The sequence below is a fragment of the Bacteroides ilei genome, assembly GCF_900128495.1.
Taxonomy (GTDB): Bacteria; Bacteroidota; Bacteroidia; order Bacteroidales; family Bacteroidaceae; genus Phocaeicola; species Phocaeicola ilei.
Genome location: NZ_LT635801.1, coordinates 1 through 461,373 on the forward strand (window position 1 = coordinate 1; position 461,373 = coordinate 461,373).

Below are 461,373 nucleotides of genomic sequence, written 5' to 3' on the forward strand. Positions count from 1 at the left end.
GTATCTTTGCCATATTACTTTGCTTATGCTTAAAGATACAAAATCTTTAGGTAATAACAACGCCTCGGCTTGGGAAAGTCGGGGCGTTGTCATAAAAAAAGAGGGTATGCATTTTGACACACCCTCTAAAATTAATAGGTCACTTTGATTATTCTGTACGGGTGGGCAGCTGTGATTCCTGAGGAACATAGTCGCCTTGGAAGAAGCGGCTGGCACGTAGCAAATGACGCCAGATACTTACTAATTCCTGTGATTCCTGCAGGATATTCAAGTAGACTAGTGAAGCTTTCAGGCTTGTGCTGTCTGCCTCCTGCATATGGTTCATCTGTTGTTTTCGCAATGATGAAATGGTATTTTTCAAGGCATCTCCTTTTTTAAGGATATCATCGGCTTCTGCATAGTTATTGTTTTCGATAGCCATGCGGGTCCGTTCCATCAGATTGCAGAGTTCCTGACGAACAGGAGTGAATTCTTTGACACATTCCTTTGAGATAGGATTGAAGTTATTGTCGACATGTTCCTTGCATGGGTCACATATACGTTTGATACAATATAGCATTTCTTCGCAGCTGTTACTTCCCAGATGGAACCATGTATTCTTTTCGATTGCGATTGTAATAGGAATCCGGCGTAGTCCCAGAATCTCTTTACGACGGCGTTTCTTCAACATTTTCCGTTGTTCGTCAGTTGTGTTGATTACTTTTTTCAGGATCTTCAGATTTTGTTCTATAAACCCATCTGTACTCTTTACGTATGCCTGTTCTGTATATTCAATATAACTGGTCAATGTTTCTTTGACATGCTGGCGGAGCAGATTCAGTACTTCTGTCTTGTCTTTGCTTGCCATCATACGTTTGAAGAGGTCGTCCTGTTTTTCTATCTGTTGTTTCTTCTTGTACTGGATGTTACTTCTGATGAGCAGGAATACCGCAACACAGATAAAGATAAACATACCGATGAAACTTGTGTAGTACATGATGATAGTTACCAGCGCGCAGATTATGAATGCCACGAATGCAGTGATAAACCAGCCTCCGATTACTGACAGCATACCGGTAATGCGGTAAACGGCACTTTCACGGCCCCACGCACGGTCGGCCAGTGATGATCCCATCGCTACGATAAAGGTTACATAGGTGGTTGATAGCGGCAACTTCATTGTTGTACCGATAATAATCAATAAGCCGGAAAGGACCAGATTTACTGCGGCACGTACCATATCGAATGCAGCACCATTTTCCAGGATTATTTCGTCTTTGTTGAAACGGCTGTCAATCCATTTGCGCCAGCTTTCAGGAATGGCATGGACTAAAAATTCATTGATTGCAGTTGCACGGCGCACGATTGTACGGGCGAGACCGGAAGAACCGAACATTTCGTCTCCTTCTTCCTGACGTGCCAAATCGACCGATGTCTTGATTACGTTTTTAGCCTTTTTGGATGTAGCCAGTGCATAAACCATGATAATTCCGGAGGCAAATAAGAAGATTGCCGGGGTTTTTGCCGATGACATTAATGATGTCATCATGAAGTCGTGGATACCCGTTCCGTTTGAATTGGCTATATAGTCGGTGTATGCAGAGAAACCTGCCAACGGAACTCCAATGAAGTTCACCAGGTCATTGCCGGCAAATGCCAGAGCCAGAGCAAATGTTCCTAGCAGGACAATGATACGGAATACATTGACCTTGCACCAGTGTAGGATCTGCATCAAGGCTGTAAAGAAGATAAAACAGCCGATTACGAGTAAGGTGGTGTTGTCACTTATCCATTGCAAGGATTCTGGACTCATAAATGGAGCGCTGTTCAGACCTTTGATCAGGATAAAATAGGTTAGTGCCGTTACTGAAATACCTCCAAAGATACCGATTTTCCATGACAGGCGCTTTTTGTAGTTGAAGCTGAATATCAGACGTGATATGTACTGTACAAAGGTTCCGCAGATAAAGGCTACTGCTACAGACAGGAAGATACCCATAATAACTGACAGGGCCTTTTCTGTATTCATCATATCTCCCAGAGAAAGCATTCCCGATTCGTCTCCCACAATTTTGAGAAGAGCCAGGATGAATGTTCCTCCCAACAGTTCAAATACCATGGATACGGTAGTTGATGTGGGGAGTCCTAAGGTGTTGAATACGTCTAGCAGGACTACATCTGTAACCATTACGGCCAGTAGAATACACATGATATCATAGAAGCTGAAATTGGCCGGTTGGAATATGCCGTGGCGTGCAATATCCATCATACCGTTACTTAAGATTGCTCCTGCAAATACACCTACTGCCGCCACGATAATGATGGTTTTGTAGCGTGCCACTTTTGCTCCGACGGCAGAATTCATGAAGTTTACAGCATCATTGCTGACACCAACCAGCAGATCGAAGACTGCCAACATAAAAAGGAATATTACAATTCCTAGATAAACGGTTTCCATAATTTATTTGTTCTATCGTTTTTTTCTGGCGCAAAGCTAAACAGGGCATATTATAAGATAATGTCATACATATTACATTTGTGTTACAAAAAAAGTGCGATAATTTCACCGCTCCTTCTTATGTATATACATTTAAAATTCCTAACTTTGCCCCAAATATTAAAATCTTATAGCAATGTCAGAGTCAAAGAGAATAAAGACCGCGTTAGTATCGGTTTATCACAAGGATGGTTTGGATATGATTATCCGTCGTCTTGCAGAGGAAGGTGTTGAATTTTTGTCAACAGGTGGAACACGACATTTTATAGAAGGGTTAGGTTATCCTTGCCATGCCGTTGAAGATCTGACCGGTTATCCTTCCATTCTGGGTGGACGTGTCAAGACTCTTCATCCGAAAGTTTTTGGAGGTATTCTTTGTCGTCGTGAGCTGGAAGGTGATCAGGAACAGATAAAGCAATATGAAATACCGGAAATAGACCTGGTCATTGTTGACTTGTATCCGTTTGAAGACACTGTGGCTTCGGGTGCCGATTCACAGTCCATCATCGAAAAAATAGATATAGGCGGAATCTCGTTGATTCGTGCAGCAGCTAAAAACTTCAATGATGTGGTTATTGTAGCCAGCAAGGCTCAATATAAGCCTTTCTATGATATTATTTCGAAGAATGGGGCTGTCACTACACGTGAAGAACGCCGCTGGTTTGCTAAAGAGGCTTTTGCGGTTTCTTCTCATTATGATTCTGCTATTTTCGGCTGGTTTGACGGTGATGACCACTCGGCTTTCCGTTGTGCAGCTGAAAATCCGAAGGCTTTGCGCTATGGTGAAAATCCTCATCAGAAGGGCGTCTTCTTCGGCGATTTTGACAAAATGTTCGATCAGCTCCACGGAAAAGAAATCTCTTATAACAATCTGTTGGATATCAATGCCGCTGTTGATCTGATTGATGAATTCAAAGGTGAAACAACATTTGCCATATTGAAGCATAATAACGCATGTGGCCTGGCTTCCCGTCCTGTCTTGGTTGAGGCTTGGAAAGCAGCGTTGGCCGGTGATCCGGTTTCTGCCTTTGGCGGTGTTCTGGTAACAAATGTACCGGTAGACCGTGAAACGGCGGAGGAAATCAATAAGATTTTCTTCGAAGTGATTATAGCGCCTGCATATGACGAGGATGCATTGGAAATCCTGTATCAGAAGAAAAACCGTATAGTCTTGGTACGTAAGGATGTTGAACTGCCCAAAAGACAGTTCCGTTCATTGTTGAACGGTGTGTTGGCCCAAGATCGGGATCTGAAGACTGAAACTCGTGATGATCTGAAGCTGGCTTCAATCAAAGCTCCTTCGGATGCTGAAATTGAAGATATGTTGTTTGCCAATAAAATTGTAAAACAGAGTAAAAGTAATGCCATCGTTTTAGCTAAAGGTAAACAGCTGGTAGCCAGTGGAGTCGGTCAGACCTCTCGGGTAGATGCCTTGAAACAGGCTATTGAAAAGGCTAAGTCTTTCGGATTTGATCTGAATGGCGCTGTGATGGCTAGTGATGCATTCTTCCCGTTCCCGGATTGTGTGGAACTGGCCGATAAGGAAGGTATCAAGGCTGTTATCCAACCGGGCGGATCTGTAAAAGATGATTTGACTTTCCAGTATTGTAACGAACATGGTGTTGCAATGGTTGTTACTGGTATCCGTCATTTTAAACATTAATTTAATTTTTATTGCAGGATGGGATTATTCTCCTTTACACAAGAAATAGCGATGGACCTTGGTACTGCCAATACCATTATTATAAGCAATGACAAGATTGTGGTTGACGAACCCTCTGTCGTTGCCCTGGACCGTCGTACTGATAAAATGATTGCGGTAGGTGAACGTGCAAAATTGATGTATGAAAAGGAAAATCCGAATATTCGTACAGTACGTCCCTTACGTGATGGCGTTATTGCCGACTTCAATGCATGTGAGCAGATGATGCGCGGCCTGATTAAGAAAGTGAATACAGGTCGTCGGCTGTTTACCCCTTCTTTGCGTATGGTTATCGGCGTTCCTTCGGGTAGTACTGAAGTCGAACTGCGTGCTGTGCGTGACAGTGCAGAACATGCTGGAGGACGTGATGTCTATTTGATTTTTGAACCGATGGCGGCTGCTATCGGTATAGGTCTGGATGTTGAGGCTCCGGAAGGTAATATGGTGGTAGATATAGGTGGTGGTTCAACCGAAATTGCTGTGATTTCATTGGGAGGCATCGTTTCGAACAATTCAATCCGTATTGCGGGTGATGATCTGACTGCTGATATTCAGGAGTATATGAGTCGCCAGCATAATGTGAAAGTCAGTGAACGAATGGCCGAACGTATAAAGATCCATGTGGGAGCGGCTTTGACCGATTTGGGTGATGAAGCACCTGAAGATTATATTGTCCGTGGCCCTAACCGCATTACTGCACTGCCGATGGAAGTTCCTGTATGTTATCAGGAAATTGCACACTGCCTGGAGAAAAGCATTGCTAAAATTGAAACTGCAATATTGAGCGCTCTTGAAAATACTCCTCCAGAGTTATATGCCGATATTGTAAATAACGGTATTTATCTAGCCGGAGGAGGTGCTTTGTTGCGTGGCTTGGACAAACGTCTGACCGATAAGATCAATATTCCTTTCCACATTGCGGAAGATCCTTTGCTTAGTGTTGCTAAAGGTACAGGTATCGCATTGAAGAACGTTGACCGTTTTTCATTCTTGATGCGGTAACATGGAGGAAGAATAAGAAAATTTATAGTCAGCTGTTAAGGATAGAGGTTTTTTTCCTTCTGTTTTTAACTGCTGGCTTTTTATGGTTTTTATCAGTTTTGTTTTGATTGATAATATAAGTTTCTGACGTGCGGAATCTGCTTAATTTTCTTTTGAAGTATAATTATTGGCTGCTTTTTATTTTATTGGAAGTAGTCAGCTTTACTTTATTGTTCCGGTTTAACAATTATCAGGGTAGTGTGTTCTTTACTTCAGCCAATTATGTTTCTGGAATAGTGTGTGATGCAGTCAGTAATGTAACTTCTTATTTTGGCTTGCGTCAGGTCAACCGGAATCTGGTACAGCAGAATGTGAAACTGGAACTGGAGCTCGAACGTTTGAATGAAGCATTGAAGGGTTATGTCCGGGATACGACCGAAATAGCAAAGATGAAACAGGACGTGCTGAGGAATTATTTTATTTATCCTGCCCGGGTAGTGAATAACAGTCTGACACGTGCGGATAATTATATTACGATAAATAAAGGGAGTGCCGATAGCATCCGCCCTGAGATGGGGGTCATCGATGGTAATGGAGTTGTGGGAATTGTGTACCAGACATCTTCTCATTATTCGATTGTTCTACCGGTTCTGAACTCCAAAAGTAGCATCAGCTGTAAGATCCACCGTACAGATTATTTCGGTTCCTTGAAATGGGATGGTGGTTCCAGCCAATATGCTTGGGTGCAAGATATACCTCGACATTCGGAATTTACGTTGGGAGATACTGTTGTTACAAGCGGGCATAGTTCTGTCTTTCCAGAGGGTATTCCCGTTGGGGTAGTGGATGACATGGGAGATAGTAATGATGGCTTGTCGTATCGGTTGAAAGTGCGTTTGTTTACCGATTTTGCCCGTTTGAGTGATGTCTGTGTCATTCGTTTCCATGGCCAGAATGAGCAGGCTGAACTGGAAGATAATGTATTGACCAAATTAAAGTAAAAGGAGAGAATAAGATGCTTCAATTGATTCATCGGATATTATGGTTCCTTGTTCTGGTATTGGTTCAGGTCCTGGTTTTGAACCATGTACATATTGCCGGGTATGCAACACCCGTTCTCTATATTTATTATATCTTGACATTAAATTCAGAAACTACCCGCGTTTCCCTTTTGTTGCAAGGATTCTTTTTGGGACTTTGTGTCGATGTCTTCAGCAATACGCCTGGAGTCAATGCCGCTGCATGTACATTGTTGGCTTTTGTTCGTCCGGCTTTGTTACGTATGCAGATGGTCAGGGATATTACCGATGACTATGAACCGGGAATACGGATTATGGGTTTTTCTCCATTCCTGCGTTATGTAACGAGTGGGACTTTTCTGATGGTTCTTGTATGGCAGCTGATAGATATATTTTCGTTGTTCCGTATAGAGGAACTTTTTTGGAGAGTTCTGTCCAGTACGTTCCTTTCCGTTATTTTGATTATGTGTATTGATGCCGTAAGGAGGAAGAGATAGTGGATAAAAATTATAACTTGTCGAAACGTCGCTATGTGATAGCAGGTGCTGTTCTGTGCGTTGTTCTTCTTTTTATTGCCCGTTTGTTCGTGTTGCAGATAATGAACGACGATTACAAGAAGAATGCCGACAGTAATGCTTTCTTGAGAAAAATACAATATCCTAGCCGGGGTGTTATTTATGACAGGACAGGGAAATTGCTGGTATTTAATCAGCCGGCATATGATATTACGGTTATCATGAAGGAAATAACTTCTTTGGATACAATGGATCTGTGCCGTACCTTAAAGATAACTCCTGAGTTTTTGCGTAAGAAATTTCGTGACATGAAAGACCGGCGTCTGAATCCCGGTTATTCTCCTTATACCAACCAGGTTCTGCTTACCCAGCTGTCGGCCGAGGATTGTGGCATATTTCAGGAGAAGCTGTTCAAATTCCCCGGTTTTTATATACAGCGTCGTACCATCCGTCAATATACATACAATGCAGGCGCACATGTATTGGGTGATATAGCAGAAGTTTCAAAAAATGAAATGGAACAGGATGAATATTACCAGCCTGGCGATTTCATCGGGAAACTGGGTGTAGAACGTTCCTATGAGAAGCAGTTGAGGGGTGAAAAAGGGATTGAGATTCTGCTCCGTGATGCACATGGGCGTATTCAGGGGAATTATATGGACGGGAAGTTCGATAAGGAGCCTGTTCCGGGGAAGAACCTGACGTTAAGCCTTGATATTGATCTGCAGCAATTGGGCGAACGGCTTCTGGAAGGGAAGATCGGGAGTATTGTTGCCATCGAGCCTCAGACAGGGGAAGTACTTTGTCTGGTTTCTTCTCCGAGTTATGATCCTCATCTGATGGTCGGACGGGAGCGTGGAAAGAATCATTTGGCTATGTCACGCGACCCTTGGAAGCCGTTGCTTAACCGTGCCATCATGGGAACATATCCTCCCGGATCGACCTTTAAGACGACTCAGGCTCTGACTTATCTACAGGAGGGTATCATTACAACCGGTACCACTTATCCGTGTGTGCATGGATTCTCTTTTAGAGGACTTCACGTAGGTTGTCATGCACATCCGTCTCCATTGCCATTGATTCCTGCCATAGCGACATCCTGTAACGGTTATTTCTGCTGGGGATTATATCATATGATCGGAGCCCGTCAGAAGTATGGAAGTGTACAGAATGCGATGGATACCTGGCGTGACTATATGGTTTCTATGGGATTCGGATATACATTGGGGATTGATCTGCCCGGTGAAAAAAGAGGGATGATTCCCAATGCCAAATATTATGATAAGGCATACAAGGGGTCCTGGAACGGTTTGACGATTATCAGTATTTCCATCGGTCAGGGTGAAGTCACTGCAACACCCCTGCAGATAGCGAATCTCGGGGCAACGATTGCCAACCGCGGTTATTTTTTCACACCGCATGTGGTGAAATCGATAGAAGGTGAAAGTATCGATACCTTATATTCGAAAAAAAGGTACACCATGGTCGATAAGTCGCATTATGAGGAGGTGGTACAAGGAATGCGTATGGCTGTATTGGGGGGAACCTGTAGGGTTGCCAATCTACCTGATATTGAGGTTTGCGGCAAGACTGGTACGGCTCAGAACCATGGGAAAGACCATTCGGCATTTATGGGTTTTGCTCCGATGGAAAATCCGAAGATTGCGATTGCCGTTTATGTTGAGAATGGTGGATGGGGAGCGACTTACGGTGTTCCCATAGGTCGTTTGATGATAGAGCAATATTTGAAAGGAAAGCTTTCGCCGGAAGATGAGGCGATGGCTTCAGAAATACAAAATAGAAGAATTGATTATGGTCTTCAAGAGAGATAGTTTGTGGACGAAGGTGGATTGGCGGACGATAGCCCTTTACATAGTCCTGGTAATCTGTGGATGGCTCAGTGTTTGCGGAGCCAGCTATGATTACGGGGATCCGGACTTTCTGGATTTTTCGACCCGTGCCGGCAAACAGCTGATGTGGATCGGATGTTCATTGGGTCTGGGCTTTGTATTGCTGATGCTTGAAGACCGGATTTATGATACCTATGCCTATCTTATATATGGTATATTACTGCTGTTGCTGTTCGGGACTATATTCAATCCGCATGAAATCAAGGGATCCCGATCTTGGATTGTCTTAGGGCCGGTCAGTCTGCAACCGGCAGAATTTGCCAAGTTTGCTACGGCGTTGGCACTTTCCAAGTATATAGGTGAATATACTTTTTCTATGGAAAGAACCAGAAATCTGGTTACAGCACTGGGTATTATTCTGGTACCTATGATATTGATTGTCATGCAAAAAGAGACCGGATCGGCTTTGGTTTATCTTTCATTCCTTCTGGTGCTTTACCGGGAGGGAATGACTGGTTCTGTCTTGTTTGCAGGTTTTTGTGCCGTTGTCTATTTTATAGTGGGGATCCGTTTCAGTATAGATATGATGGCCGATGACTGTACTTCATGGGGTGAATTTGCTGTTTTGGGACTGATTGTCATATTTTCTGCCATGTTGGTGAATGCATATTGCAGGAATGGGCAGAAGGTTTTTCGGAATATCCTGGTTTTCGGTTGCGGTTCCATCTTGCTCGGGCTTCTGTTTTCTTTGTATGTGATTCCGTTCAATGTCGGGATATTGGAACTTGTGGTGTGTGCGGTGCTTTGCGGATATTTGATCTATCTGTTTTTCCATGACCGCATCCGGCATTATCTGTATATATTATTCTTTACGGTCGGTTCGGTCGGTTTCTTCTTTTCTGCCGATTATGTTTTCAATAATGTGCTTGAACCCCATCAGCAGGTGCGTATCAAGGTCTTGTTAGGTATGGAAGATGATCCGGCTGGAGCAGGATATAACGTGAATCAGAGTAAAATCGCTATCGGTTCAGGAGGATTTACCGGGAAAGGTTTCCTGAACGGTACCCAGACGAAACTGAAATATGTGCCGGAGCAGGATACCGATTTCATCTTCTGTACAGTAGGAGAGGAACAGGGCTTTGTCGGGGCTTCGGTCGTCATATTGCTTTTTGCGGCTTTGATCTGGCGTCTGATTTATCTGGCAGAGCGGCAGACGTCCCGATTTGGGAGGGTATACGGCTACTCTGTTCTATGTATTTTCTTTTTTCATCTTTTTGTGAATGTCGGGATGGTTTTGGGGTTGACGCCGGTTATCGGGATCCCGCTTCCCTTCTTTAGTTACGGTGGATCTTCCTTGTGGGGATTTACCATACTATTGTTTGTCTTTCTGCGGATTGACGCTGCGAGGGAAGGATAGCCGGATGCCGATGTCCGAAATTCCTTGGAGCGGCGACGTATTCATAATGTGAGTAATCTGCAGGATACTGTCGCCGGGCTGTAATTCCAGTTTCAGTCCTTTTGCGGTATATTGGTACAGGTTACCGGCAGTTCCGGTTCCTTTCCAGTTGCCGTGTTTGTCGGCCAGATAGAGGTGTATTCTTTCGTGCGGGCTGTGGGGGATGAGGGGATGATGGATTTCAATCCATAAATCACGGAACGGATAGGTTTCATTGTGCCGTACTCCTATTTCTACCTGGTAAGTCTTTCCGGTAAGGTTGTCCGGTAACGTGTAGATTAGCGTATCAGCCTTGTCCCAGCCATGGAAAGGAATGGACCGGTAGCTGTGGTAGGTGGTATCTTTTTCGCACGATGGCAACAAAAACAGCAATATCAGGAACAAATATATTCCTATCTGTTGGAAAAAAGAATGTCCTTCTAATTTCATTTTGCAATGGTATTGTTTATCAGTTTATCGGAATGCTTAAATTGAAAGAGGCAGTCCCTTGACCGGAATCTGCCTCTTTGCTATAGTGTTTGTTCCATTCTTTATTCTATGCCTGTGGAGTCGGATCCGGGTTTCCGTTTCCAGTTTCATTGTCATTGTGCCGTTTGGTGCGGTGTCGGTTGTTGCGTTCCCGCCGCCGGTTATTGTTTTTGTCATCACGACGGTTGTCTTGCGGGTTTTGCATATTGTTTTCAGCGGTTATGGGTAATGGCAGATTCTTTTGAGGGGCAGGTTGTTGCTGTGCCTTCTGCTGTTTTTCCTGTTTCTCCAGACGTTGTCTGTTGCCGTTGTTTTCCTGGTTTCCACCGTTGTTGCGGTTGTTACGCTCCTTTTTCCGGCTTTCATTCTGTCTGCCTTCATTCCGTTTCGTTGTACCGTTTGCTTCTTCCGTCTGGGTTTCCGGTTGTGCCGGCTGTGCTCCCTGGCGGAACTCATTGGGGGCATCTGCTTTCTTCTTTTTCCGGTTTTTTGCATTTTTGCTCTTGTCGAAACGGGTTAGGCTTTCCTGTTCCAGCAGGTCCTTGGAACGTCCTGTCTCATGGCTACCGTTATCCTGGAGTTTTTCCGGCTTTTCACCGTGCTTGTTCATATTGATGATTTCAAATGCTCTGCGGGCGGTGATGGTAGCTTCATTGGCCAGGAAACTTTTATCGGTAGAGTATGTAATGGTACCTTTCAGGATATCGGCCTTGAAATAGTAATAGGTGGCATCCTGTGTTTCCAGTGTGATCTCCTTGCTAGGCAGACGTTTCTGACATTCTACATATGCATCGACTTCATAATTCAAGCAGCATTTCAGTTTGGCGCATTGGCCGGCAAGCTTCTGCGGGTTCAGTGAGATGTCCTGGTAGCGTGCGGCACTGGTAGAGACAGATACGAAATTGGTCATCCAGGTGGCACAGCACAGTTCACGTCCGCAAGGACCGATACCTCCAATTCTTCCTGCTTCCTGGCGGGCGCCGATCTGTTTCATTTCGATGCGTACACGGAATGCTTCGGCCAGTACCTTGATAAGTTGGCGGAAATCCACACGCTCGTCGGCTATATAGTAGAATATGGCCTTATTGCCGTCGCCCTGATATTCCACATCACCTATTTTCATCTGCAGGCCCAGGTCGGCTGCTATCTGGCGTGAGCGGATCATGGTGTCATGTTCGCGCTTTTTGGCTTCTTCATATTTTTCCAGGTCTACCGGCTTCGCCTTACGGTATACACGTTTGATTTCAATGTCCGGCTTCAGGTTGGCTTTGCGCATTTGCAGGGGGACAAGCCTTCCGGTCAGGGTTACGGTTCCGATATCATGTCCCGGACTGGCTTCTACGGCAACTATGTCACCTTTTTCCAGTTTCAGGTGGTTGCTGTTCTTGAAATATCCTTTACGGGTATTCTTGAACTGCACTTCTACCATTTCCTGTTCTTCGCTGTTTCCGGGGATATCAGCGAGCCAGTCGTATGTATTTAGTTTGTTATCTTGTCGTCCGCAGCCTTTGCAACATAGAGGGCCGCTTCCGTTCTTCAGTATAAATTTGCTCATGTTTATATGTTGTTATTGTCCATATAATATACTTGGTATCATTTCTTCAGAAGTACGATCATTTTCAATGCAAAGTCGAAAAATACGAACTTCGGATTAGCATTCTGTTCGATGTGCCGTTGGGCCTCCTGAAGCTCATCCATAATCCCCATTACATTCCGCTCCGAAACAAATGGGGCGAACCGGGATGAGAATTGCTGTTCTTCCTGGTTCAGATAGTTCATTTCCGGGTGATGGAAGTTATAGATAAAGTTTTCACGTATCATCCGTTGGCAATAGGACAGCAGATTCTTTTGTCTTTCCCTTCCCATTCCGGCTACCTGTTCACTCCAGGCTTTCATTTCCTTCACTCTCCGGGCGTAGGCCAGACGCATCAGGGAAGTGAAAAGTTCGAAGAAGAGTTTGTTTTCTTCTCCCAGGTGAATATTTTCCAATGCATGCAGCAGACTTCCTTCCGAGCGGTGGGCTATGTCGGCCGCATCGTCCGGTTGCAGCATATAGCGTGTCTGTAACAGGTCCGACAAGTCCTTTTCCGATAGCGGAGGCAGGTTGAACCGTTGCAGACGGCTCTGCAGTGTGGGTAGGATCATATCCGGATTTTCCGTAATCCATAGAAACAGAGTCTGTGCCGGAGGTTCTTCCAGCAGTTTGAGAAGCTTGTTTCCACATTCGGCATTCATCTTTTCCGGCAGCCAGATAATCATGATCTTGTATCCTCCCTGGCTTGATTTCAATGACAGCTTGCGGGTTATTTCATCACTTTCACGTACGAATATCTGTGCCTGCTGGTTTTCAGCCCCCATTCTGGCCAGCCATGTGGGGAGTGAAAAATAGGGAGTATCCAGTAGCAGTTGTCTCCAGGCATCGATGAAGTCGTCCGAAACCGCATCCTTATTCGATTTCTTTTTGATAACCGGGAAAGCGAAATGTACATCCGGGTGTACAAGTTTGTTCATTTTGATACATGACGGACAATGTCCGCATGCGTCATCCGGACCCGGATTCTCACAACAGAGGTAACGGGCAAAGGCTATGGCTAAAGGAAGTTTCCCTGTTCCTTCCATGCCGCAGAACAGCATGGCATGAGGGATACGTCCTTCACGTTTCAAGGTCAGCAGATGCTGCTTGGCTTCACTTTGTCCTATTACATCTCTGAAAAACATAATCGTCAGAATATTGCTTTTGCTACTTGTCGTACACTGTCGCTGGCGCTCACTGTATAGAAATGGATACTGGGCACACCATATGCCATCAGTTCCTTGCACTGCCGGATGCACCATTCAATTCCCAGTTGGCGGGCATCGGCGTCGGTCTTGCATTTCATGGCCTCCACAGCCAGTTCCTGGGGCATGTCGATCTTGAAGGTCTTGGGTACCATTGTTATTTGGGAAAGTTTGCTGAACGGCTTGATTCCCGGAATGATGGGTACGTCTATCCCTTCTTTGCGGACATGGTCTACAAAATCAAAATATTTCTTGTTGTCGTAGAACAGCTGTGTTACGGCGTATTCAGCTCCAGCTTCTATCTTCTTTTTCAGCCAATAGATATCCTGTTCCAGGTTCATGGCCTCTTCATGTTTTTCGGGGTAGCAGGCTACACCGTAGCTGAAGGGACGGACTGGTGCCTTTATCGGAGCACCGTCGATAAAGATTCCTTGGTTGAAGTCATTGATCTGCTGTTCCAGTTCCAGTGCATGGCTACATCCTCCCGGTTCTGGAATGAACTTCGATTCATGCTTGGCTTTGTCTCCACGCAAGACCAGCAGGTCGGTAATGCCCAGGAACTGCAGGTCGAGCAGGGTATATTCCGTATCTTCACGGGTAAAGCCACTGCACAGCATATGAGGTACGACAGTAATGTTATATTTGTTTTTTATGGCGGCTGCTACGGCTACGGTTCCGGGGCGACGGCGGACACGTTTCCGTTCAAACAGTCCGTTGCCCAGTTCGTTATAGACGTATTCACTGCGATGGGTGGTAATGTTGATATATTTCGGGTCGAACTCAAGAAGGGAATCGATGTTCTGGAAAAGTTTTTCGATTCCTGCACCCTTCAGAGGAGGCAGTACCTCGAATGAAAAGGCGGTCTTGTCCTGCGATTTGATTAAATCTATTACTCTCATTTCTCTATTTTTGTGCCTGCTCGGCCTAATTTACATATTTGGCAAAAATAAGAAAAATATTGTACTTAACGGGAAAGGCTTCCGTTTTTTTCTTTCCGGAAGGGGTGTTGTCAGATAAATGGTGTGAACAGATGTGCGAACCATCCCCAGAAACGTTTCCATGGAGTACGTTTCATGTATTCATCGTGAGTCAGTACGGTGCTGTTCAGTTTGTCGTTCTTGAATATCCGACAGAGCTGGTCGGTTGTAGGGAGGTCGAAGATGAAGGCATTGATCTCATAGTCGTAGCGGAGGCTCCGGCTGTTCAGGTTCGCACTTCCTACGGTGCAGAAACGTTCGTCTACCATCATGATCTTGGAATGGTGGAATCCGCCGTTATATATGTATACATGTGCACCTTTCTTGCGCAATCTGTTTACGATATACATACCGGCATCGGGAGTAAATGAGATGTCCGATTTACCGGGTACCATGATTTCTACACGAACTCCTCTTTTTATGGCTCTTTTTATGGCACGGAGTACGCTTGCCGTGGGAGTAAAATACGGGTTGATTATCTGTACTTTAGTCTGGGCGGCGTCCAGGGCGGCTATGTAAGCTTCACGTATCGCTTTGGGTGATTTGCGCGGAACGCGTTGTACGATGGCCACTTGTCCGCCGGCATGGGCTGGAGCAGCCGTTACGGAATCTGTCCGGAAGGGGAACAGCTCACTCCCGTCGACGTGCTGTCCGGTTTCTTTGTTCCAGGTTTCCAGGAAGGCCTTTTGCAGCTCGGTTACTACGGGACCTTTGAAACAAACGTGCATGTCACGCCATTCACCTATTTTAGGTAGTCCGTTGATATAGTAGTCGGCTACATTCATACCTCCTGTATAGCCAGTCTTGCCGTCGATGACAACTATTTTCTGATGGTCACGGCTCAGGGCATGGTTGATATAGGGGAATTTGAACGGGTCGAAGGTGATGATTTCTATACCTTTGTCGTGTAGCGCCTGCAGATGTCTCTTCCTTAAGGGACGGTTGTTTGACATGTTGCCGAATGCGTCGAACATGGCACGGACCTTGACACCGTCCTGGGCCTTGTCGGCCAGCAGTTCGAATAGTGCACGCGCTATCGAGTCGTTCCTGAAATTGAAATATTCCAGGTGGATGGTACTTTGGGCCTTCTTGATTTCGTTGAACAGGTGGTTGAACTTTTCACGTCCGCTCACCAGCAGTTCTATCCGGTTATTATTGATTATCGGATATTTCTGTTTACGCAGGTACTCGGCAAAGATGGAATCCGATGGCAGCCACCGGTCGGCGCTGTCGGCAGTAAGTGCCTCTCTTGTCTGCGCATATCCGGTCCCAGGGATTCCTATTCCTATTATCAGGAACCATAAAATAGAGAGAATATGTCTTTTATGTTGAGTCGCAGTTTTCATGTCCAAATGTTTTGTAAGCAACAAAATTATGTATTTATAGACAAATTACATAGCCGGATGTTTTGGTTTTGTCAAATTTGTTACGATTTTACTGTAATTTCACAGAAAAATACTGGTTTATGCCTTTTTGAGAAATGTCGTTCCTTCCATTAATATTCAAGGTACGTTTTCTGCTTTTCCGGGAGGCATCGGAAAACACATTGAAGATTGGACGAAAAGAACTTGATGTTCTGGAAAGAACATCTTGATGAATGAAGTGAAATTACTTGAAGAGTTGCAGAAAAGATCTTGTTGGTTTTCAAAAAGAGCTTGAAATTTTTTTGCTCTTCCTCACATTCTGTCCTTCCATATAGCTTCATTTTTATGAAAAACGGGAATAAAAGGAAAATATGAACAGTTGCTCTTCTTTTGTGAATAATCGTGTAAATCCCCTCTGTACTATCTTTGCCTCAGATTAAGAAACGAAAGACATGAAACGATTAGTATTTATTTTTGCCTCTTTGTTGGTATGCTTTCCTGCACTTGCACAAAAGACGCTGACCTTGGAAGAATGTCTGACAATAGGCATTGAAAACAACCTTTCATTGAAGGGAAGCCGGAATGAGCTCCGGAAAGGGAAACATCTGCTCAGCGAGAACCGTGCGAAACTGTTGCCGCAGATCAGTGCGGTTGCCGCTTTCAATGATAATTTTACCCCTCCTGTATCTGTTACCGACGGTTCCGCTTACGGAAATCTGTACAATGTGACCCGGACCCTGCAGTACAATGCTTCTGCTGGACTGCAGATGCAGATGCCGTTGTATAACCAAACGGTCTATACGGCCATAGACATTGCACGTACAATGAATGATTTGAACCGTTTGTCGTATGGTAAGGCGCGTGAAGACCTGATCCTGCAGATATGTAAGATGTATTATCTGGGACAGAATACGGTAGAACAGCTTACGCTGATAAAGGAAAACATTGTCCGGTTGAAAGATCTGCGTGACATTACCCAGGCTTTTTATGATAACGGGATGGCTATGGAAGTAGATGTGAAACGTGTCAATATCAATCTGGAGAACCAGCAGGTACAGTATGACAATGCCCGATCGATGCTGGTCCAGCAACTGAATCTCTTGAAATATGTGATGGATTATCCTGCTGATGAGGAAATTGCACTTACTCCGGTCGATACGGGGAACGTGGTTCCGGTATCTTTGAATGGTCTTAGTGGCGGACTGTATGAATTGCAGTTGCTCCAGTCGCAGGAGAAGCTGGCCGGCCAGCAGAAAGATCTGATCCGACAGGGGTATCTTCCTACTTTGACTCTGAGCGGAAGCTGGATGTATTCGGCGTATACCGACAAAGCACGTCATTGGTTCCATTCCGGGCCGTCCAACCATTGGTATCCTTCCAACGGAATCGGACTGACGCTCCGTATCCCGATATTCGACGGTCTGGATAAACGGGCACGTATCAGAAAGGCTCAGATAGATCAGGAAAATGCGAAACTTTCTTATGAGAATACGTTCAGGAATATGCAGACCCAGTATCTGAACGCAACTAACGAACTGATGAACAGCTGTAGGAATTTCAGAAAACAGAAAGACAATTATTTGCTGGCGGAAGAGGTATATCAGGTTACGACCGACCGTTACCGGGAAGGCATCGCTTCCATGACCGAGGTCCTGCAGGACGAGATGCGTATGAGCGAAGCCCAGAATAACTACCTCAGTGCCCATTACAATTACCAGGTAGCCAATCTTACCCTGCTTAAGCTGACAGGGCAGACAGACCGCCTGTTTCAAACAAGATCCAATTCATTCATCCACTAAAAAACATGCAAAATGGAAACTCAAGACAATAGACTTCAGGAAAAAGCTTTGAATTTGAAAAGACAACGCCGCCGTCGGATACTGGCCAGTGTGGTGGGTATCGCGATTCTCGTATGGGGACTTATTGAAACGGGTTGTATGTTTTTCAATTATAAATATGCCGAAACGAGTAATGACGCACAAGTGGAGCAGTATATCTCTCCGGTAAATCTGAGAGCGTCGGGGTATATCAGGAAAATCTGTTTTACGGAACATCAGAAGGTGCATAAAGGAGATACGTTGCTGATTCTTGACGACCGTGAATACCGTATCCGGGTTATGGAAGCGGAAGCGGCCCTGAAGGATGCCATGGCAGGAGCTACGGTCATTGACGCCACTTTACAGACTACACAGAATTCGGCCTCGGTGTATGAGGCATCGATAGCTGAAATCGAAATCCGTCTGGCCAAGCTGGAGAAGGACCGCCAACGTTATGAGAATCTGGTGCAGCGGAATGCGGCCACTCCGATACAGTTGGAACAGATTGAGACGGAGTATGCGGCTACCCGAAAAAAACTGGAGGCTACCAGGCGGCAGCAGCGTGCGGCCATGTCGGGGATACGGGAAGTGTCTAACCGCAGGGAAAGCACCGAAGCGGCTATACAGCGTGCCGAGGCAGCTTTGGAGATGGCACGGCTGAATCTTTCCTATACGGTTGTGCTGGCTCCATGCGACGGGAAACTGGGACGCCGTGCGTTGGAGGAAGGTCAGTACATTACGGCCGGACAAAGTGTTACCTATATTCTCCCGGATACACGGAAATGGATCATAGCGAACTATAAGGAGACGCAGGTTGAGAACCTCAGGCTGGGACAGGAAGTCCGTATCTCGGTCGATGCTGTAAGCGGACGTGAATTTACCGGTAGGATTACGGCCATATCCGGAGCTACCGGATCCAAGTATTCATTGGTTCCGACCGACAATTCAGCCGGAAACTTTGTAAAGATCCGCCAGCGTATACCGGTACGTATCGACTTTACCGATATTTCCGAAGAAGATAATGAACGTCTGGCCGCCGGCATGATGGCAGTAGTGAAGACCAGACTGTAAATCAAGGTGTTTCAGAATCCAGAAAAAAGAACGATTATGCCTTCACTTCCTAAAAATTATCCGTTTTATAATTGGGTGCCCAAACCGTTGGGCATCCTGATACTGATATTGCTTTTTATCCCTATTCTGACAGCCGGTGGGGTGTATACTGCGAATAGCAGTGAGATGTTGGGCGGACTGGGTATCCAGTCGGAACATATCCAGTTTGTGGGTTTCCTCACATCCGTGGGGATGGCAGCCTTTTCACCTTTCTTTTATAGACTGGTATGCCTCCGCCGGGAGAAGATGATGTGCATGGCAGGCTTTTCATTGCTTTATCTGTTGAGCTATGTCTGTGCAGTGACCGATAGCATTTACCTGCTGGCTGTGTGCAGCATCATAATTGGTTTTTTCCGGATGGTATTGATGATGGTCAATCTTTTCACCCTCATCAGATATGCGTTCGGAATGGAAGCCACCCGCAACATTACTCCTGGCAATGATCCTGCGGATGAGGCCGGATGGGACCGGCTGGACTGCGAAAAATGTACCAGCATGCCTGTAATCTACCTGTTCTTCATGATTTTAGGGCAGTTAGGGACATCGTTGACCGCATGGCTGGCTTATGAATACGAATGGCAATATGTATATTATTTCATGATGGGTGCATTGTTGTTTTCTATCCTGGTTGTCTTTGTTACCATGCCTTACCATGCATATTCCACCCGTCGTTTTCCTATTACGTTCCGTAAATTCGGCAGTGTGGTGATATTCTGTCTGATGTGCTCGTCGGTCATTTATGTATTGGTTTACGGTAAGGTGCTCGACTGGTATTCCGATCCCTCTATCTGCTGGGCTACGTTCATGGCGGTCCTGTTCATTTTTATATTCGTATACATGGAGAAAAGACAGTATTCACCTTATTTCCTGATGGATATCTTTAAGTTACGTTCTGTACGCATAGGCATTCTGCTTTTCCTCCTGCTTATGATATTCAATTCCAGCTCCATGTTTGTGAATGTATTTACGGGGATAGGAATGAAGACAGACAACTGGCAGAATGCGTCACTGACCAACTGGAGTATGGCCGGTTATTTCATCGGTTGTGTCATTGCCGTCATATTGGCAAAGAAAGGGGTGCATCTGAAATACCTCTTCTCTCTCGGTTTCGTACTGATAGGCCTTTCTGCACTTTTCATGTATTTCGAGGTACAGACAGCCGGATTGTATGAACGGATGAAATATCCGGTCATCATCCGTGCCACGGGTATGATGCTGCTCTATTCATTGACAGCTGTCTATGCCAACCAGCGTATGCCTTATAAATACCTGTCTACCTGGATCTGTATTATGTTGACTGTACGTATGGTGCTCGGTCCGGGTATCGGGACGGCACTTTATACCAATGTGATGCAACACAGACAGCAGCATTATATAACCCGCTTTGCCCATGACCGTGACCGGTTGGAGCCGGATATGGCCGTTTCTTATTCACAGACAGTACAAGGGATGTGCCGTCAGGGAAAGAGCAATCTGGAGGCTGAACAGATGGCGGCTTTGTCAGTTAAAGGGAATATCCAGGTGCAGGCTACCTTGTCGGCGGTAAAGGAGATGTCCGGATGGACGTTTTACGGCTGTGTAGGGTGCGCTGTCTTTTTCCTGTTGCTTCCATGGAAAAAGAGAAAACCGGATCCGGTCTTGTCCGGTGTCTGAGGCTTTAGCCTGTGCCACGGACAGGCTTCCGTTTCTTAATCTATGTTTCTCCAGCGGGTAAAAACAATGAATGTAGAGGCCTTCCGTGGCATTTTTTTATTTATCTTAGTGTCGGGTACATCCGAAATGAACTTAAAATAGAAAAATGATGAATGCATATTCCGAACGTTTGATTTTTCTGGACCGGCAGTTGGCCGAGAGGAGAGAACTTTGCTCTTCCGGGGGAAGTGTGGACGCTTTTCCTCCGATGCTGCAAAAACGTTTCCTGAATGACTATATCGGGTTAATGGTCTGCCAAAGAGGCCGGTTCCAATTTACATTGAACGGCAGGTCTTTTGTGGCCGGAGCCGGAGAGACGGTATTTCTTTCCGAATCGGCTGAATTCTGGGTGACCGACTATACGGATGATTTGCTTGTGGATATTCTTTTTTATCATATAAGTCCCATCCGTGAGCTGTTGGGGAGTTCGGTCATGGCTATGCATCTCTATACAACGTTGACTCCCGAACCCTGTTATGTATGGAATACGGGCGAGGAAGATGATATAAGGCATTACGTCTGTCTGCTGTACAGGCATCAGCGTGCCATGCACAATCCGTTCGATGTACATGAATGTAAATTGTTGCTTTTGTCGTTGACCTATAGGTTGTGTTCTATATACAGCCGGAAACTCCTGGAAGAAAACCGGACAGCCGGCCATAAGATCGATACATTCATCCAGTTACTTCGTCTGATAGAGAAATATTACAGACGTGAAAGGGGAGTGGCCTTTTATGCCGGCAAGCTTTGTCTTTCACCGAAGTATCTTTCTGCCCTGTCGAAATCTGTTTGCGGATATACGGTACAGGAACTGGTGTTCAGGGCCATTGTCCGCCGCAGCATGCTTTTACTGAGGAATTCCCGGAAAACCGTACAGGAGATTTCCGATGAGTTCAATTTCCCCAATGCTTCCGCTTTCGGTACCTTCTTCAAGAAAGCTACAGGGCTTTCACCTGTACATTACCGCAATGCAGAGGATGATTTTCCTACCTCCACATCTTTATGACTTTCCCTCGATATCCATGGTTTGCATTTGCCGTTTGGTGGTTCCGAATTTCTTCCCATATTGTGTCCAATAGATATCGGCAGCCAGGCGGAATAGCGTTTTGGATAAGGGCATGGTAGTACTGAAAGTCTGATGCTTCCCATTTGCAACGGAGCGGGCCAGTCTTCGTATGTTTCGGATGGCGATGTATTTGAATGGGGTGCCGAGAATGGCTTCTCCACTGCCCAACATCAGGGTCGAACCCATTGTATAGCCGTTACGGCGGCAGAATAGTTCCATCATCCGGACCGCTACGACATTTTGTTCATACTCCAGAAATCCACAGTTGATCAGGATGGAAATTACGGGTTTGCGGGTAGGAGGATTGGTTTCCAGGGTTTTCAGGAAGCTTAGAAAGCCTGTCGGCAGGGAATCGGCGTAGAGAGGGAAGGTAAAAAGGATATCGGTATAGTTCCCTGTTTCGGCACACAGTTCCAGGTGGTTCTTTCTCGTGATGTTACGGTATACGGTTTCAACCGGACAGTGCCGGATGAAAATCTCTGCGTACCGTTTTGAATTTGATTTCGGCGCTCTCGGACTTCCGTTAAGTATCAGGATTTTTCCCATTGTTCAAGAATTTTTGTTACCATTATGTCGGTCATGGATTCACTGGTGAAGATAATTTCATAATTTTCAAAATTCATGTTACGGGCATTCCGTGCGATGAGTTCCCGAAAGATGTCCTGTTCTTCATCATCAATATCACCGTAGGCTATGATGACAGCTTTTTTCGGAATGACATTCCGTTGTACATGATGTGTTTCTCCCTGGTGAATCCGGATGAATGCCTGCTGTATGGGGATAGCCCGCTCCAGCATGGTTTTCATGACAGTGTCATAGCCTCCATATTTCAACCGGCTCACATACAGTATGGCATTGCTTCTGGCGATACAGGGATATACCCGGGTAGCGTCATCCCGTATGACGCATTTGCCTGGAGTTTTGGTCCAGCAGCTGAAACATCCCGTGCAGTTGGCTATTTTCAGTTCCGATAAGTTGAAATATCGGATTTCGTGCGGATTGGAAAAATGAATGTCCAGTGGCCTGTCGCTGAGAATCAGTTTCATGGGTTATGCATTTGTTTTTGTAGATAAACGTTTTTCTGTCTCTTTTTGTTCGGCCAAAAACAAAAACATCGACAATATTTGCAGATTATGACATTTTATAGGATAATGACCATTAATTTATGGTTTAATCCCGCAGTGAGCCGAGAAGTTTGAACTTAAATTAATAATCTCTTTGCAATTTTACATCATGTCAAAAATTATTAATAATATATATCAATTTAAATGGCTTCTGTTAGAAATTATAGGTTTTTGTATTAGGAATAGACATATATTTATTATGTTTGTAAGTATTAGATTTATGTTATACCTTAAATTCTTTCTAGTATGAGTGTTGAACTTGATCGTTTTCATCCTTTAGTCTTAAATGTAGGACTGGCTATACATAATGCAGACTGGAACTGGGTTAATGTGAGAAGCCCATTCATGCGTATATATTACGTTTGGGAAGGATATGCAAAATTAAAGCTTCCATCAGGTATTTTTGATCTTAAACCACATTACATGTATTTTATTCCGTCATTTACGACCCATAGTTATATTTGCGATTCTTATTTTTCTCTTTATTATATTCATTTATACGAGAATAATCTTGATGGAACAAGTATATTGGATGATTGGGAGCTTCCTACAGAGATTAAAGCTGATAGCCTTGATATGGAACTCATGAAAAGATTATGTGAAATAAATCCGTTTATGAAATTACCTCAATCAGACCCGGCGTCTTATGACAATAAACCAACTCTTATCAAAAGTCTTATTACTAATGAAAGCCGACCTATGTATGATAAGGTCGAGTCAAGAGGTATTGCCTATATTATAATTTCACGCTTCTTGAAGCATGCCTGCAAAAAATCATTGGAAAGGGATGATAGGATAGTAAAAACAATTGATTATATCAGGAATCATTTATATAGTGATATTAAAATAGGAGATTTGGCTCAGCAAGTATTTCTTTCTACAGATCATTTCATTAAATTATTTAAGCATGAAATGCATACTACACCTTTGCAATATATCACAAAAAAGAAAATAGAAAAAGCACAACTTTTACTTGCCACTTGTGATTTATCCGTAAAAAGTATCTCTTATAAACTTATGTTTGATGATTATTCCTATTTCTGTCGGATTTTTAAAAAAATTACAGGAGTGACTCCAAAGGAATACAGATTGACCGTGAAATAAATAGAATGTTGATTTTTTATTCATACAATATTCTTGGCTTAGGGGGATCGGTTATGTCTAGAAACATTTCATCTACATATATAAGACTATTCTTCCTATAGGATCAGATGCAGGTATTTTCTATGTTTTGTCCTACTTTATTACTATGATGGGATAAATCTTCCCACATCTGTATTGTGCATGTGGTATCTTATTGGGGCATAGTCAATAGATTTATCAATAATAATATCGCTTCAGTGACGCTTCAGTGTATTCTTGATATTCCAGCGGGAATATCAGGTATCTCTTATTTTTATTATCTTAGTTTATGTACACACTTTGGGATACAATATAAAATAGACGATAATGTTTTATTTAATATCTATTTTGTCCTATAATAGAGAAAAATGTAATCATATCTTTGCATATATCTTAAAATCCATATTATGAAGAACAACGGTTATAGAGTAAAGCAATATGACGAACCTGTAAAACGGTATTGTCAGACACTCAGCCTGAAAGACAATCCAGAGTTGATCTCTGCCTATAGAAAAGCACATAGTAAAGAGCAAGCTTGGCCCGAAATTCGTGAGGGAATCCGTTCCGTCGGTATATTGGAGATGGAAATATACATTGAGGGGAACAAGTTGTTTATGATAGTTGAGACGCCTTTGGACTTTAACTGGGATGAAGCTATGAAGAAGCTGTCAACATTACCTCGACAGGCAGAATGGGAGGATTATGTAGCAGGTTTCCAACAATGTGTAAAAGGAACTACATCGGATGAAAAGTGGCAAATGATGGAAAGGATGTTTTATTTATACGACTAAACAGTTTGTGTAGTAAAATCGCTCTTTTGACAATGTAGTCAATATGTAATATTATCCTTTTTGACTTTTTTGATCTCTATATGGTAATTTATTGATAATATGTTACCAGGCTCTTCATGTCCTTTAAAGAAGTTGATTTATTAGTAAAAATTCCTGACTTTTTTATTAAAATCTTTGTTGTTTAACACTTACCTTAAAATTTTATTGCTTATGAAAAAGAAGTTTTGGATTTTTCGACAATGTGAGATGAGATACACTTTATGTGTGTTGTGTCTCTTCCTTTGTTCTGTATGCCTTTTTGCCCAAAGTAAAAAAGTTACAGGGCGAGTTACAGATGTTACTGGCGAGCCCATAATAGGAGCCAATGTATTGGTAAAGGGTACTACTCATGGTGTAATATCAGATTTGGATGGATCTTATTCTCTGGACGTTGAACCGGGTGCAATTCTTCAGTTTTCTTACATAGGTTATATATCTCAAGAAATTTCAGTAGATGGACGTTCGACGATTAACGTACAAATGAAAGAAGATACGAAAACTATAGAAGAAGTAGTTGTAGTAGGTTATGGTTCTCAAAAGAAAGAAACGTTAACCGGTTCTGTAGCAAATATAAAAGGAGATGAAATAACCAAAAGTCCGGCACCGAATGTTAGTAGCTCTTTATCGGGTAAATTACCGGGATTGGTTGTAAACCAGCGTACAGGAGAACCTGGTAGAGATGATCCGAATATAGTTATTCGTGGCTTTGGTACATTTGGAGACAGTTCACCTTTAATCATTATAGATGGAGTAGAACGTGATAATATGAGTCGTATGAACCCTGAAGATATTGAAAGTATTTCAGTATTGAAAGATGCTTCTGCCGCTATCTATGGTGCACGGGCTGCCAATGGAGTTATTTTGATAACAACAAAAAAAGGAAAAATAGGTAAACCTGAATTTTCTTTCAATATGAATGTTGCTTTTTCTTCTCCGACAGTAAAGCCGGAAATGTTGGATGCAGCAACATTTGCAGAAGCTTATAATGAAGGTGACTGGTACAGGAAAGGACGTCCGTCTGAATATACACCAGTATATACAGATGAAGTCATCCAGAAATATCGTGACGGATCGGATCCTATTTTATATCCGAACACGAATTGGGTGGATGAAACGCTGAGACCTTTTTCTTTGCAGACACGTAGCAGCTTTCAGGTAAATGGAGGTACAGAGTCCGTACGTTATTTATTGTCTTTTGGGTCTTTGACACAAGGACCAGGATATTATCATCAAAATGAAAAAAACAGACAATATACATTCCGGGCAAATGTCAATGTGGATTTAAGTAAAAATCTTACAGTTGGAGCAAATATTAGTGCTATAATCAACAATCAGCAACACTCTTCAGTTGAGACATGGATTAATTTTACAAACATATTGGAGTCAAGTCCATTGTTGGTTGCCCGTTATCCTAATGGGCTTTTAGGAGGAGGTCGTATGGGAGAAAGCCCCTTATTGCTGGATCAGAGAGGTTTTGATAAAATAAGTAGTACTCCAATCTATTCAACATTTACGGCTACCTATAAAGTTCCATGGGTTGAAGGCCTGAAAATAGAAGGATCATTTAATTACGATATCAATAATAAGTTTGAAAAGTTGTTCCAGATTCCATACTACTATTATGAATATAATACAGTAACCGAAGCATATGATAAGATACAAGGTACAGGTACATCATCTGCAACATTAACAGATACTTACAGCCGATGGACTACCCTGTTGTATAATTATCGGATTTCTTATGATCGTCAATTCGGCAAACACCGCATATCAGCAATGTTAGGCCATGAACAACAAATCAATACTTATTCATATGCGATGGCATATCGTAAGAATTTTTTAAGTTCTTCAATTGATCAGATCAATGTTGGTGGTTCTTCTGCAGAGGATAAAAATAATGGAGGTTCAGAAACAAAAACTGCTCGTAATAACTTCTTTGGAAGATTTAATTATGACTATAACTCAAAGTATTTGGTAGAATTGGTATTCCGTTATGATGGTTCACAAAATTTCCCGGCCGGAAAACGGTATGGATTTTTTCCTGCAGGATCTGTTGGTTGGAGAATATCAGAAGAATCATTTATCAAGGATAACGTAAACTTTATAGATCAATTAAAGCTGCGTTTTTCTCTTGGACAAATCGGTAATGACCGGGTTGATGCTTATCAATATCTACAGACTTATTCATTTGGAGGTAACTATGTATTCGGTACATCTGACGCATCCGGTATTTATGCCAATTTAATGCCTAATCCTAATATTACTTGGGAGACAAGTACGAAAATGGATGCCGGCTTTGACTTGACAATGTGGAACGGTCTGCTTGGAGCTGAGTTTACTTATTTTAAAGAAAGAAGATCCGACATCTTGACAGCACGTAATTTGTCTGTTCCTAATACATTAGGATTCTCTGGCCTTCCTGATGAAAATCTTGGTGAAGTAGAGAATAGGGGTGTTGAATTAAAATTAACACATCGCCAGGTACTTAATGATTTCTCATATAGCATAGAAGGAAATTTGTCATATGCAAAAAATAAAATCATATTCATGGATGAAACGCCTAACGCAGAGCCTTATCAAAATCAGACCGGACATCCGGTAGGTGCAGGGCTGTATTATAAAGCTGATGGTATATTCAATACAGAAGAGGAATTGAACTCTTATCCTCATGCTGATGGAACGCAAGTAGGTGATATTAAAATTGTCGATTTAAATAATGACGGTGTCATTGACTCTGATGACAGATATCGTTTTGATTATTCAGCTACACCGCGTTTCGTCTTTGGACTTGGTGGTTCATTCAGTTATAAGAATTTTGATTTGAGCATTTTCTTCCAGGGACAGACAGGAGCCTATAATTATGACTCTGAATTTACACAATTAGGTGGATCCGATCCTAAAAATACATTTGTTGCACGTGCAAAAGACCGTTGGACTGTAGACAATCCTAATGGTACCATGCCAAGAGCTGATGCATACCAGTTAGGCAATACAACATTTTTCTTGTATGATGCTACATTCATTCGTCTTAAAAATCTTGAGTTTGGCTATACATTACCCGATACTTGGGCCTCACGTTTGCATTTGGGAAGCCTAAGAGTTTATGTCAGTGGATTCAATGTATTGACATGGGCTAAGGAAATAAAATGGACCGATCCTGAATTAAGCGGATATTCTCTTTATTATCCTCAACAGAAAGTATTTAACGTTGGTTTAAGTCTTAAATTCTAACAATTGCCGTTATGAAAAAATTTTTATTATTTATATTTACTATTTCCATGGTCACATCCTGTGATATATTAGATATTACTCCAAAAGATCGTATAACAGAAGATGTAGTTTGGGAAGATGAAAATTTGATTCGTGCTTATCATACAAATCTGTATAATTCTCTTTTACATGGCTTCCGTCAAAACATGCAATCAAAAGCCACAGATGAGGTTTATTGCACAAATGCAGGTGGAATGAACATTATTCCTTATGGAACAATAACCCCAGATAATGTAACTACTGTATCATCTACAGATTGGGCCGGTGGTGGAAATTTATATATATGGGACACTGCTTTCCAGAATATCCGTAAGATTAATATATTCTTGGAACAAATGAATCTTACTGCTATTTCTTTTGATGATAAAGACAGATTGATTGCTGAAGCTAAATTTTTAAGGGCTTATGTTTATTTTATGCTGTTGGCCCGTTTTGGTGAAGCACCTATTATAGAGCAGTCTTATGAAATGGGAACAGATGTCAAATTCACAAGTAATTCCTTTGATGAATGTGTGGCATTTATAGAAAAAGATATTTCGGAAGCAATGCCTGCACTGCCTGTTGCATATAATACTACTGATGCGAATTTTGGAAGAGCTACGCAGTCGGCATGCCAGGCTTTGTTATCAAGACTATATCTTTATGCGGCTTCCCCATTGTATAACCTGGATAATGATATTAAAAAGTGGGAAAAGGCGTCAATAGCGGCCAAGACTTTTATAGACACCTATGTTCCAAACACATACGATTTGCATCCGGATTATGAGACTTGTTTTAATCAACCTAGTGGTACCGCCAATAAGGAAATTATCTTTGCAAGAAATTTTACGGCATCTAATGGTCATCAAGCTCCGATGGATAATTTGAACCGTCGTTATGGAGGTTATGGAGGCTGGTGGGCAGGGAACGGTCCTTCCCAGAATCTGGTAGATGATTATGACATGAAATCTACAGGACTTCCTCCTTTCATATGGGTCAATGGAGAACAACAAATAAATCCGGAATCAAATTATGACCCTCAGAATCCGTATAATGACAGAGATCCCCGATTCTATGCAACTGTTATATACGATGGCGGGACTTACCATGGAGACGTTTTCGAAATGTGGGTATCGTCTGATCAGAAAACATGGGGAATCGATAATTATAGACAGAATGGCGATAATCCTATGACAAATTATGTATTGCGCAAATTTATGCCGGATGAAAATACGCCTTTGAGTTGGCAAATGACTTATACCATTCCATGGATTTTCTTCAGAGTTGGGGAAATTTATTTGAATTATGCTGAGGCTGAATTTGAACTTGGACATGAGGATGTATGTAGAAAGTATATTAACAAAATACGTCAACGTGTAGATATGCCAGATATACCTGAGACGGTAACAGGCGAAGAATTGAGAACGCGTTTATATAATGAACGTAGAGTTGAATTGGCTTTTGAGGAGCATCGTTATTTTGATGTACGCAGATGGATGATAGCAATGGACGTCGATAATCGTCCGATCCGGGGTATGACGATAATCAAAGAAGCTGATGGAAAGAAAACTTATAAAGTTGAGAAACTGTTAGACCGTGTATTTAAACCTCAGATGTATCTGTTGCCAATTGCAACTGACGAGATTCGTAAGAATGACGGTAAATTGCAACAGACAAGAACATGGCGTGAATAAAATAATATTTTTATAAAACAGGAATGATAGGCCCTGGAGAGGAGAAAGCAATATTTTTCGGAAAAGGCTCCAGACCTATCATTCTATATAACATATTATTGATAGCCATTTCAGTTATTGCATTTTCCATTGTTGATATACTGTTACCATCGATACTGTAAATTTCATCGGAAATATTGAAATAAAAAGTTCATATAGAAAAATCCTATATATCAATATCTTAAATCTTAATTTTCACGAAATAGGATGGAGGTTATGTGTGAGATAAGAACATTTCTATAATGGATTTGATTGTTTTTCGTTTGATGAATGTTTCAAGTTGTTCATGGATTATATGAACAAAAACAATAGAATAATTAACCTTTAAAAATTATAATAATGAAATACCGTGATTTAGGAAAGACAGGGCTGAAAGTACCTGTTTTAAGTTTTGGAGCATCTTCGCTTGGAGGTGTATTTCACTCAATTAAGGAAAATGATGCTCTTAAGGCCGTATTTACTGCTATAGAAAACGGTTTGAACTTTATAGATGTATCACCATATTATGGATATTATAAAGCGGAAACTGTTTTAGGTAAGGCTTTGAAAGAACTTCCGAGAGATTCTTTTATATTGTCAACCAAAGTAGGACGTTATGGAAAAGACGGTGTAAACACGTGGGACTACTCTGCGAAAAGGGCGAAAGAAAGTGTTTTCGAAAGTATGGAAAGGCTTAACGTTGATTATGTTGATTTGATCAATGTTCATGATATTGAATTCGCAGATTTACATCAGGTTGTAAATGAAACATTGCCGGCATTGGTGGAATTGAGAGAACAAGGCGTTGTAGGTCATGTTGGTATCACTGACTTGCAGTTGGAAAATCTGAAATGGGTGATAGAAAATTCTGAACCGGGGGTAGTGGAATCTGTGTTGAATTTCTGTCATTATACACTCAATGATGATAAATTAATTGATTTTCTGGATTTCTTTGAAGAACATGGAATAGGTGTAATTAATGCTTCACCATTTTCTATGGGACTTCTTACCCAGAGAGGTATTCCTGACTGGCATCCAGCTCCGAAACCGTTGGTTGAGGTTTGTAAGAAGGCTGCTGCATATTGTTCTGAACAGGGGTATCCGATAGAGAAACTTGCCATACAGTATGCTGTTAGTAATCCAAGAATACCTACAACATTATTCAGTTCCTCAAATCCAGATTCTGTACTAAAGAATATAAAATATATTGAGGAACCGATAGATTGGGAATTAGTGAAGAAAGTGAAAGAAATTATTGGCGATCAGCAAAGAGTAAGTTGGGCTAACTCTTAATTCAATTATTACTATGGGAATGACAATTATTGATGCACATTCACATTTGTGGCTGTATCAGGACACGGAAGTTAACGGTCTTAAAATACAGACTATGGAGAATGGCCTATCATTGTTCATGGGGGAAGTGCGCCAAATGCTTCCTCCATTCATGATTGACGGACGTAACAGTGCGGAAGTCTTTTTGGCAAATATGAATTACGCTCAGGTGGGAGCAGCCGTAGTCACACAGGAGTATATAGACGGAATACAGAATGAATACCTTCTGGAAGTCATGAAGAAATACCCGAACAGGTTTTTTGTGTGCGGCTTGTGTGAATTCAGAAAAGATGGATTTTATCAACAGGCAGAGGAACTTATAAGACAGGGGTTTAAGGGTATTAAGATACCGGCACAAAGGCTTATTATGAAAGACAAAAGGGTGTTCCTTAATTCGGCTGAAATGATGAGAATGTTTCATCTTATGGAGAAAAATAATATAATCCTTTCTATAGATCTTGCTGATGGGGATATGCAGGTAGGTGAACTTGAAGAGGTTATAACTGAATGTCCGGATCTTAAAATTGCTATTGGACATTTCGGAATGGTTACTACAAAGGGATGGACAAGCCAGATTAAACTTGCCAGACATGATAATGTGATGATTGAGTCAGGTGGCATTACCTGGCTTTTCAATGAAGAGTTTTATCCTTTTAAAGGTGCCGTGAAAGCCATAAAGGAAGCCGCTGATTTGGTAGGGATAGAAAAGCTTATGTGGGGGTCCGACTATCCCAGAACTATTACAGCCATCACTTACAGAATGTCGTATGACTTTGTTTTAAAATCCAAGGAATTGACAGACTGCGAGAAGGAATTGTTTTTAGGGAAAAATGCTCAAGCCTTTTATGGGTTCAAGGACTTGCCGGATCTTCCGTACATAAAAAACATGTCAGAATGAAATACAAATATATAATACCTTTATCGCTCATTTTCAGCCTGTTTTTCTTATGGGCAATAAGTAGCAATCTACTTCCTACCATGATAAGGCAACTTATGAAAACATGCGAACTTAATGCATTTGAAGCTTCATTTACTGAGGCTGCATATTGGCTTGCATATTTCATTTTTCCTATTCCAATAGCTATGTTCATGAAGCGTTTTAGCTATAAAGCAGGCATTATAGTAGGTCTATTGTTGGCTGCGATAGGAGGATTGTTGTTCTTTCCTGCATCGGCTATCAAGGAATACTGGGCATATCTTGTAATCTTTTTTATTATTGCTACAGGTATGTGTTTTCTTGAAACGGCCGCCAATCCTTATGTTACTGCATTAGGTTCGCAAGAAACAGCTTCAAGACGTTTGAACCTGGCTCAGTCATTCAATGGACTTGGAGCTTTTATTTCTGCCATGTTTTTAAGCAAACTTATACTTACAGGGTATAACTATACGCGTGAAACATTACCACAAGATTATCCGGGTGGCTGGGAAGAATATATACAAATGGAAACAGATGCGATGAAATTACCGTATCTTGTTCTTGCCGGGTTACTTGTTTTAATTGCCGTAATATTTATGCTTTCCAAATTGCCTAAGATAGACAATGAAGGCAGTGATGGAAAAAGTTCCCGACTGATAAATTTTGCAGTTCTTAAAAGGCCGCATCTAAAATGGGGAGTAATAGCGCAATTTTTTTACAATGGTGGACAAACGGCGATAAATAGTTTATTTCTTGTATACTGCTGTATGTATGTAGGGTTGCCTGAAGACAAGGCAACTACTTTTTTCGGCTTATATATGCTTGCTTTCCTTATAGGAAGATGGATAGGAACCATGCTTATGGTACGTTTCAGACCACAGGATATGTTGCTGACTTATTCCATTGTAAACATAATTCTCTGCGGAATTATAATTTTATTCGGTGGTATGATAGGCTTGTATGCGATGTTGGCTGTATCCTTCTTTATGTCAATAATGTATCCGACCCAGTTTTCGTTAGCTATCAAGGATTTGGGGGAAGATACAAAAAGTGGTTCGGCATTCTTGGTAATGGCTATCATCGGTAACGCCTGTATTCCACAGCTTACGGCTTATTTCATGAACCACCACAAGGATGTTTATTATTGTGCATATATTATCCCTTTGATATGCTTCTTTTTTACTGCATATTATGGATGGAAAGGCTATATAGTTAAAAGATAATTATTCATATTAAATCTAATAAATAAAAAAATGAAAGCATTACAAATTGTTGACACAGGTGTGGTCAGATTGACAGATGTTGAAAAACCAGTTCCTGGAGTGGGGGACATATTACTTCGTATAAAATATGTAGGATTCTGCGGCTCGGATCTTAATACTTATCTAGGCAGAAATCCTATGGTAAAGATGCCCGTAATTCCTGGTCATGAAGTGGGGGCCGTAATTGAAGAAATTGGCAGTAATGTTCCTTCTGGATTTTTTAAGGGAATGGCTGTAACGGTAAATCCATATACAAATTGCGGGAAATGTTCTTCATGTAGAAATGGGCGTGTTAATGCATGTGAACATAATGAAACTTTAGGAGTTCAGCGCAATGGTTCTATGCAGGAATTTTTAGTACTGCCGTGGACAAAGATAATCCCGGCGCAGGGACTTAATCCAATGGAATGTGCACTAATAGAACCGATGAGCGTCGGTTTTCATGCTGTTTCAAGAGGACAAGTTACTGATATTGATGTAGTAGTTGTAATCGGGTGTGGAATGATAGGTCTGGGGGCCTTGATAAGAGCGAGTCTTAGAGGAGCAACCGTAATAGCTGTCGATATAGATGACGAAAAGTTGGAAATAGCTAAGAAGTTAGGAGCTAGATATGGTATAAATTCTAAAAAAGAAGACGTCATTCAACGTGTAAGGGAAATAACGGACGGGTATATGGCAGATGTTGTTATTGAAGCCGTTGGAAGTCCTGCAACATACATTACTGCAATAGATATTGTTTCTTTTACAGGTAGAGTTGTGTGCATTGGGTATGCTAAGAGTGAAGTGTCTTTCCAGACTAAATATTTCGTTCAAAAAGAATTGGATATTCGAGGCTCAAGAAATGCCATGCCGGAAGATTTTAGAGCTGTGATACAATACCTGAAGAATAGCAATTGTCCGAAAGACAAGCTTATATCTGGAATATTCAAACCGGAGAATGCAGGTGACGCTCTTAAAGCGTGGTCTGAAAATCCGGGTAAAGTGTTCAGAATATTAGTTGAATTCTAACTTTAATTGTGTACGTTAATGTGAGTTCAAAATAAATTCAGAAAGCCGTAGCAACCCGGTGTTGAAGTGAACTCTATCTAAAATAAAGAACCGCCATGTGCGGAACCGCATGCATGGTGGTGTGAGAGGCCGGAAAACGAAAGTAGGAAGAAAACTACTTCGTTTTCCTCCTACTCTATATTTACCAGTCGGGGTGACTGGATTCGAACCAGCGACCACACGCCCCCCAGACGCGACTCCAATTCATATTTTACGGAGTTGATAATCAGGGTTATCTTTATAATCCTTTTCCTTTAGTTTACACCTCAGTTTACACAGATGCTTTCCACTGTTTGGATTAAACATATTTTTATCATTACAAAGATATAGGTTTTATATGGATTAGCATAGAGTTCACCGCTAATATTAAGGGCGATTGATAATTAATCTAAGTACTAAAGAAACAGGATATATCTTGACACAGTTAATATAGTAATATATTCTATATCCTTATCTATTGTAAAACATCAGTCATTATCCCAGCCATTTTCCAACATATAGTTCACTTCTTCTTGTCCTATATCATTGTAAGATTCATATTCACGCATTTTCGCTTCTTCTTCCCATCTTTTCCTTTCTTCTTCCTTTCGCTTTATTTCCTCTTCCCTCTTCTTTAAATAGACACAATGTCCCTCTTCACTGAGAAAGAACTGTAAGGTAGTAAGACTACCTCTTTCCGCTGGTTTCAGTTCTTTGCTTTTTTTATTAAGGTAAGCAATGATTGGATAGTAGGCATTGCCCTTTTTGTCAGAGAATGTAGCATCCACCCATTCAGGGTATTTTCTCACCCTTAAATATATTTTGTCTTTTCTAAGAAACTCTCCTATCAGATAGAAACACAACCGTCCTTCATACCTTGAATCTCCGCCATATTTTCTAAGAGTGTTGAAGCAATATTTAGGTATTCTTGAAATGATAATATCCTCACAGAAAACAAGAATATTTTCATCATTGCAGTTAATAATATTTCGTATGGGATTATTATGTTTTGAATCCGTATAAATGTCTTTGACCTCACAACATCCAGTCCATTTGCCCTTTTCATGGACAGGAATAGATATTCTTTTCAATATTTGGTTTGTTACCTTTACATAAAGGTTTTCATCTTTTTCTCCTTTCCAGTCAAAATGGCATAATTTTTTATATTGTTCAATCAAGATGCTGGGGCGTTCACTAAAAGGCATCGCATTGATAATTTCACCCACCTTTAATATTTCCATAAACAAAGGAAACCGCTCAGGATTTAACCAACGTGGATTATAAAAGTATATATTCATGTCTGCTATTCTTTAATGTTTTCTACAAAGATAGCAGTTTAAATAGAAAACAGCATAAGAGTTTCCTCAAATGCTGTTTTCATTCTAATAGTGTTTATTTGATTATTTCTTGGTGAAACGATATTCTACACCATCTTCTGCTGTCATGTTAAGTGTATTTGAAGATATAGAATAAGTCCAAGTTTCAGGGTCTCCGTCCCCATAATCAATTACGACTTTATTGGAGTTGGTTGTGTAATTGAATGAATCTTCATCCCATTGTCCTGTCCCATTGTTGTTAAAGGTAAGTGTTTCTTCAAAGTCGAAGCCGACTTCTCCACCTACCCATGTGCCAACTAAGGGAGAGTTTGGTTCATCTTCATCATCGCTACAAGCTGTAAAGTTTACGGCTAACATGACCATTAACAAGGTCATTCCTAAGAATCTTAATGTTTTCATTTTTGATAAGTTTTAGATGTTGTGTATTCAATTCCATTATATGTATAAGTCCACTTGACCGTTGGAGAGTAAATGGCAGGCAAGCCTTGCACACTTTCCAAATGGCTTTGCTTTGGACTTATAGTCTGATTGTCATATTGTTTTCCATATATAGTTTTACCGTCCCCATTGACAATCACTATCCTTGTAAGCGCAATAGGTTCTGTGCTGTTATTGCTTATCGTACAATCAAGCACTCCCCAGAACTGCCCCATTGAATTACTACCGTTGGCAACTACTTTTGTTTCAATATAAGCACTAATATCCTGCTTCATCTTCACAGTAATAGTAGCTGATGCTGTAAAGTTACCTTCCTCTGTGGTTACAGTGATTGTAGTTTCTCCTATTGACTTAGCTGTTACCAATCCTTTCTGATTAACGGTTGCTACTTCCTCATTAGAACTGCTCCATATTATATTTGTATTGGTCGCATTGGCTGGCTCAATGGTAGCTATCAGTTGGAATGTATCAATAATATCCAATTCCTTAGAAGTCTCATTCAATGTAATGCCTGTGACGCTACTAATGATTTTACCGTTATCTATATCAATCTTGAAAGTAAACTCATTCTTACTTCCATCGTAAAACATTACCTCGCATTTATATTGCCAAACATTAGTGCTGTTGTCCAATAGAGTATAACTAATCTTAGCGTCGGAAGCTGTTTCAAAAGGTGGTTCAATATAGGTACTCCAAACTGTCTTAGCATCCTTATAGCTGTACTTGCTTATATGTCTGCCTTTACATTCTATTCCTTCTTCATAAGAGATAAGTAAGGCATCTATCTTTCCATTTTCAAATCGTGGAGCTTCTTTAGCTTCATAGATGATTTCACCCTCATTGGAATAGCAACACTTTCCAATAAAGACAGATTCAGCGTACCAATCATTAGCTACAACATTCTTTTGATAATCAGACTGTAATTCTGTACGCTTTGACTGTCCATTGAAAGTAAAGATTGTTTGGTTATAGCCATTCAGTTTCAATGTAACAATATCTCCTGTACTTGTTTTTTTGTAGAATGCTGGTAGAATATAATTGAGTTTGACTGTTTCATATTCTCCATATCCTTTGTAAACATTCAATATGGTATCGGTTTCTTCTATGTCAGTCCATTCTGATTTAAGCAGCTTAGTGGTTGCATCATATTCACTAAACCACAGATGTTTGTTCTTTACTCCTGAGAATAAGACAGAGTTTCCTCCTTGCTGACCGAACCTGCATTTTATATCTGCATAATCCTTTATGTATTCGGCAAACAATTTGTCCGTCTTGTCAAAAAGGTTATCTGTATCAATACTGGTTGTTGGTGAGGAATCTAATTCATCTTCTCCACAGGAACTAACTCCCATGCTCAATGTAACCAATAACGAGGTTACTAATAATCTGTATGTTTTCATTGCTATAAAAAGTCATGCGCCCACCTGTTCCCTATGGATAAGCAATAAAAAATAAGGTGTGGGAACACTATTAATTTTACCCTATTCTCTGGCTTCTCGCATTGCCTTGGCATGGATAAAACAATAGCCCCACACCAAACGGTATATAGAAACCTTACAAAATATAAGGTAGGTATATATCAAGTGTGGGTGCTATTGCTATCATCTTCATGCCATTTCAAATTTTGCGAGAATTTGAGAATAGAAGATAATTTCAATAACACCTTGTCGTTAATTATGTCCTTTCAGCTTGCTAACACTATAACTTACTGAAATTGTTGCAAATTTAGCGAAAGGTTTTAAATAAGTCTATATGATGTAGTGATAAATAGTAAATCTTCTACTATCAAACATTATTCGTCTTTATCCCAACATATCTTTGGCTATTTACAAACAGTTATCTCCAGTATGGATTATAAGAGTTAAGTTGGCTTTAAAGTCTAAAAACTTATGGATTTGACCTATTACTATAAGGCTGAAATGCCAAACACAAATAATCGGACTTTAGGTATATCTGGAGTTTAAAATTTAGGTAGGACAAACTTTGATTGGGGTATATAAAGCTAACCTTGTTCTTTATTTGTCCTACCTGTTATTTAGAAACTCAATGATTCATAAGTCTGCAAGATTTCTTCCTGTCTTAATCCCAAGTATCTTTTAGTAATGGCAACAGAACTATGATTGAAAAGTTCCATGAGCTTTACTAATGCCAACTCTGCATTGTCGCTGTTCATGTTATAGACCTGCCTGCCAAAAGTCTTTCTAAGCGAATGGCAGCTAAAATTCTTAATCTTTAACTTGTACTTCTTCTTCACCTCTTTAAGAATGATATTGATTCTCTGAACTGTGAAGATAGTGCCTTTCTGACTTATAAGAATTGGAGCATTGATTCCAATAGGATTTATATGCTCGTAGCACTCTTTAATATGCTGCTGTAATTGTGGATTCAATCTGATAGTCCTTACCTTACCTGTCTTTTGCTCAATTACTGTAAACTCGTCAGTATCTAATATCTGTTTCCACCTTAGAGATAGAATGTCAGATATTCTTAATCCTGTGAAGCATCCCAAAGCTATAAGAAGCGAGATTTTATAATTCCCGTCTTTGGCTAACTTCCTTATGAGGTTCATTGCGTCAGACCAAACCAAATAGTCCGCTGTTGTGCTTGAATATTTGAGTGACATAATGTTCTGTTTTATAGTGAAACGAATAAAAGTGAATATTAATTTTGAGTTGGATTTACTAACTTGCTGATTATTAATGAAACATTCACTAATAAAGAAAGTGAATATATTTAAGGTGGGAACACCTTATAAAGACATTCCACACCTTATTATATATAGTATTCCTTAGAATGGTCTGTTCCCATATTTATAATCCAAAATGGAATTGCATACCCTGTCATAAAAGGAGAATCCACAGCCTGTATAAAAGTAGCTAAGATAGATTGCTTGGTATTTGCGTTGCAATGCAGCATCATCTTTCAGCATATTATCCAATTTATCTAAAGAATGTTTCAATGCTTGTACTACCTTTATATATCTAAGGTTATTATCCACTTCTCCCAAACGGTTTTCCAAATCTCTGATATGGTTTATAAGTCTGTCTATCTGTTTATCCATGATTATAAATTTTAGAAGTTGGTAGAAACAAAGAAAGGACAACTAACTGAATAGCTGTCCTTTCCTCTCTCAATCAATAAGCTCATTTAATCAATGAACCACTTATAGCGTTCGTCACCATGCAAAGCTGCATTGATTCCAACTGCCATTTCTGTAGCATTTAAAGAACGGTCTAAGAATGAATCAATATAGCTTGATTTGTTAGCCCCTGTAAGCAGGTTATAGAACTTCCACATATTAAGTTCACTTCCAAAGCTGCCAAAGTTTTCATCATTGATGTATGCCTTAGCCACAGAATTAATCTGCGTATCAGTAAGCAACATTCTTGGCAGTGCCTTTTGATAGCCTGTTGGCAGACACTGATAAAGTCGCATCTTGCCCAATATCTGGGCGAACTGGTGTTCACTCATGGAAGTGTCGCCTAATTGCTGCATCAGATAAAGATGCTTGGCAGGGTTGTAGTTCCCAAACAGTTCCAACGCTGCACGATAGAGTTCTGTTGTGTTGCTTGCTCTTAAATCATCCTTGTAACCATTGGTAAAGATGCACATGTTACAACAGACGGTATTTTTGAATCCGATAGCTAAACGGAACAATTCAGGAACTTTCTTTGAATAAAGATTCATCTGATTGTACGCCCTTACGCCTACAATAGAAAGATTCAGCCTGTTTCCTCCAACAGTTTCATAAATGGTTGGAATGTCAATGCTGAAAGCCGCCCTTTCATAGTAGATAGTCTTGTCAGATTCCAAAAGTTGGTTGGCTGGCTTGTGGATTGCTTCAGGGATTCTGCCTTTAATGATATGGCTTACGCGAATGTCTGCCTGTCTTACGGTTTCACCACTAAAGAAAGACAGTGCCGCTTCTTGTATGGTTTCCACAAATGCGGCATGGTTAATGGTCAGTTCATTGTCTTTGGCGAACACGGGAGTAATGCAGTCATGTTTCAGATGATGCAAGGTCACTTCCTGCGTGTTGGCTTCAATGAAATGGTTGGCAGGTCTTACAGGTTCGTCCATGATAATGGTAGCTTCTTCTGCAAATTCACCCAAATTCATTCTCTCACGGTTGTTTGCCATAGCTGGCATGATAACTAAATTTCTCATAATGATAAATTGTTTAAATGATTATTGATTGATTTAACTTTGGAATTGCATAAAGCCCATATCGCTTTGGGTTGCTCCATAACGATTTTTGCTTTACTACAATTCGCTGAATTACTTTTGAGTGTTATTACAGTTAGACTATCTTACATTTATGCTGTATTGTGTCACTCATTAGCAAGTCAATCAATAGGGCTTGGGTGGGTAACGGATTTTATAAAGTTGGTGGGGTGGGTAGGTGTGTGCCTATTTTCATTTTTCTTTTGCAAGGTGAGAGGGGGCGTAAAATAGTGGTATGGTATCTCGTGCAACATTTTGGAGATTGGGGTTATAAAATTCATTTTGCATTCTGTGTGTTGCACCCAACTTAAAAAATCAGACTTTATGCGCTTATAAAATGGATTTAAGGCAGGACGGGGATTTTTCGTACCATCTATTAATTTAATAATAATCAGTATAAAAAATCCCCACTACCTGTTATTTGGACTTGAAAGCCATTTTAAGAAGGTCTTTTGGGGGTTGGATAATCCACTCCTTGCGTTGCTTGGCTATATCATTGTCTAATAATAGCTCTTTGGGGGTAAGCTCAAATCCGTTAGGTATAAATTTCAACAGACCTGCATTATATAAATCCAAATTGTAACTTTCAATATTCTTTTTACCCATCCTTAATTTTTCAGCCAGTTTGTTAGAAGTAAGCAATATCTTGTTATCCTCCGCTATCAATAGGAGCTTGATATAATATCCTTTCACTTTAATATCCAAATCCACTTTCATAAAGAGGTGGGACAGGGTTATAAAGTTGGGGCGTTCTATGGGTGGGATGCAGTAAAGACTTCTCATTATAAAATCAAGATAGGGAATTGATGTAGGTACAGGGTATCTCTTTCTGACTAACACGGCTTCTATATCCTTATTGAAGTTCTTTAATGCAGTCTCTTTCTCTCCTGTACATTTGGCTAAGTCCTTGATTCTCCATCTGACCTTATAATAGTCATTTCTGTATAAGGACAGGCAGAAGAACCTGTACAAGTTGGGTGGATTGAGTTTATCCACAATAGACTTATTAATGGTGGCATAATCCTGCCTGATTCTACTTATCCTGTTTTGCAGGTATTTTTGAGGTATCTTCATATTCATTAGTAGCTGATTGAACATTTTGGGTAAACATTAAATCTTTTTTCTCACGTTCCATCTTATAATAGTAGGCAGTTCCAAAATATATCTTGGCTTCCTTTCTGTTATGGAACTTCTTTCCTGTTGGCAGATGAATTATCATGTCAATTCAAGAATTAGTAAGTTAATAAGCCAGTTTCTGCAATGATATATAAAAGGTAGTAACCTTTCCATTTTTCTTTCTCCTTGTCTTTAGATAGTTGTTGAGATTAGCCCACAATCCAATGTGAACCTTGTTATCTTTTACTCCCTGTCTAAGAGCCTTAGCCCTTATCTGCTCATAGGTAAATTCTTCCATTTTAGAAATTCTGAATAGTTTGTAGCCTGCTTATCTGTGTGGTGGGATTATCTGTCTGTGGTACTGTAAAGATAATAATTCCATAAGTGGGGAACTAATGGTAAGACCACACATTTAAGAATCAGACTTTAGACTATTCAGAACTTAGCCAATCTGTTTACTTGGATTCTTTTTCGGAAGAAAATCCAGACTTTATAAATCTGGACTTTTTAATTTTACCGATGCAACATTTTTACAAAAGGGGGTATAAAAGGTGATTTGTTGGTAAAATGTTGTACCCGATTAAACTTTCTCGTATTCCAAGAACAAAGCCCTTTGCCTGTTCTTCCAGCTGTCTTTGCATTTGAAGAACTCTCCGAGAAAGTCTTTAGGTTTCTTTTTTACAGATGGCATATTCATCAGTTTATATATTTCATCTCTTGTCTTGTTTATATCGGACAACTCGTATGACCTTCCTGCCTTGAATCTGTTTTTCACCATCTCAACAAACTCTGAACCCTTGCGCTTTTCATCATATCGTTTAAGAATCATGGCTTCTCTGATTTTGGGTTGGGAATAGTTCAATTCCTCAATCTTCTCTTTACCCAATTCTTCATAGGCTTCTACAATGAAAGCATCGGTTTTTATAAGCTCCCTTTTATGCTCCATCGCCACGCTGGTCTCGTCTCCTTTCAACATTTCCAACTGTTCAACCATTTCTTTGCGCTTAGCCTTGATGCTGGCTGATTTATTCTCTCGTTTCAATCTTTCCAAATCGCCTAAAGGATAGATTTGCGATTCGCAACTGACTTTGAAAGATTTGCATTGCCTATATGTCTTGGTCAGCATATCGAAGCTGTTATAATAACCTTGCACAATCGCATCAGTAATATAATTGTCTATCTTGAACCAGTTCTTCTCACCGTTTCTATTCAGCATGGATTTAAAGGGGTGGGTATCTAAAATTGCTTTGTAAGCATCCCTTGCTTCATCTGTCGTGGCATTATCGTAATAGGTCTTCATCATTCCATAGACTTGTTCAAACACACCTATCATATATTTTAACTGTGCTTTAGACCTCACGGAGAAATTGTAGTCCGTATTGGTGATATGGTTTGCAGATGTTATTCCATTTCTAAAACGACCGATTATCTGTATCGTGTCAGTGAATGGGTCTATCATGCTTTGGGTTGCCATAGTAGTATCGGTTACAATAAAAACTTCTGGTTGGAAATTCAGTTCTATATCCAAAGCATTAAAAAACCTGCTCGTAAGAAAATTGAATCGTCTCATTTTGTCAGCATCCCAATCTGAATATGCGTTAGCAAACTTCTTATCTTTTAAACTCGTTACGCTGTTGGATGCACAGAAAACCGTTGATTGCTCCTGTATGTCTAATCTCTGCATGATAGAATAGATTGTTTCAGTGGAATTAATGAACAGGAAGATGGGATTGCTGTTTGCCTCTTCCAACCGCTCCTTTAATTTTTGCAGTACATTATTTGTATGGTAAATATTGATGGGCTGGGCATAGTCAAACATAGGTTGTACTTCCAAAATCTGAAATTTCTGTTTAAAGAATCGCGGGTCTGTGAAATCTAACGGAGTGGCAGACACCAGCCCTTTATTGTCAAACATGAAAAAATCATCGAAAGGCAAAGTTATGTCCTCTCTGTAGTCCACATCCTTTACTATCTTATGGCATTCGTCAAACAACAGATAACAAGTAGAATAAATGTCCCTGTCAATCTCTTCAAATGCAGATTTAATCTTGAAGAAACTTTCTGGAGTGGATAGTATCTTAATATGTTTGTCCTTACTTACTCGCAGGTATTTTACGATTCTCTCCACTGTCACATTCTCGTAAACTCCAAAAAGGTTGTCATTTGTATGCTTTAGGTCTTTGCACTTACCCTTAATTACAGGAACATTCGGTTCTAAGATTATGGAATCTCTATCTGCTTTCAGTTCGCCATAAGTTGCTCCAAGTCCTGTCAGCTTCTTATAAAGGATAGTATTGGTAGGTATTTGAGGTAAAACTTCTGTCAAATATTGAATTTTACCATTATGATTTTTCTCTATTTTAATGTATGCTGTATTCATCTTTGTTTCGTTTTAAAAGAGGAGGCCGTCTCAAAATGAATTGAGATGGCCTCTGTCGTTTTATATCAGATTGAAGTCGTTTGGATTTTCCTCAAAAAAAGGAATTTACAAGTTTCTTTCTACAGATTTCATCGCTTTAAACGTTTTTTTCTTGGTCAGAAGCCTCTTAAGAGGCTACTTTTGCAAGATTATGCGCTATGGCCAGCAGGCCAAATTCAATTTCCACCTTCTTCAGTCCACGGAGATGGAACCTCTTGAAGTGCTTGTTGTTCTTGAGGTTTCCAAATACGGCTTCCACATCCTGCGGCCGCTGGCTCCGGTATTTAAGACCTTCCGCAGAAAGGAGTTTCTCACGTTCCCTTTCCTTGATTTTCCTCAGCCTGTGGTTTACCTGTACAATCCTTTCCGACCGGCTTCTGTGACACCGGCATCTTAACGGGCAGCCCTTGCAGTTCCGGGCCCTGTACCTTGAGATGGTCTGTACAAAACCGTTGTCTGTCGTCCGCTTTACATCGGAGAGTCTTTTCATCCTCTGTCCCATCGGACAGTACATGCCGTCGGTTTCTTCATTATAGTAAAAGTTGGCAGACAGGAACGGGTCATTCCTGAAGCTTCTTTTCTGTTCCTTGTGGAAATAGCTGTACTTTATGAAGGTTTCAATGCCATGCCTGAAGGCGTACAGGTAGTTCTCCTCACTTCCGTATCCGGCGTCACAGACCGACACGTCAGGATATCTGCCGTACAGGGAATGGAAGTCTTCCATGTGCAGGGGATAGGTGGAGGTGTCACCGGCACACTGATGGAGGGTATAGTTCAGGATGAACTGTCTGTTGGTACTGACCTGCGGGTTGTATCCGGGCTTGAGCTGCCCGTTCCTCATGTGGTCCTCCTTCATCCGCATGAACGTGGCGTCGGGGTCTGTCTTGGAGTAGCTGTTGCGCCCGTCGAGAATCTTTCCCTGGGATTCATATTTCTTCAGCTGTTCGGGCCATGCCTTCTTCACACGCCGAACCTTGGCCTTCACTTTCCGGTCCGCATCCGTTCCCTCCAAGGCTTCATGTATCTGCTCCAGCGCCCTTTCCACCTTCTCGGGGGTGATGTCCTGGTAAGTGAGGGGAGCGGAGTCGCGCAGCTCCTGCTTGGTGACGGACTCGGCGTACCGCCATATCTCCTCAAGCTGTTCCGCGATTCTGGAGATGCGGGTGTGGATGGACTTGCCCCAGACGAACGTATAACGGTTGGCGTTCGCCTCCATCTTCGTCCCGTCGGTGCAGGCCACGTCCAAACTTACAAAGCCTTCCGCCACAAGGAACTTCACGATGGTGGCGAAGACGGTCTTGAGCACATCCTTCAGCCGACTGCTGCGGAAACGGTTGATGGTGTTGTGGTCAGGAGTCACATTGCCGGTCAGCCACATGAAGCGGATGTCATTGCGGCAGAACTCTTCGATGCGGCGGCTGGAATAGATATTGCGCAGATAGGCATATACCAGAATCTGCAGCATCATGCGGGGATGGTAGGCCGGACAGCCTTTGACGGAGTACTTGCGGTAAAGTTCTTCCAGGCTGATCTGTTCAATGATACGGTGAACAACCCGGACCGGGTCGTTCTGGGGAATAAAATCGCCTAAACACGGAGGTAAAAGCAGATTATCGTTGGAGGTATAGTTTTTAAACATTATCTTTGGGATATATTGCTTGATTCCCTAAGATACAAAAAATTAGGGAGACGGGCAAGTCCTGACTGAGCGAAGTTGGGGCTTGCCCGATTTTTTTCCAGACACAAAAAAGGCTATCTCAAATTATATTTCAATTTGAGACAGCCTCACTCTTTAAGTTAATAATTATCAGATTATAGCTTCTTTTTCACGCAGGTAGTCCAGTAGTTCTTCGGTACGTTCCACTCGGAAGAAAATCTTTCCACGTAAGAAAGCACTGGTAGCACTGATGTAATTATTGACTTCACGAAACAAAGGGACGAATTGTACACGTTTGCCAGATTCAATAAGTTGTTTCAATATGGATAGCTGAAAGTTGTTATCTTCACCTGTTTGATATGGGGTTAGTTCTGTCGGTTGAATCCCTCCATCCTCATTTTCTCCAGTAGTCAGATAAGTATATATCCATTTGAAAGAAGCTGGATTAACGTAGTATTTGAATCCTGCCACATTGTAAGATTCAATCCAGACGCAAGGATAGTTCTCCTTGTCGGTGTATAATCTGATGCTTAGAGTTTCTTTTTTCTGCATCATTGACTTGATGGCATTGTGCGCACCTGCATTGTCGTACTTCTTTACTTGTGGAACAAGTGTTCCATTAATTTTAAATTCCATGATTCTTCTTTTTTAAAGTTTCTTACTTTTGTTCCATTCTGAGGAACTGGCAGGTAATCGTTATTAAAAGGTGCGCACCATTTTATTTCTGATTACGTTGCAAAGGTGGGAACTTTGGAGAAGATTAAAGGAGAGTAAAATTTTGAGGATTTTGGTTCTCCCTTAACTTGCCGCCTTGCAAGTCCTGTCCCTTTGACGCTACAAAGGTGGGGAGAAACCGTGAGAATAAGTGAGAGTAAAAAATAAGGGAGATGTTACTCTCCCTTAGACAAATGTTTGATTTTCAATAATTCTTGTTCTGTACATTCCACGCAAATGTCTTGTTCTTGCTTAAATATCCTTTTAGTGTAGTCTTGTCTGAGAGGAAATTATCATTGTCTGAGATTCCTGTTAGATAGATAAGCTGTGATATTAGGAATGTGACATCGTATGCGTTCTTTCCCCCTTTCCTATAATTGGTGTCAAAAGGTGATAGGAAATTGAAGAACATTTTGAATGTTTGGGCAAACAGGCAGATTCTTTTCGTGTAGCTTGTTGTGATTTGCTGTTGTTTGGGATAAGTGCTTACCATTTCTATATTGTCATATAGGTGTTCTGCGTCAAGCTCATCTTTAGGATTTAAATCATCCAAATGTTCTTGGCAACATGAAAGTATGAACTTGATTGCATTGGCGGTTTCTATGGTGTGTATGGTTTTTCCATTCACCTGTAAGGATAAGGTCAGTTCTTCCTTGAATGTTATATGGTCTGTAAGAGGATTGGCATTGGGGCGTTCTTCATATTGGGATATGCTTTGGAAAAGTTTCTTTATTTCGCTTGCAGGTGTTTCCCCATATTCAAACGCTTGCCAGCATTTGCCGTCCACGTAATCCTTTATAAACAGAATGATAAACCAAAACTTGTCCTTATCTAACTGCAAAGCTGATAGGGCAGTCTGAATTTCTTTTTCCTTTTTATATTCTTCATAAGTTAGCGGCATTTCAATAAGCCTGTTGTTGTACCTTTCTTTAAAGGTGGGCATGGCTTCGCTTCCCTCTAATATCAATCCTTGTATTTCTTTAGGCATTGCAGGATGTATTATCATGGCAAACTGCCAAACATAATCTAAAATATCATCTTCCTCTTTTGCTTCTAAAGTGGGGTAAACCGCATCTATATTTGTGAACTTGTCTATTGGTTGCATATTCTTATGTAATGGTTGTATATGCAAAGTTAATGAATAAACCCTACCTGCATGGAAACAGATAGGGTTATTTAAGATTAGAGTAAATTCTTCATGGCATCATCCACCTGCTCATTATCAAATTTGCTTAGATAAATCTGTGTAGTTTTTATATCTTGGTGTCCTAATGCTTGTGAAATGATTCCTATGTTTACTCCTGACTTCTTCAAAATCGTGGCGAATGAATGCCGCGCAACATAGGTGGTGACTTCTGCTGTAATGCCTAACTCCTTTGCAAAGGCTCTTAATTCCGTATTAATCTGGTGGCAAATTTTATGCACCCTATTGTTTTGCTGCATAGGTGTAACATGGCGTTTGTTATGAAGTATAGGAAACAGATAGCCAGTCTGACGCTGATAGTAACCATATTTTTGAATAATCTGTTTAGCTCTGTCTGTTAGCATTAAATTTATGCTCCCATGCGTCTTTTGTCTTTTATAAAGCAATCTATCCTCCACTATATTTGTTCCTGTCAAGTGAGCTATATCTACGAAAGATATTCCACCACATAAATAAGAGAACGTAAATATATCTTGTGTAAACTGTCGTATCTCGCTTGCATGGCTACAATCCGCATCTATGATTTTAAGAATATCCTCTTTAGATAAAGCTCTCTTAGCTGTCTTGGTATTGAAGCGACTTAGTTTGTATTCCATGAATGGAGTTTTATCCCTGCTGACAATTTTGGCTTCAATAGCCTTATTGAATGCAGCCCTTAGACTTCTGAACTGATAACTGATAGTAACATCGTTGTTACCTTTACTGCGCATCCACTTCTCAAACTTCTTACAGAACTCAACATCAATATAACTAAAGGTATAATTTAATTTTTTTCCTTTATTGAAATTCTTTAATGTCCTGTACGAGTTGAGGTAAGCATAGCTTGTTCCTATCCTGCCGTCCTCTTTCAGTTCCTTTATTAAGGAAAGATAGAACTCTTCTACCGTTTGGGCTTTGATGTTCTTGCGTTGTTCATAAACTAAAGAAGTCGCTGTAAACTCTTCCTCTCTTGATAATTTTTCTATTACCTTAGTTTGGTATTCTGCCTTTACCTTCAAGATAATATTTTGGATTAATTCTTTGTTGGGGCATTTGGGTTTTGGTTCTCCTTTGACAAAATCCCAATGTTGGGGACTAACGGATATGCCTAAACTCTTCATCACCCTTTTTCTGTCTTGCGTAATCCTTAACATCAAAGGGTGTTCACCATTGGCAAGTGTCTTGCTCTTGAAACAAACAACTGCAATCGTTACGCTCATAATTTTGCGGTTTACACAGCGGTTTACACAACCACCCTTGCGAGGGTATGTTTGGGGGCATATAAACAAAAGCCATAAAAAAAGAAAAAAGGACTGACAATCGTTTGATTATCAATCCTCTTTCACCAGTCGGGGTGACTGGATTCGAACCAGCGACCACACGCCCCCCAGACGCGTACTCTAACCGGGCTGAGCTACACCCCGAATTGCGGACGCAAAGGTAACGTTTAATTTTGATTTTTCAAATTATTCTTTCGTTTTTCTTGGACGAAAAGTGCGTATGCATCCTAACTCCAGCTATCCCATTGTTTCACTATAGAAATCAAGCATGTCAAATATATCTTCACGGCTGGCTGTTTGGTTGATACGGATATCTCCGATTTCGCCTAATAATGTGAAGTTTACTATGCCGGAGGCTACATTTTTCTTGTCGTGTTTCATAAATTCATATAACCGGTCATAGTCTTTGCATGTAAACTCAAGTTTTCCATAATTATTTTTGATGAACTGGATTGTTTGATAGAGTTTGTCTTTCGGGAACCCTGTTTTCTGGTGAGAATAGTAAAGTTCACAGACCATTCCCCATGCTACGGCATAACCGTGCAATACAGGTTTTTCTATTTCGAGGGAGAAACTTTCGAAAGCATGTCCTATTGTATGTCCGAAATTCAATGCCTTACGGATTCCTTTCTCGAACGGATCCTGTTCTACAATGTTTTCCTTTACTTCAACCGATTCGCCTACCAGTTTTTGCAGATGCTTGAAATTGATGTTTTCCATGTTGAAGGTAATCAGCTCACTCCAATGCCGTGTATTGCTGATAAGTCCATGTTTCAACATTTCGGCGTAACCGGATAATAGATTCTTATGGTCGAGCGTCTTGAGGAATTCACAGTCTATAATGACGCTGTCGGCCGGAGCGAATGAGCCTATTTCATTTTTCAGCCCGTTGAAGTTGATACCTGTTTTACCTCCTACAGATGCGTCGACCATGGCTAGAAGGGTAGTAGGGATGTTGATCATCTGGATACCGCGTTTGAAGGTTGCTGCAGCAAATCCTCCCAGATCGGTCACCATGCCACCTCCCAGATTGATCATCAGTGAATGGCGGGTACCCCCTTTACTGCTGAGTTCGGTCCATACATAGGCCAGTGTTTCCAGATTTTTATGTAAATCTTCCACTCCAATGCATATCTGTTCGGCATTTCTCAGAAATGGCATCTTTTCTATTAACGGCAGGCAGAATGTACGGGTATGTTCGTCGGTCAGTATAAAGATTTTGTCATGGGGACATTTTTCTATTGCGTGCCGGAGGTTATCTTCCAGCTGATGGCATATCATTACTTCTTGTTTGCTCATAGTGGTATTTGGTTTTTGCTGCAAAAATAGAAAAAAAGTGAGAAGGAGATGGCTGTCCGCTTACATTTAATTAATTTTGTGTCGAGATTAATGATAACTTGAAAAATTACTAATAATTGTGCTATGAAAGGATTATTACCAGTTTGGTGTAGGATAGCTGGCTACGCCCTGCTCGTGTTGGCCGTATTTGTGCCTATTTTAATGTATATGTTTCAGAGGGTTGACGACGGAAATCTGCTGTATGTAAAGCTGAGTATGAAATTAGTGATGTGGATTTCTTTGTTTGCCATTTTTTTGTCGAAAGCTAAGGATGAGAGTGAAGTGATTGAAAAGATCCGTGCCAAATCCTTGAAATACGGCTTATATATTTGGGGGGTGTATTATATTGTGATGTTGATAAAGGGGGCTTTGGATGCAAACCTGCAGGTTGCCGATAATTCGGTAGGAATCGCCTTTATGGTAATCAATGTTTTATGTCTGGAGTTTTTTATGCAGAAGCATCGTATGGAGAAAATGTTTAAAAGAAAATAAACCTTAAAAAATCTTTAGAGGTTAAACCTTCATAGGCATCCGATGTCAAAAGGACGTTAAATTTAGATTTAGATAGACATAATGAAAAAATGGGTTTTGGGATTACTGCTAATCTCATGTTGTGGTTTTTCTGCTTTTGCACAAAGTAGTGGCAGTAGAGGTCGTATATCGGGAGTTGTTGTCGATGGTGACGACAAATCGCCGATCATGCAGGCTACTATTCAGGTCCTTTCTTTGCCGGATAGTACAATGGTAACAGGAGATGTTACGGATAATGACGGGAAATTTTCTATTGCTACCCGTCCAGGAAAGTATGTATTGAAGGTTTCTTTTGTGGGATATACCCCTACTTATAAGCCGTTTACGCTTACTAAAGCGAAGCCGAGCCTGAATATGGGGCAATTGACATTGAATTCGGATGCCATTATGCTGGAAGGAGCGGTGGTGGTAGCCGAAGCACCGGAAGTGACGGCGGTAGCCGATACATTGGTGTATAGCAGCTCTGCTTATCGTGTCCCGGAAGGTTCAGCCCTTGAAGAACTTGTAAAGAAATTGCCGGGAGCGGAAGTGGATGAAAACGGAAAGATTACGATTAACGGTAAGGAGATCAAGAAAATCATGATTGACGGTAAGGAATTCTTTGCTGATGATCCGAATATCGCGATGAAGAACTTGCCGGTCAATATCATAGATAGGGTCCGTGCTTATGACAAACAGTCGGATATGGCCCGTGTAACAGGTATTGATGACGGTGAAGAAGAAACTGTCCTTGATTTGAGTGTCAAGCCAGGGATGAATCAGGGTTGGTTAGGTAATGTCGATGCTGCCATGGGTACAGAAGACCGGTATAGCGGCAAGCTGATGGCAAGCCGGTTTTGGGGTGAAAATCAGATGACGGCTATCGGCTCCATGAATAATGTGAACGACAACAGTTTTCCGGGTGGAGGCGGTGGTTTCCGTCGTGGCGGTCAGAACGGTCTGAATGCGATCAAGATGGGTGGCTTTAACTTTGCGACCAAAAATGAAAAACTGGAAACGGGCGGTAGTGTCAATTTCAAATACAATGATGCGGATATCCAGAGTAAGCAGAACGCTGAAACCTTTGTTTCAAGTGATGTGAGTTCATTCGAAAATGTATTGAGAGCCCAACGGAACAAAAATACGAATCTACGTGCTGATTTCCGTTTTGAATGGACTCCCGATACGATGACGACCCTTATTTTCCGTCCTAACTTTTCATATGGTAAAACAAATAACGGTTCCAGTTCCAAATCGTATACATTCAATGATGACCCGGGGTACAACATTGATGATATGATAGGTACAGAAGATATTACATCATTGGTTCCGGAAGAAAAGATTATCAATACCATTGTGCGTAACTCGTTGTCTAAGTCGGATGATCTTTCATTCGGAGGTTCGTTGATGTTCAACCGTCGGTTAGGCAAATCCGGCCGGAACATAACGTTACGTGGTACTTATAATTATACGAATGATGACAGCGAACAGTTCTCCACTTCGGAAACGGATTATTATCAGAAGTCTCCGGAAGAACGTCTGGAAATATTGAACCGTTATATTACGACTCCGACCAAATCTTATAACTATTCACTTCGAGCATCTTATAGTGAACCGATCTTTAAAGGCGGATTCTTGATGTTCAGCTATAATTTCCAGTATAAACGTTCAACTACAGACAATTCTACCTACGATATGCCGAACGACTGGACTATCGGGAACGGTTTTCTGCAGAATTCGGCGGTATATAATCCGGAACTGAGTAAGAGTGTCGAATATGATTATTACAATCATCAGGTTGATGTACAGTTACGTTGGATCCGTGAAAAGATGCGTCTGAATGCCGGTGTATCTTTCCAGCCTCAGAATACCAAACTTGCTTATAAGAAAGGTAGCCTGGATACAACGGTTGTCCGTAACGTGTTCAACTTTACTCCGACCCTGGATTTCCGTTATAACTTCTCAAAGACAAGTCAGTTGCGTATCAATTACCGGGGACGTAGTTCGCAGCCGAGTATGACTGATATGTTGCCGACAACGGATGATACGGATCCGCTGAATGTAAAGATGGGTAACCCCGGATTGAAACCATCGTTTACGAATTCTTTGATGGGATTCTATAACTTTTTCAATACTGAAAAGCAACGGGGATTGATGACTCATATACGTTTCCAGAATGTATTGAACAGCATCAGTAACCGTCGGACTTACAATGAAACGACCGGTGGATATACTACCATGCCTGAGAATATCAATGGAAACTGGAATCTGTTCGGTCTTTTGGGTACCAACACTGCATTACGTAACAAGAAGTTTACAATCAATACGTTCACTACCATTAGCTACAATAACATTATCAGTTATATAAGTGACAAGGCTTTATTGGAATTGGCCGATAAGAATAAGACCAAACAATTGAATCTGGGTGAACGTTTGCGTGGTACTTTCCGTAATGACTGGTGGGAATTTTCTTTGAACGGTACGTTCAATACAATGCGTACCCGTAACAGTTTCCAGGAACAGAACAATATGAATACTTATGAATTTTCATATGGAGCCAGTACCAATATCTACTTGCCATGGAATATGGCCATTGCGACAGACCTTTCCCAAAATTCACGTAGAGGGTATTCGGATGCCAGCATGAACCGTGACGAACTTATCTGGAATGCACAGATTTCCCAGAACTTCCTGAAAGGGAATGCTGCTACAGTCAGTATCCAGTTCTATGATATCCTGCGAAACCAGAGTAATGTGAGCCGTACCATCAGTGCCGCTATGCGTCAGGATACCGAATATAACTCCATTTACAGTTATTGTATGGTACACTTTATCTATCGCTTGAATCTGTTTGGAGGAAAATCTGCTGCCGGTCCGGCTAACAGGAGAGGGCCTGGAGGATTTGGTGGTCCGGGTCATGGTAGACGTCCGTTCTGATGACCTATACGGTAGAGATAAATGTAAAAGAGAGAGGGGAATGTTGTTGAAACGTTCCCCTCTCTCTTGTTATATTAATAACGGCAAGGTTATTTGTCCTTGATTCCGAATAACCAACGGAAGAAGCGGACAAATATGTTCCTTTTACGTGGTTGTGTATCCGTTTCACTGTGGTTTACCGTTGCTTTTATCGTATCTTGTCTGATGGTATCAGATACGCCTGTCTGCAATGAATCCGCTGGGATTATCAGGCTGTCGGCCGGTAATGCCAATTCTTTCTTTTGCAGCAGTGAGTCCTTGGGTAAGATAGAATGTAGGCTGTCGGTAACCAAGCTGTCGGTTTTAAGCGAATCTGATTCTACGGGTTTGATATTTGCTTTCGGCTTTTGTGGTTTCGCTGCTGCAGGAGCGGGTTTAGGTTTCTCGATCTTGAATTGCACAGGAACCGAATATTTGCATCGTACGGTTTTCCCGTTGTCTTTTGCAGGAATCCAGTCGGGCATAGCTTTGATGACATCCAAGGCGGCTGTATCCATCGAAGCTTCCAGATGGCGGACAATACTGGGGGAGGATATTGAACCGTCACGTTCTACGATGAACTGTATAACCACAATCCCTTCTTTTCCTGCCTTTTTGGCCCAATCCGGGTATTTCAGGTTCCGTTTCAGGTAGTTCATGAAGCCTTTCATTCCATTGTTCGGGAATTCGGGCATATGCTCTACCACGGAGTATACCTGATAGGTATTTTTAGGATTCATGATGATTTCACGAGGTTCATCACGGTTCTCCAGAAAATCATTGATACTTAATGACTGGTTTTCCATACCGTCTGCACGGACTGTGATGTTGTGTGTATAGTCGGCATCAATGTGGAATTCACCGTTTGCGTTACTTGATGTTTTACGGCCGGTACCTTGTATACTTACCGTAGCTCCTTCGATTGCTTTCCCGTTGTTGTGTCTGATGATACCGCTGACGGGTATAGTCGTATTCTGCTGTTTGAATGTTGCGATATCTTCCGGCCGGTCCAGATATATGATCTTGTCGGTTTCTGTTTCTTCCAAGATGAATGATTTGACTGACCGGTCTTTCTCTTCGGGGAAATAGAGATATACTCTGGCGTAATTGTCACTGTTCCACGTATATTCGAAAGTAATATTACCCTGTTCGTCGGCTGTATGGTCATCGGTTTCTCCTGAGATACGTAAAATAACTCCCGGTTGCGGATCTCCGTTCGATTTCAGGATACTGAAACGGAAGGTCAGTTTCTTTTCTTGTGCATCGGCATTTTGAGGAATACCGATGAGGTAGAACAAGACAAAAAGAATGAATATATATGAATTTTTCATCTGGATTAATATGCAGTATATATAATTTAGCTGTACAAAACTACAAGTAATCTCTTTGATTTGTTCTACCTCATTGTTAATAAAACTAAATAAGGATAGTTTCCTCCTTTATCGGCCGGTGTCGGATGATGACTTTGCCAGTCTTTTCTTGCGCAACTGGCTCAGATGTCTGAGGGCGTTTTTGCGACTGAGTATGATTTGATTGCGGTATACGATACAAGTGGTTATGAAATAGATACCAGTCTGTATCCACAAGGCATGGTACTCGGGAAGTACGTCACTCAGTGTGGCTCCCATATTATTGATACGTACGAAACCGTTGATTCCGAAGGTTGAAGGGAAAAGCCAGGAGAAGATTTCCCAGAATTTAGGGATGGCTGCCCCCGGCCAGGAGATTCCGGAAATGAACAGCAACGGAACTGAAGTGAATACATATATCATCATACAGGATTCACGGTGATGGATGAAGATGGAGCACGTCATGGCAAAGAAAATGCATGCCAACAGATATGGAAAAATGAATGCCAGTAAGGTGGCAGGCTGGGCAATCTGCACCAGACTGAACATTTTCGGTACCAGGCAAAGTACATAGGAGGATATAGCTGCGTAAATGAGCAGATAGGCAAATGATTTGCCCAATACGATACGGAGCACTCCCTGGTAATTTCTCCCGGCCGGAATCAGTTCATTGAACCGGTTGTTTTCACGTACAGTACCGGCTGAAAGGCCGATGCCGAGCAGCAATGTCTGCTGTATGATTAGGATCAGTACGGCTGGAATCAGAAAACTTGCAAATCCGTCTTGGGGATTGAACATGGATACGGCTTCATATTTTATGGGAGCAGTACTGATTTCGTCCTGGCGGTCGGTTGTATTACCGGCTCGTTCTATCTGTATCTGTTTGTTCATGACAAGGGAAGCCTCTGTATTGGCAATCAGGATGGCTTTATAATATAACATTCCGCTCATGTCACAGAAGATACTGACCTGTGTCTGTATACCTCTGGCTAAGTCTTTGCTGAAATTTTGCGGTATATAGATGACACCATATACTTTCTGTTTCTTCAAAAGGTCTTTGGCTTCTTCCAGATCGGAACAATATGCCTGGATATGGACATCGGGACTGCCGTCTACCAGACGGATGTATTCACGGCTCGTCGATGAATTGCTGGCATCAACAACCGCTGTCGGGACTTCTCTGACTACTTCATTGGTGTAGATGAATGCATAGATCAAGGGATAGACCAATGGTACAAGCAGGAAAAAGATCAATACTCCCTGGTCTTTTACACAAGCCTTCAGCTCTTCTTTGCAGTTATGGAATAATCCGTTGAGACCTTGTCTGATAATATGTCGTAGTGAGTATTCTTTCATAAGTACAAACTTTTATGGGATGTATGTATAGTGTAACATCTCGTTCCGGAGCTTCTTCAATACGAAGAATGGAAGTATCATGAATATCAGTAATGCAACTATGGAGTGCCATGCATAGACGAGCGGGTATCCGTTGAGAGCCAGATTTACGTAGAGCAGGAAATAGTGCCGTAATGGAAACAGATTACTGAGCGCCTGGAGTGTAGGGTGCATGGCCATTACAGGGAAAGTGAATCCCGAAATAGAGAAGGAAAGCACTCCCCATAATGAAGCGGCGCTCATTGAAAGCCGCATGGAACCGAACAAGCCGAAAAAGAATATGCCCAAGGCTTGTGAAGCCAATACCAGCAGAAGTCCGGATAGAAGCATCGGGAGAATCCCGCTATTGCAAGGGAAATGTTGGAACCCATATAGATACACATTATAGAATACCGCTACGATAAAGAATATGATAGTATGCGGAAGCAGTTTGCCTGTCAATGCTGTCGTAATGGAATTATCTGCCATTTTCAGTAGCTGCCCTGCTGTATTGTCTTTGATTTCTACTCCCAGTGCATAGGAAGTGGTAAGGAATATCAGAAGCATCAGGATACCAGGGAAGAGGGTATTGCACAGATATACGGAATAGTTCAGCCATGGATTGTTTAAAGCATGGGTATCTATTACGATAGGCTGTAGATAAGTCATGGCCTGATCCATGGTTGCACCTTTGGCCAGCAGGGTACTTCTGCCTATGGCTCCTGAAGCCAGTTCGGACATGGTACGCTGGTCTTTGTATAATAAAGATCCGGCAATCAGATATGAATAGTTGATATAAAATGAAACGGTCGGTTGCCGGCCTGCAATTGCTGCTTCTGTCGTGCCTTCCGGAATATAATAGAATGAATAGATTTCACCTTTCTGCATGGCTTCACGCGCATCATTGAAACTGCTGAACTGTTCTATGATACGGGTATTCTGAAATGCATCCAGATTGCGGATTATATTACGCGTTGTCGATGTATTGTCCAGATCCACAACACCTGCGGGCAGATTGTTGGGTAATCCTTTGCTCATTAACGTTGTAAAGAAAATGAAACAGAAGATTGGTGCAATCAGCATACAGAATACATACATCGGTTTGCCGGCTATGCGGCGAAGCTCGCGTATGGAAATCAGTAACAGGCGTTTATGGATAGTTATAGGCATGGCGGATGTTTATTTTTCGATGATGGCTGACATTCCCGGTCGGAGGTTTTCAACCGGTTGTATAGGTTTTGCTTTTACTTCAAAAGTCTTTAAGTCAAATTGTCCGGTCGTCTTGGTCGCTTTCCAGGCTGCATATGTTCCAAGATCTTTCATGTAGGTCACCTTCAAGGTTATCTCTTTTTCAAGAGCCGGGATATAGGGTGTGATTTCACCTCCTACAGAGAAATCTTTCAGAAAGTCTTCACGGACGTTGAATGTAATCCACATGTCGTTCAGTTCGGCTATATTCATGATAGGAGCTCCGGTTCCGACCAGTTCTCCCACTTTAGGGAATATTTCGGTAACTTCTCCGTCGGCCGATGCTGTCAGTATGGTTTCTGCTATGTATGAGCTGACTTCGGCTACAGCGCCTTTGGCACGTTCTACCTGTGCTGCGGCTGCTTTCTTGTCTTCACGCTGTGCACCGTTTTTTGCCATGGTATATTGAGCTTTTGCCGCCCGTTCAGTAGCTACCATCGCATCGTACTGAGCCTTTGCTTCATCACGTTTCTGGGCCGACATGACTCCTTCTTCATAGAGGCGGTTGACACGGTTATATGATTTCTCGGCGATATTGAGTCCGGCTTTCGCTTTCTGCCACATTTCAAATGCCGTTTGGAGCAGTTCGGCGCGTGTTCCTCTTTCCGCTTTTTCATTCAGGGCCTGTGCGGCTTCTTCTGCGGCCTGTGCCTGTGACAACTTGGCCATGACATCCGGGGCTTCAAGTATAGCCAGTGTATCACCGGCCTTGACCTTATCACCTTCGCTGACAAGGAATTTCAGGATACGTCCCGGAACTTTGCTTGAAACGCGGTATTCTGTTGCTTCTGCTTGTCCTTGAATGATTTCGGAATCTTTTCCTAAGGTAAAGAATCCTATCACACTGACGATAATCACTACACCTACCAGTGTGCCTAGTGCCAGGATAATGTTGTTGCGTTGAGATTTTTCAGCCATATCTGTTCGTTATTTTAAAGTTCCCATTGATTTGTTTAAATATATTTCACTCATTTTCAAATCGATCTGTGCATCAATCTTTCCGGATTGGGCCGATAGCCATGCCGTTTGTGCTTCAAGTACATTACTGGTAGGTATTACCCCTTCCTTGAAACCGAGATTGGCGTACCGGAGATTTTCTTCTGCCTTTTCCATATTTTTTTCGGCCATGGTCAGTTTTTTTGTAGCTTCATTTACTTTGTATGTGCTTTGAGTTACCTGTAATTCTACCTTTTCTCTGGTATCGTCCAATTGATAACGGGCTATATTGGCTTCAGCCTTGGCTGCCTTTACTTTATAGATGCCTTCTCCCCAGTGGAATACCGGTATTTTGACTACCACACCTACACCCCATGTCCCACGGAATTTTGTCTCGAATCCGTTGAACAGTGAAGGATTTGTCACCATATAGTTGGCCGTTAAGCCGATAGAAGGAAGAAAATCGGCACGGACCACATTGACTTTCTGCCGATAGATATTTTCTGCCAGTTCAAGGCTTTTCAGCTCTTCACGGTTTGCAAAGGCGGTAGCTACATTGCTTTTCGTGTAGGTAGAAGGTAATGTGAGGTTTTCCATGGTTTCATCGGCCAGACTGATATCGGTATCCAGGGGTAATCCGCAGATCTGGCAAAGGACCATTTTGGCAAGGCTTAATCCATCTTCCACTTGTGTCAATGTCATTTCAGCTTCGTTGACTTTCACCTTGACGCTTAATCCGTCGGCTTTGGTTGCAACTCCTTCCGATACCATCTTGTCTACATCCGAATCGAGTCTTCTTACAAGTTCAAGAAAACTTTCAGCCAGCTTTTTCTTGTTGACAAGTGAAATGACTTGCCAATAGGCTTGGTCTGTATTCAGAATCAAATCTTGCATACCGGTTGCATGTTGCGAAACTGCCAGTTGTTCGGCATATTTTGTTATCTTGTTGTAAGCCATTATTTTCCCTCCCATATAAATAGGTTGGGTAAGTGTTGCGATGCCGGCATACAAGTTTCGTGTATCGGTGTGGAATGCATCTACGATGCTTTGTCCTGCAGCGTTTAATCCGTTGGTCAGGTTACCGATGATGGGTTGTAAAATAGCCTGGTATTGTGGGGGGATGGTTACGGGTAGCCCACTGGCTATTTCCTGAATCGTTTGTCCCAGTTGTGTACCGACATTACCGATTGCTTCTTTCTGGATATCACTTAATAAGGAAATTTCCTTTTCTGTACGCATGTAGGTACCCATTACATCTATTTTGGGCAGGAAATTGGTGAATGCTGCTTTCTGTTGGTAGTGTGCAGCCGTTATTTTTTCCTGTGCGATACGTAATTCCTTGTTGTTGGCAAGAGCCAGCGTACGGCAGCTGTCGAGCGTGAGAATACGTTGTGCATAGCTGCTGAATGACAGCCCTGACAATAAGATTAAGCCGAGAATTCTTTTCATTACCAATTCAGTTAATTAATAGTTTAGTTGCTTATGCAACAATGCAAATGTATACAATATAAACAAACTGGCAATAGAAAAGTTTGAAAAAGATTGTCGATGCAACTTGTTTTTGATTTTTTTTGTAAAACCTTAAAAATATGTTACGTAAGGGTATCTAAAATGGAGATAAAATAAAGAATTCGTCATTGTTCCAATGGGTAATGACGGATTCTTCTGTGGGTCTCTTATATGGTTGTTTCTGTTTATAAACCAGATATTTTGGCTTCTTTAGGCTTGTGACTGATAGGGTTATAAAGGACTTTTGCTTGGCCATTGAAAAATCCAAGATAGCTCCGGCTTTCTTCACTAGTAGTTTCATCTGTACCTGTGCTTGGGAAAGTGCCGTTGGCCATATGATAAATGATGGGTTGCATCAGGATATCCTGTTCAGATCCAAGCTCGCCCAAATCCAGTGTCATGTCTTCCGCTTGTTGGTAATCGGGTTCCAGTCCGTTTGTATAGTAGTCATAAAAACCTTCTGAATTAGCGAGATAATGTGTCGTCAACCAGAATTCGATTAACGGATATGCTTCGTTTGTATAGAGACTTTGTGCCACATTTTTTCCGAAAGTAGCATCTCCTACCTGCAATAGCTTGTCGCCTAGATAAGGACGTAGGCTGTTGATGGTCAGTTCCGCAGCAGAAGCTGTGGAACTGGAAGTAATTATATAGAGATAATCAAAGTTGGCCTTAGTGACTCCGGTCAGCAGTCCGGAATCAAATATGGCGGTTTGTGATTCACCTTTTTTGTCATTAGGAATCATGGTAAAGCAAGTCTGTCCCATAACTTCCTGGGGGGCAAGAATAGTGCTTAACAATAAGGCTGTGGATACATACCCTCCCGGATTATAGCGTAAATCCAGAATAATGTCGGTAGGTGATTGGGCCATTCCTTGATTGAAGGCTTCCTTTAAAAGATCGGTTTCTTCTTCTTCAAAGCTATTATACATGATGTAGAAAGCTTTTCTGTTTCCTACAGTGATCATTTTTGTGAGCAGGACACTTGGTTCTTCCACATAGCGAGGAGAAGGCATGTCTACTATGAGGGTATCATGTATGCCGTTTTCGTTTTTACGTGCTATTTTATATGTCAGAGCTTGGGTAGGATGTTCAATGAAGTTGGCATAATTGGTCGAGTTGATGGCATAGTTGTTGACCGTGACAATCCAGTCGCCGCGCTTGATACCTGCTTCAGAAGCCGGTGAATTTTCGTAGGTATACAGAACTTGTACCACATTGTCACCATTTGCGTTCCGTACCAGGGCGCCTTGAAATCCGTATGACGGGTATTCACTTGTAACACGTGATGCTTTGATTGAATCCACGTGCGAGAATTGCACTCCATTTTTCTGGTCTTTTGATGAAATGACCGATTGCAGGAAAGTTTCCGGTTTCTGGAAAAAGTTCAGTCCGTCTTCCGCTGGGAGATCTTCATAAAACAGATAGTCCTGCTGCATGGTTTCATACATCCAATATTTGGCCTCAATCAGTGCATAGTATTCGCCCGAACGGTCTTGACCACAGGATAAGAACGCTACTGCGGATATAACGAGACTTATGATATAGATAGGATATTTTTGCATATAAGTTCCTTATTCCATTTCAAACGAGTTTTGTCCGATCATGTTCCCATCGGCAAAGATGTATACATTATATGTCCCGGCAGGGAGAAATTCCTGTACATCCCAATATACGGTAACAGTCTGTTCTTCTCCTGTATATTCAATGTATTTTTTGATGGAATATGTAATCTGTCGGTCTTCATATTGGAAAGTAGTATTCCCTTTCGACAAAATTTCGTTTCCTGGTTTGGCTATACGGATGTATAAGGTCTTGTTTCCGGTTTCTGCCGTAATGTTTTTTACAATGGTGAATGAAATGGCTATTTTCTTTACATCTTTGGCACGGTCGGTCTTTTTACCACGTTTGTTCAACGGGCTGGCATAAATATTGGTAGCGTCCAGTTGGGCAGCCAGAGAGACTTTTTCATGAAGATTCTTTTTCTCGGCTGAAAGATTACTGATCTGGACGGTAGCGGCATTGTATTTATCTTTGACTTCTTTGTTTTCTACAGTCAAAGCTTCGTTAAGTCTGTTCAAGGAGTCTATTTGAATGACGTAGCTTCTCAATACGGCACGTACGGTTTTCAACTCTTTCCTCAAACGGGTGATTTCGGCTGCATTGGAGCTTTTTACCTGACGTAATTCTTCCAGCAGGCGTTGTGTCTTCAGTTTTTCACTTTCCAGCTTTTCGCGCAGGGAATCATTGTTGATCTGTACCTGTAATTCATCGTATTGGGTAGCGAATGTACTGTATTCATTTTCCATCTCCTCCTTTTCTATAGCAAATAATTCGGTCATTTGTCTGTTCTTATGAAATTGGGTAAAGGCGAAGAAAGAAACCCCGGCAACAAGAACAATTAACGCTATGATAGCAATGACTAACTTTTTACTCTTTTCCATCTGCTTCTTTTATGTTTTGTGCAAAAATACAACATTTTATGTATAAGCTTCTTTTTAGCTTCTAAAAAAATGTAATTATGGATGTTTCAATGTGAGCGGATAATTATCGGCCGGCATCCATTGATGGTATGAATAGGTGGATTGTACCGGAGTGTGTCTTGTAATCCATCCGTTAAGTTTGTCGGTAAGTATTTGGTTATCGGTAGTTATGAGAGTGGTCGGGTTATAGTAATATAGATTTTTGAAAGTGTAATCGGATGTGTTTATAGCGGCTTCAGTCTTGTCGTCATAATAGCAATAAGAGATGTTGGGCGTAAGGGCTCTATAGGATATGTTCCCGAATTTCGGCGAGGGGGTATTCCCGTATGTGTAGCAATTGCTCATTGACGAACCTTTTTCACAAGTGTATGTAAGTCCTCCTGCTATTTCTGAAAAGGTATTGCAGACAGCATAACAGTTCTGGATATATCCGAAATTATTGGAGCAAATTGATCCTGAGGCTGATTCATATTGTTTGGAGGTATTGATGATGGATGTATATGTCACGGATGTGTTGGCTATGATCCCTTTGTTGCTTCCGGCAATGCCTCCTACACGTAGATCTGTCGGATAATCTGATGTAATGGTGCAATTTATCAGTTGGCAGCCATCAATCAGTCCGTAGTTTGCTCCTGATAGAAGTCCGGTTATCGTTACACTGTATTGTGAGGTCGTAAGTCGTGAATCTTTGATGGTCAGGTCTTTGACAATACCGGACGTTCCAATGAAGGAAAACAGTCCGTAACCATATGTTTTTTGGGGAGCCTGAAGTCTCAGATTAGACAATGTATATCCGTTTCCGTTGAAACAGTCATTGAATTGTTGGCTTTTGAATTCCCGATAATATCCTATTTCATGGATTCTTTCACATTCTTCTGGAGTAAATGTGATATCATTGTAAAGGTTGTAGGTTGTTATATTGCCAGTGTTGTCAGCAAATTCTTCAAGTGTTCTGTTTCCGTATTCAATTCCACTGATAAGGTGAGTGAATGCTATGAAATCTTCTGCGTTGTAAATGCCGGGTATTCTTTTATCGGGGCGTATGGCACACTCATAAGAATATCCTTTTTTATAAGTCCGGTTGTCTATGTCAAGTTGATAATATTGGCTGGTAGTTGTAAGAGTGATGCGGATGGACATGTTTTCCGCAGGTGGAATTATAAGGGTATAGACTGGATTGTCAGTACGTTCTAAAAAAGTTGTGTAGGTTTGTCCGGTATCGAAGGACGGGGTACCGGTTATAAAATCGAAATGGTGGACAGATACAGACGGGGTGATTTCCATGCTTACAAGTGTTTTATTTAATGCGGGATCCAGGTGGATGGTAAGTTGTGAAAACTGATGTTCGAACAGCAGTTCTATCGGTTCGTTACAGGTGGCATGGGTTTGGCAACCTAATAAGTCTATCAGCTTGTTGTCTGTAGGGTAGAAAGCTGCGGAAGTACCTGTTTCAGCGGTAATAGGATAGTATGCTTGTATGGATGCTGTTTCCGTCTGCCCCTCCCATTTCAGGACAGGAGTTGAATTCCATTGTTGGTTTTGATAAGTCAGTATTGCCTTGTCGGCGGTGATGCCTCCTTGGGAGTAAAGCAGAATCTGGTCTTCTTCCTGGAAATAGCATTCGGAAACAGACCTTGAATTTATGGTATTGAATTTCGGATAGTAAGAGATTTGATATGTCAGTTCGGACGTTAAATAGGCAAGCTCATGTTGGCAACCGGATGATATGACGGTGATTATAAGGAATACAAATACGCATTTCATAATATAAGAATTTACTTGTTTTATTATGATAACGCAAATTTGTGGATTTCTATATGGAATGGGGATAAAAAATGCGTCACTGAACCTTCACAGGCTGGTGACGCACATTACAATACAAAATACAAATACAACTAAACGAGATATATTTTAAACAAATAGTGCTTTTTATACAATTCCTTGGGCCATCATGGCATGTGCCACTTTCATGAATCCAGCAATATTGGCTCCTTTCACATAATTTACATATCCGTCGGGCTCAGTACCGTATTTGACGCACTGCTCATGGATATTGTGCATGATTTCATGAAGCTTATTGTCGACTTCCTGAGCGCTCCAGCTCATGTGCATAGCATTCTGGCTCATTTCCAGGCCTGATGTGGCTACGCCGCCGGCATTGACTGCCTTACCTGGAGCATACATGATTTTATGTTCGATGAAAGCATCGATAGCTTCAGGCGTACAGCCCATATTTGAAATTTCTCCGACGCAAAGAACGGAATTTTTTATCAGATTTTCGGCATCTTCGCCATTTAATTCATTCTGGGTTGCACATGGAAGTGCGATATCGACTTTCACTTCCCAAGGACGGCGTCCTTCGATGAAGGTCGCTTTCGGGAATTTTTCTGCATACGGTGCCACGATGTCATTTCCGGAAGCGCGGAGTTCAAGCATATAGTCGATCTTTTCGCCGCTGATGCCGTCCGGATCATAGATGTATCCGTCTGGTCCTGAAATGGTCACTACCTTTGCCCCTAGCTGGGTAGCCTTTGTTGCGGCCCCCCATGCTACGTTACCGAATCCAGAGATGGCTACAGTCTTGCCTTTTATGCCGATACCTTTAGCGTCCAGCATATGTTTTACGAAATAAAGTCCGCCGAATCCGGTTGCTTCCGGTCGGATTAATGAACCTCCGTATTCAAGGCCTTTGCCTGTAAATGTTCCGGTAAATTCATGTGTAAGTTTCTTGTACATACCGAACATATAGCCCACTTCTCTTCCGCCTACACCGATGTCTCCTGCGGGAACATCCATATCCGGGCCGAGATGATGCCATAATTCCAGCATGAAAGCCTGACAGAATCTCATGATTTCTGCTTCACTTTTTCCTCTTGGAGAGAAATCCGAACCACCTTTTGCGCCTCCCATCGGAAGGGTTGTCAAGGCGTTTTTGAATGTTTGCTCAAATCCCAGGAATTTAAGGATGGAAAGATTTACAGATGCGTGGAAACGGATTCCGCCTTTATATGGACCTATCGCATTGTTGAACTGTACGCGATAGCCGAGATTAACCTGTACTTTACCTTTGTCGTCTACCCAAGGTACACGGAATGTAATGATACGGTCTGGTTCAACCAAACGTTCAATCAAAGATACCTTTTCGAATTCCGGATGTTGGTTGTAGATTTCTTCAATGGAAATCAATACTTCTTTGACTGCTTGCAGATATTCTACTTCACCTGGATGCTTTGCTTCCAGTGATGACATAATTTGGTTAATGTTCATGACATATTTGTTTAAAATCTGACAAAATGAAATTTTTATATATGCAAAGTTATAATTTTATGGCGTTTTATCAAATGTTTTTGTGTTTATTTCTTGTGTAATGGTGATAAAATGTTAAATGCCTGAGACTCCCTTACAAAATGTCCATTTCCTTTTCGAATTTGTTGTAAAAGTCGTCATAAATGCTTTAATTTGTTCAATGTAGTTTTGATTTTAAAAATAGTGCTATGCTGAGCAAGATAAAACTGAACCAACTCTATTTTAAAGATACCCAGTTTGTAAACCTGATGACCCGTCGTGTCTTCAATGTCCTGCTGGTGGCAAATCCTTATGATGCCTTTATGCTGGAAGATGACGGGCGTATCGATGAAAAGATTTTCATTGAATACATGAATCTGAGTCTTCGCTATCCTCCACGTTTTACTCAAGTGTCGACTGAAGAAGAAGCCTGGAAGAAATTGTCTGAAACACGTTTTGAACTGGTTATCTGTATGCCGGGGTCGGATAATAGTGATACATTTGATATAGGACGTAAGATCAAGGAGAAATTTCCGAAAGTTCCCTTGGTTGTGTTGACACCTTTCTCGCATGGTATTAAAGAACGCATGGAGCATGAAGACTTGAGCATCTTTGAATACGTTTTCTGTTGGTTAGGAAATACTGACTTGCTGGTTTCCATCCATAAGCTGATAGAAGACAAGATGAATCTGGAACATGATATCAAAGAAGTTGGAGTACAGATGATTCTCTTGGTAGAAGACTCTATCCGTTTCTATTCATCCATTCTTCCTAATCTGTATAAGTTCGTGCTGGAACAGAGTAAGGAATTCGCTACGGAAGCGTTGAATGAGCATCAACGGACTTTGAGAATGCGGGGGCGTCCTAAAATTGTATTGGCCCGCTCGTACGAAGAGGCGATGGACCTTTACAATAAATATCAGAATAATACGTTAGGGATTATATCGGATGTACGTTTCCCGAAAGGCGGGAAGATAGAGCCTTTGGCCGGAGTGGAGTTTTTGGAAGAAGTCCGGAAACGTGATCCGTTCATACCCCTTATTCTTCAGTCGGCGGAAGAGACCAACCGGAAGTATGTAGATCAGTTGGGAGCCAAGTTTATAGACAAGAATTCAAAAAAAATGAACATCGATCTCCGGGAGGCCGTATTGGAAAACTTCGGTTTCGGTGATTTTGTCTTTCTGGATCCGAAGACGATGAAGCCGGTTGCCCGTGTCCATAATCTGCAAGAATTGCAGAACATTATCTTTTCCATTCCTTCCGATTCTTTCTATTACCATATAAGCCGGAACCATATATCACGTTGGCTTTATTCACGGGCGATATTTCCTGTAGCCGAGTTCTTGAAACAGGTTACATGGGATTCGTTACAGGATATCGACGCACATCGTCAGATTATTTTTGATGCGATTGTAAAGTACAGGAAAATGAAGAACCAAGGAGTGGTTGCCGTATTTGAACGTGACCGCTTTGACCGCTATTCGAATTTTGCCCGTATAGGCGACGGTTCTTTGGGAGGGAAAGGACGTGGTCTGGCATTTATTGACAACATGGTGAAGCGGCATCCGGACTTTGAAAGTTTTGAGAATGCCCAGATTGTCATTCCGAAGACGGTGGTTCTTTGTACTGATATTTTTGACGAGTTTATGGAAACCAATCAGTTGTATCAGGTTGCTTTGAGTGACGCAGATGACGAAAGTATTTTGAAGGCCTTTTTGCGGGCCAAGTTGCCGGATCGTCTGGTAGAGGATTTCTTCGCCTTTTTTGAAGTTGTCAAGTCGCCTATTGCCATACGTTCTTCAAGTTTGCTGGAAGATTCCCATTATCAGCCGTTTGCAGGAATTTATTCCACATATATGATTCCCTATCTGGAAGACAAATACGATATGCTCCGCATGTTGAGTGATGCGATAAAAGGGGTGTATGCTTCGGTCTTTTATAAAGACAGTAAGGCATACATGCAGGCCACAAGTAATGTGATAGACGAGGAAAAGATGGCTGTCATTTTGCAGGAAGTTGTCGGGAATCAATATGGTGACCGTTTTTATCCTTCCATATCGGGAGTTGCCCGTTCAATCAACTATTATCCGATCAATGAAGAGCTGGCGGAAGAAGGGACTGTCAGTCTGGCATTGGGATTAGGAAAATATATTGTTGATGGAGGTTTGACTTTGCGCGTTTGTCCGTATCATCCTGATAAGGTCTTGCAAACCAGCGAAATGGAGATGGCTTTGAGGGAAACCCAGACGCGTTTCTATGCATTGGATTTAAAGAATACCGGAGAGAACTTTTCTTTGGATGACGGATTCAATCTGCTGAAACTTCCGGTCAAAGAAGCGGAAAAGGATGGGGCGTTAACGTTTATTGCTTCTACTTATGACCCGTATGATATGGTTATCCGTGACGGTATATATCCCGGTGGGCGTAAGGTTATTACATTTGCCAATATATTGCAGCATGATGTTTTCCCTCTTGCACGGATTCTCCAGTTGGTACAGAAGTATGGACAGGGAGAGATGCGTCGTCCTGTGGAGATAGAATTTGCGGTCAATTTGAATTCTAAAGAAAAATCAGGTGTCTTTTACTTGCTGCAGATCCGTCCGATGGTTGATGTGAAAGCGGATTTGGGTGAGGATTTGAATCTGGTACCTTCAGAGAGGATTCTGTTGAAGAGTGAGAATTCTTTAGGACATGGTATCATGAATGATATACAAGATGTTATCTATGTAAAGACAGACGGGTATTCGGCATCCAATAATCAGTTGATAGCCTATGATATAGAAAAATTGAACAGGAGATTTCTGGATGAGGGGAAAAATTATGTATTGGTAGGTCCCGGACGTTGGGGGAGCAGTGATACATGGCTGGGAATTCCGGTAAAGTGGCCTAATATTTCGGCAGCCCGTGTAATTGTTGAGGCCGGACTTACAAACTATCGGGTAGATCCGAGTCAAGGAACTCATTTCTTTCAGAATCTGACTTCATTTGGGGTCGGCTATTTTACAATAAACCCCTATATGAATGATGGCATTTACAATCAAGAGATATTGAATGCAATGCCGGCGGTAGAAGAAACCCGATATTTGCGTTGGGTACGGTTTGAAAAACCTCTTATTATAAAGATGGATGGTAAAAAGAAATTGGGGGTAGTGGTACTCCCTGAATGACAAACATGAAAGGGTCCGTTGGAAAGAGAGTTAGCCTTTGTTCCGATATTCCAGCGGGCTCATTCCTACATACCGCTTAAAATATTTGCCGAAAAATGACATGTTGGCGAAATTCAGGGAGTCAGATATCTCCTGAATGGACAGGTTGGTTGATTTTAATTGTGATTTGGCATCCATAATAACCATTTGGGATATGATTTCTACACAGGTTTTGCCTGTCACTTGCTTGACAATAGTGCAGAGATGGGCGTGTGTAATTCCTAATTTTTCGGCATACCAGGCTACATTGCGTGTCTGGCTGTAGCTTTGAGTAACCAATTGGGTAAAATCCTTGCAGAGCTGTTCACTTTTGGGAAGTGCAGTTTTGCTCTGTTCCTTATTGTTCCGATACATGCTTGCAATTCCGGCATGGATATTGTCATACAGATAAGGTGTAATGGCTTTCCGGCTTTCAACATTGTCGAAAAAGTCATATAAGTTGATTAGAAAATTCAGGTATTGTTCCAATAACTGGGCTCCTTTGGGTTTTAATGTAATGAGAGGACGTCCGATTGTAATATAGAGTGTATTCAGGGAAGAATGGCGCAGATTGGCTTTCCCTATATATCCCGATGAAAAACCGGCAAAATAAATCTTCAGGTTGCCGCTGACTTTATGTATCTGGAAGATACTTCCGGGCATGATGGTTACAAAATCATTGGCATGGACAGTAAAGCGGTTCAGATTTATAGATGCTTCGACTTCTCCGTCCATGCACAACACGAAAATCTCGCATTTTAATCTGCACGGGAAATTGGTGTAGAGGTTGAGCAGTTCTTTACTGATATCTGTCCCTACAATCCATTCTTCGGGCAAATCAAATTTCGGAATTTCTTTATCTCTGTCCATACGCGAGGTTGTGAGCTATCTTTATTGTCATGCAAAGGTAACTTAATTTTGAAATTTAGGATAATTTGCCGATCAAATATTGTTCTCTTTTTTTTGAATTATAGGCGTTTCGGAATCGTAATCATTTAAAAACTTGAAAAAATGGACAAAAAGAGAATATTTAGACCTTGCTGCTAATGGAAATAATCTGTTTCTTTGCACTTCAATAATACGGTTAATTTTATGTCTGGAATGAGATATGGAATTTCCTATAGGAAGAAGGTGAATCTGAGTATTAACTAATATAAAGTAAGTATGAAAAAAAGATTATTTTATTTGTTTGCATTGATTTGTTCAATGGGTTTGTTTACAGCTTGTAGTGATGATGAAACCGAAACAAAGGAAGAAATGACTCTGGAACAAGTGATAACGACTGAATTGGCTGGTACTTATGACGGAACATTGGGTATCATTGTCAATGGCCAGTCTCTTGGTTCTATGGAGCAAAGCATTATTTTGTCTAAATCATCATCTGCCGATAATTCTTTGAAACTTGAACTGAAAAACTTTGAATTCATTTTACCGACACCTTTTGATATAACAGTGGATCCTTGTGCCGTAACTGAAAGTAATGGTACTTATACTTTTGCCGGTTCACAGGAAGTGGCCGTAGGTATGTTGGGAAATCTTCCTGTGAAGGTATCCGGAACTATCAAGGGTGACAATATCACAATAGATATTACAGTGGACGCAACAGCTCTGTTGGGTCAGACTGTCAATGTTTCTTTTGAAGGGACACAAACTAAATGATTATTTCTAATATAGGAAAAGAGGCCGTCTCAAAATGAATTGAGATGGCCTCTGTCGTTTTATATCAGATTGAAGTCGTTTGGATTTTCCTCAAAAAAAGGAATTTACAAGTTTCTTTCTACAGATTTCATCGCTTTAAACGTTTTTTTCTTGGTCAGAAGCCTCTTAAGAGGCTACTTTTGCAAGATTATGCGCTATGGCCAGCAGGCCAAATTCAATTTCCACCTTCTTCAGTCCACGGAGATGGAACCTCTTGAAGTGCTTGTTGTTCTTGAGGTTTCCAAATACGGCTTCCACATCCTGCGGCCGCTGGCTCCGGTATTTAAGACCTTCCGCAGAAAGGAGTTTCTCACGTTCCCTTTCCTTGATTTTCCTCAGCCTGTGGTTTACCTGTACAATCCTTTCCGACCGGCTTCTGTGACACCGGCATCTTAACGGGCAGCCCTTGCAGTTCCGGGCCCTGTACCTTGAGATGGTCTGTACAAAACCGTTGTCTGTCGTCCGCTTTACATCGGAGAGTCTTTTCATCCTCTGTCCCATCGGACAGTACATGCCGTCGGTTTCTTCATTATAGTAAAAGTTGGCAGACAGGAACGGGTCATTCCTGAAGCTTCTTTTCTGTTCCTTGTGGAAATAGCTGTACTTTATGAAGGTTTCAATGCCATGCCTGAAGGCGTACAGGTAGTTCTCCTCACTTCCGTATCCGGCGTCACAGACCGACACGTCAGGATATCTGCCGTACAGGGAATGGAAGTCTTCCATGTGCAGGGGATAGGTGGAGGTGTCACCGGCACACTGATGGAGGGTATAGTTCAGGATGAACTGTCTGTTGGTACTGACCTGCGGGTTGTATCCGGGCTTGAGCTGCCCGTTCCTCATGTGGTCCTCCTTCATCCGCATGAACGTGGCGTCGGGGTCTGTCTTGGAGTAGCTGTTGCGCCCGTCGAGAATCTTTCCCTGGGATTCATATTTCTTCAGCTGTTCGGGCCATGCCTTCTTCACACGCCGAACCTTGGCCTTCACTTTCCGGTCCGCATCCGTTCCCTCCAAGGCTTCATGTATCTGCTCCAGCGCCCTTTCCACCTTCTCGGGGGTGATGTCCTGGTAAGTGAGGGGAGCGGAGTCGCGCAGCTCCTGCTTGGTGACGGACTCGGCGTACCGCCATATCTCCTCAAGCTGTTCCGCGATTCTGGAGATGCGGGTGTGGATGGACTTGCCCCAGACGAACGTATAACGGTTGGCGTTCGCCTCCATCTTCGTCCCGTCGGTGCAGGCCACGTCCAAACTTACAAAGCCTTCCGCCACAAGGAACTTCACGATGGTGGCGAAGACGGTCTTGAGCACATCCTTCAGCCGACTGCTGCGGAAACGGTTGATGGTGTTGTGGTCAGGAGTCACATTGCCGGTCAGCCACATGAAGCGGATGTCATTGCGGCAGAACTCTTCGATGCGGCGGCTGGAATAGATATTGCGCAGATAGGCATATACCAGAATCTGCAGCATCATGCGGGGATGGTAGGCCGGACAGCCTTTGACGGAGTACTTGCGGTAAAGTTCTTCCAGGCTGATCTGTTCAATGATACGGTGAACAACCCGGACCGGGTCGTTCTGGGGAATAAAATCGCCTAAACACGGAGGTAAAAGCAGATTATCGTTGGAGGTATAGTTTTTAAACATTATCTTTGGGATATATTGCTTGATTCCCTAAGATACAAAAAATTAGGGAGACGGGCAAGTCCTGACTGAGCGAAGTTGGGGCTTGCCCGATTTTTTTCCAGACACAAAAAAGGCTATCTCAAATTATATTTCAATTTGAGACAGCCTCTTTTTTCGTATCTGCCCTATCATTTATTGTCGATAGTTCGTTTTATAGTTCTTACCTGTATCTGTTTTTTTAGAAGGAATATCCGAATCCGAAATTCAGATAAATGGGATACATTTCAAATGTAATGGTTTGGAAATCTTTATTGAAAATATCATTTAATCCCCAGGTCAAATAACTGTAAACCTTTAAATGTCGGAATGCTTTCCATTCGCCTCCGGCCTGTAATCCCCATTGGAAGGTACGTAAGTTGTCACTGAAATCGTATGTGGCGACAGCACCTTCCGAAAAATTGATTTTTTCTCCGGTAGGATCTCCTTCACGTAAATAGCCTTCGTATACATTTCCTGTGAAATTGCCGTTTAACAGGATGGAGGCATAGGGGCCGAATTGTACGGTCCATCGGGAAGACGGTTTCCAGGAGGCCAATAATGGAATACTTAAGTAATCGTTTCTGACGTCTGTCTTTACTCCTCCGGTCCAGTTTCCTTTCAGACGGTTTCCGTCGCTGCCTATGATTTCCATACTGTAGTTTTTAACCATGGCTTTGGTTGTCATATTCTTATTTTCGAACCTGAGGCCTAAAGTAATACCCCATTGAGGGGATGAACCTATCCATTTGGTCATTTCTCCTCCAAGCTGGATAGCTAGTGTCGGGTTATATCCTTCAATACTTCGGATTTCAACGGGCAAAGGAATTGGTGAGAATCCACCGATGTTGAATCCGGCTTTTAAGGCGAACTCCCATCCGTTTGATTGTGTCCGTTTTAAGGTGCTATGTTGCTGTTGTGCCTGTATACTGGAAGTCAATGCCAGCATTAAGAGCATTGTGGTCAATATCTTTTTCATAAATTACAGTTATTCTTCATTGATTATAGATATTTCATCAATCCAGAGAGTACTTTCAGGAGCTCCCTCAAAAGTGGCGCCATTGATGCTGGAAGCCATTACTAAAGCGAAATTATACCCTCCTGTATACAATTTTGCGTAGTCAATTTCTTTCCCATATCGTTGATAGTCGAATTCAATCTCGAAATAGGTCCATTCATCACGTTCGGAGTGATCGTTGATCCGTGCCAAGGCAACCATTTGTGGATGTTGAAAATTCTCAGTCGGTAAAGTTCCGTCCAAAGTGATCGGTTTATTTTGTTCGTCATGGTTTTCGTAGAAAATGGCATAGATATCAAACTGGTCTTTTTTATCGGTATAATTACCGTTTTCATAAAATCTAGGACCGGATTGATATTTGTAGTAGCCGGTGATTTTCAGAGGCTTTTTATAGTAGGTTGTACCAAATAGTGTGGCCGTAAGTGGGTTGGACAAGGCATTTGCTATATTGAATTGTCCGATGAAAAGGTTGCCGGAAGCAATCGGCATATTTACCATAGCTCCCAGGCTTCCGGTCGTTTTTGTAACCAGTTTGACGCATTGACCCCTGTATCCGTTCTTTTCAATGGTAGTAGGGTAATTCAAGGCATCCGAATTCCCTGAAGACAGTTTGAAGCCTGGATTTCCGCTGGCCCAGGTTAATGTGTGGTCATTGTCTGTTTCATAAAAAATATAATAGCCGTCATTCAGCCTGACATTTTCAAAGTGGTATTCAGTAGGTATTTCTGTGATTGACTCCTCTCTGACGTTTATGGAGTAAACACGTTGCCATTTCCCGTCTTCAGATGTAACGGTATAGCGTACCGGAGCAGTGAAGTCGTGTACACTCCCGCTTGCCGGTATAATGCTTGCTCCCGGAGTCAATGTAAAAGTTGGGGCAAGTTCTGTGCGGTCTGTCCCTTGTTTGACCTCGATGTAGATAGGGTAGGCATCTATGGATTCCTCATAAGGTAAATTTACATTGATGGAATCGGTAGCCAATACATTGTCTGGCAAGTAACATCCTATGATGTCAGCTTCAGCATTAGGGGCTTCTTTCCGGATGCAGGAAAGAGTGAGAAGGGCTATTAACGAGATTCCTATAATATTTGTCAGTTTCATTGATAATGAGAATTTCGGTTAGTTGAGACAAATATATAAAAGTTTCCTGGATTATAAAATCAGATGGGAGATCTGTACATAAAAATCCCCGCAAGGAATGGAATTTCATTGCGGGGAAACTTGTTTATTTAAGAAAAATTTTCTTTTGTAGCTTTAGCTTTGTTATACAATACCTTGAGCCATCATAGCTTTGGCAACTTTCATGAAACCGGCAACATTTGCACCTTTTACGTAATTGATATAACCGTCAGGTTCTGTACCGTATTGTACACACGCTTCGTGGATATTCTTCATGATACTTTTCAGCTTTTCATCTACCTCTTCCTGACTCCAGCTCAGTTTGATAGAGTTCTGTGTCATTTCCAAGCCTGAAACGGAAACTCCTCCGGCATTGGCTGCTTTACCTGGAGCATACAGAATTTTTGCTTCCTGGAATACACGGATCGCTTCTGGTGTTGACGGCATGTTCGCTCCTTCGGAAACAGCGAATACTCCATTTGCGATTAGAGCTTTGGCATCATCTCCATTAATTTCATTCTGAGTTGCGGATGGAAGAGCAATATCTGCCTTTTCATTCCATGGACGTGCACCGGCAACATATTTGCATCCATATTTTTCGGCATATTCACGGATACGTCCACGATACAGGTTCTTCAACTCCATAATGTAATCCAGTTTTTCCCGGTCGATACCGTCAGGATCATAGATATAACCGTCGGAGTCGGACATTGTAACGACTTTAGCTCCTAGTTCTATTAATTTCTCTACAGTATATTGGGCTACATTTCCAGCTCCGGAAACCAGGCAGGTTTTTCCTTTGATATCAATATTTCTGGTTTTCAACATTTCAAGCAGGAAATAGATATTACCGTAACCGGTAGCTTCCGGACGGATCAATGAACCGCCGAATTCCCGTCCTTTGCCGGTCAATACTCCGCTGAATTCATGGCTCAGTTTCTTGTACATACCGAACATATAACCGACTTCACGTCCTCCTACGCCTATATCACCTGCAGGTACATCAGTTTCGGGACCGATGTGACGCCACAATTCCAACATGAAGGCTTGGCAAAAGCGCATGACTTCAGCGTTTGATTTGCCACGTGGTGAAAAATCAGAACCTCCTTTACCTCCACCCATCGGGAGAGTTGTCAATGAATTCTTGAATGTTTGTTCGAATGCCAGGAATTTCAGAATACCCAGGTTTACTGAGCTATGGAAACGGATACCACCTTTGTAAGGGCCAATGGCGTTGTTATGCTGGACGCGATAACCCATATTGGTCTGGATGTTACCTTTGTCGTCCATCCAGGTAACCCGGAACTGATAGACTCTGTCGGGAATACATAAGCGTTCAATCAGATTTACTTTATCGAATTCGGGATGTTTGTTGTATTCTTCTTCGATTGTTCCTAACACTTCTTCTACTGCCTGATGGTATTCAGGTTCATTTGGAAATCTTCTTTTCAGATCTTCTAAAACTTTTGCTGCATTCATAAATAGATGAGGTCTCTAAAAATTATTATTAGTTGTTTGTCTTTATCTTCTACCGAAGAACAGTTACAAATATAAAGACAAAGAATGTCTCTTGCAATATTTGTCAATGAAAAAAGAAGGAAAATGTATAAAATGAAACTTTTTTGGAATTAAAAAAACAAAAATATTCAAATCATTTGTTTTTTATGGATTTTATTATTGGAATGAAAACCAATGCTCCTGATATGAGAATCATGGTGACAAGAGGTCCGTCAATGCGTGGTGAAGAAGTAAGGATAAAAAAGCAGAGCGCGGCCCAGAATAGAGTCAGGATAATGCATTGAGTATTATTGAGCGGCTTTTTCATGGTATTGGTTCGTTATATTAAAGGTATATATAGGGGATCTCACGAAATCCCCTATATATATTTGGTAAAGGTCATTGCTTGTTCTGGATTTTTTTAGCAACAATTGCATCTATACAGGCGATAGCTGTAATATTGACGATGTCACGGACAGAACTTTCAATATCGGTGAAATGGATCGGTTTGTTCAGTCCCATCTGGATCGGGCCTATCACTTCTGTTTCACTCATGCTCTGTATCAGTTGGTAAGTGGCATTGGCTGAGCTTAAATTCGGGAATACCAGTGTATTGACTTCTTTTCCTTTTAAACGGGTAAAAGGATACTTTTCGTCACGCAGCTCATTATTCAAGGCAAATTTGACTTGCATTTCTCCGTCGATAGCCAAATCCGGGTATTCGCGGTGCATATAATTGATTGCTTCATGGACTTTAGCTGGGCTTCCTTCTGTGTCTGATCCGAAATTGGAGTAGGAAAGCATAGCCATTACCGGTTCCTGATTGAAGAACCGTACTGCTTTCATTGTAAGTTTGGCGATATCAATCAGGGTATCTGTGTCCGGATGGCGGTTAATCAATGTATCGGCAATGAAGTAAGTTCCCTTTTTAGAGTTCAGAATATGCATCGTACCGAAATGGTTATATTCAGGCTGGATACCGATCACTTCTTTCGCGACTTTGATTGTATTTGAGTATTTGGTATACAAACCGGTTACAAAAGCGTCTGCATCTCCTGTCTCGACCATCATCATACCGAAATAGTTTCTTTCGAACATCTTGTCATTGGCCTCCTGGAAATTAGCTCCTTCACGTGCACGTTTTTCACTTAAAATGCGTGCATAACGTTCTCGGCGTTCAGCTTCACGGTCGTGGCGGAGGTTGACGATTTCAATACCTTCAAGATTGAGGTCCAGTTCTTTGGCGAGCTTGGCTATACGTTCTTCGTTCCCCAATAGGATTGGGTTACATATACCTTCGGCTTTTGCTTCTACAGCTGCTTTCAGCATATTGGGGTGGATTCCTTCAGCAAAGACTACACGTTGAGGACAACTGCGTGCTGTGTCATATAGCTGACGTGTAAGTTTGTTTTCCTGTCCCATCAGTTCACGCAAATGATTCTTGTATTCGTTCCAATCGGTAATCTGTTTGCGTGCCACTCCCGAATCCATCGCAGCTTTGGCGACCGCCATGGAAACTTCTGTGATTAAGCGGGGATCTACAGGTTTCGGTATAAAGTATTCGGGGCCAAATGTAAAGTTATTTACGTGGTAAGCGTTATTGACCACATCCGGTACAGGCTTTTTGGCAAGTTCTGCAATTGCACGTACTGCAGCCAGTTTCATTTCTTCATTGATGGCTGTAGAACGGGTGTCCAAGGCACCACGGAAGATGTACGGGAACCCGATTACGTTATTGATCTGGTTCGGATAGTCTGAACGTCCGGTCGCCATCAGGACATCCGGTCGGGAAGCCATTGCATCTTCGTATGAAATCTCAGGAGTCGGATTAGCCAGTGCAAAGACGATTGGATGGCTGGCCATGCTGCGGATCATATCCTGTGACAGGACATTTCCTCGTGACAGGCCCAAGAATACATCTGCGCCTTTTATCGCTTCAGCCAAGGTGTGGATATCAGTACGGTCTGTAGCAAAAAATTTCTTTTGTTCATTCAAGTCTGTACGGGTTTTGGAAATGACTCCTTTGCTGTCCAGCATGACGATGTTTTCCAGACGCGCCCCTAATGAAATATATAGTTTTGTACAGGATACGGCAGAAGCTCCGGCTCCATTCACAACAATTTTGACATCTTCGATCTTCTTTCCGGCAACTTCCAGTGCATTTAACAGGCCAGCGCTGGAAATGATGGCGGTGCCATGTTGGTCATCGTGCATAACGGGGATATCGAGTTCCTCTTTTAAACGACGTTCGATTTCAAAACATTCTGGAGCTTTGATATCTTCCAGATTGATTCCTCCGAAGGTAGGAGCGATAGCTTTTACAGCTTCGACAAATTTGCTGGGGTCTTTTTCATTTACTTCAATATCGAAGACATCGATACCGGCATAGATTTTAAATAACAAACCTTTACCTTCCATCACAGGTTTGCCACTCATGGCTCCAATATCTCCAAGTCCCAATACGGCTGTACCATTTGAAATGACAGCTACAAGATTGCCTTTAGCGGTATAGTCATATGCTGTGTCCGGATTTTTCTGAATTTCCAGGCATGGCTCGGCAACGCCCGGTGAATAAGCCAACGATAAATCGGTTTGGGTCTGATAAGGTTTGGTGGGAACCACTTCAATTTTTCCCGGTTTGCCTTGCGAATGATAAAGCAAGGCCGCTTCTTTTGTTATTTTAGCCATGGTATTATTGTTTTAGATAATTCTATAATTTGTTAATGTGCACAAATGTAGAAATAAAATAATAAATCGGATATTTTTTTATAAAAAAAACGATAAATCCGTGGCTTCATACATGACACTCTTGAAATTTGTCAGGAATTATAGATATTACGGTCAATCTTTAATATTATGTCGATATTTAAGGTTATACTTAGTTAAAAGGTAGTGTTTTATAGCACATTTTCTTTATATTTGTAGCCTGAAAACTGGAAAACTTTAAAAAGTTTTCTGGGAAGAACTCTAAAAACAGAAATATTAATTTAATGACATGAATATGAGAGTAAAAAGAAACAGAAAATTATCTTCAGGTCGAATAGCCTTTTATGCATTGGGTCTTTCGATGTTGACTGCTTGCGGGGGAGGTCAAAGTGGTGCGAAGATGGGTGATGATCAGTTTGCTGTAGAAACTGTGAAGATGACATCCAGTAATCAGAGTGAACAGTATCCGGCAACAATCAAAGGTTTGCAGGATATTGAAGTCCGTCCTCAGGTTTCAGGACTTATTGTGAAACTGTGTGTAGATGAAGGTGCCACCGTGAGGAAAGGACAAGCATTGTTTCAAATTGATCCTACTCAATATAAGGCTGCGTACGACCAGGCTGTTGCTTCTGTTAAATCGGCAAAGGCCAATCTGGAAACACTTTCTGCTACCGAAAAAAATAAGAAGATGCTGCATGAACAGCAAATTATTAGTGATTTCGAATATCAGACTGCTGTAAACAATCTGCTTACGGCAAAAGCCAGCCTGGCACAGGCTGAGGCTGCATATTCAGCTGCCAAACAGAATCTTGGATTCTGTACGGTAACCAGTCCGTCGGATGGAGTTATCGGTACTTTCCCTTACCGTATTGGAGCCTTGGTTAGTCCGTCGATTACGGAGCCGCTGACTACGGTGTCAGAGATTGGCGATATGTATGTATATTTCTCTATGACAGAAAAACAATTGTTGGAATTGACACGGGCCGGAGGTACATTGAAGGAACAATTGGAAAAGATGCCGGCTGTTAAATTGCAACTGGCTGATGGAACCATGTATGCAGAAGAAGGTAAGATAGACGCTGTCAGTGGAGTCATTGACCAGACTACAGGTTCTGTCAGCATGCGTGCCGTGTTCCCGAACAAACAGAATGTTTTGCGTAGCGGCGGTATGGCAAATGTTGTGTTCCCTTATACGATGAACAATGTTATATTGATACCGCAATCAGCTACACAGGAAATCCAGGATAAGAAGTTCGTTTATGTCCTTCAGCCGGACAGTACATTGAAACATACAGAAGTTGAAGTCTCCAATTTGAATGACGGTAAGAACTACATTGTTACCGGTGGATTAAAAGAAGGAGATAAGATTGTGGTAGAGGGTGTTCAGACCTTACAGGACGGCCAGAAGATTACTCCTATTACTGTTGCACAGAAGGAAGCAAAATTCCAGAAGGCTCTTCAGGATCAGCGTGACGGAAATATCCAGACAGCTTTCAATTGATGTCGTGTGAGGTTACAATAATTTCGTATAATATATTATTCAAGTAATAGAATGAAGCTAGATAAATTTATTAACCGTCCGGTGCTGTCAACGGTAATTTCTATCTTGATAGTAATCCTGGGTGTAATCGGTTTGGCTACACTGCCGGTTACACAATATCCGGACATTGCCCCTCCTACCGTATCGGTGAGAGCTACCTATACGGGTGCCAATGCACAGACTGTATTGAATTCTGTGATTGCACCTTTGGAGGACCAGATCAATGGTGTAGAAAACATGATGTATATCCAGTCTAGTGCATCTAATAATGGTTCTGCGGATATCAGTGTTTATTTTAATCAAGGAACCGATCCGGATATGGCTGCGGTCAATGTACAAAATCGTGTTTCTATGGCGCAAGGTCTGTTGCCGGCAGAAGTAACTAAAGTCGGTGTGACTACCCAGAAACGTCAGAACTCTATGTTGCTGATTTTCTCATTGTATGATGCGGAAGACAAATATAACATTGAATTTATTGAAAACTACGCCAAAATTAACTTGATTCCGGAAGTTCAGCGTGTAAAAGGTGTGGGTGATGCCAATGTGATGGGGCAGGACTATTCTATGCGTATTTGGCTGAAACCGGATATTATGGCGCAGTATAAATTGGTGCCGTCGGATGTTTCCAATGCTTTGGCTGAACAGAATATTGAAGCGGCTCCGGGACAGTTCGGTGAACGTGGAAACCAGACATTCCAGTACACCATCCGTTACAAAGGACGTCTGCAGCAGACTGAAGAATTTGAGAATATTGTTATCAAGGCTTTGCCTGATGGGGAAGTGCTCCGTTTGGGAGATGTTGCCCGAATTGAGCTGGGACGTTTGGCGTATACCTTTAATAATACTGTAAACGGTCATAAGGCTGTAACCTGTATCGTCTTCCAGATGGCAGGAACCAACGCCACGGAAACCATCAACAACCTGTTGGATGTAATCAGTAAGGCGGAAGAAAGTTTGCCTGCCGGTTTGAAGATTAACGTGGCACAAAATGCCAACGACTTCTTGTATGCGTCTATCCACGAAGTTATCAAGACTTTGATTGAGGCATTTATCCTGGTGTTCATTGTAGTGTATATCTTCTTGCAGGATATGCGTTCTACGTTGATTCCGGCTATTGCCATTCCGGTAGCCTTGATTGCAACGTTCTTCGTGTTGAAACTGATTGGATTTAGTGTGAACCTGCTGACACTTTCGGCGATGGTGTTGGCCATTGCGATTGTGGTCGATGATGCCATTGTGGTGGTGGAAGGTGTCCATGCAAAACTGGATCAGGGATATAAATCTTCCCGTGAAGCTTCTATCGATGCCATGAGTGAACTGGGTGGTGCATTGGTTTCCATTACATTGGTCATGATGTCCGTGTTTATCCCGGTAAGTTTCATGGGTGGTACGGCCGGTACATTCTACCGTCAGTTCGGTATTACCATGGCCATTTCTATCGCCTTCTCTGCGTTGAACGCTTTGACGTTGTCACCGGCCTTGTGTGCTCTCTTCCTGAAACCGCATGATTCAGAGCATAAGCCGAAGAAGATGAGTGTGATTGACCGTTTCCATACTTCCTTCAATGCTGCTTACGATTCTTTGTTGAAGAGTTATAAGAAACGTGTGGTATTTTTTATTCATAAGAAATGGCTGTCAATGGGACTGGTAGTTGCTTCCATTGTCCTGTTGGTATTCTTTATGAAGATTACTCCGACAGGTATGGTTCCGAACGAGGATACCGGTACTATTATGGGTGCTGTGACTTTGCCTCCTGGTACTTCACAGGAACGTGCCATGGAAGTTTTAACTCAGGTAGATAGTCTTGTGGCTGCCGAACCTGCAGTCCAGTCACGTACCATTATATCTGGTTACAGCTTTATCGGTGGTCAGGGACCTTCTTACGGTTCTGTCATCATCAAGCTGAAAGACTGGGAAGAACGTTCATTGATGCAGAACTCAGACGTGATTTATGCGACTTTGTTTATGCGTGCGCAGAAAGTTATCAAAGATGCACAGGTATTGTTCTTCGCTCCTCCGATGATTCCGGGTTACTCTGTATCAAGTGATATCGAGTTGAATATGCAGGATAAAACCGGTGGTAGCTTGGATCACTTCTTCGAGGTCGTGAACAATTATACTGCCGCTTTGGAAGCACGGCCGGAAATCAACTCTGCGAAGACCACCTTCAACCCGAGCTTCCCGCAATATCAGTTGGATATTGATGCAGCAGCTTGTAAGAAAGCCGGTATCAGTCCGAGCGACATCCTTTCTACGATGCAGGGATACTTCGGTGGTCTGTATGCATCCAACTTCAACCGTTTCGGTAAGATGTACCGTGTAATGATTCAGGCCGAACCGGATGCTACCAAGAATATGGAATCTTTGAATGGTGTGAAAGTACGGGGCAGCAACGGAGAAATGGCGCCTATCACACAGTTCGTAAGCTTGAAGAAAGTATATGGTCCGGATATCATCAGCCGTTTCAACCTGTACACTTCTATGAAGGTGATGGTGGCTCCGGCTTCCGGATATACATCAGGTCAGGCGCTGCAAGCCATTGCGGAAGTAGCCAAGGAAAACCTGCCGACCGGATTTGGTTATGAACTGGGGGGTATGGCACGTGAAGAGGCTTCTTCAAGTGGCAGTACGACGGGTATCATCTTTGTGCTCTGTTTTGTATTCGTATACTTGTTGCTGAGTGCCCAGTACGAAAGTTACATTCTTCCGCTGGCCGTATTGCTTTCCGTACCGTTCGGTTTGATGGGTAGCTTTATTTTTGTCAACGGATTCAGTGCGTTGGGTAGTATTCCGGCATTGAGAATGATAGTCGGTTCCATGTCAAACGATATCTATATGCAGATTGCCTTGATCATGTTGATGGGTCTGTTGGCAAAGAACGCCATTCTGATTGTAGAGTTTGCTCTTGACCGTCGTAAACAGGGTATGAGTATATCGTGGGCTGCCGTGTTGGGTGCCGCCGCTCGTTTACGACCTATTTTGATGACTTCTTTGGCGATGATTGTCGGTTTGCTCCCGTTGATGTTTGCTTTTGGTGTAGGTGCTCATGGTAACCGTACATTGGGATCTTCAGCTATCGGTGGTATGTTGATCGGTATGATTTTGCAGATATTCATTGTCCCGGTATTGTTTGTAATCTTCCAGTGGTTACAGGAGAAGGTTAAGCCGATGGAATGGAATAGCTTGGATGAAAGTGAAGTGGAATCAGAGATTGAACAGTATTCTCCAACTAAAAATTGATTAGACGAACATGAAGAAACAGATTATAGGAATGATGTGTCTGACTGCTTTAATGAGCAGTTGCCACATTTATAAATCATATGATCGTCCGGAATCGATAGATGCTTCAGGCATCTATCGTGATCCGGCATCGGCAACAGATACGTTGGCTGCTGACACGACCAATATGGGAAATTTGCCATGGAAAGAAATTTTCCGTGATTCGAAATTGCAGGCACTGATTGAAGAAGGGTTGGCTAATAACGTAGATATGCAGGCTGCGGCTCTTCGCGTGCAGGAGGCAAAAGTAATGTTAACTGCTGCGAAGTTGTCTTATTTGCCTTCTATAAACTTTACACCTCAGGGAACACTTAGCAGCTTTGATAAGTCGAAACCTTCGCAGACTTATCAGTTGCCGGTCTCTGCAAGTTGGGAAATAGATTTGTTTGGAAAAATTTTGAATGCTAAACGTGGTCAGAAAGTGGCTTATGAGCAAAGTAAGTATTCAGAACAGGCTGTTCGCTCACAGATTATTTGTGGCATCGCCAATACTTATTATTCTTTATTGATGCTCGATCGCCAGGTAGAAATAACTACAGAAACAGCTGCTATCTACAAGGAAAATGTTCGGGTGATGGAAGCCATGAAGATTGCCGGTATGACTACAGAAGCAGCTGTTGCTCAGATGCGTGCAGCTAGCCATCAGGTTGAGGCATCTCTGATGGATTTGAAACGTCAGGTACGCGAAACGGAAAATTCGTTGGCTGTATTGCTGGCAAGAACTCCGCAGACTATTGACCGTAACACTCTTGATGAACAGGTAATGCCGGAAGAGTTGGCTGCCGGTGTTCCGATGCAGTTGCTTGAGAATCGTCCGGATGTGAAGATGGCTGAAATGACCTTGGCTGCGGCATATTATACCACTAATTCGGCACGTGCCGCTTTCTATCCGGGACTGAATATCACCGGGACAGCTGGATGGACTAACAGTGCAGGTATGGCTGTATTGAATCCGGGAAAACTGATTCTGAATGCAGTGGCTTCACTGGCTCAGCCTATCTTCAACAACGGTAAGCTGATTGCCAACTTGAAGGTTTCAAAAGCAGAAGAAAAGATCGCCCAAATGAATTACCAGCAGACCATTCTGGAAGCCGGTAAGGAAGTCAGTGACGCCTTGTATCTGTTCGATACCCAGAACAAGAAACTCATAGAAGACCGTGGCCAGGTTGAACAGTTGGATAAGGCTGTTACTTATACCAAGGCCTTGTTCCAGAGTGGTGATGCCACTTATCTGGAGATTTTGACAGCACAGCAGAATCTGTTGAGTGCCCAGTTAAGTGAAGTCTCCGATAACTTCCAGCGTATGCAGGCTGTCATTAACCTGTATAGTGCTTTGGGAGGTGGTAGAGAATGATTAACCTTAATAATATATAACTATGATTAGTCCATTGGCTTATGTGGATCCATCTGCGAAGATCGGATCCAATGTAACGGTTCATCCGTTTGCCTACATAGACAAGAATGTCGAGATAGGCGATAATAATGTGATCATGCCCTATGCAAGTGTTATGAGTGGGGCGCGCATTGGAAATGGTAATACGATTTATCAGGGTGCGGTAATCGCAGCCGTACCTCAGGATTTCGCTTATACGGGTGAAGATACTATTGCCCGTATTGGTGATGATAACGTGATCCGTGAAAATGTGGTGATTATCCGTGGTACTCATGCAGGTCATGAAACAAAGGTGGGTAACGGTAATTTTATTATGACGGGAGCCCGCCTGTCACACGATGTAGAAGTGGGTAACCATTGTATTATCGGAAACGGCTCACAGGTATCTGGGAACTGTCAGATTTTTGACTGTGCAATTTTGACATCCAATGTATTGATGCAGGGTAATACCCGTTTGGGAAGTTACTCGCTTGTACAAGGGGGATGCCGGTTTGTCAAGGATATACCACCGTTTATTGTGGCAGCTCATGAACCTATAACCTTTTACAGTATCAATACAAAAGTGTTGGAAAATTCTGGTTATTCGGAAACGTTGATAAAGCATATAGCCCAAGCTTACCGTATATTGTATAAGGTAAATACTTCACAGGAGGATGCTTTGCTGCGTATCAGAGAGCAGATACCTATGAGTCCGGAGATTCAGAATATCCTGGATTTCGTGGAGTCTTCTAAATTGGGTATTATCCAGCACAAGTAGATAGAATTGTGAAGAGAACGAAGTACAATAAGAATGAATTGCGGTCGAAAATTATCGATAAGGCCTCTTTGGCTTTTGCTAAAGAGGGAATCCGTAATGTTCATATGGATAGCATAGCCACTTCGTTAGGAATATCTAAACGAACTGTATATGAGTTGTTTAAAGATAAGGAATGTCTTTTGCTTGAAGTACTTCGTCTCCATCATAAGGAAATGAATGACTATATGACAGAAGTAACTTCCAAGGCGGATAACGTCTTGGAAGCTATTTTTATTTTCTATAAGCGCCGTTCGCGTGAGTTGTGCGATTTGAATCCTCTTTTTTTACGTGATCTCAGGCGTTATCCCAAGGTCGTTGAATTTATTCATGCAACCCAACGTACTGAGAATGCAGTGGCATCACAATATTTCAGATTAGGAGTGAAACAGGGCATTTTTCGGGATGATATTAATTTTGAGATTATAAACCAGGCCATGAGTATGTTATTCGATATGGTGGTTTATTCTGACATTACGGAGCAATATCCGCTTCATGATATATTTAAGGAAGCTATCTTTTTACATATGCGTGGAATATCCACTCCTAAGGGAATGATGATGGTAGACTCTTTTTTGGATTCTGTTAAAGAAAACCACGACCTTTAATACATAGATACTTAAAAATCACCTATCTTTGCAGCCGTTTTAGTGAATGATGATGAAGAATAAGGTAGCTGCAACATTTATATTGACATTCTTGGTAACAGCCGGTCTGATAGCACTTTATTTCTTTCCTCCGGTCAAGCTGGGCAAGGATTCTCTCCGTAAGGTAGATATTCTGGCTGATATGCGACCGGAAATAATAGAAGTGCCCGATTCGGATACGGTCGTTAGTCTGGTGCCTGTAAAACCTGTTTTTATAGATTCCTGTAAGACGGGTATGGTCTGTATTGAGGATTATTCTGATTCAACCGGGCGGGGCATGGATCATTTTTATAAGGCTTTGTCGGATTTGGAAATTCTTGATAGACCTGTGCGTATTGCCTATTTTGGCGACTCCTTTATAGAAGGAGATATCTTTACCGGCGATTTGCGTAAGATGCTGCAACAGAAATTCGGCGGATGTGGAGTAGGTTATGTTCCTATGGCTTCTAATGTGGCAGGTTTCCGTACAACGGTAAAACATACTTTTGGCGGATGGGGAAGCCATTGTGTTACAGATACATCTTATTTTGACCGTTCCCGTCAGGATATATCCAATCATTATTTTGTTCCCCGTCGGGGGGCTTACCTGTCTTTAAAAGCTGTGTCCGGCGACAGTTGCCAGTCGTCTACCGTTTATTTCCAATCTACCGATTCGGTATTTCTCTCTGCCTATATAAACGCTAGTCAGGAACCTTTTCAGTTTCCATTAAAAGGTGATTCTTTGTTGCAGAGTGTTACTGTTCATGGAAGTATCAGAGAAATACGTTGGCAGGTAGACAGGACTGACTCCGTTTCTACTTTCTATGCTGCGACGATGGATCCTGTACAAGGCATAATTGTAGATAATTTCAGTACACGTGGTAGTAGTGGCATTCAGTTGAAAGGTATTCCGATGTCTGTCTTGCGCTCTTATAACCGGATGCGTCCTTATGACCTGATTGTTTTACAGTATGGTCTGAACGTAGCTTCTGATGAGGTTACCAATTATTCATATTATAAGGAAACGATGAATACAGTTGTCCGGCGTCTGAAAACGGCTTTTCCGAATACTTCCATATTGATAGTAGGAGTAGGCGATCGTGATGAAAAGACAGAGACGGGTGAATTGCGTACTATGAGAGGGGTGAAAAATCTTATTCGTTATCAGCAGGCACTGGCAGCGGAAAGCCATGTCGCTTTCTGGAATCTTTTTGATGCCATGGGGGGTGAAGGCAGTATGGCCGAAATGGTACACAGTAAGCCGTCTATGGCCAATTATGATTACACTCACATCAATTCCCGTGGTGGAAGGCATCTGGCGAAGATATTATACGATGTGTTATTGTATGGTAAAGAGCAATATGAAAAGAGAAAAGCCTATGAGAAGGATTGAGGTCGGTATGACAGGCATGTTTCAGCGGGTGCTTGGACTTTTGATATTGGCATATATGTTGGGGGCCGGAATTGGTGCCAATGCCCAGGATGTCATACCGGAAACTTCCATACCCGACCAACATTCTGTTCCTGCATATGGTAGTAATGAAATAAAACATCTCATGAAATTCATTCCGGTAGAACATTGCATGCCTCCGGAATTCCGCGAGACGGGAGAGAATGTCATTACGGATCCTACAGGTTCCCTGAATCCCTTCTGGGCCAAGCTGAGCGTTTTGGATCGTCCGCTACGCATTGTACATATCGGTGATTCTCATGTACGCGGACATGTGTTTCCTTATATCATGCGCTTGTGTCTGGAGGATGATTTTGGAGGTGATGCTGTTGAGCATATCCCGGTAACGTATAATTCGTCCGGTATAGCCGATGAGACAGGCGAGAATGGTATTATTTATGATATTGTCGGGGTAAACGGTGCAACTTGCAGCTCTTATTCCACCCCCGAACGTTTGCGGGAAATTTCAAATTTGCGCCCCGATCTGATTATTGTTTCTTTTGGTACCAATGAAGCTCATGCCCGTAATTATACTCCTTGGGAGCATACGGCTGCCATGAATCACCTGATAAAATCCTTGAAGTCTGATTGTCCTGAAGCTGCATTTTTACTGACCACTCCTCCGGGAGCTTATGTAAGGATGGGCAGGCGTGGACGGATCATTAATCCCCGTACAGCATTGGTGGTAAATAACGAACTGGAATTTGCGCGCGATAATGATTTGGCTGTGTGGGACATGTATAATATTGTGGGAGGGAAAAGAAGAGCCTGTCTGAACTGGAATAGCGGACATTATTTTCAACGTGATAAAATTCATTTTACGCACGAAGGTTATAAAGTGCAGGGGTTATTGTTTCATGAAGCGTTTATAAAAGCATATAATCAGTATGTGGGAGATAGAATGGAGTAAACTGACGGAGATTTTGAGTTATGATCCGAAACAGCCGATGATTTTCAGCAGCGGATTGTTCCTGTTCCTGTTTTTAGGATTCAGCTTTATTTATATGCTTTTACAGAAGCGTACAACAGCCCGTCTGCTGTTTGTGTCTGCTTTTTCATATTATTTCTATTATAAAAGCAGTGGGTTCTATTTCTTTTTATTGGGTATTGTTACTGTGTGTGACTTTTTTCTTGCTAGACGTATGGTCTGTACAGAAACTCCTTGGAAAAGGAAGGCCTTGGTTGTGGCAAGTCTTTGTGTCAATCTAGGTCTGCTATGTTATTTCAAGTATACCAATTTCTTTTATGAGATGTTGGCTCCTTTGTGGAACGGTAAGTTTGAACCTTTGGATATTTTCCTTCCTGTAGGAATTTCCTTTTTTACATTCCAGTCGCTCAGTTATACCCTTGATGTTTATAGACGTGACCTGAAGCCTTTGGATAATCTGCTGGATTATGTCTTTTATGTATCGTTCTTTCCGCAGTTGGTGGCAGGACCTATTGTACGTGCCCGTGATTTTATTCCTCAGATTCGTCAGCCGCTGTTCGTATCAAACGAGATGTTTGGGCAAGGAGTATTTTTCATCATAAGCGGTCTGTTCAAGAAGGCAGTCATTTCTGATTATATCAGTATAAATTTTGTTGAAAGGATTTTCGATAATCCTGGCCTGTATTCAGGTCTGGAGAATCTTTTCGGCATATATGGCTATGCATTACAGATTTATTGTGACTTTTCGGGATACAGTGATATGGCAATAGGTCTTGCTCTTTTGCTGGGATTTCGTTTTCCGATTAATTTCAATTCACCCTATAAGGCCGATAGTGTAACCGATTTCTGGCACCGTTGGCATATTTCACTGTCAACGTGGCTGAGAGACTATCTGTATATATCTTTGGGAGGTAATCGCAAAGGTAAGATACGTACTTATATAAATTTGATATTGACAATGCTTTTAGGAGGATTGTGGCATGGAGCTTCCTGGAATTTTATAGTGTGGGGAGGTCTGCATGGAGTAGCATTGGCTATCCATAAATTTATTCGTAGCCTGTTGCACCGTCCTAAGACCTATCGCAGTACGGGCATCCGTAAGTTTTTTGCTGTCATACTGACTTTCCATTTTGTATGTTTCTGTTGGGTATTTTTCCGTAACAGTACATTTGAATCGTCTGTAACCATGCTTCGTCAGGTCTTTACCGATTTCCATCCGGAACTGTTTACTCAGTTGCTGACTGGCTATTGGAAGGTATTTGTGCTAATGGGGATAGGCTTTATTCTGCATTGGTGCCCAGATAAATGGCAGAATGCATGTTGCCGTGGCGTTGTCAAGACACCTTTAATCGGTCAGGCTCTGATATTGGTTGCACTAATATTTCTTGTTATTCAAGTTAAAAGCAGCGATATACAGCCGTTTATCTATTTTCAGTTTTGACGTTTTAGATGAGGAGAGTAAGCCGGCAGGTTTGGTGAATTGAGCTGCCGGTTTGTTGTAATAGCTGTAACGGTATCAGAACAGCCTTTTGATCCATTTGAGTTTCTTTTCCGAGTAAGGAGGATATTTGATGTTGGGTTCTCCATAATTGCTCTTGTCCAGTATTGATTTCTGATGGGAAAACGTCAGGAATCCGGCTTTTCCATGATAATTGCCCATACCAGAATTCCCTACACCTCCAAAAGGAAGTTCATGGCCGGTAAGATGCATAATTGTATCGTTGATACAGCCTCCGCCGAATGATACAGTGTTCAGAAACTTTTCTTTTTCGTTCCGGTCTGTAGAGAATAAATAGGCGGCCAATGGTTTCTCTCTGAAGATGATTTGCTGGAGAGTTTCTTCAAAATCAGTGTATGACAATACCGGTAGTATCGGCCCGAATATCTCTTCCTGCATGATAGGGTCATTCCAGTTTACATTATCCATGACTGTAGGTTCAATGTAAAGCGTCTGTTCATTGTAGCTTCCTCCATAAATTGTCTTCGTTTTATCTATCAGACGTATAATCCGGTCAAAGTTTCTTTTATTGATGATGCTTACATAATGTTCCGCTCCATCCGAATAAGAGGACAGTGTCAGTCTCTGTTTGATAAGCTCCAATAGCCTAGGTTTTATCGAATCTTCTACCAGCAGATAGTCCGGTGCGACGCAGGTTTGTCCGGCATTCAGGTATTTCCCCCAGACTATCCGTTTGGCGGCAATCTTCAGGTTGGCTTTAGAGGTGACGATTACCGGTGATTTTCCTCCTAACTCCAATGTTACCGGGGTCAGGTTTCGTGCAGCCGCTTCATAGACTATTTTACCCACACGGGGGCTTCCGGTAAAGAATATCTTGTCGTATGGAAGCTCTAATATGGCAGTAGTTTCAGAGACTCCTCCTTCTATTACATGCAGATATTCTGAAGGAAAATTAGTGTTAATGAGCCGGGCCATGACATGCATTGTGTTTGCAGGGAGTTCACTAGGCTTTATCATGCATGTATTTCCTGCCGCTATGGCACTGATTGCAGGAATCAAGGTAAGTGAGTACGGATAGTTCCATGCCCCTATAATGAGTGTACATCCCAAGGGCTCATAATAGATGCGACTTTTAGCCGGAAGTAGCGGAAGTCCGGTCTTTACTTTTTTAGGCTTATTTAATTGGTCTAGATTTTTGAGGAAATAGTTTATCTCCGCATAGATCAGGTTCAATTCGTTTGTATAGACATCAAAAGCTGATTTCCTGAAATCTTTATATATTGCTTCCAGCAACAGATTCTCGTTTGATTTTAAAAGATCTCTTAGTTTCGACAGATTTTCTTTTCTGAAAGGAATCTCTTTTGTCTTTTGGCTGAAGAAGAAATCTTTTTGTGATTGGAAAATTTGTTCGTAATTCATATAGGTACAATTGTTGAATAATTGGTAAAGATATATTAAAGAGATCAATATGCAATTCATTGTACCGTAACATTAAGATAAAAAAACACCCCGGCAATATAGCCGAGGTGTTTTTCTTTGAGCCAATACAATTATATAGAACTGGTATATATTGGCAGATATTGCTATCTTTTTTAATTTCTCTGTGGTAAGGTTGATGACCAGTTCTCATTCTGGGTTACACCATATCCTGCATTGATTTCTGCATTTGGAATAGGGAATACCAAATTAGAAATCTTATAATTTGTATAGGCAAATGAGATACTCGGAGCTTGTGTAGCATCTACTTCGGCCATTTCATCCCAACGGCGCAGGTCGTATAGACGTAATCCTTCCTGGAACAATTCACGTGCACGCTCATCTTTAATGAAAGACATCAGTTCTTCCTTCGTAGAAGGCAGATCACTGACAGATGTAATATCTGCATTACGTTTGGCGACAGTCAACAATGCATTTTGTGCATTATTGATACTTCCATTTGAGCTGTGCAGATTTGCTTCTGCCATGATGAGGTACATTTCAGGTGCGTTGACAATATAATTTGTCGCATAGGCAGGGTTACCCGAAGAGAAATGAGAGAATTTACCTCCTTTGAATATAGGAACTTCCGGAGTAGATTCATCATCCCATTCAAAAATGCTTGTACGGCAATCGTTTTCACCATATAAAGACTGAAGTTTCGGACTCGGGCTATAATTATAGCTGCTCCATAAGGTACCACAAGAATTAGCAGACCAGTTCTGGCTGGCTGTAATAGCTAGGGCAAACATACTTTCAGTATTGGATGTCTCACTGTTATATAGAGCTTTATAGTTTGCATTGCCATATGTCAGAGTTGAAATATTGGCAGCATCAAGTGCTTTTTGTGCATCTTGTATAGCTTCATCCCAATTTTCCATATATAAGTTTGTACGTGCTAACAAGCCATATACGGCAGCTTTACTGAAATATTGTAGCTGGCCTCTGTCACCACCGGCAGCATCGAAGTGGTTAATAGCATTGTTGAAATCGGACAATATTGCTTCATAACTTTGCCCTATAGTAGAACGCGATACTTTTTCGAATGCAGGTATAGGTGTATTAATTACCACGATACCAGGTTCCGATGAAAAGTCTGTGCCATTTACTTTTATTTGATGGCAGAATATATTTGTCAACATCAGCTGGGCATAACCACGTAATGAATATGCTTCAGCCATATATAAGTCAAGTTCCGCCTTTTCTTCCGGTGTCGCATTTTCATATATAGCTGGAACAGCCTCTATTATACGGGCTGCGTTATCAGCAACTTTATATCCATATTCCCATATGGATTTTAAATAAGTATCTGTATCTACAACGGTAAACGTATAGATATCGTCAAAATGTCCGGTTTTACCATTCCAGTAGCTGATATCTGTCGGGATATCTCCTATACTGATGGCATAATTACCAGCAAAGTTATAATAGTACAGATTATAATACGTTCCATTCAGTGCGGTTGAAATTTTTGAAACCGAAGTTAAAGCATCTTCCGTATCAATGCCTGAATAATAATCGGTTTCCAGGAAAGTATCACCGCAACTTGTCATGCCAGCTCCCAGAGCTATCAGCATAAATGCTTTTAATATATGTTTTTTCATATTATACAATTTCTTTTAAGTTGCTAATAGTTAGAAAGTAAGTTGGATACCTCCGATAAAAGTACGGGTAGCAGGATATTGCCATGCTATGACACCGTTTGCTGATGTTTCCGGGTTGTAACCTACGAAATCACTTGCGGTGAATGTGTAAAGGTTATCTACAGAAATGTATGCCCGGAGTCTCTGTATCAGGACCTTTTCTGTCCATTTTTTCGGAAGAGTATATCCAAGTGTCAGGTTACTTATACGTAAATAGTTTCCGCTATATAAGAAACGTGATGAAGTGGATGTTGCATTATACGGGTCTGAATAGATGTATTGAGGATATTTGGCATCCTTATTCTCTTCTGTCCATGAGTTGAGTGCAACGTCTTTCAACGGAGTTCTGAATGCCATTCCGAATCCGGTGAAGGCTGCTCCTGAATCAAATACTTTTCCGCCAAGACGGTAATTGAATGACAATCCGAAATCAATGTCTTTCCATCTCAGGTTGGTTCCGAATCCGCCTAATACATCCGGGTCGGCGTCTCCCACATAGCGTTTAGCTGCGGCATTGTAATCACTGGTAGTTTCGTCTCCCGTTTCGTTCAGATACCATAATGGTTTTCCTGTTTCACGGTCAACACCGGCATATTCCTTCATTTTGAACTGTGTATAAGGCCGGCCTTCTTCTATAATCTGGTAAGTATATTCTATAGGCTCATCAGTAGACAGCTTCACAACTTCATTTTCATTCCAAGTCAAGTTAGCGTAAGCACTCCATGTCCAGTCTTTAGTCTGAAGGATACTTGCATTAACTGAGAATTCAATACCATGGTTACGGATTTTTCCGATGTTCTGGTAAGTCTCAGTCATACCAGTGGTCATGGACAAAGGTACCTGGAACAATGCATCTGAGGTAATTTCGTTATAAAAGTCGAATGTAAAATGTAGACGGTGCCACAATGAAAGGTCGAATCCAACATCGAATTTTTTGGAAACTTCCCATGTCAGTTCCTGATTTGAAATACTTACAGGAATCATACCCGGCATCTGATTATAGTTGTAACCAGATCCATAGAATCCTCGTGCTGCATACCAGTCTATATCCTGATTACCTACTGTACCGTAAGAAGCACGTAATGTGGCGTTTGTAATTACATTATTTCCAATCAAAAAGTCTTCTCCAGAAATACGCCATTTACCTCCTACTGACCAGAAGTTACCCCAACGGGTATCACTACCGAACACAGAGGAACCATCCCGACGATATGAACCTGAGAGATAATATTTGTCGGCATATGAATAGTGTGCGTCCATAAAGTAAGAAGCCAGGCGAGCTTCCTTTTTGTAATATTCACTTCCCTGATCTGTTCCTGCCGTGGTCAAATCACGCATACCGGAATCAGCGAATGGGAAATCTGACTTGGCATAATATTCATAGTAGTATGATTTTTTTTGCATTTCTTGTCCTAACATCACGCTAACGTCATGTTTGTCGGCAAATTTATGGTTCCAACCGAATACATTATTCCATGTAATTACTGTATTACGTGAGTTGTATTGCTGTCCCAAACCATTATAATCCATAGCTTGTGGATTGTAGAGTGCACTCCAATACTGGTATTGACGTAAATCTGTAAGGTTGACGCCTAAAGTAGTTTTTGCATAGATACCTAATCCGAAATCAACTTGCAGATATGGGTTTAAATTGATAGTCTGCATTTTGTTTTCATTCAGTTCACCGGCATCTTCATCCATCAATGCTACTGGGTTATACATATTTATGTTGTTATAGTTTCCTTCAGAGTCGTATACGGGATCCATTGGAGTCTGGCTGGAAATTGCAGCAGTTAATGGGCTTGACATAGAACCACCTGTAGACAATGAGAATCCATTTTGGGTAGAATAGCTATAAGATGTATTTACACCGATTGTGGCCCATTTAAATTTTGAATCAAGATTCATACGTCCTGAGAATCGTTCCATATCTGATCCGATAATCAGACCGTCAGTGTTCAAATAACCCAAGCTAACATAATAACCAGTATTTCCGCTTCTTCCTTGTGCGCTGAGGTTGTAATCCTGATAATATCCTTTACGGGTGATGGCATCCATCCAGTCTGTACTAGTCTTGCGGTCCCAGCCGAAATAGTTGTCGGCCAGATAATCATAATTTTCCTGCCAGTCACCGCCTTGATATGCAGTTCGACCGTCGGTGAACAATTTCATGGATTCTTCAGCATTAGCGAAATCCATATTGTTGTTCCCCATAGATACGAAACCTTGTTTAACATCCAAATTCAAGTTGAATTTGCCTTCTGAACCTTTCTTTGTTGTGACTACGATTACACCGTTTGCAGCACGTGAACCATAAATGGCTGTAGCAGCAGCATCTTTTAACACAGTAATACTTTCGATATCAGCCGGATTGATTGATGACATAGGATCAACCATGTTATTGTCTTTTGAACTCATTGCATCAGTATCAGAGTTGACAGGCATTCCGTCTATTACGTAAAGAGGCTGTGTACCAGAATTTAAAGAAGCACGTCCACGTATATATACAGATCCCCATACACCAGGCATACTGGTAGAGTTGTTCATCTGTACACCGGGAACTGTTCCTTCTAGCACTTTTACAAAGTTTGCATCGTTCTTTTTAGCGATAGCGTCTTCGCCTACAATAGAAGCTGCACCAGTGAATGAAGCTTTACGTTGTACACCATAACCGGTTACTACAACTTCATCAAGTGCTTGAGCATCTGATTTTAGAACAACCTTAACCATCGATTTTACAGCCACTTCCTGAGTCTGCATACCGATGAAAGATATTACCAAAGTTTTCGCCGAACTTGGTACGTTTGTTAAAGTAAAGTTTCCATCAATATCAGTAACAGTACCAACTGTTGTACCTTTTACCAATACCGATGCACCTACAACAGGTAAACCGTCTTCTTCTGAAGTGACATTACCAGTCACTTTAGAAACCTGAGCGTTTACCAGACCTATACCAATCACTAGCAAGGTCATTAACAGCATCAATTTTCTTTTCATAAGATCTCTCGTCTTAAATTTTACAATAAATAAACTATTTTATGATTGCAAAAATACTACAAAATATTTAAAAAGTTTCATTTTGATTCATAAATCATAAGCCAAAGTCTGTTTTTTAACATATTTGCTACCTGTAGGCGTATATTTTTGTTATAAACTTTCAAAAATAACTACCAAAATGGCTTGTATTATTTAAAATTTCACACTTCCTATTTTGCATTTTTTGTCATTTACTTAAGTTTCACTCCTATTTTCAAGAAAAATCTAATCAATTCATTACTTATTTAAATAATCAAAAAAATGGAAAAAATAAAGTTCAGATTGGTCTATAATCGCAAGAAAAGGCTCAACAATATGCGTCAGGCTCTAATTCAGGTAGAAGCATACTGTAACAAAGAAAAAGTCTATTTTTCGACCCATATCTATATTCATCCAGAACAATGGGACAAACATAACGGAAGAATTATCAGACATCCACAGCAAGAGGACTTGAATAGAATGACAGATGAATTTATCTTAAAATTACAATGGATTGAACTGAAAGCTTGGAAGCTGGGAAAACAGATGTCATTGGCACTTTTAAAGGAATGTTTTATCAATGATATAGATACTTCGCAGAATCTGTTTATTCCATGGAGTAGAAAATGGGTAGAAAATTCCATGCGTAAAAAAAGTACCCAACAAAATCTATTCACAACATTGGATTTGTTGGAAGATTTGAAAAAAAAGCTGACTTTCGGTGATCTGACCTATACATTTATATTGAACTTTGAATCTTATCTATTTAAAAATAATTTAAGTATCAATACAGTAGCTAAACATATGAGTCAATTTAGAACGTTGATAAACGAGGCAATTAAACAGGGATATTTGTCAAATGAATATAATCCATTTAGTAAATATAAAATCAAGACAATTCCCAGTAAGCATACATTTTTGTTACCCAATGAAATCTATAAATTAGAAAATCTGGATTTATCGTTTACGTCAAACACCCTCCGACATTCTTTGGATGCGTTTCTTTTTTGTTGTTATACCGGATTACGTTATTCGGATTTTATACAACTGACATCAAATAATCTTATAAGATTGAATCAAAAAAACTGCTGGCTAAGTTTTCAATCCGTAAAGACTCATGTAGAAACCCGTATACCTTTATATTTATTATTTCAAGGTAAAGCTTTAGATATTTTAAGAAAATACAAACAGAATCTGGATTCATTTTTCAAATTAAAATCTAATTCAAATGTAAACAAGGATCTTATTAAAATAGGGCGTCTGGCTAATATTGACAAGCATTTTTCTTTCCATTCTGCGCGACATACCAATGCTACTCTTTTAATCTATAACGGAGCCCAAATTACTACTGTACAAAAATTATTAGGACATAGAAGCATTAAAACCACTCAAGGTTATAGTGATATCTTTTCAGGGACAATCATTAAGGACTTGAAAAAATGCAAATTTTGAATCTACGCTTTTGGGGGATATCCTGAAACTTTTAAATATTATCGTTAATTATGGAGATACAAAATCAGTCTTTATTGTAATTGAAAGTATTTAAAAGGTAGAAAATATTTAAAGATGCTTTTATATAAGCTAGTTATAAGTTATGAAGATATAAACTAGTCATATAATAATATATTGATTATCAGCTATTTAATATTTTTTAAGTTCGGCGAAAACTTTAGTGGTTTCTTACATTGGTATGCAGGCTCAGGAAATAGCCATTACCCCACAAATGAAGGTTATTTTAAAGTCTGACTTACACGCTCTTGATGAAGTGGTAGTTGTTGCTTATGGAACTGCAAGCAAGCAATCTTTAACTGGTGCTGTTGCTTCAATAGACACTAAAGAATTAGAATTACGACCTGTTACAAGTGCGACTAGCGCTTTGGAAGGGGCAGCTCCTGGTATTCAGGTAAATAGCTCTTATGGTGAACCTGGTAGTAATAAAACACAAATTCGTGTGCGTGGCTTTGGTTCGGTAAATGGGACAAATGAACCGCTTATTGTTGTTGATGGTGTACCATATAATGGAGATATTACCGATATCAATAGTGATGATATTGAATCCATGTCAATTTTAAAAGATGCAGCTTCTGCTGCATTGTATGGGAATAAAGCTGCTAATGGAGTTGTCTTAATTACGACTAAAAAAGGTAAAGACAGCCGGCTGAATGTACGTGTAAATGTAAAACAAGGCTTATATAACCGTGCAATTCCAGAATATGACCACATGGGTGTGAATGACTGGATGGAAACCATGAGATTAGGTTACAAACGTTATTACATGCTTGATAAAGGGATGGATGCAGCTTCTGCGTCGAATGCCGCAAGTGCAGGATTATCTGCGATTGTAAAAAGTAACATCTTTGATAAACAAGGTTCGGAATGGTTTGACCAAAATGGAAAGTTTGTTGCCAATGTTTTACCAACATACACAGACTTGGACTGGTTGGACGCAATACAACGTACAGGTTACAGACAAGAATATGGAGTTAGTGCTGATGCAGGGGGCGAAAAATATGATATGTTCGCATCTTTCAGCTACTTGAATGAAAAAGGATATGTCATTTCTTCTGATTTTGATCGTTTTACCGGTCGCTTAAAAGCTAACTTTAAGCCGACAAATTGGTTTAAGGCAGGTGTTAATTTAGCGGCAACCATGTCCAAATCAAATTATGCAGATTCAGCGGAAGGAACATATTTTATCAATCCGTTCTATACTGCCGGATTACAGGCTCCTGTATATCCATATTATAAACATAATGCAGATGGTTCATTGGCTCTGGATGAAGATGGAAACGCTCAATATGATGTTAATAACTATAGTTATTTGAGTGGACGAAATATTATTTATGAGCTACAAAATGATATCAACCAAAAAGATAGAAATTCTGTAAACGGACAAGTATATGCAACAATTAATTTCCTGAAAGATTTTTCATTTACAACAAAAGGAGACTTGTATATTGCAGATTTATTTACCAAGAATTTTAATAACCCTGTTTGCGGTGACGGATCTGCCAATGGAGGACGTCTTGTAAATTCAACGGACAGAACACGTGAATATCGTTTTTCTCAGGAACTTTACTGGAATCATGACTTCAACGATCATCATGTTGATATTTTAGCAGCTCATGAATCATTCAAACATTCCTATATAGGTAATTATTTCATGAAAGAAGCACAAAAGATTGCAGGAAGTAATACGGAACCAGCCAATTTCTCCAAGGTAACGTATGCTGAAGGATATTCAAGTGAATTTACTACTGAAAGTTATTTGGCACGTGCACGATATAATTATCAGCAGCGCTATTTTGTTGACGCATCATTCCGTCGTGATGGTTCTTCACGCTTCTACAATCCGTGGGGTAACTTCTGGTCTATTGGTGCTAGTTGGATGATTTCAGAAGAAACTTTCATGAAAGACATTAATTGGATAAATAGTCTGAAATTACGTGCCTCATATGGTGAAGTCGGTAATGATGCAGGTGTGGATTACTATGCTTATAAGTCTTTATATTCATCAGATACCAATTCTGGAATGGGAGCATACTACAAGACGCAAAATGAGAACAAGGATTTGAAATGGGAAACATCTTCATCGCTGGATATAGCTTTGGAAGGTCGTTTGTTTGACCGAATGAACTTTACGATTGACTTCTTCAATAAAGAGTCAAAAGACTTGTTGTTCAATGTATATAATCCATTATCTGCAGGTGCCACAGGGTGGCCATGGGATGGTGATGATCCTGGAACAGGTATGTCATCCGTATATAGAAATATTGGCTCAGTAAGAAATACAGGGGTCGAATTCTCTGTTGATGTAGATGCCATCAGAACTAAAGACTGGACTTGGAACATTGGTCTTAACTTGACAAGCTTACATAATGAAATTACAAAACTTCCTGATGGGAAAGATATCTTAAACGGAACTCAAAATTATAGTGAAGGCCATAGCATCTATGAATTTTATACCTACACATATGCAGGTGTTGACCAACTGACAGGACGTGCATTATATGACGCAGATCCAGACAAGGTCACAGACGATTTACGGGCAGATGGTGAAGTTGTAACAATTAATGGAAAAGATTATGTATATAACAATTCCTACGCAAAAAAAGATTGGCAAGGTTCTGCCCTTCCTAAAGTGTATGGCAGTATCAACTCATCATTGACATGGAAGGATCTTTCATTGTCTGTTTTATGTACTTATTCATTAGGCGGAAAAGTATATGATTACAATTATAGTGACATTATGTCCACTTCAACAGCTTCTCCTCAAGCATTACATCCGGATTTATTGGGTGCATGGAAGGAAGCTCCAGCTGGAATGACAGAAGATTCACCTAACCGTATTGACCCGAATGGAATACCTGCATTTGACCTGTCTTCTTATGATTCGTTCTCTCAAGGAGCCAGTTCACGTTGGTTGACATCTGCATCATATTTCGCTATTAAGAATATCAATCTAGGGTATAACTTCCCCAGGTCTTTAATCAAAGGTTTAGGTATTGAAGGCCTGAAGTTATTCGGTACAGTAGAAAATGCAGTAATCTTTACTTCACGTAAAGGATTGAACCCTCAATATAGCTTTAACGGTAGCCAAGACAATACGTTTGTGGCTGCACGTATATTTACATTCGGTTTAAATCTGAGATTCTAAAAAACGATTAATTGAAAAGTATATGAAATCTATTATAAAATATTTAGCGTTTGCAGCAGTCTGTACATCAACGATGGCTTCATGCTCTGATAGCTGGTTGAAAACGGATCCGACATCTTCTGTATCTGGAGATGAGATCATTGCTACTACAGATAATGCAAAGCAAGCAATAAACGGTATATGCCGTGTTATGGTAAATCAGCATAGTTATTATGGCCAGATGTTTAACGGAGAAGGAACGATGAAGATTCTTTATGGTGAATATCCCGGACAAGACTTGAACTTCCCATATATGAATCCCGGATGGTCGCCTATAATGAATGGCCAAATGACCAATAACAGCAGTAGTATCTATGATTCTTATCCTTGGTATTATTACTATATCATTATCGGTAATGCCAATACCATTATTGCCAAAATAGAAAATGCTGCCGGAACTGAAGAAGAACGGAAATTCATTAAAGCTGAAGCTCTGACATTCCGCGCCTATTCATTCTTCCGCATCACAGAAATATATAGCGATAGCTGGGCAAAAAGCAACAATGGTTCTACTAAAGGTGCAGTCCTCCGTTTGGATGAATCAATGGGTGACATGCCTCAATCAACCTTAGCGGAAACTTATGAGCAGATTTATAAGGATTTGGATGATGCAATTACCCTGTATAAAGAATCCGGGCTTTCCCGTAATGATGTATATGCAAGTGCTACTAGCAGTAACTGTTTTCCTGACCTAAATACTGCTTATGCGATATATGCCCGTGTCGCATTGACTAAGCAAGATTATTCCAATGCCGCAAATTATGCCAAACTTGCCCGTGAAGGTTATAACTTAATGTCAGTTGCCGATTATAAAGCAGGATTTGCCGCACCTACATCTGAATGGATTTGGAGTGTTTATAATGATGCAACAGAAACAATTTGGTATTATGGCTGGCAGTTGTTCATGGCATGTAACGGATATTACGCAATGAATGGTATCAATGTCTGCATTAATCGTGATTTGATTGAGCAGTTTCCAGATAGTGATCTCCGCAAAAGCCTCTTCTTGACAGAAAAAACATTCTTATCGGAAGGTGAATCCTTTACCGATGTTGTAGCAGGCGATGAAGCAGGATCCGACAACGGATCATTTATAAAAGAAGGAGCATATAATAAAGCGGCAGCATATACAAAACAAACAATACCAGCAGCAACAGAACAATGTTTTGCTTATGCAGCATTGAAATTTCAATGTACCGCACAGCCTGCAGTAGGTTGTCAACCGATTTTCCGTGCTTCAGAAATGGTACTGATAGAAGCTGAAGCCAATTATTTCTTAAACAATGAAATTGCCGCCCAAAATGCTTTGGTTGAATTGAATAAGACTAGTGGCCGTGATGAAACATATACATGTACTAAAACTGGTGCCGATTTATTAAATGAAATCAAGATGTATCGTCGCCTTGAATTGTGGGGTGAAGGATTCAGCTGGTTTGATTGTAAACGATGGGGTGATAATGTCATTCGTAAAGGTTTTAATGAAGATGGTAATTATTACTCGGGAGTAGCTGGGACTTATGGTGATAAAGATTCTTTCTGGAAATGGATCATACCACAAAGAGAATCAGACTATAATTCTGCTATAAATTTTAAGTAAGTTATAAATTTTGAATGATTTTTTATTGACTCAAAACAAAGGCACCTCAGTCGTAAAAGTACTGAGGTGCTTTTGTTTTCTACAGGTTATGAAAAATTCTCAAATTATGGTTCATACCATGAGCTATAGTTTTTGGGGCTTATCTTTAATATTGTTATTGTATATTCATCATATGATGTAAATGGTATTTTTCAGGTAGAAAATATCGGTTATAAACTATATCATCATTTGTGTAAAACAAATTTCTCTGATTTTAATCTGTTCTCATCTATTTGAATATCAACTAGTTATATATCTTATAGTTCGGCGAAAACTTTGGTAGTTTCTTATATTGGTTTGGAAAGCCAAGAAGTTGATATTAAGTCTAATGTCAGAGTTGTCCTTAAATCTGACGCTCAGGCTCTAGATGAAGTTATGGTGGTTGCGTATGGAGGAGCTACCAAACGTTCATTTACTGGTTCTGCGACAGAAATTAATGGAGAACAAATCTCACTAAAGAATCCTACAGAGTTATCTAAAGCCCTTGCCGGTGAAGTTGCAGGTGTACAAGTAATGTCTACTTCTGGTCAGCCTGGAAGTAACGCCAGTATTCGTATTCGTGGTTTAGGATCTGCATATTCCAGCCGTTCACCGCTGTATGTTGTAGATGGTATTCCTTTTGAAGCTGATTTGAGTGGTATTGATCCTAGTGATATTGCCTCTATGACAGTTTTGAAAGATGCTACTGCTACTGCATTGTATGGCTCTCGTGCTGCTAATGGTGTAGTTTTGATTACCACTAAAAAAGGTGAAGCTGGTAAGACACGTGTTGACGCAGAAGTAAAATATGGTGCAAATATGCGTTTGACTCCTCTTTATGATGTTATTGATAGTCCAGAAAGATTTACTGAATTGACATGGGAAGGTTTGCGTGGTTACGCAGAAGTTGCAGGTGGATACGATCGTGCTAAAGCTGGAACATGGGCATCACAACAGTTGTTTGGAGGACAAAGTGGTATTGCTCCTATATATAACATGTGGAATGCAGATGGAGATAAATTGATAGATCCTTCTACTGGTCGTTTTTATAGTGGCATTTCACGTAAATATACTCCGGAAAACTGGGAAGATTATTTGTTTAGAACCGGACAGAAATTTGATGCAAGTATTAAGATTTCGGGTGGTAATGAAAAAATGACACATTATACGGCGTTCAGTTACTTGAAGGATGAAGGTTATTATATTTCTTCAGATTATGAACGTTTCAATGTTCGTAATAATATGAGTAATCAGATTGCTCCGTGGTTAAAGGCTACAACATCGTTGTCGTATGCATATATGATTACTAATAAACCGGGACAGTCGGATGATAGTATGAATAATGGTTTTCAGTTTATTAACGGTATGCCTTCTTTGTTCCCTGTATTTGAGCGTGATGAGAATGGAAATATCGTTCAGGATACTAATATTGGAGGAAATAAGTATGATTATGGAATGAATGCTGGTTACAGCCGTCCATTTGCTGCCGGTATTAACCCTGCAGGTGCTTTACTTCTGGATCAAGACGAAGTTAAAACACATCAGTTCAATGGAAATGCTTCATTTGAAGCTCGTTTCTTGAAACATTTTAAAGCTACTGCTAATTTAGGACTTCAATATTACGGTCAGGCTGAAAATGAATTGACTAATCCTTATTATGGCGATAGTGCAGGTAAGGGACAGATTGTTAAGACTCAGGTGAATTATTTGAACTTTACGGCCAACCAGATTTTGTCGTGGAGCCAAAGCTTTGGTAAAAACAATTTTGATGCTTTCGTTGCTCATGAATCGACCAATAGTACTACTAACGTTTCATACGGATCAAAATCGAAGATGGTTCGTCCGGATAATACCGAATGGAGTAATGCTGTTGTAATGGATTATATGGAATCGTATACTTACGGCTATGCGATTGAAAGTTATTTCGGTCAGTTACGTTATGACTGGGATAATAAGTATTTTATTCATGGAACCCTTCGTACTGATGGTAGTTCACGTTTTGCTGAAGGTCATAAGTGGGGTACATTCGGATCTATCGGTGCTGCATGGGCTATTACCAATGAAGAGTTCATGAAAGATGTAAAGTGGTTGAAAAACTTGAAATATAAATTAAGCTGGGGTGTTCTTGGCAATCAGGATTTCATAACGAGTCCTGTTGTCGCTGGATATTATCCGTATGAAGATTTGTATCAGATTAATAACTTGAATGATAACTATACTTTCAGCTTTGTTTATAAAGGTAATCCTGATTTGACTTGGGAAAGAAGTTCTACTATCAATACGGGTATTGAATTTGATATAGCTAATGTCCTTGAAGGTGAAGTGGAATATTTCCACAAAAAGACAACTGATATGTTGTTTATGAAGCAGGTGGCTCCTTCTTTGGGATATGCTTCTTATCCTGTAAATGATGGAGAGCTGGTAAACCAGGGTGTGGAATTTTCTTTGACCGCACATATTTTGAATAAGAAAGATTATAAGTTTGATTTCCGTGTTAATGGTGGATATTATAAGAATGAAATGACTAAAATGCCTATCGATGAAACAACTGGTAAAGAAAAGGCTTTGGAATTAAGTACCTACTATGGATGGGCAAAAGGACATTCTCTGTATGACTTTTACATGCGTGAATATGCTGGCGTAGATCCTCAGACTGGATATGCTATGTATAATCAGTATTATAATGTGTTGCCGGATGGTACGAAAGAGTTGATTACGGATATGGAAACTTATAAATCAACTAAGACCATTAACCAATTGGAGGTTGAACAGACCAGTGATTGGAGTCAAGCTACTAAAAAATTCGTAGATAAATCGGCTATACCTGCTTTGCAAGGTGGTTTCGGATTTGATTTGTATGCAAAAGGTTTTACTATTAATGCTACTTTCTCATATAGCTTAGGTGGATATGGATATGATTATAACTACCAGGCACTGATGCACAATGATGGAGCTGGACAGCATAATTGGCACAAGGATATTGAAAATCGTTGGCAGCAGCCTGGTGATATTACAGATGTTCCTAGACTTACCAATAATTATGGTGGTGGTTCTGATGCTACTAGCTATGCCAATGCAACTTCAACACGTTTCTTGACTAGTCGTTCTTATTTGAATCTGTCGAATATTCGTGTGGGATATACTTTCCCGCAGAGCATCACATCTAAGTTGCGTGTAGGTGGCTTGAGCGTATATGTTTCTGGAGATAACTTGTTCTTCCTCTCTGCTCGTAAGGGATATGTTGCTAATGCTTCTTCAGGTAATAGTGATACGGTCAACAATGATAATAATAATGATTCAGGAGAATCAGGCAGAAGCCAATACAGTCCGTTGAGTACAATCATGGGAGGTATTAAAGTTCAGTTTTAACTAAAATAAAATCAGATGTCTATGAATTTAAATAAATATATTCCAGTTGCTGCTTTAGGCTTGATGATTCTAAGTAGTGGCTGCTCAGATTCTTTTTTGGAGAAAAGTCCTTCGGATTATATCACCTCGGGTGATTTGGAAGAAGTGGCTAAGTGGAATACCAATATCCTGATGGGACAGGCATTGGGTACTTATTCTACTACTTTTGCAATGTCTACTGGAGGTGTAGGAGGACATGATGACTTTGGACAAAAGGCTGTTGATATTGCAACAGATTTGATGAGTGGTGATATGGTTATCATGATGAAGGGTTATGGTTGGTTTGAAATGGCAGGTGATTTGACTTGTTCAACTCGTACCGCAGCTCAATTCTCTTATCAGTTCTGGAGATATTACTACCGTCTTATCAAGGCTACTAATGAAATTATAGATGCTGCAGGGGGTGACGAAGCAAAACCTACTGGAGAAAATGGCGTGTATTTTGCTCAGGCTAAGGCTTTGAGAGCACATTCTTATTTTAATCTGGTAAATCTGTATGCCCGTCCTTATTTAGAAGATAAAACAGCTTTGTCCATACCTATTTATCGTACGCAATTAACTTCGGAGGCTGCAAAGAGAGCGAGCGTAGAAGAAGTCTATAATTTGATTGTTAAAGATTTGACCGATGCTATTCCTATGTTGGAGGGATATGTACGTCCTTCTGGACAGAAAGACCAGATTAATCAGGCAGTAGCGAAAGGTATGCTGGCTTATGTTTATCTTATGATGGGTAGAAATGCAGAAGCGGCTCAATTGACTCAAGAAGTGATAGATTCGCAAGAATTTACCTTGATGAATAGAACGGAAGTTATCAATTCTGGATTTAATTCTGTTTCTATTCCGGGATGGATGTGGGCTATTGATTTGACAACAAGTAACTCTCCGGCTTTGCCTACATTCTGGGGACACATGGATTTGTTTACATATAGCTATGCGTATGCCGGCGGTGAAAAACTGATTGATACTAATTTATATAATTCTATACCGGATACGGATGTTCGTAAGAAATGGTTTACTGAAACTGATGAAAATGGAGAACAGTATGAATTGACAAACTGGTGGAAGTTCTATGATAGTAAACGTATTAGGGGAAACAGAGAATGGTACGATGATGAAGTTTATATGCGTGTGGCTGAAATGTATCTGATAAATGCTGAAGCTAATGCACGTAATAATAATCTTCCGGCAGCAAAAACTACTTTGAAAGCTTTGTTGTCTGAACGTGATACAGAAACTGCGGCAAAAGTAGATCAGATGGGGCAAGAAGAACTCATGGATGAAATCTATTTCAACTGGCGTTTGGAATTGTGGGCTGAAGGACGTGGCCTGCTTACTATGAAACGATTCCAGAAGAGTATTACTCGTTGCCAGGAAGATGCAATGCTTCCGGGACAGACGTATGATTATAAGGATGAACGTCTGACGTTTAAGATTCCTGAAAATGAAATCATAAACAATCCTAATCTTGAGGATTAATAATTCATTAACTTTTCTAATGCTCTGAAATAAGATAATAATACTGGAGTATTGATAAAATGCCTCGACATTGTATAATGGATAAAACAATGTTGGGGCATTTCTTTTTGTAACAATATTATATTAAAGTAAGTATTAACTAAATACAATTGTAATGGGTAAGCATTCGGACAAATACATCTTTTACACTTTGAGGTTTGATTGTAGCTTTGCGGCAGCGAATACAATCAAACCTCAATTATTATGAATAGACTGGAATTTGAAGAATTGGAATTGCAGGTACAACAAAGCGGCCTGCCGTTGAAGTCGTACCTGCAACAGATAGGTGTAAGTTATTCAACCTATCATTACTGGCGTAGAAAATGTTCGGTTGACAGGAACAGTATCAAACAAGAGCTGGTTCCCATCAGTCTTAAACAGTCAGTCATGGAATCGTCCCCTGAAGGACAAGTGCCGCATGGTGTGTCCGTTCTGTTTCCCAACGGTCTTCGTGCCCACTTCGGGAACGGGTCAGAAGAGATACTGATGGAGCTGTTCACCCAAAGTCTTTGAGGCGGCCATGTTTAACCTGAACGACACGATGCGCTACTTCCTGTATCCTGGCAGGACAGATATGCGCAAGGGTATCAGTTCGCTGTGCGGAGTGGTGCATGAGAAGATGAACAGCGAAGTGAAGAACGGGGATGTCTTCATCTTCATCGGTTCCAGCCGCAGGCTCATGAAACTGCTTCATGCGGAAGACGGAGGTATGGTGATGTATGTAAAACGCCTGGAGGCGGGCCGCTTCAAACTGCCGGAGTACGATCCCCAATCAAACAGCTATCCCATGGAATGGCGCGACCTGGTGATGATGGTCGAGGGCATTCAGGAAAATCCGCAGCAGAGGCTCCGGCGCCTGAGGGCAGAGCGCAAGGAATATCATGTATAATATGCTTCCGGAGTGAACAAAAGTGCGGATATTATTGTGTAATCCGCTTATATTTAGTATATTTACATAAACAAAACAGATGCGGACAATGGAAGAAAAGGATATACTGCTCAAGACGATAGAAGGGCTGAATGCCTCCATTGCTTCATTGTCTGCCACTAATAAGGATCAGGCGGAACAGATTAAGAATCTGCAGGAACGAATCAAAGAGCTGACGGCTCAGATTGCATGGCTGAACCGCCAGCTCTTTGGGCGTAAGACAGAAAAGCTTCCCATATATAGTCCCGATATGCTTGACCTTTTTGCCGAAGAGTTTGCCGGACTCCGGCATCAGGCGGAAGAAAAGCGGGACGAGGCCGTGGAGCAGATAGAAAAGGAACCAGTGGAAGTCCGGAAGCAGAAGCGTCAGAACCGCAAAATGACAGAGGAACTGCCCGTACTCGAAACCGAGGTTATAGAGCCGGCCGGTGTGGACCTGTCCTTATATCGTAGAATTGGCGAAGAGGTAACCAAAGTGGTCAAGCACAAACCGGGGATGCTCTATGTCAAGGAAATCATCCGTCCCAAATATGCGCTCAAGGACAGCACCCGGCTTCCTCCCGCAGGGCAGAAAGGCGTGGAGATTGCCCCCATGCCGCTGATGCCCGTCGACAAGTGCATCGCCGACACCAGCCTGCTTGCCGAGATACTGCTTCAGAAGTATGAATATCACGTCCCGTTCTACCGGCAGATACAGCAGTACCGGCATCTTGGGATGAAAGGCCTTACGGAAAGTACGCTGGACGGATGGTTCAAAAAAACGGTGGAGCTGCTCAGGCCTCTGTATGAGGAGCTCAAGAAGGAAGTCTTTTCCTGCGACTATGTACAGGCGGACGAAACCACTGTTCCGGTCATCAACAAGGAAAAGCACAGGGCCGACAAGGAATACCTGTGGATGGTAAGGTCGGTCATGAAGAAACTGGTCATCTTCCATTACGACCAGGGATGGCGTGCCGGAGCGGTCATCGAATCCGTGGCAAATCAATATCACTTCAAGGGTTATCTTCAATGCGATGGTTTTGCAGGCTATGAGACAGCCTTCAGGACCAACCCCGACGTGCGGCTGCTCAACTGCCTGGTGCATATCCGCCGTCATTTTGAACAGGCTCTGGATGAAAACCGGGAGATGGCCGAACATGGCCTGACCCAGCATATTTACCGGATTGAACACTGCTGCGATAAGGCGGGCCTGTCGTACGACGAGCGGAAGACGAAGCGCCGGGAACTGGCCGGACCTGTCATGGATGCCATGAGAGTATGGATGGAGACAGAAGGAATTAAATACAGTCCAAGTTCTTTGACAGGCAAGGCCATAACATATGCCTATACCAAATGGGATAATATTATGAGATGTCTGGACGATGGCCGCCTGTACTGGGACAACAATCTGGCGGAAAATGTCCAACGGCCCATCACTCTGAGCAGAAAAAATTTTCTCTTCTGTGGTAATCACGAAGCTGCGGTTAATATGTCTGTCATATGTTCTCTGCTGGCCACATGTAAGGCGCACGGGGTAAATCCCAGGGTATACCTGAACGATGTTATCGCACAAATGCCTTATCACAAAAAGGCAACCCAAGAAGAACTTTTGAATCTACTTCCACATAAATGGAAGTTGAAACATCCGGAATGTGTACTGACAAGGCAAAAGGAGGAATCTTGTAACTGATATAAATTGTAACATATGTGCTTGACAATATTTTTAAAGAACTCATTTAATTTATCGCCAATGCGGGTTTACATAAGCTAATTATTCGAGAATAATTGTAGAAATATATTATATTTGCAAAAGAGAATCCTTTCGTTGATATTATGACAATAAACATTTTTAACGTAACCATACTATTTTCCGCCTTGACGCACATTATTCACAAACCTACCTTTGCGCCATAACCAAATAACAACAATGATTATGGCGAAAGAAAAAGTAAACTATCAGGAGGTATATGACCTCTATCAGTTATGCAGCGAGACCAAGGATCTTCGGGAGTTCTGTGCTGATTATGGAGTAAACTACGACAAGTTCATGAACTGGCAGCGTCATCAACTGTGGAGCGAGAAGTTAGGCAAGACTGTTCATGTAGAACAACCTAAGGTTGCCAAAGTCCAGATAACCGGCAAGCCTTGCAACAGTCCAACTGTAAAGTTGGAAGTGAAACAGCCTGAAGGTGAATCTCCAATTAAGTGGGTAAAACTGCAATTGACATCCGGAGCGACACTGTTTCTGAGAAACACCACAGTTCTTGATTTGAGTCTGTTGCTTAATAAAATGATAGGATGATATGCTTGGACTGAGTGCTAACCTGAACTATTACCTGTTCAACGGTAATGTGGATTTGCGGAAAGGAATCTTCCGTCTGTGTGAGAGTATAAGGGAAGATATGTCACTTGACCCGAGTGATGCATCCAATGTATATATGTTCATGTCCCGTAACCGCAAGGTCGTGAAGATACTTCATTACGAACGTGGTTTTTATGTGCTTTACGAGAAACGTCCTATCATGGGGAGATTCAAGAAACCGGTGTTTGATGAGGTCTCCAAATGCTACCGGATACAATGGTCGGACATGGCCTATCTTACGGAGAGTATTGTAGTCGACAAGATGTATGTCAGTCCTAAAGAGTAATATTAATGCATTGATTATCAATAAAATAATGCAAAAATAATTGATAAAAAGTTTGCGTAACTGCTTGATTTTTCGTACCTTTATATCATGATTGATGAAAGAGCATACGAGTTACTTTGCTGCCAGCTGGGTCTGGCGAATGAAGAAAAGGCAGGGCTCCGCAAACAGAATAAAGAACTGATTGCGAGGCTTGAGTCTATTGAAAAATCCAACAGGGAGAACTCAAAGGCTCTGATTGATACAATCAATGATCTCAAAGATTCCCTCGAAAAGCAATCAACCACGGTTGAACATTACAGGAAAGAAATAGAACTTATGAGAAAGCAGCTTGAGGCAAAAGACGAGGTGAACATGATGCTGGCAAATGAGATATCCAATCTCAGGCTTCAGCTTGAGGATAGCAGGAAACATCGTTTCGGCCGTACCTCCGAGCAAAGAAGGCTGCTGAACAACCGTAACATTGACAAGTCTGCGATGGAGAAGTCCGAGTATGACGGCTCTGATAAGAAAGATGATAATAATAAGGCAGATGGTAACGGTACTGGCAGCAATACCTCTTCCGGTAACGTACCTGCACAGAACTGCAGGCCTTCAAGGAAAAAGGAAACAGCTCCCCGTGCAGAAAAGACCAGGCTGAAGGTGGATAAGGTAGTTGTTCATGAAATAGAAGACTATTATCAGCTTCCTGAAGGTGCAAGGTTTATGAACCGCAACGGTATGCCTGATGTGTGGGAATACAGGGTTGTAGAACATGTAAGGGCTCATAACGTGGAGCATGTGTACAAGGTGGCAAGGGTAAAGCTTGCAGACGGCACTTTCACAAGCACCATGGAGCATCCCTTGAAAAACCTTGGAGGAATCTTCTCCCCTGATTTGCTTGCCCGTCTGCTTTGTCTGAAATATGACTTCAGCATGCCTGAAAATAGACAGATAAGGCTGCTTGCAAGAGAAGGTATCCATATAAGCAACACCACGCTGAACAGCTATATCCATAACGGAATCGCCAAACTAAAGGAATTTATCGGAGATGCATTCAAGGAGTTTGTACAGAGGGCAAAATACCTTATGGTTGATGAGACTACCGAACTCGTTGGAGTTGAAACACCGGAAGGTAAGGCTTACAGGAGAAAGTACTTATGGGCTTTCTTTGCAAAGCATATAAAGATGGTCTATTATCACTATAACAACGGCAGCAGGTCTTCCGATACGGCAAAGTCGTTCCTGGAATATTTTATGGGAACCATATCCACTGACGGATATACGGTTTACAGGATGTTTGACGGAGAAGCCTCAAAGGTGCTTCACATAGGATGCTGGACGCACTGCAGGAGGTTGTGGGTTGATGCCTTGCCTTCAGACAGAACTGCGATGGATATAATAGACCCTATCGGTGATATGTTCAGAAATGAAGACTTGTTCCGCACAATGAAACTCAGCGGTGAGCAGATTAAGGAAAAAAGACTTAAACTTACAGGACCGATTCTTGAACGTATCCATCATAAGGTGGTCATGATGATGCAGGATACCAAACTCATGGCAAACGAACTGATGAGAAAGGCTGTGAACTATACGTTAAACCAGTGGAAATCCCTGAAAAATATCCTCAAGGACGGTGCAGCGGAAATATCGAACAACCTCTGTGAGCAAAGGATGAAACCTGTAAAGCTGCTGCTCAAAAACTGTATGAATATCGGCAGTGAGGATGCGGCAGAAAACTCGGCATTCATCTTCTCGCTGATAGAAAGCTGTAAGTTGAACGATATAGACCCTCAAGATTACCTGAAGCACTTGTTTGAATGTATTCTTCATGGTAAGGTCTGCGACAAGAAGACTCTTCTGCCATGTTTTTATAAACCGGAATGTTAAAACAAAAATATTTTCTCGCGGACATTTTTATTTTATCGGCTGAAAAACAGCCGATAAAATTGTCGTGGCGGGAAATAGTATGCTTACAAAAGGAAAGTGAGTTTGCTTAACTTTCGTGGGTAGGTTATCCCATTCCGATGAATCAATGCGTAGAGGGAGTACCAGTCGGAGGGTACTCTATATAACAAACGAAACGCGAGAGTTACTTCAGGGGTTGAGACCGATTAGCATAAGCCCGGTTACCATTCAGCGACAGAGGTTAACGAGATTGCACCGCTGCATATAACAACAATGTTTTTATCCGTCTAAGGGTAATGGCTCTGTGGTTATATGCAGTGTTTTGTGTATGTATGCCTCACATTGCAAAGCGTCTGTATTCAGAGGTTATGTTGAACATAAACAATGAATGCAATGGAAAAACTGACAAAATCCATGTCCCTTTTCAAAGAACGTAACTGTTCTGTTTCTATCGTGTTGGACTCACGTACTCGCAGAAAAAATGCGTATGAGTTTCCATTATCTCTTCGTTTCACGGTAGACCGCAAATTTTTTTATTTCACAGTTGGAAGTTCTTTTACTGAAAGAAAGTTTTCAGATATTTGTAATGCAACTAAATGTAAGAGCGAGAACTACAGACTTCAAAAAGAGTGGAAAGATACACTTATTCCCAAATACAAAGAAATTCTGATGAATTTGAATAAAGGTGGTATTCTGACATTTGAAATGGTACGTCAATGTATCATGGGAGAAGAAGTCGCAACACCCAATGAAGAAACAAATAAACCACAATCTTTTATTGGCATATGGGAAGAAATCATTAGTGGATTACGAACAGACGATGATGGTGCACGCTTTACTACAGCAGAGAGTTATGAGTGCGCACTCAAATCATTAAGAAAGATACTCGGACCAAATATGATTAAAGGATTTTGCATTAGTGCAGCAGAAATTCAGAAGTGGAAGGACGGAATGCATAATGGAGTAAAAGATGAGAATGGGAAGATAATAGGAAAAATCAGTGATACTACCGCAGGGATATATTTACGCTGTTGTCGTGCCGTATGGAATAAGTGTGTACATGAAGGCTATCTCAAAGATGTTCCTTATCCTTTCTCTAACAAGAAGGAGAAAGGGCTTGTAAGTATTCCTAAGAGTGCAAAACGCAAACAAAGTTTCCTGAATGTTAATCAAATGACAGAACTATATAACCTCTTTGTATCCAAGAAATATCCCGAATATTGGTCAGAAGAATATACCAAACGCGCTCACTACTCATTAGGATTGTTTCTTGCCCAGTATTTGTGTAATGGGTTCAATATGGCAGATGCAGGGCGATTGACTTACGATAATTATTATTATCAGACACATGGCAAAGCTTTCCGCTTCAACCGTAAGAAAACTTCCCGAAGAAGTACTGATGGTTCCGAAGTAATCGTTCCTATCATACCTCCTTTACAATATATTTTAGATGAAGTGGCTGCACCTCCGACCCGAGGCGGTTTGGTCTTTCCCCACATATTAAAAGGAGCTGAAACAGAAGAACTGCGTCGCAAATATACGATGCAGGAAAACTCTAATGTGAAAGACCGTATCATCAAAATATGTCACGAAGCACTGAATTGGGATAAATCCATCTGTCCGTCTGGTACATGGTGCCGTCATTCGTTTGCCACGAACCTACATAATGCCGGAGTAGATATGGATTATATTTCTGAAAGCATGGGACACGCTTCTTCTGATCATGCAATCACTCAAATATACATTGAGCACTATCCACTTGAAATTCAGATGGAAAATAACTCAAAGCTGTTGAATTTGACAAAAACTTCTGAAAGAGATTTGTTATTGGCAAAACTGACGAGTATGTCCACTGAGGATTTATCCAAATTGTTTAAACGACTATAATACGATTTTAAGGATGATTCATTTCATAGAGAGAATAAGGGACTATTTTACTAGAAAGGATTGTGCTGATATGGCTATTCGTACTTGGAAATCCGCCAACGAAGAATTGTATGCCAATTTCTGTAAACGCATGGATGCTGTTGGAAAGGGTAACTTATCTGTTTTGACAGATATGTATCAGATGATGCGGGAATGTACACCGTCAGAAGCTTTGCTGTTATATAACTGGCTTTCTGAACTTATAAACGGAAACGGCAAAAATGTACAGAATATAGCCAATCAACAATGGGCCGGTAAGTATACAGATATTATAGCCCAATGTATTACCAACAAACGGTTATGGATAGGCATAAACATAAAAACGGCTACGGTAGAGCTACTCACATCCCCAAAGTCAGAATTACTTATGGTTCATTCCAAAACACCTCTTGAAATTTGGAGTCGTTTGCCACAGGAAACAAAAGCCTATTTAACTGGACAGTTGGATGTACTAATGAGAAACAACAAAGGATACTATCTGTTAAGCAATCTTGAAAGAAAAATGGTGTATCAGTTCTTGACGTACATTTCCCAAATCATCGTCCTATCCCACGCCGTGTTTGTTGGAGAGTTTGTGGCTAACCTGTACGATTATGTGATAGAGAAAAAGGAGGCCTTAAGTTATTGTATGTACTATTTCGTAATATTTGACCACGGCCTTTCACGTATGGCTAAGTTACTTGACCGTCTGTTGAGTAGTGAAGAAGTTGATAATGGAGATATGCTTCTGATAAAATCGTGTATTGCTTTGCTTGTTAATAAAAGCATAGAGATAGGAACTGAAAGTAAAGCCGAATGGGAAGCAACGGCTGAAGTATGTAATCCGGATATTTGGAAAGAAGTTATGTTTGCCTTGCGAAAAGTGAAAGGTAAACGTGGAAACAGAAAAATAATACAATCATTGGATGACATCCTTATTGGGGATAAGGAACGTATCAAACAAGGCATTTACTCTTTTCTTGAAGAGAACACCGAAGATATAAGCCTTGCCTATTTATTGAAAGCTCTGGTAAAAGCTGGAAGAATGAAGGCTTCTATAAGATACATGACATTTCATCGTGCCATCGAACAATTCTACCAGCGACATTACGGACATGACATTCCACAGAAAAGATATGGTGAAATCAAAGACATTACATTGACTTCACCTCAAAGAGGAAACAGTTATATCAAAGCAAAACGGATAATAGACCGATGGACAGATTATTTTATAAAAAACGGGTAGTTGGGAAATCCAGCTATCCGTTTTTACTTTCTGTAAATATCTGTTGTAAATCGGTCGGTTATATTAAGGTATAAATAAGCCGACCAATACGCTGAGTTTCATACAATACCTTTGCTTGTGAAATCGGTTTCACAGAGTTAAACCGAGGCTTAAAGTATTCAATAACTAAACAAATAAAGGTATGGAAGAAAAATTCAATCTAAACCAGTTGCTCCAAAAGCCCATCGCTATGATGACCGGCGAGGAACTTTGTTTTCTAATTACAAAAAGTGTAGAGTCCACAGAAAAAGCTACATCCCCAATAGCTCCAAAAGGCAACTACTATGGAATAGAGGGTATTGCCCGTGTGTTTGGATGTAGTGTACCTACGGCTAATCGCATTAAAAAGAGCGGTATAATCGACAAGGCTATCACACAGATAGGACGAAAAATCGTAGTGGATGCAGACCTTGCATTATCGCTGGCAAAGGAATCGGGTGGTATCCACATTAAAGAGTAAACAGTATGAAAGAGAATTGGAAACAGCAGCTGGCAACAGACAGCTACGGGAATCTTTTCCGCTCCATAAGCAATTATAGGCTCATTTTTACATCGGATGAAAACTTGAGCATGATAAAGTACGATACCTTTTGTCAGGATGATATATGTTTCTGCTCTTTATTCCATAATGTCAATGGCAATAAAATTGATGAAGAGTCAGTTGGAAAGATACAAGACTATCTGGAAAGGACATACAAATTATATCTGACGCAAAATAAGATATTTGAAATACTAAAAACAACCTCTTTGGAACGTGGTTTTAATCCTGTACAGGATTTTATTACCCAAGAAATATGGGATGGGCAACCCCGTATAGCCACAACTATTATTGATTATCTAGGAGCGGAAGATACTCCACTAGTAAGGGAACAAACAAAGTTATGGTTTGTAGCGGCTGTTGCCCGGGTTTTTACCCCCGGTTGTAAGTTTGACAACGTATTGACTCTGCCTGGTCCCCAGGGCATAGGAAAAAGTACCTTTTTCAAAACCATCAGTGGAAAGTGGTTCAACGATTCGTTCTCTTTTGCCAGTGGTGACAAGGAGAAGGTAGAAACCATAACCAATGGTTGGATTATAGAAATAAGTGAGTTGAACGGTTTAAAACGGGCAAATGACGCAGAGGCAGCCAAAGCTTTTCTGAGCCGCTGTAGTGACTTTATGCGTCCTGCATACGGACATAAGGTAGTGGAATTTATGCGGCACAATGTCTTTGCAGCTACTACTAATGAAACAAATTTCCTGCAAGGTGACAATGGAAACCGTCGCTGGTGGATAATCCCAGTTAAAGGTAACGGTCATGTATCAGAATGGTTGGATATTTTACAACGTACTGTTCCTCAACTTTGGGCAGAAGCATACGTCTATTATCGGCAAGGAATGAAACTTTACTTAACACCAGATTTAGAAATCAAAGCAAATGAGGTACAGAGGCAACATTCCAACATTCTTGTTGACCCCATCATGGAAGATTTGGAAATGTATTTGGAGCGTGAGATCCCCATCCAATATGCAAGTTGGACTATTCCTAACCGATTGGCTTATCAAAAAGGAGCATACCCAGATTCCAACTTCAAAATGACCACACTCAATATGGTTTGTGCCCGGCAGATTATAGAGGAACTACCCAATGATATAGTCAGGCGCAATCCGTCTAAGTACACATCACAATATATTAATCGCCTGATGTCTATGATTCCTAATTGGAAACGGAGTGATCAGGAGAAGGTCAAGGGGCTGCACCCTGCATATTGCGACAAGACTGGACGGACAAAGCATCCTTGGGTGAGAGTAGATACGCCAGGCGAAGAAGCCAGTACAACATTATTATTGTGAACAGAATTTACCATTCAAATTAAGGGAAAAGACAAATATCATGTCCCTTTGTCCCTCTTTCCCTAAAAAAATAATAAAAACAAAAAGTAGATAAAAAGAAAGTTATAAGATATGCATGGGACATGGGACAAAATGAATTGACTGTATGAAAAAGGAAGAGCTAATCAAGCAAATACAAAAGTATGAACCACTACTGGCAAATGCGGTCAGCCATATGGTGGAGTATATTCAAGACAATTATTCTGCAGCATATCCAAGCAAGGTACAAACCGAAGCTGTGAACGATTATCTGCGGAGTGTTTATGCTGACGGAGATGGCAGTATGTCAGAAAAGAATTGTGAACACCGCCGTATCGCTTCACATAAAATCACGATTGCTGCTATTCCTGTTTTGGATAACTACCAACTTGATAAGCTGCAAAATGTACTTGACCATATAGCCTACGACAAGGAATATTATATGCCAGATAGAGGATATGGAATGCACCGTTAACTTTCTCTTTTGGCTGCACTATTTATAAAAGATCTTCAAATAAACAGACTATGAAATCAAATTTGAACTATTGTATTGTACTTTCGTCAGAGCAGCTTACGTATCTGTCAGAAAGTAAATACGGCATTGACCGTATGAAGATTCTGCACCGCCTTATTGAAAAGGCAGTATTGAAAGAAACTAAGTATGCCATAAAAGGCTTCTCTACGACTTTGCTAGTGGGACAAGCCGTCCTTTCGGAAGTAGAATTGTCCAGCAAATTGGGTTATGATAAAAAAACTGTATCCCGTGTACTTGACAAGATGAACCAGTTAGGAATTGTCACATCTACACAAAGCAACCGGACAAGCATCCATACGCTGAAATGTATATCGGCATGGATGCAGGACGGCAACCGAATTGACAATCCTTTCTATGTCCGTTTAAAAGACAGACCTGACGATATGGAAGGAATGCCTGTAAACTCAGTTAAATGATACGGTTAGTATTTTGTCTGTGTTCCATAGTAAATTGGGATAGCCATATTGAAGAAGATTTTCTCAACTATAAGAATCAAGAATGGCATAAAACAAATATAGATACAAAACTTTGTAATGGTATACTTTTGTATTGACACAAGTAATACCTACAGTTTTGATAAGATAGTTTTTTTTACCCTATTGTTTGTTATATATTATGCTTCTGTTTTACCACAAACTATATCAGAGGAAAAATTCAGTGAAAAATATTTAGAGTAAATGTCAAGTATAGCAATATCTAAAACGTAACGTGTCCAGAGCGATTATGTGTGGTATTGCAAGAAGTTCCTATGTCGCACAAATTCGCTAAGCTCATTCGTACTACATAGGCATTTTTCGGCGGTCGCAAGCTCCCACCGTGTTGTACCTTTTAAATTAAAGACCACTTATAAATGTATAATAAAACATGAAAAAGAAAATCGATAATAATACCAATGAAGAGAATAGCAAGAATGCCAAGAAAATTATAAGACGTAACCTGCGGCTTGAAGCTCGTGTAACAGAGAAGGAATATTTCCAAGCCACAGAACTAGCCAAAACCTGCGGTTTGTCCATAAGTGACTACATACGCCGTACAGCTTTGGGGCAGCATCCACGACAACGACTGTCTGAGCGTGAAATAGAAGCCCTATGTAGTTTGGCAGATGCAAGGGGTGACCTTATCCGTATTGCAGCAGCCGTTAAGTCCATACAAGCAGATAAACGAGCCATGTATTTTAGTGATACCAGGTTCGTGGAACAATGGATGATCGCAGCAACGCAACTAATTAATCGCTGGAACCAGATAGAAAATTACCTTACCGAATAATTTACTTACCCATTATGATAGCAAAGGCCTCTACCATATCACATGGAGCGAATGCCATAAGATATTCCGTCAACAAAGAGAAAGCGGATATAGTAAAAGCCAATCTCCTTCCAGATAATATTTCTCCGGAAGCAATGTATGGGCGAATGATGCTTGTTCAAAAAAATATGCTGAGAAAATCAATAAGGGCAGACCGCTTGGCAGGAACGTGATAAGAATTGAAATTTCCCCATCCGAGGAAGAAAGCCGGGGATGGACAATGGACGATTGGTTACGTTTGTCAAATGAGTTCATCCGCGTATTTGATTCCATAGATCTCTCTGGTAAGACCAAGAGGGCTTCTTCACAGCATACCAACCTCAAGAACTCTCAATACATCGTAGCTCTACACCGGGATTCCCAAAGTGGCATTTTCCACCTACACATTGATGCTAACCGTGTGGATATGGACGGAAAAATCAATGATAGCCATAAGATTGGCGAGAGGGCTATCATGGCTGCGAACATCATCAACGAGAAACGGGGCTGGATACAGTCTGAAGAAATAGGCATACACCATAGGCAGGAAATTTCAAACATCTGTATAGAGATACTTCGCTCTATGGAAAAATTCAGCTGGCAGCAGTATGAAACAGAACTGAAAAAAAAAGGCTATAAAGTGCATTTACAAGAAAAAGATGGAGGCGGAGTTTATGGCTATTCCATTAAGCGTGGTAACTCCACCTATAAGTCGTCCGTGTTGGGTATCGGGAGAAACCTGACCCCTTCAAAAATAGAGACTACTTGGGCAAAACTTCATTCGCAGAAAAGGAAATTTGAATCGAAAGAGCCTACTTCCCGACAAGCACGGACAACTGACAGGACTTCTGTTATACAACCTTCAACTATTTCACAGCCGGTTATGAAACATTATGAAATAATGACAGACGGATATCACAAATTCCACGTGGAGATACCCGAAGCCGCAGACAATATCATTCGTCAAGATTGTTCTTTGGAGGATGCCCATCCATTTGCTAAGATTGAAGAGATACAGCACACGGCTCTTTTGCTTTTTGCCGGATATTTGGATGCCGCTACAAGTATGGCAGCATCAAGTGGTGGAGGCGGTTCTGAAACAGGTGGTTGGGGAAGAGATAAGGACGAGGATGAACTTGAATGGGCACGCCGCTGTGCAAGAATGGCAAATAGTATGTGCAAACGTAAGAAAGGACTTCACAGATAAATTAACAATCAAAAAAACATGAATCATGGGAATTAGAAAATCAAAAATCACACCATCAATAAACGTTGATGATATGTTGAAAAAAGCTGAAATCAGCCATGAAATAGAAACTGAGAAACTGGATGTCGATAAGAGGCTCAAAGAAATATGTGAAATAAAAGAGACTTTGTTGAAAATTCAACATGACGATAGCGCTGAATCGGTACCATGCGTAGCACTGTAATCGGTACCATTGTATCGCTCGAATCGGTACCGTCATGACGCTGCAAACGGTACCATATTCAGTCCTGTAAAAGTTATTGCAAATGTATATTATTTTTTCTTTCTCTGCCTCATGGATTCTCCTTTTAACTCAATTTTGTTTGAGTTAGCCACGAGACGGTCCATAATTGCATCTGCCAGAGTCGGATCTCCGATATAATCATACCATTTGGAGATGGACAGTTGCGATGCTATAATCATGGATTTTCGCTCGTATCTTTCTTCCAGGATTTGTAGCAAGGCCAGTCTGGTATTGGTATCCATCGGTTGCAGGCCGAAGTCGTCCAATATGATCAGGTCATTCTTCTCTAATGAAGTAATCATTTTAAGGAATGTACCATCAAGCCTGGACAGAGTAATTTTCTCTACCAGCCTGTTCATGTTCAGATAGACCGTCCGGAAGCCCATGGTGCAGGCTTGTCTGCCGAGGGCGCAGGCCAGGAAGGTCTTTCCGCATCCGCACTTGCCTTGTATCAACAGATTCTCATGTCGGCGTATAAAGGAACAGTCAGCAAGTACGGCCAGTTGTTCAGCCGTGAAGTTTCGTTCTACCCCACAGGCTACATCTTCAATCATTGCATGATAGCGGAGTTTGCTGGTTCTGAGGAACATTTCTGTCTTACGTTCTTTTCTTTCCAGGATTTCCGCCTCTACCATCTTGGCTATGGCAAAATCAAATGACGGACGGTTTTGTACCGGAAGATTCATCAGGGATTCAAGTGTGTCAGCCATACCCTTCAGTTTCAATTCCTTGAGTTGTACGATGGTTTCTTGTGTATTCATAATCAACAGGATTTTAAATGTTTGCAAAAGCCTTTGCGCCACGTACATATTCATTCTCGGGCGTGAAGGTTACGGCAGATTGGATTTCAGTTTTGTCAAGATTGCCCTGAAGGATATTCCTGAGCATATTATAAGTAACAGTTCCGCTTTCAGACACATGCCTGCAGGCGTTCTCCAGCCTGTCCTTGCCATATTTACGGCGTAGGGCCAATATGCCCTCACATGAACGGTAGGCATGGCTTACATATTTGGGAGATGCCAGGACTTTCTCCACAGCTTTCCGGGTATAGACTCCGATGGATTCAGCCTCTTCCAGGTAAAAAGCGGCATTCCGTCCCTTACTGTGAAGATATTCCAGGTGATTCTCCGGCATGTGTGCTTTTTCCGTGGTACGTCCTCCGCTCAAGCATCTGCGGTGTAAGGCTATTCTTGTGTTGTTCTGATAGATTTCAACCGTTTCCGTATCCCAAAGGACGGTTACCTTTTGACCGACATAGGTGTAAGGCACGCTGTAAAGATGACGTTCTTCCAGTCGGCCGACAGTTACATGATAATCGCCCGTGAGCTTGACCTCCTTACGGTAGCGAAAGCGGAAGGGTACATCAGGAAGTTGCCGCAGACTGTCCCGCTCCTGATCTTCAAAAACCATCCTGCGGCTTTTTCCGGTAGTACGTGAAGGCCGGTCATTAAACTGGTCAGTAAGTTCGAAAATACGGTTGTTGAGTTCATCCAGCGTATGGAACTCTTCATCCCGGATAGCCGCATAAATATACTGATAGAACTTGTTCACAATGCCTTCTACAACTCCCTTGTCACGTGGCTTTCGTACGCGGCAGGCTTCCAGCGAAGTCTCATAATAACTGGACCATTCAATGGCTGCATCATTGAAAGTAGGCTCGTAGCGGTCCGACTTTTTCACCCACTGGACCATATTGTCACTCTTGCAGACTTCCGGACTCCCTCCAAAATAGGTAACGGCATCCGACAGACCGCTGAAGAAGAATTCCATGCTTGCATGATACATGGCCTTGGCATAAGCCAGTCCGCTAAAGGGAAGAACACAGCACAAGACCACTACGGAAGCATGTGTATGCGTCCTACGGTCGGTGATATAAAGCTTATCACCGGCAAAGTCTATCTGCATTTCTCCTCCAGGCATATAGGTATTGTGATAAGAAAGGTTGTGCGCATACTGGTAATCACGGATGTGTTTCTTGAATTGGGTATACCCATAGCCGTCGGGATGTGTCTTGAGGTACTCCTCATGTAACAGCTGGACAGTCAGATGACGGTGTCTGGCAAGATCCTCGACATAATCCGGCAACAATTCATCCAGTTCAGTTTTCTGATTTGACGGTTGAGAGACGGGAGGAGACTGAAGCAGGTTGTGGATCTGCTCCTCACTCATTCCGCCTACCGTACTGTAATCAACTTTGGCTTCATCGGCCAGTTTCTTGTAGCGGTTCAGAACTCCCCGACCTATATGTAGTTGGGCGCATATCTCACGTTGGGGAGTGGAAACCGACAGCATTTGAAATGCTCTTTTTAATTTCACCATATTCAGTGTTCTGTTTGCCATATCTTGAGGACGTTTGATTTCTTATGCCTCTAAGATATGAAGTTTGTATTAGGCTACAGAACTGAATTGTTTATGATTTTCTTGGTACCGATTCAAGCGCTACAATGGTACCGATTCCTCCGCTATAGCGGTACCGGTTCCTCCGCTATGATGGTACCGATTCGTGCGCTACGATGGTACCGTTTGACCGATACTATCATTCAACAAAACCTTCAGGATGCCATTAAAGCCGAAGGTAATGCTTCAGTGGTGTTGAAGAAGGCTATCAGTAACTCCAATAGCATTGTTAATGGCATTTGCAATGCTATTGTAAAAGCCGAGCAAAATACAGAATTTAGAGCAACTATAAAATCTGAACATTTTGCCCAACTTCAACAACTCCTAAACCTGTCTGTCAAAACATGGGAAACCATGTTGGAGAATCATCGTTCCGAACAGACGAAAATGTTAACGGACCATGAATCTAATATACGCAAAATTCTCAAACGAAATGAAGGTATCTGGTTCTCAGATTTCTGGATGAAAGTTTTGGTGATATTTTTGTTCGTTTATACGCTGGTATTAGGATTGATTGCATATTGTGCCACTTGAATCCTCGCACGTTAATATAATAACATTCTATTATTCAATGTTATTATAATTATTTTTCCTTTTTTATTCATGTAATATTGATATATTACCAAATGCACTAAAAATACTGTCAAATAAAAAATCGGTTTATGATTTCTGTTTCCTTAGGGTGTATTATTCCATCTGCTTCAACCATTCCAACGAATAAAACCTTAGATAGAATTTTATTCTCATCAGTCATTCCACTGATTATAAGTTTAGTTTGTATATCATCAATATTGGAAATGTCCTCTATATCATTGATTGTTATGGAAAAATCACTATATGTTTTATCCATGTATATCTCCTCTTTGGGATGAATGATACCATCTGCTTTCATAATGTGTGAAAGAACTTTTATGATGGCGTATTTTTCTATTGTTGTGAAATTATTCATAATGTCTGGTTGTAGAAGAAGTCGTGATAGGTATCATTACCAATGTTAATTATATACATGTTTTCTCTTGCACGGGTTATCGCCGTATATATCGTTTGTGGCGACATTGGGCGAAATGTCGTATTATGCAAAATAAGATCACTCTCTAGAATAACTATAACTGAAGGAGATTCCCATCCCTTGAAACTTTGTATGGTAGATATTTTTAAACAACGTTTATCTGTCGTAAACAATTGCTTTCTTGTTCGTTCAAGTGCCTCAAAATCTCTATTAAATTTCCAGTTGGCTATCTTTTCATCATTAACCTGATGTATTTGCTTTAACCGTTCAAGAACTTCGTTTGAAATAAATGTTATTTCTGTTTGTTCGTTAGTCTTTTGTCGATAAAGAATGTCAATATTGCGAAGCAATTTTGTTGACGAAGCAAGTATAACAAAGTCTTTTGCTTCGTTATTGTCATTGGAAATGATGTTGATAATATTAGTTACTATGGACTCAAAGGAATTATTTTGTCTTAAATCAATATAGGTTAAAATTTGGAAGTTGAATGTATTTAACATGGCATTCTCCGCAGCCATATCATCGGTAGGTAAATTTGCCATAAATTGCGTTTGAAATGCTGTGGCAAGATTAGCAAGGCGTGGATTAGTAAATCTTCGGCTGGTTGTTAATTGCCGATTCCACTGTCCCCCAATAATGCCTAAGCGAATGTCTCCATTTGTATCTAAAGGTCGTTGATATACATTTTGTTTGGGATCTCCAAACACTACTAGTTCACCATTAGACTCTAAGAGAAAATTCCGCATGACGATACGAAGCCATTCCGTAGTATAGTCTTGAACCTCATCAACGAAAATAGCAGAATATTTCTTATGATTTGGGGAGTTATCAAAGAAAGTTTCGTCTTGATATGAGTCAAATTCAACATGTAACTTACATTCTGCAGCACGTATTCTAAAGAACTGATGATAAGGATATATGTCTATTTTTTCCCATGAGAAATCCTCCCGAATTTCGGATAACCTAAACTTCAGATAATTTGCTAATGTAATGTTATAGGTTAACACTAAGACATCACCTCCAGTACGTTTCATGGCATTTACCGCTCTAAAAGCAAGTACTTGAGTTTTTCCAGAACCAGCGACACCACTTATTTTCTGTTGTGTTATACTACTTTCCGATAGTCGCTTCTGTGCACCAATAGGTTGCATATCAATGCGTCCTTCCTGATATGAATGCCAGGATGGAGATATTATTCTAGCCAATTTCCTTCTTACTACATCGTCAAAAGTATTGTTGTTGTATAGGAAACCTATGGTAGTATACAAATTTTGTGATATTTCTCTATTATCAATAATCTCCCTACCGAAGATAAAGGTAAAATTAAAGACGTTATTCTGATATTTAAAAAATTTTTTTATTTCGTCAATAGAGTTCTCTGAGAACACAACCGCCTTTTTGATAAGACTAAAATTCCGACTATCTTCAATGGTACTCATCAAAAGTTCTTCTATACCATCCTTAATGCTCAATTGACATACACTAATAAGGTCAATGGGAGATTGATATAGTTTCCCATGTACATTTATTTCCTTTTTATCTTCTGATAATGTACACTCATTTAAGTCCTCCTCGAACACGTTCAGTAGAAGAATCCCCTTATTAGGTCTAACGATAATAAAATCTACAGACACTTCGTTTACTACTGCATCAATATACATTATGTCATCCACAGACAGAATATTCTCAAGTCTCCATGCGACTCTTGCTTTTTGATATGATAGCACATGATTCTGTATCTGCAAACGTAAATCATATTCATTATATATTGCCTCGTGCCTCTCATTCACTAGATCTAATTTGTTAAGATCAATTGTTGCACCATTGTACTCAAAACATCTTGTCATACAAGTATAGGGATGCGCTGTTCTTCTTGTGCGTGCATAACGTACACTATTTATCTGGCTAAAATAATTTTGTTCTCCAAAAACAGAACAGAACTTCTCAATTCTATACGCAGCACCATTTTGTGGACCAATACATAAAACAAAGTGTTTTCCGTGTGCAGATGCCACCATCTTTGCAACTTCCCCCAAGTCAATAGAAGTCACATCCAAAATATTAGAAAAAACATGGATGATATTATTGTATCTATATCCAATAGAACTAAGAGTCTCACCTTCTGCTAATCCGTTTGCTGGAAGAAAAAGGTTCTTTATATCTATTTCAACTGTGCCATTCGTAAGAGTTCGGATATTATCGTTGGCGCGTTCAATTGCATTACTAGAAGGCTCAATAAGCGTTACTTTATGTAACCATTGAAGTAAATGATGCTGCTTTAACACTTCAATTATGGTAGCTGAACCTATACCTTGACCACATCCCCAATCAACTATCTCAATACTCCCCTGAATATCGTCAAATGGAAAATTCATCATTGCGGCACGGCACTTGGTTACATGCATATCGCCATATGCAGACATATAACAATTTAGAGCCACATCACTTGCTAATAGATTTATGCCATGCTTTAACTCTGGATGTGTCCAAGGTTTTCCCTTGTATTCTTCGGGCAAAGCATTGTGACAATAATCAATAATGTCATCAATACTATTACATTTATTTATATCTTCTGCGTATGGCATAATTATCTTCCTGTTATTGTTTCTGCAAATCTATTCTTTAGATGCTGTTCCCAATTTTGCAATGCCAATTGTTTGGTGGTGTTGGCATAACAGTATTCACAAAGATGCGGACAAGTGTTGTATTCACCAATGTCTTTAGAGGCCATGCACTCACAAAATGGTCGCTGTCCTTGGTCTTTCTTGTGTTTACTGATGAAGTAATGGTTATGAGGCAGGAGTATCGCTCCATTAGGTAACTCTGGATTGCCAAAGAACATTGGTTCTGGAACGTTCTCTATCTTTACATTCATGAATTTCATCAGATCCTTGTCATTCCATGCCAAACGAGTAATCAGGTCTCCGTCTATGCAGCGATTGTGTTGAATGCCATATTTTGAAATATCTATTTTTTCACCACAAGTTGCTAGTTGGAAGTTCCAGCCACGCTCACGATTCATAATAGACAGTTTGTCGGCAAACTCTTCCATTTGCTCTATATTCCACTCATTGTATGATATGCCACTTACTTCAAGATTATGTTTCACTTTCTTGTACATGGTAATATCTGCATAGCTGAATACCAATTTCTCTGTGTAATCTTTTAGTTGATCACCAATATTTTGAACTTTCCATAGCAAGTCATCTACAGATATGTCATTTGTTAGCATCATGGGGTCAAACCGCCAAATAACAGCACCTTTACCAAGTTGCTCAACAAGTAACTTGAATGTTTCTATGCGTTTAGCAAGAGAAGGTACTTTCTCTAACTTCTCTTGTTCATAATCATTCAGGGTATATTGAACATAGCACTTAATGTTACGCTCTTTGAGGATATGCAGATATGGCAACAATGGTTGTGGGTTCTTTGACCAAAATACAATGAAGCGAGTATTCTCATACGAGACATAAGACTTTACGCCGTTGAACGGATTTGTCCAGACAGAATACCCCTTCTGTAAACGATGGAAAAACCAATCAGCATAGAATGCCGGAATGTCGGTACTCCTACTTGCAGAAATAATGAGGGGAGCTTGTGCTTTTACAGGTAGTCCATTAATAATGATGTCTGTACGTTGCCATGTTGCCATAATAAATTAGAAGCTTTTGAATGTTTCTTTTATCTTTTTTATTTTCTTCTCTTCTGCCATTGGCATACTCTAGAGTATGCTTTCACTCTTCAAATGGATATGTTTCGTCATAGACTTCACTTAGAAGACGATCGTTGAAAAGCCAGTGTGGCGTCGGCTGTATATGTTTGACTTTGTAGCCTTTTAGCTTAGCAGAAAGTGCACTGATAGAAGTTTCTTCTCCTTGATAACACACTTTGCGCTCTGAAAGAATAGTGACAGAAATTGATGGGTCATCTTTCCAGATGAGAACATCGCCTTTCTGCAATCCCATCTCATAGAAATTGAGCGGTGGACGTTTTGCATGTGCTTTTGTGCTGGCAGCTTTGTCCTCATCTGTGAGGTCGTTCTGTATCTCGTCTGTCACTTCTTCCGTCACATCTTCATGGTGGAAAAGTTCGAGTATGGCTTGCGCCTGTTCCACGTTGATACGGAAGAACTCACGGTTCTGATTGATACGCTGAGGGTCAAAGGCTTTATGAAGGGCTTTTTCAATTTTGAGACAGTCACTTTTCTTAACCTTGCACGCAAATTTACACTCAAACGGTACGGGAACTCCTGTTGTATATAATTCCTTCATACGTTTGTCGATGTCTTCCTGTGTGGTCATACCTATTTTTACAAGTCCTGGCATCACAGGGTTTGTCAGAAGATAAACTATTCCGTATTCCATATCGTTTTTTAGAAATTAGAGATTATTGTACGGTTTGTTGTTTGTAATGAAATCAAGAACTTTTTCAAATTTGTACATCAGTGTTACCGTTCTTGTTGGTGAATATATGTGAACTCATTTTTTACTTCTCCTATATTTTTGATTGCTTGCATTGGGATGCTCGGGATTGGTCATTTCGAGATAGCCAGCCTCGACAAGAGCCATGATGTATGTTTGGATATTCTTGCTATGATATGTCACACCAGCCCTTTCAAGAATTTCTTTGCTGCTACGTGGCACACTGCAGAAGTTTACTATATCCCTCTGTTTATTTGTTATTTTAGGACGTTTAGTGTCAGAGTCAGCATTGAAAGTGTCAGAGTATCTATATTTAGTGTCAGAGTCAGCATTGAAAGTGTCAGAGTTGATGCCTAAGTCGGTGTCAGAGTGTCCAAGTTTAGTATCTAAGTTACCATTGACTTGGCTACCCTCCGGTCTATTTATAGTAATTACAAACTCGTTAGTTCTGTCATTGTTGGTGAATGAAACTTTCATATCCTCAGATAAGGCACGAAGCATACCACTACCTGCTCCTGTGTAGGGGAGCAAATGGATGGCATTTGTGAAGAGGAACATATTGCGTGGCATGGATGTACCTACAACAATATCATCCACGCTAAGCCCATTAGGGAGAATTCCGGGGCTGTGTATCTCCACCCTGTCATCAAAGATGAATATACGGATAGGAGCAGTCGCATTCAGCGAGCGATGTACCAAAGCATTTACGGTGAACTCAACAAGGCTGATGTATGAAATCTCCAATACTCCTTGCGAGTTAAACTCTTTTCCAACTTGTATATGGCGCAAGTTCCGGGTGAAGAAATCCATAATAGTTTCAAACTGATGAAGCAGATTTCCTTCAATGTCGGCATCATTCACCTTATCGCGAAATTGTGTACCTCCAAGATTGTTGCCCACAAAACAAATGCACTTTGCTGTCATTGCAGGAAGCCAACGCTGAGTGTACTTGCCAAACAGCAACATTGCAGCCACTGTGATTTTTCCATCGGGTCGGATGAAACGTAGGTTACGCAGCAGCTTCTCCCCATCGTGCCCACTAGCGATAGCAGAACAGACTGCATCTAAAGAGGTCTCGCGGAATGCATCACCCACCAAACCTTTTCTCACCAATACTTTTTCAAACTTGTTGCTTAAAAAGGTTTTGATGGTATTCTCGTCCAAGTCCTTAATCGTAGCATCCCGAACCCCAGCTTCATCAGGCGAGAAACTACCGCAGTCGGTCATCATCTCGGCAAGTTCGACATTATCGAACACCTTGCGCTTGTCGGCACCGTTCTTCACCCACACAATACCCCGATTGTCGTGGTAAGGCTTATTCACCCCTTCTTTAATATGAGCCACAACAAGGCTTCCGCCATCCACGGAAATAGTTTCTACATCAACAAGGATGGCAGGAACAACATTTTCTGATGCGATGTTGCTAAGTGTGTTCGTGGTTTCCTGTACTTCCAGATATGACAAAGGATTGAGACTGCCGGTTTTGTCCTTCACACCAACGACCAATGTTCCACCACGTGCATTGCTGAATGCCACCAATTCGCAGCCGATGTCGTAGCTGTCAAGGAGCCGTTCTTTGAACTGCATCTTACTGACTTCGCCAGACTTTATCTGTTGGATAATATCTATTTCATTCATTTTTTCAAATGTTTTTGGTTGAGCAGTCTACCTGCATCAATATTCAAAGCTTCTGCTATTCGCAGGAGGTTTCTTGCGTCAGGCTGCATGGTATTTGTCACCCATTTGGAGACAGTAGCCCTGTCTTTTCCTAATTGCTCTGCCAGCCACTTGCTACTTTTTTGCTCTTCGGCAAGCACAATCTTCAGCCTGTTAATCATTTCTTTTTCCATAAAAGATATTCCTTTCGGTGTAAAGGTACAAATAAACCCAGAGAATCAAGATGAAATATATCAAAAAAGAGCATTTATACAACAAATAATTGGTTATAACGTCAACAAGTAATCTACATTTACTAATAACCTTATTTTGTCGCAAAACACAAATTACTTACGACAGCAATATGGCTTATAAAAAGCAAAAAGGGTACTTAGCATAACTCCGGATGGGAAACTGGCTGTTTCATACACTTGTTTCTGCGTAAACAATGCGTAAACAAACGGTTTCAGTTATGGGTATTTAATGAGTTTTATAAGAAATAGTAAATTCATAACTGCTTGATATTCAATTAATATTGATAAAATGAACTATCGTAGAATATCATTTTATCGTTCTCATAATCTGGAGGTCCCAGGTTCAAGCCCTGGCTGGTCCACAAAAAAAAGGTTGTAGCCAAATGGTTACAACCTTTTTTCATATAGAGCCTTCCGGCTAGCGGTCTTCGTCTGCCTCTTCTATGGAGAACCGGTTTACAGTTACACCGATGGAATATTTTACTTGCCCGTCGCTGTAGGAAACAGAACCTCCGCTTCGTATGCTCATCCTTACACTCATCCCGTCATTGGCCGTGAGAAGGTACTCTCCCGAGTGCTTCTGTTCGTTTACTGTATGCCACATGCCATTCTGTCCGTACTGGACTTCCACATAGCTTCCGTCGGTGTCATAATCCCACGAAAGAAGGTATTTTGCAGTTTCTCCCCGACTGAAGTTGAATGTGCAGGCCGATTCATCGTATGTAATGTATGAGAGAGACGTTATTTCTTCGGGATAGAAGTTCAGGACAATACGGTTTACCGTATCTCCAGGCAGTACATTGTTTATTACGTATTCCGTATAGGTTTCACCCAGGTGTTTTTTCCCGATCGGGTAATAGTCGACGTCTTCGTTTCGGCAGGATCCGAGCCATATGGCAATGAATATCACCGCCATTATGCCATATATGTTTTTTATGCACATAGTTGTTCTGCTTTATTGTTTGGTTCTGTTTTATTCTGTTGCGTGTTGTAAAGATAGGGAGGGGGGAGTGTTCCGGAAAATGGAATCAGCCAACCCGTCTATTCTATCAGCCAACGGCCGGCAAATCAGATTTTTCAGTGGAACAGCCTGTCTCGGGAGGGGAGGTCGCAAAGGTGAAAAAAGATGAAATATCTCTGCTTGGTCTGTAAAATTGTTCCGTTCGCCGATTTTAATTGCACCGGGCGGAAACGGCGTGTATTTTTGCAGATGTAAGCATGAATACCGCACGTCAATGAAGCATTTGCAGAAGCAGTTACTTTTAGAGCAGATCATCTACGCCGCTATCTGGGTGTTGATATGGGGAACGCCGCTTGTGGGCTTCCTGCTTGACGATGACCGTCCGTCGGACGGAAGGGGATTGTGGGAGGAGGTAAGTGCTACCTGGCTTCTTGTGCTTCCCTTCTTTTTGCTGTTCCTGGTACATAACTATGTGCTGATTCCCCGACTCCTGCTCAGGAAATACTATATCCGCTACGTCGTGTCATTGGTCTTTACGGTCGGCATTCTGTTCGTTTATCTGCCCGGATATCTGCAGGCTCTCGGTCCGCATCCCGGATTCCGGGGGCACAGGGAAATCAGAGAGGCGGAGCATAATATTCTGTATCCCGACGGAGCTCCTGCAGTACCACCTGCGGGTGCAGAGAGAAATTTGCCGCACAGTCCGATGGGGCCTCCTTTCCTGTTGATACATATTATAGTGGCTATTCTGCTGGTGGGTTTCAACCTGACCATCCGCTTTTTTCTTAAGTCGCTCCATGACGATGAGATGCTTAAGGAACTGGAACACGGACGTCTGGAATCGGAGCTGCAGTACCTGAAGTACCAGCTTAATCCGCACTTCTTCATGAATACATTGAACAATATCCATGCACTGGTAGACATTGATGCCGAAAAGGCGAAGCAGACCATTATCGAACTTTCGAAACTGATGAGGTATATGCTTTATGAAGCCGACAAGAACCAGATTTCACTGGAACGTGAAATCCAGTTCCTCAGGAATTATATCGCCTTGATGAAACTGCGCTATACCGACAGGCTGGATATCCGTACGGATTTTCCGCTTGTTGTACCCGATGTGCAGGTGCCTCCCTTGCTTTTCATTTCACTTCTGGAAAATGCGTTCAAGCATGGGGTGAGCTACCGTGAGGATTCGTTTATCGATGTGCGCATGGTACAGACCGATGACGGTATCCTCTTCGGGTGCCGTAACAGCCGGCATACCTGTACCCGCGATGTCCATCACGGTATCGGCATAGATAATATAAGGAAAAGGCTCCGGCTTCTTTATGGTACGAACTACACGTTTGCCGTAACCGAACATGAAGATTGTTATGAAGTGTTACTTATAATCCCTCCGCTATGATGAAATGTCTGATTATCGATGATGAGCCGCTTGCCCTGACGCAGCTGGCCGGATACATTGCACGCATTCCTTTCCTTACGCTGGCCGCTTCATGCCAGGATGCGTGCCAGGCTTCCGAAACGTTGGCACATACACCTGTCGACCTGATTTTTGCCGACATCAACATGCCCGACCTGAACGGCATTGATTTTATACGCTCGCTTCCCGATCCGCCTATGGTAATCTTCACTACGGCCTATCCGGAATATGCGGTAGAAGGTTTCCGCCTCAATGCCATCGACTACCTGATGAAGCCTTTCAGCTTTGTCGATTGCCTGAAGGCTGCCGAGAAGGCCAGGCAGATGTATACGCTGACCCGTGGGGCGGACGGAGAACAGGATACGCTTTTCGTAAAGAGTGAATATAAGGTGGTACGTATTGACAAGCGGAAGATTCTGTATATAGAAGGTATGAGTGAGTATGTATGTATCTACCTCGAAGACCGTCCCAAGCCTGTCATTACGCTGAACAGCTTGCAGAAACTGTCGGCCATGCTACCTTCCAACTTCATGCGGGTACACCGCTCGTACATTGTCAACTTGAGCAAGATAACCGAGGTTTCACGGTTCCGTATCCTGTTCGGGAAAGACGTGTACATTCCTGTCGGCGAGAACTATAAGGAGCAGTTTATGGCATATATCCAGCGGCAGGGGCTCCTTTGAAAAAGGAAATCCGTATCTTTGTGTCATTATTCTCTGTAAACATGAAAGAAAAACGGATAACTTATGGAAAAGGAAAAAGAAATACATTCCTGCGTAGATTGCGGTACGCAGAACTGCAAGTATAAGGACCGTACATATCCCGATTTCTGCCTGACGGCGAACCTGAAGGACGAGGATATGGAGTGGGCGCTCGAGCGGTATGACGAAGGAGATAACCGCCGGGTGATGATAGCCAGTGCGGAAGTGGAATACGAGGGCTACTGCCAGTGGACACGTGTACAGGAGATCATGGAATTTGCACGTAAGATCCATGCGCGGCGCATCGGGATTGCCAATTGTATCGGACTGATAAACGAGGCGCGTATCTTTGCCCGTATCCTCCGGGCAAACGGGTTCGAACCGTATTCGGTGATATGCAAGGTTGCCGGCAAACCCAAGACTTCGATGGGCATCCCCGCCGAGTGTGAAAGTATCGGGGCGGCCATGTGTAACCCCATCCTGCAGGCCCGCCTGCTGAATGAGGCGAAGACCGACCTGAATGTGGTGATCGGGCTGTGCGTAGGGCATGACAGCCTCTTCTATAAGTATGCCGAAGCCTACACCACCACGCTGGTGACCAAAGACCGTGTTACGGGGAACAATCCTGCCGCCGCACTCTATACGGCCAATTCGTATTACCGGAAAAAATTCTTTGGAGACGGGGATAAAAAATAGATCATTTTTGAACCGGAGAAAGAGCGATTTAAAAGTCTAATTGAAAGAGATGATAATCTGGTATTCTTATAAAGAGCCTTATCATAGCTTCGGAAGAGGTTTTGATAAGGCTCTTTATATTTGAAAAGGAATGGGGTAACCGGATAGATCAGATTCCCTGCTTCAGGTCGGCAGGAGATTCTTTTGTATAAAGTTGGGTGGCTCCGGCAACTTTAGTGAAGAGCTCTTGGATCAGTTCCGGCTTGACGGTGAACCCGGGGCGGAAGCGGTCGGACGCCATATAGTCGAGTATGGACTTTTTCAGCTGGCGTGCTACGATGCGGTTGTCCGGATCACTTTCAAGGTCCAGAGTTGTCATCACAAGTTTTCCGTTCAGCACGTTCGCTTCGAACAGGACGCCTATCTTCCGGCTGAGGAACCAGGTGTCGATACTCTGTACCAGCGGCTGGAAGTCGGCCGGGAAGTCGGTGAACTGCATGACCGGTGCGCGGTTCAACAGCTCCCACCATTGCAGATTGCTGTGGTATTCGGTAGGGAAGTCCTTGAGCAGCGGATGATACGGATTGGTGAGGATGCCGGTGGTGTGTGGCGGACGCATCTTGAACCAGGAAGTGTTCCAGAATACAGGGGTGAAATGCTGTTCTACCTCTTTGCCGTACTGTACTTTCTTTCCGGCTTCAATCAGTACGTTGCCTCCTGCCTTCAGGATATCCAGCGCTTTTTGGTCCAGGCTGTCGGTAATGTAGGTATTGGATACGTTGAATTCCACTTCGGCCGGATAGACCCATATATCCCAGTCGTTGACGGCGTCTGTGCCTTCAATGCGTACTTCCACATTCAGCTTTTCCGCCTTCCTGCATCCGGCCAGCGGGCAGTCTATGGTGCCGGTAGCGTTCAGGTTCCCGATGGGGATGTCGTAGGTCCCCAGTTCACCTTCGGCGTATACCTTCCCGTAGATGTCTGTAATCCGGTACGTCATCCGGGCCTTTTGCAACGCTTTCTCTCCGAAATGCGATACCTCCACATCCGCTTTGAAGCTTTCGTTATTGGTGTAGACAAACTTTTCCGTCCGGATAAGCGGTACGGTGGGTGAGCAGAAGCGGCGCCATTGTGGAGCCGTGATATATCCTTTTTCGTCGAAGAATACATCCAGGACACCTACCAGGGCGGTGCCTTGTCCGGAGTAGTCGTTCAGGCTCAGCAGTTGGAAGCCGGCATAGTCGGGTGTTCTCAGTGTACGTTCAATCTCGTGCTTGTAGCACAGGACCTGCAGTTTGCCCGATGCCATCATGAACTCGTGTCCCAGTTTCCCCATGTGATGCTTGTCGAGCAGGTATTCGAATATCTCGAAGTTCTTGGCCTTGTTGACCCCGGTGTACTTCTTTATTTCATTGAAGTTGGGGAATACACACCACTGTCCGGTTTCGTGCGATACGTAGGGCTCTCCCACGGTGTCGATGCGTTCACGGAAGTCGGAACAGCTTTCGGGTCTCCGGCTCTTCCAGTCGAGTCCACGTGCGCCGGCCTTTACGTGATACTGGCTTTTGGGCTGCCAGGACCATCCGCCTCCCACTGAAGCGCCGGTATACACGCGGCGGTTGTCGGCCGATTTCCAGTAATCCACGAAATCGGATACCCAGCTTACCCAGTTTCCTGCCGGTTCATTGCCGCAGGCCATCATGCAGAAGGAGGGGTGGTTACCGTATGCTTTCGACATGCGGACGGTTTCTTCCATCAGGTATTTGTCGATGAACTGTCCGTTGCCCAGACGTACCGAGTGGTTGGGCCAGCTCGGCCCTTCGGGCTGGAGGTAGAATCCCACACGGTCGGCAGCCGTGAACGCCGCTTCCGGCGGGCAGTAGGAGTGGAAGCGCATGTGGTTCAGTCCGTAGCTCTTGCAGATGCGGAATATGCGTTCCCAGCTGGCTACATCGGTGGGCGGATAGCCGGTAAGCGGAAAGTCGCAGTTCTCTACCGTGCCCCGGAGCATGATTTTCCGGCCGTTTACATAGAACCATTTCCCTTCTACGGTGAAGGTCCGCATGCCGAATTCCACCTTTTTCTCTTCCGTCATCTTCCCCGACTTGAGGGTGGCTGTCAGCCGGTAAAGGGCCGGGTGGAACTCGTCCCACAGCTGCATGCCGCTCCCCATAGGCAGAATCATCTCGACGGTGTCACTGGCCGATGTAAGGGTGTATTCCTGGCTTACGGCAGGTACCGTGTGCCGTCTGCCTGTATTGAAGCTTTCGGCTTTCAGGGTGATTGCCGCCTTTTTGCCGGTACCCTTCAAGGCTATCCTTACGCGGGCCTGTTGCCGGGAAGGATCGGGATAGACCTGGATATCGTCCATGTAGAGCTGCGGGCGGGCATAGAGGCACAGCTTGCCCGTAATGCCGTTCCAGTTTCCTTGCGTATGGTCGGTCACGCTGTGTGAGTCGGGGCCTACCAGTGCGCGTTCGTACCGGTTGTCTACCCTTACGGCAATGGTACACCTGCCGCTTGTTACGGCATCCGTAATGTCATATTCATGCGGGGTGTTGAGGCTGTTCTGTGATCCGATGAGTTTCCCGTTTACCCATACGCTCGTCTCGATGTGCGGGCGTTCCAGAAACAGGAAGATTCTCTGGCCTTTCCAGCCGGAAGGTATCTCCACTTGTTTCCGGTACCAGGCAACCCCCACATAGCGTTGGTCCGGGGTCAGGAAAAACGGGAACTTCAGGTTGTCCTGGCGGCGGAAGATTTCCAGTTCCGGGTTGAAGTAATAGGAGCTGTCATAGAGGGAGGCCGTCCATTTCGTGTCCAGTGTGACGGGATCGGCCTTCAGTTTCTCGGGCATGGAGCCCGGAAGGTTGATACGGTCCTGCAATGTCCGCCCGAACCATTTTTCGGAAATGCCCCGGTCTTCACGGTCGGTCTGGAACTGCCATTCTCCGGACAGGCCGATCTGTTTCTGGGCATACATGGAAAGCAGACAACACAGGCATAAACCTAGTGTGTAGATGCGTTTGATCATAGTTCTGTTTTGGATTAATATTAGATTCTCTCGCAAAAATAATGAAAATCAGGCGCTTTTTTCTGGATAAAAAGGTTGCATGTCTGTAAATTTGTACATGGACCTATGCAGGCGATTTCCGGATGTGCTGCAAATAATCCGTTGATTATCGAACTTTTATCAGATAATTATGTTATATTTGTAAAAATGCCTAATTAAAAGACTTTCTGTTTATGAAAAAACTAGTATCGACTTTAACTATTCTAATCTGTCTGCTGATGGTTGCTCCGGCGGCACAGGCTCAGCTGAAGTTCGGTGTGAAGGGCGGTTTGAACGTATCTTCATTGTCTTTCAGCAAAGATGTTTTCAGCGGTGAAAACCGTACCGGTTTCTTTATCGGACCGATGGCGGAATTGACGGTTCCTCTCCTGGGACTGGGTCTCGATGCGGCTGCGTTATATAACCAGTCGGGGGCCAAGAGTGACATTTTTGACGACAAGGTCAAGTCTATCGAGATTCCGGTGAATGTAAAATGGACGTTCGGGCTGGGAAGCACTGCCGGCATTTATGTGGCGGCCGGTCCGCAGTTCGGGTTCAATGTGGGCGACGGGAGTATCGGCAACGGTAACTACCGTCTGGACATGAAGGATAAGTATACCACCTTCAATGTAGGTGCGGGCGTGAAGCTGATACGGCATCTGCAGATAGGGGTGAACTATAACTTCGGGACCAGCAAGATGGCTAAAGGCTGGGACGAAGACAGTAACCTGATCGAGATAAAGAAGAATACCTGGCAGATATCATTGGCGTATCTGTTCTGATTCTGATAACGGATAAAGGAAATCCCCGGAACTGTACCGCAGTTTCGGGGATTTTTTTGTCATGCCGGTCAAAGGTCGCAAGGATAGGTTACGCCCCATTCCTTCCGGAGCCCGTCCATCTGTTTCATGATCCGCAGGGTTTCGGCGTGCGGCATGTACGGTGATTCCAGCCATCCGTTTTCCAGGGCTTCGATCGAGGCGTATACCTGGTATTCGTAGCCGGTGATCTGTTGCGGCGCATGGTAGACGGCCGTGATGTTATAGTCGTTGTCAATTACACGTACCGACTGCGGGCAATTGATGTTTTCCACGATAAGCTGGCCTTTGTCGCCCGAGATGACCCCCATCCGGTCACTTTTGGCATAGATGCCGGCCTGCAGCGACGCCATCTTCCCGTCTTTATAGAACAGGGTGATGTTTTCCTGTGCATCCATTCCGGTATCGGTTTTCTGGCATGCGGAGTGGGTTTCGGCTATATCGCCGCCGAAGGCCATCGCCGCAAAGTTCAAGGCATACACCCCGAGGTCGAGCAGTGCGCCTCCCGCAAGTTCCGGCTGCAGGATGCGTTCTTTTTCGGACATGGGATAACTGAGGTTGGCCGCCAGCATGTAGGGAGTACCTATCACACCGTCCTTCAGCAGCTGCTGTATCTTGAGTGAGAGCGGCATGTAGCGTGTCCAGATGGCTTCCGTGATGAACACTTTCTTTGCACGGGCGAAGTCCAGCAGTTCCTCGGCCTGGCGGGCATTTGCCGTGAAGGCCTTTTCGCATAATACCGGCTTGCCCTGTTCCAGGCACATACGGGCGTGGCTGTAGTGGAATGAGTGCGGGGTGGCTATGTAGACCAGGTCTACCTGCGGGTCGGCAGCCAGTTCCTCGTACGAACCGTAGGCACGGCTGTACCCCCATTCCCGGGCGAACCTTTCCGCCTTCTCCTTGCTGCGTGAGGCCACGGCGTAACGTTCCACGCCTTTCATCCCTCCCAGTGTGATTGACATCTTTTCGGCTATCCAGCCGCATCCGATAATACCTATCCTGTAATTTTTCATGTTGGTAAGATTAAAATGAATACTCTTTTCTACAAAGCTATAAAAGTTTGCACAACAGGCAAGCAGGTACAGGGGCTTTTTGTAACTTTGCAAGGATGAAATACGTAGATGTCATAGTGCCGTTGCCCATTGCCGGCGAGTATACCTACTCGCTTCCTCCCGCTCTGGAGGGGAAAGTGCATGGCGGATGCCGGGTGGTAGTGCCGTTCGGCCCGAAGAAGTATTATACGGCTATTGTAGTCAGCGTGCACGATTCGGCTCCGGAAGCTTATGAAACCAAGGATATTCTGGAGGTGCTGGACGAGCGTCCCGTACTGCTGAAACGGCAGTTCGATTTCTGGCAATGGGTTTCCGACTACTATCTTTGTACGATAGGTGATGTCTATAAGGCGGCGCTCCCTTCGGGACTGAAGCTGGAAAGCGAGACGATGGTGGTCTATAATCCGGACTTTGAGGCGTCCGGACCGTTGCCTCCCAAGGAACAGCTGCTGCTTGATCTGCTGTCGGCGAATCCGGAGCAGTGTGTCACCCAGCTGGAAAAGGCTGCCGGAATAAGGAATATACTTCCGGTAGTCAGATCTCTGCTGGAGAAGGAAGCCGTGTGCATCAAGGAGGAGCTGAAGCGCAGTTATAAGCCGAAGACCGAGATCCGGGTAAGGCTGGCCGGAAATATGCGGGCCGAAAAGGCATTGCAGTTCCAGATGAATATGCTGGACAGGCCGAAGACGGAAAAACAGTTGGCCGTACTGATGAAATATGTGGAGTTGTCGGGCTGGAACGGAACGGATGAAACTTTGAAGGAAGTGTCGCGGAAAAGGCTTACGGAGGCTGCGGGAGTAAGTCCGGCCGTGCTGGACGCCCTGGTGAGGAAGCAGGTGCTGGAAGTCTATAGTTCGGAAGTGGGACGTCTGGACGGAGGCCGTTATGATACCCTTCCCCTGAATCCGTTGAGTGAGGCCCAGCGGCGGGCCTTTTACCAGATCATGTCTCTCTTCCAGACCCGGAATGTCTGTCTGCTGCATGGCGTGACCGCCAGCGGAAAGACCGAAATCTATATCCATCTGATAGAGCAGGCTATCCAGGCAGGGAAGCAGGTGCTGTATCTTTTGCCCGAAATAGCCCTGACCACCCAGATTACCGAACGGTTGAGGCGTGTGTTCGGGGAGCGGCTGGGCATCTATCATTCCAAGTTTCCCGATGCGGAGCGTGTGGAGATATGGAACAAACAGCTTTCGGACCGTGATTATGACGTGATATTGGGCGTGCGTTCGTCTGTATTCCTTCCTTTCAGACGGTTGGGACTGGTCATTGTGGACGAGGAACATGAAAACACCTACAAGCAGCAGGATCCGGCCCCGCGGTATCATGCCCGCAGCGCGGCTATTATGCTGGCTTCCATGTTCGGGGCGAAGACGTTGTTGGGGACTGCCACGCCGAGCCTGGAATCGTATCACAATGCCTTGTCGGGCAAGTACGGATTCGTGCAGCTGACCGAGCGTCACCAGCAGATCCGCCTTCCGCAGATCGAGCTGGTGGATATCAAGGAATTGGCGCGCAAGAAGCGGATGACGGCCCAGTTCTCTCCCTACCTGTTGCAGAAGATACGCGAAGCCCTGGAAAACAGGGAACAGGTCATCCTGTTCCAGAACCGCCGGGGATTTGCGCCGATGATAGAATGTCGCACGTGCGGCTGGGTACCCAAGTGCAGGAACTGTGATGTGAGCCTTACCTACCACAAAGGGTTGAACCAGCTTACCTGCCATTACTGCGGATGTACCTACCCGGTGCCCAGGTCGTGCCCGGCGTGTGGAGGGGTAGAACTGGTAAACCGGGGGTTCGGGACCGAGAAGGTGGAAGATGACATCAAGGCCATTTTCCCCGAAGCCCGGGTGGCCCGTATGGATCTGGACACTACACGTACCCGGAGCGCTTATGAAAGGATTATCTCCGATTTCCAGAACGGGAAGACCGATATCCTGATAGGTACCCAGATGGTTTCCAAGGGACTTGACTTCGACCGGGTGAGTGTGGTGGGGATCCTGAATGCCGATTCGATGCTGAACTATCCGGATTTCCGCTCGTACGAACGGGCTTTCCAACTGATGGCGCAGGTTGCCGGAAGGGCCGGCCGGAAAAACGGTCAGGGAGTGGTAGTGCTGCAGACAAAGTCGCCCGACCTGCCTCTGATCCGTGAGGTGATGGACAATGACTATCTCCGGATGTACCGGGAGCAGATGGAGGAACGTGAGATGTTCAGGTATCCTCCGTTTTACAGGCTGGTCTATGTCTACCTGAAACACCGGAAGGAGGATGTGCTCGACCAGGCGGCCGACTGGATGGCACAGTGCCTGAGAAAAGGGCTGGGGGAACGCATACTGGGGCCCGACAAGCCGTCGGTGGCCAGGATACAGACTTTGTATATAAAGAAGATTGTGGTCAAGGTGGAACAGCAGGCATCCATGTCGAAAGTACGGGCTTACCTGAGGAGCGTACAGCAGGCTTTGATGGAAGACAGGCGGTTCCGTTCCCTCACTGTCTATTACGACGTTGATCCGATGTAAACGATATAAATGAAATATTATGATGAAGATTGAACTGGATGTACATACCCATACCATTGCCAGCGGACATGCGTTCAGCACTTTGCAGGAAATGGTGCAGGCCGCAGCCGACAAGGGGCTGAAGCTGCTGGGCATCACCGAGCACTCTTCGGGCATTCCCGGGAGCTGTGACCCGATTTATTTCCGTAACCTGCACGTCGTGCCCCGTAAGATGTACGGAATAGACCTGATGTTGGGGGCCGAAATCAATATCCTTGACGGGGAGGGTAACCTTGATATGGACGAGTCCTATATGAAGATGCTTGACCTGCGCATTGCGGGAATCCACTCGCTGTGCTACAGGCAGGGAACCCCCGAAGAGAATACGCACGGGATGGTCGAGGTCGTTTCCAACCCTTATGTTCAGATAATCAGCCATCCGGGTGACGGAACAGCCCGGCTGCTCTTTGAGCCGGTAGTACTTGCCGCGAAGGAACACCATACGCTGCTGGAAATAAACAACAGTTCCCTGAAACCGTGCCGGAACAAGCCGGACGCCAGGAAAAACAACCTGGAGATACTCCGTCTGTGCAAGAAATACGAAGTTCCCGTCATATTGGGAAGCGATGCCCATATCTCTTTCGACATTGCTACCTACGGGTATGTACTTGAACTGGTAAAGGAAACGGAGTTCCCCGAAGGGCTGATCATGAATGTCAGCGTGGAGAAATTCAGAAATTACCTGAAGAAGGTATGACAAAAAAAATCTACCCATGCCCTGGAGTGAGGCATGGGTAGAATATGAAGAAAGGGTCAGTCTTTTGCGTATCCCGGATTCTGAGGCATGTCGGGGTTGAAGGTGAACTGGGTACGGTCAATAGGCAGTACACATTTGAAGTAGTCCCAGTTGACTTCGGCCGGGGTTCCCTGCAGGTGTTTTCCTCCCGAGCGGTACATTGTCTTTCCGTTTCTCAGCATGTCGAAATAACGGTGACCTTCTCCTACCAGCTCTTTCCTGCGTTCGTCCAGTACCCGGTCGAGCGTGAATTCGCTGTCGGAAACTGTCTTTTCGGGGTTGCCCCGTTCAACGATGGCATTAAGATATTCCAGGGCCTGGGCACGATGGGAGGCTCCGGCTTTCAGTCCGGCTTCGGCCGCAATCAGGTATACTTCCGACAGGCGCAATACGGTATAGTTGTTCTCGAACGAAGGTACGTCGTACGAATTTTCGCCCGGGTATTTCAGCAATACGTCGTAATACTTGTTGTCTCCGGCATTGAGGTAGGAGGCAAGCAGTCCGTTGCGGATATCGTCCGGATCTTGTTTCATGAATGCCGCGAAATCTTCGGTCAGTGCAACAGCTGCATATCCCCACCAGTGCAGCATGAAGGAAAGTCCGTCACGTCCCGGATTGCTGCTGGTGGTGTTGGCTATCTGGAAGAGAGCTTCCGGACCGAACTTGTTGCCGAAATCGAACTGTGCGATGTAATCGTCGCGTGTGGCCAGGTAATATTCGCCGCTGGCTTTCAGCTCTTCGATAAGCGAGCTGGCTTCCTGGAAGGCTTCTTCATTCTTTTCACAATACAGATAGACTCTTGAAAGCAGGGCACGGGCGGCGATGGCATTGATATGTCCGTCGTCTTTGGCCGATGACAGTAACGGAATGGCTGTCTTGAGCTGGCTGATGATGAAGTCGTAGCACTCGGCTACCGTTTTCCGTTCGGGGAATTCGTCGAAACCGATGGCGTGGTCAACGATGGGGACTCCCCATGACTGTCCGTTGTCTTTGGCATACGGATAGCCGTATACCCGGGTCAGGTCGAAATAGCACAGTGCTATGATGGCCAGTGCCTGTCCCTTATAGTTTTGCAGCTGTTCGGCCGAAGCGTCCTGTATCTTGTTGTTGTCGATGGCCGAAAGGATGTTGTAGGCATTGCGTATGATGTAGTAGGGGCGTCCCCACAGGCCACCCGAATTCGGGCTCTGTGCCGAATGTTCATAGACGTAGTACTTGTAGCTTGTGTATCCGCTCGACCAGTAGGTAGCCTGCATGTCGTCGCCTTTCACGTCTCCGTAAAGGAACATGGATGCATTGTAGTAGGATGTAGACGCCATCAGCGCATATAATCCTTCGTTGGCTGTCCTGACATCCTTCAGTGAAGTGATGGCCTCGTCTGTCGTGACGGAGTCGGATGGGGCTTTATCGAGAAAATCCCCTGTACAGCCGGTTGTCATCACAGCGGCTGCCAATAATGTGAATATATATTTTTTCATAACAGTTCCTTTAATGGTTAAAAGCTGATTTCAAGACCGAAAGCGAAAGTCTTCAGCGGCGGGATGTTGAAATCTACCGTACCTTGAAGTTCGGGATCGTACTGGTCGTATTTGGCCCATGTGAGCAGGTTGGTTCCGGAGAAATAGATACGGGCGTTGGCCATACCTATCGCGTTGGTCCATGCCTTGGGCGCATTGACTCCGAGGGTGAGGCTCTTCAGGCGCAGGTGGTCTGTGCTGTGGATACCTCTTGAAGAATGCCACCATCCTCCATATTCCTGTCCTGCCACGTATCTGGGTACGTCGGTAATGTCACCGGGTTTCTGCCAGCGTCTTCTCAGTTCCGTACTCTTGGGGGTGATGGAAGAGTATCCGTCGTCCTGCAGGGCCCACATGCCGGCATCATAAGAATGTCCGCCCATGGTGAAGGAAAGGTTGAAGCTCAGGTCGATGAACTTGTAGCGGAATGTGTTCATGAATCCTCCGGAAATCTTTGGGTAGATATCGGCCAGCGGGACTGATACGGCCTGGTTCGGGTCGTATACCAGTTCCCTTGAACGGGTTCCGTCCTCCTGAAGTACATTCGAGTAGTACATGGGCAGACCGTTTTCCGGATCTACTCCGGCATATTCACGCAGGGCGATTGTTCCCAATGAATAGCCTTCCTTGACGATGTAGTAGCTGTTGGAATAGTATTCGGATACATCGGCCAGCTTGATGACACGGTTCTTGTTGTGCGACAGGTTCAGGCTGGATGTCCAGGTGAAGTCTTTCCGGTCGATGTTGGTTGAAGAAATTTCAACTTCCACACCTTTGTTGCGCATCTTTCCGATATTGTCGGTGATGCTGTTGAAACCGGTTACGGGGTTGACGTTCCTGCTAAGGAGCAGGTCTTTCGTGTTACGTACATACCAGTCGAACGAAACGTTTATGCGGTCGAGCAGGAACAGGTCGAATCCGATGTTCAGTGCGTAGTTCTTTTCCCAGCTGAGCTCGTTGTTGGCAAGGTTGCTTTCTACCATACCGGGCTGGTCGTTATAGCTGTAGGTCAGATCGTATTGACCGTAATAGGCATAGAGGTTGTTCGGAATGTTACCGTTGACACCGTAGCTGGCGCGCAGCTTACCGTCGGTGAGCCATGATGCCAGGGGCTGCATGAATTTTTCCTGCGAGAAGCGCCAGGAAGCCGATACGGCCCAGAAATTGTCCCAGCGGTTGGATGGTGCCAGGCGTGAAGAACCGTCCCGGCGGAAACTTGCCGACAGGTAATACCGCTTCATGTAATCGTAGTTGGCACGCAATACGTATGAAAGCATGGAGTCTCCTTTTCTGTAATGTCCGATATAGGTAGGTGTACTGGCGTTGTTCAGTACGTTTTTCTTGTCGGTGGCATAGTTCTTTGCTTCCGCTGCCATGTATTCGCTGTCCCAACGCTGGATTTCATAGGCACCCAGAATATCGATGGAGTGGTCACCGAATACCTTGGTGTAGTTCAACCGGGTATTCGAGTTATAGGTCAGGTTATCCGTATTGTAGATATCACCCTGTCCGTTCGGCGCGAGACCGTCCGAACTCAACGGAGAGAAGAAACGGAATTCCTTGTTATAGGTATAGTCTACGTTCAATAAGGTAGACAGCCGCAGTCCGTCGATGATGGTATATCCCACTTCTGCCGAAGCGAAGGTACGGGCCAGTTGAGACTTGTGCTGGTTTATTTCATTTTCATAGACCAGGTTCATGTTGCTGAGGCTCGGGATGTCGGTATTGTAGGTTCCGTCTTCATTGTAGATAGGGATAGACGGATTCAGTACGGCTTTCAGGGCATACATCGGGTTACTGTACCAGAAGTCTCCCGGAAGAGGTTTCTCTTTTGTTATGGAGAAAAGGGCGTTCATGGCCACATCGAACTTCTTGTATTTGTTGTTGAAGCTCAGGTGTCCGCTGTAGCGTTCGAATCCGGAGTTGTATGCCACGTTTTCCTGTTTGGTGTAGCTTACGCTTCCGGCAAAGCGGGTACTTTCGGTTCCGCCCATGATGGAAAAGTCATAGTTTTGCTGTTGGGCCTTGCGGAACAGGGCATCTTCCCAGTCGGCATAGCCGTTGGCCGGTTTGGCCGCATAGGCGTCGATTTCCGCTGCTGCATGCTGTTGGGCCAGTTCCAGTGTCTCGCCAGCGTCCAGGTTGGCGTTGGTCAGTCCTTCCAGAATCAGGGCTCTGCGTTCGTCGCCTCCCATGGTAGGACGGAAGGTGTATGCCATGTCGGATATACCGAAACTGGCTTTCAGGTTATAGGTGGTTTTTCCTTGTTTTCCTTTCTTGGTGGTAATCAGGATGACTCCGTTGGCACCTCGGGCGCCATAGAGTGATGCGGATGCGGCATCCTTCAATACCGTGATGCTTTCAATGTCCGAAGGGTTCAGTGAGTTGAGGATACCCAGTCCGGCACTGTTCATTTCGTTGTTGCTCATGTTGCCCGACTGTACAGGAACTCCGTCCAATACATAGAGCGGTTCATTGGAAGCCGAAATGGATCCGTAACCACGGATGCGGATGGATGTGTTTGATCCGGGAGTTCCGTTGCCGTTCAGCAGGGAGACACCCGGCATGTTGGCTTCCATCATCTGTGTCATGGAGATGACCGGAAGGTCTTTCTGCTTTTCGGTCGACATGATAGAGGCGGCACCGGTATACGATGATTTCTTTACATTACCATATCCCGTTACGACAACCTCGTCCATGACATGGGCATCTTCATTCATGACGATCTTGAGTGGAGCGAAGCCATTGATCTTCTGACGGATTGTCTTCATCCCGATGTAGCTGATTATAAGCTCATCACCCGATGTGACATGCAACTGGAACTTTCCGTCGATGTCGGTGGTAACTCCGTTTGTTGTACCTTTCACGATGACTGTCACTCCGATCAAGGGATTGCCGTCGGCGTCGGTTACGGTTCCGGTGACAGTACCGTTTTTCTGGCTTGACTGCACGGCATTATTGGGGGCCGGGGAATTTCCGGCAAGAACAGGCGAAGTCCCTATGACCGATATGCCAAGCAGTGTATAGAGGGCCGCTATTCTGTTCCTGTGAAAAAAGGGATTGTAACTTTTGTTCATAACTCAAAGGTTTTATCGTTAATGCAAATTAAATGATTTTATTTTAATTAAATGTGCATTTGGCACTGAATATTTTAATATAATATCATTTTATTTGAAAAATATAGAATATTCGTGCATTTTGATACATGATAGGGCTCCAGTGTGAGGTAGGGTCCGGTTCCCGGTGTGGTTTTGACCGGAGGACATTTTGCGTGATTGTGGATGAAATGACTTATTTTTGCCATATAATTAAATTGCTGCACTATGAAAAGAATATTGTTTGTGTGTCTGGGTAATATCTGCCGTTCATCGGCTGCCGAAGAAATCATGCGCACGTATCTGAAACGTGCCGGTATGGACGATCGGGTGGAGGTTGATTCTGCGGGAATGATTGCCTATCATCAGGGGGAGCCGGCAGATGCCCGTATGCGTTCGCATGCCAGCCGGCGTGGTTACAGGATCACCCATCTGTCGCGTCCGGTGACGACCGATGATTTCTATGACTTTGATATGATTCTGGCGATGGACGACCGTAATTTCGATGCGCTGAAGAAGAAAGCCCCCGATATCGAGTCGGAAAAGAAGATCCGCCGTATGGTGGATTATTGCCGGGTAAAGGTAGTTGATTATGTACCCGACCCGTATTACGGAGGTGCACAAGGGTTTGAAAATGTACTCGATATCCTGGAGGACGCCTGTTACGGTCTGTTGGAAGAGTTGAGGCAGGAATAAAAAAGACCTGTCACGGCGGCTGACGGTGACAGGTCCTTTCGGGGTATAATGTATATTATTTCTTCAGTTCCGGATAACTAATACGGGTGTGATACATGGTCTTCAGCTTTTCCTTGAATACCGATTTGATGGTGGCTATGTCCTTGAACGTGATAGGACATTCCTTGAAGTATCCTTCCTGTACCTGGGTGTCGATGATCTTGTCGACCAGATTGTAGATCCTTTCTTCCGTGTATTCCGGGAGGCTCCGTGAAGCTGCTTCCACCGAGTCGGCCATCATCAGTATGGCCTGCTCCTTGGTAAACGGGTTCGGACCGGGATAACGGAACAGTTCCTTGTCGACTTCTTCGTCGGGATGTTCGTTCTGGTAAGAGATATAGAAGTATTTGGTCAGTCCTTTTCCGTGGTGGGTACAGATGAAATCCTTGATTACCTGCGGCAGGTTGTATTTCTCCGCCAGTTTCATTCCGTCGGTGACGTGGCTGATGACCACCTGGGCGCTTTGTATGTAGCTGAGCTGGTCGTGCGGGTTCACCCCCGACTGGTTTTCGGTGAAAAATGCGGGGTTGAGCATTTTCCCGATGTCATGGTACATGGCTCCGGTACGTACTAGCTGGCTGTTGGCTTCAATCCGGTTGGCTGCGGCTGCTGTCAGGTTGGCAAGCTGCAGGGAATGTTGGAAAGTACCCGGCGCCACTTCCGACATCTGACGCATCAGCTTGTTGTTGATATTGGACAGTTCCACCAGCGTTACATTGGAGGTGAATCCGAAGGTCTTTTCCAGTATGAACAGCAGCGGATAAGTGAAGAGCAGCAGAATACCGTTGATGATGAAATTGAAATAGATGTGCGTGCTCAGCTGTTCCACATCGTTTACATGGATCAGGTCGAGTGCCAGGAACATGACGGCATAGGCGCAGGTAACCAGCAGAGCGCTTCTCAGGAGCTGTGAGCGCTGCGACAGTTCGCGCAGACTGTAGATTCCCACACTTCCCGCCGTGATCTGCAGCAGGATGAACTCGTGAGGGGTGCGCAATGTGATGGAACAGAGCAGGATGGTGACCACGTGGGCCATGAAGGCCGTGCGTGAATCAAGGAAGATGCGGATAATGATAGGCATCATGGCATAAGGCACGATGTAGATGCTGAGCAGCGAATGTTCCACTATGACGGCCGAAATGACCGTGAAGAAGATGATCAGGCAGAAAAGCAGTGTAAGGCTGCCCCGTTTCTGGAAATAGTCCCGGCGGAAAAGCTGCAGGTATCCCACAAAGCTGCCTATCAGCAGGGATACGAACAGAATCTGTCCCAACAGGGTGAGCCGTTTTTCGTTGACGGTTTCACTCCGTTTCTCCCATTCTTTCTGGAGGGAGGTCAGGATATCGTAGGTATGCTGGTCGATGATCTCGCCGCGGTCGATGATCTTCTGTCCGTTCATGACAAATCCGTTGGCCCATGACAGGCTGGACAACAGTTCGTTTTTGGCGGCTTCCGATTTATCCTTGTCGTAGGTAAGGTTCGGGGTAAGGTAATTTACCAGGTTGCAGCGTTGCAGCAGCGTTTTGTTGTAATGTACCGTATCCGAACTGATCAGTTCCTGATAGGCCCTTTTCGTAGTATACAGGTTGTTGATGCCTATTTTGGACGAAGTATTCTCGTTGACCACCTGGATATTGCTGATTTTCTGGGTTTGCAGAGTACCTAACTCTTCGGCTTTGATGATGCCTTGGCTGTAGAAGGAACGTAAGGTACGTTCGATGTGTTTCATGTAGGCCGGATTAGGAATGATCCGGTGGAGCTGGTTGGCATAGTCATTCCTGAACTGTTTGATGACCTTTTCGCCGGTTGCGGCCGATAGCTGGTAATACGGAGTATATCCGGTCATGATGCTGTCCTGTTCGCGTTGCATCTCGGCATCACCTTTATAGATAGGAAATTCGAAAGGGGCCTGCAGCAGTCCGTATTTCCACGGCTTGTTGATGTCAAACTGATAGTTGAAGGTGCCTTCACGTGGCAGGAAATAGACAATCACCGCTACGGTTGCAATGAATATGACGCATTTATAGAGCAATTCCTTATATGAAAACTGTCTTTCTGATTGGAAACTTCTCATAAGTATGGATATTTTGGGTGCAAAATAAGAAAAAAACGGGAAATTTAGCTTAATTTTGCGCTGAATTTTAGATGTAAATCAATATGCCAGAAAGAAAAGTAAGAGTTCGTTTTGCGCCGAGTCCGACAGGTGCATTGCATATCGGTGGTGTGCGCACTGCTTTGTATAACTATTTGTTTGCCCGTCAGCATGGTGGTGACCTGATTTTCCGTATAGAGGATACGGATTCCAACCGTTTTGTTCCGGGTGCGGAAGAATACATCATCGAGTCATTCAAATGGTTAGGCATCAAGTTTGATGAAGGCGTGAGCTTCGGCGGAAACTACGGTCCGTACCGCCAGTCGGAACGCCGTGACATTTATAAGAAATATGTAAAGATCCTTCTGGACAACGGTAAGGCCTATATCGCTTTCGATACTCCGGAAGAACTGGACGCCAAGCGTAAGGAAATCCATAATTTCCAGTATGACGCTTCTACCCGCGGTTCCATGCGCAACTCATTGACCCTGTCGAAAGAAGAAGTAGACAAGCTGATTGCCGAAGGCAAGCAGTATGTGGTCCGTTTCAAGATTGAACCGAATGAGGATGTCCATGTCCATGACATTATCCGCGGTGATGTGGTGATCAATTCATCTATTCTAGACGACAAGGTGCTGTACAAATCGGCCGATGAGTTGCCGACTTATCACCTGGCAAATATTGTAGACGACCATCTGATGGAGATTTCGCACGTTATCCGTGGAGAGGAATGGCTTCCTTCCGCCCCGTTGCACGTCTTGCTGTACCGTGCCTTCGGATGGGAAGATACCATGCCCGAATTCGCTCATCTGCCTCTGTTGCTGAAGCCGGATGGAAACGGTAAGCTGAGCAAGCGTGACGGTGACCGCCTGGGCTTCCCTGTATTCCCGTTGGAATGGCATGACCCGAAGACCGGTGAGGTGTCTTCCGGTTACCGTGAATCGGGGTATCTTCCGGAAGCTGTCATCAATTTCCTGGCTTTGCTGGGGTGGAATCCGGGAACCGACCAGGAGCTGATGTCGATGGACGAGCTTATCCGACTGTTCGACCTGCACCGTTGCAGCAAGGCCGGTGCAAAGTTCGATTATGAAAAAGGAAAATGGTTCAATCATGAATATATCCTGCATAAGAGCGATGACGAACTGGCCGATCTGTTTATCCCTATCCTGAAAGAACACGGGATAGAGGCACCGAAGGAAACGGTTGTGACCGTTGTCGGTCTGATGAAAGGCCGTGTGAGCTTCATCAATGAATTGTGGGATACTTGCAAGTTCTTCTTCGTGGCTCCCGTAGAATACGATGAAAAGACGGTGAAGAAACGCTGGAAAGAGGATTCCGCCCAGCGTATGACCGAGCTGGCCGATCTGCTCGAGTCGCTCGATGACTTCTCACTGGCTCATCAGGAAGAAGTGGTGATGAAGTGGATTGAAGACAAGGGTTACCACCTGGGAAATATCATGAATGCTTTCCGTCTGACACTGGTGGGCGAAGGCAAGGGGCCGCATATGTTTGATATTTCGGCTGTATTGGGTAAGGAAGAAACGGTAAGACGTATGCGCCGCGCTGTAGAAGTCCTCAAATAAGCCGTAAGGATGATCTATAATCTTTTTATATATATATTTGTGGGTGCGGTCAGACTGGCCGCACTTTTCAACAGGAAGATAGCCCGGATGGTCAAGGGAGAGCATGAGGCCTTCGCCGTATTGAAGGAGCATATCGATCCGAAGGCCAGGTATCTGTGGTTCCATGCCGCTTCCTTGGGCGAATTCGAGCAGGGACGTCCCATTATCGAGGAGATACGCAGGAAGTATCCTGAATACAGGATCCTGCAGACTTTCTTTTCTCCTTCGGGGTATGAGGTACGCAAGGATTACAAGGGAGCCGACATCGTGTGCTACCTGCCGCTGGACACCCCACGTAATGTAAGACGCTTCATCAGTCTGGCCCATCCGTACATGGTTTTCTTTATCAAGTACGAATTCTGGAAAAACTACCTGGATGAGCTGAAAGGCCGTGGCATTCCGGTATATAGCGTCTCTTCGATCTTCCGCCCGAATCAGGTGTTCTTCCGCTGGTACGGTATTGCCTATCGGGATGTATTGAAATGTTTTACCCATCTGTTTGTGCAGAACCAGGAATCGGTCGGACTGCTGAAGACTATCGGCGTTACCGATACCACGATTGTGGGCGATACACGTTTCGACCGCGTGCTGCAGATCTGCAGGGAAGCGAAGCAGCTTCCGCTGGTGGAGAAGTTCAAGGGTAATATCCTGACAATGGTTGCCGGAAGTTCCTGGGCACCCGATGAAGATATCTTTATCCCGTATTTCAATGCACATCCGGAGATGAAGCTGATCATAGCTCCCCATGTCATCGACGAGAGTCACCTGAAAGAGATTCTGGGTAAACTGAAACGTCCGGCAGTCCGTTATACACAGGCTACCGAAGAGAATGTGGCGCAGGCAGACTGTCTGATCATAGACTGTTTCGGTCTTCTTTCGTCCATTTACCGTTATGGTGAGATTTCCTACATCGGAGGCGGTTTCGGGGTAAGCATCCACAATACGCTGGAAGCCGCCGTTTATGGGATTCCGGTCATTTTCGGTCCGGAAAACCAGAAATTCCGTGAAGCGCAGGGCTTGAAAGCCTGCGGTGGAGGAATCGAGATACACGGTTCCGACGACTTTAACCGACTGATGGACCGCTTTCTGAGCGATAAGGCCTATCTGGAAGAAGCCGGCCGGCAGGCTGGGGCCTATGTGAGCGATAATGCCGGTGCTTTGCAGAAAATCATGGATACTGTAAAATTTAATTGATATTCCTGTAAATTATTCAACAGGAGGACAGGAAGAAGGCCTGGAGGCCGGATTTTCTTGTTCTCCTGTTTTTTTATGCAATTGGATTGTCAAATTTTGTATATTCCTTCATTTTGTGCGAACAAAGTTGTATCTTTGCACAGATTTTTTACGAATATTACATAAAAATGCAAAAACTACCATCACCATTCATTTCCTTTGTTCCCCTTATTGTGCTTGTTGCTTTGCTTGCTGTGATAGTCAGTGTCTTTGGTGCGGATGCTCTGTCGGGGCCGGCCCAGATAGCCCTTTTGCTGGGAGGTGCAGTGTGCGTATTGATTGGCATGGGATTTTATAAAGTAAAGTGGGAGGATTTTGAAGAAGTCATTATCAATAATATCAAAGGTGTTTCTTCGGCCCTGATTATCCTGTTGATTATCGGTGCATTAAGCGCGTCATGGATGTTGAGCGGCGTTGTTCCGACCTTGATTGCATACGGTGTCCATCTGATCCATCCGAGTGTTTTCCTGGTTTCGGCCTGTGTCATCTGTATCCTGGTTTCGGTCATGACGGGAAGTTCGTGGACAACCATTGCCACTATCGGCATCGCTTTGATGGGAATCGGCAAGGCCCAGGGTTTTTCCGAAGGATGGATTGCCGGGGCGATCATTTCGGGGGCTTATTTCGGCGACAAGATTTCGCCGCTTTCCGAGACTACGGTCCTGGCGTCTTCGATAACCAGGACTCCGCTGTTCAAGCATATCCGTTATATGATGATTACTACCGTCCCTTCCATTTCCATAACCTTGCTTGCTTTTCTGATAGCCGGTTTCTGCCATGAAGCGGCCGGACAGGGCCAGGCGGTAGATATGGGAGCTCTTTTGCGTGAACGGTTTGTCATCACTCCGTGGCTGCTGCTTGTACCCATAGTTACCGGCATACTGATAGCCCGGAAGGTCCCTTCCATTATAACCTTGTTCATTTCTACCGGGATGGCGGTTGTCATGGCTGTCATTTTCCAGCCGGATATCATAAACCAATTAGGTGAAGGCAACCAGCATCCTATGTTCCGTGGAATCATGGTCATGCTTACCGGTTCGACCGGAATAGACATGGGAAATGAAATGGCTGATGAGCTGGTGGCTACCCGGGGGATGGGTGGAATGATGGATACGGTCTGGCTGATTCTTTGTTCCATGTCGTTCGGCGGTGCCATGACGGCAGGCGGCATGTTGAAAAGTATTACCAATATGTTTGTCCATCATATGAAGCGGACTTTCACCATGGTCAGTTCGACAGTCTGTTCAGGGCTTTTCTTGAATATCGCCCTGGCCGACCAGTATATCAGTATCATGCTTACCGGCAGCATTTTCCGTAAGACCTATGAAGAAAAGGGATATGAAAGCTGTCTGTTGAGCCGTACGATAGAGGATTCCGTGACGGTAACTTCTGTGCTGGTTCCGTGGAATTCCTGTGGCCTGACCCAGTCGACGGTGCTGAATGTATCCACACTGACTTATTTACCCTACTGTTTCTTCAATTACCTGAGTCCGGTCATGAGTGTGGTCATAGCCGCTATAGGTTATAAGATCCTGCGCAAAGGCAAGCCAGAGACTCATGCCGGGGCAACACCGGTCGCCAAGGATTGATGCTTTCTAGTGCCGGAACCGGGAGGTGTCTACATCTTGCACTTCCTTTTTCTGGAATCCCCCGAACTTATAGGTAAAGGTGAGCGAAACGCTTTGGCGGTAATATTTTACGTTCATATCGAGATGTTGGGACCCGTTACGAAGTATAGTCTTGGGATTCAATGTATTGAAAATGTCGGTGCCTTTCAGCAGCAGGCTTGCCTTACCGTTGCCGGAAGTCCAGCGCAGGGCTGCATCCATACTCCAGAGCGGATCAATTTCATAACTTCCCTGGATGGATCTGGTCTGTCCTAATGCGGAAACCTCCAGTCGGATGTCGGGCTGCCGGGAGAGGTTGAATGTATTTTGCCATACTCCCGTGCCATACCATCGCTTCTTGTCGAACGGTGCGTCGAAATAGTTTCCGGCCTTGTTGCGTTCATACGCCCCTTGCAAGGTCAATGTCCCGTTATACCAGTTCCGGATTCTGTATGGCAGTATGGCTGTCATTGACAGTTCGCTGCTGTAATCCCAGTTGACCGTGTTGTAGATTGCTTTCAGGCGGTCGGGGCTCATATAAATCATCTGAGTGAAATAGTCGGGCTCATAGTCGTATGAGAGGTTGAGGATATATTTGCTTTTCAGGATGTAGTTCAGGCTGGCGGAATAGCTGGTATACGGACGGAGGTATGGATTGCCTTGCAGTTCGTTGTAGCCGCTCAGGTAGGAAGTACTTCCGCTCAAGGTCCAGTAGTCGGGATAGGTCTTGTCGGTATTGAAGGACAGTTGGAAGATATGTGATTCACTGGGGATATAACTTAGTTGCAGGGTAGGATAGACTGCCCATTTCCGGTACTCTTCCATCCGGTAATATTCGACGCTGGCGGAGGCGCTGACTGACCATTTCCGGCTGATATCCTTGTTGAAACCCACATAGGCGTTGTAAGTCAGCTCATTGATCCGGTTATCGGTGTTCTGTCCGCTCATGCTTTCCAGGCTATATTGCTGTGTGTTCCGGTTGGAGACATAGGCGAGTGATGTCCCGTAGTTCAGGGTCCAGCCTTTGCCGGGTGAATGTGACTGGTCGGCATAGATTTTCCAGCGGTTTATCTGTTGCATTTCGTATGTATGGAAAGCAGTATACACACCGGTACCGCCGGTGTCTTCAAAATCCTGGTTCCCTTTCGACCGGAAATAAGTATAGTCGGCTCCGGTCCGCAGTCCGAATGGTGCATTATAGCTTACGGAGAAATTGTGCATCTGGTCTTTCCCGGTTTCGCGGTTGCTTCCGTTCGAGATGTTTCCTGCTGTCGATGAACGGGCATCTCCTTCGGGCTTGAAATTGGTAGTGTAGGCAAAGTCCAGTTCATGATTTCCGCTGGACTTGTATCCGCCGTCCAGTCTGACATAGTTGCGGAATCCGGTCACCTTGTTTACGGTTGTTTCCTCTACATGGTATATCTTGTCTTTCAATGTGTGTTCGGCAATAAATTCCAGGTCGGAATCATTCCTTCCCCTGTTTGCACTGTAATTCAGGGACAGGTTGAATCTGGGGGTATGGTAGGCAACTGTAAATCCGCCGTTGGCCGATGCTTTGTCCTGTTGGATATAGCTCCCGCGGACTTCACCCTGCCATCCGCTACCGTTTGCCTTATAGGTTTTCAGCAAGACATTGACAGATGCTCCTCTTACATGATATTGCGGAGGGGTGCTGTACATTATTTCCGCTTTTTCGACATTGTCCGACGGCGTATTTTGAAGTAATGTCACTGTCTGCTCATAAGTCATGGTAGACGGTTTTCCGTTGATGATCAGGTTCACTTCGCCTGCGCCTGCCAATGTAAGCCGGCCGTCTTTTTCAATGATTCCAGGCAACTGTTTGAGGCAGTCATAGGCATTCGTTACCAGCCGGCTGGCGGTAATTTGTGATATGTCATAGCAGAGTTTGTTTCCTTCCACTTTTACCAACGGACGTTCTCCCTTTATTTCCACTTCGCCTAAGGAATACGCTTTCGGCTGCAGGACCAGTATCCCCGTATCATTGCTTTTGCCGGTATATTGCAAGGTTTCGAAGAGCAGGTGTTGTATGACCAGCCGGTAAGTTTCTGTGCTCCTCTTTACCGTGAAACAGCCGTCGGGTCCGGTGATGGAAGCGTCGATGAAGGTAGAGTCCATATTCTGCAGGATGACGGTTGCTCCGTCTACAGGTTTCCTGTCGGGGCCGGTTATTTTCCCGGTCACGGTTTGTGCCGCAACGGCGGAAAATCCTGCCAGGAACATTCCCAACAGGATGGTGCGTAAACTTTTTGTTTTCATATGCTTTTAATTTTATGATTTTCGTTATCTTTGACACTGTAAAACTAGCACTACGTAAGGAGGCGGATGGTTAAGGCAACGTTAACGTTACGTTAATACGGAAACCGGACTTTCGGGCTACTGTTGGCTGAAGGACAAGACGGAAGAACTCGGATAAGATGAAATCGAAACATATCTGGTGGATTGCTGTGGTGGGTCTGGTAGCGATTGTAGAACTGCAATATATCTGGCTGACCAATACTTATAAGCTTACGCGCGACAGCGTGCAGGCCCAAAGCGACAACCTGTTCAGGGATGCGACCCTGCTGGAGGTTTTTCATCGTGCCGATCAGTGGAGGCAGCAGCGGGGATTGAAGGATGGAACAATGAGCATGTACTTGAGTTTCAGCATGGAATGGGATAATGACTCGATTCCGGGTAAACCCGATACCCCTGATGCGCCGGGAATGTCCGGTGCCGGAGTTGATGAGAGGGAACTGCGCAGCCTGTTGGAATCGAAGACACAGGGACTTTTCCAGGAGCGGATATATGCCCTGAGCAGGAAAGGCATCAATTTTCATGATCTGGATTCCATCTATACCGTATTGTTGGACTCCGTCGGGATCCATGCCGATGTAATGACCTGCATGTTGGATTCGGCCGGAAATGTTGTAAAGAAATCCAAAGGGATAGCCTTGGAGGATTCTCGTCTGATCAGGACATCGGAAGTTCCGGCAAATACAAGTGAAACACTTTTTCTTCAGGGTGTCATTACCAATCCCTATCAGACAGTATTCAGGCACATGACCTTGCTGTTGCTGGCTACCGTATTGGTCATGATACTGGTCATAGTCTGTATCGTTTACCAGATCCGTATCATTTTCCGCCAGGACAAGATTGCCAAGATGCGCGAAGATTTCTCTTATGCCATGATCCATGATATGAAGACACCTCTCAGTTCCATTATTATGGGCACTCAAGTGCTGGAAAGCGGGCGTCTGGACACTCAGCCGGAGAAGAAAGCCCGTTATTTCCGGATCCTGAAGGAGGAAGGGGAACATCTCCTGGCTTTGGCCAACAAGGTCCTGACGATATCGAAGCTGGAGAACCATCAGTTGAAGCTGGTCAAGGAATGTTGCGCACTGCGTCCGATTCTGGAGGATCTGGCAGAAAAATACAGAGAGAAGGCAGAGAAGCCGGTCACATATCACTGGCAACTGGAACAGGAAACGGTCTATGCCGATGAGGAATTTCTGAAAGAGGCGTTGAGCAATCTTATCGACAATGCGCTGAAATATTCGGGTGATGCAGTGGAGATTACTTTTTCTTCGGCTTCTTTGGCCGACGGGACGGATGTTGTCCGTGTCAGGGATAACGGGTTCGGTATCCCGTTGAAAGACCAGAGCAAGATCTTCGAGAAATACGAGCGGGCTTCGGCTGCCGGTAGAAGCCGTAAGGGAGGTGCAGCCGGTTTCGGTCTGGGACTGAATTATGTGTTCCGGATTATGGAAGCTCATGGAGGTCAGGTCAAGGTAGAGAGCATTGAGGGAGAATACAGTGAGTTTTCTGTCTTCTTTCCGAGGCAGGAGGCGGAACCGGGATCTTCTGATATATAGAGATGAATCGTTAAAAATGCATGGGAGATTACACGAATGGCTGCAGATATGATCAGACTGTTGTTGGTGGAAGATGATTCCAACCTCTGTTACATTATTCAGGGAGGACTGGAAGACATGGTGGGCGGTTATGAGGTGATGACCGCTCCGAACGGTGAGGAAGGTTTGAAACTCTGGAAAGAACAGCATCCCGACGTAATTGTATCCGATATTGAAATGCCGGTCATGGACGGGTATGAGATGGTGCGACGTATCCGTGAGACCGATCCCTTCACGCCGATTCTGTTCACTTCCGGACGGGTTTCGCCCAAGGATGTGGTGAAAGGGTATGAGCTGGGGGTGAACAATTATGTGAAAAAGCCTTTTCTGCCCGAAGAGTTGAACGCCCATATAACCGCTCTCCTGAAGATGACGAAGGGAATGCGGGCTTCGGAGGATGAAGCTGTTTTCTCCATAGGCAAGCATTTCCGTTTTGATGCAGAGCGTGCTGTCCTTCATTCGGAAGTGGATGGAGAGCATCTGCTTACCGTCCGTGAGGCACAGCTGCTGCGGTTGCTGTGCGAGCAGAAAGGGAAGATTGTAAAAAGAGACGTGATCCTGTCCCGCTTCTGGAATACGGAAGACGATTATTTTGCTTCCCGCAGTCTGGATGTCTTTGTATCACGTCTGCGTAAATTGCTGGCCTCCGACAGCAGTGTGCAGATAAGGACAGTCAAGGGGGTAGGACTGGTGCTTGAAGAAGGTATAATAGAATCATGAATTGAATAAAATAGAATAACTAAATAAAAAAGGTATGATGCAATATTTTTTAAGTGACTATATGGAAGGCGCCCATCCGCTGATACTGGAACGCCTGATGCAGACAAACATGGAGAAGACTCCAGGGTATGGAACTGATCATTACTGTGCCGAGGCCCGTGAAAAAATCCGCAATGCTTGCGGGTGTCCGGAGGCTGAAGTACATTTTCTGGTTGGCGGTACACAGACCAACGCTACGGTCATCACTTCGATGCTCCGTCCGTATGAAGGAGTGATAGCAGCTGAAAGCGGTCATATCAACCAGCATGAAGCCGGAGCTGTGGAAGCTGGCGGACACAAGGTACTGGGATTGCCGCATCACAACGGAAAGCTGTCGGCTACCGATGTGGATAACTATATTACCGAATTTTATGCCGGGCCGAGCTGGGACCATATGGTAGCTCCAGCCATGGTATATATTTCCCATCCTACCGAATACGGTACGTTGTATACGTTGGATGAGCTGAAGGCTCTGTCGGCTGTATGCCATAAGCATCAGATTCCGTTATTCCTGGACGGTGCCCGTTTGGGATATGGCCTGGCTGCACATGGAACCGACGTGACCTTGAAGGATGTAGCTGCTTTGTGTGATGTGTTCTATATAGGTGGAACGAAAGTAGGGGCATTGTTCGGTGAAGCTGTCGTATTTCCTCGTCCGGGACTGGTAAAACAGTTTGATACCATAGTAAAGCAGCGTGGTGTGCTGTTGGCAAAGGGCCGTCTGTTGGGAATCCAGTTCGATACGTTGTTTACCGACGATCTGTACGTGCGTATTGCCCGCCACGCCATTGATATGGCCGACCGTATCGTATCGGCTTTGTGCGCGAGGGGATATAAGTTCCTGATCGGGCCGGAAACCAACCAGTTGTTTGTCATTATGGACAACAAGCGCCTGGAAGAGCTTTCAAAGACCATAGGAGTGGAAGTATGGGAGAAGGTAGATGAAGATCATACCGCAGTACGTATCGCTACCAGTTGGGCTACCCGTGAGGAAGATGTAAAAGTGCTTGTCAGTCAGCTGTAGATCATCATATTCCGGCCGGGGAACCAGGAATTTTGTGAGATTCCGGTTTCCCAGCCGGTTCTGGTCTTTATTTTCCTGTATTATCTTTATTTTCTTCGTCTTTGAACCAGGAAGCGTACATAAGATAACCGTTGGCTATTTTCTGGTTCAGTTCTTTGCTTTGCTGCGGATCCACTTTCTTGATGAATTTGGCGGGAACCCCTCCCCAAAGTGTGTGCGGTTCGATAACCGTATGGGAGAGGACCAGTGCTCCGGCAGCTACGATGGCCCCTTCGCCTACCACTGCATAGTCCAGTAAAGTGGCTCCCATGCCTATCAGGGCGTTGTCTTTCACGCATGCCCCGTGCAAGGTCACGTTATGTCCGATGGATACGTCATTCCCGATTTCAACAGTCGATTTTTCATATAATGTGTGAAGCACACTGCCGTCCTGGATATTGACCCGGTCTCCTATACGGATTGAATTTACGTCTCCCCGCAGCACCGTATTGAACCAGATGCTGCAGTCGCGTCCCATTTCCACATCTCCAATGATTGTCGCGTTATCGGCCAGATAACAGTTTTCTCCTATTTTCGGAGTAAAGCCTCTTACAGATTTGATAAGTGCCATAGATTTTCGTATTAAAGTTCGGATAAAGGTTTACAGGCCTTTTCAAGCCATAGCTGTTCCTGCGGATCCAACAGGGGAGACAGTGTGTCGTATACCTTTTTATGGTAACTGTCGAGCCATTCCGTTTCCTCCGGAGTCATCATTTCCCTGCAGATGGCTTCTTTGTCGATAGGGCAGAGAGTGAGCGGCTCGAATTTGTAGAAGTCTCCGAATTCGGTTTTCTGGCTTTCGACTATCAGCATGGTATTCTCGGTCCGGATACCGTACCGGCCGGCCTTGTATATACCGGGTTCATTTGTTACCGTCATTCCCGGCTGGAGCAGGGCAGGCATATGATTCATACGTATCTGGTGGGGACCTTCGTGTACATTAAGGAAATGTCCGACTCCATGACCGGTACCATGCCCGTAGTTGATTCCAGCTTTCCACATATACTGACGTGCCAGAACGTCCAGTTGTGTACCGCAGGTTCCTTGTGGAAATTCGGCCTGCGACAAGGCTATGAAGCCTTTCAATACCAGCGTATAGTCTTTTTTCTGTTCGTCCGTGACCGGTCCGAGGACTATCGTGCGGGTGATGTCGGTTGTCCCGTCCATGTATTGGGCGCCGCTGTCCAGCAACAGAAGCCCTTCTGGTTTCAGTGTGGAGGCTGTTTCGGGAGTGGCTTCGTAATGTACGATTGCACCGTGTTCCTGGTATCCGGCTATCGTATCGAAACTGATTCCCTTGAACAAGTCTTGGGCAGAGCGGAATTCGTACAATTTCCTGTCGATACTCATTTCCGTTTCCTTTCCGTTCCTGACCGCTTCTTTCAGCCACATCAGAAAGCGTACCATGGCTATGCCGTCACGTTTCATAGCCTTGTGGTAGCCGGCAATTTCGACCGGATTCTTGACTGCCTTCAGGTATTTTACAGGAGACGGGGCCATGATTATCTGTGTGGCCGATGAGGCTGCCAGATACAGGGCATAGTTCGTTTCGTCCGAAAGTTGCAGAACTCCTTCCCGGAAGTGTTTCAGGTCGTTCGCAATATCATGATAATGACGGATACCGACATGGCATGCTTCCAGGTATTGTCCGATTTCGGGAGTGATCTTTTGAGGAAGGATATAAAGATACGCCTCTTTGTCTGTGACAAGCAGGTAGCTTACGAATACAGGATTGCAATGTACGTCGGAACCTCTCAGGTTCAAGGTCCAGGCTATTTCATCCAGTGCGGAGATGAGAATGGCCTGTGCGTGGTTCTTGTGCAGACTGTCACGGATCTGTTCCAGCTTGTCGTGGCATGAAACGCCAGAATAGGTCTCCGGCAGGATGAACGGAGGGTCCAGCGGTAACGGAGGACGGCCGGTCCATAGTTCGGTGAACGGATCGTCGACCGGTTCCAGTTCCAGACCATAGCCGTTCAGGGCATGCTTCAAGGCCTTCGCTTCGGCTGTAGTATTCACCAATCCGTCTATACCTACCTTGCTGCCTGGAGTCAGGATACTTCCCAGCCATCCGGGCACCGATGGCGTTTCCGGAAGCCGGTCCTTGAACAGGAGCAGTCCTGTTCCTTCCAGCTGGTCGGCAGCTTGCAGGAAGTAGCGTGAATCGGTCCATACACCGCCTTGATCCAGTGTGATGACAGCAGTTCCGGCAGATCCGGTAAATCCCGAAATCCATTTGCGTGACTCCCAATAGGCCGGGACGTATTCGCCCGAATGAGGGTCGGTACTGGGCACTATAAAGGCAGCCAGCCCCTTTTTCTGCATGAAATTCCGCATGGCGGATATTCTTTCTTTTATCTTTTCTTTCATAAGTATAACCTGTTTTCTTTTATCTGTTATAAATAACAAAGGTAGTATTTCTGTGTAATTTTCAAGAAAATATAGTGGAAAGTTTTGTAAATAAAGAAACTATGTGTAATTTTGCGCCGCTATTCGACTATGCGAAATAATTTAATAACAACATACTTAATTTAAAAAACATGATTGTAGTACCAGTAAAAGAAGGCGAAAACATTGAAAAAGCGCTGAAGAAATTCAAAAGAAAATTTGAAAAAACAGGTGTTGTAAAAGAACTGAGAAACAGACAGCAGTATGACAAACCGTCTGTTTTGAAGAGACTGAAGATGGAACGTGCCATTTACGTTCAAAAAATGCAACAGACAGAAGAATAATTAATTCTGCAAAATTAATTTGAATTATTGAATTCTTTTTCATAAATTCGTTGCTGAATAACAAAGGCGATGTTTCTTATGTTGAAAGAATCTTTTTTGGAGTACCTCCGTTATGAAAGGAATTATTCGGAGAAGACGGTTGTCTGCTACGGCATAGATCTGGACAAGTTTGAGGGGTACTTTAAGGGAGTGGACGAGGGTCTGGATTTTACCACGGTAGATGCGGATGTTATCCGGGGGTGGGTTGTCTCACTGATGGATGCAGGCTATACCGCAACTTCGGTAAATCGGAAGCTTAGTTCGCTCCGGTCGTTTTATCGCTATCTGCTGCGGAAAAAGGAAATCGCTTCCGATCCGGTACGGAAAGTACAGGGACCGAAAAAAAAGAAGCCTCTTCCGGTTTTCGTAAAGGAAAAGGATATGGATCGTCTGCTGGATGACACCGATTTCGGCAACGGCTTCAAGGCTGTGCGCGACCGTATGATAATAGAAATGTTCTATGCTACGGGGGTGCGTCTTTCCGAACTGGTAGGCCTGAAGGATTGTGACATTGATTTTTCGGCGGGGCTGATAAAAGTGACGGGAAAGAGAAACAAGCAGCGGCTGATTCCTTTCGGCAAAGAGCTGGAGGAAGATCTGACTGCCTATCTTTCGGTAAGGAACGAGGCTGTTCCGGGTACATGTGAGGCGTTGTTTGTCAGAAATGACGGCAGAGCCTTGTCGAACGGGATGGTTTATTTGTTGGTGAAAAGCAATTTGGCAAAAGTTGTAACGCTGAAGAAGAAAAGCCCTCATGTGCTGAGGCATACCTTCGCGACTTCGATGCTGAACCATCATGCGGAGCTGGAGTCGGTGAAAGAGTTGCTTGGACATGAAAGCCTGACAACGACTGAAGTCTATACGCATACGACTTTTGAAGAATCAAAGAAAGTTTATGAACAAGCTCATCCTAGAGCGTAAAGAAAAGGAGGTATTTATGGAACTGAGAATTCAATCAATTCATTTCGATGCATCTGAAAAACTGGAAGCTTTCATTCAGAAGAAGGCTGAGAAGCTCGAGAAGTTTTGCGATAATATAAAGAAAGTAGAGGTGTCTTTGAAAGTAGTAAAGCCTGAAACGGCGATGAACAAGGAAGCAGGAGTACGCGTACTTGCGCTGAATACAGAGTTTTACGCAGAGAAAATAAGCGATACATTCGAAGAATCGATAGACGTATGCATGGATGCATTGTCTAAACAGCTGTTGAAATCGAAAGAAAAGCAGCAAGGTAAATGATTTTTTTACAAAAAAGTTTTGTGGTTAAAAAAATATAGCTAACTTTGCAGCCGCTAAGCTACTGGAATATCTTGTACGTAGTGACTGCAAAGTTTTTGCCTCTTTAGCTCAGTTGGCCAGAGCACGTGATTTGTAATCTCGGGGTCGTTGGTTCGAATCCGACAAGAGGCTCAAGGAAGAAAGCAGAAAAGCGCAGAGTTTTCTCTGTTGTTCTTTGAAAGAAAGTTGGGCAAATACCAGAGTGGCCAAATGGGGCAGACTGTAAATCTGCTGGCTTACGCCTTCGGTGGTTCGAATCCATCTTTGCCCACTTGTTGCGGAAGTAGCTCAGTTGATAGAGCATTAGCCTTCCAAGCTGAGGGTCGCGGGTTTGAGTCCCGTCTTCCGCTCTTTAATTTCTTCTTTTTGCTGTTATAGCTCAGCGGTAGAGCACTTCCTTGGTAAGGAAGAGGTCCCGGGTTCAAGTCCCGGTAACAGCTCGCGAATTGTAAGCTGATTATTAATCAAAATAAATAAGTAAAGCTATGGCTAAAGAGAAATTTGAACGCACCAAACCGCATGTGAACATTGGTACGATTGGTCACGTTGACCACGGTAAGACAACTTTGACTGCTGCTATTACTAAAGTATTGGCAGAAAGAGGTTTCACTAAAGCTGACGAAATCAAGTCTTTCGATCAGATCGATAACGCTCCGGAAGAAAAGGAACGTGGTATTACCATCAATACTTCTCACGTAGAATATGAAACTGCAAATCGTCACTATGCTCACGTTGACTGTCCGGGACACGCCGACTATGTAAAGAACATGGTAACTGGTGCTGCTCAGATGGATGGTGCGATCATCGTAGTTGCTGCAACTGATGGTCCGATGCCTCAGACTCGTGAACATATCCTGTTGGCTCGTCAGGTAAACGTACCGCGCTTGGTTGTATTCCTGAACAAGTGTGATATGGTTGACGATGAAGAAATGTTGGAACTGGTTGAAATGGAAATGCGTGAACTGCTGTCATTCTATGATTTCGACGGTGACAATACTCCTATCATCCGTGGTTCTGCACTGGGTGCATTGAACGGTGTGAAAGAATGGGAAGATAAGATTATCGAACTGATGGATGCAGTTGATACTTGGATCCCTCTGCCTCCGCGTGATGTAGATAAACCTTTCTTGATGCCGGTTGAAGACGTATTCTCAATCACTGGTCGTGGTACTGTAGCAACAGGTCGTATCGAAGCTGGTCGCGTTAAAGTTGGTGACGAAGTTGAAATCCTGGGTCTTGGTGAAGATAAGAAATCAGTTGTAACTGGTGTTGAAATGTTCCGTAAGATTTTGGATGAAGGTGAAGCTGGTGATAACGTAGGTTTGTTGCTCCGTGGTATCGACAAGAACGAAATCAAACGTGGTATGATTCTGTGTCACCCGGGTCAGGTTAAGGCTCACTCTAAATTCAAAGCTGAGGTTTATATCCTGAAGAAAGAAGAAGGTGGTCGTCACACTCCGTTCCACAACAAATATCGTCCTCAGTTCTATCTGCGTACTATGGACTGTACAGGTGAAATCACTTTGCCGGAAGGAACAGATATGGTAATGCCGGGTGATAACGTAACTATCACTGTAGAATTGATCTACCCGGTTGCATTGAATGTAGGTCTGCGCTTCGCTATCCGTGAAGGTGGTCGTACAGTAGGTGCTGGTCAGATTACTGAACTTCTCGACTAATACAATCTCTGAATAATATTGGATAGTTCCCGGAGCCTTTTCGGGAACTATTTTTACGGGAATAGCTCAGTTGGTAGAGCATCGGTCTCCAAAACCGAGTGTCGGGAGTTCGAGTCTCTCTTCCCGTGCAAATTTTGAAGAATATGTTTAAAAAGATAACGAATTATTGTAAAGAATCTTATGACGAACTAGTCCATAAAGTTTCATGGCCTACTCGTAAAGAACTTTCTGGTAGTGCAGTAGTTGTTTTATATGCTTCCCTGCTAATTGCACTCGTTGTTTTCCTTATGGATTCTGCCTTCCAGTTTATTATGGAAGATGTTATCTACCCGCACTAATTTAACAGTAAAAGATGGCTGAGATTGAAAAGAAATGGTACGTTTTGCGTGCCGTAAGTGGTAAGGAAACCAAGGTGAAGGAATATATTGAGGCAGAAATGCGCAATACTAGCCTTGGCGAATACGTATCTCAGGTCTTGATTCCTACCGAAAAGATTTATCAGGTCCGTAATGGCAAGAAAATCGTGAAGGAGAGAACTTATCTCCCTGGTTATGTCTTGGTAGAAGCCGCATTGGTAGGTGAGGTTGCCCATCATTTGAGAAACATCACAAATGTAATCGGCTTCTTGGGTGGCCTTGACCATCCGGTTCCGTTGAGACAGTCGGAAGTGAATCGAATACTGGGTACGGTAGATGAGCTTCAGGAAGCGGGTGAGGATACAAATATTCCTTACACCGTAGGAGAAACAGTGAAAGTTACCGTTGGTCCGTTCAGCGGCTTCAGTGGTTTGATTGAAGAAGTGAGCGCGGAAAAACGTAAGCTGAAGGTTATGGTCAAGATATTCGGTCGGAAGACACCGCTCGAATTAGGCTTTACGGATGTGGAAAAAGAATGATGCATCTGTTACGTGTTATCATTCATTCGTTAAACATTTATATTTAAATTTTATTTAGAAATGGCTAAAGAAGTTGCTGGACAAATCAAATTACAGATTAAAGGAGGCGCAGCAAATCCATCACCACCTGTAGGTCCTGCTTTGGGTTCTAAAGGTATCAACATTATGGAGTTTTGCAAGCAATTCAACGCCAGAACCCAGGACAAGGCAGGTAAGGTTCTACCTGTAATCATTACTTACTATTCAGACAAGTCTTTCGATTTCGTAATCAAGACTCCTCCGGTAGCAATTCAGTTGCTTGAGGCAGCCAAGATTAAGAGCGGTTCTGCAGAGCCTAACCGTAAGAAAGTTGCTGAGCTTACTTGGGATCAGATCCGTGCTATTGCTCAGGACAAATTGGTTGACTTGAACTGCTTTACTATCGAGTCTGCTATGACAATGGTAGCAGGAACAGCTAGAAGTATGGGTATCGCTGTAAAAGGTGACTTCCCGGGTAATAACTAATTAACTTCAATTGATAATGGGTAAACTGACAAAAAATCAAAAGTTGGCTGCAGAAAAAATTGAAGCAGGGAAAGCATACTCACTGAAGGAAGCTTCACAGTTGGTAAAGGATATCACTTTTACTAAATTTGACGCTTCTTTGGATATTGACGTACGTTTAGGTGTAGACCCTCGTAAGGCAAACCAGATGGTAAGAGGTGTTGTTTCTCTTCCTCATGGTACAGGTAAACAAGTCCGTGTACTTGTTCTGTGTACGCCGGATGTTGAAGCTGCTGCAAAAGAAGCTGGTGCTGACTATGTTGGTCTTGATGAATATATTGAAAAGATCAAAGGTGGATGGACAGATATTGATGTAATCATCACTATGCCGTCTATCATGGGTAAGATCGGTGCTCTGGGTCGTATCCTCGGTCCTCGTGGATTGATGCCGAACCCGAAGAGTGGTACTGTGACTATGGATGTAGCTAAAGCTGTTAAGGAAGTTAAGCAAGGTAAGATTGACTTTAAGGTTGACAAGAGCGGTATCGTTCATACATCAATCGGTAAGGTTTCTTTCACTGCTGACCAGATCCGTGAAAATGCGAAGGAATTTATCGCTACTATCATCAAACTGAAACCGACCACAGCTAAAGGTACTTATATTAAGAGTATTTATCTTTCAAGTACTATGAGTAAGGGTATTAAGATTGACCCTAAGACTGTAGACGAAATCTAATAATTAAGGAGGAATCATGAGAAAGGAAGATAAAGGCGTAATTATTGGTCAGTTGGCTGATACCGTTAAGCAATACGGACATTTTTACATCGTTGATACAGCTGCTATGGACGCTGCTTCTACCAGCGAATTGCGTAGAAAATGTTTCAAGGCCGGTATCAAACTGATAGTTGTGAAGAATTCTTTGCTTCACAAAGCTTTGATGAGCTTCGATGTTGATTATTCACCATTGTTCGATTCTTTGAAGGGAACTACGGCAGTTATGTTCTGCGAAACGGCAAACGCTCCTGCTAAGTTGCTGAAAGAATACAAAGACGGTGTTCCTGCATTGAAGGCCGCTTATGCTGAAGAAGGTTTCTATGTAGGTGCAGATCAGCTCGAAGCTTTGGCAACAATCAAGAGCAAGAACGAAGTTATCGCAGATATCATTGCATTGCTGCAGTCTCCTGCGAAGAACGTTATCTCAGCTCTTCAATCAGGTGGCAACACCATTCACGGTGTTCTTCAGACATTGGCAGAACGTGCAGAATAATGTACGTAGCATGTTGAAGAATCACAAAACAACTTTAATTAATTCTATTTGTAACAAACAATTAAATTCATACAAAAATGGCAGATTTGAAAGCTTTTGCAGAACAATTAGTTAACTTGACAGTAAAAGAAGTTAATGAACTTGCAACTATCCTTAAAGAAGAATATGGTATTGAACCTGCTGCTGCAGCTGTAGCTGTTGCTGCTGGTCCTGCTGCTGGTGCAGCTGCTGTTGAAGAAAAGACTTCATTCGACGTAGTTTTGAAAAGCGCTGGTGCAGCTAAACTGCAGGTTGTTAAGGCCGTTAAAGAAGCTTGTGGTCTTGGCTTGAAAGAAGCAAAAGACTTGGTTGACGGTGCTCCTAGCACAGTAAAAGAAGGTTTGGCTAAGGACGAAGCTGAATCTTTGAAGAAAACTTTGGAAGAAGCTGGAGCTGAAGTTGAGCTTAAATAAGATTATCCTGTAAATCAGGCAGTTCGGTTAAGAGTCCCCTCTCAGGGGGATTCTTAACCTTTTTGCGTCTATATTAAGTTACACAGGTCTCTTAACCTGAAAATATTCATTATAACTCCATACAGATGTCTTCAAATACTAATAATCAACGAATTAATTTTGCTTCTGTTAAGAATCCGATGAAGTATCCGGATTTCCTGGAAGTGCAGTTGAAGTCATTCCAAGACTTTTTACAGTTAGATACTCCACCGGAAATGCGAAAGAACGATGGCTTGTATAAGGTATTTGCCGAAAATTTTCCGATAGCTGATACCCGAAACAACTTCGTGCTCGAGTTCCTTGACTACTATATCGATCCGCCTCATTATACGATTGAGGAGTGCCTCGAACGCGGATTGACTTATAGTGTTCCCTTGAAAGCTAAATTGAAGCTTTATTGTACTGACCCCGATCACGAAGATTTTGATACTGTGATCCAGGATGTATATCTGGGACCTATCCCATATATGACTCCGAAAGGTACTTTCGTCATTAATGGTGCCGAACGTGTTGTAGTGTCACAGCTGCACCGTTCTCCGGGCGTTTTCTTCGGACAGAGTATACACGCTAACGGTACTAAGTTGTATTCGGCACGTATTATTCCGTTCAAAGGATCGTGGATTGAGTTTGCAACGGATATCAATAACGTGATGTATGCCTACATCGACCGTAAGAAGAAGTTGCCTGTCACTACCCTGTTGAGAGCTGTCGGTTTTGAAAATGACAAGGATATCCTTGAAATATTCAACCTGGCCGAAGACGTGAAGGTAAACAAGGCAAACTTGAAGAAGATTATCGGCCGTAAGTTGGCGGCGCGTGTCCTGAAGACCTGGACTGAGGACTTCGTTGATGAAGACACCGGTGAAGTGGTTTCCATTGAACGTAACGAGGTAGTCATCGACCGTGAGACTGTCATCGAACCGGAACATATCGATCTGATTCTGGAATCGGGTGTACAGAACATCCTCGTTCACAATGAAGAAGCCAATTCTTCTGATTATTCCATCATTTTCAATACCTTGCAGAAAGACCCGAGTAACTCGGAAAAGGAAGCGGTATTATACATCTATCGTCAGTTGCGTAATGCAGATCCTGCCGACGACGCAAGTGCACGTGAAGTAATCAATAACCTGTTCTTCTCTGAAAAGCGTTACGACTTGGGTGAAGTGGGACGTTACCGTATCAACAAGAAGTTGAATCTGGATACTCCTATGGATGTCAAGGTATTGACCAAACAAGATATTATCGAGATCATCAAGTATCTGATCGAGTTGATCAACTCAAAGGCAGATGTGGATGATATCGACCATTTGAGTAACCGTCGTGTGCGTACAGTGGGTGAGCAGTTGTCAAACCAGTTTGCTATCGGTCTGGCACGTATGTCACGTACCATCCGTGAACGTATGAATGTACGCGACAATGAAGTGTTTACTCCGATCGACCTGATTAATGCCAAGACAATCTCGTCGGTCATCAATTCATTCTTCGGTACAAATGCTTTGTCACAGTTCATGGACCAGACAAACCCGTTGGCCGAAATTACTCACAAGCGCCGTTTGTCGGCTTTGGGTCCTGGCGGTCTGTCACGTGACCGTGCCGGATTCGAGGTGCGAGATGTACACTACACCCATTACGGCCGTCTGTGTCCGATTGAAACTCCTGAAGGTCCTAATATCGGTCTGATTTCTTCTTTGTGTGTATATGCGAAGATCAATGATTTGGGATTTATTGTGACTCCGTACCGGAAAGTGAAAGACGGAGTTGTCGACTTGTCGCCTGAAGGTATCGAATATCTGTCGGCCGAAGAAGAAACCGATAAGATCATTGCCCAGGGTAATGCACCGCTGAACGACGACGGTACATTTATCCGTGATAAAGTCAAGGCACGCCGTGATGCCGATTATCCGGTTGTCACTCCGGATCAGGTAGAACTGATGGATGTGTCTCCACAGCAGATTGCTTCTATTGCCGCATCACTGATTCCGTTCCTTGAACATGATGACGCGAACCGTGCATTGATGGGATCTAACATGATGCGCCAGGCTGTTCCATTGTTGAAGACAGAAGCTCCTATTGTCGGTACCGGTATTGAACGTCAGTTGTGTGAGGATTCACGTACACAGATTGCAGCTGAAGGGGACGGTGTGGTTGATTTCGTGGATGCAACTACAATCCGTATTCTGTATGACCGTACGGAAGATGAAGAGTTCGTAAGCTTCGAACCTGCATTGAAGGAATATCATATCCCGAAATTCCGTAAGACAAACCAGAGTATGACTATTGACCTGCGTCCGATCTGCGATAAAGGTCAGCGCGTAAAGAAAGGTGATATCCTTACTGAAGGTTATTCTACCGCTAACGGTGAACTGGCGTTGGGTAAGAATCTGCTGGTAGCATACATGCCGTGGAAAGGTTACAACTATGAGGATGCTATCGTATTGAACGAACGTGTAGTCCGTGAGGATATCCTTACTTCAGTGCATGTTGACGAGTATATTCTGGAAGTCCGCGAAACCAAACGCGGTATGGAAGAACTGACTTCCGATATTCCGAATGTGAGCGAGGAAGCTACTAAAGATCTGGATGAAAACGGTATTGTCCGTGTGGGAGCCCATATTGAGCCGGGAGACATCCTGATCGGTAAGATTACTCCGAAGGGCGAGTCTGATCCTTCTCCGGAAGAGAAACTGTTACGTGCCATCTTCGGTGACAAGGCCGGTGATGTGAAGGATGCTTCGTTGAAGGCTTCTCCATCTTTACGTGGTGTAGTGATCGACAAGAAACTGTATTCACGTGTTATCAAGACACGTAGCGAAAAGAATGCCGATAAAGCTATCCTGCCGAAACTGAATGAAGAATTCGAAGAAAAGGCTGCGGCATTGAAGACAATCCTGATCGACAAACTGTTGGTATTGACAGCCGACAAGGTATCTCAGGGTGTCAAGGATTATTTGGGAACGGAAGTCATTGCCAAGGGTGCCAAGTTTACCAAGCATGACCTGGAGTCATTGGATTATGCAGTAGTTCAGTTGAGCAAATGGACAACAGATGCGCATAAGAATGACATGATCCGTGACCTGATCATGAACTATCTGAAGAAATATAAAGAACTGGATGCCGAATTGAAGCGTAAGAAGTTTGCATTGACTATCGGTGACGAACTTCCTTCAGGCATTATCCAGATGGCCAAAGTCTATATCGCCAAGAAACGTAAGATCGGTGTCGGCGACAAGATGGCAGGTCGTCACGGTAACAAGGGTATCGTATCTCGTGTAGTACGTCAGGAAGATATGCCGTTCCTTGCCGACGGTACTCCGGTAGATATCGTATTGAATCCGTTGGGTGTGCCTTCACGTATGAATATCGGTCAGATTTTTGAAGCCGTATTGGGACGTGCCGGAAAAGAGCTGGGTGTGAAGTTCGCTACTCCTATCTTTGACGGTGCTTCTATGGATGATTTGGACAAGTGGACTGACAAGGCCGGTCTGCCCCGTTATTGTAAGACCGTAGTTTATGACGGTGGAACAGGTGAGCAGTTTGACCAGATGGCAACGGTAGGTGTTACTTACATGTTGAAACTGGGTCACATGGTTGAAGATAAGATGCATGCGCGTTCTATCGGTCCGTACTCTCTGATTACTCAGCAGCCGCTTGGTGGTAAAGCACAGTTTGGTGGCCAGCGTTTCGGAGAAATGGAGGTTTGGGCAATTGAGGCTTTCGGTGCCGCTCACGTACTTCAGGAAATCCTTACAATCAAGTCGGATGATGTGGTAGGACGCTCCAAGGCTTATGAAGCCATTGTCAAGGGTGAACCTATGCCTACTCCGGGTATTCCTGAATCTCTGAATGTATTGCTGCATGAATTGAGAGGTCTTTGCTTAAGCATAACACTGGAATAATTTATCAGTTGCCGGCCGAAGTCTTGACTGACGGCCGGTGACACTCAACTATCAAACTATATCATTATATAAAGTATGGCTTTTAGAAAAGATACTAAGATAAAGAGTAATTTCTCGAAGATTACGATTGGTCTGGCTTCACCGGAAGAAATTCTGGAGAATTCATATGGTGAGGTTTTGAAACCGGAAACCATCAACTACCGTACCTATAAACCGGAGCGTGACGGTTTGTTCTGTGAACGTATCTTCGGACCGGTAAAAGACTACGAATGTCACTGCGGTAAGTACAAGCGTATCCGTTACAAAGGAATCGTGTGTGACCGATGCGGTGTGGAAGTGACAGAAAAGAAAGTTCGTCGTGAACGTAGCGGTCACATCCAGCTGGTAGTACCGGTAGCACATATCTGGTATTTCCGTTCTTTGCCGAACAAGATCGGTTATCTGCTGGGCTTGCCGACAAAGAAACTTGATGCCATTATCTACTACGAACGTTATGTAGTGATTCAGCCGGGTGTAAAGGCTGAGGATGGTGTCAATCAATATGACCTTTTGTCTGAGGAAGAGTATCTGCAGATTATGGATACACTTCCGAAAGATAACCAATATCTGGAAGACAGTGACCCCAACAAGTTCATTGCCAAGATGGGTGCCGAAGCTATTTATGATTTGCTGACCCGTCTGGATCTGGATGCCCTTTCATATGAGTTGCGTCATAAGGCAAACAATGACTCTTCACAGCAGCGTAAGAACGAGGCTTTGAAACGTCTGCAGGTGGTTGAATCATTCCGTGCTTCACGTGGGCGCAACAAACCGGAATGGATGATTGTACGTATCGTACCGGTAATTCCGCCGGAATTGCGTCCGTTGGTTCCGTTGGATGGTGGTCGTTTTGCTACTTCCGACCTCAACGATCTGTACCGTCGTGTAATTATCCGTAACAACCGTCTGAAACGACTGATTGAAATCAAGGCTCCGGAGGTGATCCTGCGTAATGAAAAGCGTATGTTGCAGGAAGCTGTCGATTCGCTGTTCGATAATTCACGTAAGTCAAGTGCAGTGAAGACAGATTCAAACCGTCCGTTGAAATCTCTTTCAGACAGCTTGAAAGGTAAACAGGGACGTTTCCGTCAGAATCTGTTGGGTAAACGTGTCGACTATTCTGCCCGTTCCGTAATTGTCGTAGGTCCGGAACTGAAGATGGGTGAATGTGGTATTCCGAAACTGATGGCTGCCGAACTTTACAAGCCGTTCATTATCCGCAAACTGATTGAACGAGGTATCGTGAAGACCGTGAAATCGGCAAAGAAGATCGTTGACCGGAAAGAACCTGTAATCTGGGATATCCTGGAACATGTAATGAAAGGACATCCGGTTCTGCTGAACCGTGCCCCGACACTGCACCGTCTGGGTATCCAGGCATTCCAGCCGAAGATGATTGAAGGTAAGGCCATCCAGCTTCACCCGTTGGCATGTACGGCATTCAACGCCGACTTCGACGGTGACCAGATGGCGGTTCACTTGCCTTTGAGCAATGAAGCTGTTCTGGAAGCTCAGATGTTGATGCTCCAGTCACACAATATATTGAACCCGGCTAACGGGGCACCTATCACTGTACCTGCACAGGATATGGTACTTGGTCTGTATTACATTACCAAACTGCGTAAGGGAGCCAAAGGTGAAGGACTGATTTTCTACGGTCCGGAAGAAGCAATGATTGCCTATAACGAAGGTAAGGTAGATATCCATGCAATCATCAGTGTATTGACAAACGACCTGGATGAAAACGGTAATATTGTCAAGAAGATGATCAAGGAAACTTCTGTAGGACGTATTATTGTCAATGAACTGGTTCCGGATGAATGTGGTTATCTGAATACCATTATCTCAAAGAAGTCATTGCGTGATATCATCAGCAATGTCATCAAGACTGTCGGTGTTGCCCGTGCCTGCGAATTCCTGGACGGTATCAAGAACTTGGGTTACCGTAAGGCATTCGAAGGTGGTCTGTCATTCAACCTGGGTGATATCATCATCCCGAAAGAAAAGGAAGAACTGGTAAAACGGGGTAATGAAGAGATCGAACAGATCATGATGAACTATAACATGGGTTTCATTACCGACAATGAACGTTACAACCAGGTTATCGATACATGGACACATGTTAACAGTGACTTGTCGGATATCCTGTACAAGACCTTGAAGAACGATGACCAGGGATTCAACTCTGTATTCATGATGCTGGATTCCGGAGCCCGTGGTTCTAAGGAACAGATCCGCCAGCTGTCCGGTATGCGTGGTTTGATGGCCAAGCCGCAGAAAGCCGGTGCCGAAGGCGCACAGATCATTGAAAACCCGATCCTTTCTAACTTTAAGGAAGGCTTGTCTGTGCTTGAGTACTTTATTTCTACCCACGGTGCCCGTAAGGGTCTTGCCGATACGGCGTTGAAGACGGCCGATGCCGGTTATCTGACCCGTCGTCTGGTAGACGTTTCCCATGATGTGATCATCAATGAGGAAGATTGCGGTACATTGCGCGGACTGGTATGTACAGCCTTGAAGAATAACGATGAGGTTATCGCTACATTATATGAACGTATCCTGGGACGTGTTTCTGTACACGATGTGATACATCCTACGACAGGTAAGCTGATTGTAGCTGCCGGTGAAGAAATTACCGAGCCTATTGCGCAGGAAATCGAAGATTCTCCGATTGAAAGTGTGGAAATCCGTTCGGTATTGACCTGTGAATCCAAGAAGGGGGTGTGCGCCAAGTGTTACGGACGTAACCTGGCAAGCAGCCGTATGGTCCAGAAGGGTGAGGCCGTTGGAGTCATCGCCGCACAGTCAATCGGTGAACCGGGTACTCAGTTGACCTTGCGTACATTCCATGCCGGTGGTATTGCCGGTAATATGGCAGCCAATGCAAGTATTGTTGCCAAAAATGATGCACGTCTGGAATTCGAAGAGCTGCGTACGGTTGATGCCGTAGAAGAGACTGGTGAACCGGTTAAGGTTGTGGTTGGCCGTCTGGCTGAAGTGCGTTTCGTTGATATAAATACAGGTATTATATTATCGACCCATAACGTACCTTATGGTTCAAAACTGTATGCTTCGGACGGAGAAGTGGTTGAGAAAGGCAAGTTGATAGCCAAATGGGATCCGTTCAATGCTGTTATCGTGACAGAAGCTTCCGGTAAGATTGATTTCGAATCGGTAATCGAAAATGTCACTTATAAAGTTGAATCGGATGAAGCTACCGGATTGCGTGAAATCATCATTACTGAATCAAAGGACAAGACGAAGATTCCTTCTTTGCATATTCTGGATGAAAACGGTGGCGTGATCCGTACCTATAACCTGCCGGTAGGCGGACATGTGGTAGTAGAAGACAAACAGCAAGTCAAGGCCGGAAATATTCTGGTCAAGATTCCTCGTGCCGTAGGTAAGGCCGGTGATATTACCGGTGGTCTTCCTCGTGTTACCGAGCTGTTTGAAGCACGTAACCCGTCGAACCCGGCAGTCGTTTCTGAAATAGACGGTGAAATTACAATGGGCAAGATCAAACGTGGTAACCGTGAGATTATCGTTACATCCAAGACCGGTGATGTACGTAAGTACCTGGTGGCATTGTCCAAGCAGATTCTGGTTCAGGAAAACGACTATGTACGTGCCGGCACACCTTTGTCGGACGGTGCAATTACTCCGGCCGATATTCTGGCTATCAAAGGCCCTACGGCCGTACAGGAATACATTGTAAATGAAATTCAGGATGTATATCGTCTGCAGGGTGTGAAGATCAATGACAAGCACTTTGAGATTATTGTACGCCAGATGATGCGTAAAGTCCAGATTGATGAACCGGGTGATACCCGCTTCCTGGAACAGCAGGTTGTAGACCGTCTTGAGTTCAATGAAGAAAATGACCGTATCTGGGGCAAGAAGGTTGTTGTCGATGCCGGTGATTCGCAGAACTTGCAGCCGGGGCAGATTGTGACAGCACGTAAGTTGCGTGATGAGAACAGTATGTTGAAACGTCGTGACCTGAAGCTGGTTGAAGTGCGTGACGCGGTTCCTGCTACATCTACTCAGATCCTGCAGGGTATTACACGTGCGGCATTGCAGACTTCAAGCTTCATGTCGGCTGCGTCATTCCAGGAGACTACCAAAGTCTTGAATGAAGCTGCCATCAACGGAAAGGTCGACAAGCTGGAAGGTATGAAGGAAAATGTGATCTGTGGTCATCTGATTCCTGCCGGTACCGGTCAGCGTGAGTTCGAGAAGATCATTGTAGGTTCCAAGGAGGAATACGACCGTATTCTGGCTAACCGTAAGAATGTGCTCGATTATAGTGAAGTGGAATAATATCCATATACATGTGTTAGGAAAGGATGTGTCTGTATGGGCACATCCTTTTTTTGTCGATTTATTGATGCCGACAGACTTTTTCCCTATATTTGCGTCACTAACAATATTCTTTGTTTTATAAATTATATTTTATCATGGAAAACGAAAATAACAATAACCAGCTTCAGATTGAATTGAAGGATGAGATTGCCCAAGGTACTTATGCCAATCTGGCTATTATCACTCATTCTACTTCAGAGTTTATTTTGGATTTTGTACGTATCATGCCGGGAATGCCTAAGGCCGGAGTTCAGTCACGTATTATCATGACTCCGGAGAATGCCAAACGTCTGATGTATGCGTTGCAGGACAATGTGGTGAAGTACGAGCAGAATTTCGGCCCCATCCGTATGCCCGAAGAACAGCAGGCTGGCAGCAAGACTTTTGTGCCGCCGTTGAGTGATTTCAAGGGTGAGGCCTGATTCTTTTTGTTATAAAGAGTAGATTCCCACAGTCTTTCTGTCTTAACGGCAGGAGCAGGCTGTGGGAATCTGTGTGTTCCGGTCTGTACCGAGTTCCGGTCAGTTATATATCCGATCCGGAGTATGCAGACAGATATGGCCTATTGGGTATACATCTTGCTAATCAGGGGGATGGGAGTTTTGTTTTTCGGTTCAGATTGTCCGGGTGTAGATAGCCAGAGTAGAATGGAAGCTATAGGAACTGTATCAATGATGCGATAGGCCAGGTGAAAAAAGATTTTTTTGAAGAAAACCTGTTTTTTATTGTAAAACAGTTTGGTTATTAAAAAGTTATTTGTAATTTTGCAGCCCGAAATGTATAGTTTCGCTGAAGGATTGGAAAACAATAAACAAAATATATAACAATTAAAAATCAAACAAAATGCCTACTATTCAACAGTTAGTAAGAAAAGGAAGAACGGTTCTGGCAGATAAAAGTAAATCACCTGCGCTGGATTCATGTCCGCAGAGACGTGGCGTTTGCGTTCGTGTTTATACTACTACTCCGAAGAAACCGAACTCAGCAATGCGTAAAGTTGCCCGTGTGCGTCTGACAAACTCTAAGGAAGTTAACTCATATATTCCGGGAGAAGGCCACAACTTGCAGGAACACTCAATCGTATTGGTACGTGGTGGTCGTGTGAAAGACCTTCCGGGTGTACGTTATCACATCGTTCGCGGTACATTGGATACTGCAGGTGTTGCAGGTCGTACACAGAGACGCTCCAAATATGGTGCTAAACGTCCGAAACCAGGACAGGCTCCGGCTGGAAAAGGTAAGAAATAATCTTGGCTGAGTACAATCCTTTAAAAAAGACTTTTATTAATTCGTTTTGGTTTGTTGGAAAAGCTTTAAGGTTGAGTAAATGCTTCGGAGGAAGCGTTGAAGTAAACAGAAATGCAGCCCCAAACTAAACATTATTATCAAACAAAATGAGAAAAGCAAAACCAAAAAAACGTGTGATCCTTCCGGATCCGGTATTCAACGATCAGAAGGTTTCCAAATTCGTTAACCATCTGATGTATGATGGAAAGAAGAATACTTCTTATGAAATCTTCTATAACGCGCTGAAAACTATTGAATCTAAGCTTCCTGGAGAAGAAAAATCTGCTTTGGAGGTATGGAAAAAAGCTTTGGACAATGTGACTCCGCAGCTGGAGGTTAAGTCTCGCCGTATCGGTGGTGCGACTTTCCAGGTTCCGACAGAAATCCGTCCTGACCGTAAAGAGTCAATTTCAATGAAAAACTTGATCGCTTTCGCTCGTAAACGCGGTGGTAAGTCAATGGCCGATAAGTTGGCTGCTGAAATCCTTGATGCGTACAACGAACAAGGTGGTGCTTTCAAACGTAAGGAAGATATGCACCGTATGGCAGAAGCTAACCGTGCTTTCGCTCACTTCAGATTTTAATCAGGTATAATTAATTAAGAAGGAATTAAAATGGCTAAACATGATTTGCATTTGACCCGTAACATCGGTATCATGGCCCACATCGATGCTGGTAAAACCACTACTTCAGAACGTATTCTGTATTATACTGGTTTGACTCACAAGATCGGTGAAGTTCATGATGGTGCTGCTACGATGGACTGGATGGAACAAGAGCAGGAACGTGGTATTACTATTACTTCTGCTGCCACAACCACTTATTGGAACTATGCAGGCCACAAGTATAAAATCAACTTGATCGATACTCCGGGACACGTAGATTTTACTGCTGAGGTAGAACGTTCTTTGCGTGTGCTGGATGGTGCTGTTGCAACTTATTGTGCGGTAGGTGGTGTAGAGCCGCAGTCAGAAACTGTATGGCGTCAGGCTGACAAGTATAATGTTCCACGTATCGGTTATGTAAATAAGATGGACCGTTCGGGTGCCGACTTCTTTGAAGTAGTACGTCAGATGAAGGACGTTTTGGGCGCTAACCCTTGTCCGGTTGTCATTCCTATCGGTTCTGAGGAAAATTTCAAGGGACTGGTTGACTTGATTAAGATGAAGGCTATCTACTGGCATGATGAGACTATGGGTGCCGATTATGAAATCGATGACATCCCGGCAAACCTGGTTGATGAAGCTCAGGAATGGCGTGACAAGATGCTGGAGAAAGTTGCTGAATTCGATGAATCGTTGATGGAGAAATATTTCGATGATCCTTCAACTATTACTGATGAGGAAATTCTGCGTGCTTTGCGTGCCGGTACATTGAAGATGGAGATTGTTCCGATGTTGTGCGGTTCTTCATTCAAGAATAAGGGTGTACAGACATTGTTGGACTATGTATGTGCTTTCTTGCCTTCTCCTCTGGATACTCCGAATATTGTGGGTACAAACCCGACTACCGGTGCTGAAGAAGACCGTAAGCCGGATGAAGATGAGAAGACTGCAGCTTTGGCATTCAAGATCGCTACTGACCCGTATGTAGGTCGTCTGACATTCTTCCGTGTTTACTCTGGTAAGATTGAAGCTGGCTCTTATATCTTCAACTCCCGTTCAGGTAAGAAGGAACGTGTTTCCCGTCTGTTCCAGATGCATTCAAACAAGCAGAATCCTGTAGAAGTAATCAGCGCAGGTGATATCGGTGCAGGTGTTGGTTTCAAGGATATCCGTACAGGTGATACACTGTGTGACGAAACTGCTCCGATTGTATTGGAATCTATGGATTTCCCGGAACCGGTTATCGGTATCGCAGTAGAGCCGAAGACTCAGAAAGACTTGGACAAGCTGTCTAACGGTTTGGCTAAGCTGGCTGAAGAAGACCCGACATTTACAGTACGTACAGACGAGCAGACTGGCCAGACTATCATCTCTGGTATGGGTGAGCTTCACTTGGATATCATCATCGACCGTCTGAAACGTGAGTTCAAGGTTGAATGTAACCAGGGTCGTCCGCAGGTTAACTACAAGGAAGCTATCACTAAGACTGTTGAATTGCGTGAAGTTTACAAGAAACAGTCAGGTGGTCGTGGTAAGTTTGCCGACATTATCGTATCAGTAGGTCCGGTTGATGAAGATTGGAAGCAGGGTGGTCTGCAGTTCATCGATGAGGTGAAAGGTGGTAACGTGCCTAAGGAATTCATCCCTTCAGTACAGAAAGGTTTCCAGACTGCAATGAAGAACGGTGTATTGGCCGGCTTCCCGCTCGACTCACTGAAAGTTGTGTTGAAGGATGGTTCATTCCACCCGGTTGACTCTGACCAGTTGTCATTCGAAATCTGTGCTATCCAGGCATACAAGAATGCTTGCGTGAAGGCAGGTCCGGTACTGATGGAGCCGATCATGAAACTGGAAGTTGTAACTCCGGAAGAAAACATGGGTGATGTAATCGGTGACTTGAACAAGCGTCGTGGTCAGGTGGAAGGAATGGAAACAAGCCGTTCCGGTGCCCGTATTGTGAAGGCAATGGTTCCGCTGGCTGAAATGTTCGGTTATGTAACTGCTTTGCGTACCATTACTTCTGGTCGTGCTACTTCTTCTATGAGCTATGATCATCATGCTCAGGTTTCCAGCTCAATCGCAAAGGCTGTACTGGAAGAAGTGAAGGGTCGTGTTGATTTGGTATAATCTAAAATAAATAAGATAAAAAGGCTTGAAGCTGATGGGGACAAGCGAATGACTCTTTGTCCCCATGCTTCAGCTTATTGTAAACTAAAAATTTAATAATTAAATGAGTCAGAAAATCAGAATTAAACTGAAATCTTACGATCACAACTTGGTAGACAAGTCAGCAGAAAAGATTGTAAGAACAGTGAAGGCTACAGGCGCTATTGTCAGCGGTCCTATTCCATTGCCGACACACAAACGTATCTTTACTGTAAACCGTTCGACTTTCGTTAACAAGAAGTCACGTGAACAGTTTGAATTGTCTTCTTACAAGAGACTGATTGACATCTATAGCTCAACTGCCAAGACAGTAGATGCTTTGATGAAGTTGGAATTACCGAGTGGGGTAGAAGTAGAAATTAAAGTTTAATGATTTAAAATTTAACTGAAATGCCAGGATTATTAGGAAAGAAAATCGGAATGACATCCGTTTTCAGTGCTGATGGTAAGAACGTACCATGCACTGTTATCGAAGCTGGTCCTTGTGTAGTTACTCAGATTAAGAGTGTAGAAAAAGATGGCTATGCAGCTGTTCAGGTAGGTTTCCAGGACAAGAAGGAAAAGCATACTACAAAGCCGTTGATGGGTCACTTTAAAAAAGCTGGAGTAACTCCAAAGAGACACTTGGCCGAGTTCAAAGATTTCTCAGAAGAATTGAATTTAGGTGACACTATTACTGTAGAACTGTTCAATGACGCTGCTTATGTAGATGTTATCGGTACCTCTAAAGGTAAAGGTTTCCAAGGTGTAGTAAAACGCCATGGATTCGGTGGTGTTGGTCAGACAACTCATGGTCAGCATAACCGTGCCCGTAAACCGGGTTCTATCGGTGCTTGTTCTTACCCTGCAAAAGTATTCAAGGGAATGCGCATGGGCGGACAAATGGGTGGTGACAGAGTGACTACTCATAACTTACAGGTATTAAAGGTAATTCCAGAACATAACCTGCTTCTGATTAAGGGTTCTGTTCCGGGTTGCAAAGGTTCAATCGTAATAATTGAGAAATAATGGAAGTTAACGTATTAAATATTAAGGGTGAAGATACCGGAAGAAAGGTTTCTTTGAATGAATCTATCTTCGGAATCACTCCGAATGATCACGCTATCTATCTTGACGTAAAACAGTATATGGCTAATCAGCGCCAAGGAACTCACAAGTCAAAAGAAAGAAGCGAAATCAGTGGTTCTACTCGTAAATTGGGCCGTCAGAAAGGTGGTGGCGGCGCACGTCGTGGTGATATCAACTCTCCTTTGTTGGTTGGTGGTGCACGTGTATTTGGTCCTAAACCTCGTGATTATTGGTTCAAACTGAACAAGAAAGTAAAGGCTTTGGCTCGTAGATCAGCTTTGTCATACAAGGCTCAGGGAAACAACATTATTGTAGTTGAAGACTTCACTTTTGAAGCTCCGAAGACTAAAGAATTTGTAAATGTTGTGAATAATCTTAAAGTAGCTGGTAAAAAGCTGCTTATGGTTTTGCCGGAAGCAAATAAAAACGTATATTTGTCAGCTCGCAATTTAGAGCGTACAAATTTGACAATTGCTTCTGCGCTGAATACTTACAATGTATTGAACGCAGAAACTCTTGTTGTTACAGAGAGTGCATTGAAAGCTATCGAAGAAACCTTAGTTAAATAATTAAAGGAGGCTGAAGTAATATGGGTATGATTATAAAACCGTTGGTTACAGAAAAAATGACGGCAATGTCTGAAAAGTTCAACCGCTTTGGATTTATTGTCCGTCCTGAAGCTAACAAATTAGAAATTAAGCGTGAAATCGAAGCTTTGTATAACGTGACTGTTGTTGATGTAAATACTATCCGTTACGCAGGTAAGAACAAGAGCCGTTATACTAAATCTGGTCTTATCAATGGACGTACAAATGCTTATAAGAAAGCAATCGTTACATTGAAAGAAGGTGATACTATTGATTTTTATAGCAATATTTAATAGAAGATGGCAGTACGTAAATTTAAGCCCACAACACCGGGGCAGAGACACAAAATTATTGGTACTTTTGAAGAGATTACTGCATCGGTACCAGAAAAATCTCTTGTATATGGAAAGCGTTCTACAGGTGGTCGTAACCATGTAGGTAAAATGACAATGCGCTATATCGGTGGCGGTCATAAGAGAAAATTCCGTATTATCGATTTCAAGAGAAATAAAGACGGTGTTCCAGCAGTCGTTAAAACAATAGAATACGATCCGAACCGTTCTGCTCGTATCGCTTTGTTGTTTTATGCTGATGGTGAAAAACGATATATCATTGCTCCTAATGGATTGCAAGTAGGCAGTACTCTGATGTCTGGAGCGAATGCGGCGCCTGAGATTGGTAACGCACTTCCGCTTGAAAACATCCCTGTGGGTACAGTAATTCACAACATTGAATTGCGCCCGGGTCAAGGAGCTGCTTTGGTTAGATCGGCTGGTAATTTTGCTCAGTTGACTTCCCGTGAAGGTAAGTATTGTGTTATTAAATTGCCTTCTGGTGAAGTAAGACAGATCTTGAGTGCTTGTAAGGCTACTATCGGTAGTGTAGGTAATTCTGATCATGCTTTGGAAGCTTCTGGTAAGGCAGGTCGTTCTCGTTGGTTGGGACGTCGTCCTCATAACCGTGGTGTTGTTATGAACCCTGTTGATCACCCGATGGGTGGTGGTGAAGGACGTCAGTCTGGAGGTCATCCGAGATCACGTACAGGCTTGTATGCTAAGGGCTTGAAGACAAGAGCACCTAAGAAACAGTCTTCTAAGTATATTATAGAAAGAAGAAAGTAATAACAACTGATTAATTGAGTAATTTATGAGTCGTTCATTAAAAAAAGGTCCATATATTAACGTAAAACTGGAAAATAAAGTCGTTGCAATGAATGAAAGCGGCAAGAAGTCAGTTGTTAAGACATGGGCTAGAGCTTCAATGATTTCGCCTGATTTTGTTGGGCATACAATTGCAGTTCATAACGGTAACAAATTTATTCCTGTTTATGTTACGGAAAACATGGTAGGACATAAGTTGGGCGAATTTGCTCCGACACGTACATTCCGTGGCCATGCTGGTAACAAGAAAAAATAAACAGGTACATTATTTGAAATAAAAAGTAATAAATAATGGGAGCAAGAAAAAAAATATCGGCTGAAAAAAGAAAAGAAGCCCTTAAAACCATGTATTTTGCAAAATTGCAAAATGTACCTACTTCTCCGCGTAAGATGCGTCTCGTGGCTGACATGGTTCGCGGTATGGAAGTTAATCGTGCACTTGGTGTATTGAAGTTTTCTTCAAAAGAAGCTTCTGCCAGAGTGGAAAAATTATTACGCTCTGCTATTGCTAACTGGGAACAGAAAAACGAACGTAAAGCTGAAGACGGCGAATTGTTCATAACCAAGATTTATGTTGACGGTGGCGCAACTCTGAAAAGAATGAGACCGGCTCCACAGGGTAGAGGTTACAGAATTCGTAAACGTTCAAATCATGTGACTTTGTTCGTTGATTCTAAGAATACTAATGATAAAAATTAAGACTAGATGGGACAGAAAGTTAATCCGATAAGCAACCGTTTAGGAATTATCAGAGGATGGGATTCTAATTGGTACGGTGGCAAGAGTTATGGCGACTCTTTGTTGGAAGATAGCAAAATTCGTAAATATCTGAATGCCAGACTTGCAAAAGCCAGCGTTTCAAGAATCGTTATTGAACGTACTCTGAAATTGGTGACAATTACTGTTTGTACTGCTCGCCCAGGTATTATCATTGGTAAAGGTGGTCAGGAAGTTGACAAGTTGAAGGAAGAGTTGAAGAAGATCACCGATAAGGATATCCAGATTAATATCTTCGAAGTTAAGAGACCGGAACTCGACGCTGTGATTGTTGCAAATAACATCGCTCGCCAGGTTGAAGGAAAGATCGCTTACCGTCGCGCTATCAAGATGGCTATCGCCAATACAATGCGTATGGGAGCTGAAGGTATCAAGGTGTTGATTTCAGGTCGTTTGAACGGTGCTGAAATGGCGCGCTCTGAAATGTATAAGGAAGGTCGTACTCCGTTGCACACTTTCCGTGCAGATATCGACTATTGTCATGCAGAAGCTTTGACAAAGGTTGGTTTGCTGGGTATCAAGGTGTGGATCTGTCGTGGTGAGGTTTACGGCAAACGTGAGTTGGCTCCTAACTTTACTCAGACTAAAGAGAACAACCGTGGTGCAAACGGAAACAATGGTGGAAAGAATTTCCGCAGAAAGAAAAACAACAATCGCTAACGAATTTGAATTTTAGGAATTATGTTACAACCGAAAAAGACAAAATTCAGAAGACAGCAGAAAGGTAGCGCTAAAGGTAACGCTCAGAGAGGTCATCAGTTGGCTTTCGGTACTTTTGGTATCAAGGCTTTGCAGACAAGATGGATCACTGGTCGTCAGATTGAAGCAGCTCGTATTGCTGTAACAAGATATATGCAGCGTCAGGGTCAGATTTGGATCCGAATCTTCCCGGACAAACCTATTACTCGTAAGCCTGCTGATGTACGTATGGGTAAAGGTAAAGGTAATCCAGAAGGTTTCGTAGCTCCTGTAACTCCAGGTCGTATCCTGATTGAAGTTGAAGGGGTTTCTTTTGATGTAGCTAAAGAAGCTTTGCGCCTTGCAGCACAAAAGCTTCCTGTTACTACTAAGTTTATTGTTAGACGTGATTACGACGCAAGTCAAAATGCTTAATTGAGATATGAAGATTGCAGAAATTAGAGAAATAGCTACCAACGAATTGGCAGAAAGAATTCAGACAGAAGTTGCCAATTACAATCAGATGGTTTTGAATCATTCAATCTCTCCGCTGGATAATCCTGCACAGATTAAGAAGTTGCGCAGAACTATTGCTCGCATGAAAGCAGAATTGCGTCAGAGAGAACTTAACAAATAATAATGGTCCTCATGGAAGCTAGAAATTTAAGAAAAGAAAGAACAGGTGTTGTTATTAGCAATAAGATGGACAAGACCATTACTGTTGCTGCTAAGTTTAAGGAAAAACACCCTATTTATGGTAAGTTTGTCTCTAAGACGAAGAAATACCATGCTCACGATGAAAAGAACGAATGCCAGATCGGTGATACAGTACGTATCATGGAAACTCGTCCTTTGAGCAAAACTAAGAGATGGAGATTGATTGAAATTATAGAAAGAGCTAAGTAATTATGATACAAGCAGAATCCAGACTTACAGTATGTGACAACAGTGGTGCTAAAGAAGCTCTTTGTATCCGCGTTTTAGGCGGTACAAAGAGACGTTACGCCTCTGTTGGGGATGTTATTGTAGTTTCAATAAAGAGTGTTATCCCCTCAAGTGATATTAAAAAAGGTGCAGTGTCAAAGGCCCTGATTGTACGTACTAAGAAAGAAATCCGTCGTGCTGACGGCTCTTACATTCGTTTTGATGATAATGCTTGCGTTCTGCTGAATAACGCAGGTGAAATTAGAGGAAGTCGTATCTTTGGCCCAGTTGCTCGTGAATTGCGTAATGCAAATATGAAGGTAGTTTCATTGGCACCTGAAGTACTTTAATTTTGTAAAAGATTTAAGTAATGAGTAAATTACATATTAAGAAAGGCGATACAGTTTACGTAAACTCTGGTGAAGACAAGGGTAAAACTGGCCGCGTGTTGAAAGTCCTTGTTAAAGAAGGCCGCGCATTGGTAGAAGGTATCAATATGGTATCTAAGAGTACCAAACCTAACGCTAAAAATCCTCAGGGTGGTATTGTGAAGCAGGAAGCTCCTATTCACATCTCAAACCTGAACCCGGTAGATCCTAAGACTGGAAAACCGACACGTATAGGTAGAAGAGAAAGTTCTGATGGAAGAACATTTGTTCGTTATGCTAAAAAATCAGGGGAGGAGATTAAATAATGAGTAATACTGCAAGCCTTAAGAAAGAATATGCAGAGCGTATAGCTCCTGCTTTGAAGAATCAGTTCCAGTATACTTCATCTATGCAGATACCAGTGCTCAAGAAGATTGTTATCAATCAGGGTTTGGGTATGGCTGTGGCTGATAAGAAGATCATCGATGTTGCAATCAATGAATTGACTGCAATTACGGGTCAGAAAGCTGTTGCAACTGTTTCTCGTAAAGATATCGCCAACTTCAAGTTGCGTAAGAAAATGCCAATTGGTGTTATGGTAACTTTACGTCGTGAAAGAATGTACGAATTCCTGGAAAAACTTGTACGTGTAGCTTTGCCACGTATCCGTGACTTCAAAGGAATTGATAGCAAGTTTGATGGTAGAGGTAATTATACTCTCGGTATTCAGGAACAAATCATTTTCCCTGAAATTAATATCGATAGTATTACTAAAATTTTAGGAATGAATATTACCTTTGTAACATCTGCAAAAACAGATGAAGAAGGTTATGCCTTGCTGAAGGAATTCGGTTTACCATTTAAAAACGCTAAAAAAGATTGATAATATGGCAAAAGAATCAATGAAGGCTCGTGAAGTGAGAAGAGCCAAACTGGTAGCCAAATATGCTGAGAAACGTGCTGCGTTGAAAAAGATCGTTCGTACAGGTGAACCTGCAGAAGCTTTTGAAGCTGCTCAGAAATTGCAGGCCATTCCTAAGAACGCAAATCCTATCCGTTTGCATAACCGTTGTAAACTGACTGGTCGTCCGAAAGGTTACATGCGTCAGTTTGGAATTTCACGTATTCAGTTCCGTGAAATGGCTTCAAATGGTTTGATTCCAGGCGTTAAGAAAGCAAGCTGGTAAATACTTTTTTATTATTAAATATTGTCAGGGTAGTCCTGATTAATTTAACAACAAAATTTTATGACAGATCCAATCGCAGATTATCTCACAAGATTGAGAAATGCAATCAGTGCTAAGCACAGAGTTGTGGAAGTACCTGCTTCAAACTTGAAAAAGGAAATCACAAAGATCCTGTTTGACAAAGGTTACATCCTGAACTACAAATTTGTAGAAGATGGTCCTCAGGGTACTATCAAAGTTGCCTTGAAGTATGATGCCGTTAACAAATGTAACGCTATCAAGAAACTTGAAAGAGTATCCACTCCGGGTATGCGTAAGTATACCGGCTACAAGGACATGCCGAGAGTAATTAACGGATTAGGTATTGCTATTATATCTACTTCCAAAGGTGTGATGACAGACAAGGAAGCTGCCGCTTTGAAGATCGGTGGTGAAGTTCTTTGCTATGTATATTAATTGTAGGAGGATTAAGCAATGTCAAGAATTGGTAAATTACCTGTTAGTATCCCTGCTGGAGTAACAGTTACTCTGAAGGATAATGTAGTAAATGTAAAAGGTCCTAAAGGTGAGTTGAGTCAGTTTGTTAATCCTGCTATTGAAGTGGCGATTGAAGACGGACATGTGGTGTTGAAGGAAAATGAAAACGCTATGCTTGATAACTTGAAGCAGCGTCATGCATTCCATGGTTTGTATCGTGCTTTGATTCATAACATGGTTGTCGGCGTTTCTGAAGGTTACAAGAAAGAGTTGGAACTTGTCGGTGTTGGTTACCGTGCTTCAAATAATGGTAACATCATTGATTTCGCATTGGGTTATACTCATAATATCTTTATGCAGTTGCCTCCTGAAATCAAGGTTGAAACTAAGTCTGAAAGAAATAAGAACCCTCTTATTATATTGGAATCTTGTGACAAACAGCTGCTCGGTCAGGTTTGTTCAAAAATACGTTCTTTCCGTAAGCCTGAACCTTACAAAGGAAAAGGTATTAAGTTTGTTGGTGAAGAAATTCGTAGAAAGTCTGGTAAATCAGCTGGCGCTAAGTAATTCACATAAAATCGTATAATTATGACAACAAAAATAGAAAGACGAATCAAGATCAAATATAGAGTACGCAACAAGATTTCAGGAACAGCTGAACGTCCGCGTATGAGTGTATTTAGAAGTAACAAGCAGATCTATGTTCAGGTTATCGACGATATGAGCGGTAGAACATTGGTTGCAGCTTCTTCTCTGGGGATGGAAGCTATGCCGAAGAAAGAACAGGCAGCTAAGGTTGGTGAACTGATTGCTAAAAAGGCTCAGGAAGCTGGTATTACGACTGTCGTATTCGACCGTAATGGTTACTTGTATCATGGGAGAGTAAAAGAAGTGGCTGATGCTGCTCGTAACGGTGGACTTAAATTTTAATTGAATTATGGCAGTTAATAATAGAGTTAAGATCTCTAACGATATAGAATTAAAAGATAGACTGGTTGCAATCAACCGTGTTACTAAGGTTACAAAAGGTGGTAGAACTTTCAGCTTTTCTGCCATTGTAGTAGTTGGTAACGAGGACGGAATTATTGGTTGGGGTCTTGGAAAGGCTGGTGAAGTTACTGCAGCGATTGCAAAAGGTGTTGAAGCAGCAAAGAAGAACCTTACCCGTGTTCCTGTTTTGAAAGGTACTGTTCCTCACGAACAGTCAGCTAAATTTGGTGGTGCAGAGGTTTTCATCAAGCCTGCATCAACCGGTACTGGAGTGGTAGCTGGTGGCGCTATGCGTGCTGTATTGGAAAGTGTAGGTATTACTGACGTTTTGGCTAAGTCAAAAGGTTCTTCTAACCCTCACAATCTGGTAAAGGCAACTATCTTGGCTTTGAGTGAAATGAGAGATGCTCGCATGATTGCTCAGAACAGAGGTGTAAGTTTGGAAAAAGTATTTAGAGGATAAGGAGGAAGAACATGGCAACTATAAAGATTAAGCAAGTAAAAAGTAGAATTGGTGCTCCTGCAGATCAAAAAAGAACATTAGATGCACTGGGCCTTCGCAAGATGAATCGTGTTGTTGAACACGAAGAAACTCCTTCTATTCTGGGTATGATTGAAAAGGTTAAGCACCTGGTTACAATCGTTAAGTAATATATTGTTAACATTAAAAGATCTTACAAGATGAATTTAAATAATTTGCGTCCTGCTGAAGGTTCTATCAAAACTAGAAAAAGAATTGGTCGTGGTGCTGGTTCAGGTTTAGGTGGTACTTCTACCCGTGGACATAAAGGAGCAAAATCAAGATCTGGTTATTCTAAGAAGATCGGTTTTGAAGGTGGTCAGATGCCTCTTCAGCGTCGCGTTCCGAAATTTGGTTTCAAGAATATCAACCGTGTAGAATATAAAGCTATTAACCTCGATACTATTCAGAAACTGGCTGAAGCTAAGAATCTGTCTAAGGTTGGCGTTAACGACTTGATTGAAGCTGGTTTCATTTCTTCAAACCAGTTAGTGAAAGTTCTTGGTAACGGTAGCTTAACTACTAAACTCGACATAGAAGCAAATGCTTTCTCTAAGAGTGCGGTAGCTGCAATCGAAGCCGTAGGTGGTAATGCAGTAAAACTCTGATTCAATGAGAAAATCTATTGAAACATTAAAAAATATATGGAATATTGAGGATCTGAGACAACGGATCCTCATTACTATATTGTTTATTGCAATTTATAGATTTGGTTCATACGTGGTTCTTCCAGGTATTAATCCGGATATGTTGTCAAAATTGCATGAACAGACGAGTGAAGGTCTTCTTGCTTTGTTGAATATGTTTTCTGGTGGAGCCTTCTCCAATGCTTCAATCTTTGCATTGGGAATTATGCCTTATATCTCTGCTTCCATCGTGATTCAGTTGTTGGCTATTGCTGTTCCTTATTTCCAGAAGCTTCAGCGTGAAGGAGAAAGTGGACGTCGTAAGATTAACCAGTATACTCGTATATTGACTATCTTTATCTTGATATTCCAGGCTCCTTCATATTTGATTAACTTGAAAATGCAGGCAGGGCCGGCTCTTAATGCTTCACTAGATTGGACTTTCTTTATTATTACTTCTACCATCATTTTGGCTGCGGGAAGTATGTTTATCCTTTGGCTTGGTGAAAGAATAACCGATAAAGGTATCGGAAATGGTATTTCTTTGATCATTATGATCGGTATCATTGCACGTCTTCCTCAGGCTTTCGGCGGTGAATTTGTTTCCCGTCTTGCGTCTCCGGGTGCTGGCGGTATCATTATGTTCCTTTTGGAAATAGTAGTATTGATTCTGGTAATTGCTGCTGCTATCCTTTTGGTACAAGGAGTCCGTAAGATACCTGTACAGTATGCTAAGCGTATTGTGGGTAACAAACAATATGGTGGTGCTAGACAGTATATTCCTTTGAAGGTAAATGCCGCAAATGTAATGCCGATCATTTTTGCTCAGGCAATCATGTTCATTCCTATTACAATTGTCGGATTTTCGAATGTCGCATCGGCGAGCGGTATTGCTCGGGCATTTGTAGACCATACCAGTTTTTGGTATAATTTGGTATTCGCAATTCTGATTATTGTCTTTACTTGGTTCTATACTGCCATTACGATCAATCCGACGCAGATGGCTGAGGACATGAAACGGAATAATGGATTTATTCCAGGAATCAAGCCGGGTAAGAATACAGCCGACTATATTGATACGATTATGTCACGTATTACTTTACCTGGATCTGTTTTCTTGGCAATTGTAGCTATTTTGCCGGCATTCGCAGGTTTGTTTGGTGTCCAAGCTGAATTTGCACAGTTTTTCGGTGGAACATCTTTGTTGATTCTTGTGGGTGTAGTTCTTGATACTTTGCAGCAGGTTGAGAGCCATTTGTTAATGCGTCATTACGATGGCCTGCTGACTTCAGGAAGAATTAAAGGTCGTTCAGGAAGTGTAGCTGCTTATTAATAGATTAAGAATGATATTTCTTAAAACAGATGATGAAATAGAGCTTCTTCGTCAGAGTAATCTCCTTGTAGGGAGGACTCTGGCTGAAGTGGCCAAACTGATAAGACCCGGTGTAACGACCAAGCAACTTGATAAAGTTGCGGAAGAGTTCATCAGAGATCATGGAGCAATTCCTACATTTAAGGGTTTCCCTAATCCCTATGGACCTCCATTTCCCGGTACTTTATGTACTTCGGTCAATGAACAGGTTGTGCATGGTATTCCCAATGACATTCCTCTGAAAGACGGCGATATCGTTTCAGTGGATTGTGGTACTTACATGAATGGTTTTTGTGGTGATTCTGCCTATACGTTCTGTGTAGGAGAGGTTGATCCTGTGATTCGAGCTTTGTTGAAAACGACAAAAGAGGCCTTGTATAAAGGGATTGAAAATGCCGTTCATGGTAAACGTTTAGGAGATATCGGTTATGCAATCCAACAGTATTGTGAGTCTCACTCTTATGGCGTAGTCAGGGAGTTTGTCGGTCACGGTATAGGAAAAGAAATGCATGAGGATCCTCAGGTCCCTAATTATGGGAAGCGAGGTACCGGAACCCTTTTAAAGAAAGGGATGTGTATTGCGATTGAGCCGATGATTACTCAGGGTGACAGAAAGATTGTCATGGAGAATGACCGGTGGACAATCAGGACTCGGGATCGTAAGTGTGCTGCTCATTTCGAGCATATGGTTGCGATAGGTGTGGGTAAAGCTGATATTTTATCATCATTTGATTTTATAGAAGAAGTTTTAGGAGATAAAGCAATTTAGTATGGCAAAACAGTCCGCAATTGAACAAGATGGAGTTATTGTAGAAGCATTGTCTAATGCAATGTTTCGGGTTGAACTGGAAAACGGGCATGAGATTACGGCTCATATTTCTGGTAAGATGAGAATGCATTACATTAAAATTTTGCCTGGAGACAAGGTTAGAGTAGAAATGTCACCTTATGACTTGTCCAAAGGAAGAATCGTTTTTAGATATAAATAAAAGAAAATAAGATATGAAAGTAAGAGCATCATTAAAGAAACGTACGCCAGAATGCAAAATCGTTAGACGTAATGGCCGTTTGTATGTTATTAACAAGAAAAATCCTAAGTATAAACAACGTCAAGGATAATTTATTATTTTTGCAAAAAAAATAATTAGTATATGGCTATAAGAATAGTTGGTGTAGATTTGCCTCAGAATAAGAGAGGTGAGATTGCGTTGACATACGTATATGGTATCGGACGCAGTAGTTCAGCAAGAATTTTGGATAAGGCAGGTGTTGATCGTGACCTGAAGGTTAAGGATTGGACTGATGATCAGGCTGCTAAGATCCGTGAAATCATTGGTGCTGAATACAAAGTAGAAGGTGATCTTCGTTCAGAAATCCAGTTGAACATTAAGAGATTAATGGATATTGGTTGCTACCGTGGTGTTCGTCACCGTTTGGGCCTGCCTGTAAGAGGTCAGAGTACTAAGAACAATGCTCGTACACGTAAGGGAAGAAAGAAAACTGTTGCAAATAAGAAAAAAGCTACTAAATAATAATTGTTAATATGGCAAAAAAAACAGTCGCAGCTAAAAAGAAAAATGTGAAAGTTGATGCTAATGGACAGTTGCATGTTCATTCTTCATTCAACAATATCATTGTTTCTTTAGCAAACAGCGAAGGCCAGATCATCTCATGGTCTTCTGCAGGTAAGATGGGATTTAGAGGTTCTAAGAAGAACACTCCTTATGCAGCACAGATGGCTGCCCAGGATTGCGCTAAGGTAGCGTATGATCTTGGCCTGAGAAAGGTGAAAGCTTATGTTAAGGGTCCTGGAAACGGACGTGAGTCGGCTATCAGAACTGTACATGGAGCTGGAATTGAAGTTACTGAAATTATCGATGTAACTCCATTGCCTCACAATGGTTGTCGTCCTCCTAAGAGAAGAAGAGTATAATAAAGATAACCTATTTAGATGTAACTTGATTTTGTTAAATAATGGATTGCAATTCCTTTCTGTAATCGCGGCTGCAACAAATTGAGTTCATTAATAACAATTAAATTAGAAAGAAAATGGCTAGATATACTGGACCAAAAACTAGAATTGCACGTAAATTCGGTGAAGCTATCTTTGGAGCAGATAAAGTTTTGTCTAAGAAAAACTATCCTCCTGGACAGCATGGAAATACTCGCCGTAGAAAGACTTCTGAATACGGTGTCATGTTGGCTGAAAAGCAGAAAGCTAAATATACTTACGGAGTATTGGAAAAACAGTTCCGTAATATGTTTGAAAAGGCTGCAAGTATGAACGGTATTACCGGTGAAATCTTGTTGCAGAGCCTTGAATGTCGTTTGGATAACATTGTGTTCCGTTTGGGTATCGCTCCGACTCGTGCAGCTGCACGTCAGTTGGTAGGTCACAAGCATATTACTGTAGACGGTGAAGTGGTAAATATCCCTTCTTTCTCAGTAAAACCGGGTCAGTTGGTAGGTGTTCGTGAAAAATCCAAGTCTCTTGAGGTTATTGCTAACTCACTGGCTGGATTCAATCACAGCAAATATCCTTGGTTGGAATGGGATGAAAACTCTAAGACAGGTAAGTTATTGCACAAACCGGAAAGAGCCGACATTCCTGAAAACATTAAAGAACACTTGATCGTTGAATTGTACTCTAAATAATAATTAATTTCATGGCGATATTAGCATTTCAAAAACCTGATAAAGTCTTAATGTTGGAAGCGGACTCTAAATTCGGAAAGTTTGAATTCCGTCCGCTTGAACCCGGTTTCGGTATTACTGTAGGTAATGCTTTACGCCGTATTCTTCTCTCTTCTCTGGAAGGCTATGCAATCAATACAATCCACATTGCGGGAGTTGAGCATGAATTTGCAACTGTTCCGGGGGTTAAGGAAGATGTCACTAACATTATCTTGAATCTGAAACAAGTTCGATTCAAGCAAATAGTTGAAGAATTCGAAAATGAAAAAGTAAGCATTACCATTGAGAATTCTACTGAATTTAAGGCAGGTGATATTGGTAAGTATTTGACCGGATTTGAAGTGTTAAATCCTGAATTAGTTATTTGCCATTTAGATTCAAAAGCAACTATGCAGATAGACCTTACAATTAACAAAGGTCGTGGATATGTTCCGGCAGATGAAAACCGTGAATTCTGTACTGATGTTAATGTAATTCCTATCGATTCTATTTACACTCCGATTCGTAATGTGAAATACTCGGTTGAAAATTACCGTGTTGAACAGAAGACCGACTATGAAAAGCTGGTTCTTGAAATTACGACGGATGGTTCCATTCACCCGAAGGAAGCGTTGAAGGAAGCTGCTAAGATTCTGATTTATCATTTCATGTTGTTCTCTGATGAAAAGATTACTCTTGAAACTTCAGATGGTGACGGAAATGAAGAATTTGATGAAGAAGTTTTACACATGCGTCAGCTGCTTAAGACTAAGCTGGTTGATATGGACTTGTCAGTCCGTGCTTTGAACTGTTTGAAGGCTGCCGATGTTGAAACCTTAGGTGATCTTGTTCAGTTCAATAAGACTGATTTGCTGAAATTCCGTAACTTCGGTAAGAAATCGCTCACTGAGCTTGATGATTTGCTCGAGAGTCTGAATCTGTCGTTTGGAACAGATATTTCTAAGTATAAATTAGATAAAGAATAAAAAATGAGACATAATAAGAAATTCAACCATTTAGGTCGTACTGCTTCTCACAGAAACGCAATGTTGTCTAACATGGCGTGTTCTTTGATCAAGCACAAAAGAATCACTACGACTGTTGCGAAGGCTAAAGCTTTGAAGAAGTTCGTTGAGCCGCTGATTACAAAGTCTAAAGAAGACACTACTAACTCACGTCGTGTTGTATTTAGCAATTTGCAGGATAAGTTTGCTGTAACTGAACTGTTCAAAGAAATCTCTGTAAAGGTTGCAGATCGTCCGGGTGGTTACACTCGTATCATCAAGACTGGTAACCGTTTGGGTGACAACGCAGAAATGTGTTTCATCGAATTGGTAGACTACAACGAGAACATGGCCAAGACTGCTGCTAAGAAAGCTACTCGTACACGTCGTTCTAAGAAATCTGCTGCCGCTACTACTGAAGCACCTGCTGCTGAAGCAACCGAAGCGCCTGCAGAAGCAACTACAGAGGAAGCCCCTAAAGCTGAATAATTCTGTAACACGCTATATATTAAAAAGCCGTGCCTTTTTTAAGGCATGGCTTTTTTTGTTGCTTCCTTCCCTTTATTCGTCGATGGTAATTCCCATTTTTTTCATGAGGAAGCATGCGTTCATGTTCTGTGCAACACCCTTTCTCAGACGGTATGAGAAACTTAGTTCATTGTCCCTGATATCAGCTTCGAAGCAGTAGTTCCGAATTGAATCGGGAAAGCTTTCTGCCAGTTTTCCTAGAAGCAGGTCGTGTGTGGCTATGATGCCGTTAGCCTGTAGACCCATAAATTGTTTGATCAGGTTGAATGATCCTTTTTGTTTGTCGGCCGAGTTTGTTCCCTTCAGGATTTCATCCAGAATGATGAATAACGTTTCTCCTTGTCCCAACATGTCGATTATCATTTTCAGTCGTTTAAGTTCGGCAAAAAAGTAGGATTCGTTTTCCGAAAGTGAGTCGGAAGTACGCAGGCTGGTTACTAGTCTTGCTGGATAGATCTTCAGCGACAGACAGCAGACTGGTGTTCCTATACAGGCCAGGAGATAGTTGGTGCCTAGTAAGCATACTATTTTCCGCCTTGACGCACATTATTCACAACCCTACCTTTGCGCCGTAACCTTTAACAATAATGATTATGGCAAAAGAAAAAGTAAACTATCAGGAGGTATATGACCTCTACCAGTTGTGCAGCGAGACCAAGGATCTTCGGGAGTTCTGTGCTGATTATGGAGTAAACTACGACAAGTTCATGAACTGGCAGCGTCACCAGCTGTGGAGCGAGAAGTTGGGTAAGACAGTCCAGGCTGAACAACCTAAGGTTGCCAAAGTCCAGATAACCGGTAAGCCTTGCAACAGTCCAACCGTGAAGTTGGAAGTGAAACATCCTGAAGGCGAATCTCCGATTAAGTGGGTGAAACTGCAACTGACATCCGGCGCGACACTGTTCCTGAGAAACACCACAGTTCTTGATTTGAGCTTGTTGCTTAATAAAATGATAGGATGATATGCTTGGACTGAGTGCTAACCTGAACTATTACCTGTTCAACGGTAATGTGGATTTGCGGAAAGGCATTTTCCGTCTGTGTGAGAGTATAAGGGAAGAGATGTCACTTGACCCGAGCGATGCATCCAATGTATATATGTTCATGTCCCGTAACCGGAAGGTCGTTAAGATACTTCATTATGAACGCGGATTTTATGTGCTTTACGAGAAACGTCCTGTTATGGGAAAATTCAAGAAACCTGTGTTTGATGAAGTCTCCAGGTGCTACCGTATTCAGTGGTCTGACATGGCTTACCTGACGGAAAGCATCGTAGTGGACAGAATGTATGTAACCCCTAAAGAATGAACAATAAGACGTTGACTTTCAATGAAATAATATAAAAACAAACGGTGAAAAGTTTGCGTAACTGCCTGATTTTTCGTACCTTTATATCATGATTGATGAAAGAGCATACGAGTTACTTTGCTGCCAGCTGGGTCTGGCAAATGAGGAAAAGGCAGGGCTTCGCAAACAGGTAAACGAACTGATTGCGAGGCTTAAGGCTATTGAAGAATCAAACAAAGAGAACTCCAAGGCTCTGGTTGATACAATCAATGACCTCAAAGAATCCCTCGAAAAGCAATCAACCACGGTTGAACATTACAGGAAAGAAATGGAACTTATGAGAAAGCAGCTTGAGGCAAAAGACGAGGTGAACATGATGCTGGCAAATGAGGTTTCCAATCTCAGGCTTCAGCTTGAGGACAGCAGGAAACACCGCTTCGGTCGTACCTCCGAGCAAAGAAGGCTGCTGAACAACCGTAACATTGACAAGTCGGCNAATGGAGAAGTCCGAGTATGACGGCTCTGATAAGAAAGATGATAATAATAAGGCAGATGGTAACGGTACTGGCAGCAATACCTCTTCCGGTAACGTACCTGCACAGAACTGCAGGCCTTCAAGGAAAAAGGAAACAGCTCCCCGTGCAGAAAAGACCAGGCTGAAGGTGGATAAGGTAGTTGTTCATGAAATAGAAGATTATTACCAACTCCCGGATGGTGCAAGGCTTATGAACCGTAACGGAATGGCTGATGTGTGGGAATACAGGGTCATAGAACATGTAAGGGCTCATAATGTGGAGCATGTGTACAAGGTGGCGAGGGTAAAGCTTGCCGACGGCACTTTCACAAGCACGATGGAGCATCCCTTGAAAAACCTTGGAGGTATCTTCTCCCCTGAACTGCTTGCCCGCCTGCTTTGCCTGAAATATGACTTCAGCATGCCTGAGAACAGGCAGATAAGACTGCTTGCAAGAGAAGGCATCCACATAAGCAACACCACGCTGAACAGCTATATCCATAACGGAATCTCCAGACTAAGGGAGTTTATGGAAGATGTCTTCAAGGAGTTTGTACAACAGGCAAAATACCTTATGGTTGATGAGACTACCGAACTTGTCGGAGTTGAAACACCGGAAGGTAAGGCTTACAGGAGAAAGTATTTATGGGCTTTCTTTGCAAAACATGTCAAGCTGGTTTATTATCATTACAATAACGGTAGTAGAGCCTCTGATGTAGCAAAGACCTTCCTTGAGCATTTTATGGGATCTATATCTACAGACGGATATACGGTTTACAGGATGTTTGACGGAGAAGAATCAAAGGTGCTTCATATAGGATGCTGGACGCACTGCAGAAGGCTGTGGGTTGATGCCTTGCCTTCAGACAGGAGGGCAATGGACATAATAAATCCTATCGGTGATATGTTCAGAAATGAAGATCTGTTCCGTATGATGAAACTCAGCAGCGGGCAGATTAAGGAAAAAAGACTTAAACTTACAGGACCTATTCTTGAACGTATCCATCATAAGGTGGTCATGATGATGCAGGATGCGAAGATTATGGCTAACGAACTGATAAGAAAGGCTGCGAACTATACGTTAAACCAGTGGAAATCCCTGAAAAATATCCTAAAGGACGGTGCAGCGGAAATCTCGAACAACCTCTGTGAGCAAAGGATGAAACCTGTAAAGCTGCTGCTCAAGAACTGCATGAATATAGGTAGTGAATATGCGGCAGAAAACTCGGCATTCATCTTCTCCCTGATAGAAAGCTGCAAACTTAATGATATAGACCCTCAGGATTACCTGAAGCACTTGTTTGAATGTATTCTTCATGGTAAGGACTGCGACAAGAAGGCTCTTCTGCCATGTTTTTATAAATCGGAATGTTAAAACAAAAATATTTTCTTACGAACTTTTTTATTTTATCGGCTGAAAAACAGCCGATAAAATCGTCGTGGCGGAAAATAGAATGGTTACTGGTGCCTATTGTCCGCAGATAGGTACTTTTTCCGGCCATATTCGCACCGGTTATAATCAGGAAGAACGGACGTGAAGGAATGTCGGCATCGTTCCTTACACACTGTTTTTCGGGCATCAGTGGATGTCCCATTTCTTTGGCTTCGAAGATGAAAGGCCGGTCACTTATTTCGGGATAGCAATAAGTGGGGTGGTTGTAAGCGAAATTTCCTAAGGAGCATAATGCGTCCAGTTTGCCTACAGCTTCCAGCCAGTTCATTATATATTTCCCATATTGTTTTTTCCAACGTTCGATTCGGACTATCTGCTGGAGTTGGAAAAACAGGCAGCCTTCCAGTATGACATAAAGAAACTGGTTGTTCCTTAAGTCCAGTCTGTCTAGTTCCTTTGAAAGCCGCTCCAAAGCTTCAGCCGGCGATTTCCCTTCGATATTCAGAGCGGCTGTCAGGTCCTTCAGCTCTTCCGATTCCCATTGTTCCTGTTTGGCCAGTGAAATCAGCTTGGCATAGGTGTTTAACGATTTCAGCTTTTCCCCGAAACTTTCCTGAACAGTGGTAGCGCGTCTGATAATGGCGAAGCTGAGGATTACGAAACACATGAATGAAAGTCCGAGCCATTTGAAGCTGAAGATTCCTGATAATCCTCCTGCCAGAAGCAACAGGTTGATGACGGGTACTGCCAGAATCATGATCTTGGCCCAAAGCGCATCAGACAGGTAGACTGATGTATCGCTCCATTTCCGGATTTCTTCTTCGTCATTCTCTTTTCCCCGTGTAATGGTTCCCGTTATGTAGAATCTTTCTCTGAATTCTTTCCTTTTGCTCAGATCTTTTACGCTTTCCTGTCTTGATTCTATTCTTTTTTTATCGGTCAGATGGTTGTTGAACCAATGTGCCAGAGCCTTTTTCCCGATTGGGGTGCAGGTGCGGTCCACGGCTTGAAACAATGACTTCTTGCCGAACAGATCAAGATCGTAGGAATATAGATGATTCGGATTGATGAACTCCTTTCCTTCATCAAAGGCCGAGTAATCGTTGTCTAGTCCGGCCAATTCGTTTTTGTTCATTTGCTGCCGAGTTTCCAGCCATACCTTCCGATAGAAGAATCGGTTGTGTATCTTTACCAGGGCCAGGAAGGGGACGAATGTGCAACATATGCTGGCCGTGATGATCCATGCGTCCGCATGAAAGAAATAGATGATACCGGCTATTCCGGCGAGGAAAAAAAGGACACGGAGCATGCTGATGCGGAAGATTATGCCTTTTGTTTTATGGAGATAGTCTTCGGTTTCGACAATCCGTTGGGTATACCAGTCTTTAGGATTTTCCATATCAATGAATCTTTTTGTTTTCAGTAAATAAGTTTACCGGCAAAAATAGTGAAATGTTCCAGATATTCAAACCGGGGATTTCATCTGTTTTTTGTTATTGTTGTCTTATCACTCTGGTGATAATATCTTATCACTCCAGTGATACGTTATTATCACTCCAATGATAAGGCCTTTTCACCAGAGTGATAAAATCAGGTATCCTTATGGTTTTTATATTCCGTACAGTTTCGTATAAAAATGAAAAGACGGAGATTTCCCGTTCTTCTTTTCGGAAGATGAGAGGGTAATCTCCGTCTCTTTGCGACGTTGTTTCTAGAATTATAGAATCAGACTGTCTGTAATGCCTGGTCCAGGTCGGCTATGATGTCATTTACATTCTCAATACCTACAGAAAGACGGATCAGGCCTGGAGCCACGCCGGCCTCAATCAGCTGTTCGTCGGTGAGCTGACGGTGTGTATGGCTGGCCGGATGCAGAACACAGGTACGTGCATCGGCCACATGTGTCACGATGCAGGCCAGTTTCAGGTTATCCATGAATTTCACGGCATCTTCGCGCGTACCTTTGATACCGAAAGCGATTACACCACAGGAACCGTTAGGAAGGTATTTCTGGGCCAGTTCATAATACTTGTTGCTTTTCAGTCCGCAATAGTTCACCCATTTTACTTTCGGGTTGGCTTCCAGCCATTCGGCCACCTTCTGGGCATTTTCGCAGTGACGCGGGACACGCAGGTGCAAGGTTTCAAGTCCCAGGTTGAGCAGGAATGAATTTTGTGGTGAAGGGATTGATCCCAGGTCGCGCATGAGCTGGGCGGTCAGCTTGGTTACATATCCCATTTTCCCGAATGCCTTGGTGTAGGTCAGTCCGTGGTACGATTCATCGGGTTGTGTCATTCCCGGGAACTTGTCGGCGTGAGCGTCCCAGTCGAAGTTACCGCTGTCTACTACGGCGCCTCCTACGCAGCAGGCGTGTCCGTCCATGTATTTGGTAGTGGAATGGGTGACAATGTCGGCGCCCCATTCAAACGGACGGCAGTTGATCGGAGTAGCGAATGTATTGTCCACTATCAGAGGTACTCCGTGCTTGTGAGCGATACGTGCGAACTTTTCGATATCGAGTACATTGATGCTCGGGTTTGAGATCGTTTCACCGAACATACATTTTGTGTTGGGTCTGAAAGCCTTGTCAATTTCCTCTTCCGGAGCGTCCGCATCGATGAATGTACATTCAATGCCCAGTTTTTTCATGGTTACTCCAAAGAGGTTGAATGTCCCGCCGTAAATGGTGGAAGAGCATACCAGATGGTCGCCGGCTTCGCAGATATTGAATACGGCATAGAAGTTGGCAGCCTGTCCCGATGAAGTAAGCACGGCTCCCACGCCGCCTTCGAGTGCCGCAATCTTGGCAGCCACCGCATCGTTTGTCGGGTTCTGCAGGCGGGTATAGAAATAGCCGGTATCTTTCAGGTCAAACAGCCGTGCCATCTGTTCGCTGTCGTCGTATTTGAATGTCGTACTTTGATAGATGGGAAGTACACGGGGCTCACCGTTTTTAGGAGTCCATCCTGCCTGTACGCAGAGTGTTTCTTTGCTGAATTTATTTTCCATTGAATCTCTTTTTATAGTTTGTCAATTTATTTAGCGCAAAAGTAACAAATTATTCTTTTTGCCGGTTCGTTATTTAGTTGAAAAGCGCTATATTTGAGAATACACTAACAAATACTTTTATATATGGCAGATGATGTGAAATTCAGGCATGTGTTGCCTGTCCAGATCCGTTTCAGTGATGTCGACCAGTATGGGCATATGAACAATTCTTCTTATTTTTCCCTTTACGACCTGGCCAAGACATCCTATATACGTGAAGTTTTCGGTGAAAGGGATTGGAAAGAGCTGGGTATTGTGGTGGCTAATATCAACGCCGATTTCCTGGCTCCGGTATTTTTCTCGGATGAGCTGGAAATAGAGACTACCGTAATTCATTTAGGACATAAAAGTTTTACGTTGCTGCAGCGTGCCTATAACAAGGCGAGCGGGGTGTTGAAATGCCAGTGCCGTACGGTGATGGTAGGATATGACATTCTGACAAAAGAGCCGGTAGATCTGCCGGACGATTTCAAGGAGGCGGTATGCAGGTATGAAGAGAAGACGTTGGAGGAACTTTCGCAGCCGATAGAAAACAGGTGAAGGTTTTCCGGTCTATACAAAAAAAGTGGAGGAGGAATCCGGATGTCCGGGTCCCTCCTCTGCTTTATCTGTATATTGTATCTTATTTGTATGATTTCTGGTAGATGGCCAGTACCTCTTCATCGGTCAGCGGACGCGGGTCAAGCGTGAAGAGTGCTCCCATGGTATGGCGTGCATTCTGTACCATTGTAGGGAAATCTTCTTCCTTCAACCCCCACTCACTCAGTTTGAGGCCGTATACATGACATTCCTTCTGCATGCGTACCAAGGCTTCGATAAAGTCGCTCGGGCGGTTGCTCTTCTGCTGTGTCATCACTTCGGCCATCTTCATGTAACGTTTCATGCAGTCATTGCGGAAGGTTTCGAAGTAGGCTTCGCTGATGGCAATCAGTCCGGCACCGTGCGGAAGTTCGGGGTGCATGGCACTCATGGCATGTTCCATGGAGTGCTCGGAAATACAGCTGGAAGTAGATTCTACCAGGCCGGCAAGCGTGCTTGCCAAGGCAACCTTGGCACGTGCCTTCAGGTTGCGTCCGTCGTTGACGGCTACAGGCAAGTACTTATATAATAATCTGATAGCTTCCAAGGCAAAGAGGTCGCTGACCGGAGTGGCACAATTGGCAATGAAACCTTCGGCAGCATGGAAGAAGGCGTCAAAGCCTTGCATGGCCGTAAACCGGGCTGGAATGGAAACCATCAGTTCCGGGTCGATGATGGAAAGGGTAGGGAAGGTATACTGGTTTCCATAGCCGATCTTTTCCTGTTTCTCTTCGTTGGTGATTACTGCCCAAGGATCGGCTTCCGTACCTGTCCCCGCCGTTGTAGGGATAGCCACGATAGGCAGCGCCTTGCTGATGGTACGTCCTTTTCCCGTACCGCCGCTTACATAATCCCAAAAGTCGCCGTTGTTGCATGCCATGACTGCAATGGCCTTGGCCGAGTCGATACTGCTTCCTCCGCCCAGACCGATAATGAAGTCACATCCCTGTTCGCGGCAGATGGCTGCTGCGTCCATAACATGTTGTTTCATCGGGTTCGGCTGGATTTTGTCGTAGACAATGGCTGCCGTATCGTTTTCCGACAACAGGTTGATGACTTTGTCCAGATATCCGTATTTCTTCATGGAAGTGCCGGCGGATATTACGATCATCGCCTTTTTGCCGGGAAGAGTCTCTGTAGCTAGTTTCTTGATCTCACCACATCCAAACAAAATCTTGGTTGGAATGTGCAAACTGAAAATTGGGTTCGAATTCATGATATCTCTACATTTAAAGTTTGTATTTTTTCAAATATACAAAGAAAAACTTTTTTCTGTTTAAGTGTTATGTTAATTTTGTATGTGAAGAATCAAGAAATGTTCATATTTGTAAAATGCGGATGAACAATCGGGGTAATTATGTGTTTAACAACAAAGAACTGATAACCTTTTAAAAATATGGATTATGAAAATGAAGACGATTGCATTATGGATGGCCGGCGTTGCGGCTTTCCTTTCTCTGCCTTCCGCATCGGCCTGTACAGGCATCACGCTGACTACAAGTGGAAATGCACGTGTAGTGGCGCGTACCATCGAATGGGGAGGGACTAATCTGAACAGTCAGTATGTCATTGTGCCAAGGGGGTATCAGCAGCAGTCGTGGCTGTCTGACGGTACGACCGATGGAATGAAGTTTACCTCGCGGTACGGCTATGTAGGACTTGCCGTAAATCAGAAGGAATTTGTGGCTGAAGGGCTGAATGAGAAGGGGCTTTCGGCAGGATTGTTCTATTTCCCCGGATACGGAAAATATCCTGCTTCTTCCGCTGCGGAAAAATCTGTCACTATCGCCGACCTGCAACTGGTTTCCTGGATTCTGGGAGAATGTGAAACGGTCGATGAAGTGAAGGAGGCTGTCTCGAAGGTAAAGGTGACCACTATCGATCCGAGGGCTTCTACCGTTCACTGGCGTTTTACCGACAAGTCGAACCGTCAGATCGTATTGGAGTATATCGATGGCCAGGCTGTATTCTATGACAATCCGTTGGGAGTACTTACCAACTCTCCCGACCTTAAATGGCAGCTTACGAACCTGAACAACTACGTGAACCTTTATCCGGGTTCGGCAGCCGCACAGCAGTTTGATGCACTTGAACTCCGCTCTTTCGGTGTGGGCAGCGGCTTCCTGGGATTACCCGGCGATATCACTCCTCCGTCACGGTTTGTACGTGCAGCCTTTTATCAGGCTACGGCACCCCGTTATGACACAACAGAGGAGGCTGTTCTGGAAGGCTTCCAGATTCTGCGCAATTTTGATATACCTATCGGCGCCGAATTCGACAAAGGGACAAAACCGGCCGATATACCGAGTGCCACACAGTGGACAGCGGCAGCCGACATGCAGGAACTGAAGCTGTATTACAGTACCATGTATAACAGTGCCATCCGCTGCTTTGACCTTAAGACAATCAATTTTGCCAAAGTGAAATACCGTGCCGAACCGTTGGATAAAGTCACTCGTCAGCCTATTCAGACCATAACGGTGAAATGATTCGGTTTACATAGATGAAATTATAGAAGGACTGCCGGAGAAGAAGTCTCCCGGCAGTCCTTTTTTATAACAAAGGTTGGTGTATTTCTTATCGGCCTGCCCTGACTACAATGGCATATAGTTTCCTGACCCCTCCGGCAATCTCTCTCCGCCAGAAGCGGTAGCAGATAATGATGATAAGGAGTATGGTTCCTGTAATACAGATCCATCCGAACAGTTCCCGAAGACTGGTCAGGGTGGTCTGTGTCAACAGTTCGGCATAGAGCTGTTTGACCGAGACATTGGGCGACCATATCTGCAACTGGTCCATGTCCCGGCTGAGAATACCCAGTTTGTCCTGCTGCAGATGGCGCATGCATCGGTTCAATATTCCGGTTCCGAGCGGAGTGGCGATACTGGTGCGGATAAAGCCCAGTATGCACAGCCCTTGGAAAAAGTGTTGGAACGGTACGCTTTTTGCCACATAAATGGTCAGGGCGATATAAAGGATTCCGTGTCCTATTCCTCGCAGGTAATCGGGCAGGTAAAGGCTCTCGATATTCAGGTCCGGATAAATGAGGAAATACATGTAATATTCGTAGATTACCAGCAGGAAGAAGCCTACAAATATAAGGAGCTTGAATCCTTTATGCAGTACCGCCTGGCGGTAAAATACGATGCCTGCCCCTGTGAGAATCCCCGCAAAGACAAACCAGTTGAGCGAAATGGCGTTAAGGGCGTCATATTGCAGGATAGACCGCATGAACAAGGTTTCCAGGACCGATGAACTGGTGAGGTAGAAACACAACATCAGGAACAGGAACAGGATTACCGGGAAATTCTTGTACCGGAATACCTGTGGTTCGATATACGGACGGCGTATGCACGTCATCCGGTTGATGTTCAGCATCAGCGTTATTACGGTAATGACGATACTGGCCCTGATTTCGGAACTGTCCAGCCAGTCGTAATACTCACCGTAAATACATACATATACGATAGAGAACAGGAAAATGGTCCATAGTGCGGCACCGATCCAGTCAATGCCATAGAGAGGCTTTTTCCTGAAAACACGGATAGGGCGTGTAAAGAAATAGATGCATGCCCACACAATGATCAGCAGTCCGATAACCAGCCAGTGCATATAGTGCCAGTTGGCCATATCGGAGATATAGGTCGATATCAGACCCGAAACCTGGATACTTTCCAGTACTACGATATAAATAACCGGATAGAATACCGAGAAGTTTCCCGAAGGGGTGACGCTGAGCCGGATGTTGGAAAAACATTCGAATGTACCCCACATACGGAAAAATCCCGAGATGAAACAGGTTACCACCAGTACGGCAAGGTTGGTGGTATGCATCGTTATCAGGTTACAGGCTATCAGCACCGGGCAGACCGTGAGCAGGATATAGCGGGTCATGAAGCGGAATTTCAGCCGGAACAGAATCGGGAAAATGATGGTCATTCCGATGAATGAGGAATAGCCCGCCATCATGATGTCTTCATTGAGCCAGCCCAATGAGCTCGACATCTGTACAGCAGTAGGGAGAAATACCCCTCCGTTAAGCTGGAATACCACTGCAAAGAACAAGGAAAGGGCCATACATACCGGTGTGGGCAGGAATTCCTTGAAATGCAGGATCCGGGGACGTTCTTCTGTGGCCATGATTTAATATCTTACACTACATTCTACATTCATACCGGCGCGCAGGCGGTCCAGATCTTTCTTGCTGTTGTTCTCGGTAAATTCAATGCGGACCGGGATACGCTGCTCTACTTTCACGAAGTTGCCGGCCGAATTGTCTTGTGGAATAATTGAATAGAAGGAGCCTGTAGCGTCCGAAATAGAAGAAATCCGTCCTTCGTAGGTTACGTCGGGGATGGCGTCTACCTTTATTTCTACCAGCTGCCCTTTTGCCATATTGGTGGTCTGGGTTTCCTTGTAGTTGGCTACAACCCATTTTTCGGTGCCGTCTACCAGGGTCACCAGGGTTTGTCCGGGCTGTACCAGTTCACCTTCATGGATATCCTTACGTCCAGTAACGCCGTCGGCCGTAGCCAGGATTACGGTGTACGAAAGGTTCAGTTTGGCTAGGTTCAGTGCCGCTTCAGCCAGTTTGATGTCCGATTCATTCTGTTCCAGGCGGTGGGTCTGCTCCTGCTTCTGCAGGTTGGTTGACTGTTTCTGGCGCAACAGCTGTTCATAACGTGCCTTGGTGGCGGCAAAGTCTGTCTTTACGCGGTCGAACTGCTGGGGCGTGACCGCCTCTTCCTTCATCAGTTCCTGGTAGCGTTTATAGTCTGTTTCCGCATTTTGCAGACGTACACGTTGTTCTTCAATGGCTGCGTCAGTAACCAGAATGTTGTTTTCTGTCGTATTGATGGTAGTATGCATTGCCGATTTACCGGCCAGCGCATTCTGGTAATCGGCTTCTGCCTGTGCCACTTTCAGCCGGTATTCGGTATCTTCTATGATGGCCAGTGTATCTCCTTTCTTGACCGGCTGGAATTCCTCGAAATAGATTTTTTTGATGAAACCCTGAATACGGGTGTTTACCGGAGTCAAGTGCTGTTTAACCTGTGCATTGTCGGTATATTCCACGTTACCCAGGTGGACAAAACGTCCGCATACCCATGCTATACCGGCTGCAAGTACCAGAAGGAAGAAGAAATTAGGGATGGCTTTTTTCTTACTTTTTATCATAGTGTAAATCTGTTTTTAGTTTGTATGTTAAAGTGTTCCTGTAATTTTCTTGAGCAGATAATATTGGTAAAGTATATTGATCTGGTCATTCGATAGTTTCAGCTCTGTATCAAGCTGTGTATTGCTGGCATCCAGCATGTCGGTAATCAGTGCCAGTCCGTTTATGTACCGCTGCCGTACGATATTGAAGTTCTCATGTGCGAGCTGTACGCTTTTTTCCTGTGTCTGGAGCCTTACGAAAGCCTCATTCAGGTCGATGTAGGCCGCGTGTATCTGGTGTTCCAGCTTTTCCTGGACAAGCTTTCTGTTTTCTTGCATCTTCAAGGTCGTGATGGCTGCCTGTTTCAGTTTTCTCTTGCTTTTGAATAGAGCGTCGATATTGTAGGAAATACCTACTCCGGCATACCAATAGGTGAAATTGTTGTTGAGCGGAGGCACTTCAACCAGGATTGGTCCTGTGAAATCGTTGGCTGCTGTCAGGTTGATATGCGGACGAAGTTCGGCGCGTACGGCCTGGTGGGCGTTCTGACTCAGTTTTATCTGGTTATCGGCCATCTGCAGTTCAGGAGCGTTTCCCATATCCTGCAGCCAGTTCATTTCGTCTGTACGTTCTATAGACTGTTTCATAAGCGCGGTTGTGTCCGGCATGATCTGTATGTTCGGGTCGAGGCCTACGGTAGTTGTGAGCCGGTGGTTCAGCACTTCAATTTTGTTTTTGGTCGAAGTAAGTTCCAGCTCCAGGTTCTGCAGCTGCAGTTCATAACGGGTAATGTCACTTTTCAGGGCTGTTCCCTGTTTGTATGCGGCACGCATATCTTTGACCAGCAGTCGGGTCTGTTCAATGTTCTTTTCGTAAACCAGCTTCTGGTTCTTGAGCTGGAACAGGTCCAGATAATATCCCAACAGCAGGAAACGGATGTCCTGACGGTTGTTCTGGTACTCTAGCTCCATGGCATGTTTCTGCAGCCGGCTGCGTTCTATACTGCGCGTGATAGCCCCTCCGGCATATACCACCTGCGAGGCTTTCAGTACGAAAGAGTTTCCATAATGAGGCATGTCGGCATGTACACCGTTGGAAAAGTTACGGTCGGTCATGTATCCGTCACCGATATACTTGAACTCCAGGCTAGCATTGATGGAGGGTAGCCGCTGGTTACGGGCTACTTTGATCCCCTGTTCAGCCTCGTCTACAGCCAATGAATGTAGGCGGATGCTCTTGCTGTTTTCATCAGCCAGTCTGAATAGTTCATCGATACTCAGCGTACGGGTTTGGGCAAATATCCCTGTAAGGAACATGAGTGTTCCCATACTTGCAATTATCCTTTTACCTGTCATATACCTGTATTTTGATGATCGCTCCGTCGAGCGATATTTTTTAAAGAAGTTAGTCTTTTGTGTCATCCTGATTTGACGGTGCAAAATTAAAGCATTAAATTTGTACCTAAATTGCAAATTATGCAATAATATTAACTTTTTAAGCCAAGAATATAGGATGGATAACGGACAGGAGGCATATTTGTCATCTATCGGCCGATTGGGCGATGATGAAATCTATATAAGGAAGACGGGATGGAAAGAAGTCAATTTGTCGAGGCATATCCACGACAGGCATCAGGTAATGTATACTCTGGCGGGTACACTCCGTGTCCAGATAGGCGACAGTGCCTATTTTGTTCCCGAAAAACATATCGCCTGGATACCCGAGAATACCGAACATGAACTGTCCAGCAACAACCGGCAGTCGTCGTTGGTCATCTTTTACTTTACGTTCGGATCCTTGTCGGTAGAAGATGTGGTCAATGAGTTTTCCATCTATAATGTCAATCCGGTAATGGCTGAAAACATCAAGTTCATTGATTCTTTCGGCAGCATTATCCGGGAGTCTACGCAGCACGACCTGTTTTTCTTTACGCTCGGTTTCTTCAAGCTGCTGCCTTCCATGAATCCGCATAAGGAGATTCTGCTGAAAACGTTGACCATACCTCGTGATTTCCGGCTGCAGCCGGTGCTGCATTACATAGTCGAGCATGCGCATGAAAATCTTGGGATAGAACAAGTGGCTTCGGAATTCGGGTTCTCCGTCAGGAATCTGAGCCGTTTGTTGCATAATTCGGGTATCCGTTTCAGCAATTATCTCAATTACCAGCGGATAACCCGTGCCATCGAGCTTTTTTCGGACAAAGGCAAAACGATACAGCAGATTGCTTACGAAGTGGGGTTCAGCAGTCCTAACCATTTTAACAGGGTGTTCAAGCAGATAACCGGAATGACTCCCAGTGCATTCGGTAACCGGGATGACTGACCGGTGTCAGATTATTTTAAGTCCCTTCGCAATCCGGCACGCTTCAATGGAGTTTTTTACCTGAAGTTTGCTTAATATTTCCTGCCTGTGACGGCTGACTGTGTTGATACTGATGGAAAGTACCCTGGCTATATCCTTGCTGGTCAGTCCTTTATCTACCAGTTCCAGAATCTGTTTTTCTCTAGGCGACAACATATTTGTATTATTCTGCTTTTCCAGTTCGGTAGTGTTTCCGTTGACCGAGTTGATTATCAGGCATTGGGCGGGAAGTTCAAACAGTAAGGGGCTGTAAAGGCATAAGGCCAGCCATAACGTGTTATCGTTGGATGGGGTGGGGATATAGAACATCCGGTGCCATACGGGAATGTAAGAAGCGGTCTCGGTTTTCATACGGAACCTGCTCATCAGGTAATAGTCGCTCCGTTTCCTTTTAGGCAGTTTCTTTATAAAATGGAAGAAACAGAGCTCCTGTAAATGTTTTTTAGGAAGATCGTCCGGATGGATAAGTTTGAAGATCTCCTTTTCCCAGATGGAAGAAACTGTATTGCCGTCTTCATTCTTTTCCACACCCAGCATTTTCGAAAAACGGCCATAATAGATGTAGCTGACATTTGCACGTAGGTCACTTAGTACGGCTATGGCGTTTTCCATTCGGGCATAGTTGCAGGCTATGTCCTTGTATCTGTCCAACATTTCGGCATACGGTTGTTCTGTCGGGAAATGTTGCCTGGAGAATTCTTTGTTCAGTTTGTTCAGAGTATCCATCGGCCGGTTATAAATGGTTATTTATAATTATTGTAGATCGGATCATAACTTTCTACATTTGCAAATGTAAATAAAAAAAGATTTTTAAAATTCCCTTCATAGCATTTAATAAATGACAAATAAAAAGATAAGATGAAAAGACTATATTATTTGCTTGCAGCTTTTATGCCCTTACAGTTATGTATGGCGCAGACATTGGAGAAAATGCAATGGTTCAACGAACCGGAGCAGTGGAAGATAGAAAACAAGTCACTGTCCATGTTTGTAACCCCTCAAAGTGACTATTGGAGAATTTCGCATTATGGTTTTACCGTTGATGACGCCCCTTTTTATTACACCACTTATGGAGGCGAATTTGAGGTCAAAGTGAAAGTTACAGGAAACTATAAGAAAACGGTTTGACCAGGCTGGGTTGATGCTGCGTATCGACCATGAGAATTACATCAAGACAGGTATAGAATTTGTGGACGGGAAGTTCAATCTGAGTACCGTTGTCACCCATAAGACATCGGATTGGAGCGTGATAACTTTGGAGAAACCTGTTCCGTATGTCTGGATAAAGGCTGTCAGACGGCTGGATGCTGTAGAAATCTTTTATTCGTTCGATGACAAGGAATATACGATGATGCGCAATGCCTGGCTGCAGGACAATACTCCGGTGCAGGTAGGGTTGATGGCTGCCTGTCCGGATGGAGACGGTTTTGACGTTACCTTTGAGCATTTCAAGGTCAGACATCTTCCAGACCAGAGACGTCTGGAGTGGTTGAAGAACAATGCTGAAGATTAAAGGTAAAAAGATCCGGGAAAGGTATCCTTATAGTGCCTTATTGCTAATTTTATTTAATGGTCCGTGTGATTTGGAGGAATGATCGGCAAAGCTGAAATATTTTCTGTAGTTTTGCACCGGCTATGGGATTAGCTTTCAAACTACCTATGTCGACAGTTATTTTTTCAGGCGTTTGGAAATGGTATGTAAATATATGTGGATAAGAGCTGATGATCCCTGCCTGATATTGAAAATTAATCTTCTTATATCTTGTTATGTTAAGGTCTTTACTGATTGTAGGCATAGGTAGTTTTACCGGAGGTGTGTTGCGCTATCTTATATCAAAGTTGATACAGGATTCCGGATTCCATACATTTCCTCTGGGCACTTTTTTAGTCAATGTAGTAGGTTGCTTTGCAATCGGTCTGTTTTATGGATTGTTTGAGCGCAATAATCTTATAAGTCCGGACATGCGGCTTTTTCTTACCGTAGGTTTTTGTGGAGGATTTACGACTTTTTCTACCTTCATCAATGAAAGCTATCAATTGATTAGAGATGCCAATTTCTTTTATTTGTTTTTCTACATCGCTTTAAGTCTGCTTGTAGGCCTGCTGATGCTATATGTTGGCTATTCACTTATAAAAATCTTGTAGAAGTCTGGTTTGGAGAGATTTTATCTCCACCTTTTGCTCCACCTCGAACGGTAATATTCTGCCGTTTTTTGCGTGCTTGGGGAAAACAAAAAATCCTGATTTCGCTTGGAAATCAGGATTTTACTGTCTTTTGCTTTTCTTCAAAGTGGTGCCACCAGGAATCGTAATCTAACGATAAGTGGCTGAATATCTTTGATGTATCTTTTAGCTAAAGACGTAATCTCCCGCTATTGCTCCACCTGAGACTTGCTGTATTTTGCATAAGGTTACGTGGAGGTTTCCGATGACAAAGATAACAATATTATTTTATAGATCAATTAGTCAATCCTACAATCTTCTTAAATTGAGGATCGTCAAAATATTGTTCGAAAGCAGGCCAATCTCTAACAGAATATTTCAATAAAGTATCCTCAGTAATTGCTTTTCTGAGATAGTCGAATGCTTCTTTCTTGTTATTAATTAATGCATATGCCGCTGCAATTACGTCATTATCATACATCCCTTTTTTTTCTAAGATTTTATTATTAATTTTCCTTTCATCTGGTTTAGTCCCTTTACTTTTGGATTCTGCTATGAAATAATTAATAGCTATTGCTGGTAAACAAGTAGTTGGGCAATCATAATATTTCTTTAATTCTGCGTAAACTTCTTCGTATTTTCCTAATTTTAGCATGGCAAATGAATAAGCAATAAAGTCGTCTATTTCAATATTGTTGTTTTGCCAATATTTTTTTATGAAATCGCAAGCCTTATCATATTGGTTTGATTCACAATAAAACTCGTAAAGTAAATCTGAACTAGGGACCTTATTATTTACTATTTTCTTAGCATCTTCATCTCGCTTTTTTATTAAGTACAATCTCATTAATAGTCTATCTTTTGTGGATGATTCATATTCTATACCTTCTAAAATCTTAATGGCTTCATCTATACGGTCAAATCGAGATGATAATATTTTAGCTTTCTCTAAAAAATATGTATAAGAAGGACTGTATAAATTTTCAAATTCATCAAAGTATTTTTTTGTCTTTTCAAAATCTTTATTTTTATCCAGAAAAGATTGGATTAAAATAAGTAAAGATTTTTCTGCCCAAGAAGGGTTATCTGATTGTTTAGCAAAATCATATCCCTCAGATAATAGAGTATTTATATCATCATCTATATATTCTTTAAAAAAATATGCAGCGTTTAGATAATTGGGGTTATATTTATTTTGCGGTTTGTATCTTTTTAGTAGTTCAGATATTTTCTCTTTCTTTTTTTCTGTATTATTAGTGTATAAATAGCTATACCATTTACATAAACTTACCCATGAGGTATTAAATATGCTACCATCTAAGTTTATGCTTTTTATATATGCATTTGATATGTCATCAGTTGAAATTTTAGAAATTTCCTTATTTAAAAGTGTTTTGTAGTAATCGCTCATAAAATTACCCTTTAATCTGTATAAATCGTCATCATTAGGGTAGTAAATCAAGGCTTTATCAATATACAATAATTTATTATCGATATCATTAAATGAATTTACTGCGTCATAGTAATATACATTTTTTTTAGGATTGAGTTCTATAAGTTTGTCTATAGTTTCTTTGTAAATATCTTGATTTTCAAATCCTTTACTATGAATTGCAGATAATTTCATTTCTAATAACTCAGTTTTGAAAATTTGATTTTCTATTTTTTCAATATTTTGCTCTTCTATTATAGTTAATGCCTTATCTATCTCATCTTCCATTAATGAGATTTTTATTCACTACTGTCCCGTTAAAAAAGGGAATCGGTCTTTGAAATAGTTGAAATATAGTCTTTTACAAGCATTTTTAGGGTGCGACGATTTGAAATTGCTACATTGTAGTCTATAAGATAGACTGCATATGAACAAAAACAAATATATCTTTGCCCAATTGGTAGAATTTCTTGATAAAGATAAGTTTCGCCACTTAGTTGACAAATACAATGGCAATCGGTATGTCAAGTCATTCACGTGCTGGAACCAACTTCTTGCACTGATGTTTGGTCAGCTTAGTAATCGTGAAAGTTTACGCGATGTAGTCGTGGCGCTGGAAGCGCATCATACCAAATGCTATCATCTTGGAATAGGACGGAATCCTATTGCTAAAACGACATTTGCTTCAGCCAACCAAAATCGAGATTACCGCATCTTTGAAGACTTTGCATTCTTCATGATGGAACAGGCTCGGAAAAAACAGGCAACAGATATTTTTAAGTTGAAAGGGCATGTGTATGCTTTCGATTCTACGACAATACCTTTATGTCTGTCTATCTTTTGGTGGGCCAAGTTTCGTAAGAAGAAAGGTGGTGTAAAAGCTCATGTGTTGTATGACTTGGAAGCACAAGTCCCAGCATACTTCCACTTCTCTACAGCATCTGTCCACGATTCAAAAGCAATGAAGTATATTCCTTATGAATCAGAGTCTTACTATGTGTTTGACCGTGGTTACAATGCCTTCAAAGAACTCTATAAGATACATTTGCACGAGTCTTTCTTTGTGGTGAGAGCCAAGAAGAATCTACAGTTTAAATGTATCCGATGGAGACGCAGATTGCCAAAGAATGTACTTACCGATTCTGTAATAGAACTTACCGACATAATCACTCGGCAGAAGTATCCTGAGCGGTTGCGCTTAGTGAAGTACAGAGACGAAAATCAGGATAGAGAGTTTGTCTTTCTTACCAATGCTTTTCATCTCACTTCACTTGAAATCGTCGAACTGTATAAAAACCGCTGGCAGGTTGAGTTGTTCTTCAAATGGCTAAAGCAGCACCTCAAAATTAAGAAGTTTTGGGGTACTACGGAGAACGCTGTTCGAATCCAAATCAGTACTGCCATTATCAGTTATTGCCTTGTTGCTATAGTGCAACATGATATGCAACTGGAACGGTCAACATATGAAGTTCTACAAATTCTAAGCATTTCTCTTACGGACAAAACATGCCTTAAGGAACTGTTTGATAAGACTAATTTCAACGATGTCAAAGAACTCAATTCTTCCCTTTTTCCGGGATTGTTTGATTAATATTAATTTGTCCCGATTTTAACGGGACACTAATGATTTTTATTTTATTTAAGATATTCTTCTCTTCTTGATTTAATTCAAATAAGTGATTTCTATAAGAAGTTTCATCTGCTTTATTCCTTTTAAAATCAAAGTGTTTAACGAAATCTTCAAAAAAGTTATGGCTGACCATTTTTTTTAATCTTTTAGCATCTTCTTGAATTATTGGAGAAGCTGATTTTTTGACATATTCATTAGAGGTTAAACTTTTTATTAAATTTATTTGATGTTCACTACTTAGAAGAGCATTGTCGATTGGCAAAGCTCCATTATTAAGTTCCTTGTTGAGTTCAGCCATAAACTCGTCAAATCCATCAATTTGTATGAAATAGACTCTATCCTTCCATAATAATTTCTTCAATTCATCAGAAATATTCTTATCCCCTTTTCTAATACACCAATAGATTCCATTCTTGAAGAATTCTTCTTTTTTTAATAAGTACGATAAAATATCCATTATGGATCTATCATTTCCAGCATATCCGACAACGATTAGTCCATAGTCTTTAGAAAATTCTATGAACTTATTTTTCATGTTCCCTTCTAAGGACTCCGTTTCTCTTAAAGTACTTTTAATATCTTCAAATAAATAATCACCATGAAGCTTTATAATTTTAGGACGTTTAGATGTTATTGTTATACTGGATATTGCTGAATCATGTGCACATACAACAGGCCTAACATTAGAAAAACGATAAAAAGCTTCATTTAATAAATCATCGAAATTAGTTGTGAAAACTGCATTAAAATAATTTTGTTCTATGAGTTTTACTAAATAAGCATATCCTATAGATGGATTTTTATTTGCCACTTCATTTTCTACAAAAGATCTTCGTTGACGTTGTAAGTCATATCGTCTTTCAAATAGTGATGAGTAGGGATTTCTGTCATCATACCAATCCTGAGATTCAAAAAACTTATTAAATTCGTCTGAATCTTCAGGTATATTATTAGAAATAGCTATTTCTTTTTTCCATTCATTTATAAGTTGCCCTCCTGATTTTATTCCTGAGGTAATGGAACAACCTGCTCCTAATAATAATGAATAATTGGGGGTATCATCACATCTAATATTTAGAAATCTAATTAAATCGCTTACACTTTTCTCTTTGTGTTTAAGTTCAGTAAGTATATCATCTTTTGTTCCCATACTAATGCAAATAAAGATTAATAATAGAATTCTGAATCCATATTGATTATAGACTAACAATTCAAAGATAGCAAAATATTCAGTATTAGATTCCTATTTTATTCTTTTGTTCGGTAAATAATTTCCCTTTTCTGGATTATATATTGATTTTTTATAATAAATCTTCAATCAAGTAGTTTTTATACAGGTCTTATTATTTTATTAATAAATTTTATTTCTTCATCCGTAAAACGATATTTTGCATACAATTGGAGATTAATATCACTAAGATTATTACTCCACTTAATATCGCTATTATCTAAAAAAACTTGTACAGGAATAAATCTAAATACTTCCTGAGATACTTGCATTGTTCCTCTACCAAAGAATAATAATATTCTAAAAAAATCAGTTTCCATATATTTTTTACAATTTATCAATTCTTCTTGATTATCAAAAGGGCCTATAACAAGAAAGGTTTCGCTACACACAACTTCAGGAGGTGCCACTATCATCTCTGGAGGAACAATAGCATCTGCTGAATAAGCTTTAGATATGAATAATTTATATTTATTTATCCATTGTTTGTTCTTTTTTATTGCATTGGAATCAATATACCCGGTAATACGCTTTGCACCACCTTTAATACCATAAACGCCCCATAATAAAACCGAATTTTTATAAGGTTTGTCATTGAGTTTGTATTCTGGGTAATTTGATTTATTATTGAATATGTCTGTGTTAATACCAAATGGTTTACGTGCTGAAACTATCTGACTAAATGATTGAAGTTTAGAAACTTTATCAATAATGCTTTGTCGTCTATTATCTCTAATAATTATATCAGAATTGCCATCCGATAACGGTCTTATAGAACAAAAAGATTTTTCATTAGTAGGTTTGTAAATATAATTTATAAGCCCATCATGTTTCCTACTCCAAAGAAAATAACAGATTCCACCATCTATATGCTGCCCGTTAAAGCATTCGCCAGAATCCTCATAATCATAGATGGATGCAATATGTTTATCTTCCATCATTTCTTTTCTGAATGGTTTGAGAACAGCTTTTCCTCCAATCATCCATTTTGAAGGCATAATCAGGGAAAAGTATTCGGGTCTGATCTGTTTTGCTATCCGTACAAATATTTGGTATATAGGATTTGCAGCATCGTCAGATGCACCACTTCCATCATTGATTTGGTATGGAGGATTACCGACTATAGCATTAATCTTCATGTCTTTTCCTATTAAATCATGTACTTTTTTAATGAATAATTCTGATTGATTCTTTATCTTGTTGACAAGATCTTCCGGAGCCCACATATTTGTCTTGACTTTACGAAACCCAGCAAGCGTACGTTTGGTAATACTCTTAGCCATTGGAGTCTTACAGATGACAAAGATGTTTTCCGCTATGACCTTGTCCCATACAGTCTGCTGCTCCTCTACCGTTTCTACAGCGAACAGAGAAGCCTTTACCCTTGCCCGGTAAATGCCGTATGCCACATAGAGCGGATAAAGTCCGGATTTGGAATTGATTTCCAGAATACGGGATTCAGGGGAGAAAACTTCTGCGGTAACTTCTCCTTTGTCTATAAACCGTGGTTCAGAAATCACATTCTGATACTCCGCGTCATAGAAGTTATAGCCTCCCAGACAGTCGCCGAGGTGCATGTTTACCACACGCCACGGAGTAAGCACCGTTTCCTTGTCTGGATTACGGAAAGTACTGAAGATGTCCGTAATCCTCTCGATACGTTCCTCTATACTCAGTTTGTCCGCAGCACGGGCCATCGCACGGATTCGTTTCCCAGCGGCACAGAATATTTCCGGATCATAGTATTTTTTGAAACTGTTGAATTTCTGTTTGGTCACTCCCTTGGGCATGAACTCTTCCCATGACTGCGGGTCAATGAGTGAGGCGAAATTATCAATCGTGATTTCCTGATTTTCATCACTCAGTTCCGCACCATAAATCAACAGGGGCATACGGATGGAGATGCCTCGGAGTATGGAAATGGCAGCTTCCCGGTTCTTGGTCTTCTTTTTCAATTCTTCCAGCCGTTTCCGTTCTTCCTCCGTAAGCTCCTTCTTGGGCTTCTTCTCCAGCTTTTCCTTTTCCTCGTACTCCTCGTTGTTTAGTCCCTGATTGTTAATATCCACCTGATTGGTCTTGGGCATGGCCTTGGTCTGGCCGATAATCTTTTTCAGATTATCGAACTCCTGCAGTTCCAGATCATCCAGCCTCATCAATTCATCATTATACAAGCTATTGTCCTCAAACCCGTTACGGACGACACGTTCCACATATACCCGTTTCAGCTGTTCCAGCATGTGAGGTACGTCAAAACGGCTCATCTGGGAACCTTCGACGGATATGATAGGGCAAAAATTAATGAACTCACCCATGGCCTTGCGGTCGCTCTGTGACGTTTTTCCGGCTTTAGCCGATATTTTGGCGGTTTCGGCTATCACTTTCAGGGTACGGTCCGGAGCAAAATCAAAAACGTAGCACTGCTCCTTCATCCGTCCGTTGATGATGGCCGGTGTCTGTACGCGGAAGATGGTCTGCATATAACTGGATGCAGCTGTATTATAAGAACCGGACAGCATGAATACGGCAGTCCATGCCTTTACACTTACTCCGGTCGTTAGCCGTCCACAAGAGAGGGTAATGGTCCGTGTAGCATACGGATCTTTTCCGATAGCCTTTTCCACGGCTTCCAGGGCATCACGGCTTTCCTCGTCCTGATCACCGTCACCAGCTACATTGACCACCTTGAAATGCTGGAACACCGGATGTGTCTGGAGCATGGCACTCAGTGCCCGTGCTTCCTTCACGCCGGGCACCATCCAGAGAGTATGGCGGAAAATATTCCTATATTCCTCGTTGGCATATGGATAAAGGCTGTCCTTGTCCTCCTTGGTAAGAAGATTCAGAAAAGCCCGCACGTCTTTTTCATGACAAAAACTGCCGGATTCATTGACCCTGAAAAATTCCTTGAAATTAAAGGCAACATCTTCATCTACAAATTCATGAAGCAGCCGTCCCAAATCGTAGGTATAGATATTGAGTGTAGGCAGTGAGGCATACGGATTGGGATCACCAAAATGGAGTTCGTCCCAGCTCATCTTGGCCCGTTGTTCCATCACATAGTCCCATGTATAGATTTCATCCTCCTTGAAATCATCCAGCAGGTTGAATGGAGTACCTGAAAGGCGCAATACCTTGGTCTGTTCCTTGACCAGCTCTCCCATAACCGCTTTACCCAGTTCGGTCTGGGTGCCTTCGTGCGCTTCATCCACGATAATCAGGTCCCAATCAGTAGCAAACACTTCGTTGTTTTTGTCGAAATTACCACCCACAAGTTCAGAGCCGCGCAAATCCTGCATGGATGCAAAATAGACATAATGCAATCCGTGGCTTTCTGCCCGCCGTTCAAGACTGTCGTAACTTTCCCCGTTGTTCTTGGAACCGTATGCAAAATCCTTGCGGTCGTAAAATATCTTACCGAAATCCTCAAACCATCCGGCATCCACCACAGGACGATGAGTCAGAATCAGGGTACGCTGAAACTCCATATCCTTGACAACCTGCAGAGCAGAAAGGGTCTTTCCGAAACGCATCTTTGCGTTCCAGAGCATCTGGTTGCCTTTCTTAAACTGCTTCTTGGTCTTGCTGATGGCTTCCTGCTGTTCCGGCCGGAATACAATCGGGGAATATTCCCGGGTAACTTCCGCTGATGAAAGGGAACTCCGGCCTTCCTTGACAGCCGCAATGGCACGCTTGACGGTTTCCAGATCGGTGATGAACCATTCATTGGCTTTGTTGACTGTATCGAAGACTTTCTTTTTGACGCCGGAACGTTCCAGAACATTGTGTACCTCCTTGTCGTTGAATGAACGGAGTCCGCCACGGTTGTAAACAGTCAGTTCCGTATAAAGCAGATCGTATGCGATACCTGCCGTCTGTGTGTACTGGTTGATACGCTTTCTTGCCGCTTCATTGAGCGCCTTGCTGTTAGGAGACAGACCGAACACGTTTTCATCCTCACAGGTTGCCTCGCCAATCTTCAGGCATCCACGGTGCGCCGTATCATTGATACGGAACACATAGATCAGTTTTAGTTTCAGGGACGATGTGAATCTCATGCTTCTTCATTTATGAGGTCGATAAATCGGATTCGTTTCCCCTTTTTGCCTGTTGCCTTGTCTGTAGCCCGCCAGTCCTTGATAATGCTGTAAATGCCGTTGTGCTTGGTCAGGTCATTTTTCAGACAACCCTCGCACGGTTCCCGTCTTTCAATCGTACCGAACAGGCCCGGTTCCATTCGCACACGTTCTCCACAACTGTCCGGAACAACACCTTTCAGTCCGTCCATCTGCCATACATTCCAGGAGATGATATAGGCTATATGGTTGATGGATTTAATTTGCGGATCTTTACCGAACTTGTTCCGGTAATATTCGATGAAGGATAAGAGAAGTGCTTCACGGGCAAGAAGAAGACTGTCACCCTGCCATTCATAGGCATAGATGCTTCTGTAAGCATCCTTCGCTGCCTCCAGCCATTCACGCGTTGTCGTGGTATTCTCACTGACGATACGGAGCTTACGGTCAAGCAGGCCGATACGTTTCTCCACGGGAATGAATGTTCCGGTAGTCGTATCATACCTGCTTACCAGATAAGGAGCTTCTCCACAGGTGATTTCCAACCGGTTTTCCTGTACATAGTCTTTCCATGTCCTGCCTTCAGGAAAAGCAATCTTATCCGGATTGATTTCCCATGAATGTGTACCGTCTTTAGATGTCACTTCATGGTTGAATACATCCTTTCTGCCAAACCAGGCTTCATCGATAAGGTTGTTCTGGGCATTACAGATCCAGGACGGAGTAAATACCTCCGCCATTTCCCGGGAACGTGTGCTTTGGGTATCCCTGTGTTTCAGGACACGGGGCATGACCACATGACCGTTCTCTCCGGTTATCAGTTCAGGAAGGATCTGTGACCCGTATTCATAACCTTTGCCGAGCGGTTCATAATCGGAAGTAGCCCAGAATATATTACACTGTTTTCCTTCCTTACTCGTTGTATGATCTTTGAGCAAGGTATTCAGTAAGTCGGGTGAAAGTTCTTTCAGCCTGTTCTCCTGTATGTCGGCTTCTCCGGTCGTTTTCTCCATCTTCTTTCTGTGCGTAAAGGGGAAGAGAAAGTCCCGGTGTCTGCGTCTTTCTTAGACAGAGGGAGATTTCAGGCTATAAGGCTGATTTGCTGATGAATTATATGTGGGATTGCTAAACAACAGTTGAATTTCAATAACTTCCGGATGAAAATCCAACAACAGGAATTGCAGGATTTTCAATAAAATGTATAACTTTGCGCAAGAGTGAGTCCCTCTGTCTAAGAAATGAATGCTTTTGCTAAACGTTCTCCAATCCTACAGACTTTTCAGAATTTGTGCGTTGGCTTTGTCCACTACGGAATTGTCCAATGAAGCCAGATAAATTTGTGTGGTCGCCTCGGAGTCATGTCCCATTCCTTCACTGATAACCGAAATCGGAATGTTCTTGCCTTTGGCTGCGCTTGCCCATGAATGACGGGCACAGTACATGCTCAGAGGGACGGATATATCGGCCAGTCTGGCTATTTCTTTCAGGTTTCGGTTTATTCCGGACATGACATTCCTGTAATGCTTGTGCGTATCCTTAAAAGGATATTTCAATACCGGCAAAAGATAAGGACTGAGGCTGTCTTCCGGTTTTTTGCCGACAATCTCTTGCATACATTTTTCCCACTTGATGACCAGCTGCTGCCCGGTCTTTCGTCTGCGATACGATAAGAATCCGTTCTGAAGATCTTTCTTTTTCAGGTGAGCCATATCAATGAACGACATGCCACGGGTATAGAAACTGAACAGGAACATGTCCCTTGCAAATTCCAGATTAGGCTGTAAGGATAGATCCAGATTCTTCATACGCTTGATGGCGGATAAGGGAACGGCACGCTTGACGGTCTTGTCCACTCCCGTATAGACATGCCTGAAAGGATTGCGCTGTTCCATCAGTTCCTTTTCCAAGGCACGGTTATATACTGCCCGAAGAATACGCATGTAGAACGAACTGGTATTCCGTACGGCACCTTTTCCATGAAGATAGGCTTCATAAAGCTGCATCAAGTCCGAATCGATTTCAGACAACAGAATATCCCTGTCTCCTCTGAACTGCATGAAACTTTTCAGAGTGCAGGAATAATTTTCAGCAGTGCGTATCTTGCCCATCTGTTTTAGACGGGCTATGATGCCTTGCATGAAGTTGAAAAACGACTGTCCCTCTGTATTGCTTTGAAAAGAAGCGACAATATCATCTGCCGTATATCCGGCTTTCCGGTTATCCAGTTGTCGGATAATCATGTCCAGCCGCTTCAAGTCACACTCCATGCGTTCCTGCAAGGAAAGGAGCAGATTACTTCGTTCTGAACTACCGGCAATGATACAGCTTCCAGCTTCGTTCCATTCATCTGTAAATATCCGGTAATCCGTCTTTAACTGACGGATTACACGGTTCTGGATAATCTGATAATAGATGGTACCTTCCTTACCCTCTATGGTGGAAGGTCTGAATTTCACTTTCACACTGGCCATGGGCTTACTTTTTAGGTTCATCCGTAATAGACTTGTCCTTGATGGACTTCGCCTTGCTGTCCAGTTCTCTCGCGGCCTGTTCCTTCAGCCGTGCCTGCTCGGTCAGGGTGGCCTGTTTCCGTACCGCTTCCTCGTAGGCTTCCACGTCCTCACGCATCTGTTCTATCCGTTCGTTATCCCGGTTCGGCCCGAAGAGGCTCTCAAGTTCCACGAGTTGCTCGGGAGTAGCCTCTCCTTTCATCTTGACATAACGGTACTTCAGATCATTATCAGCCTGCTCGTTATCTGTTCTCGTCGAAAAATAGAGAGCCACGGACAGGGCCACGACTGCCGCAAACATCACGGAAAAGTTCCCTAGTATGTACGGGGATTCCAAGCTCAGGCTGAAATGATGGTTGATGTTGCTTGTCTTAACGGCATTCTTTCTGATTGTGTCATTGGTCTCACAAAACAGGGTTTCCACTTTCTCCTGGTTCTGCCGCTGTTCATTATGCATTTCTGACAAGACCTGTCCAAGTCTTTCCTGTGACGAGTTTTTCCTGTCCATGGAAACCATATCGTTCTTGATGGCGGCAAGACCTTCGTACACGCGAGCCAACAATTTACGGAATGTCTCATGACCATTCCGGACTTCATTCAGCACGGACTCATCCTGTGTGTTATTAACTGTCGGGCTGTTACCTTCCAACAAGGGAGTGGATAGCCCGTTGATTTTGTTCTCGATTCTTTCCAGGCATCCGAAGATGCTCTCGATATATTCTTCCAATTTCATATTCCTGCAATTTTAATGTTCATGAATAATTTGAATGGGAAAGGACGGACTACAATCCGAAACCTTTCCTTTTTTGTCGCTTCTTCCTGCGTCTGCGCAAGAGTTCTTCCTGAGGCAACGGTTCTTCGGGAGCGGTACCGTTTGTAGAACTGAACAGTCCAAGTCCCGTACTTTCGAGAAGATGGCCTCTGTCCGGTATCATTTGCTGCACCTTACGTTCGGATTCCTGTTGGGATTCAGAAGTCTTCCAACCCAACCGGACATTCAGTCTGGCAAAGCTGAACTCTCGGCTGATTTGTGAAGCCTTGAAGGTCTGCCCGTCCTTGGTGAATCGGATTCCCTGTATGTCCTCCGGCTTTTTTATCTCCCTGGTCCGCTTTACAAATTCCAGCCTGATGCCCCGGCGAAGCAGATAATCGTTGAACTCTTTCCATGTTTTGGAGTGCTTCAAAGCTGCCTTGACGGCATTGAAGATTTCGTATTTCACACGTTCCGAAGCATGGAGTTTCTCCACGTTAGTCTTGCCCTTGTCCTCGGCGTATGTCAGACCGTACTTGTCCTTAAGCAGTTTTGTGGTGATTTCGTTACGCTTGTAATCGCCTTGGGAAGAGATTACCTTGCCGTCATACCCGATGCGGTTATAGACCAGGTGGCAGTGCGGATTGTCCGTGTTATGGTGTCTTACCAGAATAAACTGAGTGTTTTTTATCCCCATCAACTCCATGTATTCCCGAGCTATTTTAGCCATAAATTCATCTGTCAGCAGTGCCTTGTCCTCCGGCTTGAAGCTCAATGCGATATGCCCGACAGGCTGTTTTATCTTCGGATTAAGTTCACGCTGGTAGTTGAAACTGGCCGTTATTTCCCTGATATTTTCCAGCAGTACGCCGTCGGAGTCGATGATTTCCGCGTTGTCCTTGCCCATCACATAACGGATACAGCCGCCGAAGGATTTCCCTTTCTTGATCTTGCCAATCATGACGGCCTCCTTTCTCCGTACCTATACCGGACAATAATCTCCTTGAGCTTCTGCAGGAGTTCTGTCACCGTCCTTTGGGTACGGTGGAATCCGGCCTGATGGGACAGACGGGTCAGTTGGTTCAGGTTGTTCGCCATACCCGTAAGGCTGCGTATGAAGGCAGTCTCCTCGGCAGAGTGCCTGGTCGTTATCGTCGTCTCAAAGGCTGATACGCGGAGGTATTCCGCCAGCGTGAGGTTAGCCTGCCTGCTGCGTCGGCACAACCGTTCATAGTCTATCTTGGAGAATTTCACTGTAACGGCTTTGCTGAGTTTGCACACTCCGCTTACTCTGGGGCGTCCTCTCGGTCTGTTTTTCTTTCTGTCATTCATATTTTCTTCGTTTGATTTCTGATTATTCTTTTTCTCACAATCTGCGACCACCGGGAGCGGATTGCCTCCACTCTTCGGGAGTGGAGCGAGGTTTTCGGGATGCCCGAAAGATAACCTCGCTAACTCCCAAAACTGAAGTTTTGTCCGTTACTCCCTCTGGTCGACTGCGGACTGTCTGAATACAGTAATGACTGGAGTCAGTAAGCAAGTCGGTCATTCCTGAAAATATCACAGCTTTCGCCACTGCTCGAAATCTTCCGAATAGATTTCAAGATGCTGCCGAGCAATATTCTCAAGCAGTCCGGAAACGCTCATTTTGCGTCCTCCCAACCTGCGGACAAACTCGTCCAGCCTGTCACGTACCTCGCCGCTAACAAACACGGGCTTGCGGTCTTCGATTCTCGGAACCTGAAGAAAGGTTTTCCGGTATTCGTCCAGAGATAGTTTTCTCTGTCTACTGCTTATACGTCGCTGAGACGCGGGAATGGCTTCCTCTTTTCCGGTTGACAGTTCCTGGTTCTCGGATGTGGTGTCGGTCAGTTCTACCGTCCTTTCTGACTTCTCTTTTCCTATATCATTCAAGGATGATTCCATGGCAGTTTCAATGCTGCCATCTGACGGGAGTATGAATGACATGTCCGTACCTGTCATGGCCTCCCATTCTTCTTTGGTCAATTTCTTTTTTGTTACCATACATTTTTGATTTTAATCGGTTTACTCACTGGTCTCGGTGCGCACCTTGACTTGTTGTCGTGAGCAAAGGAAGTGTGTATAGTAAACAGAATCAAGCAAATGGAGATGCTGTAGCAATTATGTTACCCTATGCACAATATAGATTGGGTGGTCGGTGCTGCCTGCCGTGACTTGCCGGAGTGATTCTTCCATACCGGATTGTTCAAGCGGATTCCGTTTATGAAGAAGGCTCATTGTATGCGGTTGATATGTAACATGATGTCATTCCGGGTAACGCATCGTCACCGGTCTGAAAATCCATTGCAGTGTGATTCCTACTGCTTTTATTTGCAGTGGGAACAGGGATAAACGGTCACATTTCCTGCCGAGAATTGGACGATGATTCATGATGGAATATCGGTTGTAAAGGATCTGTTCTGTTCTGGAATTTAGAATATATGTTTAACAGAAAATAATGAAGACAATGGAAATCATCAGCTTTGAAAAAAGGACTTTCGAGGAAATAGCTGCCAAGCTGGATCGCTTCGTGCAGCGGGTGGAAAATCTGTGCCGTGAACACGGCGGGAAGGGAACAAGTGAATGGATGGACAACCATGAGGTCTGCCGCAGGTTGCGTATCAGTCCGAGAACCTTGCAGACCCTGAGGGATAACGGGACGCTGGCCTTTACAAAAATCGGAAACCGAACTTATTACCGTCCTGACGATGTGGAACGGGTAGTCGGCAACGTGGAGGACAAACGCAAGGAAGCCCGTTGGAAAGGCAAGACCATTTGAGTGAGTTTCAAGAATAATGTATAAACCAATATCAAACGCGTATGAGTAATGAAATCAGAGAAAAGGACCATGAGTGGGTAAAGGCGTTCCACTCGAATTTCGACAGGCTGCTGGCCCTGCTCGAAAAGTTGTTGGAGAAACGGCAACCGTCTGCCTATGGCGATGAACTGCTGACGGACAAGGAAGTGGCATACCTGTTGAAAGTGAGCCGGAGAACCTTGCAGGACTACCGCAACAACGGCATTCTGCCTTACACACAGGTGGGCGGCAAGATTCTCTACCGGGCTTCCGACATAGAAAAGACACTGATGAATGGGTACAAGGAGGCGTATCGGCTTAATGAATAAAATCGGTATCACTCTATTGGAATCTGTATCACTTATCAAACAGGTAGGTGATGCAGATTCTATTTGTTTTATTGCAAAAGGTGGGGAGAAAAGCAAATAAAGTAGGGAGAAAATAATGAGAAGTAGGGAGAAAAATATATATTTGTGAAAAATAGAAGATAATATGCAAACCGAACTTGAAAAATTGATTTCCCTTTATCGGGAATTGGAAATAGACAAGCAGATAGATTATGACAAGTTCTATTTGTATTCACTCATTACTCATTCCACGGCCATCGAGGGATCGACTATAACAGAGCTTGAAAATCAAATCATGTTCGACCAGGGAATCAGCCTGAAAGGGAAAAGTATCACAGAGCAGAACATGAACCTTGATCTTAAAAACGCTTATGAGACTGCCATAAAACTAGCTCATGCACATACTGATATCACTATTGATTTATTGAAAAGTCTCTCTGCTCTTGTCATGAAAAATACCGGACAGGAGTATAAGACTGCATTGGGAGATTTCTCATCTGCACAGGGAGACTTACGCCTGTTGAATGTTACGGCAGGAGTTGGAGGCAAATCGTATATGAATTACAGTAAAGTCCCGGTAAAACTCTCGGAATTTTGCAATTGGCTGAATCAAGAACGAAAAAATTATGCAAGCAAAAGTGTTGCACAATTATACGAGCTAAGTTTTGATACCCATTATCATTTGGTGACTATACATCCGTGGGCTGATGGTAACGGCAGAATGGCACGTCTTGTAATGAACATGCTTCAATTTGAGTTTGGATTGATTCCTACCAAAATCCTTAAGGATGATAAGGAGGAATACATCAAAGCATTGGTGGAAACCCGGGAAAATGAAGATTTAAGTATATTCCGGAATTTTATGACTGCCACTATGGTGAAGAATCTTACTCATGACATTGAAATTTATCGTAAATCCATTGAAGATATTCCGGAGAGTGGGGAGAAACTGACAGAAAGTAGGAAGAAAAAGGTGAAAAGTAGGGAGAAAATTATTGCTCTGCTATCTCAAGACAATTCACTAAGTGCAGCTGCCCTTGCCGAGCGGATAGGCATAACCCCTAAAGCTGTGGAAAAGCATATTGCCAAGATGAAGGCAGAGGGAATACTCAAGCGTGTCGGACCGGATAAAGGTGGACACTGGCAGGTTGTAGAAAAAACGGATTGATTTTTCTGGAGGGAGCGCAGTTTGCCGCCTGCCCATTTTATTGTGTTTCTAAAAAATATCCTTCTTTAAGTGATGAAAACGGCATATAGAATTGGACGTGATTTTAATTTCCATCTATATGTTGTTTTACTTTTTAATTTTCTGACTTTTCCGTCAGTCGCTTGTTTCCGCTGCCGTCGGCGTTCATTGTACAGACGTGAAAGGGAAAAGGTTTTCGGGCTGAATACGCTCTGAAGGAGGAAGATTCTGCCCGAAACGGCATAGCCGCCAGACCTTTTCGCTTTCAAGAGAGTCTGTACTAACTTCCATGGACGGCGAGGAAATAGGCGACTGATGGGCGTTTCTTATGATTTGGAGGTTGAGGCTAAAGCTGTTAAGATATTCATACGGATAATTAACCGCAGAATTTGCGGCTTATTATCCGTATGATAGAATGATTCATAATTTCTGAATTGTTTGAATGAACTGCTATTAACGAGAAAGATTGCCTGAAAGTACATCCCTTACATTATTCATATCTTTCAGAATGGAACTGTCGAGTACCCTTGCATAGTGCTGCGTCATCTTGATATTGGAGTGACCGAGCATTTTGGCTACATTCTCAATGCTTACTCCATTGGCCAAACAGACAGATGTGGCGTATGAGTGACGTGCTGTATGTGTCGTCAAATTCTTCTTTATCTGACATAGGTCGGCGATCTCTTTCAGGTAGCTGTTCATCTTCTGATTGCAGGGGACAGGCAGTAATACTCCTTTCTTTTTGCAGGCAGGATAATCTGCATATTTTCTCAGGATTTCCAAAGGAATATCCAGCAGCGGAATGTTACACATGTTCTTTGTTTTCTGACGTGGCTTCCTGATCCACAGGTTTCCGTTGTTGTCTTTTACGATATGCTCAGGCGAAAGCTGTTGCACGTCGATGAAAGCCAAACCAGTAAAGGCAGCGAAAATAAAAACATCACGGACTACGGTGATTCGGTCCAGAGGAAACTCCTTGTGGTAGATAGTCAGCAGTTCGTCCATGGTAAGAAACTCACGGATTACTTCTTTTTCGTGGAATTTGATACCGATAAACGGGTCTTTGGCTATCCATTCATTGGCCAGTGCCAGATTGGTAATCTTCTTCAGACACTTCATATAACGGATGACGGTATTCTGCTGACATTCCTTTTCCGTTTTCAGATAAAATTCAAAGGCACGTACCAGCTCACCGTTGACTTCCGCCAGCGGCAGGTCATCCTTTCCGTATTTCTGTCTGATAAGTTCGGCAAGATAGCGCTTACAGCTTTCATAACGGCGAACGGTAATCAGGGCGTAGTCTTTACCGACCAGGGCACGGCATTGGTCATTGTGTTCCTGCATGGTGCCAATGAGGGTGCGGACCGCTTCCGGTTCTTTGTCTTGTCCGAAAAATATTTCCTGCAACAGACGCGCTGTTATAGGCTGGTTCTGTTCTTCCAGTTCACAAAAAATCTGATGTAATTTGATTCTCGCATTTTCGATATAGGCATTCAGATCGCATGATTTGCGGCTTTTGCCTCTGGCGGATTCCTTTGCCTGACTCCAGAGAGACGGATCAATGCTTTTGCGGATGTTGTTTTCAACTCGCGTACCATCTACAGTGATACGCATACACACGGATGCTTCTCCGTTTTTTAGCAGCTTGGTCTTCTTCAAGAAGAAAAGCACATTGAATGAACTTCTTTTCATTTTCCTACAGTTTTTAGTTTGTACAAAAGTAGGAAACCGAACCCGTTTTCTTGCTATGCAAAATATTGACAATCAGTGAAAAAGAGCCTAATTCGGTGGAGATTTTTGCTCCACCTTTTATCTCCACCTTTTGCTCCACCTCGAACGGTAATATTCTGCCGTTTTTTGCGTGCCTGGGGAAAACAAAAAATCCCGATTTCGCTTGGAAATCAGGATTTTACTGTCTTTTGCTTTTCTTCAAAGTGGTGCCACCAGGAATCGAACCGGGGACACAAGGATTTTCAGTCCTTTGCTCTACCATCTGAGCTATGGCACCATTCTGCTATGTCTTTGCATGCGTTGTTTCTCGTTTGCGGATGCAAAGGTAGACAAAATATTCGAACTGCCAAACTTTTTCCCTGATTTTATGATAAAAAGTTATCAACAAAATAATGAACGCTGTTCAAAACCTCCTTTCAGTGGTTCTGGACAGCGTTTATTATTTGAGGAATTTCTATGAAGAAATCAGGTCTCAGTCTTGTTTCAGCGGATTCCAGCCTTGGGCTTTCAGCTCCAGTTCATTGCCGTCGCGGGTTACCAGGGCACAGCCCAGTTCGGGTTTGGTAATGTAGCCTATCACCTTTATATCCTTCAACTCCGATACCTTGTCGTGGTCGGTGAGGGGAACAGTGAAGAGCAGTTCGTAGTCTTCACCTCCATTCAAGGCGCAGGTACTAAGGTTCATGTTGAACTCTTCGGCCATGACAGCTGTCTGATAGTCGATAGGGATGCGTTCTTCGTAAACGCGGCATCCGGTGTTGCTTTGTGAACAGATGTGCATCAGTTCCGATGAAAGTCCGTCGGAGATGTCCATCATGGCGGTAGGTTTGATGCCGGCTTCGGCCAGTTCCTCGATGATGTCGCGGCGTGCTTCCGGTTTCAGGAAGCGTTCCAGCAGGTATTCCTTACCGGCAAAGTCGGGCTGTACGTCTTTTTCTCCCTGGAATACGGCCTTTTCCCGTTCCATCAGCTGGAGGCCCATATAAGCTGCTCCAAGGTCGCCGCTCACGCAGATGATGTCGGTTTCCTTGGCCCCGTTACGGTAAACCACTTTGTCTTTGTCGGCTACGCCGATGCAGGTGATGGAAATGGCCAGCCCTGTTACCGATGAAGTGGTGTCACCGCCTACAATGTCTACATGGTGACGCTGGCAGGCCAGTTTCACTCCGTCATAAAAGTCTTCCAGGTCTTCTATGCAGAAACGTTTGGATACGGCCAGCGATACGGTTATCTGTTTCGGGGTTCCGTTCATGGCATAGATGTCCGACAGGTTGACCATTGCCGATTTGTAGCCCAGATGTTTGAGTGGGGTATATACCAGGTCGAAGTGTACACCTTCCATGAGCAGGTCGGTGGTTACCAGTACCTGCTGTCCCGGAAATTCCAGAACGGCTGCGTCATCGCCTATTCCGTATTTCGTTTCCTTGTTTTCGGGCTTGATATCTTCAGTCAGATGTTTGATCAGTCCGAATTCCCCCAGGGTTGATATTTCTGTTCTGTTTCCTTCGTGCATATTCTTTACGCTCTATTGATAAGTTCTCTCATGATGGTTGTCATACGCGGCTGCGCCTCGTCGGCTGCCTTCTGTACTTCTTCGTGCGATACTTCCACTATCTTGCCTTCCACGCCCAGGTCGGTGATGACCGATACCCCGAATACCTTGATGCCGCAATGGTTGGCTACAATTACTTCGGGTACGGTCGACATGCCTACCGCATCGGCCCCCAGTATGTGGAACATCTTGTATTCCGACGGAGTCTCGAAAGTCGGTCCTTGGGTACCCAGGTAAACTCCCTGCTGTACCTTGATACCTTTTTCCTTGGCTATTTCAAGTGCTTTGGCTATGAGTTCCTTGGAATAGGCTTCGCTCATATCCGGGAAACGTGGTCCGTATTCAATGTTCTTGCCGCGTAGCGGATGTTCGGGGAAAAGGTTGATATGGTCGGTTATGATCATCAGGTCGCCGATTTCGAAGTCGGGATTCGTACCTCCGGCCGCATTCGATACAAACAGGGTCTTGATACCCAGTTCGCGCATTACTCGCACCGGGAAGGTCACTTCTTTCATGGAATAGCCTTCATAGAAATGGAAACGGCCCTGCATGGCCATGATATCCTTGTTGCCCAGTTTGCCGAAAATCAGCTTGCCGCTATGTCCTTCAACGGTTGATACCGGGAAATTCGGAATATCGGCATAGTTGATTTCGTATTTCTCGGTAATTTCGTGTACCAAACTTCCCAGGCCTGTACCCAAGATGATGGCGGTTTCCGGGTGAGTGTGCATTTTAGCCTTCAGGAAGGCTGCTGTCTCTTGAATTTTCTCTAACATACTCAATTATATTTTGGTTAAACATCTGTTCTTCTTTATTCAGAAATTCTACGCTTACGGGAAGTACGTAAATGTAGGGCTTGAGCTTTCCGCTTACCGCAGGGTGGTTGAGCAGGCGGGCTGCATCCTTTTCGGTAGTAATGATGAGCTTCTTTGGAGGAAGTGCATCGAATTCTTTCTCAATCCGTTGCAGGTCGGCCTCACTGAAGTCGTGATGGTCGGCAAAGGTGAGGGTCCCGATGTGTGCGGTATGTTCCTTCAACCGGCTGATAATGGCTGCAGGAGAGGCGATACCGGTTACCAGCAGGATGTGTTCATCGGCCAGGAGCGAGTCGAGAGCTCTTTCGGCCTCGTTGACAAACAGGGGCTGCAGCTTGCCATAGCTCAGTGTAGTGAAATAGAGCTGTTGGTGTGAAGAGGGGGAGATATTCCGGCGGAGCTCCTTCTGTTCTTCCCGGCTTAGGTAGGGCGGGCATTTGCTTACAATGATGATGTCGGCCCTCCGTTTGCCTTGTTGAGGTTCTCTCAGCCGGCCGGCCGGAAGCATGCAGTCCTGCCAGATGGGGCGGTTGTAATCGATTAGAAGGATGGTCCGTCCGGCCTTTACGTAGCGGTGCTGGTAAGCATCGTCCAGAATGATTACACCTACGCCTGGGGTGGTCTGTCCGTCGGTCAGCTTTCCGATTCCGTGGCAGCGGTCACGGTCTACAGCCATGTAGATGTACGGGAACTTGTGTGCCATCTGGTAAGGTTCGTCTCCAATTTCGGGCATGGGTGTACCCGGTTTTGCCAGCACGAATCCTTTCGACTTACGTTTGTATCCTCTGCTCAATACGGCTACCTGATACTGGTCTTTGAGCAGGCGGATGAGGTATTCCGTATGTGGGGTTTTCCCTGTTCCGCCCACCGTTATGTTTCCTACGCAGATTACGGGCACAGGGAATGTGCGTGAGTGCAGCACTCCCTTGTCGAAAAGGTAGTTGCGTACACTCACGCCTATTCTGAAAAGGAATGCAAAAGGTTGCAGTCCCTGATAAATCTTTATCGGTTTTTTCTGGCCCATGTCTTAGTTGATAGTCAGCATAAACGGCATACGTGCCTGCAGGCGGTCGGCATCCTTGAGGTTTTTCAGGAACTTGAAGCCTTCGTAATATTCACCGAAATTTTCTTCCAGCCGTCCGTTGATGTAGTTGTCGGCCTTGGTTTCCAGCAGACTGGTAAGGAAGTTGCCCGGCTCCGGATAGCTTACTACCGTATAGTTTTCGATGCCTGCGCGTTTCACGGCTTCGTCCATTGCTTTGTCAATACCGCCCAGTTCGTCTACCAGCTTCAGGTCTTTTGCCATGCTTCCTGTCCATACACGGCCTTCGGCTATCTTTTTCAGCTCGTCAATGGGTATGTTACGTCCGTCGGCACAGCGTTTGGTAAAGAGTTCGTAACCCTTGTTCACCATGTTCTGCATCAGGGCTTTTTCGTCTTCTGTAAACGGACGGGTAATGTCACCCATATCGGCCAGTCTGTTGGTCTTGACTACATCGAAATGAAGCCCCAGTTTGCCGGTTACCAGCTTTTCCGTATTCGGTACATAGCCGAAGATGCCGATGGAACCTGTCAGTGTAGTAGGTTCGGCCACGATCCAGTCGGCTGCGCAGGAAATGTAGTAGCCGCCCGAAGCTGCATAGTCGCCCATGGAAACCACTACCGGTTTCTTTTCTTTCAGCAGGGACACTTCGCGCCAGATCTGTTCCGAGCCGTAAGCACTTCCGCCCGGAGAGTTGACACGGAATACCACAGCTTTCACATTTTCGTCTTCACGCAGTTTGCGGAGGTCCTTGATCACTTTTTCCGAGTTGATGCCTTCATCATTCATGGATGATGTGGAACCGTCGATCTCTCCATAGGCATAATAGACGGCTATGATGTTCCCGCTCTTGTCTTTCGGTACGTTGCGTTTTACGTTGATCATGTCTTCCAGGTCGAGTGTGTTCAGGTTGTCGTCCTCTTCGCATTCTGTCAGCTCTTTCAGGTAAGCCAGCACCTGGTCCTTGTACATCAGTGTATCGGCCAGGCCGGTCTGTACATAGGTTCCGGCAGGCTGCAGGTCCATGTTTCTGTCGGCCATGGAGTTCAATGAATCTGCAGGAATGTTTCTCGATACCGATACGCCGTTCACAATCTGTCCCCAGATGGAGTTCAGGAATGCCTGGGTCTGTTCGCGGTTGGCTTCACTCATTTCCGTACCGATGAAAGGCTCTACAGCCGACTTGTAGGTTCCTACGCGGAAAATCTGCATTTCGATTCCCAGCTTGTCAAGCAGGTCTTTCAGGAACATGGTCTGTGATGCCAGTCCGTGCCATCCGATGGAACCGGAAGGGTTGACCGCTATCTTGTCGGCTACCGATGCGAGGTAGTAAGTACTTTGCGTATAGGCGCCGCCATAGGCTACAATGAATTTCTTGCTTTCCTTGAAATCGAGCAAGGCGTTACGGATTGCTTCCAGCGAAGCCGGTGAGCAGGCCAGAGCGCCTGCATTCAGGTAAATACCCTTTATCTTTTCATCGTCTTTTGCCTTACGGATGGAAGCCAGGATGTCATCCAGTCCGCTGGTATTGATCCTGTCGCCCATCAGCTGGTCTATCGGACTGGACTGGTACCGTTCTTCCACCGTCCCGCTCAAATCGAGCACGAATATGGAATTATCTTTTACCACAGTTTCGGAACCGGATGTAGAGGCAATCATGCCGGCCAGGCTGGCGATACCGATAACCGTAAAAATGATTCCGGCTACTATCAGTCCCAGAACCGTCGCAAGGGTGTACTTAAAAAAGTCTTTCATGATACGTGTTGCATTTAGTTTATGTAATTATACAAAATTATTCATTTTCAATCAATACTTTGGTAAATTTTACCGCTAAATTTAAAAAGAATCGGCATTAGTCGGTTTAAAACACATATTAAGTTGCTGATAACAAGCACGGAAATTTACGGTCTGTTAATTGTTGGTAAATCAGAATAGTCCCAATACTTTAATTATAACTAAGGAATCACTCCTTATACAATACGTGCAGGCACAGGCCTTGAAATTCAAAATCGTCCAGTTTGCCAACGTATATTCAGGTGTCTGGAAATCCGATCTGGTTATCTATACTACTAGATTATCAATTTTCAAAGGCAGCATAAGCTTTCGCAATGCTGTCTGTACAGAGAATGGAGATACCCGAAGCGTATGTTTTTATAATGTGTACTCAATACGCCAGCAGGTCGGACACCTGGCCGACACTGCCGTCGCATGGCGCGGGCTCGATGCCCAGCAGATGGGCCAGGAGCGGATAGATGCAGGTGTTGTCGAACAGCGCAGTGCGCACATATCCGTGCTTGAAGTCGGGACCTTCGGCCCGGAAGGGCACGCAGAGGTCCGACGCCGTGGGGTCGAAGCCGTGGTTGCCGAGGTTCACCCGCCCGTCTTCGGACACCAGCCAGCCGTTGTCGGGCAGGGCCACGATGGGAGCCACGTTGGAGTTAGAGCCGTAGCGCAGGTAGGCAGGCACGTTCTCCCGCCGCCACACGCGCAGATGGGGCACCAGTTCCAGGGCTTTCAGAATGTCGTCTTCGTGTCCGGTCTTGGGGAAGATCAGCGTGGGCAGGTCGGCCTGCACGCGCTCGCACCAGTCGGGCTGCAGGTAGTCCGAGAGGCGGATGATGCGCTCCGGCGAAGTGGCGGCCATGCCGTGGTCCGAGGTGACGATGAAGTTGATGTCCTCGCCTTCGGGCAGAGCACGCAGTCGGGTATACAGAATAGCCAGCAGTGAATCCAGCTTTTCCACCGCCTGGCGGGTTTCATGCGAAGCCGGACCGTAACGGTGGCCGCTGCTGTCGGGTTCGTCAAAATAGAGCATGACGAGCTGCGGTCGGCGGTCCTGGGGCAGCGTCAGCAACCGTTCCACCTCGTTGAGGCGTTCGCCGTAGGTGAGCAGGGGCTTCCGGGCATAGTCGTGATAGTAGTCGGGATACTGTCCACGGATGGCCACGTCAGAGCCGGGCCAGTAGACTACTCCTACACGGACGCCCTGTCGGCGGGCTGTCAGCCAGATGGGCTCGCCGCCGTAGAACGAGCCGTCCTTGCCCGTCACCTTGTCGCCGATGCTGAAGGTACGGCCCGAAGCCACGTCGTAGAATTTGTTGGCGATGATGCCGTGATGGTCGGGTACCAGGCCCGTGGCCAGTGTGTAATGGTTGGGGAACGTCTTCGAGGGAAACGAGGGGCGCATTACCGCGCGGACGCCGCGACGGCCCAAGGAGTCGAGGAACGGCGTATTGTACATCTGCAGATAGTCCCAGCGGAAGCCGTCGAGTGATACGATGACCGTCGGATGCCCTGCGGCATACAGGCCGAGGACCACAAACAGGAATATAAACAGTACAAATTTTCTCATGGGACAAATATATAAAAAGTCACTACTGTCCACTAAAAATGGACAAGGTTAAAAATTAAATAAATTCGATTCACTTGAATCATATCGGTCTTTGACATTTTTGAAATTCGATTTGTCAAACAAGTCACTGAGATGTGTTTTGTCAGTTAGAGAAATTCCGAGAATTTGGAGAACTTCATAGATGCTGCGTTCTAATTTCATATCGTGTTGGACTATTGCTACTAGGCAGTAAGTGATTATCGCACAATAGATTTGTATGCGTACAGCGTTTTCCGATGTTCCCCAAAACTTCTTAATTCTGAGGTGTTGTTTTATCCATTTGAAGAACAGTTCAACACTCCATCTGTTTCGATAAAGCGATGATATTAACTCCGCAGATGCATTAAGATTATTCGTCAGAAAGATGTATCGTGTACCGTCTTCAGGATTCTCAACGATGAGTTTTCTAAGTTCTTCGGGGTAATCCTTAGAACTTTTATAAACCGTAAAGCAGCCGATTACATCCGAAACTACACCTTCCGGCAATCTTCGTTTCCAGGTTTTAGGCTTGATCCGTACATTTGTTTTGGCTCGTACAACGAAGAAAGCGCCTATACGATTTATTGTATTAAGGTTGCTGAAATCGTTATACCCTCGGTCGAATATGTAATGCGCTCCTGATTCGTATGGAATCTCAGACATAGCCTTTGAATCGTGAATATTGGCAGATGTAATATGCACAAATGCAGGTACTTCCGCTTCAATATCGTAGAGCGTATGCAACTTTATTCCGCCTTTATGTTTGCGAAATTTAGCCCACTCAAACACTGACAGGCACAGATCAATCGTTGTAGAGTCAAATGCATAAACATGACCGTCAAGTTCGAATATTTTATTGATTCTACGCTTGCGAGCCTCGGCAATCATGAATGTTGCGTACTCTTCGAAGATGCGGTAGTTACGTTGCTCATTAGCCTTACTAAGATTGCTCCGAGTTACAGACTTCCCGATTCCTAGATGGTAAAGTTTTCCAGCATGAGCTTCCATAGCCACAATCAAATCTCTGAGACTCTCTCGATTAGATAGCTGACCGAACATCATCGTAAGTAGTTGATTCCAACAGGTATAGCTTTTGATATATTTATCGCCTTCATACTTTGTAACGATACGATTGAATTTACTTCGGTCAAGGAACTTAACTAATTGGGCAAAAATATATGGGTCTTTATGCATAACGGTCTGAAAATTACCACAAAAGTAAATTCAAATCCGTTCTCTCCAAAATCCCCTATAACAAATTGAATTTCAATAATTTCAAGGAACTTCTATGATTTTTTAGTGGACACTAATGATAAAAAGTAAAGAAAGAGCGGCAAACTGGCGTCCTTTTTTCATTCAGGTATGCCGGTTTACCGCTCTCTTTCAATTATCAATTATTATTTATCAATTCTCCATTAATTGAAGTAGTATTTCACGCCGATCTGCATCTTCCAGCACTGGTCGTAGTTGCGGTTGAACGTCCAGCTGGTGAGGGGTGTGCCGTCGCTGTTCTTGAACATGGAGAAGTAAGGCGTACCGTTTTCTATCTTGTCCACCTTCAGGATGGCGCCGTTGTTGCAGTTGCTCATGTTCTTTTCTACGCCCCACTTGGAGTTGAAAAGGTTACCCACGTTCATGATGTCCACGCTCAGCTGCAGCTTGTTGGTGGTTTTGCCCAGCTTCAGGTCGAAGTCGTGAGCCCAGCGGAAGTCGAAGCGGTGTACCCAAGGAGCGTATGCGCTGTAGGCTTCGGCATACTCGCCCTTGTGGTTCTTCAGGTAGCTGTCCTGGTTGACAAAATCCCAGAAGAGCTGGCGGTCGCTCTCGTTGGTGAAGTGGATTTCGCTGTCGTCCTTAGGAATGTACATCAGGTCAGTGTTGTTGCCGTCGCCGTTGAGGTCGTTGGAGTAGACGAAGCTGTAGCCTACACCCCGGTAGCCGGTATAGAACAGACTGAAGTGGTCCTTATGATAGGTGTAGCTGACGGAAGCGATGATGCGGTCGGGGATGACGTACTGTGAGTTATGCAGTTCCACGTGGTTCGGACCGTTCACCGAGTAAAGTCCCGACCAGGCCGATGAGGCGTTGCTACCCGGCATACCGGACATTTCCTTCATCACCGTATGGGTGTAGGCAGCCATCAGGTGCAGGTCCTTTACCGGTTCGGCGGTGGCCGTCAGGTTCATGGTCCAGCCGTAGCCCTTGTGGGTGTTGGTCAGCACGCAGGCGTTGCTGAAGTTGTTGTAGTAGCGGTAGCTGCTGGGGTAGATGTAGCGGTTGTCGGCTCCCTGAAGCTGTTCCCAACTGCCGTCGATGGGCTTGATGTTGTAGTTGTCCAGGATAACGGCGTTCACGTTCTTCGTATAGGTAAACTCACCGGTCAGGGTCAGCGGGAAGGCCACGGGGAACTGATAGTCCACGGCCAGTGACGACTTCCACACCTGCGGCATCTTGAAGTTCTTGTCTACACCGGCAATCTCACTGGGCACCGTACCCTCATCGGGGCTGATGCTTTCGGGGGCTCCGAGCAGTTCGCGGATCTGGTTGACGTCCGTCACCAGTCCGCCGGCAAATTTCTGCAGACGGGGGTCGGACGATGTCACGACGCCGTTTGAATAATAGGTGTCGGCATGTACCAGGTTCTGCACCATGCCCGAGTTGGTCGGCATGTTGGTGAAGAACACAAGCGGCAAACGACCGGCAAAGAGTCCCGTACCACCGCGCACCTTCAGACTCTTGTCGCCAAATACATCCCAAGTAAAGCCGATACGCGGTGAAATCTGTACGTTGCCGTCAGGCCAGGCTCCGGTGTCGATGTGGCGGCCGCCGAAGTCCAGGTCATAAATAGCGTTGTTGCGCATCAGGTCGTCGCTGTTGAAGGCCAGCAGGTCGAAGCGGATACCGCCCGTCAGCTTCAGGTTTTCCTGTACATTCCACTCGTCCTGTGCATAGAGGCCGTACTGGTTGAATACCACTTCGGCATTCGGATTGGTTTCGCCGTTGTAACCATAGGCCAGGCCTACTGTTTCGGGAACGCCACCGTTCAAGAAATCATCCAATGAACGATAACGGTAATAACCTGTTCCTCCACGCATATAAGAGTTATTGGCTAATTGGTGTTCAAAACTGAATCCTGCCGTAATTTTATGCGCACCTGCATAATAAGTGAAATTATCGGTTATGGTTGTAATCTTGTTCTGTACACGGTTATTATAAGAGAAAAGTTCATAACCTAAACTCATGTAAGGAGTAAGGCTCTGTGTAACAGTACCGTCTGCTGCTGTTTCATAACCTCCCATAATATCGATGAAAGGGAATGGCGAAGAGTTGGATCCGCGCGCATCCTCAATGTCTGTGTAGGTGAAGAGCAGTTGGTTGGAAATGTTGTTGCCGAAGCGACTGTTCAAGTCGGCCGAAACGGTACTCACCTTGTTGTCCATAGAGTACATTGAATTGGCAAAAGACATGGAGTATTGAGACAAACGGTCCATGTTACGAAGACGATATCCTGTATCGCTGGAGTTGCCGTTGACAGGATTCCAAGCGGTATTCTTTGTATAGTTGTAACGAACGGCCAGATGATGGTTGTCTGTAATGTTCCAGTCGATACGTCCTAACAGCTTCAGGTTGCTTTCATCAGCCGGAAAATCAGTAAATGAACCGGTATCGTAGCCATAACGTTGCATCATGAAGTCGCGTACCTTCTGCAAGTCGGTTATCGTAGTACGTGAAATGTAGTTATCAGGATCAGCTACACCGTCTTCCGACGCACGCCAACGATTGATGACCGAAGGGATCTTGGAATATTCGGCATTGGCAAAGAAGAAAAGTTTATTTTTCACAATCGGTCCGCCCAAGGTAAAACCATAAGTGGTATTGCGGTTGGTGCCGCGTTCACCCAGATCGGCATTGTCAATACGGTTACCATGCATGTTTTCGTTGCTGTGGTACAGTAGGCTGTACCCTTGAAGGTATTCGTACCAGACTTGGTTACAGCATTGATACCGCCGCCGATGAAGTTGGTCTGACGTACGTCAAAGGGGGCTACCACAACCTGTACCTCGTCGATGGCATCCATTGAAATAGGCGTACCGCCACCAGGCAGGGCAGATGAAAGTCCGAAGTTGTTGTTCAGGTTGGCACCGTCCAGTGTGAAGTTGGTGGAACGGCTGTCTCCTCCGGCAAAGCCCATACCGTTAGCGTAAGGCGATAGGCGCACGATGTCCGAAATACTGCGGTTTGCGGTAGGTAGAGCCGTCAGCTGAGTGTTAGAAATGTTGGTCGTCGCACCCGTCTTCTCGGCTGCAAACTTGGAGCGGGTACCTGTCACAACTACTTCTCCTAATTCGGTAATGTTCTCGGAAAGACTGACATTGATGTTATAGGTTTCACCTAACTGAAGTGTAATATCATCAATGATTTTATCTGCATACCCGATATAGGTGATTTCCACTTCGTATGGGCCACCTACACGCATACCTTGAATAGCCCAACGTCCATCTGTATTGGTAATCGCGCTATAAGTTGTACCCGAAGGTTGATGAACGACTCGGACTAAGGCACTGATAACGTCTTCGCCCAATTCATCGGAAACATGTCCAGACATTGCTGAAGTAGTAACCTGAGCATTCATGACTGCCGCCCCCAAAGACATTAGGACGACTAAAAATAATCGCATTTGTCTTGCCATAATTTTTGTATTAAAATTATAAAGATTTAAAATCTGTGTGCAAAAATAAGAGAAGTAAAGTATAAATATGTTACAAAATGATGAAAAATCAGTTCTTAAGAGTGTTAATCTTGTCAAGGTAGCTTGACTAATTAGACTTGATACGCATTGAATTGAAGAAGATTGGGCCTTTGGAGAGCGTATGGTTGTGTAATGGGCAGAAACCCGGATATCCTGAATAAATGTTTACAGGAAAAAGATGCACAAAGAACTTGTAATCCGGAGTAGGACTTCAAGTTCTTTTTACGGGAAGTACAAGTTCTTGTAACCATTGTATATTCCGCCACGACAATTTTATCGGCTGTTTTTCAGCCGATAAAATAAAAAAGTCCGTAAGAAAATATTTTTGTTTTAACATTCCGGTTTATAAAAACATGGCAGAAGAGCCTTCTTGTCGCAGTTATTACCATGAAGAATACATTCAAACAAGTGCTTCAGGTAATCCTGAGGATCTATGTCATTAAGTTTGCAGCTTTCTATCAGAGAGAAGATGAATGCCGAGTTTTCTGCGGCTGCCTCACTTCCTATATTCATGCAGTTCTTGAGCAGCAGCTTTACAGGTTTCATCCTTTGCTCACAGAGGTTGTTCGATATTTCCGCCGAACCGTCCTTGAGGATATTTCTCAGGGACTTCCACTGGTTTAACGTATAGTTCACGGCCTTTCTCATCAGTTCGTTTGCCATGATTTTGGTATCCTGCATCATCATGACCACCTTATGATGGATACGCTCAAGAATCGGTCCCGTAAGCTTAAGTCTTTTTTCCTTAATCTGCTCGCCGCTGAGTTTCATCATACGGAACAGGTCTTCATTTCTGAACATATCACCGATAGGATTTATTATGTCCATCGCCGTCCTGTCTGAAGGCAAGGCATCAACCCACAACCTCCTGCAGTGCGTCCAGCATCCTATGTGAAGCACCTTTGAGGCTTCTCCGTCAAACATCCTGTAAACCGTATATCCGTCAGTGGATATGGTTCCCATAAAATATTCCAGGAACGACTTTGCCGTATCGGAAGACCTGCTGCCGTTGTTATAGTGATAATAGACCATCTTTATATGCTTTGCAAAGAAAGCCCATAAGTACTTTCTCCTGTAAGCCTTACCTTCCGGTGTTTCAACTCCAACGAGTTCGGTAGTCTCATCAACCATAAGGTATTTTGCCCTCTGTACAAACTCCTTGAATGCATCTCCGATAAATTCCTTTAGTTTGGCGATTCCGTTATGGATATAGCTGTTCAGCGTGGTGTTGCTTATATGGATACCTTCTCTTGCAAGCAGCCTTATCTGTCTATTTTCAGGCATGCTGAAGTCATATTTCAGACAAAGCAGGCGGGCAAGCAGTTCAGGAGAGAAGATTCCTCCAAGGTTTTTCAGCGGATGCTCCATCGTGCTTGTGAAAGTGCCGTCGGCAAGCTTTACCCTCGCCACCTTGTACACATGCTCCACATTATGAGCCCTTACATGTTCTATGACCCTGTATTCCCACACATCAGCCATTCCGTTACGGTTCATAAGCCTTGCACCATCCGGGAGTTGGTAATAATCTTCTATTTCATGAACAACTACCTTATCCACCTTCAGCCTGGTCTTTTCTGCACGGGGAGCTGTTTCCTTTTTCCTTGAAGGCCTGCAGTTCTGTGCAGGTACGTTACCGGAAGAGGTATTGCTGCCAGTACCGTTACCATCTGCCTTATTATTATCATCTTTCTTATCAGAGCCGTCATACTCGGACTTCTCCATCGCAGACTTGTCAATGTTACGGTTGTTCAGCAGCCTTCTTTGCTCGGAGGTACGGCCGAAACGATGTTTCCTGCTGTCCTCAAGCTGAAGCCTGAGATTGGAAACCTCATTTGCCAGCATCATGTTCACCTCGTCTTTTGCCTCAAGCTGCTTTCTCATAAGTTCCATTTCCTTTCGATAGTTTTCGACTGTTGCGGACAACTCATTGATTGTATCAACCAGAGCCTTGGAGTTCTCTTTGTTTGATTCTTCAATAGCCTTAAGCCTCGCAATCAGTTCGTTTACCTGTTTGCGAAGCCCTGCCTTTTCCTCATTCGCCAGACCCAGCTGGCAGCAAAGTAACTCGTATGCTCTTTCATCAATCATGATATAAAGGTACGAAAAATCAGGCAGTTACGCAAACTTTTTACCGTTTATTTTTATATTATTTTATTGATAATCAGTGTATTAATATTAATATTTCGGACTAACGTACATCTTGTCAACCACTATGCTTTCCGTAAGATAGGCCATATCCGACCATTGTATCCGGTAGCATTTGGAGACCTCATCAAATACAGGTTTCTTGAATCTACCCATGACTGGACGTTTCTCGTAAAGCACATAAAATCCGCGTTCATAATGAAGTATCTTAACGACCTTCCGGTTACGGGACATGAACATATATACATTGAATGCATCGCTCGGGTCAAGTGACATCTCTTCCCTTATACTCTCACACAGTCGGAAAATGCCTTTCCGCAAATCCACATTACCGTTGAACAGGTAATAGTTCAGGTTAGCACTCAGTCCAAGCATATCATCCTATCATTTTATTAAGCAACAAGCTCAAATCAAGAACTGTGGTGTTTCTCAGGAACAGTGTCGCGCCGGATGTCAGTTGCAGTTTCACCCACTTAATCGGAGATTCGCCTTCAGGATGTTTCACTTCCAACTTCACGGTTGGACTGTTGCAAGGCTTACCGGTTATCTGGACTTTGGCAACCTTAGGTTGTTCAGCCTGGACTGTCTTACCCAACTTCTCGCTCCACAGCTGGTGACGCTGCCAGTTCATGAACTTGTCGTAGTTTACTCCATAATCAGCACAGAACTCCCGAAGATCCTTGGTCTCGCTGCACAACTGGTAGAGGTCATATACCTCCTGATAGTTTACTTTTTCTTTTGCCATAATCATTATTGTTAAAGGTTACGGCGCAAAGGTAGGGTTGTGAATAATGTGCGTCAAGGCGGAAAATAGTATGCTTACCAAGTTCTTTTCCGGATTCTTCAAGTTCTTTTACGAGAATGTCCTTGGAGAATTGTAGGTGTTTATATTATTGCTGATTATCAGTATATTGCGTTTTGTGTAATTATGAAAATCGTATGAATACTTATTGGATGAATAGTAATAAAAACGGACGGAAATCTGAGAAGGATTCCGTCCGGATGATAGATTATTCCACTTTTAAATTATTGACCGGATTTTCATGTGATGCTTTCCGTCCGATTAGCCAAATGGAAACTAGTGAAATGACGATTATGACTGCGAAAGCGATGAAGAATACCCACCAAGGGGAAGCGAATGGTACATTAAGCCATTTATCTAATAAATGGTATCCGATATAGGTAAGTGGTATGGCAATAATTAGACTATATCCTAGTGAAACCAGAGTGAACTTCATCAGGCTAAGTTGTTCGTTCAGAGAAGTCGACCCGAATACCTTTCGGATTGCAATGTCCCGTTTCCGCTGTGCGATGAAATAGATACTCATGGCTGTCAGGCCCAGGAATGAGATGATGAATGCCGCGATGGTGAATACACCCAGAATTTTCTGCAGTTGGATAGAACTATGGTATAGGGCTTTGATTTTTACGTCGTACCAGTCCGATTGTATGGTGACGGATTGTGTCAGTCTGGCGTAAAGTGCATCAGTTTCTTTCTTATATGCTACTAGGTCTCCGTCAGTCATCTCAACGGATATGTTCCAAGGATAAAATTCGTCCGGTGATACAATGGCTATCCGTATAGGCTTCTGTCCTGACGTAATAGTACGGATCTGGAAATTCTTGAATTGTCCGGCAATACGGAAGTTCCTGTTGTTTTTCACACTCGTCAGATAGTCTGTCTGTCCGGTATTCTCTAGTATTTCCATAGTTCTTTCATCAATGAAGTAGTTATTTTGTCCGTCAGGCATCGTGTGTCTGTCTTCTGTTATTTTAATGTGGTAGATGTTTATGAAGGCAGAGTCGACGATGAATGTTTGGAATTCCAGGTTCTTGATACTGTCTCCGGTTTCGATATACATATTAAATGAGTTCCCTCCTTCTGCAGGTAAACCTTGTGAGAAGGATACTTGTTTGACAAACGGGAGTTTTTTCAGTTCATTCAGGAAAATCATCTGTGTCTTTTTGTCTCCTGTCGTGGTGTAACAGAGTACGTTACCGTATGTATATCCTAGCGGTGCGTGCAACATACGGTATATCTGTACACTCAGATAGAGTGCACAGCTCAGCATAGCTATGGTGATACCGTTCTGTAAGATATTCAACAGGCGTAGATAGACAGTCTTAGTCTTTCGGCGGAAGGATCCTTTGACTATGTCCAGTGGGTTATAGTTTGAGAGGATGGTGGCCGGCATAAATCCGGAAAGGATAGAAAGTAGGCCGATCAACAACAAGCATCCGATGATGGTAGCAGCAGATATATTACCTAGCACATCCAGTCGTGTCTGCAATAAATCCATGGCAAAAGGTTCTGCGATTTTTGCCAATATGACAGCAATGATGAAAGCGGCTGAGGTAAGCAGGAATGATTCTGATATAAGTCTCCAGAATATATCGGGACGTGAAGAACCAAGCAGCCGACGGGTGGCCATTTCCTTAGCCCGGTAACTGGTTTGGGCCAGGCTCATGCTGATATAGTTAGATATAGCCATCAGCAGAATTAATATTCCGATTATCAGGTATATGATCACTTTCTCAAAACTATATTGATTCAGTTGGGTCACGTATCGGGTCTCATTGAAGTAGAATTTCCTGACGGATGCAAAATGTGCTTCATTGATATTCCCGAGTCTGTATATCCAGAAAATGTCATGCAAGTAGTTTTCCACATCCTTCCTTTTTGCATTCAGGTCGGCTCCTGGGATTGTCTTGAAGAAAAGCGATGTGCTGCCGGCATTGTCCATTCCGGTTGCCTCGATAGCGGCAATCTTATTGAGCCTGCTCATCAGTTCAAAGGGCATGAACGCTTCCGTATTGTCAGGAATCATGGAATTGTTGAAGTCCTGTACAACACCGGTGACAGTAATCGGTGTGTCATCGAACACATCGATTTTGACGGTTCTTCCTATTACATCTTCAGTTCCGAAAAGACGGTTGGCTGCGGAGCGGGTCAGTACGATGCTGTTATTGTCAGTTAGTACCTCTTTTGCATTTCCGGTACTGAGTGGAAAGCCGAAGAAGTCAAAGAAATTCTTCTTGACAAGAAAAACATTGATATGTTGTTTGTTACCGTCGATGATAATTTGCGGTGGCATGAAATTGTCGGAAATTGCGCACCAATCTTCGATTTCCGGATAACGGCTCTGCATGTATGTCCCTAGGTTGTAATGTCCACCAGCAAATTTTTCATTGTAAAAGACCATGATGCGGTCGGCATCTTTCATGTCTTTGTCAATAGTGAATTGACGGATGACCAGATTGCTTATCAGCAAGATGAACATGAGTGATACGCTTAGTCCGATAGTATTGACCAGCGTGAAAAGCTTGTTATGGTTCAGGTATGTGAAGTATGTTTTCAATCCTTTCATAGGCTTTAGTTATTTATCTTTCGGAAAAAGCATATTGATGCCGTATTATTCGCTCTTTATGGAATTGATCGGATTTTCATGTGCATTTTTCCAGCTCTGATAAGTTACCGTGAGCATGGTGGTCAGACTCACGAGCAGGAAGGCCGCGATGAATATCCAGGGAGAGATGGCTGTTTTCACACTGAAGTTTTCCAGCCAGTGTCTGCCTACCCACCATCCGAACGGCGCCGCAATGATGAAGCAGCCTGTCAGGATAAGCAGGTAACGGCGGTTGAACATATAGAGGATGGCGTTTGTACTGCTTCCCATGATTTTCCGCAGACCGATTTCCTTGCGGCGGTATTCGCTTTCGAACATGGTGAGACCGAATACTCCGATCAGGCTGATCAGGATGGCAAGGATGGAGAACAGCACAATCTGGTGGGTGAAGCGCATTTCCTTGGCGTAATTCTGAGCCAGCACTTCGTCCATGAAATATACGTTCGGTTCAATGTCCGGATTGAATTTTTCCATGACCTTGCGTATCTCCTTTATGGCTTCAATCTTATCGGTTCCTTTTCCTACACGGATGTTGATCTTGTTTTCCCATCCCCAGCCTTCATGATCCTTGCCCATGATGAAAAAGGCCATCGGTATTTGGTTATCGTCATTACGGAAACTGGTGTAGCGGATGTTTTCACAGAAGCCTACAACCGGATAGTCACCGGGCAATATCGGCTGGTCTACTTTCAGCCACGGGTATTTCTTGCGGGCCGCTTCGTTGAAAATGTAGACATCACCGTCGGTCGGCAGGAAATTACGGCCTTCCGTCAGTTTGATTCCCATTACGTCCAGGTAATGATAGTCTACCGGCAGACAGTTGAACTGCATGCGCTGTTCGCCTTCGCCTCGTCCCCAGCCCATGTAACTGTCGCTTGAGCTCAGTACGAAACGGGATACGGATGCTCCCTCTACGCCCGAAATATGGCAAAGTTCGTTGATGATGGCATCCTTCTGTTTTTTGATGTGATGATCCAGGTCGCAGATGATGATTTCATCCTTGTTGTAGCCGTAATCGCTGCTGTTGATGTAATGGCTTTGCAGGTACATGATACCCACGGCAATGATGAGTACAAAGGATACGAAGAACTGGATGCATACCAGGCCTGTACGGAGCATTTTTCCTTTGGGAGAAAGTCCGAACGAACCTTTCAGAACCAGGGCGGGAGGGAAGGAGGTTACATAGTAGGCCGGATAAGCTCCTGCCAGTACACCGACTATCAGACTTATGACAAACATGCAGGTGAGCAGGAGGCCGTGTTCGCCCAGTGCCAGCCGTGACTGTACCAGTTGCTGTATACCGGTATCCATGCTGACGGCGATGAGGCCGCAGGCCAGTATGGCGGCAATGAGACTGAGCAGTGTCGATTCAATGATGAGGCTTCCCTGCAGAGATGCCTTGGATGCTCCCAGAATTTTCTGTGTATTGATGCTCTTGATGCGCATCGGCGTTTCGGCCAGGGTGAAGTTCATGAAATTGATGGCTGCAATGACGATAATCAGGATGGCCACGCAGAAAAGCAGGAAGACGCTGGTACGGTTGCTTGCATTGGAGGAGACGATGGGCGAGAAATGGATATCGTCCATAGAAATCAGTTGGATAGACTGCTGGTCGAATTCGATTCCTTCCAGTTGCTTGAAGGTTCTCTGAAGTCCTTGGATGATATCGGTTATGGCTGCTTCCTTGTCTTCCGCTCTGTTCAGCTTGATGAACAGGCTGAAACTCCATTCGCTCCAGTCGTCTTTCCATGCCCCGTCAATGAATGAGAAATAGATGGCGTTTTCACAGGTGGTGTTGATCGGATAATCTTTGTAGACACCCCCTATGGTAAGCTCCTGGTTGTCGGTGGCACGCCCGTAGAAGATATGTTTCCCTACAGCGGAAGTGCCCGGAAAAATCTGTTTTGCCAGTGATTCAGGAATAATGGCTACACCCAGTTCTTTAAGGGCGTCTGCCGAACCTTCTACCATTTGTGGGGAGAACGGCTCCATGAAATTGCCGAATCCTCTTCCGTAGGAATAGGTGAAGATGTGGTCTCCCACCTGGAATTCATATTTTTCATACCACCCTCCGAGAGCGCCGCTTTCTATACGTGCCGACTGTTGTATGATCATTTCGCCCAACGGACGGGGTACGACGGAGACCGGATCTTTTCCTTCTCCCTGGTTGAATACGACCCTGTAGATACGCTCATGGTCCTTGATGCCTTTGTTGAAGTTCCAGTCGTAGTCAATCTGGGTCATGATGACAAAGAAAGAAGCGAATGCTATGCTCAGCCCGATAAGGTTCAGAATGCCGGCAGTAAAGAAACGCCGGAAGGTATGTGTAAAGTTTCGTATAAATGTTTTCATAAATGTGATGCTCCGATACAAAAATTAAAGTTTCAATGGAAAAGCAAGGATATTCAGTCTCCTATTTTCAGTCCGCTTTTGTCGATATTCCCTATTCCGTCACGTGACAGGTCGGCATCTTTCACTTTCCCGCTTAAGGTAACGGAACCTATTCCTTCTACATTGGCTTTCAGTTTGTCGGCAAATACGTTGATATCAGCTTTACCTACACCTTCCAAGGTGAGGGTTGCTTTCTTGCAGTGCAAGTCTTTTATTTCCATTTTTCCTACGCCGCTTACATTGAATTCGATATCGTCGGCTTCCAGCCTTTTGTCACAGACAAACGAGCCTACACCTCCGAATGATACATTCTTTAGATTGGGTGCCGTAATCCGGATGGTAATCCCTTTTTTGACATTTTTCATCTTTTTCTCGAATTTAATCTTGAGTTTCTGGTTCTCGACCGAGATTATGGTATTTTTTACATACTTGGCTTCTCCTTCAATTTCACAGGAGTAATTTTTGCCTTGAGTAAAATATACATCGCCTACACTTTCAATCTCTATAGAATGGAAATCCTTTATTTTACGTACATCCTTGATTTCCGTTGTTTCGTCTTTGTCCTTTTTCTCGGCTTTTGCGAATCCGCAGCTTGTTGCAAAAAATGTAAATAAACCAGCAATTGCCAGGAATTTGTATAATCTCATTTTCATAATCTGTTTTCTCTATTTAAGGATTAATACTTCATTGTCTTTATAACTTTCGTAACCCGAAATGATTACCCGTTCTCCTTTTTCCAGTCCTTCCAGCACTTCATAGTATTGTGGGTTCTGGCGTCCGATACGGATTTTGCGCCGGTAGGCTTTCTGTCCGTCCTTGTCGACTACAAATATCCAGTTTCCGCCGGTAACCTGGAAGAAGGTCCCTTTCGGAATCAGGACACTTTCGGTAGGTTCTCCAAGCTGGAGGTCGATGTAGTAGGTCTGTCCGCTCCGGATATTTTCCGGCCTCTTTCCTTCAAATACCAGGTCGGTACGGAACTTTCCTTCACGTACTTCGGGATATACCTTGCGTACCTTCAGGCGGAAGGTGCTTCCCTGGCGCTCGAAACTTGCGGGCAGTCCGTTTATGACGCGGTCTATGTAGTGTTCGTCAATCATCGCTTCAATCTTGAAGTCCGAAAGGTCGTTGATCTGTCCGATCATCTGTCCGGCGTTGATGTTCTGTCCCAGTTCGGCGTCCAGCAGTCCCAGTTCCCCGTCGATGGTGGCACGCACTTCCAGCTTGTCTTTCCGTTCACGTATCAGCAATACGTTCTTACGCATGTTCTGCAGGTTCTCTTCCATCTGGTCCATCTGTATGTTGCGGTAGATGGAGTCCTGCTCCAGCCGGCGGGTAACCAGTCCGTGTTTCTTCTGGGCCACTTCGTAGTCTTCCTTTGCCTGCAGAAACTCTTCGCGGCTGATGAGACGCTCCTTATACAGGCGGCTGTACTGCTCGAAGGTACGTTTCTTGCGGCGGGTATCAGTGTCCAGCTGTACCTTTTCGGTTTCGTTGTTCAGCTTGTCCTGCTGCATGGTGACCTGTGTATTACGGAGGAGGTTCTGTTTTTCGGCCAGTTCCGATTCGGCGTTCAGGATCTGCAGGTCGAGGTTGGAGTTGCTGAGCCGCAGAATGACATCACCTTTCTTTACGTGGGTGCCTTCCTCCACAACCTTTTCACGGACGATTCCGCCTTCTTCCGGACTGATCTGTACAACCGAAATCGGCTGTACCTGGCCGTTCAGCCGGATGTAGTCATTGAATTTGCCGTAGGTCACGTCGGCTATGTTCAGGGTCTTGCCGTCGACACGTAAAGTCGATGCGTGGTTGCCGAAAATGATCCAGGCTACAAGTGCCAGCAAGGCTACACCTCCCGCAATGTAGGGAATGTGTTTTTTCTGGATGCCTTTTTTCTTTTCCAATTGTATATCCATAGTTTGATGTTTATGCTGTTAAAATTACATGTTGTTTTCTGTACGGATCAGCTCTTTTCCTTTGTAATAATCCACCAGCCGGCATTTCAGCAGGTAGGTCAGTTTGCTTTGCAGCAGGTTTGTCTCACTTTCCAGCAGGGTGGCTGCGTTGTTCTGCACGTCGAGCGAAGTCATCAGCCCTTCTTCGTATTTGCGGCGGGTAACGTGATAGGCAATGGAGTCGGAAGCCACTTTCTTTTCCATCTGTATGCTTTCACGCAGGTAGCCTTCGCGGTCCTGTACGGCCTGGAGCACCAGCTTCTGCAATGCTTCTTTCTGGGCTTCGTATTTTTCGCACGAAATCCGGTAGTCGTTCCTTGCCTGGCGCAGGGAGGCGATGCCTGAAAAACGGTTAAAGATAGGAATACTCATGCTGATACCGAAGTAGGAACCAAAGTTATTGTTGAACTGGTCGCTGAATTTCAGATATCCCGTTCTGTGCAGCTCTTTGTAGTAGGAGGTGGATACTCCTCCGAAGAGGGTGATGGAAGGAACCAGGTTGCCCCAGTACATCTTCCGGTTCATATCGGCCGCTTTCTTTGCCATTTCGGCCTGCAGTATGGTCGGGTTCAGACTGAGTGCCTGACGGAATACCTCATCGGCCTGTTCCTGCGTCAGTTCCATATGGTCGGCAGTCGAACCTTCCAGCAGGGTGGTATCGAGTGCCAATGTATCGCCGGCAGGAAAGTTCATGGTCTGTTTGAGGGTAAGCATGGCCGTTTCATACAGGTTCTGCTGATGGGTCAGGTTGTAGGAATCGGTAGCCCGCTGCGCTTCTATCTGCGCAACATCGGCCTGTCCTTTCAGTCCCAGCTCTTCCTGGATCCGTGTCTTGTAGAGGAGTGAATCGCTGTCGGCCAGTTTTTTTCTGGCCAGGCGGCTGGTTCCGTAATAATACAATGCATTGATGTAGGCCTGGAATGTTTCAAGTGCCGTGTTGTCGTGTGCTTCCTGTACGGCCGCCTTACCTAACAGGACATTGGCTTTGGTTTTCCTCACCTGGTTGATGAGGCTTCCGCCCTGGAAAATCGGGAGAGACGCTTCCATGCTGTATGCATTGTTGAATGTAGACTTGGATATATAGGTGTTGGTTTCAGGGTCGACCGAACGTCCGAAGTTGTATTGGACGCTGACTCCCGCATTGATACCCGGAAGGAACTGTCCTATGGCCTTCAGGTGGTCCATCTTATAATTGTCGGCTTCCAGTTCACGCTGTCTGACCGTGCGGTTATGCTCTACTGCATAACTCATGCAACGGTCTATGTTCCATACGTCCTGGGCTGTAAGACTCAGGCTGCATAGACAGGCTGCAGACAGGATAGCTTGTTTTATCTTCATCGTATTCATCATTTTACGTTCGTTTTTACCTGGTTTCGTTCAAATTCCGTGCCATAAATGTATTATGCTGTTTATCAGATATATATAAATGCAGTGTATTAGCCGTGGTGTCAAAAAATTAGACACCTGTTGTCTAAAATTTTGTCACATGCCTTTTTATGTTTTTATCATGCTTTCGCTATCTTTGCAATGTTACATATAGAATGGGTATGATGAAAAAAGGAACTTTACTGGTTGTTGATGATAACAAGAACATCTTGACATCCTTGCAATATCTTTTAGGAGAATATTTTGAACGGGTCATTACCATCAGTTCTCCGGTGACAATCCCTACCTTGCTGGCGAGTGATCCGGTTGATGTGGTACTGCTCGACATGAACTTTTCGTCGGGGATCAACAGCGGGAATGAAGGTCTGTACTGGCTGCGTGAAATCAAACGCCTGCGCCCGCAGACCGAAGTGGTTCTTTTTACTGCTTATGCAGACATTGATCTGGCCGTTACCGGAATAAAGGAAGGAGCTTCCGACTTTGTAGTGAAGCCTTGGGACAACGAAAAGCTGGTCCGTACGTTGCAGGAAGCCTATGAAAAAGCCGGAGGGAAGAAGAATGGAAAGAAAACTCAGGCGGCACCGGAAGATTCCGGATCGGAAATGTATTGGGGACATTCCCCGGCTATCCGTCCGCTGAAGATGCTGGTCGACAAAGTTAGCGCTACCGATGCCAACATCCTGATTACCGGAGAGAACGGTACCGGTAAGGATATGCTGGCAAGAGAAATACACCGGTTGTCGAACCGCCGGAACGGACCGATGGTTTCGGTCGATATGGGAGCCATTACCGAGTCTTTGTTCGAGAGCGAACTCTTCGGGCATGTGAAAGGTTCGTTCACCGATGCCCATTCGGACAGGATAGGGCGTTTTGAAGCTGCCGACGGAGGTACGCTGTTTCTGGATGAGATAGCCAACCTGCCTTATCATCTGCAGGCCAAACTGCTGACCGTTATACAGAAGAGATGCTTTGTACGTGTGGGAAGCAATACTCCCCAGCCGACCAACATCCGCCTGATATGTGCCACCAACCGTGATCTGGACGAGATGGTGCGTAAGGGGGAGTTCCGTGAGGACCTGCTGTACCGTATCAATACCATTCATCTGCATATTCCGGCGTTACGGGAAAGAAAAGAGGATATTCTGCCTCTGGCCAAGATGTTTCTGGAAAAATATGCCCGGCAATACGGTCGTAACGTAACCGGGTTTACTCCCGAGGCTGCACGTAGGCTGTTGGAACATCCGTGGTCGGGTAACATCCGTGAATTGCAGCATACGATAGAGAAATCGGTAATCCTTTCGGACGGTGAGGAACTCCAGGCAGACATGCTCCAGTTGTCGCCTGTCGTACAGACTCCAGCCGGAGAGGAGACAGGAACAAACCAGATGCCTTTACAGACACTGGATGAAATGGAATGTAATATGGTGAAGCGTGCCATCGACCAGTGTGAAGGGAACCTTTCGCAAGCTGCAGCCTTGTTGGGAATTACCCGGCAGACTCTTTATAACAAGATGAAACGCTATGGAATATAAATGGCTGTATACCATATGGTCCCGTGTATTCCTGCTGGTTGTGGGGACAGTCTTGCTGACATTGGGCGTCAGTCAGGGGAATATGTTGTATCTGGTTATAGGAGGTGTGGCTTGTGCGGCTACGTTTCTGGTGACTTACCGCTCACAGAGCCTGCTGCGTGAGAAATGCTGGCTGATTCTGGAAGCCATCCGCAACAAGGACTATACCTTCAGGTTGCCTACAGGTGGTAACTGGGGTGGAGAGAGTGTCTTGCAGGAAGCCTTGAACAAGTTCGGCGACCTGATGGGGGAACAGAAACAGCTGATGGAGCAGCGTGAGCGGTTTTATGAAAAGGTGCTTTCCAGTGTGACGTCGGGAGTGATTATCCTTGACGAGAATATGAAAGTGGTACAGACCAACCCTGCCGCTGCACGCCTGTTGGGGCTGCCGGTTTTGGGTACCTTGCAGCAGTTGGAACGGTATGGTGAGGAGGTCCCGCAGAGTTTGCGTACCTTGGTGGCCGGAGAACGCTGTAACCTTCATTTTACCGGGCCTAAAGGCGATGTGGATCTGCTGGTACGGGCTTCGGAAATGATGGTGGGAGGCAATAAGGTGAGGATACTTACACTGAACGATATCCGGAATGAGTTGGATGCCAAGGAGCTTGATTCGTGGATAAAGCTGACGCGCGTACTGACACATGAAATCATGAACTCGATAGCCCCTATCTCTTCGTTGAGCGAGACCTTCCTGAAACGTAAGGATGTGGTAGGTACGCCTTTATATGACGGAATCCGTGTCATACATGATACATCGGTGGGACTGGTATCGTTTGTAGACAGTTACCGCAAGTTCTCGGCCCTTCAGAAGCCGTCGCCCGAACCGTTCTATGTGCTTGATATGTTGCGGCAGGTTGAAAAGTTGGGCCTGGTTCCGGAGAACGTGAAGATTACGTTTCAGGTGGAACCTGATGACCTGATGGTTTATGCCGACCCGAACATGATACGGCAGGTGCTGATCAATCTGTTGCGGAACGCCGGGCAGGCTATCGGAAGCCAAGGGGGAAATATCCATGTGCGTGCCTACAGTGCGGCCGACGAACATGTATTCATTTACGTAAGCAATGACGGTCCCGTCATACCGGAAGAGGTGGCCAAACAGATATTCGTTCCGTTCTTCACGACCAAACAGGACGGGAACGGTATCGGGTTGTCATTGTCGCGCCAGATCATGAAACTGTCGGGTGGAAGCATCAGTCTGCTGCGGGCAGGTACCAACGGCTGGAATACGACTTTTGTCCTGGAATTTGAATAGAATTCTCATTTGTCGGCCGCTTCGGTCTCTTCGAAGAAGATCTTTCCGTTTTTCTTGTCGACTGTAACCAGGCTTCCCTTTACATTCAGGCTGAAAGGCGTGATTTCTTCATTCCGGTTATCGACAATCATCAGTGCGCTTTCGTCGGCAAACCGGTTGACCTGTAGCTTTACCTCCGCATCGGGCATGGCCCTGTTCATCAGCAGGCTGTCATTGATATATACCGAAATGCTGTCGCCTGCAAAGTTTTTTGTCAGGGAAATCGTGTACATGTCCTTGAATACCTGCTTGCCGGCTTCCTGCTTGTCCTGTCCCCGGAAGCCCAGATAGAGGAAAAGGCAGACGATGAAGAACACTCCGAAGGCGAGTATGCCGTTTCCGATCATGAATTGCTTGTTGCTGTTGATGCTTTTCTTGTCCATTCCGTTATGTATTGGTTGACTGTCGCAAATGTACATATTTTTGCGGAACGGGAATAAAAAAAGTCCGGATTTATGGCTTGTGCCACAATCCGGACTTTCTGTAATTGTTTTTATTGAAAGATTTATAGGGTCCAGCCTTTTGTCCAGTCGTTGTCGGCTTTTACGGCTCCTTTGTAATTGGTGCTTTCAAAGAAGCTGTCGCTACCCGACAGGTCCTTGCCTCCATCTTCTGTTCCAATGTAGTTGCCGGTCCAGTTGAATGTCTGGTTGGTCTCGTTGCCTGTAGCTGCGGCAAACATACTGTTTGTATAGATATTTTCTTTGGATGAGAGTTCTCCGCTTATTGAGACATATTCCAGTTTTGAAACGCCGTCTTTCAATGCATTTTCCGTGCCTTCCGTTTCTACAGTCAGCGGCAGAGTCTTGCCTTCAATAATTGAATTGTAGAGTTCGACTTCTGTTCCCGCACGCAGACGTACACCCTGTGAATCACTTCCGTTTCCGATGAGGGTAGCGTTGGCTATTACCGGATGGGCAATAGGAGTAGCTGCATTGTTGTTTCCGTTATTGTCACATTCCATCAGACAGTCGCAGTTGTAGCCCAGTGAAGATTCCTTTTCCTGATAAGCTACCAGGAACTGTGCTTTTCCGTTCCAGCCTTCGGTCCAGTCGAAGGAATCGTCACTACAGCTGGTTGATACCAGGTATTTTACATTGACCGAGCCTCCGAAAAATTCGAAACCGTCGTCAGAACCTTTATAGGCTTGTAAGTGCTCTACGGTAGTACCGTTACCTACGCCATAGAAAGACACTCCGTTTGCTTCATGTTCCTCGTCGAATGCATATCCGGTATATTCCAGACGGATGTATTTTAAAACGCCCGAGTTGTCGGCATCATTGTTGCCTCCATAGGGAGCGTTTCCGATTTCAGATTTTCCAGTTCCGCCTTCGGCGTTGGTGTGTGCATATCCGCAGATGTGTATACCTCCCCATGCTCCGTATTCCTTTTTGGTTGAAGTCATGACAATCGGGTTGGAAGCTGTACCTTGTGCATTGATCTTGGCTCCTTGTTCAACCAGAATGTAGTCTACGTTATCGTCATATTGGGCAACGATGGTCACTCCTTCGGGGATAGTCAGTGTTGCACCGCTCTTTACATGAATACCTCCGTTTAGCTTGTATTCCTTTCCGGCTTCAAGAGTTACGTCGGATGTGATATCCGAATCCAGGACATATTCGGTCTGGCTGTCTCCGCCATTGTCTGTTCCGTCTGTTACAGGATCATCACTGTTACTGCAGGATGTCATGAATGTCATACCGGCAACGAATGCCATCATAGCAAATTTCCAATTCTTTTTCATAAGTGTAATTGTTAAGATATTAAATATCGTTTTTTATTATAGTATTCAATTTTGTTTTACAGATCGTAAGAAATTCCGATTTCAAAACTGCTTCCGCGTTTGAACCGTTCCACTTCGAGGGTTTTCCCTGTTTGAGGTACTTCCTGGTCGAATACGATGGCTCTGTTCAGCAGGTCGTTGACCTGAAGTTTTACGGTGAATTTTTCATTGAGGCGGTAGCTTCCGGCAAAATTCAGGATATGTACAGGTTGCTGTTTGACATCGCCCAGTCCGGAAATACCTACTGCGTGGATGCGGGGACCTTGCAGGTTGTAGAGCAAGGCTGCGCTTAACTGCCTGTTTTCACCGAATGTCGGGGTATAGGTGATATCGGCGTTGACCAGGTATGGAGAGGCTCCCTGCAAGGCGCGCTGGTTATTGGTGTATGCTCCGCCTTCGGGCAGTTTCACGTTGGTATACATATAGGAAGCGTTGGCTCCTATCCGCAGGTCTTTGGCTATTTCTTTGCGGACCTCAACTTCAACTCCGGCTGCGAGACCGTTGTCGGCATTGCGGAAGGAATGTTCGGCCGCACCTCCCACCAGGGTCTGGACCCGTTCGATAGGTGCTTCGAGAAGTTTGTAGTATCCGGTGACCGAAAGCATGTCTCCATTGTCGTGGAAGAGTTCATAACGCAGGTCGATGTTATAGTTGTATCCGTTCTGCAGGTCGGCATTACCTCTTATCTGGGCGGCACCGTATGATTCCTGATAGAGGAACGGAGCCATTTCGATAAACGACGGACGGGTTACGGTACGTGAGAAGGAAAGACGCAGGCTGTTCCTTTTGTCGAGCTGGTATTTCAGGTTCATGGCCGGGAACAGGTCGTTGGTGTTCAGATCCCTTCTTTTGGCCTTACTCTGGTCATCGTAATAGTTGACCCATTGTTTGCTGATTTCATAACGTACTCCGATATTCATCAGTAAAGGTTCAATCGGATATATGTCGGCCAATACATAACCGGCATAAATGGTGTTTCCGGCATTATAGCTGTCTTTAGGCTGTTTCTTGCGGTCGATGGATACCAGTCCGTCGGTGATACTTTCCTGATTGAGAAAATCGGATGGGGTATAGATGTCGTTGATGGTAGGATTCAGTCTGCTCAAGTTATAGTAGAAACGGGTAGCTACATAATCCCGGTCCTTGTCTTTATAGGTGAAGCCTGCCTGGATCCGGTTGAGGTTGCCGAAGCGGTATTCTCCGCTGACGTTGCCTACCCATTCCTTTTCATCGAGCGTTCCGAAATAACGCATGGTTTCCTGACGGTTGAGCTTGAACAGTTCCAGTTGCCCGTTTTTCTTTTCGTACATGATCTGGCGACGGTCGGGTTCATCACTTCCCGTCATGCTGTAGGATCCGCTCCAGTTAAACGTCCATTGTTTTCCGAAATGATGTTTTCCACTCAGCTGATGGTTCTGCAGACTATATATATGGCTTACATTGTTGCTTCCTACCAGGTTATGGTCTTCGTAGTCCACTCCCTCCCTGAGCATGTAGGTATCGAGTGCGTTACGTGCATAGAAAAAAGTGTAGCTCAGCAGGTCACTTCCCCGGAACGTGTATCCGACACTTCCCAGACCGGCTATTTTCAGTTCGCTTGAATAGCTGTCGTAGTTGAAGTTGTTCAAAGTGGTACCGCTGGCTTCCAGGGTGCGCACATAAGCGTCTTTCATTGTCTGCTGGTCGTTGCTGAGTCCGAATGACGCCAGGATGCTCAACTGTCCGCTTCCGATACTGAAGTTTTTTCCTATACCGATATTACCGCCGAATTCAGGGATAGACGTTTTCTTCGTGACGTCGAACGTAGTGTTGAACAGTTTGTTCTTGGCTGCATAGGCTTCGTAGTCTGCAAGGTCCATGTTATTGATATGGCTGTCGAGCGAAGGTGTCTTGAACAGACTTCCGTCACGGTCCATCTGGTACGTGTCCCGGCCTAATGTATTGAATTTACCTCCCGTGTTGAATGACAGGTTGAAAAAATCCTCTCCGGTCTGTTCCTTTGTCCCTATGTCAATATGTGCCCCCGAATAGTCGGCAAATGAGTTTACTTCGTATACTTTACTGACCGTGATGTTCTTGACCGTTGAGGTTGGGAAGAGGTCCAACGGTATCAGCTTGTTGTCCGGATTCGGTGAGGCGATAGGTAGTCCGTTCAATGTTGTGGTACTGTAACGGTCGCCCAGGCCGCGTACGATAATCTGTCCGGCTGAAGCGATGGATACTCCTGTGATTTTTTTCACTCCCTCTTCTACGTTGGAGAGTCCTTTTGCACTCATTTCCTTTGCTCCTATATTTTCTATGGCTACGCTCGACTTCTGGCGTTCCATCAGCAAAGCCCGTTCGCCTTCCAGATTCTTCTTGGCTACGACAGTCACTTCATCCAACTGTTGGTTATCGGGTGAAAGGGCAATGACAAGTTCCTCTTTCTGTTCCGATGTGACTGCAATCCGTTGCGACTTGTAAGAAACGTATTGGATAATCAGGTTACAGCTTTTTCCTTGGAGCTGTTTTAATTCGAACTTTCCGTCGATGTCAGTGATCGCTCCGATGGTTGTACCTTCTATTTGTACTGTTGCTCCTATCAATGGTTCCTTTGTCGTGTTGTCGATGATCACGCCTTTTAATGTGAAAGCCTGTACGCTGACGGCTGTGACGACCATTGGAGCCAGTAACATCATTTTTTTCAAATTTACCATTCGTTTGTATTTTACTGATTTCAACGGTGCAAAGATACCTGCTGTCTGTTGCAGGAATATGACGGAAGTTTGATGGACGGTTGACAGATCTGTTACAATTACGCTACAATCGAATACTCTGTAAATCTATTTGTTATTAATTCAAAATATTTCTGAAAGCACAAAATATTTATGCCGATATTTTGCAGTACATTATATTATTTGTATCTTTGCGGGCGAGATGGATGAAAAGGTGAGGGGGCGGTCAAGCTCCTTTTTTTGTTCTTATATAGTTAATGCATGATAGATAAAAATGTTGTAACCCGGATAGTTGATGAATGGCTGGAGGGTAAGGATTATTTTCTGGTAGATGTCACAGTTAGTCCGGATGACAAAATTGTAGTTGAAATTGACCATGCCGAAGGAGTATGGATTGATGATTGTGTAGAACTGAGCCGGTATATAGAATCTAAATTGAACCGTGAAGAGGAAGATTATGAACTTGAAGTCGGATCGGCCGGCATCGGGCAGCCTTTCAAGGTACTCAAGCAGTATATGATTCATTTAGGTAAAGACGTAGAAGTACTCGATAACAACGGAAAGAAATGGACCGGGGTGCTGGCCGATGTCAATGACGAGAACTTTACGGTTACCGTTGAAGTCAAGATCAAGCCGGAAGGGGCTAAACGTCCTAAACTGGTGGAACAAAATGTGACCTTTACGTATGACGAAATAAAATACACCAAATATTTAATAAGCTTTAGATAATTATGGCGAAAAAAGAAGCAACTGTCAGCCTGGTTGACACGTTCTCGGAATTTAAGGACTTGAAGAATATTGATCGCACTACTATGGTCAGTGTACTGGAAGAATCTTTCCGTAGTGTGATTGCAAAGATGTTCGGTACAGACGAAAATTATGATGTTATTGTAAATCCGGACAAGGGTGATTTTGAAATCTGGCGTAACCGGACGGTAGTGGCAGATGATGAACTGACCAATCCGAATATGCAGATCTCGCTGACAGAAGCACGTAAGATCGATGCTTCTTATGAGGTAGGCGAAGAAGTGACGGATGAAGTGATTTTCGAGAAGTTCGGCCGCCGGGCTATCCTGAATCTCCGCCAGACATTGGCTTCCAAGATTCTGGAACTTGAAAAGGACAGTCTGTATAACAAATATATCGACAAGGTGGGTACGGTAGTGGCTGCCGAGGTATATCAGATATGGAAAAAGGAAATACTTCTGCTGGATGACGAGGGCAATGAACTGCTGCTTCCGAAGACAGAGCAGATTCCGAGTGATTTCTATCGGAAAGGTGAAACGGTACGTGCGGTAGTGGCACGTGTCGACAATAAGAATAACAACCCGAAGATTATTTTGAGCCGTACTTCACCTGTATTCCTGCAGCGCCTGTTCGAACAGGAGGTGCCGGAAATCAATGACGGTTTGATTACAATCAAGAAAATAGCCAGAATCCCGGGTGAACGCGCCAAGATTGCTGTAGAATCATACGATGACCGTATTGATCCGGTAGGTGCATGTGTAGGAGTGAAGGGTGCACGTATCCATGGCATAGTACGTGAATTGCGTAATGAAAACATTGATGTTATTAACTATACTTCAAATATCCAACTGTTCATTCAGCGTGCATTGAGCCCTGCCAAGGTCTCTTCAATCGTAATGCATGAAGATGAAAAGAAGGCCGAAGTTTATCTGAAGCCGGAAGAGGTTTCTCTGGCTATCGGTAAGGGAGGTATGAATATCAAACTGGCCAGTATGCTGACCGAATATACCATTGATGTATACCGCGAACTGGATGAGTCATCAATGGATGAGGATATCTACTTGGATGAATTCAAGGATGAGATTGACGAGTGGGTTATCAATGCCATCAAGGGTATCGGTATCGATACTGCGAAGGGCGTTCTGAACGCACCTCGTGAGATGTTGATTGAGAAGGCCGATCTGGAAGAGAACACTGTTGATGATGTGTTGAGAATTTTGAAGGCTGAGTTTGAGGAATAAACCAGAATAGGCGGTCAAAGATTAAAACAGGTGATGTTTTAATCTTTGATTTTAATATTAGTGATTGGTAATCTTTTCTTGAACTCTATTAAAAAACTTAAAGGAATTTATGACGATAAGACTGAACAAAGTAACAAGAGATTTGAATGTAGGGATTTCTACCGTGGTTGACTTTTTGCAGAAAAAAGGATATACCATTGAGGCGAACCCGAATACTAAAATTACGGATGAACAATATGCTGCACTTGTGAAAGAGTTCAGCAAGGATAAGGATTTGAAGATAGAGTCTGAGAAGATTTTCCAGGAACGACAGAATAAAGACAGAAACAAGGCTTCTGTTTCTATAGATGATCTTCAGAAAGAAAATTCCAAGTCTGAAGTAATAGAAACGGTAGTACCGGATGATGCTCGTCCGAAATTCAAGCCGGTAGGCAAGATTGATTTGGACAGTTTAAATAGGAAAAAGGCAAAACCGGTAGTGGTGGAGCCTGTTAAGGAAGAGAAGAAGGATGTGGAAGAAACTGCTGCTCAGGTGACACCTGTATCTGTAGCTCCGGCTCCTGAAAAGGTAACGGCTGTGGAGGTGGAAGGAAAAACGGTACAACCGCAACCTCAAGTGAATATTAATGAAGAGAAGGAACAGCCGGAACAGAAGGCTGAAGATTTGAAACCAGTGGTGATGGAAAAAGAAAAGGAAACACCGGAAGCACAGAGTGCTCAGGAAGGTACGGATGACGGAATATTTAAGATTCGTCCGACTGAGTTCAAGTCAAAGATCAATGTAGTAGGTCAGATTGACTTGGCGGCATTGAACCAGTCTACCCGTCCGAAGAAAAAGTCGAAGGAAGAAAAGCGTAAGGAACGGGAAGAAAAGGATAAGTTGCGTCAAGAACAGCGGAAGCAGATGAAGGACGCAATTATTAAGGAAATCAGGAAGACTGATGAAAGAGTGGAAAAATCTTCGAAAGATGATAATGGCAATAACAAGAAAAAACGTAACCGCATCAACAAGGAACGTGTTGATATCAGTGCAGCCAGCAATATGCCGGTTCGTAATGAAAAGTCAAATAAGGGCGGTAACGTCAATTCTGGCCAGAATATCCAGGGAGGAGGAAAGCATAATAAGGACCGCTTCAAGAAACCCGTTCCTAAACAGGAAGTGAGCGATGAGGATGTGGCAAAGCAGGTAAAGGAAACTTTAGCCCGTCTGACGAATAAGGGAAAGAATAAGGCTGCCAAGTACCGTAAGGAAAAACGTGAGAACATCCAGAATCGTCAGTTGGAACAGGAAGAGCTGGAACAGGAAGAAAGCAAGGTATTGAAACTTACGGAATTCGTTACTGCAAACGAATTGGCTAATATGATGGATGTGCCTGTAACTCAGGTTATCTCTACATGTATGAGTGTGGGTATCATGGTTTCCATCAATCAGCGTCTGGATGCTGAGACCATTAATCTGGTAGCCGAGGAATTCGGATTCAAGACAGAATATGTAAGTGCGGAAGTCGCTCAGGCAGTTGTTGAGGAGGAAGATGCGGAGGAGGATCTCCAGCCTCGTGCTCCGATTGTTACTGTGATGGGGCATGTAGACCATGGTAAGACTTCGTTGCTTGACTATATACGTAAAGCGAACGTGATTGCCGGTGAAGCAGGTGGAATTACCCAGCATATCGGTGCGTATAATGTGACGTTGGAAGACGGACGTCATATCACGTTCCTCGATACTCCGGGTCATGAGGCGTTTACCGCCATGCGTGCCCGTGGTGCGAAAGTGACCGATGTGGTTATTGTGATTGTAGCTGCCGATGATAATGTGATGCCTCAGACTAAAGAGGCCATCAACCATGCGATGGCGGCAAATGTACCTATCGTGTTTGCCATCAATAAGGTGGATAAACCGAACGCCAACCCTGACAGAATCAAGGAAGAGCTGGCTGCCATGAATTTCCTTGTTGAGGAATGGGGAGGAAAGTACCAGTCTCAGGATATTTCGGCAAAGAAAGGTACCGGTGTAAAGGAATTGCTTGAAAAGGTATTGCTGGAAGCCGAAATGTTGGATCTGAAAGCCAATCCGAACCGTAAGGCTACAGGTTCTATCATCGAGTCTTCTCTTGATAAGGGACGTGGATATGTAGCTACAGTACTGGTTTCTAACGGTACTTTACATGTAGGTGATATCGTATTGGCCGGTACTTACTTCGGTAAGGTGAAGGCCATGTTCAATGAACGTAACCAACGGATGAAGGAAGCCGGTCCGTCCGAACCGGTATTGATTCTGGGACTGAATGGTGCTCCGGCTGCCGGTGATACGTTCCATGTATTTGAAACCGAGCAGGAGGCCCGTGAAATAGCCAACAAGCGTGAACAGTTGCAGCGTGAGCAGGGCTTGCGTACGCAGAAGATGCTTACACTGGATGAAGTGGGCCGTCGTCTGGCTTTGGGTGATTTCCATGAGCTGAATGTAATCGTCAAGGGTGATGTGGACGGTTCTGTCGAGGCTTTGAGCGATTCATTGATCAAGCTGTCTACCGAACAGATCCAAGTAAATGTAATCCATAAGGGAGTTGGTCAGATTTCGGAATCGGATGTATCTCTGGCCGCCGCTTCCCATGCGATTATTGTAGGTTTCCAGGTACGTCCTTCCAACAGTGCCGCTAAGTTGGCCGAACAGGAAGGTGTGGATATACGTAAGTATTCTATTATTTACGATGCCATTGAGGAAGTCAAGGCTGCAATGGAAGGAATGTTGGCTCCGACTGTGAAGGAACAGGTTACCGCTACCCTCGAAGTGCGTGAAGTGTTCAACATCAGCAAGGTGGGTATGGTTGCCGGAGCTATGGTTAAGGCCGGTAAGGTCAAACGTTCCGACAAGGCACGTCTTATCCGTGACGGTATTGTGGTATTTACCGGTAACATCAATGCCTTGAAACGTTTCAAGGATGATGTGAAGGAAGTAGGAACCAACTTTGAATGTGGTATCAGTCTGACGAACTGTAATGACATCAAGGTAGGTGACGTTATTGAAACATACGAAGAAGTTGAAGTGAAGCAGACTCTGTAATCTGACAGGGAAAGCTTGAATACATAAGGGATAGACGCAGGTTACGCTTATCTCACTGATTGCTGGTTGGTCGGTAATTTTGTGTGGTCTGTGTGGTCTGCGTCTATTGCATCAAAACGAAAAACGATGACTACCATTGATCTTGTAATTGTAATAGTACTGGCTGTCGGGGCAATCGTTGGCTTTATGAAGGGATTCATCAGGCAGGTCGTTTCCATGGTGGGACTGATTGCCGGTCTGCTGGTGGCAAGGGCTCTGTTCGGTGTAGTAGGAGAAAAGCTGGCTGCCGAGGCAGGTATGTCGGTGACGTTCGGACAGATTCTGGCATTTATCCTGATCGGTGTGGTTGTGCCTGTCGGTCTGTCTGTGGCGGCTTCCATTCTGACGAAAGTGGCCTCGGCCGTGCATCTGAGCTTTTTGAACCGTTGGCTGGGATCGGGCGTCGGACTGATCCGGTATGGATTGATGGTTTGTATCGCTATCCACCTGATAGAGTTCATTGATGTGAAAGATTCGTTAATCGAAAAAACAACCAAGCAGGATTCGGTGTTATATTATCCGATGGAAAGGTTTTCCGACGTGTTCTATCCTGCGTTCAAGGCTGTGGCCAAAGAACTTATTGAAAATACAGATCCGGACGAATCCGGTTATGATCTTTGATAATATAAATTCTGACAATTCAAACAACAATTTGATATGCAACTAGAACCCAACAAATATGTGAAGGAACTGACGACGGAGAAGTACAAATATGGCTTCACGACCGATGTTCATACAGATATCATTGAAAAGGGACTGAATGAAGATGTAGTGCGGTTGATATCTGCCAAGAAAGGGGAACCGGAATGGTTGCTTGAGTTCCGACTGAAGGCATACCGCTATTGGTTGACAATGGAGATGCCTACCTGGGCTCATCTGAATATTCCGGAGATTGATTATCAGGCTATCTCTTACTATGCCGATCCTACCAGAAAGAAGGAAGGACCGAAAAGTATGGAAGAAGTGGATCCTGAACTGTTGAAGACATTCAACAAGCTGGGGATTCCTTTGGAGGAACAGATGGCGTTGAGTGGCATGGCAGTCGATGCGGTAATGGACTCTGTTTCCGTAAAGACAACCTTTAAAGAAACCCTGATGGAAAAAGGTATTATTTTCTGTTCCATCAGCGAAGCTGTCCGGGAACATCCCGATCTGGTGAAGAAATACCTGGGATCGGTTGTGGGTTATCGCGACAATTTCTTTGCGGCGCTTAATTCGGCTGTATTCAGCGACGGTTCGTTTGTCTATATTCCGAAAGGAGTGCGTTGCCCTATGGAGCTGTCCACTTATTTCCGTATCAATGCGGCCAATACCGGACAGTTTGAGCGTACCCTCATCATTGCCGATGACGACAGTTACGTTTCTTATCTGGAAGGATGTACCGCCCCGATGCGTGATGAAAACCAGTTGCATGCCGCAATTGTGGAAATCGTGGTACTGGACCGTGCCGAGGTGAAATACTCAACTGTACAGAACTGGTATCCGGGAGATGCGGAAGGCAAGGGCGGTGTCTACAATTTCGTGACCAAGCGCGGCAATTGCAAGGGAGTTGACAGCAAGTTGTCGTGGACCCAGGTAGAAACAGGTTCTGCCATTACATGGAAATATCCGAGCTGTATCCTGTCGGGCGACAATTCGACGGCCGAATTCTATTCGGTTGCTGTGACGAACAATTACCAGCAGGCCGATACCGGAACCAAGATGATTCATCTGGGGAAGAATACCCGTTCTACCATTGTAAGTAAGGGTATCAGTGCCGGCAAAAGCCAGAATTCTTACCGGGGACTGGTACGTGTGGCCGAAAAGGCTGAGAACGCCCGCAATTACAGCCAGTGTGATTCATTGCTTTTGGGAAGCCAGTGCGGTGCGCATACGTTCCCGTATATGGATATCCATAACGAAACTGCAGTGGTGGAACATGAGGCTACCACTTCCAAGATATCTGAAGACCAGATTTTCTACTGCAACCAACGCGGTATCTCTACAGAGGATGCCGTAGGACTGATTGTGAACGGTTATGCGAAAGAAGTGTTGAACAAACTGCCGATGGAGTTTGCCGTAGAAGCGCAGAAACTGCTGTCGGTGTCTCTTGAAGGTAGCGTAGGATAATTTTAGTGAAAAACTTGTTACAACGATTTGTATGTTAGAAATTAAAGATTTGCATGCCACCATTAATGGCAAAGAGATATTGAAAGGAATTAACCTGACTGTTAAGTCGGGTGAGGTACATGCCATCATGGGACCTAACGGTTCCGGTAAGAGTACATTGAGCAATGTGCTGGTAGGACATCCGGCGTATGAAGTGACTAAGGGGTCTGTAACATTCGACGGAAAAGATCTGTTGGCAATGAGTCCGGAAGACCGTAGCCATGAAGGACTGTTCCTTTCGTTCCAGTATCCGGTAGAGATTCCGGGTGTAAGTATGGTAAATTTTATGCGTGCGGCTGTAAACGAACAGCGCAAGTACAAGGGCCTGCCGGCTTTGACGGCCAGTGAATTCCTGAAACTGATGCGCCAGAAGCGTGAAATCGTGGAACTGGACAGCAAGTTGGCCAACCGTTCGGTGAATGAAGGTTTTTCGGGTGGTGAAAAGAAAAGAAATGAGATTTTCCAGATGGCTATGCTCGAGCCTAAGCTGAGCATTCTGGATGAAACGGATTCCGGTCTGGATATTGATGCCCTCCGTATTGTTGCGGAAGGGGTGAACAAGCTGAAGACTCCGGAAACAAGCTGTATCGTCATTACCCATTACCAGCGTCTGCTGGATTACATCAAGCCGGATGTGGTACATGTATTGTATAAAGGACGCATTGTAAAGACTGCCGGACCTGAACTGGCACTCGAATTGGAGGAGAAGGGTTACGACTGGATTAAGAAAGAATTAGGAGAATGAGCATGAAAGCAGAACAGCAATATATTGATCTTTTCTCGCAGTATGAGGCGACGATCTGCCAGCATAGCGTGGATGTGCTGAATGCTCCGCGTGCTCAGGCGTTCGCTCATTTTGAGCAGCTTGGCTTCCCGACCCGTAAGCAGGAAAAGTACAAGTATACCGATGTGAGCAAATATTTTGCTCCCGACTATGGGTTGAACCTTAACCGTCTGGCTATTCCGGTCAATCCGTATGAAGTATTTAAATGTGATATCCCGAATTTGAGTACATCGCTTTACTTTGTGGTGAACGATGCTTTCTATACAAAGGAACAGCCGAATGCGCCTCTGCCTGAAGGGGTGATTTTCGGAAGCCTGAAGGACGTGGCCTGCCAGTATCCAGAGCTGGTGAAGAAATATTATGGGAAGCTGGCCGATACTTCTAAGGAAGGTTTGGTGGCTTTCAACACCATGTTTGCACAGGATGGCGTATTTATGTTCGTACCGAAGGGTGTAGTGGTTGAAAAGCCTATCCAGTTGGTAAACATTCTGCGTGCCGATGTTAATTTTATGGTGAACCGCCGTATCGTGATTGTCCTTGAAGACGGAGCACAGGCCAAACTGCTGGTCTGTGACCATGCCATGGATAACGTGAATTTCCTTTCTACCCAGGTGGTGGAAGTGTTTGTGGGTGAGAACGCTGTGTTCGACCTTTACGAACTGGAAGAAACCCATAACAGTACGGTACGTTTCAATAATCTGTATGTCAGACAGGAGGCCAACAGTAATGTCCTGCTGAACGGTATGACTTTGCATAACGGGACTACCCGTAATACGACTGAGGTGACTTTGAACGGCCGCGGCGCTGAAATCAATTTGTGCGGTATGGCTATAGCCGACAGAGAGGAGCAGGTAGACAACAATACGTTTATTGATCACAAGGTACCCGACTGTACTAGTAACGAACTTTTCAAATACGTGCTCGAAGATCGGGCTGTAGGAGCTTTTGCCGGTAAGGTGCTGGTTCGTGAGGGTGCCCAGCATACCAATTCCCAGCAGACAAACCGTAATATCTGTGCTACCCGTGAGGCACGTATGTATACCCAGCCACAACTGGAAATCTATGCCGACGATGTAAAATGTTCGCATGGAGCTACGGTGGGACAGTTGGACGAAAATGCCTTGTTTTATATGCAGCAGCGTGGAATCAGTTTGAAGGAGGCTCGCCTGCTGCTGATGTTCGCGTTTGTGAATGAGGTTATCGACCATATCCGGATGGATGCGTTGAAAGATCGTCTGCATCTGTTGGTAGAAAAACGTTTCCGTGGCGAGCTGAACAAGTGCCAGGGATGCGCTATCTGTAAGTAAAAATGCAATGATATGTACGATATACAGAAAATCAGAGAAGACTTCCCGATTCTTTCCCGTACGGTTTACGGCAAGCCGTTGATCTATCTGGATAACGGTGCCACAACTCAGAAGCCGCGCTGTGTGGTGGAGGCGATTACCGACGAGTATTATTCGGTGAATGCCAATGTGCATCGTGGGGTACATTTCCTTTCACAACAGGCAACCAACCTGCATGAGGCTTCACGTGAAACGGTGCGTAAGTTCATCAATGCACGCAGTACTTCTGAAATCGTCTTTACACGGGGTACTACCGAAAGTATCAATCTGGTGGCGGCTACTTTCGCCGACAGCCAGATGAAGGAAGGTGATGAGGTGATTGTTTCGGTAATGGAGCATCACAGCAATATTGTTTCCTGGCAGTTGCAGGCCGCCCGTAAAGGGATTGTTCTGAAGGTTATTCCGATGAACGACCGTGGAGAGCTTTTGATCGATGAGTATGAAAAGCTTTTTTCACCGCGTACCCGTATTGTGGCTGTAGCACATGTATCGAATGTGTTGGGAACGGTTAATCCGGTAAAGAAGCTGGTAGAGATTGCTCATGCCCATAATGTGCCGATTCTGATTGACGGTGCACAGAGTATTCCGCACATGAAAGTGGATGTACAGGAGTTGGATGCCGATTTCTATGTGTTCAGCGGGCATAAGGTGTACGGTCCTACTGGAGTGGGTGTACTTTATGGAAAGGAAGTATGGCTCGACAAGCTTCCTCCTTATCAGGGAGGCGGTGAGATGATCCAGAATGTGAGTTTCGAGAAGACTACCTTCAATGTGCTGCCTTTCAAGTTTGAGGCAGGCACTCCGGATTATATCGGAACTACGGCGCTGGCTAAAGCACTGGATTATGTATCGGCCATCGGTATGGATAATATTGCGGCCTATGAGCATGAGCTTACGGTCTATGCCATGCAGCGTCTGAAGGAAATCCCGGGGATGCGTATTTTCGGTGAGGCGGAACAGAAGGGTGGGGTTATCTCATTCCTGGTAGGAAATATCCATCATTTTGATATGGGAACCTTGCTTGACCGTCTGGGGATAGCTGTACGTACCGGTCATCATTGTGCGGAGCCTTTGATGCACCGGATGGGCATTGAAGGTACGGTCCGTGCTTCGTTCGGTCTGTATAATACCAAAGATGAAATCGATTCGTTGGTTGCGGGTATAGAACGGGTGAGCCGGATGTTCGGGTAGAACTTTAATTTAGTATCATAGAGGGAATCCCCTTGTTGCAAGTGTATGACACAATGCGGCAAGGGGATTCTTTTTGATGTGTGAGAAATGGTTTCAGAGAGAACAGAAGAAAGTTACCAGAAACGGTACGCTGAAGTCGACCAGAAACCCATGGAAGATAGAAACTACCGCCCATTGCTGCCCGATGGTATGTGTAATGATGGGGAGGGTAGTATCGGCAGTCGTGGCTCCTCCTGCCGAAATAGGCGCCAGTGTTCCGAACCAGCGGACCAGCAGAGGGGAGAAGAGCAGCGTGATGATTTCACGCATGATATTGGAAAGCAGGGCGATGGTGCCCATTTCGGCTCCCCGGTATTCGGTGATGAATATGCTGGAAAGGGAGTAGTACCCGAATCCGGATCCGATGGCCAGACAGTCGGGTATGCTACGTGAGGGAAGCAGCATACTTACCGCCAATGCACCGGCAAAACTTCCTAGGATGGTCATGATGGGGAGAAACGCCAGCCTCGGGTTCAGCGAGCGGAAGGTTTTCAATGTTTGCGGGTCATTGCCGATATTGAGTCCTACACTGAACATCAGTGCACAGAGGGCATAAAAGCTGATATTGCTTTCGTGCAGTATGTCTGGAGTCCAGTGGAAGAATCCGGAAATGATTCCTATACAGAAGAACCCTACAATGATCAGACTGCCTTTCATGCTTTTCCCTCCTTTCCTTTTTGTAGGATTTTCCATAGTGCCCATGCGAAGATACAGCTTCCTGCCACACAGGCCAGTGTGATAAGGAGAGCTTCTATTCCCAGGCTGGCAATGCCTTCTACAATGCGTCTGTTGCTGCCTACTTCGGTTCCCAGCAGGAACAGCAATAGCCAGATGAGTATGGTAATGATATGGTTTATTCCGGAAAACCGGTGTTTCCGTAGCAGGAATCCGATTCCTATTCCTGCCAGCATGATTCCGATGACTGTAAACATGTCTGTCTCTGTTGTTGTAAAATGTATGGTGGATTTTTGTCTCTGCAAAGATACATTATAAACATTTGCGGTAGATAACTTACTGATAACTTTATATTGTTTCCTTCCTTGGCCTGCCAGGAAATGTGTACCTTTGCACCCCGGAAAATGGAATAGGAGGAATAACATGTTGTTGCCTTGTTTACATAAAGGAGTGATAGAAGCAGGATGCGATGAGGCGGGGCGCGGCTGCCTGGCCGGATCGGTCTATGCGGCGGCGGTAATTCTGCCGGATGATTACAGGAACGAGCAGCTGGACGATTCCAAGAAATTGACCGAACGTCAGCGTTATGCGTTGCGTGAAGTGATTGAACGCGATGCCCTGGCCTGGGCTGTGGGTGTGGTCACTCCCGAAGAGATTGACAAGATCAATATTCTGAACGCTTCGTTCCTGGCCATGCATCGGGCCATTGACCAGTTGTCTGTCCGCCCGCAACATCTGCTGATCGACGGCAACCGTTTCAATCCTTATCCGGATATTCCGCATACTACGGTTGTAAAAGGCGACGGTAAGTTCCTTTCCATTGCGGCGGCTTCCATTCTGGCAAAGACCTATCGTGATGATTACATGAACAGGCTGGCCGAGGAATACCCGGTATACGACTGGAAGAGTAATAAAGGTTATCCTACCAGGAAACACCGGGAGGCAATTGCCCGATATGGGGTTTCGCCTTATCACCGTATGAGCTATAACCTGCTTGGCGACGGACAGCTTTCGTTCGATTTTTAACCGGATTATGTGTGTCTTCTATAATGTAACAGCCTGTTGAAAACTTCCGATAGTTATCAACAGGCTGTTAATATCTTTGTTCATTATCTTCTGCGTATTTTCTTGTAATAGGGCATAGGAGGGCGTAGACCGAAGTTTTTAGGGTGTGTGAAGATGATTTTGGCTGCCAGTATCCGGTAGATATACCGGTTCGTTTCTTCCACAAGCTGCAGGTCGATGGATTCGTCCACTTTCTGGCGTTTCAGTTCATTCCCGATGCGTGTCTGTCCAATGTTGTACGACTGTGCCACGGCCACCCAGTCGCCGAATTTGCTGTAGGCGGCTTTCAGGTAACGGCAGGCTGCATAAGTCGATTTCTCGATATTCAGCCGTTCATCCAGCTTCTGTGAAACAATCAGTCCGTAGTCGCGGGCGGTTCCGGGCATGAACTGCCACAGTCCCAATGCTCCGGCCGAGGAACGGGCGGAAGGGTTCATGCCGCTTTCTATCACCATGAGGTATTTGAAGTCTTCCGGGATATGCTGCTCTTCCAGTATAGGCTCTATGATGGGAAAGAAAAATTCGGAACGTTGCATGAGGGCCGATGATATCGGCTTCAGGCTGATGAGTTCGCGCTGCAGTTTGCGTTGCCGGTGCGAAGGGTCCAGATTCACAGCCTGTCCGCAGAAATTGAGTACATTCGGTGAGTTCAGTAGGGTGTCGCTCAGTTCAAGGTTGCCCAGTTTGTCGAGGTCACCGTAACGTTCAGCTTCCGAAAGCGAAGGAAGCGGCAGGCGGTCGGGTCCCTGTGCATGCACGGATACAGGAACCGGCAGAATCAGCAGGACAGCCAGCCGGATTAATATTCTTTTCATTCTCTCCCTAATTTAAACTGCTGCAAAGATAATTCCTTTTGTCCTTTGGGTGGTAACCTGTTTCATAAAATCTTTTTGTTATTGATATAGGTTAACTTATTATAAATCTGTAGCTATAAAAATCGTGAAAAGATAGCTGTCGTGAAGGGATATTTTGTAATTTTGCATGCCTGAAACATAGATTGGAATTAACTTTTAAACAAAATAAATTATTATGGCTAAGAAAGCTCTTTTAATGATTCTGGATGGTTGGGGATGTGGCGACCATCAGAAAGATGATGTGATCTTTAACACTCCGACTCCGTATTGGGATTCTCTGCTGGCTGAATATCCTCATTCACAACTGCAGGCCAGCGGTGAAAACGTGGGTCTGCCTGACGGTCAGATGGGTAACTCTGAAGTGGGTCACCTGAATATCGGTGCCGGACGTATCGTTTATCAGGATCTGGTAAAGATCAACCGTGCTTGTGCCGACAACAGCATCATGCAGAACAAGGAAATTGTTTCCGCTTTCTCTTATGCAAAGGAACATGGAAAAGGTATCCATTTCATGGGATTGACTTCAAACGGTGGTGTACATTCTTCTTTGAACCATCTGTTCAAGTTGTGTGACATTGCAAAGGAATATGGTCTGGAAAATACATTTATCCACTGCTTCATGGATGGCCGTGATACCGACCCGAAGAGCGGTAAAGGTTTTATCGAGGAACTGACTGCACATTGTGCCAAGTCGGCCGGTAAGATCGCTTCTATCGTCGGCCGTTTCTATGCAATGGACCGTGACAAACGCTGGAACCGTATAAAGGAAGCTTATGACCTGTTGGTAAGCGGTATAGGAAAGAAGGCTACTGATATGGTTCAGGCTATGCAGGAGTCTTACGACGAAGGTGTTACCGATGAATTCATCAAACCTATTGTAAACGCTAATTTCGACGGTACAATCAAGGAAGGTGATGTGGTGATCTTCTTCAACTACCGTAACGACCGTGCGAAAGAGCTGACTATCGTTTTGACACAGCAGGATATGCCGGAAGAAGGCATGCATACCATTCCGGGACTGCAGTATTACTGTATGACTCCGTACGACGCATCGTTCAAGGGTGTACATATCCTGTTCGACAAGGAAAACGTACAGAATACATTGGGTGAATACCTGGCAAACAATGGAAAGACCCAGCTGCACATTGCCGAAACCGAAAAGTATGCTCATGTAACATTCTTCTTCAACGGTGGTCGTGAAACTCCGTACGAAAACGAAGACCGTATCCTGGTTCCGTCTCCGAAGGTTGCCACTTACGACCTTAAACCGGAAATGAGTGCTTATGAAGTAAAGGACAAACTGGTAGAAGCCATCAAGACTCAGAAATACGATTTCATTGTTGTGAATTATGCTAACGGTGATATGGTAGGACATACCGGTATTTATGAAGCAATCGAGAAAGCCGTAGTGGCTATTGACAATTGCGTGAAAGATACAGTGGAAGCTGCCAAGGCTAATGGTTATGAAGTGATCATTATTGCCGATCATGGTAATGCCGACCATGCTTTGAATGCCGACGGTACACCTAACACCGCTCACTCATTGAATCCGGTTCCGTTCGTTTATGTAACCGAAAACAAGGCAGCCAAGGTTGAAAACGGTGTATTGGCTGATGTAGCTCCTTCTATCCTGCATATCTTGGGAATGCCTCAGCCGGCAGAAATGACTGGTAAGGATCTGATCAAATAATATCCGGTTAACCCGGTTTTTGAAAATAGAATTGAAGCACAGACAGCATGAGGACAGCAGGTTTGTCCGCATGGAGTCTGTGCTTTTTTTATTACCTTTGCAGCCGAATATCCAAAGAATTGAATTATGGTTCAGATTGATGATGTAGTAGTAAGCCTGGATGTGTTCCGTGAGAAATTCCTGTGTAACCTGGATGCCTGTAAGGGCGAATGTTGCATTGAGGGCGATGCCGGTGCTCCTGTAGAGCTGGATGAAGTGGAAAAGCTGGAAGAAGTCCTTCCGGTTATCTGGGATGATCTCTCACCCGAAGCGCGTGCCGTGATCGACAGCCAGGGGGTGGTATATACCGATCAAGATGGTGACCTGGTGACTTCTATCGTGAACGGGAAAGACTGTGTGTTCACGTGTTACGATGAAAAAGGCTATTGCTATTGTGTCATTGAAAAGGCCTACCGTGAAGGCCGTTGCGGTTTCTATAAACCGGTTTCCTGTCATTTGTACCCAATTCGTGTCGGTGATTACGGCCCCTATAAGGCTGTGAACTACCACCGTTGGGATGTATGTAAAGCAGCTGTGCTTCTCGGAAAGAAGGAGGATGTTCCGGTATATAAGTTCTTGAAAGAACCACTGATAAGGAAGTTCGGTGAAGCCTGGTACAAAGAACTGGAAGAGGTAGCCGAAGAGTTGAAGCGGCAAAATTATATCTGAACGGATAAATTCCGGCATACCTCAAAAAGACCTTGAAATATGCCGGAATATTCCTTGAAGTTTTTGTTGGAAGATGCTGGAGTCTTCATTCAAAGATGCTGGAGTTTTGATGGAAACTCCAGCATCTTTTTATAATATGGCAAGTCCTTTCAACGGGTACGGATACGGTGGTCAGTGTTTCTTGATGCGGACGGTCTTGATTCCTCTCAGGTAGTATTTTGTCTTTTCTCCGGCTTTGGTGATCCGGTCACTGAGGAAGCCGAATGTAGACTGGCAGTTGTTACATAAATAGCGTTCTTCGCCAAAAGCATAGAATGGCAGCATATTATTGTCGGTAAGGAACTCATTTAATTCTGCCAGATCATTGATAAAGTTGTTCTTGAACTCTTTCGCTTCTTCGCTGGTGAAAGTTCTCCAGCCGGTTATGCCATCGGGGGCGTAATCCGCTAAGGTAGGTAAGGCCTTTCCAGCCAGCAGAAACCATTGGTCTGGACTGATCAGGGTAGCGATAATTTCGGTCTCCGAAACCGTGTCAACCTTCCATACATAAAAGTATCCCCATATGTTGTCGGCTTCGGGCAGTTCATTGACGTAGAAAGTATCACTTCCCGGTGTATCCTGATTGTTTCCCGATCCGTCTTCCGGATCATCAGACGTGTTTCCTCCGATTCCGAATTCTATGTCGATGGTGGGTTTCCAGTCGGACGCTTCGAATTGTCCGGTCAGGATAATTCCGTCTTCGTCATTGTATTGTCCGGTGAATTGATAAGGTTGTGCCGGTTCAAGGGGCCGGTTATAGGTATAGGCATAAGTCTTGTTCCCGTCCGGATTCTCTATACTGATGCTCAGAATCGTTTTTGAACCTGCTGCCGGAAACACATAGGCTGGTCCGGCCTCCCAGATATCGTTGTTTTTCACGCAGGGGATGGTCGTGCTGGTCTGTTGCCCGCTGTAGGTCGTAAACAGGTCTATTCCGGAACTTACAGGTGAAACGGTGACTTCTACCCGGGTAGTCTCCTGGGGTATGTCACTGAATTTGAAGTATAGTGACGACATGGCGTATTCCAACAGTATGCTGGCTTCGGTCTTCTTTTCCAGTTTGATGGAACTGCTGCCAGACATGATGGGGCTTTCTGTAAAATAGGGAGCAGTTATGCTGATGAGGCTGTTCTTGTCCGGATTGTCGGGAAATACATAGCCTTTTCTGTCGCTGGCAGTGAAGGCACTCAGTGTATAATTTCCGGCTTTCAGATTCTGCTGGAAAAGGGTTCCGGCCTCGGTCAGTTCCTGATGAGTGACAAGGTTTCCGTCTGTATCGAACAGATAAACCGATATGGGATAAGGGATTTCATCGGATACCCGGCTCTTTATATTGAGTGACAGGTTGCATGGGGGAGGGGCGGATGTTTCTTCTTCTGTCTCTTCTTCGATAGGATAGCTGCCGCAGGCCGATAGGATGGCTATCGTGCACCAGATAAAGATAAGGAATGGTTGCTTACGCTTGTTTTTCATATGTCTTTTATTTTTTCAAACGTAAGATGCTTTTCTTTTTATATCGGCCGGTTGTTAATTTTTGCAAATAAAAAAGGATGCGCAGGTTCTGTTGCCCGGCGCATCCTTTGTGATAGGGTAAAAGTGTGAAGAACGGTTAGTCGTCTTTCAGCAGGAAAACAACGGATGAATACTGTCCTAACTTCAAATTGGTTGCTTCACCGTCCGACTGTTGCTTCACACTTCCTTGTACAGCTACAGCTTTTTTCACCTTGTCGGTCAGGGAAATATCTGTTTCCATATTGCCGAAATTGTGGATGACCAGCATTTGCTGGCTTCCGCTGGTCATATACCAGGCGGCAATGCTGTTGGCTTTTTCGTTACCGTCGTTATATACGGGGTGTCTGCTCATGTTTCCTGTAGCCAGGGCAGGATATGTGTTCCGTAGTCGGGTAAATGTCTGGTACGTGTGCAGGAGTGAAGTGTTGTCTTTTTCCTGTTCTGCCACGCTTTTGATGCGCGATGCCACGGTAGCATCTGTCTTGTCGGTATACGATGTAGTGGTATTGTCACCCCAGAGCATCGGACTTCTTACGTATTCGTCGCCGTTACTTTTGGTACCGTAGATGCCAAGCTCTTCCCCGTAATAGATGTAAGGGCTTCCGGCCGAAGTGAGCAGGACAGCTGCAGCCAGCTTACATTTGGCATCCGACTGTCCCAGTTTGGATGCAGTACGGTCCTCATCATGGTTACTCAGTTTCGTCGCCTCTATGTAATCATTCCTGTAGCCAGCGTATTCATCCCGATAGCTCATGATGTCTTTGGCAAAGTAACGTCCTGTACCGTTGTTGATGGCCCATTCAAGCCGGTACCAGTAAGAGAAATCGAACAAAGCCGGGAGTCCTGCATAATAAGGGGCTACTTCGTTGTGTTCCGAAAGGACTTCACCTACCATATAGAAATTTTTTTGGTTGCCTTTCTGCCGGTAGTAACTGTTCATGTCGTCATAGAACATTTTCAGGAACTGCGGGTTTTCATCCGATGTAGCACTGTGGTAGATGTGTTTTACTGCATCCAGTCTCAGTCCGTCTATACCGTGGTCAATCCATCCTTTGGCAGCCTGTGATATGGCCTGATAGGCTGGTGATTCGGATGCTGTCGCTACGGGTCCGTAGTTCAGGTCGGCAAACCAGTCGGTCCCGAACTGTGAATGAAAATACCATAGGTCCATGCTGTTGAATACGATGTCGGCAGCAGTCTGGTTGTCCAGTGTGAACGGTGTATCCAACGCGATTCTGGCTGAAGCGGATGAGGCACCGTATTTGGTTCCGTTGTCCCATGTGGTAGAGTTGGTACGGATAAGAAATCCCCAGCTTGATGAAAAGTCTACGGTTAGTTCATAGATGCCGTTTCCTTTATCATAGAATTTCTTGCAGATGCCGTCGCCGTAATACAGGTATCTGGCTCCGCTTGTCGTTGTATCCGGATTGTCGGGATTGGTCTTTTCTCCTTTGCTGACGGTTACGGTAGGGGCAGAGGCATTGCTCCAGTCGAGTGTAAACTTGTATATACCCTTGACTTCCTCACCGTTGCCGGTCTTGAACCATTCTCCCGCATTGTATCCGGCTGAACCTTCCTGGGTAATCATGTCAATTTTCTTTTCGGCTATGTCACCTTGCGGGTCTTGTGAAAAGATGTAGTAGCTGCGGTAAGGGCTGGTAGCAGATGAGCTTGCGTCCTTGAACCAGGGATGATCTATCCCGGTATGGTTCATCACGTAGTCAAGATAGATTTTGATACCTCGTTTGTGGGCTTCGGTAACCAGCTGGTCGAAATCCTGTATGTTCCCCAGCCGGGAATTTACGGCGGTATAGTCGGTTACGTCATATCCGTGATACGACATGGACGGATGGATGGGCGACAGCCAGATGGCTGATATTCCCAGATTCGTGAGGTAGTCCAGTTTGGAGGTCACTCCCTTGAGGTCTCCCCATTTGTCACCGTCGCTGTCGGCAAAGGAATAGACCAGCAGCTGGTAACTGATATCGGCACGTAGGGTTCCGTCCCAACTGTCGGGTGCAGCTTCTACTGCCGACCATTCTGCATCCGGGGATTCGGTTCCTGTCCCGGGCGAAGGTTCCGGAAATGCCGGCTTGTCGTCACTGCATGATGTCAGTCCGTACAGTGAGAGACTCAACAGGAAAAGTATAAGAAATTTTTTCATGTCATCAGATTTTTGTGTTCCGAAGGTTTTTTATAGGTAAAGAAAAGGCTGATAGAAAACAAGTCCACCTGAAAAAAGATATTTCGGAAGATCGGATCTTCCATCCTGTTTTCTGGCGGACTTGGATTCTAAAAATATTATTTACGGGTTAATTCTTGGTCATCGTGCAATAGATATTGTCGGATGTACTGCGGGTCATGTATACCGTAATGGTATAATTACCGGCTTCTTCTACAGCTATATCGGCTCCGTCGGCTGTCAGGTTGTCAATTGCCCCGCCTAAATTGATGGCCCAGTCAGCATTGGCGCGGAACTTGAATTTACCGGGAACCAGTTCGGTCTGTACGGTCCATGTAGCATCTGCCGCATTGTAGGTCATTGGGGTATCAGCATCCCAGCCGCCTGGAGTGGCATCGCCTATCAGCCCCCATGTAGTGGCGGTAACGGTCAGTCCGCCGGTAGCCACATCAGCTACAATGTAGTAGAATGCAGGTGCGGCAACGTTGAAGTTCGTACCTTCTCCCTGAATGATTTCGGAACTGAAAGTTGAGAAATCGTTGAAGTTATATTCACCGTCGGCCCAACTTGAATCACGGCTCTTGTTGAATTTGAAGTCGCCGTCCAGGTAGCTGTATCCGGTATAGACTCCGTCGAAGTTCGGAGAACGTAATGCCGGTGCGTTGGCTGTGTTCCATCCCTGATGGTTACCCGGCAGATAGATGAATTCGCTGAAGTCTACAACCAAAGTCACTTTCAGTTCGATGGATGCGCTGGCCTTCATTACAGAACTGCCGGTAGAGATGAATGCGTTTACGGTACTCGGAATTGTCCGTTCTACAGGGGCCTGTCCGTATAGGGAGATGACAGCGCTGACCAGTTCGGCCGTGTTGGCCTTTCCTTCGATGCTGACAGGCAGATTGTAGGTTCCGTCCAACAACAGTTGGTAAGAAGATACAGCGTCTGTCTCTCCCATAGTTACAGACGGAGTAAACAACGTAAGAGAATCGGTAGTGACAGTTGCCATGTCTATAGGAGAGGCTGCTGTGGCTGTCACTGAAACACTTCTGCCTTCTTCCTGTTCGAACCCTTGTGGTTCGGCCCAGTCGGTGTAATCTTCCGTACATCCGGTAAAGGCGAAGGCAGAAAGGAACAAGATATATAATGCTTTCTTTTTCATAGATGTTTTATTTTATAATCTTTTTTATTCTAAAGTATAAAAGTAGTAGAATCCGTCAATGTCATTGAAGAGGATGGTATAGTGGCCGGCCGGAACAGGTATATTGGCTCCTCCATTGGATCCGATACCGTACGGGAAACCTGTTCCACCCCAGTTGGTACCCCATCCGTCGGCACTTCCTGCTTCACCCGGAGATACCTTGAATTTGGCTGTCGTATCACCTGATGTGGCATCCAGTTCGTATTTCCAGATGTGGTTGTTCATGCCTTCCACGGTATTTACCGGTGTCATTGCCGCATCGGTCCATCCGTTGAAATCACCTTGGATCATGATGTGGTAAACATCCGGAGCTTCAGCGGCTTCAATGGTAAGTACATCCGATTCCGTATTCAGTTTGACGGTATAATATCCGCTGCTTGGAACCTGCAGGTTAGAGGAACCGCCGTCATTCTTGACCGGATTGTCAATGCCGGCTGCCGAAGAGTTACCCCATTGGTTATCCCAGCTGCCAGGAGTCTTGATCAGTTTGAATCCTTTTCCAGCCAGGAAGTAGCCGGTATACTGGATTTCACCTTGACCTGTGGTGGTATTGTATTCATAACCGTCGACAATTGACATCGGAATCAATGAAACTCCGATATTGTCCGTGTTGGTGTTGCCCCATGTTCCGTCACCGATACAGTCGCCGACCAGATACCATATTTCGGGTTCTGCATCTACGATAGGCATATAATAAGGGAATACAGACAGAGAAATGGCGTTGGAGTAACATTCATATCCTGATCCCAGTGTCGCTCTCATACGCATGTAGATGGTCAGCGGTTCGGACGGGACATTTTCTTCATTGTATCCTCCCAGTGACATAATCGCCCGGTCTATCTGTGAGGCGTCTGCCTCGAATTCACAAGTGGTTGAATTTCCGTTCAGTTCCACATAGGTAGCTTCGGTCTCTTCCGTAGCTTCTTCCCAGGTATTATCCATGGAAACCTGTGCATAATAGGTAACGGCGGCAGTATAGCCGTAATCGGGTTGTTTATAGGTAAGCTGTATAGACGAGGATTTTTCCAGGTCGTATACGTTTTCACTCAATGCCGGCGTGTTCAGTTCGAATGATTCCGGCTGCTGTACAATAGGATTGGAGTCATTGTCGTCTTCGCAGGCAGAAAACAGACACAAGCCAATTCCTAAAAAGAGTCCGGTCAATATATTCAGTTTTTTCATACTTCAATCGTTTTGTTAAAATTAATAACCAGGGTTCTGAGTCAGATTGCCATTGTTGGTCAGATCGTTTTCAGGAATGGCGAAAATATTCATATACTTGCCAAACTGAGCGCCGTTATAGGTACCTCCCATCCATTCCCATTTATAGGTAGCTTGTCCTCCGAAACGTCCGAAACGGATCAGATCCATACGGCGGCGGCCTTCAAGCCAGAACTCTCTGGACCATTCGTCCAGGATATTGTCCAGCGTATAGATGTTCTGGGTAGCGGCGTTGGCACGGTTACGTAACACGTTGATCATGCCGGATGCGTCAGCATTTGGACCGTTCAGGCGGGTAGAAGCTTCTGCATAGGTCAGGTAGGCTTCTGCCATACGGAATAAAGCCAGGTCGGTATATACATAGTCGATTACCGGGTTGGACTGTCCGTCGGAACGTACATTACGGAATTTTACACACCCGTAACCGTCGGTCTGGCTGCTTTCATCTTCAATGGAAGCATTGAAACCGTCACCGTAGAACAATGCACGGTCATCGTTGGCTGCCGCAGTCATTGTAGCTACATTGTTGCCTGCAGGAGCTTCGGTGGTCGGATAGAATTTATCCAGCAGCTGTTTGCGGATTCGGATACATTTTCCCCAGCTGTTGTTTGTACCAGAAGGGACATTGACACTCATATCCGAACTGTACGAGCCTAAGACAAGGAAGTTCATGCCACCATAACTTTTCGTTGTCTGGCCGTCGAACATGACAGGGAATATCATTTCATAGCGTGCGTCGGTCTCATTGTTGTCGGCCAGGAACAGCATCTGGTATGCAGAATATACTTCCCCGGTTACAGGATTCGTAGCGCCTTTTGTACAGAGGTGGTAGTAGCCGTTATTGATAACCATTTCGGCATAGTCCATCGCTTCCTGCCAATGGGCTGTACCTGTATAGACTTCAGCGTTCAGGTAAAGACGGGCCAGAAGGTTCCATACTGCCACCTTGTCGACGCGGCCATATGTGTTCTGACCTGCTTCAGCCATGCTGTTTACGCAGTCTTTCAATTCAGATTCCACGAAAGTGAAGAAACGGTCGCGTGTGTAATATTCGGCGAGGTCAGAACTTACTGTAGTCATGAAAGGAGCGTTGCCGTATGCATCCATGACATAGTAATACTGCAGGGCACGTATGAAACGTACTTCGGCACGCCGCATTGCGGTTTCTGCCGTCCCGTCATCAGGCACTTGCTCCAGATAGAAATTACACAAGGTGATTGTAAAGTAAAGACGGTAGTAGAGTCCCACTGAAAATACGTTGCTGGCACCCCATGAGTTGTGGAGCAGGTCGGGTACGCCGGCATCTGTAGCCCATACCCAATGTGCTTCGTCTGTGGTAAATTCGTTCATGTACCATGACATGCGGTAGAAGTCGGATTGTCCTTCGTCTATGTCAGCCACATCACCGCTTCCGGCGGGACCTGTCTGTCCGGTCAGGGCAAAGCTGGCATATACTTTATTGAACAGCGCGTCGTTGTTTGCTTCCATTGTTTGCTGCGGGTTGATGGGCTCTACATCCAGATCGCCGACACAGGATGTTGTTCCCAGCAGGAGTGTCAGGGATGCCGCAGTTATAAATGTCTTTATTTTATTGAGTTTCATATTTGTACAAGTTTAAAATATTAGAAATTAAGATTAACTCCCAAAATACCCATGAAAGGACGTGGATAGATGTTGCTGTCATATCCACCGTTTACTTCCGGGTCTAACCCTTTGTATTTGGTGACTGTAAATACATTCTGGGCTGTAAAGTATATACGTCCTCCTAATGGCAGTTTTCCTATCTTGTCAAAAGAATATCCCAATGTAATGTTGTCGCATTTCAGGTAAGATGCATTCTGGATAAAATAGTCGGACAATGCATCGGTAGATGAAACCTGTTGCCAGTTCTTTGGTCTTGCTATATCCAGTACATTGTGCCATGTAGAACCGGAATAGATGCTGGATGGTGACAGGTTAGAATTGCTACATTCCACGGCGTTGTAGTTATAGTTACCCAAGCTTGCACGCAGAGAGAAGCTGAAATCCCAATTCTTATAGATCAGTTTGGAGGTAAATCCCATCAATACGTCCGGGTCTGCCTTTTTGTAGAAATAGCGGTCATCGCTGTTGATCGCACCGTTGCCGTCGCGGTCTACGAATTCCCCTTCGATAGGCTGTCCGTTTTCGTCATATACCTGCTGGTAGGTATAGAAGGCTGTAGAAGGCTGGCCTACTGCCCATCCTTTGATTCCGTCCGAGCTACCTGCACCTACGGCTGTACCACCATATTGGACTACATAGTCATCGCCCTGGCTGGCTACCAGCTCATCGATTTCATTGGAGTTCCAAGTTACGTTATATCCCAGTTCCCAGCTCCAGTCCTTCATCTGGATAGGACGCCAGGTCAGAGCCGTTTCAACACCTTGATTATGCAGTGAACCGATGTTGCTCGTCAGCTTGTTGGAGAAGTTTGAACCGGCTGCAATGAATACGGTATTGATCAGATCCGTTGTCTTGCGGTAATAATAGTCGATGTTTGCCGTCAACCGGTTGTTCCAGAATCCCAGGTCGATACCGGCATTATAGGTCGTTGTCTTTTCCCATGTCAGATTCTTGTTGTAGGCGTCCGGACGATAAGTGGTACCATCGCCTACTATCGGATAGTATGCACCTTGTGAGTTGGGAGTATAGGAAGCAAAGTAGGTATAGTCTCCGATACCTTCCTGCTGACCGGTAATACCATATCCCAAACGTAGTTTCATATCAGACAGAGCGTCCACATCTTTCAGGAATGCTTCTTCTTTCATACGCCATGCAAAAGCTACAGACGGGAATACACCCCAGCGGTTTCCTGGAGAGAAACGGGATGAACCGTCGCCACGTAATGTTGCGGTCAACAGGTATCTGTCTTTATATGAATAGTTCAGACGTCCGAAGAAAGATACCAGGTAATTCTCTGACTTGTACAATGTATTTTCGGATGGACTATATTGTTCTCCCGGATGTTCCAGGTGAGTATCCTGATAGTAGCCGCAATAGAAATAGTTGGTTTCTATATGGAAATGCTGCCATTCATAACCGGCCATGATATCGAAGTGATGGTCTTCATTAAAGTCTTTCATATACTGTGCATATGCGTTCAATGACAGGTTATATGTATCTTTCGAATCCCATCCATAGTTTCCGTAGTAGTAGTTGGCGGTATTATAGAAATAAGGAGAATAGCTTTGGTCTCTGTCGCTGCTGGATATGTTCATACCTCCATTGACGTGCAGATGCAAGTCTTCAAATCCGTGTATCTTGTAGTCGAGTTCCAGGTTTCCCATCAATACTTTTGATTTTCCGTTGTTGGAGTGCAGGTTCAGTATTGCAACCGGGTTTCCTACAGCCAGGTTGTTGACACCATATTGCCATTGCGGGTCATAGTTGGTAGCGTAAGGCCATTGCCAGTATCCGCCGTAGTTTTTTCCGAAATCGGTGGTGTCGTATACAGGCTTGGTCGGGTCCATGGAAGCTGCTGCACCGATCGCACCTTCATCGGCATAATTGGTCTTTGAATACATTCCTTTTGCGTTCAACTTGATGTTAAGGTGGTTATCCAGCAGAGAGGGTGCAAGATTGATACTTCCGGTATAACGTTCATAGTCGGATCCTTTCAAGATACCGTTCTGGTTGGTGTAACCGAATGATACACGGTACGGCATATTCTTTAAGCCTCCGGATATGGTTATATTGTGGTCAGTGCTTATCGCTGTACGGTAGATCTGGTCCTGCCAGTCGGTGTTGGCGAATACATGGTTGCCGTTGGCATCTGTATATCCCAACGATGCGTATTCAGGGCTGTTCAGGAATTCTTCATCTGTATAGCCGTACATGTTTTGTATATATTGCATGTAACTGGGGCCGTCCAATACGTCTACGGTACTTTTTACCTTGCTTACAGATACATTACCGCTGTAGGAAACACGTGGCTTGGACCCCTTTTTCCCGCTTTTGGTAGTAATGAGGATAACACCGTTGGATGCACGTGAACCATAGATGGCTGTAGCAGAAGCGTCTTTCAAGATAGTGAAGCTTTCAATATCATTCGGGTTGATCATAGACAGAGGATTGACCTTAGCGTTGTCATTCGTGTTCAGTCCGTAGCTGTCCATTGCCAGTCCGTCGATGACAATCAACGGATCGTTTGAGGCATTCAGTGATGAACCTCCACGGATACGGATGGTTGTTCCACCGCCACCCGGTTGGCCACCTGCGGTCTGTATGTTTACACCGGCAATCTTACCTTGCATCATGTCTTGGGCACTTGTAACCAGTCCCCGGTTCATTTCATCAGGCTTTACCGCTGTGACAGATCCTGTCAGGTCATTTTTCTTAGCGACACCGTAACCGATGATCACTACATCTTCCAGAACTTCCGAATCATCTTCCAGGATGACATTCAGTGTAGGGGCTGCCGTCAATTCCTGTGTCTTATAGCCGATAAAGGAGATTACGATGATGTCACCTTTCTGGGCCTGCAATGTGAAATTTCCGTCAAAATCGGTGATTGTACCGTTGGTGGTCCCTTTCACGATGATGTTGGCGCCTATGACACCTTCTCCTGCCTTGTCTTTTACGTTACCCGTTACAGTCAGGGCTTGCGCAAAGGCTTGGACTGAGATCAGCATTCCTACCAGCCATAGTAGTAGGAATTTGCTTGTTCCTTTCATTAAACTGTTAGTATTCATATTATTAAATTTGAAGTTAGTGTTCTCTTGAAATACCTATTGAAAACAGACAATCTGATTTACCGTCAAATTACATGTATGTTTAGAAAACTTATCTGATTTCTTTGATAGAGATGGCATAACCTCCTCCCACTGCTGCTTTCAGGTTCAGTCTGGTTTTGCTGGTAACCTTCTTTTTGGTGATGGTATATGCCTGCGGGTTCTTGTCCCAGCTTGCATCCTTGGCGTCGGCATAGATGGTAGCCTCGTATTTCTTTCCCGGTGTCAGGAAGTCTAATGCCAGTTTGGAAGTGTGTCCGTTATAGCCGGCTGTACATCCTACATACCAGTCGCCGGTTCCTTTGGCACGGCGGGCTATGGTGATGTATTCACCCGGTTCGGCTTCCAGATACTTGCTTTCGTCCCAGTCGATGGCCACATCCTTGATGAACTGGAAGGCATCCATGAAGCGTTCGTAGTTTTCAGGAATGTCGGCCGCCATCTGTAGCGGGCTGTACATGGTTACATAGAGTGCCAGCTGGCGGGCCAGTGTAGTGCGTGCGTGTGATGTATTGCTAGGATTCATCTTGCTGCAGTCCATTTCAAAAAGTCCCGGAGTATAATCCATCGGGCCACCGATGAGGCGTGTAAACGGAAGTATGGTAGTGTGGTATACTTTGTTTCCTCCGAAAGATTCGTATTCGGTGCCTCTGGCCGACTCGTTGCCTATCAGATTCGGGTAGGTACGGCAAAGGCCGGTGGGGCGGACTGCCTCATGGGCATTGACCATAATCTTGTAATCGGCGGCTTTGGTTACAGCGTACAGATAATGGTTAACCATCCATTGTCCGTAATGATGTTCACCGCGTGGGATGATATCGCCCACGTATCCGCTTTTAACCGAATTGTATCCGTTGTCTGCCATGAATTTGTATGCCTGGTCCATATGGCGTTCATAGTTGCGGACAGACGATGAAGTTTCATGGTGCATCATCATCTTGACACCCTTGCTGGCCGCATATCGGTGCAGTTCCTGCACATCGAAATCCGGATAAGGAGTGACAAAGTCGAAGACATAGTCTTTGCTGTGGCCGAACCAGTCTTCCCAGCCTTCGTTCCAGCCTTCTACCAGAACGGCGTCAAATCCGTGTTCGGCCGCGAAGTCGATATAGCGTTTCACGTTGGCTGTATTGGCCGAGTGTTTTCCGTTCGGTTTGGTCTTGCTGTAGTCGGTTTCACCCAATTTGACACTGGACAGTTCATCGGTATAGGCCCAGCTTCCGCGTCCGGTAATCATGTCCCACCATACACCTACATATTTGACGGGCTTGATCCATGAAGTGTCTGTATATTTGCAGGGCTCGTTCAGGTTGAGAGTTATACGTGATGCCAGAATATTCCGTGCGTCATCGCTGACTATGATGGTACGCCAGGGAGAATGGCAGGGTGTCTGCATATATCCCTTGTCGCCTTTTGCATCCGGTGTCAGCCATGATTCGAATATCAGGTTCTTGTCGTCCAGGTTCAGGTGCATGCATGAATAGTCTACCAGAGCCGCTTCATGCAGATTGATGTAGAGGCCGTCGTCGGTCTTCATCATCAGTGCGGTCTGTACACCGGTAGGTGAGAATACGGTTTGGGAGGAATTCGGCGTTACTGCGTCTTTCATCAGTCCTCTGATTTCCGACAGCCGTGATATGGTATAGTCATATTCCTGTGTATCGTAGTCGCCCGGAATCCAGTAGGCGGTATGGTCACCGGCCATGGCAAACTGGGAGTGTTCTTCCTTGATGACAAAATAATTCAGGTTAGGCTGCTGGGGAAATTCATAACGGAATCCCAGACCGTCGTTGAACAGACGGAAGCGGATAACAATCCTGCGGTCGTTTTCTGCCTGGTTCAGGGTCACTGCAAGTTCGTTGTAATGGTTCCGGATTTCGCTTTCCTCTCCCCATACCGGTTTCCATGTCTCGTCGAAGGTACTTGTCTGGGTATCCTGTACGGTGAATCCGGTCATCAGATTGGTTTTTGCATCCAACTGGTCGATGTCTGTTCTTGGAGTGGCTTCAAAATCCACTTGTTTGTCGGCATCTTCTTTCTTGAGTTCCAGTCCGAGTGTACTTGGTTTGATAACTGCCTTGTCCTTGAAGTAGAGTTCGTAAGTGGGGGAACCTGCCTGGTTCAGACTGAAGTTCATGACAAGATTTCCATCCGGAGACGTCAGTTTCTGTGCATCGGCGAACAAGGCTGAACAGGCAACTGCAGCAAACAGAATGTGTCTTTTAAGGTTCATAAGTTTTCACGATATTAGGTTTGCCAAGGTTAACGTCCTTTCTAGCATTTATTACAAATCTAATATTTGTATCAGAACATTAAACCTTTTAGAATAAAAATATAAATGGTTATAATATATATTACGTTGTATTATAGTTCCTTACCCTATTTAATGGGTTCCAATTATATAAACCGGTTAGAAGGTGAGGAGCAAAGTCTCGCGTTCTTTCAGTTCCAGCTTATCCTGTAAGGTGACGGTTTTTCCGCTGATAAAGTCGGTAGCGGTTGTCTGAGGCAATACTTCCTTGTAGGGGGCAAGCGTTAACGTTTGTGGCTTTCCGGTACCGTTCATGATGACTACAGCCGATCTGTCTCCGTATTTTCTTTCATACACGTACACTCCGTTACTGATAGAGAAATGTTTCAGACTGCCTTTGCTTATTACGTCATTTCCTTTTCTCCAGTTCAGCAGTTTCTTTATGTAGTTGAATGCTTCGTTCTGCAGTTCTGTCCTGCCTTCTGCGGTAAAGCAGTTGGTCTTGTCGCCTGCCCATCCGCCGGGGAAGTCCTGGCGTAAGGTTCCGTCGCCGTTGCTCTTTTCGGCAGCCATCAGGATTTCTGTTCCGTAATAGATCTGAGGGATACCGCGGGTAGTCAGCAGGAAGGTTACTGCCTGTTTGAAGCGTGTCAGGTTCCGGGTATCTTCTTCTTTCTGGTAGAACCGGGATGTATCGTGGTTGTCCAGGAAAATCAGTAGGTTCATCGGGTCTGCAAATACGAAATCCTGAGTCTGGTAGTCGTACAGACGGTACAGGCCGTTGGCCCAATCGGTCGTTTCTTCATCGAATGCCTTGTTCATCAGGTCGGTCAGAGGGAAGTCCATGACAGTAGGCAGATTCGAATTCCTGGGAACAGCCAGTTTGCTGTCTTTCTGCCAGTAGGAAACAAGGACATTGCTGTTCAGCCATGTCTCGCCTACGATGTTGAAGTGTGGATATTCATCCAATACTTCTTTGCACCATTCACTCATGAAGTCAAAATCGGCATACGGGTGTGTATCCTGTCGGATTCCGTTGATACCTGCATATTCAATCCACCAGATACTGCTCTGGATAAGGTAGCGTGCCACATGGCGGTTGCGTTGGTTCAGGTCGGGCATGACTTCGGTAAACCAGCCGTCGGTAGCAATCTTACGTTCGTAATCACTGGCGTGGATATCCATTACACTGGCTGTCTTGAATGAAGTCTGTACATATTCCGATCTGAAGTTGAACCAGTCTTTGGACGGTTTGTCCTTGAACAGATAATTTTCGCTTCCACAATGGTTGAAGATCATGTCCATTACTACTTTCAGACCTTTGGCGTGTGCCTGGTCAACCAGCTGCTTGAATTCTTCATTCCCGCCGAACCGACGGTCAATCTGGTAATAGTCTGTAATGGCATAGCCGTGATAGGAACTGTTAGGCATGTCGTTTTCTTGGGTAGGATTCAGCCAGATGGCGGTTACACCCAGATCGGAGATATAGTCCAGATGGTCGGCGATACCTTTCAGGTCGCCTCCGTGGCGGGCATATTGTTCGTTACGGTCTACTTTGTCTTCCAACATTCCCGGTATGACATCATTGTCGGGATTGCCGTCGGCAAAGCGGTCGGGCATAATCAGGTATAATACATCACCGGCTGTAAATCCCTGGATTTCGCATCCTTTGCGGGTACGTTGCTTCAATTCATAAGGAATGATCTTCGATTTTTTTCCTTGTTTCAGTGTAATCTGGAAGGTCTGTGGAGCTGCTTTAGATAAATCAAGGTAGAGCAGCAGGTAGTTGGGGTTTTCCTGTCTGACGGTTTCTTTCAGGGATATGTTTTCTCCTGTAATGCTGACACTGCAGGAAGCTACATCTGTTCCGTGCAGAAGGATCTGCAGTTCAGGATTCTTCATTCCAGCCCACCAGTAAGTAGGAGCTATTTGTTGGATGTCAATCGCTTTGCTGTGGTTGCTCCATCCTAAAAATGAAAAAAGAGCCATAATAAAGATGAGTGTTTGTTTCATGATGATTGGATTTTGGTTTATGACAAATTTAGCTTCTTTTGGATGCGGATATAGGTGGTAGAATGAATTTATAAGTATAAATTTTAATTATAATGCTGAAAATCAACGATATGTGATTCTCTCTTTGTGGGGAAAATATAAATGTATTCTAAGTTTTTTGCCGTCTTATTTTGTTTTTGAAAATCGACAATTTGCCTGATTACAGTATTGGTAAAAATGATCTGTTTGTCTTGAAAAAAAGCTTTGTGGTCGATTTTATATTTATTATTTATTGTCAGTTTCGTGGAATTGTTTAGTTTTGTGAAACATGGACGGTTTAGTCCGGTAATTAATGTTTAAACTTAAACCTTGATATATGAAAAAAAGTTGGGTCTGCCTTATATATTCACTTCTCATTCTTATCCCGGTTTCTGTCAGTTCACAGGACGCTTCCGATGTTCAGGAAATATTGTCGGCTCTAGATGAGCTGATTGTACAGAAAAGTGCCTGTCATGCCGGGCGCGAAAAAAGGATTGAAGGCTTGAAAAAGCAGTTGGCTGTTACGGCAGATACGAAAAAACAATACGATCTCTGTGGTATGTTGTTCGATGAATACCTTCATTATCAGGCAGATTCGGCTTTAAATTATGTAAAGAGGAGATGGCATCTGCAAGGCATGTTACAGACTCCCGATCTGAAGAACGAGGTCTTGGTGAACCGTGCGGAGGTAATGGGAGTGATGGGTATGTATAATGAGGCTTTGACTGCCTTGCAGGCTGTAGATACGGCAGAACTGAAGGACAGGTATTCCCTTACTTATTATTATAAGGCATGCCGTGCCTGTTATGGCTGGCTGGCCGACTATACAGCCGGCAGGAGGGAAAAGGTGAAGTATCTGGAAAAGACTGATGATTATCGTGATTCTATTTTGGCTACTTCCGAACCGGGAGTCAACAGGGATATTGTGCTGGCCGAGAAAAAGCTGCTTTTAGGAAAGCCGGGTGAAGCCGTCTCGCTTTTGAACCGGACATTGTCACAGAAAATTACACTGCAGCAACAGGCTTATGCGAATTATACCATGTCGGAGGTTTATGAGGCCAGACATGACTCGCTCAAGCAGATCTATTACCTGGCACGTACAGCCATGGCCGATTTGCAGAGTGCCGTCCGGGAGTATGCGGCGTTGCAGAGGCTGTCAAGGCTCGTCTATGAGAATGGGGATGTAGAGCGGGCTTATAGGTATCTTGCCTGTGCCATGGAAGATGCGGTGGACAGTAACGCTCGCCTGCGTTTTATGGAAGTGACAGAATTTTATCCTATTATAGATAAGGCCAATAAAGAAAAGGAGAGACATGAAAGGCGATTGTCGAGAAATATGCTGATCAGTGTCAGTGTCCTGGCTTTTCTGCTTATCGCCGCCACGTTCTATCTCTATTACTGGATGAAGAAGTTGTCGGTCATGCGGCGGCATCTGTACAACACTAACCGCCAGCTGGTTACCACCAATCATAATCTGGAACAGACGGGGAAGATCAAGGAAGTGTATATCGCGCGTTATCTCGACCGTTGTGTCGGGTATCTGGAGAAACTGGAGCAGTATCGGCGTTCGCTGGAGAAACTGGCTATGGCTTCCAAGATTGACGAGCTTTTCAAGACCATCCGTTCAGAACAGTTCATCCGTGACGAGCGAAAAAACTTTTACAATGAGTTCGACAAGTCGTTCCTGGATTTGTTCCCGAACTTTATCCATGATTTTAACGAATTATTGACAGATGAAGGTAAAATTTATCCTAAACAGGGTGAGCTTTTAAATACAGAACTTCGTATATTTGCACTGATTCGGCTTGGGGTTACAGATGCCAACCGTATCGCACATTTTTTAGGCTATTCACTGGCTACTGTCTATAATTATCGCAGTAAGATCCGTAATAAGGCGGCAGGTGATAAGGACCGTTTCGAACAGCGTGTCATGAATCTGTAGGCTTTTATCTGTTGGGCAAGACTCATTTACACATTTATTATATACCATGAAAAAATTACCTGATTTGAGCTTCTCGAAACTATGGAACATTAGTTTCGGATTTTTTGGTGTGCAGATTGCCTATGCCTTACAGAGTGCTAATATAAGCCGTATTTTTTCGACGTTGGGGGCCGATCCGCACGACCTAAGTTATTTCTGGATTCTTCCACCTTTGGCGGGCATCGTAGTCCAGCCTATTATCGGTGCCTTAAGCGACAGGACCTGGTGCCGTTTCGGACGCCGCATTCCGTATTTGTTTGTCGGAGCATTGATAGCCGTACTGGTGATGTGCCTGTTGCCTAATGCCGGAAGTTTCGGCATGGGAGTTTCGGCGGCAATGGTGTTCGGGTTGTTTTCATTGATGTTTCTGGATACATCCATCAATATTGCCATGCAGCCTTTCAAGATGATGGTGGGCGATATGGTGAATGAAAAACAGAAGGGGCTGGCCTATTCCATCCAGAGTTTCTTGTGTAATGCCGGTAGTCTGGTCGGATATCTGTTTCCGTTTATTTTTGCCGCTATCGGCATCAGTAATATTGCACCTAAAGGTGTTGTACCCGATTCTGTGATCTTTTCTTTTTATGTAGGTGCCGCAATTCTGATTCTGTGTGTCATCTATACTACGGTCAAGGTAAAGGAAATTCCTCCTGCCGAGTATGCGGAATATCATGGTATCACCAAGACAGACAAGGAAGAGAAAACCAATATGTTCAAGCTGCTGGTCAAGGCTCCGAAGGCGTTCTGGACTGTAGGATTGGTGCAATTCTTCTGTTGGGCTGCCTTCATGTTTATGTGGACGTATACAAACGGTTCCATTGCAGCCAATGTGTTCGGTACTCCTGCCGTTGAGTCGGTGACAGACGGAGTGAGCCATTGGGTGTTGGATACGCAATCTTTGGAATATCAGACAGCTGCCGACTGGGTGGGAATCCTGTTTGCTGTACAGGCGGTAGGTTCTGTCATTTGGGCAGCGGTAATCCCTTCCATCCGGAACCGTAAGTTTGCCTATTCATTGAGTCTGGTTCTGGGCGGTATCGGCTTTATTTCCGTCTTGTTCATACATAACCAGTATCTGTTGTTTGTGTCTTTCCTGTTGATCGGTTGTGCATGGGCGGCAATGCTGGCCTTGCCTTTCACTATCCTTACCAATTCCTTGACCGGAGGTCATATGGGTACTTATCTGGGATTGTTCAACGGGACGATCTGTGTTCCGCAGATTGTAGCGGCTGTTGCCGGCGGATGGATTCTAAAGTCTTTTGCGGTACCGGGATCTGTTCCTCCTGAAATTAATATGCTGGCTTTGGCCGGCGTGCTTCTGATTGTGGGTGCCTGCTGCGTGGGTATCATCAGGGAACATAAGGAAGCCTGATTTGTCTGGGCTGATATAAAAAGATCAAGGCTGTATCCTGTTGGGGTACAGCCTTGATCTTTTTATGGTAGTAGAAACTATAATATTAATTTTCAATATCTTCCGTTTGCATCAATTAGCTGGCGTATTTCGTTGTTGAATTCGTCCAGCTTCATCAGTTGCTCCAGGGTGATATGCATCCGCCAGCGCCAGTAGTGGCGTGGGTTGGCAGGAATGTTGATGCGTTCACTTTCCACATTCGGGTTCCGGATCGCTTCATTCATGGAAGTCCAGTCTTGCCAGGTCAGGATACAGAGCATGGAGGGAGATTGCAGATGGCGTATGATGATGTCCTGGCAGAGCCATCCCGGTACCTTTTGAGGTACATCGCCCCAATAACCCAGTTCATTGTGATAGAAGTGTTCGGTAACGGTCTTGTCTTCTTCCCACCAGCCCCGTAAAGTTGACATGTCGTGGGTGCCTATTGTGCATACAGACCGGAACGGATATGCATATACATGTCCGAATTCATTTTTCGGGTCTTTCGGCATGCGCTGGATTTCCAGTGACAGGATCTGCAACTGGTCCATTACCCATGGCACACAGTCGGGAACCATTCCCAGGTCTTCTCCGCATACCAGCATCGGGGTTGATTGGGTGAGAATAGGCAGTTTTTTCATGGCTTCAGTATACCAGAATTCGTTGTGGCGCTGGTAGAAATAGTGGTTATACAGACGGTTGAACGCTTCCTGTTCCTGCCAGTTGAGCTGTTGGAATATGTAGTCGGTCTGTACAGCGATACGAGGATGGTACATTTCCGGATTCTTGCGGTCGGGAACAAACAGTACGTCACTGATCAAGGCGTAAATTCCTTCTTTCAGGTCGCAGCTTTCCTTATCTGTCTTTCCAGCAAAATAAGCTTCTACCTTACGCTGGGTATCGAATTCCGGACGCATGGCATAAATGTCGTCATGTTGCAGTTCCACAAAGGTTTCCTTTACCATCTCTGCCTTGTCACCGAACATGGTGTTGAGTATATATTCACTGATGAATGGCCGGGTCATGAATTCTTTGTTGAAGTTGAGTCCGAAACTCCGGATTTCCTCTTCGCTCATCGGCAGGGCAGGTGAGAACTGCCCCAGCAGTCCGTGTACCGAATGGATAGGAATCTCCCAGATACGGAAGAATCCGAGTATGTGGTCGATGCGGTAGGCCGTGAAATATTCGGCCATCTTGGAGAATCGGCGGCGCCACCATAGATAATTGTCTTTTTCCATGACATCCCAGTTATAGGTTGGCAAACCCCAGTTCTGTCCTTTGGATGAGAATGGGTCGGGCGGAGCCCCTGCCTGTCCGTTCAGGTTGAAGTAATAGGGCTCTATCCATGCTTCCACACTGGTACGGCTGATGCCGATAGGGATGTCTCCTTTTACGATCACTCCGTTCTTGCGCCCGTAGTCGCAGGCTTTCAGCAGCTGCAGATGGAGTTCATATTGTATGAAATAATAGAAAGCTATTTCTGTATAGCAGTCGTTATCGGGTGAACAGAGTTCCTTGATGCTTGCTGCATCGTATGTGCTGTGTTCCGGCCATTGGCTGAAATCGGGTGTACCGTAGATATCGCGCAGGTAGCTGAAGGCTGCATAGGGGAGCAGCCATTCATTGTTTTCTGTAAAGAATTTCTGGAAGTTTTCCGAACTCAGAATCAGGTCTTTTTCCTGCATGAATATATCCTTCAGGTAATTCCGCTTGTAATGGTTTACTGCTTCGTAATCAACCTGTGAGAGTGCGTTCAGGCGTATTCTCTCTTTTTCGTAGACTTCTGCCCGATCTTTGTCTTTCAGTGCCGGCAACTGCCTGAGGTCGGTATACATCGGGTGGAAAGCATAGATTGAAATGCTGCAGTACGGATAAGAGTCGGTCCATGTCCCTGTCATGGAGGTGTCATTGATCGGGAGGATCTGTACAGCCTTCTGATGGGTCTTTGCAGCCCATTCGATGAATGTTTTCAGATCTCCGAAATCGCCTACTCCGAAGCTTCCTTCCGAGCGGAGGGAGAATACCGGGATAGCTGAACCGGCAATCTTCTGTGGCGGCAGGTTGAAAAATACCTCCGTCTCCATGGGCAGGTAGGTTTCTCCGCGCATGAGCGGCTGGATGTGGAAAGTCCGGTTCATGCCACATTCCCATTCAGTTACAGATCCGGTTTTGGAGTCGACAGCTACGAATTTGTATTCGAACGGGTATTGGAGCGATGAGGCGTCAATGGTAAGGTGCCATACGTTAGGTTGCACTTCCTGCATACGAAGCGGGCGACAGTATTCCCAGTTGCCCAATACATCACAGCTGCCTATCAGGCCCAGTTCCTGTTGCTTGTTGTATAATCCTGGGCAGAGGGCGCGGAAAGTGATGCAGCTTCCTACATAATCGTGTATTGCCACGGGGGCTGCACACGGATGCGGTTCATTGAATGCCGAACTGTATTTGAATGAGTCGGCAGGCAGGTCACGCCAGCAGTCGTCTATGATGTAGTGCTGCTGTTGGGCGTTTCCCGGATAAAAGGAATGTGCGATAGCTCCCAGTTCTTTGCGGATACAGTTGGCTCCGCGAAATACACCGTAACGGTATGTTATCTGTTTCATGCCTTCGGGTAGCGTGTATTCGCTGGTACCCGACCAGTCGATGCCGTTACGTGTAGAAAGGACCATGGCATGGGCTTCATCTTCATTGATGATGACACGTATGTTTTCCCCCCATACGGTACGGTACTGCATTCGGAATGTCAGTTTCATATTTCTCGAGGTATTAGTTTATGTTTTTTCCAAAAATAGTGAATTTACATAGAATATTATTTCCTATGAAGTGAAAATATAAATTGAAATAATTAGAAATCGGCTCTGTAATGGGTTGTAGAGGCTTCTTGAGTTTGTAAGAATATAAAAAGAATAAGCGGAAATAAAAAAGCTCCGGATGCCTGCAGGCTCCCGGAGCTTCCCTCATTGTAAGATGTGAGGATGGATTTGAATTAATGATTATGTTTATAAAATGTCCGCTTATGCATCGATATTGGCATAAGTGGCATGTTTCTCGATGAATTCACGGCGGGGAGCCACATCGTCACCCATCAGCATGGAGAAGATGTAGTCGGCGTCTGCCGCGTTTTCAATGCTTACTTGTTTCAGTATACGGGTTTCCGGATTCATGGTCGTTTCCCACAGCTGTTCCGGATTCATTTCTCCCAAACCTTTGTAGCGTTGGGTATGTATGCCGTTTTCTGTTCCGTCACCGTACTTTTGCATGAATGCCTGGCGTTCTTCATCGGTATAGCAGTATTCGCTTATCTTACCTTTCGAGCATTTGTATAATGGCGGGTTGGCTATGTACAGGTGTCCTCCTTGGATTACTTCCGGCATGTAGCGGTAGAACAATGTCATAATCAGGGTGTCGATGTGTGAACCGTCGACATCGGCATCGGTCATAATGATTACCTTATGATAGCGGAGCTTGTCAATATTGGCTTTCTTGCTGTCATCTTCCCCTTCTACACCGAAACGTACGCCCAATGCCTGGATGATGTTGTTCACTTCATCGCTTTCAAAAGCTTTGTGCCACATGGCTTTTTCTACATTCAGGATTTTACCGCGCAGAGGAAGTATTGCCTGGAACTGGCGGCTTCGTCCCTGCTTGGCAGAACCTCCTGCCGAGTCACCCTCCACCAGAAACAGTTCACATTCTTCCGGTACACGGCTGGAGCAGTCGGCCAGTTTGCCCGGCAGTCCGCCGCCGCCCATCGGACTTTTCCGTTGTACGGATTCACGTGCCTTGCGGGCTGCGATACGTGCCGTTGCGGCAAGTACAACCTTGTCGATAATCATTTTGGCTTCCTTCGGATGTTCTTCCAGGTAATTGGTCAAAGCTTCACCTACAGCCTGGTTCACTGCACCGCTTACCTCATTGTTCCCCAGTTTGGTCTTGGTCTGTCCTTCGAACTGAGGCTCGGCTACCTTGACCGAAATTACGGCAATCAGTCCTTCACGGAAGTCTTCTCCCGAAATTTCCACCTTGGCCTTTTCCAGTGCCTTGCTGTCTTCCGCATATTTTTTCAGTACACGGGTCAGTGCCATACGGAAACCGGTTTCGTGTGTACCTCCTTCAATGGTATTGATGTTGTTTACATACGAATGGAGGTTTTCGCGGAATCCGGTGTTGTACATGATAGCACATTCAATGGGGACTCCCTGCTTTTCGGTATTCAGGTAGATTACATCGTCAATCAACGGGGTATTGTTGGAGTTCAGGAAACGTACGAATTCCTTTACACCTTCTTCCGAATGGAATATTTCCTGTTTATAGCTGCCGTCTTCTTCCTTCTCACGTTTGTCGGTCAATGTAATGGTGATGCCTTTGTTCAGGTAGGCCAGTTCACGCATACGTGCCTGAAGAATACTGTATTTGTATTCGGTTACGGTGAAGATGCTGCTGTCGGGCCAGAATGTCTGGCGTGTACCTGTAAGGTTGGTTGTACCGACTTCCTTTACCGGATACAGAGGTTTTCCGCACGCATATTCCTGCTGATAGATCTTTCCGTTACGGAATACGTTGGTCGTCATATGGGTAGACAGTGCGTTCACACACGATACACCGACACCGTGCAGACCTCCGGATACTTTGTAGGAACCTTTGTCGAACTTACCTCCGGCGTGCAATACAGTCATGACCACTTCCAGTGCCGACTTCTTTTCTTTCTGATGGAAATCTACCGGAATACCACGACCGTTGTCCTGTACGGTAATGGAATTATCTTCGTTGATCGTTACTTCGATATGTGTACAATAACCCGCCAGTGCCTCGTCAATGGAGTTGTCCACTACCTCATAAACCAGGTGGTGGAGACCCTTTTCACTGATGTCACCGATATACATGGCCGGGCGCTTGCGTACTGCTTCCAGCCCTTCCAGTACCTGGATGCTACTGGCCGAGTAGCTGCTTCCGCTGTTTGATGTCAGTTCTTCACTCATTATCCAAAATCTAATATTTATAGTTTACTTTAAAACGTTCAAAGATACTAAAAATTCATCAGATTCTTAGGAAAGAGAGGACTAAAAAAGATAAAAAATACAGATAGACTACGGGACTTTTCCCCCGGCAAAATAGGGACATGCGGGTATAACGACAAAAGGCCGGATCATCATGATCCAGCCTTAATATCTTTTGAGTTAAGCGGTAACTTAAGCCAATTTGCTGATGTGAGCAGCCAATTTAGACTTCAAGTTGGCAGCTTTGTTTTTGTGGATAATGTTACGTTTTGCCAGTTTATCCAACAATTTCTGTACACTTGGGAATAAAGCTACAGCTTCGGCTTTTTCAGTAGTTGCACGAAGTTTCTTCACTGCGTTACGCATAGTCTTTGCATAATATCTGTTGTGAAGTCTTCTTTTTTCTTCTTGTCTGATTCTTTTAATAGATGATTTGTGATTTGCCATCTCGACTAATCTTTAATATTGTTCGTGATCTTGTTTATTATGTAGCCCGTGGGGGAATCGAACCCCCCTTTCAAGAATGAAAATCTTGCGTCCTAACCGATAGACGAACGGGCCATCCTTATTTCAGGAAGAACTCCTGACTTGCAATCGAGGATGCATATCTCTCGTTTGCGGATGCAAAGGTAGGAAGAATTTTTATTCCACCAAAACATTCGGGCAGTTTTTTTTCAAAATGCGCCATTTTCATTCAAAAGGGTTATCTTTGTATCAATTAATGGATTGGAGGCCGTTATGTTGCAGAAATATACGGGTGTGGTGCTTCATTCTTTGAAGTACAGCGACAAACAGAATATAGTACATATCTATACCGAACAGGAGGGGAGGATGTCTTTTCTTGTTCCGGTGCAACGTTCCAGAAAATCTACGGTACGCCTGGTGTTGTTCCAGCCCTTGTCTATTGTTGAATTCGAGGCGGATGTACGGCCTAAGTCGGGTCTGCACCCCATCAAGGAGGCCAAGGCGTGGTATCTTTTCCAGTCTCTTCCTTACGATCCGTATAAGTCGGCCATTGCTTTGTTTATCGCCGAGTTCCTTTACAGGGCATTGAAGGAAGAGTCCGAGAACCGGGCTCTGTTCGGGTATCTGGTCAATTCCATCCAATGGCTGGATGCCTGTGACGGCAGTTTTGCCAATTTCCATCTGGTTTTTCTGATGCGTCTGTCCCGTTTTTTGGGGCTGTTCCCCAATGTGGAAGGATATACCGACGGAGCCTTCTTTGATTTGCTGAACGCATGTTTTGTTCCCTCGCAGCCGTATCATGGTATGTTTGTCCGTCCGCAGGAAGCGGCGGCTATCCGTAACCTGATCCGTATGAATTATGATACGATGCATCTTTTTTCCATGAACCGGATGGAGCGCAACCGCTGCCTTGACATCATCAACCAGTATTACCGGCTGCATCTGCCCGATTTCCCCGAACTGAAATCCCTTCCGGTGCTTCAGGAACTGTTCTGAATCTGTATAGGATGTGCAGAAAAGAAGGAAGCCCCTGTCCGTTTTCCCGGGCAAGGGCTTCCTTTCGGATATGAAAATGCTGTTATCCCAGCAGTTCCTTCACTTTTGCCGATATGGCACGGCCTTCGGCCAGTCCGGCCAGTTCCTTGGTGGCTACACCCATAACCTTACCCATATCTTTACCGCTTGTAGCGCCTACGCGTCCGATGATTTCTTTCAGCTTGGCTTCCAGTTCCTCGGCCGAGAGCTGTTTGGGCAGATAGGTTTCGATTACACGTACCTGTGCCATTTCTTCTTCAGCCAGGTCGGCGCGTCCCTGTCCTTCATATACTGCGGCCGAATCTTTTCCCTGCTTTACCATTTTCTGCATGATTTTCAATGCTGCGTCGTCGGTCAGGGTATCGTTGGCTCCCGGAGCGGTTTTTGCTTCAAGGAAATTCTTCTTTATGTTGCGCAAGGTTTCCAGTCTTACCTTGTCTTTGGCTTTCATAGCCTCTTTGATGTCATTGCTGATCTGATCAAATAAATCCATATCTTTATTTATTTTGTTTAGAATTTTGGTTCTTGTTCATTTCTCCGGAATCAGAACGTGATGGTCATTGAGCCCGATTCGTTCATGTCCGGTTTCTGTGCCGATTTCTCTTCGGCAATGGCCCGTGAGTGGATGGCTTCCAGTACCGCTTTGCTACGCTGGTAGGTAGGAGTAGTATCCACCATGCTGATGATGTCATCGTTGTCGAGGTCTTCCTGAGTGAAGATATAGATGTTTACACGGCGGCGTCTGTTGTTGCCCCGGGTGATACCTTCTCCGTAATACTTGGAACGACGGTCGTCCAGACGCTGTTCCTTCTCTTCCTCTTCTTCACGGCGTTTCTGTTCTTCGGCCGAATGTTTGTTCAGTACGCTTTCCATACCCGGAACGTCCTGGATGCCGAAGCCGGTTGCCAGGATGGTGAATTTCACTTTTTCACCCAGTGAGTCGTCGATGTAGAGTCCCCATTTGGTTTCCACATCTTTGCTGAACCGGCTCATGAACTCATGTACCTCATTCATTTCCTCCATCATCAGATCGCTTTTTCCGCTGTATGAAATGTTGAACAGGATCTTTTTCGAGTTGAAGATGTCGTTGTTGTTCAGAAGCGGTGAGTGGAGAGCATCGGTGATGGCTTGGGTTACACGTCCTTCACCTTCACCGTATCCGGTACTCATGATCGCTACACCGCCATCTTTCAATACGGTCTTCACATCGTTGAAGTCGAGGTTGATCTTACCGCGTATCGTGATGATTTCAGCGATACTTTTGGCTGCTACCGACAGTGTATCGTCGGCTTTTCCGAAAGCGTTCAGCACGCTGATGTCGGAATACACGTCGCGCAGACGTTCGTTGTTGATTACCAGCAGGGCATCCACGTGTTTGCTCATCTCTTCCACGCCGTCCAGTGCCTGGTCAATCTTTTTGTTGCCTTCAAACAGGAAGGGGATGGTAACGATACCTACGGTCAGGATACCCATATCCTTGGCTGTCTTGGCAATGATAGGAGCGGCACCTGTTCCGGTTCCGCCACCCATTCCGGCCGTGATGAAGGCCATCTTGCAGCCGTCGCTCAGCATTTCCTTCACATCTTCCAGGCTTTCTTCGGCTGCTGCCCTGGCACGCTCCGGCCGGTTTCCGGCTCCAAGGCCTTCCTTGCCCAGTTGAAGCTTGATGGGCACCGGTGATTCGTCGAGTGCCTGGTTATCTGTATTGCATACCACGAATGTCACGTCGTGGATTCCTTCTCTGTACATATGGTTGACAGCGTTTCCGCCTCCACCTCCTACACCGATCACTTTGATATAGCTTGGTGTTCCTTTCTGGAAATCAAATGGCATTATTGATTCGTCAGACATAATTCACTCCTTTCTTTATGCGGTGAATAAAGTTATTAATCATTCATCAGGTCATCCGCTCCGTTCTGCAGTTTGCGGAACAGTTTCTTGAACGGATTATTTTCATCCTTTTCTTTCAGGATGGTAGCTTTGAGCTGTTTCAGCTCTTCTTCCTTTTCGGCTATATTTATAGCGACGGCCTGTTCCACTTTCGACAGGGCGTCATTGTATTTCTTGCGTTTCAGCAGGCGCTGTGCCTCTTCTACCAGTGCTTCGCAGTCTCTCAGACGCTTGGCGGCACGTTCCTTCTCCTGTTGTGCTTTCTGTTCCTCCAGTTGTTTCAGACGTGCGGCCTCTTCGGCTTTAGCCCTTTCCTCTTCTGCCTTCCTGCGTTCTTCTTCGGCTTTTCTGCGGGCTTCTTCCTCTTTTTTCTGCAGGTCGTCGATGAAGTCGAGCTGATGCCCCTTGCGCGGGTCTATCTTGCAGCAGTTCTCTTTACCTGTAGCCAGAATTCCTATCAGCGTGTAGTGGGTGCCGTCCAGCAGTTTTTCTGTATTTCCCTGCAGGTCGACATTGCCTCCCTGGGCGATACGGATCTTGTCGATTTTTGTGATGTTGGTAAAGGCCTTGTCCAGATTCGGCAGCTTGGAAGCACCTCCGGTCATGATGATGCCGGCCAGCAGCTTGTCACCGTATTCCGACAACACTATCTGGTTCCATACATTCTCCAGAATTTCTTTTGTGCGGGCCTCTACGATGTCTTCCAGCTTCCGCGCACGGATGGTGCACTTGCCGTCTATCGTATATTCCTTGTTCGGTTCCTCTTCGTCTTCACCGGGTTCGGTATAGGCGCTTGCATAGCGCAGCTTCAGCTGCTCTGCGTCTTCTTCTTCAATCTGCAGGCTGCAGATGTCTTTGGTAATGTTGTTGCTTCCCAACGGGATAACGGCCTGGTGGCGCAGTATATTGTTTTTATAGACAGAAACAGTTGTAGTGTCGGCTCCGAAGTCTATCAGAGCACATCCGGAACGTTTTTCGCTGGCGGTCAGCAGTGTATTGGCTGTAACCAGCGGTGAGAGGAAGTAATCGGCTACTTCATATCCGGCCTGCCGGAAGCACTGGCGGATATTGCTTTTCAGTGTATTGCGGGCAATAATGTTCAGGTAATGCCCTTCGATACGTTCGGCAGGGATGCCTACAGGTTCGGTGGTGAGCTGGTTGTTGCCCAGTTTGTATTCCTGCGGTTCCACTCCCAGAATTTCCTGGTCTATCAGTGAGAGCTGGAGGTTGCTTTCCATCATGCCGTCAATCAGGGCCTGTGAGATTTTGGTCTCTTCGTTCATCTGCTTGGTTTCGGTGTTGCGGATGCTTCTTACCGACTGTCCGCCGATACCTACATATACCTTTTTGATCTGTGCCTGGAGTTTTTCTTCCAGTTGTCCGATGACCGAGCTCAGGCATTGTGTAGTTTTGTCCAGATTGTAGATCACCCCTTTCTTGATACAGTCGGAAGAACGTTCACTGGCATAGGCGAGAACCTGAATGCTTCCGTCCGGATTTTTCTTGCCGGCGATACCGGTGATTTCGGTTGATCCCAGTTCAATTGCTACTATAAAATCTGTTACTGCCATATATTACTTCTCTTTTTTTGTACAAATAATCTGATTGTTAAACTCTACGCTGATCCGTTTGTATTTGTTCCATCCTACTTGGTTCAGCGCTTCTTTGTAGAATGTCTGCAATTTAGTGAATTTTTCTTTATAATCACCAGGTTTTCCCAAAAAGAGTACATGATCGCCTACCCGGGGTATCAATTCAAGTTCCTTGTTGGGTGTGACGTTGATCTGTTCTATCTGTGATTTCCAGAAATCATTGCCTTGCAGGTATAATCCCAGTTCGTACAGTTCGTTTTGGGCGAATTTCCTGTCGATATATCCGGTGGCTACCGCTACGTGGACCGGTTTGCCCGGCGATACCATGATTTTCCCTTTGTTGTCTACATAGTAGTCTTCACCGTTGCTGCTCATCACACGGACCACCGGTATGCGTTGATAAATGTTGACAGATACTTTCCCGCCCGATGTGAGATAACATTCGGCGTTGTCGATGAACGGATGGCGGATCAGTATCCTTTCCAGCTGGCGTACGTTGATTTTTCCCAGCTCCTTTCCATCCGGCAGTATACCGTTCTTTTTCAGGATGGACTTGATTTCCTTCTGAGTGATGAAGCCGTAGTCCACACTGTCTTTCACGGTCAGTTCCATACCCTTACAGACCTGTTTGTCGGGCTTGTTGTTGAATGTTGTGACGGCTACCGCCAGGTAAGCGGCCACAAGCAGCAGTATGCAGAGTATGAGAATCTTTTTTATCATCTGTCTTTCAGTAATTCACAAATTTGTGGAACATAGTTGTCGACATCACCGGCCCCAAGTACGATGAGTACGTCGAAGCGCTTTTCTTTCAGCAGGTCCAGCAGTTCCTCTTTCCGGCACATGCATTTCTCGATGCCGGGTCGGAGATTGTCGTAAATCAGTCGGCTGGTCACACCTTCTATCGGTTTCTCACGTGCCGGATATATGTCCAGCAGGATCACTTCGTCCAGCAGTGAAAGGCTGTCGGCAAAGTCCTTATAGAAATCGCGTGTACGGGTGTACAGGTGTGGCTGGAAGATGGCTGTGATCTTCTTGTCCGGATAGAGGGCGCGGATTGAAGTTACGCTCTGCCGGATTTCGGCCGGATGATGGGCATAGTCGCTCAGAAAAGCGATATGGTCATTCTTCAGCTTGAAGTCGAAGCGCCGTTCCACTCCTTTGAAGGTGGGCATGGCTGCCTTGATCTCTTCGGCGTCGGCTCCACCTATCTGGGCCAGTGCCATGGCGGCTATTCCGTTTTCTATGTTGACCAGTACCGGTACTCCCAACTGGATGTCCTTGATGTTGCCTAACGGGGATACGAAATCGAACCGGATTTCTCCGTTCCCGATGCGGATGTTTTCCGCATGGAAATCACCCTCTTCCTTCGAATAGGTGTACACGGTTACTCCGGGCTGTACGTCGGGTTTCAGTTCCAGCCCTTTCTTGATGATGAGGTATCCGTCGGGACGGATAAGCGACGTATATTTACGGAAGCTTTCAAGATAAGCTTCGTGGGTTCCATAGATATCCAGGTGGTCGGCGTCGGTTGCCGTAATCACTGTTGCATAGGGGGTCAGCCAGTGGAAAGAACGGTCGAACTCGTCGGCTTCGATTACCACCAGGTCACTTTTGTCGGAAAGCAGCAGGTTGGTCCCGTAGTTTTTGGAAATACCTCCCAGGAATGCGTTACATTCCACATGAGAATTGTGCAGCAGGTGGGCTGCCATGGTCGAAGTAGTGGTTTTTCCATGGGTACCGGCTACACAGAGTCCTTTTTCGGTCCGTGTCAGCATACCCAGCACCTGTGCGCGTTTCTGGATCTCGAAGCCATGTTCACGGAAATAGGCCCATTCCTTATGTTCTTTCGGAATGGCCGGCGTGTATACCACCAGCGTGGTAGCCGGATCCTTGAAATCGTCGGGTATAAGTGATACGTTTTCTTCGTAATGGATGGCTGCACCTTCTTCTGCCAGCTTTTCGGTAAGCTCGCTCGGGGTACGGTCATAACCGCCCACCTTTTTCCCTTTTGACAGGAAATAGCGTACCAGGGCGCTCATGCCTATGCCTCCCGCCCCGATAAAGTATACAGCTTTCAAAGTATTAACGTTCATGTTCTTTCTTATAATTTTCAGCCAGTTTGCAGACTTCGGCGGCAATTACGTTGGCCGAGTCCTTGAATGCCAGCTTGGCGATGTTGGTACTTAGTTTTTTCAGCGTTTCCGGCTGTCCTACAGTCTCTATGGCTGTGTCGAGCAGTTTCATTCCGGCTTCCGAGTCCTTGACGTAAAGGGCTGCATCCTTGTTGACCAGCGCCAGTGCGTTTTTGGTCTGGTGGTCTTCGGCTACATTGGGCGAAGGTACCAGGATAACCGGTTTCTGCAACAGGCAGAATTCGGAAATGGATCCGGCACCGGCGCGGCTGATGACCAGGTCGGCTGCACTGTAAGCTGCCGCCATGTCGGATATGAAGTCGGTGGTATGCAGCATTGGAAGTTCTCCGGCTGCGGCTACGGCTGCTCTGGCTTCCTTGATATAGATTTTTCCGGTCTGCCAGATAAACTGTACGCCCGAGTTCCTGATCTTGTCGAGTCCCTGCATCACACAGTTGTTTATGGTGCGGGCTCCCAGGCTTCCGCCTATGATCAGAATTGTCTTTTTCGCCGGGTCGAGTCCGAAGCTTCGTACCGCATCTTCACGACTGATGTTGTGGTTCAACAGTCCCTGGCGGACCGGGTTCCCGGTCAGGATGATCTTTTCCTTGTCGAAGAAACGTTCCATGCCTTCGTAGGCCACACAGATCTTGCAGGCCTTTTTGGCCAGCAGCTTGTTGGTCACTCCGGCATACGAATTCTGTTCCTGGATGAGGGTAGGGATACCCATCATACCTGCCATCTTCAGCGTAGGACCACTGGCATATCCGCCTACTCCTACCGCTGCGTAGGGTTTGAAGTCCTTGATGATCCGACGTGCCTTTATCTGGCTGCGCATCAGTTTGATCAGGACACTGATGTTTTTCAGCAGGTGCTTGCGGTCGAAGCCGGCAACCGGCAGACCGATGATTTTATATCCGGCAGCGGGTACGCGCTGCATTTCCATACGCCCTTCGGCACCGACGAACAGGATCTCCGCGTCGGGATGCTGTTCCTTGATGGCATTTGCGATGGATACTGCCGGGAAGATATGTCCTCCCGTTCCGCCTCCGCTGATGATGATTCTCAAATTATCTTTCATGACATTCTATATTTATCGCAAAGTTAGGAAAAACCTGTAAAAAAAGTTCTTATTTTTTTATAAGTCGTTCTTTTCCTTATTATTTAAATCTTCTGTCGAATCCTTTCCCTTTGTCGCCAGGTCGGCTGCATTCTGCAGCAGTACTACCGCTGCGTCCTGAATCTGTCTCTGCCGTTCGGCCTCTTCCATTTCACGCTGTTTCTTCAGCTCGTTCACATGGCGGCTGATACCCAGGATAATCCCGATGTAGGCGCAGTTTATCAGGGTGGAGGTTCCTCCTTTGCTGATAAGCGGCAGCGGCTGGCCGGTAACCGGCATGATTCCTACGGCTACCAGCATGTTGAACATGGCCTGGGTGACAAGCAGGAAACCTATTCCCATGACCAGAAAGGCATAATACGACTTGTCGCAGTTCCTGGCTATCTTCCCTATGCGCATCAGCAGCCAGATATAGAGGAAGGCCACAACTCCGCCTCCTACCAGCCCCAGCTCTTCGATGATGATGGCATAGATGAAGTCGGAAAAGGCTTGCGACAGGAAATCGCGCTGTACGCTGTTTCCCGGTCCTTTGCCCAATACGTGACTGGTGGCTATGGCAATGTTTGCATGGGCTACCTGTGCGTCTCCGTCGATGTCGAATTTTTCGGGGGGAATGACCGATTTGTCGAAATGGTTTTCCAGACGGCTCTGCCAGGTTACCATACGGTGAAGCCCTACCTTGTCCCAGGCTTCCGCCGGTACATATTTGACGGTTGCCAGTCCGATGATCATGACTCCGATACACACACCTACCAGCATTCCCATCTGCTTGAGCGGGATACGTCCCACGAACATCATCAGGAATACGCTGATGCAGAGCAGCAGGGCGGTCGAAAGGTTTTCGGTAAAGATCAGCGCACAGGTTATGCCTGTTATCCACAGTATGTACTTGAACGCTTTTCTGTTGGCCCCTTCTTCCTCCTGCATCTTGGAAAGGATGAAGGCAACCGTGATGATGGTTGCCATTTTGGCCAGTTCCGAAGGCTGGAATTGGAAGAATCCAAGGTCGATCCACCGTCTGGCCCCGTTGGTCAGCGCTCCCATGACGAATACTCCTATCAGCAGCAGCCAGGAGAGCGGAAGCAGCAGGATAAACATCTTGAACCACCGGCACGGGATGTTATGGACAATCAGCACCACGATAAGTCCCACCATCATCAGAATCAGGTGCATGGTAATCGGCTTCCAGTAGTCCCCGCTTTTGTAGGTCAGTGTACTGGAGGCGCTGAACACCTCGATAATGGATACGAGACAGAGCAGCATGAAGATTATCCATATAACCTTGTCGCCTTTGAATAAATTTTTCAGCAAATCCATCTTCGGATATATTTTTTATAGGTTTCTTACACATTCTTTAAACTGGTCGCCACGGTCTTCGTAACTCTTGAAGAGGTCGAAGCTTGCGCAGCAGGGACTCAGCAGTACGGTTTCGCCTTTCTTGGCCATCCGGTAGGCTGCGTCTACGGCGTCTTTCATGCTCTGGACATCGGCTGTCGGCAGTCCGAAACTGTCGAAGAAGCCGTGCAGCTTTTCGTTGTGCAGTCCCAGGTAGATCAGTCCTGTACATTTTTCCTTTACAAGGTCGGCTATTTCATTGTAGTCGTTGCCTTTGTCTTTGCCTCCCAGAATCAGTATGGTCTTGGTCTTCATACTCTTCAGGGCATACCAGCAGGAATTTACGTTGGTGGCTTTCGAGTCGTTGATGTATTCCACACCACGTACCGTAGCTACCTTTTCAAGGCGGTGTTCCACTCCCTTGAAGTCGCTCAAGGCCTCGCGTATACATTCTTTCTTGATGCCTGCAATGTTGGCCGAAATACCTGCCGCCATGGAATTGAACAGGTTGTGGGTACCGGTGAGTGCCAGCTCTTCCTGTTCCATGTTGAAGGCTATCGGCTCGGTAAAATATACCTTGTCTGCCTCGGTAAAGGCTGCCAGTCCGTTTTCCTTGTGCTCGGCAAACGGATAATATTTCCCGTGCAGTCCGTACTTGTGCAGTTCCTGGCGGATAATCGGGTCATCGTTCCAGAAGATGAACGCATCGTTGTCGGTCTGGTTCCGGATGATGCGGAATTTGGCGTCCACGTAGTTCTGCATCTTGTAGTCGTAACGGTCCAGATGGTCGGGGGTGATATTCATCAGCACGGCAATGTTCGCGTGGAACTTGTACATGTTGTCAAGCTGGAAGCTGCTCAGCTCTATCACGTAATAGTCGTAGTTACATTCGGCTACCTGGTAGGCGAGGCTTTGTCCGATGTTGCCTGCCAGCCCGACATTGAGGCCCGCCTTCTTGAATATATGATAAATCAGCGATGTCGTAGTGGTCTTTCCGTTGCTTCCGGTGATACAGATCATCTTGGCATTGGTGTAGCGTCCGGCAAACTCTATTTCCGAAATGACCGGTGTCCCCTGTGCCTTCAGCTTCAGGATCATGGGGGCGTCGTTCGGGATACCCGGACTCTTGATCACTTCGTCTGCGTTCAGGATGAGTTCTTCCGTGTGTCCGCCTTCTTCCCATCGGATATTCCGTTCATCCAACATTTTCTTGTATTTGTCCTTGATTGAAGACATGTCGGAAACAAAGGTGTCAAAACCTTTTTTCTGTGCCAGAACGGCAGCTCCCGCTCCGCTCTCTCCGGCTCCTAAAATGACAATTCTCTTTGCCATAACTCTTTACCTTATCTTATCTTTAATGTTATTATCGTAATTGCAGCCAGCAGGATGGTGATGATCCAGAAGCGGACTGTTATCTTTGATTCATGGAATACGCTGTCGGGTTTGGTGATCAGGTATCTGCAGGTCGGATCCAGCTGTGCCATTGTCGTACGGAAATGGTCGTGGATGGGCGCCCGCTTGAACACGCGCTGTTTGATCCCTTTTTTCTTTCCCCACTGGTAGTATTTTACCTGCAGGATGACCGAAAGGTTCTCTACCAGGAAGATTCCGCAGAGGATGGGGATCAGCAGCTCCTTGTGGATGATGATGGCAAATACCGCAATGATACCACCGATGGTCAGACTGCCTGTATCACCCATGAATACCTGGGCCGGAAAGGCGTTGTACCAGAGGAAACCGATCATGGCACCGATAAAGGCGCATACGAAGATCACAAGCTCTTCACTTCCCGGTATGTACATGATGTTCAGGTAGCTGGCATACTCGATGTGGCTCGATACGTAGGCCAGTATACCCAATGTGGCACCGATGATGGCCGAGTTACCGGCTGCCATACCGTCCATGCCGTCGTTCAGGTTGGCTCCGTTCGATACGGCTGTCACTACGAAGATGGTTACCAGTACGAACAGGATCCATCCGGCGGTCTGTGCATGGTCACCCATGAAGCCAACGAAATCGGCGTAGTCCAGGTTGTTGTTCTTGAAGAACGGGATGGTGGTCTTTGTCGATTTCTGGTCCTGCGACTTGTGGACCACATCGACCACATGTCCGTCCTGCTGTATTTCCACGTTTTCCCGGATAACTACATTCGGACTGATATAGAGGGTCAGGCCCACTATCAGTCCCAGACCTACCTGGCCGATGATCTTGAACTTCCCGTGCAGGCCTTCCTTGTCTTTGCGGAACACCTTGATATAGTCGTCCAGAAATCCCAGCGTGCCCAGCCATACGGTAGTGATCAGCATCAGGATCATGTAGACGTTTCCCAGCTTGCCCAGCAGCAGGCAGGGAATCAGGATGGCTACGATGATGATGATACCTCCCATGGTAGGTACTCCTACTTTCTTCACGTTGAACGGGTCGATGGAAGCGTCGCGTTGCGTTTCCGTGATCTGTTTGCGTTTCAGCAGTTTGATGAAGTACTCGCCGAAAATGGATGAAATCAGCAATGCCAGGATAACGGCTACCAGCGACCGGAAAGACACGTAGCCGAACATGCGCGCTCCCGGAAATCCGAGCTGCTCCAGGTAATTGAATAAATAATATAGCATCTTACTGGTTATTCGTTGTCAAAAATCTCTTTCAATATCTCCTTGTCATCAAAATGATGTTTCACCCCTTTTACTTCCTGATAGTTCTCGTGGCCTTTCCCGGCTACCAGAATTACGTCGCCCGGTTGTGCCAGCATGCAGGCGGTACGGATGGCTTCCTTGCGGTCAACGATTGAAATGACCTTTTTCATGTCTTCCTTGGTCAGTCCGGCCAGCATGTCGTTGATGATGTCCTGCGGTTCCTCGAAGCGGGGGTTGTCGGAGGTGATGACTACCTTGTCGCTTTGTTTTACGGATTCCTGTGCCATCAGCGGGCGTTTGCCCTTATCGCGGTTTCCTCCTGCACCTACTACCGTAATGACACGGCCGTTTCCTCTGAGCACTTCGTGGATGGCGTTCAGGACGTTTACAAGGGCATCGGGGGTATGTGCATAGTCGACTATGGCTGTATAGTTTCTCGGCGAGCGGAGTGCATCGAAACGTCCGGCTACAGGGCGCATGGTACTCAATTTGACCAGTACGTCTTCAGGCTGTTTGCCCAGCAGACAGCAGGCTCCGTATACGGCCAGCAGGTTTGATGCGTTGAAACGTCCGATGAACTGCACGTTCACTTCACGGTTGTTGATGTCCAGAAGCATCCCTTCGAATCCGTCTTCCAGTACCTTTCCCTTGAAATCGGCCAGCGTGCGCAGTGAGTAGGTGGCTACCTTGGCCTTGGTGTTCTGTACCATTACCATGCCGTTTCTGTCGTCGGCGTTGGTCAGTGCAAATGCACTTTTGGGCAGTCCGTCGAAAAAGGCCTTCTTGGCTTTCAGGTAGTTTTCGAAAGTCTTGTGGTAGTCCAGGTGGTCACGGGTGATGTTCGTAAAGATACCGCCTACGAACTTCAGTCCCCCGATACGTTTCTGCGCGATGGAGTGTGAACTGACTTCCATGAACGCATACTTGCACCCTTCGTCGGCCATGCGTCCCAGCAGGCGGTTCAGGGTGATAGGGTCGGGGGTAGTATGGTCGGTCGGGATGGCTTCGTCGTCGATGTAGTTGCACACCGTCGACAGCAATCCTACCTTGTAGCCGAAGCTCCGGAACATCTTATATAATAAGGTGGCGATTGTAGTCTTCCCGTTGGTACCTGTAACGCCTACCAGGTCGAGCTTGGAGGTCGGATCGCCGTAGAATGTAGTAGCCAGCCGGCCTACCGCATCTTCCGTGTCGGCCACCTTTACATAGGTTACATTTTCATGCAGGGTTTCCGGATAAGTTTCGCATACCACTGCAGCAGCTCCTTTTTCAATGGCTTTCTCTATATAGGCGTGTCCGTCGGTCTGTGTACCTTTTACTGCAACAAACAGATGGCCTGTTTCTACCAGACGTGAGTCCATCTGGATACCTGTAATTTCAATATCTGTGGCGCCTTTCGTTTCACAGACGGTAACGGATCTGATAATTTCTTCCAGTTTCATGTCAATTCTTAGTTCTTAGTTCTTTAGTGTCAATGTGATAGTTTGTCCTCTATGTAATGTGGAACCGGCAGCTATGCTCTGTTCCCTCACTTTTCCCATTCCGGTAATCCGTACGCGGAGACCGTGGCTTTCGAGCAGGTAGACGGCATCTTTCGCTCCCATACCGCGTACGTTCGGTACCAGTTTCTTGCTCTGTGTCACTCTTTTCAGGTCGGCAGCCGAACGGGTACATTCGGTTTTTCCCCATAACGGATTATGTGTGTAAGGCACGGTACGGCTGTTCCCGGGGATATCCAGGCTGCGCAGTACATAGGCCGTTTCGATCATGTCGCCGTTCTTTACGTCCGGAATCAGGATGGAAGTGGAATCCTTGATGGTTGCCGGGTCACGGTACAGGTACTTGGCATAGATGCGTTCTGCAATCCGGCTGAAAACCGATCCGGCCTGCAAACCACCCGATGCCGGTCCGTGCGGAATCAGGATGGAGATGATGCAGCTGTATTTCGGGTTTTCCGACGGATAGTAACCGCAGAAACTTACCTGGTAGCTTACTCCGTTGGCTTTGTAACCCGCCTTTCCCTGTGAGATCTGTGCCGTACCGGTCTTGCCCGAAACGTTGAACTGCTTGCTGCCGGCCGGTTTGGCCAATCCTTCCGAAACTACTTTACGCAGGATGGTCTTGATCATTGTAAGAGTCGTGTCCGAACAGATTTTCGGGTTGACCACTTCGGTCGGGAATTCCTCCAGTATCTCGCCGTTCTTGGCGATGGCCTTCACGAACTTCGGCTTGATCATCACTCCGTCGTTGGCGATGGCATTGTAGAAGTTCAGTATGTAGATAGGCGGTATCATGGTTTCATAACCGATACTCATCCAGGGCAGGGTAGTCTTGGCGAAATACCGCTCTTTCGGTCCCAGAATGCGGGGGCTGGCTTCACCTACGAAACCCAGATGCAGGGGCTTGTCGATACTCATACGTTTCAGGCCGTCGACGAACTTCTGCGGATTGTTCTTGTAGAACTTGTCGATGATAGTGGAGACACCGATGTTCGATGACACTTCCATGATGCGGGTTACGTCTATTTTGCCGAATCCGCCTCGGGTGGCCCAACCCCAGTCTCTCATCTTGCTGCCATACATGTCTACCACACCGCTCCCCGTGTCGACTACATAATCGGGGGTGATATAGCCGTCTTCCATGGCCACCATGATGGAGGCGGTCTTGAATGTGGATCCCGGTTCCATCAGGTTGCTTACGGCATTGTTCCTCATTTCGTAGTATTTCCCGTCGCCGGCACGTGTCATGTTGACGTTGGCTTTCACGTCTCCCGTCTTGACGTCCATGACGATTGCCACGCCCGAAAGGGCGTTGAGGGTTTCAAGCTGGTCTACCAGAGCCTTTTCGGCTATATCCTGTATGTCCACATCGATGGTCGTGATGATGTCACAGCCGTCTACGGCAGGTTTGTCGATGATGTTCAGGTAGGTGTTCCTTACTTTCTGGCGGTGTGTGATACCGTCCTGTCCGCGCAGAACGGAGTCGTATGTCAGTTCCAGTCCGTTCTTGGCTCCCTGTGTCATGTCGGGGTACATGTCGCCGAGGGTACGCATGGCCAGTGAGCCGAACGGTTTCTTCCGCTGGTTGTATGTCTCGGCATGCAGACCTCCCTTGTTCTTGCCAAGGTTAAACACCGGCAGTTTCTGTACTTCCTTGTATTCGATGTATGAGATCCGTCTCGGGTACAGCAGGAAGTGGCGGCTTTTGGCTTTCCGTCCTTTCAGGATCTGTCTGCGGAATTCCTGTACGCTCCTGTCGGGAAAGAGCTCGTTCAGCCCCTTGCAGATTTCCGTCAGGTGGTTCATCAGCATGGTATCCTTTTCCATGCCTCCTGCCTTGAAGTCCATGTATATCCGGTATTCCGGCAGACTGCTTGCCATCAGCTTGCCGTCGGATGATATGATGTTTCCACGGTTCGGGTGTACTACGACGTTCTCTTTGACAAAACGGTCGGCTACGTCCTCCCAGTATTGGCGGTCGGCAAACATGATGACGGCGGCCTTGACTATGATGGATATAGCCAGCGCCAGCATGATTACCACAATGAAGGTGTAACGCAGCATGATGTTTTTCTGTCCCGGAATCATAATTATTTATCTTCTTTTTTCTCTTTGATCAGGTATGGAGGGGTGGCCGCTATCTGGAGCGGGGTCCCTTCGGTTGCAATATATTCTTCTATGCGCGACTGGCGGCTTCTTTCGGTCAGTTCGGAAGAGATGGTCAGTGCGTCGTATTTCGTATCGATCAGTTCTTTTTTCAGCCTGTCTATTTCAATCAGTTCCTGCTGGCTTGCATACCGGTTGTCGATATACAGGATTGTGAGCAGTACAATCAGAATAAGCAGGTTGGTCTGCCTTTTCAGGAAATCGTGTGCCAGGATATCACCTCCCAGAATACTTTTGAACGTGATGTGTCCGGAGTTTTGCTGCCGGTCCTGGTCTTTTCCCTGTTCCATTTTCGGTTCTTTCGGTTCCTGTTGTTCCATCATGGCGGTCATTTCTTTTCGGCGATCCGCAGTTTGGCGCTGCGAGAACGCGGGTTACGTGCTATCTCTTCAGACGAAGGGACAATCACTTTGTTGTTTATCAGTCTGAACGGGGCCTGTATGTTCCCGTAGAAGTCCTTTTCGGCCTTTCCTTCCACGTTGCCCGTCTTCATCAGGTTCTTCACGATACGGTCTTCCAGCGAGTGGTAGGTAATCACTACCAGGCGTCCTCCCGGCTTCAGGGCCTGTGTGGCCGCATACAGCATTTCTTTCAGGGCTTCCATCTCCTGGTTCACTTCAATGCGCAATGCCTGGAAAACCTTGGCCAGTTCCTTCTTTTCCCGTTCACGGCCGAAGAGCGGTTTTACCACATCCAGAAAGTCGCCTATCGTGACGATCTGTTTCTGCGTCCGGGCCTTTGCCAGTGTGGCGGCCAGCTTGCGGCTGTTCTTCAGCTCCCCGTATAGGTAGAACACGTCGGCCAGCCGCTCTTCTTCGTAGGTGTTCACGATGTCGGCTGCCGTTTTTCCGGCACGCTTGTTCATGCGCATGTCCAGGTTGCCGTCAAAGCGGAAGGAAAATCCGCGTTCCGAATCGTCGAAGTGATGGGAAGAAACGCCCAGGTCGGCGAGGATGGCATCCACTTCTTCAACACCGTAATAGCGCAGAAAGTTGTGCAGGTAGCGGAAATTGCTTCTCACGAACGTAAAGCGGCTGTCGTTTACGATATTCTTTTCAGCGTCTTCATCCTGGTCGAAGCTGAACAGGCGGCTCGTTTCATCCATCCTTCTGAGGATTTCTTTCGAGTGTCCACCTCCTCCGAAAGTCATGTCGGCATAGATGCCTCCCGGGTGGAGGTTCATCCCGTCAATGCTCTCGTCCAGCAGTACGGGAATGTGATATGTCTGTTCTGTTTCCATCCTGTTTTTTGTCTGAAAGTTTGTAATTTCTACCTTATATATCCGATTGAGGTTGTAAAATTACATATTTCCCTATAATTTGTTATATAGATTTCCGAAAAATCTTTAAAGAAGTTATCAACAGGTGGTTTGTCTCACAGTCTCAACTTTCTCAATATAGATGCGTGATTCCGTAAAAATCGCCGTAAAATATTGTGATATAGTAGTTTGCGCCTGTTTTAACAGTTCCTGGAATCTGGCTTTCGGACGGTTGGACTTATATTGGGGGACCGTTCCGGAGCTGAATTTGGAGCTGTTTTACGTATGTAAATATTTTTTATCGCCGGAAAAACGGCCGATATAGCCATTTTCCGGGCTTTTCCTGTTGTAATGATAATTTATTTTCCGGGGCTTTCCTTAAGGGAATTCCGGAGGGTGGACACTTATTGGGAAATAGCATGAAAATCCCTCCTGTAATGGCCTGTAGACAGGGGTACGGCTTTTTCGGAAGTGTTTTTGGGAAGAGGGGTGTGGCAGAAAAAATATCCTTTTTCAGGGGCGTTTTTATGTCGTGATGCGAGGATCGCGTAACTATATTGAGAAAGTTGAGACTATGAGACGGGATACAGAGGGCGTAGAAAAGGCTGTGTAAATATTTATTATTTATGACCGGAAGGCCCGAAAATTCGTCTTGGAATTTTTGGAAAAAGGCTTGGAATATTCCTGAAAAGAATTTGTTCTTTTGCTGCAGATGACTTGATCTTTTCTTTGGAATGACTTGGCCTTTTTTCTTCAGGAACTTGGCGCTTTCAGGAGCTTTGCGTTTTGCAGGGTCAATAACCCGTGGAGCTGTTTATCCCTGCTTCTGCTGCTTTTCGTATAACCTGACGGTTGTTTGTACCACTGCGTAATCATATCCTTGCGTTCCCGTATCCAGCCGGTCCCAGTCTGTCAGGCAATGGTGTTTCCTGATCTTTTCACTTTTTCCGCTGGGATAGAGTTGCTTCTCCTCTTCCGACATCTGCGTATAACCCAGCATGAAATGGGACGCATTCCACCGGAGGTGTTCGCAGACGGAGGCGTTGGTAAGGCGGGTATGCCAGTCGGTAAGTGATTCACTGTCGTCCGGACTTGCGGTTATCGGCCATGACGGGCAAGGGAACGGTTTTTCCATGTTTCTGAGGCCCAGCAGGACTTCCTTGGTATAACGGTGCTTGTAGTTTGCTTTGTCCTGCGATTCCTTTCTGGCCAGTTCACGGCGTTCCAGGAATGATTTTGCCCGGTTTCTGCGTTCGTCCCACCCGAGGTTGCTGCCTCCTACCGCTTCACAATAAGCCTTGTAGAACTGTTTGGCCGCTTCCGTTTCTTCGTCATCGATGATCCAGTTCTTGGTATAGACGGTATCGGGGTTTCCGAAATATTCGATGACCGTATTGTTTGCAGCATAGGCGTTGATGGTCTTGTCGAATTTGAACTTGTCTGTAGTATGATACAGGCGGACGAATATCTTGAAGTTCCGGAAGTCGTCGGGGCGGTGCTGCAAGGCGAATTCATAAAGGGTGGCCGCTATATCCAGGTTGCGGTCATCTTCACCGGTGGCTATGACTACATAGTTGAGCTGTCCGATAATTTCATGCAGTTTCCTGTAGAATCCGTCCGACCCGCTGCCATAAGGACAGAATTCCACTTCTCCTTCCGCTTCAATGCCCGGGAGGGCAGGCAGATCATTGGAAAGTTCGCTTTTTACCAGGTTGATGTTTTCATCGCAGACAATCAGCCGTACAGGTACCTTGTGCTTTTCTGCATCGGGAAAAGCGGAGAATTCGTACAGGAAACGTAATGCTTCCTTTCCGGTAGAGCCGAATCCGATGATGAGTGCCGTAAATGGTTTTCCGGATTCTACGTAGCCTGATTTGCTGTTGATGTTGACGAAATGGATGGGGTGGGCATAGTTTCTTCCGCTGTCATCCTTTCTCATGGACAGTTCCATCACCGCTTCATGTGAATCGTCGAGCAGATGCAGTTTGCTCCGGTAGCAGTCTTCCTGTAGTCTGGTCACTCTGGTTCTCCGGGCCGAGCAGTAAAGCTGGTTTATTTTTGTCCCGATGTCGCTGTCAAGTATTTTCAATGAAGCGCGCAGGTTGGCTGGTTCATTGTCGGTGAGAAGAAAGAAATCGGTCTTGCTGGAGCTTTTCATGAACTTACCCACCTTGCTGAGGCCCATGCTGCGCAGGAAATTTTCATTGTCGGTTTCTGCTTCCGACGGACGAGTGTTGCTTTTCAGTAGGATGTAGTGTATGCCCGACAACTGTTTCGTTATATTGGTCTTGTACGAAAGCAGGCCGAGCAGTCCGCTGAAACTCAATCCATTGACTTTCACATCTTCTTCCTGTGGAAAGTCGATGAATACGATCCTTTCCTTTCCGCCGGTGCGGCTGTAAATATCCTTTGCCAGGAGGAAACTTTTTTCGTTAAGCCCCCAGAATACGTTCAGTTTCGGCTTTGTGAACAGGTTGAGTTGCCAGACACAACCCCTGAACCAGTCGACGATACGTTTGCCGAAGCAGGTAACGGCAAATACCATACTGGTGGTGAGGGCAAGAAAGTGGATCAGGGCAAAGAACAGCATGTAGACCGGGTTGCCGGAGCAGTTCTTGGCTACGCCGATCAGGTTCGATTTCGACAGGAACATTTCGAATGAGGAAAGCATCGAGCGCAGGAGGAGGGTAACGCAGTTGCTTCCGGTTCCGGCATAGGCATATCCCATGAAATAGATGGCCATTCCCGAAACGAAGATGAGTACGGCCGTTTCGAGCAGCATTTCGCTGGAAAAGGTCAGTATGTTCTTTTTCTTGTTCCTGAACCACCATATGAACTGTTTCAGCCAGAAATAGGCCGATGTGATCCAGGCTACCAAAATAAGCAGGAATATGATGCCGGCACCTTGGCTTGCCAAAGGCTTGAGGACCGAGAATTCGCTGCCGGTCTGCAGGCAGTGCCGGTTCTCAAGTAATAACTTGAGGCTATCCAGCAGATAGCTGTTGTCGGTAGAAATGGGTTGTGGGTCGGCGGTTGCGCCTGTGGCTGTATGGAATATACATGCAAAGACCAATATGGCAAGTAAGGTTCTGTTCATAAAATCTGCGTTTTCTTTTGTCCAAAATTAGTGATATAATCCGTAACCTGAAAGTATCTTTCTGAAAAATCGTTATGTACTTCTGTCTGTTTCTGCTTGTTCTTTTGTGGAAAATAATTAAATTTACAGCGATATCGATAGCATAAATAACCGAAATAACCTAAACAGATGAACAGATGTATTGTCCTGGCCGGGAAATGGCTGGTCTTGTTGCTGCTTTTCTTTCTGGCAGCCTGTAGCAATGATGAAACGCCGTCGGAAAATCCGCTTGCCGGAGACCGTTACCTGAGCGGTATCCTTGCCGAAAGGCATTTCGACAAGGAGGAAATTGCCTCCCAATTGGTCGGTTTTGCGGCTTCCCAGGGAATTGACATCCCTGAAGCTTTCCTGAGTGTCCTGCTATGTGACGTGGATGTGGCTGCCATCGAGTACACGACTACCGGAGCAGACGGGAATCCGGTTACGGCATCGGGGGTGGTTGCCATGCCTGGAGGGACTGTTTCCTACGACCATCTTTTGAGTATCCAGCACGGTACGCTCGATATGGAGGAAGCTCCCTCGAAACAGCTTTTCTATTATGAGATGATGCCTGTCGTATCCGGACATGTGGTCGTTATGGCCGATTATCTGGGGTATGGTTCCAGTCAGACACCCGACCGCCAGCATCCTTATCTGCATGCGAGGCTGACGGGAACGGCCTGTGCCGATATGATTGAGGCTGCCCGGGAATATCTGGCATATAAGTCGGTTGCCGAATCGGACGATGACATTGAGCTGTTGGGTTATTCGCAGGGAGGACAGGCGACAGTCGCTACCTTGTTGGAGCTGGAGAGCCGTGGCCTGGCCGGATGTATCCGTGGGGTGTATGCCGGGGGTGGAGTCTATGACCTGGAAAATATACTGGAGACATTTACTTCCACGGCAGGCAGTTCCTTGCCTTATGCCCGTTCTGGATATGCACCTTATCTGATACGTGGCATGGCCTATGGGGAGCAGTTGGATGTAAAGGATGAGAACCTGTATGCTCCGGAGGTTATCGACAACGGATTGAACGAGATGTTCTCTACCCGGCCCTTGTCGGAATGGCATGATGCGCTTGGTACGGATATAACCCGGGTACTTCATCCGGATTTCTTTGCACCGCCGTCATTCAACGGTAATGCAGATGTAGCCGCTATAGTGGAAGCTTTGCGGAAAAATTCGTTGGTGAATGCTTCGGTCAAGCCGCAGACTCCGATTTCCCTCTATCATTCGCCCCAGGATGACTTTGTTCCTTATTCGAATGTGGAAAACATCCGTCAGATATGGCCTTCTTCGACCTTGACGGATCTGACCATGCCCGGCCATGTACTGGGAGGGGTTGAATTCATGTTGCGTTATATGGGGCTATGGGACCTGTTCGGTCCGTTGTTCAAGCCGGAAGCCTGATTGCGTTTGCACACTTATTACAATCTGTGTGCAGATTTGTCAGTACCGCTGTGGATTCGGTAACTTTTTTTGTCCTGTTTGTATATTTTTCTGGTGTAAAAGAGCAAATTATCAAAAGATACGTTACATTTGCAAAGAAAACTGCAAAAGTGAAGAATGGCTAACAGTCCGATATTTTTAATAGATATAGACAAAATTTTGAAGGAGAAGGCGGGGAATAAGGCGAAGCATATTCCACGTTTTATCGTCTCTTACCTGAAGCGTATCGTCCATCAGGAAGAAATCAACGGATTCCTGAAAAGTGCGGCCGACAAGACGGGAGTGGATTTTCTTGAGGTCTGTATGGAGTATCTGGACGTCAAGCTGGATGTACATGGTATAGAGAATCTTCCCGATAAGGGCCTGTGCACTTTTGTATCCAATCATCCTTTGGGTGGACAAGACGGCGTTGCCCTCGGATACCTTCTGGGCAAGCATTACAACGGTAAGATCAAATATCTGGTAAACGACCTTTTGATGAATCTGCATGGACTGGCACCGTTGTGTATACCTATCAACAAGACCGGATCACAGTCGCGCGACTTCCCGAAAATGGTTGAGGCCGGGTTCCGTTCGGATGACCATATCATCATGTTTCCGGCCGGACTCTGTTCCCGCAGACAGCATGGCGAAATCAAGGATCTGGAGTGGAAGAAGACATTTGTGACCAAAAGTGTGGAGACGGAACGTTGGGTTGTCCCTATCCATTTCGAAGGGAGGAATTCTAATTTTTTCTATAATCTGGCCAATCTCTGCAAGTTTTTTGGCATCAAGTTCAACATTGCGATGCTTTATCTTGCGGATGAAATGTACAAGAACCGTCACAAAACATTCCGGGTAACGATTGGCAAACCTATTCCATGGCAGACTTTCGACCGCTCAAAGACACCGGCCGAGTGGGCTGAATATGTGCGTGAGGTGGTTTATAAACTGTAGTAATGAAGATTAAATAACTGATATGGAAGATATTATTGCACCAATTGACAGAGCTTTGTTGAAATCGGAACTGACTCCCGAACGGCGTTTGAGGATGACCAACAAAAGCAACAATGAAATTTATATCGTTGACTGGAAGAACGCTCCTAATGTGTTGAAGGAAATAGGCCGTTTGCGTGAAATCGCTTTCCGTGCTGCGGGAGGTGGTACAGGCAAGTCAATAGACCTGGACGAGTATGATTTGATGGAGCATCCTTATCAGCAGTTGGTGGTATGGAACCCGGAAGCAGAGGAAATCTTGGGAGGATATCGGTACTTGTTGGGCGATGAAGTGGAGTTTGACGAACATGGAAAACCGATTCTGGCTACCGCCCATATGTTTGATTTTTCGGAAAAGTTCCTGAAGGAATATCTTCCTACGACCATTGAACTGGGACGTTCTTTCGTGACATTGGAATATCAGTCTACCCGCCGTGGTTCCAAGGGACTGTTTGCACTGGATAATTTGTGGGATGGTCTGGGCGCGCTTACCGTCATCAAGCCGAATGTGAAGTATTTCTTCGGGAAGATGACCATGTATCCCAGCTATAACCGTTTCGGACGTGATATGATCCTGTTTTTCCTGAGAAAACATTTCCATGACAAGGACGGGCTGATTACACCGATGTGTCCGTTGCAGATTGAAACGGATCAGGCGGTTCTTGAAAAGTTGTTCTGCAACGATACGTTCAAGGAAGATTACAAGGTATTGAATACGGAAGTCCGTAAACTGGGATACAACATTCCGCCGTTGGTCAACGCATACATGGGGTTGTCTCCTACGATGCGTATGTTCGGGACGGCCATCAATGACGGTTTCGGTGACGTAGAGGAAACCGGAATCCTGATCGCTGTGGATGAAATCCTGGAGGAAAAACGTATCCGTCATATCGAATCCTTCATCAGGGAGCATCCGGAAGCGCTGACCATCACATCGGGTGCTAATCCGGTTGTATCTAAGTGCTGATAATCAATTTCTTCTTGTTATTTCATAGTAGAGGCGTCCGGAAACCATTCCGGACGTTTTTTATGTCTATACTGCAGGCAGACTGTTTCCGTTGATCTTGCGGTAGAGGTCGAGGGCATAGACATCGGTCATTCCCGAGATATAATCGAGTACGGCCAGTACCTTTTCATAGAGCGTAGGTGCCTGGACATCATATTGTTTCGACATGCGGTTGATAAGCAGTTTGGAATAGGCTTTCTCGGGGTACCGTACGGCTTCGATGAACAGGTCTACAAGAGTCGTTATTACCTGGTAGCCGGCCAGTTCTATGTCAAGCACGTCTTTGGCACAGTATATTTTCCCGAAAGCGGTCCTGGAGCAGTTTTCGTAGGCGTCGAGAACTGGCTGGTCCATATGCTTGATGAGCGACCCTTCGAATTTTCCTTCCAGAATCAGCTCTTCATTTTCCACGAAGGCTTTGGTGCATGCCTTGACCAGTACTCCGATGGCGGAAGTGCGCAGATAGGCAATCTGTTCGTTGGTGTCGGTCACCATCCGGCAGATGTTTTCAATATGCTGCAGCCGTTTTTCCGTAAAGAAGCGGCTGTAGAGCTCTTTGGTTTCCTGGGTAGTGAGAATTTTCAGCTTGTGTGCGTCTTCTATATCCATCATCTGGTAACAGATATCGTCGGCGGCCTCTACCAGGTATACCAGCGGGTGGCGGACATATTTTACCGGTTCTCCGTCCTTGTTGAGCCGTATCATTCCCAGTTCTTCGGCTATGCGTTCGAAATCCTTCTCTTCGGGTTGGAAAAAGCCGAATTTCTGCTTTTCCCCCGCCAGACGGGACGAGAACGGGTATTTCACGATCGAAGCCAGGGTAGTGTAGGTCATGACAAAACCTCCCGGACGCCGTCCCTTGAACTGGTGGGTCAGCAGGCGGAAAGCGTTGGCATTTCCTTCAAAGTGGGTAAGGTCTTCCCATTCGGCGGGACTTACCAGACCTTTCAGCCTAAATCCTTTCCCTTCTGAAAAATAGGTTCCTATGGCTTTTTCTCCGGAATGGCCGAACGGCGGGTTTCCCATGTCGTGGGCAAGGCAGGCCGCCGAGACGATGGCCCCTATTTCAGACAGATGTGTATCGGACAGTTCGGGGTGCCGTTTTAACAGTACGGCGGCTATCTCATTACCTAATGAGCGTCCTACGCAGGACACTTCAAGGCTGTGTGTGAGTCGGTTGTGTACGAAGATGCTTCCGGGAAGAGGAAATACCTGGGTCTTGTTCTGCAGCCGGCGGAAAGGTGCGGAAAATATCAGGCGGTCATAGTCACGTTGGAACTCCGTGCGGTCCTCTTTTCTGGTTTCATGGAACGATTCCAGTCCGAAGCGTTTGTTTGAGATCAGTTGTTTCCAGTTCATTTGTTTCTAGCTACATGGTTGCCTCTTGCAAATGTATAAAAGATTCGTTTAAAAAATGGTAAACAGGTTTATAAATCCCGTGAAATATGTAAATTCGCAACTTAATAAGAATAACAATGTTATGAAAGTACAAATTATCAATAAGTCGAAACACGATTTACCTCAATATGCGACTCCGCTTTCGGCCGGAATGGACCTGAGGGCGAACCTGGATGCACCTGTCACCCTGAAGCCCTTGCAGCGTTGCCTGATACCTACGGGGCTTTATATTGCCTTGCCCGACGGTTACGAGGCGCAGATCCGTCCGCGCAGCGGCCTGGCGTTGAAGAAAGGGATTACTTTGTTGAATACACCGGGAACCATCGATGCCGACTACCGTGGTGAAATCGGTGTGATTCTGGTCAATCTTTCGGCCGAAGATTTTGTGGTCGAAGACGGTGAACGGATTGCACAGATGGTCATTGCGCGGTATGAAAAGGCGGAGTGGACGGAAGTGGAGATACTGGATGAGACAGAACGTGGTGCCGGCGGTTTCGGACATACCGGAACTGTGTGACGGATACAAGGTGTGAACTAATATTTTGAATCGGGATGAGAAAACTTCTCTATATATTATTGGGGTGTATGCTTTTGTCGGGGATGGTGGCGTGCGGAACTTCGGGCAGGATACCGGAAGGGAAACGTACGGAGGCATCGGAAGACAAGGATCCGCTTACACCCGAACAGCGCCGTAAATACGACTATTTTTTCCTGGAGGCGTTGAGGATGAAGCAGAAGGGAGACTATGACGCGGCGTATTCGCTGTATACCCATTGCCTGGATATCTATCCTTCATCTTCGGCGGCCCTGTATGAAATATCACGTTTCTACATGTATCTGGGGCAGGAAAAGAAGGGTGAAGAGGCGTTGAAGCGTGCGGTCCGTTCGGACGAGTCGAATTTCTGGTACAAGCAGACACTGGCAGCCTATTATGAGGCGAAAAGGGAACTTCCGAAAGCCATTTCGGTATATGAAGATATGGCTGAGCGTTTCCCGATACGTCTGGAGCCGCTGATGTCGCTGGTCGACCTGTATAATCAGACCAAGAGCTACCAGCAGGTGGTCAATACCTTGGACCGTCTGGAAGAGCTGGACGGCAAGTCGGAACAGATCAGCATGGAGAAGTTCCGGATGTATCTGAATCTGGGAGATACGGAAAAGGCTTTCACTGAAATCGCCAGTCTGTCCGCAGAATATCCTTACGACATGCGTTACCGGACTATCCTGGGTGATGTCTACCTGGAGAACGGGAAGCCGCAGGAGGCGTATGATGTGTACCAGCGTATATTGAAAGAGGAACCGGGCTATGCACCGGCGCTGCTTTCCATGGCATCCTATTACCAGAAGACGGGACAGGACAGCCTTTACCACGTGCAGCTGGATACGATTCTTCTGAACCGGAACGTGGAATCGGATACCAAGATGAATATCATGAGACAGCTGATTCTGCAGTCGGAACAGACTACGAAAGACAGTACGCAGATAGTAGCCTTGTTCCGTAATATCCTGAAGGAGCCGCAGCAGAATGCCGATTTGGCCATGCTCTGCGCACAATATATGATAACCAAGCATATGGAGAAAGAATCGGTTCCGGTACTGGAACAGGTGCTGGATCTGGATCCGGAAAACAAGCCCGCCCGTCTGCAACTGTTGAGTTATGCCATCCGTGACAACAAGCTGGACGACGTGATTGAGATTGCCAAACCTGCCCTGGTCTATAACCCCGATGCGCTTGAATTCTATTATTACCTGGGACTGGCCCATTATCAGAAAGACGAGCTTGATGAGGCTTTGGATGTATTCGGTAAAGGTGTGAAACAGATCAATGAGAAGAGCGACAAGCATGTGGCTTCCGATTTCTACGCTATTCTGGGTGATATCTATCACCAGAAGGGAATGTCGGCCGAATCGTATGCCGCATACGATTCTTCTTTGGTCTATAATCCGGACAATATAGGTACGATGAACAATTATGCCTATTTCCTTTCGCAGGACCGTACCCATCTGGACAAGGCGGAAGAGATGAGCTACAAGACGGTAAAGGCCGAGCCCGACAATTCCACTTACCTGGATACCTATGCCTGGATCTTGTTTGAAAAGGGCAGGTATACGGAGGCCCGTATCTACATTGAGCAGGCATTGCGTAATGGCGGTGATACGAGTCGGGTAATTGTGGAACATTGCGGAGATATTTATTACAAGTTGGGTGAAGTGGACAAGGCCGTGGAATACTGGAAAAAGGCCGATGCCATTGAGGTACCTGAAGATGATGTCGCTTCACAGCCTACTCCGCAGGAAATCAAACGTTTGAAACAAAAGATTGCACAACGAAAATACATTGCTGAATGATCGGAAAATTAATGAGATACGTGTTTCCAGCTATCGTGGCGCTTGTAGTCGCCTCCTGTTCATCGACCCGGAAACTGGAAAGGCAGCCCATGATAGGCGGTCTTACGGGACAGGCTTATATAGAAAAGATCATAGAGCTTTCGCCGGAATGGAAATCATTGAACGGTAAGGTGGCCCTGAATCTTGATCTGGGCGGGCAGAAACCTATGAAGGTGACGGCTACATTCCGCCTGAAGCGGGGAGAGTCTATCCAGTTGCTGGTGGCTCCGCTGTTGGGTATTGAAGTGGCGCGTCTGGAGATTTCACCCGACGGACTGCTGGTGCTCGACCGTATGAACAAACGCTATGTACAGCTTTCGTTTGATGAAGTCAGTCGTTGGGCGCATACGGAACTGAATTATACAATCCTGCAGTCCTTGTTCCTGAATGAAGTTTTCCTGCCCGACCGGACCCGGCTGACGCCGGAAGATGCGGATGCTTTCCATGTTACTCTGGACGGTGACGATGCCACTTTGCGTGTAAAGGCTGCACGTACGTTGTCTTATCTGTTCCGCACATCGGCTGCACAAGGACTGCTGGAAGAGAGTTCGATAGCGGTATCGGGAACACCTTATGTACTGAACTGGAAGTACAGTGATTTCGCCGAACTGGACAATAAGCTGTATCCCCGACAGATGAAGTTGGATGTGGGTGGTGTAGACAAGCCGGTGAAGCTGGATATGCAGTTCTCGCGCCTGTCGGTCAACGGTGAATGGGAATCCCGTACGGAAGTGTCATCCCGATACACACGGATCGGAATGGAAGATATCATAAAGATGTTGGGAAAACAATGAGGAAAATAATTGCTTTAACCGCTGTGTTTGTGTGCTGTGCTTTGTCGCTGAATGCGCAGAGTACACCCAAGATACGCCAGTTGGAGAAGCAGCATGCCGAACTGCAGAAGCAGATTTCTGAATCGGAGACCTTGTTGCAGTCTACCAAGAAGGATGTCAAGAGCCAGTTGAATAATCTGGCTCTGCTTTCAGGGCAGATTGATGAACGGAAGAAGTATATTGCCACTATCGAGGCTGATGTGCAGACTGTCCAGCGTGAGATAGAACGTGTTCAGATGGATTTGCGTGAATTGCAGAAAGAGTTGGCCGACAAACGCAACAAGTATGAGAAGTCGGTTACCTATATGTATAAGAACAAGTCTGTACAGGAGAAGCTGATGTTCATCTTTTCGGCCGACAATCTGAGCCAGATGTACCGCCGTATGCGTTATGTGCAGGAATATGCCGACTTCCAGCGCCGGCAGGGAATTCAGGTACAGCGCAAGCAGCGGCAGGTGGAAGAGAAAAAGAAAGTGCTTCTGGCCAGTCGGGAATCCAAGGAAAGGCTGTTACAGCAAGGCGAGGAGGAAAAGTCAAAGCTGGAGGCGCAGGAGAAAGAGCGTAAGACACTGTTGGCTTCCTTGCAGAAGAAGCAGCGTGGAATCCAGAATGAAATCCGTAAGAAGAGAGCTTCGGCCGATAAGCTGAATGCTCAGATAGACCGTCTGATAGCGATCGAGGTCGAGAAGGCCCGTAAGCGTGCGGAGGAAGAAGCCCGGCGTAAGGCCGAGGAGGCCCGTAAGTTGGCCGAGGCGGAAGCCCGGAAAAAAGGCGGTAAGGAAAGTACCGCAAAAGAGACCTCCAAGGGAAAAACAGGTTCCGTTTCGAAGGTGGAGACGTATCGGGTCGATTCGGAAGACCGCCGTTTGTCGGGTGTATTCGAGCAGAACCGTGGCCGTCTGCCTGTTCCGGTGACCGGTCCTTACGTGATAGTAGGGCATTACGGGCAATACCAGGTAGAAGGTTTGCGGAATGTACGGCTGGACAATAAAGGTGTGGATATCAAGGGTAAGCCGGGAGCACAGGCCCGTGCCATCTTTGACGGTGAAGTGTCGGCCATTTTCCAGTATAACGGTCTGGCCAATGTCCTGATACGTCATGGAAGTTACATTTCGGTGTATTGCAACCTGTCGTCGGTTCTGGTGAAGAAAGGCAGTAAGGTCAATACGCGTGATGTGATAGGGCAGATCCATACCGACAAGGACGGGAATACGATACTTCATTTCCAGCTCCGTAAGGAAACGGCGAAGCTGAATCCGGAAGTCTGGTTGGGAAGATGACAGGGAATGATATGAGAACAGCATAAAAAATAACGGCTGTCCCAGGTTGTATGGGGCAGCCGTTATTTTTTATTGTGAAGACCGTCTTATTTCTTATAATTCTCCAGACCGGTCTGCAGGAATTCTATGTATTTGTCGATATCCTCGTCGTAGGAATAAGAGGTATTCAACGGTTTGCCTTCGTTGTCGATCAGTACATAGAACGGCTGTGCATTGGCTCCGAACTTAGACCGTTGCAGGTAGCTCCATTTGTCGCCTACGGTACGCAGCGTGCGTTCTGTACCGTTTTCCATAATCTTGATCGGTTCAGGCAGTTTGGTCTTTTCGTCTACATACAGGGTGATCAGTACATAGTCGTCGTTCAGGATCTGGCTTACTTTCGGGTCTGTCCAAACGGCCAGTTCCATTTTACGGCAGTTTACACATCCGTAACCGGTAAAGTCGATCATGACCGGCTTGCCGTTCTGGCGGGCATATTCCATACCTGCGTCGAAATCATTGAATTTGGCATGCACCTCATTTTTATATAGGTTGAAGTCCTGGGTCTGCATAGGAGGAGCAAAGGCGCTGATTGCCTTCAGCGGGGCACCCCAGAGGCCCGGAATCATATAGACTGCAAATGCCAGCGAGAACAGGGCCAGGAAGAATCTCCCTACACCCACTTTATTGTTGTCGTCATCGTGCGGGAATTTGATCTTTCCTAACAGGTATACACCCAGCAGTCCGAAGATCACGATCCACAAGGCAAGGAATGTTTCACGGTCGAGGATACGCCATCCGTAGGCCAGATCGGCAACCGACAGGAATTTCAGGGCAAAAGCCAGTTCGATGAAACCGAGCGTAACCTTGATGACATTCATCCAGCCGCCTGATTTCGGCATGGATTTCAGCCATGACGGGAACATGGCGAATAAGGTGAACGGCAACGCCAGTGCGATGGCAAAGCCCAGCATACCGATGGCAGGTGCAAGATAGCTTCCGGTAGAAGATACCTCCACCAGCAGGAAGCCGATGATAGGACCTGTACATGAGAATGAAACCAATGACAGGGTGAATGCCATCAGGAAGATACTCAGCAGTCCGGTTGTCTGTTCAGCCTTGCTGTCGATGGCATTGCTCCATTTGGACGGTAAGGTGATTTCGAAAGCTCCGAAGAACGACGCTGCAAATACCACCAGCATCAGGCAGAAGAAGATATTGAATATGGCGTTTGTAGACAATGAATTCAGTGCGTTTGCTCCCCATATACCGGTGATGATCAGTCCCAATGCAACGTAGATGACCACGATGGAGGCACCGTAAGTCCATGCGTCGCGTAATCCTTTTTTCTTGTTGTCGGAGCGTTTCATGAAAAAGCTTACAGTCATCGGGATAATAGGCCATACACAAGGTGTGAACAATGCCAGCAGACCACCGGCCAGACCTGTCAGGAAAATATAGATCCAGGAGTGGGAGTCTTCACCTTTCTGTTCGCCGAAACTGTTCAGTTCGTCGATGACCGGTGCCCAATAGTCGGTTGTACCATCCAGGCTTGCTGCAGCTGCCGGTGCGACGGAATCGGTTGCTGCGGTAGCTGTATCGGCGGGAGCAGCCTCTTCGGTCGGAGCGGTTTCGGTAGCGCCTGCAGCGGTCTTGTCTGTAGAGGCGGCAGCCGGTGCGGTTCCGCTGTATGAGAAGTCTACGCTGGTAGGAGGAAGACAGTTCTCGTCGTTACAGGCTCCATATTCCAGGTATCCGCTGATCTTATAGTTTCCGCCGGTGAGCTTTATCTTTTGTACGAATTGGGCAGCGTGTTCGAAGAATCTGACCTTCATGCCGAATACAGGGTCCATCTGGTTGATTTCTTTCCCTACCGGTTTGAGTGGTCCGTCGGGTACTGCACCTTCCATCTGGTCGGTATTGAATGTGGCCGAAGTAGGTCCTCCATCCCCCAGGTCTGTTGAATAGACATGCCATCCGTCTGCAATGGTTCCGCTGAAAACGATTTCGGCTTCATTGGCCGAAATTTTTTTCCATTCAGCCTTGAATTGTACCGGTGACTGGATTTGTGCCAGCATCGGCAGGCATAGGAGTGCCATGAATAGCACACTTAATAAATGTTTCTTTGCCATTGTGTAAGAAATGATAAAAAGGTTTATTGTTTGTTTTTACGGTTAGTGATCGGTTTCACGTTGCCGGAACAGGCTGTCTTACCAGAACTTGTTCTGTTCGGGGTTGTATTCGAATCCTACTGTTTTCAATGTGTTGACAATCTCTTCCTTATTGACGTGCATGTCATTGCACAAGGCGTCCAGTGAGGGGTAAACATCGCGTAGCCGGGTGTTTATGAAACTGAACAGAATCATCGGGCCTTTAGGTAATTCCATATGATGTAAAATTTAAAAAAGGATATGTTATAAAAATCTGTGCAAAGTTACAGATTTATTATGAAATAAATACTAAACTTTTCTTTATAAGTCCTGCAAACTGAGGAAAAAACATTAACTTTGCACACTCATTTAATGAACATTATCTAGATAAACCGTATAAAATATGATGGAGCTTGATTTACTCACAGCTGTATCGCCGATCGATGGCAGATATAGAGGCAAAGCGGGAGCTTTGGCTGCTTATTTTTCTGAATACGCACTGATGAAATACCGTGTGCGTGTGGAGATTGAATATTTCATTACTTTGTGTGAATTGCCTTTGCCGCAGTTGAAAAGCCTGGACGCTTCACGTTTCGAATCATTGCGTGACATCTACCGTAACTTTTCGGAAGCTGACGCACAGCGTATCAAGGAGATAGAAAGTGTGACCAATCATGATGTCAAGGCTGTAGAGTATTTTATCAAGGAACAGTTTGACCGGTTGGGCGGTCTGGAACCTTATAAGGAGTTCATTCACTTCGGACTGACTTCACAGGATATCAACAATACTTCCGTGCCTTTGTCGGTGAAGGATGCCTTGAACGAGGTCTATTATCCGCAGCTCCAGCAGCTGATTGACCGTCTGGCTGCCTATGCCGAGGAATGGAAAGATATTCCTATGCTGGCCAAGACTCACGGACAGCCGGCTTCGCCTACCCGTCTTGGAAAGGAGATTATGGTATTTGTATACCGTCTGAACCGCCAGCTGGCAGTCTTGAAAGCATGTCCTATCACGGCCAAGTTCGGTGGGGCTACGGGTAACTACAACGCACACCATGTAGCCTATCCTGAATTTGATTGGAAAGCATTCGGAAACAAGTTCGTATCAGAGAAACTGGGCTTGGAACGTGAGGAATATACGACACAGATTTCGAACTATGACAATCTGGGTGCGATATTCGATGCAATGAAACGTATCAATACAATCATGATTGACATGAACCGTGACTTCTGGCAATATATTTCCATGGAATATTTCAAGCAGAAAATCAAAGCCGGGGAAGTGGGTTCGAGTGCCATGCCTCATAAGGTCAATCCGATTGACTTCGAGAATGCCGAAGGCAACCTGGGTATGGCTAATGCGATATTCAGCCACTTGTCGGCCAAGTTACCTATATCACGTTTGCAGCGTGACCTGACCGACTCGACTGTACTGCGTAATATCGGTGTTCCGTTCGGACATACAGTCATTGCCATCCAGAGTTCATTGAAAGGGTTAGGCAAACTTCTGCTGAATGAACACAAGATCTATGAGGACCTTGACAACTGCTGGAGTGTAGTGGCTGAAGCCATCCAGACCATTCTCCGCCGTGAGGCTTATCCGCATCCGTATGAAGCTCTGAAGGCTTTGACACGTACTAACCAGGCTATAACCGAAGCGTCAATCAAGGACTTTATCGAGACTCTGGATGTGAGTGAGGATATCAAGAAGGAATTACGTGCAATTACACCGCATAACTATACGGGTATGTAATTGACGGCCTGTTCCGGAAAAGTCAAGTGTATATAAAACGCCCGAGAGGGTAAAGTATTAATCAATAAACAGAAAGCAATTATGACAGAAAGAGAAAACAGACAAGAGGGCGAAAACAGCCAATCTAGCCGTGACGGTTACAAGTCTTACAACAGAGAAGGTTATAACAAATACAACCGCAATGAAAATGGTAGCGGATATGGACGCCGTCCGCGTTTCAATTCGAACAGTGAGGGAGGTGCCCGTCCGCAACGTTCCTATAATCCCCGTTTCAACAATAACGGTGAGGGTAGTGAACAGCGTGGCTATCGTCCGCGTTTCAATAACAATGACCGGAACGAAAGCCGTCCGCGTCCTTATGGAAACAGAAATAATAACGGCGGTCGTCCGCAGCGTCCGTATACTCCGCGTTATAACAACAATAACGGTGAAGAGGGCGAACAGCGGAGCTTCCGTCCACGTTATAATAATAACAACGGTGAAGGCGGTTTCCGCCAACAGCGTCCTCGGTTCAACAATGGAGGGCAAGGCGGTTATGGCCGTCCGCAAGGCGGTTTCCGTCAGCGTACGTCCGATTATAATCCGAATGCCAAGTATAGCATGAAGAAGCAGATCGAGTATAAGGATGTACTTACTGATCCGAATGAACCGATCCGTTTGAACAAGTTCCTGGCCAATGCCGGAATCTGCTCCCGCCGTGAAGCTGATGAATTCATTACTGCCGGTGTGATTTCAGTCAACGGGCAGGTTGTTACTGAACTGGGAACCAAGGTGAAACGCTCGGATGAGGTTAAGTTTCATGATCAGCCGGTAAGTATAGAGCGTAAGGTCTATGTCCTGCTCAACAAGCCGAAGGATTGTGTGACGACCTCGGATGATCCTCAGGAACGCAAGACCGTGATGGATTATGTGAAGGATGCCTGCAAGGAACGTATCTATCCGGTAGGACGTCTGGACCGTAATACAACCGGTGTGTTGCTGCTGACGAATGACGGTGATCTGGCTTCCAAGCTGACACATCCGAAGTTCCTGAAGAAGAAGATTTATCATGTGTTCTGTGACAAGAATGTGACGAAGGCCGATTTGGATCAGATTGTATCCGGAATTACCTTGGACGACGGTGAAATCCATGCCGATGCCGTAAGCTATGCTTCCGAGACAGACAAGTCGCAGGTGGGTATTGAGATCCACTCCGGAAAGAACCGTATTGTCCGCCGTATCTTCGAATCGCTGGGTTATCGGGTGATCAAGCTTGACCGTGTTTATTTTGCCGGTCTTACCAAAAAGGGGCTCCGTCGTGGTGACTGGCGTTATCTGACAGAAAAAGAAGTGAATATGCTCCGTATGGGGTCTTTTGAATAATATATATAATGTATAAGGGCAGGCTTCCAGGTCTGCCCTCATACGTATCCAAATACATAAAAACGAAATATGATGGAAACAATCCGCAGAACAAAAATTGTTGACCTGCTGAAACGCGAGGATTTTGGCGCTATGGTCAATGTTAAAGGTTGGGTGCGTACCCGCCGTGGTAGCAAACAGGTTAACTTTATAGCCTTGAATGACGGTTCTACTATAAATAATGTGCAGATTGTAGTTGATTTGGCCAACTTCGACGAGGAAATGTTGAAGCAGATTACAACCGGTGCGTGTTTGAGTGTAAACGGGGAACTGGTAAAGTCGGTCGGTGCCGGTCAGGCAGCCGAAATACAGGCTCGTGAAATAGAAGTGTTGGGAGTTTGTGACAATACCTATCCGTTGCAGAAAAAGGGACATTCCATGGAGTTTCTGCGTGAGATTGCTCACCTGCGTCCGCGTACCAATACATTCGGCGCGGTGTTCCGTATCCGGCATAATATGGCGATAGCCATCCACAAGTTTTTCCACGAGCGTGGCTTCTTCTATTTCCATACTCCGTTGATTACCGCTTCCGACTGTGAAGGTGCCGGACAGATGTTCCAGGTTACTACCATGAACCTTTATGACCTGAAAAAAGATGAGAAAGGTTCTATCATTTACGATAATGACTTCTTCGGCAAACAGACCAGTCTGACCGTTTCAGGGCAGCTGGAGGGTGAGCTGGCAGCAACGGCATTGGGTGCCATCTATACTTTCGGACCTACATTCCGTGCAGAGAATTCGAATACTCCGCGTCATCTGGCCGAGTTCTGGATGATTGAGCCGGAAGTGGCGTTCAATGATATCAATGACAACATGGATTTGGCCGAAGAGTTTATTAAATATTGTGTACAGTGGGCTCTCGACAACTGTTATGATGACGTGAAATTCCTGAATGACATGTTCGACAAGGGATTGATCGAACGTCTGCAGGGAGTGTTGAAGGAATCATTCGTTCGCCTGCCGTATACCGAAGGTATCAAGATTCTGGAAGATGCCGTAGCGAAAGGCCATAAGTTTGAATTCCCTGTATATTGGGGAGTCGACCTGGCATCGGAACATGAACGTTATCTGGTTGAGGAACATTTCAAACGTCCGGTAATCCTGACCGACTATCCGAAAGAAATCAAGGCTTTCTATATGAAGCAGAATGAAGACGGCAAGACTGTACGCGCCATGGATGTACTGTTCCCGAAAATCGGTGAAATCATCGGCGGTTCCGAACGTGAAGAGAACTATGACAAGCTGTTGAACCGCATCAAGGAATTGAATATTCCTATGAAGGATATGTGGTGGTATCTGGATACCCGTAAGTACGGAAGTTGTCCTCATTCCGGGTTCGGTCTCGGCTTCGAACGTCTGCTGCTGTTTGTGACAGGTATGTCGAATATCCGTGACGTGATCCCGTTCCCACGTACTCCACGCAACGCCGAATTCTAAAGAATCGATCCATATTGGCATATGAAAGTCCTTTCCGGTATTCCGGGAAGGACTTTTTTGTTGTGGCGGAGATGAAAAACGGTCGGATAGATGGTGGAAAATATGTTTTAAAAAATGAATTTATCGGCTGAAAATTAATGGATTATTAATAAATTTTTGTATTTTTGTTTCAATCGTTAACCATTTAATTATTGCGTTATTATGAAATCACGGTATTTCCTTTTATTGGCGGCTTCGATATTGATGTCGTTGGGCGTTTCCCTGGCTCAGGAAGTCAAGGAAAAGACTCCGGTAACGTTAAGTGGAGTATGGCAGATGTGCTTTTATCGTTCTGTATCGCCGGATGTTCCGGGTGAACTGAAGACCAGCAATTCCTTGAAGATACTTACGGAAGACGGCCGTTTCTGTAATCTGGTCATGATGCCTCAGGGGGCTATCATCATCGGTACCGGGACTTATAAGCTTACATCATCGGATGTATATACCGAATACGTAGAGAAGAACATCCATCTGCCTCAGTTGGACGGTCAGAAAAATGACCTGCATTTCGAATTGGAGGAGAATGGGACACTGATGTATATCAAGTATTTCCTGAAGAACGATATAAATGGGAATGAAATCAATTCCTGGAACCATGAAATATGGAAGAAGGTAGAGATGCCTACTACATATCCTGAAAATATAATCAGGTAGCAAGGTACCGCGGTAATGTGGTGATGGCAGACGGAATGGGGATGTAACGCAGGATTTTTGATACCGGCGTTACATCCTCCTTTTATTTGCAGGGCAGGTAAAACCGGATAAATCAACCGCTTATAAGGAGAAAAAAAAGCTTAAAATCTTTGTCAGTTTGGAGAAAAGCCGTACCTTTGCAAGCCGATTATTATCAACTAGTGATAAATTTTTAATTCTGAGGGCTTTATTCTTCTTGTCCGGGAAGGATAGGTCTTAGGAAAATTGTTTTTTAGTAGTTAACATTTTAAAAAAGATTTAAGAGTGGATACTTTAAGTTACAAGACCATTTCTGCAAACAAGGAAACTGCGAACAAAGAATGGGTCGTAGTTGATGCTACCGATCAGGTCGTAGGCCGTCTCGGTGCTAAAGTTGCGAAACTGTTGAGAGGTAAGTACAAACCGAACTTTACTCCTCATGTAGACTGCGGTGATAACGTTATCATCATCAATGCAGACAAAGTGAAATTTACAGGTAAGAAAATGACCGACAAGATTTACCTGAGTTATACCGGTTATCCGGGCGGTCAGCGTGAAATTACTCCGGCTGCTATTCTGGCAAAACCGAACGGTGCTGAAAAACTGATGAAAAGAGTAGTGAAAGGCATGCTTCCGAAGAATCGTCTGGGAGCGAAGTTGCTGGGTAATCTGTATGTGTATGCAGGTTCTGAACACAAACATGAAGCTCAGACTCCGAAAGTAATAGATATTAACACACTTAAATAATAGAGAATGGAAGTAGTAAATGCATTAGGAAGACGTAAAAGCGCTGTAGCCCGCGTTTTCGTAAAAGAAGGTACAGGAAAGATTACTATCAACAAGAGAGACCTTGCACAGTACTTTCCATCATCAATTCTGCAGTATGTAGTTAAGCAGCCTCTGAACAAGCTGGAAGTTGCTGAAAAATATGATATCAAAGTTAACCTGAACGGTGGCGGTTTCACCGGCCAGTCTCAGGCTCTGCGTCTGGCTATCGCCCGTGCTTTGGTTAAGATCAATCCTGAAGACAAGAAGACACTTCGTGCAGAAGGCTTCATGACACGTGACTCACGTTCTGTAGAACGTAAGAAACCGGGTCGTCCGAAAGCACGTCGTAGATTCCAGTTCAGTAAACGTTAAGAGTTGGTGGAATGTTGGATCGGACAAGTTGCTTAATTTATTTCAACTTTCACTGTTCAACTCTCAACTAAAAAAGCGTTTAGTATCTAAACTGTTTGGATTTTCCCTACAGCGATTTGCGGAGAGACTACCAGACAGTTGGTTCAATTAACAAAAAAGAAAGTAAACGATTTAAAGATTTAAGAAAATGTCAAGAGTAAATTTTGATACATTATTGGAAGCCGGTTGCCACTTCGGACACCTTAAGAGAAAGTGGAACCCTGCAATGGCTCCTTATATTTTCATGGAACGCAACGGTATCCATATCATCGATTTGAACAAGACCGTTGTAAAAGTAGAAGAAGCTGCTGAAGCTTTGAAGCAGATTGCAAAATCAGGAAAGAAAGTCCTGTTCGTTGCTACTAAGAAACAAGCTAAACAGATTGTAGCTGAGAAAGCTGCTTCTGTAAACATGCCTTATGTAATCGAGCGCTGGCCGGGTGGTATGCTGACTAACTTCCCGACAATCCGTAAGGCTGTCAAGAAAATGGCTACTATCGACAAACTGACTAACGATGGTACTTACTCAAACCTGTCAAAGAGAGAAATCCTTCAGATTTCACGTCAGCGTGCCAAACTGGAAAAGAACCTTGGTTCTATCGCCGATTTGACCCGTCTGCCTTCTGCACTGTTTGTTGTTGACGTTCTGAAAGAAAACATTGCAGTACGTGAAGCTAACCGTTTGGGTATCCCTGTATTCGCTATCGTTGATACAAATTCTGATCCTTCAACTATCGACTACGTTATTCCGGCTAACGATGACGCTACAAAATCTGTAGAAGTAATCCTGGATGCTTGTTGCGCTGCTATGGCTGAAGGTCTGGAAGAAAGAAAGGCTGAAAAGGTAGATATGGAAGCAGCAGGTGAAAACGCACCTAAGTCTTCTAAGAAGAGAACTACCAAGGCTCGTATGGATAAGGCAGAAGAAGAAGCTATCAATGCATCAAAGGCTGCCGCTTTCATGGGTAAAGACGAAGAAGCTTAATATTATATAATTGAGAGTTGAGGGTTGAAGGTTGAGAGTTACTACATACAGCAATTCTCAACTCTCCATTCTCAACTCTCAATTTGCTTTATATAGAATTATTTTATTAACGTATAAATAAAAAAGGAATTACTATGGCTGTAAGTATGGCTGATATCACCAAACTCCGTAAGATGACCGGAGCTGGTATGATGGACTGCAAGAACGCTTTGACAGAATCAGAAGGCGATTTCGACAAGGCAGTGGAAATTATCCGTAAAAAAGGACAGGCTGTTGCGGCAAAACGTTCTGACCGTGAAACTTCAGAAGGTTGTGTACTGGCAAAATCAACTGGCGACTATGCGGCAATGATTGCCTTGAAATGTGAAACAGACTTCGTTGCTAAGAATGCAGATTTCGTTGCTTTGACTCAGGCTATCCTGGATGCTGCTATCGAAAATAAATGTAAGACTCTGGATGAAGTGAAGGCTCTGCCGATGGGCAAGGGTACTATTCAGGACGCTATCGTTGAACGTAGCGGTATTACCGGTGAAAAGACTGAACTGGATGGATACAACTTCGTTTCTGGTGCCTGCACTGCTGTTTATAACCATATGAACAAGAATCAGCTTTGTACAATCGTCGCTTTCAATAAAGTTTGTGATGCACAGGTTGCTCATGAAATCTGTATGCAGATTGCAGCTATGAACCCGATGGCTATTGATGAGGCTGGTGTTCCTGAAGCAGTAAAACAGGAAGAAATCAATGTAGCTGTTGAAAAGACTAAAGCAGAACAGATTCAGAAGGCTGTTGATGCCGCTTTGAAGAAAGCCGGTATCAATCCTGCTCATGTAGACAGCGAAGAACATATGGAAAGCAATATGGCTAAGGGCTGGATCACTGCTGAAGATGTTGCCAAGGCTAAGGAAATCAAAGCTACTGTTGCTGCAGAAAAAGCTGCAAACCTGCCTCAGGCTATGATTGAAAATATTGCTAAGGGTCGTCTGGGCAAATTCTTGAAAGAAGTTTGTCTGTTGAACCAGGAAAGCATCATGGATCCGAAGAAGACAGTGGCAGATGTATTGAAAGCCGCCGATCCTGAACTGGCTATTACAGAGTTCAAACGTTTTACTTTACGTGCAGAATAATATCCCCCAGGATATTCCGATATACATCACAGCAGGAACATATTTCCTGCTGTGATTTTTTATTCCCTTATCGGGTGCGTGTATATCCTTCCGCTTTCAGAAGCTCGATGACACGCTGTTTGAAATCCCCTTGTATAAGTATTTCTCCGTCTTTTACCGATCCGCCTACACCGCATTTGCTTTTCAGCATTTTTCCCAGTTCCTTCAGGTCTTCACTGTTACCCGTAAATCCGGTTACCAGTGTAACGGTTTTTCCACCTCTGCCTTTTTTTTCTATGGAGACGCGCAACTGTTGCCGGTCCCTATCGGGAGTTATTGTTTCTTCTTCTCCGGTTGTCTCATACCGGAAGTCGGGATTTGTTGAGTATACTACGTTCAGACGGTCTTTCCAATCATTATTTTTCATGTGAATAAGTTTTAATCTGCCCAAAGATAGACAGATTTTTAGTTTATATGTGCGAGGGTTACAAATAAATAAACTAAATTTGCGATACCAGAACCGATTATAGGAATGTAACAATGACGACACGTACACGTAAAAGCACGGATAAAATTCCGGAGCCTACACTGCGTAGACTCCCTTGGTATCTTTCAAATGCAAAACTGTTGAGAGAGAAAGGGGAGAAGTATGTCTCTTCCACCCAAATTTCCAAAGAGATAAATATTGACGCATCCCAGATAGCCAAGGATTTATCGTATGTAAATATCGCAGGACGTACGAGGGTCGGTTATGAAATAGAATTACTTATCAATGTTCTGGAGGATTTTTTGGGATTTACCAATATCCATAAGGCTTATCTGTTCGGAGTGGGAAGTTTGGGAGCAGCTTTACTGCGTGATTCCGGTTTGTCTCATTTCGGTCTGAAGATAGTGGGGGCTTTCGATATCAATCCGGCACTGGTAGGGACCTCTATCAACGGCATTCCCATCTATCATACCGATGAATTTGAAGAACGGATGAAGCAGGACAAAGTCAATATCGGTGTGCTGACAGTACCTATCAATATCGCCCAGGAAATTACCGGCAAGATGGTGGAAGGCGGGATAAAGGCTGTATGGAACTTTACTCCGTTCCGTATCCGTGTGCCGGAACATATTGTCGTACAGAATACTTCCCTGTATGCTCATCTGGCAGTGATGTTCAACCGTCTGAATGAAACTTTAAAGAAATAATTCCATGAAGATTATAGCTATCGGCATGAACTATCCTCTGCATTGCAAGGAGTTGCATGCCAATGAACCGCTTCCTGAATCACCGGTGATTTTTATGAAACCGGATTCAGCCTTGCTGAAGGACAGCAAACCGTTCTTCATTCCCGATTTCTGTGAACAGGTTGATTACGAGACCGAACTGGTGGTGCGCATCAGCCGTTTGGGAAAAAATATTGCCGAACGGTTTGCACACCGTTATTATGATGCGGTAACTGTAGGCATTGATTTTACAGCCCGCGACCTGCAGCGTAAGTTTCGTGCCGAAGGTAAGCCTTGGGAGCTTTGCAAAGGGTTTGATAATTCGGCGGCAGTGGGCGACTGGATTCCCGTAGAACGTTTTCTGAATATCCAGAACATCAATTTTCATCTGGACATTGACGGCAAGACCGTACAGCGGGGCAATACATGTGACATGCTCTTCAAGGTTGACCAGATCATTGCGTATGTAAGTCAGTTCTGTACATTGAAGATAGGCGATCTTCTTTATACGGGTACGCCGGCAGGAGTAGGTCCGGTACATATCGGCAACCATCTGGAGGGTTATCTGGAAAGTGAAAAGGTTCTTGATTTCTATATAAGATGAAGATACGTGTAGGATTCGGATTCGATGTGCATCGCCTGGTACCCGGGCGTGAACTATGGCTTGGAGGTATCAAACTGGAGCATGAGTTGGGCTTGTTGGGCCATTCGGATGCCGACGTGCTGATTCATGCCATCTGTGATGCGTTGCTGGGTGCCGCCAATATGCGTGACATCGGTTATCATTTTCCGGACAATTCCGGGGAGTTCAAGGATATTGACAGTAAGATTCTGCTGTCCAGGACAATCGCCCTGATAGCGGGGAAAGGTTATCGTGTAGGTAATATCGATGCTACGGTATGTGCCGAGCGTCCGAAGCTCAAGGCACATATTCCCCATATGCAGGAGGTACTGGCAAAGGTGATGGGTATTGATCCCGATGATGTTTCCATCAAGGCTACAACAACCGAAAAGCTGGGCTTTACCGGGCGTGAAGAGGGTATTTCGGCCTATGCTACCGTATTGATAGAAAAGGAATGACAGATATTTTATATGCCTTACATCACCATTCCAAGTGTGAGTAACAGGCCGAACAGAAGCATGTTACGGGATGTTTCTCCTAGAATAGCGTTCAGTTCTTTCCCTTTTCCGATGCGGGCCATCTTCAAGGTCGACATGATGTGAGGGATGAGATACAGCTGGGGAGCTACCGCTGCCCATAGCTTTCCTTCCGTTATGAAGTGGAAGCAGCACCAGCAGGCTGCCAGTCCTAGCAGGAAATAGAGGATGAGTCCGGCTTTTGCGCCCAACCTGACGACGATTGTGCGTTTCCCGCTGACGGCATCCTGTTCACGGTCGCGGAAATTGTTTACCATGAGCAGGGTATCAATGACCAGTCCGCTGGCCAGTGAAGCCATCGTAACCGACATGTTCCAGTCGTGTGCCATTACATAATAGGTACATCCTACGGGTATGAAACCGAAAAATACGAGGACCATCAGATCGCCCCATCCGTGATAGGCCAATGGATAAGGTCCGGTGGTATAAAGAAAAGCGAATATGATGCATGCAATTCCTACCGGTATCATTTCCCATCCGCTGTAAAAGAGCAGGCATATTCCTGTAAGTGCAGCCAGAATGGTGGTTATGGCAATTCCCTTTTTCATGCCGGCGGGAGAAATCCAGCCTTGTGCGCAAGCCCGTTCGGGTCCCAGCCGGTCTTCCCGGTCGGTACCTTTCAAATAATCGTATAAGTCATTGATGAAATTGGCGTCAATCTGCATGAGAAATGCAAACAGAAAACATAATATGGCGGGAACCGTCTGGAAGTGGCCGTACATGTTGGCCAATGCACATCCTAGCATCACAGGGATAGAGGCTGCCGTCAGCGTTTTGGGGCGGGCAGCCAGCAACCAGGCTTTTGCGGAGTTTTGTTTTACCATGATCTGAATTATTTTGTGTACAAAGTTAGGAATTTCTGCCGATACCTTTATCCTGTTGCGTGAAATGTGTTATTTTCGTCGTGAAATCCAATGTTACATATATGGGAAAAATTGTTCATTTCATCTTTCTGATTTCAATTGTTCTGTTGTCATCGTGTGCTACAGCCTCATTTTCGAAGTATCATGGGATTGGGCGTATCAAAAAATACACGATATACAGTGAGCAGCTTCCCGACTCATTCGACGGATTCCGGATAGCCTTTGCTTCCGATTTCCATTATGAAAGCCGTTTTAACCGGAAAAGGCTTCCGGGATTGCTGAAAGCCCTGCAGGCGACAGAGGCCGATGTCCTTTTGTTGGGAGGTGACTATAGGGGGCGGAACGGAGGCAATCTGACCGAGCTTTTTGATCTGCTTCATACATTCCGTCCGCCTTACGGTACTTATGGAGTGATGGGGAACCATGAGAACAATGCCAATTATGAGATAGTGAAAGAGGAGATGAAACGGACTGGAATCCATTTGCTTGAGCATGAAGTCGATACGTTATGGAAAGAAAATGAGTACATTCTGCTATGTGGTATCCGTAATCCGTTCGACTTGAAACAGAATGGTGTTTCGCCTACTTTGAACCTTCATCCTGACGATTATGTAATCATGCTTGTCCATACCCCGGATTATGCGGAAGATACAGATATAAGCAATACCGATCTGGTATTGGCGGGTCATACACACGGAGGACAGGTGAGTTTCTTCAAGCGGTATACTCCCGCTCATTTTTCAAAATACGGAACCCGTTTCATGACGGGCTTGAAACACAATTCGGCAGGCATACCTGTGATTATCACGAACGGGATCGGTACGTCCCGTAAGGATATCCGCCTGTTTACTCCAAGCGAAATTGTACTGATTACCCTTCATAAATTTTGACTAATTGTTAAAAACCAATTTTCCCCCTAAAAAAAATACCGTTGTCTATTCATTTTCATTAAATATTTCTAATTTTGAAAAGCTTTAGTTACTATGAAGCGCAGAGATTTAACCTTATTTATTATCTAAACTAAAAACACGTATGAATCGATTACTGCTTTTAAAAAGAGTATACTCCACATTTTTGCTGAGTATGTTCTGTGTGCTTGCATTTGCACAAGGTAAACAGATTTCCGGTATCATCAAGGATAGTACGGGTGAGCCGATGATCGGTGTGAATGTATTGGTGAAAGGTACTACCAACGGTACTATTACAGATTTTGACGGTAAGTTTACCCTTGATGGTGTGAAGAATTCTGATGTACTTACCATCACTTATGTAGGTTTTATTCCACAAAATATTAATGTTGGTAGTCAAAATTCTTTTAATGTAGTTTTAAAAGAAGATACTGAATCACTTGAAGAAGTTGTTGTTATTGGTTATGGAACTGTAAAACGGCGTGATTTGACGGGATCGGTTGCATCTGTAACTGGTGATAAACTTGCAGCTAATCCTGTAGCAAATGTTGCCCAGGCTTTACAAGGGCAACTTCCAGGTGTGAGTGTAACTTCTCAGGATGGTCGTCCGGGAGCGGGAATGTCAATCCGAATCCGTGGTGGAGGCTCTATTACTCAGTCGAATGATCCGTTGTTTATTGTTGATGGTGTTCAGGTAAGCGGTATTGATGATATTCCGGCTGATAACATTGAAAGTATTGATGTATTGAAAGATGCGGCTTCTACTGCTATTTATGGTGCACGTGGAGCAAATGGTGTAATATTGGTTACGACTAAGGGGGGTAAAGAAGGTAAAACTTCTGTAAGATATGGTATGTATTATCAGATTAAGAAAAACCCGGAAGTTCTGGATGTAATGGATGCTTATGATTATGTATTGTCTACATGGGCGTATGCAACTGCTTATGGCGATTCTTATGGTGATGGCGTTGCCAGATATTTTGGTCTTGGATCTAATTATGGAAATCATCTGAGTGAATATAAGGGAGTGGCTTCTCATAATTATGTTAATGATATTATGAGAACTGCTGGTACTTGGAATCATGATCTTTCTCTTTCTGGTGGTACAGACAAAACTAAGTATTATGCATCTGTGAACTATACGGATGATGAAGGTACCCGTCTCAATTCCGGATATAGCCGTTGGAGTGCAAACTTCAAACTTACTCAGAAGATTAATAAAGCTTTAACCTTTGATACGGATGTACGTTATAATGAGACAAAGATTGAGGGTACAAAATTTGAATATGCTACTTCAGCATTTACTTATCGTCCGGTAGACAATCCGCTTGGTGATCCTGATTATACAACAGGTTTAGGTCAGGGGGAACCGAATGTAGAAGATTCCTCTAATCCATTGTTGTTGATTGATAATTATCAGAAAACAGTGAAACAGCATAGACTCCGTGCTAAGACTGGCTTGACTTGGGAGATTATTAAAGGTCTTACTGCTAAAACTGAATTGTCGTTAGCCCGAAATTGGAAAAACACAGAAGATTGGGATGGTGGTTTGGAAGCTGGTTATAGCACTGCTAAATTGACTAAGGCTGATGGCTATAATGTTCGTTGGGCTACTACGTTGAATTATGAGGTCCAAGGTTTGGGCGATGATAATAGCTTATCATTCTTAGTTGGAAATGAAGTCTTGTCATCAAAGACTAATGAGTCCTGGATTTATGGGTCGGGCTATCCTTCTGGATTTACAATGGAGGATGCTTTCGGTATGATTAACATGACTACTCCAAGTTTGGGTAAGGATGAGTTTGGAACAACTGTAGGCACTGCAACTCATACCAATTCTTACTTTGGTCGTGCTAATTATTCATATAAAGGACGTTATTTGTTGACTGCGACATTCCGCGCTGACGGTTCTTCTAAATTTGCTCCGAATCATCAGTGGGGGTATTTCCCGGCTGCTGCAGTTGCATGGCGTATCTCTGATGAACCATTTATGGAAGGTGCAAGAAATTGGTTGGATAATTTGAAACTTCGTCTTTCTTATGGTACTTCAGGTTCTGATAATATTGATGCTTCTTTGTGGAAAGAAACTTGGACAACAGAAAATATTGTTGTTGATGGTCAGAATGTGACAACTTATGTGCCAGGTGAGATGCAGGGTAATCCTGATTTGAAATGGGAGACTACTATTTCGCGTAACGCGGGTTTAGATTTCGGTTTCTTCAATGGCCGTATTCGTGGTAGCGTAGATTTCTATTGGAATACGACAAAGAACATTTTGATGAAGATTCCAGTTGATGCTTCTGCTGGTTATAGCTATCAATTCCAGAATGTAGGACAAACTTCTAACAAAGGTGTTGAATTGGCTTTGGGCGTTGATTTGGTACGTTCAAAGGATTTTAACTTGAGCTTGAACATGACTTATAACTTCAATAAGAATAATATTGATGACTTGAATGATAACGCATTGGCAGACACTCATACCGGTTGGGGATCTTCCATGAGAAAACCGTATTATGACTATATAATCCGTGAAGGTGAACCTGTTGGTGTAATTCAAGGTTTCAAATCTGCCGGATTCTATACAGTGGATGATTTCAATTATGTGAATGGTGTATATGTTCTGAAAGATGGAATCCCTGATATCAAGAGTATTGTAAACTATGTAGGTTCTCAATATTTCAATCTTCCAGAGGGTCAGACAGCATTCCCAGGTATGGTTAAGTTTGAAGATGTATCGGGTGATGGTGTTGTCAATGATGATGATGCAACGATTATAGGTCGTACTATGCCGAAGCATACTGGTGGATTTACCTTGAGCGGCAATTATAAGAACATTGATTTTTCTGCAGGATTCACTTATCAGATAGGTGGTGATATCTATAACGCCAATGCGATGCATGCCATGATGGGTAATAAGGATAATGATTTAGGAGCTAACCGTTTGGCTATTTATAATGATTGCTTTAAGATTTATGATGTTGATTCAAACGGTGATTTGTTGTTTGTGACTGCTCCTGATGAGTTAAGAGCTTTAAATGCCAATGCTAAATATGCATTGCCATGGTCGGAATATGGACTCGCTTCATCTGAATTCATTGAAGATGCATCATATTTGCGTTTACAGACTTTGACAGTTGGTTATACATTCCCGAAAGCATGGACACAGAAGGTCGGTATTCAGAATGCACGTATCTATTTTACAGGAGGTAACTTATTCTGTATTAGTGGATATAGTGGAATAGATCCAGACGTTAATACAAATAGTGATGCCGGTGGTGATGGCTTCCCGACTCCTAACTATGATTATAATTCTTATCCGAAAGCAAGAACTTATACATTCGGTCTTAATGTGACATTCTAATAATGGAGATCTGTCTTATGAAAAAATTATTATATACAACTCTTTATTTAGCAGGGATTCTTACTGCTACAACTTCTTGCGAAGACTATTTGGATACAAGTTCTCCATCAGTAGTGGATGCAGATTTTGTATTTTCTAATCCGGAAACAGCTCGTGCTGCTATGGATGGTGCTTATGAACAATGGCGTGATTGTGCTCAAAACCAAGTCTTTGGTGACGGCTTGTTTTATGGTGCAGATGTTACCGGTTCTGATATTGAACGTCATCCCGAGGCTTTCAGTAATCAGCCTGGGCGTCATTATCCTGAAGGCCTCTATCAGAATGGTACTTACACCAGTTCATATGGCTTGTTGTCTTATATGTCAGAAGATGGTGCATATGCTAAATTGTATAGTGTAATCGGTAAGGCTAATGCTGTGATTACCGCTATGCAATCGGCTGATAATTTTGATGAGATAATTACCAATGCAACGGAACCTTCTGAATTGAGCCAGATGTATGGTGAGGCTATAGCTATGCGTGCTACAGCTTATCGTGAATTGTTGCGGAATTTTGGTGATGTTCCTTATAGTGCAAATTTTGGAGTTGCAGCCGGTGGTTTGGTTTCTCGTGATTCGATTTATGATATCTGTTTAAGAGATTTGCTTCAAGTTGAACCATTAATGTATCCTGTTGGTTCCATACCCAATATCAACAGAGCTAATAAAAATTATTTTTCTCAGACATATGTTGACGGTTTGATTGGACGTATGGCTTTGGATGCTGGAGGATATCAGACTCGGCGTGGCGATGTACCGGCCGGATTCTATAAAGATGGTGAAGGCAATGTCCTTACATACGAACAGATGGGTCAGACCAATGCTGCTGCGGGTAATGCCGTTTATGCTCGTCGTTCTGATTGGAAAGAAAAATATCAGTTGGCAAAGACTTATTTTAAGAAAGCCATAGATAATCCGGGTTCTGCAACTTTGCATCTGACAGATCCTCGTAGTGGTGATAAAGGTCGTATTTATGATAATCCTTATCAGTATTTCTTTGAGCAGATGCATCAGGAGGATGCGGTTTATGCTGATGAATCTATTTATGAGTATCCGATGCAGCAAGGTGGCGGTAATGATGCCCGTTCTTATTCAATGGGACGTGTTTCCAGTGGAGGTAGTAAGAATGCTTATCCATGCAAGGCGTATGGACAGGCCCGTATTAATCCGGCGTATTATTATGGAGTATTTGATCCGCAGGATAAACGTCGTGATGTCAGTGTCAGCGTAACAGGGAGTACAGGTGCTGGTGTTGAAAAATTGATACCATTTACACCTAATTCAAAAGCTGAAGGTGGTGGCTTGAGTTTGAATAAATGGGATGAAAACCGTCAGACTAATCCATGGGTAGCTGCTCAGCGTAAATCTGGCATGAATGGTCCGTATATGCGTATTGCAGAAATGTATTTAGGATATGCTGAGGCATGTGCGGCATTGGGCGAAGATGGTGAGGCAATTACTTATTTGAAAATTATACGCCAGCGTTCATTCCCTGCTGGCAAAGATAATACTGATCAGTTCATTGCTTCTTGTGGTAGTACATTGAGGGCTGTCATTGAAGAACGTGGCTTTGAATTTGCTGGAGAAGGTGATCGTCGTTGGACTCTGATCCGGACTGGATTTTTGCCTGATGCTATCAAGAAAGTTAAGGATATGACTCGTGCGATGATAGATGGATTAAAGGCTCAGGGTTATTATCAATTTGATAATGGTAATGTCATTTCTAACTATGTATGGACAAAATTGGTTGATGCTAAATCAATATATGGATATCGTTTGACCGCTCAATGTCCGGAAGGGGAAGAAGATGATCCGGTATTGTATCCGGGATGGCGTGGTCAGAATGACGATTGGGAAAGCTTGGGCCTTGATTATGGAACATCTACTCCTGCTACAAATTTGGCAATAAAAGGTTTGTTCAAGCACATTGAACCGGGCAGTGCGGAGGCACAAGCTCTTGAAGCTGATGGCTATACCAAAGTAAATTGGGGTATTGATTTAGTTAATAATGATGATGAATACTATAAGTATTTCTTCTATGATTATGATTATCAATCAGCTCCTGTATATTTGTGGCCATTTACTCCGAATGTTTTGTCGAATGGAGGCTTTACGAATGGTTATGGATTCAAGCAAGAATAATATTGGATAAGTATTTATAAAATGATTTTAAAAACAGTAGTGAGAATAAGATTTTTTCTTATTTTTACTACTGTTTTTGTTTAATGCTTATTCGCTCTGCTATGTTTGTTTTACGTTCTGTTTCTGTTTTATTCTTTTTGTTTTTCTTGTGTACCGGTATCTATGGAGGTCCTGATTATTCTTCATTGGATCCGTCGTCACCAATTGAGTTCCTGGGTGACAGAATCCGCTTTAAAGGGAACGAAATACAACTTGATGAGAAGAACTTCTTTGTCGATGGCAGACTATCGGATGAAGACGTTGACAGATACCCTTATGTATTCAATTCATTTGTAGATGCAGTAACACATTTGAAACCGGGAACTTCTGAAGAGGACAGGATGACGGTATATCTGGCCCCTTATGTATATTGGGTGGACAATCCTGATGATCCGGCAGTGCGTGAACCGGAGTATGGCAATGTGCCTTTCGGAATGGAAATCCATTGTCCATGGCTCAAGTTACAGGGACTTACCGATAATCCGGAGAATGTGGTTCTGGCATCGAACAGAGGCCAGACTCAAGGTGCTGTAGGGAACTTTACTATGTTCTTTTTTCATGGGGACGGTATTTCATTGAATAATCTGACTTTAGGAAATTATTGCAATGTGGATTTGCGCTTTCCACTAATGCCGGAGTTGAATCGTGACAAAAGGATGCCGGCAGTTACGCAGGCACAGCTGGCTTTTGCCGATGGAGACAGACTGGAGGCACATGACGTACGTTTTATCAGCCGGTTAAATTTGTGTCCGCTCAATGGAGGGAAGAGGACATTGTTTGATAGATGTTATTTTGAGAGTACCGATGATGCTTTGTGCGGAACAGGTGTCTACCTGGGATGTACATTCATATTTTATGGATCCAAACCTTTCTATTCCACTTCCGAGACCGGTGCCGTATTCCTGGACTGTGACATTTATTCCAAATGTGGAAGTCGTCAGTATCTTACTAAAGTGGAGAGTCCGATGATCCTGGTTGATTGCCGTTTTCATGCGGACACACCGGTTTATCTGGGGTGGAATCAAAATCCGTCATCAGCTTTGCGGTGTTATCAGGCGGGTGTAACCTGTAACGGGAAGGAGGTCCTGCTGAGTGAGGATGTACCGGGTATTACCGTAAAGATGGATGAAAAGGCTTTACTTGATGCCTACAAATTCTGTTGGAAGGGTGAAACTATTTATAATACATATAATCTGCTGGCTGGTAATGACGGGTGGGACCCGATGCATATAAAGCCCTTGGTTGATGCTGCGGCAAAAGAGAGAAATATCAGTTTGTCGGGGTTACCTGTGTATGTGGGATTACAGCCGGATTTTCTTCGTGTGCAGGCTGGTGAACCCTTTGTACCGGTAAAGGCTGTAGTGAAACGGTGGGGAGGATATGAAGCTTGTAATTCTAGTCTGAACTGGTCGGTCAGTGATTCGGCATCGGTAGCGGTGGTTGTAGCTTCCGATGCTTTGTCTGGACAGCTTTCTGGAATTAATACGGGTGATTCAGTCCGTCGAGTTCTTGTCTGTGCAGAAACGTCTTCAGGATTGTGCGGTGCGGCCGAAGTGGTCTCGGTTCCTTCTTATTTGCCGGAGCCGGCCTTTATCCGGAAGCCGGTAATAAAAAGGACAGGCGACGGAAGGCTGAAGGTATGTTATTCCTTGGATCTGGAAGGACGTAAGGATGAATCTTTAATTACTTGGTACCGGTGTACCGGTACTTCGGGAGAGAATCCGGTAAAAGTTTCGGTATCGCGCCTTGACCAGCCGGAGTATACCTATAGATTGAGTCCGGGAGACATAGGGCATTATATCATGGTTTCGGTACAGCCCAAACATCTACGCTGTTTACCGGGGAAAGCCGTAACGGCCTGTCTCCGTAAGGCAATAGACGCCGATGAAATAAAGGAACCTAAACGTTATTATACCGATTTTCAGAATTTTCCGGCAGAATACCAGCCCCATGTGATTCCTGGATATTGGACGGTGGATGGTTATAAGCCGCAAGATACATCTGAATACCCTTGGGAACCGCAAGCCGACAGTTGGTATTACGGTGAAGGATTCGATGCAGCGGTTGGGACGGGATTGATGCAGAAGGCCAAAGGCGCCCGTTTGTTATATACACCGCTTTCGGGTGAGTATGGTGACATGGATATAACCTTGCTGGTTGATCCGTGTAAACAGGCGGGGCAGGGTTTTGGAAGTGCTACTGGACAATATATGGATATCTATATCAAATTCGATACACGTACCCTTAGCGGTTATGCTTTGAGAATTGTCCGTACGGTAAAGTATCATAAGGCAGTCGATTTCCAACTGGTAAGATATGACCATGGCAAGGTTACTGAATTGGGAGACCCTGTTTCGGCTACCTGCTATCTGACCGGATGTACCATTCATTTATGGACCAAAAACGGGAACAAACTGTTTGCACACGTCGAAACAGAATCGGATCAACCTGAACCTTCCGATCCGAACCTGAAAAAGGAAGTCAATCTGCAGGCTGATATCATACCCAACTTTTTCGGAGGAACAGGAGTGCAGCATACAGGTTCTGCGGGCCCTAGCGCCACTATGCTTCATGAGTTGGAAATAAAGTGGAATTAGTGAGAATAATAAAGCATCAGGTCTTTTTTATGCCTCATGCTATAAAAGACCTGATGCTTTATTTTATTGACTGACAGGGAAATCTGCTATTATTATTTTTTCAGGAATGTATCGCGCATCGGTGAGAAGCAGTCTATGAGCATGCCGGCTTCAAGGCATTTACATCCATGATGGATGTTCGGTTCCATATAGATGGCATCACCGGCCGATACTGTTTTGGTCTCATTACCTACCGTAAATTCAAATTTACCGCTGGCTACATAGGTAACTTGGGTATGAGGATGTTCATGGGCTGCTCCGCATGCTCCTTTTTCAAATTTCACCTTTACCATCATGATGTTGTCATTGTAACCCATAATTTGTCGGGTAACGCCTTGGTCGGATGTTTGTTCCCATTCCTTTTCTGCTTCGAACATGAACGGCTGGCTACTTACAGTAATGGCTGGTACGGTATTTTCTTGTACTACAGCTGTGCTGTCGGTATCATTGGTTACTGCCGTATTTTCTGCTTTTCCGTTACAGCTGTTCAGGCCAATAAATGATAGAGCCAATGTTCCTGCCAAAAGGATTGATCTTGTTGTATTCATGATATTTGATTTTTAAAATGTTCTACAGCAAATATACGGAATTAAAATGATATCCTTCTTTAAAATAAAAAAATGTTGGGAAAAAGCGTGTTATCCTTCAATAATAAGAAAAAAATGATTAAATTCGACATCTAATCTTTTGAACCAATCTAAAAAACAATCTAATTAAATGTAAACATGAAAGACACGTTGAGGCATTTGTTTTCAAGGGCCGGATTGACGCTGCTGTTAGGGGGAGGTCTGACCGTAAGTATACAAGCCCGTTCTATGGCGGATAACCGGAATGAGATTCTTAGTACGATGAAATCGGTAACCCATTATATGATGGACAGTGTGAGTTATCGTGGTGGTTTTGTGTGGAATTATCTGCCCGATCTGTCCCGTTCATGGGGAGAGATGGAGGCGAAACGTACGATGGTATGGATCCAGCCACCGGGAACTCCGTCGATGGGGCATCTGTTGTTGGACGCTTACCATGCAACAGGTGATGAATATTATTATGAGGCGGCCAGGCAGGTGGCCAATACCTTGATCTGGGGACAGCTTGAATGTGGCGGATGGAATTATGTGTTCGATTTTGCCGGTGAGAATTCGCTGAAGAGCTGGTATGATACTGTCGGGAAAAACGGATGGCGACTGGAAGAATTCCGTCATTACTATGGTAATGCTACTTTCGATGATTTGGGGACAATTATGGCGGCCAAATTTCTGCTCCGCATGTATGTTGAAAAGAACGATCCGGTATACAGGGAACCGCTTGAAAAGGTTATCCATATGGTGCTTGAAAGTCAGTATCCGTCGGGAGGATGGCCGCAGCGTTTTCCTCTGAAATACGACCATCCTTTTGAAGGGAAGGATGACTATTCTTCTTTCATTACCTTGAACGATGAAGTGACTCCCGAGATTATTGATTTTCTGATTCAGTGTTATCAGTCTGCCGGTCTGCAAAATATAAAGGAGCCTATCATGCGTGCCATGTATCTGATGATAACATTGCAGCAGGGAGAACCGTATTCCGGATGGGCCGACCAATATACGGTAACTGATTTGAAACCGGCTCATGCCCGTTCATACGAGCCGCGTAGTGTGAATACAGGTACTACAGTGGGCATGATCTATCAGATGATGGAGTATTACAAACTTACTGCCGATACCCGTTTCCTGTCGGGGATTCCTGCGGCCATCCGTTTCCTTGAATCTCAAAAGCTGCCCGCATCTGAGGTGAAGAAATGGCGTCGTCAGCCACGGAATTCCGATGAGATTCTTGTGCCCCGTTTTGTAGATCCCGATACGGGAAAACCCTTGTATGTACATCGTCGGGGAGGTAATATACATAACGGGAAGTATTACATAGACCAGAACATAGAGAATACCATCGTTCATTACAGTTCGGCTACCTACGTCAATCCTAAAGCTTTACGTAAGGCTTATGAAGAGGTAAAGAAACTGGACCGGAATGAATTGTTGAAGGCATCTCCGCTGATGTCAGATGAATTGATTCCATTGCCGAAATATTATAGTCGTCTTCCTTTTGCAGCTGCAGATGAACAGGCTGTTTCCGCTTTGGTTGATGAGGCGAAGAAGGACGGATGCTGGTATTCACAGTTGAGCAGCATATCAAATCCTTATAAGGACTACAATGGAGAAACGGGGAAATATGACGACAATAAGTATTCCGAAAAGATGGTAGGTGATGAGTATGATACATCACCATATCCCTGTGATGAAGATATAAAATGTATATCTGTCAAAAATTACATTGAAAATATGATGTTACTGATTAAGGCATTGGGAAAATAGCTGTTACAGAGAATATATAAAACAAGAAATCCGGATAAAGGTTTGAATGATAAATACTTTTACCGGATTTCTTGTTTCAGAGTTCAAAAATATCTCAGTCGTTTTTCAATGCCTTGTCAATCATGGCCTGGAGGTTCTGGTAATGGCTCTTGACAATGCCTGAAGTAGAGTTGGCCGCAGCTTTGATGGTACGGTTCAGCTCAACCAGTTGTCCGCGTGCAATAGCCGGGGCATCCGAATAACTGTAACGTTTGGTAAGGTTGCTGTCCGCTTCTTTATCGGATTTGTCAAGCAGATTGATCAGATCCTGTACGTAGGCTTTCTGAAGGCTTCTCCGGCACAGATCCGATTTTGACGGATTGCTCCAGATACATTGTTTCAGGTCATTGAACATTTGTGTCGATGTATAGGCTTTGCTACCGTTGGTCATTTCGTTTTCGCTCATCTTGTTCAGTGTGTTTTCACTGATCAGGCGTGAAAGAATGTTGGCCTGGAGAGCGTTGATGGAATTCATTGGAACAATTCTCGCCTTAGTTGCCAGTTCCTTGTCAATCAACCATTCGGGGGTAGTGAACAACTGTTCGTTCAGGAATTTCACGGCGCGTTTCTGGATGTCGGCCGGGACGAATTCACGTGCGATACCGTCGGTCTGTTCTACGGTGATATTGTTACTGTAGATGCCTGCAACGTTTTTGGCTACGTGTCCCATGTAACGCGTGAATTGTGCGAACACTTGCATGTAGACGTTCTGGGCGCCCGTATACGACTTGTTTGGCTCATATGACCATTTCAGAATGTTCGGCATGATACGTTTCAGGTTTTTGATGCCATATTCACTAGCCAGCATGGAGTCATCACCCAAGTCTTCACTTTGATTGCGCGGATCATTCGGGTCGGATTCGGTTCCGAATGTGTAACGTTTGTCCGATTTCAGTTTGGCGATGATGTCCTTGTTAGAGAATTCCACTTCGTCTTCTGCTGTCTTGAATTGAGGCAACCAGCGGTATCCCCATTCGATAGACCATTTGTCGTATATACCGATACGGGGGAATATGCCGGCACGTGAAATGCTGTCTTCCGGTTGTGCCACATAGTTGAACCGGGCATAATCCATGATAGAAGGTGTATGTCCGTTGGCTTCCACCCATGCCTTGTCTCTCAGCTTTTCTACCGGTATGGTAGCTGATGATCCGAAGTTATGACGTAGTCCCAGGGTATGTCCTACTTCGTGTGAGGAGACGAAACGGATAAGTTGTCCCATCAGTTCGTCATCGAACTGCATTTTCTGTGCGGCTTCATCAATGTTTCCGGCCTGTATCATGTACCAGTCGCGTAACAGGCTCATTACATTGTGATACCAGTTGATATGGGTTTCCATAATTTCTCCGCTGCGCGGGTCGTTGATATGCGGTCCGCTGGCATTGGCTATTTCAGACGGTTTGTATACAATGGCCGAATGGCGTGCGTCTTCCAGGCTCCAGCTTGGGTCGTCTGTCGGAGCTTCGAGAGCGTAGATGGCATTTTTGAACCCGGCTTTTTCGAAGGCTGCCTGCCAGTCGTTTACTCCTTGTATCAGGTAGGGAACCCATTTCTTTGGAGTTGCCGGATCGATATAGATAACAATCGGTTTTTTCGGTTCTACCAGTTCACCGCGCAGGTAGGCTGCTTCGTCTTTCGGTTCCAGCCGCCAGCGGGTAATGAGCTGTTTGTGTTCAATACCTTGGGGATTGCTGTCGAAGTCGGTATAGCTTACAGTAAAATATCCGACTCTCGGGTCGAACAGACGGGGTTTCATAGGTACTTTCGGAAGAAGTACCATGGAGCTGTTCAGTTCATATGTCAAAGGGGTACTCGGGCTACCTGTTTCGAGGAAGGAGTTGTAATTCTTTCCCTTCTTGGGCTGGTAAGTTACTACTGTGGACAGTTCGATATTCTGCGGGAAGGCTTTCAGGGTATCGATGTAGGATGCATTGCTTTCGAATGTCGTCAGTCCGATGTCCTCTTTGCTCTGGCTATCGAATGAGAACAGTGCGTTTTCTTTCTGGGCCAGTGCACCGATGTTGATGACATAGTTCCGTACCGATCCACTGTCTCTTACAGCTTCCAGGTTGAAGTCGGCTACGATAGGCTGTATATTGGAGTTCTTGACCGACTGATACATTCCGTCTTTATCGGTAGAGCGCTCACGGAACGAATATTCCCGGACGAAAATTTTGTTTTCGGGACCGTTTTCGAACCGGATAACCTTGCTGCCTATGATGTCTCCCGGATAACCGATCTTTTCTTTCTGCTTCCCGGTGGGAGCTTTGCTTATTCTGTTCACGACCAGGATGTCGCGGTTCATCATGGAGTCCGGAATCTCGAAGTAGTAGTTATTGTCCACTTTATGTACCGTAATGAATCCGTATGTACTTGCAGCCTTGCCGGTAATGACACTGCTGTATGCTTTCGGGCCTTTCTTGGCCGACGAAGTTGTGGTCGCTGCCGCTACGGGCGTCTTTTTCTCCTTTTTCTTGAAGATTTTAGCGTTGGCGTCCGTGGTTGTACCTGCCAGCATCAGTGCGGCCAATGCAAATGCTGGGATTTTTAACATTTTCATAATTATCACTCGTTTAGATATAGTTTCTTTTTCTTAATGATGCGGTAGACTTCCGGATGGAGAAAGTATCGGATATCTTTACCCGCGCGAATGGCCTGGCGGATAAATGTAGAGCTGACTTCCAGAAGCGGAGTTTCGATGAGTTGCACCTTTTCAGGAAGTGACGCTGTATCGATCGGGTAGTTTACCCGTGGATAGATGAGTATCCGGTATTTGCGTATGATTTCGTCGGGAGATTTCCAACGGTGGAATTCCTGCCAGTTGTCGGCTCCGATAATCAGTGAAAAGTCACGGTCGGGGTAGGCCTCCGATAGCCGGTTGAGTGTCTCGACGGTATAGGAGGGACGGGGAAGGTTGAATTCAAAGTCGGAAGCCTTGAAGCGGGGATATGAACAGACGGCTGCCTGAACCATCTGGAGTCGCAGAGAGTCATCAAGCAGCCGGATATCTTTCTTGAAAGGATTCTGAGGGGTGACAAGAAACCAGATCTCGTCCAGTCCGGCATACTCGCACAAGTAGTTTGCCAATGCCAGATGGCCGATGTGTACAGGGTTGAATGTTCCCCCGAAAATACCTGTCCTTATAGGCCTTTCTTCCATCTTCTGAAGTTAGCAATCTGCCAGCCAGCAAGCAGGAACATGGCTGCAGCGATGATATATTCTTTCATAGCCAAGGCCATAAAGCCTACGGCCAGTGCAACAAGACCGATGATGACAGTAATGACCATCATGGTCCGGATCATTTTTTTAGGGTCTTTGGTCATAGTCGTGTCATTTTTTGATAAAGTCGGAAACAACTTTCAGGGCCTCGGCTTTGGCTTTTTCCAGTTCGTCGTTGACGATGACCACATCGAACTTGTCGGCATATCCCAATTCAAACTGGGCTTTTGCGATGCGGTCTTCTATCACATCGGGAGTATCGGTGCCACGACCATTCAGGCGGGCACGCAGTTCGTCGATGGAAGGCGGTTGGATAAAGACGGAGAGAGCACGGTCGCCGTAGAATTTCTTGATGTTGCATCCTCCTACAACGTCAACGTCGAATACCACGTTCTGTCCTGCCTCAAGCTGTTTTTCTACTTGGGATTTCAGTGTGCCGTAGAAACGGTCGGTATAAACTTCCTCGTATTCCAGAAATTCGTTGGCGGCAATGCGCCGTTTGAACTCTTCAGGGGTCAGGAAGAAATATTCTACGCCGTTCTTTTCCGTACCTCTGGGTGGGCGGCTGGTTGCAGAAATGGAGAAGGCAAGATTCAGGTTGCAGGTAAGCAGATAATTGATGATTGTAGACTTTCCCGAACCTGAAGGAGCTGAAAATATGATGAGTTTTCCTGCCATAGATCTTTATTTTTTTACATTACGTTAAGAACCTGTTCCTTGATCTGTTCCAGTTCGTCCTTCATCTGGACTACGATGTTCTGCATTTCCGCATGGTTCGACTTGCTGCCGGTGGTGTTTATTTCACGTCCCATTTCCTGGGCGATGAATCCCAGCTTCTTGCCTTGTCCGTGGCCTCCTGCCATAGTTTCGCGGAAATATTTCAGGTGGTTTGCCAGGCGTTGTTTCTCTTCGTTGATGTCCAGCTTTTCAATATAGTATATCAGTTCCTGTTCAAGGCGGTTCTTGTCATAGTCTACACTGATTGTCTTTTCAAGCGCATCGGTTATGCGTTCGCGGATTTTGGCGACACGTTCCTTTTCATAGGGCTCGATTGACTTAAGCAGACGTTCGATATTGTCGATTTTTTCGGTGAATTTCTTTTCGAGTGCCGCTCCTTCCTGCTTGCGGAAGTCTACCAGATGTTGCAGAGCTTCTTCAACAGTATTGCGGACTGTTTCCCATTCTTCTTCAGGCAATTCCTGTACATCTACCCGTGTCAGGACGTCGGGCATACGGAGCAATGTTGAAAACCAGTCGGCTGGCAGTGGAATATGGCAACTTTCTGAAATGGCCTTGATCTGGTTATAGTAATTCTCGACCAATGCGGCATTGATCGGAGTGGCGGTTTCGGATGCGTCTTTTTCAATCCACAGGCAGAAATCCACTTTTCCCCTTTCTAATGTCTTGGTTATCAGGTTGCGGATTTCCATCTCTTTTTCACGGTACAATGGAGCAATACGTGTCGACAGGTCCATTGCCTTACTGTTCAGCGATTTGATTTCTACGTTGATTTTCTTGTCACCGAAAGTGGCGGTTGCTTTGCCGTATCCGGTCATTGATTGTATCATAACTCTTGCAATTTTTTGCAAAAGTAACTATTTTATGGAAAAAGACTACAAATAAAAGTGTATATTTGCACTCTATATAATAAGGAATAAATTATGTCGTGTATTTTACATATTGAAACTTCGACAGCCGTGTGTTCGGTCGCTGTAAGTCAGGATGGAACTACCATTTTCTCGAAGGAAGACTTTAAGGGGCCTTCGCATGCCGTTGTCTTGGGCGTTTATGTGGATGAAGCCCTCTCTTTTGTTGATAATCATGCCATACCGGTGGATGCGGTGGCCGTAAGTTGCGGTCCGGGTTCATATACGGGCCTGCGTATAGGGGTATCTATGGCAAAAGGTATCTGTTATGGTCGTGACATTCCATTGATCGGCCTGCCTACACTGGAAGTAATGGCTGTTCCGGTACTGCTTTCGGAGGAACTGCCCGAAGACGCATTGCTTTGTCCGATGATTGATGCGCGCCGTATGGAAGTTTATTCGGCTATTTATGACCGTGCGCTGAAGGTACAGAAACCTGTGAGTGCCGATATCATTGATGAAAATTCGTATGTTTCATTCCTGGACAAGCATCCTGTCTATTTTTTCGGTAACGGTGCCGCCAAGTGCCGTGAGAAGCTGACTCATCCCAATGCGCATTTTATTGACAATATCCATCCGCTGGCAAAGTGGATGTTCCCTCTGGCCGAAAAGGCAATGGCACTGAATGACTTTAAGGACGTGGCTTATTTCGAGCCTTTCTATTTGAAGGAATTTGTGGCTTCTACTCCCAAAAAATTATTGTAGAAGTCCGGTAAATACAATTAGTTGACAGATTTTATAACAGTGATTTTCCCTGAAAATATATGGAATATAATACCCAGCAACGAAAATTACCGCTTCCAGAATACGGGCGGAGCGTACAGAATATGGTTGACCATGCTTTGACTATTGAGGACCGTGCGGAACGTCAACGTTGCGCCAATACAATTATTAACATTATGGGAGGAATGTTCCCCTATTTGCGTGATATAGAGAATGGTAACCGTAAACTTTGGGACCACCTAGCCATAATGGCCGATTTCAAACTGGATATCGATTATCCTGTAGAGATCGTGAAGAAAGAGAGTCTGGAAATCAAGCCCGACCGTATCCCTTATTCTCAAAGCCATATCCGTTACCGTCATTACGGGCAGTTTATCCAGGATCTGATCAAGATTGCAGTCGATTATCCTGAAGGGGATGAGAGAAAGCAGTTGATAAAGATGATTGCCAATCATATGAAAAAGGATTATCTGAACTGGAACAAGGATGGTGTGGAAGACCAGAAAATTCTGGATGACCTGTATGAACTGTCGGGCGGGAAAATCCGTCTGTCGGCCGAAGAGCTGCATCTAACGGAACAGCGTACGTTTATTCCACGTCGTCGCCAGATGAATAACAACAACCAGCAGAAACGTAAGTATTAATTTATACAAACCGCTATTTATGGCTTCATTTGTAATCGAAGGAGGACACCAGTTGCGGGGTGAGATCACTCCCCAGGGAGCGAAGAACGAAGCTCTGCAGATTTTGTGCGCTACGTTGCTGACAGACGGGAAGGTTACTGTGAGTAATGTCCCCAATATACTGGACGTGAACAATCTTATCCAGCTGCTCCGTGATATGGGGGTGAAGGTGGCAAAAGAAGATAAGGATACGTATTCTTTTCAGGCCGATGAGCTGAATTTCGCTTATCTGGAAAGTGATGATTTCCTGGCCCGTTGCTCGAAACTGAGAGGGTCGGTCATGCTGATCGGTCCGATGCTGTCACGTTTCGGTAAGGCGCGGATCTCGAAGCCTGGCGGTGACAAGATAGGGCGCCGCAGGCTGGATACGCATTTTCTGGGTATCCAAAAGCTGGGGGCCCAATTTTTTTATGACGACAGCCGGGGTGTTTTCCAGATTTCAGCAGATAAACTGAAGGGAACCTACATGTTGCTGGATGAGGCTTCTGTAACCGGTACTGCCAATATCATTATGGCAGCCGTACTGGCCGAAGGTAAGACTACCATCTATAATGCGGCCTGTGAGCCTTATATCCAGCAGCTTTGCCGCATGTTAAACAGCATGGGAGCCTGTATTTCGGGTATTGCTTCCAATCTGCTGGTCATTGAAGGGGTGAAAAGTCTGAATGGATGTACACACCGGATTCTGCCGGATATGATTGAAGTGGGAAGCTTTATCGGTATGGCGGCCATGACGGGAGGTGAAGTAACAATAAAGGACGTTTCGTATGAGAATCTGGGAATCATACCCGACAGTTTCCGTCGTTTGGGTATCCAGATGGAACTGAAAGGCGATGACATTGTGATTCCTCATATGGACCATTATGAGATAGATTCGTTCCTGGACGGCTCGATCATGACCATAGCCGACGCTCCGTGGCCGGGACTTACTCCCGACTTGCTGAGTGTGATTCTGGTCGTGGCCACTCAGGCGAAAGGCAGTGTGCTGATCCATCAGAAAATGTTTGAGAGCCGCCTGTTTTTTGTCGACAAACTGATAGATATGGGAGCTCAGATTATATTGTGTGATCCGCACCGGGCGGTAGTGATAGGCCATGACCATAACTTCCGTCTGCGTGGAAGAAATATGACTTCGCCCGATATCCGTGCCGGAATTGCTTTGCTGATAGCGGCGTTGAGTGCCGATGGAATAAGCCGTATCCATAACATTGAGCAGATAGACCGGGGGTATCAGGATATAGAACAGCGTCTGACGGCCTTGGGAGCCCGTATAACCCGTGTAAGTGGCGTATGATAAGAAAGGAAGAAGTTTTTAAGATAGGCGTAATCAACAAGCCCCATGGAATCAAGGGGGAGGTTTCGCTTACTTTTACGGACGACATATTCGACCGTGTGGATTGTGATTACCTGGTGTTGATGATGGACGGGATTCTGGTTCCGTTCTTCATTGAGGAGTATCGTTTCCGTTCGGACGATGTGGTGCTTATGAAATTTGAGGGGATAGATACGGCAGAAAAGGCCCGTATGCTGACGAATGTGCAGGTGTTTTTCCCTAAGAAATATATGGAGGAGCAGGATGAAATCACATCCTGGAATTTTTTTGTCGGCTTTAAGGTCGATGACGTGCGCCATGGTGATTTGGGTATCGTCACTGATGTGGACGATACAACCCTGAATGTTCTTTTTGTAATCGAAAAGGAGGGGGAAGAACTGTTGCTTCCGGCGCATGAAGAGTTTATTGTCGGTGTAGACAGACATAACCGGATACTGACAGTGGATATTCCGGAGGGTTTGCTGGATTGAAAGTGAGGCTTCCGGTATAAATATAAATATAGGTTTGGCAGATGAAGAAGAAAGGTCGTAAAGCATTCTGGCATAATATCAAGTTCAAGTATAAACTGACGATTATCAACGAAAACACGTTGGAAGAGGTGGTAGGTATCCACGTCTCCAAGCTGAACGGGCTTTCGGTCTTGTTGACGGCCTGTATCGTCATCTTCCTGATTGCTGCGGTCATTATCGTGTTTACCCCTTTACGGAACTACCTGCCGGGATATATGAACAGTGAAGTACGTGAACAGGTGGTTGCCAATGCCTTGCGGGCCGATTCATTGCAGGCGGCTCTTGACCGTCAGAAACAGTATATCATGAATGTTCAGGATATATTGAGCGGACAGGTGAAGGCCGATACCGTAAAATCTATCGACTCCCTGACCGATTTACGTGCCGAAGAACTGATGGAACGCTCGAAAGAAGAAGATGAGTTCCGGAAGAAGTATGAGGAAAGGGAACGGTATAATCTGACGGCGGTGAACAATGCTCCCGATGCTTCCGGACTGATTTTCTACCGGCCTTTGCGTGGAGTGATGTCGACTGATTTCAACCCGGAAAAACGTCATTTCGGAGTAGATTTGACGGCCAGTCCGAATGAAAATATCCTGGCGGCACTTGACGGTACAGTCATTTTATCGGCCTATACGGCAGAGGCGGGTTATGTGATACAGATCCAGCATCCTCAGAACTTTGTGACTGTATATAAACATTGCGGGTCGTTGCTGAAACAGACTGGCGACAAGGTGAAGGGGGGAGAGGTGATAGCCTTGATAGGAAATGGTGACCGTATTGATACCGGTACGCCTCATCTCCATTTTGAGGTATGGCATAGGGGAAATCCGGTCAATCCCGAAAAATATGTAGTATTTTAATTGTATTTATGAAGAAACAGATTGCAATATTAGGTTCTACAGGATCTATAGGAACACAGGCCTTGCAGGTGATTGAGGAGCATCCCGATCTGTATGAGGCTTATGTACTGACGGCGAACAATAAGGTGGATCTGCTTGCAGAACAGGCTCGTAAGTTCCAGCCTGCAGCTGTTGTCATCGCAAATGAAGATAAATATCTGCAGCTGAAGGAAGCACTTTCCGATCTTCCTGTCAAAGTATATGCCGGAGCGGATGCTCTCTGTCAGGTAGTACAGGAGAAGCCGGTAGATATTGTACTGACGGCTATGGTGGGTTATGCAGGGCTTCGTCCGACGATGAATGCCATCCGCGCCGGAAAGGTGATAGCATTGGCCAATAAGGAGACCATGGTGGTTGCGGGTGAGCTGGTGAACGCTCTGGCGAATGAATACCAGACTCCGATTCTTCCGGTCGATTCGGAACATTCGGCCATATTCCAGTGTCTGGAATTCAACAATCCGTTGGAGAAAGTGATCTTGACGGCATCGGGAGGTCCTTTCCGTACTTTTACGATGGATCAGTTGAAGACTGTTACGAAAGAGCAGGCTCTGAGACACCCCAACTGGAAGATGGGTGCCAAAATAACCGTGGATTCGGCTTCCATGATGAATAAAGGCTTTGAAGTGATTGAGGCCAAATGGTTGTTCGGTGTACGTCCCGACCAGATTGAAGTGGTGGTACATCCTCAGTCGGTCATCCATTCCATGGTAGAGTTCGAGGATGGGGCTGTAAAAGCCCAGCTGGGTGTACCGGATATGCGTCTGCCCATCCAGTATGCTTTCTCTTATCCTCAACGTATCCGTTCATCGTTCGACCGTCTGGATTTTATGAAATGTCATGAACTGACATTCGAGGCTCCCGATACAAAGCGTTTCCGTAACCTGGCCTTGGCCTATGAGGCCTTGCATCAGGGTGGTAATATGCCGTGTATCGTCAATGCGGCCAACGAAGTGGTAGTGGCGGCTTTCCTGAAAGACCAGATCTCTTTCCTGGGGATGAGTGACGTAATCGAAAAGTCCATGCAAAGGGTAGCTTTCATCAAGACGCCTACCTATGAGGACTATGTATCGACAGATGCCGAGACACGCCGCATTGCAGCCGAGCTGGTCATTAACGGAATGAACTAACATAGGAATATTAATTATAAAATCAGAAGTTAAAAGTAAATGGAAACGTTTTTGATTCGTGCCCTTCAGCTTATCCTCAGCCTTTCGCTGCTGGTAATCGTTCATGAGGGAGGACACTTCTTCTTTGCACGGCTGTTCAAGATCCGTGTGGAGAAATTCTATATTTTTTTCGACCCCTGGTTTTCGTTGTTCAAGTATAAGCCGAAGAACAGTGATACGGAGTATGGGGTAGGATGGCTTCCGTTGGGGGGCTATTGCAAGATTTCGGGTATGATTGACGAATCGATGGATACTGAACAGATGAAGCAGCCCGCCCAGCCCTGGGAATTCCGTTCGAAACCCGCATGGCAGCGTCTGCTGGTTATGATTGGGGGAGTCTTGATGAACTTCCTGTTGGCTCTGTTTATCTATTCGATGATTCTGTTCACCTGGGGCGATTCGTATGTGGCTTTGAAGGACATGACGTATGGTATGAAATTCAATGAGACAGCCAAAGAAATCGGATTCCGCGACGGTGATATCCTGAAATCGGCCGACGGTAAGGAACTGGTGAAGTTCGATATGGACATGCTCCGTAGTATTGTGGAGGCCCGTGAAGTGACGGTGCTCCGTGACGGTAAGGATGTGGAGATTCTGATGCCGGAACTGAGTCTGTTGGACGTGGCGAAGGAAGATCCGTTGTTTGTGGCTACTTTCCGTCCGAATGTGGTTGATTCAGTTATTCCCGGAGGCGGGTTTGCACAGGCCGGAATACAGAAAGGCGACTCGCTGATTGCATTTAACGGTACACCGATTACGTCGTGGAACGAGTTTATGGATGAAATGAGTAAACTGGAGGTACAGGCGGAACTGGATAAGAAGGAATCGGCTGGTTTTTCTCTGGTCTATTCACGTAACGGACTCCGTGATACAGTCAATGTGACGACCGACAGTCAGTTCAAGGTGAATGCGTTGGGAGGTCTGCTTGATTATAAAGCGACAAATCTTACTTACGGTTTCTTTGAATCATTCCCGGCTGGAATCACGTTGGGGGTCAATACCTTGAAAGGGTATGTAAACGACATGAAGTATGTGTTTACCAAAGAAGGCGCCAAGAGTGTGGGAGGCTTCGGAACAATCGGAAGTATATTCCCGAAGGTATGGGACTGGCAGCGTTTTTGGGAGATGACTGCTTTCCTGTCCATCATTCTGGCATTTATGAATATCCTGCCTATTCCGGCGTTGGACGGCGGACATGTATTGTTCCTGCTCTATGAAATTATAGCCCGCCGTAAACCGAGCGACAAATTCTTGGAATATGCGCAGATGGTGGGTATGTTCCTGCTCTTCGGACTGTTGATTTGGGCGAACTTCAATGATATACTCAGGTTTGTGTTCTGATGAAAGTATAGATATATGATTATATAAGGCGGATACAGGTTGTCGCGAGGTGTTTCCTTAATGGCATTTGTATCCGCTCTGCTTTTTTTAATTATAATGGGAGTTTATATGAAAAAAAGAATGTTGTTTGTAGCGCTGCTGGCCGGAACCTTGAGCCTGTATTCGGGGAAGACGGCAGCCCAGGAACGTCTGCCCGAATATCTTCAGGCGGAAAAGTTCACGCAAGAGAAGCTGGATCACATGTTGTTTTCTACGATGGTAGATCCGCACTGGTTCCAGAAGGGAAATAATTTCTGGTTTGAGTATAAGACATCCGAAGGGACGTTCTGGTACGTGGTGAATCCGACTTCCCGCAGCAAGAAGCTATTGTTCGACAGAGATCGCTTGGCTGCCGAACTGACCGAGATTGTACATGACCCGTTTGAAGCACGACATCTGCCTGTACGGAACCTGAAGGCGAAGGAAGACGGGCGTACCTTTACTTTCGAAGTGGTATCTTCACAGGAAGACAAGTTGAACAAGGATGAGAAGAAACGGAAGGAAAAGAAAGTGTTTTATTTTTCTTACGACTATCCGACGCAAAAGTTGACGTTGCTGGATGATGACGCCAAGGAACCTGAACGTTTGTCTTGGGCTTCTGTTTCTCCCGACGGAAAGACTGTGGTCTATGCCAAAGATTGTAATCTGTATAGGATGAGCATTGAAGATTACCGAAAGGCACAGAAGGATGAAAAAGACAGTACGATTGTTGAAATCCAGCTGACGAAAGACGGGACACCCGATTTCGGTTACGGCATCCCGCGCAGTATACTGAACACAGATACGCTGTGTAACGGCAAGCGCCGTAGAGCATGGGGATATTGGTCTCCCGATTCCAGACATTATGTGACTGTCGTTTCGGACGACAGCAAGGTGAAGAATCTATGGGTCATCAATTCGATAGCGGAACCGCGTCCTACATTGGAGACATACAAGTATCAGATGCCGGGTGAGATGACTTCACCGGTAGATCATCTTTACCTCTTCGACATGACCGACAATAGCCGTAAGGAAATCAAGGTTGCAGCTTGGAAGGATCAGACGTTGGGACTGGAGTCTAAACCTTATGAACAGAAACAGCGTGACGCTGAGTTCATTCCGATGGTATGGCAGGGTGATAACAACCGTTTCTTCCTGACCCGGAGCAGCCGTGACCTGCACCGTATTGACGTATGTACCTATACCATCGGCGAAGATTCGATTGTACCTGTTGTCAAGGAACGTATGAACACTTACCAGGAAACACGTCCTATCTTCGTATTCAAGGGAGGAAAGGAATTCATACAGTGGAGTGAACGTGACGGATGGGCACACCTCTATCTGTATGATGACAAGGGAAATCTGAAGAACCGTATAACAGAAGGCCCATGGCATGTGGAACAGGTCTTGAAGGTGGATGAGGCTACCCGGACAATCTATTTTACAGCCAACGGACGTGAAAAAGGAGAAAATCCTTATTATGAGCATCTGTATAAGGTAAAGGCGGACGGAAGTGGTCTGCAGTTGCTTACCAAGGGGGAATATTTCCATCAGGTGGAGGTAGACGATGATGCACGCTACATCGTTGACAACTATTCCCGTGTGAATACGGTGCCATGTGCCGATTTGATTGACAGTAACGGTAAGAAGGTGATGACCATCCAGGAAAGCGACTTCTCACAGCTGAAGGCTGCCGGTTATCAGTTCCCCGAGCTGTTTACGGTAAAGGCTGCCGACGGGGTTACCGATCTGTACGGTGTGATGTACAAACCGTATAACTTCGATTCTACCAAGGTTTATCCGATTATCGACTATGTATATCCGGGTCCTCAGGTGGAAGCGGTCTATTATCCGTTTACCCGTATGAGTGTCCGTACCGACCGTTTGGCTCAGGCAGGCTTCATCGTCATTTCTGTAGGTCAGCGGGGCGGGCATCCCAGCCGTTCCAAATGGTATCATAACTATGGTTATGGTAATATGCGTGATTATCCGCTGGCCGACCATAAGGCTGCTGTAGAGCAACTGGCTGCCCGTTATAAGTTCATTGACATCAACCGTGTCGGTATTCACGGACATTCGGGCGGAGGTTTCATGTCGACTGCCGCTATCTGCCAATATCCCGATTTCTATAAGGCTGCAGTATCGTGTGCCGGCAATCATGACAACCGCATCTATAACCGTTGGTGGAGCGAAACCCATCATGGTGTAAAGGAGGAGGTGACAGAAAAAGGTGATACGGTTTTCTCTTACAAGATAGCTACAAATCCGGAAATCGTCAAACAGCTGAAAGGACATCTGATGCTGGTTCACGGTGACATTGACAACAATGTACATCCGGGTAACACCATCCGTGTAGTCAATGCACTTATCCGTGCGAACAAGCGTTTTGAAATGCTGATTCTTCCGGGACAGCGTCATGGTTTCGGTGATATGAACGAATATTTCTATTGGCGTCTGGTAGATTTCTTCTCCGAGTACTTGAAGGGAAAGAAGGAAGATACAGTCGATATACCCCAGCGATGATTTTCCGGGTATAGGGAAATATATGGAAGGCCTTTTTTAAAGGCCTTCTTTTTTTACGATATCCAGTAACAGGTCGGTGAACGCAGTGGCGGCTTTTTTACGGTAACTTCCTTGTGGCCAGAAAATATACCCCCGGGAGGTCAGTGTTTCGGGGCAGAGTATAGGAATCTGCACCAGATCTGTCTCTTTCGAGGCGGCGGCCTGTGTCAGTATGGTACTCCAATATCCTCCCTTCAGGATGTGTAGTATGGTATGTACATCGTTCATTTCAATCCCTACATTGAGTGCCAGCTGATATTTCCGGCACAGTTCATCAATCTTTTTTCTGGTAGCGAACCCGCTGGCGGGTAATATGAGCGGGGTTTCCGACAATCGTTTCAATGTAACGGACGATAGTGCCGACAAGGGGTGGGAGCGGTGCACGATGAAGTATAGTCTGGACTGGAAGAGCGGTTCGGTTTCAAGATGCTCGCACGTGCCTTCCGGCTTGAATGAAAGCAGAAAATCCAGGTCGTTGTTGTCCAGGCGTTTCAGAAGCTGTTCGGATGTTCCTAAGGTTATGTGCAGCTTGATGTTGGGATATGCCCGGGTGAACTGTTCCAGGGCAGATACTATCAGGGTTCCCATGCTGTAGGTTACTCCGATGTGAAGGTTGCCTGTCTTTATCCCTTTCAGGTCCCGTATGAGCTGTTTCCCACTTTCTGCATCCTGTATCGTCTTGTTGGCATAGGGCAGGAAGGTCAGGCCGGCCTCGGTCGGAATCACCCGTTTGCCTATACGTTCGAAGAGGAGGACGTCCAGTTCCTCTTCCAGTTGCTTGATCTGCTGTGAAAGTGTGCTTTGCGAAATGCATAAAGTTCGGGCCGCTTCCGAGAAATTCTGCAGTTCACAGGCAGCCTTGAAATATTTCAGTTGCCGCAGTTCCATACGCTTAATCGGTTTTGTCTATAGTCCTTATCGGAAAAATGATTTCTGCAAATTTAGGAAATATCTTCCATCAGATTACATTTGTCACAGATTTACTTTAATTTATTATTTTACACATGAGAAAGATTGTTTATATGGCCCTGCTGGGTTTTTCGTTTTCGTCGTTGGTTTGTGCCCAGAGTATTTCCGGTGAAAAAGCGGGACGGCATGCACAGGTTATAGATGACGGCATCCGCTTTTGTGAAAGTACTTATCCGTATGAAGGTGGCATCTTGATTGCCAATTTCGGGACCGGACAACTGAATCCGTTGAATACGGAGGGAAAAGGTTATATTCTGTATTATAAGGACGGGAAGATACGGCCGTTCATTCCGGCCGACGGCAACCTTTCGGCTCCTAAAGGAATGTTTTTCCGTGAGAATCATCTGTTTGTCTGCGACGTGAATAAAGTGGTTGTTTATGATCTGGAACATTTGGAGAAGGCTCCTCAGATTTTGGCTTTTCCGGAAGAAGACTTGTTTGTAAATGATTTGGCTGCGGCCGGCAATACCTTATATGCTTCTGTCACCAATACCGACAAGATTTATCGGATTGACATAACAGACGTACGGAAGGTGGGTAATCCGGTAGAATGGTTGTCTGTACCGGGTCCTAACGGTTTGCTGGCAGCCGGCGACATGCTTTATGTTGCTTCTTATCCGGCCGACGGGAACACACAGCCCAAACATGTGGTCTATCGAATTACCAATCTGTCAGATCCTAAGGTAGAGACGGTCATTGAAACTCCTGGACAATATGACGGAATCGCTTTTTCATCCGATAGGAAGTCGCTTTATATCACGAACTGGACTCCTGCAGGGTTGGCTAAGGTTGACTTGAAAACGGGTAAGGTTGTTCAGGTCTCTTTACCTTTGGAAAAGAAATTGGCCGGTCCAGCCGATATCACGGTTGCAGACGGACAGATCTATATACCAGATCTTCCCAACAGTCGGGTTGTCCGGGTGTATGAATAATCTGCTTCCATATGGAAGATACATATAGTAATTATAATGTTAGGTAGGGCTATATAGCCGTTGTAAGGATTTCCATTTCCTGAAGTTCATTTTGGGTAAACTTCCAATTTTAGGGTATCCCCTTTTAGACGGGCGCCAGTCGGCACCCGTCTAAAAAAGAATCCACAAATTTAACGATTATTATTTGCATATTGTCATGGGAAGAAGGTTTTCGTAATCCGTTCTTCCCTTTCTTGTTTCTCAAGTACTTGCTTCCTTCAGCATTCTTAGCTGTTCCTTTTTTATTCATTGGCTGGCTGCCGTTGCTTGCCTGTGCTGGTTTATCTGTTCCGTTTTGCTTTGCAAGAAAGGAGGTTTACGATGACCGATTCCACGCTACAACCCGCAACGTTTCGCGTCGACAAATATCAGGCATACGAGGATGGTAAAGTTCTGTTTGAACAATACACTATTCTCATGTATGGAAGTGATAAATTATGCTGTACACGTCCGGAGATGGAGCAGCTCAGTGAATTGATTCAAACCGCATTGAATGATAGAAAGGAGGCAGACCATGGCAAATAAAAAAGTAGAATTCGACAAATATATTCTTTATCGTTACTTCCAGGAATATCTTCCTGCCGATAAAGTAACAGATGACGTAATTTACAAAACTTCACAGCAGATCCAGGATGAACTTTCTGATATGGCAGAGATCAGCATTAACGATATCGCCAGGGCGATGGTGGATTTGGGCTATGAACTAACCATTTCCCCCGATGGCCGTCCGGCGTGGATCATGTTGCGCAAGTAGCTGTATACTTTTTAGATGATTAGATACATTTTTTTATTTACATTTTATATTGGAGGCATGACATCGTGAGGGTGTTGTGCCTTTTGTTTTTAAAATTCCCCTTCAAAATGCTTGGTCTCTTCATGTACCGTCATATTGCTACCCTTCAGATACTTATTGGTTGTAGAGATATCCGCATGGCGCGCCTGGTCACGGGCGATGACGATACCTTCGGCATTGGCCAAGTCACGTATCCCTGAATCTTTTAGGGAGTAGAATTGGTAACTGTCAGGGAATCTAAGTTTGGTGCGTACTTTATTGAAGTAATTACGATAGACTTTAGTCGTGGTTTTATTTTTCGATGGCTTGAAGCCTTTACCGAACAGGTAATAATTCCCAGGATTGCTGAAAACATCGAGATCGATCATTGCTTTTATCAGCTTGTCATTAAGACCGACCATGCCATCCTTTCTGTTCTTACTGATACTGGATGGTATAAATACTTTTTGTTCCTTTAGGTAGATGTCTGACAACTTTATGTTTGTTATTTCATCAGGTCTGATAAAAGTATAGTAAGCGAATTGACATAGGAACAGGAAATGAAGGTTCTCTTTCATGAGATATCGTTTAAGTTTATGTATATCTGCAGGAGATAGAGCCGACCGTTTTTTCTCTTCTTCCTGTAACATTCGAATCTTTTCTACAGGATTAAAAATCAAATATTGCTTCTCTACCATCCAGTTACAGAGAGAAGATAACCAGGTACGATAATTGTTTCTTGTCCTGGCTGAAGAATCACGATCCAATAGAATGTAATCAAGAAAGTCTGATAGGAAAGATTGATCTATCTGATAGGCATAAATTATTGCCGGTATGTGTTTCGCTGTATACTCTTCAAACACTTTCAGGCGTTTCTGATAATCTTTTATCGTATTTTCTTTGATTGCTCCGGCAGCGTATAACTTTTCCAAATATATATGATATCTTTTGATAATGTCTATATATGGTGTGTACTGTCTAGAGTTTTCCACATCAGCCCACGGATTCCATCCCGACCGGAGTTTAATATTAAGGTTGGTGATTATTTCATTAGCTCTACGGCGACGATCAGAAACTTTAGCAATGCCATTAAGCATGTACTTCTTACGCTTCATTTTCTGCTCTAGGGGATTATAAGAATAGAAGTCGATATACCAATTATTACCTGTATGAAGTTTGGGTTCTGTGTATGAAATAATACTGTAAACCGATGAACTTTTTCTTTTTGGTGAATACATTTTTTTATTACGTTTTTCGAGTTCGGAAACGTAATATATTGAACAATCAGATTTGTATCGTCCCGTTATCGTCCCGGGATAAAATGAACAAAAGCTGCAACTTTTTGAGCTACAGCTTTTTGTTCTTGCACGGGAAGAGAGACTCGAACTCCCGACACTCGGTTTTGGAGACCGATGCTCTACCAACTGAGCTATTCCCGTGTTTGCGCTGCAAAGGTACTATAAATTTTCACTATTGCAAGTGCTTCGTGTAAATATTTTCATCTGTACTTCACTCTGTCATCCCTAATTCTTTGAACATGAGCCGGTAAACTTCTGCTTTTTTTTCGAGTTTTAGCGGATATGCCCGGCTTGAGGATGGCATTCTGTAAAGATCAATTTCCCTGTCCATATAATAGAAAGTACTCTTTCCTCCAACAGCAGGTTCTTGTACCTGTATCTGTTCTCTGATGGTATCGGTCGCTTTCTGTCCCGTCGTGACAATGGCCTTGCATAAAGGCAGTTGCTTTAGCAGCAGTCCGATATCGGTTGGAGTTATTATTTCCAGAAACTTGTCGGATGCGTTGTCCTGTAGGCGTCGTATGGCTGAAGCTGTATCGTAAAGAGCGATACCTTTTTCTTTCAAGAAAAGAATGAGGCGTTCCTTGTCGAACGCCTTTTTATCCGGTTTCAGGAAATGGTCTTTATCATTGAAGAAGATCAGTCCGAAAATGCGCCACATGTCGTTCTGAAGGTTGGGATAGAAGAAATCCATACTCCATCTCTTTTTCTGGGGCGGAAAACTTCCCAGCATAAGCAGGATTGCATTTTCAGGAAGGAATGGTTCCAACGGATGATTTTCAATAGGAATAAAAGACTTGCCTTCTTCCATTTTGTTATTCAGTTTTTGGTTTAGGCTCCTTCTTTGCCAGCAATACGATATTGTATACATATTCGTTGATCCAGGCTTCAGAGTATCCTAATGCGTGTTGGTACTGGCGTATATTATAGCAGGTCTTGCGTACGCCATCGTCTTTCCAGTTGGTTTTGGTTACAATATCATGTACGGCTTTTTCTGTCATTGTGCGTAACATCTTCTTGAAAACTCCAGGCATACGGAATTTCCATTGCATGATGTTACCGATAACCATCATCAGGTCCTGGCTGAATCCTTGGAACATGAACAGGTAATTCTTGATATCGTTAACGTTCTTGCAATTCTTCTTGATGGAATTGTCTATTTCCTTGAAGAAGATATCATTGATTCCGTAAAGGTCCTGCAGCATTTTTTTGCACCGTGAACGTTCGGCTATTCCCAGCTTATTGTTCTGGGTTGGGATTTTTAATGTACGTTTGAATACAGCCATGTCTGGCAGGAAGTTGATATTGCTGATTCCCAGTTGAGCTGCCATTACAGCCTGGTAATATACACGGATCAGGGTCATGAAGTCTTCCATTCCGCCTACACGTACAGAACCTTCAGCCTCTTCTGCCTGTTTTTTTCCGAAAATTTTTGAGAATATGCTCATAACAGTTGTTTAATTTTATTTCTTTGCCTGCAAAGATAAGAAAATTGTTACCAACATTCTATATCTTGCTCAATATCTTTCATTTGTTCCTTGTAGAAGGAAGGACTTTTGATTCCGTTCCGTTTCTGTTCCATGTAATTGTCTAGCAGGCGGAAGGCGTATTTCCCCAATAACAGGATTGCTATCAGGTTACAGATGGCCATCAGTGCCATTGTGATGTCGGCCAGACTCCATACTGTTTCCAGGCTGGCCAAAGATCCGAGGAGTACCATTCCTCCCACAAGTATTCGGTAGAGGTTTACCGTCCATTGTTTTTTTGTGATGAACCGGATGTTGGCTTCTCCATAATAATAGTTGCCTAAAATGCTGCTGTAGGCAAAAAACAGAATAGCTACGGCTACATAGATGGTTCCTATACTTCCTACTTCACTGTTCAGTGCGGCTTGTGTCAGTTCGATTCCATCCATGTCATTGTTTCCATATAGATTGCTGAACAATATGATGAAAGCGGTGCAGCTGCATATAAGTAATGTATCGGTAAATACTCCTAATGCCTGTATCAGTCCTTGCTTTACCGGATGAGTGACATGGGCTGTTGCGGCGGCATTGGGAGCGGATCCCATTCCGGCCTCATTGCTGAACAGACCCCGTTTGATTCCTTGCATCAGGGCGGCTCCTATTCCTCCGCCTAACGCCTGATGCCACCCGAATGCATTTCCAATAATCAGTTCTATCACTTCCGGTAGGCGGTATATATTTGTTATTATAATAAAAAGCGCCAGAATGATATAGCCTATAGCCATGACAGGTACAATAACACTGCTTACGCGGGCTATGGAATGGACACCTCCGAAAATGATGGCGAGCGTGAGGAGAGATATGGCAATTCCAGAATATAAAGGGTCGATATGGAAGGCATTGTGAAGGGCTGCACTCATGGTATTGCTTTGTACGGAATTGAATGCGAATCCGAAAGTAACGGTAATCAAGACTGCAAAGGTAATCCCCATCCAGCGTTTCTTCAATCCTTTTTCCATGTAATAGGCCGGTCCGCCTATGTATGAATGTTTGCTTCTTATTTTGAAAAGTTGTGCCAAGGTTGATTCTACAAAAGCGCTGCTAGCTCCCAGTAAGGCTATAACCCACATCCAGAATATGGCTCCCGGGCCTCCGACCGTGATGGCGAGAGCAACTCCGGCCAGGTTGCCGGTTCCCACACGGCTTGCCAATGAAATGGCGAAAGCCTCGAATGAAGATATATGTTTTTCATGTCCGTTGATCTTGGCGGTAGAGTCGCCCAGCAGGCGTATCATTTCCTTGACATATCTGAACTGGACAAAATGAGTCTTGAAGCTGAACCAGATTGCGCAGCCCAATAACATGACGATCAGGATATATGTGAGAAAATTATTGTTGATGCAGTTCAGAATTTGTGTTATCTCATTCATATTCTTATTCTTTTAGTTTAAAATAGAATGTATGTTCCTTGAAAACCGGCTCCACAAGTTCAAATCTGATGAAGTCGGCCAATAGAGTAATTATAAGCCTGCGTGGCATATGTGTGAGTCGGACGCACTGGTTTAGTGTAAGTAGTTTATGTCCGCCAAGAATCTCCAACAAGTATTTTTCCTTGTCGGTATAGGTTACGATAATTTTTTTTTCGTTATCGTTTTGTTTCCATATGGCTAGATGTACGGGAGTTGCCAGAATGTTTTCATCGGCAATGCGTATGTAGGCCCATGGTTTGCCTGTATCGTCTATAGCGCATACCGGTTTCTCTTTGCTTTCGGCAATCGATACTTCCAGAACGTCTTTTCCTTCTACTTTATATATTTTGTTTTCCACCTCCAGGGGAGGCTTGCAATACATGGAAGCGGCAGCTTCTATCATGAATATCTCCTCCTCTGAACGTACACCGGCTATTTTGCCGTTGTCTTTGACACCGACAAGCAGGCGTCCGCCGCTTGTGTTGGCAAAAGCTGATAGGCTACGGGCTATTTTGCGGGCATCGGATATTGCAAATTTGAAATCCTGATGCACGTGTTCGCCCTCGGCAACCAGTTTCTGAATATAATTCGCATTTTCTGTTGTCGGTTTCATTCGGTCGGATATAATATTTATAAACGGATAATGCCAGGTCTTGTTTTGTCCGGATAGTTATATTTTTGTTTATGGGCAGCAATGTTTATGGGTCATGATATCCAGAATCATATCGTCGGTAGCGTTCATTGATTGTGAACCGATGCGGGTAAGATTATGGATGCTCAAGTCTACATCGTCTTCTATGATGCCTTCAACAGCAGTTACATATTTCTGTTCCATGGCCATAATAGCCGAGAGGACTGCGGTTGATACACCGCTGGTCAGTTTCAAAGCACAGCTTGGTTTGGCCCCGTCACAGACCATGCCGGTAAGTGTGGCAATCATATTCTTGACGGCGTAAGTGACTTGGCGGTAATTTCCTCCCATCAGATAAGTGATTCCACAACTGCTGCCTGTTGCCGCAACTACACATCCGCAAAGGGCGGAAAGACGTCCCAGACTCTGTTTGATGTAGATGACGGTCAGATGGCTCAATACGAGTGCACGGATCAGTTCTTCTTCCGGTTTCTTGTTTTCTTCTGCATAGATTACGACCGGAACCGTTGCGGCAATTCCTTGGTTCCCGCTTCCGGAATTGCTCATTACCGGAATCATGGCGCCGGCCATACGTGCGTCACAGGCTCCGGAAGTGTATGAAAGAATATGGGTGAAAGTATTGTTACCCATGATACTCTGTTCAATTTTACTGCTTTTGATGGTCTTACCCAATTCATGTCCGTAGCTTCCTTTGAACGAAGCTTCTGCAGCACTTTTGTTAAGGCGTTTGGATTCCAGAATAAAACGGATTTCATCGATCGGAGCGGTCATGGCAAAATCATAGACTTTCCGCATGGTCAGTTGTACATCTTCGCTTTCATGTTCGTCTGTCGATGAGGTACGTTTGTCAAGTAATACTTCATTGTTGCGGCTGAGATAGACAAAATTGGTATGTCCTCCACTGATAATGGCTGTCGCTTTGTCGTTCCCCTTGGTGCATATGATTTCTATGTAAAGTTTTTCAGTAATGTTTTCCTTTAATGCAATATGTATGCTTTGGTCTGCGATTATCTTTTTTCCTTCTTCTACAGATTCGGGAGAGCAGTCTTTCAAAACTTCCAGTCCATATTCCGATTTGCCTATCAGTTCCCCCAATGCGATGGCTATAGGGAGGCCTATCATTCCAGTGCCTGGGATTCCTACTCCCATTGCATTTTTCAGGATGTTGGCGCTCAGATACGCATCTGTCTTATCGGGACGGCATCCTAGTATTTCGGTTGCTTTTGCTACACATAATGCTACGGCCATAGGTTCTGTACAGCCTATTGCCGGTACCACTTCTCTTTGGATGAGTGCTATGATTTTTTCTCTTTCAGGTTTTGATATTATATTTTCCATTTTATCTTTTTGATGTCTCTGGATGATTTGTCGGGATTAAAATTTGTATGCAAAATTACATCTTTTCATGTAAATGGAGAATTTTATATGTAGTAAAATATCAATTCTAAAATTTGCAGGTTTGGATTTTATATGTATCTTTGCATCGTTTTTGAAAGGAAACACTTCCCGAAGGAAGTTTTGGAGAGGTGGCAGAGTGGTCGATTGCGGCGGTCTTGAAAACCGTTGTGCTGCGAGGCACCCGGGGTTCGAATCCCTGTCTCTCCGCTGAAACCTAAAGACATTTGGTTGTTAATTTAAGAAAAGTCCCGTAAAATCAACGTTTTACGGGACTTTTTCTATATTAGAATCTATTACTCGGTCACGCTCCCTTCCGCTCTGACTTCGGCTAAACGTGGCATATCACTACTTTCATTTGTAGTGAAAGAGAATCGGATAAAACGCATCTTCAATGGTTTTTCAAGTTCCAGACGGATATCCTGTTCATTGTCTGAAGCATTATATACACCGATAGGGTACCATGTCTCTTTATCGTCGGATATTTCTATTTTAAAGTTACATATCACTTTTTCTGTGAATCGGGCCGTCACACAGTTTAGCATGAGTCCTCTCTCCGTATCCAATATCCAATAGGCAGACCGGTCATCTTCTGCAGGCATCCAATAACTGTTTTCATTTCCGTCGGCAGCCAGCCCCGGTGAATGTCCCTTTCGTGAACTTGATGCAAACGTCGGATTATTCAGACCATAAGTTTGTAATTCGTTATGCTCTGTATTTTTTACATAGCGTACATAAGGACGGTCAGTAACCTCCTGGCTAACCCCTTTCTGATAGGGCTCTTCTCCAACAAAACCTAGGGTCAAGCGTGCCGGTGAGAGTCCTGGTGAAGAAGCCTCAATTATTGTATTTCCGGCATAATAGGACCGAAAGGCAATAGCTGCCTTACCATCCAGTATACGGATATCGCTATCCGGACGGAAAGTGATGGATTTTCCTGTAGGAAATTCACCCGGACCGGATATTACACGTAATGTCACTACCGGTGTATTGCTTAATTCCCGTCCGTCGGCATCCGCTACTACTACAATCAGTTGTGTGTCATCTGTTCCGTCTGTTGCAATATTATCCGTTTTCGAAGCTTTCAGTAGCAACCTGGAGGCTTTTCCTTCTTTTGGCCATTCAGGAGGTGCCACCTGGGTATATGCATTCCGGTACCAATACCATGAACGTTTCGGTAAACGGAAATAATCCACAATACCCAATTTTGCCATATCACTGCCAAAGATGCTGCCATGATCGAAGCCGCACCAGATAGCCTGTCCGCTCCGCCATGCACGCCCTTTCCAGCTGTCGTCACGTTCCAGGTCGCCCCAGCCGGGAATATATTGCCCCGGACGGTCTGATTTTGTACTTCCATATTCAGTGACGACCGACGGTACAGGAGGTTGTTGGAAATCCGGGATGTTGGCACCGTCACCGTTGTATCCGGCCACATCACCGATCAGGTCGATACGGTCTTCTCCCAACGGACGTTGTACTCCACCTACCCCTGCTTTGCGGGTGTTATCCAAGGAATGAGCTTTTTCTACCATCCGTTTCAGCAATTTTTTTACTCCTGGCATTGTCTGGCTGTCTGTGAAAAAAGGTTCGTTACACATACTCCATACGAAGACCGACGGATGATTGCGATGAATGCGTATCATTTCTTCCAGCTGGCGTAACACATTTGCCTCGAATGCCGCTGTATCGGCAACATTCGATGGATAAGCTCCAGCTGTCCATCCGCCGTCTTCTTTCGGCCCAGCCGTACTCCAGAAGGGCGTTTCAGACCAGAATAACATACCTTCACGGTCGCAAGCATCTGTAAAAGCTGGAGAATGTGGATAATGTGAGCCACGGATCATGTCAAAACCGGCTTCCTTCATCAGATGTACATCCCGGCGTGCCGCGGCATCGGTTACGGCATCCCCCCATCCGGCCTGGTCTTGATGCACATTTGCCCCTCTGAAATAGTAGTGTTTACCATTCAGGAAAAAACCTTTATCTGCAGTCCATTCAAACCAACGGAACCCGAACGTAATCTTTTCTGAATCCAGCAAATGTTTTCCGGCATACAGTTGGCTGACTAATGTATAAAGTGTAGGAGAAGCCGGCGACCAGAGTGCCGGAGAGGAGATTTCTGAAGTCTGTATTTCATAATCCAGACTTTTTCCTGCTTCGACGCATTCCGTTTTCGAACATTTTGTAACCGTTCTGCCTGACGAATCTTTAATTGTTATAGATAATGTATAGCGTCCTGTGTGGGCACTGGTATTCTTCACACTGGCTTTTACTTTTACTGCAGACGATTTTCCGGCATTTTTTTCCAGAGTGGGAGTGGTAATGGCTGTACCGTACCAGTCTAAATAAACCGGTTGTTTTTTCACTAAACGGACATTGCGGTAAATGCCTCCGCTGAACACATGCTCCCCACCTCGTGGAGCTACCGTAGCGTGCCAGAGATTGTTTACCCTGACTGCTATCACATTGTCTCCTTCTACAGCACATGGAGTAAAGTCTATGCTGAAACCTGTATATCCACCTGTGTGGCTCCCGGCTAACCGGCCGTTGACATAGATTTCCGCTTCTTGAAAAACACCGTCAAATTCCAGAAAAAGTCGTTTTGACAAATCTTCTTTTTCTAGTTTGAGGTGTCTCCGGTACCAACCGTAGCCTACATAAAAATCTTTCGACATAAAATAGGGAATACTGAACGAATGGGGTAATCCTATAGGCTCCCAGTCTGTGTCGTTGTATTGTGGACGGGCAGCATCGGGGATATCTCCACGTTTATATTTCCATAAACGATTCAATAGGGTCGTTTCACGTCCCCTTTCCGAATTTTGTTCAGGTACTGTTGCACCCTGAATATATAGGGGCAAACTCAATAATAAAAGGAATAGCAGTAATAACGTTTTATGTTTTTTCATAATAAAAAATTTGGTTATCTTAATCTTATGGTCCGTTTCCCGATCCCTTCATTCATCATGTGTGCCGGAATGATTGTTTTCAAAGTATCTATTACGGCGTTTAGCATCCGTTCCCTTACGAAGTCCTCCTTTATTATTATGGACACATTGCGTTGGGCAGGAGGGATTATATTCAGGTATGCAATGTTTTGCTTCTGTTGTTCCGACAGAAAATTGATGTGTAGCTCAGGAATAATGGTATATCCTCCGTTGTGATCAACGATCCTGACTAATGTTTCTATACTTCCGGCTTCGTATATGCGCTTCCCTTTATTTGTATTCTTACAAAAGTTTTGTTCTCCGTTAGGGATGCAATGTCCTTCTTTCAGAATCCACATATGTTCGGCTGGCAGTTTGCCGCTGGCAATAATGTCTCTTGCCTTGCTGCATGTATCCGAGAAGTAGGCAACAAATTTCTCTACATATAAGGGAATTTCAAGTAGGTGGGTCATATCTTCGGGTAGTGTTGTTATAGCCATGTCGAGATTTCCATATTTTAAATCTTGTAACAAGGCTTTCTTTTCTTTTTCATCTATAGACAAGTTTACGTTCGGATACGTATTACTGAAATGAAAGATAAAATCCGGAATGATATAGGGGGCGATGGTTGGTAGGATTCCGATACGGAGGTTGCCGCTCATACTGTCCGTCTCATCCGCTACGATTTCTTTGATTCGTTGTGTTTCATTAAGGGCTATTTGTGCCTGTCGGATGATTTTTTCACCGATTCCTGTCGGCGTGATGTTTTTTCTCTCCCGGTTGAATATCTTTATATCCAGTTCTTCCTCTAATTTCTGGATCATAGCGCTGAGAGTAGGTTGTGTTACACCACAAGCTTCTGCCGCCAATACAAAATGCCGGTATTTGTCTAAGGCTACAATATATTCCATTTGTTGTAGTGTCATATGTCGATAGGTTTTATCTATACAAAGATAGAAAAAAGCTGTTGTCTTTTATCAGCCGGTAGAATAATTTTGCAATATAAATTAATAGAAGAAAATAATATGAACAGGATTTTAGGAAAATGGGATGTGGCAAGATGGCTGAGATTGTTGGCCGGAACAGGTTTTGCGGTTTACGGATTGTATATAACTGATTATTATATCGTCTTTTTAGGTATCCTCTTGCTGTTGATGGCAGTCTTGAATTGGTCGTGTTGTGCGGCAGGAGGTTGCAGTACATCTTCTGGAAAGAAAGTATTATATAAAGATTATATAAAGCCATATAAAGTTGAAAAAAGTAATAACGTTTAAATAGGAATTTTATGAAAGCAAGAAATTTGACAAAAGCTGAGTTCGTTAAAAATGTGGCAGATTATGAAAATAATCCGACTGAATGGAAGTTCTTGGGAACTCGTCCGGCAATCATTGATTTTTATGCAACATGGTGCGGCCCTTGTAAGATGCTTGCTCCGGTACTCGATGAAATAGCAGGAGAATACGAAGGTAAGATAGATGTTTATAAAGTGAATGTTGAGGAGGAAGAGGAACTTGCAGCAGTTTTCGGTATCAGAAGTGTACCTTCCCTGCTGTTTGTCCCGATGGTTGGAGCACCGCAAATGGCCCAGGGGGCTTTACCGAAAAAGGCTTTGGATGAGGCTGTAAGAAATGTATTGTTGAATGAGTAATGATTGGATTACAATAAGATAGGCAATTTGCTGGATATCAGTAGGGCATTGGTGTGCGTGGATTAACTGAATTTTTATTTGGGCATTCTGTTTGCTTCGTGCTGGATTACTTGGTTTTTGTTTGAAAGTTATCCGAAAGTTGGAGGCGAAATGATATGTTATGGATGAAATTTAGGTTTCGTATTGGGAGCTGTCGGAGGTATTTTACATTGCACTCGTGTCCGGCGTAAAGCAAAGGAGGCTATTCATGACATCGAAGAATATATCAAGGGCAATTAAGTAGTTGCTTCTCTTAATTATTTTTTCCGGTTCTATATTCTTGTTTTCCCCAGTTGGATTTTATTCCGGCTAGGGTATTTTTTACGTTTATTTTTTTTAATCCAATCCCATATGCAACTGAATACCCACAGAAACGCTGAGATCATTTGCCCATGAGCGGGAGTTTACGGTTTCTGTCACAGAAGGCAGATCGGGTTCTGCGACGGTATAGGTTGCTTTACAAGGTTGTAGCGGACAGCGATAACTGATGTCTAAGATAAAACTGCACAGATTGGAGGTACGGTAACCTGCCGCTATTCCGGGGTTGAGGAATGTAGACGAACGGCTTATTTCAAGTTTGTATGTTGTTTCTTCGATGGTTTGAGTCTTTTCAGAGCCTCCGGCACTCATGCGTCCTATACCGACTCTTGGCATCAACTGCCATTTGCCCATTTCTGCCGTATAACCGATGCCTATACTTGCGGAAGGTTTTATTCTGCTCAATCCGGGAAATAATTTATCACCTAAGGCTTGAGCGATGTTGGTCGCCAAATCGTCGGTCTGGATTTTGAAAAAACTCAGTCCGATATCCAGATAAGCATTCCAGTGGCGTGCGAATCCTACGGACATCCGCCAGTCGAATTGGGTAGCAACATCTGCACGTGAGCCGAAATATTCCGGATGTTCTCTTCCGCCGGTATTGAAATTGGGGCCGATGGAAAACGATATGAGGAATGGATGCCGTATAGATGTTATTTTTTGAATTCCCTTTTGCGACGAGGAGGAGGTCTCGTTTTGTGCAGCCAACGGCAGTATGCCGATGATAAGCAGAATAATCACTGCAAGCTTTTGTTTTTTCATAGATGGGAAAAAAGGTTAAGAGATGATTAAATATAACGTTGGTTTCTTTGATTTTATAGGAATGTTTTTTTACTATCTAAGCACAAATATAGCTATATATTGGATAATCAGATGATTTACCTGTTAAATTTTTAATAATAAGTAATTGCTTGTAAAATAAGTTTGTTTGATTATTTTATTTAGAATGAGGTTTTGGGGAAGGTACCGAATAATAGAAAATTTAGAAAAATGCACCTTCCTTTTTAGGAAGAATATAACAATTGGAATCAAGGGATGTTAGAATACACCGTTATTGCTTTTTGTGAAGGGCGTGAAGGGCAAAAAAACATGAATAATGTCTATAAAATAAAGATATAAGGCTTTGGAGCGGGAAAGGTCGGCGTATCTGATTTTTTTCGATGTTTTCTATCGGCTCTTTTGTTGTCTTGCATAAGCTGAAATATATAAGTGGATAAATTGGTTTTGTTGAAGAAAGAGAAAAGATTCTTGTTTGTTTAATTAAACTTCATTTTCTTTGCTTCAGAAAATGTTATATTAATATATGGGAAGGATATAACTTTGTTTGTCTTATTGTTTTATGAGTGAGCATACTCGCCAAGCCGTGTATTGATGTTTAACTTTAAACATAGGTTATGATTATGAAAAACATTTCTTACTGTTTGCTGGCAGGACTTATTTTGGGTTCCTGCTCCGGAAAGGTTTATGAACAGACAGATAATGGCGTAATTGTGAAGGTACAGCAAAAAGGAGAGCAGAATGCTCGTCTGGTCCGCTTTCAGGTTATGGGGGATAAGTTGATTCATGTGTCGGCCACTCCCGACAATAAGTTTGCCGATCCGAAAAGTCTGGTTATTGTTCCTCTGGAAAAACAAACTCCGTTTACGGTATCGCAACAGGGAGATACCATCACTGTTTCTACAAAGGAAGTCAAGGCTTCTGTCTTGAGTTCTATCGGCGAAGTGTGGTTTACAGATGAGAATGGGAAGATGATTCTTCAGGAAAATAAAGGTGGAGGAAAAACATTTACTCCTATCGAAGTAGAGGGTACAAAAGGATATTCTATCCGTCAGGTATTCGAGTCTCCAGATGATGAGGCTTTTTATGGATTGGGACAGCATCAGTCGGAAGAGTTCAATTATAAGGGAAAGAACGAAGAGCTTTTCCAGTATAATACAAAGGTTTCTGTTCCTTTTATCGTATCCAACAAAAATTATGGTGTTCTGCTTGACAGTTATTCGCTCTGCCGTTTCGGTAATCCGAATGATTACTCTCAGCTTGGAAAAGTCTTTAAGCTTTACGATAAGGATGGCAAGGAAGGTGCGCTGACCGGTACGTATGTACCCAGTGAAAAGTCAGGAGCAGAAACATTGGTGCGCCGGGAAGATTCACTTTATTTTGAACATTTGAAACGAGAGGATTTGTCGAAGGTGGTAAATCTGCCGGAAAACTTCCCGTTCATGGGAGCGAAAGTGACTTATGAGGGAATGATTGAACCTTCGCTGACAGGTGAGTTTAAGTTTATCTTGTATTATGCGGGGTATACAAAGGTATATATCAATGATGAGTTGGTTGTTCCGGAACGTTGGCGTACGGCGTGGAATCCGAACAGCTATAAGTTTGCGGTTAATCTGGAAGCCGGGAAGAAAGTGCCTATCAAAGTAGAATGGGAACCCGATGGAGCTGTTTCTTATTCAGGCCTGCGTGTATTGAGTCCGGTAGATCCGAAAGAACAGGGTAAGCAGTCGTGGTGGAGCGAAATGACCAAACAACTTGATTATTATTTTATTGCCGGCGATGATATGGATGATGTAATCAGCGGTTATCGTACGTTGACCGGAAAAGCACCTATCATGCCTAAGTGGGCTATGGGATTCTGGCAAAGCCGTGAGAAGTATAATACTTCGGATGAAATGTTGGGTGCCCTGAAAGGGTTCCGTGACCGGAAGATTCCTATTGATAATATTGTTCTTGACTGGAACCATTGGCCGGAAGATGCATGGGGAAGCCATGAATTCGATAAGAAACGCTTCCCTGATCCGAAAGCAATGGTCGACTCCATTCATGCCATGCATGGTAGGATGATGATTTCCGTTTGGCCGAAGTTCTATGTTACAACCGAGCATTACAAAGAGTTTGATAAGAACGGATGGATTTATCAGCAGTCTGTCAAGGATAGTCTGAAGGACTGGGTAGGTCCGGGTTATCATTATGGTTTTTACGACGCTTACGATGCCGATGCACGCAAGCTGTTCTGGAAGCAGATGTATGATCATTATTATCCGTTAGGTATTGATGCCTGGTGGATGGATGCCAGCGAACCAAATATTCGTGATTGTACTGACATGCAGTATCGCAAGGACTTGTGTGGACCTACGGCTTTAGGACCTTCGACCGAATACTTCAATGCGTATGCCCTGATGAATGCGGAAGCTATTTATGATGGTCAGCGCGGAGTGGATAACAATAAGCGTGTGTTCTTGTTGACTCGTTCCGGATTTGCCGGATTGCAACGGTATTCTACTGCTACATGGAGTGGTGATATTGCTACCCGTTGGGAAGACATGAAGGCTCAGATTACGGCTGGACTGAATTATGCGGTAAGTGGTATTCCTTACTGGACCATGGATATTGGTGGGTTCTGTGTGGAGAATCGTTATGTAGCCGGACAGCAGCAGTGGAATGCAACGAAAACGGAGAATGCCGATTATAAGGAATGGCGTGAATTGAATGCGCGCTGGTATCAGTTCGGGGCATTCTGTCCGTTGTATCGTGCGCACGGACAGTATCCGTTCCGTGAGATATGGGAAATTGCTCCCGAAGGTCATCCGGCTTACAATTCGGTGGTTTATTATTCCAAACTCCGTTATCGTCTGATGCCGTATATTTATTCTTTGGCAGGTATGACGTGGTTTAATGATTACACGATTATGCGTCCGCTGGTTATGGACTTTACAGCTGATACAAACGTAAACAACATAGGCGACCAGTTTATGTTCGGTCCGTCGTTTATGGTTTCTCCGGTTTATCATTACGGCGATAGAAATCGTGAAGTTTATTTCCCGAAATCGGCAGGATGGTACGATTTCTATACAGGTAAGTTCCAGACCGGTGGCGAAAAGAAAGTGGTAGATGCTCCTTACGAACGTATTCCGTTGTTTGTGCGTGCCGGTTCAATCGTACCCTTCGGACCGGAGATTCAGTATACGGATGAAAAGAAGGCCGATTATATCAAGCTGTATGTTTATCAGGGTGCCGATGCGGCATTTACCTTGTATGAAGATGAAGGGGTAAACTATAACTACGAGCAGGGTAAGTATACCATGATTCCGATGGCTTACAATGAGGCAAAGAAGCAGTTGGTTATCGGAGATCGGAAAGGAGAATTCGACGGTATGTTGAAAGAACGTACGTTTGAAATCATTCAGGTGAGTGCTGACAGCCCGAAACCTTTTGATATGGATGCTAAAGGTACCATCATAAAATATGATGGGACTTCACAGACCATCAAGTTCTGATTTTTGGGACATTACAAATTTATGGATATATGAAAAAGACTTTTTTGTTTATTGGACTGTTTACTGCTGCATTGGCCTCTATAAAGGCACAGAGTACAGCAGAGATTCCGGTTTATCTGGACGACAAGCAGCCGCTGGAACTGAGAGTCCAGGATGCTTTGAAGCGTATGACGTTGGAAGAAAAGACCAGGCTGAGTTATGCTCAAGGTAAATTCAGTTCACCGGGTTGCCCTCGTCTGGGGATTCCGGAACTGTGGATGAGCGACGGGCCTCATGGAGTCCGTGCCGAAATCAATTGGAACGACTGGGGATATTCCGGCTGGACCAATGATAGTTGTACGGCTTTTCCCGCGTTGACTTGTCTGGCAGCCAGCTGGAATCCGTCTTTGGCAGCCGAATACGGAAAGGCTATCGGCGAAGAAGCCCGCTACCGTAAGAAGGATGTGCTGTTGGGACCTGGAGTGAACATTTATCGTACACCTCTTAATGGCCGTAACTTTGAATATTTGGGAGAAGATCCTTATCTGGCTTCCGAGATGTGTGTGCCTTATATTCAGGGAGTACAGGAAAATGGAGTTGCCGCTTGTGTGAAACATTATGCCTTGAACAATCAGGAACTCTGGAGAGGGCATATTGACGTACAGGTAAGTGATCGGGCCTTGTACGAGATTTATCTGCCGGCATTCAAGGCGGCGGTACAACGTGGCGGTGCATGGAGTATCATGGGAGCCTATAATAAAGTGCGGGGCACACACGCCACTCATCACAAACTGCTGAACAATGAAATTCTAAAAGGAGAATGGGGCTTCGACGGGTGTGTGATAACCGACTGGGGAGCTGCGCATGATACATATGAGGCTGCCATGTATGGACTGGATATTGAAATGGGTTCGTATACAAACGGTCTGACTTCAGAATCGGAGTTTGGTTATGATGATTATTATTTGGGAAAGAATTACCTGAAAATGGTGAAAGAAGGAAAAATCCCGATGGAGGTGGTGAACGATAAGGCTGCCAGGGTATTGCGCCTGATTTTCCGTACTTCGATGAACCGTCGGAAACCTTTCGGCTCGATGACCAATGAGGCACATGAACTGGTTGCCTACCGGATAGCTACCGAAGGAATTGTTCTCCTGAAAAACGAGGCTCGGAAAAAGGAAATGCCTTTGTTGCCTCTTTCTCCTGATGGCTATAAAAAGGTACTGGTTGTGGGAGATAATGCAACACGCAACCTGATGCAGGGAGGTGGTTCGTCCGAGCTGAAGGTAAAGAAGTTTATTTCTCCGCTGGATGGATTGAAGAAGTATTTCGGCGACCGCATTGTGTATGCACAAGGCTATGCTGCCGGCCGTCCGATGTACGGGCAGGAGGAAAAAATTCCTCAGATTGTAACGGATTCTTTACGGAATGACGCGGTAGAGAAAGCGGCACAGGCCGATCTGGTTGTCTTTGTCGGAGGCTTGAACAAGAATCATTTCCAGGATTGCGAAGGGGGCGACCGTCTTGCCTACGGACTGCCGTTCGGACAGGATGAACTGATTGAAGAGTTGTTGAAGGTGAATAAGAATCTGGTCGTAGTCATTGTAAGTGGTAATGCCGTTGAAATGCCGTGGGTAAAGGCTGTACCTTCTATCGTACAGTCATGGTACCTGGGCTCGATAGGCGGTGATGCATTGGCTGATGTGTTGACCGGAAAAGTAAGCCCTAGCGGAAAACTGCCTTTCTCCTATCCGGTCAGACTGGAAGATTGTCCGGCACATTTCTATGGTGAAATGAGTTATCCCGGCGACAGCATCAAGGTAGAATACAAGGATGATATTCTGGTAGGTTACCGTTGGTATGATACCAGGAAGATCAAGCCACTTTTCCCCTTTGGCTATGGATTGAGCTATACTACGTACAAGTACAGCAAACCTGTTCTGTCATCCAGACAGATGAAGGCTGGAGAAACCTTGTCGGTATCAGTGAAGGTCAAGAATACCGGGACGGTGGCTGGAAAGGAAACCGTCCAATTGTATATAGGAGATGAAAAATCTTCTTTGCTCCGTCCGCAGAAGGAGTTGAAAGGTTTCCGGAAAATATTACTTCAGCCAGGTGAGGAGAAAGACGTAACCTTTACCGTCACTCCGGAAGATCTGAAGTTCTTTGACGACAGCAGACATGAATGGGTGGTAGAGCCAGGTAAATTCAAGGCTTATGTGTCGTCTTCTTCGTCCGATGTGCATAATGCCGTGGAATTTGAATACAGATAAACATTTGCTCCGGTCTAGAACTTGAAGCTGACGCTTCCGTATGGCAGACAGTTGTTGTTGAAATGGATGGAATAGAAATTGAGTACATCCTCATCGGTCGGATTTCCTACGATATTGTACAGTCCGGCCCGGAGCAGCAATAAATATTTCCCGAAATCTTTCCGGTACGTATAGCCTGCGTCTATCCTGTAGTTCATGGCTTCACGGGAAGCACGGAATTCTTTTACCGATACAGGATCGAATCCTGTATCGGTATCTGTTACTTTACCCGAACGTAGGGAACCTCCGATGGAAACGGACGAGCGTGAATTTACTTTATATGACAAGGCTAAGTTCATCTGGTGGGGAATATCATATAATGACGGCAGTTTTCCCCGTTCTTCCACATCCTTGAACCATTCCCTGCTTCTTGAATAGGTATATGAACATTGTAGTATGAAACGTTTCCAGTTGTAGTAAAAATAGAATTGGGCGCCATAGCTGTCCCCGTTTCCTGCCATGATGTAATTTTTCCACAGGCCGTCAGCATTTTCCATCATGGTTTCAGGACGCAGTGCCAACAGGTTGCGTCGGGTCTTGTAATAGACGGATAAGTCTGCCACTCCGTTTCCCAGAAAATGTTTCCATCTTATCTCATAGTGTTCGGAAGAACGTGGTTTGTATCCTTCAATGCTCGGCATCCGGAAATCGGTCGGCAAGGCGAGACTGCCCAGTTTCAGGTAGTGGTAGAACTGTTCCATCTTGGAAAATTTGAAGTATAGCAGATCGTTGTCTGACGGCGAGTAACGTATTGAGAACCTCGGCTGTATACTGTTGTATGACTGGTGGTTCTTGGGGTTGTATGAAACGAAATGGGCTCCTACCTGAGTATACAGGTTGTGGCTCAGCCTGATCTGGTTGTCGAAGAATACGGAAAACTGGTTGATCGGCTCATGCTGTATATGGGTGTTGTCTTCCCATGCCGACAGGTCGTACTTTTCGTAAGAGTACTTAAGTCCCCAATGGATGTTATAGATGTTGTTGGGGTTGTATCCGAATTCGGTTACGGCATTCGCCGAACGGATGCCGCGACGGATATAACCTTTCTGTTCCAATCCCAGCAATTCGGCATATGCCCGGTTGGTATGCGATGAATAGGATACAGACGAGGTATTGCTTACCTGACCTATAAGCGTATTGTACCGAAGCTGGTAGATCTGGTTTTCCCAACGTAGGATAGATATGTCGTCCCGGTTCTGGTCCATCGGCCAGTGATAGTCGTCCCACGCCCCATATGCCATTGCTTCAATGGAACTTGTGGAGGATAGGGAGTATGAAATTTTGGCGTTGTAATCGTAGGTTGCATGGTTCAGGCGGTCTTCGACCGAGAACAGGTTATCGAAAAAGTCGAGCCAGCTTCGCCTGGCTCCCACAATATAGGATAGTTTGTTCTTTATGATAGGGCCTTCCATGACAATGGAGGCGGCAGGCATGTCGATGGTAGCGGTACGTACATGTTCCTGTTTGTTTCCTTCCTTCAGACGTATGTCTGTTACGGATGAAAGCCGGCCTTCAAACCTGGCGGGGAAGAATCCTTTGTAGAAGTAGATACCTTTTACGGCATCACCGTTGAATAGGGGGAAGAGGGAGTTGATATGGCCCGAATGGTACAGGGGAACCCCGTCCAGCAGGATCTGGTTTTCGTCATATCCTCCTCCGTCAACCTGGAAGTCGGCTCCCGTCGGGGTGCCGGCTACTCCCGGCAGGATCCATATCTGTGAAAACAGGTCGTTGCAGTTGAACGACAGTTGGTTGGAAGGTGTCAGTTCACTTAACTCCTCTATCGGTTTCTGTTTCTTTACGGTAATTTCTTCGATTTCAAAAAGCAAGGGATGGAGCTGCAGGTTCAGGGATAGATTCTGTCCTACATGTATTTGTTTCCGTAATGTGTTATATCCTATATAGGAGACGGTGAGCGTATAATTCCCTTCCGGAAGCGACAGGCGGAACAGCCCGTTATCGTCCGATGAGATATAGAACCGTCCGTTATCCCCTTCTGCCAGGATGAGTGAACCGTACAGCCGTTCTCCACTGTCTTTTTCCGTGATGGTTCCGGATATGGCATAACTGACTGGTCTGCTTGTCTGGATTACCAGTTTGCGTGGCAGTATTACGGTAAGTTGTACCTTGTATTCCTTCAGGATCTCTTTCAGCAGAGTTTCAATGCTCATTTCTCCTGATTTGCTGATCCGGCATCGTTTGTGCAGGTCTATTTCCGAAGCGTTGTATGATAGGATAATTCCTTTTTCTTCAGCTATCCTGTTAAACCATTGTAACACACTGGCAGAAGCTGCTTCGACGTAAATCTTTTCTTCTGCTAGTGTGTTCCTGTTTTCCGTATGCTGGCTTTGGGCAAACAATGGGAAAAGAAGCGTGATGAAAAATAACAGTAGGTGTTTATTCTTCATGAAGTCTGTAATGTTTTCCTGTAATCAAAGTATCACACCTGCAATGGCAGAGCAATGAAATTTCGGTGAGGATACTTTCTATGTCAAGTAAATCAATCCGGGTTGTTATCTTGTTGTTCTTCAGGTTATCATCCAGATCGATGCGTACACCGGTCTGTTGACAGATCTGTCGTATCACTTCTGCCAGCGGAGTTTCTTCGAATTGCAGTTCGTGATGATAGGATTCGAATACATTTTGCGGGTTTTCAATCTTTCCGGTCCGGATTTCCCCGTCCGAGATTTCCAGTTTTTCACAGGCATGCAGGGTGAAATCACTGTCGGATGCCGATACTTTTACTTTACCTGTAGCTACATAGACTCCTGTCATGTCTTTTCCTTGGACAGCCTGTACCAGAAAGGAGGTCCCCAGTACTTCCACGTCCAGGCTGGGGGTGTTTACTAGGAAACGTGTTCCGTTTTTCCTTACGGAGAAAAAGGCTTTTCCTTCCAGCTCCACTCTGCGGCATCCGTCCGGTCCGGTATGATAGGCCAGGCGTGAAGCGGGAGAGAGGGTCACTTCCGAACTGTCGGGCAGTACGATGAGTTTTTCTGTGTTCCCGGCGTTTGCGTATTCCGGGACAGGTTGGCTGGAGGAAGGGGAAAACCAGTATATACTCAGGCCGATTATCAGTAGCAATGATGCCGCTATGGAACCGATCTGCCATATCCTGCGACTGGAAAGTCGGGCTGTATCGTGTCCGGACAGCCGGTTTTCAATCTTGTTCCAGGCTTGTGAGGAGTCAAAATGAACCTGCTCCGCCTGTTTCGAGACAAGATGCATCAGTTGGCTCAAATGGTCGAATTCCTCTTGATGGGCAATTTTCCATTCTTCAAGCTCCTGTTGCTGTTCCTTGTCCAACGGTTCATTGGCAAAATGTTTCGCCAGCAGTTCGTCTATGTCATTTCTGTTCTTCACTTTTCATCATAAATTTAAAACGATTGATATAATTGTTGAAACGATAGCAAGCCAGAAGAATCCTTTTCCGGCCACATAGGTGCGTAGCAGCCTGATTGCTTTGGTCATCTGATTCTCTATGGTCTTTTCCGACAGATTCAGCTCCTTGGCTATTTCGCTGTATTTCATATTACGTAATTTCGACATCAGGAAGATTTCCTTGCACCGGGGTGGAAGCTGTGACAATGCTTCGTCTGCCATATTCTGAAGGTTATGGGAGTCTTCATGGCTTTCATCAGGCATCAGACTCGTTTCCAGAGCATGGTCTTCGATGGGGACGGTTGTCGCATATTGTTTGCGGCGGAGGAAGGAAATGCTGTTGTTCCTTACTGCCGTAACCATATATTGAAGGAACTCGTTGTCGGGCATGGCATCTTTGCCTTTGTCCCATACACTGATGAACAGCTCCTGGACGATGTCTTCCGAATCATCCTGATCGGCCACATAGCCGTAAGCTATGCGGCACAATCGGGAATAATGCGCCTGAAAACGTTCTTTAAACCTTTCTTTTCTATTGACTGTCATCTTCAGATTTATGCGTAATATTAGGGTTCAAACATCAGAAGCGTAGGCTTACACCGGCGGTTACAAATCCTTTGTAGCCTAGTCCGGCTTCCAGAAATCCGCCTATACGGTCATTGCCTACACGGAGTGCTATCGGGTTGACCTGATAGGCGAACGATGTGGACAGGTCGGCTTTACGGGCCGATGCCTTTCCGGCTTCTGTCAGTCCGGTTTCTGTATGACGGGTCATTTTCACTCCGGCTCCGGCTGTTCCATATAATTCGAGTAGACCCCTGCGGTAATAGGTGAATTCGGCTGTAGGCAATACCAGAAAGTTCAGTTCCTTTTCTTTCAGTGAAGCCGATTTTTCTCCCGATAAGGTCAGTTTGCTGTTACTCTGCGAGAATCCGAAGTCTGCTCCGATACGGAAGCGGTTCAGGGCATAACGGTAACCCACTCCGTATACCAGGCTGTAGGATTCGTCGCTTCGTTTGGTCCCTGTCAGTGCATCGGATATTCCCATTCCTAAGATATTTGCATTTCCCATAGTTAGTCCGTCACTGACCGACAGGCGTATTTCATGGTTCGAAGTTGAGGTGTAGTCTTTATCTGATTGTCCATAAACCATGTTTACACCTAGAATCATACACAAAGATAATGCGATACTTTTAAATTTCATACTTTTCATATCCTTTAGTTTTTTAATGTTATAGACCGGATGGTCCGGCATTTTGCCAGGATGTTTTTTCTGTATTGGATAACGGGAAGCCCGGTCTTTGACCTCCGGTTAAACGACCTCAGCTAAGATACTTTCAACCTTATAACGATGGGGAACGGGAAAACCCCTATCCGTTTTCAGAAAAAATGCAGAAAGTGCAGTTCGTTTTATATGAAATAGAGTCTCTTCGTGGATGTATTTTGCTTATAAACAGCTGTTTGAAAATAAAAAGAGGGAAATGCCTTTTCGGGCATTTCCCTCTGTGGTTTATGTAAGCATTCTTTCTGCTTTGGATCAGAATCCTGCCAGTTCAATCACTTTGTCTACGGCTGAAATCAGTCCGTCGGGATTTTTACCGCCTGCGGTTGCGAAGTGAGGCTGTCCGCCGCCGCCACCCTGGATCAGTTTGGCTGCTTCACGAACCAGCTGGCCGGCATTCAGACCTGCCTTGACCTGGTCTTCACTCATCATGACGGTCAGTAAAGGCTTGTTGTCGAATACGGAACCGATCACTACGAACAGATTTTCCGGGAACTGTCCCTTTAGCTGGAAAGCGATGTTCTTTACAGCATCTGCCGGCATCGGCAATACCGCTTTGATGACTTTCACTCCGTGGATTTCCTTGGCGTTTTCAATCAGCTTTTCCTTGATGGAAGCTTCCTTTTCCTTCATGAATTCTTCCACCTTCTTCTTCAGGCCCGCATTTTCTTCGATGTATTTGGTAATGGCTGCCTTCAGGTCCGGAGCATTGTTGAACAGGCTCTTCAGTTCGTTCATTGTATCCTGGATTGAATCGAGCATTTCCTCTACTTTCGCACCTGTAATGGCTTCGATACGTCGTACTCCGGCTGCAACCGAGCTTTCTGACAGAATCTTGACCATACCTATTTTACCTGTTGCCGATACGTGGGTACCGCCACAGAATTCGATGGAAGAACCGAACTGGACTACACGTACCTCGTCACCGTATTTTTCACCGAACAGAGCGATTGCTCCCAGTTCCTTCGCCTTTTCGATAGGCAGGTTACGGTATTCTGTCAGAGGTATGTTTTCACGGATCTTGGCATTTACCAGATGTTCCACTTCGCGCAACTGTTCCGGAGTTACTTTCTGGAAGTGTGAGAAGTCAAAACGCAATGAATCCGGTGTAACCAGTGATCCTTTCTGTTCTACATGTGTACCCAGTACCTGACGCAAAGCTTCGTCGAGCAAGTGTGTACAGGAGTGGTTGGCTGCACAGGCGGCACGTTTGTCGGTATCCACGCAGGCCATCATAGGTGCGTCAAGGTGTTCAGGAAGTTTCTTGGCGATGTGGATAGGCAGGTTATTCTCCTTCTTCGTATCGATGATGTCGATAGTTTCAAATTCGCTTACCAGTACGCCGGTATCACCTACCTGGCCACCGCTTTCTGCATAGAACGGAGTTTCGCTCAATACAATTTGGTAGAAGGTCTGGTTCTTTTGTTTTACTTCGCGGTAGCGCAGTATGCTTGTTTCGTATTCAGTATAATCGTAACCCACGAATTTGGTTTCACCTTCTTTCAGTGTGATCCAGTCGCCGGTTTCAACGGCGGCAGCGTTACGTGCACGCTGTTTCTGCTTTTGCATTTCGGCTTCAAAACCTGCAACATCGGCTGTAAGTCCGTTTTCACGCAAGATCAGTTCAGTCAGGTCGAACGGGAATCCGAAGGTATCGTACAGTGTAAATGCGTCTACACCGCTGATTTCGGTTTTGCCTGCTGCTTTGGTATCGGCTATCACTTTGTCCAGCAGACGTATACCGGTTTCCAGTGTACGCAGGAATGCTTCTTCCTCTTCCTTGATCACTTTTTCAATCAAAGGTTGCTGGGCTTTCAGTTCCGGATAAGCTGTTCCCATGTTTTCTACCAGTACAGGAATCAGTTTGTACATGAAAGCCTGTTTCTGTCCGAGGAATGTGTAGGCATAGCGCACGGCACGGCGCAGGATACGGCGGATTACATAGCCGGCCTTTGCATTCGACGGGAGCTGTCCGTCTGTAATGGAGAAGGCGATGGTACGGATATGGTCGGCTACCACACGCATGGCTACATCCACTTTCGGATCTTCTCCGTATTTCTTGCCCGACAGGTCGCCGATTACTTTGATGATAGGTTGGAAAATGTCGGTATCATAGTTGGATGTCTTTCCCTGCAGCGTGCGTACCAGACGTTCAAATCCCATACCGGTATCGATAACTTTTGCGGGAAGCGGTTCGAGGGTTCCGTCTGCCTTACGGTTGTATTGCATGAATACCAGGTTCCAGATTTCAATGACCTGCGGATGGTCTTTGTTTACCAGTTCACGTCCCGGAACAGCGGCTTTTTCTTCTGCCGAGCGGGAATCGATGTGGATTTCAGAACATGGACCACAGGGGCCTGTATCACCCATTTCCCAGAAATTGTCGTGCTTGTTGCCGTTGATGATGTGGTCTTCCGGGAAATACTGAGCCCAATAGCCGGCGGCTTCGTCGTCACGGGCGAGTCCTTCTTCCGGACTGCCTTCGAATACGGTGACATACAGGTCTTTCGGATCGAGTTTCAGTACTTTTACCAGGTATTCGTAGGCCCAGCCTATCACTTCTTTCTTGAAGTAGTCGCCGAATGACCAGTTTCCCAGCATTTCGAACATCGTGTGATGGTACGTATCGTGACCTACTTCTTCCAGGTCGTTATGCTTTCCGCTCACACGCAGACATTTCTGCGAGTCGGTTACACGTTTGTATTTAGCAGGATGGTTTCCCAGTATGATGTCCTTGAACTGGTTCATACCGGCGTTGGTGAACATCAGGGTCGGGTCGTCTTTGATGACCATCGGTGCTGAAGGCACAATCTGATGTCCTTTTGACTCAAAGAACTTAACGAATGAGTCGCGGATTTCATTTGCTGTCAACATATGTTATTTTGTCTTGTAGTTAATATTCTCAAAATTGATTTGCAAAGATAATCGGTTTTATTATTTTTGTCTGTATGTTTGGCGCAAAAACTTGAGTTTTTGTCCCTTAAAATTATTCAAAACACGAATTGAATGCGTAAAGTCTACTATATCTACAATCCGAAAACCCGTTCATATGACCGTATTTATCCTACCGTGCGCCAGCGGGCTGTCAGTTATTTACGCCGTCTGTTTGTAGGGATGGGGCTGGGTGCAGGCTTCTTCATCCTGCTTCTTTTAATCTTCGGTTCTCCGTCCGAAAAGGACTTGCGTGTCGAGAATTCCCGTCTGTTGGCCCAATATAATATCTTGTCGACCCGGCTGGATGAGGCGCTTGCGGTAATGGAACGGATCCGTCAGCGTGACGATAACCTGTATCGGGTCATCCTGCAGGCCGATCCGGTTTCGGATGCTCTGAGGAACGCCCATTATGCCAAGACCAACCGTTACGAGGAGCTGATGGAGATGGCCAATGCCAAGCTGGTGGTCAACACTACGCAGAAGATGGATTTGCTCACGCGACAGCTGTACATACAGTCGAAGTCGTTCGATGAGGTGGTAGAGCTGTGCAAGCGTCATGATGAAATGCTGGAATGTATTCCTGCCATACAGCCGGTGGCCAACAAGAACCTGAAACAGACAGCTTCCGGTTACGGTACGCGTATAGACCCTATCTATAAGACTGTCAAGTTTCATGCCGGCATGGATTTCTCGGCCAATATAGGTACTCCGGTCTATGCCACAGGGAACGGACGTGTGGTAAAGGCCGGATGGGAGGGACTGTACGGTAATTGCATCAATATCGACCATGGTTTCGGCTATGTCACCAAATATGCCCATCTCAACAAAATTAAAGTGCGTACAGGCCAGAAAGTGGTGCGTGGGGAAGTGATCGGTGAGGTGGGTTCTACCGGAAAAAGTACAGGGCCCCATCTGCATTATGAGGTGCATGTGAAGGGGCAGATAGTGAATCCCATCAACTACTACTTTATGGATTTGAGTGCCGACGATTATGACAGGATGATCCAGATTGCGGCCAACCATGGTAAGGTGTTCGATTAAAAAATGTAAGTTTATGGCATATAAAGCGGAAAAGGAACTGAAGCTCTACTATTCCATCAAGGAAGTGGCGGAGATGTTTGGAGTCAACGAGTCGTTGCTGCGTTACTGGGAAAAGGAATTTCCCATGATTTCTCCTAAAAAGGCCGGTGGGAATATCCGCCAGTACCGTAAGGAGGATATTGAGAATATCCGTTTGGTGTATCACCTGGTAAAGGAGAAAGGGATGACATTGGCGGGTGCCAAACAGCGCCTCAAGCAGAATCGGGAGGAGACACGTGATACGGCCGAAATCATCGAGCGTCTGAAGAAGGTACGTGAGGAACTGGTCAGTATGCGTAAGGAGCTGGATTACATTACCTGATAAATACAGTGCGGGGATACATCGGCCGATGTATCCCCGCACTGTATTTATATATATCAGTCGGTTATGATATCTTCAAAGTTCTCGATGCGGGCAACTTTCTTGATGTTGTCTATCTTTTTCAGGTTCGTGCATATCGTGTTCACGTCGTCTACGTCGTGGACGTAAAGTTGGATACGTCCTTCGAATATGCCGTCGTTCGATTCTATATTCAGCTTGTGGATGTTTACGTTCAATTGTTGTGAAATGATTTCCGTCACCCTGTTCAGTACACCGATACCGTCAATTCCCTTGATGTATACATTGACCGGAAGATTGAGGGCTTTTCCTGTCTGCCACTGCACGGCCAGCAGCCGGTTCCCGAAGCTTGTCTTCAGTTGGGTAGCTATCGGACATTGGCGTTTGTGGATAACGATCCGGTTGTTGTCATCTATGTATCCCAGGACGTCATCGCCCGGAATCGGCTTGCAGCAGTCGGCCAGAATGTAATTTTTCTGGATGGCGTCGGGGGTTAGTTTCAGTATCTGTTTCTTGTCGATGTTCAGCGGAATCGGATCCTTTTCCGGTTGTTTCTCCACTTTCGGCTGCTGTTTCTGCTTGTTGCCGAATGCGAAGGAGATGTATTTCTTCCAGCTGCTTGGAGCCGGTTTTTCCTTCAGTTCGTTCTTGTCGGTATCTTTCAGCACAATGGCTCCTTGTCCTACACCGGTAGCCAGTTCTTCGTAGGTCTTGACCTTGTATATGTCACAAAGTTTCTTGATAGCCTCGTCATTGAATTCTATTCCCTGTTGTTTCAGGAAGTCGTGTATCATGTCTTCGCCTTTCTGCTGCTGATCCTTCTTCTCGCGTTTCAGGATAGAAAGGATCTTTGCCTTTGCCTTTGCTGTAGTAGCGAAATTGACCCATGACGGTTGTACCTTCTGTGATTTGGATGTCAGGATTTCAACCTGGTCACCGCTTTGCAGCTTGTAGCTTAAAGGTACCAGTTTGTGATTGACTTTCGCCCCGATACAGTGGCTGCCCAGAAAGGTGTGGATAGAGAATGCAAAGTCCAGTGCCGTACAGTTCTGCGGCATGGTCTTGATTTCTCCTTTCGGAGTAAATACGAATATCTCGGAGGCAAACAGGTTCAGTTTGATTGTATCCAGAAAATCAAGAGCGTCCGGTTGGGGGTCGTCCAATATCTCCTTGATGGTCTTGAGCCATTTACTTAATTCGCCTTCGTCTTCGCTTCCACCGCCTTCCTTGTATTTCCAGTGTGCCGCGAATCCCTGTTCGGCTATGTCGTCCATGCGTTCGCTGCGTATCTGTACTTCAATCCATTGCCCTCTGTTGCTCATCAATGTCACGTGCAATGCCTGGTAACCGTTGGCTTTCGGGTGACTCACCCAGTCGCGCAGACGGTCGGGGTGAGGTTTGTATATTTTTGAGATGGCCACATAGATGTTGAAACAGTCATTCAGTTCCTCTTCCATCTTGCGTGGAGTGAAGATGATACGTACAGCCAGGATGTCGTAGATTTCCTCAAAAGTGATATGCTTGGTCTGCATCTTGTTCCAGATGGAGTAGGGCGACTTGACTCTCGCCAGAATCCGGTAGGAGATACCCATCTTGTCGAGCTGGGCGCGGATAGGTGCCGTAAAGTCTTCGAACACGTCATTACGTTCGGCTTGTGTAGATTCCAGCTTTTTCCGTATTTCCTCATAAGCTTCGGGATGTTCATATTTGAAGCTGAGGTCTTCCAGTTCGGTCTTGATACGGTTCAGCCCCAGGCGGTTGGCCAGTGGGGCGTATATATAGAGTGTTTCTCCAGCAATCTTGTACTGTTTGCTCGGAAGCATGGACCCCAAGGTCCGCATGTTGTGGAGCCGGTCGGCTATCTTGATGAGAATCACGCGGATATCGTCGTTCATGGTCAGCAGAAGCTTCTTGAAGTTCTCTGCCTGTGCCGAGGCCCGGTCGCCGAATATTCCTCCCGAAATCTTGGTCAGCCCGTCTACGATCTGCGCTATTTTAGGTCCGAACAGGTTCTCGATGTCTTCAACCGTATAGTCTGTATCTTCCACCACGTCATGCAGCAGGGCGGAGCAGATTGAAGTTGACCCCAGTCCGATTTCACAGCACGCAATGCGTGCTACTGCAATGGGATGCAGTATATATGGTTCGCCCGAGCGCCGTCTCACACCTTTATGAGCCTGTCTGGCGAAATTGAAAGCCTTGGTGATGATTTCCACCTTTTTCCGGTGTTTGCTTTCCAGATAGCGGTCCAGAAGTTCCTGGAATGCGTCGTCTATCAGCTTTTCATCGGCTTGTTCCTGTGTAAGCTTTTCATCCGTCATGATATTCCTCCTAAATCCATGTTGCAAATTTAGAGAAAATAAGGAATTATGCAACAATGAGCTGAGTTTTCTTTCATCCGTCTTCCATAAAATGTTGGGAAAAATGGATGGATTCCGATGGCCGGATGCCTTGTACGGTTACCGGATGCGGATGGTTTTTCCGGCCCGGATATTGCTGCCTTTGATTCCGTTGAGTCGTCGGAGCTGTGACACGCTTACTCCGTAGCGTGCCGCAATGCCTCCCAATGTTTCTCCGCTTCTGATTCTGTGGTATTGGGCTGTCTTGCGTGAGGAACTGCCGCTCTTGCCGGTACCGCCTACCGCTACAGTCGTACGCCGGGTCTGGTATACCTCAGGCTTGTAGTTGTATATGCTGTCTTCCTTGTCGATGAAGGTGCTTATATAATTGGTAGGCAGGCACAGCGGGTAGGGTTCTTCATTTCCCGGGATGATGTCTTTTTTGTAGATCGGGTTCAGCGCACGCAGCTGGTCGATGTTGATGTCGCATACGGCGGCTACCTGCTGGAGGTTCAGCGGGCGTGAGATATGGACCGTATCGGTACTTTCCGGAAGTTTCATGTCGAGCGGACTGATATTGTGCTCGCAGTAGTAGGTCATGATATAGTTGGCTGCAATGAATGCCGGAACATAGCCGCGGGTCTGTTTGGGAAGGTAGTTGTACAGTTTCCAGAAATCCTTTTCTCCTCCGGCCCGGCGGATGGCCTTGTTGATGGTGCCCGGTCCGCAGTTGTACGCAGCCAGAACCAGGTTCCAGTCGTGGTAGATGTCATACAGGTCCTTCAGGTACCGGGCCGCTGCACGGGTAGACTTCACCGGATCCCTGCGTTCGTCAATCAGACTGGTTGTCTTCAGTCCGTATATCTTGCCGGTAGCCAGCATGAACTGCCACAGGCCTACGGCACCCTGACTTGAACTGGCCATCGGGTTCAAGGCCGATTCGATTACCGGCAGGTATTTGAGCTCCAGCGGCAGGTTGTACAGGTCGAGCGCCTCTTCGATGACAGGCATATAGAGGTTGTTGGCACTCAGCATGAACGCAACTTTCTGGCGCAGGCGTGTGGCATACATGTCGATGAATTCACGTACCACTTCGTTGTAAGGCATCTCGATGAGTGCCGGTATACGTTTCAGGCGGTCTATGTATACAGAGTCGCTTACTTTCGGGTTTGCCGATGTCGCCGTACAGTTGTCGCCCAGGTTGATGTAGTTCTTTGATATCCAGTCAAGGTAGAGGCTGTCGGTTTCCGACAACATGCCTTCCGGCAGGTCGATGACATCTTCTGTCCCGTTTGCCGAACGTATTGTAATGCTGTGCTGCGTCTGTTGTGCATGCAGCATGGTTGTACCTGCAAGGGCCAATAAGCCGATAATGAATCTTTTCATGTTCTAAAAGTTGATATTCCATTGTATACCGATTCCCTGCGGACGGTGTCGGTATGGGTCGTTAAACAGAGCCGGTTCCATAGACATACTCAGGTCGGTCGAGATGTCGAAGTTCGACAGCTCGGCGTCTACATAGGCGTCAATCACCGACAGCAGATATACTCCGATAAAGGCTATGATACTCAGGTCGCGCTGGCGGCGGTACAGGTCTTTACGGTTCTTGAATGTGGTCTGGTAGCGGCTCAAATCATTTTGGACATCTTCGTACGTAATACTCGGAGGTAGAAATTCAAGGTAGCTGTCATTGTTCGGGTTGTCGCTCATGAGGTCCTGGTAGCCTTGTGAGTAGTCCTTGTACATCTGTCCGTTCCAGGTCAGTGCATAGACACATCCCAGGAAGCCGCCGTATACAAGCGGCAGTTTCCAGTATTTCCGGTTGTAGATCTGTCCGGCTCCGGGAATGGCCAGCGAGAGCCATATCGCCTTGTTGGGAACCGGGAGCCAGGTCTTCCTTTCCTTTACCATCTTGGCCTGTACCTGCATGATCGAATCGTTCCGCCGTACCAGCGAAGTGGTGTCTACCGGAGCTTCGAGCTGCTGCAGCCGTTCTTCGCGCAGGCTCAGTGTGTCGGCCAGCGCCAGACTGTCGGTCACGTGTTTGGCCTGGATGGAGTCTGCCTTCAAAATCCCTTCCCTGTGTTTCCGGGCACGTTGTCCGTACGCCTCTCCGGTTGTTCCTATGACGATGCAGAGAAACAGGATGAGACGGAGCATATATGTAAAGGGTCGTTCTCTCAAAATTACCATATCCTATTGTTGGGTTGATTGGGCTGCATCCAGAATTTCCATAATCCGTTCCAGGTCACTTTCGTTGTTGAACGGAATACTGATCTTCCCTTTTCCCTTTGCGCTGCACGACAACTGGACCTTGGTTCCGAAGAAGTTGCACAGGTGGTTCTGCAGCATCGTATATTCTTCCGATAACTTGGCTCCTTTCGGGGCTATCTTTTTCCCTCCCGCTTCTACGCTTTCACCTGTCGTCAGTGCCTTGACTATCTCTTCTACCTTACGTACCGAGTAGCCGTGTGCGATGATTTCGTTGAAAATGCGTATCTGGGTTTTCGGGTCATCCAGCGCCAGCAGTGCACGGGCGTGACCCATATCGATTTCCTTGTTCTTCAGCGCCACCTGTATCTGTGCCGGCAGCTTCAGCAGCCGGAGGTAGTTGGCGATGGTGGTACGTTTCTTGCCGACCCTTTCGCTCAGACGTTCCTGGGTAAGGTCGTACTGTTCTATCAGGTGCTGGTAGGCGAGGGCTATTTCCAGCGAGTTGAGGTCTTCGCGCTGGATATTCTCTATCAGCGCCATTTCCATCACATTCTCGTCGTCGGCTGTACGGATGTATGCCGGGATGGTCTTCAGTCCGGCCTGGATAGCTGCCCGGTAGCGTCGTTCTCCTGCAATGATCTGGTAGGAGTCATCGCTCAGCTTGCGCAGTGTTATCGGCTGGATGATACCTATTTCGGCTATGGAATCGGCCAGTTCCTGCAGCGCAATCGGATCAAATTCACGTCGGGGCTGGTTCGGATTGACCGAAATCTTGCCCAGCTCCACTTCATTGATTGAAGATGAGCCCGATGTCTTGACTTCCTCATCGGTCGAGATCAGGGCGTCAAGTCCTCTGCCTAAAGCAAATTTTTTCTGTACTGCCATATATCTTATTTACTGTTTCGGGTTATAATTTCATTGGCCAATGCCAGGTGGTTTTTGGCTCCTGTCGAGTCGGCGTCATAAAGGATAGCCGGTATGCCATGGCTCGGAGCCTCGCTCAGCTTGACATTGCGCTGTATGATGGTCTTGAATACCAGTTCCTGGAAATGGCGTTTCACTTCGTCGTAGATCTGGTTGGCCAGACGCAGGCGGGAGTCGAACATGGTCAGAAGGAATCCTTCTATTTCCAGTGACGGGTTCAGTTTTGTCTTGATGATTTTGATGGTATTCAGCAGTTTGCTGATACCTTCCAATGCGAAATATTCGCATTGTACCGGGATGATGACCGAGTCGGCCGCTGTCAGGGCATTGATGGTAATCAGTCCCAATGAAGGGGAACAGTCTATCAGGATATAGTCATATTCGTTCTTCATCGGTTCCAGCGCGTGCTTCATGACTTTCTCACGGTTGTCCAGGTTCAACATTTCAATTTCGGCCCCTACCAGGTCAATGTGAGATGGAATGATGTCTAATCCGTCAATATCGGTTGTATAAATAGCTTCTCTGATATCCGAGCGGTTGATGAGACATTCGTAGATCGAACAGTCTATCTGTTTCAGGTCGACACCCAGTCCGGATGAAGCGTTTGCCTGTGGGTCGGCGTCGACAACCAGCACTTTCTTCTCGAGAGTAGCTAATGATGCAGCCAGGTTGATCGTTGTAGTAGTTTTTCCTACTCCACCTTTCTGATTGGCTAAAGCAATAATTTTTCCCATATTAATCAGTTTATCTGATTGCGAAGTAATAAATAATAGCCGAAAAAATATGTCACAAAACAGGTTCAATTCCCGAAAGTGTTGATAACTTGCGGCTATTGTTAATAACTTTGCACGGCAAAGATATACATTTCCGTGTAATTATAGGTCTAAGTTTGAGAAGATTAATATTTGTTGTAACTTTACACTCGTATTTCCTGCGCGGGTAATGCCGGTGCAGGCTAATGTATTTGTTCTGATTAAATTTTGAATGTTGTAATATGATGAAAGAAAGACCGCTCCTGTTGCTGTCGAACGATGACGGCGTGAATGCGAAAGGTATCCGTGAACTGGTCCGGACGTTGCGTCCGATGGCCGATCTGGTGGTGATGGCCCCTGATGGGCCTCGTTCCGGTTCGGCCGGTGCCATTACTTCCGAACGGCCTGTACGCTGTTTTCTGATAGAGCAGGAGCCTGGACTTATGGTCTATAAATGTACGGGTACTCCTGTAGACTGTGTCAAACTGGCCCTGCATGAGGTCATGCCGCGTACACCCGATCTGGTAGTGGGAGGTATCAACCACGGCGACAACTCGTCGGTCAACGTACATTATTCGGGAACGATGGGGGTTGTGATAGAAGGTTGTCTGAAAGGGATCCCTTCCATCGGCTTTTCGCTCTGTAACCACAGTGCCGACGCCGATTTTTCGGCCACACTGCCTTATGTGCGTGCCATCGTTGCGAAAACCTTGTCCGAAGGGCTTCCTGCCGGAACCTGTCTGAATGTGAATTTCCCGGATACGCAGGACCTGAAGGGGATCCGTATCTGCCGTCAGACCGACGGGGTCTGGATCAATGAATTCGTGAAACGCGACCATCCGAGGGGAGGGACCTATTACTGGCTGACGGGCGAGTACCGGAACAACGAACCGGGTGCGGAAGATTCCGACCACTGGGCGCTCGATCATCAGTATGTGGCTGTTACGCCTACACAGATCGATGTTACGGCCTATGCCCTGATGGAACGGATGAAAAACTGGAGTTTCGACGTATGAAATATTATCTGATAGTAGGGGAAGCTTCGGGCGACCTGCATGCTTCCAATCTGATGCGTGCCTTGAAGAAAGAGGATCCGGAGGCCGATTTCCGTTTTTTCGGGGGTGACCTGATGGCTTCCGTGGGGGGAACCTGTGTCAAGCATTACCGTGATCTGGCCTACATGGGCTTCATTCCGGTACTGATGCATCTGCGTACCATTTTCCGCAATATGGATTATTGCAAGAAGGATGTGGAACGGTGGTGTCCGGATGTACTGATACTGGTCGATTATCCGGGGTTCAACCTGAAGATTGCCCGATATATAAAGGAACACACGCAGATACCGGTATATTACTACATTTCGCCCAAAATCTGGGCGTGGAAGGAATACCGCATCAAAAATATCAAGCGTGATGTGGACGAGCTGTTCTCTATCCTGCCTTTCGAAGTGGACTTTTTCAATGGGCACGGTTACCCCATCCATTATGTGGGAAATCCCTGTGTGGACGCTGTCACCTCTTTCCTTCAGGAAAATATGGAGACGCGTGAGGAGTTCATGGCCGCCAACGGTTTGGACAGCCGCCCTGTCATAGCCATGCTGGCCGGAAGCCGGAAACAGGAAATCAAGGACAACCTGCATCTGATGATCGAGGCTTCGAAAGCTTTTCCGCAATACCAGTTTGTGGTGGCGGGTGCGCCGGGACTCGATCCGGAGTTTTACCGGCGGTATGCCGACAAGGATACCCGGATCGTATTCGGTGAGACGTACCGTCTGCTCCGGCAGTCGGAAGCTGCCCTGGTAACTTCGGGTACCGCCACGCTTGAAACGGCCCTTTTCCGGGTGCCTCAGGTAGTCTGCTACTATACCCCTGTAGGAAAATTCATTTCCTTCCTCCGCCGCCATATACTGAAGGTGAAATACATATCGCTGGTAAATCTGGTAGCCGGCAGGGAAGTGGTGACCGAGCTGGTGGCCGATACCATGACGGTGGTTAACATCAGGAAGGAGCTGGCCCGTATTGTAGCGGGAGGACCGGGACGGGAACAGATGCTTGCCGGATACGACCGCATGATCGGGATTCTGGGTGCTCCAGGGGCGTCGGCACGTGCGGCGCGGCTGATGGTGGAGCTGCTGCGGAAAAAAAGATAGGCAATGCTTCTTAGTTTATATATAAATGACAAGCCCGAAGGCTTCCGGGGAACAGATTCCGTCCGGAAGCCTTCGGGCTTATATGTTTTGCTGAAAAATCAGTCTGTCATGACAGGCTCAGGATATAAAGGTATACCACGGCAGCAGGGACAGCCATCAGGGTGCTGTCGAACCGGTCCAGCATACCTCCGTGTCCGGGAAGTATATTGCCCGAGTCCTTGATGCCCAGTGTCCGTTTCATCAGTGACTCGGTCAGGTCGCCCCAGGTACCGAACACCACTGTCACCAGCCCCAGACCTACCCATTCTCCCGGAGTCATGAACGGGAAGAAATGAGCCATGACCATTGCGGCGATGATGCTGAATACAGCACCTCCCACCGATCCTTCCCACGATTTTTTCGGTGATATGCGTTCAAACAGCCGGTGCTTGCCGAACAGCATACCGGTACAGTAGGCACCGGTATCATTGACCCAGTTGAATATGAATATCGACAGCGGCAGTATCGGGTTGTATTGTGAGATACTTTCCGGTCCGCCGGTGTGGTAGGCCAGTACGTTAAGCATGGCGAATGACAGTGCGATGTACATCTGGCTCATCATCGCATAGGCCCAGTTGTTTATCGGATTTTTCCGTTTCTTGTAAAGTTCGCTTATCAGCAGGTACATTACCAGAAACAGGTAGGGAATGAACACTTCGCCCGATCCCGGCACCACGCCGTTATAGCCGAAGCAAAGGAACAGGAATACGCCTGCCAGTATACAGATAGGCTTGTTCATCTGCACTTCCCCGGTACGGTTTACGATATTCCCGAATTCGTTGATTGTCAGAGCACTGACAATAGCGAACAAGACAGTAAATGAAATGGGTCCTCCCAGAATACAGCCTACCAGTACGGCCACAAAGATGACTCCGGTCAGGGCCCTTTGTAAAAAGTTATTTTTCACGGTAATTGGATTTAATGTATATTCTGTTTCATTTTACTGCTTTTCCGTCTGCTCAGTTTCCGGAGCGTCTGCATCTTCCCCCTGAGGTTCCTGCGTCTTTTCGGGCAGGGCCGGTTTTTCCTCCTTCTGCTCTACAGCCATGATTTCCTCCGAGCGGGAAGCCCACGGGCGTTTGCCGAAAATCTTTTCCACATCTTCGGCAAAGATCACTTCACGTTCTATCAGAAGTTGTGCCAACTGGTTGTGCCCTTCCTTGTGTTCCTGCAGCAGGTTCTTGGCGCGTGCATACTGTTCATTGATCATTTTCTGTACTTCCTGGTCAATCATTTCTGCGGTATGTTCGCTGTATGGCTTGTTGAAACTGTACTCGTCATTGTTATAGTAGCACAAGTTGGGCAGCCTGTCGCTCATGCCGGCGTATGCAATCATGCCGTATGCCTGTTTGGTAACCCGTTCCAAGTCGTTCATGGCACCGGTAGAAATCTGTCCGATGAACACTTCTTCGGCAGCCCGTCCGCCCAGTGTGGCGCACATTTCATCCAGCATCTGCTCCTTGGTTGTGATCTGCCGTTCTTCCGGGAGATACCATGCAGCACCTAACGCACGTCCGCGGGGTACGATAGTCACCTTGATCAGCGGGTTGGCATGTTCCAGGAACCATGAAATGGTAGCGTGTCCGGCTTCATGCAGGGCTATGGCACGCTTTTCGGCGGCCGTCATTACCTTGGTCTTCTTTTCCAGTCCTCCTACGATACGGTCTATGGCATCCAGGAAATCCTGTTTGCCTACCGCCTTCTTGGCGTGGCGTGCGGCAATCAGGGCAGCCTCGTTACATACGTTGGCAATGTCGGCTCCGCTGAATCCCGGAGTCTGGCGTGCCAGCAGGTCAACGTCTACCGTATTGTCCAGCTTCAGCGGGCGCAGGTGCACGCCGAACACTTCCTTCCGTTCGTTCAGGTCGGGCAGGTCCACATAAATCTGCCGGTCGAAACGTCCGGCACGCAGCAGGGCCTTGTCCAGAATGTCCACACGGTTGGTAGCCGCCAGTATGATGACACCGCTGTTTGAACCGAAACCGTCCATTTCGGTTAGCAGCTGGTTCAGGGTATTTTCACGTTCATCGTTGCCGCCCATGCTCGGGTTCTTGCCTCGCGCACGGCCTACGGCGTCTATTTCGTCTATAAAGATGATACAGGGCGCCTTTTCCTTTGCCTGGCGGAACAGGTCGCGTACACGCGATGCACCCACACCCACAAACATCTCCACAAAGTCGGAACCGGAAATTGAGAAGAATGGCACGTCGGCTTCACCGGCCACCGCTTTGGCAAGCAGTGTCTTACCTGTTCCCGGAGGGCCTACCAGCAGGGCTCCCTTGGGTATCTTTCCTCCCAGTTCGGTATATTTCTGCGGCTGTTTCAGGAAATCCACAATTTCCTGTACCTCCTGTTTGGCGGCGGCTTGTCCGGCCACGTCCTTGAAAGTGACACGGTTGGCTCCCTTTTCAAACAGTTGGGCCTTGCTCTTGCCTACATTGAACACGCCGCCGGCACCACCGTTCCCGCCTGCACCACCCATACGGCGCATGATAAAGATCCAGATGGCAATAAGCAGGACGAACGGGAATATGTTCCAGAATATCATCCCGAAATAGTTGTTCTTCTTTTCATAACTTACCGAGCCGGTGAAATGTCCGCTGGTCTGTTCCTGTTCCAGGAACTTGTCGAGCGATTCTGCAGAACCTATCTCTACCGTGACGAACGGGCTCCGTCCCACCTTGTTGGCGTCTCTCTTGAATACGTCGGCAATGTGTTCCGGCTTTATGTACATGTCTACCGTATTGTCGTCGTAAGCTATCACTTTGCTTGCATAGCCTTTACTAACCATGTCCTTGAATTCGGTATAGGTCACTTCTTTGCTTGCGCTCCCTTCTCCTCCCGTAAAGTAAAGGAAGCCGAACACAAGGGCTATCACAATATAGAGCCACGTCAGGTTAGGGCGGGGTACATTGATTTTAGGCTTGTTGTTATTAGGTCTTTCACTCATGTTTTTTTCTACTTTTTATTATATGTTAGTCAATGTCCGGAACCGATGTCAGTCTGGCGTCGGCCCAGAGATGTTCCAGGTTATAGAAGTTGCGTACTTCCGGAAGAAATACGTGTACAATCACGTCGCTGTAATCCATGGCTACCCACTGGGCGTTCCGGACTCCGTCTACCGCGTAGGCCTTGTGTCCGGTTTCTTTTCTCACATAATCCTTGATGGAATCAACGATGGCCAGAACCTGGCTGGGAGAGTTTCCCTGGCAGATAACAAAGTATTTGCAGATTGTATCGTCTATGTTTGTCAAGTCAGCAATGACAATGTTTTTACCTTTCTTTTCTTGAATGCCTTCAGTTATTTTCTGTACTAATTCTTTTGTTTCGTCCATTCTGTTATCGACTGTTTTATTTCTAAATAGTTTGACACATTAATAAATTAAATATAATGTAGGCAAATATACTTGCTTTTCTGTATATCACGAAAGAAACATACTTAATTCTCTTTTTCATTTGTTTTTTTTTGAAAAAAAAACGCCAAAGTATTGCCGTGTTCAAAATTTGTTGTACCTTTGCACCGTCAAAACAAAAGGTTGGTACACAACCTGTGATTTTGGGCTATGGTGTAATGGTAACACAACAGATTCTGGTCCTGTTTTTCTTGGTTCGAATCCGAGTAGCCCAACTCACTGATTAGGCGGAAGTCCCGCGGAGGGAGCCGCCCGTATGTTTGGGCTATGGTGTAATGGTAACACAACAGATTCTGGTCCTGTTTTTCTTGGTTCGAATCCGAGTAGCCCAACAAAAAAGGAAACATTCCGGTAAAGGATGTTTCCTTTTTTTTGTTATTGTATCTGCCGGTCTGCCGGCGTGATAAAATGAAAGGGGACATGCGGTTGCATGCCCCCTTTCTGCTATTTTTAGTTACGTTAATTTTCACTTTTAAGTGGTCAGGCCATTATCTCGGATACTGTCCGTACATAGCCATTGCACTCCACTGTAAATTTTTCTTTACTGTTTTCAATAAGCTTTTTACCTTTTTCATAATTGTTACCCTTTCTTTTACCTTAAATCGTTTAATTAGTCTGTGAAAGTCCTGCTCCTTTTTAGGGGAGCAGGGGCTGTTCAGTTATCCTTTTCAATTCTCTCTTTTACCTCGGATTCTGAAGTTTTTCTCTTCAAAACCCTTGTTTTTATGTTTTACAACACAAATGTAGTGCCTTTTCATATATGTCGTTCCAATTCGATGCCTTTTCTTATCTGTATGTATGCTTTTCTTGATTTGCATCAATTACGTGGCTGTGTCATGACATGAATTTGTAATTTTCCTGACAAATTGTCCTTGTCGGACTGCAAATTCTTCAGTTCTTCGGGCAGCCGGTACGGTTTGTCGGTGAAAGAACCGTTTCCTGGAACAGAAATACGGAAAAATCGGAAACAGGTGAAGGTGGATAATCGTGTATTTTTGTGTTGTATTTAAAATATGAAATATGACCCGATCTGTTAATCCGTTTTTTTGTGGCCTTGTGTCCGTTTTTCTGATGACGTCCTGCGATATGGTCGATTTACATCCATATGACGTAAAGATTGAGGGACCGAGGGATGTGAATGCATCCAATATCGCCCGGATTGAAACTGCCTGTAAGGATAAGGATACTATCCGTTTTGTGACGATGGGTGATTCTCAGCGCTGGTATGACGAAACCGTCGATTTTGTCAATGCGGTGAATGTACGGACCGATATTGACTTCGTCATTCATGGGGGGGACATGAGTGATTTCGGTGTAACCGACGAATTCCTGTGGCAACGTGATATCATGGACGGACTCAACTTCCCGTATGTGGCCATTATCGGTAACCATGACTGTCTGGGGACGGGTGAAGAGACTTATAGGGCTGTATTCGGCGACACTAATTTTTCATTCATTGCCGGCCGTATCAAGTTCGTATGCCTGAATACTAATGCGATGGAATACGACTATTCCCGGCCAATTCCTGATTTCGACTATATGGAAAATGAAATAAGCCGGCGGCGGGAAGAGTACGACTGTACAGTGGTGTGCATGCATGCACGTCCGTATTCCGATTCCTTCAATAATAATGTAGCAAGGGTATTCCAGGCTTATGTGACTGCTTTCCCCGGCCTGCTGTTCTGTACGGCGGCCCATGAACACCGCCAGTTCGAGATGGACGTGTTCGGTGACGGGGTGATGTATTATGTAAGTGACTGCATGAAACACCGCAGTTATAATGTCTTTACGGTAACTTCCGACGGTTATGAGCATGAAGTGGTGTATTATTAAGAAGGTGTGGGTGCTGTTTTTCCTGAGCGGCATCCTATGGCTGGCTCCCGTGCATGCCAGGGGAGGAATCCGGAATTCAGTCCAGACTGATACGGTATATATAATGAAACATGATACGGTATGGCTGCCTGCACGGCTACTTCCTGCCCCCGACACCCCGTATGTGGCCGAAGTGCGTCCTAACAGATACGACCGCCGTCTGCACCGTTACCGGAGGCATTGGGCTAGTCTTATCCCAACCCATTCCAAGATACAGTTTGCCGGGAATATGGGACTGGTTTCGGTGGGTACCGGTTGGGATTACGGCAAACGTAACCAGTGGGAGACCGATCTGTTTTTGGGCTTTCTGCCTAAGTATGATTCCGATAAGGCAAAGGTTACGTTTACCGTCAAGCAGAATTATATACCCTGGAGCTTCCAGATCGGGAGAAGCCTTGTGTCGGTAGAGCCTCTCACCTGCGGGCTGTATTTCAATACCGTATTCGGCGAGGAGTTTTGGGTAAACGAACCCGATCGTTATCCGAAAGGTTATTACGGGTTTTCGTCGAAGGTGCGTACCCATATCTTTCTGGGGCAGCGCGTCACGTTGCAGGTTCCGCCTCAGTTCCGGGTGATGGCGAAGCAGATAACCTTTTTCTACGAAGTGAGTACCTGTGACCTGTATCTGGTAAGTGCCTTTACGAACAGTTACCTGAAGCCGAAGGATTATCTTTGTCTGTCGTTCGGACTCAAGTTCCAGCTGTTTTGAGTATTACCATAAAAAATAGGGTGCCGGCATAATTTTGCGGGCACCCTATTTTTTTATGTGGGTATGTTTTTATACCATTCAGAACCTGTATCCCAGTGTAATGAAGAAGGCCAGATTCTTTGAGTCGCTGTGTTCGAACGGTGAGATGAAACCGTATTGTCCTGTCAGGTTCAGCAGGATACAGTCGCTGAACTCGGCGCCTACTCCGTACTGGAGTCCGAGGTCGAAACGTTTGGCTCCGTCGTCTCCGAAGTAATCCGTACTGATTGAAACTCCTTTGTCCTCCCATTTGTTCTTGCCGCCTATACCGAAAGCAAGATAAGGACCGGCGTTGATAACGAATTTCACGTCATCGGCTATAGGCATTTTGTAGGCAGCCAGCAAAGGAATATCCAGGTAATGGGCTTTGGCCTTTACATCACCTACCTTATAACCTTTTCCGGTAAACATGATTCCCGGCTGGAAAGCCCAGTTTTCGTTGAAGGCATAGTCCATACCTACGCCCAGGGCGTATCCTACCTTCATGTCGGTTTCATCGTTGGCGGTCACGTTGGTCATTGACATTCCTACTTTGACGTCGAAACGTGCTTGAGAGAACCCTACAAGGGCAAAGCAACCTAAAAGGATAGTCAGTAATAGTTTTTTCATAATCCGTTAGTCTTGTGAAAGCCGTTGTCCCTCAGGCTTTGGTTAACAAAAGGGGCAGGGGGACTTCCTTCCGTAGGGAAGGCCTGCCTGATAATGGTTGTTTATGATTGAATAAATGTATGAATAAAAAACGCTATACCCAAATAAAAGGGAGATAAAATGATGGAAATTTTATAATCGGAACAATTTGTCATAGAATAAGGACAATGCGGGTCGGATAAAAAAATCCCTCCGCTACCTTGATCGGCCGGAGGGATTTTCCGTATAGCTGTGATATATGTCTATGGAATCAGCAGCGAGGAGTCGCCGTAGCTCAGGAAACGGAATCCGTGCTTCAGGGCATAGTCGTAGATGGGGCGCCAGTTGCCTTTCACGAATGCCGAAACCAGCAGCAGCAGCGTGCTCTGCGGCTGGTGGAAGTTGGTTACCATCCGTTTCACTATCTTGTATTCATATCCCGGAGCGATGATGATCTGCGTGCTGGTGTGCAGTGCTTCCAGATTATGGCGGTCCATATAGTCGCGTATCTGGCAGAGCGCTTCCACGGCGGTCAGTGTAGGGTGGGTTTCATACGGCTGCCATTGCTTTACGTGAAGTTCCTCTTCGTTTGCGTCGGCATTGCCGCTCAGAGTTACACCTATATAATATAGGCTTTCCAGCGTGCGTACCGACGTAGTCCCTACGGCTACGGCCTCACCGTTATGGGCTATCAGTTTTTCGATGGTGCTCCTGTTTACCGAAATGTATTCGGTATGCATTTCATGCCCCTGTATTTCTTCACTCTTTACAGGTTTGAATGTGCCTGCCCCTACGTGCAGGGTGACTTCTTCCAGGTCTACCCCTTTGGCGCGGAGGGCGTCCAGTACGCGTTCGGTGAAGTGCAGTCCGGCTGTAGGTGCGGCTACCGACCCTTTCACCTTCGAGTACACGGTCTGGTAAGTTTCCTTGTCGCTTTCCTGGGTTTTCCGGTTCAGGTAGGGGGGGATGGGCAGTTCGCCGAATACCTCCAGGATATCGGCAAAGGTAATGTCCGGGTCATTCCAGTTGAAGTCTACCCAATGGCTGGTACCCCTACATTCTCCGCGTGTGGCGGTCAGCGTAATGGTGCGCCCCTTCACGGTCATTTCCCTGTGCAGCGGTCCTTCCTTCCATTTCTTCAGGTTCCCTATCATGCACAGCCAGGCGGCATGTTCCGTCTGTTGGAAATTCAGTGCGTAATCGTTGGGCTGGATCGGTTCCAGACAGAATATCTCGATCAGGGCGCCTGTTTCCTTGCGGAAGTGCAGCCGCGCCTGTATGACTTTCGTGTTGTTGAAAATCATCAGCATGCCCGGTTCCATGTAGTCGGGCAGCGAGGTGAAATGTGTTTCACTGATTTCGCCGTGGCGGTACACCAGCAGTTTCGACTGGTCACGCACCGGAAGCGGGAATTTGGCGATGCGGTCGTCGGGCAGCGGATAGTTATAGTCGCTGATCTTTATGTGTTTAGTCTCTTCCATTGTCAAGCAAGTCTTTTTGTAACTCGCTGCAAAAGTACGACTTTCCTTCCACATCTGTGTCCTTATTATTTAATTTATTGTAACTTTACCGCCGTATTTAAAAAGAACGTGATATGAAAATAGGAGATAAAGTCCGTTTCCTCAGCGAAGTAGGAGGAGGAATCGTAAGAGGGTTCCAGGGAAAAGACATAGCGTTGGTAGAAGATGAAGACGGTTTTGAGATACCGATGCTCATAAAGGAGTGTGTGGTGGTGCAGACCGACGATTATAACATTCCGTTGAAGTCGGTTAAGAAGCCGGCTCCTGTAGCCGAAGCGGAAGAAGAAGAGCCGGAGGAAGAGGAAGACAAGCCGATAACCTATCGTGCGCCCGAAATTCGCGGGAACGATGTGCTGAACGTGTATCTGGCCTACGTCCCCCAGGATGTGAAAGCCATTTCATCGACTGCTTTCGACGCCTATCTGGTAAACGACAGCAATTATTTCATTGATTACCTTTACCTGTCGGCCGAAGGCAAGAGCTGGACTCTGCGCAGCCGTGGTACCGTGAAGCCGAACATGAAGATGCACCTGGAAGAGTTCGAGAAAGGTGATCTGAACAGCATGGAGCATGTGGCCGTGCAGCTGCTGGCGTATAAGGACGACCGTACATTCCTGCTGAAGGATGCCGTGAACATGGAACTGCGCATCGATACCGTGAAGTTCTACAAGCTACATACATTCCAGCCTTCCGATTTCTTTGCCGAGCCAGCCCTTATTTATGACATTGTGCGCGATGATGAGGCCGCCCGTCAGGTATTCGTTTCGGCCGACGACATCAAGGAAGCCCTGCTGCAGAAGTCGGTATCCGATGTCCCGGCGAAGGTCCGCAAAAAACAGCATAAGGTGAAGAACGACATTGTGGAAGTGGATCTTCACATCAACGAACTGCTTGACGATACTACGGGCCTGGGCAATGCCGAGATGCTGAACTACCAGCTTGACGTGTTCCGCAAGACCCTGGAGGAATATAAGGACAAGAAAGGGCAGAAGATTGTGTTCATTCACGGCAAAGGTGACGGAGTATTGCGCCGTGCCATACTTGATGAACTGAAACGCAAATACAAAAACTATCCCAGCCAGGATGCTTCTTTCCGTGAATACGGATTCGGAGCCACGATGGTGACCATCCGGTAATGCATGCGTAACCGTTATGTGTACCGACCGGTGAATTTTTATAGAAAAAGATGAAGGCGTTTTCCTTGGAAGATGAAGTTCTTTTAGGGAAAACGCCTTTATCTTTAGGGGGATATTCCTTCATCTTTTCTGAAGAACTTCTTCATCTTTTTTGTGTCGTCTGTTTATGGAATGTTAAAATGTAAATTCATGTATCTTAAAAATGGAATAATCCCGCTTTGTTGTAATGGTGAAGAATAGACTATTTGTGTATGCTATATAACATGAAAAATTACATCAAAAGCCTTGAAAAAGGCTTTTTTTCATCGTGATATTAAAAAAAAGAACAAAAATAGAAGAATCAGACCTTGTATAAAATATTGAAAATCGGTTATTTTGCACCTTGAAATTGAAATCTATTATTAAAATATATGAAAAAATATGCAATTGCGCTCTATGTGATGTTGGGAATGGGGATATTTACAACATCATGTTCTTCGGAAGAGGAGTTGTCACAAGTCTATCAAGGGACAGGTACAGTGGAACTGACAGTGAATCCGGATGCCGGGTTCCAATCACGTGCGGTGGATGAAAGTTATTATGCTAATCTTAAGAATTATACGGTTCAGATTTTGAAGAACGGTACTGTATATAATAATAGTGAATGGCATGGTGCCGTACCTTCTTCAATGACAATGGAGGCTGGTAATTATACGTTAAAGGCTTTTTGTGGTGAAGATAAGGCTGTTTCCAGCACTTCCATGTATGTGGCTGGTTCAACCGATTTTGAAGTGATTGCTGGACAGTCCAATTCAGTAAGTGTTAATTGTAAGCCTGTCTGCGCTAAGGTATCTATCACTTATGGATCGGATATGGCTAAATATTTTAATGATTATTATGTTACATTCAAGACTATAGCTTTGGGTGAAAGTGCTTATGTATGGTCGAAAGACATTACAGGTCCTGTGTATATGAAAGTTAGTAATAATGAGAGAATTAATCCTACAATTACCTTGACCGATAAGAATAATGTAACAAAGATTATAGAACTGAAATCGGGTGGTTATACTTTAAGTCCGGCTCAGGCTTTGAATGTTGAAATTGTGCCGGAAGTAAGTGAAGGTAAAATCCAGATTTCAATTACAATTGATGATTCAACGGAAGATAAGGAAATTATAATAAATATTCCAAGTGATTGGATTTAATGTATATAGGTAACATTTTATGAAAAAGATATATTTGCTTGCACTGAGTGTATTGTTTTTAGGTGGTGTTTTCACTTCTTGTGAAATGAAAGAAGAGCTCACGGGTAAAAAGGAAGTTCCGACAGATACAGGTTCCTTGGAGCTGTCTCTGAATATTAAGGAAGCTACTACAAGTCGGGTATCCGATGCAGAGCTTGTGAAGGATTTTCCGGTTAGTATAACTAATACTGATCCGGAATTGTCTTCAACTAATAAGGAGTATAGTTCGTATGCTGAAATTGAAGGCCAGTCATTGATGTTTCCAGTGGGTGAATACACTGTTGAAGCCCATACGGCAGGTGAAATCCAGTCTAGAATGACATCCCCTTATTATAAGGGTTCGTCTACTCTTACTATAGCAAAAGGGGTGACAAGTAAGGCTGATGTATCTTGCAAAATGTTGAACACTAAAATTCAGATGCAATATACAGATGAATTCAAGGAAACATTTACTTCTTGGGTTATCACTTTCGATGATTCAAAAAACAATACTTTGGTCTTTACTGATGACGATGAAAATTCTGTATATTATTGGTATTTGGGAGAAAGTGGAACTTCTACTATCAGAATGAATATTGTAGCATATACGACTAATGAAAGGGGTGAGAGCGTAAAGGTTACAGATGTAAAATCATTTACTAAATCTGATGCGGATATCAGTTATGATGATGATGATGATAACTTTGTAGGTGGTGATCAGTTATTCATCACCCTGAATCCCGAAGCTGATACTCCGGAAGGTGGAGAAACGGAAGAGCCGGAATCCAAACCTCAGATAGGGTTTGACGTGAATGTGGATATTGTATTTACGGAAAGCGGTGAAAGTGGTACAATCAAGGTTCCTGTAGAAGGTACGGATGATAGTATTGGTGGTTCTACTGATACGGATGGAGAGGATGATGAAAATAGTGAATTGCCATCTATGGATATACCATCGGATATAACTTATTCAATTGATGAAGATAATCAGGGAATTGATATGCCTTCTTCTGCAGATGTCTTGATTAATATTCCAGCTGGATTGAAATCTTTAAATGTGAAAATAGTAGCTGGTTGTAGTTCTTTTGAAGAAGCTCTTAATGGTTTAATTGGTGAGTGCAGTTTGGATTTTTTGACGGAGGGAGTTGAAATGGTGGAGAATACAAATATAGCACACTTATTTACCTTACTTGGTTCAACTATTGAATGTCCAAAACGTGGTATTCATGAATATCCTTTTCCTGTTGGGGCTTTCTTTCAATTTTTGAATGTAACAGGACCTACTGATGATGGTAAATCGCATCAATTTATTATGAAATTAGAAGATATGAAAGGAAATATTATAACTGGAACTTTAAAAATAACAATTAATCAAAAGTAGAATATAATGAAAAAACTTCAATATATAATTCTTTTTTTATGGACATTCTGTAATATGTCATGTCAAGAAAAGGATGATTTAAATATAGGATATGTATGTTTGAATGTTGGAGTAAACGTTTCTACAATAGATTCACGTGCATATAATCCAGAACAATGGGCAGTAAAAATAATAAATGCCAAAGGAGAAACCGTAAAAGAAACTCAAAATTTGGAGACGGATAAAGATTTCCAGGGTGATATTGCATTATCGGTCGGTACCTATACCATTCAGGTTTCTTCTGCCGGATTTGATAATAAATCCGGCTTTGACAAGCCTTATTATAAAGGAAGTTCACAAGTTACTATAGAGGCAAATAAGTCTGTTACAGCCGAGGTTACATGTAAATTAGCGAACGTGAAAGTTTCTGTTGTTTTTGATCAGAGTTTTAAGGAAGTTTTTAAGACGGCAACAGTAACGGTTGGAGCTATTTCTGATTCTGGTATAGACAATTTATCATTTGATATGAATGATGAAAATGTTGAAGATAAATTTGCTTATTTCCCTGTAACGGATCTTCAGGCTATTTTGAATGTTACTAATATGAAGGGAGAACAGCATACTCATACGGAATCAATGACAGGAGTTAAAGCCCAGCAGCATTATATATTGAAATATGTAGTAGGTGATATTGGTAGTGGAGATGTGGATGTTTCAATAGATCATACTTCTCATATATATACTTATACATTTAATATATCAACAACTCCTAAAACTACTTTGATGGTTGATAATGTGAATGCATGGAGTTCCTTTGCTATTCTTTCTGGTACAGCTACTACAAAAGAAGGAGAAACCTTGATTCCTTCACAAATGGCCTTTGAATATAGATTAAAAGGGGCCACTGATTGGGAAAAACTTTCAGCGGTTGTGGATGAGGATAATTCTTATTATTCAGCTAAAGTTACAAATCTTTTATCGAATAAGGTTTATGAATGTCGTATGACTTATAATGGTGGTGATTATTATAGTAATATATTTGAATTTACTACAGAATCAGCTGCACCATTAATTAATGGAGGATTTGAGGATTGGTATAAAAAAGATAAAACTTGGTATGCCACTTCTGAGGCATATTATAATGAAAATGGAGATAGTTTTTGGGATTCAAGTAATCCTGGTACGACTCAGGGTTTAGGGGGGATTGTAAATATAAATCCTACTCAGGGCAATACTGAAATTATTCATTCGGGTTATGGTAGTAAGTGTTCTGCAGAATTAAAATCGCAGTATAAAATTAAATTTGCTGCCGCTAGTTTATATGTAGGTAAATTTGGTGGATTGGTTAATATGAGTGGAGCAAAAATTAATTTTGGAAAACCGTTTTATGCTAGGCCTACACAATTACATGGCTTTTTCCAATATACACCGCAAATTGTAGATAATGTTGGTAGTAATCAACCGGCAAATAGTGGTATTATTAAAGATCAAAGTTCAGATGTGTGTTCTATTTATATAGCGTTGTCTAAAAGGGTTTTCACTATAAATAATGCGGATGCAAGTACTTTTATTAATTTTGAAAAAGATCCTGATATAATTGCTTATGGTGAATTGCCTATTACAGAGTGTGTTTCAACAAATGGACAATGGAAAGAATTTACAATCGATTTGAAGTATAAAACGTTAGATAAACCATCAGAGTTGTATTTGATTATTGTTGCGAGTGCTAGTAAATATGGAGATTATTTTACTGGTGGTGATGGTAGTTTAATGTATTTAGATGATTTTGAATTGGTTTATGGTGATAATCCTGTTATTTGGGATGTGAATTAAATATGAATATAAAATCCGGCCGGAAGGTGGTATAGCGTGTATTATATCACCTCCCGGTTATCTTTGTAATTAGATAGATGAGAAAAAAAAATCTTATAGCTTTATTGTTTTGTGTAGTCGGCACTACAATGTTTGCGCAGGGAAAGCGCAAGATAGAGCGTATAGACCGTGGCATCCAGGAAGAGGTGTTTATTCCGAAGGGCCAGTGGATGGGCGGAGGTACCGTATCCTATTCGGAACATGATGAAGAAAACCTGAACTTTATCGTGTTGAAGAATATAGAAGGTAAGGGATATGGTTTTACCCTCAGTCCGTATGTTGGTTATTTTATCAAGGATAATGTGGCTGTAGGTTTACGTTTTGCCTATTCGCGCGATTACTTGGATTTGAAAAATTTTGAGCTGAATCTGGGAGAAGACTTTAATATCGCTCTGGATAACGTGTATTATCTGGAGCATGAATACCAGACTTCGGCTTTCCTGCGTACCTATATGCCTATAGGTCACAGCAAGATTTTTGGCTTGTTCAATGAGTGCCGGCTGTCGTATGCCTATGCGTGTGGCAAGAACTCTACGGGTTTGGGTACTCAGTATGACGGAACTTACCAGACAACCCATTCGCTGGGAATCGGTATCGCGCCGGGTCTGACTGCGTTCATTACCAACTGGTCGGCTGTAGAAGTGTCGGTAGGTGTAATGGGATATAACTTCAAATGGGTCGATCAGAAAACCAATCAGGTAGAGCAGGGCCGCAGACGGACGTCGTCCGGTAACTTCAAGATAAACCTGTTTTCTATCAATATCGGTATGACACTCTATCTGTAATCATTAAAGCATGACTGGTTATGTTGAAGAATTTACTATATATTTTAGCTGTAATCTTTACTTTTAGTGGATGTGCCATCCGTAATGATATTCCTTATCCTATTGAGGAAGGCATTATCGAGGCTTTTGAGGTGGAAGGGCTGTGTGACGCTTCCGGAACCGGTACGGCTTCGGCTGTCATCAATGCAGAACAGCGTACGGTTACATTGTACGTGGATGATACGGTCGATCTGACCAATCTGGAGATTACCCGGTTCTCTGTTTCATCAGATGCGGATATCCAGGTGGTTGACCCTACGGTTTGTGACGACGCTTCCAAATTTCCCGTTAAAGGATTTGATATTCCCGATAATCTGGCGAATACCCGTGTGGATTTTTCCAAGCCTGTACAGTTCCTGCTTCATACCTATCAGGATTATGTATGGACGGTAACGGTTACTCAGGTTATTAACCGTGAAATCGATGTTCAGGGACAGATCAATTCGGTTATAGATGTAAATAACAGAGTCTGTATCATTTACGTTTCCGAAGATACCGATTTGGATAATATCCAGATCAATAAGCTGGATTTGGGAGGAGCTTCCGGTAAGATCAAACCGGATCCAACAACGGTTCATGACTTTACGTCTCCACAGTCTTTCATGGTTGCCAATGGTTGGGAAGAAGTTTATAGTGAATGGACGGTATATGTATACCAGCAGGCCGGCGGTGCATCTACTGCAACCGAGGCTTTTGCTATGACTACAAGAGCTACCGTTTCCGGGAATATCCAGAGTGGCAAGACTCCTGTAGTGGAATATAAGGAAAGCAGTGCAAGTTTGTGGCAGACTCTTGCCGCTTCGAATGTTTCAGTAAAAGGAACAAAGTTCACAGCAACCTTCTCCAAGCTCAGGGCTGCTACCACTTATCAGTATCGGGTTAATGTGGATAACGTAGAAGGGACTCCTGCTTCTTTTACTACGGCTCCGGCCACGCCACTGCCTAACGGTAGCTTTGATGACTGGAGTAGTGAATCTGCTATGAACGGAACTTTATGGAAGCCATGGGCGGAAGGAACCAGTGATAATTTCTGGGATACAGGCAATAAAGGAGCTACAACCATAGGCGACAGTAATTCCGTCCCTACTACCGAAACATGTAACGGTTCGGGAAAGGCTGCTTTGTTGCAGTCTAAGTGGGTGGTATTGAAGCTGGCTGCCGGTAATATATTTGCAGGCTCTTACGTGAAGACAGACGGAACGAACGGTATATTGAGTTTTGGCCGTCCGTTCACCGCTTTTCCTACAGCTTTGCGTTTTCATTATAAATATATTACCGGTAAGATAAACCGTTGTGGTGATTCGGCGATGGAATACCTGAAAGACCGTCCGGATTCCTGCCACATCTATATCGCCTTATCCGATAAGGATGAGCCTTATGAAATCAAGACCCGTCCTTCGGAACGTAAGTTATTCAGCAAGAATGATGCAAACGTGATAGCCTATGGTGAGTTCATTTCCGGTCAGTCAACTTCCGAATACAAGGAAATAACCGTTAATCTGGATTACAAGGCAACTGACCGTACACCTAAATATATTATATTGACGGCCAGCGCCAGCAAATATGGTGACTATTTTGTAGGATGTGATGAGGCTAAGTTATGGTTGGATGAAATGGAATTGGTTTATGAATAATATAAGGATTAAGAGTAAATCTATGAGAAAGATAATTTATATTCTATTGTCTTTATGTTTTTTAGTGGCATGTAACGAGGAGGATACTTTACTGTTGCAAAAGGAAGGTATGGGGACATTGGTGTTACAAGGATTGGAAATAGAATCTGCCGTAAATGATTTGCAGTCTAGAGCTACTTTAGAGAATGTTCCTACAGCCGGGCAGTTTATTGTTTCTGTGGAAAATCAAGTTACAGGGATTGAATATGAATTAGGAACAGGTAAAACTCAATATGCTCTTGCTGCAGGGACCTATAAGGTGAAGGCACAATATGGAGAAAACATTGTGTCGACAGATAAGCCATATTATTATGGTGAGGCAGATGCTGTAATTGAGGCGGGGGGTCAGACTACAGTTATATTGACAGCTTCTTTAAACAGTGCTATTATCCGTCCGGTTATAGATGAACAACTGTTAGCTCAATTTAAGAGTTATGAGATAAAAGTAAAGACTGCGGAAGGTACAGAATATGATGTCGATAATTCTGAAGATTTGTATGTACCTTCAAATAAGTCTTATACATTGGATTTTTCAGGTATAAATCAATTAGATGAGGAGAAACGTAATACTTGGACATTGTCCGATTTACAAGCACGTACACGTTATTTAATTAATTGTAATGCGGATTTGCCTTCATTTAATTTCCCGATGCAGGTTGAAACCAATGCGTGGAGTAAGTTCATCTATATCACCCCGATGAATGAAAATGATATTACAGCCCATCAAGATATGGCGGATAAGATTCTATCAAATATAGTGTATGAAGCTTCTGCTGATAATAATACATGGATTCCAGCAGAAAAGAAAGGGGATGATTGGGTAATTACGGGTCTTGAACCTTCTACAACTTATACTCTTCGTTCACGTTTCGGAGGAGTAATCAGTAACAATACACAGGAGTTGGTGACTGAAAGTGCAAAGGAGATTCCTAATGGATCTATGGAACAATGGACTAGTACACAAATTCATGATGCCGGTGTTATTGCGTGGGATGCAGACATCTATTGTTATTATTGTTCTGGTTGGGCGACAAGAAATGAAAAGACAACGAGTGGAGCTGAAGATGCTGATGGTAGCAGAAATTATGGCTTATATTGGCGTTGGTATTCTGGTACTATTGCTACTAATGATAAAACTGTAGGTGATACGGCTGCAGAAATCTCAACATTGGCATTTTATAATAATAAATTTAGTGGTATTGTTGGTAGTTTGTTTGATCCTAAAAGAGAATATATTTATTCAAAGTATGTGAAGGTTTCAGGAACGGCTTATGTCGGTTATTTATTTACTGGTATATATGATAAGAATAGTGACTCATATTCTTTAGGTATAGAACATAATGCACGTCCAAGGAGCATTTCTTTTGACTATAAATATGTACCTATGCCTGTTAGTGATCAATGTATTGCATATGCAAAGCTTTATGATGATGAGCATCGGGAAATTGCTTCAACAATTAATTTTACATCTTCTGAACAAACTGCTTATAAAACAGAAACATTATATTTTACTTATAACAAACCTTTAACCCAGAAAGCTGCTTATATTGGAATATTCTTTCAATCTGGAACGAATACAGATATTGGAAATATGCAGCAAGTAGAAGGTGAATATGGTGCCAGTCCATGGAAGAATGACCGAGTTGTCGGTAGTGTTCTTAAAATAGATAATGTAACATTGAACTATGATTATGAAAATTGACAAGGTTTTTACATATTGTTCGGTATTGTTTTTAATTATTCTAGGTTTGTCTTCTTGTATAGGTCAAAATGAGGATTTGCAGGAAGAGTCATATGGAGCTATTGACTTGTCTGTAAACACTGAAACTTCAATCAGTGTAAATTCCCGTGCTTTACCTCAGGAGGTTAATACTGATTTGTTGCAGGTTATGCTATATAAAGGAGATATAAAACAAAGTGTCGGTGTAAATACTTATGGCGAATGGAAGGTAGCTCCGGTTTTGGTCTTGAATGCAGATAACTATAAAATAAAAGTAGAGAATTGTTCTTTTGAGGAAGCGGAATCTGCAAATGGCGGTAAGGGTTCGATACGCGTAGCCGGCGAATCAGATATTTTTGCTGTCAATGACGAAACTAAAGAAGTTCAAGTGTCATGTAAAATGGTCAATGCAGCGTTTGGAATTCATTTTGATGAGGCTTTTAGTGAAACAGATTGTTCTGTTACGTTAGTGGCGGAAGATAATGCTGAAAGATCTGTTGTCCTTTCTTCTGATGATACGTCGTATGCTTATTTCAATATCCCAGATGTAGATGCGGGTAGAAAAATTTCTTTTAAGATACAGGTAGGTGAAAATACTAAATCTGGTTCATGTATTCTGAATCCAGCAGATGTGGCAATTTTGAATGTCGGAATTTCCGGTGATACCTCGGATTCTTTTGTTACTATTGAAGTTAATGGTGAGGTGGAGGAAGTTACCTTAGATAATACATTTAATCCTTATGTTTGAAAAGTCGGGAAAACAATATGATAGAAAAATCCCTCCGTTTTCATAAAAAAGCGGAGGGATTTTTCAGTTATTATACACCTTTTCCGCTGGTTCCGCTTTCAGGTATTTTTCCAGCAATGTTTCTGTATCCTTCCATAAAGAATTCATCTGCGGATGGTGAAGGAATTTTTCTTTTAGTTTTCTAGGCTTTCCACTGGCGAACATGGTTCCTGTTACACCTTCCCATTCCTTGTCGAGAAGCAGACGGATGGCGGTATCGGCTCCGGTCCTCGGCTTGCGGATGAACGGGCGGAACAGAACGTCGGTCAGCGGGTCGAACCACATGTCCATGCTGATGATGTTGGTCGATACGATACCCGGATCGGCCGCATTGACGGTAATCCCCCGGTCTTTCACCTCTTCCGCCAGCTTGCGGGTAAACAGCCAGAGCGCCAGCTTGGTATTGCTGTAGATGGGGATGCGCCAGAAGCTTCCTTCTTTTCCATTTGTGAAGAAGTGGGGCCCGATTTTTCCGATGGCGTAGGTGCACGATACCATGCTTACAATGCGTGTGCCTTCATGCATCTTGGGCAGCAGCAGGCGGGTGAGCAGGTAAGGGGCCAGGTAGTTTACGGCTACAGTGTATTCAAAACCTTCATCGGTGCGGGTGAAGTGAGTGCACATGGTGCCGGCGTTGTTCATCAGCAGGTCGATACCGGTTTCCTGCTCGCATATTTGGCGGGCCACTTCTACTATGTTTTCCATCGACGACAGGTCTACCTGTATCACTTCGATATCTTTGTTTCCGGTTTCGAGGGCAATCTGGCTGCGTCTTTCTTCTCCACGGAAAGTGGTGAGGCATAGCATGATGACGTGATAGCCTGCCGCCGCCACTTCGCAGGTGATTTCCGTACCCATGCCTCCGTCGGCTCCGGTTATGACTGCGGTCTTCTTCATCGGGCTGCCTCCTTTTCCAGTTGTTCTATTTCCTTTTGCAGAGATGCGGGCAGTTCCTCTTTCAGGTGCTGGTGGCAGGCCATGTCGAGGGTGTACATGCGGGCTATGCAGTAGTTGCTGTGTCCGCAGTTGCAGCGGGCGGCTTCTTCGGCCTTCATGCGGTTCACGAATCCCGGTTCATTCAGCAGGGCGCGTCCCATCTGTACGAATTCGAATCCGTGGTTCAGCACTTCGTCTATCTTTTCGCGTGAAACCAGTCCGCCTACGTAGACCAGCGGCAGACCGGTAATTTCCTTGCGGAAGCGCAGGGCGTCTTCCAGAAAGTAGGCTTCCTTGAACGGTACGGTAGGTATCATCATTTTGCCGCACATGCGTACACCCCATTTCAGCCACCAGCAGGTCATGTAGTGGGTCATGGCCTTGATGGGCATGGCACCCCGCATGACGTACATCGGCGCTTTGCTCACAAATCCGCCGCTCAATACCAGGGCCTGGGCTCCGTCTTCTTTAAGGCGGCGCGCCACTTGGAGGCTTTCGTCAATCTCCATTCCACCCTTGAAACCGTCGCGCATGTTCATCTTGACCAGCACGGCTATGTCGGTACCGGCGGCTTTCATCACTTCTTCCATTACCATGTCCATGAAACGCATACGGTTTTCCAGGCTTCCGCCGAACTCATCTTTGCGGTGATTGGTATAGGGGGAGAGGAACTGACTGATAAGGTATCCGTGGCCGGCATGGATTTCTACGGCATCGAAGCCGGCTTCACGTGCCAGACGGACAGAATCACCGTAGGCCCGTGCCATGGCGGGAAGTTCGTCTTTGCGCAGTCCGCGCACAAAGGTAGGAGAGTAGAGGTTGAAACCGCTGCAGGCTCCTACGGGTGTTTCGCCGCAGATGGCTTTGTGCGACATGTTTCCGCAGTGTCCCAGCTGGATGCTGGCGGCAGCTCCTTCCCGGTGTACGGAGTCGGTCAGCACACGGAGTCCCGGAACGATTTCGGGCCGCATCCATAACTGGCGGTCGAATGAAAGTCCGCTTCGGGTTACGGCGGCATATGCTACGGTGGTCATGCCTACTCCGCCTTTGGCTACCGAGGTATGGTATTGGAGCAGTTCATCGGAGGGTTTGTTTCCCGGGCACATGCTCTCAAAGGCGGCCGAACGGATGGTACGGTTACGCAGGGTGAGCGGTCCGATAGTCCCCGGGGTGAATAACAGTGAATCTTTCATAAATCGATGTTTTTAGTATATATAAGGTATCAGGCATTTCCGTTTTCCCACGGCTTCCTTCCCGAATTCTTCCCGGTAGCGTTGGCGGATGGCATAGGCCCTCGGTGCCAGATTGGCGAAGGTCCAGAGAACAAAGATCCATGCGGCGGCCGATTGGGTCAGGATGGCGAAGCCTACCCATTCAACCAGTTCGCCGAAATAGTTGCCCGATGTAACGTATCGGTATATTCCTTTTTGGGGCAGGTAGTGGCGGGTGTCTCCTGCCGGACGCAGGTTACGTATCACCTGGTCGGCATGCAGGTTGATGCCCATGCCGGCAAAGAAGATGATACATCCGGCATAGAACGTCGGGGTGGACAGCCATTCTGCCGTATAGAAGCTGCCTTTCAGATAAAACAGGTTGTATCCTATCAGGAATGCGTTGATGACATTGAACAGAACCCCCATAGCCGTAATGGCGATGGGCATGCGGCTTTTACCCTTCATCAGCAATGGAAATACAAACGACCGCTGGAAATAGTGCAGCTCGAAAAGGATGAAGAAGGTGAAAAGGGCCGGTTCCAGCTTGTAGGAAGAACCGTTCCATAGGTACAGCATCATCAGGAAGGCGGGACATTCCATGATTACCCAGCCCAGTTTGTTGGGCAGGGAGATGCCCCAGTCTTTAGTGCGGAACATGCCGTAGCCCGCTTTTACGAAAAAAAGTGCCAGAAATACGATGACAGCCAATGGCGGCATGATGTATAGCAGCGCTTGGTAAAGTGTATCGGTCATAGTGATTGGTTTTTGGCCGAAAGTTACTATTTTTTATTTGAATAGGCTATTTAAAGTATTGTCTAATCTTTGGGTTTTGTGGCCGATATGTCTACCTTTTAAAATATGTAGTATAGATAAAAAACGTTACTTCAAGATTATCAGGTTTTTATGTACATTGTTGAAAAAATGTTCAAAAAAAGTAGGGCCTAAAATTTGCAGATGTCAAAAAAGTGCGTACCTTTGTATCCGCTTTCGAGAGAGAAAGATGTTGAGAAAATGTAAAAATGAAAAATTTTTCATCAAAAATTTGGTGGTTTCAAAATTCTGCCTTATCTTTGCAACACTTTCGCCACTCAAAGCGAATTAAGATCTTTGAAAGACTTTAGATAAACAAACAAGATGTAGTACAAGAAGGTCATGACCCCTTGGGGTTGTGATTGAATGAAAGAACCGTCAATACTTTATAATAATAAGGTAAAGAAATCGGCATCCTGGACAGAGCAAAACAAGGTACATGCCTTCGGGTATGTGTCTGAAAAAGATATTCTACAATGAAGAGTTTGATCCTGGCTCAGGATGAACGCTAGCTACAGGCTTAACACATGCAAGTCGAGGGGCAGCATGATTGAAGCTTGCTTCGATTGCCGGCGACCGGCGCACGGGTGAGTAACGCGTATCCAACCTTCCGTACACTCAGGGATAGCCTTTCGAAAGAAAGATTAATACCTGATGGTATGATGAGTGCACATGAAAGCATCATTAAAGATTTATCGGTGTACGATGGGGATGCGTTCCATTAGATGGTTGGCGGGGTAACGGCCCACCAAGTCGACGATGGATAGGGGTTCTGAGAGGAAGGTCCCCCACATTGGAACTGAGACACGGTCCAAACTCCTACGGGAGGCAGCAGTGAGGAATATTGGTCAATGGGCGAGAGCCTGAACCAGCCAAGTAGCGTGAAGGATGAAGGTCCTACGGATTGTAAACTTCTTTTATACGGGGATAAAGTGACCTACGTGTAGGTCATTGCAGGTACCGTATGAATAAGCATCGGCTAACTCCGTGCCAGCAGCCGCGGTAATACGGAGGATGCGAGCGTTATCCGGATTTATTGGGTTTAAAGGGAGCGTAGACGGGTCGTTAAGTCAGCTGTGAAAGTTTGGGGCTCAACCTTAAAATTGCAGTTGATACTGGCGTCCTTGAGTACGGTTGAGGCAGGCGGAATTCGTGGTGTAGCGGTGAAATGCATAGATATCACGAAGAACCCCGATTGCGAAGGCAGCCTGCTAAGCCGCCACTGACGTTGATGCTCGAAAGTGTGGGTATCAAACAGGATTAGATACCCTGGTAGTCCACACGGTAAACGATGGATACTCGCTGTTGGCGATACACTGTCAGCGGCTTAGCGAAAGCGTTAAGTATCCCACCTGGGGAGTACGCCGGCAACGGTGAAACTCAAAGGAATTGACGGGGGCCCGCACAAGCGGAGGAACATGTGGTTTAATTCGATGATACGCGAGGAACCTTACCCGGGCTTGAATTGCAGACGAATTACGAGGAAACTTGTAAGCCGCAAGGCGTCTGTGAAGGTGCTGCATGGTTGTCGTCAGCTCGTGCCGTGAGGTGTCGGCTTAAGTGCCATAACGAGCGCAACCCTTGTCGCCGGTTACTATCAGGTAATGCTGAGGACTCCGGCGAGACTGCCATCGTAAGATGTGAGGAAGGTGGGGATGACGTCAAATCAGCACGGCCCTTACGTCCGGGGCTACACACGTGTTACAATGGGGGGTACAGAAGGCCGCTACCCGGCGACGGGATGCCAATCTCCAAAGCCCCTCTCAGTTCGGACTGGAGTCTGCAACCCGACTCCACGAAGCTGGATTCGCTAGTAATCGCGCATCAGCCACGGCGCGGTGAATACGTTCCCGGGCCTTGTACACACCGCCCGTCAAGCCATGAAAGCCGGGGGTACCTGAAGTGCGTAACCGCGAGGAGCGCCCTAGGGTAAAACCGGTAATTGGGGCTAAGTCGTAACAAGGTAGCCGTACCGGAAGGTGCGGCTGGAACACCTCCTTTCTGGAGCGGTGCCGACACCGGTTCTTTCCCTTGTACTGCAGGGTTTGTTTATTTGATATACAAGAGGATGAGGGAGGCTGGAGGCCGGCCCGCAAACGGTTCAAGCCCGTGATTCTCTCCACAAGAATAGGTCTATGACATGATGTAACAAGCAAAAAGTAATTTTCAGTACAGAGCTGAAAGTATATGTCATCCCACTCCGCGCAAAAGCGGAAGTGTGAACGTGATAAGGAAAGTAGAGAAGGGCGCATGGCGGATGCCTTGGCTCTCGGAGGCGAAGAAGGACGTGATAAGCTGCGAAAAGCTGCGGGGAGGTGCAAATAACCCTTGATCCGCGGATCTCCGAATGGGACAACCCGATACCTTGAAGAGGTATCATCCATCTTGTGATGGAGGCTAACGCAGGGAACTGAAACATCTTAGTACCTGCAGGAAAAGAAAATAAGAATGATTCCCCCAGTAGTGGCGAGCGAACGGGGAAGAGCCCAAACCCCGGATGTTACGGCATCCGGGGGGTTGTAGGACCGCGACGTTGCAAGCAATCTCGTGAATGGAACTGTTTGGAAAATCAGACCGTAGACGGTGAGAGTCCGGTACATGAAGCGAGACGAAGCATAGCGGTATCCTGAGTAGCGCGGGACACGAGGAATCCTGCGTGAATCCGCCGGGACCATCCGGCAAGGCTAAATACTCCCGAGAGACCGATAGCGAACCAGTACCGTGAGGGAAAGGTGAAAAGCACTTCGAACAGAAGAGTGAAAGAGTACCTGAAACCGTGCGCCTACAAGCGGTCGGAGCTTCTTTATGAAGTGACGGCGTGCCTTTTGCATAATGAACCTACGAGTTACCGTGTCTGGCAAGGTTAAGGGGCATGAGTCCCGGAGCCGAAGCGAAAGCGAGTCTGAATAGGGCGTCGAGTCAGATGCGGTAGACGCGAAACCAAGTGATCTACCCTTGGCCAGGATGAAGTCTGGGTAACACCAGATGGAGGTCCGCACCAATAAGCGTTGAAAAGCTTCTGGATGAGCTGAGGGTAGGAGTGAAAGGCCAATCAAACTTGGAGATAGCTCGTACTCCCCGAAATGCATTTAGGTGCAGCCTCATGAATTACTGCTGCGAGGTAGAGCGACTGATAAGATGCGAGGGCTTCACCGCCTATCAAGTCTTGACAAACTCCGAATGCGCATCAGTTCGATCATGGGAGTGAGGGCATGGGTGCTAAGGTCCGTGCCCGAGAGGAGAACAATCCTGACCACCGGCTAAGGCCCCGAAATGACAGCTAAGTTAAACTAACGAAGTCTGATTGCTAAGACAGCTAGGATGTTGGCTTGGAAGCAGCCATTCATTTAAAGAGTGCGTAACAGCTCACTAGTCGAGGAATCGGGCGTGGATAATAATCGGGTATGAAGTTGTCTGCCGAAGCCGTGGGATATGCAAGTATCGGTAGGGGAGCATTCCATTCGGCGTTGAAGGCGCACCGTGAGGTGTTCTGGAGCGTATGGAAAAGCAAATGTAGGTATAAGTAACGATAAAGGGGGCGGGAAACCCCCTCGCCGAAAGACTAAGGTTTCCTGATCAACGCTAATCGGATCAGGGTAAGTCGGGACCTAAGGCTCAGCCGAACGGCGAGGCCGATGGCAGAAACGGTCAAGATTCCGTTACTACCTTACAGGGTGACGTGGAGACGCAGAAGTGGCACTGCCGCGGGCTGACGGAATAGCCCGTTGAAGAGTGTAGGCGTAGATTCCCGCAGGCAAATCCGTGGGGAGAGCCGATCTTGAGAGTACACCAATTCCTCCGGGATGCGGTGACAGCGCAGGTAAGCAGACTGCCGAGAAAATCCGCTAAACATAACCTGTAAGGTACCCGTACCGCAAACGGACACACGTAGTCGGGTTGAATATACTAAGGCGCTTGAGTGAATCACGGTTAAGGAACTAGGCAAACTGACCCTGTAACTTCGGGATAAAGGGTCCCTCCTCGCAAGAGAGGGCGCAGAGAATAGGTCCAGGCAACTGTTTAACAAAAACACAGGGCTGTGCGAATATGAAAGTAGAAGTATACAGCCTGACACCTGCCCGGTGCTGGAAGGTTAAGAGGAGACGTCATCGCAAGAGAAGCGTTGAATTGAAGCCCCAGTAAACGGCGGCCGTAACTATAACGGTCCTAAGGTAGCGAAATTCCTTGTCGGGTAAGTTCCGACCTGCACGAATGGTGTAATGATCCGGACGCTGTCTCAACCGTGAGCTCAGTGAAATTGTAGTATCGGTGAAGATGCCGATTACCCGCGATGGGACGAAAAGACCCCGTGAACCTTTACTATAGCTTAGCATTGGATTTGGGCACGCGATGTGTAGGATAGGTCGGAGGCTTTGAGACGGGCACGCCAGTGTCCGTGGAGCCGCTGTTGAAATACGACCCTTCGTTTGTTTGAGTTCTAACTCCCGGGTGGAGGACATTGCTTGGTGGGTAGTTTGACTGGGGTGGTCGCCTCCAAAAGCGTAACGGAGGCTTCTAAAGGTGCCCTCAGGACGATCGGTAACCGTCCGCAGAGTGTAATGGCATAAGGGCGCTTGACTGGGAGACAGACAGGTCGAGCAGGTAGGAAACTAGAGCATAGTGATCCGGTGTTTCCGAATGGAAGGGACATCGCTCAAAGGATAAAAGGTACTCCGGGGATAACAGGCTGATCCCTCCCAAGAGCTCATATCGACGGAGTGGTTTGGCACCTCGATGTCGGCTCGTCACATCCTGGGGCTGGAGAAGGTCCCAAGGGTTGGGCTGTTCGCCCATTAAAGTGGCACGCGAGCTGGGTTCAGAACGTCGTGAGACAGTTCGGTCTCTATCTATCGTGGGCGTATGAAATTTGCGTGGCTCTGACACTAGTACGAGAGGACCGTGTTGGACCGACCTCTGGTTTACCGGTTGTGCCGCCAGGTGCATCGCCGGGTATCCAAGTCGGGATCGGATAAGCGCTGAAAGCATCTAAGTGCGAAGCCGGCCACAAGATTAGATTTCTCAGGGTCGTCAAAGACGATGACGTCGATAGGATGCAGGTGTAAAGGTGGAGACACCAAAGCCGAGCATTACTAATTGCCCGTATTCTTTCCTTGTCCCCCCCCAAGAGGGACGGATGCCATATACGTTCGGCCAGTAAGGCTGGAGATTGCGGTTTGCTTGTGAGTCATGACATCATATAACGAAATTCAGGTGACTATGGCACGAAGGTTCCACCTCTTCCCATTCCGAACAGAGAAGTTAAGCTTCGTCACGCCGATGGTACTGCGTAAAAGTGGGAGAGTAGGTAGTCGCCGTCTTATCAAGGCCCCGAGGTCAGTCCGACTTCGGGGCTTTTCTGTTTAGCCGAACCTTAAAAATAATGATATATGGTAATCAATTCAATTCTAGATACCGATTTGTATAAGTTTACGACGTCTTATGCTTATATCAAGCTTTTTCCTTATGCTTTTGGTACGTTCAGTTTTAAAGACCGTGATGAGACGGTTTATTCGGAAGAGTTTTTAGCCGCATTGAAAGATGAAATAAAGAATCTGGCAGTTGTGGCTTTGAAACCGGACGAACTGGAATATATGTTTACGCACTGCCGCTTTATTCCCCGTGTATACTGGGAGTGGCTGGCTTCTTTCCGTTTTGACCCGGAAAAGATTGAGGTGTATCTGGATGAGAACCGCCATCTGCATATGGAAGTGACCGATTACCTATATAAGGTGACGCTGTATGAGGTTCCGTTGCTGGCTATCATTTCCGAAATCAAGAACCGTTTCCTGAACCGTGTTCCCGACAGGGATGTCATCCTGGACAGACTGGTGGGGAAGGTGCACCTGTCGAACGTCCATGGCATGCCGTTTTCGGAATTCGGTACGCGCCGCCGCTTTTCTTTCGAGGTGCATGATATTGTAGTGTCTTATCTGAAACATTATGCCAAGTTCTGTACCGGTACGTCGAACTGCTATCTGGCCATGAAGTATGATATGCGTCCGATGGGCACTCATCCGCATGAGTGGTTCATGTTCCACGGAGCCCAGTTCGGCTACAAGCATGCCAACTATATGGCGTTGGAAAACTGGGTTAACGTGTATGACGGCGACCTGGGTACGGCTTTGAGTGATACGTATACGTCCGATTCATTCCTGAGCAATTTCAGCCGCAAGCAGGCGAAGCTTTTCGACGGGGTACGCTGTGATTCGGGAAACGAGTTTGAATTCATAGACCGGCTGGTGGAGCGTTACAAGGAACTGGGCATCGACCCTACTACGAAAACCATCATTTTCAGCAATGCACTGGATTTTGGAAAGGCTCTTCAGCTGTTCGACTATTGCAAGGGAAAGATACGCTGTTCGTTCGGTATCGGAACCAACCTGACAAACGACACAGGTTTCCCGCCATGTAACATTGTAATGAAACTGTCGCGCTGCAAGATGAATCAGAACCAGGAGTGGCGTGAATGTGTCAAATTATCAGATGACCTGGGTAAACATATGGGAAGCAGTGCCGAAGTAGAGGCTTGTCTCTATGAATTGCGTTTAAAAGGATTGAATTAGTACGAATTTGTTTCTAAAATGATGAAAAAACTTTCATTTTCGTTTTGAGGTATCAAAATAATCCCTACCTTTGCAGCGACTGATAAAAGTCGGAACAGATTTTTTGATTATGAGTACATTGTTTATACATATTTTGCTATGCGGTCTGATTATTCTGTTGGTGAAGCCAGTGGGAAGTGAGTCGCACGCATGATTGTATGTACAAGATATTATAAAGCCTTTCTCACTTCCCTGTGTGAAAGGCTTTTTGCTTGATAATGATAATGACTAAAAAAGATAAAGACTTATGAGTGAAAGATTATTTATTTTTGATACGACATTACGCGATGGGGAACAGGTTCCCGGTTGCCAGCTTAACACTGTGGAGAAGATTCAGGTGGCCAAACAGCTGGAAGCATTGGGAGTCGATGTGATAGAGGCAGGATTCCCTATTTCAAGTCCGGGTGATTTCAATTCGGTGATTGAAATTTCGAAGGCTGTGACCTGGCCTACTATCTGTGCCTTGACCCGTGCGGTAGAGAAGGACATTGATGTAGCTGCTGAAGCCCTGAAATTCGCCAAGCATAAACGTATCCATACCGGTATAGGAACTTCCGACCCTCATATCAAGTATAAATTCAACTCCACCCGTGAAGAAATCATAGAACGTGCGGTGAAGGCGGTAAAGTATGCACGCCGTTATGTAGACGACGTGGAATTCTATGCCGAAGATGCCGGCCGTACGGAAAACGAATACCTGGCCCGTGTGGTAGAAGCCGTAATCAAGGCCGGAGCCACGGTGGTGAATATTCCCGATACGACGGGCTATTGTCTGCCCGACGAGTATGGAGAGAAGATCAAATACCTGATGGAACATGTAGACGGTATAGACAAGGCCATCATTTCCACACACTGTCATAATGATTTGGGTATGGCTACGGCCAACACCATCAGCGGTGTATTGAACGGTGCCCGTCAGGTGGAGGTTACCGTGAACGGTATCGGTGAGCGTGCCGGAAACACTTCATTGGAAGAGGTGGCTATGATTTTGCGCTGTCACCGTCATCTGAATATCGATACCAATATCAATACACAGAAGATATATCCTACCAGCCGTATGGTTTCGAGCCTGATGAACATGCCGGTACAGCCTAACAAGGCCATTGTGGGGCGTAACGCGTTCGCCCATTCTTCGGGTATCCATCAGGACGGTGTGCTGAAGAATGCACAGACATACGAGATTATGGACCCGAAAGATGTGGGTATCGATGACAATGCCATTGTACTGACCGCACGTAGCGGACGTGCCGCATTGAAGCACCGCCTGCATGTGCTGGGTGTTGAAATGACTCAGGAAAAGCTGGATAAGGTATACGAAGACTTCCTGAAACTGGCTGACAAGAAAAAGGATGTGACCGATGACGATATCCTGGTTTTGGCCGGGGCCGACAGAAACGTGAACCACCATATCAAGCTGGAATACCTTCAGGTAACCAGTGGCGTGGGTGTCCGTTCAGTGGCCAGTCTGGGCCTGAACATCTCGGGTGAATCATTTGAGGCCGCCGCAACCGGTAACGGTCCGGTAGATGCCGCCATCAAGGCTGTCAAGCAGATTATCCGCCGCCAGATGACATTGAAGGAATTCACGATCCAGGCTATCAGCAAAGGCAGTGACGATGTAGGTAAGGTACACATGCAGGTGGAATACGACGGACAGATGTATTATGGATTCGGTGCCAATACCGATATCATTGCCGCATCGGTAGAAGCCTACATTGACTGTATCAATAAATTCAGAAAATAATCAAACTAGAAAAAATATATATGGCTAATACATTATTTGACAAAATCTGGGATGCACATGTAGTGCAGAAGGTGGAAGATGGACCAACCCAATTATATATCGATCGTCTTTACTGTCATGAAGTGACCAGTCCGCAGGCCTTTGCCGGCATGCGTGCACGTGGCTTGAAATGTTTCCGTCCGGAACGTATTTTCTGTATGCCCGACCACAATACACCGACCCACGACCAGGACAAACCTATCGCAGATCCGGTTTCGAAGACTCAGGTGGATACGCTGGCCAAGAATGCGGCCGATTTCGGACTGACCCATTTCGGCATGATGAACAAGAAGAACGGTATTATTCACGTAGTAGGTCCGGAAAGAGGTCTGACCCTGCCGGGAATGACAATCGTGTGCGGTGACTCGCATACTTCCACCCACGGTGCGATGGGTGCGGTTGCATTCGGTATCGGAACTTCGGAAGTGGAGATGGTTATGGCTTCACAGTGTATCCTTCAGGCCCGTCCGAAAACCATGCGTATCACCATCGACGGTAAGCTGGGAAAAGGTGTTACAGCCAAGGATGTGGCTTTGTACATGATGTCGAAGATGACTACCAGCGGTGCTACCGGCTATTTTGTGGAATATGCAGGTGAAGCGGTGCGCAGTCTGACTATGGAAGGACGTCTTACCTTGTGTAACCTTTCTATTGAAATGGGTGCACGCGGCGGTATGATTGCTCCGGACGAAGTGACATTCGAGTATATCAAGGGACGTGAATACGCTCCGAAGGGTGAAGAATGGGACAAGGCTCTGGCTTACTGGAAGACTTTGAAGAGTGACGATGACGCTGTATTCGACAAGGAAGTACACTATGATGCGGCCGATATCCAGCCGATGATCACTTACGGTACGAATCCGGGTATGGGTATGGCCATCACTTCACACATTCCTACAACCGAAGGCATGAGCGATGTAGAAAAAGGTTCGTTCGAAAAGTCATTGCATTACATGGGATTCCAGCCGGGCGAGTCCTTGCTGGGCAAGAAGGTTGATTATGTATTCCTGGGAGCCTGTACAAACGGCCGTATCGAAGATTTCCGTGCGTTTGCCTCTATCGTGAAAGGACGCAAGAAAGCCGACAACATCATTGCATGGCTGGTTCCGGGATCGTGGTTGGTCGACGAGCAGATCCGTCTGGAAGGTCTTGACAAGGTATTGGAAGAAGCCGGTTTCGAAATCCGTCAGCCGGGATGTTCCGCTTGTCTGGCCATGAACGATGACAAGATTCCGGCAGGTAAATATGCCGTATCTACCAGCAACCGTAATTTTGAAGGCCGTCAGGGTCCCGGTTCACGTACGCTGCTGGCCAGTCCATTGACCGCCGCTGCGGCTGCCGTTACCGGAGTGATTACCGATCCTAGAACATTAATGTAAAACAGAAAGACTTATGAAACAGAAATTCAATATCATAACAAGCACTTGTATTCCTCTTCCGCTGGAAAACGTAGATACCGACCAGATCATTCCGGCCCGTTTCCTGAAAGCGACTACACGTGAAGAGAAGTTTTTCGGCGATAACCTGTTCCGTGACTGGCGTTACAATCCGGACGGATCCCTGAACAAGGATTTCGTGTTGAACGATCCAACTTACAGCGGACAGATTCTGGTGGCCGGAAAGAATTTCGGTAGCGGTTCAAGCCGTGAACATGCCGCATGGGCCATTGCAGGCTATGGTTTCCGGGTAGTTGTGTCAAGCTTCTTTGCCGATATCCACAAGAACAATGAACTGAACAATTTCGTATTGCCGGTTGTAGTGAGCGAAGGTTTCCTGAAGGAACTTTTTGATTCGATTTATGCCGACCCGAAGACTGAAGTGGAAGTGAACCTGCCTGAACAGACCATCACCAACAAGGCTACGGGAAAATCGGAAAAATTCGAGATCAACGCATATAAGAAGCATTGTCTGATGAATGGTCTGGACGATATAGACTTCCTGGTAGAGAACAAGGACAAGATAGAAGCTTTTGAAGCTTCCCGCAAATAAGTTTAGGAAAGGAATCAAGATAAATGATAACAAATCATCCCAGAATAGAAATCATGGATACGACACTCCGTGACGGTGAACAGACCAGCGGAGTTTCGTTCGTACCTCATGAGAAGCTGATGATTGCCCGTCTGTTGCTGGAGGATCTGAAGGTAGACCGCATAGAAGTGGCTTCGGCCCGTGTATCCGAAGGAGAATTCGAGGCGGTAAAGATGATCTGTGACTGGGCCAAACGCCGTGACATGCTGTCGCGTGTGGAGGTTTTGGGATTTGTGGACGGACACATTTCGGTCGACTGGATTTACGATGCCGGATGCCGGGTCATCAATCTGCTGACCAAGGGCTCTGAGAAACATTGCAAGTATCAGCTGAAAAAGACATTGCAGGAGCATATAAGTGACATTATCGGTGTAGTGCAGTATGCAGAGAGTAAAGGAATGGATGTCAATGTGTACCTGGAAGACTGGAGTAACGGTATCAAGGACAGTCCTGATTATGTATTCGGACTGATGGACGGACTGTTGGGGCACGGCATCAAACGTTTCATGCTTCCCGACACGTTGGGTATCCTGAATCCGCTTCAGGTAATCGAGTTCATGCGCAAGATGAAGAAACGTTACCCCGACGTACATTTCGATTTCCATGCGCATAATGATTATGATCTGGCCGTAAGTAATGTGCTGGCTGCCGTCCTGAGCGGAGTGAGAGGACTGCATACTACCATCAACGGTTTGGGGGAACGTGCAGGTAACGCTCCTCTTGCCAGTGTGCAGGCAATTCTGAAGGATCATTTCCATGCGATCACCAATATTGACGAAAGCCGTTTGAACGACGTGAGCCGTATGGTGGAATCCTATTCGGGTGTCACCATTCCTGCCAACAAACCGATTGTAGGCGACAGTGTCTTTACCCAGGTAGCCGGAGTACATGCCGACGGTGACAACAAGAATAACCTGTATTGTAATGACTTGCTTCCGGAACGTTTCGGACGTGTGCGTGAGTATGCCTTGGGAAAAACATCCGGTAAGGCTAATATCCGCAAGAACCTGGAGAGCCTGGGACTGGAACTGGACGAGGAATCCATGAAGAAAGTGACCGAGCGTATCATTGAGCTGGGTGATAAGAAGGAAGTTGTAACGCAGGATGACCTGCCTTATATTATTTCGGATGTACTGAAACATGACGGGGCAGGGAATAGAGTCAGACTGCTGAGTTACTTCGTGACATTGGCCCGGGGACTGAAACCTATGGCGTCACTCAGTATCGAAATAGATGGAAAGGTTTATCAGGAAAGCTCTTCGGGCGACGGACAATATGACGCTTTTGTACGCGCCTTGCGCAAAATTTATAAAGGTACACTGGGACGCAAGTTTCCGATGCTGACAAACTATGCGGTGAGTATTCCTCCCGGAGGACGTACCGATGCCTTTGTACAGACTTTGATTACCTGGAGCTATGAAGGCCGGGTGTTCCGTACAAGAGGTCTGGATGCCGACCAGACAGAGGCGGCAATCAAGGCAACGATCAAGATGTTGAATATGATAGAAGACTAAAAAAAAGAATAGAACTATGGATTTTAAAATAGCAGTATTAGCCGGAGACGGTATAGGCCCTGAAATCTCTGTACAGGGTGTGAATGTAATGACAGCTGTCTGTGAAAAATTCGGACATAAGGTAAGTTATGAATATGCATTGTGCGGCGCACATGCAATTGATGAGGTTGGTGACCCGTTCCCTGAAAAGACTTTTGAGGTCTGCAAGAATGCGGATGCCGTGCTGTTCTCGGCTGTGGGTGACCCTAAGTTTGACAATGACCCGACAGCGAAGGTACGTCCGGAGCAAGGTCTGCTGGCCATGCGTAAGAAACTGGGGCTGTTTGCCAATATTCGTCCGGTACAGACATTCAAGTGCCTGCTGCACAAATCACCGTTGCGTGCCGAACTGGTGGAAGGTGCCGATTTCCTGTGCATCCGTGAGTTGACCGGTGGTATGTATTTCGGTGAGAAATACCAGGACAACGACAAGGCGTATGATACCAACATGTATACCCGTCCGGAGATCGAGCGTATCCTGAAGGTTGGATTCGAATATGCGATGAAACGCCGTAAGCATCTGACTGTAGTCGACAAGGCAAATGTGCTTGCTTCTTCACGTCTGTGGCGTCAGATTGCCCAGGAGATGGCTCCCCTGTATCCGGAAGTGAAAACCGACTATATGTTTGTGGACAACGCTGCCATGCGTATGATACAGGAGCCGACTTTCTTTGACGTGATGGTGACTGAGAATACTTTCGGTGATATCTTGACTGATGAAGGTTCATGTATCAGTGGTTCCATGGGCTTGCTTCCGTCGGCTTCAACCGGTGAAAGTACTCCGGTATTCGAACCGATCCACGGTTCATGGCCTCAGGCAAAAGGTCTGAATATTGCCAATCCGCTTGCACAGATCTTGTCGGTAGCCATGTTGTTCGAATACTTCAACTGTAAGGAAGAAGGTGCACTGATCCGTAAGGCAGTAGATGCTTCGTTGGATGCCAATGTACGTACTCCGGAGATTCAGGTTGAAGGCGGTGCCAGATATGGTACAAAGGAAGTAGGTGCATGGATCGTTGACTATATCAAAAAAGCATAGTCTTTACATTTATTTATAGTCTTATCTGAATTGTCCGCAGGTTTCTGTCCGGCTATTTTCCGGACAGAAGCTTTGCGGATAATTTTTTTAGAATTTCTTTACCCGGATGTGGCAGTAAGGTTCGCCTCCGGTCTTGTCATAATAATGTTGGTGATATTCTTCCGCTTCCCAGAAAGTACTTGCCGGAGTGAGCCGGGTATGTACTTCGTATCCTTTTTCCTTCAGCAGTGTGATGATTTCTTCCGCGGTCTTTTTCTGGGTCTCGTCCAGATAGAATATCTCGCTGCGGTATTGCGGACCTATGTCGGGGCCCTGTCCGTCTGTCTGTGCCGGATCATGTATTTCAAAAAACACCTTGCAAAGTTCGGAATACGGAATCTTTTCGGCATCGAATTCAACCAGTGTGGCTTCGGCATGCCCGGTAGTGTGTGCCTTTACCTCCTGGTAACTGGGATTTTCCTTGTATCCTCCGATATAGCCTACTACCGAACGGATTACACCCGGAACACGTTCGAACTGATATTGGGCGCCCCAGAAACACCCGCAGGCAAATATTGCTTTTTCTAGTTTCATACTATTATAGTTCTAAAAAAAATGAATGATTGTTCAAACTTACAAAAACTTTTTCATATAAACGAACAGGCACCGATTATTCCATTACCTTTGTCGGATGGTATTTGATATGAAAGAAAACATGAAGAAACTGATATTGTTCTGTCTGGTGTTGATGGCGGTGGCTGGTGGAAAGGCACAGTCGTATAACGAACTGGTTGAAAAGGCAATGGACTTTACGAAAAAAGACAGTCTGGTGCAGGCTGAACAACTGTTCAGGAAGGCCCTGAAGCTTGATCCGGGGAATGCCCGCAATGCATTGCTGTTTTCTAATCTGGGTACCGTACAGAGGCGTATGGGAAAATTGGATGAGGCCATTGAATCGTATACGATGGCATTGAACATTACTCCGTATTCTACAGCCATGCTGCTTAACCGTGCTTCACTTTATATGGAGAGAAACCTGACAGAAAAGGCATATGTGGATTATTGTAATGTGATAGACCTTTTGCCGAAGAATGTGGAGGCCCGTCTGATACGTGCCTACATATATATGCAGCGTCGGCAGTACCAGGAAGCCCGCATTGACTATAATATGGTATTGGGAGAGGATGCCAAGAACCGTACCGCCCGTCTGGGACTGGTGATGCTCGACCAGAAGGAAGGAAAATACAAACAGGCTCTGGAAACGTTGAACCTGATGGTGAATGAGAATCCTCGGGATGCCTTGCTGTTGAAAATGCGTGCCAACATCGAAATGGAACAGGGACAACCGGAGATGGCCCTGATCGATCTGGAGGAGGCTGTCCGGATTGATACGGATGATGCCGACCTCCATGTGATGATGGGTGATCTTTATCTGCAGGTGAAAAATAAGGAAAAGGCACGTAATGCTTATGAAAGGGCCATAGAGCTTGGAATTCCCCGTATCAATCTGGCCGGGCAGTTGAAGAAATGCAGATAAACCGTATTTATTTTTTCATGAAACGGCGGATAACTTCAACAAAATCTTTTCCATATCGTTCTTTCTTGTATTCTCCGATACCGCTGATTTCTCCAAAAGCTTCGACTGTCTCCGGTCGGGAAGACGCTAGCAGATGCAGGACCTTGTCTGACAGGACAATATAGGCTGGTATGGCCTGCTGGTCGGCCAGTTTTTTCCGGAGTTGGCGTAATTCTTCAAAGAGAATGTCGTTTTCGTCGGCAAACACCATCGGGGTGAGAACCGGTGATGCAGTTTTGACTTTTTTATAGCTTTGTCTTTCTTTTGTCCCAGTGTAATCATCGCGTCTGATCACTACCAGTTGCGCTGTGGCCTGTCCGAAAAGTACTTTCCGTCCTGTTCCGGTAATTTTGAGATGATTCTTTTCATTGTATGCTACTTCAATATATCCGAGGTTAAGCATCTGGAGCAGGTAATCCTGCCAGTCGCGTGCCGGGATGTCGCGTCCTACACCGTAAGTTTTCAGCTTGTCATATCCTTTATCAATGATCTCCTGGCTGACTGATCCTTTCAACAAGTCGATCAGGGTATGCATTCCGATCTGTTCTCCGGTCCGGGCGATACCGCTGAGTGCTTTCTGGACGATGACCGATCCGTCGAAACGTTTGGGAGGGTTACGGCATACGTCACAGTTGCCACAGTCGTGGTCCATTGTTTCTCCGAAATAGTTCAGCAGGATACGGCGGCGGCAAATATCCGCTTCGGCGTACTGCTGCATCCGGTTCAGCTTTTCCATGTTTATTTCCTGCTGGTTACTTTCGGCCGCGAATTTGGACAGAAGCACGATGTCTCCGAAAGAATAGAAGAGAAGTGTGTCGCCGGGGAGTCCGTCACGTCCGGCGCGTCCAATTTCCTGGTAGAAGCTTTCGATACTTTTCGGCAGATTGTAGTGGATAACCCAGCGTACGTTCGATTTGTCTATTCCCATGCCGAAGGCAATGGTGGCGCATACCACCTGTACCCGGTCATTGATAAAATCGTCCTGTGCCATTTCACGGGCTTCCACACTGAGTCCGGCATGATAGACAGCTGTCCGGATTCCATGTTCTTCGAGTATTCCGGCCACTTTTTCTGTCTTGTTCCGGCTCATGCAGTATATGATTCCGCTTTCTCCGGGATGGCGTCGGATAAAATCGAAGATAGCACGTATCTTTTCCTTCTGCTGGAGTCCTCGCTTTACATTCAGGCTGAGGTTCGGGCGGTCGAATGAAGAGATGAACACTTGCGGGTCGCGCATATCCAGCTGTTTCATGATATCTTCGCGGGTGATTTTGTCGGCTGTAGCGGTCAGCGCCACAATCGGTACATCAGGAAACTGTTGCCGCAGTATTTTCAGTTGTGTGTATTCCGGTCGGAAATCATGTCCCCACTGGGAAATACAGTGTGCTTCGTCTATTGCGAACAGTGAAATCTTGATATCCTTCAGCAAAAAATTAGTTTCGGCCATCAGCCTTTCAGGGGAAATGTATAGCAATTTTACTCTTCCTTGGCGACATTCGAAACATATGTTGGCATTGGTCGTTTCATCGTTTGTGCTGTTGAGTGCTCTTGCTATGATACCGTTTTCCTGGAGTGATTCTACCTGATCTTTCATTAATGAAATGAGTGGTGACACTACGACGGCGGTACCCTCCATCAGCAGGGCTGGAAGCTGGTAACAGATGGATTTCCCTCCACCTGTGGGCATCAGTACAAGTGTATCTTTTTTACTGAGTATTCTTTTGATGATTTCCTCCTGTAGCGGACGGAAACTGGTGTATCCGAAATACGATTTGAGTGTCTTGAGCATCATTGATTCTTAAAAAAGCAGACAAAGATAGGTGAATTTCTGGTATAGAAAACAGCAGAAAATTCATTTTTATAAGTAAAAACTGAATATTTTTGAGATTATTTAAGAAAATACCTTTTGTTTTTTGTTGTAGAATAAAAAAACTATTACCAATTTTGTATAATCTATAAAACTAGGCAAAAAGAAATATTTATCAAAAATAAGACAGATGAGAGACGGAGAAAATTTAACTGAAGTACAAACCGGGGTTTCTGAGAAGAAACCATACAATTTGCGGGAAAAGAAAATAAAGAATGCCGCATATCGTGAAATGATCCGGGCAGAATTGGCCGATGAGTTGTATGACAAGATTATGAATATCATAGTCCTTCAAAAGAAGTATAAGGATCCTAATTATTCAGCAAAAGACTTGGCGAAGGAACTGAAGACAAATACACGTTATTTGTCGGCGGTCATCAATTCCCGTTTTGGAATGAATTATTCATGCCTGGTGAATGAATATCGTATCAAGGACGCATTGCATCTGTTGGTAGACAAACGCTATTCCGAGAAGAATGTGGAAGAAATCAGTGCAATGGTAGGTTTTTCAAACCGGCAGTCGTTTTATGCCGCATTTTATAAGAATGTAGGTGAAACGCCGAACGGTTATCGTAAACGAAAATTGGACGGAAAATAAAATAGATTTATCGGATCTATATAATAATGATTCTGGATCATGACCGGTTTTACACCAGTCATTACTGGAAGTGACGAAGAATACGGCAAGCAGTTACGTGTGTTTTCATATGCGGATGCCGGTCTGTTCTTCGTCATTTTATTTCTGTTGCTTTGTTAGTTGGTCATTTCAAAGAAAAGAATATGGAGCAAGATACATTTGATTATACGGTGGAGCAATTTGCCGACCTGCAGATTCTCCGGTATCGGGTGAAGGGTTTTGAAAATTTGTCCTTACGGCAGAAAAAGCTGGTGTACTATTTGTCGGAAGCCGCTTTGGAAGGCAGGGATATCCTGTTTGACCAAAACGGAAAATACAACCTGCAGATCCGACGTCTGCTTGAATCGGTCTGGGTGAATTATCGGGGAGACCGTTCGGCGGAAGAATTCAAATCTCTCGAAATTTATCTGAAACGTGTATGGTTTTCGAACGGGATCCATCACCATTACGCCTGTGATAAATTTGTACCGGGTTTTACAGCCGGTTATTTGCGGAGGGTGCTGGACAGTATAGAGCCACAACTCCTTCCTTTGCAAGAAGGGGAAAGTGTGGAAGCCATGTGCAGCAAGCTGTTTCCGGTAATCTTTGATCCGGATGTGATGCCGAAACGGGTGAATCAGGCCGATGGAGATGATCTGGTGCTGACCTCGGCTGCCAATTATTACGAAGGGGTTACTCAGCAGGAAGCCGAAGAGTTCTATGCTGCCCAAAAACGTGCGGATGATCCGGAACCGGTCATGTACGGCATGAACAGCCGTCTGGTAAAAAAAGACGGAAAGATACGGGAGGAGGTCTGGAAAGTGGGAGGCATGTATTCGGCCGCCATTGAAAAGATTATAGGGTGGCTGGAGAAGGCCCGGACGGTAGCCGAAAACGACAGGCAGCAGAATGTGATTTCACTGTTGATTGATTTTTACAGGACCGGTGACCTGAAAACATTTGATGCCTATTCCATAGCCTGGCTGAAGGATACTGCGTCGGATGTAGATTTCGTGAACGGATTCATTGAAAGTTACGGTGATCCGTTGGGAATGAAAGCCAGTTGGGAGTCGATTGTCAACTTCAAGGATTCGGAAGCTACACACCGTACCGAAATCATCAGTGAGAATGCGCAGTGGTTTGAAGATCATTCTCCGGTAGATCCTCGTTTCAAGAAAGAGAAGGTGAAAGGAGTTTCGGCTAAGGTCATTACCGCCGCTATGTTGGCGGGCGACCTGTATCCGTCGACTGCAATCGGTATCAATCTGCCGAATTCCAACTGGATACGCAGTGTGCATGGCTCGAAATCGGTAACTATCGGTAACCTGACCGAAGCTTACAACAAGGCGGCCCGTGGAAACGGGTTCCGTGAAGAGTTTGTTTACAGTGATGTGGAACGTGCCCTGCTGGAAAAGTATGCTGATATTACGGATGACCTTCATACAGACCTGCATGAATGTCTGGGACACGGGTCGGGCAAGCTGCTACCCGGAGTGGATCCGGATGCGCTGAAGGCATATGGAGCAACCGTAGAAGAAGCACGTGCCGACCTGTTCGGACTCTATTATCTGCCGGATGACAGGATGGTGGAACTGGGGTTGACCCCTGACGGTGAAGCCTATAAGGCGGAATATTACTCATATATGATGAACGGACTGATGACCCAACTGGTGCGTATAGAACCGGGATGTACTGTTGAGGAGGCGCATATGCGTAACCGTCAGCTGATAGCCCGTTGGGCTTTGGAACACGGACGTGCCCGGAATGTGGTGGAAATGGTGGTCTGTGAAGGCAAGACATATGTACGTGTCAACGACTATGTAGGGTTGCGTGGCCTGTTCGGCAATCTGCTGGCCGAGATACAACGTATCAAAAGTGAGGGTGACTATGAAGCTGCCCGTGAGCTGGTGGAAAAATATGCCGTACAGGTAGATCCGGAACTACACAGAGAAGTACTGGAGCGTTATCGCCGTCTGAATCTGGCTCCTTACAAAGGTTTCCTGAATCCGGTTTATACGGCCGAGAAGAATGCCTGCGGTGAAATAACCGATGTGACCCTGTCGTATAAGGAAGGTTATGCCGAGCAGATGCTCCGTTACAGCCGTGATTATTCAAATCTTTAAAGAATCCTATATAAATATATGAATAACGAGACACACGAAATAATTAAAGATATCAAGTCGAAATTCCGTCTGTACATGAATGGTCCTGTATCGCAGAGCATGCGTGAAAAAGGTGTGGACTACAAGATCAACTTCGGAATCGAATATCCGCGGATCAAGGAAATTGCGGCAGAATATGAAAAGAATCATGATGTGGCCCAGGAGTTATGGAAGGATAATATCCGTGAATGTAAGATTCTGGCAGGTCTTCTTCAGCCGGTTGATACTTTCTATCCTGAGATTGCTGAAATCTGGATTGAAGGGATGCATCTGCCGGAGCTGGCAGAGTATACAGTAATGAACCTGTTCCAGTATCTGCCGTATGCATCGGACGTGGTTTTCGGATGGATAGCCGATGACAGGGAATATTTCCAGGTTTGCGGGTATCTGCTGATGGCCCGTCTGCTGATGAAGGGGATGAAACTGAATGAACGTGCTGAAGCCGAGTTCCTGGACCAGGCGTTTACGGCATTGGAAAATGACGGGACCAATGTACGGCGTGCCGCTTCGGTCGCCTTAAGAAAATTCGGAATCCAGTCGCGTGACAACAGACGTACCATGAGCAAGCAGTTAGGCATATTAGGAAAATCGGAAAAACCGGAAGTACGTGCGTGGGTAGAAGAGATAAAGAATGACATTGATTTTTGACCTGTTCCGGTTCTGACTGAGGCGTGTATGATAAAAGAAAAATTTCCGTATATCATTTTTGAATTACATAAAAAAGAGTAACTTTGACCCCTGAACGGTTTATTGGATGGAAGAAGCAATCAAAGATAAAGTGAAGCAGGTCCTTACCGATTATCTGCAGAAGAACGGGCATCGGAAGACGCCCGAGAGATATGCCATACTTGATACAATCTATTCAATCAAGGGACATTTCGACATAGATATGCTTTATTCCTATATGGCCGAAAAGGAAAAGTTCCGGGTTAGCCGTGCCACGCTCTACAATACGATTATCCTGCTTATTGATGCGGGGCTTGTCATCAAGCATCAGTTCGGGAATTCTTCACAGTATGAGCGTTCCTATAACAATGAGACTCATCATCACATGATCTGTACATCGTGTGGAAAGGTGGTTGAATTTGAGGATGAGGCCTTGAAACAGGCTATTGCACAGACTAAACTGAGGGGATTTCATGCCTCGCACTATTCATTATATATTTATGGATTGTGTAACAGATGCATGATAGCCAGACGTAAGAAAAACAAGTAATAATATAAAAGCTGAAAAGTCATGAAAGTAGATGTTTTGCTAGGATTGCAATGGGGCGATGAAGGTAAAGGTAAAGTCGTGGATGTACTGACTCCCCGTTATGATGTTGTCGCCCGATTCCAAGGTGGACCGAATGCAGGCCATACTCTTGAATTTGAAGGTCAGAAATATGTGCTCCGTTCAATTCCTTCGGGAATCTTTCAGGGAGATAAAGTAAATATTATCGGAAACGGTGTTGTTCTGGATCCGGCCTTGTTCAAGGCTGAAGCCGAAGCATTGGAAGCCAGCGGACATCCGTTGAAGGAACGTCTGCACATTTCGAAGAAGGCTCATCTTATACTGCCTACCCACCGTATTCTGGATGCTGCTTATGAAGCTGCCAAAGGTGCGTCAAAAGTAGGTACTACGGGTAAGGGGATCGGTCCTACCTATACCGATAAGGTAAGCCGTAACGGTTTGCGTATAGGTGATATCCTGCATAACTTTGAAGAAAAATATGCGGCTGCCAAAGCCCGTCATGAGGCTATCCTGAAGAGCCTGAACTATGAATATGATATCACTGAACTGGAAAAACAATGGATGGAAGGTATAGAATACCTGCGTCAGTTCCATCTGGTTGACAGTGAACATGAAATCAACAATCTGTTGAAGCAGGGCAAGAGTGTGCTTTGTGAAGGAGCTCAAGGTACGATGCTGGATGTGGATTTCGGATCTTATCCGTTTGTAACCTCATCCAATACCATCTGTGCTGGTGCGTGTACCGGTCTGGGACTGGGTCCTAACAAGATAGGTGAAGTATACGGTATCATGAAGGCTTATTGTACGCGTGTGGGTGCCGGTCCGTTCCCGACTGAACTGTTTGATGAAACAGGAAAGACAATCCGTGATCTGGGACATGAATATGGCGCAGTAACTGGTCGTGAACGTCGTTGCGGATGGGTTGACCTGGTGGCTTTACGGTATGCTATCATGATAAACGGTGTAACCAAGCTGATTCTGATGAAGAGTGACGTCCTTGACGGTTTCGATACAATCAAAGCCTGTGTAGCCTATAAGGTGAACGGTGAGGAAATTGATTATTTCCCATTCGATATTAGCGAGGGGGTAGAACCTGTATATGCTGAATTACCGGGATGGAAGACAGATATGACCAAGATGACCAGTGAAGATGAATTCCCTGAAGAATTCAACGCTTACATTTCGTTCCTGGAAGAACAGCTGGAAACTCCAATCAAGATTGTTTCTGTAGGCCCTGACCGTGAACAGACCATTGAACGTTATACTGAAGAATAAAACCTGATTTATAGCATAAAAAATAAAGGGATGCCAACGAGCATCCCTTTATTTTTTATGTGTTACACGTAATGGATTATCGGGCAACCTGGAGGAAGCAGACTGTATGGCTGGTAGGGGCGTTTAATGTGATAACAGTCCCTCCTTTAATTTTACGGTCTTTCCGGATAACGGTACCTGTAACAGGGTCAATCCAGTAGACCTTGAATTCGGAGGAATCACCGTTCAGGTCGAGAGCAGCCTGTTGCTGATGGCAATAGACGAGATAACCTTTCCCTTTCTTTCCCAGTACCCATTGCCGTCCGTGTTGTGTCTGTTCATCTATCGGTTGGAACGTGGAGGCTGTCTGGTAAACATCCACTTCATCGACGGGAGGGACCGGAGCCAGTGATCCTCCGGCCATGAAAACGGCCCATCCTGACAAGTTCCCCCGGTTATCTTCAGGCTTCTGTCCGTTATAGATGACTGCTTTTTCGGGATAGTTCATGCGATATTCCCTGACAGCACGGTAGATGGATTCGGCTGATGTCTTGCCCGGATCTATCAGCCTTGCCCATTGGCGTGGGGCTAGACTACGTCCTCCTTGAGGCTCATATAACGTCCCGTCGGTACGGTAATGCCATTGGCGGATATCAATGATATCGACCAGTTTCCGGTATTCCGGATCTTTCAGGATAGAATCCTGTACGTCTTTGGTAGCAGTCAATGCCACCAGTTGGTGCTGAGGACAAGCATTGATTTCTTCCAGCCAGAAACGGGTAAAGTGCAGCGGTCCGGTATATTCCATGCCTATGCTGTGTATTACCCCGTTATTGTTCCGGAAAGTATTGACACTTCCCCTGATCAGGATGCTATGGTACTTACGGATTATGGGACGGCTGATGTCATAGAACTGTTCGGCCATATATACACGTTTGTCTCCGGAGAAAAGTGTTTTTTCCGGAAATCCTACGTCATTGATGTTATTGGCCGATCTCCATGGATAGTCGCACCAGTGTGCACCTTCTTCAATGATGTTGTGCTGGTTGTAATGGTCATTGAACAGGATTAGTCCTTTTCTGTCGGCCAGGTCGGCAAATTGGCGCAGACGTTCAAAATACCAAGGGTTCAGCTTGTTCAGGTCGTACTTGCTGAGTCTGTCCTGTGCTTCCCCCTGACCACTACGGCTATAAGGATATTCGTTGAAGGGAGCCCAAACTTCGGCATCGGCCTGCATGTTTCTTTCATGGTCGTTGCGACGGCGTTCATACCACAATCCGGTACGGTGGAACAGGACATGTCCTCCTGATCTGACCAACTGTTCGGCTACACTGTCCGGCTCCTCTGTGAGTCCGTATCCTGTCCTTCCAGGATAGAAATGTGTAAGTGAACCCATACCTTGCCAATTGGTGGTACCGGGGAGGCGTTTTCCCGGATAAGTACCGTTAGTCATGATCTGGCTTCCTCTGACAATCCAACCGTTTGATATGGCCAAAGGTTCGGACATTTTAACTTTCATCTTTTTCGGGTACTGGAATCCGGTCTGAGAAAGATCGGGTACTTTTGTGATATCGTATACGATAGGATAAAGTACAGCCATACTGTCGATCCACCGATCCATGCGCATATCCGGTTTCAGGCTTTCTTTTGACATCCATGCCGCATATTCCACACTTGGTTTGGCCGTTTCTGACGTTTCGTATACGTAGATTTTTTTTGTTTCAACATCCTGTTTTTGTCCGGTACGTGCTTCAAGTTGCGCATAGAAAAAGCTTTCCGGTTTGATGAATGTATGCGAAAGCTGGTAATATCCGTTTCCATAGGGTTGTGTCCACATGCCATATGCCCAGTTATGGGCTGTAGGCGGAGTTACGCAGTGAGTCTGTGAAGCCCGTCCCTGCCAGATCAGGGAATTGGCTGCGGTCCATCCGGCCCCTTGGTCGGAAATATCTCTATAACCGTATTCCAATGCACCTCCCGATACGGTGACCTTATCCATGAGTATGCCGTTTGAAAATCCGCCGGTAGAACCACTGAAACTGTAAGGACGTTCGGAGTGGCATTGCACAAAAGCATTCGGTCCGGGGACTCCACGACCTACGCTGAAATCGCGGTAACCTTCTTCCGAATAACATCGTTGGAACAGGGTAAGCTGTCCCCATGTATGGAAAGCATAGCGACGGTGGTTGGCTATTTCTGAAACGGGTTGCAGAAACTTGCAGTCTTCAACGGTAATCTGACTGCTTCCTTCAAGCAACATGACGGCCGATCCGGCGAAATGTACGGCTTCCATCTGCCTTACCCATCCGTTCCGTATGTGGTTGAATGTGACTGCTTGCCAACGGTGGTTTTCGTCTTTCGGGTTATTTGCGTCGAAAGCCGATTCGAAACGCAGGTTTTCTATTCCGACATTCTCAATCCTGCCTTTCCATTCGAGCGGCAGGATATAGCCTCCTCCGTATTGGGGGTCGAGGCTTAAGGTTAGAGGAATATCTATCTCAATACCGGTTCCGGTAACGGCCTTGACCGTACGTTCCCATGTCATGTCGTATTGTCCGGGTTTCCATTTCGAAAAGTTGTATTCCTGTTGGTTGCCCAGCCGGTCGGTTCCGAGTTCCTCCAGCCATGCGGCAGTAGATGGTCGTACTACCCGTATACGGTCGCCGGCTTTCAGTTTTCCTTTGTCTGCCATCGGAATGAAAGTAGATCCTACCGGAATATAAGTCTTGTCTGCCTGTAAAGTATCTCCGGTACGGGCATCGTCTGTGCCCAGAACACGGACTACTTCGTTTTTCATGAAGCCTTCTCCCAGGATTGTAGTTCCATTTTCTTTGTATCCGCTTCCTCGCAGGACAATGCCACCGTGGCGTATCAGCAGCTGGCCTTTGACATGAAATGTACCAGGCATGAGTTGTACAGCCCCTCTGAATCCGTCTTTTCCGACAGGCTGTGAAGCTACGTAATCGATAGCCTGTTGGATGAGTCGGGTATCATCATTCCCGCTTGGACGGATATAGACCTTGGCTTTGACAGTAGGAATGGGACTTTCGGATTGTCTGTATCCGCAGAAAGAGAAATCGGGCACTTTATCTCCGTTTTGATAGGGGAAGATAATGATATGGCCATCTTCCGTAACATGGATAGGCATACCGGGTGTAGTCTTGAAATGTGCGTCAAGGTTAATGCAAGTGCTTATTCCGACAGTAAGCAGAAGCATGTTTTTAAGTATGTGTTTCATAATATCAAGTTAAGCATATAATGCAAATATAGCCAATTGTTACGGATTCGTATTCTTTTTACCAGGCTTTTCGGGAAAGGTAGCGGGTATGGAACTGGATTTTGTGTCTGATAAAAAGGAAAAAGATATAGAATGTAGATGTTTTTGGGGTGTATTTCTGTCAAAAATAGTACCTTTGCCCATACATTTGTATTGTAGCAGAAACTTTATGATTTCAATAGAAAAACTGAAGGTAGAGTTTGGAGTGACTCCTTTATTTGAAGACGTTTCGTTTGTTATCAATAAAAAGGACCGGATAGCGCTGGTCGGCAAAAACGGAGCGGGCAAATCTACCATGTTGAAAATATTGGCAGGTCTGCAGCAGCCTACTGAAGGTACCGTGTCGGTACAACGTGGAATAACAATCGGTTATTTGCCTCAGGTTATGATACTGAGTGATACACGTACTGTCATGGCAGAAGCAGAGATGGCATTCGAACATATATTCGAACTGCAGGACCGCTTGGCGAAGATGAATCAGGAACTGGCCGACCGTACAGATTATGACTCGGAAAGTTATCATGAGCTGATAGAACGTTTTACACATGATAACGAACGTTTTCTGATGATGGGAGGAACCAATTACAAAGCGGAAATAGAACGTACACTGGTTGGTTTGGGCTTTAACCGTTCTGACTTTGACCGTCCTACAAGTGAATTCAGCGGTGGCTGGAGAATGCGTATTGAATTGGCCAAGCTGTTGCTCCGGCGTCCGGATGTGCTGTTGCTTGACGAACCTACCAACCACTTGGATATAGAAAGTATCCAATGGCTGGAGAATTTCCTGAAGATGAGTCCGGGAGCAGTGGTATTGGTCAGCCATGACCGTGCTTTCATCAATAATGTGACAAACCGTACCATTGAGATTTCGTGCGGCCATATCTATGACTATAAGGTCCCTTATGATGAATTTGTAGTGTTACGTAAGGAACGACGCGAGCAACAGTTACGTGCATATGAAAACCAACAGAAGGAAATAAAGGATACAGAAGATTTCATTGAACGTTTCCGGTATAAGGCGACTAAGGCGGTTCAGGTACAGAGCCGTATCAAGCAGTTGGAGAAGATTGTTCCGATTGAGATTGATGAGGAGGACAGATCGACATTACGTCTGAAGTTCCCGCCGGCTATACGTTCCGGAAATTATCCGGTTATCTGTGAGAATGTGAAGAAGGCTTATGGTGATCATGTTGTGTTTCACGATGTAAATATGACTATTCACCGGGGAGAGAAGGTGGCTTTTGTCGGAAAAAACGGAGAGGGAAAATCTACCTTGGTGAAATGTATTATGGATCAGATACCCTACGAGGGTAAACTGGTTATAGGACACAATGTTGAAATCGGGTATTTCGCGCAGAACCAGGCTCAGTTATTGGATGAGAATCTGACTGTATTCGATACGATAGACCGTGTGGCCAAAGGAGATATACGGTTGAAGATCAGAGATATCTTGGGAGCATTCATGTTCGGTGGTGAAGCTTCCGACAAAAAGGTGAAAGTGCTTTCCGGAGGTGAAAGGAGTCGTCTGGCCATGATCAAGCTTTTGCTGGAGCCTGTGAATCTACTGATACTGGATGAACCGACGAACCATTTGGACATGCGTTCGAAGGATGTCTTGAAGGATGCTATCAAGGAATTTGACGGAACTGTAATCGTTGTATCACACGACCGTGAATTTCTCGACGGACTGGTTACCAAAGTCTATGAGTTCGGAGGCGGGCTGGTAAAAGAGCATCTGGGAGGTATCTACGATTTTCTCCAGAAGAAGAAAATGGAGAGCCTGAATGAACTTCAACTCAGCCAATCGCCTGTTGTATCAGACACTAAAGAAAAAATAACAGTTCCTGCCAGTGATAACAAACTTTCTTATGAAGCTCAGAAAGAACAGAATAAGAAGATCCGTAAATTTGAGAAACAGATAGAAGACTGTGAAGTGAGGATTGAAAAGCTGGAACAGCAGATTGCGGAACTGGAACTCCAGTTGGCCACTCCAGAGGGAGCTTCCGATATGCAGCTGTATGAACAGTATCAGCAATTGAAAAAACAGGAGTCTGATGCGGAAGACGAGTGGGAAAACCTATCGATAGAGTTGGACAACTTCAAACAAAACCTGTAGCTTGTATGTAAATTATCAATATTTTAATAAATAAGATATGAAGACAAAACAATGTGTAGCTATTGCGGCAATCATTTTAGCTGCGATGACTGGCTGTTCGAGCCAGAAGGAAGTCAAGAACACTTCCGGTCTGGATCTGACCAATATGGATACGACAGCCGTAGCCGGTCAGGATTTTTTCCAGTATGTATGTGGAGGATGGAACAAGAAACATCCGTTGACTGCTGAATATTCCCGTTTCGGTTCATTTGATCTGTTGGCTGAAAACAACCAGAAGCAGATCCGTGAACTGATTGAGGGACTGGCTTCCCAGAAGGCTGAGGCTGGAAGTGCAGCCCAGAAAATCGGGGATCTGTATAATCTGGCGATGGATAGTGTGACCTTGAATAAACAAGGTTATGAACCGATCAAGGCTCAGTTGGACAAGATTTCGGCCTTGAAAGATAAGAATGAAATCATTCCGATGGTTGCCGAACTCCGTATGCAGGGAATCGGGACCTATTTCAACAGCTATGTGTATGCTGATCCGAAGAACAGTAGTCTGAATCTGTTCCAGATGGGACAGGGAGGTATTAACCTGGGTGAAAAAGAATATTATCTGGATAATGACAGTATAACCAGTAATATCCGTGAACAGTATAAGAACTATATAACTAAGCTGTTCATGTTGGCCGGTTTCAGTAATGAGGAAGCCACACAGAAGATGAATGATGTGATGGAAATTGAAACTGCCATTGCAAAAGTTTCACGCAGTGCGACAGAGTTGCGTGATCCGGAAGCCAACTATCATAAGATGTCGTATGCCGACCTGAAAAAAAACATTTCTGGCATTGACTGGGATGCCTATTTGAAAGGACTGGGTGTGGCTAACATCGATGAACTGAATGTAGAGCAGGTTGAGCCGATACAGGAAGTGGGCCGACTGATCAATACATTACCTCTTTCCAAGCATATCTCTTATCTGCAGTACAACCTGATTGATGCTGCGGCTTCTTGTTTGAGTGACGATTTTGTCAATGCAAGATTTGATTTCTATGGCAAAGTCTTGTCTGGACGTCAGGCTAACCAGCCGCGTTGGAAACGTGCTGTCAACTCTGTAAACAGTCTGTTGGGTGAGTTGGTAGGTCAGATGTATGTAGAAAAATATTTCTCGGCAGCAGCCAAGGAGCGTATGGTGAATCTGGTTAAGAACCTGCAATCGGCTTTAGGCGAGCGCATCAATGCACAGGAATGGATGAGTGACAGTACTAAGGTTCGCGCTCAGGAGAAGCTTGCTACCTTCCATGTAAAGGTAGGCTATCCCGATAAGTGGAAAGATTATTCCGACCTGAAGGTTGAGAAGGATTCATATTGGGCTAATGTTTGCCGTGCGGCTGAATGGAGTACGAAAGATAATTATAGCCGTTTGGGCAAACCTGTTGACAAAGACGAATGGCTGATGACTCCACAGACTGTAAATGCTTACTATAACCCGTCGACAAATGAAATTTGTTTCCCTGCCGCTATCCTGCAGTATCCGTTCTTTGACATGGATGCAGACGATGCGTTCAATTATGGAGCCATCGGTGTAGTTATCGGTCATGAAATGACCCATGGATTCGATGACCAGGGCCGTCAGTTCGACAAAGACGGAAACTTGAAAGACTGGTGGGCCGAAGGTGACGCTGAACGCTTTAACGAACGTGCAAAGGTTATGGTTGATTTCTTCAATAAGATAGAAGTCTTACCGGGGTTGTATGCAAACGGTGAGTTGACGCTGGGTGAAAATCTGGCCGATCACGGAGGTTTGAACGTTGCTTATCTGGCTTATAAGAATGCAACAAAGGATGCACCGCTGGAAGATAAGGACGGGTTTACAGCCGATCAGCGTTTCTTTATCGCTTACGCTACATTGTGGGCCGGTAATATCCGTGACGAGCAGATACGTGTATATACCAAATCCGATCCTCATTCACTGGGCAGATGGCGTGTAAACGGTGCATTGCCACATATTCAGGCATGGTACGATGCGTTTAACATTACGGAAAAAGATCCGTTATATGTAGCTCCAGAAAACCGGGTAAATATCTGGTAATATCAGTATTCTCGAGAAAACCATAAAAGAAAATGGCATGTGCAAATGAAATATTGAATTCATTTCGCATGCCATTTTTCATATCAATAAGTCACAGGGAGATGGTTGTTTTACTGTAAGGTTTGTTTGTTCAGAATATAACACCTAAACGGAAGCCCACGTTGTTCTGTCCGTCGATATCACAGGTCAATGTCTGTGTACGGTTTGTGGCATAGCTGTAATATCCGGCTATGTGAAATCCCAGGTTTCTATGTTTTATCGGATATATTTTAAGACCTATTTCGGGGGAGGCATAGAATCCCCAACTCTTGTCGTATAGGCCACCTGTTCCGAAATAAGTGGTATTGCGGGCAAACATGGCACCCAGTTTCACTCCCACATAAGGGTAGACGTATCTTGAGTTGAATGTATAGTCAAGTGCGGCTCCGAAAGGAATCTGGAATGCAGAACGCTGTTGGTCGGTAGTGAGACTTTCCGTAGGCGAAAGGCTTATGGTTTGCCGTGCTACATAAGAGTGGTTTGTATGAAATGAGATGAAGGCTCCGGCAGATATATTGTTTGTCAAATTGTACATTCCTTCAAAATTCATACCCCATCCGCTTATCTTGTCGGCAAAGCCGGTAGAAAACGGAGCGTTCATCTGCCAGTCTATAGTGAGATGTACTTTCCGCTGTGAGACATATTGCGCCTGTGCTTGAGAAGTAAAGCATAAGCTCATGCATCCTGCCAGCAGAAGTGTGGCTATGTATTTCTTTTTCATTGTATTTACCTCCGTTTTTTTATTTTGTTGATTGGATATAAGATGATTGCTCGAATGCCTGATCAATGGCATTGGTCATCAGTCGGATATTGTACCAGGAACTGTATTGGTATCCCGAAGCGTTGGCATACCATACGACAGGGAGTTTGGCATTCTCTGTACGGCTATCTGACAGATCTACCATTTCTATGACAAGTGTATTGGTGTCATAGCTGTAACTTACAGGATAGGGGTAGTACCATCCGCCCCACCAAGGGCCCCAGTAGCCGTAATCCCACCAGCCTCCCCAGTATCCTCCGCTTACTACGTGCGTTGTTTGTGATACATAGGAAAGTTGTATGCCGAGGTCGGCATCATCTTTTTGTTCCGGGTCGGTGATGCGCCGGTATCCACGGTTATTCATCTGTGTCTCTACCGTATTGATCAGCTTCTGGGCATTTTCATCCTTCCAGTAGGTGTCATGCTGCCCTGCTTCCAGAATGCTGTCTGGTAAGAAGTAGGTCTGGAATTTACTGAAGTCAGTATTGTTGTCATAATCAGTATAGACAACCATATTGGAATCCAGTTGTTCCATGTCTGGGTCTTTTTCGCATGATGTCATGGCTAATGTTGTCATACATGCCAGCAATAGAAATTTTTTCATAATTCCAATGATTGTTATATAGTTGGGAAATCCTGGATATGGGATTTCCCTTTATGGATTTTAAAGGTTTGTTTGAGTTTAGGACATTTTTTATGCTTGTTTCAGATGGAACGTCCCTTGAACACATTGCTTTTGTGAAGTGGTACGATGACTCCGCTGAGTGACAGGCGGTTCGAATTGAAGTTCGGAGTTATATCCACTCTGGCATTATTATTCCCATAGTAAAGTGTAATGTTTATACGGGCAGAAATTCCGGATCCTGTAACATTAAAAGAAAGGTAGATATTACCTTTTTTATCTTTATCCAGTTTATAATCTGAAAAACGTCCGTCTACAGTGACACCTCCCAATCCGTTGGGACCACTTATTGGAATATTGAATGCTACCTGTACGGTTGCCTGGTCATCCTGTACCGAAACGAAGTTGGTATTGGATGTTACATAGGCGGTTTGTCCATATTTGAAGATGACTTTGTCGGCTTCCAAAGTGAAGGCGCGGTCGTTGATAGCTTGTTCAGCTTCGGCAAATTGCAAACTGTCGATTCGTTCCTGGAGTGCCTTTTTCTCGGCTTTGGTTAATTCTTCTTTTTCCTGTGCTGCGGCGTTTCCTGCCAGCATGAGCATGAATAACGCCATGATAAATGTAAATCTTTTCATTGTTCAAAACTTTTTTATATAACAAATGATTTATCTATTTGTTTGTAATTATAATAAGTTTCGATGGTTTTTACTGCTTTTATTGTGATTAATATTGTTTAAGAAGTCTTTTCTTTATCTTTTTTTAATTATTTATGCTGCCATGTATAATTTTTATAATGAGGTTGGAAATATATCTGTTCCGTTTATCAGACAGTGAAGGTATACCTATTTAAAATAACGGAAAAGGCTGTCTCAGAGTAGTTCTACTCCGAAACAGCCTTTTCTGTTATTGTGTGTTATCTATTTTCTTATTTCAGACGGGCCAGGGTCTCTTTGATACGGCGCATGGATTCCACGATGTTTTCATCAGATGTGGCATAACTCATGCGGATACATTCAGGGGCACCGAAAGAAGTTCCACCTACACAAGCTACATGGCCAACTTCGAGCAGGTACATAGCCAGGTCATCGGCATTGTTGATTACACGGTCACCGTCTTTCTTACCGAAGAAAGAGTCACATTTCGGGAACAGGTAGAATGCGCCTTGCGGAACATTGACTTCGAATCCCGGAATTTCCTTTGCCAGTTTTACAATCAGGTCGCGACGGCGTTCGAAGGCTTTGCGCATGGCTTCAACAGGTTCCTGTGTTCCTGTATAGGCGGCTTCTGCAGCCTTTTGTGATACAGAACAAGGGCCGGAAGTATATTGTCCCTGCAGTTTGTTCACACCTTTTACAATCCATTCGGGACCGGCAATGAAACCGATACGCCATCCTGTCATTGCATAGGCTTTTGATACACCGTTAATGATTACGACACGATCCTTGATTTCAGCAAACTGGGCGATACTCTGATGTTTCCCGATGTAGTTGATATGTTCATAGATTTCATCTGCAATGACAATTACACGTTCATGTTTTGCTATTACAGCTGCCAGTCCGGCCAGTTCTTCCTGTGAATAGACAGAACCTGTCGGGTTTGACGGAGAACAGAGAATCAATGCACGTGTCTTAGGAGTTATGGCAGCTTCCAGCTGTGCCGGGGTTATCTTGAAGTCCTGGTCAATTCCGGCACGTACGATAACTGGAGTACCTTCGGCCAGTTTTACCATCTCCGGATAGCTTACCCAATAGGGAGCCGGAACGATGACTTCGTCTCCTTTGTTGATCAGGGCCAAGACCGTGTTACAGACAGATTGTTTGGCACCGTTTGCACAGCTGATCTGGGCAGCAGTATATTCCAGACCGTTTTCATTTTTCAGTTTAGCTACAATGGCATTACGCAATGCCGGGTAACCAGCCACAGGAGAATAACGGGAATAGTTTTCGTCAATAGCTTTCTTGGCTGCTTCTTTGATATGATCCGGTGTATTGAAGTCCGGTTCACCTACACTAAGATTAATTACATCAACACCTTGTGCTTTAAGTTCACTGCTCTTTTGTGACATAGCCAATGTCGCAGACGGTGACAGGCTATTCAAACGATCTGAAAGTTGATTCATATTGTTTAGTTTTAGTTCGATTTTTTTGCAAAATAAGTGATATTCTTTCATATAAAGAAAAAAAACGATTATTTTCTGTCACCTAGTAAGCGTAAAAGGTAAAGGAACAGATTAATGAAATCCAGGTAAAGGGTCATGGCACCTAACAGGGCGATTTTCTGGGTCGTTTCATT

Annotated in this window: 364 protein-coding genes, 12 tRNA genes, 3 rRNA genes and 8 pseudogenes (1 of these 387 only partly in view); 215 read left to right on the forward strand and 172 right to left on the reverse strand. The window is 44.8% G+C overall.

Going from position 1 to position 461,373, the window contains the following annotated elements; genetic code table 11:
• Positions 1-148: 148 nt before the first annotated feature.
• Complete coding sequence (locus tag BQ7489_RS00005; protein WP_072529507.1) at positions 149-2,437, reverse strand: inorganic phosphate transporter; 2,289 nt, start codon at positions 2,435-2,437, stop codon at positions 149-151.
• A gap of 175 nt (positions 2,438-2,612) precedes the next feature.
• On the opposite strand from BQ7489_RS00005, the gene purH reads away from it, so the two are divergent.
• The 6 genes from purH (at position 2,613) to rodA (ending at position 9,960) form a co-directional block, all read left to right on the forward strand.
• A complete protein-coding gene (purH, locus tag BQ7489_RS00010) occupies positions 2,613-4,139 on the forward strand; it encodes a bifunctional phosphoribosylaminoimidazolecarboxamide formyltransferase/IMP cyclohydrolase (protein ID WP_072529508.1) in 1,527 nt (508 codons plus the stop codon).
• A gap of 18 nt (positions 4,140-4,157) precedes the next feature.
• Positions 4,158-5,180 carry a rod shape-determining protein gene (locus BQ7489_RS00015; protein WP_072529509.1) on the forward strand — a complete coding sequence of 341 codons (1,023 nt, stop codon included), beginning with the start codon at positions 4,158-4,160 and terminating at the stop codon, positions 5,178-5,180.
• 128 nt (positions 5,181-5,308) lie between these two features.
• Positions 5,309-6,160: a rod shape-determining protein MreC gene (gene mreC / locus BQ7489_RS00020; protein WP_072529510.1), complete on the forward strand. Its 852-nt coding sequence runs from the start codon at positions 5,309-5,311 to the stop codon at positions 6,158-6,160.
• Between the two features lie 14 nt (positions 6,161-6,174).
• Positions 6,175-6,675: a rod shape-determining protein MreD gene (mreD, locus tag BQ7489_RS00025; RefSeq protein ID WP_072529511.1), complete on the forward strand. Its 501-nt coding sequence runs from the start codon at positions 6,175-6,177 to the stop codon at positions 6,673-6,675.
• Entirely contained in the window at positions 6,675-8,525 is a 1,851-nt protein-coding gene (gene mrdA, locus BQ7489_RS00030) for a penicillin-binding protein 2 (RefSeq protein WP_072529512.1), read from the forward strand. Before mreD ends, mrdA begins: the two co-directional genes overlap by 1 nt.
• A complete protein-coding gene (gene rodA, locus BQ7489_RS00035) occupies positions 8,506-9,960 on the forward strand; it encodes a rod shape-determining protein RodA (RefSeq protein ID WP_072529513.1) in 1,455 nt (484 codons plus the stop codon). The genes mrdA and rodA overlap by 20 nt, the downstream gene beginning before the upstream one ends.
• Here the strand turns inward: rodA and BQ7489_RS00040 are convergent.
• From BQ7489_RS00040 to cls, 5 genes are all read right to left on the reverse strand, one after another.
• On the reverse strand, positions 9,916-10,428 hold the full coding sequence (locus tag BQ7489_RS00040; RefSeq protein ID WP_072529514.1) for a gliding motility lipoprotein GldH: 513 nt from the start codon (positions 10,426-10,428) through the stop codon (positions 9,916-9,918). The two genes, rodA and BQ7489_RS00040, sit on opposite strands and share 45 nt — an antisense overlap.
• Before the next feature lie 106 nt (positions 10,429-10,534).
• Positions 10,535-12,022: a PSP1 domain-containing protein gene (locus BQ7489_RS00045; RefSeq protein ID WP_072529515.1), complete on the reverse strand. Its 1,488-nt coding sequence runs from the start codon at positions 12,020-12,022 to the stop codon at positions 10,535-10,537.
• A gap of 38 nt (positions 12,023-12,060) precedes the next feature.
• A complete protein-coding gene (locus BQ7489_RS00050; RefSeq protein WP_072529516.1) occupies positions 12,061-13,185 on the reverse strand; it encodes a DNA polymerase III subunit in 1,125 nt (374 codons plus the stop codon).
• A 5-nt stretch (positions 13,186-13,190) separates the two neighbouring features.
• Entirely contained in the window at positions 13,191-14,144 is a 954-nt protein-coding gene (metF, locus tag BQ7489_RS00055; RefSeq protein WP_072529517.1) for a methylenetetrahydrofolate reductase [NAD(P)H], read from the reverse strand.
• A gap of 110 nt (positions 14,145-14,254) precedes the next feature.
• Positions 14,255-15,568, reverse strand: a complete 1,314-nt coding sequence (cls, locus tag BQ7489_RS00060; protein ID WP_072531944.1) for a cardiolipin synthase — start codon at positions 15,566-15,568, stop codon at positions 14,255-14,257.
• A 470-nt stretch (positions 15,569-16,038) separates the two neighbouring features.
• Here cls and BQ7489_RS00065 point away from each other — a divergent pair, with 470 nt between their 5' ends.
• The 4 genes from BQ7489_RS00065 to BQ7489_RS00080 all read left to right on the forward strand — a co-directional run bounded on the left by BQ7489_RS00065 (position 16,039) and on the right by BQ7489_RS00080 (position 21,211).
• Positions 16,039-17,385, forward strand: a complete 1,347-nt coding sequence (locus BQ7489_RS00065) for a TolC family protein (RefSeq protein WP_072529518.1) — start codon at positions 16,039-16,041, stop codon at positions 17,383-17,385.
• Positions 17,386-17,397: 12 nt separating this feature from the next.
• The gene (locus tag BQ7489_RS00070; RefSeq protein ID WP_072529519.1) at positions 17,398-18,474 is read left to right on the forward strand and encodes an HlyD family secretion protein; all 1,077 of its coding nucleotides are present in this window, start codon (positions 17,398-17,400) and stop codon (positions 18,472-18,474) included.
• Positions 18,475-18,510: 36 nt separating this feature from the next.
• Positions 18,511-20,166: an efflux MFS transporter permease gene (locus tag BQ7489_RS00075; protein WP_072529520.1), complete on the forward strand. Its 1,656-nt coding sequence runs from the start codon at positions 18,511-18,513 to the stop codon at positions 20,164-20,166.
• 148 nt (positions 20,167-20,314) lie between these two features.
• Positions 20,315-21,211 carry a helix-turn-helix domain-containing protein gene (locus BQ7489_RS00080; protein WP_072529521.1) on the forward strand — a complete coding sequence of 299 codons (897 nt, stop codon included), beginning with the start codon at positions 20,315-20,317 and terminating at the stop codon, positions 21,209-21,211.
• Here BQ7489_RS00080 and BQ7489_RS00085 read toward each other — a convergent pair.
• Both BQ7489_RS00085 and BQ7489_RS00090 read right to left on the reverse strand, forming a co-directional pair.
• Positions 21,206-21,817 carry a hypothetical protein gene (locus tag BQ7489_RS00085; protein ID WP_072529522.1) on the reverse strand — a complete coding sequence of 204 codons (612 nt, stop codon included), beginning with the start codon at positions 21,815-21,817 and terminating at the stop codon, positions 21,206-21,208. The two genes, BQ7489_RS00080 and BQ7489_RS00085, sit on opposite strands and share 6 nt — an antisense overlap.
• Complete coding sequence (locus BQ7489_RS00090; RefSeq protein ID WP_072529523.1) at positions 21,802-22,317, reverse strand: flavodoxin family protein; 516 nt, start codon at positions 22,315-22,317, stop codon at positions 21,802-21,804. Before BQ7489_RS00090 ends, BQ7489_RS00085 begins: the two co-directional genes overlap by 16 nt.
• 324 nt (positions 22,318-22,641) lie before the next feature.
• Here BQ7489_RS00090 and BQ7489_RS00095 point away from each other — a divergent pair, with 324 nt between their 5' ends.
• The 8 genes from BQ7489_RS00095 to BQ7489_RS00130 all read left to right on the forward strand — a co-directional run bounded on the left by BQ7489_RS00095 (position 22,642) and on the right by BQ7489_RS00130 (position 33,826).
• The gene (locus BQ7489_RS00095; RefSeq protein ID WP_072529524.1) at positions 22,642-23,499 is read left to right on the forward strand and encodes an AraC family transcriptional regulator; all 858 of its coding nucleotides are present in this window, start codon (positions 22,642-22,644) and stop codon (positions 23,497-23,499) included.
• Between the two features lie 425 nt (positions 23,500-23,924).
• Complete coding sequence (locus BQ7489_RS00100) at positions 23,925-24,308, forward strand: L-rhamnose mutarotase (RefSeq protein ID WP_072529525.1); 384 nt, start codon at positions 23,925-23,927, stop codon at positions 24,306-24,308.
• 210 nt (positions 24,309-24,518) lie between these two features.
• On the forward strand, positions 24,519-27,578 hold the full coding sequence (locus tag BQ7489_RS00105) for a SusC/RagA family TonB-linked outer membrane protein (RefSeq protein WP_072529526.1): 3,060 nt from the start codon (positions 24,519-24,521) through the stop codon (positions 27,576-27,578).
• A gap of 11 nt (positions 27,579-27,589) precedes the next feature.
• The gene (locus tag BQ7489_RS00110; RefSeq protein ID WP_072529527.1) at positions 27,590-29,290 is read left to right on the forward strand and encodes a RagB/SusD family nutrient uptake outer membrane protein; all 1,701 of its coding nucleotides are present in this window, start codon (positions 27,590-27,592) and stop codon (positions 29,288-29,290) included.
• A gap of 378 nt (positions 29,291-29,668) precedes the next feature.
• Positions 29,669-30,601 (forward strand): aldo/keto reductase, encoded by a 933-nt coding sequence (locus tag BQ7489_RS00115; RefSeq protein ID WP_072529528.1) that lies wholly within the window; start codon positions 29,669-29,671, stop codon positions 30,599-30,601.
• A gap of 13 nt (positions 30,602-30,614) precedes the next feature.
• On the forward strand, positions 30,615-31,538 hold the full coding sequence (locus BQ7489_RS00120; protein WP_072529529.1) for an amidohydrolase family protein: 924 nt from the start codon (positions 30,615-30,617) through the stop codon (positions 31,536-31,538).
• A complete protein-coding gene (gene fucP, locus BQ7489_RS00125; RefSeq protein ID WP_072529530.1) occupies positions 31,535-32,779 on the forward strand; it encodes an L-fucose:H+ symporter permease in 1,245 nt (414 codons plus the stop codon). Before BQ7489_RS00120 ends, fucP begins: the two co-directional genes overlap by 4 nt.
• Positions 32,780-32,809: 30 nt before the next feature.
• Positions 32,810-33,826, forward strand: coding sequence for a zinc-binding alcohol dehydrogenase family protein (locus tag BQ7489_RS00130; RefSeq protein WP_072529531.1), 1,017 nt, complete (start codon positions 32,810-32,812; stop codon positions 33,824-33,826).
• 506 nt (positions 33,827-34,332) lie between these two features.
• Here BQ7489_RS00130 and BQ7489_RS00140 read toward each other — a convergent pair.
• The 15 genes from BQ7489_RS00140 to aroB all read right to left on the reverse strand — a co-directional run bounded on the left by BQ7489_RS00140 (position 34,333) and on the right by aroB (position 49,511).
• Positions 34,333-35,142 (reverse strand): hypothetical protein, encoded by an 810-nt coding sequence (locus tag BQ7489_RS00140; RefSeq protein ID WP_072529533.1) that lies wholly within the window; start codon positions 35,140-35,142, stop codon positions 34,333-34,335.
• A 102-nt stretch (positions 35,143-35,244) separates the two neighbouring features.
• On the reverse strand, positions 35,245-35,580 hold the full coding sequence (locus BQ7489_RS00145) for a DUF5640 domain-containing protein (protein WP_072529534.1): 336 nt from the start codon (positions 35,578-35,580) through the stop codon (positions 35,245-35,247).
• Positions 35,577-37,019 (reverse strand): Ig-like domain-containing protein, encoded by a 1,443-nt coding sequence (locus BQ7489_RS17700; protein ID WP_239496902.1) that lies wholly within the window; start codon positions 37,017-37,019, stop codon positions 35,577-35,579. The genes BQ7489_RS00145 and BQ7489_RS17700 overlap by 4 nt, the downstream gene beginning before the upstream one ends.
• 635 nt (positions 37,020-37,654) lie before the next feature.
• Positions 37,655-38,242, reverse strand: coding sequence for a tyrosine-type recombinase/integrase (locus tag BQ7489_RS00155; protein WP_072529535.1), 588 nt, complete (start codon positions 38,240-38,242; stop codon positions 37,655-37,657).
• Between the two features lie 165 nt (positions 38,243-38,407).
• Complete coding sequence (locus BQ7489_RS00160; protein ID WP_072529536.1) at positions 38,408-38,680, reverse strand: hypothetical protein; 273 nt, start codon at positions 38,678-38,680, stop codon at positions 38,408-38,410.
• Between the two features lie 86 nt (positions 38,681-38,766).
• A complete protein-coding gene (locus BQ7489_RS00165; RefSeq protein ID WP_072529537.1) occupies positions 38,767-39,786 on the reverse strand; it encodes a DUF3871 family protein in 1,020 nt (339 codons plus the stop codon).
• A gap of 474 nt (positions 39,787-40,260) precedes the next feature.
• Positions 40,261-40,917 carry a hypothetical protein gene (locus tag BQ7489_RS00170; protein WP_072529538.1) on the reverse strand — a complete coding sequence of 219 codons (657 nt, stop codon included), beginning with the start codon at positions 40,915-40,917 and terminating at the stop codon, positions 40,261-40,263.
• Complete coding sequence (locus tag BQ7489_RS17705; protein ID WP_072529539.1) at positions 40,877-41,062, reverse strand: hypothetical protein; 186 nt, start codon at positions 41,060-41,062, stop codon at positions 40,877-40,879. Before BQ7489_RS17705 ends, BQ7489_RS00170 begins: the two co-directional genes overlap by 41 nt.
• A gap of 477 nt (positions 41,063-41,539) precedes the next feature.
• The gene (locus BQ7489_RS00180; RefSeq protein WP_072529540.1) at positions 41,540-43,339 is read right to left on the reverse strand and encodes a DEAD/DEAH box helicase family protein; all 1,800 of its coding nucleotides are present in this window, start codon (positions 43,337-43,339) and stop codon (positions 41,540-41,542) included.
• 166 nt (positions 43,340-43,505) lie between these two features.
• The gene (locus tag BQ7489_RS00185; protein ID WP_083580413.1) at positions 43,506-45,017 is read right to left on the reverse strand and encodes an IS1182 family transposase; all 1,512 of its coding nucleotides are present in this window, start codon (positions 45,015-45,017) and stop codon (positions 43,506-43,508) included.
• Between the two features lie 168 nt (positions 45,018-45,185).
• On the reverse strand, positions 45,186-45,671 hold the full coding sequence (locus BQ7489_RS00190) for a hypothetical protein (RefSeq protein WP_072529542.1): 486 nt from the start codon (positions 45,669-45,671) through the stop codon (positions 45,186-45,188).
• Positions 45,672-45,954: 283 nt separating this feature from the next.
• Positions 45,955-46,854, reverse strand: a complete 900-nt coding sequence (locus BQ7489_RS00195) for a hypothetical protein (protein ID WP_072529543.1) — start codon at positions 46,852-46,854, stop codon at positions 45,955-45,957.
• A 77-nt stretch (positions 46,855-46,931) separates the two neighbouring features.
• Entirely contained in the window at positions 46,932-48,152 is a 1,221-nt protein-coding gene (locus tag BQ7489_RS00200) for a site-specific integrase (protein ID WP_072529544.1), read from the reverse strand.
• 129 nt (positions 48,153-48,281) lie between these two features.
• A tRNA-Pro gene (locus tag BQ7489_RS00205) sits at positions 48,282-48,356 on the reverse strand.
• A 93-nt stretch (positions 48,357-48,449) separates the two neighbouring features.
• A complete protein-coding gene (gene aroB / locus BQ7489_RS00210) occupies positions 48,450-49,511 on the reverse strand; it encodes a 3-dehydroquinate synthase (protein WP_072529545.1) in 1,062 nt (353 codons plus the stop codon).
• A gap of 123 nt (positions 49,512-49,634) precedes the next feature.
• On the opposite strand from aroB, the gene BQ7489_RS00215 reads away from it, so the two are divergent.
• Together BQ7489_RS00215 and BQ7489_RS00220 are read left to right on the forward strand one after the other, a co-directional pair.
• A complete protein-coding gene (locus tag BQ7489_RS00215) occupies positions 49,635-50,042 on the forward strand; it encodes a hypothetical protein (protein WP_072529546.1) in 408 nt (135 codons plus the stop codon).
• An 81-nt stretch (positions 50,043-50,123) separates the two neighbouring features.
• Positions 50,124-52,997: a TonB-dependent receptor gene (locus tag BQ7489_RS00220; protein WP_072529547.1), complete on the forward strand. Its 2,874-nt coding sequence runs from the start codon at positions 50,124-50,126 to the stop codon at positions 52,995-52,997.
• 89 nt (positions 52,998-53,086) lie between these two features.
• Here BQ7489_RS00220 and BQ7489_RS00225 read toward each other — a convergent pair whose 3' ends face one another.
• The 9 genes from BQ7489_RS00225 to gdhA form a co-directional block, all read right to left on the reverse strand.
• Positions 53,087-54,346 (reverse strand): TonB family protein, encoded by a 1,260-nt coding sequence (locus BQ7489_RS00225; RefSeq protein WP_072529548.1) that lies wholly within the window; start codon positions 54,344-54,346, stop codon positions 53,087-53,089.
• 108 nt (positions 54,347-54,454) lie between these two features.
• Positions 54,455-55,720, reverse strand: coding sequence for an ABC transporter permease (locus tag BQ7489_RS00230; RefSeq protein WP_072529549.1), 1,266 nt, complete (start codon positions 55,718-55,720; stop codon positions 54,455-54,457).
• A 12-nt stretch (positions 55,721-55,732) separates the two neighbouring features.
• The gene (locus BQ7489_RS00235; protein ID WP_072529550.1) at positions 55,733-56,908 is read right to left on the reverse strand and encodes an ABC transporter permease; all 1,176 of its coding nucleotides are present in this window, start codon (positions 56,906-56,908) and stop codon (positions 55,733-55,735) included.
• 9 nt (positions 56,909-56,917) lie between these two features.
• On the reverse strand, positions 56,918-57,904 hold the full coding sequence (locus BQ7489_RS00240; protein WP_072529551.1) for an HlyD family secretion protein: 987 nt from the start codon (positions 57,902-57,904) through the stop codon (positions 56,918-56,920).
• A gap of 9 nt (positions 57,905-57,913) precedes the next feature.
• Positions 57,914-59,371 (reverse strand): TolC family protein, encoded by a 1,458-nt coding sequence (locus tag BQ7489_RS00245; RefSeq protein WP_072529552.1) that lies wholly within the window; start codon positions 59,369-59,371, stop codon positions 57,914-57,916.
• 245 nt (positions 59,372-59,616) lie between these two features.
• The gene (locus tag BQ7489_RS00250) at positions 59,617-60,996 is read right to left on the reverse strand and encodes a S41 family peptidase (RefSeq protein ID WP_072529553.1); all 1,380 of its coding nucleotides are present in this window, start codon (positions 60,994-60,996) and stop codon (positions 59,617-59,619) included.
• Between the two features lie 9 nt (positions 60,997-61,005).
• Positions 61,006-61,875: a hypothetical protein gene (locus BQ7489_RS00255; protein ID WP_072529554.1), complete on the reverse strand. Its 870-nt coding sequence runs from the start codon at positions 61,873-61,875 to the stop codon at positions 61,006-61,008.
• Positions 61,876-61,950: 75 nt separating this feature from the next.
• Positions 61,951-63,678 (reverse strand): fimbrillin family protein, encoded by a 1,728-nt coding sequence (locus BQ7489_RS00260; protein ID WP_072529555.1) that lies wholly within the window; start codon positions 63,676-63,678, stop codon positions 61,951-61,953.
• Positions 63,679-63,843: 165 nt separating this feature from the next.
• Positions 63,844-65,181, reverse strand: coding sequence for an NADP-specific glutamate dehydrogenase (gene gdhA / locus BQ7489_RS00265; protein WP_072529556.1), 1,338 nt, complete (start codon positions 65,179-65,181; stop codon positions 63,844-63,846).
• A gap of 227 nt (positions 65,182-65,408) precedes the next feature.
• On the opposite strand from gdhA, the gene BQ7489_RS00270 reads away from it, so the two are divergent.
• Positions 65,409-68,366 (forward strand): PEP/pyruvate-binding domain-containing protein, encoded by a 2,958-nt coding sequence (locus BQ7489_RS00270; RefSeq protein ID WP_072529557.1) that lies wholly within the window; start codon positions 65,409-65,411, stop codon positions 68,364-68,366.
• A 30-nt stretch (positions 68,367-68,396) separates the two neighbouring features.
• On the opposite strand, the gene BQ7489_RS00275 is transcribed toward BQ7489_RS00270, so the two are convergent.
• Positions 68,397-69,254 (reverse strand): helix-turn-helix domain-containing protein, encoded by an 858-nt coding sequence (locus tag BQ7489_RS00275; protein WP_072529558.1) that lies wholly within the window; start codon positions 69,252-69,254, stop codon positions 68,397-68,399.
• Between the two features lie 294 nt (positions 69,255-69,548).
• Between BQ7489_RS00275 and BQ7489_RS00280 the strand changes: the two genes are divergently transcribed.
• Complete coding sequence (locus tag BQ7489_RS00280; RefSeq protein ID WP_083580414.1) at positions 69,549-70,043, forward strand: calycin-like domain-containing protein; 495 nt, start codon at positions 69,549-69,551, stop codon at positions 70,041-70,043.
• A gap of 165 nt (positions 70,044-70,208) precedes the next feature.
• Here BQ7489_RS00280 and BQ7489_RS00285 read toward each other — a convergent pair whose 3' ends face one another.
• From BQ7489_RS00285 to BQ7489_RS00305, 5 genes are all read right to left on the reverse strand, one after another.
• Complete coding sequence (locus tag BQ7489_RS00285) at positions 70,209-71,720, reverse strand: IS1182 family transposase (protein WP_083580413.1); 1,512 nt, start codon at positions 71,718-71,720, stop codon at positions 70,209-70,211.
• A gap of 217 nt (positions 71,721-71,937) precedes the next feature.
• Positions 71,938-72,714 carry a porin family protein gene (locus BQ7489_RS00290; RefSeq protein WP_072529560.1) on the reverse strand — a complete coding sequence of 259 codons (777 nt, stop codon included), beginning with the start codon at positions 72,712-72,714 and terminating at the stop codon, positions 71,938-71,940.
• A gap of 9 nt (positions 72,715-72,723) precedes the next feature.
• Positions 72,724-73,854, reverse strand: coding sequence for a PCMD domain-containing protein (locus BQ7489_RS00295; RefSeq protein WP_072529561.1), 1,131 nt, complete (start codon positions 73,852-73,854; stop codon positions 72,724-72,726).
• Positions 73,855-74,016: 162 nt separating this feature from the next.
• Positions 74,017-75,351 carry an NADP-specific glutamate dehydrogenase gene (locus tag BQ7489_RS00300; RefSeq protein ID WP_072529562.1) on the reverse strand — a complete coding sequence of 445 codons (1,335 nt, stop codon included), beginning with the start codon at positions 75,349-75,351 and terminating at the stop codon, positions 74,017-74,019.
• Between the two features lie 417 nt (positions 75,352-75,768).
• The gene (locus tag BQ7489_RS00305) at positions 75,769-78,057 is read right to left on the reverse strand and encodes an NADP-dependent malic enzyme (RefSeq protein WP_072529563.1); all 2,289 of its coding nucleotides are present in this window, start codon (positions 78,055-78,057) and stop codon (positions 75,769-75,771) included.
• Positions 78,058-78,436: 379 nt separating this feature from the next.
• Here BQ7489_RS00305 and BQ7489_RS00310 point away from each other — a divergent pair, with 379 nt between their 5' ends.
• From BQ7489_RS00310 to BQ7489_RS00345, 8 genes are read left to right on the forward strand one after another with little or no spacing between them, the layout of a single operon-like run.
• Positions 78,437-79,576, forward strand: coding sequence for an efflux RND transporter periplasmic adaptor subunit (locus tag BQ7489_RS00310; RefSeq protein ID WP_394334072.1), 1,140 nt, complete (start codon positions 78,437-78,439; stop codon positions 79,574-79,576).
• A 51-nt stretch (positions 79,577-79,627) separates the two neighbouring features.
• The gene (locus BQ7489_RS00315) at positions 79,628-82,855 is read left to right on the forward strand and encodes an efflux RND transporter permease subunit (protein WP_072529565.1); all 3,228 of its coding nucleotides are present in this window, start codon (positions 79,628-79,630) and stop codon (positions 82,853-82,855) included.
• Between the two features lie 10 nt (positions 82,856-82,865).
• Positions 82,866-84,248 carry an efflux transporter outer membrane subunit gene (locus BQ7489_RS00320; protein WP_072529566.1) on the forward strand — a complete coding sequence of 461 codons (1,383 nt, stop codon included), beginning with the start codon at positions 82,866-82,868 and terminating at the stop codon, positions 84,246-84,248.
• Between the two features lie 22 nt (positions 84,249-84,270).
• Complete coding sequence (lpxA, locus tag BQ7489_RS00325; protein ID WP_072529567.1) at positions 84,271-85,044, forward strand: acyl-ACP--UDP-N-acetylglucosamine O-acyltransferase; 774 nt, start codon at positions 84,271-84,273, stop codon at positions 85,042-85,044.
• Between the two features lie 8 nt (positions 85,045-85,052).
• The gene (locus tag BQ7489_RS00330) at positions 85,053-85,688 is read left to right on the forward strand and encodes a TetR/AcrR family transcriptional regulator (protein ID WP_239496903.1); all 636 of its coding nucleotides are present in this window, start codon (positions 85,053-85,055) and stop codon (positions 85,686-85,688) included.
• A gap of 52 nt (positions 85,689-85,740) precedes the next feature.
• Positions 85,741-87,099: an SGNH/GDSL hydrolase family protein gene (locus tag BQ7489_RS00335; protein WP_072531946.1), complete on the forward strand. Its 1,359-nt coding sequence runs from the start codon at positions 85,741-85,743 to the stop codon at positions 87,097-87,099.
• Positions 87,086-88,066 carry a GDSL-type esterase/lipase family protein gene (locus BQ7489_RS00340; RefSeq protein ID WP_239496904.1) on the forward strand — a complete coding sequence of 327 codons (981 nt, stop codon included), beginning with the start codon at positions 87,086-87,088 and terminating at the stop codon, positions 88,064-88,066. The genes BQ7489_RS00335 and BQ7489_RS00340 overlap by 14 nt, the downstream gene beginning before the upstream one ends.
• Positions 88,044-89,525: an MBOAT family O-acyltransferase gene (locus BQ7489_RS00345; RefSeq protein ID WP_072529570.1), complete on the forward strand. Its 1,482-nt coding sequence runs from the start codon at positions 88,044-88,046 to the stop codon at positions 89,523-89,525. Before BQ7489_RS00340 ends, BQ7489_RS00345 begins: the two co-directional genes overlap by 23 nt.
• Positions 89,526-89,600: 75 nt before the next feature.
• Here the strand turns inward: BQ7489_RS00345 and BQ7489_RS00350 are convergent, their stop codons facing one another.
• The 3 genes from BQ7489_RS00350 to BQ7489_RS00360 form a co-directional block, all read right to left on the reverse strand.
• Positions 89,601-90,962, reverse strand: coding sequence for an aldehyde dehydrogenase (locus BQ7489_RS00350; RefSeq protein WP_072529571.1), 1,362 nt, complete (start codon positions 90,960-90,962; stop codon positions 89,601-89,603).
• A gap of 173 nt (positions 90,963-91,135) precedes the next feature.
• Positions 91,136-92,623 carry a RagB/SusD family nutrient uptake outer membrane protein gene (locus tag BQ7489_RS00355; RefSeq protein WP_072529572.1) on the reverse strand — a complete coding sequence of 496 codons (1,488 nt, stop codon included), beginning with the start codon at positions 92,621-92,623 and terminating at the stop codon, positions 91,136-91,138.
• Between the two features lie 30 nt (positions 92,624-92,653).
• The gene (locus BQ7489_RS00360) at positions 92,654-95,659 is read right to left on the reverse strand and encodes a SusC/RagA family TonB-linked outer membrane protein (RefSeq protein WP_072529573.1); all 3,006 of its coding nucleotides are present in this window, start codon (positions 95,657-95,659) and stop codon (positions 92,654-92,656) included.
• A gap of 300 nt (positions 95,660-95,959) precedes the next feature.
• Here BQ7489_RS00360 and BQ7489_RS00365 point away from each other — a divergent pair, with 300 nt between their 5' ends.
• From BQ7489_RS00365 to BQ7489_RS00460, 20 genes and pseudogenes are all read left to right on the forward strand, one after another.
• A complete protein-coding gene (locus BQ7489_RS00365; protein ID WP_072529574.1) occupies positions 95,960-97,129 on the forward strand; it encodes a site-specific integrase in 1,170 nt (389 codons plus the stop codon).
• 202 nt (positions 97,130-97,331) lie between these two features.
• Positions 97,332-100,334 (forward strand): annotated as a pseudogene (locus BQ7489_RS00370) (SusC/RagA family TonB-linked outer membrane protein); the annotation flags it as partial.
• 22 nt (positions 100,335-100,356) lie between these two features.
• Entirely contained in the window at positions 100,357-101,970 is a 1,614-nt protein-coding gene (locus tag BQ7489_RS00375) for a RagB/SusD family nutrient uptake outer membrane protein (protein ID WP_072529576.1), read from the forward strand.
• 291 nt (positions 101,971-102,261) lie between these two features.
• A complete protein-coding gene (locus BQ7489_RS00380; RefSeq protein WP_072529577.1) occupies positions 102,262-105,357 on the forward strand; it encodes a SusC/RagA family TonB-linked outer membrane protein in 3,096 nt (1,031 codons plus the stop codon).
• Between the two features lie 21 nt (positions 105,358-105,378).
• Positions 105,379-106,872, forward strand: coding sequence for a RagB/SusD family nutrient uptake outer membrane protein (locus tag BQ7489_RS00385; RefSeq protein WP_113745225.1), 1,494 nt, complete (start codon positions 105,379-105,381; stop codon positions 106,870-106,872).
• Between the two features lie 243 nt (positions 106,873-107,115).
• Positions 107,116-107,424: an IS66 family insertion sequence element accessory protein TnpA gene (gene tnpA / locus BQ7489_RS00390; RefSeq protein ID WP_072529579.1), complete on the forward strand. Its 309-nt coding sequence runs from the start codon at positions 107,116-107,118 to the stop codon at positions 107,422-107,424.
• A 7-nt stretch (positions 107,425-107,431) separates the two neighbouring features.
• Positions 107,432-107,800 (forward strand): IS66 family insertion sequence element accessory protein TnpB, encoded by a 369-nt coding sequence (tnpB, locus tag BQ7489_RS00395; protein ID WP_072529580.1) that lies wholly within the window; start codon positions 107,432-107,434, stop codon positions 107,798-107,800.
• An 88-nt stretch (positions 107,801-107,888) separates the two neighbouring features.
• Positions 107,889-109,508 carry an IS66 family transposase gene (gene tnpC, locus BQ7489_RS00400; protein ID WP_072529581.1) on the forward strand — a complete coding sequence of 540 codons (1,620 nt, stop codon included), beginning with the start codon at positions 107,889-107,891 and terminating at the stop codon, positions 109,506-109,508.
• A gap of 243 nt (positions 109,509-109,751) precedes the next feature.
• Positions 109,752-110,120 carry a hypothetical protein gene (locus BQ7489_RS00405; RefSeq protein ID WP_204352735.1) on the forward strand — a complete coding sequence of 123 codons (369 nt, stop codon included), beginning with the start codon at positions 109,752-109,754 and terminating at the stop codon, positions 110,118-110,120.
• 1 nt (position 110,121) lies between these two features.
• Entirely contained in the window at positions 110,122-110,466 is a 345-nt protein-coding gene (gene tnpB / locus BQ7489_RS00410) for an IS66 family insertion sequence element accessory protein TnpB (RefSeq protein WP_072529583.1), read from the forward strand.
• A gap of 87 nt (positions 110,467-110,553) precedes the next feature.
• Positions 110,554-112,332, forward strand: coding sequence for an IS66 family transposase (gene tnpC / locus BQ7489_RS00415; RefSeq protein ID WP_072529584.1), 1,779 nt, complete (start codon positions 110,554-110,556; stop codon positions 112,330-112,332).
• A gap of 411 nt (positions 112,333-112,743) precedes the next feature.
• Positions 112,744-114,237 carry a tyrosine-type recombinase/integrase gene (locus BQ7489_RS00420; protein ID WP_204352736.1) on the forward strand — a complete coding sequence of 498 codons (1,494 nt, stop codon included), beginning with the start codon at positions 112,744-112,746 and terminating at the stop codon, positions 114,235-114,237.
• Between the two features lie 13 nt (positions 114,238-114,250).
• Positions 114,251-115,501, forward strand: a complete 1,251-nt coding sequence (locus tag BQ7489_RS00425; protein ID WP_072529586.1) for a DUF6043 family protein — start codon at positions 114,251-114,253, stop codon at positions 115,499-115,501.
• A gap of 181 nt (positions 115,502-115,682) precedes the next feature.
• Positions 115,683-116,000, forward strand: a complete 318-nt coding sequence (locus tag BQ7489_RS00430; RefSeq protein ID WP_022020166.1) for a DUF3853 family protein — start codon at positions 115,683-115,685, stop codon at positions 115,998-116,000.
• Between the two features lie 5 nt (positions 116,001-116,005).
• Positions 116,006-117,364: pseudogene (locus BQ7489_RS00435) on the forward strand (VapE domain-containing protein); the annotation flags it as partial.
• 154 nt (positions 117,365-117,518) lie between these two features.
• The gene (locus tag BQ7489_RS00440) at positions 117,519-117,866 is read left to right on the forward strand and encodes a hypothetical protein (RefSeq protein WP_072529588.1); all 348 of its coding nucleotides are present in this window, start codon (positions 117,519-117,521) and stop codon (positions 117,864-117,866) included.
• 50 nt (positions 117,867-117,916) lie between these two features.
• A pseudogene (locus BQ7489_RS00445) lies at positions 117,917-118,315 on the forward strand (hypothetical protein); the annotation flags it as partial.
• 475 nt (positions 118,316-118,790) lie between these two features.
• The gene (locus tag BQ7489_RS00450) at positions 118,791-119,192 is read left to right on the forward strand and encodes a plasmid mobilization protein (protein WP_072529590.1); all 402 of its coding nucleotides are present in this window, start codon (positions 118,791-118,793) and stop codon (positions 119,190-119,192) included.
• A gap of 14 nt (positions 119,193-119,206) precedes the next feature.
• Positions 119,207-120,417, forward strand: a pseudogene (locus tag BQ7489_RS00455) (relaxase/mobilization nuclease domain-containing protein).
• A gap of 25 nt (positions 120,418-120,442) precedes the next feature.
• Positions 120,443-120,640 carry a hypothetical protein gene (locus tag BQ7489_RS00460; protein ID WP_072529591.1) on the forward strand — a complete coding sequence of 66 codons (198 nt, stop codon included), beginning with the start codon at positions 120,443-120,445 and terminating at the stop codon, positions 120,638-120,640.
• A gap of 89 nt (positions 120,641-120,729) precedes the next feature.
• Here the strand turns inward: BQ7489_RS00460 and istB are convergent, their stop codons facing one another.
• Together istB and istA are read right to left on the reverse strand one after the other, a co-directional pair.
• A complete protein-coding gene (gene istB, locus BQ7489_RS00465; protein ID WP_072531947.1) occupies positions 120,730-121,461 on the reverse strand; it encodes an IS21-like element helper ATPase IstB in 732 nt (243 codons plus the stop codon).
• Positions 121,462-121,474: 13 nt separating this feature from the next.
• Positions 121,475-123,040 (reverse strand): IS21 family transposase, encoded by a 1,566-nt coding sequence (istA, locus tag BQ7489_RS00470; protein ID WP_072529592.1) that lies wholly within the window; start codon positions 123,038-123,040, stop codon positions 121,475-121,477.
• 147 nt (positions 123,041-123,187) lie between these two features.
• On the opposite strand from istA, the gene BQ7489_RS00475 reads away from it, so the two are divergent.
• Positions 123,188-123,631 carry a hypothetical protein gene (locus tag BQ7489_RS00475; RefSeq protein ID WP_072531948.1) on the forward strand — a complete coding sequence of 148 codons (444 nt, stop codon included), beginning with the start codon at positions 123,188-123,190 and terminating at the stop codon, positions 123,629-123,631.
• Positions 123,632-123,740: 109 nt separating this feature from the next.
• Here the strand turns inward: BQ7489_RS00475 and BQ7489_RS00480 are convergent, their stop codons facing one another.
• The 7 genes from BQ7489_RS00480 to BQ7489_RS00510 form a co-directional block, all read right to left on the reverse strand.
• The gene (locus BQ7489_RS00480) at positions 123,741-124,046 is read right to left on the reverse strand and encodes a tellurite resistance TerB family protein (protein WP_162617761.1); all 306 of its coding nucleotides are present in this window, start codon (positions 124,044-124,046) and stop codon (positions 123,741-123,743) included.
• Positions 124,043-126,691 (reverse strand): AAA family ATPase, encoded by a 2,649-nt coding sequence (locus tag BQ7489_RS00485; protein WP_072529594.1) that lies wholly within the window; start codon positions 126,689-126,691, stop codon positions 124,043-124,045. The genes BQ7489_RS00480 and BQ7489_RS00485 overlap by 4 nt, the downstream gene beginning before the upstream one ends.
• Positions 126,692-126,693: 2 nt before the next feature.
• Complete coding sequence (locus tag BQ7489_RS00490; protein ID WP_072529595.1) at positions 126,694-127,758, reverse strand: DUF1848 domain-containing protein; 1,065 nt, start codon at positions 127,756-127,758, stop codon at positions 126,694-126,696.
• 82 nt (positions 127,759-127,840) lie between these two features.
• Positions 127,841-128,470, reverse strand: coding sequence for a GIY-YIG nuclease family protein (locus BQ7489_RS00495; RefSeq protein ID WP_072529596.1), 630 nt, complete (start codon positions 128,468-128,470; stop codon positions 127,841-127,843).
• Positions 128,471-128,584: 114 nt separating this feature from the next.
• Positions 128,585-130,165, reverse strand: a complete 1,581-nt coding sequence (locus BQ7489_RS00500) for an RNA-binding domain-containing protein (protein WP_072529597.1) — start codon at positions 130,163-130,165, stop codon at positions 128,585-128,587.
• A complete protein-coding gene (locus BQ7489_RS00505) occupies positions 130,162-130,377 on the reverse strand; it encodes a helix-turn-helix transcriptional regulator (RefSeq protein ID WP_008767280.1) in 216 nt (71 codons plus the stop codon). Before BQ7489_RS00505 ends, BQ7489_RS00500 begins: the two co-directional genes overlap by 4 nt.
• A gap of 478 nt (positions 130,378-130,855) precedes the next feature.
• Entirely contained in the window at positions 130,856-131,380 is a 525-nt protein-coding gene (locus tag BQ7489_RS00510) for a hypothetical protein (protein WP_072529599.1), read from the reverse strand.
• Positions 131,381-131,672: 292 nt separating this feature from the next.
• Here BQ7489_RS00510 and BQ7489_RS00515 point away from each other — a divergent pair, with 292 nt between their 5' ends.
• The 3 genes from BQ7489_RS00515 to BQ7489_RS00525 all read left to right on the forward strand — a co-directional run bounded on the left by BQ7489_RS00515 (position 131,673) and on the right by BQ7489_RS00525 (position 134,218).
• The gene (locus BQ7489_RS00515; protein ID WP_072531950.1) at positions 131,673-132,803 is read left to right on the forward strand and encodes a sensor histidine kinase; all 1,131 of its coding nucleotides are present in this window, start codon (positions 131,673-131,675) and stop codon (positions 132,801-132,803) included.
• Positions 132,803-133,504, forward strand: a complete 702-nt coding sequence (locus BQ7489_RS00520; RefSeq protein WP_072531949.1) for a LytR/AlgR family response regulator transcription factor — start codon at positions 132,803-132,805, stop codon at positions 133,502-133,504. The genes BQ7489_RS00515 and BQ7489_RS00520 overlap by 1 nt, the downstream gene beginning before the upstream one ends.
• Positions 133,505-133,567: 63 nt before the next feature.
• Positions 133,568-134,218: a DUF1847 domain-containing protein gene (locus tag BQ7489_RS00525; RefSeq protein ID WP_072529600.1), complete on the forward strand. Its 651-nt coding sequence runs from the start codon at positions 133,568-133,570 to the stop codon at positions 134,216-134,218.
• Between the two features lie 148 nt (positions 134,219-134,366).
• On the opposite strand, the gene BQ7489_RS00530 is transcribed toward BQ7489_RS00525, so the two are convergent.
• Positions 134,367-137,231, reverse strand: a complete 2,865-nt coding sequence (locus BQ7489_RS00530) for an exo-beta-1,4-galactosidase (protein WP_072529601.1) — start codon at positions 137,229-137,231, stop codon at positions 134,367-134,369.
• A gap of 212 nt (positions 137,232-137,443) precedes the next feature.
• On the opposite strand from BQ7489_RS00530, the gene BQ7489_RS00535 reads away from it, so the two are divergent.
• Entirely contained in the window at positions 137,444-138,031 is a 588-nt protein-coding gene (locus tag BQ7489_RS00535) for a porin family protein (RefSeq protein ID WP_072529602.1), read from the forward strand.
• A gap of 68 nt (positions 138,032-138,099) precedes the next feature.
• Here the strand turns inward: BQ7489_RS00535 and BQ7489_RS00540 are convergent, their stop codons facing one another.
• Complete coding sequence (locus tag BQ7489_RS00540; RefSeq protein WP_072529603.1) at positions 138,100-139,080, reverse strand: Gfo/Idh/MocA family protein; 981 nt, start codon at positions 139,078-139,080, stop codon at positions 138,100-138,102.
• 95 nt (positions 139,081-139,175) lie between these two features.
• Between BQ7489_RS00540 and priA the strand changes: the two genes are divergently transcribed.
• Positions 139,176-141,641 (forward strand): replication restart helicase PriA, encoded by a 2,466-nt coding sequence (priA, locus tag BQ7489_RS00545; RefSeq protein WP_072529604.1) that lies wholly within the window; start codon positions 139,176-139,178, stop codon positions 141,639-141,641.
• 22 nt (positions 141,642-141,663) lie between these two features.
• Positions 141,664-142,377 carry a phosphatase gene (locus tag BQ7489_RS00550; protein ID WP_072531951.1) on the forward strand — a complete coding sequence of 238 codons (714 nt, stop codon included), beginning with the start codon at positions 141,664-141,666 and terminating at the stop codon, positions 142,375-142,377.
• 56 nt (positions 142,378-142,433) lie between these two features.
• Here BQ7489_RS00550 and BQ7489_RS00555 read toward each other — a convergent pair whose 3' ends face one another.
• A complete protein-coding gene (locus tag BQ7489_RS00555) occupies positions 142,434-143,894 on the reverse strand; it encodes a RagB/SusD family nutrient uptake outer membrane protein (protein ID WP_072529605.1) in 1,461 nt (486 codons plus the stop codon).
• 17 nt (positions 143,895-143,911) lie between these two features.
• Positions 143,912-147,010, reverse strand: a complete 3,099-nt coding sequence (locus tag BQ7489_RS00560) for a SusC/RagA family TonB-linked outer membrane protein (RefSeq protein WP_072529606.1) — start codon at positions 147,008-147,010, stop codon at positions 143,912-143,914.
• Positions 147,011-147,256: 246 nt separating this feature from the next.
• Between BQ7489_RS00560 and BQ7489_RS00565 the strand changes: the two genes are divergently transcribed.
• Positions 147,257-147,724: a low molecular weight protein-tyrosine-phosphatase gene (locus BQ7489_RS00565; RefSeq protein WP_072529607.1), complete on the forward strand. Its 468-nt coding sequence runs from the start codon at positions 147,257-147,259 to the stop codon at positions 147,722-147,724.
• Positions 147,725-147,779: 55 nt separating this feature from the next.
• Here the strand turns inward: BQ7489_RS00565 and BQ7489_RS00570 are convergent, their stop codons facing one another.
• Positions 147,780-149,837, reverse strand: a complete 2,058-nt coding sequence (locus BQ7489_RS00570; RefSeq protein WP_072529608.1) for an HD family phosphohydrolase — start codon at positions 149,835-149,837, stop codon at positions 147,780-147,782.
• Between the two features lie 83 nt (positions 149,838-149,920).
• Between BQ7489_RS00570 and gltX the strand changes: the two genes are divergently transcribed.
• The 3 genes from gltX (at position 149,921) to BQ7489_RS00585 (ending at position 154,299) form a co-directional block, all read left to right on the forward strand.
• Entirely contained in the window at positions 149,921-151,438 is a 1,518-nt protein-coding gene (gltX, locus tag BQ7489_RS00575; RefSeq protein ID WP_072529609.1) for a glutamate--tRNA ligase, read from the forward strand.
• A gap of 9 nt (positions 151,439-151,447) precedes the next feature.
• Positions 151,448-152,671: a 3-deoxy-D-manno-octulosonic acid transferase gene (locus tag BQ7489_RS00580; RefSeq protein WP_072529610.1), complete on the forward strand. Its 1,224-nt coding sequence runs from the start codon at positions 151,448-151,450 to the stop codon at positions 152,669-152,671.
• 167 nt (positions 152,672-152,838) lie between these two features.
• Positions 152,839-154,299, forward strand: a complete 1,461-nt coding sequence (locus BQ7489_RS00585; protein ID WP_072529611.1) for a Na+/H+ antiporter NhaC family protein — start codon at positions 152,839-152,841, stop codon at positions 154,297-154,299.
• A gap of 6 nt (positions 154,300-154,305) precedes the next feature.
• On the opposite strand, the gene BQ7489_RS00590 is transcribed toward BQ7489_RS00585, so the two are convergent.
• Positions 154,306-156,594 (reverse strand): outer membrane beta-barrel family protein, encoded by a 2,289-nt coding sequence (locus BQ7489_RS00590; RefSeq protein WP_083580416.1) that lies wholly within the window; start codon positions 156,592-156,594, stop codon positions 154,306-154,308.
• Positions 156,595-156,752: 158 nt separating this feature from the next.
• Between BQ7489_RS00590 and BQ7489_RS00595 the strand changes: the two genes are divergently transcribed.
• From BQ7489_RS00595 to BQ7489_RS00605, 3 genes are read left to right on the forward strand one after another with little or no spacing between them, the layout of a single operon-like run.
• Positions 156,753-158,189, forward strand: coding sequence for a sensor histidine kinase (locus BQ7489_RS00595; RefSeq protein ID WP_072529612.1), 1,437 nt, complete (start codon positions 156,753-156,755; stop codon positions 158,187-158,189).
• A gap of 48 nt (positions 158,190-158,237) precedes the next feature.
• Positions 158,238-158,948: a response regulator transcription factor gene (locus tag BQ7489_RS00600; RefSeq protein ID WP_072531953.1), complete on the forward strand. Its 711-nt coding sequence runs from the start codon at positions 158,238-158,240 to the stop codon at positions 158,946-158,948.
• Positions 158,949-158,985: 37 nt separating this feature from the next.
• On the forward strand, positions 158,986-160,011 hold the full coding sequence (locus BQ7489_RS00605; RefSeq protein WP_072531954.1) for a threonine aldolase family protein: 1,026 nt from the start codon (positions 158,986-158,988) through the stop codon (positions 160,009-160,011).
• A gap of 67 nt (positions 160,012-160,078) precedes the next feature.
• Here the strand turns inward: BQ7489_RS00605 and BQ7489_RS00610 are convergent, their stop codons facing one another.
• Both BQ7489_RS00610 and BQ7489_RS00615 read right to left on the reverse strand, forming a co-directional pair.
• Positions 160,079-160,621, reverse strand: a complete 543-nt coding sequence (locus BQ7489_RS00610; protein ID WP_072529613.1) for a gamma carbonic anhydrase family protein — start codon at positions 160,619-160,621, stop codon at positions 160,079-160,081.
• An 11-nt stretch (positions 160,622-160,632) separates the two neighbouring features.
• Complete coding sequence (locus BQ7489_RS00615) at positions 160,633-162,420, reverse strand: aminopeptidase P family protein (protein WP_072529614.1); 1,788 nt, start codon at positions 162,418-162,420, stop codon at positions 160,633-160,635.
• Between the two features lie 170 nt (positions 162,421-162,590).
• On the opposite strand from BQ7489_RS00615, the gene rpsU reads away from it, so the two are divergent.
• The 51 genes from rpsU to rplQ all read left to right on the forward strand — a co-directional run bounded on the left by rpsU (position 162,591) and on the right by rplQ (position 196,174).
• Positions 162,591-162,782 (forward strand): 30S ribosomal protein S21, encoded by a 192-nt coding sequence (gene rpsU, locus BQ7489_RS00620; protein ID WP_072529615.1) that lies wholly within the window; start codon positions 162,591-162,593, stop codon positions 162,780-162,782.
• A gap of 78 nt (positions 162,783-162,860) precedes the next feature.
• Positions 162,861-163,742 carry a tyrosine-type recombinase/integrase gene (locus BQ7489_RS00625; RefSeq protein WP_072531956.1) on the forward strand — a complete coding sequence of 294 codons (882 nt, stop codon included), beginning with the start codon at positions 162,861-162,863 and terminating at the stop codon, positions 163,740-163,742.
• Positions 163,743-163,758: 16 nt separating this feature from the next.
• A complete protein-coding gene (gene hpf / locus BQ7489_RS00630; RefSeq protein ID WP_072531955.1) occupies positions 163,759-164,058 on the forward strand; it encodes a ribosome hibernation-promoting factor, HPF/YfiA family in 300 nt (99 codons plus the stop codon).
• A 97-nt stretch (positions 164,059-164,155) separates the two neighbouring features.
• Positions 164,156-164,229 (forward strand) — tRNA-Thr (locus tag BQ7489_RS00635).
• Positions 164,230-164,285: 56 nt separating this feature from the next.
• A tRNA-Tyr gene (locus BQ7489_RS00640) sits at positions 164,286-164,368 on the forward strand.
• Between the two features lie 6 nt (positions 164,369-164,374).
• Positions 164,375-164,447 (forward strand) — tRNA-Gly (locus tag BQ7489_RS00645).
• A gap of 18 nt (positions 164,448-164,465) precedes the next feature.
• Positions 164,466-164,537: transfer RNA gene (locus BQ7489_RS00650), tRNA-Thr, on the forward strand.
• Positions 164,538-164,582: 45 nt separating this feature from the next.
• Positions 164,583-165,776: an elongation factor Tu gene (gene tuf, locus BQ7489_RS00655; protein WP_072529616.1), complete on the forward strand. Its 1,194-nt coding sequence runs from the start codon at positions 164,583-164,585 to the stop codon at positions 165,774-165,776.
• Positions 165,777-165,831: 55 nt separating this feature from the next.
• A tRNA-Trp gene (locus BQ7489_RS00660) sits at positions 165,832-165,904 on the forward strand.
• A gap of 15 nt (positions 165,905-165,919) precedes the next feature.
• Positions 165,920-166,114 (forward strand): preprotein translocase subunit SecE, encoded by a 195-nt coding sequence (gene secE / locus BQ7489_RS00665; protein ID WP_072529617.1) that lies wholly within the window; start codon positions 165,920-165,922, stop codon positions 166,112-166,114.
• A 14-nt stretch (positions 166,115-166,128) separates the two neighbouring features.
• Positions 166,129-166,671 carry a transcription termination/antitermination protein NusG gene (gene nusG, locus BQ7489_RS00670; RefSeq protein ID WP_072529618.1) on the forward strand — a complete coding sequence of 181 codons (543 nt, stop codon included), beginning with the start codon at positions 166,129-166,131 and terminating at the stop codon, positions 166,669-166,671.
• 60 nt (positions 166,672-166,731) lie between these two features.
• Positions 166,732-167,175 (forward strand): 50S ribosomal protein L11, encoded by a 444-nt coding sequence (gene rplK / locus BQ7489_RS00675; RefSeq protein ID WP_072529619.1) that lies wholly within the window; start codon positions 166,732-166,734, stop codon positions 167,173-167,175.
• A gap of 16 nt (positions 167,176-167,191) precedes the next feature.
• Complete coding sequence (rplA, locus tag BQ7489_RS00680) at positions 167,192-167,890, forward strand: 50S ribosomal protein L1 (protein WP_072529620.1); 699 nt, start codon at positions 167,192-167,194, stop codon at positions 167,888-167,890.
• A gap of 16 nt (positions 167,891-167,906) precedes the next feature.
• Positions 167,907-168,422, forward strand: coding sequence for a 50S ribosomal protein L10 (rplJ, locus tag BQ7489_RS00685; RefSeq protein WP_072529621.1), 516 nt, complete (start codon positions 167,907-167,909; stop codon positions 168,420-168,422).
• A gap of 77 nt (positions 168,423-168,499) precedes the next feature.
• Complete coding sequence (rplL, locus tag BQ7489_RS00690; protein ID WP_072529622.1) at positions 168,500-168,874, forward strand: 50S ribosomal protein L7/L12; 375 nt, start codon at positions 168,500-168,502, stop codon at positions 168,872-168,874.
• Positions 168,875-168,999: 125 nt separating this feature from the next.
• On the forward strand, positions 169,000-172,812 hold the full coding sequence (gene rpoB / locus BQ7489_RS00695; RefSeq protein WP_072529623.1) for a DNA-directed RNA polymerase subunit beta: 3,813 nt from the start codon (positions 169,000-169,002) through the stop codon (positions 172,810-172,812).
• 75 nt (positions 172,813-172,887) lie between these two features.
• Positions 172,888-177,174 carry a DNA-directed RNA polymerase subunit beta' gene (gene rpoC, locus BQ7489_RS00700; RefSeq protein WP_072529624.1) on the forward strand — a complete coding sequence of 1,429 codons (4,287 nt, stop codon included), beginning with the start codon at positions 172,888-172,890 and terminating at the stop codon, positions 177,172-177,174.
• 137 nt (positions 177,175-177,311) lie between these two features.
• Positions 177,312-177,638, forward strand: a complete 327-nt coding sequence (locus BQ7489_RS00705; protein ID WP_072529625.1) for a DUF3467 domain-containing protein — start codon at positions 177,312-177,314, stop codon at positions 177,636-177,638.
• Between the two features lie 421 nt (positions 177,639-178,059).
• Positions 178,060-178,464: a 30S ribosomal protein S12 gene (rpsL, locus tag BQ7489_RS00710; protein WP_072529626.1), complete on the forward strand. Its 405-nt coding sequence runs from the start codon at positions 178,060-178,062 to the stop codon at positions 178,462-178,464.
• Positions 178,465-178,610: 146 nt separating this feature from the next.
• Positions 178,611-179,087: a 30S ribosomal protein S7 gene (rpsG, locus tag BQ7489_RS00715; RefSeq protein ID WP_072529627.1), complete on the forward strand. Its 477-nt coding sequence runs from the start codon at positions 178,611-178,613 to the stop codon at positions 179,085-179,087.
• A gap of 30 nt (positions 179,088-179,117) precedes the next feature.
• Positions 179,118-181,235, forward strand: coding sequence for an elongation factor G (gene fusA / locus BQ7489_RS00720; RefSeq protein ID WP_072529628.1), 2,118 nt, complete (start codon positions 179,118-179,120; stop codon positions 181,233-181,235).
• A 103-nt stretch (positions 181,236-181,338) separates the two neighbouring features.
• A complete protein-coding gene (rpsJ, locus tag BQ7489_RS00725) occupies positions 181,339-181,644 on the forward strand; it encodes a 30S ribosomal protein S10 (RefSeq protein ID WP_002558075.1) in 306 nt (101 codons plus the stop codon).
• A gap of 20 nt (positions 181,645-181,664) precedes the next feature.
• Positions 181,665-182,282 carry a 50S ribosomal protein L3 gene (rplC, locus tag BQ7489_RS00730; protein WP_025892834.1) on the forward strand — a complete coding sequence of 206 codons (618 nt, stop codon included), beginning with the start codon at positions 181,665-181,667 and terminating at the stop codon, positions 182,280-182,282.
• Positions 182,282-182,911 carry a 50S ribosomal protein L4 gene (rplD, locus tag BQ7489_RS00735; RefSeq protein WP_072529629.1) on the forward strand — a complete coding sequence of 210 codons (630 nt, stop codon included), beginning with the start codon at positions 182,282-182,284 and terminating at the stop codon, positions 182,909-182,911. Before rplC ends, rplD begins: the two co-directional genes overlap by 1 nt.
• Before the next feature lie 20 nt (positions 182,912-182,931).
• The gene (gene rplW / locus BQ7489_RS00740; RefSeq protein WP_072529630.1) at positions 182,932-183,222 is read left to right on the forward strand and encodes a 50S ribosomal protein L23; all 291 of its coding nucleotides are present in this window, start codon (positions 182,932-182,934) and stop codon (positions 183,220-183,222) included.
• Between the two features lie 6 nt (positions 183,223-183,228).
• Positions 183,229-184,050 (forward strand): 50S ribosomal protein L2, encoded by an 822-nt coding sequence (gene rplB / locus BQ7489_RS00745; protein WP_072529631.1) that lies wholly within the window; start codon positions 183,229-183,231, stop codon positions 184,048-184,050.
• A 25-nt stretch (positions 184,051-184,075) separates the two neighbouring features.
• On the forward strand, positions 184,076-184,345 hold the full coding sequence (gene rpsS, locus BQ7489_RS00750; RefSeq protein WP_072529632.1) for a 30S ribosomal protein S19: 270 nt from the start codon (positions 184,076-184,078) through the stop codon (positions 184,343-184,345).
• Positions 184,346-184,380: 35 nt separating this feature from the next.
• Positions 184,381-184,788: a 50S ribosomal protein L22 gene (rplV, locus tag BQ7489_RS00755; RefSeq protein WP_072529633.1), complete on the forward strand. Its 408-nt coding sequence runs from the start codon at positions 184,381-184,383 to the stop codon at positions 184,786-184,788.
• 6 nt (positions 184,789-184,794) lie between these two features.
• The gene (gene rpsC, locus BQ7489_RS00760) at positions 184,795-185,526 is read left to right on the forward strand and encodes a 30S ribosomal protein S3 (protein WP_072529634.1); all 732 of its coding nucleotides are present in this window, start codon (positions 184,795-184,797) and stop codon (positions 185,524-185,526) included.
• A 21-nt stretch (positions 185,527-185,547) separates the two neighbouring features.
• Positions 185,548-185,979, forward strand: coding sequence for a 50S ribosomal protein L16 (gene rplP / locus BQ7489_RS00765; RefSeq protein ID WP_072529635.1), 432 nt, complete (start codon positions 185,548-185,550; stop codon positions 185,977-185,979).
• A gap of 7 nt (positions 185,980-185,986) precedes the next feature.
• Positions 185,987-186,181 carry a 50S ribosomal protein L29 gene (gene rpmC / locus BQ7489_RS00770; RefSeq protein ID WP_072529636.1) on the forward strand — a complete coding sequence of 65 codons (195 nt, stop codon included), beginning with the start codon at positions 185,987-185,989 and terminating at the stop codon, positions 186,179-186,181.
• An 11-nt stretch (positions 186,182-186,192) separates the two neighbouring features.
• Positions 186,193-186,450: a 30S ribosomal protein S17 gene (rpsQ, locus tag BQ7489_RS00775; RefSeq protein ID WP_072531957.1), complete on the forward strand. Its 258-nt coding sequence runs from the start codon at positions 186,193-186,195 to the stop codon at positions 186,448-186,450.
• A 2-nt stretch (positions 186,451-186,452) separates the two neighbouring features.
• The gene (gene rplN / locus BQ7489_RS00780; RefSeq protein WP_007559377.1) at positions 186,453-186,818 is read left to right on the forward strand and encodes a 50S ribosomal protein L14; all 366 of its coding nucleotides are present in this window, start codon (positions 186,453-186,455) and stop codon (positions 186,816-186,818) included.
• 20 nt (positions 186,819-186,838) lie between these two features.
• Positions 186,839-187,162: a 50S ribosomal protein L24 gene (gene rplX, locus BQ7489_RS00785; RefSeq protein ID WP_072529637.1), complete on the forward strand. Its 324-nt coding sequence runs from the start codon at positions 186,839-186,841 to the stop codon at positions 187,160-187,162.
• Positions 187,162-187,719 (forward strand): 50S ribosomal protein L5, encoded by a 558-nt coding sequence (gene rplE / locus BQ7489_RS00790; protein WP_072529638.1) that lies wholly within the window; start codon positions 187,162-187,164, stop codon positions 187,717-187,719. Before rplX ends, rplE begins: the two co-directional genes overlap by 1 nt.
• Before the next feature lie 4 nt (positions 187,720-187,723).
• Positions 187,724-188,023, forward strand: coding sequence for a 30S ribosomal protein S14 (rpsN, locus tag BQ7489_RS00795; protein WP_072529639.1), 300 nt, complete (start codon positions 187,724-187,726; stop codon positions 188,021-188,023).
• A gap of 60 nt (positions 188,024-188,083) precedes the next feature.
• Positions 188,084-188,479, forward strand: coding sequence for a 30S ribosomal protein S8 (gene rpsH, locus BQ7489_RS00800; RefSeq protein ID WP_072529640.1), 396 nt, complete (start codon positions 188,084-188,086; stop codon positions 188,477-188,479).
• 18 nt (positions 188,480-188,497) lie between these two features.
• Positions 188,498-189,067, forward strand: a complete 570-nt coding sequence (gene rplF / locus BQ7489_RS00805; RefSeq protein ID WP_072529641.1) for a 50S ribosomal protein L6 — start codon at positions 188,498-188,500, stop codon at positions 189,065-189,067.
• A gap of 21 nt (positions 189,068-189,088) precedes the next feature.
• The gene (gene rplR / locus BQ7489_RS00810; RefSeq protein ID WP_072529642.1) at positions 189,089-189,430 is read left to right on the forward strand and encodes a 50S ribosomal protein L18; all 342 of its coding nucleotides are present in this window, start codon (positions 189,089-189,091) and stop codon (positions 189,428-189,430) included.
• Between the two features lie 7 nt (positions 189,431-189,437).
• Positions 189,438-189,953: a 30S ribosomal protein S5 gene (gene rpsE / locus BQ7489_RS00815; protein ID WP_072529643.1), complete on the forward strand. Its 516-nt coding sequence runs from the start codon at positions 189,438-189,440 to the stop codon at positions 189,951-189,953.
• 11 nt (positions 189,954-189,964) lie between these two features.
• Positions 189,965-190,141, forward strand: a complete 177-nt coding sequence (gene rpmD / locus BQ7489_RS00820) for a 50S ribosomal protein L30 (RefSeq protein ID WP_072529644.1) — start codon at positions 189,965-189,967, stop codon at positions 190,139-190,141.
• Positions 190,142-190,171: 30 nt separating this feature from the next.
• Complete coding sequence (gene rplO, locus BQ7489_RS00825) at positions 190,172-190,618, forward strand: 50S ribosomal protein L15 (RefSeq protein WP_072529645.1); 447 nt, start codon at positions 190,172-190,174, stop codon at positions 190,616-190,618.
• A gap of 4 nt (positions 190,619-190,622) precedes the next feature.
• Positions 190,623-191,969 (forward strand): preprotein translocase subunit SecY, encoded by a 1,347-nt coding sequence (gene secY / locus BQ7489_RS00830; RefSeq protein ID WP_072529646.1) that lies wholly within the window; start codon positions 190,623-190,625, stop codon positions 191,967-191,969.
• Between the two features lie 10 nt (positions 191,970-191,979).
• The gene (gene map / locus BQ7489_RS00835; protein WP_072529647.1) at positions 191,980-192,777 is read left to right on the forward strand and encodes a type I methionyl aminopeptidase; all 798 of its coding nucleotides are present in this window, start codon (positions 191,980-191,982) and stop codon (positions 192,775-192,777) included.
• A 1-nt stretch (position 192,778) separates the two neighbouring features.
• Complete coding sequence (gene infA, locus BQ7489_RS00840; RefSeq protein WP_002558052.1) at positions 192,779-192,997, forward strand: translation initiation factor IF-1; 219 nt, start codon at positions 192,779-192,781, stop codon at positions 192,995-192,997.
• A 13-nt stretch (positions 192,998-193,010) separates the two neighbouring features.
• A complete protein-coding gene (gene ykgO, locus BQ7489_RS00845; protein WP_002558051.1) occupies positions 193,011-193,127 on the forward strand; it encodes a type B 50S ribosomal protein L36 in 117 nt (38 codons plus the stop codon).
• A gap of 32 nt (positions 193,128-193,159) precedes the next feature.
• Positions 193,160-193,540: a 30S ribosomal protein S13 gene (gene rpsM, locus BQ7489_RS00850; RefSeq protein ID WP_072529648.1), complete on the forward strand. Its 381-nt coding sequence runs from the start codon at positions 193,160-193,162 to the stop codon at positions 193,538-193,540.
• A gap of 11 nt (positions 193,541-193,551) precedes the next feature.
• Positions 193,552-193,941 carry a 30S ribosomal protein S11 gene (gene rpsK, locus BQ7489_RS00855; RefSeq protein ID WP_072529649.1) on the forward strand — a complete coding sequence of 130 codons (390 nt, stop codon included), beginning with the start codon at positions 193,552-193,554 and terminating at the stop codon, positions 193,939-193,941.
• 116 nt (positions 193,942-194,057) lie between these two features.
• Complete coding sequence (gene rpsD / locus BQ7489_RS00860) at positions 194,058-194,663, forward strand: 30S ribosomal protein S4 (RefSeq protein WP_072529650.1); 606 nt, start codon at positions 194,058-194,060, stop codon at positions 194,661-194,663.
• An 11-nt stretch (positions 194,664-194,674) separates the two neighbouring features.
• On the forward strand, positions 194,675-195,667 hold the full coding sequence (locus BQ7489_RS00865; RefSeq protein WP_072529651.1) for a DNA-directed RNA polymerase subunit alpha: 993 nt from the start codon (positions 194,675-194,677) through the stop codon (positions 195,665-195,667).
• Between the two features lie 3 nt (positions 195,668-195,670).
• Entirely contained in the window at positions 195,671-196,174 is a 504-nt protein-coding gene (rplQ, locus tag BQ7489_RS00870; protein WP_072529652.1) for a 50S ribosomal protein L17, read from the forward strand.
• A gap of 72 nt (positions 196,175-196,246) precedes the next feature.
• Here the strand turns inward: rplQ and BQ7489_RS00875 are convergent.
• Positions 196,247-196,729, reverse strand: a pseudogene (locus BQ7489_RS00875) (MutS-related protein); the annotation flags it as partial.
• A 77-nt stretch (positions 196,730-196,806) separates the two neighbouring features.
• Between BQ7489_RS00875 and BQ7489_RS00880 the strand changes: the two are divergent.
• From BQ7489_RS00880 to tnpC (BQ7489_RS00890), 3 genes and pseudogenes are all read left to right on the forward strand, one after another.
• A complete protein-coding gene (locus BQ7489_RS00880) occupies positions 196,807-197,175 on the forward strand; it encodes a hypothetical protein (protein ID WP_008668732.1) in 369 nt (122 codons plus the stop codon).
• A gap of 1 nt (position 197,176) precedes the next feature.
• Positions 197,177-197,521, forward strand: coding sequence for an IS66 family insertion sequence element accessory protein TnpB (gene tnpB, locus BQ7489_RS00885; RefSeq protein WP_072529653.1), 345 nt, complete (start codon positions 197,177-197,179; stop codon positions 197,519-197,521).
• 88 nt (positions 197,522-197,609) lie between these two features.
• Positions 197,610-199,389, forward strand: a pseudogene (gene tnpC / locus BQ7489_RS00890) (IS66 family transposase).
• Here the strand turns inward: tnpC (BQ7489_RS00890) and BQ7489_RS00895 are convergent.
• Together BQ7489_RS00895 and BQ7489_RS00900 are read right to left on the reverse strand one after the other, a co-directional pair.
• The gene (locus BQ7489_RS00895; protein WP_072529654.1) at positions 199,277-200,806 is read right to left on the reverse strand and encodes a MutS family DNA mismatch repair protein; all 1,530 of its coding nucleotides are present in this window, start codon (positions 200,804-200,806) and stop codon (positions 199,277-199,279) included. The pseudogene tnpC (BQ7489_RS00890) and the gene BQ7489_RS00895 overlap by 113 nt on opposite strands.
• A 326-nt stretch (positions 200,807-201,132) precedes the next feature.
• A complete protein-coding gene (locus BQ7489_RS00900; protein ID WP_072529655.1) occupies positions 201,133-202,416 on the reverse strand; it encodes an O-acetylhomoserine aminocarboxypropyltransferase/cysteine synthase family protein in 1,284 nt (427 codons plus the stop codon).
• A gap of 123 nt (positions 202,417-202,539) precedes the next feature.
• Between BQ7489_RS00900 and BQ7489_RS00905 the strand changes: the two genes are divergently transcribed.
• Positions 202,540-202,995, forward strand: a complete 456-nt coding sequence (locus BQ7489_RS00905) for an acyl-CoA thioesterase (protein WP_072529656.1) — start codon at positions 202,540-202,542, stop codon at positions 202,993-202,995.
• Between the two features lie 82 nt (positions 202,996-203,077).
• Here BQ7489_RS00905 and BQ7489_RS00910 read toward each other — a convergent pair whose 3' ends face one another.
• On the reverse strand, positions 203,078-204,250 hold the full coding sequence (locus tag BQ7489_RS00910; RefSeq protein WP_072529657.1) for an iron-containing alcohol dehydrogenase: 1,173 nt from the start codon (positions 204,248-204,250) through the stop codon (positions 203,078-203,080).
• 187 nt (positions 204,251-204,437) lie between these two features.
• Between BQ7489_RS00910 and BQ7489_RS00915 the strand changes: the two genes are divergently transcribed.
• Positions 204,438-205,523 carry a linear amide C-N hydrolase gene (locus BQ7489_RS00915; protein WP_072529658.1) on the forward strand — a complete coding sequence of 362 codons (1,086 nt, stop codon included), beginning with the start codon at positions 204,438-204,440 and terminating at the stop codon, positions 205,521-205,523.
• Positions 205,524-205,611: 88 nt separating this feature from the next.
• On the opposite strand, the gene BQ7489_RS00920 is transcribed toward BQ7489_RS00915, so the two are convergent.
• Genes BQ7489_RS00920 through BQ7489_RS00930 form a run of 3 tightly spaced genes read right to left on the reverse strand, consistent with a single transcriptional unit; the run spans position 205,612 to position 209,520 of the window.
• On the reverse strand, positions 205,612-207,174 hold the full coding sequence (locus BQ7489_RS00920) for an MFS transporter (protein ID WP_072529659.1): 1,563 nt from the start codon (positions 207,172-207,174) through the stop codon (positions 205,612-205,614).
• Between the two features lie 3 nt (positions 207,175-207,177).
• Positions 207,178-208,212, reverse strand: coding sequence for an HlyD family secretion protein (locus BQ7489_RS00925; protein WP_072529660.1), 1,035 nt, complete (start codon positions 208,210-208,212; stop codon positions 207,178-207,180).
• A gap of 27 nt (positions 208,213-208,239) precedes the next feature.
• Positions 208,240-209,520, reverse strand: a complete 1,281-nt coding sequence (locus BQ7489_RS00930; RefSeq protein ID WP_239496907.1) for a TolC family protein — start codon at positions 209,518-209,520, stop codon at positions 208,240-208,242.
• 184 nt (positions 209,521-209,704) lie between these two features.
• Here BQ7489_RS00930 and BQ7489_RS00935 point away from each other — a divergent pair, with 184 nt between their 5' ends.
• Positions 209,705-210,514, forward strand: coding sequence for an AraC family transcriptional regulator (locus BQ7489_RS00935; protein ID WP_072529662.1), 810 nt, complete (start codon positions 209,705-209,707; stop codon positions 210,512-210,514).
• A 6-nt stretch (positions 210,515-210,520) separates the two neighbouring features.
• Here BQ7489_RS00935 and BQ7489_RS00940 read toward each other — a convergent pair whose 3' ends face one another.
• Complete coding sequence (locus BQ7489_RS00940; protein ID WP_072529663.1) at positions 210,521-211,279, reverse strand: response regulator transcription factor; 759 nt, start codon at positions 211,277-211,279, stop codon at positions 210,521-210,523.
• Between the two features lie 132 nt (positions 211,280-211,411).
• On the opposite strand from BQ7489_RS00940, the pseudogene BQ7489_RS00945 reads away from it, so the two are divergent.
• Both BQ7489_RS00945 and crcB read left to right on the forward strand, forming a co-directional pair.
• A pseudogene (locus tag BQ7489_RS00945) lies at positions 211,412-212,066 on the forward strand (DUF1349 domain-containing protein).
• A 254-nt stretch (positions 212,067-212,320) separates the two neighbouring features.
• Entirely contained in the window at positions 212,321-212,698 is a 378-nt protein-coding gene (crcB, locus tag BQ7489_RS00950) for a fluoride efflux transporter CrcB (protein WP_072529664.1), read from the forward strand.
• 313 nt (positions 212,699-213,011) lie between these two features.
• Here crcB and BQ7489_RS00955 read toward each other — a convergent pair whose 3' ends face one another.
• Complete coding sequence (locus BQ7489_RS00955; protein WP_072529665.1) at positions 213,012-214,436, reverse strand: TPR end-of-group domain-containing protein; 1,425 nt, start codon at positions 214,434-214,436, stop codon at positions 213,012-213,014.
• Positions 214,437-214,575: 139 nt separating this feature from the next.
• On the opposite strand from BQ7489_RS00955, the gene BQ7489_RS00960 reads away from it, so the two are divergent.
• Entirely contained in the window at positions 214,576-215,739 is a 1,164-nt protein-coding gene (locus BQ7489_RS00960) for an IS4 family transposase (RefSeq protein WP_072529666.1), read from the forward strand.
• On the opposite strand, the gene BQ7489_RS00965 is transcribed toward BQ7489_RS00960, so the two are convergent.
• The 8 genes from BQ7489_RS00965 to BQ7489_RS01000 form a co-directional block, all read right to left on the reverse strand.
• Complete coding sequence (locus BQ7489_RS00965; RefSeq protein ID WP_083580418.1) at positions 215,705-216,928, reverse strand: SIR2 family protein; 1,224 nt, start codon at positions 216,926-216,928, stop codon at positions 215,705-215,707. The two genes, BQ7489_RS00960 and BQ7489_RS00965, sit on opposite strands and share 35 nt — an antisense overlap.
• A 179-nt stretch (positions 216,929-217,107) precedes the next feature.
• The gene (locus BQ7489_RS00970; RefSeq protein ID WP_072529667.1) at positions 217,108-221,061 is read right to left on the reverse strand and encodes an Eco57I restriction-modification methylase domain-containing protein; all 3,954 of its coding nucleotides are present in this window, start codon (positions 221,059-221,061) and stop codon (positions 217,108-217,110) included.
• Positions 221,058-222,092 (reverse strand): restriction endonuclease subunit M, encoded by a 1,035-nt coding sequence (locus BQ7489_RS00975; protein WP_072529668.1) that lies wholly within the window; start codon positions 222,090-222,092, stop codon positions 221,058-221,060. Before BQ7489_RS00975 ends, BQ7489_RS00970 begins: the two co-directional genes overlap by 4 nt.
• A 255-nt stretch (positions 222,093-222,347) precedes the next feature.
• Positions 222,348-223,550 (reverse strand): site-specific integrase, encoded by a 1,203-nt coding sequence (locus tag BQ7489_RS00980; RefSeq protein WP_072529669.1) that lies wholly within the window; start codon positions 223,548-223,550, stop codon positions 222,348-222,350.
• Between the two features lie 4 nt (positions 223,551-223,554).
• Positions 223,555-224,322, reverse strand: a complete 768-nt coding sequence (locus tag BQ7489_RS00985; RefSeq protein ID WP_072529670.1) for a hypothetical protein — start codon at positions 224,320-224,322, stop codon at positions 223,555-223,557.
• Between the two features lie 49 nt (positions 224,323-224,371).
• Positions 224,372-225,301, reverse strand: coding sequence for a relaxase/mobilization nuclease domain-containing protein (locus BQ7489_RS00990; RefSeq protein ID WP_072529671.1), 930 nt, complete (start codon positions 225,299-225,301; stop codon positions 224,372-224,374).
• The gene (locus tag BQ7489_RS00995) at positions 225,298-225,672 is read right to left on the reverse strand and encodes a plasmid mobilization protein (RefSeq protein WP_072529672.1); all 375 of its coding nucleotides are present in this window, start codon (positions 225,670-225,672) and stop codon (positions 225,298-225,300) included. Before BQ7489_RS00995 ends, BQ7489_RS00990 begins: the two co-directional genes overlap by 4 nt.
• A 228-nt stretch (positions 225,673-225,900) precedes the next feature.
• On the reverse strand, positions 225,901-226,365 hold the full coding sequence (locus BQ7489_RS01000) for a DUF3408 domain-containing protein (protein WP_072529673.1): 465 nt from the start codon (positions 226,363-226,365) through the stop codon (positions 225,901-225,903).
• 454 nt (positions 226,366-226,819) lie between these two features.
• On the opposite strand from BQ7489_RS01000, the gene BQ7489_RS01005 reads away from it, so the two are divergent.
• The 3 genes from BQ7489_RS01005 to BQ7489_RS01015 all read left to right on the forward strand — a co-directional run bounded on the left by BQ7489_RS01005 (position 226,820) and on the right by BQ7489_RS01015 (position 228,673).
• Positions 226,820-227,140, forward strand: coding sequence for a helix-turn-helix domain-containing protein (locus tag BQ7489_RS01005; RefSeq protein WP_083580420.1), 321 nt, complete (start codon positions 226,820-226,822; stop codon positions 227,138-227,140).
• Between the two features lie 41 nt (positions 227,141-227,181).
• On the forward strand, positions 227,182-227,487 hold the full coding sequence (locus BQ7489_RS01010; RefSeq protein ID WP_072529674.1) for a helix-turn-helix domain-containing protein: 306 nt from the start codon (positions 227,182-227,184) through the stop codon (positions 227,485-227,487).
• Between the two features lie 163 nt (positions 227,488-227,650).
• Positions 227,651-228,673, forward strand: a complete 1,023-nt coding sequence (locus tag BQ7489_RS01015; protein ID WP_072529675.1) for a Fic family protein — start codon at positions 227,651-227,653, stop codon at positions 228,671-228,673.
• A 471-nt stretch (positions 228,674-229,144) separates the two neighbouring features.
• Here BQ7489_RS01015 and BQ7489_RS01025 read toward each other — a convergent pair whose 3' ends face one another.
• The 17 genes and pseudogenes from BQ7489_RS01025 to BQ7489_RS01105 all read right to left on the reverse strand — a co-directional run bounded on the left by BQ7489_RS01025 (position 229,145) and on the right by BQ7489_RS01105 (position 253,199).
• A complete protein-coding gene (locus tag BQ7489_RS01025) occupies positions 229,145-230,383 on the reverse strand; it encodes a site-specific integrase (protein ID WP_072529677.1) in 1,239 nt (412 codons plus the stop codon).
• Between the two features lie 243 nt (positions 230,384-230,626).
• Positions 230,627-230,699: transfer RNA gene (locus BQ7489_RS01030), tRNA-Phe, on the reverse strand.
• A 195-nt stretch (positions 230,700-230,894) separates the two neighbouring features.
• On the reverse strand, positions 230,895-231,935 hold the full coding sequence (gene thiL / locus BQ7489_RS01035) for a thiamine-phosphate kinase (protein ID WP_072529678.1): 1,041 nt from the start codon (positions 231,933-231,935) through the stop codon (positions 230,895-230,897).
• 5 nt (positions 231,936-231,940) lie between these two features.
• Positions 231,941-232,750, reverse strand: a complete 810-nt coding sequence (locus tag BQ7489_RS01040) for a purine-nucleoside phosphorylase (protein WP_072529679.1) — start codon at positions 232,748-232,750, stop codon at positions 231,941-231,943.
• On the reverse strand, positions 232,707-233,813 hold the full coding sequence (gene lpxK, locus BQ7489_RS01045) for a tetraacyldisaccharide 4'-kinase (RefSeq protein ID WP_072529680.1): 1,107 nt from the start codon (positions 233,811-233,813) through the stop codon (positions 232,707-232,709). The genes BQ7489_RS01040 and lpxK overlap by 44 nt, the downstream gene beginning before the upstream one ends.
• 3 nt (positions 233,814-233,816) lie before the next feature.
• Entirely contained in the window at positions 233,817-235,586 is a 1,770-nt protein-coding gene (sppA, locus tag BQ7489_RS01050) for a signal peptide peptidase SppA (protein WP_072529681.1), read from the reverse strand.
• 409 nt (positions 235,587-235,995) lie between these two features.
• Positions 235,996-237,183, reverse strand: coding sequence for an alkaline phosphatase family protein (locus BQ7489_RS01055; RefSeq protein ID WP_072529682.1), 1,188 nt, complete (start codon positions 237,181-237,183; stop codon positions 235,996-235,998).
• Positions 237,184-237,231: 48 nt separating this feature from the next.
• Complete coding sequence (locus tag BQ7489_RS01060) at positions 237,232-238,395, reverse strand: IS4 family transposase (protein WP_072529683.1); 1,164 nt, start codon at positions 238,393-238,395, stop codon at positions 237,232-237,234.
• Between the two features lie 221 nt (positions 238,396-238,616).
• A pseudogene (locus BQ7489_RS01065) lies at positions 238,617-241,891 on the reverse strand (TonB-dependent receptor).
• 390 nt (positions 241,892-242,281) lie between these two features.
• Positions 242,282-244,039 carry an IS66 family transposase gene (gene tnpC, locus BQ7489_RS01070; protein WP_072529684.1) on the reverse strand — a complete coding sequence of 586 codons (1,758 nt, stop codon included), beginning with the start codon at positions 244,037-244,039 and terminating at the stop codon, positions 242,282-242,284.
• Between the two features lie 87 nt (positions 244,040-244,126).
• Positions 244,127-244,471, reverse strand: coding sequence for an IS66 family insertion sequence element accessory protein TnpB (gene tnpB, locus BQ7489_RS01075; protein ID WP_072529685.1), 345 nt, complete (start codon positions 244,469-244,471; stop codon positions 244,127-244,129).
• Position 244,472: 1 nt separating this feature from the next.
• On the reverse strand, positions 244,473-244,841 hold the full coding sequence (locus tag BQ7489_RS01080) for a hypothetical protein (RefSeq protein ID WP_008668732.1): 369 nt from the start codon (positions 244,839-244,841) through the stop codon (positions 244,473-244,475).
• Between the two features lie 265 nt (positions 244,842-245,106).
• The gene (locus BQ7489_RS01085; RefSeq protein ID WP_239496908.1) at positions 245,107-247,464 is read right to left on the reverse strand and encodes an ABC transporter permease; all 2,358 of its coding nucleotides are present in this window, start codon (positions 247,462-247,464) and stop codon (positions 245,107-245,109) included.
• A 45-nt stretch (positions 247,465-247,509) separates the two neighbouring features.
• On the reverse strand, positions 247,510-249,855 hold the full coding sequence (locus BQ7489_RS01090) for an ABC transporter permease (RefSeq protein WP_072529686.1): 2,346 nt from the start codon (positions 249,853-249,855) through the stop codon (positions 247,510-247,512).
• A gap of 53 nt (positions 249,856-249,908) precedes the next feature.
• On the reverse strand, positions 249,909-250,541 hold the full coding sequence (locus tag BQ7489_RS01095) for a GIN domain-containing protein (protein ID WP_072531960.1): 633 nt from the start codon (positions 250,539-250,541) through the stop codon (positions 249,909-249,911).
• A gap of 18 nt (positions 250,542-250,559) precedes the next feature.
• A complete protein-coding gene (locus BQ7489_RS01100; RefSeq protein ID WP_072529687.1) occupies positions 250,560-251,810 on the reverse strand; it encodes an efflux RND transporter periplasmic adaptor subunit in 1,251 nt (416 codons plus the stop codon).
• A 24-nt stretch (positions 251,811-251,834) separates the two neighbouring features.
• On the reverse strand, positions 251,835-253,199 hold the full coding sequence (locus tag BQ7489_RS01105; RefSeq protein ID WP_239496909.1) for a TolC family protein: 1,365 nt from the start codon (positions 253,197-253,199) through the stop codon (positions 251,835-251,837).
• Positions 253,200-253,396: 197 nt separating this feature from the next.
• Here BQ7489_RS01105 and BQ7489_RS01110 point away from each other — a divergent pair, with 197 nt between their 5' ends.
• Both BQ7489_RS01110 and BQ7489_RS01115 read left to right on the forward strand, forming a co-directional pair.
• Positions 253,397-254,767: a sigma-54-dependent transcriptional regulator gene (locus BQ7489_RS01110; protein WP_072531962.1), complete on the forward strand. Its 1,371-nt coding sequence runs from the start codon at positions 253,397-253,399 to the stop codon at positions 254,765-254,767.
• Positions 254,757-256,061: a sensor histidine kinase gene (locus tag BQ7489_RS01115; protein ID WP_072529688.1), complete on the forward strand. Its 1,305-nt coding sequence runs from the start codon at positions 254,757-254,759 to the stop codon at positions 256,059-256,061. Before BQ7489_RS01110 ends, BQ7489_RS01115 begins: the two co-directional genes overlap by 11 nt.
• Before the next feature lie 5 nt (positions 256,062-256,066).
• Here BQ7489_RS01115 and BQ7489_RS01120 read toward each other — a convergent pair whose 3' ends face one another.
• The 3 genes from BQ7489_RS01120 to BQ7489_RS01130 form a co-directional block, all read right to left on the reverse strand.
• A complete protein-coding gene (locus BQ7489_RS01120) occupies positions 256,067-256,483 on the reverse strand; it encodes a hypothetical protein (protein WP_072531963.1) in 417 nt (138 codons plus the stop codon).
• A 122-nt stretch (positions 256,484-256,605) separates the two neighbouring features.
• Entirely contained in the window at positions 256,606-257,844 is a 1,239-nt protein-coding gene (locus tag BQ7489_RS01125; RefSeq protein WP_072529689.1) for a hypothetical protein, read from the reverse strand.
• A 56-nt stretch (positions 257,845-257,900) separates the two neighbouring features.
• Positions 257,901-260,579 carry a TonB-dependent receptor gene (locus BQ7489_RS01130; protein ID WP_072529690.1) on the reverse strand — a complete coding sequence of 893 codons (2,679 nt, stop codon included), beginning with the start codon at positions 260,577-260,579 and terminating at the stop codon, positions 257,901-257,903.
• A 279-nt stretch (positions 260,580-260,858) separates the two neighbouring features.
• Between BQ7489_RS01130 and rimP the strand changes: the two genes are divergently transcribed.
• The 8 genes from rimP (at position 260,859) to BQ7489_RS01170 (ending at position 271,154) form a co-directional block, all read left to right on the forward strand.
• A complete protein-coding gene (gene rimP, locus BQ7489_RS01135; protein WP_072529691.1) occupies positions 260,859-261,326 on the forward strand; it encodes a ribosome assembly cofactor RimP in 468 nt (155 codons plus the stop codon).
• A 2-nt stretch (positions 261,327-261,328) separates the two neighbouring features.
• Positions 261,329-262,585, forward strand: coding sequence for a transcription termination factor NusA (nusA, locus tag BQ7489_RS01140; RefSeq protein ID WP_072529692.1), 1,257 nt, complete (start codon positions 261,329-261,331; stop codon positions 262,583-262,585).
• A gap of 109 nt (positions 262,586-262,694) precedes the next feature.
• Positions 262,695-265,646: a translation initiation factor IF-2 gene (gene infB / locus BQ7489_RS01145; RefSeq protein WP_072529693.1), complete on the forward strand. Its 2,952-nt coding sequence runs from the start codon at positions 262,695-262,697 to the stop codon at positions 265,644-265,646.
• Positions 265,647-265,772: 126 nt separating this feature from the next.
• Positions 265,773-266,306, forward strand: a complete 534-nt coding sequence (locus BQ7489_RS01150) for a CvpA family protein (protein WP_072529694.1) — start codon at positions 265,773-265,775, stop codon at positions 266,304-266,306.
• 36 nt (positions 266,307-266,342) lie between these two features.
• Complete coding sequence (gene sufB / locus BQ7489_RS01155; protein WP_072529695.1) at positions 266,343-267,794, forward strand: Fe-S cluster assembly protein SufB; 1,452 nt, start codon at positions 266,343-266,345, stop codon at positions 267,792-267,794.
• A 31-nt stretch (positions 267,795-267,825) separates the two neighbouring features.
• Complete coding sequence (gene sufC, locus BQ7489_RS01160) at positions 267,826-268,578, forward strand: Fe-S cluster assembly ATPase SufC (RefSeq protein WP_072529696.1); 753 nt, start codon at positions 267,826-267,828, stop codon at positions 268,576-268,578.
• Positions 268,579-268,580: 2 nt separating this feature from the next.
• The gene (sufD, locus tag BQ7489_RS01165) at positions 268,581-269,924 is read left to right on the forward strand and encodes a Fe-S cluster assembly protein SufD (RefSeq protein ID WP_072531964.1); all 1,344 of its coding nucleotides are present in this window, start codon (positions 268,581-268,583) and stop codon (positions 269,922-269,924) included.
• 12 nt (positions 269,925-269,936) lie between these two features.
• Positions 269,937-271,154, forward strand: coding sequence for an aminotransferase class V-fold PLP-dependent enzyme (locus tag BQ7489_RS01170; RefSeq protein WP_072529697.1), 1,218 nt, complete (start codon positions 269,937-269,939; stop codon positions 271,152-271,154).
• 93 nt (positions 271,155-271,247) lie between these two features.
• On the opposite strand, the gene BQ7489_RS01175 is transcribed toward BQ7489_RS01170, so the two are convergent.
• Both BQ7489_RS01175 and BQ7489_RS01180 read right to left on the reverse strand, forming a co-directional pair.
• Positions 271,248-271,850: a LysO family transporter gene (locus tag BQ7489_RS01175; protein ID WP_072529698.1), complete on the reverse strand. Its 603-nt coding sequence runs from the start codon at positions 271,848-271,850 to the stop codon at positions 271,248-271,250.
• Positions 271,847-272,125 carry a LysO family transporter gene (locus BQ7489_RS01180; RefSeq protein WP_072531965.1) on the reverse strand — a complete coding sequence of 93 codons (279 nt, stop codon included), beginning with the start codon at positions 272,123-272,125 and terminating at the stop codon, positions 271,847-271,849. The genes BQ7489_RS01175 and BQ7489_RS01180 overlap by 4 nt, the downstream gene beginning before the upstream one ends.
• Positions 272,126-272,291: 166 nt before the next feature.
• On the opposite strand from BQ7489_RS01180, the gene BQ7489_RS01185 reads away from it, so the two are divergent.
• Positions 272,292-272,894, forward strand: a complete 603-nt coding sequence (locus tag BQ7489_RS01185) for a ribonuclease HII (protein ID WP_072529699.1) — start codon at positions 272,292-272,294, stop codon at positions 272,892-272,894.
• An 83-nt stretch (positions 272,895-272,977) separates the two neighbouring features.
• Here the strand turns inward: BQ7489_RS01185 and BQ7489_RS17930 are convergent, their stop codons facing one another.
• Positions 272,978-273,469, reverse strand: coding sequence for a lytic transglycosylase domain-containing protein (locus BQ7489_RS17930; protein ID WP_374044738.1), 492 nt, complete (start codon positions 273,467-273,469; stop codon positions 272,978-272,980).
• Between the two features lie 493 nt (positions 273,470-273,962).
• On the opposite strand from BQ7489_RS17930, the gene gpmI reads away from it, so the two are divergent.
• Both gpmI and BQ7489_RS01200 read left to right on the forward strand, forming a co-directional pair.
• Complete coding sequence (gene gpmI / locus BQ7489_RS01195; RefSeq protein WP_072529701.1) at positions 273,963-275,477, forward strand: 2,3-bisphosphoglycerate-independent phosphoglycerate mutase; 1,515 nt, start codon at positions 273,963-273,965, stop codon at positions 275,475-275,477.
• Positions 275,478-275,603: 126 nt separating this feature from the next.
• The gene (locus tag BQ7489_RS01200) at positions 275,604-276,185 is read left to right on the forward strand and encodes a DUF3109 family protein (RefSeq protein ID WP_072529702.1); all 582 of its coding nucleotides are present in this window, start codon (positions 275,604-275,606) and stop codon (positions 276,183-276,185) included.
• Between the two features lie 171 nt (positions 276,186-276,356).
• On the opposite strand, the gene BQ7489_RS01205 is transcribed toward BQ7489_RS01200, so the two are convergent.
• From BQ7489_RS01205 to BQ7489_RS01240, 8 genes are all read right to left on the reverse strand, one after another.
• Positions 276,357-277,697: a FimB/Mfa2 family fimbrial subunit gene (locus tag BQ7489_RS01205; protein ID WP_072529703.1), complete on the reverse strand. Its 1,341-nt coding sequence runs from the start codon at positions 277,695-277,697 to the stop codon at positions 276,357-276,359.
• 136 nt (positions 277,698-277,833) lie between these two features.
• Complete coding sequence (locus BQ7489_RS01210; RefSeq protein ID WP_072529704.1) at positions 277,834-279,900, reverse strand: alpha-amylase family glycosyl hydrolase; 2,067 nt, start codon at positions 279,898-279,900, stop codon at positions 277,834-277,836.
• A 148-nt stretch (positions 279,901-280,048) separates the two neighbouring features.
• The gene (locus tag BQ7489_RS01215; protein WP_072529705.1) at positions 280,049-281,077 is read right to left on the reverse strand and encodes an Outer membrane protein SusF domain-containing protein; all 1,029 of its coding nucleotides are present in this window, start codon (positions 281,075-281,077) and stop codon (positions 280,049-280,051) included.
• A gap of 24 nt (positions 281,078-281,101) precedes the next feature.
• Complete coding sequence (locus BQ7489_RS01220; RefSeq protein ID WP_072529706.1) at positions 281,102-282,298, reverse strand: SusE domain-containing protein; 1,197 nt, start codon at positions 282,296-282,298, stop codon at positions 281,102-281,104.
• Positions 282,299-282,319: 21 nt separating this feature from the next.
• Positions 282,320-283,939: a RagB/SusD family nutrient uptake outer membrane protein gene (locus BQ7489_RS01225; protein ID WP_072529707.1), complete on the reverse strand. Its 1,620-nt coding sequence runs from the start codon at positions 283,937-283,939 to the stop codon at positions 282,320-282,322.
• Between the two features lie 20 nt (positions 283,940-283,959).
• Positions 283,960-287,049: a SusC/RagA family TonB-linked outer membrane protein gene (locus tag BQ7489_RS01230; protein ID WP_394334061.1), complete on the reverse strand. Its 3,090-nt coding sequence runs from the start codon at positions 287,047-287,049 to the stop codon at positions 283,960-283,962.
• A gap of 91 nt (positions 287,050-287,140) precedes the next feature.
• Positions 287,141-289,321: a glycoside hydrolase family 97 protein gene (locus tag BQ7489_RS01235; RefSeq protein WP_072529709.1), complete on the reverse strand. Its 2,181-nt coding sequence runs from the start codon at positions 289,319-289,321 to the stop codon at positions 287,141-287,143.
• A 177-nt stretch (positions 289,322-289,498) separates the two neighbouring features.
• A complete protein-coding gene (locus tag BQ7489_RS01240) occupies positions 289,499-291,352 on the reverse strand; it encodes a glycoside hydrolase family 13 protein (protein ID WP_072529710.1) in 1,854 nt (617 codons plus the stop codon).
• 355 nt (positions 291,353-291,707) lie between these two features.
• On the opposite strand from BQ7489_RS01240, the gene BQ7489_RS01245 reads away from it, so the two are divergent.
• On the forward strand, positions 291,708-293,312 hold the full coding sequence (locus tag BQ7489_RS01245) for a DUF6377 domain-containing protein (RefSeq protein WP_072529711.1): 1,605 nt from the start codon (positions 291,708-291,710) through the stop codon (positions 293,310-293,312).
• 46 nt (positions 293,313-293,358) lie between these two features.
• Positions 293,359-294,723, forward strand: coding sequence for an MFS transporter (locus BQ7489_RS01250; protein WP_072529712.1), 1,365 nt, complete (start codon positions 293,359-293,361; stop codon positions 294,721-294,723).
• Positions 294,724-294,815: 92 nt separating this feature from the next.
• Here BQ7489_RS01250 and BQ7489_RS01255 read toward each other — a convergent pair whose 3' ends face one another.
• The 4 genes from BQ7489_RS01255 to BQ7489_RS01270 all read right to left on the reverse strand — a co-directional run bounded on the left by BQ7489_RS01255 (position 294,816) and on the right by BQ7489_RS01270 (position 300,299).
• Positions 294,816-297,494 (reverse strand): 4-alpha-glucanotransferase, encoded by a 2,679-nt coding sequence (locus tag BQ7489_RS01255; RefSeq protein ID WP_072529713.1) that lies wholly within the window; start codon positions 297,492-297,494, stop codon positions 294,816-294,818.
• Between the two features lie 261 nt (positions 297,495-297,755).
• The gene (gene gyrB, locus BQ7489_RS01260) at positions 297,756-299,720 is read right to left on the reverse strand and encodes a DNA topoisomerase (ATP-hydrolyzing) subunit B (RefSeq protein WP_072529714.1); all 1,965 of its coding nucleotides are present in this window, start codon (positions 299,718-299,720) and stop codon (positions 297,756-297,758) included.
• A 210-nt stretch (positions 299,721-299,930) separates the two neighbouring features.
• Positions 299,931-300,185 carry a 30S ribosomal protein S20 gene (gene rpsT / locus BQ7489_RS01265; RefSeq protein WP_072529715.1) on the reverse strand — a complete coding sequence of 85 codons (255 nt, stop codon included), beginning with the start codon at positions 300,183-300,185 and terminating at the stop codon, positions 299,931-299,933.
• A gap of 42 nt (positions 300,186-300,227) precedes the next feature.
• Positions 300,228-300,299, reverse strand: a tRNA-Glu gene (locus BQ7489_RS01270).
• Positions 300,300-300,476: 177 nt separating this feature from the next.
• Between BQ7489_RS01270 and recO the strand changes: the two genes are divergently transcribed.
• Positions 300,477-301,199, forward strand: a complete 723-nt coding sequence (gene recO / locus BQ7489_RS01275; protein ID WP_072531966.1) for a DNA repair protein RecO — start codon at positions 300,477-300,479, stop codon at positions 301,197-301,199.
• A gap of 82 nt (positions 301,200-301,281) precedes the next feature.
• Here the strand turns inward: recO and BQ7489_RS01280 are convergent, their stop codons facing one another.
• From BQ7489_RS01280 to BQ7489_RS01345, 14 genes are all read right to left on the reverse strand, one after another.
• The gene (locus BQ7489_RS01280) at positions 301,282-301,731 is read right to left on the reverse strand and encodes a GatB/YqeY domain-containing protein (RefSeq protein WP_072529716.1); all 450 of its coding nucleotides are present in this window, start codon (positions 301,729-301,731) and stop codon (positions 301,282-301,284) included.
• Positions 301,732-301,781: 50 nt separating this feature from the next.
• The gene (gene ftsZ, locus BQ7489_RS01285; RefSeq protein WP_072529717.1) at positions 301,782-303,089 is read right to left on the reverse strand and encodes a cell division protein FtsZ; all 1,308 of its coding nucleotides are present in this window, start codon (positions 303,087-303,089) and stop codon (positions 301,782-301,784) included.
• 35 nt (positions 303,090-303,124) lie between these two features.
• A complete protein-coding gene (gene ftsA, locus BQ7489_RS01290; protein WP_072529718.1) occupies positions 303,125-304,699 on the reverse strand; it encodes a cell division protein FtsA in 1,575 nt (524 codons plus the stop codon).
• 3 nt (positions 304,700-304,702) lie between these two features.
• A complete protein-coding gene (locus BQ7489_RS01295) occupies positions 304,703-305,440 on the reverse strand; it encodes a cell division protein FtsQ/DivIB (protein WP_072529719.1) in 738 nt (245 codons plus the stop codon).
• Positions 305,437-306,813, reverse strand: a complete 1,377-nt coding sequence (gene murC / locus BQ7489_RS01300) for a UDP-N-acetylmuramate--L-alanine ligase (RefSeq protein WP_072529720.1) — start codon at positions 306,811-306,813, stop codon at positions 305,437-305,439. The genes BQ7489_RS01295 and murC overlap by 4 nt, the downstream gene beginning before the upstream one ends.
• A complete protein-coding gene (gene murG, locus BQ7489_RS01305) occupies positions 306,803-307,933 on the reverse strand; it encodes an undecaprenyldiphospho-muramoylpentapeptide beta-N-acetylglucosaminyltransferase (protein ID WP_072529721.1) in 1,131 nt (376 codons plus the stop codon). Before murG ends, murC begins: the two co-directional genes overlap by 11 nt.
• Positions 307,934-307,990: 57 nt before the next feature.
• Entirely contained in the window at positions 307,991-309,289 is a 1,299-nt protein-coding gene (locus BQ7489_RS01310; protein WP_072529722.1) for an FtsW/RodA/SpoVE family cell cycle protein, read from the reverse strand.
• Positions 309,290-309,304: 15 nt separating this feature from the next.
• Complete coding sequence (gene murD, locus BQ7489_RS01315) at positions 309,305-310,639, reverse strand: UDP-N-acetylmuramoyl-L-alanine--D-glutamate ligase (protein WP_072529723.1); 1,335 nt, start codon at positions 310,637-310,639, stop codon at positions 309,305-309,307.
• An 11-nt stretch (positions 310,640-310,650) separates the two neighbouring features.
• The gene (gene mraY / locus BQ7489_RS01320; RefSeq protein WP_072529724.1) at positions 310,651-311,919 is read right to left on the reverse strand and encodes a phospho-N-acetylmuramoyl-pentapeptide-transferase; all 1,269 of its coding nucleotides are present in this window, start codon (positions 311,917-311,919) and stop codon (positions 310,651-310,653) included.
• Positions 311,920-311,927: 8 nt separating this feature from the next.
• On the reverse strand, positions 311,928-313,382 hold the full coding sequence (locus BQ7489_RS01325) for a UDP-N-acetylmuramoyl-L-alanyl-D-glutamate--2,6-diaminopimelate ligase (protein WP_072529725.1): 1,455 nt from the start codon (positions 313,380-313,382) through the stop codon (positions 311,928-311,930).
• Between the two features lie 15 nt (positions 313,383-313,397).
• Entirely contained in the window at positions 313,398-315,527 is a 2,130-nt protein-coding gene (locus BQ7489_RS01330) for a penicillin-binding protein (protein WP_204352737.1), read from the reverse strand.
• Positions 315,528-315,529: 2 nt separating this feature from the next.
• Positions 315,530-315,895: an FtsL-like putative cell division protein gene (locus BQ7489_RS01335; protein ID WP_072531968.1), complete on the reverse strand. Its 366-nt coding sequence runs from the start codon at positions 315,893-315,895 to the stop codon at positions 315,530-315,532.
• A 38-nt stretch (positions 315,896-315,933) separates the two neighbouring features.
• On the reverse strand, positions 315,934-316,845 hold the full coding sequence (gene rsmH, locus BQ7489_RS01340; RefSeq protein WP_072529726.1) for a 16S rRNA (cytosine(1402)-N(4))-methyltransferase RsmH: 912 nt from the start codon (positions 316,843-316,845) through the stop codon (positions 315,934-315,936).
• A gap of 832 nt (positions 316,846-317,677) precedes the next feature.
• The gene (locus BQ7489_RS01345) at positions 317,678-319,960 is read right to left on the reverse strand and encodes a hypothetical protein (protein WP_072529727.1); all 2,283 of its coding nucleotides are present in this window, start codon (positions 319,958-319,960) and stop codon (positions 317,678-317,680) included.
• A gap of 168 nt (positions 319,961-320,128) precedes the next feature.
• Between BQ7489_RS01345 and BQ7489_RS01350 the strand changes: the two genes are divergently transcribed.
• From BQ7489_RS01350 to BQ7489_RS01360, 3 genes are all read left to right on the forward strand, one after another.
• Positions 320,129-321,388: a lipase family protein gene (locus BQ7489_RS01350; protein ID WP_072529728.1), complete on the forward strand. Its 1,260-nt coding sequence runs from the start codon at positions 320,129-320,131 to the stop codon at positions 321,386-321,388.
• Positions 321,389-321,544: 156 nt separating this feature from the next.
• Positions 321,545-322,363, forward strand: coding sequence for a lyso-glycine lipid O-acyltransferase GlsA (locus BQ7489_RS01355; RefSeq protein WP_072529729.1), 819 nt, complete (start codon positions 321,545-321,547; stop codon positions 322,361-322,363).
• 22 nt (positions 322,364-322,385) lie between these two features.
• Positions 322,386-323,369 (forward strand): glycine N(alpha)-acyltransferase GlsB, encoded by a 984-nt coding sequence (locus BQ7489_RS01360; RefSeq protein ID WP_072529730.1) that lies wholly within the window; start codon positions 322,386-322,388, stop codon positions 323,367-323,369.
• A gap of 66 nt (positions 323,370-323,435) precedes the next feature.
• Here BQ7489_RS01360 and BQ7489_RS01365 read toward each other — a convergent pair whose 3' ends face one another.
• Positions 323,436-324,767 carry a deoxyguanosinetriphosphate triphosphohydrolase gene (locus BQ7489_RS01365; RefSeq protein ID WP_072529731.1) on the reverse strand — a complete coding sequence of 444 codons (1,332 nt, stop codon included), beginning with the start codon at positions 324,765-324,767 and terminating at the stop codon, positions 323,436-323,438.
• A 121-nt stretch (positions 324,768-324,888) separates the two neighbouring features.
• On the opposite strand from BQ7489_RS01365, the gene dut reads away from it, so the two are divergent.
• The 4 genes from dut to BQ7489_RS01385 are packed head-to-tail and all read left to right on the forward strand — an operon-like array spanning position 324,889 to position 329,307.
• Entirely contained in the window at positions 324,889-325,323 is a 435-nt protein-coding gene (dut, locus tag BQ7489_RS01370) for a dUTP diphosphatase (RefSeq protein ID WP_072531969.1), read from the forward strand.
• A gap of 35 nt (positions 325,324-325,358) precedes the next feature.
• Positions 325,359-327,155: a tetratricopeptide repeat protein gene (locus BQ7489_RS01375; RefSeq protein WP_072529732.1), complete on the forward strand. Its 1,797-nt coding sequence runs from the start codon at positions 325,359-325,361 to the stop codon at positions 327,153-327,155.
• A complete protein-coding gene (locus tag BQ7489_RS01380) occupies positions 327,152-327,988 on the forward strand; it encodes a lipoprotein insertase outer membrane protein LolB1 (protein ID WP_072529733.1) in 837 nt (278 codons plus the stop codon). The genes BQ7489_RS01375 and BQ7489_RS01380 overlap by 4 nt, the downstream gene beginning before the upstream one ends.
• Positions 327,985-329,307 carry a murein hydrolase activator EnvC family protein gene (locus BQ7489_RS01385; protein WP_072529734.1) on the forward strand — a complete coding sequence of 441 codons (1,323 nt, stop codon included), beginning with the start codon at positions 327,985-327,987 and terminating at the stop codon, positions 329,305-329,307. The genes BQ7489_RS01380 and BQ7489_RS01385 overlap by 4 nt, the downstream gene beginning before the upstream one ends.
• Before the next feature lie 86 nt (positions 329,308-329,393).
• Here BQ7489_RS01385 and BQ7489_RS01390 read toward each other — a convergent pair whose 3' ends face one another.
• Positions 329,394-331,418, reverse strand: a complete 2,025-nt coding sequence (locus BQ7489_RS01390; RefSeq protein ID WP_072529735.1) for a protein-disulfide reductase DsbD family protein — start codon at positions 331,416-331,418, stop codon at positions 329,394-329,396.
• A gap of 78 nt (positions 331,419-331,496) precedes the next feature.
• Entirely contained in the window at positions 331,497-331,673 is a 177-nt protein-coding gene (locus BQ7489_RS01395; RefSeq protein WP_072529736.1) for a DUF4250 domain-containing protein, read from the reverse strand.
• 169 nt (positions 331,674-331,842) lie between these two features.
• On the opposite strand from BQ7489_RS01395, the gene purB reads away from it, so the two are divergent.
• From purB to tsf, 8 genes are all read left to right on the forward strand, one after another.
• Positions 331,843-333,189, forward strand: a complete 1,347-nt coding sequence (purB, locus tag BQ7489_RS01400; protein ID WP_072531970.1) for an adenylosuccinate lyase — start codon at positions 331,843-331,845, stop codon at positions 333,187-333,189.
• 78 nt (positions 333,190-333,267) lie between these two features.
• On the forward strand, positions 333,268-334,551 hold the full coding sequence (locus tag BQ7489_RS01405) for a pseudouridine synthase (protein WP_072529737.1): 1,284 nt from the start codon (positions 333,268-333,270) through the stop codon (positions 334,549-334,551).
• Between the two features lie 72 nt (positions 334,552-334,623).
• The gene (gene asnS, locus BQ7489_RS01410; RefSeq protein ID WP_072531971.1) at positions 334,624-336,027 is read left to right on the forward strand and encodes an asparagine--tRNA ligase; all 1,404 of its coding nucleotides are present in this window, start codon (positions 334,624-334,626) and stop codon (positions 336,025-336,027) included.
• Between the two features lie 201 nt (positions 336,028-336,228).
• The gene (locus BQ7489_RS01415; RefSeq protein WP_072529738.1) at positions 336,229-336,720 is read left to right on the forward strand and encodes a DUF4488 domain-containing protein; all 492 of its coding nucleotides are present in this window, start codon (positions 336,229-336,231) and stop codon (positions 336,718-336,720) included.
• A gap of 303 nt (positions 336,721-337,023) precedes the next feature.
• Positions 337,024-337,485 carry a 50S ribosomal protein L13 gene (rplM, locus tag BQ7489_RS01420; protein WP_072529739.1) on the forward strand — a complete coding sequence of 154 codons (462 nt, stop codon included), beginning with the start codon at positions 337,024-337,026 and terminating at the stop codon, positions 337,483-337,485.
• A 6-nt stretch (positions 337,486-337,491) separates the two neighbouring features.
• The gene (gene rpsI, locus BQ7489_RS01425; RefSeq protein WP_072529740.1) at positions 337,492-337,878 is read left to right on the forward strand and encodes a 30S ribosomal protein S9; all 387 of its coding nucleotides are present in this window, start codon (positions 337,492-337,494) and stop codon (positions 337,876-337,878) included.
• Between the two features lie 187 nt (positions 337,879-338,065).
• Entirely contained in the window at positions 338,066-338,902 is an 837-nt protein-coding gene (gene rpsB / locus BQ7489_RS01430) for a 30S ribosomal protein S2 (protein ID WP_072529741.1), read from the forward strand.
• Positions 338,903-339,036: 134 nt separating this feature from the next.
• Complete coding sequence (gene tsf, locus BQ7489_RS01435) at positions 339,037-340,029, forward strand: translation elongation factor Ts (RefSeq protein WP_072529742.1); 993 nt, start codon at positions 339,037-339,039, stop codon at positions 340,027-340,029.
• Between the two features lie 67 nt (positions 340,030-340,096).
• On the opposite strand, the gene BQ7489_RS01440 is transcribed toward tsf, so the two are convergent.
• Positions 340,097-340,435, reverse strand: coding sequence for a translation initiation factor (locus BQ7489_RS01440; RefSeq protein ID WP_072529743.1), 339 nt, complete (start codon positions 340,433-340,435; stop codon positions 340,097-340,099).
• Positions 340,436-340,548: 113 nt separating this feature from the next.
• Here BQ7489_RS01440 and BQ7489_RS01445 point away from each other — a divergent pair, with 113 nt between their 5' ends.
• The 3 genes from BQ7489_RS01445 to ispF are packed head-to-tail and all read left to right on the forward strand — an operon-like array spanning position 340,549 to position 342,300.
• The gene (locus BQ7489_RS01445; protein WP_072529744.1) at positions 340,549-341,202 is read left to right on the forward strand and encodes a redox-sensing transcriptional repressor Rex; all 654 of its coding nucleotides are present in this window, start codon (positions 340,549-340,551) and stop codon (positions 341,200-341,202) included.
• 4 nt (positions 341,203-341,206) lie between these two features.
• Positions 341,207-341,824 carry a fumarylacetoacetate hydrolase family protein gene (locus tag BQ7489_RS01450; RefSeq protein WP_072529745.1) on the forward strand — a complete coding sequence of 206 codons (618 nt, stop codon included), beginning with the start codon at positions 341,207-341,209 and terminating at the stop codon, positions 341,822-341,824.
• A complete protein-coding gene (ispF, locus tag BQ7489_RS01455) occupies positions 341,821-342,300 on the forward strand; it encodes a 2-C-methyl-D-erythritol 2,4-cyclodiphosphate synthase (protein ID WP_072529746.1) in 480 nt (159 codons plus the stop codon). Before BQ7489_RS01450 ends, ispF begins: the two co-directional genes overlap by 4 nt.
• Before the next feature lie 17 nt (positions 342,301-342,317).
• Here ispF and BQ7489_RS01460 read toward each other — a convergent pair whose 3' ends face one another.
• On the reverse strand, positions 342,318-343,202 hold the full coding sequence (locus BQ7489_RS01460) for a 1,4-dihydroxy-2-naphthoate polyprenyltransferase (protein ID WP_072529747.1): 885 nt from the start codon (positions 343,200-343,202) through the stop codon (positions 342,318-342,320).
• A 101-nt stretch (positions 343,203-343,303) separates the two neighbouring features.
• Between BQ7489_RS01460 and BQ7489_RS01465 the strand changes: the two genes are divergently transcribed.
• The 4 genes from BQ7489_RS01465 to BQ7489_RS01480 all read left to right on the forward strand — a co-directional run bounded on the left by BQ7489_RS01465 (position 343,304) and on the right by BQ7489_RS01480 (position 352,326).
• Positions 343,304-344,131, forward strand: a complete 828-nt coding sequence (locus BQ7489_RS01465; RefSeq protein WP_072529748.1) for a metallophosphoesterase — start codon at positions 343,304-343,306, stop codon at positions 344,129-344,131.
• Between the two features lie 142 nt (positions 344,132-344,273).
• Complete coding sequence (locus BQ7489_RS01470; RefSeq protein WP_072529749.1) at positions 344,274-347,510, forward strand: SusC/RagA family TonB-linked outer membrane protein; 3,237 nt, start codon at positions 344,274-344,276, stop codon at positions 347,508-347,510.
• Between the two features lie 2 nt (positions 347,511-347,512).
• A complete protein-coding gene (locus BQ7489_RS01475; protein WP_083580422.1) occupies positions 347,513-349,690 on the forward strand; it encodes a RagB/SusD family nutrient uptake outer membrane protein in 2,178 nt (725 codons plus the stop codon).
• A gap of 101 nt (positions 349,691-349,791) precedes the next feature.
• A complete protein-coding gene (locus BQ7489_RS01480; RefSeq protein ID WP_072531972.1) occupies positions 349,792-352,326 on the forward strand; it encodes a pectinesterase in 2,535 nt (844 codons plus the stop codon).
• A 92-nt stretch (positions 352,327-352,418) separates the two neighbouring features.
• Here BQ7489_RS01480 and BQ7489_RS01485 read toward each other — a convergent pair whose 3' ends face one another.
• Positions 352,419-352,913, reverse strand: coding sequence for a cupin domain-containing protein (locus BQ7489_RS01485; protein WP_072529751.1), 495 nt, complete (start codon positions 352,911-352,913; stop codon positions 352,419-352,421).
• 177 nt (positions 352,914-353,090) lie between these two features.
• Between BQ7489_RS01485 and BQ7489_RS01490 the strand changes: the two genes are divergently transcribed.
• A complete protein-coding gene (locus tag BQ7489_RS01490; protein ID WP_072529752.1) occupies positions 353,091-354,713 on the forward strand; it encodes a pectate lyase in 1,623 nt (540 codons plus the stop codon).
• Between the two features lie 94 nt (positions 354,714-354,807).
• Here the strand turns inward: BQ7489_RS01490 and BQ7489_RS01495 are convergent, their stop codons facing one another.
• From BQ7489_RS01495 to BQ7489_RS01515, 5 genes are read right to left on the reverse strand one after another with little or no spacing between them, the layout of a single operon-like run.
• Positions 354,808-357,312 (reverse strand): zinc-dependent metalloprotease, encoded by a 2,505-nt coding sequence (locus BQ7489_RS01495; protein ID WP_083580424.1) that lies wholly within the window; start codon positions 357,310-357,312, stop codon positions 354,808-354,810.
• A 5-nt stretch (positions 357,313-357,317) separates the two neighbouring features.
• On the reverse strand, positions 357,318-357,911 hold the full coding sequence (nadD, locus tag BQ7489_RS01500) for a nicotinate (nicotinamide) nucleotide adenylyltransferase (RefSeq protein WP_072529753.1): 594 nt from the start codon (positions 357,909-357,911) through the stop codon (positions 357,318-357,320).
• Positions 357,893-358,075 carry a hypothetical protein gene (locus BQ7489_RS01505; RefSeq protein WP_072529754.1) on the reverse strand — a complete coding sequence of 61 codons (183 nt, stop codon included), beginning with the start codon at positions 358,073-358,075 and terminating at the stop codon, positions 357,893-357,895. Before BQ7489_RS01505 ends, nadD begins: the two co-directional genes overlap by 19 nt.
• 7 nt (positions 358,076-358,082) lie before the next feature.
• Positions 358,083-358,649: a guanylate kinase gene (gmk, locus tag BQ7489_RS01510; protein ID WP_072529755.1), complete on the reverse strand. Its 567-nt coding sequence runs from the start codon at positions 358,647-358,649 to the stop codon at positions 358,083-358,085.
• A gap of 14 nt (positions 358,650-358,663) precedes the next feature.
• Positions 358,664-359,539, reverse strand: a complete 876-nt coding sequence (locus tag BQ7489_RS01515; RefSeq protein WP_072529756.1) for a YicC/YloC family endoribonuclease — start codon at positions 359,537-359,539, stop codon at positions 358,664-358,666.
• Between the two features lie 93 nt (positions 359,540-359,632).
• Here BQ7489_RS01515 and tsaB point away from each other — a divergent pair, with 93 nt between their 5' ends.
• From tsaB to BQ7489_RS01555, 8 genes are all read left to right on the forward strand, one after another.
• A complete protein-coding gene (gene tsaB / locus BQ7489_RS01520; protein WP_072529757.1) occupies positions 359,633-360,322 on the forward strand; it encodes a tRNA (adenosine(37)-N6)-threonylcarbamoyltransferase complex dimerization subunit type 1 TsaB in 690 nt (229 codons plus the stop codon).
• A 59-nt stretch (positions 360,323-360,381) separates the two neighbouring features.
• Positions 360,382-360,984 carry a DUF4290 domain-containing protein gene (locus tag BQ7489_RS01525; RefSeq protein ID WP_072529758.1) on the forward strand — a complete coding sequence of 201 codons (603 nt, stop codon included), beginning with the start codon at positions 360,382-360,384 and terminating at the stop codon, positions 360,982-360,984.
• Between the two features lie 19 nt (positions 360,985-361,003).
• Positions 361,004-362,317, forward strand: a complete 1,314-nt coding sequence (murA, locus tag BQ7489_RS01530) for a UDP-N-acetylglucosamine 1-carboxyvinyltransferase (protein WP_072529759.1) — start codon at positions 361,004-361,006, stop codon at positions 362,315-362,317.
• Complete coding sequence (gene rimM / locus BQ7489_RS01535) at positions 362,314-362,826, forward strand: ribosome maturation factor RimM (RefSeq protein ID WP_072529760.1); 513 nt, start codon at positions 362,314-362,316, stop codon at positions 362,824-362,826. The genes murA and rimM overlap by 4 nt, the downstream gene beginning before the upstream one ends.
• Before the next feature lie 41 nt (positions 362,827-362,867).
• The gene (locus BQ7489_RS01540; protein WP_072529761.1) at positions 362,868-363,728 is read left to right on the forward strand and encodes a M23 family metallopeptidase; all 861 of its coding nucleotides are present in this window, start codon (positions 362,868-362,870) and stop codon (positions 363,726-363,728) included.
• A gap of 8 nt (positions 363,729-363,736) precedes the next feature.
• On the forward strand, positions 363,737-364,894 hold the full coding sequence (locus BQ7489_RS01545) for a 1-deoxy-D-xylulose-5-phosphate reductoisomerase (RefSeq protein WP_072529762.1): 1,158 nt from the start codon (positions 363,737-363,739) through the stop codon (positions 364,892-364,894).
• A gap of 39 nt (positions 364,895-364,933) precedes the next feature.
• Complete coding sequence (gene rseP / locus BQ7489_RS01550; RefSeq protein ID WP_072529763.1) at positions 364,934-366,274, forward strand: RIP metalloprotease RseP; 1,341 nt, start codon at positions 364,934-364,936, stop codon at positions 366,272-366,274.
• A gap of 108 nt (positions 366,275-366,382) precedes the next feature.
• Positions 366,383-368,815 (forward strand): S9 family peptidase, encoded by a 2,433-nt coding sequence (locus BQ7489_RS01555; RefSeq protein WP_072531974.1) that lies wholly within the window; start codon positions 366,383-366,385, stop codon positions 368,813-368,815.
• A 36-nt stretch (positions 368,816-368,851) separates the two neighbouring features.
• On the opposite strand, the gene BQ7489_RS01560 is transcribed toward BQ7489_RS01555, so the two are convergent.
• Positions 368,852-369,742, reverse strand: coding sequence for a LysR substrate-binding domain-containing protein (locus BQ7489_RS01560; protein WP_072529764.1), 891 nt, complete (start codon positions 369,740-369,742; stop codon positions 368,852-368,854).
• A gap of 116 nt (positions 369,743-369,858) precedes the next feature.
• Here BQ7489_RS01560 and BQ7489_RS01565 point away from each other — a divergent pair, with 116 nt between their 5' ends.
• From BQ7489_RS01565 to BQ7489_RS01575, 3 genes are all read left to right on the forward strand, one after another.
• The gene (locus BQ7489_RS01565) at positions 369,859-370,755 is read left to right on the forward strand and encodes a YncE family protein (protein ID WP_072529765.1); all 897 of its coding nucleotides are present in this window, start codon (positions 369,859-369,861) and stop codon (positions 370,753-370,755) included.
• Positions 370,756-371,115: 360 nt separating this feature from the next.
• On the forward strand, positions 371,116-371,319 hold the full coding sequence (locus BQ7489_RS01570) for a hypothetical protein (RefSeq protein ID WP_072529766.1): 204 nt from the start codon (positions 371,116-371,118) through the stop codon (positions 371,317-371,319).
• Complete coding sequence (locus BQ7489_RS01575; RefSeq protein WP_072529767.1) at positions 371,309-371,548, forward strand: hypothetical protein; 240 nt, start codon at positions 371,309-371,311, stop codon at positions 371,546-371,548. Before BQ7489_RS01570 ends, BQ7489_RS01575 begins: the two co-directional genes overlap by 11 nt.
• 89 nt (positions 371,549-371,637) lie before the next feature.
• On the opposite strand, the gene BQ7489_RS01580 is transcribed toward BQ7489_RS01575, so the two are convergent.
• The 7 genes from BQ7489_RS01580 to BQ7489_RS01610 all read right to left on the reverse strand — a co-directional run bounded on the left by BQ7489_RS01580 (position 371,638) and on the right by BQ7489_RS01610 (position 377,780).
• The gene (locus tag BQ7489_RS01580; RefSeq protein ID WP_162617762.1) at positions 371,638-372,681 is read right to left on the reverse strand and encodes a tyrosine-type recombinase/integrase; all 1,044 of its coding nucleotides are present in this window, start codon (positions 372,679-372,681) and stop codon (positions 371,638-371,640) included.
• Positions 372,682-372,932: 251 nt separating this feature from the next.
• A tRNA-Trp gene (locus BQ7489_RS01585) sits at positions 372,933-373,005 on the reverse strand.
• Between the two features lie 70 nt (positions 373,006-373,075).
• Positions 373,076-373,675, reverse strand: coding sequence for a uracil-DNA glycosylase family protein (locus tag BQ7489_RS01590; RefSeq protein ID WP_072529769.1), 600 nt, complete (start codon positions 373,673-373,675; stop codon positions 373,076-373,078).
• Positions 373,676-373,679: 4 nt separating this feature from the next.
• Positions 373,680-374,312, reverse strand: coding sequence for a hypothetical protein (locus BQ7489_RS01595; RefSeq protein WP_072529770.1), 633 nt, complete (start codon positions 374,310-374,312; stop codon positions 373,680-373,682).
• 47 nt (positions 374,313-374,359) lie between these two features.
• Complete coding sequence (locus tag BQ7489_RS01600; protein ID WP_072529771.1) at positions 374,360-375,760, reverse strand: alanine/glycine:cation symporter family protein; 1,401 nt, start codon at positions 375,758-375,760, stop codon at positions 374,360-374,362.
• Positions 375,761-375,764: 4 nt separating this feature from the next.
• Positions 375,765-376,412: an AlbA family DNA-binding domain-containing protein gene (locus tag BQ7489_RS01605; protein WP_072529772.1), complete on the reverse strand. Its 648-nt coding sequence runs from the start codon at positions 376,410-376,412 to the stop codon at positions 375,765-375,767.
• Between the two features lie 69 nt (positions 376,413-376,481).
• Positions 376,482-377,780, reverse strand: coding sequence for an L-cysteine desulfidase family protein (locus BQ7489_RS01610; RefSeq protein WP_072531975.1), 1,299 nt, complete (start codon positions 377,778-377,780; stop codon positions 376,482-376,484).
• 191 nt (positions 377,781-377,971) lie between these two features.
• Between BQ7489_RS01610 and BQ7489_RS01615 the strand changes: the two genes are divergently transcribed.
• Positions 377,972-378,056, forward strand: a tRNA-Ser gene (locus BQ7489_RS01615).
• 86 nt (positions 378,057-378,142) lie between these two features.
• Here BQ7489_RS01615 and BQ7489_RS01620 read toward each other — a convergent pair.
• Positions 378,143-380,758, reverse strand: a complete 2,616-nt coding sequence (locus tag BQ7489_RS01620) for a glycoside hydrolase family 2 protein (RefSeq protein ID WP_072529773.1) — start codon at positions 380,756-380,758, stop codon at positions 378,143-378,145.
• A gap of 14 nt (positions 380,759-380,772) precedes the next feature.
• Positions 380,773-381,702 carry a LysR substrate-binding domain-containing protein gene (locus tag BQ7489_RS01625; RefSeq protein ID WP_072529774.1) on the reverse strand — a complete coding sequence of 310 codons (930 nt, stop codon included), beginning with the start codon at positions 381,700-381,702 and terminating at the stop codon, positions 380,773-380,775.
• On the opposite strand from BQ7489_RS01625, the gene BQ7489_RS01630 reads away from it, so the two are divergent.
• Positions 381,703-382,050, forward strand: a complete 348-nt coding sequence (locus tag BQ7489_RS01630; RefSeq protein WP_162617763.1) for a hypothetical protein — start codon at positions 381,703-381,705, stop codon at positions 382,048-382,050.
• Between the two features lie 11 nt (positions 382,051-382,061).
• Positions 382,062-382,424, forward strand: a complete 363-nt coding sequence (gene trxA, locus BQ7489_RS01635) for a thioredoxin (RefSeq protein WP_072529775.1) — start codon at positions 382,062-382,064, stop codon at positions 382,422-382,424.
• Positions 382,425-382,799: 375 nt separating this feature from the next.
• Here trxA and BQ7489_RS01640 read toward each other — a convergent pair whose 3' ends face one another.
• The gene (locus tag BQ7489_RS01640) at positions 382,800-383,543 is read right to left on the reverse strand and encodes a hypothetical protein (RefSeq protein WP_162617764.1); all 744 of its coding nucleotides are present in this window, start codon (positions 383,541-383,543) and stop codon (positions 382,800-382,802) included.
• A gap of 632 nt (positions 383,544-384,175) precedes the next feature.
• On the opposite strand from BQ7489_RS01640, the gene BQ7489_RS01645 reads away from it, so the two are divergent.
• Positions 384,176-387,058 (forward strand): glycoside hydrolase family 31 protein, encoded by a 2,883-nt coding sequence (locus BQ7489_RS01645; protein ID WP_072529777.1) that lies wholly within the window; start codon positions 384,176-384,178, stop codon positions 387,056-387,058.
• A gap of 29 nt (positions 387,059-387,087) precedes the next feature.
• Positions 387,088-389,310 (forward strand): glycoside hydrolase family 3 C-terminal domain-containing protein, encoded by a 2,223-nt coding sequence (locus BQ7489_RS01650; RefSeq protein ID WP_072529778.1) that lies wholly within the window; start codon positions 387,088-387,090, stop codon positions 389,308-389,310.
• Positions 389,311-389,324: 14 nt separating this feature from the next.
• Here the strand turns inward: BQ7489_RS01650 and BQ7489_RS01655 are convergent, their stop codons facing one another.
• The 5 genes from BQ7489_RS01655 to alaS form a co-directional block, all read right to left on the reverse strand.
• Complete coding sequence (locus tag BQ7489_RS01655) at positions 389,325-391,757, reverse strand: TonB-dependent receptor (protein WP_072529779.1); 2,433 nt, start codon at positions 391,755-391,757, stop codon at positions 389,325-389,327.
• Positions 391,747-392,712: a FecR family protein gene (locus BQ7489_RS01660; RefSeq protein ID WP_072529780.1), complete on the reverse strand. Its 966-nt coding sequence runs from the start codon at positions 392,710-392,712 to the stop codon at positions 391,747-391,749. The genes BQ7489_RS01655 and BQ7489_RS01660 overlap by 11 nt, the downstream gene beginning before the upstream one ends.
• Positions 392,713-392,718: 6 nt before the next feature.
• A complete protein-coding gene (locus BQ7489_RS01665) occupies positions 392,719-393,276 on the reverse strand; it encodes an RNA polymerase sigma-70 factor (protein WP_072529781.1) in 558 nt (185 codons plus the stop codon).
• A gap of 34 nt (positions 393,277-393,310) precedes the next feature.
• Positions 393,311-393,943, reverse strand: coding sequence for a hypothetical protein (locus tag BQ7489_RS01670; RefSeq protein WP_239496910.1), 633 nt, complete (start codon positions 393,941-393,943; stop codon positions 393,311-393,313).
• A gap of 324 nt (positions 393,944-394,267) precedes the next feature.
• On the reverse strand, positions 394,268-396,886 hold the full coding sequence (alaS, locus tag BQ7489_RS01675) for an alanine--tRNA ligase (RefSeq protein WP_072529782.1): 2,619 nt from the start codon (positions 396,884-396,886) through the stop codon (positions 394,268-394,270).
• A gap of 132 nt (positions 396,887-397,018) precedes the next feature.
• Here alaS and BQ7489_RS01680 point away from each other — a divergent pair, with 132 nt between their 5' ends.
• Together BQ7489_RS01680 and BQ7489_RS01685 are read left to right on the forward strand one after the other, a co-directional pair.
• A complete protein-coding gene (locus BQ7489_RS01680; protein WP_072529783.1) occupies positions 397,019-397,987 on the forward strand; it encodes a M23 family metallopeptidase in 969 nt (322 codons plus the stop codon).
• A gap of 13 nt (positions 397,988-398,000) precedes the next feature.
• Positions 398,001-398,348, forward strand: coding sequence for a MerR family transcriptional regulator (locus BQ7489_RS01685; RefSeq protein WP_072529784.1), 348 nt, complete (start codon positions 398,001-398,003; stop codon positions 398,346-398,348).
• Positions 398,349-398,404: 56 nt separating this feature from the next.
• On the opposite strand, the gene BQ7489_RS01690 is transcribed toward BQ7489_RS01685, so the two are convergent.
• From BQ7489_RS01690 to BQ7489_RS01710, 5 genes are all read right to left on the reverse strand, one after another.
• A complete protein-coding gene (locus tag BQ7489_RS01690; RefSeq protein WP_072529785.1) occupies positions 398,405-400,687 on the reverse strand; it encodes a RelA/SpoT family protein in 2,283 nt (760 codons plus the stop codon).
• A 138-nt stretch (positions 400,688-400,825) separates the two neighbouring features.
• The gene (locus BQ7489_RS01695; protein ID WP_072529786.1) at positions 400,826-402,091 is read right to left on the reverse strand and encodes a lytic transglycosylase domain-containing protein; all 1,266 of its coding nucleotides are present in this window, start codon (positions 402,089-402,091) and stop codon (positions 400,826-400,828) included.
• A gap of 3 nt (positions 402,092-402,094) precedes the next feature.
• Positions 402,095-402,898 carry a DUF5683 domain-containing protein gene (locus BQ7489_RS01700; protein ID WP_317042528.1) on the reverse strand — a complete coding sequence of 268 codons (804 nt, stop codon included), beginning with the start codon at positions 402,896-402,898 and terminating at the stop codon, positions 402,095-402,097.
• 3 nt (positions 402,899-402,901) lie between these two features.
• A complete protein-coding gene (locus BQ7489_RS01705; protein WP_072529787.1) occupies positions 402,902-403,804 on the reverse strand; it encodes a ParB/RepB/Spo0J family partition protein in 903 nt (300 codons plus the stop codon).
• Between the two features lie 5 nt (positions 403,805-403,809).
• On the reverse strand, positions 403,810-404,577 hold the full coding sequence (locus tag BQ7489_RS01710) for a ParA family protein (RefSeq protein WP_072529788.1): 768 nt from the start codon (positions 404,575-404,577) through the stop codon (positions 403,810-403,812).
• A gap of 260 nt (positions 404,578-404,837) precedes the next feature.
• Between BQ7489_RS01710 and surE the strand changes: the two genes are divergently transcribed.
• A complete protein-coding gene (gene surE / locus BQ7489_RS01715; protein WP_072529789.1) occupies positions 404,838-405,611 on the forward strand; it encodes a 5'/3'-nucleotidase SurE in 774 nt (257 codons plus the stop codon).
• Complete coding sequence (lpxB, locus tag BQ7489_RS01720) at positions 405,608-406,744, forward strand: lipid-A-disaccharide synthase (RefSeq protein ID WP_072529790.1); 1,137 nt, start codon at positions 405,608-405,610, stop codon at positions 406,742-406,744. The genes surE and lpxB overlap by 4 nt, the downstream gene beginning before the upstream one ends.
• Positions 406,745-406,850: 106 nt before the next feature.
• On the opposite strand, the gene BQ7489_RS01725 is transcribed toward lpxB, so the two are convergent.
• Genes BQ7489_RS01725 through rsfS form a run of 3 tightly spaced genes read right to left on the reverse strand, consistent with a single transcriptional unit; the run spans position 406,851 to position 410,118 of the window.
• Positions 406,851-407,690 (reverse strand): phosphatidate cytidylyltransferase, encoded by an 840-nt coding sequence (locus BQ7489_RS01725; RefSeq protein WP_072529791.1) that lies wholly within the window; start codon positions 407,688-407,690, stop codon positions 406,851-406,853.
• 33 nt (positions 407,691-407,723) lie between these two features.
• Positions 407,724-409,733 (reverse strand): ATP-dependent zinc metalloprotease FtsH, encoded by a 2,010-nt coding sequence (ftsH, locus tag BQ7489_RS01730; RefSeq protein WP_072529792.1) that lies wholly within the window; start codon positions 409,731-409,733, stop codon positions 407,724-407,726.
• Positions 409,734-409,758: 25 nt separating this feature from the next.
• Positions 409,759-410,118 carry a ribosome silencing factor gene (gene rsfS / locus BQ7489_RS01735; protein ID WP_072529793.1) on the reverse strand — a complete coding sequence of 120 codons (360 nt, stop codon included), beginning with the start codon at positions 410,116-410,118 and terminating at the stop codon, positions 409,759-409,761.
• Positions 410,119-410,340: 222 nt separating this feature from the next.
• Here rsfS and BQ7489_RS01740 point away from each other — a divergent pair.
• The 4 genes from BQ7489_RS01740 (at position 410,341) to BQ7489_RS01755 (ending at position 412,777) form a co-directional block, all read left to right on the forward strand.
• Positions 410,341-410,411 (forward strand) — tRNA-Gln (locus tag BQ7489_RS01740).
• 46 nt (positions 410,412-410,457) lie between these two features.
• Positions 410,458-410,528: transfer RNA gene (locus BQ7489_RS01745), tRNA-Gln, on the forward strand.
• Positions 410,529-411,267: 739 nt separating this feature from the next.
• Positions 411,268-412,029 carry a metallophosphoesterase family protein gene (locus BQ7489_RS01750; protein WP_083580662.1) on the forward strand — a complete coding sequence of 254 codons (762 nt, stop codon included), beginning with the start codon at positions 411,268-411,270 and terminating at the stop codon, positions 412,027-412,029.
• Positions 412,004-412,777, forward strand: coding sequence for a hypothetical protein (locus BQ7489_RS01755; protein WP_072529795.1), 774 nt, complete (start codon positions 412,004-412,006; stop codon positions 412,775-412,777). The genes BQ7489_RS01750 and BQ7489_RS01755 overlap by 26 nt, the downstream gene beginning before the upstream one ends.
• Before the next feature lie 78 nt (positions 412,778-412,855).
• On the opposite strand, the gene BQ7489_RS01760 is transcribed toward BQ7489_RS01755, so the two are convergent.
• Together BQ7489_RS01760 and BQ7489_RS01765 are read right to left on the reverse strand one after the other, a co-directional pair.
• Positions 412,856-413,425 (reverse strand): porin family protein, encoded by a 570-nt coding sequence (locus BQ7489_RS01760; RefSeq protein ID WP_072529796.1) that lies wholly within the window; start codon positions 413,423-413,425, stop codon positions 412,856-412,858.
• 281 nt (positions 413,426-413,706) lie between these two features.
• Positions 413,707-414,924 carry an S-adenosylmethionine:tRNA ribosyltransferase-isomerase gene (locus tag BQ7489_RS01765; RefSeq protein ID WP_072531979.1) on the reverse strand — a complete coding sequence of 406 codons (1,218 nt, stop codon included), beginning with the start codon at positions 414,922-414,924 and terminating at the stop codon, positions 413,707-413,709.
• Between the two features lie 113 nt (positions 414,925-415,037).
• Between BQ7489_RS01765 and BQ7489_RS01770 the strand changes: the two genes are divergently transcribed.
• From BQ7489_RS01770 to BQ7489_RS01805, 8 genes are all read left to right on the forward strand, one after another.
• Positions 415,038-416,099, forward strand: coding sequence for a DUF2027 domain-containing protein (locus tag BQ7489_RS01770; protein ID WP_072529797.1), 1,062 nt, complete (start codon positions 415,038-415,040; stop codon positions 416,097-416,099).
• A gap of 410 nt (positions 416,100-416,509) precedes the next feature.
• The gene (locus BQ7489_RS01775; RefSeq protein ID WP_083580428.1) at positions 416,510-417,283 is read left to right on the forward strand and encodes a DUF4493 domain-containing protein; all 774 of its coding nucleotides are present in this window, start codon (positions 416,510-416,512) and stop codon (positions 417,281-417,283) included.
• Between the two features lie 19 nt (positions 417,284-417,302).
• Complete coding sequence (locus BQ7489_RS01780; protein WP_083580430.1) at positions 417,303-418,682, forward strand: DUF4493 domain-containing protein; 1,380 nt, start codon at positions 417,303-417,305, stop codon at positions 418,680-418,682.
• Positions 418,683-418,688: 6 nt separating this feature from the next.
• Positions 418,689-420,494: a DUF4493 domain-containing protein gene (locus BQ7489_RS01785; protein WP_072529799.1), complete on the forward strand. Its 1,806-nt coding sequence runs from the start codon at positions 418,689-418,691 to the stop codon at positions 420,492-420,494.
• 77 nt (positions 420,495-420,571) lie between these two features.
• Positions 420,572-421,318 (forward strand): hypothetical protein, encoded by a 747-nt coding sequence (locus BQ7489_RS01790; protein WP_072529800.1) that lies wholly within the window; start codon positions 420,572-420,574, stop codon positions 421,316-421,318.
• A gap of 20 nt (positions 421,319-421,338) precedes the next feature.
• Positions 421,339-422,991, forward strand: a complete 1,653-nt coding sequence (locus BQ7489_RS01795; RefSeq protein WP_072529801.1) for a PCMD domain-containing protein — start codon at positions 421,339-421,341, stop codon at positions 422,989-422,991.
• 22 nt (positions 422,992-423,013) lie between these two features.
• Positions 423,014-424,732, forward strand: coding sequence for a DUF4493 domain-containing protein (locus BQ7489_RS01800; protein ID WP_083580664.1), 1,719 nt, complete (start codon positions 423,014-423,016; stop codon positions 424,730-424,732).
• Entirely contained in the window at positions 424,716-425,498 is a 783-nt protein-coding gene (locus BQ7489_RS01805) for a DUF4493 domain-containing protein (RefSeq protein ID WP_072529803.1), read from the forward strand. The genes BQ7489_RS01800 and BQ7489_RS01805 overlap by 17 nt, the downstream gene beginning before the upstream one ends.
• Before the next feature lie 63 nt (positions 425,499-425,561).
• On the opposite strand, the gene BQ7489_RS01810 is transcribed toward BQ7489_RS01805, so the two are convergent.
• From BQ7489_RS01810 to BQ7489_RS01820, 3 genes are read right to left on the reverse strand one after another with little or no spacing between them, the layout of a single operon-like run.
• Complete coding sequence (locus tag BQ7489_RS01810; RefSeq protein ID WP_072529804.1) at positions 425,562-426,434, reverse strand: SDR family NAD(P)-dependent oxidoreductase; 873 nt, start codon at positions 426,432-426,434, stop codon at positions 425,562-425,564.
• A complete protein-coding gene (locus BQ7489_RS01815; RefSeq protein WP_072529805.1) occupies positions 426,431-427,666 on the reverse strand; it encodes an NADH:flavin oxidoreductase in 1,236 nt (411 codons plus the stop codon). Before BQ7489_RS01815 ends, BQ7489_RS01810 begins: the two co-directional genes overlap by 4 nt.
• Before the next feature lie 12 nt (positions 427,667-427,678).
• Complete coding sequence (locus BQ7489_RS01820; protein ID WP_072529806.1) at positions 427,679-428,440, reverse strand: DUF1295 domain-containing protein; 762 nt, start codon at positions 428,438-428,440, stop codon at positions 427,679-427,681.
• Positions 428,441-428,970: 530 nt separating this feature from the next.
• Between BQ7489_RS01820 and BQ7489_RS01825 the strand changes: the two genes are divergently transcribed.
• The 9 genes from BQ7489_RS01825 to leuB all read left to right on the forward strand — a co-directional run bounded on the left by BQ7489_RS01825 (position 428,971) and on the right by leuB (position 441,502).
• Positions 428,971-430,498 (forward strand): 16S ribosomal RNA (locus BQ7489_RS01825).
• A gap of 229 nt (positions 430,499-430,727) precedes the next feature.
• Positions 430,728-433,611 (forward strand): 23S ribosomal RNA (locus tag BQ7489_RS01830).
• 93 nt (positions 433,612-433,704) lie between these two features.
• A 5S ribosomal RNA gene (gene rrf, locus BQ7489_RS01835) occupies positions 433,705-433,815 on the forward strand.
• The 16S, 23S and 5S rRNA genes sit together here, the layout of an rRNA operon.
• Positions 433,816-433,884: 69 nt before the next feature.
• The gene (gene pncB, locus BQ7489_RS01840; protein ID WP_072529807.1) at positions 433,885-435,060 is read left to right on the forward strand and encodes a nicotinate phosphoribosyltransferase; all 1,176 of its coding nucleotides are present in this window, start codon (positions 433,885-433,887) and stop codon (positions 435,058-435,060) included.
• 286 nt (positions 435,061-435,346) lie between these two features.
• Positions 435,347-436,843 carry a 2-isopropylmalate synthase gene (locus BQ7489_RS01845; RefSeq protein WP_072529808.1) on the forward strand — a complete coding sequence of 499 codons (1,497 nt, stop codon included), beginning with the start codon at positions 435,347-435,349 and terminating at the stop codon, positions 436,841-436,843.
• A gap of 20 nt (positions 436,844-436,863) precedes the next feature.
• On the forward strand, positions 436,864-438,261 hold the full coding sequence (gene leuC / locus BQ7489_RS01850) for a 3-isopropylmalate dehydratase large subunit (RefSeq protein WP_072529809.1): 1,398 nt from the start codon (positions 436,864-436,866) through the stop codon (positions 438,259-438,261).
• 13 nt (positions 438,262-438,274) lie between these two features.
• Positions 438,275-438,871, forward strand: coding sequence for a 3-isopropylmalate dehydratase small subunit (gene leuD / locus BQ7489_RS01855; RefSeq protein ID WP_072529810.1), 597 nt, complete (start codon positions 438,275-438,277; stop codon positions 438,869-438,871).
• Positions 438,872-438,894: 23 nt separating this feature from the next.
• Positions 438,895-440,424, forward strand: a complete 1,530-nt coding sequence (locus tag BQ7489_RS01860) for an alpha-isopropylmalate synthase regulatory domain-containing protein (protein ID WP_072529811.1) — start codon at positions 438,895-438,897, stop codon at positions 440,422-440,424.
• A gap of 16 nt (positions 440,425-440,440) precedes the next feature.
• The gene (gene leuB, locus BQ7489_RS01865) at positions 440,441-441,502 is read left to right on the forward strand and encodes a 3-isopropylmalate dehydrogenase (protein WP_072529812.1); all 1,062 of its coding nucleotides are present in this window, start codon (positions 440,441-440,443) and stop codon (positions 441,500-441,502) included.
• 87 nt (positions 441,503-441,589) lie between these two features.
• On the opposite strand, the gene msrA is transcribed toward leuB, so the two are convergent.
• Positions 441,590-442,075 carry a peptide-methionine (S)-S-oxide reductase MsrA gene (msrA, locus tag BQ7489_RS01870; RefSeq protein ID WP_072529813.1) on the reverse strand — a complete coding sequence of 162 codons (486 nt, stop codon included), beginning with the start codon at positions 442,073-442,075 and terminating at the stop codon, positions 441,590-441,592.
• A gap of 121 nt (positions 442,076-442,196) precedes the next feature.
• On the opposite strand from msrA, the gene BQ7489_RS01875 reads away from it, so the two are divergent.
• A complete protein-coding gene (locus tag BQ7489_RS01875) occupies positions 442,197-443,018 on the forward strand; it encodes a tetratricopeptide repeat protein (protein ID WP_072531981.1) in 822 nt (273 codons plus the stop codon).
• Between the two features lie 7 nt (positions 443,019-443,025).
• Here the strand turns inward: BQ7489_RS01875 and recQ are convergent, their stop codons facing one another.
• The gene (gene recQ / locus BQ7489_RS01880) at positions 443,026-444,846 is read right to left on the reverse strand and encodes a DNA helicase RecQ (RefSeq protein WP_072531982.1); all 1,821 of its coding nucleotides are present in this window, start codon (positions 444,844-444,846) and stop codon (positions 443,026-443,028) included.
• 208 nt (positions 444,847-445,054) lie between these two features.
• Between recQ and BQ7489_RS01885 the strand changes: the two genes are divergently transcribed.
• The 5 genes from BQ7489_RS01885 (at position 445,055) to BQ7489_RS01905 (ending at position 450,211) form a co-directional block, all read left to right on the forward strand.
• Positions 445,055-445,522, forward strand: coding sequence for a helix-turn-helix domain-containing protein (locus BQ7489_RS01885; protein WP_072529814.1), 468 nt, complete (start codon positions 445,055-445,057; stop codon positions 445,520-445,522).
• Positions 445,523-445,704: 182 nt separating this feature from the next.
• Complete coding sequence (locus BQ7489_RS01890) at positions 445,705-447,663, forward strand: dipeptidyl-peptidase 3 family protein (RefSeq protein WP_072529815.1); 1,959 nt, start codon at positions 445,705-445,707, stop codon at positions 447,661-447,663.
• 18 nt (positions 447,664-447,681) lie between these two features.
• Positions 447,682-448,350 carry a DNA alkylation repair protein gene (locus BQ7489_RS01895; RefSeq protein WP_072529816.1) on the forward strand — a complete coding sequence of 223 codons (669 nt, stop codon included), beginning with the start codon at positions 447,682-447,684 and terminating at the stop codon, positions 448,348-448,350.
• Between the two features lie 106 nt (positions 448,351-448,456).
• Entirely contained in the window at positions 448,457-448,918 is a 462-nt protein-coding gene (locus BQ7489_RS01900; RefSeq protein WP_072529817.1) for a Fur family transcriptional regulator, read from the forward strand.
• A 21-nt stretch (positions 448,919-448,939) separates the two neighbouring features.
• Positions 448,940-450,211, forward strand: a complete 1,272-nt coding sequence (locus BQ7489_RS01905) for an adenylosuccinate synthase (protein WP_072529818.1) — start codon at positions 448,940-448,942, stop codon at positions 450,209-450,211.
• 76 nt (positions 450,212-450,287) lie between these two features.
• Here BQ7489_RS01905 and BQ7489_RS01910 read toward each other — a convergent pair whose 3' ends face one another.
• Positions 450,288-453,428 (reverse strand): DUF6298 domain-containing protein, encoded by a 3,141-nt coding sequence (locus tag BQ7489_RS01910; protein ID WP_072529819.1) that lies wholly within the window; start codon positions 453,426-453,428, stop codon positions 450,288-450,290.
• 208 nt (positions 453,429-453,636) lie between these two features.
• On the opposite strand from BQ7489_RS01910, the gene BQ7489_RS01915 reads away from it, so the two are divergent.
• The gene (locus tag BQ7489_RS01915) at positions 453,637-455,583 is read left to right on the forward strand and encodes an ABC-F family ATP-binding cassette domain-containing protein (RefSeq protein ID WP_072531983.1); all 1,947 of its coding nucleotides are present in this window, start codon (positions 453,637-453,639) and stop codon (positions 455,581-455,583) included.
• A 37-nt stretch (positions 455,584-455,620) separates the two neighbouring features.
• The gene (locus tag BQ7489_RS01920) at positions 455,621-457,657 is read left to right on the forward strand and encodes a M13 family metallopeptidase (protein WP_072529820.1); all 2,037 of its coding nucleotides are present in this window, start codon (positions 455,621-455,623) and stop codon (positions 457,655-457,657) included.
• Positions 457,658-457,787: 130 nt separating this feature from the next.
• Here the strand turns inward: BQ7489_RS01920 and BQ7489_RS01925 are convergent, their stop codons facing one another.
• The 5 genes from BQ7489_RS01925 to BQ7489_RS01945 all read right to left on the reverse strand — a co-directional run.
• On the reverse strand, positions 457,788-458,417 hold the full coding sequence (locus BQ7489_RS01925) for an outer membrane beta-barrel protein (protein ID WP_072529821.1): 630 nt from the start codon (positions 458,415-458,417) through the stop codon (positions 457,788-457,790).
• A 19-nt stretch (positions 458,418-458,436) separates the two neighbouring features.
• On the reverse strand, positions 458,437-459,060 hold the full coding sequence (locus tag BQ7489_RS01930) for a DUF4136 domain-containing protein (RefSeq protein ID WP_072529822.1): 624 nt from the start codon (positions 459,058-459,060) through the stop codon (positions 458,437-458,439).
• A gap of 101 nt (positions 459,061-459,161) precedes the next feature.
• The gene (locus BQ7489_RS01935; RefSeq protein WP_072529823.1) at positions 459,162-459,716 is read right to left on the reverse strand and encodes a DUF4251 domain-containing protein; all 555 of its coding nucleotides are present in this window, start codon (positions 459,714-459,716) and stop codon (positions 459,162-459,164) included.
• Between the two features lie 290 nt (positions 459,717-460,006).
• Positions 460,007-461,200, reverse strand: coding sequence for a pyridoxal phosphate-dependent aminotransferase (locus tag BQ7489_RS01940; protein ID WP_072529824.1), 1,194 nt, complete (start codon positions 461,198-461,200; stop codon positions 460,007-460,009).
• Between the two features lie 68 nt (positions 461,201-461,268).
• Positions 461,269-461,373 carry the final stretch of a Bax inhibitor-1/YccA family protein gene (locus BQ7489_RS01945; RefSeq protein ID WP_072529825.1) on the reverse strand. The gene runs 597 nt beyond the window's last position, so the window shows 105 of its 702 coding nt (coding positions 598-702); its start codon lies off the right edge, out of view; the stop codon is at positions 461,269-461,271.

Bases quoted from the DNA above. Each gene is read 5' to 3' on its own strand.
- BQ7489_RS01335 (WP_072531968.1), bottom strand. From the start codon at position 315,895: ATGGAACAGGGAAAAGACCAGGACCGGCAGCAAAACTCCGGACACATC.
- rpmC (WP_072529636.1), top strand. From the start codon at position 185,987: ATGAAGATTGCAGAAATTAGAGAAATAGCTACCAACGAATTGGCAGAA.
- BQ7489_RS00490 (WP_072529595.1), bottom strand. From the start codon at position 127,758: ATGGCAACATGGCAACGTACAGACATCATTATTAATGGACTACCTGTA.
- BQ7489_RS00420 (WP_204352736.1), top strand. From the start codon at position 112,744: ATGGAAAAACTGACAAAATCCATGTCCCTTTTCAAAGAACGTAACTGT.
- BQ7489_RS00230 (WP_072529549.1), bottom strand. From the start codon at position 55,720: ATGAAAGAATACTCACTACGACATATTATCAGACAAGGTCTCAACGGA.
- BQ7489_RS01705 (WP_072529787.1), bottom strand. From the start codon at position 403,804: ATGGCAGTACAGAAAAAATTTGCTTTAGGCAGAGGACTTGACGCCCTG.
- BQ7489_RS01055 (WP_072529682.1), bottom strand. From the start codon at position 237,183: ATGAGAAAATTTGTACTGTTTATATTCCTGTTTGTGGTCCTCGGCCTG.
- BQ7489_RS00510 (WP_072529599.1), bottom strand. From the start codon at position 131,380: ATGTGCATAAAAAACATATATGGCATAATGGCGGTGATATTCATTGCC.
- BQ7489_RS01775 (WP_083580428.1), top strand. From the start codon at position 416,510: ATGAAAAAATATGCAATTGCGCTCTATGTGATGTTGGGAATGGGGATA.
- BQ7489_RS00460 (WP_072529591.1), top strand. From the start codon at position 120,443: ATGGGAATTAGAAAATCAAAAATCACACCATCAATAAACGTTGATGAT.
- sufB (WP_072529695.1), top strand. From the start codon at position 266,343: ATGCAACTAGAACCCAACAAATATGTGAAGGAACTGACGACGGAGAAG.
- BQ7489_RS00215 (WP_072529546.1), top strand. From the start codon at position 49,635: ATGAAAGGATTATTACCAGTTTGGTGTAGGATAGCTGGCTACGCCCTG.
- BQ7489_RS00965 (WP_083580418.1), bottom strand. From the start codon at position 216,928: ATGGGAACAAAAGATGATATACTTACTGAACTTAAACACAAAGAGAAA.
- BQ7489_RS00910 (WP_072529657.1), bottom strand. From the start codon at position 204,250: ATGAATTCGAACCCAATTTTCAGTTTGCACATTCCAACCAAGATTTTG.
- BQ7489_RS01445 (WP_072529744.1), top strand. From the start codon at position 340,549: ATGACGACACGTACACGTAAAAGCACGGATAAAATTCCGGAGCCTACA.
- BQ7489_RS00130 (WP_072529531.1), top strand. From the start codon at position 32,810: ATGAAAGCATTACAAATTGTTGACACAGGTGTGGTCAGATTGACAGAT.
- BQ7489_RS00140 (WP_072529533.1), bottom strand. From the start codon at position 35,142: ATGAATATATACTTTTATAATCCACGTTGGTTAAATCCTGAGCGGTTT.
- tuf (WP_072529616.1), top strand. From the start codon at position 164,583: ATGGCTAAAGAGAAATTTGAACGCACCAAACCGCATGTGAACATTGGT.
- gltX (WP_072529609.1), top strand. From the start codon at position 149,921: ATGCCAGAAAGAAAAGTAAGAGTTCGTTTTGCGCCGAGTCCGACAGGT.
- BQ7489_RS00375 (WP_072529576.1), top strand. From the start codon at position 100,357: ATGAAATCTATTATAAAATATTTAGCGTTTGCAGCAGTCTGTACATCA.
- BQ7489_RS00505 (WP_008767280.1), bottom strand. From the start codon at position 130,377: ATGGAAAAAGAAATGATTAACAGGCTGAAGATTGTGCTTGCCGAAGAG.
- BQ7489_RS01925 (WP_072529821.1), bottom strand. From the start codon at position 458,417: ATGAAAAAGAAATACATAGCCACACTTCTGCTGGCAGGATGCATGAGC.
- BQ7489_RS01485 (WP_072529751.1), bottom strand. From the start codon at position 352,913: ATGAATACAACAAGATCAATCCTTTTGGCAGGAACATTGGCTCTATCA.
- murA (WP_072529759.1), top strand. From the start codon at position 361,004: ATGGCTTCATTTGTAATCGAAGGAGGACACCAGTTGCGGGGTGAGATC.
- BQ7489_RS00865 (WP_072529651.1), top strand. From the start codon at position 194,675: ATGGCGATATTAGCATTTCAAAAACCTGATAAAGTCTTAATGTTGGAA.
- rpmD (WP_072529644.1), top strand. From the start codon at position 189,965: ATGGCAACTATAAAGATTAAGCAAGTAAAAAGTAGAATTGGTGCTCCT.
- rimP (WP_072529691.1), top strand. From the start codon at position 260,859: ATGATAGATAAAAATGTTGTAACCCGGATAGTTGATGAATGGCTGGAG.
- BQ7489_RS01540 (WP_072529761.1), top strand. From the start codon at position 362,868: ATGAAGAAGAAAGGTCGTAAAGCATTCTGGCATAATATCAAGTTCAAG.
- BQ7489_RS00260 (WP_072529555.1), bottom strand. From the start codon at position 63,678: ATGAAATGCGTATTTGTATTCCTTATAATCACCGTCATATCATCCGGT.
- BQ7489_RS01625 (WP_072529774.1), bottom strand. From the start codon at position 381,702: ATGACACTACAACAAATGGAATATATTGTAGCCTTAGACAAATACCGG.
- BQ7489_RS01765 (WP_072531979.1), bottom strand. From the start codon at position 414,924: ATGGAAGAGACTAAACACATAAAGATCAGCGACTATAACTATCCGCTG.
- BQ7489_RS01090 (WP_072529686.1), bottom strand. From the start codon at position 249,855: ATGAAAACATTTATACGAAACTTTACACATACCTTCCGGCGTTTCTTT.
- BQ7489_RS01220 (WP_072529706.1), bottom strand. From the start codon at position 282,298: ATGAAAAAACTGAATATATTGACCGGACTCTTTTTAGGAATTGGCTTG.
- rpsI (WP_072529740.1), top strand. From the start codon at position 337,492: ATGGAAGTAGTAAATGCATTAGGAAGACGTAAAAGCGCTGTAGCCCGC.
- BQ7489_RS01230 (WP_394334061.1), bottom strand. From the start codon at position 287,049: ATGAATACTAACAGTTTAATGAAAGGAACAAGCAAATTCCTACTACTA.
- rplW (WP_072529630.1), top strand. From the start codon at position 182,932: ATGGGTATGATTATAAAACCGTTGGTTACAGAAAAAATGACGGCAATG.
- BQ7489_RS00905 (WP_072529656.1), top strand. From the start codon at position 202,540: ATGGCAGATGATGTGAAATTCAGGCATGTGTTGCCTGTCCAGATCCGT.
- nadD (WP_072529753.1), bottom strand. From the start codon at position 357,911: ATGGAAGAAAGGCCTATAAGGACAGGTATTTTCGGGGGAACATTCAAC.
- BQ7489_RS01845 (WP_072529808.1), top strand. From the start codon at position 435,347: ATGAGTGAAAGATTATTTATTTTTGATACGACATTACGCGATGGGGAA.
- BQ7489_RS01440 (WP_072529743.1), bottom strand. From the start codon at position 340,435: ATGAAAAATAATGATTGGAAAGACCGTCTGAACGTAGTATACTCAACA.
- nusG (WP_072529618.1), top strand. From the start codon at position 166,129: ATGGCTGAGATTGAAAAGAAATGGTACGTTTTGCGTGCCGTAAGTGGT.
- leuC (WP_072529809.1), top strand. From the start codon at position 436,864: ATGGCTAATACATTATTTGACAAAATCTGGGATGCACATGTAGTGCAG.
- rpsS (WP_072529632.1), top strand. From the start codon at position 184,076: ATGAGTCGTTCATTAAAAAAAGGTCCATATATTAACGTAAAACTGGAA.
- BQ7489_RS01670 (WP_239496910.1), bottom strand. From the start codon at position 393,943: ATGAAAAGTATGAAATTTAAAAGTATCGCATTATCTTTGTGTATGATT.
- BQ7489_RS00195 (WP_072529543.1), bottom strand. From the start codon at position 46,854: ATGCAACCAATAGACAAGTTCACAAATATAGATGCGGTTTACCCCACT.
- BQ7489_RS17700 (WP_239496902.1), bottom strand. From the start codon at position 37,019: ATGAAAACATACAGATTATTAGTAACCTCGTTATTGGTTACATTGAGC.
- BQ7489_RS00275 (WP_072529558.1), bottom strand. From the start codon at position 69,254: ATGGACAGAGATAAAGAAATTCCGAAATTTGATTTGCCCGAAGAATGG.
- BQ7489_RS00570 (WP_072529608.1), bottom strand. From the start codon at position 149,837: ATGAGAAGTTTCCAATCAGAAAGACAGTTTTCATATAAGGAATTGCTC.
- BQ7489_RS01805 (WP_072529803.1), top strand. From the start codon at position 424,716: ATGATTATGAAAATTGACAAGGTTTTTACATATTGTTCGGTATTGTTT.
- rplD (WP_072529629.1), top strand. From the start codon at position 182,282: ATGGAAGTTAACGTATTAAATATTAAGGGTGAAGATACCGGAAGAAAG.
- BQ7489_RS00050 (WP_072529516.1), bottom strand. From the start codon at position 13,185: ATGTTTTTCAGAGATGTAATAGGACAAAGTGAAGCCAAGCAGCATCTG.
- BQ7489_RS01150 (WP_072529694.1), top strand. From the start codon at position 265,773: ATGACTACCATTGATCTTGTAATTGTAATAGTACTGGCTGTCGGGGCA.
- ftsZ (WP_072529717.1), bottom strand. From the start codon at position 303,089: ATGTCTGACGAATCAATAATGCCATTTGATTTCCAGAAAGGAACACCA.
- BQ7489_RS00005 (WP_072529507.1), bottom strand. From the start codon at position 2,437: ATGGAAACCGTTTATCTAGGAATTGTAATATTCCTTTTTATGTTGGCA.
- BQ7489_RS00990 (WP_072529671.1), bottom strand. From the start codon at position 225,301: ATGATTGGCAAGATCAAGAAAGGGAAATCCTTCGGCGGCTGTATCCGT.
- aroB (WP_072529545.1), bottom strand. From the start codon at position 49,511: ATGAGCAAACAAGAAGTAATGATATGCCATCAGCTGGAAGATAACCTC.
- BQ7489_RS01935 (WP_072529823.1), bottom strand. From the start codon at position 459,716: ATGAAAAGATTTACATTTATCATGGCGTTATTCATGCTCATGCTGGCA.
- rplR (WP_072529642.1), top strand. From the start codon at position 189,089: ATGACAACAAAAATAGAAAGACGAATCAAGATCAAATATAGAGTACGC.
- BQ7489_RS00290 (WP_072529560.1), bottom strand. From the start codon at position 72,714: ATGAAAAAGATATTGACCACAATGCTCTTAATGCTGGCATTGACTTCC.
- BQ7489_RS00440 (WP_072529588.1), top strand. From the start codon at position 117,519: ATGAAAAAGGAAGAGCTAATCAAGCAAATACAAAAGTATGAACCACTA.
- rodA (WP_072529513.1), top strand. From the start codon at position 8,506: ATGGTCTTCAAGAGAGATAGTTTGTGGACGAAGGTGGATTGGCGGACG.
- BQ7489_RS00075 (WP_072529520.1), top strand. From the start codon at position 18,511: ATGCCTTCACTTCCTAAAAATTATCCGTTTTATAATTGGGTGCCCAAA.
- BQ7489_RS01175 (WP_072529698.1), bottom strand. From the start codon at position 271,850: ATGAAAGGCAGTCTGATCATTGTAGGGTTCTTCTGTATAGGAATCATT.
- BQ7489_RS00555 (WP_072529605.1), bottom strand. From the start codon at position 143,894: ATGAAAAAATATATATTCACATTATTGGCAGCCGCTGTGATGACAACC.
- BQ7489_RS01655 (WP_072529779.1), bottom strand. From the start codon at position 391,757: ATGAAGAATAAACACCTACTGTTATTTTTCATCACGCTTCTTTTCCCA.
- BQ7489_RS00220 (WP_072529547.1), top strand. From the start codon at position 50,124: ATGAAAAAATGGGTTTTGGGATTACTGCTAATCTCATGTTGTGGTTTT.
- rplQ (WP_072529652.1), top strand. From the start codon at position 195,671: ATGAGACATAATAAGAAATTCAACCATTTAGGTCGTACTGCTTCTCAC.
- BQ7489_RS01205 (WP_072529703.1), bottom strand. From the start codon at position 277,697: ATGAAAAACAAGCGTAAGCAACCATTCCTTATCTTTATCTGGTGCACG.
- BQ7489_RS01685 (WP_072529784.1), top strand. From the start codon at position 398,001: ATGGCATATAAAGCGGAAAAGGAACTGAAGCTCTACTATTCCATCAAG.
- BQ7489_RS00565 (WP_072529607.1), top strand. From the start codon at position 147,257: ATGAAAAGAATATTGTTTGTGTGTCTGGGTAATATCTGCCGTTCATCG.
- BQ7489_RS01620 (WP_072529773.1), bottom strand. From the start codon at position 380,758: ATGAAAAAACATAAAACGTTATTACTGCTATTCCTTTTATTATTGAGT.
- BQ7489_RS00235 (WP_072529550.1), bottom strand. From the start codon at position 56,908: ATGCCTATAACTATCCATAAACGCCTGTTACTGATTTCCATACGCGAG.
- BQ7489_RS01235 (WP_072529709.1), bottom strand. From the start codon at position 289,321: ATGAACCTTAAAAGACACATTCTGTTTGCTGCAGTTGCCTGTTCAGCC.
- BQ7489_RS01545 (WP_072529762.1), top strand. From the start codon at position 363,737: ATGAAGAAACAGATTGCAATATTAGGTTCTACAGGATCTATAGGAACA.
- lpxA (WP_072529567.1), top strand. From the start codon at position 84,271: ATGATTAGTCCATTGGCTTATGTGGATCCATCTGCGAAGATCGGATCC.
- secE (WP_072529617.1), top strand. From the start codon at position 165,920: ATGTTTAAAAAGATAACGAATTATTGTAAAGAATCTTATGACGAACTA.
- BQ7489_RS00615 (WP_072529614.1), bottom strand. From the start codon at position 162,420: ATGAAAGAAAAGATAAAAGAAAGAATATCCGCCATGCGGAATTTCATG.
- rplX (WP_072529637.1), top strand. From the start codon at position 186,839: ATGAGTAAATTACATATTAAGAAAGGCGATACAGTTTACGTAAACTCT.
- BQ7489_RS00980 (WP_072529669.1), bottom strand. From the start codon at position 223,550: ATGGCCAGTGTGAAAGTGAAATTCAGACCTTCCACCATAGAGGGTAAG.
- metF (WP_072529517.1), bottom strand. From the start codon at position 14,144: ATGAGAGTAATAGATTTAATCAAATCGCAGGACAAGACCGCCTTTTCA.
- BQ7489_RS01590 (WP_072529769.1), bottom strand. From the start codon at position 373,675: ATGGAAGAAGGCAAGTCTTTTATTCCTATTGAAAATCATCCGTTGGAA.
- BQ7489_RS01130 (WP_072529690.1), bottom strand. From the start codon at position 260,579: ATGGTAAATTTGAAAAAAATGATGTTACTGGCTCCAATGGTCGTCACA.
- BQ7489_RS00485 (WP_072529594.1), bottom strand. From the start codon at position 126,691: ATGCCATACGCAGAAGATATAAATAAATGTAATAGTATTGATGACATT.
- BQ7489_RS01210 (WP_072529704.1), bottom strand. From the start codon at position 279,900: ATGAAAAAATTTCTTATACTTTTCCTGTTGAGTCTCTCACTGTACGGA.
- BQ7489_RS00095 (WP_072529524.1), top strand. From the start codon at position 22,642: ATGAGTGTTGAACTTGATCGTTTTCATCCTTTAGTCTTAAATGTAGGA.
- BQ7489_RS00360 (WP_072529573.1), bottom strand. From the start codon at position 95,659: ATGAAAAGAAAATTGATGCTGTTAATGACCTTGCTAGTGATTGGTATA.
- ispF (WP_072529746.1), top strand. From the start codon at position 341,821: ATGAAGATACGTGTAGGATTCGGATTCGATGTGCATCGCCTGGTACCC.
- BQ7489_RS01525 (WP_072529758.1), top strand. From the start codon at position 360,382: ATGGAATATAATACCCAGCAACGAAAATTACCGCTTCCAGAATACGGG.
- BQ7489_RS01810 (WP_072529804.1), bottom strand. From the start codon at position 426,434: ATGAAGAAGACCGCAGTCATAACCGGAGCCGACGGAGGCATGGGTACG.
- rsfS (WP_072529793.1), bottom strand. From the start codon at position 410,118: ATGGACGAAACAAAAGAATTAGTACAGAAAATAACTGAAGGCATTCAA.
- BQ7489_RS00600 (WP_072531953.1), top strand. From the start codon at position 158,238: ATGATCAGACTGTTGTTGGTGGAAGATGATTCCAACCTCTGTTACATT.
- BQ7489_RS00285 (WP_083580413.1), bottom strand. From the start codon at position 71,720: ATGTTTAAAAACTATACCTCCAACGATAATCTGCTTTTACCTCCGTGT.
- lpxK (WP_072529680.1), bottom strand. From the start codon at position 233,813: ATGGGCCAGAAAAAACCGATAAAGATTTATCAGGGACTGCAACCTTTT.
- BQ7489_RS01570 (WP_072529766.1), top strand. From the start codon at position 371,116: ATGACCGATTCCACGCTACAACCCGCAACGTTTCGCGTCGACAAATAT.
- BQ7489_RS01860 (WP_072529811.1), top strand. From the start codon at position 438,895: ATGATAACAAATCATCCCAGAATAGAAATCATGGATACGACACTCCGT.
- BQ7489_RS01465 (WP_072529748.1), top strand. From the start codon at position 343,304: ATGGGAAAAATTGTTCATTTCATCTTTCTGATTTCAATTGTTCTGTTG.
- rpsQ (WP_072531957.1), top strand. From the start codon at position 186,193: ATGGAAGCTAGAAATTTAAGAAAAGAAAGAACAGGTGTTGTTATTAGC.
- rplP (WP_072529635.1), top strand. From the start codon at position 185,548: ATGTTACAACCGAAAAAGACAAAATTCAGAAGACAGCAGAAAGGTAGC.
- BQ7489_RS01645 (WP_072529777.1), top strand. From the start codon at position 384,176: ATGATTATGAAAAACATTTCTTACTGTTTGCTGGCAGGACTTATTTTG.
- BQ7489_RS17705 (WP_072529539.1), bottom strand. From the start codon at position 41,062: ATGATAATTCATCTGCCAACAGGAAAGAAGTTCCATAACAGAAAGGAA.
- rplK (WP_072529619.1), top strand. From the start codon at position 166,732: ATGGCTAAAGAAGTTGCTGGACAAATCAAATTACAGATTAAAGGAGGC.
- cls (WP_072531944.1), bottom strand. From the start codon at position 15,568: ATGAAAACTGCGACTCAACATAAAAGACATATTCTCTCTATTTTATGG.
- rplN (WP_007559377.1), top strand. From the start codon at position 186,453: ATGATACAAGCAGAATCCAGACTTACAGTATGTGACAACAGTGGTGCT.
- BQ7489_RS00595 (WP_072529612.1), top strand. From the start codon at position 156,753: ATGAAATCGAAACATATCTGGTGGATTGCTGTGGTGGGTCTGGTAGCG.
- BQ7489_RS01355 (WP_072529729.1), top strand. From the start codon at position 321,545: ATGGCTAACAGTCCGATATTTTTAATAGATATAGACAAAATTTTGAAG.
- purB (WP_072531970.1), top strand. From the start codon at position 331,843: ATGGAGCTTGATTTACTCACAGCTGTATCGCCGATCGATGGCAGATAT.
- BQ7489_RS01800 (WP_083580664.1), top strand. From the start codon at position 423,014: ATGAGAAAGATAATTTATATTCTATTGTCTTTATGTTTTTTAGTGGCA.
- crcB (WP_072529664.1), top strand. From the start codon at position 212,321: ATGTTAAGGTCTTTACTGATTGTAGGCATAGGTAGTTTTACCGGAGGT.
- tsaB (WP_072529757.1), top strand. From the start codon at position 359,633: ATGTCGTGTATTTTACATATTGAAACTTCGACAGCCGTGTGTTCGGTC.
- rpsE (WP_072529643.1), top strand. From the start codon at position 189,438: ATGGCAGTTAATAATAGAGTTAAGATCTCTAACGATATAGAATTAAAA.
- BQ7489_RS01560 (WP_072529764.1), bottom strand. From the start codon at position 369,742: ATGGAACTGCGGCAACTGAAATATTTCAAGGCTGCCTGTGAACTGCAG.
- BQ7489_RS00170 (WP_072529538.1), bottom strand. From the start codon at position 40,917: ATGAAGATACCTCAAAAATACCTGCAAAACAGGATAAGTAGAATCAGG.
- purH (WP_072529508.1), top strand. From the start codon at position 2,613: ATGTCAGAGTCAAAGAGAATAAAGACCGCGTTAGTATCGGTTTATCAC.
- BQ7489_RS01080 (WP_008668732.1), bottom strand. From the start codon at position 244,841: ATGGCAAAAGAAAAAGTAAACTATCAGGAGGTATATGACCTCTACCAG.
- BQ7489_RS01015 (WP_072529675.1), top strand. From the start codon at position 227,651: ATGCAAACCGAACTTGAAAAATTGATTTCCCTTTATCGGGAATTGGAA.
- BQ7489_RS01470 (WP_072529749.1), top strand. From the start codon at position 344,274: ATGAATCGATTACTGCTTTTAAAAAGAGTATACTCCACATTTTTGCTG.
- BQ7489_RS01875 (WP_072531981.1), top strand. From the start codon at position 442,197: ATGAAGAAACTGATATTGTTCTGTCTGGTGTTGATGGCGGTGGCTGGT.
- BQ7489_RS01025 (WP_072529677.1), bottom strand. From the start codon at position 230,383: ATGAAAAGAAGTTCATTCAATGTGCTTTTCTTCTTGAAGAAGACCAAG.
- BQ7489_RS00100 (WP_072529525.1), top strand. From the start codon at position 23,925: ATGAAGAACAACGGTTATAGAGTAAAGCAATATGACGAACCTGTAAAA.
- BQ7489_RS00350 (WP_072529571.1), bottom strand. From the start codon at position 90,962: ATGAATTACGAACAAATTTTCCAATCACAAAAAGATTTCTTCTTCAGC.
- tnpB (WP_072529583.1), top strand. From the start codon at position 110,122: ATGCTTGGACTGAGTGCTAACCTGAACTATTACCTGTTCAACGGTAAT.
- BQ7489_RS01700 (WP_317042528.1), bottom strand. From the start codon at position 402,898: ATGGTAATTTTGAGAGAACGACCCTTTACATATATGCTCCGTCTCATC.
- BQ7489_RS01630 (WP_162617763.1), top strand. From the start codon at position 381,703: ATGTCGATAGGTTTTATCTATACAAAGATAGAAAAAAGCTGTTGTCTT.
- BQ7489_RS00145 (WP_072529534.1), bottom strand. From the start codon at position 35,580: ATGAAAACATTAAGATTCTTAGGAATGACCTTGTTAATGGTCATGTTA.
- BQ7489_RS00930 (WP_239496907.1), bottom strand. From the start codon at position 209,520: ATGGGAACACTCATGTTCCTTACAGGGATATTTGCCCAAACCCGTACG.
- BQ7489_RS01905 (WP_072529818.1), top strand. From the start codon at position 448,940: ATGAAAGTAGATGTTTTGCTAGGATTGCAATGGGGCGATGAAGGTAAA.
- BQ7489_RS01885 (WP_072529814.1), top strand. From the start codon at position 445,055: ATGAGAGACGGAGAAAATTTAACTGAAGTACAAACCGGGGTTTCTGAG.
- BQ7489_RS01755 (WP_072529795.1), top strand. From the start codon at position 412,004: ATGAGCATGAAGTGGTGTATTATTAAGAAGGTGTGGGTGCTGTTTTTC.
- murG (WP_072529721.1), bottom strand. From the start codon at position 307,933: ATGAAAGATAATTTGAGAATCATCATCAGCGGAGGCGGAACGGGAGGA.
- BQ7489_RS01690 (WP_072529785.1), bottom strand. From the start codon at position 400,687: ATGACGGATGAAAAGCTTACACAGGAACAAGCCGATGAAAAGCTGATA.
- BQ7489_RS01310 (WP_072529722.1), bottom strand. From the start codon at position 309,289: ATGGATTTGCTGAAAAATTTATTCAAAGGCGACAAGGTTATATGGATA.
- map (WP_072529647.1), top strand. From the start codon at position 191,980: ATGATATTTCTTAAAACAGATGATGAAATAGAGCTTCTTCGTCAGAGT.
- BQ7489_RS00475 (WP_072531948.1), top strand. From the start codon at position 123,188: ATGATGGTACCGATTCGTGCGCTACGATGGTACCGTTTGACCGATACT.
- BQ7489_RS01490 (WP_072529752.1), top strand. From the start codon at position 353,091: ATGAAAGACACGTTGAGGCATTTGTTTTCAAGGGCCGGATTGACGCTG.
- BQ7489_RS00335 (WP_072531946.1), top strand. From the start codon at position 85,741: ATGAAGAATAAGGTAGCTGCAACATTTATATTGACATTCTTGGTAACA.
- BQ7489_RS01480 (WP_072531972.1), top strand. From the start codon at position 349,792: ATGTTTGTTTTACGTTCTGTTTCTGTTTTATTCTTTTTGTTTTTCTTG.
- BQ7489_RS00185 (WP_083580413.1), bottom strand. From the start codon at position 45,017: ATGTTTAAAAACTATACCTCCAACGATAATCTGCTTTTACCTCCGTGT.
- rpoB (WP_072529623.1), top strand. From the start codon at position 169,000: ATGTCTTCAAATACTAATAATCAACGAATTAATTTTGCTTCTGTTAAG.
- BQ7489_RS01185 (WP_072529699.1), top strand. From the start codon at position 272,292: ATGTTGTTGCCTTGTTTACATAAAGGAGTGATAGAAGCAGGATGCGAT.
- BQ7489_RS01385 (WP_072529734.1), top strand. From the start codon at position 327,985: ATGAGGAAAATAATTGCTTTAACCGCTGTGTTTGTGTGCTGTGCTTTG.
- rpsK (WP_072529649.1), top strand. From the start codon at position 193,552: ATGGCAAAAAAAACAGTCGCAGCTAAAAAGAAAAATGTGAAAGTTGAT.
- BQ7489_RS01395 (WP_072529736.1), bottom strand. From the start codon at position 331,673: ATGGAATTACCTAAAGGCCCGATGATTCTGTTCAGTTTCATAAACACC.
- BQ7489_RS00985 (WP_072529670.1), bottom strand. From the start codon at position 224,322: ATGAAATTGGAAGAATATATCGAGAGCATCTTCGGATGCCTGGAAAGA.
- rplE (WP_072529638.1), top strand. From the start codon at position 187,162: ATGAGTAATACTGCAAGCCTTAAGAAAGAATATGCAGAGCGTATAGCT.
- BQ7489_RS01010 (WP_072529674.1), top strand. From the start codon at position 227,182: ATGAGTAATGAAATCAGAGAAAAGGACCATGAGTGGGTAAAGGCGTTC.
- BQ7489_RS01215 (WP_072529705.1), bottom strand. From the start codon at position 281,077: ATGAAAAAGAAAGCATTATATATCTTGTTCCTTTCTGCCTTCGCCTTT.
- secY (WP_072529646.1), top strand. From the start codon at position 190,623: ATGAGAAAATCTATTGAAACATTAAAAAATATATGGAATATTGAGGAT.
- BQ7489_RS01225 (WP_072529707.1), bottom strand. From the start codon at position 283,939: ATGAAACTCAATAAAATAAAGACATTTATAACTGCGGCATCCCTGACA.
- BQ7489_RS01005 (WP_083580420.1), top strand. From the start codon at position 226,820: ATGAAGACAATGGAAATCATCAGCTTTGAAAAAAGGACTTTCGAGGAA.
- BQ7489_RS01280 (WP_072529716.1), bottom strand. From the start codon at position 301,731: ATGGATTTATTTGATCAGATCAGCAATGACATCAAAGAGGCTATGAAA.
- BQ7489_RS00625 (WP_072531956.1), top strand. From the start codon at position 162,861: ATGTTGAAAGAATCTTTTTTGGAGTACCTCCGTTATGAAAGGAATTAT.
- leuB (WP_072529812.1), top strand. From the start codon at position 440,441: ATGGATTTTAAAATAGCAGTATTAGCCGGAGACGGTATAGGCCCTGAA.
- BQ7489_RS01040 (WP_072529679.1), bottom strand. From the start codon at position 232,750: ATGTTAGAGAAAATTCAAGAGACAGCAGCCTTCCTGAAGGCTAAAATG.
- BQ7489_RS01115 (WP_072529688.1), top strand. From the start codon at position 254,757: ATGGAATATAAATGGCTGTATACCATATGGTCCCGTGTATTCCTGCTG.
- BQ7489_RS00430 (WP_022020166.1), top strand. From the start codon at position 115,683: ATGGAAGAAAAATTCAATCTAAACCAGTTGCTCCAAAAGCCCATCGCT.
- BQ7489_RS00425 (WP_072529586.1), top strand. From the start codon at position 114,251: ATGATTCATTTCATAGAGAGAATAAGGGACTATTTTACTAGAAAGGAT.
- tnpB (WP_072529685.1), bottom strand. From the start codon at position 244,471: ATGCTTGGACTGAGTGCTAACCTGAACTATTACCTGTTCAACGGTAAT.
- tnpC (WP_072529684.1), bottom strand. From the start codon at position 244,039: ATGATTGATGAAAGAGCATACGAGTTACTTTGCTGCCAGCTGGGTCTG.
- BQ7489_RS01695 (WP_072529786.1), bottom strand. From the start codon at position 402,091: ATGAAAAGATTCATTATCGGCTTATTGGCCCTTGCAGGTACAACCATG.
- ftsH (WP_072529792.1), bottom strand. From the start codon at position 409,733: ATGAGTGAAAGACCTAATAACAACAAGCCTAAAATCAATGTACCCCGC.
- BQ7489_RS01125 (WP_072529689.1), bottom strand. From the start codon at position 257,844: ATGAAAAAGAATTGGAAATTTGCTATGATGGCATTCGTTGCCGGTATG.
- BQ7489_RS00255 (WP_072529554.1), bottom strand. From the start codon at position 61,875: ATGGAAAAGAGTAAAAAGTTAGTCATTGCTATCATAGCGTTAATTGTT.
- rpsG (WP_072529627.1), top strand. From the start codon at position 178,611: ATGAGAAAAGCAAAACCAAAAAAACGTGTGATCCTTCCGGATCCGGTA.
- BQ7489_RS01095 (WP_072531960.1), bottom strand. From the start codon at position 250,541: ATGAGATTATACAAATTCCTGGCAATTGCTGGTTTATTTACATTTTTT.
- sufD (WP_072531964.1), top strand. From the start codon at position 268,581: ATGAAAGCAGAACAGCAATATATTGATCTTTTCTCGCAGTATGAGGCG.
- BQ7489_RS00065 (WP_072529518.1), top strand. From the start codon at position 16,039: ATGAAACGATTAGTATTTATTTTTGCCTCTTTGTTGGTATGCTTTCCT.
- gmk (WP_072529755.1), bottom strand. From the start codon at position 358,649: ATGGCAGGAAAACTCATCATATTTTCAGCTCCTTCAGGTTCGGGAAAG.
- BQ7489_RS00935 (WP_072529662.1), top strand. From the start codon at position 209,705: ATGGATAACGGACAGGAGGCATATTTGTCATCTATCGGCCGATTGGGC.
- recQ (WP_072531982.1), bottom strand. From the start codon at position 444,846: ATGCTCAAGACACTCAAATCGTATTTCGGATACACCAGTTTCCGTCCG.
- infA (WP_002558052.1), top strand. From the start codon at position 192,779: ATGGCAAAACAGTCCGCAATTGAACAAGATGGAGTTATTGTAGAAGCA.
- BQ7489_RS00535 (WP_072529602.1), top strand. From the start codon at position 137,444: ATGAAAAAACTAGTATCGACTTTAACTATTCTAATCTGTCTGCTGATG.
- BQ7489_RS00500 (WP_072529597.1), bottom strand. From the start codon at position 130,165: ATGAATGAAATAGATATTATCCAACAGATAAAGTCTGGCGAAGTCAGT.
- surE (WP_072529789.1), top strand. From the start codon at position 404,838: ATGATGAAAGAAAGACCGCTCCTGTTGCTGTCGAACGATGACGGCGTG.
- BQ7489_RS01475 (WP_083580422.1), top strand. From the start codon at position 347,513: ATGGAGATCTGTCTTATGAAAAAATTATTATATACAACTCTTTATTTA.
- BQ7489_RS00355 (WP_072529572.1), bottom strand. From the start codon at position 92,623: ATGAAAAAACATATATTAAAAGCATTTATGCTGATAGCTCTGGGAGCT.
- gdhA (WP_072529556.1), bottom strand. From the start codon at position 65,181: ATGAACATTAACCAAATTATGTCATCACTGGAAGCAAAGCATCCAGGT.
- BQ7489_RS01605 (WP_072529772.1), bottom strand. From the start codon at position 376,412: ATGAAACCGACAACAGAAAATGCGAATTATATTCAGAAACTGGTTGCC.
- BQ7489_RS01555 (WP_072531974.1), top strand. From the start codon at position 366,383: ATGAAAAAAAGAATGTTGTTTGTAGCGCTGCTGGCCGGAACCTTGAGC.
- BQ7489_RS00115 (WP_072529528.1), top strand. From the start codon at position 29,669: ATGAAATACCGTGATTTAGGAAAGACAGGGCTGAAAGTACCTGTTTTA.
- BQ7489_RS00160 (WP_072529536.1), bottom strand. From the start codon at position 38,680: ATGGATAAACAGATAGACAGACTTATAAACCATATCAGAGATTTGGAA.
- mraY (WP_072529724.1), bottom strand. From the start codon at position 311,919: ATGCTATATTATTTATTCAATTACCTGGAGCAGCTCGGATTTCCGGGA.
- BQ7489_RS00110 (WP_072529527.1), top strand. From the start codon at position 27,590: ATGAAAAAATTTTTATTATTTATATTTACTATTTCCATGGTCACATCC.
- rpsD (WP_072529650.1), top strand. From the start codon at position 194,058: ATGGCTAGATATACTGGACCAAAAACTAGAATTGCACGTAAATTCGGT.
- BQ7489_RS00305 (WP_072529563.1), bottom strand. From the start codon at position 78,057: ATGGCTAAAATAACAAAAGAAGCGGCCTTGCTTTATCATTCGCAAGGC.
- rplL (WP_072529622.1), top strand. From the start codon at position 168,500: ATGGCAGATTTGAAAGCTTTTGCAGAACAATTAGTTAACTTGACAGTA.
- BQ7489_RS01930 (WP_072529822.1), bottom strand. From the start codon at position 459,060: ATGAAAAAATTTCTATTGCTGGCATGTATGACAACATTAGCCATGACA.
- BQ7489_RS00550 (WP_072531951.1), top strand. From the start codon at position 141,664: ATGAAGATTGAACTGGATGTACATACCCATACCATTGCCAGCGGACAT.
- BQ7489_RS01665 (WP_072529781.1), bottom strand. From the start codon at position 393,276: ATGACAGTCAATAGAAAAGAAAGGTTTAAAGAACGTTTTCAGGCGCAT.
- recO (WP_072531966.1), top strand. From the start codon at position 300,477: ATGTTGCAGAAATATACGGGTGTGGTGCTTCATTCTTTGAAGTACAGC.
- tnpB (WP_072529653.1), top strand. From the start codon at position 197,177: ATGCTTGGACTGAGTGCTAACCTGAACTATTACCTGTTCAACGGTAAT.
- BQ7489_RS00340 (WP_239496904.1), top strand. From the start codon at position 87,086: ATGAGAAGGATTGAGGTCGGTATGACAGGCATGTTTCAGCGGGTGCTT.
- BQ7489_RS17930 (WP_374044738.1), bottom strand. From the start codon at position 273,469: ATGCAACGTTCCGAATTTTTCTTTCCCATCATAGAGCCTATACTGGAA.
- BQ7489_RS01680 (WP_072529783.1), top strand. From the start codon at position 397,019: ATGCGTAAAGTCTACTATATCTACAATCCGAAAACCCGTTCATATGAC.
- BQ7489_RS01365 (WP_072529731.1), bottom strand. From the start codon at position 324,767: ATGAACTGGAAACAACTGATCTCAAACAAACGCTTCGGACTGGAATCG.
- rpsN (WP_072529639.1), top strand. From the start codon at position 187,724: ATGGCAAAAGAATCAATGAAGGCTCGTGAAGTGAGAAGAGCCAAACTG.
- rpsL (WP_072529626.1), top strand. From the start codon at position 178,060: ATGCCTACTATTCAACAGTTAGTAAGAAAAGGAAGAACGGTTCTGGCA.
- BQ7489_RS01295 (WP_072529719.1), bottom strand. From the start codon at position 305,440: ATGATAAAAAAGATTCTCATACTCTGCATACTGCTGCTTGTGGCCGCT.
- BQ7489_RS01600 (WP_072529771.1), bottom strand. From the start codon at position 375,760: ATGAATGAGATAACACAAATTCTGAACTGCATCAACAATAATTTTCTC.
- BQ7489_RS01790 (WP_072529800.1), top strand. From the start codon at position 420,572: ATGAGAAAAAAAAATCTTATAGCTTTATTGTTTTGTGTAGTCGGCACT.
- fucP (WP_072529530.1), top strand. From the start codon at position 31,535: ATGAAATACAAATATATAATACCTTTATCGCTCATTTTCAGCCTGTTT.
- BQ7489_RS00155 (WP_072529535.1), bottom strand. From the start codon at position 38,242: ATGTCACTCAAATATTCAAGCACAACAGCGGACTATTTGGTTTGGTCT.
- BQ7489_RS00525 (WP_072529600.1), top strand. From the start codon at position 133,568: ATGGAAAAGGAAAAAGAAATACATTCCTGCGTAGATTGCGGTACGCAG.
- BQ7489_RS01580 (WP_162617762.1), bottom strand. From the start codon at position 372,681: ATGAAGCGTAAGAAGTACATGCTTAATGGCATTGCTAAAGTTTCTGAT.
- BQ7489_RS01105 (WP_239496909.1), bottom strand. From the start codon at position 253,199: ATGATGAATACGATGAAGATAAAACAAGCTATCCTGTCTGCAGCCTGT.
- BQ7489_RS01710 (WP_072529788.1), bottom strand. From the start codon at position 404,577: ATGGGAAAAATTATTGCTTTAGCCAATCAGAAAGGTGGAGTAGGAAAA.
- pncB (WP_072529807.1), top strand. From the start codon at position 433,885: ATGGTAATCAATTCAATTCTAGATACCGATTTGTATAAGTTTACGACG.
- BQ7489_RS01375 (WP_072529732.1), top strand. From the start codon at position 325,359: ATGAGAAAACTTCTCTATATATTATTGGGGTGTATGCTTTTGTCGGGG.
- rpsC (WP_072529634.1), top strand. From the start codon at position 184,795: ATGGGACAGAAAGTTAATCCGATAAGCAACCGTTTAGGAATTATCAGA.
- BQ7489_RS01170 (WP_072529697.1), top strand. From the start codon at position 269,937: ATGTACGATATACAGAAAATCAGAGAAGACTTCCCGATTCTTTCCCGT.
- BQ7489_RS01640 (WP_162617764.1), bottom strand. From the start codon at position 383,543: ATGAAAAAACAAAAGCTTGCAGTGATTATTCTGCTTATCATCGGCATA.
- murC (WP_072529720.1), bottom strand. From the start codon at position 306,813: ATGAACGTTAATACTTTGAAAGCTGTATACTTTATCGGGGCGGGAGGC.
- BQ7489_RS01200 (WP_072529702.1), top strand. From the start codon at position 275,604: ATGGTTCAGATTGATGATGTAGTAGTAAGCCTGGATGTGTTCCGTGAG.
- BQ7489_RS00280 (WP_083580414.1), top strand. From the start codon at position 69,549: ATGAAAAAAAGATTATTTTATTTGTTTGCATTGATTTGTTCAATGGGT.
- ykgO (WP_002558051.1), top strand. From the start codon at position 193,011: ATGAAAGTAAGAGCATCATTAAAGAAACGTACGCCAGAATGCAAAATC.
- BQ7489_RS01780 (WP_083580430.1), top strand. From the start codon at position 417,303: ATGAAAAAGATATATTTGCTTGCACTGAGTGTATTGTTTTTAGGTGGT.
- rplO (WP_072529645.1), top strand. From the start codon at position 190,172: ATGAATTTAAATAATTTGCGTCCTGCTGAAGGTTCTATCAAAACTAGA.
- BQ7489_RS00580 (WP_072529610.1), top strand. From the start codon at position 151,448: ATGATCTATAATCTTTTTATATATATATTTGTGGGTGCGGTCAGACTG.
- BQ7489_RS00590 (WP_083580416.1), bottom strand. From the start codon at position 156,594: ATGAAAACAAAAAGTTTACGCACCATCCTGTTGGGAATGTTCCTGGCA.
- lpxB (WP_072529790.1), top strand. From the start codon at position 405,608: ATGAAATATTATCTGATAGTAGGGGAAGCTTCGGGCGACCTGCATGCT.
- BQ7489_RS01495 (WP_083580424.1), bottom strand. From the start codon at position 357,312: ATGAAAATGTTAAAAATCCCAGCATTTGCATTGGCCGCACTGATGCTG.
- BQ7489_RS00250 (WP_072529553.1), bottom strand. From the start codon at position 60,996: ATGCAAAAATATCCTATCTATATCATAAGTCTCGTTATATCCGCAGTA.
- BQ7489_RS01245 (WP_072529711.1), top strand. From the start codon at position 291,708: ATGAAAAAAAGTTGGGTCTGCCTTATATATTCACTTCTCATTCTTATC.
- BQ7489_RS00495 (WP_072529596.1), bottom strand. From the start codon at position 128,470: ATGGAATACGGAATAGTTTATCTTCTGACAAACCCTGTGATGCCAGGA.
- rplF (WP_072529641.1), top strand. From the start codon at position 188,498: ATGTCAAGAATTGGTAAATTACCTGTTAGTATCCCTGCTGGAGTAACA.
- BQ7489_RS01595 (WP_072529770.1), bottom strand. From the start codon at position 374,312: ATGAGCATATTCTCAAAAATTTTCGGAAAAAAACAGGCAGAAGAGGCT.
- hpf (WP_072531955.1), top strand. From the start codon at position 163,759: ATGGAACTGAGAATTCAATCAATTCATTTCGATGCATCTGAAAAACTG.
- BQ7489_RS00405 (WP_204352735.1), top strand. From the start codon at position 109,752: ATGGCGAAAGAAAAAGTAAACTATCAGGAGGTATATGACCTCTATCAG.
- tnpB (WP_072529580.1), top strand. From the start codon at position 107,432: ATGTTTAACCTGAACGACACGATGCGCTACTTCCTGTATCCTGGCAGG.
- BQ7489_RS01820 (WP_072529806.1), bottom strand. From the start codon at position 428,440: ATGACCGATACACTTTACCAAGCGCTGCTATACATCATGCCGCCATTG.
- BQ7489_RS00515 (WP_072531950.1), top strand. From the start codon at position 131,673: ATGAAGCATTTGCAGAAGCAGTTACTTTTAGAGCAGATCATCTACGCC.
- gyrB (WP_072529714.1), bottom strand. From the start codon at position 299,720: ATGAGTGAAGAACTGACATCAAACAGCGGAAGCAGCTACTCGGCCAGT.
- BQ7489_RS01100 (WP_072529687.1), bottom strand. From the start codon at position 251,810: ATGGATATACAATTGGAAAAGAAAAAAGGCATCCAGAAAAAACACATT.
- rpsB (WP_072529741.1), top strand. From the start codon at position 338,066: ATGTCAAGAGTAAATTTTGATACATTATTGGAAGCCGGTTGCCACTTC.
- BQ7489_RS00915 (WP_072529658.1), top strand. From the start codon at position 204,438: ATGAAAATGAAGACGATTGCATTATGGATGGCCGGCGTTGCGGCTTTC.
- BQ7489_RS00245 (WP_072529552.1), bottom strand. From the start codon at position 59,371: ATGAAAAGAATTCTCGGCTTAATCTTATTGTCAGGGCTGTCATTCAGC.
- BQ7489_RS01085 (WP_239496908.1), bottom strand. From the start codon at position 247,464: ATGAAAGGATTGAAAACATACTTCACATACCTGAACCATAACAAGCTT.
- BQ7489_RS01345 (WP_072529727.1), bottom strand. From the start codon at position 319,960: ATGAACAGAACCTTACTTGCCATATTGGTCTTTGCATGTATATTCCAT.
- tnpC (WP_072529584.1), top strand. From the start codon at position 110,554: ATGATTGATGAAAGAGCATACGAGTTACTTTGCTGCCAGCTGGGTCTG.
- BQ7489_RS00190 (WP_072529542.1), bottom strand. From the start codon at position 45,671: ATGGAATTTAAAATTAATGGAACACTTGTTCCACAAGTAAAGAAGTAC.
- BQ7489_RS00925 (WP_072529660.1), bottom strand. From the start codon at position 208,212: ATGATAAAAAGTAAGAAAAAAGCCATCCCTAATTTCTTCTTCCTTCTG.
- BQ7489_RS01920 (WP_072529820.1), top strand. From the start codon at position 455,621: ATGAAGACAAAACAATGTGTAGCTATTGCGGCAATCATTTTAGCTGCG.
- rpsU (WP_072529615.1), top strand. From the start codon at position 162,591: ATGATTGTAGTACCAGTAAAAGAAGGCGAAAACATTGAAAAAGCGCTG.
- rplC (WP_025892834.1), top strand. From the start codon at position 181,665: ATGCCAGGATTATTAGGAAAGAAAATCGGAATGACATCCGTTTTCAGT.
- BQ7489_RS00970 (WP_072529667.1), bottom strand. From the start codon at position 221,061: ATGAGATTCACATCGTCCCTGAAACTAAAACTGATCTATGTGTTCCGT.
- BQ7489_RS01000 (WP_072529673.1), bottom strand. From the start codon at position 226,365: ATGGTAACAAAAAAGAAATTGACCAAAGAAGAATGGGAGGCCATGACA.
- BQ7489_RS01575 (WP_072529767.1), top strand. From the start codon at position 371,309: ATGGCAAATAAAAAAGTAGAATTCGACAAATATATTCTTTATCGTTAC.
- BQ7489_RS00940 (WP_072529663.1), bottom strand. From the start codon at position 211,279: ATGGATACTCTGAACAAACTGAACAAAGAATTCTCCAGGCAACATTTC.
- BQ7489_RS00345 (WP_072529570.1), top strand. From the start codon at position 88,044: ATGTGGGAGATAGAATGGAGTAAACTGACGGAGATTTTGAGTTATGAT.
- BQ7489_RS00165 (WP_072529537.1), bottom strand. From the start codon at position 39,786: ATGAGAAATTTAGTTATCATGCCAGCTATGGCAAACAACCGTGAGAGA.
- dut (WP_072531969.1), top strand. From the start codon at position 324,889: ATGAAAGTACAAATTATCAATAAGTCGAAACACGATTTACCTCAATAT.
- BQ7489_RS00610 (WP_072529613.1), bottom strand. From the start codon at position 160,621: ATGGCACTTATCAAATCTGTAAGAGGCTTTACTCCGAAAATAGGAGAA.
- BQ7489_RS00295 (WP_072529561.1), bottom strand. From the start codon at position 73,854: ATGAAACTGACAAATATTATAGGAATCTCGTTAATAGCCCTTCTCACT.
- BQ7489_RS00450 (WP_072529590.1), top strand. From the start codon at position 118,791: ATGAAAAAGAAAATCGATAATAATACCAATGAAGAGAATAGCAAGAAT.
- BQ7489_RS00995 (WP_072529672.1), bottom strand. From the start codon at position 225,672: ATGAATGACAGAAAGAAAAACAGACCGAGAGGACGCCCCAGAGTAAGC.
- tnpA (WP_072529579.1), top strand. From the start codon at position 107,116: ATGAATAGACTGGAATTTGAAGAATTGGAATTGCAGGTACAACAAAGC.
- BQ7489_RS00960 (WP_072529666.1), top strand. From the start codon at position 214,576: ATGAACAAAAACAAATATATCTTTGCCCAATTGGTAGAATTTCTTGAT.
- infB (WP_072529693.1), top strand. From the start codon at position 262,695: ATGACGATAAGACTGAACAAAGTAACAAGAGATTTGAATGTAGGGATT.
- BQ7489_RS00040 (WP_072529514.1), bottom strand. From the start codon at position 10,428: ATGAAATTAGAAGGACATTCTTTTTTCCAACAGATAGGAATATATTTG.
- BQ7489_RS01770 (WP_072529797.1), top strand. From the start codon at position 415,038: ATGAAAATAGGAGATAAAGTCCGTTTCCTCAGCGAAGTAGGAGGAGGA.
- BQ7489_RS00105 (WP_072529526.1), top strand. From the start codon at position 24,519: ATGAAAAAGAAGTTTTGGATTTTTCGACAATGTGAGATGAGATACACT.
- BQ7489_RS01060 (WP_072529683.1), bottom strand. From the start codon at position 238,395: ATGCATAAAGACCCATATATTTTTGCCCAATTAGTTAAGTTCCTTGAC.
- BQ7489_RS00320 (WP_072529566.1), top strand. From the start codon at position 82,866: ATGAAGAAACAGATTATAGGAATGATGTGTCTGACTGCTTTAATGAGC.
- BQ7489_RS01450 (WP_072529745.1), top strand. From the start codon at position 341,207: ATGAAGATTATAGCTATCGGCATGAACTATCCTCTGCATTGCAAGGAG.
- BQ7489_RS00240 (WP_072529551.1), bottom strand. From the start codon at position 57,904: ATGGCTGAAAAATCTCAACGCAACAACATTATCCTGGCACTAGGCACA.
- BQ7489_RS00200 (WP_072529544.1), bottom strand. From the start codon at position 48,152: ATGAGCGTAACGATTGCAGTTGTTTGTTTCAAGAGCAAGACACTTGCC.
- leuD (WP_072529810.1), top strand. From the start codon at position 438,275: ATGAAACAGAAATTCAATATCATAACAAGCACTTGTATTCCTCTTCCG.
- BQ7489_RS01650 (WP_072529778.1), top strand. From the start codon at position 387,088: ATGAAAAAGACTTTTTTGTTTATTGGACTGTTTACTGCTGCATTGGCC.
- BQ7489_RS00920 (WP_072529659.1), bottom strand. From the start codon at position 207,174: ATGGCCACAGAAGAACGTCCCCGGATCCTGCATTTCAAGGAATTCCTG.
- BQ7489_RS01750 (WP_083580662.1), top strand. From the start codon at position 411,268: ATGACGTCCTGCGATATGGTCGATTTACATCCATATGACGTAAAGATT.
- rpoC (WP_072529624.1), top strand. From the start codon at position 172,888: ATGGCTTTTAGAAAAGATACTAAGATAAAGAGTAATTTCTCGAAGATT.
- tsf (WP_072529742.1), top strand. From the start codon at position 339,037: ATGGCTGTAAGTATGGCTGATATCACCAAACTCCGTAAGATGACCGGA.
- BQ7489_RS01255 (WP_072529713.1), bottom strand. From the start codon at position 297,494: ATGAAACTGACATTCCGAATGCAGTACCGTACCGTATGGGGGGAAAAC.
- BQ7489_RS00080 (WP_072529521.1), top strand. From the start codon at position 20,315: ATGAATGCATATTCCGAACGTTTGATTTTTCTGGACCGGCAGTTGGCC.
- nusA (WP_072529692.1), top strand. From the start codon at position 261,329: ATGGCGAAAAAAGAAGCAACTGTCAGCCTGGTTGACACGTTCTCGGAA.
- msrA (WP_072529813.1), bottom strand. From the start codon at position 442,075: ATGAAACTAGAAAAAGCAATATTTGCCTGCGGGTGTTTCTGGGGCGCC.
- rplB (WP_072529631.1), top strand. From the start codon at position 183,229: ATGGCAGTACGTAAATTTAAGCCCACAACACCGGGGCAGAGACACAAA.
- rpsM (WP_072529648.1), top strand. From the start codon at position 193,160: ATGGCTATAAGAATAGTTGGTGTAGATTTGCCTCAGAATAAGAGAGGT.
- BQ7489_RS00895 (WP_072529654.1), bottom strand. From the start codon at position 200,806: ATGGAAAATCCTAAAGACTGGTATACCCAACGGATTGTCGAAACCGAA.
- istA (WP_072529592.1), bottom strand. From the start codon at position 123,040: ATGGCAAACAGAACACTGAATATGGTGAAATTAAAAAGAGCATTTCAA.
- BQ7489_RS01895 (WP_072529816.1), top strand. From the start codon at position 447,682: ATGAATAACGAGACACACGAAATAATTAAAGATATCAAGTCGAAATTC.
- BQ7489_RS01565 (WP_072529765.1), top strand. From the start codon at position 369,859: ATGAGAAAGATTGTTTATATGGCCCTGCTGGGTTTTTCGTTTTCGTCG.
- rimM (WP_072529760.1), top strand. From the start codon at position 362,314: ATGATAAGAAAGGAAGAAGTTTTTAAGATAGGCGTAATCAACAAGCCC.
- priA (WP_072529604.1), top strand. From the start codon at position 139,176: ATGAAATACGTAGATGTCATAGTGCCGTTGCCCATTGCCGGCGAGTAT.
- rpsT (WP_072529715.1), bottom strand. From the start codon at position 300,185: ATGGCAAATCACAAATCATCTATTAAAAGAATCAGACAAGAAGAAAAA.
- BQ7489_RS01330 (WP_204352737.1), bottom strand. From the start codon at position 315,527: ATGATTCCGGGACAGAAAAACATCATGCTGCGTTACACCTTCATTGTG.
- BQ7489_RS00225 (WP_072529548.1), bottom strand. From the start codon at position 54,346: ATGAAAAATTCATATATATTCATTCTTTTTGTCTTGTTCTACCTCATC.
- asnS (WP_072531971.1), top strand. From the start codon at position 334,624: ATGGAAACAATCCGCAGAACAAAAATTGTTGACCTGCTGAAACGCGAG.
- BQ7489_RS00085 (WP_072529522.1), bottom strand. From the start codon at position 21,817: ATGGGAAAAATCCTGATACTTAACGGAAGTCCGAGAGCGCCGAAATCA.
- BQ7489_RS00560 (WP_072529606.1), bottom strand. From the start codon at position 147,010: ATGAACAAAAGTTACAATCCCTTTTTTCACAGGAACAGAATAGCGGCC.
- BQ7489_RS00520 (WP_072531949.1), top strand. From the start codon at position 132,803: ATGAAATGTCTGATTATCGATGATGAGCCGCTTGCCCTGACGCAGCTG.
- BQ7489_RS00070 (WP_072529519.1), top strand. From the start codon at position 17,398: ATGGAAACTCAAGACAATAGACTTCAGGAAAAAGCTTTGAATTTGAAA.
- thiL (WP_072529678.1), bottom strand. From the start codon at position 231,935: ATGCACGAAGGAAACAGAACAGAAATATCAACCCTGGGGGAATTCGGA.
- BQ7489_RS00955 (WP_072529665.1), bottom strand. From the start codon at position 214,436: ATGGAAGATGAGATAGATAAGGCATTAACTATAATAGAAGAGCAAAAT.
- istB (WP_072531947.1), bottom strand. From the start codon at position 121,461: ATGAATACACAAGAAACCATCGTACAACTCAAGGAATTGAAACTGAAG.
- rsmH (WP_072529726.1), bottom strand. From the start codon at position 316,845: ATGGAAACAGAACAGACATATCACATTCCCGTACTGCTGGACGAGAGC.
- BQ7489_RS01390 (WP_072529735.1), bottom strand. From the start codon at position 331,418: ATGGCAAAGAAACATTTATTAAGTGTGCTATTCATGGCACTCCTATGC.
- BQ7489_RS00385 (WP_113745225.1), top strand. From the start codon at position 105,379: ATGAATTTAAATAAATATATTCCAGTTGCTGCTTTAGGCTTGATGATT.
- BQ7489_RS01460 (WP_072529747.1), bottom strand. From the start codon at position 343,202: ATGGTAAAACAAAACTCCGCAAAAGCCTGGTTGCTGGCTGCCCGCCCC.
- BQ7489_RS01120 (WP_072531963.1), bottom strand. From the start codon at position 256,483: ATGGACAAGAAAAGCATCAACAGCAACAAGCAATTCATGATCGGAAAC.
- BQ7489_RS01815 (WP_072529805.1), bottom strand. From the start codon at position 427,666: ATGAAAGATTCACTGTTATTCACCCCGGGGACTATCGGACCGCTCACC.
- BQ7489_RS00015 (WP_072529509.1), top strand. From the start codon at position 4,158: ATGGGATTATTCTCCTTTACACAAGAAATAGCGATGGACCTTGGTACT.
- rplV (WP_072529633.1), top strand. From the start codon at position 184,381: ATGGGAGCAAGAAAAAAAATATCGGCTGAAAAAAGAAAAGAAGCCCTT.
- BQ7489_RS01505 (WP_072529754.1), bottom strand. From the start codon at position 358,075: ATGACCAAAGACCCTAAAAAAATGATCCGGACCATGATGGTCATTACT.
- rseP (WP_072529763.1), top strand. From the start codon at position 364,934: ATGGAAACGTTTTTGATTCGTGCCCTTCAGCTTATCCTCAGCCTTTCG.
- BQ7489_RS01515 (WP_072529756.1), bottom strand. From the start codon at position 359,539: ATGATACAATCAATGACCGGATACGGCAAAGCAACCGCCACTTTCGGT.
- BQ7489_RS01240 (WP_072529710.1), bottom strand. From the start codon at position 291,352: ATGAAACAAACACTCATCTTTATTATGGCTCTTTTTTCATTTTTAGGA.
- BQ7489_RS00705 (WP_072529625.1), top strand. From the start codon at position 177,312: ATGGAAAACGAAAATAACAATAACCAGCTTCAGATTGAATTGAAGGAT.
- fusA (WP_072529628.1), top strand. From the start codon at position 179,118: ATGGCTAAACATGATTTGCATTTGACCCGTAACATCGGTATCATGGCC.
- BQ7489_RS00310 (WP_394334072.1), top strand. From the start codon at position 78,437: ATGTTGACTGCTTGCGGGGGAGGTCAAAGTGGTGCGAAGATGGGTGAT.
- BQ7489_RS00530 (WP_072529601.1), bottom strand. From the start codon at position 137,231: ATGATCAAACGCATCTACACACTAGGTTTATGCCTGTGTTGTCTGCTT.
- BQ7489_RS01250 (WP_072529712.1), top strand. From the start codon at position 293,359: ATGAAAAAATTACCTGATTTGAGCTTCTCGAAACTATGGAACATTAGT.
- BQ7489_RS00585 (WP_072529611.1), top strand. From the start codon at position 152,839: ATGCAAAAACTACCATCACCATTCATTTCCTTTGTTCCCCTTATTGTG.
- BQ7489_RS00975 (WP_072529668.1), bottom strand. From the start codon at position 222,092: ATGGAGAAAACGACCGGAGAAGCCGACATACAGGAGAACAGGCTGAAA.
- murD (WP_072529723.1), bottom strand. From the start codon at position 310,639: ATGGCAAAGAGAATTGTCATTTTAGGAGCCGGAGAGAGCGGAGCGGGA.
- BQ7489_RS00900 (WP_072529655.1), bottom strand. From the start codon at position 202,416: ATGGAAAATAAATTCAGCAAAGAAACACTCTGCGTACAGGCAGGATGG.
- BQ7489_RS00605 (WP_072531954.1), top strand. From the start codon at position 158,986: ATGCAATATTTTTTAAGTGACTATATGGAAGGCGCCCATCCGCTGATA.
- BQ7489_RS01415 (WP_072529738.1), top strand. From the start codon at position 336,229: ATGAAATCACGGTATTTCCTTTTATTGGCGGCTTCGATATTGATGTCG.
- BQ7489_RS00540 (WP_072529603.1), bottom strand. From the start codon at position 139,080: ATGAAAAATTACAGGATAGGTATTATCGGATGCGGCTGGATAGCCGAA.
- BQ7489_RS00315 (WP_072529565.1), top strand. From the start codon at position 79,628: ATGAAGCTAGATAAATTTATTAACCGTCCGGTGCTGTCAACGGTAATT.
- BQ7489_RS01910 (WP_072529819.1), bottom strand. From the start codon at position 453,428: ATGAAACACATACTTAAAAACATGCTTCTGCTTACTGTCGGAATAAGC.
- BQ7489_RS01350 (WP_072529728.1), top strand. From the start codon at position 320,129: ATGAACAGATGTATTGTCCTGGCCGGGAAATGGCTGGTCTTGTTGCTG.
- BQ7489_RS01785 (WP_072529799.1), top strand. From the start codon at position 418,689: ATGAAAAAACTTCAATATATAATTCTTTTTTTATGGACATTCTGTAAT.
- alaS (WP_072529782.1), bottom strand. From the start codon at position 396,886: ATGTTGACAGCAAATGAAATCCGCGACTCATTCGTTAAGTTCTTTGAG.
- BQ7489_RS00270 (WP_072529557.1), top strand. From the start codon at position 65,409: ATGCTGAGCAAGATAAAACTGAACCAACTCTATTTTAAAGATACCCAG.
- BQ7489_RS00180 (WP_072529540.1), bottom strand. From the start codon at position 43,339: ATGAATACAGCATACATTAAAATAGAGAAAAATCATAATGGTAAAATT.
- BQ7489_RS01915 (WP_072531983.1), top strand. From the start codon at position 453,637: ATGATTTCAATAGAAAAACTGAAGGTAGAGTTTGGAGTGACTCCTTTA.
- BQ7489_RS00045 (WP_072529515.1), bottom strand. From the start codon at position 12,022: ATGAGCAAATTTATACTGAAGAACGGAAGCGGCCCTCTATGTTGCAAA.
- BQ7489_RS01360 (WP_072529730.1), top strand. From the start codon at position 322,386: ATGGAAGATATTATTGCACCAATTGACAGAGCTTTGTTGAAATCGGAA.
- BQ7489_RS00365 (WP_072529574.1), top strand. From the start codon at position 95,960: ATGGAAAAAATAAAGTTCAGATTGGTCTATAATCGCAAGAAAAGGCTC.
- BQ7489_RS01180 (WP_072531965.1), bottom strand. From the start codon at position 272,125: ATGTTTACAGTCATCGGAATCATGCTGGCAGGAATAGGAATCGGATTC.
- rpsJ (WP_002558075.1), top strand. From the start codon at position 181,339: ATGAGTCAGAAAATCAGAATTAAACTGAAATCTTACGATCACAACTTG.
- BQ7489_RS00300 (WP_072529562.1), bottom strand. From the start codon at position 75,351: ATGAATGCAGCAAAAGTTTTAGAAGATCTGAAAAGAAGATTTCCAAAT.
- BQ7489_RS01380 (WP_072529733.1), top strand. From the start codon at position 327,152: ATGATCGGAAAATTAATGAGATACGTGTTTCCAGCTATCGTGGCGCTT.
- sppA (WP_072529681.1), bottom strand. From the start codon at position 235,586: ATGAAAGACTTTTTTAAGTACACCCTTGCGACGGTTCTGGGACTGATA.
- BQ7489_RS01760 (WP_072529796.1), bottom strand. From the start codon at position 413,425: ATGAAAAAACTATTACTGACTATCCTTTTAGGTTGCTTTGCCCTTGTA.
- BQ7489_RS01110 (WP_072531962.1), top strand. From the start codon at position 253,397: ATGATGAAAAAAGGAACTTTACTGGTTGTTGATGATAACAAGAACATC.
- BQ7489_RS00120 (WP_072529529.1), top strand. From the start codon at position 30,615: ATGGGAATGACAATTATTGATGCACATTCACATTTGTGGCTGTATCAG.
- BQ7489_RS01900 (WP_072529817.1), top strand. From the start codon at position 448,457: ATGGAAGAAGCAATCAAAGATAAAGTGAAGCAGGTCCTTACCGATTAT.
- BQ7489_RS00090 (WP_072529523.1), bottom strand. From the start codon at position 22,317: ATGAAACTGATTCTCAGCGACAGGCCACTGGACATTCATTTTTCCAAT.
- trxA (WP_072529775.1), top strand. From the start codon at position 382,062: ATGAAAGCAAGAAATTTGACAAAAGCTGAGTTCGTTAAAAATGTGGCA.
- BQ7489_RS00880 (WP_008668732.1), top strand. From the start codon at position 196,807: ATGGCAAAAGAAAAAGTAAACTATCAGGAGGTATATGACCTCTACCAG.
- BQ7489_RS01795 (WP_072529801.1), top strand. From the start codon at position 421,339: ATGTTGAAGAATTTACTATATATTTTAGCTGTAATCTTTACTTTTAGT.
- rplA (WP_072529620.1), top strand. From the start codon at position 167,192: ATGGGTAAACTGACAAAAAATCAAAAGTTGGCTGCAGAAAAAATTGAA.
- BQ7489_RS01325 (WP_072529725.1), bottom strand. From the start codon at position 313,382: ATGAAACTGGAAGAAATTATCAGATCCGTTACCGTCTGTGAAACGAAA.
- ftsA (WP_072529718.1), bottom strand. From the start codon at position 304,699: ATGGCAGTAACAGATTTTATAGTAGCAATTGAACTGGGATCAACCGAA.
- BQ7489_RS00480 (WP_162617761.1), bottom strand. From the start codon at position 124,046: ATGAATAATTTCACAACAATAGAAAAATACGCCATCATAAAAGTTCTT.
- rplJ (WP_072529621.1), top strand. From the start codon at position 167,907: ATGAGAAAGGAAGATAAAGGCGTAATTATTGGTCAGTTGGCTGATACC.
- BQ7489_RS01940 (WP_072529824.1), bottom strand. From the start codon at position 461,200: ATGAATCAACTTTCAGATCGTTTGAATAGCCTGTCACCGTCTGCGACA.
- gpmI (WP_072529701.1), top strand. From the start codon at position 273,963: ATGGCTAAGAAAGCTCTTTTAATGATTCTGGATGGTTGGGGATGTGGC.
- mreD (WP_072529511.1), top strand. From the start codon at position 6,175: ATGCTTCAATTGATTCATCGGATATTATGGTTCCTTGTTCTGGTATTG.
- sufC (WP_072529696.1), top strand. From the start codon at position 267,826: ATGTTAGAAATTAAAGATTTGCATGCCACCATTAATGGCAAAGAGATA.
- rpsH (WP_072529640.1), top strand. From the start codon at position 188,084: ATGACAGATCCAATCGCAGATTATCTCACAAGATTGAGAAATGCAATC.
- tnpC (WP_072529581.1), top strand. From the start codon at position 107,889: ATGGAAGAAAAGGATATACTGCTCAAGACGATAGAAGGGCTGAATGCC.
- BQ7489_RS01890 (WP_072529815.1), top strand. From the start codon at position 445,705: ATGGAGCAAGATACATTTGATTATACGGTGGAGCAATTTGCCGACCTG.